The 461373-nt window shown below is 49.2% G+C and carries 412 protein-coding genes, 10 tRNA genes, 1 other RNA gene and 1 riboswitch (1 of these 424 only partly in view); of the genes, 257 read left to right on the top strand and 166 right to left on the bottom strand.

The genetic code is table 11. From position 1 onward, the window contains the following. The 5 genes from gyrA to cysN all read left to right on the top strand — a co-directional run. On the top strand, positions 1-1552 hold the 3' portion of the coding sequence (gene gyrA, locus G8768_RS18395) for a DNA gyrase subunit A (protein WP_166847875.1). 1037 nt of this gene lie to the left of the window's left edge; the window shows 1552 of its 2589 coding nt (coding positions 1038-2589); its start codon lies beyond the left edge, outside the window; it ends in the stop codon at positions 1550-1552. 240 nt (positions 1553-1792) lie between these two features. Beyond that, on the top strand, positions 1793-2920 hold the full coding sequence (gene pheA, locus G8768_RS18390) for a prephenate dehydratase (protein WP_166847878.1): 1128 nt from the start codon (positions 1793-1795) through the stop codon (positions 2918-2920). Between the two features lie 12 nt (positions 2921-2932). Then, positions 2933-5176 (top strand): bifunctional prephenate dehydrogenase/3-phosphoshikimate 1-carboxyvinyltransferase, encoded by a 2244-nt coding sequence (locus tag G8768_RS18385; protein ID WP_166847881.1) that lies wholly within the window; start codon positions 2933-2935, stop codon positions 5174-5176. Between the two features lie 120 nt (positions 5177-5296). Further along, on the top strand, positions 5297-6217 hold the full coding sequence (gene cysD, locus G8768_RS18380; RefSeq protein ID WP_166847884.1) for a sulfate adenylyltransferase subunit CysD: 921 nt from the start codon (positions 5297-5299) through the stop codon (positions 6215-6217). Then, the gene (cysN, locus tag G8768_RS18375) at positions 6217-7665 is read left to right on the top strand and encodes a sulfate adenylyltransferase subunit CysN (protein WP_166847888.1); all 1449 of its coding nucleotides are present in this window, start codon (positions 6217-6219) and stop codon (positions 7663-7665) included. Before cysD ends, cysN begins: the two co-directional genes overlap by 1 nt. Positions 7666-7727: 62 nt before the next feature. Here the strand turns inward: cysN and G8768_RS18370 are convergent, their stop codons facing one another. Both G8768_RS18370 and G8768_RS18365 read right to left on the bottom strand, forming a co-directional pair. Then, the gene (locus G8768_RS18370) at positions 7728-8039 is read right to left on the bottom strand and encodes an antibiotic biosynthesis monooxygenase family protein (RefSeq protein WP_166847891.1); all 312 of its coding nucleotides are present in this window, start codon (positions 8037-8039) and stop codon (positions 7728-7730) included. A 2-nt stretch (positions 8040-8041) separates the two neighbouring features. Continuing rightward, on the bottom strand, positions 8042-8392 hold the full coding sequence (locus tag G8768_RS18365) for an NIPSNAP family protein (protein WP_166847894.1): 351 nt from the start codon (positions 8390-8392) through the stop codon (positions 8042-8044). Between the two features lie 115 nt (positions 8393-8507). Here G8768_RS18365 and G8768_RS18360 point away from each other — a divergent pair, with 115 nt between their 5' ends. Next, a complete protein-coding gene (locus tag G8768_RS18360; protein ID WP_184679399.1) occupies positions 8508-9194 on the top strand; it encodes a helix-turn-helix domain-containing protein in 687 nt (228 codons plus the stop codon). A gap of 74 nt (positions 9195-9268) precedes the next feature. On the opposite strand, the gene G8768_RS18355 is transcribed toward G8768_RS18360, so the two are convergent. Beyond that, complete coding sequence (locus tag G8768_RS18355; RefSeq protein ID WP_166847897.1) at positions 9269-9850, bottom strand: YceI family protein; 582 nt, start codon at positions 9848-9850, stop codon at positions 9269-9271. Between the two features lie 24 nt (positions 9851-9874). Then, complete coding sequence (locus G8768_RS18350; protein ID WP_166847900.1) at positions 9875-10426, bottom strand: cytochrome b; 552 nt, start codon at positions 10424-10426, stop codon at positions 9875-9877. A gap of 128 nt (positions 10427-10554) precedes the next feature. On the opposite strand from G8768_RS18350, the gene G8768_RS18345 reads away from it, so the two are divergent. Further along, on the top strand, positions 10555-11475 hold the full coding sequence (locus G8768_RS18345; protein WP_166847903.1) for a LysR family transcriptional regulator: 921 nt from the start codon (positions 10555-10557) through the stop codon (positions 11473-11475). Positions 11476-11511: 36 nt separating this feature from the next. On the opposite strand, the gene G8768_RS18340 is transcribed toward G8768_RS18345, so the two are convergent. The 6 genes from G8768_RS18340 to G8768_RS18315 form a co-directional block, all read right to left on the bottom strand. Further along, entirely contained in the window at positions 11512-12036 is a 525-nt protein-coding gene (locus tag G8768_RS18340) for a gamma-glutamylcyclotransferase family protein (RefSeq protein WP_166847906.1), read from the bottom strand. Between the two features lie 93 nt (positions 12037-12129). After that, on the bottom strand, positions 12130-12987 hold the full coding sequence (locus G8768_RS18335) for a hypothetical protein (RefSeq protein WP_166847909.1): 858 nt from the start codon (positions 12985-12987) through the stop codon (positions 12130-12132). A gap of 216 nt (positions 12988-13203) precedes the next feature. Next, positions 13204-14106, bottom strand: a complete 903-nt coding sequence (locus tag G8768_RS18330) for a hypothetical protein (protein ID WP_166847912.1) — start codon at positions 14104-14106, stop codon at positions 13204-13206. 122 nt (positions 14107-14228) lie between these two features. Continuing rightward, positions 14229-15002: a sulfite exporter TauE/SafE family protein gene (locus G8768_RS18325; protein ID WP_166847914.1), complete on the bottom strand. Its 774-nt coding sequence runs from the start codon at positions 15000-15002 to the stop codon at positions 14229-14231. Positions 15003-15053: 51 nt separating this feature from the next. After that, complete coding sequence (gene glpE, locus G8768_RS18320; RefSeq protein WP_166847917.1) at positions 15054-15374, bottom strand: thiosulfate sulfurtransferase GlpE; 321 nt, start codon at positions 15372-15374, stop codon at positions 15054-15056. Between the two features lie 180 nt (positions 15375-15554). Continuing rightward, a complete protein-coding gene (locus G8768_RS18315) occupies positions 15555-16259 on the bottom strand; it encodes a DUF3313 family protein (RefSeq protein WP_166847919.1) in 705 nt (234 codons plus the stop codon). A 333-nt stretch (positions 16260-16592) separates the two neighbouring features. On the opposite strand from G8768_RS18315, the gene G8768_RS18310 reads away from it, so the two are divergent. Both G8768_RS18310 and G8768_RS18305 read left to right on the top strand, forming a co-directional pair. Next, the gene (locus G8768_RS18310) at positions 16593-17258 is read left to right on the top strand and encodes a transglutaminase-like cysteine peptidase (RefSeq protein ID WP_243749603.1); all 666 of its coding nucleotides are present in this window, start codon (positions 16593-16595) and stop codon (positions 17256-17258) included. Positions 17259-17374: 116 nt separating this feature from the next. Then, positions 17375-17797, top strand: a complete 423-nt coding sequence (locus G8768_RS18305) for an ExbD/TolR family protein (RefSeq protein ID WP_166847922.1) — start codon at positions 17375-17377, stop codon at positions 17795-17797. Positions 17798-17889: 92 nt separating this feature from the next. Here G8768_RS18305 and G8768_RS18300 read toward each other — a convergent pair whose 3' ends face one another. Both G8768_RS18300 and gltA read right to left on the bottom strand, forming a co-directional pair. Continuing rightward, positions 17890-18516: a hypothetical protein gene (locus tag G8768_RS18300; RefSeq protein WP_166847926.1), complete on the bottom strand. Its 627-nt coding sequence runs from the start codon at positions 18514-18516 to the stop codon at positions 17890-17892. Positions 18517-18802: 286 nt separating this feature from the next. Next, a complete protein-coding gene (gltA, locus tag G8768_RS18295) occupies positions 18803-20092 on the bottom strand; it encodes a citrate synthase (RefSeq protein ID WP_166847929.1) in 1290 nt (429 codons plus the stop codon). Positions 20093-20707: 615 nt separating this feature from the next. Here gltA and sdhC point away from each other — a divergent pair. The 12 genes from sdhC to G8768_RS18235 all read left to right on the top strand — a co-directional run bounded on the left by sdhC (position 20708) and on the right by G8768_RS18235 (position 35963). Beyond that, positions 20708-21082 carry a succinate dehydrogenase, cytochrome b556 subunit gene (gene sdhC, locus G8768_RS18290; protein ID WP_166847932.1) on the top strand — a complete coding sequence of 125 codons (375 nt, stop codon included), beginning with the start codon at positions 20708-20710 and terminating at the stop codon, positions 21080-21082. Continuing rightward, on the top strand, positions 21076-21444 hold the full coding sequence (sdhD, locus tag G8768_RS18285; RefSeq protein ID WP_166847936.1) for a succinate dehydrogenase, hydrophobic membrane anchor protein: 369 nt from the start codon (positions 21076-21078) through the stop codon (positions 21442-21444). The genes sdhC and sdhD overlap by 7 nt, the downstream gene beginning before the upstream one ends. A gap of 3 nt (positions 21445-21447) precedes the next feature. Further along, positions 21448-23220: a succinate dehydrogenase flavoprotein subunit gene (gene sdhA, locus G8768_RS18280; protein WP_166847939.1), complete on the top strand. Its 1773-nt coding sequence runs from the start codon at positions 21448-21450 to the stop codon at positions 23218-23220. A gap of 16 nt (positions 23221-23236) precedes the next feature. Further along, positions 23237-23941 carry a succinate dehydrogenase iron-sulfur subunit gene (locus G8768_RS18275; protein ID WP_166847942.1) on the top strand — a complete coding sequence of 235 codons (705 nt, stop codon included), beginning with the start codon at positions 23237-23239 and terminating at the stop codon, positions 23939-23941. 975 nt (positions 23942-24916) lie between these two features. Next, a complete protein-coding gene (locus tag G8768_RS18270; protein WP_166847945.1) occupies positions 24917-27757 on the top strand; it encodes a 2-oxoglutarate dehydrogenase E1 component in 2841 nt (946 codons plus the stop codon). Between the two features lie 101 nt (positions 27758-27858). Next, entirely contained in the window at positions 27859-29079 is a 1221-nt protein-coding gene (gene odhB, locus G8768_RS18265) for a 2-oxoglutarate dehydrogenase complex dihydrolipoyllysine-residue succinyltransferase (RefSeq protein WP_166847948.1), read from the top strand. A 90-nt stretch (positions 29080-29169) separates the two neighbouring features. Next, positions 29170-30615, top strand: a complete 1446-nt coding sequence (gene lpdA / locus G8768_RS18260) for a dihydrolipoyl dehydrogenase (protein WP_166847985.1) — start codon at positions 29170-29172, stop codon at positions 30613-30615. A gap of 250 nt (positions 30616-30865) precedes the next feature. After that, the gene (gene sucC, locus G8768_RS18255; RefSeq protein ID WP_166847988.1) at positions 30866-32032 is read left to right on the top strand and encodes an ADP-forming succinate--CoA ligase subunit beta; all 1167 of its coding nucleotides are present in this window, start codon (positions 30866-30868) and stop codon (positions 32030-32032) included. Next, complete coding sequence (gene sucD, locus G8768_RS18250) at positions 32033-32905, top strand: succinate--CoA ligase subunit alpha (protein ID WP_166847991.1); 873 nt, start codon at positions 32033-32035, stop codon at positions 32903-32905. It begins immediately after the preceding gene. Between the two features lie 267 nt (positions 32906-33172). Then, entirely contained in the window at positions 33173-34072 is a 900-nt protein-coding gene (locus tag G8768_RS18245; RefSeq protein WP_166847995.1) for an ABC transporter substrate-binding protein, read from the top strand. A gap of 107 nt (positions 34073-34179) precedes the next feature. Continuing rightward, positions 34180-34533, top strand: a complete 354-nt coding sequence (locus G8768_RS18240; RefSeq protein WP_166847999.1) for a rhodanese-like domain-containing protein — start codon at positions 34180-34182, stop codon at positions 34531-34533. 95 nt (positions 34534-34628) lie between these two features. Continuing rightward, positions 34629-35963, top strand: coding sequence for a class II 3-deoxy-7-phosphoheptulonate synthase (locus tag G8768_RS18235; RefSeq protein WP_208020259.1), 1335 nt, complete (start codon positions 34629-34631; stop codon positions 35961-35963). 51 nt (positions 35964-36014) lie between these two features. Here the strand turns inward: G8768_RS18235 and G8768_RS18230 are convergent, their stop codons facing one another. From G8768_RS18230 to G8768_RS18220, 3 genes are all read right to left on the bottom strand, one after another. Continuing rightward, positions 36015-37751 (bottom strand): bifunctional diguanylate cyclase/phosphodiesterase, encoded by a 1737-nt coding sequence (locus G8768_RS18230; RefSeq protein ID WP_166848002.1) that lies wholly within the window; start codon positions 37749-37751, stop codon positions 36015-36017. Between the two features lie 243 nt (positions 37752-37994). Continuing rightward, positions 37995-38942, bottom strand: a complete 948-nt coding sequence (locus tag G8768_RS18225; protein ID WP_166848005.1) for an MBL fold metallo-hydrolase — start codon at positions 38940-38942, stop codon at positions 37995-37997. Between the two features lie 33 nt (positions 38943-38975). Next, positions 38976-39785 carry an SDR family NAD(P)-dependent oxidoreductase gene (locus G8768_RS18220; protein WP_166848007.1) on the bottom strand — a complete coding sequence of 270 codons (810 nt, stop codon included), beginning with the start codon at positions 39783-39785 and terminating at the stop codon, positions 38976-38978. Positions 39786-40218: 433 nt separating this feature from the next. On the opposite strand from G8768_RS18220, the gene fadB reads away from it, so the two are divergent. Both fadB and fadA read left to right on the top strand, forming a co-directional pair. Beyond that, complete coding sequence (fadB, locus tag G8768_RS18215; protein WP_166848010.1) at positions 40219-42369, top strand: fatty acid oxidation complex subunit alpha FadB; 2151 nt, start codon at positions 40219-40221, stop codon at positions 42367-42369. A 77-nt stretch (positions 42370-42446) separates the two neighbouring features. After that, a complete protein-coding gene (gene fadA / locus G8768_RS18210; RefSeq protein ID WP_166848013.1) occupies positions 42447-43622 on the top strand; it encodes an acetyl-CoA C-acyltransferase FadA in 1176 nt (391 codons plus the stop codon). Between the two features lie 80 nt (positions 43623-43702). On the opposite strand, the gene G8768_RS18205 is transcribed toward fadA, so the two are convergent. The 3 genes from G8768_RS18205 to G8768_RS18195 all read right to left on the bottom strand — a co-directional run bounded on the left by G8768_RS18205 (position 43703) and on the right by G8768_RS18195 (position 46515). After that, complete coding sequence (locus tag G8768_RS18205) at positions 43703-43891, bottom strand: DUF2783 domain-containing protein (protein ID WP_166848018.1); 189 nt, start codon at positions 43889-43891, stop codon at positions 43703-43705. Then, a complete protein-coding gene (locus tag G8768_RS18200) occupies positions 43881-45614 on the bottom strand; it encodes an FAD-dependent monooxygenase (protein WP_166848022.1) in 1734 nt (577 codons plus the stop codon). Before G8768_RS18200 ends, G8768_RS18205 begins: the two co-directional genes overlap by 11 nt. Positions 45615-45762: 148 nt before the next feature. Next, the gene (locus tag G8768_RS18195; RefSeq protein WP_166848025.1) at positions 45763-46515 is read right to left on the bottom strand and encodes a helix-turn-helix transcriptional regulator; all 753 of its coding nucleotides are present in this window, start codon (positions 46513-46515) and stop codon (positions 45763-45765) included. 242 nt (positions 46516-46757) lie between these two features. Here G8768_RS18195 and G8768_RS18190 point away from each other — a divergent pair, with 242 nt between their 5' ends. From G8768_RS18190 to G8768_RS18125, 14 genes are all read left to right on the top strand, one after another. Continuing rightward, positions 46758-47597, top strand: coding sequence for a class D beta-lactamase (locus G8768_RS18190; protein ID WP_166848028.1), 840 nt, complete (start codon positions 46758-46760; stop codon positions 47595-47597). Positions 47598-47751: 154 nt separating this feature from the next. Continuing rightward, on the top strand, positions 47752-48255 hold the full coding sequence (locus G8768_RS18185) for a PaaI family thioesterase (protein WP_166848031.1): 504 nt from the start codon (positions 47752-47754) through the stop codon (positions 48253-48255). Further along, positions 48252-48686: a PaaI family thioesterase gene (locus G8768_RS18180; protein WP_166848034.1), complete on the top strand. Its 435-nt coding sequence runs from the start codon at positions 48252-48254 to the stop codon at positions 48684-48686. Before G8768_RS18185 ends, G8768_RS18180 begins: the two co-directional genes overlap by 4 nt. A gap of 174 nt (positions 48687-48860) precedes the next feature. After that, entirely contained in the window at positions 48861-50789 is a 1929-nt protein-coding gene (gene htpG, locus G8768_RS18175; RefSeq protein WP_166848037.1) for a molecular chaperone HtpG, read from the top strand. A 160-nt stretch (positions 50790-50949) separates the two neighbouring features. After that, positions 50950-51972 carry an NAD(P)H-dependent glycerol-3-phosphate dehydrogenase gene (locus tag G8768_RS18170; RefSeq protein WP_166848040.1) on the top strand — a complete coding sequence of 341 codons (1023 nt, stop codon included), beginning with the start codon at positions 50950-50952 and terminating at the stop codon, positions 51970-51972. 40 nt (positions 51973-52012) lie between these two features. Continuing rightward, entirely contained in the window at positions 52013-52294 is a 282-nt protein-coding gene (locus G8768_RS18165) for a DUF4389 domain-containing protein (protein WP_166848043.1), read from the top strand. 82 nt (positions 52295-52376) lie between these two features. Then, positions 52377-52865: a phosphohistidine phosphatase SixA gene (gene sixA / locus G8768_RS18160; protein ID WP_166848046.1), complete on the top strand. Its 489-nt coding sequence runs from the start codon at positions 52377-52379 to the stop codon at positions 52863-52865. A gap of 63 nt (positions 52866-52928) precedes the next feature. Next, a complete protein-coding gene (locus tag G8768_RS18155) occupies positions 52929-53786 on the top strand; it encodes an alpha/beta fold hydrolase (RefSeq protein WP_166848049.1) in 858 nt (285 codons plus the stop codon). A 44-nt stretch (positions 53787-53830) separates the two neighbouring features. Continuing rightward, positions 53831-54763, top strand: a complete 933-nt coding sequence (locus tag G8768_RS18150) for a DUF4892 domain-containing protein (RefSeq protein WP_166848052.1) — start codon at positions 53831-53833, stop codon at positions 54761-54763. A 139-nt stretch (positions 54764-54902) separates the two neighbouring features. Further along, entirely contained in the window at positions 54903-56993 is a 2091-nt protein-coding gene (locus tag G8768_RS18145; protein WP_166848055.1) for a prolyl oligopeptidase family serine peptidase, read from the top strand. Between the two features lie 177 nt (positions 56994-57170). Next, the gene (prmB, locus tag G8768_RS18140; protein WP_166848058.1) at positions 57171-58058 is read left to right on the top strand and encodes a 50S ribosomal protein L3 N(5)-glutamine methyltransferase; all 888 of its coding nucleotides are present in this window, start codon (positions 57171-57173) and stop codon (positions 58056-58058) included. Positions 58059-58177: 119 nt separating this feature from the next. Then, entirely contained in the window at positions 58178-59269 is a 1092-nt protein-coding gene (gene aroC, locus G8768_RS18135; protein WP_166848061.1) for a chorismate synthase, read from the top strand. An 18-nt stretch (positions 59270-59287) separates the two neighbouring features. Beyond that, positions 59288-60493 (top strand): MFS transporter, encoded by a 1206-nt coding sequence (locus tag G8768_RS18130; protein WP_166848064.1) that lies wholly within the window; start codon positions 59288-59290, stop codon positions 60491-60493. Between the two features lie 184 nt (positions 60494-60677). After that, a complete protein-coding gene (locus G8768_RS18125) occupies positions 60678-61577 on the top strand; it encodes a hypothetical protein (protein WP_166848067.1) in 900 nt (299 codons plus the stop codon). Here the strand turns inward: G8768_RS18125 and G8768_RS18120 are convergent. Then, complete coding sequence (locus G8768_RS18120; RefSeq protein ID WP_166848071.1) at positions 61546-62418, bottom strand: LysR family transcriptional regulator; 873 nt, start codon at positions 62416-62418, stop codon at positions 61546-61548. The genes G8768_RS18125 and G8768_RS18120 overlap by 32 nt on opposite strands. Before the next feature lie 240 nt (positions 62419-62658). On the opposite strand from G8768_RS18120, the gene leuC reads away from it, so the two are divergent. The 18 genes from leuC (at position 62659) to G8768_RS18030 (ending at position 87061) form a co-directional block, all read left to right on the top strand. Then, positions 62659-64086, top strand: coding sequence for a 3-isopropylmalate dehydratase large subunit (gene leuC / locus G8768_RS18115; protein ID WP_166848073.1), 1428 nt, complete (start codon positions 62659-62661; stop codon positions 64084-64086). Between the two features lie 20 nt (positions 64087-64106). Continuing rightward, a complete protein-coding gene (gene leuD / locus G8768_RS18110; RefSeq protein ID WP_166848076.1) occupies positions 64107-64751 on the top strand; it encodes a 3-isopropylmalate dehydratase small subunit in 645 nt (214 codons plus the stop codon). Between the two features lie 47 nt (positions 64752-64798). Next, positions 64799-65872 (top strand): 3-isopropylmalate dehydrogenase, encoded by a 1074-nt coding sequence (gene leuB / locus G8768_RS18105; protein WP_166848079.1) that lies wholly within the window; start codon positions 64799-64801, stop codon positions 65870-65872. Positions 65873-66031: 159 nt separating this feature from the next. Further along, the gene (asd, locus tag G8768_RS18100) at positions 66032-67144 is read left to right on the top strand and encodes an aspartate-semialdehyde dehydrogenase (protein WP_166848082.1); all 1113 of its coding nucleotides are present in this window, start codon (positions 66032-66034) and stop codon (positions 67142-67144) included. A 631-nt stretch (positions 67145-67775) separates the two neighbouring features. Beyond that, positions 67776-71090: a FimV/HubP family polar landmark protein gene (locus tag G8768_RS18095; RefSeq protein ID WP_166848084.1), complete on the top strand. Its 3315-nt coding sequence runs from the start codon at positions 67776-67778 to the stop codon at positions 71088-71090. Between the two features lie 127 nt (positions 71091-71217). Beyond that, a complete protein-coding gene (truA, locus tag G8768_RS18090; RefSeq protein ID WP_243749602.1) occupies positions 71218-72183 on the top strand; it encodes a tRNA pseudouridine(38-40) synthase TruA in 966 nt (321 codons plus the stop codon). Beyond that, positions 72180-72809, top strand: coding sequence for a phosphoribosylanthranilate isomerase (locus G8768_RS18085; RefSeq protein WP_166848087.1), 630 nt, complete (start codon positions 72180-72182; stop codon positions 72807-72809). Before truA ends, G8768_RS18085 begins: the two co-directional genes overlap by 4 nt. A gap of 479 nt (positions 72810-73288) precedes the next feature. Beyond that, the gene (gene accD / locus G8768_RS18080) at positions 73289-74257 is read left to right on the top strand and encodes an acetyl-CoA carboxylase, carboxyltransferase subunit beta (protein ID WP_166848090.1); all 969 of its coding nucleotides are present in this window, start codon (positions 73289-73291) and stop codon (positions 74255-74257) included. Between the two features lie 130 nt (positions 74258-74387). Then, the gene (locus G8768_RS18075) at positions 74388-75680 is read left to right on the top strand and encodes a bifunctional folylpolyglutamate synthase/dihydrofolate synthase (RefSeq protein WP_166848093.1); all 1293 of its coding nucleotides are present in this window, start codon (positions 74388-74390) and stop codon (positions 75678-75680) included. Positions 75681-75780: 100 nt separating this feature from the next. Beyond that, positions 75781-76539, top strand: coding sequence for an SPOR domain-containing protein (locus tag G8768_RS18070; RefSeq protein ID WP_166848096.1), 759 nt, complete (start codon positions 75781-75783; stop codon positions 76537-76539). A gap of 60 nt (positions 76540-76599) precedes the next feature. Then, positions 76600-77100, top strand: coding sequence for a CvpA family protein (locus G8768_RS18065; protein WP_166848099.1), 501 nt, complete (start codon positions 76600-76602; stop codon positions 77098-77100). A 49-nt stretch (positions 77101-77149) separates the two neighbouring features. Continuing rightward, the gene (gene purF / locus G8768_RS18060) at positions 77150-78673 is read left to right on the top strand and encodes an amidophosphoribosyltransferase (protein ID WP_166848102.1); all 1524 of its coding nucleotides are present in this window, start codon (positions 77150-77152) and stop codon (positions 78671-78673) included. 165 nt (positions 78674-78838) lie between these two features. After that, complete coding sequence (locus G8768_RS18055; protein ID WP_166848105.1) at positions 78839-80041, top strand: O-succinylhomoserine sulfhydrylase; 1203 nt, start codon at positions 78839-78841, stop codon at positions 80039-80041. A 64-nt stretch (positions 80042-80105) separates the two neighbouring features. Further along, the gene (locus tag G8768_RS18050; protein ID WP_166848108.1) at positions 80106-81035 is read left to right on the top strand and encodes an AAA family ATPase; all 930 of its coding nucleotides are present in this window, start codon (positions 80106-80108) and stop codon (positions 81033-81035) included. A 5-nt stretch (positions 81036-81040) separates the two neighbouring features. Next, positions 81041-82105: a DUF58 domain-containing protein gene (locus G8768_RS18045; protein ID WP_166848111.1), complete on the top strand. Its 1065-nt coding sequence runs from the start codon at positions 81041-81043 to the stop codon at positions 82103-82105. After that, positions 82102-84147 carry a transglutaminase TgpA family protein gene (locus G8768_RS18040; protein WP_166848114.1) on the top strand — a complete coding sequence of 682 codons (2046 nt, stop codon included), beginning with the start codon at positions 82102-82104 and terminating at the stop codon, positions 84145-84147. The genes G8768_RS18045 and G8768_RS18040 overlap by 4 nt, the downstream gene beginning before the upstream one ends. A gap of 152 nt (positions 84148-84299) precedes the next feature. Then, positions 84300-85514, top strand: coding sequence for a D-alanyl-D-alanine carboxypeptidase (locus G8768_RS18035; RefSeq protein ID WP_166848116.1), 1215 nt, complete (start codon positions 84300-84302; stop codon positions 85512-85514). 257 nt (positions 85515-85771) lie between these two features. Then, the gene (locus G8768_RS18030; protein WP_166848118.1) at positions 85772-87061 is read left to right on the top strand and encodes an ammonium transporter; all 1290 of its coding nucleotides are present in this window, start codon (positions 85772-85774) and stop codon (positions 87059-87061) included. A gap of 374 nt (positions 87062-87435) precedes the next feature. Here the strand turns inward: G8768_RS18030 and G8768_RS18025 are convergent, their stop codons facing one another. The 3 genes from G8768_RS18025 to G8768_RS18015 form a co-directional block, all read right to left on the bottom strand. After that, the gene (locus tag G8768_RS18025; RefSeq protein WP_166848120.1) at positions 87436-88212 is read right to left on the bottom strand and encodes a hypothetical protein; all 777 of its coding nucleotides are present in this window, start codon (positions 88210-88212) and stop codon (positions 87436-87438) included. 83 nt (positions 88213-88295) lie between these two features. After that, positions 88296-90023 (bottom strand): SulP family inorganic anion transporter, encoded by a 1728-nt coding sequence (locus tag G8768_RS18020; protein WP_166848122.1) that lies wholly within the window; start codon positions 90021-90023, stop codon positions 88296-88298. A 38-nt stretch (positions 90024-90061) separates the two neighbouring features. After that, a complete protein-coding gene (locus tag G8768_RS18015; RefSeq protein ID WP_166848124.1) occupies positions 90062-90934 on the bottom strand; it encodes an MBL fold metallo-hydrolase in 873 nt (290 codons plus the stop codon). Between the two features lie 16 nt (positions 90935-90950). Between G8768_RS18015 and G8768_RS18010 the strand changes: the two genes are divergently transcribed. The 3 genes from G8768_RS18010 (at position 90951) to G8768_RS18000 (ending at position 97774) form a co-directional block, all read left to right on the top strand. After that, positions 90951-91175: a hypothetical protein gene (locus tag G8768_RS18010; RefSeq protein ID WP_166848126.1), complete on the top strand. Its 225-nt coding sequence runs from the start codon at positions 90951-90953 to the stop codon at positions 91173-91175. Positions 91176-91299: 124 nt separating this feature from the next. Then, positions 91300-97467: an RHS repeat-associated core domain-containing protein gene (locus G8768_RS18005; protein ID WP_166848132.1), complete on the top strand. Its 6168-nt coding sequence runs from the start codon at positions 91300-91302 to the stop codon at positions 97465-97467. Then, a complete protein-coding gene (locus G8768_RS18000) occupies positions 97424-97774 on the top strand; it encodes a type II secretion system protein GspG (RefSeq protein WP_166848138.1) in 351 nt (116 codons plus the stop codon). Before G8768_RS18005 ends, G8768_RS18000 begins: the two co-directional genes overlap by 44 nt. A 300-nt stretch (positions 97775-98074) precedes the next feature. Here G8768_RS18000 and G8768_RS21190 read toward each other — a convergent pair whose 3' ends face one another. Further along, the gene (locus G8768_RS21190) at positions 98075-98200 is read right to left on the bottom strand and encodes a hypothetical protein (protein WP_279546269.1); all 126 of its coding nucleotides are present in this window, start codon (positions 98198-98200) and stop codon (positions 98075-98077) included. A gap of 34 nt (positions 98201-98234) precedes the next feature. Between G8768_RS21190 and G8768_RS17995 the strand changes: the two genes are divergently transcribed. After that, entirely contained in the window at positions 98235-98474 is a 240-nt protein-coding gene (locus tag G8768_RS17995; protein WP_166848144.1) for a helix-hairpin-helix domain-containing protein, read from the top strand. A 115-nt stretch (positions 98475-98589) separates the two neighbouring features. Here the strand turns inward: G8768_RS17995 and G8768_RS17990 are convergent, their stop codons facing one another. Further along, the gene (locus G8768_RS17990) at positions 98590-99144 is read right to left on the bottom strand and encodes a carboxymuconolactone decarboxylase family protein (protein ID WP_166848151.1); all 555 of its coding nucleotides are present in this window, start codon (positions 99142-99144) and stop codon (positions 98590-98592) included. 196 nt (positions 99145-99340) lie between these two features. On the opposite strand from G8768_RS17990, the gene G8768_RS17985 reads away from it, so the two are divergent. Further along, positions 99341-99919 (top strand): TetR/AcrR family transcriptional regulator, encoded by a 579-nt coding sequence (locus G8768_RS17985; protein WP_166848159.1) that lies wholly within the window; start codon positions 99341-99343, stop codon positions 99917-99919. Between the two features lie 14 nt (positions 99920-99933). Here the strand turns inward: G8768_RS17985 and G8768_RS17980 are convergent, their stop codons facing one another. Together G8768_RS17980 and G8768_RS17975 are read right to left on the bottom strand one after the other, a co-directional pair. Then, entirely contained in the window at positions 99934-102774 is a 2841-nt protein-coding gene (locus G8768_RS17980) for a calcium-binding protein (RefSeq protein ID WP_166848164.1), read from the bottom strand. A gap of 265 nt (positions 102775-103039) precedes the next feature. Further along, the gene (locus G8768_RS17975; protein WP_166848170.1) at positions 103040-103684 is read right to left on the bottom strand and encodes a CatA-like O-acetyltransferase; all 645 of its coding nucleotides are present in this window, start codon (positions 103682-103684) and stop codon (positions 103040-103042) included. Between the two features lie 165 nt (positions 103685-103849). Between G8768_RS17975 and G8768_RS17970 the strand changes: the two genes are divergently transcribed. Together G8768_RS17970 and chrA are read left to right on the top strand one after the other, a co-directional pair. Continuing rightward, positions 103850-104800, top strand: coding sequence for a sterol desaturase family protein (locus G8768_RS17970; protein WP_166848175.1), 951 nt, complete (start codon positions 103850-103852; stop codon positions 104798-104800). Positions 104801-104881: 81 nt separating this feature from the next. Continuing rightward, positions 104882-106108: a chromate efflux transporter gene (gene chrA, locus G8768_RS17965; RefSeq protein ID WP_208020258.1), complete on the top strand. Its 1227-nt coding sequence runs from the start codon at positions 104882-104884 to the stop codon at positions 106106-106108. Here the strand turns inward: chrA and G8768_RS17960 are convergent. From G8768_RS17960 to rapA, 3 genes are read right to left on the bottom strand one after another with little or no spacing between them, the layout of a single operon-like run. Continuing rightward, a complete protein-coding gene (locus tag G8768_RS17960; protein WP_166848180.1) occupies positions 106090-107007 on the bottom strand; it encodes an RluA family pseudouridine synthase in 918 nt (305 codons plus the stop codon). The genes chrA and G8768_RS17960 overlap by 19 nt on opposite strands. 24 nt (positions 107008-107031) lie before the next feature. Then, positions 107032-107313: a hypothetical protein gene (locus G8768_RS17955; RefSeq protein WP_166848185.1), complete on the bottom strand. Its 282-nt coding sequence runs from the start codon at positions 107311-107313 to the stop codon at positions 107032-107034. A 55-nt stretch (positions 107314-107368) separates the two neighbouring features. Beyond that, positions 107369-110215 carry an RNA polymerase-associated protein RapA gene (rapA, locus tag G8768_RS17950; protein WP_166848187.1) on the bottom strand — a complete coding sequence of 949 codons (2847 nt, stop codon included), beginning with the start codon at positions 110213-110215 and terminating at the stop codon, positions 107369-107371. 217 nt (positions 110216-110432) lie between these two features. On the opposite strand from rapA, the gene G8768_RS17945 reads away from it, so the two are divergent. The 3 genes from G8768_RS17945 to trxA all read left to right on the top strand — a co-directional run bounded on the left by G8768_RS17945 (position 110433) and on the right by trxA (position 113946). Continuing rightward, complete coding sequence (locus G8768_RS17945; protein ID WP_166848189.1) at positions 110433-111332, top strand: MBL fold metallo-hydrolase; 900 nt, start codon at positions 110433-110435, stop codon at positions 111330-111332. A 615-nt stretch (positions 111333-111947) separates the two neighbouring features. Beyond that, positions 111948-112865 (top strand): GAF domain-containing protein, encoded by a 918-nt coding sequence (locus tag G8768_RS17940; protein ID WP_166848192.1) that lies wholly within the window; start codon positions 111948-111950, stop codon positions 112863-112865. A gap of 226 nt (positions 112866-113091) precedes the next feature. After that, the gene (gene trxA, locus G8768_RS17935; RefSeq protein WP_166848194.1) at positions 113092-113946 is read left to right on the top strand and encodes a thioredoxin; all 855 of its coding nucleotides are present in this window, start codon (positions 113092-113094) and stop codon (positions 113944-113946) included. 92 nt (positions 113947-114038) lie between these two features. On the opposite strand, the gene G8768_RS17930 is transcribed toward trxA, so the two are convergent. Both G8768_RS17930 and G8768_RS17925 read right to left on the bottom strand, forming a co-directional pair. Further along, on the bottom strand, positions 114039-114650 hold the full coding sequence (locus tag G8768_RS17930) for a glutathione S-transferase family protein (protein WP_166848197.1): 612 nt from the start codon (positions 114648-114650) through the stop codon (positions 114039-114041). A 199-nt stretch (positions 114651-114849) separates the two neighbouring features. After that, entirely contained in the window at positions 114850-116769 is a 1920-nt protein-coding gene (locus tag G8768_RS17925) for a putative bifunctional diguanylate cyclase/phosphodiesterase (protein WP_166848200.1), read from the bottom strand. A 471-nt stretch (positions 116770-117240) separates the two neighbouring features. Here G8768_RS17925 and G8768_RS17920 point away from each other — a divergent pair, with 471 nt between their 5' ends. From G8768_RS17920 to G8768_RS17825, 20 genes are all read left to right on the top strand, one after another. Continuing rightward, positions 117241-118371 (top strand): phosphoserine transaminase, encoded by a 1131-nt coding sequence (locus G8768_RS17920; RefSeq protein ID WP_166848203.1) that lies wholly within the window; start codon positions 117241-117243, stop codon positions 118369-118371. Positions 118372-118519: 148 nt separating this feature from the next. Then, positions 118520-118616, top strand: an RNA gene (gene ffs, locus G8768_RS17915) — signal recognition particle sRNA small type. Between the two features lie 174 nt (positions 118617-118790). Next, a complete protein-coding gene (dnaX, locus tag G8768_RS17910) occupies positions 118791-120935 on the top strand; it encodes a DNA polymerase III subunit gamma/tau (protein ID WP_166848206.1) in 2145 nt (714 codons plus the stop codon). Positions 120936-121013: 78 nt separating this feature from the next. Continuing rightward, positions 121014-121334 (top strand): YbaB/EbfC family nucleoid-associated protein, encoded by a 321-nt coding sequence (locus G8768_RS17905; RefSeq protein WP_166848209.1) that lies wholly within the window; start codon positions 121014-121016, stop codon positions 121332-121334. A gap of 16 nt (positions 121335-121350) precedes the next feature. Next, positions 121351-121944, top strand: a complete 594-nt coding sequence (gene recR / locus G8768_RS17900; protein ID WP_166848213.1) for a recombination mediator RecR — start codon at positions 121351-121353, stop codon at positions 121942-121944. 2 nt (positions 121945-121946) lie between these two features. Then, positions 121947-123086, top strand: a complete 1140-nt coding sequence (gene rnd, locus G8768_RS17895; protein ID WP_166848216.1) for a ribonuclease D — start codon at positions 121947-121949, stop codon at positions 123084-123086. Positions 123087-123154: 68 nt separating this feature from the next. After that, a complete protein-coding gene (locus tag G8768_RS17890; RefSeq protein WP_166848219.1) occupies positions 123155-123442 on the top strand; it encodes a YcgL domain-containing protein in 288 nt (95 codons plus the stop codon). Next, the gene (locus G8768_RS17885; protein WP_166848223.1) at positions 123442-123876 is read left to right on the top strand and encodes a YcgN family cysteine cluster protein; all 435 of its coding nucleotides are present in this window, start codon (positions 123442-123444) and stop codon (positions 123874-123876) included. Before G8768_RS17890 ends, G8768_RS17885 begins: the two co-directional genes overlap by 1 nt. An 81-nt stretch (positions 123877-123957) precedes the next feature. Continuing rightward, positions 123958-124359: a hypothetical protein gene (locus G8768_RS17880; protein WP_166848226.1), complete on the top strand. Its 402-nt coding sequence runs from the start codon at positions 123958-123960 to the stop codon at positions 124357-124359. Positions 124360-124741: 382 nt separating this feature from the next. Continuing rightward, positions 124742-127312: a VWA domain-containing protein gene (locus G8768_RS17875; RefSeq protein ID WP_166848229.1), complete on the top strand. Its 2571-nt coding sequence runs from the start codon at positions 124742-124744 to the stop codon at positions 127310-127312. A 149-nt stretch (positions 127313-127461) separates the two neighbouring features. Next, positions 127462-128667, top strand: a complete 1206-nt coding sequence (locus G8768_RS17870) for a M48 family metallopeptidase (RefSeq protein ID WP_166848232.1) — start codon at positions 127462-127464, stop codon at positions 128665-128667. Between the two features lie 57 nt (positions 128668-128724). After that, positions 128725-129591, top strand: coding sequence for a methyltransferase domain-containing protein (locus G8768_RS17865; protein WP_166848235.1), 867 nt, complete (start codon positions 128725-128727; stop codon positions 129589-129591). An 87-nt stretch (positions 129592-129678) separates the two neighbouring features. Then, the gene (locus G8768_RS17860) at positions 129679-130104 is read left to right on the top strand and encodes a potassium channel family protein (RefSeq protein ID WP_243749601.1); all 426 of its coding nucleotides are present in this window, start codon (positions 129679-129681) and stop codon (positions 130102-130104) included. Positions 130105-130109: 5 nt separating this feature from the next. After that, positions 130110-130808, top strand: coding sequence for a DTW domain-containing protein (locus tag G8768_RS17855; protein WP_166848237.1), 699 nt, complete (start codon positions 130110-130112; stop codon positions 130806-130808). Positions 130809-130825: 17 nt separating this feature from the next. Next, positions 130826-131290: a GNAT family N-acetyltransferase gene (locus G8768_RS17850; protein WP_166848239.1), complete on the top strand. Its 465-nt coding sequence runs from the start codon at positions 130826-130828 to the stop codon at positions 131288-131290. 132 nt (positions 131291-131422) lie between these two features. Then, entirely contained in the window at positions 131423-132010 is a 588-nt protein-coding gene (locus G8768_RS17845) for a protein tyrosine phosphatase family protein (RefSeq protein WP_166848241.1), read from the top strand. 5 nt (positions 132011-132015) lie between these two features. Beyond that, positions 132016-132312: an ArsR/SmtB family transcription factor gene (locus G8768_RS17840; RefSeq protein WP_208020257.1), complete on the top strand. Its 297-nt coding sequence runs from the start codon at positions 132016-132018 to the stop codon at positions 132310-132312. A 353-nt stretch (positions 132313-132665) separates the two neighbouring features. Then, entirely contained in the window at positions 132666-133511 is an 846-nt protein-coding gene (locus G8768_RS17835) for an AAA family ATPase (RefSeq protein ID WP_166848243.1), read from the top strand. Between the two features lie 55 nt (positions 133512-133566). After that, positions 133567-134742 carry a vWA domain-containing protein gene (locus G8768_RS17830; RefSeq protein WP_166848245.1) on the top strand — a complete coding sequence of 392 codons (1176 nt, stop codon included), beginning with the start codon at positions 133567-133569 and terminating at the stop codon, positions 134740-134742. Positions 134743-134861: 119 nt separating this feature from the next. Beyond that, complete coding sequence (locus G8768_RS17825) at positions 134862-135188, top strand: TraR/DksA family transcriptional regulator (RefSeq protein WP_166848247.1); 327 nt, start codon at positions 134862-134864, stop codon at positions 135186-135188. Between the two features lie 21 nt (positions 135189-135209). Here the strand turns inward: G8768_RS17825 and G8768_RS17820 are convergent, their stop codons facing one another. The 3 genes from G8768_RS17820 to G8768_RS17810 form a co-directional block, all read right to left on the bottom strand. Next, a complete protein-coding gene (locus tag G8768_RS17820; protein ID WP_166848249.1) occupies positions 135210-138473 on the bottom strand; it encodes a sensor histidine kinase in 3264 nt (1087 codons plus the stop codon). Positions 138474-138654: 181 nt separating this feature from the next. Further along, on the bottom strand, positions 138655-139920 hold the full coding sequence (locus G8768_RS17815; protein WP_166848251.1) for an HlyC/CorC family transporter: 1266 nt from the start codon (positions 139918-139920) through the stop codon (positions 138655-138657). Between the two features lie 105 nt (positions 139921-140025). After that, a complete protein-coding gene (locus G8768_RS17810) occupies positions 140026-140817 on the bottom strand; it encodes a cytochrome C assembly family protein (RefSeq protein ID WP_166848254.1) in 792 nt (263 codons plus the stop codon). Between the two features lie 225 nt (positions 140818-141042). Here G8768_RS17810 and ffh point away from each other — a divergent pair, with 225 nt between their 5' ends. The 6 genes from ffh (at position 141043) to G8768_RS17780 (ending at position 145743) form a co-directional block, all read left to right on the top strand. Further along, on the top strand, positions 141043-142464 hold the full coding sequence (ffh, locus tag G8768_RS17805; protein WP_166848256.1) for a signal recognition particle protein: 1422 nt from the start codon (positions 141043-141045) through the stop codon (positions 142462-142464). Positions 142465-142751: 287 nt separating this feature from the next. Then, the gene (gene rpsP / locus G8768_RS17800) at positions 142752-142997 is read left to right on the top strand and encodes a 30S ribosomal protein S16 (protein WP_166848258.1); all 246 of its coding nucleotides are present in this window, start codon (positions 142752-142754) and stop codon (positions 142995-142997) included. Positions 142998-143014: 17 nt separating this feature from the next. Continuing rightward, positions 143015-143563, top strand: coding sequence for a ribosome maturation factor RimM (rimM, locus tag G8768_RS17795; protein ID WP_166848260.1), 549 nt, complete (start codon positions 143015-143017; stop codon positions 143561-143563). 31 nt (positions 143564-143594) lie between these two features. Further along, positions 143595-144353 (top strand): tRNA (guanosine(37)-N1)-methyltransferase TrmD, encoded by a 759-nt coding sequence (gene trmD / locus G8768_RS17790; protein ID WP_166848262.1) that lies wholly within the window; start codon positions 143595-143597, stop codon positions 144351-144353. A gap of 48 nt (positions 144354-144401) precedes the next feature. Continuing rightward, positions 144402-144752, top strand: coding sequence for a 50S ribosomal protein L19 (gene rplS / locus G8768_RS17785; RefSeq protein ID WP_166848264.1), 351 nt, complete (start codon positions 144402-144404; stop codon positions 144750-144752). A gap of 202 nt (positions 144753-144954) precedes the next feature. Further along, positions 144955-145743, top strand: a complete 789-nt coding sequence (locus G8768_RS17780) for a thioesterase family protein (protein WP_166848266.1) — start codon at positions 144955-144957, stop codon at positions 145741-145743. A gap of 68 nt (positions 145744-145811) precedes the next feature. Here the strand turns inward: G8768_RS17780 and G8768_RS17775 are convergent, their stop codons facing one another. The 4 genes from G8768_RS17775 to G8768_RS17760 are packed head-to-tail and all read right to left on the bottom strand — an operon-like array spanning position 145812 to position 148196. Continuing rightward, positions 145812-146432, bottom strand: a complete 621-nt coding sequence (locus G8768_RS17775) for a peptidylprolyl isomerase (RefSeq protein ID WP_243749600.1) — start codon at positions 146430-146432, stop codon at positions 145812-145814. Between the two features lie 5 nt (positions 146433-146437). Next, positions 146438-147133 (bottom strand): TIGR04211 family SH3 domain-containing protein, encoded by a 696-nt coding sequence (locus tag G8768_RS17770; protein WP_166848268.1) that lies wholly within the window; start codon positions 147131-147133, stop codon positions 146438-146440. Between the two features lie 38 nt (positions 147134-147171). Beyond that, on the bottom strand, positions 147172-147471 hold the full coding sequence (locus G8768_RS17765; RefSeq protein WP_166848270.1) for a YciI family protein: 300 nt from the start codon (positions 147469-147471) through the stop codon (positions 147172-147174). Positions 147472-147485: 14 nt separating this feature from the next. Further along, positions 147486-148196 (bottom strand): VC0807 family protein, encoded by a 711-nt coding sequence (locus tag G8768_RS17760; protein WP_166848343.1) that lies wholly within the window; start codon positions 148194-148196, stop codon positions 147486-147488. 229 nt (positions 148197-148425) lie between these two features. On the opposite strand from G8768_RS17760, the gene G8768_RS17755 reads away from it, so the two are divergent. The 5 genes from G8768_RS17755 (at position 148426) to rluB (ending at position 153014) form a co-directional block, all read left to right on the top strand. Further along, positions 148426-149262: a PHP domain-containing protein gene (locus G8768_RS17755; RefSeq protein ID WP_166848272.1), complete on the top strand. Its 837-nt coding sequence runs from the start codon at positions 148426-148428 to the stop codon at positions 149260-149262. A 107-nt stretch (positions 149263-149369) separates the two neighbouring features. After that, positions 149370-149993 (top strand): L-threonylcarbamoyladenylate synthase, encoded by a 624-nt coding sequence (locus G8768_RS17750; protein ID WP_166848274.1) that lies wholly within the window; start codon positions 149370-149372, stop codon positions 149991-149993. A 72-nt stretch (positions 149994-150065) separates the two neighbouring features. Then, positions 150066-151079 carry a segregation and condensation protein A gene (locus tag G8768_RS17745; protein ID WP_341801032.1) on the top strand — a complete coding sequence of 338 codons (1014 nt, stop codon included), beginning with the start codon at positions 150066-150068 and terminating at the stop codon, positions 151077-151079. Positions 151080-151100: 21 nt separating this feature from the next. Beyond that, positions 151101-152123, top strand: coding sequence for an SMC-Scp complex subunit ScpB (gene scpB, locus G8768_RS17740; RefSeq protein WP_166848277.1), 1023 nt, complete (start codon positions 151101-151103; stop codon positions 152121-152123). Between the two features lie 6 nt (positions 152124-152129). Next, positions 152130-153014 carry a 23S rRNA pseudouridine(2605) synthase RluB gene (rluB, locus tag G8768_RS17735; protein ID WP_166848280.1) on the top strand — a complete coding sequence of 295 codons (885 nt, stop codon included), beginning with the start codon at positions 152130-152132 and terminating at the stop codon, positions 153012-153014. A 99-nt stretch (positions 153015-153113) separates the two neighbouring features. Here rluB and G8768_RS17730 read toward each other — a convergent pair whose 3' ends face one another. Next, a complete protein-coding gene (locus G8768_RS17730; protein ID WP_166848283.1) occupies positions 153114-154070 on the bottom strand; it encodes a GGDEF domain-containing protein in 957 nt (318 codons plus the stop codon). A 347-nt stretch (positions 154071-154417) separates the two neighbouring features. Between G8768_RS17730 and G8768_RS17725 the strand changes: the two genes are divergently transcribed. The 3 genes from G8768_RS17725 to G8768_RS17715 all read left to right on the top strand — a co-directional run bounded on the left by G8768_RS17725 (position 154418) and on the right by G8768_RS17715 (position 157344). Further along, the gene (locus G8768_RS17725; protein WP_166848286.1) at positions 154418-155089 is read left to right on the top strand and encodes a hypothetical protein; all 672 of its coding nucleotides are present in this window, start codon (positions 154418-154420) and stop codon (positions 155087-155089) included. A gap of 27 nt (positions 155090-155116) precedes the next feature. Continuing rightward, complete coding sequence (locus tag G8768_RS17720; protein WP_166848289.1) at positions 155117-156277, top strand: ATP-NAD kinase family protein; 1161 nt, start codon at positions 155117-155119, stop codon at positions 156275-156277. Positions 156278-156354: 77 nt separating this feature from the next. After that, a complete protein-coding gene (locus G8768_RS17715; protein ID WP_243749599.1) occupies positions 156355-157344 on the top strand; it encodes a class I SAM-dependent methyltransferase in 990 nt (329 codons plus the stop codon). 29 nt (positions 157345-157373) lie between these two features. On the opposite strand, the gene G8768_RS17710 is transcribed toward G8768_RS17715, so the two are convergent. Together G8768_RS17710 and G8768_RS17705 are read right to left on the bottom strand one after the other, a co-directional pair. Further along, the gene (locus G8768_RS17710) at positions 157374-157805 is read right to left on the bottom strand and encodes a hypothetical protein (RefSeq protein WP_166848292.1); all 432 of its coding nucleotides are present in this window, start codon (positions 157803-157805) and stop codon (positions 157374-157376) included. Between the two features lie 34 nt (positions 157806-157839). Further along, positions 157840-159054, bottom strand: a complete 1215-nt coding sequence (locus G8768_RS17705) for a pyridoxal phosphate-dependent aminotransferase (protein ID WP_166848295.1) — start codon at positions 159052-159054, stop codon at positions 157840-157842. Between the two features lie 139 nt (positions 159055-159193). Between G8768_RS17705 and msrB the strand changes: the two genes are divergently transcribed. The 3 genes from msrB (at position 159194) to G8768_RS17690 (ending at position 161093) form a co-directional block, all read left to right on the top strand. After that, positions 159194-159589: a peptide-methionine (R)-S-oxide reductase MsrB gene (msrB, locus tag G8768_RS17700; RefSeq protein WP_166848298.1), complete on the top strand. Its 396-nt coding sequence runs from the start codon at positions 159194-159196 to the stop codon at positions 159587-159589. Beyond that, positions 159589-160263, top strand: coding sequence for a DNA-3-methyladenine glycosylase I (locus tag G8768_RS17695; protein ID WP_166848301.1), 675 nt, complete (start codon positions 159589-159591; stop codon positions 160261-160263). The genes msrB and G8768_RS17695 overlap by 1 nt, the downstream gene beginning before the upstream one ends. An 89-nt stretch (positions 160264-160352) precedes the next feature. After that, the gene (locus tag G8768_RS17690) at positions 160353-161093 is read left to right on the top strand and encodes a DUF1499 domain-containing protein (protein ID WP_166848303.1); all 741 of its coding nucleotides are present in this window, start codon (positions 160353-160355) and stop codon (positions 161091-161093) included. A gap of 49 nt (positions 161094-161142) precedes the next feature. Here the strand turns inward: G8768_RS17690 and G8768_RS17685 are convergent, their stop codons facing one another. Beyond that, positions 161143-161919 carry a hypothetical protein gene (locus G8768_RS17685; protein WP_166848305.1) on the bottom strand — a complete coding sequence of 259 codons (777 nt, stop codon included), beginning with the start codon at positions 161917-161919 and terminating at the stop codon, positions 161143-161145. Between the two features lie 428 nt (positions 161920-162347). Between G8768_RS17685 and G8768_RS17680 the strand changes: the two genes are divergently transcribed. From G8768_RS17680 to G8768_RS17665, 4 genes are all read left to right on the top strand, one after another. Continuing rightward, positions 162348-162423: transfer RNA gene (locus G8768_RS17680), tRNA-Glu, on the top strand. Positions 162424-162426: 3 nt separating this feature from the next. Further along, positions 162427-162502: transfer RNA gene (locus G8768_RS17675), tRNA-Gly, on the top strand. A gap of 421 nt (positions 162503-162923) precedes the next feature. After that, a tRNA-Glu gene (locus G8768_RS17670) sits at positions 162924-162999 on the top strand. A gap of 3 nt (positions 163000-163002) precedes the next feature. Continuing rightward, positions 163003-163078 (top strand) — tRNA-Gly (locus tag G8768_RS17665). Between the two features lie 311 nt (positions 163079-163389). Here the strand turns inward: G8768_RS17665 and G8768_RS17660 are convergent. Beyond that, the gene (locus tag G8768_RS17660) at positions 163390-164304 is read right to left on the bottom strand and encodes a permease (RefSeq protein WP_166843629.1); all 915 of its coding nucleotides are present in this window, start codon (positions 164302-164304) and stop codon (positions 163390-163392) included. 111 nt (positions 164305-164415) lie between these two features. On the opposite strand from G8768_RS17660, the gene G8768_RS17655 reads away from it, so the two are divergent. Further along, entirely contained in the window at positions 164416-164706 is a 291-nt protein-coding gene (locus G8768_RS17655; RefSeq protein WP_166843630.1) for an ArsR/SmtB family transcription factor, read from the top strand. Positions 164707-164835: 129 nt separating this feature from the next. Here the strand turns inward: G8768_RS17655 and G8768_RS20880 are convergent, their stop codons facing one another. Beyond that, positions 164836-165228: a PA2817 family protein gene (locus G8768_RS20880; RefSeq protein ID WP_208020256.1), complete on the bottom strand. Its 393-nt coding sequence runs from the start codon at positions 165226-165228 to the stop codon at positions 164836-164838. Between the two features lie 93 nt (positions 165229-165321). Between G8768_RS20880 and G8768_RS17645 the strand changes: the two genes are divergently transcribed. Genes G8768_RS17645 through queF form a run of 3 tightly spaced genes read left to right on the top strand, consistent with a single transcriptional unit; the run spans position 165322 to position 167901 of the window. Beyond that, positions 165322-166248 (top strand): ABC transporter ATP-binding protein, encoded by a 927-nt coding sequence (locus G8768_RS17645; RefSeq protein WP_166843631.1) that lies wholly within the window; start codon positions 165322-165324, stop codon positions 166246-166248. Next, positions 166248-167021: an ABC transporter permease gene (locus G8768_RS17640; RefSeq protein ID WP_166843632.1), complete on the top strand. Its 774-nt coding sequence runs from the start codon at positions 166248-166250 to the stop codon at positions 167019-167021. The genes G8768_RS17645 and G8768_RS17640 overlap by 1 nt, the downstream gene beginning before the upstream one ends. 52 nt (positions 167022-167073) lie before the next feature. After that, the gene (gene queF / locus G8768_RS17635) at positions 167074-167901 is read left to right on the top strand and encodes an NADPH-dependent 7-cyano-7-deazaguanine reductase QueF (RefSeq protein ID WP_166844137.1); all 828 of its coding nucleotides are present in this window, start codon (positions 167074-167076) and stop codon (positions 167899-167901) included. 82 nt (positions 167902-167983) lie between these two features. Here queF and G8768_RS17630 read toward each other — a convergent pair whose 3' ends face one another. Further along, positions 167984-169396: an adenylate/guanylate cyclase domain-containing protein gene (locus tag G8768_RS17630; RefSeq protein ID WP_166843633.1), complete on the bottom strand. Its 1413-nt coding sequence runs from the start codon at positions 169394-169396 to the stop codon at positions 167984-167986. Positions 169397-169715: 319 nt separating this feature from the next. Between G8768_RS17630 and G8768_RS17625 the strand changes: the two genes are divergently transcribed. The 3 genes from G8768_RS17625 to G8768_RS17615 all read left to right on the top strand — a co-directional run bounded on the left by G8768_RS17625 (position 169716) and on the right by G8768_RS17615 (position 171017). Further along, the gene (locus G8768_RS17625) at positions 169716-170276 is read left to right on the top strand and encodes a nitroreductase family protein (protein WP_166843634.1); all 561 of its coding nucleotides are present in this window, start codon (positions 169716-169718) and stop codon (positions 170274-170276) included. Between the two features lie 67 nt (positions 170277-170343). Then, positions 170344-170431: transfer RNA gene (locus tag G8768_RS17620), tRNA-Ser, on the top strand. 331 nt (positions 170432-170762) lie between these two features. After that, on the top strand, positions 170763-171017 hold the full coding sequence (locus tag G8768_RS17615; protein ID WP_166843635.1) for a hypothetical protein: 255 nt from the start codon (positions 170763-170765) through the stop codon (positions 171015-171017). A 54-nt stretch (positions 171018-171071) separates the two neighbouring features. Here G8768_RS17615 and G8768_RS17610 read toward each other — a convergent pair whose 3' ends face one another. Continuing rightward, the gene (locus G8768_RS17610) at positions 171072-171530 is read right to left on the bottom strand and encodes a hypothetical protein (RefSeq protein ID WP_166843636.1); all 459 of its coding nucleotides are present in this window, start codon (positions 171528-171530) and stop codon (positions 171072-171074) included. Between the two features lie 287 nt (positions 171531-171817). On the opposite strand from G8768_RS17610, the gene G8768_RS17605 reads away from it, so the two are divergent. The 4 genes from G8768_RS17605 to G8768_RS17590 all read left to right on the top strand — a co-directional run bounded on the left by G8768_RS17605 (position 171818) and on the right by G8768_RS17590 (position 174552). After that, a complete protein-coding gene (locus G8768_RS17605) occupies positions 171818-172693 on the top strand; it encodes a crotonase/enoyl-CoA hydratase family protein (protein ID WP_166843637.1) in 876 nt (291 codons plus the stop codon). A 95-nt stretch (positions 172694-172788) separates the two neighbouring features. Next, positions 172789-173034: a DUF1653 domain-containing protein gene (locus tag G8768_RS17600; RefSeq protein WP_166843638.1), complete on the top strand. Its 246-nt coding sequence runs from the start codon at positions 172789-172791 to the stop codon at positions 173032-173034. 5 nt (positions 173035-173039) lie between these two features. Continuing rightward, the gene (gene tadA, locus G8768_RS17595) at positions 173040-173573 is read left to right on the top strand and encodes a tRNA adenosine(34) deaminase TadA (RefSeq protein WP_166843639.1); all 534 of its coding nucleotides are present in this window, start codon (positions 173040-173042) and stop codon (positions 173571-173573) included. A gap of 97 nt (positions 173574-173670) precedes the next feature. Next, a complete protein-coding gene (locus G8768_RS17590) occupies positions 173671-174552 on the top strand; it encodes a hypothetical protein (RefSeq protein ID WP_166843640.1) in 882 nt (293 codons plus the stop codon). Here G8768_RS17590 and G8768_RS17585 read toward each other — a convergent pair. Beyond that, positions 174549-175112, bottom strand: coding sequence for a hypothetical protein (locus tag G8768_RS17585; protein ID WP_166843641.1), 564 nt, complete (start codon positions 175110-175112; stop codon positions 174549-174551). The genes G8768_RS17590 and G8768_RS17585 overlap by 4 nt on opposite strands. 461 nt (positions 175113-175573) lie before the next feature. Between G8768_RS17585 and G8768_RS17580 the strand changes: the two genes are divergently transcribed. Both G8768_RS17580 and G8768_RS17575 read left to right on the top strand, forming a co-directional pair. Continuing rightward, positions 175574-176119, top strand: a complete 546-nt coding sequence (locus G8768_RS17580) for a PAS domain-containing protein (protein WP_166843642.1) — start codon at positions 175574-175576, stop codon at positions 176117-176119. A gap of 11 nt (positions 176120-176130) precedes the next feature. Continuing rightward, on the top strand, positions 176131-177642 hold the full coding sequence (locus G8768_RS17575) for a methyl-accepting chemotaxis protein (protein WP_166843643.1): 1512 nt from the start codon (positions 176131-176133) through the stop codon (positions 177640-177642). A gap of 26 nt (positions 177643-177668) precedes the next feature. On the opposite strand, the gene G8768_RS17570 is transcribed toward G8768_RS17575, so the two are convergent. Continuing rightward, a complete protein-coding gene (locus G8768_RS17570) occupies positions 177669-178157 on the bottom strand; it encodes a hypothetical protein (protein ID WP_166843644.1) in 489 nt (162 codons plus the stop codon). Positions 178158-178413: 256 nt separating this feature from the next. On the opposite strand from G8768_RS17570, the gene G8768_RS17565 reads away from it, so the two are divergent. Continuing rightward, positions 178414-178490, top strand: a tRNA-Arg gene (locus G8768_RS17565). A 552-nt stretch (positions 178491-179042) separates the two neighbouring features. Continuing rightward, positions 179043-183086: a hypothetical protein gene (locus tag G8768_RS17560; protein WP_166843645.1), complete on the top strand. Its 4044-nt coding sequence runs from the start codon at positions 179043-179045 to the stop codon at positions 183084-183086. A gap of 492 nt (positions 183087-183578) precedes the next feature. Here the strand turns inward: G8768_RS17560 and G8768_RS17555 are convergent, their stop codons facing one another. Further along, positions 183579-185846: a TonB-dependent receptor gene (locus tag G8768_RS17555; protein WP_166843646.1), complete on the bottom strand. Its 2268-nt coding sequence runs from the start codon at positions 185844-185846 to the stop codon at positions 183579-183581. A gap of 88 nt (positions 185847-185934) precedes the next feature. Further along, positions 185935-186603 carry a TetR/AcrR family transcriptional regulator gene (locus tag G8768_RS17550; RefSeq protein ID WP_166843647.1) on the bottom strand — a complete coding sequence of 223 codons (669 nt, stop codon included), beginning with the start codon at positions 186601-186603 and terminating at the stop codon, positions 185935-185937. 229 nt (positions 186604-186832) lie between these two features. Between G8768_RS17550 and G8768_RS17545 the strand changes: the two genes are divergently transcribed. The 4 genes from G8768_RS17545 to G8768_RS17530 all read left to right on the top strand — a co-directional run bounded on the left by G8768_RS17545 (position 186833) and on the right by G8768_RS17530 (position 191741). Continuing rightward, positions 186833-187987, top strand: a complete 1155-nt coding sequence (locus tag G8768_RS17545; RefSeq protein ID WP_166843648.1) for a fumarylacetoacetate hydrolase family protein — start codon at positions 186833-186835, stop codon at positions 187985-187987. A gap of 436 nt (positions 187988-188423) precedes the next feature. Next, on the top strand, positions 188424-189593 hold the full coding sequence (locus tag G8768_RS17540; RefSeq protein WP_166843649.1) for a hypothetical protein: 1170 nt from the start codon (positions 188424-188426) through the stop codon (positions 189591-189593). A 9-nt stretch (positions 189594-189602) separates the two neighbouring features. Next, positions 189603-190028, top strand: a complete 426-nt coding sequence (locus G8768_RS17535) for a phosphate ABC transporter substrate-binding protein (protein WP_166843650.1) — start codon at positions 189603-189605, stop codon at positions 190026-190028. 93 nt (positions 190029-190121) lie between these two features. Continuing rightward, on the top strand, positions 190122-191741 hold the full coding sequence (locus G8768_RS17530) for a methyl-accepting chemotaxis protein (protein WP_166843651.1): 1620 nt from the start codon (positions 190122-190124) through the stop codon (positions 191739-191741). 97 nt (positions 191742-191838) lie between these two features. On the opposite strand, the gene G8768_RS17525 is transcribed toward G8768_RS17530, so the two are convergent. Then, positions 191839-191915, bottom strand: a tRNA-Arg gene (locus G8768_RS17525). Between the two features lie 133 nt (positions 191916-192048). Beyond that, positions 192049-192360 carry a hypothetical protein gene (locus G8768_RS17520; RefSeq protein WP_166843652.1) on the bottom strand — a complete coding sequence of 104 codons (312 nt, stop codon included), beginning with the start codon at positions 192358-192360 and terminating at the stop codon, positions 192049-192051. A 570-nt stretch (positions 192361-192930) separates the two neighbouring features. Between G8768_RS17520 and G8768_RS17515 the strand changes: the two genes are divergently transcribed. The 7 genes from G8768_RS17515 to G8768_RS17485 all read left to right on the top strand — a co-directional run bounded on the left by G8768_RS17515 (position 192931) and on the right by G8768_RS17485 (position 200046). Beyond that, positions 192931-194724, top strand: a complete 1794-nt coding sequence (locus G8768_RS17515) for an FAD-dependent oxidoreductase (protein WP_166843653.1) — start codon at positions 192931-192933, stop codon at positions 194722-194724. Beyond that, entirely contained in the window at positions 194721-196568 is a 1848-nt protein-coding gene (locus G8768_RS17510; RefSeq protein WP_166843654.1) for a 2-oxoacid:acceptor oxidoreductase subunit alpha, read from the top strand. Before G8768_RS17515 ends, G8768_RS17510 begins: the two co-directional genes overlap by 4 nt. Before the next feature lie 23 nt (positions 196569-196591). Then, positions 196592-197644 carry a 2-oxoacid:ferredoxin oxidoreductase subunit beta gene (locus G8768_RS17505; protein WP_166843655.1) on the top strand — a complete coding sequence of 351 codons (1053 nt, stop codon included), beginning with the start codon at positions 196592-196594 and terminating at the stop codon, positions 197642-197644. A 220-nt stretch (positions 197645-197864) separates the two neighbouring features. Further along, the gene (locus G8768_RS17500; protein WP_166843656.1) at positions 197865-198314 is read left to right on the top strand and encodes a GNAT family N-acetyltransferase; all 450 of its coding nucleotides are present in this window, start codon (positions 197865-197867) and stop codon (positions 198312-198314) included. Between the two features lie 239 nt (positions 198315-198553). After that, positions 198554-199057: a hypothetical protein gene (locus G8768_RS17495; RefSeq protein ID WP_166843657.1), complete on the top strand. Its 504-nt coding sequence runs from the start codon at positions 198554-198556 to the stop codon at positions 199055-199057. Positions 199058-199122: 65 nt separating this feature from the next. Beyond that, on the top strand, positions 199123-199503 hold the full coding sequence (locus G8768_RS17490) for a VOC family protein (RefSeq protein ID WP_166843658.1): 381 nt from the start codon (positions 199123-199125) through the stop codon (positions 199501-199503). Between the two features lie 78 nt (positions 199504-199581). Next, complete coding sequence (locus G8768_RS17485) at positions 199582-200046, top strand: ASCH domain-containing protein (RefSeq protein ID WP_166843659.1); 465 nt, start codon at positions 199582-199584, stop codon at positions 200044-200046. 3 nt (positions 200047-200049) lie between these two features. On the opposite strand, the gene radD is transcribed toward G8768_RS17485, so the two are convergent. Continuing rightward, positions 200050-201879, bottom strand: coding sequence for a DNA repair helicase RadD (gene radD, locus G8768_RS17480; protein ID WP_166843660.1), 1830 nt, complete (start codon positions 201877-201879; stop codon positions 200050-200052). 240 nt (positions 201880-202119) lie between these two features. Here radD and panP point away from each other — a divergent pair, with 240 nt between their 5' ends. After that, positions 202120-203739, top strand: coding sequence for a pyridoxal-dependent aspartate 1-decarboxylase PanP (gene panP, locus G8768_RS17475; protein WP_166843661.1), 1620 nt, complete (start codon positions 202120-202122; stop codon positions 203737-203739). 520 nt (positions 203740-204259) lie between these two features. Here panP and G8768_RS17470 read toward each other — a convergent pair. Next, positions 204260-205447: a type III PLP-dependent enzyme gene (locus G8768_RS17470; RefSeq protein WP_166843662.1), complete on the bottom strand. Its 1188-nt coding sequence runs from the start codon at positions 205445-205447 to the stop codon at positions 204260-204262. Between the two features lie 201 nt (positions 205448-205648). Between G8768_RS17470 and G8768_RS17465 the strand changes: the two genes are divergently transcribed. The 3 genes from G8768_RS17465 to msrA all read left to right on the top strand — a co-directional run bounded on the left by G8768_RS17465 (position 205649) and on the right by msrA (position 208125). Beyond that, on the top strand, positions 205649-206083 hold the full coding sequence (locus G8768_RS17465) for an Lrp/AsnC family transcriptional regulator (protein ID WP_166843663.1): 435 nt from the start codon (positions 205649-205651) through the stop codon (positions 206081-206083). Positions 206084-206246: 163 nt separating this feature from the next. Beyond that, on the top strand, positions 206247-207413 hold the full coding sequence (locus G8768_RS17460; protein ID WP_166843664.1) for an acyl-CoA dehydrogenase family protein: 1167 nt from the start codon (positions 206247-206249) through the stop codon (positions 207411-207413). A gap of 67 nt (positions 207414-207480) precedes the next feature. Next, positions 207481-208125 (top strand): peptide-methionine (S)-S-oxide reductase MsrA, encoded by a 645-nt coding sequence (gene msrA / locus G8768_RS17455; RefSeq protein ID WP_166843665.1) that lies wholly within the window; start codon positions 207481-207483, stop codon positions 208123-208125. Positions 208126-208221: 96 nt separating this feature from the next. Here msrA and G8768_RS17450 read toward each other — a convergent pair whose 3' ends face one another. From G8768_RS17450 to fliK, 4 genes are all read right to left on the bottom strand, one after another. Then, the gene (locus G8768_RS17450; RefSeq protein ID WP_166843666.1) at positions 208222-208953 is read right to left on the bottom strand and encodes a sulfite exporter TauE/SafE family protein; all 732 of its coding nucleotides are present in this window, start codon (positions 208951-208953) and stop codon (positions 208222-208224) included. A gap of 35 nt (positions 208954-208988) precedes the next feature. Continuing rightward, entirely contained in the window at positions 208989-209849 is an 861-nt protein-coding gene (locus tag G8768_RS17445) for a sulfurtransferase (protein ID WP_166843667.1), read from the bottom strand. Between the two features lie 135 nt (positions 209850-209984). After that, a complete protein-coding gene (locus G8768_RS17440) occupies positions 209985-210272 on the bottom strand; it encodes an EscU/YscU/HrcU family type III secretion system export apparatus switch protein (RefSeq protein WP_166843668.1) in 288 nt (95 codons plus the stop codon). A 2-nt stretch (positions 210273-210274) separates the two neighbouring features. After that, positions 210275-212101 carry a flagellar hook-length control protein FliK gene (gene fliK / locus G8768_RS17435; protein ID WP_166843669.1) on the bottom strand — a complete coding sequence of 609 codons (1827 nt, stop codon included), beginning with the start codon at positions 212099-212101 and terminating at the stop codon, positions 210275-210277. 222 nt (positions 212102-212323) lie between these two features. Here fliK and ccmA point away from each other — a divergent pair, with 222 nt between their 5' ends. The 9 genes from ccmA (at position 212324) to G8768_RS17390 (ending at position 223794) form a co-directional block, all read left to right on the top strand. Next, a complete protein-coding gene (ccmA, locus tag G8768_RS17430; RefSeq protein WP_341801030.1) occupies positions 212324-212995 on the top strand; it encodes a cytochrome c biogenesis heme-transporting ATPase CcmA in 672 nt (223 codons plus the stop codon). 35 nt (positions 212996-213030) lie between these two features. Next, entirely contained in the window at positions 213031-213717 is a 687-nt protein-coding gene (gene ccmB, locus G8768_RS17425) for a heme exporter protein CcmB (RefSeq protein WP_166844139.1), read from the top strand. Between the two features lie 28 nt (positions 213718-213745). Beyond that, positions 213746-214486: a heme ABC transporter permease gene (locus tag G8768_RS17420; protein WP_166843671.1), complete on the top strand. Its 741-nt coding sequence runs from the start codon at positions 213746-213748 to the stop codon at positions 214484-214486. 10 nt (positions 214487-214496) lie between these two features. After that, a complete protein-coding gene (gene ccmD / locus G8768_RS17415) occupies positions 214497-214706 on the top strand; it encodes a heme exporter protein CcmD (protein ID WP_166843672.1) in 210 nt (69 codons plus the stop codon). Positions 214707-214768: 62 nt separating this feature from the next. After that, entirely contained in the window at positions 214769-215257 is a 489-nt protein-coding gene (gene ccmE, locus G8768_RS17410) for a cytochrome c maturation protein CcmE (RefSeq protein WP_166844141.1), read from the top strand. A gap of 15 nt (positions 215258-215272) precedes the next feature. After that, positions 215273-217246: a heme lyase CcmF/NrfE family subunit gene (locus tag G8768_RS17405; protein ID WP_166843673.1), complete on the top strand. Its 1974-nt coding sequence runs from the start codon at positions 215273-215275 to the stop codon at positions 217244-217246. A gap of 69 nt (positions 217247-217315) precedes the next feature. Then, positions 217316-217846, top strand: a complete 531-nt coding sequence (locus G8768_RS17400) for a DsbE family thiol:disulfide interchange protein (protein WP_166843674.1) — start codon at positions 217316-217318, stop codon at positions 217844-217846. Between the two features lie 402 nt (positions 217847-218248). Further along, positions 218249-220837 (top strand): TonB-dependent receptor plug domain-containing protein, encoded by a 2589-nt coding sequence (locus G8768_RS17395; protein WP_166843675.1) that lies wholly within the window; start codon positions 218249-218251, stop codon positions 220835-220837. Between the two features lie 389 nt (positions 220838-221226). Continuing rightward, the gene (locus G8768_RS17390; protein ID WP_166843676.1) at positions 221227-223794 is read left to right on the top strand and encodes a TonB-dependent receptor; all 2568 of its coding nucleotides are present in this window, start codon (positions 221227-221229) and stop codon (positions 223792-223794) included. A gap of 99 nt (positions 223795-223893) precedes the next feature. On the opposite strand, the gene pabB is transcribed toward G8768_RS17390, so the two are convergent. Beyond that, on the bottom strand, positions 223894-225270 hold the full coding sequence (pabB, locus tag G8768_RS17385) for an aminodeoxychorismate synthase component I (protein WP_166843677.1): 1377 nt from the start codon (positions 225268-225270) through the stop codon (positions 223894-223896). A 511-nt stretch (positions 225271-225781) separates the two neighbouring features. Between pabB and G8768_RS21090 the strand changes: the two genes are divergently transcribed. From G8768_RS21090 to rraA, 3 genes are all read left to right on the top strand, one after another. Then, entirely contained in the window at positions 225782-226738 is a 957-nt protein-coding gene (locus G8768_RS21090; protein ID WP_166843678.1) for an alpha/beta fold hydrolase, read from the top strand. Next, positions 226698-227000 carry a Rieske (2Fe-2S) protein gene (locus G8768_RS17375; RefSeq protein WP_166843679.1) on the top strand — a complete coding sequence of 101 codons (303 nt, stop codon included), beginning with the start codon at positions 226698-226700 and terminating at the stop codon, positions 226998-227000. Before G8768_RS21090 ends, G8768_RS17375 begins: the two co-directional genes overlap by 41 nt. Before the next feature lie 137 nt (positions 227001-227137). Further along, positions 227138-227629 carry a ribonuclease E activity regulator RraA gene (gene rraA, locus G8768_RS17370; protein ID WP_166843680.1) on the top strand — a complete coding sequence of 164 codons (492 nt, stop codon included), beginning with the start codon at positions 227138-227140 and terminating at the stop codon, positions 227627-227629. A gap of 35 nt (positions 227630-227664) precedes the next feature. Here rraA and G8768_RS17365 read toward each other — a convergent pair whose 3' ends face one another. After that, the gene (locus tag G8768_RS17365; protein ID WP_166843681.1) at positions 227665-228252 is read right to left on the bottom strand and encodes a DUF488 domain-containing protein; all 588 of its coding nucleotides are present in this window, start codon (positions 228250-228252) and stop codon (positions 227665-227667) included. Between the two features lie 100 nt (positions 228253-228352). Further along, on the bottom strand, positions 228353-229855 hold the full coding sequence (nhaB, locus tag G8768_RS17360; protein ID WP_166843682.1) for a sodium/proton antiporter NhaB: 1503 nt from the start codon (positions 229853-229855) through the stop codon (positions 228353-228355). Positions 229856-230363: 508 nt separating this feature from the next. Here nhaB and G8768_RS17355 point away from each other — a divergent pair. Genes G8768_RS17355 through sohB form a run of 4 tightly spaced genes read left to right on the top strand, consistent with a single transcriptional unit; the run spans position 230364 to position 234719 of the window. Further along, a complete protein-coding gene (locus tag G8768_RS17355; RefSeq protein ID WP_166843683.1) occupies positions 230364-232073 on the top strand; it encodes a FimL-related protein in 1710 nt (569 codons plus the stop codon). Then, positions 232070-232900 carry an NAD(+) diphosphatase gene (nudC, locus tag G8768_RS17350; RefSeq protein WP_166843684.1) on the top strand — a complete coding sequence of 277 codons (831 nt, stop codon included), beginning with the start codon at positions 232070-232072 and terminating at the stop codon, positions 232898-232900. Before G8768_RS17355 ends, nudC begins: the two co-directional genes overlap by 4 nt. A 34-nt stretch (positions 232901-232934) precedes the next feature. Continuing rightward, positions 232935-233585 (top strand): hypothetical protein, encoded by a 651-nt coding sequence (locus tag G8768_RS17345; protein ID WP_166843685.1) that lies wholly within the window; start codon positions 232935-232937, stop codon positions 233583-233585. 24 nt (positions 233586-233609) lie between these two features. After that, a complete protein-coding gene (gene sohB / locus G8768_RS17340; RefSeq protein WP_166843686.1) occupies positions 233610-234719 on the top strand; it encodes a protease SohB in 1110 nt (369 codons plus the stop codon). Positions 234720-234814: 95 nt separating this feature from the next. Here the strand turns inward: sohB and G8768_RS17335 are convergent, their stop codons facing one another. Continuing rightward, positions 234815-235309, bottom strand: a complete 495-nt coding sequence (locus G8768_RS17335; RefSeq protein ID WP_166843687.1) for a DUF934 domain-containing protein — start codon at positions 235307-235309, stop codon at positions 234815-234817. After that, complete coding sequence (locus G8768_RS17330) at positions 235293-236957, bottom strand: nitrite/sulfite reductase (RefSeq protein WP_166843688.1); 1665 nt, start codon at positions 236955-236957, stop codon at positions 235293-235295. The genes G8768_RS17335 and G8768_RS17330 overlap by 17 nt, the downstream gene beginning before the upstream one ends. Before the next feature lie 500 nt (positions 236958-237457). On the opposite strand from G8768_RS17330, the gene G8768_RS17325 reads away from it, so the two are divergent. Further along, a complete protein-coding gene (locus G8768_RS17325; RefSeq protein ID WP_166843689.1) occupies positions 237458-237916 on the top strand; it encodes a MarR family winged helix-turn-helix transcriptional regulator in 459 nt (152 codons plus the stop codon). Between the two features lie 92 nt (positions 237917-238008). Here the strand turns inward: G8768_RS17325 and G8768_RS17320 are convergent, their stop codons facing one another. After that, positions 238009-238245, bottom strand: coding sequence for a DUF2970 domain-containing protein (locus G8768_RS17320; RefSeq protein WP_166843690.1), 237 nt, complete (start codon positions 238243-238245; stop codon positions 238009-238011). Between the two features lie 157 nt (positions 238246-238402). Here G8768_RS17320 and G8768_RS17315 point away from each other — a divergent pair, with 157 nt between their 5' ends. Beyond that, entirely contained in the window at positions 238403-240181 is a 1779-nt protein-coding gene (locus G8768_RS17315) for a DUF885 domain-containing protein (protein WP_166843691.1), read from the top strand. Between the two features lie 66 nt (positions 240182-240247). On the opposite strand, the gene G8768_RS17310 is transcribed toward G8768_RS17315, so the two are convergent. After that, positions 240248-240514: a hypothetical protein gene (locus tag G8768_RS17310; RefSeq protein ID WP_166843692.1), complete on the bottom strand. Its 267-nt coding sequence runs from the start codon at positions 240512-240514 to the stop codon at positions 240248-240250. A gap of 231 nt (positions 240515-240745) precedes the next feature. On the opposite strand from G8768_RS17310, the gene recQ reads away from it, so the two are divergent. The 5 genes from recQ (at position 240746) to deoD (ending at position 246741) form a co-directional block, all read left to right on the top strand. Beyond that, positions 240746-242911: a DNA helicase RecQ gene (gene recQ, locus G8768_RS17305; RefSeq protein WP_166843693.1), complete on the top strand. Its 2166-nt coding sequence runs from the start codon at positions 240746-240748 to the stop codon at positions 242909-242911. Next, positions 242908-243696, top strand: coding sequence for a pseudouridine synthase (locus tag G8768_RS17300; RefSeq protein ID WP_166843694.1), 789 nt, complete (start codon positions 242908-242910; stop codon positions 243694-243696). Before recQ ends, G8768_RS17300 begins: the two co-directional genes overlap by 4 nt. A gap of 318 nt (positions 243697-244014) precedes the next feature. Then, positions 244015-244596, top strand: coding sequence for a phosphoribosyltransferase (locus tag G8768_RS17295; protein WP_341801029.1), 582 nt, complete (start codon positions 244015-244017; stop codon positions 244594-244596). A 43-nt stretch (positions 244597-244639) separates the two neighbouring features. Next, positions 244640-245941 carry a phosphopentomutase gene (locus tag G8768_RS17290; RefSeq protein WP_166843695.1) on the top strand — a complete coding sequence of 434 codons (1302 nt, stop codon included), beginning with the start codon at positions 244640-244642 and terminating at the stop codon, positions 245939-245941. A 92-nt stretch (positions 245942-246033) separates the two neighbouring features. Then, positions 246034-246741: a purine-nucleoside phosphorylase gene (deoD, locus tag G8768_RS17285; RefSeq protein WP_166843696.1), complete on the top strand. Its 708-nt coding sequence runs from the start codon at positions 246034-246036 to the stop codon at positions 246739-246741. Between the two features lie 70 nt (positions 246742-246811). Here the strand turns inward: deoD and G8768_RS17280 are convergent, their stop codons facing one another. The 4 genes from G8768_RS17280 to folD all read right to left on the bottom strand — a co-directional run bounded on the left by G8768_RS17280 (position 246812) and on the right by folD (position 250427). Then, positions 246812-247828 (bottom strand): class I SAM-dependent methyltransferase, encoded by a 1017-nt coding sequence (locus G8768_RS17280; protein WP_166843697.1) that lies wholly within the window; start codon positions 247826-247828, stop codon positions 246812-246814. Positions 247829-247926: 98 nt separating this feature from the next. Next, entirely contained in the window at positions 247927-248616 is a 690-nt protein-coding gene (locus G8768_RS17275; RefSeq protein WP_208020254.1) for a pseudouridine synthase, read from the bottom strand. Further along, positions 248603-249544, bottom strand: a complete 942-nt coding sequence (truC, locus tag G8768_RS17270) for a tRNA pseudouridine(65) synthase TruC (protein ID WP_306667747.1) — start codon at positions 249542-249544, stop codon at positions 248603-248605. The genes G8768_RS17275 and truC overlap by 14 nt, the downstream gene beginning before the upstream one ends. A 37-nt stretch (positions 249545-249581) precedes the next feature. After that, positions 249582-250427, bottom strand: coding sequence for a bifunctional methylenetetrahydrofolate dehydrogenase/methenyltetrahydrofolate cyclohydrolase FolD (gene folD, locus G8768_RS17265; RefSeq protein WP_166843698.1), 846 nt, complete (start codon positions 250425-250427; stop codon positions 249582-249584). A gap of 275 nt (positions 250428-250702) precedes the next feature. Between folD and G8768_RS17260 the strand changes: the two genes are divergently transcribed. The 4 genes from G8768_RS17260 to G8768_RS17245 all read left to right on the top strand — a co-directional run bounded on the left by G8768_RS17260 (position 250703) and on the right by G8768_RS17245 (position 251848). Continuing rightward, positions 250703-250779: transfer RNA gene (locus G8768_RS17260), tRNA-Pro, on the top strand. Positions 250780-250807: 28 nt separating this feature from the next. Then, positions 250808-250884 (top strand) — tRNA-Arg (locus tag G8768_RS17255). A 61-nt stretch (positions 250885-250945) separates the two neighbouring features. Next, a tRNA-His gene (locus G8768_RS17250) sits at positions 250946-251021 on the top strand. Between the two features lie 212 nt (positions 251022-251233). Beyond that, a complete protein-coding gene (locus G8768_RS17245; RefSeq protein ID WP_166843699.1) occupies positions 251234-251848 on the top strand; it encodes an energy transducer TonB in 615 nt (204 codons plus the stop codon). A 582-nt stretch (positions 251849-252430) separates the two neighbouring features. On the opposite strand, the gene phaZ7 is transcribed toward G8768_RS17245, so the two are convergent. From phaZ7 to G8768_RS17225, 4 genes are all read right to left on the bottom strand, one after another. Then, positions 252431-253534 (bottom strand): extracellular native short-chain-length polyhydroxyalkanoate depolymerase PhaZ7, encoded by a 1104-nt coding sequence (gene phaZ7 / locus G8768_RS17240; RefSeq protein WP_208020253.1) that lies wholly within the window; start codon positions 253532-253534, stop codon positions 252431-252433. A 208-nt stretch (positions 253535-253742) separates the two neighbouring features. After that, positions 253743-254177, bottom strand: coding sequence for a transposase (locus G8768_RS17235; RefSeq protein WP_166843700.1), 435 nt, complete (start codon positions 254175-254177; stop codon positions 253743-253745). Positions 254178-254507: 330 nt separating this feature from the next. After that, positions 254508-255578: a GGDEF domain-containing protein gene (locus tag G8768_RS17230; protein WP_166843701.1), complete on the bottom strand. Its 1071-nt coding sequence runs from the start codon at positions 255576-255578 to the stop codon at positions 254508-254510. 1008 nt (positions 255579-256586) lie between these two features. Continuing rightward, positions 256587-258524: a carboxylesterase family protein gene (locus G8768_RS17225; protein ID WP_166843702.1), complete on the bottom strand. Its 1938-nt coding sequence runs from the start codon at positions 258522-258524 to the stop codon at positions 256587-256589. A 520-nt stretch (positions 258525-259044) separates the two neighbouring features. On the opposite strand from G8768_RS17225, the gene G8768_RS17220 reads away from it, so the two are divergent. Then, positions 259045-260241, top strand: a complete 1197-nt coding sequence (locus G8768_RS17220) for a GGDEF domain-containing protein (RefSeq protein WP_166843703.1) — start codon at positions 259045-259047, stop codon at positions 260239-260241. Between the two features lie 79 nt (positions 260242-260320). Here G8768_RS17220 and G8768_RS17215 read toward each other — a convergent pair whose 3' ends face one another. Then, positions 260321-261721, bottom strand: a complete 1401-nt coding sequence (locus G8768_RS17215) for a YfcC family protein (protein ID WP_166843704.1) — start codon at positions 261719-261721, stop codon at positions 260321-260323. 170 nt (positions 261722-261891) lie between these two features. Then, positions 261892-262362: a DUF4124 domain-containing protein gene (locus G8768_RS17210; protein WP_166843705.1), complete on the bottom strand. Its 471-nt coding sequence runs from the start codon at positions 262360-262362 to the stop codon at positions 261892-261894. A 316-nt stretch (positions 262363-262678) separates the two neighbouring features. On the opposite strand from G8768_RS17210, the gene G8768_RS17205 reads away from it, so the two are divergent. Then, on the top strand, positions 262679-263158 hold the full coding sequence (locus G8768_RS17205; RefSeq protein ID WP_221450592.1) for a c-type heme family protein: 480 nt from the start codon (positions 262679-262681) through the stop codon (positions 263156-263158). Between the two features lie 35 nt (positions 263159-263193). On the opposite strand, the gene G8768_RS17200 is transcribed toward G8768_RS17205, so the two are convergent. From G8768_RS17200 to G8768_RS17120, 17 genes are all read right to left on the bottom strand, one after another. Further along, complete coding sequence (locus G8768_RS17200; RefSeq protein WP_341801034.1) at positions 263194-264306, bottom strand: FAD-dependent monooxygenase; 1113 nt, start codon at positions 264304-264306, stop codon at positions 263194-263196. A gap of 499 nt (positions 264307-264805) precedes the next feature. Continuing rightward, complete coding sequence (locus G8768_RS17195; protein ID WP_166843707.1) at positions 264806-265159, bottom strand: hypothetical protein; 354 nt, start codon at positions 265157-265159, stop codon at positions 264806-264808. Positions 265160-265788: 629 nt separating this feature from the next. After that, on the bottom strand, positions 265789-266733 hold the full coding sequence (locus G8768_RS17190; RefSeq protein ID WP_166843708.1) for an Ig-like domain-containing protein: 945 nt from the start codon (positions 266731-266733) through the stop codon (positions 265789-265791). Between the two features lie 522 nt (positions 266734-267255). Then, complete coding sequence (locus G8768_RS17185) at positions 267256-267939, bottom strand: leucine-rich repeat domain-containing protein (RefSeq protein ID WP_166843709.1); 684 nt, start codon at positions 267937-267939, stop codon at positions 267256-267258. Positions 267940-268404: 465 nt separating this feature from the next. After that, entirely contained in the window at positions 268405-268614 is a 210-nt protein-coding gene (locus G8768_RS17180) for a hypothetical protein (protein ID WP_166843710.1), read from the bottom strand. 306 nt (positions 268615-268920) lie between these two features. Continuing rightward, a complete protein-coding gene (locus G8768_RS17175; RefSeq protein WP_166843711.1) occupies positions 268921-269277 on the bottom strand; it encodes a hypothetical protein in 357 nt (118 codons plus the stop codon). A gap of 875 nt (positions 269278-270152) precedes the next feature. Then, positions 270153-271376, bottom strand: a complete 1224-nt coding sequence (locus G8768_RS17170; RefSeq protein WP_166844152.1) for a methyl-accepting chemotaxis protein — start codon at positions 271374-271376, stop codon at positions 270153-270155. 500 nt (positions 271377-271876) lie between these two features. Then, complete coding sequence (locus tag G8768_RS17165; RefSeq protein ID WP_166843712.1) at positions 271877-272236, bottom strand: hypothetical protein; 360 nt, start codon at positions 272234-272236, stop codon at positions 271877-271879. Positions 272237-272427: 191 nt separating this feature from the next. After that, positions 272428-273189 carry a transporter substrate-binding domain-containing protein gene (locus tag G8768_RS17160; RefSeq protein WP_166843713.1) on the bottom strand — a complete coding sequence of 254 codons (762 nt, stop codon included), beginning with the start codon at positions 273187-273189 and terminating at the stop codon, positions 272428-272430. A gap of 600 nt (positions 273190-273789) precedes the next feature. Then, positions 273790-274731 carry a hypothetical protein gene (locus G8768_RS17155; protein ID WP_166843714.1) on the bottom strand — a complete coding sequence of 314 codons (942 nt, stop codon included), beginning with the start codon at positions 274729-274731 and terminating at the stop codon, positions 273790-273792. 256 nt (positions 274732-274987) lie between these two features. Further along, the gene (locus G8768_RS17150) at positions 274988-276133 is read right to left on the bottom strand and encodes a HesA/MoeB/ThiF family protein (protein WP_166843715.1); all 1146 of its coding nucleotides are present in this window, start codon (positions 276131-276133) and stop codon (positions 274988-274990) included. After that, positions 276130-277737, bottom strand: coding sequence for a thiamine phosphate synthase (gene thiE, locus G8768_RS20875; RefSeq protein ID WP_208020251.1), 1608 nt, complete (start codon positions 277735-277737; stop codon positions 276130-276132). Before thiE ends, G8768_RS17150 begins: the two co-directional genes overlap by 4 nt. 22 nt (positions 277738-277759) lie before the next feature. Continuing rightward, a complete protein-coding gene (locus G8768_RS17140) occupies positions 277760-278539 on the bottom strand; it encodes a thiazole synthase (RefSeq protein ID WP_166843716.1) in 780 nt (259 codons plus the stop codon). A gap of 3 nt (positions 278540-278542) precedes the next feature. Further along, positions 278543-278761, bottom strand: coding sequence for a sulfur carrier protein ThiS (thiS, locus tag G8768_RS17135; protein WP_166843717.1), 219 nt, complete (start codon positions 278759-278761; stop codon positions 278543-278545). A gap of 33 nt (positions 278762-278794) precedes the next feature. Continuing rightward, the gene (gene thiO, locus G8768_RS17130) at positions 278795-279910 is read right to left on the bottom strand and encodes a glycine oxidase ThiO (RefSeq protein WP_166843718.1); all 1116 of its coding nucleotides are present in this window, start codon (positions 279908-279910) and stop codon (positions 278795-278797) included. Between the two features lie 8 nt (positions 279911-279918). Further along, positions 279919-281820, bottom strand: coding sequence for a phosphomethylpyrimidine synthase ThiC (thiC, locus tag G8768_RS17125; protein ID WP_166843719.1), 1902 nt, complete (start codon positions 281818-281820; stop codon positions 279919-279921). Between the two features lie 61 nt (positions 281821-281881). After that, positions 281882-282012: riboswitch (TPP riboswitch) on the bottom strand. A gap of 218 nt (positions 282013-282230) precedes the next feature. Then, on the bottom strand, positions 282231-282803 hold the full coding sequence (locus G8768_RS17120) for a hypothetical protein (protein WP_166843720.1): 573 nt from the start codon (positions 282801-282803) through the stop codon (positions 282231-282233). A 503-nt stretch (positions 282804-283306) separates the two neighbouring features. Here G8768_RS17120 and azu point away from each other — a divergent pair. Further along, entirely contained in the window at positions 283307-283744 is a 438-nt protein-coding gene (gene azu / locus G8768_RS17115) for an azurin (protein ID WP_166843721.1), read from the top strand. A 200-nt stretch (positions 283745-283944) separates the two neighbouring features. Here azu and mltF read toward each other — a convergent pair whose 3' ends face one another. Next, a complete protein-coding gene (gene mltF / locus G8768_RS17110; RefSeq protein ID WP_166843722.1) occupies positions 283945-285387 on the bottom strand; it encodes a membrane-bound lytic murein transglycosylase MltF in 1443 nt (480 codons plus the stop codon). Between the two features lie 630 nt (positions 285388-286017). Here mltF and purL point away from each other — a divergent pair. From purL to G8768_RS17085, 5 genes are all read left to right on the top strand, one after another. Further along, on the top strand, positions 286018-289887 hold the full coding sequence (gene purL, locus G8768_RS17105; RefSeq protein WP_166843723.1) for a phosphoribosylformylglycinamidine synthase: 3870 nt from the start codon (positions 286018-286020) through the stop codon (positions 289885-289887). A 43-nt stretch (positions 289888-289930) separates the two neighbouring features. Then, the gene (locus tag G8768_RS17100) at positions 289931-290416 is read left to right on the top strand and encodes an NUDIX domain-containing protein (RefSeq protein WP_166843724.1); all 486 of its coding nucleotides are present in this window, start codon (positions 289931-289933) and stop codon (positions 290414-290416) included. 67 nt (positions 290417-290483) lie between these two features. Next, entirely contained in the window at positions 290484-291095 is a 612-nt protein-coding gene (bamJ, locus tag G8768_RS17095; protein WP_166843725.1) for a BamJ family beta-barrel-assembly machinery protein, read from the top strand. 122 nt (positions 291096-291217) lie between these two features. Beyond that, entirely contained in the window at positions 291218-291526 is a 309-nt protein-coding gene (locus tag G8768_RS17090; RefSeq protein WP_166843726.1) for a DUF3144 domain-containing protein, read from the top strand. 47 nt (positions 291527-291573) lie between these two features. Further along, positions 291574-292503, top strand: coding sequence for a hypothetical protein (locus tag G8768_RS17085; protein ID WP_166843727.1), 930 nt, complete (start codon positions 291574-291576; stop codon positions 292501-292503). Between the two features lie 73 nt (positions 292504-292576). Here the strand turns inward: G8768_RS17085 and G8768_RS17080 are convergent, their stop codons facing one another. Then, on the bottom strand, positions 292577-293959 hold the full coding sequence (locus tag G8768_RS17080; RefSeq protein WP_243749597.1) for a DEAD/DEAH box helicase: 1383 nt from the start codon (positions 293957-293959) through the stop codon (positions 292577-292579). 300 nt (positions 293960-294259) lie between these two features. On the opposite strand from G8768_RS17080, the gene G8768_RS17075 reads away from it, so the two are divergent. Beyond that, a complete protein-coding gene (locus G8768_RS17075; protein WP_166843728.1) occupies positions 294260-294808 on the top strand; it encodes a hypothetical protein in 549 nt (182 codons plus the stop codon). Between the two features lie 38 nt (positions 294809-294846). Here G8768_RS17075 and G8768_RS17070 read toward each other — a convergent pair whose 3' ends face one another. Beyond that, a complete protein-coding gene (locus tag G8768_RS17070) occupies positions 294847-296664 on the bottom strand; it encodes an ABC transporter transmembrane domain-containing protein (protein ID WP_166843729.1) in 1818 nt (605 codons plus the stop codon). 311 nt (positions 296665-296975) lie between these two features. Here G8768_RS17070 and G8768_RS17065 point away from each other — a divergent pair, with 311 nt between their 5' ends. Beyond that, a complete protein-coding gene (locus G8768_RS17065) occupies positions 296976-297404 on the top strand; it encodes a PaaI family thioesterase (protein WP_166843730.1) in 429 nt (142 codons plus the stop codon). A gap of 284 nt (positions 297405-297688) precedes the next feature. Further along, a complete protein-coding gene (locus tag G8768_RS17060; RefSeq protein WP_166843731.1) occupies positions 297689-299107 on the top strand; it encodes a sodium-dependent transporter in 1419 nt (472 codons plus the stop codon). Between the two features lie 112 nt (positions 299108-299219). Here the strand turns inward: G8768_RS17060 and G8768_RS17055 are convergent, their stop codons facing one another. Further along, a complete protein-coding gene (locus G8768_RS17055) occupies positions 299220-300020 on the bottom strand; it encodes an inositol monophosphatase family protein (RefSeq protein ID WP_166843732.1) in 801 nt (266 codons plus the stop codon). Positions 300021-300186: 166 nt separating this feature from the next. On the opposite strand from G8768_RS17055, the gene trmJ reads away from it, so the two are divergent. The 18 genes from trmJ (at position 300187) to der (ending at position 316752) form a co-directional block, all read left to right on the top strand. Beyond that, the gene (gene trmJ / locus G8768_RS17050; RefSeq protein WP_166843733.1) at positions 300187-300990 is read left to right on the top strand and encodes a tRNA (cytosine(32)/uridine(32)-2'-O)-methyltransferase TrmJ; all 804 of its coding nucleotides are present in this window, start codon (positions 300187-300189) and stop codon (positions 300988-300990) included. A gap of 143 nt (positions 300991-301133) precedes the next feature. Further along, the gene (gene iscR / locus G8768_RS17045) at positions 301134-301631 is read left to right on the top strand and encodes a Fe-S cluster assembly transcriptional regulator IscR (protein ID WP_166843734.1); all 498 of its coding nucleotides are present in this window, start codon (positions 301134-301136) and stop codon (positions 301629-301631) included. A 45-nt stretch (positions 301632-301676) separates the two neighbouring features. Continuing rightward, positions 301677-302891, top strand: a complete 1215-nt coding sequence (locus G8768_RS17040; RefSeq protein WP_166843735.1) for an IscS subfamily cysteine desulfurase — start codon at positions 301677-301679, stop codon at positions 302889-302891. Between the two features lie 53 nt (positions 302892-302944). Beyond that, the gene (gene iscU / locus G8768_RS17035; protein ID WP_166843736.1) at positions 302945-303331 is read left to right on the top strand and encodes a Fe-S cluster assembly scaffold IscU; all 387 of its coding nucleotides are present in this window, start codon (positions 302945-302947) and stop codon (positions 303329-303331) included. A gap of 57 nt (positions 303332-303388) precedes the next feature. Then, positions 303389-303712 carry an iron-sulfur cluster assembly protein IscA gene (gene iscA, locus G8768_RS17030; RefSeq protein WP_166843737.1) on the top strand — a complete coding sequence of 108 codons (324 nt, stop codon included), beginning with the start codon at positions 303389-303391 and terminating at the stop codon, positions 303710-303712. Positions 303713-303815: 103 nt separating this feature from the next. Continuing rightward, a complete protein-coding gene (hscB, locus tag G8768_RS17025) occupies positions 303816-304364 on the top strand; it encodes a Fe-S protein assembly co-chaperone HscB (RefSeq protein ID WP_166843738.1) in 549 nt (182 codons plus the stop codon). 61 nt (positions 304365-304425) lie between these two features. After that, positions 304426-306300 (top strand): Fe-S protein assembly chaperone HscA, encoded by a 1875-nt coding sequence (hscA, locus tag G8768_RS17020; RefSeq protein WP_166843739.1) that lies wholly within the window; start codon positions 304426-304428, stop codon positions 306298-306300. A gap of 40 nt (positions 306301-306340) precedes the next feature. Continuing rightward, positions 306341-306679: an ISC system 2Fe-2S type ferredoxin gene (gene fdx, locus G8768_RS17015; protein ID WP_166843740.1), complete on the top strand. Its 339-nt coding sequence runs from the start codon at positions 306341-306343 to the stop codon at positions 306677-306679. 21 nt (positions 306680-306700) lie between these two features. After that, the gene (iscX, locus tag G8768_RS17010) at positions 306701-306907 is read left to right on the top strand and encodes a Fe-S cluster assembly protein IscX (RefSeq protein WP_166843741.1); all 207 of its coding nucleotides are present in this window, start codon (positions 306701-306703) and stop codon (positions 306905-306907) included. 450 nt (positions 306908-307357) lie between these two features. Beyond that, positions 307358-307783, top strand: coding sequence for a nucleoside-diphosphate kinase (gene ndk / locus G8768_RS17005; protein WP_166843742.1), 426 nt, complete (start codon positions 307358-307360; stop codon positions 307781-307783). A gap of 16 nt (positions 307784-307799) precedes the next feature. Continuing rightward, positions 307800-308939: a dual-specificity RNA methyltransferase RlmN gene (rlmN, locus tag G8768_RS17000; RefSeq protein ID WP_166843743.1), complete on the top strand. Its 1140-nt coding sequence runs from the start codon at positions 307800-307802 to the stop codon at positions 308937-308939. Between the two features lie 16 nt (positions 308940-308955). Then, positions 308956-309723: a type IV pilus biogenesis/stability protein PilW gene (gene pilW / locus G8768_RS16995; RefSeq protein WP_166843744.1), complete on the top strand. Its 768-nt coding sequence runs from the start codon at positions 308956-308958 to the stop codon at positions 309721-309723. Then, the gene (locus tag G8768_RS16990; RefSeq protein ID WP_166843745.1) at positions 309723-310736 is read left to right on the top strand and encodes a RodZ domain-containing protein; all 1014 of its coding nucleotides are present in this window, start codon (positions 309723-309725) and stop codon (positions 310734-310736) included. Before pilW ends, G8768_RS16990 begins: the two co-directional genes overlap by 1 nt. A 13-nt stretch (positions 310737-310749) precedes the next feature. Continuing rightward, positions 310750-311865, top strand: coding sequence for a flavodoxin-dependent (E)-4-hydroxy-3-methylbut-2-enyl-diphosphate synthase (gene ispG, locus G8768_RS16985; protein ID WP_166843746.1), 1116 nt, complete (start codon positions 310750-310752; stop codon positions 311863-311865). 56 nt (positions 311866-311921) lie between these two features. Beyond that, complete coding sequence (gene hisS, locus G8768_RS16980) at positions 311922-313211, top strand: histidine--tRNA ligase (protein WP_166843747.1); 1290 nt, start codon at positions 311922-311924, stop codon at positions 313209-313211. Between the two features lie 131 nt (positions 313212-313342). Beyond that, positions 313343-314023 carry a tetratricopeptide repeat protein gene (locus G8768_RS16975; RefSeq protein WP_166843748.1) on the top strand — a complete coding sequence of 227 codons (681 nt, stop codon included), beginning with the start codon at positions 313343-313345 and terminating at the stop codon, positions 314021-314023. Between the two features lies 1 nt (position 314024). Then, complete coding sequence (bamB, locus tag G8768_RS16970; protein WP_166843749.1) at positions 314025-315161, top strand: outer membrane protein assembly factor BamB; 1137 nt, start codon at positions 314025-314027, stop codon at positions 315159-315161. A gap of 184 nt (positions 315162-315345) precedes the next feature. Next, positions 315346-316752 carry a ribosome biogenesis GTPase Der gene (gene der / locus G8768_RS16965; RefSeq protein ID WP_166843750.1) on the top strand — a complete coding sequence of 469 codons (1407 nt, stop codon included), beginning with the start codon at positions 315346-315348 and terminating at the stop codon, positions 316750-316752. A gap of 89 nt (positions 316753-316841) precedes the next feature. Here the strand turns inward: der and G8768_RS16960 are convergent, their stop codons facing one another. From G8768_RS16960 to xseA, 3 genes are all read right to left on the bottom strand, one after another. Continuing rightward, positions 316842-318347, bottom strand: a complete 1506-nt coding sequence (locus G8768_RS16960) for an alkaline phosphatase family protein (protein WP_166843751.1) — start codon at positions 318345-318347, stop codon at positions 316842-316844. A 23-nt stretch (positions 318348-318370) separates the two neighbouring features. Continuing rightward, the gene (locus tag G8768_RS16955) at positions 318371-318868 is read right to left on the bottom strand and encodes an NUDIX hydrolase (RefSeq protein WP_166843752.1); all 498 of its coding nucleotides are present in this window, start codon (positions 318866-318868) and stop codon (positions 318371-318373) included. Positions 318869-319006: 138 nt separating this feature from the next. Beyond that, positions 319007-320350: an exodeoxyribonuclease VII large subunit gene (xseA, locus tag G8768_RS16950; protein ID WP_166843753.1), complete on the bottom strand. Its 1344-nt coding sequence runs from the start codon at positions 320348-320350 to the stop codon at positions 319007-319009. Between the two features lie 353 nt (positions 320351-320703). On the opposite strand from xseA, the gene guaB reads away from it, so the two are divergent. The 4 genes from guaB (at position 320704) to G8768_RS16930 (ending at position 326343) form a co-directional block, all read left to right on the top strand. Beyond that, positions 320704-322179 carry an IMP dehydrogenase gene (gene guaB / locus G8768_RS16945; protein WP_166843754.1) on the top strand — a complete coding sequence of 492 codons (1476 nt, stop codon included), beginning with the start codon at positions 320704-320706 and terminating at the stop codon, positions 322177-322179. Between the two features lie 75 nt (positions 322180-322254). After that, positions 322255-323832: a glutamine-hydrolyzing GMP synthase gene (gene guaA, locus G8768_RS16940; RefSeq protein WP_166843755.1), complete on the top strand. Its 1578-nt coding sequence runs from the start codon at positions 322255-322257 to the stop codon at positions 323830-323832. Between the two features lie 72 nt (positions 323833-323904). Beyond that, a complete protein-coding gene (locus G8768_RS16935) occupies positions 323905-325755 on the top strand; it encodes an alpha/beta hydrolase family protein (RefSeq protein ID WP_166843756.1) in 1851 nt (616 codons plus the stop codon). Between the two features lie 6 nt (positions 325756-325761). After that, complete coding sequence (locus tag G8768_RS16930) at positions 325762-326343, top strand: thymidine kinase (RefSeq protein WP_166843758.1); 582 nt, start codon at positions 325762-325764, stop codon at positions 326341-326343. A gap of 140 nt (positions 326344-326483) precedes the next feature. Here G8768_RS16930 and G8768_RS16925 read toward each other — a convergent pair whose 3' ends face one another. From G8768_RS16925 to G8768_RS16915, 3 genes are read right to left on the bottom strand one after another with little or no spacing between them, the layout of a single operon-like run. Beyond that, positions 326484-328505 (bottom strand): NADPH-dependent 2,4-dienoyl-CoA reductase, encoded by a 2022-nt coding sequence (locus G8768_RS16925; RefSeq protein ID WP_184679396.1) that lies wholly within the window; start codon positions 328503-328505, stop codon positions 326484-326486. 49 nt (positions 328506-328554) lie between these two features. Beyond that, entirely contained in the window at positions 328555-328956 is a 402-nt protein-coding gene (locus G8768_RS16920; protein ID WP_166843762.1) for a nuclear transport factor 2 family protein, read from the bottom strand. A gap of 11 nt (positions 328957-328967) precedes the next feature. Next, the gene (locus tag G8768_RS16915) at positions 328968-329810 is read right to left on the bottom strand and encodes a crotonase/enoyl-CoA hydratase family protein (protein ID WP_166843764.1); all 843 of its coding nucleotides are present in this window, start codon (positions 329808-329810) and stop codon (positions 328968-328970) included. Between the two features lie 98 nt (positions 329811-329908). Here G8768_RS16915 and G8768_RS16910 point away from each other — a divergent pair, with 98 nt between their 5' ends. After that, positions 329909-330529: a TetR/AcrR family transcriptional regulator gene (locus G8768_RS16910; protein WP_208020249.1), complete on the top strand. Its 621-nt coding sequence runs from the start codon at positions 329909-329911 to the stop codon at positions 330527-330529. Between the two features lie 193 nt (positions 330530-330722). Then, complete coding sequence (locus G8768_RS21180; RefSeq protein WP_279546203.1) at positions 330723-330848, top strand: hypothetical protein; 126 nt, start codon at positions 330723-330725, stop codon at positions 330846-330848. 113 nt (positions 330849-330961) lie between these two features. Here the strand turns inward: G8768_RS21180 and G8768_RS16905 are convergent, their stop codons facing one another. The 4 genes from G8768_RS16905 to G8768_RS16890 form a co-directional block, all read right to left on the bottom strand. Continuing rightward, positions 330962-331351 carry a hypothetical protein gene (locus G8768_RS16905; protein ID WP_166843767.1) on the bottom strand — a complete coding sequence of 130 codons (390 nt, stop codon included), beginning with the start codon at positions 331349-331351 and terminating at the stop codon, positions 330962-330964. Between the two features lie 123 nt (positions 331352-331474). After that, the gene (locus G8768_RS16900) at positions 331475-334321 is read right to left on the bottom strand and encodes a putative bifunctional diguanylate cyclase/phosphodiesterase (RefSeq protein WP_166843769.1); all 2847 of its coding nucleotides are present in this window, start codon (positions 334319-334321) and stop codon (positions 331475-331477) included. Positions 334322-334541: 220 nt separating this feature from the next. Next, on the bottom strand, positions 334542-337166 hold the full coding sequence (gene acnB / locus G8768_RS16895; protein ID WP_341801027.1) for a bifunctional aconitate hydratase 2/2-methylisocitrate dehydratase: 2625 nt from the start codon (positions 337164-337166) through the stop codon (positions 334542-334544). A 402-nt stretch (positions 337167-337568) separates the two neighbouring features. Further along, on the bottom strand, positions 337569-337790 hold the full coding sequence (locus G8768_RS16890) for a hypothetical protein (RefSeq protein ID WP_166843773.1): 222 nt from the start codon (positions 337788-337790) through the stop codon (positions 337569-337571). Between the two features lie 234 nt (positions 337791-338024). On the opposite strand from G8768_RS16890, the gene G8768_RS16885 reads away from it, so the two are divergent. The 3 genes from G8768_RS16885 (at position 338025) to G8768_RS16875 (ending at position 340091) form a co-directional block, all read left to right on the top strand. Continuing rightward, positions 338025-338480 (top strand): DUF1289 domain-containing protein, encoded by a 456-nt coding sequence (locus tag G8768_RS16885; protein WP_166843776.1) that lies wholly within the window; start codon positions 338025-338027, stop codon positions 338478-338480. Between the two features lie 77 nt (positions 338481-338557). Then, positions 338558-339169 carry a MiaE family protein gene (locus tag G8768_RS16880; protein ID WP_184679395.1) on the top strand — a complete coding sequence of 204 codons (612 nt, stop codon included), beginning with the start codon at positions 338558-338560 and terminating at the stop codon, positions 339167-339169. Beyond that, positions 339162-340091 carry a glycosyltransferase family 2 protein gene (locus G8768_RS16875; RefSeq protein WP_166843778.1) on the top strand — a complete coding sequence of 310 codons (930 nt, stop codon included), beginning with the start codon at positions 339162-339164 and terminating at the stop codon, positions 340089-340091. Before G8768_RS16880 ends, G8768_RS16875 begins: the two co-directional genes overlap by 8 nt. Before the next feature lie 3 nt (positions 340092-340094). Here the strand turns inward: G8768_RS16875 and G8768_RS16870 are convergent, their stop codons facing one another. From G8768_RS16870 to G8768_RS16850, 5 genes are all read right to left on the bottom strand, one after another. Further along, positions 340095-341261, bottom strand: coding sequence for a glutathionylspermidine synthase family protein (locus G8768_RS16870; protein WP_166843780.1), 1167 nt, complete (start codon positions 341259-341261; stop codon positions 340095-340097). After that, complete coding sequence (locus tag G8768_RS16865) at positions 341261-341854, bottom strand: DUF1190 domain-containing protein (RefSeq protein ID WP_166843782.1); 594 nt, start codon at positions 341852-341854, stop codon at positions 341261-341263. The genes G8768_RS16870 and G8768_RS16865 overlap by 1 nt, the downstream gene beginning before the upstream one ends. A gap of 26 nt (positions 341855-341880) precedes the next feature. Then, a complete protein-coding gene (locus G8768_RS16860) occupies positions 341881-342297 on the bottom strand; it encodes a DUF350 domain-containing protein (protein ID WP_166843784.1) in 417 nt (138 codons plus the stop codon). A 52-nt stretch (positions 342298-342349) separates the two neighbouring features. Next, positions 342350-343399, bottom strand: a complete 1050-nt coding sequence (locus tag G8768_RS16855) for a potassium channel family protein (protein ID WP_184679394.1) — start codon at positions 343397-343399, stop codon at positions 342350-342352. A gap of 115 nt (positions 343400-343514) precedes the next feature. Beyond that, positions 343515-343964, bottom strand: a complete 450-nt coding sequence (locus tag G8768_RS16850) for an Lrp/AsnC family transcriptional regulator (RefSeq protein ID WP_166843786.1) — start codon at positions 343962-343964, stop codon at positions 343515-343517. Between the two features lie 166 nt (positions 343965-344130). Here G8768_RS16850 and G8768_RS16845 point away from each other — a divergent pair, with 166 nt between their 5' ends. From G8768_RS16845 to G8768_RS16825, 5 genes are all read left to right on the top strand, one after another. After that, a complete protein-coding gene (locus tag G8768_RS16845; protein WP_166843788.1) occupies positions 344131-345792 on the top strand; it encodes an aminotransferase class V-fold PLP-dependent enzyme in 1662 nt (553 codons plus the stop codon). A 126-nt stretch (positions 345793-345918) separates the two neighbouring features. Continuing rightward, the gene (ggt, locus tag G8768_RS16840; protein ID WP_184679393.1) at positions 345919-347667 is read left to right on the top strand and encodes a gamma-glutamyltransferase; all 1749 of its coding nucleotides are present in this window, start codon (positions 345919-345921) and stop codon (positions 347665-347667) included. Between the two features lie 175 nt (positions 347668-347842). Then, positions 347843-348757, top strand: a complete 915-nt coding sequence (locus G8768_RS16835; RefSeq protein ID WP_166843792.1) for an SPFH domain-containing protein — start codon at positions 347843-347845, stop codon at positions 348755-348757. 10 nt (positions 348758-348767) lie between these two features. Continuing rightward, positions 348768-349217: an NfeD family protein gene (locus tag G8768_RS16830; protein ID WP_166843794.1), complete on the top strand. Its 450-nt coding sequence runs from the start codon at positions 348768-348770 to the stop codon at positions 349215-349217. 3 nt (positions 349218-349220) lie between these two features. Then, positions 349221-350363, top strand: coding sequence for a patatin-like phospholipase family protein (locus G8768_RS16825; RefSeq protein WP_166843796.1), 1143 nt, complete (start codon positions 349221-349223; stop codon positions 350361-350363). Between the two features lie 50 nt (positions 350364-350413). Here G8768_RS16825 and G8768_RS16820 read toward each other — a convergent pair whose 3' ends face one another. From G8768_RS16820 to G8768_RS16810, 3 genes are all read right to left on the bottom strand, one after another. Further along, positions 350414-351574, bottom strand: a complete 1161-nt coding sequence (locus G8768_RS16820; RefSeq protein ID WP_166843798.1) for an iron-containing alcohol dehydrogenase — start codon at positions 351572-351574, stop codon at positions 350414-350416. A gap of 134 nt (positions 351575-351708) precedes the next feature. Further along, positions 351709-352425, bottom strand: a complete 717-nt coding sequence (locus G8768_RS16815) for a UDP-2,3-diacylglucosamine diphosphatase (protein ID WP_166843800.1) — start codon at positions 352423-352425, stop codon at positions 351709-351711. Between the two features lie 28 nt (positions 352426-352453). Continuing rightward, on the bottom strand, positions 352454-352954 hold the full coding sequence (locus G8768_RS16810) for a peptidylprolyl isomerase (RefSeq protein WP_166843802.1): 501 nt from the start codon (positions 352952-352954) through the stop codon (positions 352454-352456). 242 nt (positions 352955-353196) lie between these two features. On the opposite strand from G8768_RS16810, the gene G8768_RS16805 reads away from it, so the two are divergent. From G8768_RS16805 to G8768_RS16775, 7 genes are all read left to right on the top strand, one after another. Next, positions 353197-354900 carry a glutamine--tRNA ligase/YqeY domain fusion protein gene (locus G8768_RS16805; protein WP_166843804.1) on the top strand — a complete coding sequence of 568 codons (1704 nt, stop codon included), beginning with the start codon at positions 353197-353199 and terminating at the stop codon, positions 354898-354900. Positions 354901-354995: 95 nt separating this feature from the next. Continuing rightward, positions 354996-356387, top strand: coding sequence for a cysteine--tRNA ligase (gene cysS, locus G8768_RS16800; protein ID WP_166844162.1), 1392 nt, complete (start codon positions 354996-354998; stop codon positions 356385-356387). Positions 356388-356414: 27 nt separating this feature from the next. Then, positions 356415-357137, top strand: coding sequence for a hypothetical protein (locus tag G8768_RS16795; protein ID WP_166843806.1), 723 nt, complete (start codon positions 356415-356417; stop codon positions 357135-357137). Positions 357138-357237: 100 nt separating this feature from the next. Continuing rightward, positions 357238-358221, top strand: a complete 984-nt coding sequence (gene hemB / locus G8768_RS16790) for a porphobilinogen synthase (RefSeq protein WP_166843808.1) — start codon at positions 357238-357240, stop codon at positions 358219-358221. A gap of 22 nt (positions 358222-358243) precedes the next feature. Then, positions 358244-358468 carry a DUF3012 domain-containing protein gene (locus G8768_RS16785; RefSeq protein ID WP_166843811.1) on the top strand — a complete coding sequence of 75 codons (225 nt, stop codon included), beginning with the start codon at positions 358244-358246 and terminating at the stop codon, positions 358466-358468. 171 nt (positions 358469-358639) lie between these two features. Then, entirely contained in the window at positions 358640-359485 is an 846-nt protein-coding gene (locus G8768_RS16780) for an ion transporter (protein ID WP_166843813.1), read from the top strand. Positions 359486-359710: 225 nt separating this feature from the next. Beyond that, entirely contained in the window at positions 359711-360535 is an 825-nt protein-coding gene (locus G8768_RS16775) for a trypsin-like serine peptidase (protein ID WP_166843815.1), read from the top strand. Positions 360536-360561: 26 nt separating this feature from the next. Here G8768_RS16775 and ylqF read toward each other — a convergent pair whose 3' ends face one another. Together ylqF and G8768_RS16765 are read right to left on the bottom strand one after the other, a co-directional pair. Beyond that, the gene (gene ylqF, locus G8768_RS16770) at positions 360562-361491 is read right to left on the bottom strand and encodes a ribosome biogenesis GTPase YlqF (RefSeq protein ID WP_166843817.1); all 930 of its coding nucleotides are present in this window, start codon (positions 361489-361491) and stop codon (positions 360562-360564) included. A gap of 47 nt (positions 361492-361538) precedes the next feature. After that, complete coding sequence (locus G8768_RS16765) at positions 361539-362246, bottom strand: hypothetical protein (RefSeq protein ID WP_166843819.1); 708 nt, start codon at positions 362244-362246, stop codon at positions 361539-361541. A gap of 133 nt (positions 362247-362379) precedes the next feature. Between G8768_RS16765 and G8768_RS16760 the strand changes: the two genes are divergently transcribed. The 6 genes from G8768_RS16760 to G8768_RS16735 all read left to right on the top strand — a co-directional run bounded on the left by G8768_RS16760 (position 362380) and on the right by G8768_RS16735 (position 368939). Further along, positions 362380-362781, top strand: coding sequence for an acyl-CoA thioesterase (locus tag G8768_RS16760; RefSeq protein WP_166843820.1), 402 nt, complete (start codon positions 362380-362382; stop codon positions 362779-362781). A gap of 26 nt (positions 362782-362807) precedes the next feature. Then, on the top strand, positions 362808-363872 hold the full coding sequence (locus G8768_RS16755) for a zinc-dependent alcohol dehydrogenase family protein (RefSeq protein WP_166843822.1): 1065 nt from the start codon (positions 362808-362810) through the stop codon (positions 363870-363872). A gap of 74 nt (positions 363873-363946) precedes the next feature. Further along, a complete protein-coding gene (locus tag G8768_RS16750; protein WP_166843824.1) occupies positions 363947-365053 on the top strand; it encodes a patatin-like phospholipase family protein in 1107 nt (368 codons plus the stop codon). A gap of 3 nt (positions 365054-365056) precedes the next feature. Continuing rightward, complete coding sequence (hrpB, locus tag G8768_RS16745) at positions 365057-367705, top strand: ATP-dependent helicase HrpB (protein ID WP_166843826.1); 2649 nt, start codon at positions 365057-365059, stop codon at positions 367703-367705. Positions 367706-367714: 9 nt separating this feature from the next. Next, positions 367715-368206 carry an FKBP-type peptidyl-prolyl cis-trans isomerase gene (locus tag G8768_RS16740; RefSeq protein ID WP_166843828.1) on the top strand — a complete coding sequence of 164 codons (492 nt, stop codon included), beginning with the start codon at positions 367715-367717 and terminating at the stop codon, positions 368204-368206. Positions 368207-368300: 94 nt separating this feature from the next. Further along, positions 368301-368939, top strand: a complete 639-nt coding sequence (locus G8768_RS16735) for an invasion associated locus B family protein (RefSeq protein ID WP_166843830.1) — start codon at positions 368301-368303, stop codon at positions 368937-368939. A 64-nt stretch (positions 368940-369003) separates the two neighbouring features. Here G8768_RS16735 and G8768_RS16730 read toward each other — a convergent pair whose 3' ends face one another. Next, complete coding sequence (locus G8768_RS16730; protein WP_166843832.1) at positions 369004-369252, bottom strand: hypothetical protein; 249 nt, start codon at positions 369250-369252, stop codon at positions 369004-369006. Positions 369253-369442: 190 nt separating this feature from the next. Here G8768_RS16730 and G8768_RS16725 point away from each other — a divergent pair, with 190 nt between their 5' ends. The 3 genes from G8768_RS16725 (at position 369443) to G8768_RS16715 (ending at position 371998) form a co-directional block, all read left to right on the top strand. Further along, positions 369443-370327 (top strand): hypothetical protein, encoded by an 885-nt coding sequence (locus tag G8768_RS16725; RefSeq protein ID WP_166843834.1) that lies wholly within the window; start codon positions 369443-369445, stop codon positions 370325-370327. 105 nt (positions 370328-370432) lie between these two features. Continuing rightward, the gene (locus G8768_RS16720; protein WP_166843836.1) at positions 370433-371080 is read left to right on the top strand and encodes a hypothetical protein; all 648 of its coding nucleotides are present in this window, start codon (positions 370433-370435) and stop codon (positions 371078-371080) included. Positions 371081-371242: 162 nt separating this feature from the next. Further along, positions 371243-371998, top strand: coding sequence for a TIGR00266 family protein (locus G8768_RS16715; protein ID WP_166843837.1), 756 nt, complete (start codon positions 371243-371245; stop codon positions 371996-371998). A gap of 87 nt (positions 371999-372085) precedes the next feature. Here the strand turns inward: G8768_RS16715 and G8768_RS16710 are convergent, their stop codons facing one another. Further along, the gene (locus G8768_RS16710; RefSeq protein WP_166843839.1) at positions 372086-372640 is read right to left on the bottom strand and encodes a DUF3806 domain-containing protein; all 555 of its coding nucleotides are present in this window, start codon (positions 372638-372640) and stop codon (positions 372086-372088) included. 137 nt (positions 372641-372777) lie between these two features. Between G8768_RS16710 and G8768_RS16705 the strand changes: the two genes are divergently transcribed. The 3 genes from G8768_RS16705 (at position 372778) to G8768_RS16695 (ending at position 375167) form a co-directional block, all read left to right on the top strand. After that, positions 372778-373821, top strand: coding sequence for a nucleoid-associated protein (locus G8768_RS16705; protein WP_166843842.1), 1044 nt, complete (start codon positions 372778-372780; stop codon positions 373819-373821). Between the two features lie 132 nt (positions 373822-373953). Then, positions 373954-374370, top strand: a complete 417-nt coding sequence (locus G8768_RS16700) for a hypothetical protein (protein WP_166843844.1) — start codon at positions 373954-373956, stop codon at positions 374368-374370. Positions 374371-374393: 23 nt separating this feature from the next. Then, positions 374394-375167, top strand: a complete 774-nt coding sequence (locus G8768_RS16695; protein ID WP_166843846.1) for an AsmA family protein — start codon at positions 374394-374396, stop codon at positions 375165-375167. 91 nt (positions 375168-375258) lie between these two features. Here G8768_RS16695 and G8768_RS16690 read toward each other — a convergent pair whose 3' ends face one another. Continuing rightward, positions 375259-375921 (bottom strand): acyltransferase, encoded by a 663-nt coding sequence (locus G8768_RS16690; RefSeq protein WP_166843848.1) that lies wholly within the window; start codon positions 375919-375921, stop codon positions 375259-375261. Positions 375922-376086: 165 nt separating this feature from the next. Between G8768_RS16690 and G8768_RS16685 the strand changes: the two genes are divergently transcribed. The 3 genes from G8768_RS16685 to gorA all read left to right on the top strand — a co-directional run bounded on the left by G8768_RS16685 (position 376087) and on the right by gorA (position 378320). Then, complete coding sequence (locus G8768_RS16685) at positions 376087-376320, top strand: GrxA family glutaredoxin (protein ID WP_166843850.1); 234 nt, start codon at positions 376087-376089, stop codon at positions 376318-376320. A 228-nt stretch (positions 376321-376548) separates the two neighbouring features. Next, positions 376549-376785, top strand: a complete 237-nt coding sequence (locus tag G8768_RS16680) for a hypothetical protein (protein ID WP_166843852.1) — start codon at positions 376549-376551, stop codon at positions 376783-376785. A 170-nt stretch (positions 376786-376955) separates the two neighbouring features. Further along, complete coding sequence (gene gorA, locus G8768_RS16675; protein ID WP_166843854.1) at positions 376956-378320, top strand: glutathione-disulfide reductase; 1365 nt, start codon at positions 376956-376958, stop codon at positions 378318-378320. Here the strand turns inward: gorA and G8768_RS16670 are convergent. Further along, entirely contained in the window at positions 378313-379335 is a 1023-nt protein-coding gene (locus tag G8768_RS16670; protein WP_166843856.1) for an AraC family transcriptional regulator, read from the bottom strand. The two genes, gorA and G8768_RS16670, sit on opposite strands and share 8 nt — an antisense overlap. A 247-nt stretch (positions 379336-379582) precedes the next feature. Between G8768_RS16670 and G8768_RS16665 the strand changes: the two genes are divergently transcribed. Then, complete coding sequence (locus G8768_RS16665) at positions 379583-381376, top strand: hypothetical protein (RefSeq protein ID WP_166843858.1); 1794 nt, start codon at positions 379583-379585, stop codon at positions 381374-381376. 222 nt (positions 381377-381598) lie between these two features. After that, positions 381599-383047, top strand: coding sequence for a flavin-containing monooxygenase (locus G8768_RS16660; protein ID WP_166843861.1), 1449 nt, complete (start codon positions 381599-381601; stop codon positions 383045-383047). Between the two features lie 37 nt (positions 383048-383084). Here G8768_RS16660 and G8768_RS16655 read toward each other — a convergent pair whose 3' ends face one another. From G8768_RS16655 to G8768_RS16640, 4 genes are all read right to left on the bottom strand, one after another. Beyond that, entirely contained in the window at positions 383085-383684 is a 600-nt protein-coding gene (locus tag G8768_RS16655) for a hypothetical protein (RefSeq protein WP_166843863.1), read from the bottom strand. Further along, positions 383681-384445, bottom strand: coding sequence for a hypothetical protein (locus G8768_RS16650; protein ID WP_166843865.1), 765 nt, complete (start codon positions 384443-384445; stop codon positions 383681-383683). Before G8768_RS16650 ends, G8768_RS16655 begins: the two co-directional genes overlap by 4 nt. A gap of 211 nt (positions 384446-384656) precedes the next feature. Beyond that, complete coding sequence (gene xthA / locus G8768_RS16645; protein ID WP_166843867.1) at positions 384657-385469, bottom strand: exodeoxyribonuclease III; 813 nt, start codon at positions 385467-385469, stop codon at positions 384657-384659. Between the two features lie 24 nt (positions 385470-385493). Next, entirely contained in the window at positions 385494-387647 is a 2154-nt protein-coding gene (locus tag G8768_RS16640; protein ID WP_243749596.1) for a carboxy terminal-processing peptidase, read from the bottom strand. Between the two features lie 548 nt (positions 387648-388195). On the opposite strand from G8768_RS16640, the gene G8768_RS16635 reads away from it, so the two are divergent. Continuing rightward, complete coding sequence (locus G8768_RS16635; RefSeq protein ID WP_166843871.1) at positions 388196-389050, top strand: VOC family protein; 855 nt, start codon at positions 388196-388198, stop codon at positions 389048-389050. Positions 389051-389063: 13 nt separating this feature from the next. On the opposite strand, the gene G8768_RS16630 is transcribed toward G8768_RS16635, so the two are convergent. The 3 genes from G8768_RS16630 to G8768_RS16620 form a co-directional block, all read right to left on the bottom strand. Further along, the gene (locus G8768_RS16630; RefSeq protein WP_166843873.1) at positions 389064-389927 is read right to left on the bottom strand and encodes a DMT family transporter; all 864 of its coding nucleotides are present in this window, start codon (positions 389925-389927) and stop codon (positions 389064-389066) included. A 141-nt stretch (positions 389928-390068) separates the two neighbouring features. Beyond that, on the bottom strand, positions 390069-390755 hold the full coding sequence (locus G8768_RS16625) for a sugar transferase (protein WP_166843875.1): 687 nt from the start codon (positions 390753-390755) through the stop codon (positions 390069-390071). Between the two features lie 12 nt (positions 390756-390767). Then, positions 390768-392030 (bottom strand): WecB/TagA/CpsF family glycosyltransferase, encoded by a 1263-nt coding sequence (locus G8768_RS16620; RefSeq protein ID WP_166843877.1) that lies wholly within the window; start codon positions 392028-392030, stop codon positions 390768-390770. A 250-nt stretch (positions 392031-392280) separates the two neighbouring features. Here G8768_RS16620 and G8768_RS16615 point away from each other — a divergent pair, with 250 nt between their 5' ends. The 3 genes from G8768_RS16615 (at position 392281) to G8768_RS16605 (ending at position 396267) form a co-directional block, all read left to right on the top strand. Beyond that, positions 392281-393837 (top strand): sigma-54-dependent transcriptional regulator, encoded by a 1557-nt coding sequence (locus G8768_RS16615; RefSeq protein WP_243749595.1) that lies wholly within the window; start codon positions 392281-392283, stop codon positions 393835-393837. A gap of 164 nt (positions 393838-394001) precedes the next feature. Next, complete coding sequence (locus G8768_RS16610; RefSeq protein ID WP_166843879.1) at positions 394002-395264, top strand: oligosaccharide flippase family protein; 1263 nt, start codon at positions 394002-394004, stop codon at positions 395262-395264. Continuing rightward, a complete protein-coding gene (locus G8768_RS16605) occupies positions 395251-396267 on the top strand; it encodes a glycosyltransferase family 2 protein (protein ID WP_166843881.1) in 1017 nt (338 codons plus the stop codon). The genes G8768_RS16610 and G8768_RS16605 overlap by 14 nt, the downstream gene beginning before the upstream one ends. A gap of 63 nt (positions 396268-396330) precedes the next feature. Here G8768_RS16605 and G8768_RS16600 read toward each other — a convergent pair whose 3' ends face one another. From G8768_RS16600 to G8768_RS16570, 7 genes are all read right to left on the bottom strand, one after another. Continuing rightward, positions 396331-397407, bottom strand: a complete 1077-nt coding sequence (locus tag G8768_RS16600; RefSeq protein WP_166843886.1) for a glycosyltransferase family 2 protein — start codon at positions 397405-397407, stop codon at positions 396331-396333. Beyond that, the gene (locus G8768_RS16595; protein WP_166843890.1) at positions 397392-398561 is read right to left on the bottom strand and encodes a polysaccharide pyruvyl transferase family protein; all 1170 of its coding nucleotides are present in this window, start codon (positions 398559-398561) and stop codon (positions 397392-397394) included. The genes G8768_RS16600 and G8768_RS16595 overlap by 16 nt, the downstream gene beginning before the upstream one ends. Positions 398562-398665: 104 nt before the next feature. Next, the gene (locus G8768_RS16590) at positions 398666-399997 is read right to left on the bottom strand and encodes an O-antigen ligase family protein (protein ID WP_166843894.1); all 1332 of its coding nucleotides are present in this window, start codon (positions 399995-399997) and stop codon (positions 398666-398668) included. Continuing rightward, positions 399952-401322, bottom strand: a complete 1371-nt coding sequence (locus G8768_RS16585) for a GumC domain-containing protein (protein WP_166843898.1) — start codon at positions 401320-401322, stop codon at positions 399952-399954. The genes G8768_RS16590 and G8768_RS16585 overlap by 46 nt, the downstream gene beginning before the upstream one ends. A gap of 20 nt (positions 401323-401342) precedes the next feature. Further along, a complete protein-coding gene (locus tag G8768_RS16580) occupies positions 401343-402527 on the bottom strand; it encodes a polysaccharide biosynthesis/export family protein (protein ID WP_166843901.1) in 1185 nt (394 codons plus the stop codon). Between the two features lie 182 nt (positions 402528-402709). Beyond that, complete coding sequence (locus G8768_RS16575) at positions 402710-403636, bottom strand: sensor histidine kinase (protein WP_166843905.1); 927 nt, start codon at positions 403634-403636, stop codon at positions 402710-402712. Next, complete coding sequence (locus tag G8768_RS16570) at positions 403629-404177, bottom strand: heme NO-binding domain-containing protein (RefSeq protein ID WP_166843908.1); 549 nt, start codon at positions 404175-404177, stop codon at positions 403629-403631. The genes G8768_RS16575 and G8768_RS16570 overlap by 8 nt, the downstream gene beginning before the upstream one ends. A gap of 122 nt (positions 404178-404299) precedes the next feature. Between G8768_RS16570 and nosR the strand changes: the two genes are divergently transcribed. Further along, positions 404300-405643, top strand: coding sequence for a response regulator c-di-GMP phosphodiesterase, NosR family (gene nosR, locus G8768_RS16565; RefSeq protein ID WP_166843911.1), 1344 nt, complete (start codon positions 404300-404302; stop codon positions 405641-405643). Between the two features lie 15 nt (positions 405644-405658). Here nosR and G8768_RS16560 read toward each other — a convergent pair whose 3' ends face one another. The 8 genes from G8768_RS16560 to hpaE all read right to left on the bottom strand — a co-directional run bounded on the left by G8768_RS16560 (position 405659) and on the right by hpaE (position 412759). Then, on the bottom strand, positions 405659-406627 hold the full coding sequence (locus G8768_RS16560) for a sensor domain-containing diguanylate cyclase (protein ID WP_166843914.1): 969 nt from the start codon (positions 406625-406627) through the stop codon (positions 405659-405661). Positions 406628-406935: 308 nt separating this feature from the next. Next, positions 406936-407151 carry a hypothetical protein gene (locus tag G8768_RS16555; protein ID WP_166843918.1) on the bottom strand — a complete coding sequence of 72 codons (216 nt, stop codon included), beginning with the start codon at positions 407149-407151 and terminating at the stop codon, positions 406936-406938. Positions 407152-407194: 43 nt separating this feature from the next. Further along, positions 407195-407989: an aldolase/citrate lyase family protein gene (locus tag G8768_RS16550; RefSeq protein WP_166843920.1), complete on the bottom strand. Its 795-nt coding sequence runs from the start codon at positions 407987-407989 to the stop codon at positions 407195-407197. A gap of 22 nt (positions 407990-408011) precedes the next feature. After that, the gene (gene hpaH / locus G8768_RS16545) at positions 408012-408812 is read right to left on the bottom strand and encodes a 2-oxo-hept-4-ene-1,7-dioate hydratase (protein ID WP_208020247.1); all 801 of its coding nucleotides are present in this window, start codon (positions 408810-408812) and stop codon (positions 408012-408014) included. A gap of 33 nt (positions 408813-408845) precedes the next feature. Then, a complete protein-coding gene (locus G8768_RS16540) occupies positions 408846-409241 on the bottom strand; it encodes a 5-carboxymethyl-2-hydroxymuconate Delta-isomerase (RefSeq protein ID WP_166843922.1) in 396 nt (131 codons plus the stop codon). A 36-nt stretch (positions 409242-409277) separates the two neighbouring features. After that, the gene (hpaD, locus tag G8768_RS16535; protein ID WP_166843924.1) at positions 409278-410135 is read right to left on the bottom strand and encodes a 3,4-dihydroxyphenylacetate 2,3-dioxygenase; all 858 of its coding nucleotides are present in this window, start codon (positions 410133-410135) and stop codon (positions 409278-409280) included. A 3-nt stretch (positions 410136-410138) separates the two neighbouring features. Next, a complete protein-coding gene (locus G8768_RS16530) occupies positions 410139-411197 on the bottom strand; it encodes a hypothetical protein (RefSeq protein ID WP_166843926.1) in 1059 nt (352 codons plus the stop codon). Between the two features lie 44 nt (positions 411198-411241). Then, positions 411242-412759, bottom strand: coding sequence for a 5-carboxymethyl-2-hydroxymuconate semialdehyde dehydrogenase (gene hpaE, locus G8768_RS16525; protein WP_166843928.1), 1518 nt, complete (start codon positions 412757-412759; stop codon positions 411242-411244). Positions 412760-412937: 178 nt separating this feature from the next. Here hpaE and G8768_RS16520 point away from each other — a divergent pair, with 178 nt between their 5' ends. The 3 genes from G8768_RS16520 (at position 412938) to G8768_RS16510 (ending at position 415466) form a co-directional block, all read left to right on the top strand. Continuing rightward, complete coding sequence (locus G8768_RS16520) at positions 412938-413798, top strand: fumarylacetoacetate hydrolase family protein (RefSeq protein ID WP_166843930.1); 861 nt, start codon at positions 412938-412940, stop codon at positions 413796-413798. 39 nt (positions 413799-413837) lie between these two features. Then, positions 413838-414287 carry a homoprotocatechuate degradation operon regulator HpaR gene (gene hpaR / locus G8768_RS16515; protein ID WP_166843932.1) on the top strand — a complete coding sequence of 150 codons (450 nt, stop codon included), beginning with the start codon at positions 413838-413840 and terminating at the stop codon, positions 414285-414287. Positions 414288-414911: 624 nt separating this feature from the next. Beyond that, the gene (locus G8768_RS16510) at positions 414912-415466 is read left to right on the top strand and encodes a CBS domain-containing protein (protein ID WP_166843934.1); all 555 of its coding nucleotides are present in this window, start codon (positions 414912-414914) and stop codon (positions 415464-415466) included. A gap of 64 nt (positions 415467-415530) precedes the next feature. On the opposite strand, the gene G8768_RS16505 is transcribed toward G8768_RS16510, so the two are convergent. Beyond that, positions 415531-416166: a hypothetical protein gene (locus G8768_RS16505; RefSeq protein ID WP_167202794.1), complete on the bottom strand. Its 636-nt coding sequence runs from the start codon at positions 416164-416166 to the stop codon at positions 415531-415533. A 189-nt stretch (positions 416167-416355) separates the two neighbouring features. Further along, entirely contained in the window at positions 416356-416781 is a 426-nt protein-coding gene (locus tag G8768_RS16500; protein WP_166843938.1) for a DoxX family protein, read from the bottom strand. Between the two features lie 326 nt (positions 416782-417107). Between G8768_RS16500 and G8768_RS16495 the strand changes: the two genes are divergently transcribed. After that, the gene (locus G8768_RS16495; protein ID WP_166843940.1) at positions 417108-417887 is read left to right on the top strand and encodes a CPBP family intramembrane glutamic endopeptidase; all 780 of its coding nucleotides are present in this window, start codon (positions 417108-417110) and stop codon (positions 417885-417887) included. A 53-nt stretch (positions 417888-417940) separates the two neighbouring features. On the opposite strand, the gene G8768_RS16490 is transcribed toward G8768_RS16495, so the two are convergent. Next, positions 417941-418777 (bottom strand): hypothetical protein, encoded by an 837-nt coding sequence (locus G8768_RS16490; protein WP_166843942.1) that lies wholly within the window; start codon positions 418775-418777, stop codon positions 417941-417943. A gap of 435 nt (positions 418778-419212) precedes the next feature. Between G8768_RS16490 and G8768_RS16485 the strand changes: the two genes are divergently transcribed. The 3 genes from G8768_RS16485 (at position 419213) to G8768_RS16475 (ending at position 423475) form a co-directional block, all read left to right on the top strand. Further along, positions 419213-420058 carry a DUF5694 domain-containing protein gene (locus G8768_RS16485; RefSeq protein WP_166843944.1) on the top strand — a complete coding sequence of 282 codons (846 nt, stop codon included), beginning with the start codon at positions 419213-419215 and terminating at the stop codon, positions 420056-420058. A 510-nt stretch (positions 420059-420568) separates the two neighbouring features. Further along, complete coding sequence (locus tag G8768_RS16480) at positions 420569-421606, top strand: GGDEF domain-containing protein (RefSeq protein WP_166843947.1); 1038 nt, start codon at positions 420569-420571, stop codon at positions 421604-421606. A gap of 141 nt (positions 421607-421747) precedes the next feature. After that, positions 421748-423475 carry a DUF4153 domain-containing protein gene (locus G8768_RS16475; protein WP_166843949.1) on the top strand — a complete coding sequence of 576 codons (1728 nt, stop codon included), beginning with the start codon at positions 421748-421750 and terminating at the stop codon, positions 423473-423475. Between the two features lie 148 nt (positions 423476-423623). On the opposite strand, the gene G8768_RS16470 is transcribed toward G8768_RS16475, so the two are convergent. The 4 genes from G8768_RS16470 to G8768_RS16455 all read right to left on the bottom strand — a co-directional run bounded on the left by G8768_RS16470 (position 423624) and on the right by G8768_RS16455 (position 427802). Further along, positions 423624-424121, bottom strand: coding sequence for an SRPBCC family protein (locus G8768_RS16470; RefSeq protein WP_166843951.1), 498 nt, complete (start codon positions 424119-424121; stop codon positions 423624-423626). After that, positions 424118-424459: an ArsR/SmtB family transcription factor gene (locus G8768_RS16465; RefSeq protein ID WP_166843953.1), complete on the bottom strand. Its 342-nt coding sequence runs from the start codon at positions 424457-424459 to the stop codon at positions 424118-424120. The genes G8768_RS16470 and G8768_RS16465 overlap by 4 nt, the downstream gene beginning before the upstream one ends. A 184-nt stretch (positions 424460-424643) precedes the next feature. Then, complete coding sequence (locus G8768_RS16460) at positions 424644-426827, bottom strand: flavin monoamine oxidase family protein (protein ID WP_166843955.1); 2184 nt, start codon at positions 426825-426827, stop codon at positions 424644-424646. 384 nt (positions 426828-427211) lie between these two features. Further along, entirely contained in the window at positions 427212-427802 is a 591-nt protein-coding gene (locus G8768_RS16455; RefSeq protein WP_166843957.1) for a transglutaminase-like cysteine peptidase, read from the bottom strand. Between the two features lie 515 nt (positions 427803-428317). On the opposite strand from G8768_RS16455, the gene G8768_RS16450 reads away from it, so the two are divergent. Further along, the gene (locus G8768_RS16450) at positions 428318-429145 is read left to right on the top strand and encodes a hypothetical protein (RefSeq protein WP_166843959.1); all 828 of its coding nucleotides are present in this window, start codon (positions 428318-428320) and stop codon (positions 429143-429145) included. A gap of 15 nt (positions 429146-429160) precedes the next feature. Further along, positions 429161-430006 (top strand): hypothetical protein, encoded by an 846-nt coding sequence (locus G8768_RS16445; protein ID WP_166843961.1) that lies wholly within the window; start codon positions 429161-429163, stop codon positions 430004-430006. A 112-nt stretch (positions 430007-430118) separates the two neighbouring features. Here G8768_RS16445 and G8768_RS16440 read toward each other — a convergent pair whose 3' ends face one another. The 4 genes from G8768_RS16440 to G8768_RS16425 all read right to left on the bottom strand — a co-directional run bounded on the left by G8768_RS16440 (position 430119) and on the right by G8768_RS16425 (position 433842). Next, on the bottom strand, positions 430119-430688 hold the full coding sequence (locus G8768_RS16440; RefSeq protein WP_166843963.1) for a DUF3833 domain-containing protein: 570 nt from the start codon (positions 430686-430688) through the stop codon (positions 430119-430121). Beyond that, on the bottom strand, positions 430685-431161 hold the full coding sequence (locus G8768_RS16435; protein ID WP_166843965.1) for a chalcone isomerase family protein: 477 nt from the start codon (positions 431159-431161) through the stop codon (positions 430685-430687). Before G8768_RS16435 ends, G8768_RS16440 begins: the two co-directional genes overlap by 4 nt. 10 nt (positions 431162-431171) lie before the next feature. Beyond that, complete coding sequence (locus G8768_RS16430) at positions 431172-431699, bottom strand: DUF2878 domain-containing protein (RefSeq protein ID WP_166843967.1); 528 nt, start codon at positions 431697-431699, stop codon at positions 431172-431174. Between the two features lie 181 nt (positions 431700-431880). Beyond that, the gene (locus G8768_RS16425; RefSeq protein ID WP_166843969.1) at positions 431881-433842 is read right to left on the bottom strand and encodes a lipase family protein; all 1962 of its coding nucleotides are present in this window, start codon (positions 433840-433842) and stop codon (positions 431881-431883) included. A gap of 347 nt (positions 433843-434189) precedes the next feature. Between G8768_RS16425 and G8768_RS16420 the strand changes: the two genes are divergently transcribed. The 6 genes from G8768_RS16420 (at position 434190) to G8768_RS16395 (ending at position 440571) form a co-directional block, all read left to right on the top strand. Then, positions 434190-434912: an ABC transporter ATP-binding protein gene (locus G8768_RS16420; protein WP_166843971.1), complete on the top strand. Its 723-nt coding sequence runs from the start codon at positions 434190-434192 to the stop codon at positions 434910-434912. Next, positions 434909-436342, top strand: coding sequence for an ABC transporter permease (locus tag G8768_RS16415; protein WP_166843973.1), 1434 nt, complete (start codon positions 434909-434911; stop codon positions 436340-436342). Before G8768_RS16420 ends, G8768_RS16415 begins: the two co-directional genes overlap by 4 nt. Before the next feature lie 10 nt (positions 436343-436352). Continuing rightward, complete coding sequence (locus G8768_RS16410; RefSeq protein WP_166843975.1) at positions 436353-437633, top strand: DUF3526 domain-containing protein; 1281 nt, start codon at positions 436353-436355, stop codon at positions 437631-437633. A gap of 266 nt (positions 437634-437899) precedes the next feature. Next, positions 437900-438631, top strand: a complete 732-nt coding sequence (locus G8768_RS16405) for a hypothetical protein (RefSeq protein WP_166843977.1) — start codon at positions 437900-437902, stop codon at positions 438629-438631. Between the two features lie 175 nt (positions 438632-438806). Beyond that, positions 438807-439736: a right-handed parallel beta-helix repeat-containing protein gene (locus G8768_RS16400; RefSeq protein ID WP_166843979.1), complete on the top strand. Its 930-nt coding sequence runs from the start codon at positions 438807-438809 to the stop codon at positions 439734-439736. A 382-nt stretch (positions 439737-440118) separates the two neighbouring features. Beyond that, positions 440119-440571 (top strand): transposase, encoded by a 453-nt coding sequence (locus G8768_RS16395; RefSeq protein ID WP_166843981.1) that lies wholly within the window; start codon positions 440119-440121, stop codon positions 440569-440571. A gap of 125 nt (positions 440572-440696) precedes the next feature. Here the strand turns inward: G8768_RS16395 and G8768_RS16390 are convergent, their stop codons facing one another. Further along, the gene (locus tag G8768_RS16390; protein WP_166843983.1) at positions 440697-441089 is read right to left on the bottom strand and encodes a VOC family protein; all 393 of its coding nucleotides are present in this window, start codon (positions 441087-441089) and stop codon (positions 440697-440699) included. 95 nt (positions 441090-441184) lie between these two features. Beyond that, the gene (locus G8768_RS16385) at positions 441185-441637 is read right to left on the bottom strand and encodes a YHS domain-containing (seleno)protein (RefSeq protein ID WP_166843985.1); all 453 of its coding nucleotides are present in this window, start codon (positions 441635-441637) and stop codon (positions 441185-441187) included. Between the two features lie 279 nt (positions 441638-441916). Here G8768_RS16385 and G8768_RS16380 point away from each other — a divergent pair, with 279 nt between their 5' ends. The 4 genes from G8768_RS16380 (at position 441917) to G8768_RS16365 (ending at position 444708) form a co-directional block, all read left to right on the top strand. Continuing rightward, positions 441917-442852 (top strand): AraC family transcriptional regulator, encoded by a 936-nt coding sequence (locus G8768_RS16380; RefSeq protein WP_166843988.1) that lies wholly within the window; start codon positions 441917-441919, stop codon positions 442850-442852. A 163-nt stretch (positions 442853-443015) separates the two neighbouring features. Then, a complete protein-coding gene (locus G8768_RS16375; protein WP_166843990.1) occupies positions 443016-443369 on the top strand; it encodes a DUF1428 domain-containing protein in 354 nt (117 codons plus the stop codon). Between the two features lie 331 nt (positions 443370-443700). Beyond that, positions 443701-444144, top strand: a complete 444-nt coding sequence (locus G8768_RS16370) for a S1 RNA-binding domain-containing protein (protein ID WP_166843992.1) — start codon at positions 443701-443703, stop codon at positions 444142-444144. A 27-nt stretch (positions 444145-444171) separates the two neighbouring features. Beyond that, entirely contained in the window at positions 444172-444708 is a 537-nt protein-coding gene (locus tag G8768_RS16365; RefSeq protein WP_166843994.1) for a DUF924 family protein, read from the top strand. Between the two features lie 74 nt (positions 444709-444782). On the opposite strand, the gene G8768_RS16360 is transcribed toward G8768_RS16365, so the two are convergent. The 6 genes from G8768_RS16360 to G8768_RS16335 all read right to left on the bottom strand — a co-directional run bounded on the left by G8768_RS16360 (position 444783) and on the right by G8768_RS16335 (position 453753). Beyond that, the gene (locus tag G8768_RS16360) at positions 444783-446834 is read right to left on the bottom strand and encodes an EAL domain-containing protein (protein ID WP_166843996.1); all 2052 of its coding nucleotides are present in this window, start codon (positions 446832-446834) and stop codon (positions 444783-444785) included. 362 nt (positions 446835-447196) lie between these two features. Next, positions 447197-448231: an AraC family transcriptional regulator gene (locus G8768_RS16355; RefSeq protein WP_166843998.1), complete on the bottom strand. Its 1035-nt coding sequence runs from the start codon at positions 448229-448231 to the stop codon at positions 447197-447199. A gap of 489 nt (positions 448232-448720) precedes the next feature. Then, entirely contained in the window at positions 448721-449155 is a 435-nt protein-coding gene (locus G8768_RS16350) for a hypothetical protein (RefSeq protein ID WP_166844000.1), read from the bottom strand. Between the two features lie 181 nt (positions 449156-449336). Further along, a complete protein-coding gene (locus tag G8768_RS16345; RefSeq protein WP_166844002.1) occupies positions 449337-450392 on the bottom strand; it encodes an alpha/beta hydrolase in 1056 nt (351 codons plus the stop codon). A gap of 10 nt (positions 450393-450402) precedes the next feature. Then, positions 450403-452598 carry a TonB-dependent receptor gene (locus G8768_RS16340; RefSeq protein ID WP_166844004.1) on the bottom strand — a complete coding sequence of 732 codons (2196 nt, stop codon included), beginning with the start codon at positions 452596-452598 and terminating at the stop codon, positions 450403-450405. Positions 452599-452724: 126 nt separating this feature from the next. Further along, positions 452725-453753, bottom strand: a complete 1029-nt coding sequence (locus G8768_RS16335) for an AraC family transcriptional regulator (protein WP_166844006.1) — start codon at positions 453751-453753, stop codon at positions 452725-452727. Positions 453754-454337: 584 nt separating this feature from the next. Here G8768_RS16335 and G8768_RS16330 point away from each other — a divergent pair. Together G8768_RS16330 and G8768_RS16325 are read left to right on the top strand one after the other, a co-directional pair. Beyond that, the gene (locus G8768_RS16330) at positions 454338-454946 is read left to right on the top strand and encodes a hypothetical protein (RefSeq protein ID WP_166844008.1); all 609 of its coding nucleotides are present in this window, start codon (positions 454338-454340) and stop codon (positions 454944-454946) included. A gap of 23 nt (positions 454947-454969) precedes the next feature. Then, positions 454970-456073: a hypothetical protein gene (locus tag G8768_RS16325; RefSeq protein ID WP_166844010.1), complete on the top strand. Its 1104-nt coding sequence runs from the start codon at positions 454970-454972 to the stop codon at positions 456071-456073. A gap of 116 nt (positions 456074-456189) precedes the next feature. Here the strand turns inward: G8768_RS16325 and G8768_RS16320 are convergent, their stop codons facing one another. Beyond that, positions 456190-456789: a thiamine biosynthesis protein ThiC gene (locus tag G8768_RS16320; RefSeq protein WP_166844012.1), complete on the bottom strand. Its 600-nt coding sequence runs from the start codon at positions 456787-456789 to the stop codon at positions 456190-456192. A gap of 354 nt (positions 456790-457143) precedes the next feature. Beyond that, on the bottom strand, positions 457144-457836 hold the full coding sequence (locus G8768_RS16315) for a hypothetical protein (protein WP_166844014.1): 693 nt from the start codon (positions 457834-457836) through the stop codon (positions 457144-457146). Positions 457837-458700: 864 nt separating this feature from the next. Here G8768_RS16315 and G8768_RS16310 point away from each other — a divergent pair. After that, the gene (locus tag G8768_RS16310) at positions 458701-459477 is read left to right on the top strand and encodes a hypothetical protein (protein WP_166844016.1); all 777 of its coding nucleotides are present in this window, start codon (positions 458701-458703) and stop codon (positions 459475-459477) included. A 322-nt stretch (positions 459478-459799) separates the two neighbouring features. Here G8768_RS16310 and G8768_RS16305 read toward each other — a convergent pair whose 3' ends face one another. The 3 genes from G8768_RS16305 to G8768_RS16295 are packed head-to-tail and all read right to left on the bottom strand — an operon-like array spanning position 459800 to position 461064. Further along, entirely contained in the window at positions 459800-460327 is a 528-nt protein-coding gene (locus G8768_RS16305) for a hypothetical protein (RefSeq protein ID WP_166844018.1), read from the bottom strand. A 1-nt stretch (position 460328) separates the two neighbouring features. Beyond that, entirely contained in the window at positions 460329-460760 is a 432-nt protein-coding gene (locus tag G8768_RS16300; protein ID WP_166844020.1) for a trypco2 family protein, read from the bottom strand. A 52-nt stretch (positions 460761-460812) separates the two neighbouring features. Next, complete coding sequence (locus G8768_RS16295) at positions 460813-461064, bottom strand: hypothetical protein (protein WP_166844022.1); 252 nt, start codon at positions 461062-461064, stop codon at positions 460813-460815. Positions 461065-461373 lie beyond the last annotated feature (309 nt).

The following is a 461373-nucleotide window of genomic DNA, read 5'->3' as shown; positions in this document are numbered from 1 at the left end:
ACTGAACCTCAAACAATTGCTTGAGTATTTTGTATTGCACCGCCGTGAAGTGGTCACTCGCCGTACGGTTTACCTGCTGCGTAAAGCTCGCGAGCGCGGTCATATTTTGGAAGGTTTAACGGTTGCGATTGCGAATATTGATCCCGTCATTGAACTGATCAAGTCTTCGCCAAGTCCGGCCGAAGCCAAAGCCGGTTTGATGGGGCGTGGTTGGGAAACCAGTGATATTGGTGATTTTATCGAGCGCCTGGAGCAGGGAGCTTGTCGTCCTGAAGACCTCGGTCCGGAATTTGGTTTGCGCGATGGCAAATACTATTTGTCGGAAGCCCAGGCTCAGGCCATTCTGGAATTGCGCCTGCACCGCCTGACGGGTATGGAGCACGACAAGCTGCTGGCTGAATACAAAGAGCGTCTGGAGCAAATCGCCGGCTATTTGGAAATTCTGGGCAGCGCGACGCGATTGATGGAAGTTATTCGCGAAGAATTGCAGGATGTGGTTGCCAGCTACGGTGATGAGCGTCGCACCGCGATTCAGCACTCCCAGCAGGATTTGACCGTAGAAGATCTGATCACCGAAGAAGATCGTGTGGTGACCATTTCCCACGGCGGTTACGCCAAGACTCAACCCCTCACCGATTACCAGGCCCAGCGCCGCGGTGGTATGGGTAAAGCGGCTACCGCCGTGAAAGACGAAGACTTTGTTGAGCATCTGTTGATTGCCAGCACCCATGACACGATTTTGTGTTTTACCAATGCCGGTAAAGTATATTGGTTAAAGGTCTACCAAATTCCTGTGGCAGGCCGTCAGTCACGTGGTCGCCCAATGGTGAATTTGTTGCCTCTGGAAGAGAACGAGCGTATTACCTCGATCCTGCCGGTAAAAGAATACAACGATGATCACTTTATCTTTATGGCAACGGCCAACGGTACAGTGAAGAAAACCGCTCTGACTCAATTCTCTCGCCCGCGTAGCTCCGGTCTGATTGCGATCGACTTGGAAGAGGGTAATGAACTGGTGGGTACGGCGATTACCGAAGGCACCAATGATGTTCTGTTGCTGTCCTCTGCGGGTAAAGCCGCACGCTTTAAAGAATCCGATGTGCGCGCCATGGGCCGAACCTCTCGCGGTGTTCGAGGCATTCGCTTGCAGGAAGGCCAGACCGTTATCTCCATGGTGATTCCTCAGGACGGTGGTCGTGTGATGACCTTGAGCGAAAACGGTTATGGTAAGCAAACTCAGGTGGATGACTTCCCAACCAAGGGCCGTGGTACCCAGGGTGTGATCGCCATGCAGGTGAGTGAGCGTAACGGTCCTCTGGTGGGTGGTGTTCAGGTTTTCGAAGGTGACGAAATCATGTTGATTTCCGATCAGGGAACGCTGGTTCGAACCCGTGTTGATGAAGTGTCTATCATGAGTCGTAATACTCAGGGTGTGCGCATGATCAAGCTGAAAGAAGGTGAGCACCTGATTGGCGTTGAACGCATCGAAGAATCCGATGCTGAAGACGTCGAAGGTTCTGAAGGCGAAGACGCCGATAACAGCGAAGCGTAATATTGCTGTTGTAAAACAGCGCTATAACACGCTGTAAAGAACGCCCCGCGTAGAAGGGCGTAAGTAATCATAAAAGCCCGACAGTACTACTGATCGGGCTGTTTAAATTCTGGGGTCGCAAAGAAAATTGCGCTCCAAGGTTTACACCATAAACGCATTACTGATAAAACATATATTCAAGTAAACAGAGCATCACGGCCAGCAAGGCAGTAAAGCTCAGCCAATAGCAAAGTAAGTATCATGTCAGAGCAAGAAAATACCCCAGCCAATGAGGCGCAATTAAGCCAGCTGCGCAACGAAATTGATCGTATCGACAATGAAATCTGTCAGCTCATCAGTGAACGTGCGCGTTGTGCGCAGAGTGTTGCCGACGTAAAAAAAGCGGCCTTGGAGGCTGCCGGCAGCACCGATCCGGTGGTGTATTATCGTCCCGAGCGCGAAGCCAATGTGCTGCGCAAAGCGATGTCTATGAACAATGGTCCGCTGGACGACGAAGAAATGGCGCGCCTGTTTCGTGAAATTATGTCCGCCTGTCTGGCTTTGGAAGAACCAACCAAAGTGGCTTATCTTGGTCCGGAAGGGACGTTTACCCAGCAGGCTGCACTGAAGCATTTTGGTCATTCTGCGGTAGCCATGCCGTTTTCGGCGATTGATGAAGTGTTCCGTGAGGTGGAAGCCGGTGCGGTGAATTACGGTGTGGTACCGGTTGAAAATTCCACCGAGGGTGTTGTGAATCACACTCTGGATAATTTCATGGGTTCCAATCTGCAAATCTGTGGTGAAGTAGAATTGCGCATTCACCAGCATCTGTTGGTTTCAGACGTGACCAAGACCGATAGCATCACGCGAATCTATTCCCATTCCCAGTCACTGGCTCAGTGCCGTAAGTGGTTGGATGCCCATTACCCGAATGCCGAGCGCGTTGCCGTAAGCAGTAATGCCGACGCCGCCAAGCGTTTGAAAGGTGAGTGGAACGCCGCCGCCATTGCCGGGCAAATGGCGGCAGATTTGTATGACTTAAAAGTACATGCCGAAAAAATTGAAGATCAGCCGGATAACTCCACGCGCTTCTTGATTATCGGTACGCAAAAAGTTTTGGCCAGCGGCAAAGACAAAACGTCTGTTGTGGTTGCCATGCGCAATGAGCCTGGTGCCTTGCATGACTTACTCCAGCCCTTCCATGTGTACGGTATTGATCTGACTCGCGTGGAAACTCGCCCCGCGGCGTCCGGCACCTGGAATTACGTATTCTTTATCGATTTCTCCGGCCATATTGAAGACGCTATCGTGAAAAAAGCCCTGGATGAAGTGGGCGCGAAAGCGGCAGATTTAAGAGTTCTGGGCTCTTACCCTGAAGCTGTTTTATAAAGGGGCCAGACTATGAGCCAATGCAAACGTTTGGTCGTCATTGGTATCGGCTTAATTGGCGGCAGTCTGGCAAAGGCTGCTCGTGAACGCGATCTATGCGAGTCGGTCATCGGTATTGCCCGACGTGAACAAACCTGTCACGACGCCATAGAGCTCGGTGTTGTGGATCAAGCCTTTACCGATTTAGCGAACATTTCCCCGGCCCTGGGTGCGGGTGATGTGGTGTTTGTTTCTGTTCCGACCTTGGCTGTGGAAGCCACCCTTGCAGATATCAAAGCCAAGCTGTCTGATCAGGTAACCATTACCGACGGTGCCAGTGTGAAAGGCAGTGTGATTGAGGCTGCCAGGGCGGCCTATGGTGAATTACCCGCACAATTGGTACCGGGACACCCGATTGCCGGCGCTGAAAAAAGTGGCGTGACGGCCGCTAATGCTGAACTCTATATTGATCACCGCGTTATCCTGACACCTCATAAAGATTCCGGGACCGAGCATATCAAGTTAGTTCGTGAGCTGTGGCAGGCAGTCGGTGCCGAGGTACTGGAAATGGATGTCGCCGAGCATGATGAAGTGCTGGCGGCGACTTCCCATCTTCCCCATGTGATTGCCTATTCCCTGGTCGATACACTGGCCCATGATTCGGAAAACGAAAATATTTTTCGGTATGCGGCGGGCGGCTTTCGCGACTTTACTCGAATAGCTTCGAGCGATCCGGTGATGTGGCACGACATAATGCTGGCCAATAAAAACAGCATTCTCGATTCCCTGACCATGTTTTCCGAGAATCTTAATCGCTTGCGCGACGCCATCGAAAACGAAAACAGCGAACATTTATTGGGGGTGTTTACCCGCGCGAAAGCGGCGAGGGATCACTTCACCACCTTATTAGAACAAAGAGCGTATACCCACACCATGCAAGATACAGAGCAAACCATTATTGATTACCATGTGCAGCCCGGCGGCAGTGTAAAAGGCGAGCTGCGTGTTCCCGGTGATAAATCCATTTCCCACCGTTCGATCATGCTCGGTTCACTGGCTGAGGGCGTTACTGAGGTGGAAGGCTTTCTGGAAGGTGAAGACGCCTTGGCGACCCTGCAGGCGTTCCGCGATATGGGAGTGGTGATCGAAGGTCCTGAAAAAGGCCGGGTACGTATTCACGGTGTTGGCCTGAACGGTTTGCAGGCGCCTCCGGGCAAGCTCTATGTGGGAAATTCCGGCACGTCCATGCGTTTGCTGGCCGGTATTCTGGCCGGGCAGAGCTTCGCCAGTGAAATGAGTGGCGATGTTTCTCTGAACAAGCGCCCGATGAATCGGGTAGCGATTCCATTGCGTGAGATGGGTGCCGAAGTGAATACCGCCGAAAATGGTCGCCCGCCGATGGTGATCAGCGCCAATAAAGGTTTGAGTGGCATTCATTATGATATGCCAATGGCCAGTGCCCAGGTGAAATCCTGCGTGTTGCTGGCAGGCTTGTATGCCGATGGCGAAACCTCGGTGAGTGAGCCTGCGCCAACTCGTGATCATACCGAGCGCATGCTGCGTGGTTTTGGCTATGAGGTGAAGCGGGAAGGTGACCGCATCAGTCTGCAGGGCGGTGGTCAGCTGAAAGCCTGTCAAATTGAGGTGCCAGCGGATATCTCCTCGGCTACTTTCTTTATGGTAGCGGCAGCGATTGCCCCCGGTTCCGATGTGACTCTGCAACATGTGGGCATGAACCCAACCCGTGTTGGTGTGGTGAATATTCTCCGGGAAATGGGTGCGGATCTAACCTTGCAAAACGAACGCGAGGTGGGTGGTGAACCGGTAGCGGATGTTCGCATTCGCTACCAGCCTCTGAAAGGCATTCGCATTCCTCAAGATCAGGTGCCCCTGGCTATTGACGAATTTCCAGCCCTGTTCATCGCGGCGGCCTGTGCTGAGGGAGAAACGGTTCTTACCGGTGCCGAAGAACTTCGTGTGAAGGAAAGCGACCGCATTCAAGTGATGGCTGATGGTTTGGTGAGTCTGGGTATTGATGCTCAAGCGACTCCGGATGGCATTATTATTCAGGGTAAGGGCACTCAGGCCGAGGTCTTCAGTGGCGGTCAGGTTGAGAGCCACCACGACCACCGTATCGCCATGTCGTTTACCATTGCTGGGCTGCGGGCCAGCGATACCATTGTGGTTTGCGACACCGCCAATGTGGCGACATCCTTCCCGACTTTTGTCGAATTGGCGCAATCTTCCGGCATAAGCTTAGAAGTAAAGAGTCGTTAACCTTTCGGTAAAAGATTTTTTATAATGTGCCCGCCCGGGTGGCGGGTGCATGCCTGTTTTTGGCGTTCCCACCCCGGAAACGATTACATTCAGCCTGCATAGCAATTGAAAGAGACGACCATGTCCGAAGCAGCCTCGCAAGCGCAGTTAACGCACTTGAAACAGTTAGAAGCGGAGAGTATTCATATTATCCGTGAAGTGGCCGCGGAGTTTGATAACCCCGTGATGTTGTACTCCGTGGGCAAAGATTCCGCCGTGATGATGCATCTGGCGATGAAAGCCTTTTACCCGGGTAAGCCGCCATTTCCCCTGATGCACGTGGATACCACCTGGAAATTCCGCGAGATGATTGAGTTTCGTGATCAACGCGTTAAAGAGTTGGGCTGGGACCTGATTGTGCATATCAATCAGGAAGGTGTGGAAATGGGCGTTGGTCCATTTACCCATGGCAGTGCCAAACACACTGACATCATGAAAACCGCCGCTCTGAAGCAAGCGCTGGATAAATACGGTTTCGATGCCGCTTTTGGTGGTGCGCGTCGTGACGAAGAAAAGTCCCGTGCGAAAGAGCGAGTGTATTCTTTCCGGGACAAACATCATCGCTGGGACCCGAAAAACCAGCGTCCGGAACTGTGGAATATCTACAACGGCAAGGTAGACAAAGGCGAAAGCATTCGCGTATTCCCATTATCCAACTGGACCGAGCTGGATATCTGGCAGTACATCCACCTGGAAGACATTCCAATTGTACCGTTGTATCTGGCTGAGAAGCGTCCGGTCGTTGAACGCGATGGCGTATTGATTATGGTTGACGACGATCGCATGCCTTTGGAAGAAGGCGAAGAGGTACAGGAAAAAATGGTGCGCTTCCGTACCCTGGGTTGTTACCCGTTAACCGGCGCCGTGGAATCCGAAGCGGATACTCTGCCGGATATTATTCAGGAAATGTTGCTCACCACCACATCTGAGCGACAAGGCCGCGTGATCGATCACGACAGTTCGGGGTCGATGGAGAAGAAAAAACAGGAGGGCTATTTCTAATGTCCCACCAATCCGATTTGATTGCTGAAGATATTCATGCCTATCTGGCCCAGCACGAGCGCAAGGAGCTTTTGCGTTTCCTGACTTGTGGTTCCGTAGACGATGGTAAGTCCACTTTGATTGGTCGTTTGCTGCACGACAGCAAAATGATTTATGAAGATCAGTTGGAAGCGGTCCAGGCCGATACTGGTAAGCACGGTACGACCGGTGAAAAAATTGATTTGGCCTTGCTGGTCGATGGTTTGCAAGCCGAGCGCGAGCAGGGCATTACCATTGATGTTGCCTACCGTTATTTTTCTACCGCCAAACGAAAGTACATTATTGCTGATACCCCGGGGCATGAGCAGTACACCCGTAACATGGCCACGGGCGCGTCTACCTGTGATCTGGCAGTAATTTTGATTGATGCGCGTCACGGCGTGATGCCGCAGACTCGTCGCCACAGTTATATTGCTTCGCTATTGGGTATTAAGCATTTGGTCGTTGCGGTAAACAAAATGGATTTGAAAGGCTTTGATGAAGCCGTGTTTGAATCCATTAAAGCCGATTACCTGAAATTTGCTGACGAGCTGAAAGGCTTGCAGGGCGGCCAGGATATTGATATTCAGTTTGTTCCGATGTCGGCGCTGGAAGGCGACAATGTCGTCAATGCCAGCGAAAAAACCCCTTGGTATCAAGGCCCGACACTGATGGAGGTTTTGGAATCAGTATCCATCGCGGAAGATAAAAACCTGGACGATTTCCGTTTTCCGGTTCAGTACGTCAATCGCCCGAATCTGGATTTTCGTGGTTTCTGCGGTACGGTTGCGTCGGGACAGGTTGCTGTCGGAGATACGCTTAAAGCTTTGCCGTCAGGGAAAGAGAGTCGCGTTAAAGAAATCGTTGTGCATGGTTCTACGCCAAGTCAGGCCTTTGCTGGTGAAGCCATTACCATCACATTGGAAGACGAGATTGATATTTCCCGTGGTGACACTCTGGTAAAAGCCGGTACGGATGATCAAGCGATCCAAAGCAACCAGCTGAAAGCGCATCTGGTGTGGATGGCCGAAGGTGCAATGAAACCCGGTCGGGATTATCTGTTTAAATTTGCCAGTAAGGTGAGTCCAGGTCGAGTCTTTGATATCGAACACCGAATCGATGTAAATACTCAGGAAAAACTGCAAGCCGATGAGCTGTCTCTGAATGACATTGCCTTGGTTGATGTGCAGTTAGAGCAATCCGTTGTCGCCGATGCCTATCAGGATAACCGCGCTACTGGCGCCTTTATTGTGATTGATCGCCTCAGCAACATTACCGTTGGCGCAGGTATGGTTACCGAGCTTCTTGAGGCTCAAACTGTTGATGCCAAACATGAATTTTCCGAGTTTGAACTCGAGTTGAATGCTTTGGTGCGCAAACACTTCCCGCATTGGCAAGCGGTTGATCTGCGAGCCATCGCGAAGAAGTAAGTTTGAAAAACTTGCACACTCTAAAAAGCCAGCGTTTACGCTGGCTTTTTTATGTCCGTTGCTTATTCGTCGGTGTGCCAGTCGTAGTCCCGAATTACCTCGCCAACACGTATTCTGAAAGAGTTAAAGATTTCCTTTTTGCCCTGATCTTGAGCGGTCTGATGTTGAAAGTGTGATTTCCATTGCAATACGGCTGCTTCATCCTCCCAGAATGAAAGAGATAAAAACTTTTCGCTGTCGTTCAGGCTTTGAAAACGTTCCACTGAGATAAAACCTTCAATAGTATAGAGTTCGCTCTTTAAAGCTTGGGCAATAGAGAAGTAGCGGTCTTTGCTCTCGGTTTTTGGGATGACCTCGAAGAGTACAGCGATCATGTCTATACTCCTTCCGGCTCACGTTTAAAGGTGCAAGGCTCGACTTCAAGAAAGCTGCGCTTCTCACTGAGAATAAACTGCTCGCGTTGTGCAAGCTCAAAGTTGCGCCTGCCTTTCTCGGATTCACGCAAGCGACAGCGATAGCGCTCGTAGTCGGCAAGGGAGTCAAAACTGATCAGGCCGAAGGCAATGTTGTTGCTGCCTTCATGGGGGAGGAAATAGCCCAGTAAGTCTCCGCCGCATTGGGGGATGATCTCGCCCCAGTTTTCGGCGTATTGTTTAAACGTTTCTCGTTTGAATGGGTCGATTTGGTATTCAATAAAACAGGTGATTTTCAAGGTGCTTGTCTCCATATCCGTTTTTTGGCAGTCTCATTTATTCAACAACAAATCTACTTCATTCAACAAACCATGCTTCGATGGCGATCGAATTATCGGTGGTTGAACGCTCTGACGCAGGAGAAACAGCGTGGAACCTAATATCGCTTATATGGCCAGCCTGATTGGGGATGAGGCGCGCTCCAAGATGCTGACGGCCTTAATGAGTGGCAAAGCCCTTACCGCTACCGAGCTATCGCTGGAGGCGGGCATCACGCCTCAAACCGCCAGCAGCCACCTTAACAAGTTGCTTGATGGTGAGTTAATCGTGGTCAGAAAGCAGGGGCGCCATAAGTATTTTCAACTTCGTAATGCGGAGATTGCCGAGCTTATTGAGCACATGTTGAATATCAGTGCGGGTACTTCCTGCGCTCAGGTTTCAACGGGTCCGCAGGATGACAGGTTAAGGAAAGCCCGAGTGTGTTACGACCATCTGGCCGGGGAATTGGCGGTGCAGTTATTCGACGCGCTGTTGGACAAGGCTTATTTTATCGAGCATGACAATGAGCTCATGTTGACCGATTCAGGTCGATCCTTTTTTAAAAATCTTGGAGCCGATTTTGAGCTGTTGAATAATACTCGACGACCGCTGTGTAAAGCGTGCCTGGATTGGAGCGAAAGGCGAAGTCATTTGGCGGGCAGTTTGGGGAAGTGGATATTGCACGACGCCATAAGTCGAGCCTGGGCAAAGCAGGATATGGATTCAAGGGCGATTCGCTTTACGTCCAAGGGCGCGCTCGCTTTTGCCCGACAATATGGATTGGCAGCCATGGGCTAAAGCTTCCGGGACACTCAAACCCAATAAAAAAGGCCAGCAATAAAGCTGGCCTTTTTCTTATCAACGCAAGTGAATTACTTACGAATACCTTCAACCAACAGCTCTAGTTCTACATGAGTAGAAGCAGGGCCCAGATTGTAGGTCATGCCGTAGTCGGCCAGTTTCAATGTGGTTGCACCGGCGAAACCCGCGCGGTAACCACCCCATGGATCTTTACCTTCACCCAGCTTTTCTACCGGGAAGCTAATGGTTTTACTCACGCCGTGCAGAGTCAAGGTGCCGGTTACTGTGCCTTCAGTTGGGCTTGAAAATTCGATCTTTTCGCTCACGAAGCTGGCTTTAGGGAATTTTTTAACGTTTAGAAAATCTTCGCCGCGCAAGTGCTTGTCGCGCTCAGCGTGGTTGGAATCGATGCTGTTGGTGTCGATTTCAATATTGATTTGGCTGGCGTTAGGGTTTTTCTCGTCCCAGCTGAATTGGCCATCAAAGGTATTGAAACGGCCGGTCAACCAGCTGTAACCCAGGTGTTTGATCTTGAAGTTGATAAAGGCGTGGGCACCTTTAATGTCCACTTGGTAGTCAGCGGCCGTTGCCTGGATGCTGGCTAATGCAGTAGCGGCAATTGCAGTAAATTTAATTAGGTTTTTTACGATCATAATGCTTCCTTAAATTGTTGGCATTTACTGGGCTTTCTCAGGCCGCAGCATGCGCTTAAGTGTATTGTCTTTCAAAATAAAATGGTGCTGCAGAGCAGCGAGGGCATGGATGCCCACCAAAATTATCAAACTCCAGGCTAATAACCAGTGAATCTCGCCGGCGATATCTTCTTGTTGTTCAAAAGCAAAGGGTAAGGCCGGCACAGAAACCAAACCAAATACCTCAATGCTGCGACCGTCGGCGGTCGATATTAAATAACCACTGACCATCAATACCAGTAAAATAAGGTAAAGCAATCCATGTGTCAGATGGGCTGCCAGCTTCTGCCAGGATTTGTCGGCGATGACTTCAGGACTTAACTGCGTTTGCTTCCAAATCAGGCGCAGCACATAGACAAATGCCAATATCAGCCCCACGCTTTTGTGCAGATCCATTGAGCTGCGATACCAAGGGTCGTAGTAGCCCAGGTCAACCATGTACAGGCCCAAGCCAAACAGACCAAAAACGGTCAGGGCCATTATCCAATGCAGGCTGATGCTTACCCAGCCGTAACTATTCAGTGAATTGCGAATCATTCCTTCCTCCAGCAGCCGCTCACTGTACCTCGCTTTGCCCTTGAAGGCTATTCAATAATTTATAAAATAGATGTTCATTTTTGAACAACTTGGTGCACCTTTAAAAGACCATGCACAGGGGCAAAACGATGGCAGATACCGAAGGTTTGGCGCTGAGCCGCCGTGAAATAAGCTGGGATCTATACCGGGTGGCCTACCAGGTGGCCGTATCCGGCTCGCTGAACAAGGCCGCCAGGGTTTTGGGGACCAGCCATGCTACAGTTCTCCGGGACATCAATCGCCTGGAGGATAGCCTAAACATTAAATTGTTTCTGAGACACCAGCGGGGTTATCAGCTCAGTGATGCCGGCCGGGTTCTGATGCAGGGCCTGCCCGATATACAGCAAATGTTTTCCCAGCTGGACAGCCAGATGGAAGCGGTGACCAACGCAGCCAGCGGCAAGTTGAAAATCACCTGTCTGCCAGACCACGTGTCCCTGATCACACCAGCGATCAAGAAGATGCGTGAGCGTTACCCCGGGATGACCATTCGTTTACTGACCACCGATGAAATCATTTCTCCGGCCATTGGCATCACCCATGTGTCCCTCAGGGCAGGGAACGAGCCACCAGGATCGGATATCATCGCCCGTCGTCTGTTTGACTTCAAAATGGGCCTTTACTGTCACGAGGACTATATCGCCGAGCGCGGCTTGCCACAGACGGTCGATGAGTTTGCGGAACACGACTGGCTACTGCCGTCTTCAGAAAAGCAGCACATTCCCTTTGTGAAGCATGTTCTGGACAGGGTGCCTGCGCAATCTATCGTGATGCAGAGCAACCATTTCTCCGATCTGGATTGGGCGATTCGGGCCGGGATGGGAATAGGCTTGATGTCCGCGTTTAAAAACAAGCCGAAGGATGGCTTGGTGGAGTTGCCGTACAAACTGCCGGCGTCCATATGCACCGATGGCCTCTGGTTTGTGTACCACCGTAATTATATTGGCAATATCAAAATCAAGGCCCTGCAGGAGTGCCTGGAGGAGTGTTTGCAGCCTTTGGTGGATTAGCGGGCGCGGCCTGTCCGTAGCGTCAGGCCCAGTGCGCTATGCTTGAAGCTCTTCAGCTTGCAGTTGTTTGGCGTTTTGCTGATCACCATCGACCATAGCCCGCCAGTAGATGTCGGCTTCTTCGACATCCATCTTTTCGTAGAGCGTCATATAGCGTTGACAGTGGTTGAGGAAACGTGGTTTTTCCTGCTGTTGCCATCGGTGTAAACACCAGTCCTCGTCGCTAAACGGTTCTCCACTCGGCTGATTGTAAGCCGCAGAGTGCAGGCGACCGTCTCCCAGGCGAACCTTAATTTCCGCAAAGTCGTATTCATCGCCTTCATAGAAATCGATACGAGCCAGGTCTTCATCGTTGAGGTGGTAAAGAACAGCACCACGAACGCTGCCGCCGACTTTCGTCTGCAATGCTGGAAAACTGTCCCCGGGGTAGAGCTTTGTGCAGTAGCCATCCAAATAGGCGGGGGCGTATTGTTCTTCAGGCAGCTCGCGCCCGAGTACGGTATTCAAAATATCGGGGTCCAGTAAGGTACCGTATACGAAGAAGGCTTTTTGTCGCAGCATAATGGGGCCGGCTTTTTAAGGTTCTGAGTTAGGCCTACAGGGCCAGCAATCGGCCGCGCATTATACTGAGAAAATTCTGCAATTGAAGGGGCGTTATTTTCTTTGAGGATGTCTGGGTTTTAGTGGAAGAGAGTACTGAAACGCATTCATCCGGGATTCCGGTAGTCCCCCATAAAAGCTGTCTTCATCCGGGTGTTCACAAAGATAACCGTCTTCGCTGAAGACATCACTGAAGCCGGCAAATTGTCCAGTATGGAATGAACGTTTTTGCAGACCAGGTCCGAAGTTACAGGGCTGAAGAAACTTGTTGTTCGATGTTGGCAAAGTCTTTTTCTGTTTTAATTCCAGTGCAATTCGGGAAAGCGCTTTCTCTGGGACATCTTCAGAGTTTGTCCGAGTGTTGACGTTGTGTTCTCCAAATCTGAGTTGGCGATTCATTCCGTTAACTTCTGAAAAAGCACGTTGTTCCATCTCCAGTTTCGACAAATCCAAAAATGGATTGAGTGGATTGACAGCGGCAAGGTTTAACCCTACACCAGTGATGCGAGCCGTATTAATATGGCGTTGCAAAATCAGTTTTCCATCCGCATACAAGGCAATACGGTGCCAGCCTGCCTTCAGTGCATTGTAATCATAGAACAGAGAGAACCCGCTTTTTTCGTGGCCGCATATTGTTTTTTTGTCGCTTCTTGGGGCGTGCATAGTAGCCAGGCCAATATTGTTACCATCAATGAATACTTCAATCCTATTTGCCTCGCAGTGCCAGCCGCTGATGACGGAAAATCCGGATTTGAACGTGTAGTCAGTGGGATGTTCAAAAGCATATTGAGTTGGATGGGTTTGGGCTGAACTTGCTGGAGAAAAACTGGCCAATAAGAGAACGCTGAATAGGCAAGCAGTTCGTCTTCTGGAGGGATTGCATACTGAAGAGAAATCAGAAACATCTGACATGACGGTTGGCCCTTACGAAATTGTAGTGCGCTCGGACTCAGACTCTAGCGGTTTATAGACAAAAGAAAATAGTTCTTTTGTCCGAGATTTTGGGGTGATCGCCCCCAATTGATGATATCGATTCGGCGCCAACTCCAGGCATCAAAAATGAAGGAAGCGGGAGTTTTTTGAGTATGAATGAAGGGAGGCCCAGCAAGGATACAGGGCCACTTCGCGTTATGGGGCAATGCCCATGACCACATCTTTGTAACTTTCCTGGCTGCCCTGAGGTGTCAGAGAAAAGCGCCCACTAAAATGCCCGTCACTGGCATTGACGCTCAAATTGGCGCTGTAGCGCCCGTTTTCCTGCGGGCATTGATAGTTTCCTTCACTGTACACGCCGGCGAAATTGAATTCGATATTTCCACTGTAGGTACATTGCCCGAATGTGTCGCTGAGACGAGTCAGGTTGAAAGCCTGGCGGCTGAGTGTAAACTCGAACTCTGATGAATCACGCAGTGGAAAGACTTCCTCACCTCGCTTCATACCCCGACCATACCCCCAAAAGGTACGGTTGAAATTAACCACCATAAACCCTGAATTAATGGCGTTGCGGTAGCTTTTACGCGCAGTGAAGGCCTGCTTTGCTGTTTCCCACTCCAATTCCAGGGCGTCTCCGGGTCTTGGGAAATCATACACAAACCCTTTTGCCGCCAGATTGGCGTCGAACTCAGTTAGAGGTCCGGCAGGGCGGAGGGTATTGAAAACGCGCTGGGCGAATAGTTCACCATCGGCATAAACGCTGATGCTGTGGTTGCCCTCATGAAGTGATCCATAGTTGTATAGCAGAGAAAAACCGCTTTCGCTGTGACCACATTCTGACTCGGTATCGGGTCTTTGGGTCCCGGTACCTGCCATGCCAATACTTTTGCCATCAATAAAGACTTCGATGTCCTGAGCGGTACAATGCCAGCCACTGATTACAGAAACACCAGATTCGACTTTCTTCGCAACGGGGTTTTCCAATCGACTTTGGGCGAAACTGCTTTGTGCCGAGACGGCGGCGAAGGCCAATACAAGCAGAGTATGATGGGTTGTGGGTGTGTTTTTGAAACGCTTAAATAGCGAGTTAGCTGACATGAAATCACCTCCGATTGTGATCGTTATATCCTTAGACGGCGACTTTACCTATTTTTAATCGAAATCAAATGGTTCCTTAGTCGTAGTTTTTGACGCTCTTTGAATGATGAGATAGATGGTACTCAGTTAATTGCCTGGTAAAGCCCCACAAAACAAATACTCAGCAGGGCAAAGCCAATGAGCCTGAAAAACATAACGGGTTCGGCCTGTTGCAGGCGACGGTGGAGCTTTAATCCTATCCAATGGCCCAGGGCAACGGGTGGCAGTAAATACAAAGCGTGTTTTAACTGCAGGTCCAAGCCTACCCAAATAAAGGCCGCCATTTTAATGGCAACAAGAATAACCCACAGAACAAACAGAGTATCCCGCAGTTGGTTTTTATAAACGTGTTTGCTGAACACCGCAATAATCAGCGGTGCACCAATCAGCGAGGTGCCACTGATGTACCCGCCGAGAATCAGAAATACAGTATCCAGCCAGGGATACTGACTTTTGAAAGGTTTGTTGAAAATATAGCTGAGTGAGTAGGCAAACACGATTACAAAGATAATGCCGCTCAAAACATCGTTGGGCAGGCTGACCAGTCCCATTACCCCGACAATTTTAGGGATAATCATAATGGCCATGGCTTTTTTCAGATAGGCCCAGTCAACAGGGCTTGTGTCATTTTGTGGATCTTTGCGGTACTGCTGCTGCCCGCGGAGTACGGTGAGTCCGCCAAATAATAATAAGTGTACGGAAATGATTGGCAGATAAACCTGTGGCCGATCATCGATTAATAACAGAAAAGGCAGTGATAGAACGGCACCACCAAAACCCAAACCGGAGCGAACAATACCACTCCATACAAATACCAGAGCGATAAGGGCGTATTGGCTTAAGCTTAAGGCGTCCATTCAGTTGTTGGCTCTAAACGGTGGTGTGAAAATTTCAGGTTAAACGCTCAGTTAAGAGTGTTCCACTTGTTGGGGAAACAGGGCGCGCCACTCTTCCATGCCACCATCCAGGCTATAAATGTCGGTGAAATCTTTTTGTGCGAGAAACGCGGCCGCTTGTTGACTGCTGTTCCCGTGATAGCAAACCACGATAGTGGTCTGGTCAGGATCGGCTTCCAGCAAAAATTCATCGAGGTTGCGATCGCTCAGGTGAATAGAACCGGGAATGCGGCCAAGGCCAAAGGATTGTGGGTCGCGAATATCCACCAGTTGGCATTCCTCTTTGGTGAGGCGCTCGCTGAGTTCCTGACAATTGATGTGTTGAAAATTCATAAGGGACAGCTCTTGTAAACAGCAGGCACATTGTATCCTTTCTGATCCATCGACAACAGCAGCCTTAAAATATTCTCGGAAACAACAGCACAAATAATCGAGTTTGAGCAGGCGAGGAAAAACGCAAGATAAAGGCGGTGGGGCGAAATCGGACGAAGCGAAGCGCTTCGTCCGAAGCAATTAAACGGCGGTTCCGTCGAGCAGTGTGGTCAGGTTGCGATCCAGGTTTTTGGCCCAGCGACGAATAATACGTTTCGCTTCACTGCGATTAAAGACGCTGCTGGCACGGCGCAATTGATGGTACTCCGTGGCTTCGCGCTTTGAGCGAATGGTGCCCAGCAGCTCACCATTTGAACCATCGATCACATCCAGTAGCAAGGTGGCTTTACCGGCGGAGTAGACCCTTAAGTGTCGACTGGCGTCGGCGTTTTTCAAGTCTGGTGCATTGATCACCAAATCCACAATTCGGGGTTTGATAATCAGCGTTTTGCTGTTGGCATCCTTACTCAGCGCAAGGCGGCTGTGTTCCGAAACCAGCTTGCTGAACTCCTCATCAAAGAGTTTCGAGGCTTTCTGGCGCAGTTCGTCTTCTTCCTGCTTACTGATGTGATTGGCCAGGGAATTGCGGTCCAGGTTGTAATCACGGCGCCAGTTGCGGCGGAATTTGACACTGACCGGATGCAGCTGAATCTGTTCGAAAGCACTGCTGGCGCGAGGGGCGGCTTCCAGCGCTTTGCTGCGATGAATTTGCAGGCGCGATTGATCGACAATCAAAGACATTTCAGGCTTCGGTTCGGCTTTCTCGGTGTCGCCGTCGTTTGCGAAACCTGGACTGCCGAGTGCAAATAGGCACAGGCCAATGCATAGAGACTGTATGGATTTCATGGTTTAACTCCTATCACGAAATGGGTCTCGGCTATGGAGGGAGGCCGAGGAGCCCGGTGCTGTCAGTTTCGACTGCACCGGGGTACAAAAATTCCCATCTATCAGGCTTTTCTGCCAGCTTTTCCGGTCCGAGCGGTAGAGTTTTGATTGGCCAAGCCCGGGAATCTGGGCTAAACCTTATCTATGGCCCCATTTCCGAGGCTATAGATTTGTCGTCTCCAGCCGCTAATAGCGATAAGCAGTATGCCACCTTTCCGAGTGCCGGGAGGAACCGTTGGCATCGATAATTACACTACCTATCGAAATTAGGGTTTGAATCAAGGAGTGAGCGCTTTGTATCGCTTAAAGTGCCCCATTTTTAGTCTTTCTGTGTTGTTGTTTGCCGGTCCCGTTGCGGCCCAGTATATCGACGGTATCAATGATCAGGTCTTGAATCGAGTCGCGTCGAAGTATGGAGATCAGGCCCGAACCCGGGTGGCTGATTGGAAAAAACTCATGGATACCAACGCTGATCCTCAAAATGCGGTCAGTGAAAATAAAAAGCTGAAAACCTCCAATAGCTTCTTCAATAAGATACGCTGGGTCAGTGACCAAAAGCACTGGGGGCGTGAGGACTATTGGGCGACGCCCATCGAAATGCTGGGTACCAATGGTGGGGATTGTGAAGATTATTCCATTGCCAAGTATTTCACACTGAAAGACACCGATGTTTCCACCAGTAAGCTGCGTATCACCTACGTAAAAGCCATCGAGTACAATCAGGCTCATATGGTGTTGGCGTACTATAAAACGCCTGATGCCGAGCCTTTGATCATGGATAACATCAATCTGCGCATTCTGCCTGCTTCACAACGCAATGATTTGTTACCGGTGTACAGTTTCAATGGTGAGAACCTGTGGTTGGCGAAGGCTCGCGGTAAGAAGTTGAAGGCGAGTAGCCAGCGCAGTTTACCCCAGTGGCGTAAATTGAATGAAAAGCTGTTAGCCGAGGTGATGTAGGGCGATCGAGCTTTCAAATCAACATTCAGTTTGGTTTTGACAACTTAAACCTATCGCTTGGCGTATTTAACCGCTACTATCAAAGTGCACTTAAGCAAAATAGTAGAGGTGAAGCGATGATTCGACGTAAAAAACCGATGGTTGATTCTACCGATAAGGCTGAAATTGACCTGACTCCGATGCTTGATGTTGTGTTTATCATGCTTATTTTCTTTATCGTGACGGCGTCGTTCGTTAAAGAAGTTGGTATAGGCGTGAATGTGCCGGAACCCAACCACGCACAAACCCCTCCACCACCTGTAGAAAATATCCTGATCCAAGTAAATGCCACAAATGAAATATGGATGGAAGGGCGCCGTGTTGATGTTCGCGCGGTGAGAGCGAATGTTGAGCGTTTACACGCCGAAAACCCGAAAGCTTCCGTCATTGTGAAGGCAGATGGAAAATCGAGTACCCAAACCTATATCGCCATTGCAGACGCTGCACGTGCCGCGAATGTGCATAATATTTCTCTTGTGCCCGATTTGGCGCTTAATTAATTTTTTATCCCAGGCTCAAAGTTCAGAGCCCAGTGTTGGTTCTGCGATGGGCAGCTTCCCCCGTTCTATACGCGAACGGGGGCGTTGAACACTTAAAAAGAACGGCCACTCTGTTTCAGTTTGCGCCAAATTTCCTTGTGAACCCAGCCTTCCTGGGTCAGATGCATTGTGGTGCGACGTTTGGCCGGGTGATCGGCGGCTTCCAGATCCTCTGCGACTTTCCAGTTGAAACCTTTTAGTGCCTGTGCGAAGTCCGCAGTCCAGTCTTCGGCATCTTCCAGTGTATAACTGTAGCTTACGCCGAGTTTGCGGACGGGATCTTTCGGGTTGTGCTTCTGGATTTCAATGATGTCCACCAGTTCATACTCACCATAGCAAAACTGGGTGAAGGTACGACGTCTATCCTGTTCGGTGTAAACCACATCGCGGCCATCATCTGTCAGTTGATAGCTAACCTGAGTGCCTTCCTCCCGGCGTTCGAGGATGTCATTTTTGACCAGCATCTGCAGCAAGCGATGACGGGGGGCGCGCATGATATGAGGGACATCGTCCTTCTTTTTGAGATAAAACGGAAAACTGATTTCATAACCAACACAGGCGCGGTTGTCTTCAAAATAGTTTTCGAGTGAGTCGGCAAAATTGGATTCACTGGGGTCTTGTGGGCTGGAGCAAGCTAGCAGGCTGAGTGGGAGGGTCAGGGTACAGAACTTCTTTAACATCTTGTCCTCGCTTCGGTAGAAAACAATCCTTGAATCGGAAACTTACGGAGTACAAGTTTAGTCGCGCATTCGTAATTATGTGGAAATCTGACGGCCGGTTTTACGAGTGTTGAAATCTATTTCAACTGGAGAGAGGGAGGAAAAGCTTGAGTGTTTAGAGGCGCAGCGAGAGCTTGAGAACGTTAGGGAATTTGCTTTTTAAGAGCCTTAAAAAACAAAACCCCGATTAAAAAATCGGGGTTTTATTGATCAGAACAGACCTGTTGGTCGTTGTTCTGTCGGCGTCTTATCGCTTATCCAGCGGCTGATAATCGCGGGAGGCATAGCCAGTGTACAGCTGACGTGGACGACCAATCTTGTACGGATTGGAGATCATTTCGTGCCAGTGTGCAATCCAACCGACAGTACGGCCAGTCGCGAAGATCACAGTGAACATATCCGTAGGGATACCAATCGCTTTCATGATAATGCCAGAGTAGAAATCAACGTTTGGATACAGCTTCTTCTCGATGAAGTACTCGTCTTCCAGAGCGATTTCTTCCAGGCGCTTGGCGATAGCCAGCAGAGGATCATTTTCAAGGCCCAGTTCAGCCAGTACTTCGTCACAGCTTTCTTTCATCACTTTGGCGCGTGGGTCAAAGTTTTTGTAAACGCGGTGACCGAAGCCCATCAAGCGGAACGGATCATTTTTATCTTTGGCGCGAGCAACAAACTCGTCGATGCGATCAACGCTGCCGATTTCTTCCAGCATGGTCAGCACCGCTTCGTTAGCACCACCGTGAGCTGGGCCCCACAGGGTCGCAATACCGGCAGCGATACAAGCAAATGGGTTGGCACCGGAAGAACCTGCCAGGCGAACAGTTGATGTAGAGGCGTTCTGCTCGTGGTCAGCGTGCAACAGGAAGATTTTGTCCATGGCGCGGGCCAGAACCGGATTTACCTTTGGCTCGTCACATGGCGTACCAAACATCATGTGCAAGAAGTTCTCGGAGTAAGACAGATCATTGCGCGGGTACATGAACGGCTGGCCAATGTGGTGCTTGTAGCACATGGCGGCCAGGGTTGGCATCTTGGCGATCAGACGGTGTGCAGAAACTTTGCGGTGTTGTTCGTCAGTGATATCCAGAGAATCGTGGTAGAAAGAGGCCAGGGCGCCTACTGCACCACACATGATGGACATTGGGTGAGCGTCGCTGCGGAAACCGCGGAAGAAGCGAGAAATATTTTCGTGCACCATAGTGTGATGGGTAATGGTGTCAACGAATTCGTCTTTCTGCTCTTTGCTTGGCAGTTCGCCATTTAATAACAGGTAGCAAGTTTCCAGGTAGTCAGAGTGTTCGGCCAACTGATCGATCGGATAACCACGGTGCAGTAATACACCGGCGCCGCCATCAATGTATGTGATTTTGGAATCACAAGAGGCGGTGGCCATAAAGCCCGGATCGTAAGTGAAGTAGCCTTTTGAAGTTAAGCTGCTAACATCGATCACGTCTGGACCGACGCTGCCAGAGTACATTGGCAGTTCTATGGTTTGCTCTAAACCGTCGACCGAAAGGGTAGCTTTCTTATCAGTCATTACGGGCTCCTATTTCTGCTGTAAATTCTGCTTCAAGTTCGCAGTGCATGGCGTCGCCATAATTGCTATCCGTACGAGAACAACACTGCACATTTATGCGGCCTTTTGATGTGAAAATTCGCTAAAATTCTTCACTTAGGCTCTAATTCGGTGGACAACTATAAGCGCCGGTGTGTCAAAGTCAATGATCTAAAGCGGATAATCTACCGCTTTTTCGACTTAAGTATAGCCTTTAAAAAGTTCTCTGAGTGCTGAAGCAGCGCATTTGCTCGCTTTGCTGGACATGGGACTAAAGTGCGGTTTCAGGCGACAAAATTTTCGCTTTGTTTATTGTTTGTACGAATTTCTTTCTTACATGTGAACTATTCTCAGTAAGTTCATATTTTTCTTAGACATTTGGCCATATAAACCCCTTTTTATTTGTATTTTTATAGTGTGATCTCTATAATTCCGCGCGATCTTGCAGGGGGGTAGATGGCATTAACCGTGCTCTTTACCTATGCTAGGGAGGTGAATTCTAAGGGCCTTGGCCCGCTGAAGACGTCTCAAACCCGCCCCCGAGTTTTGCAGCCATAGCGTCTAGCAAAAACCGGGCACAATAGGTGTGATACAACCGTGAAAAAAAACAGACCTGTCAATCTCGACATTTCAACGATAAAACTACCCATCACCGCCTACGTTTCCATTCTTCACCGTGTTTCTGGTGTGGCCTTGTTTGCCGGCGTAGCCATTCTGCTATGGATGCTCGATAAGAGTTTGTCTTCCGCAGGTGGTTTTGCTGAGTTGCAAGACACACTGAACAGTCCTCTGTGCCAATTCATTATTTGGTTGACACTGGCCGGACTGGTTTATCACATGGTAGCAGGTATTCGTCACCTGATTATGGATGCTGGTATTGGTGAAGACCTTGAAGGTGGCCAGAAGGGCGCGAAAATCGCCATTGCCGTCATCGCTGTATTGATTCTACTTGCGGGGGTTTGGGTATGGTAACTGCAGTTACAAGTTTTGGCCGTAGTGGCTTATACGACTGGATGATTCAACGCGTAAGCGCCGTTGTGATGGCCGCTTACACAATCTTTCTGGCCGCTTTTATTCTTTTGACTCCAGAGTTGAATTACGAGATTTGGAAAGGACTGTACGCCACCCTGTGGATGCGTGTTTTCTCCTTAATTACTTTGTTGTCGATTGCCGCACACGCCTGGATCGGTTTGTGGGCCGTATTGACCGACTATTTAACTACCCGACTGATGGGCAACAAGGCGACCGTTTTGCGCGTGTTGATGCAGATGGTTCTGGGCTTGATCACCGTTACCTATGTCGTTTGGGGCATAGAGATTCTCTGGGGGGTTTAACACATGGCGAATATGCGCACGATTTCATTTGACGGCATCGTTATTGGCGGTGGTGGCGCAGGTATGCGCGCGGCGTTACAGCTGGCCCAGTCTGGTTACAAGACTGCGGTAATTACAAAAGTATTTCCTACTCGCTCTCACACTGTGTCTGCCCAGGGCGGCATTACCTGTGCAATCGCATCGGATGACCCGAACGACGATTGGCGCTGGCATATGTATGACACCGTAAAAGGTTCCGATTACATTGGTGATCAGGACGCCATTGAATATATGTGTTCAGTAGGCCCTGAAGCGGTCTTTGAATTGGAGCACATGGGCTTGCCTTTCTCTCGTACCGAGAATGGCCGTATTTATCAGCGTCCGTTTGGTGGCCAGTCTAAAGATTTTGGTAAAGGTGGCCAGGCCGCACGTACTTGTGCCGCAGCTGACCGTACCGGACACGCATTGTTGCATGCTCTGTATCAGGGTAATGTTAAAAATGACACCGTATTCCTGAACGAGTGGTTTGCGATTGATATCGTGAAAAACCAGGACGGCGCCGTTGTGGGCGTGATCGCCATGAACATCGAAGATGGCGAAGTGGTGTATGTGAAGTCCAAGGCGACCGTATTCGCCACCGGTGGTGCTGGCCGTATCTACGCCTCCACGACCAATGCTCACATTAATACCGGTGACGGTGTTGGCATGGCTCTGCGTGCTGGTTTCCCGGTGCAGGACATCGAAATGTGGCAGTTCCACCCAACCGGTATCGCGGGTGCGGGTGTATTGGTTACTGAAGGTTGTCGCGGTGAGGGTGGCTACCTGATTAACAAAGATGGCGAGCGCTTTATGGAGCGTTATGCGCCAAATGCCAAAGATCTGGCTGGCCGTGATGTTGTGGCCCGTTCCATGGTTATGGAAATTCTCGAAGGTCGTGGTTGTGGTCCGGAAGGCGATCACGTATTCCTGAAGCTGGATCATCTGGGTGAAGAAACCCTGAACGCCAAGTTGCCAGGTATTCTGGAACTGAGCCGTACCTTTGCGCACGCCGATCCGGTTAAAGTGCCGATTCCTGTTGTTCCAACCTGTCACTATATGATGGGGGGTATTCCAACCAATATTGATGGTCAGGCGCTGACCACTGATGCGGAAGGCAACGATCAGGTAATTGATGGTTTCTACGCCTGTGGTGAGGTGGCTTGTGTATCTGTGCACGGTGCAAACCGCCTGGGTGGTAACTCCCTGCTTGATCTGGTGGTCTTCGGCCGCGCTTCCGGTTTGTTCATTGAGAAAGCTCTGCGCGAAGGTGTTGAGCATCGTGAAGCCACCGATTCCGATCTGGAAGCGGCAATGGCGCGTCTTGATCGCGTAAACAACAAGAACGACGGCGAAAGCGCCTCTGTTCTCCGTAAGGATCTACAAACCACCATGCAGAATCACTTCGGTGTATTCCGTAAAGGTGAGTTCATGCAAGAGGGCATCAAGAAGCTGGCGGATCTGCGCGAGCGTATTGAAAATGTTCGCTTGGATGACAAATCCAATGCCTTTAACACAGCGCGTATTGAAGCGCTTGAACTGCAGAACCTGCTGGAAGTTGCGGAAGCTACGGCCATTGCTGCAGAAGAGCGTAAAGAGTCTCGTGGTGCCCATGCTCGTGAAGATTTCCAGGAGCGTGACGATGAGAACTGGTTGTGTCACTCCATGTACTACCCGGGTGAGAAGCGAGTTGGTAAGCGTGCAGTAAACTTTGCACCTAAAACCATGGATCACTTCGAGCCGAAGGTTCGTACCTACTAAGAGGGGAGTTGGAATCATGTTGAAAGTAGAAGTTTATCGTTACAACCCTGAGACCGACGCTGAGCCATCGATGCAAACCTATGAGGTGGACACCCAGGGTAAAGATCTGATGGTGTTGGACGTGCTGGAGTTGTTGAAGGCTCAAGAGCCGAGCCTGGCGTTCCGTCGCTCTTGCCGTGAAGGTGTGTGCGGTTCTGACGGTATGAACATCAACGGCAAAAACGGTTTGGCCTGTATCAAGGCTCTGTCCGAGTGTGTTGAAAACAATACTCTGGTTCTGCGCCCGCTGCCGGGTCTGCCGGTGATTCGTGATCTGGTGATCGATATGGCCCAGTTCTACGAGCAGTACAAGAAAATTACGCCGTTCCTGCAGAACAATGAGCCGGCTCCGGCCATTGAGCGCCTGCAGTCTCCGGAAGATCGCGCCAAGCTGGACGGTTTGTACGAGTGTATTTTGTGTGCCTGTTGTTCGACGTCTTGTCCTTCGTTCTGGTGGAACCCGGACAAGTTCATCGGCCCTGCGGGTCTGTTGCAGGCTTACCGCTTCCTGGCGGACAGCCGTGACACTGCGACCGAAGAGCGTTTGGCAAATCTGGATGACCCGTTCAGTGTGTTCCGTTGCCACGGAATTCAGAACTGTGTGTCGGTTTGTCCTAAAGGTTTGAACCCAACGCGCGCTATTGGTCATATCCGCAATATGCTGATTCAAAGCGCCACTTAATTGGGGTGTTTGGCCGCTTTTGCGGCCGCTTACAAGCGGTTTACAGAAAACCTTGGAGGTTTAGGCCTGCCAGGGTTTTCTTTTGATAAGATATCGTTGTAAAAAAACAACAATGTCTTATCAATTTTTACCCAAATAGGGTTAAAATATCGCGCCTTATTTCGCTGGCGTAGGCTATCGACTAAGGCCTAATGGGGCGAAGTGGGGAATTTGTTCTACACTATTGCTCTAAATGCGATTGAATAGGGTGGTTTTTGCGCATTTTGCGCGACATTCCACCGAAGTTTGCTGCTCGACTTTCTAAAAGGAAGCCTTCAGTAAACGAATTAAGCCGAGTGCTCAGGCTCAGATCCAGCCCAAAAATGCTGGATGAAGGTGTCGAAAGACGTATCGAATGACATTTCGAGCGAAAATAAGACAGCTGAAATACAAAAAGAGCCGCCCCCTGTCACAGGGGTAATAAATATATTAGTGCGGGAACCCAGCTACCCAGCCACCTGCTGCAAACAGGCGAAAGCCAAGGGCAGGGTAGTCTAGAAAACAATTTATAAGCCACGTCGGTGGCGGACAACGCTTTGTCGTTTGTCTAATACGAGTTAGATGCCCGAGGCTCAGGCCGGGGCGATATGTTGCGCGGGCACATCAAGCCAGTACAACACCGGGGAAGAACCGGAAGAAGTGATGATGGGCTAGGTTCACAAGACCGAAGCCTTGGAATAGCAATACGCTAATGGTATGTAGCAGGGGTAATCTGAGCTGTGCTCAGACTATCTGTAATTAGCCGATTTATCGGCTTGGGTAACACGCGCAGTGACTCGGAATTCCGGGTCAGCGACGGCAAGAACTGACATGCTGATCGCCTTGGTGCACGGAGTCTGTCTCACAGAATCCGTGGACGATTGTAAACAATCAGAAGTAATCAGTGATCTTGTATCCCGTGCAGATGGGTATGCCCCTTTTTAAGGTGGGCAATAAATGCAAGAAAGCATCATGGAGCTACTGTGGAGCACCTCCCATATTTCTGGGGGCAATGCGGCCTATGTAGAGGAACTCTACGATACATATTTACACGATCCCAATGCTGTGCCGGAAGAATGGCGCAGTTATTTCGACCAACTGCCTCGAGTTAATGGCGTTGTAACTCAGGATACCCCTCACTCTACGATTCGCCAGCACTTCGAATTGCTGGGTAAAAATCGTGCACGTCCTTTGGCCGCGCCAGGTTCCGGTGGTGTGGATATCGAGCATGAAACCAAGCAGATCAGCGTGGTTCAGCTAAGCAGCTCGTATCGATTCCGTGGCCACAAGAAAGCTAAATTGGACCCGTTGGGTTTGATGGAGCGCGATGAGGTTCCTGATCTTGAGTTGGGTTTTCATGGTTTAACCCCTGCGGATCTGGATACGGTGTTCCAAACCGGCAATCTCTTTATTGGTAAAGACGAGTGCACTCTGAAGGAGATTATTGATTCTCTGGAGCAAACCTACTGTGGTTCGGTGGGTCCGGAAATCATGCACATTACTGATTTTGCTGAGAAGCAATGGTTGCAACAGCGTTTGGAAAGCGTTCGTTCCAAGCCGGTATTCAGCGAGCAGATCAAAAAAGAAATTCTTGAACGTTTGACCGCTGCTGAAGGTCTTGAGCGTCACCTGGATTCCAAATACCCAGGCACCAAGCGTTTCGGCCTTGAAGGGGCTGAAAGCTTGATTCCGATTCTGGATGGCACCATCAAACGTTGCGGTCACTTCGGTGCGAAAGAAATTGTGTTGGGCATGGCTCACCGTGGTCGCTTGAATACATTGGTTAACGTACTGGGTAAAAACCCGTCCGAACTGTTTGAAGAGTTTGAAGGCAAGCGTTTGCTGTCTGACAGCTCCGGTGATGTGAAATACCATCAGGGTTTCTCTTCCAACGTTATGACCCCCGGCGGCGAAGTGCATTTGGCCATGGCCTTTAACCCGTCTCACCTGGAGATTGCCTCTCCAGTGGTTGAGGGCTCTGTGCGTGCCCGTCAGGATCGTCGTGATGACAGTGAAGGCAACACGGTTGTGCCAATTGTTGTTCACGGTGATGCGGCCTTTGCGGGTCAGGGCGTGGTCATGGAAACGTTCCAGATGTCCCAGACCCGCGCCTACGGAACTGGCGGTACGATCCATATCGTATTGAATAACCAGGTTGGTTTTACCACCAGTAAGCGTGAAGATTCTCGTTCTACAGAATACTGTACTGACGTGGCGAAGATGATCGAGTGTCCGATTTTCCACGTTAACGGTGACGACCCTGAAGCGGTTGCCTTTGTCACTCAGTTGGCGGCGGACTACCGCAATGAATTCCACAAAGATGTGGTGATCGATCTGGTGTGTTACCGCCGTCGCGGTCACAACGAAACTGACGAGCCTTCTGCGACTCAGCCGTTGATGTACCAGGTAATTCGCAAGCACAAATCGGCTCGCACTCTTTACGCTGACCAGCTGGTGGCGGAAGGTGTTATGAGTCAGGCTGAAGCTGACGAAATGGCCAATGAGTACCGTGCCCGTCTGGATCGCGGTGAGCACGTTGCTCACGGTTTGGTGAGTGAGCCGGATTCCTCCATGTTTGTTGACTGGAGCCCTTACATCGGCCACAACTGGCAAACCGATGGCAACACCGGCTACGACATGAAAGAACTGCAGGAAGTGGCCAACAAAGTTGCTCACGTTCCTGATGGCATTCAGGTACAGCGTCAGGTTAATAAAATTTACGAAGACCGCAGTAAGATGGCCCAGGGTGCGCTGTCGATAAACTGGGGCATGGGTGAAACCCTGGCTTACGCAACACTGCTGGAGCAGGGCTTCCCGATTCGTATTACCGGTCAGGACGTGGGTCGCGGTACTTTCTCTCACCGCCATGCGGTTGTTCACAATCAAAAAGACGCCGAAACCTATCTGCCTTTGGAAAACCTGTACGAAGGTCAGCCGGCTTTCGAGTTGTACGATTCTTATCTGTCTGAAGAAGCGGTACTGGCCTTTGAATATGGCTATGCCACTACAAGCCCGAAAGGATTGGTGATCTGGGAAGCCCAGTTTGGTGATTTCGCCAACGGTGCCCAAGTGGTTATCGATCAGTTTATTACCTCGGGTGAGCAGAAGTGGGGCCGTTTGTGTGGCTTGACCATGTTGCTGCCGCACGGTTACGAAGGTCAGGGTCCTGAGCATTCCTCGGCGCGTCTGGAACGTTATCTGCAGTTGTGCGCCCAGCACAATATTCAGGTTTGTATCCCGACCACACCGGCACAGGTTTTCCATATGTTGCGTCGTCAGGCCATTCGCCCGATGCGTCGTCCTCTTGTGGTTATGTCTCCAAAATGGATTCTGCGTCACAAGCTGGCGACTTCTACGCTGGAAGAGCTGTCCGAAGGCCAATTCCACAATGTGATTGGCGATAACCTTGAAGATAAGGCCAAGGTTAAGCGCGTAGTATTGTGTTCCGGTAAGGTTTACTACCACCTGTTGGAAGCACGTATGGAGCGCGGCCAGGAAGATGTCGCATTGGTTCGTTTGGAGCAGCTGTATCCGTTCCCGGATGAAGAGCTGAAGAACGAGCTGGCTACTTATCCAAATCTGGAAGAGGTTTTCTGGTGTCAGGAAGAGCCCAAGAACCAGGGCGCCTGGTACAGCAGTCAGCACCACTTCCGTCGCATCATTGAAATGGTGAACCCGAGCCTGCCTCTGAGCTTTGCGGGTCGCCCGGCGTCTGCTGCACCCGCTGCGGGTTATATGTCCCAGCATATTGAAGAGCAGAACCGCTTTATTGATGAAGCTTTGAACTTGGATAAATAGAACCTGGATCAGTTGAATCTAGATACATCATTTATCAATCTCGAACCCAGATATTGACAGCGCCAGGGCAAGAGCCCTGGCCTAGAAGGAAAAACGACAAAATGACTATTGAAATTAAAACTCCTACGTTTCCAGAGTCTGTCCAAGACGGTGAAGTGGCAACCTGGCACAAGCAGCCGGGCGAAGCGGTGTCTCGCGATGAGCCTATCGTAGACATCGAAACCGATAAGGTGACCCAGGAAGTGGTGTCTCCTGTTGATGGTGTTTTAAAAGAAGTATTGAAAGCTGAAGGCGACACGGTTGTTTCCGAAGACGTTCTGGCGATCATCGAAGCCGGCGCGGTTGCCGAAGCGCCAGCAGCGGCTGCAGCGGCTCCCGCCGCTACGGAAGAGGCCTCGGATGGCGACGCCATTGCCAGCCCATCGGCTCGCAAGCTGGCCGGTGAAAAAGGTATTGATCTGGCGTCTGTAAAAGGCACCGGTAAAGACGGTCGCATTACCAAAGAAGACGTGGCGAATCACAAGGCGGCACCTGCTGCGGCTCCAGCTGCTGCGCCTGCGCCGGCTGCAAAAGCGGCACCAGCGGCCGCTGCCAACAGCATTAACCTGCCGGCAGGTGAGCGCATCGAAAAACGCGTTCCAATGACGCGTATGCGTAAGCGTATCGCCGAACGTTTGATGGAAACCACCCAGGGCACTGCGATGCTGACCACCTTCAATGAGGTGAACATGGCTCCGGTTATGGCTCTGCGCTCCAAGTACAAAGACATGTTCGAGAAAAGCCACAACGGCACGCGCCTGGGCTTTATGGGCTTCTTTGTAAAAGCCGCCACTGAAGCATTGCGTCGCTTCCCTGCGGTTAACGCCTCAATTGATGGCGATGATGTGGTGTATCACGGTTATCAGGATGTGAGTGTTGCAGTATCTACCGACAAGGGCCTGGTTGTACCCGTTCTGCGTAACGCCGAGCACATGAGCCTTGCGGAAGTAGAGAACACCATTCGTGATTTTGGTTTGCGTGCCCGTGAAGGCAAGTTGACCATGGACGAAATGACTGGGGGAACCTTCTCCATCACCAACGGTGGTGTATTCGGTTCTTTGATGTCTACCCCAATCATTAACCCGCCTCAAACAGCAATTCTGGGTATGCACAAAATCCAGGAGCGCCCAATGGCGGTTAATGGTGAAGTAAAAATTCTGCCAATGATGTACTTGGCGCTGTCTTACGATCACCGCTTGGTTGATGGTAAAGACGCCGTTCAATTCTTGGTGGCCATCAAGGATATGCTGGAAGATCCGGCTCGTATCCTGTTGGAACTGTAACTTTATTGTAAACACTCTTGCCCAGTGTAAGCAGACAAAGCCTCACACTGGGCTTTTTCATATTTAGAAAGAACAAGTTGGGAATCATCTATGTCAGACAAATACGATGTGATTGTCATTGGCTCCGGCCCCGCCGGTTATGTTGCAGCAATCCGTGCTGCGCAGTTAGGTCTGAAGACCGCCTGTATTGAAAAGTGGAAAGACAGCAGCGGCGCGGGCGTTAATGGCGGTACTTGCTTGAACGTGGGTTGTATCCCATCCAAAGCTCTGCTGGATTCTTCCCACAAGTATCATGCGGCGAAAGCAGATTATCAGTCTCACGGCATCAATACTGGTGATGTGAGCATCGACGTACCTTCCATGATTGCTCGTAAAGAGAAGATCGTTAAGCAAATGTCTGGCGGTATTGCTGGCTTGTTCAAGTCCAACAAAGTGACATCCTTGTACGGTACCGGCAAATTGCTGGCGGGTCGTCAGGTTGAGCTGACCGATAACGATGGCAATGTGTCGGTTCTGGATGCCGACAACGTTATTCTGGCTTCTGGTTCTGTACCGGTTGATATCCCGGTTGCTCCAGTTGATGGCGATATCATTGTTGATTCAACAGGTGCTCTGGAATTTTCAGAGGTACCTGAGCGCCTGGGTGTTATTGGTGCAGGTGTTATCGGTTTGGAACTGGGTTCCGTTTGGGGCCGTCTGGGTTCCAAAGTGGTTTGTCTTGAAGCTCTGGATAGCTTCCTGGCCAATATGGATCAGCAGATTGCCAAAGAAACCCGCAAGATCCTGACCAAGCAAGGTCTGGATATTCGCACCAGCTGCCGAGTAACGGGCAGTGAAGTGAAGGGCAAAGAAGTTGAAGTGACCTACACCGACGCCGAAGGCAATGATCAGAAAGAAACCTTCGATAAGCTGGTGGTTTGTGTGGGCCGTCGTCCATACACCGAAGGCCTGTTGGCTGGCGACAGTGGCGTAAACCTGGATGAGCGCGGTTTCATCTACGTGAACGATCTGTGTTCCACCAGTGCTCCAGGCGTTTGGGCGATTGGCGATGTGGTTCGTGGCCCAATGCTGGCGCATAAAGGCTCGGAAGAGGGCGTTATGGTTGCTGAGCGTATTGCTGGCCAGAAGCCTCTGGTAAACTACGACATCATCCCAAGCGTTATTTACACCCATCCTGAGGTTGCGGCGGTTGGTCGTACTGAAGAACAGGTGAAAGCCGATGGTGAAGAATACAACGTTGGTGTATTCCCGTTCGTAGCTATCGGTCGTGCGGTAGCGGCTGACGAAGCCGAAGGTATGGTGAAAATGATCGCCGACGCCAAAACCGATCGCGTTTTGGGTTGCCATATTGTTGGCCCGAACGCAGCCGATCTGGTTCAACAGGTTGCTCTGGCGATGGAATTTGGCACCACTGCGGAAGATATCGGCATGACGGTATTCGGTCACCCGACGTTCTCCGAGGCGGTGAAAGAAGCGGCTCTGGCGGTGAATGGTCACGCGATCCACATGCCAAACCGCAAGCGTCGCAAGAAGTAAACGACGCAGAAATTTGCTCGCTCCCTGTCATGCAGTATGACAGGGCGGGCCAAAGGAATAACAACAAAACAAATGGATTTAGGGGCAATGCCCCAGCGGTGTTCGAACTTGGCGGGAATGGCTAGGCAGCTGACATGAAAGGGCTGCTCGAACACGGCACAATTTAGGACGCCATTGCGAGGTTTGCATTGGCGTTATGTAAACAGAAATATGCTGTTCGCAGCATTGGATCAATTAACGGAAAAGCATCATGAATTTGCATGAGTATCAGGCCAAACAATTGTTTGCCGAATACGGTTTGCCGGTTTCCAAAGGTGTCGCTGCTGAGACACCTGCTGAAGCCGCAGGCGCTGCCGCGATTATCGGTGGTGACAAGTGGGTAGTTAAAGCTCAGGTACACGCAGGTGGCCGTGGTAAAGCCGGCGGTGTAAAGCTGGTTGATAACAAAGCGGAAATCGAAGAGTTTGCCAAGCAGTGGTTGGGCAACAACCTGGTAACTTACCAGACAGATGAAAATGGTCAGCCTGTTAGCCGTATTCTGGTTGAGTCCTGCACTGACATCGATCAGGAGCTGTACCTGGGTGCAGTAGTAGATCGTTCTACTCGTCGCATTGTTTTCATGGCCTCCACCGAAGGCGGTGTTGAGATTGAAAAAGTTGCTGAAGAAACTCCAGAAAAAATCCTGAAAGCGGAAATCGATCCACTGGTTGGCGCGCAGCCATACCAGGCTCGCGATCTGGCATTCCAGTTGGGTTTGAAAGGCGATCAAATCAAGCAGTTCACCAAAATCTTCCTGGGTCTGGCTCAAATGTTCCAGGACCACGATTTTGCACTGTTGGAAATCAACCCTCTGGTGATCACCGAGCAGGGCAACCTGCACTGCCTGGACGGTAAGATCAATATCGATTCCAACGCGCTGTACCGTCAGCCAAAGATCAAAGAAATGCACGATCCTACTCAGGAAGACGAGCGCGAAGCGCACGCTGCCAAGTGGGAACTGAACTACGTAGCTCTGGATGGCAACATCGGCTGCATGGTGAACGGTGCCGGTCTGGCCATGGGTACCATGGACATCGTTAAATTGCACGGCGGCCAGCCTGCAAACTTCCTGGACGTAGGTGGCGGTGCGACTAAAGAGCGCGTTGTTGAAGCGTTCAAAATCATCTTGTCTGACGAAAGTGTTGAAGCCGTTCTGATCAACATCTTCGGCGGTATTGTTCGCTGTGACCTGATCGCTGAAGGCGTAATCGGTGCAGTTGAAGAAGTAGGCGTAAAAGTACCTGTCGTTGTACGCCTGGAAGGTAACAACGCTGAGCTGGGTGCGAAAGTACTGGCAGACAGCGGTCTGAACATTATTGCGGCAACTAGCTTGACCGATGCTGCTCAGCAGGTTGTAAAAGCTGCGGAGGGCAAATAAATGAGCGTTTTAATCGACAAGAACACTAAAGTATTGTGTCAGGGTTTCACCGGTTCTCAGGGTACTTTCCACTCTGAGCAAGCCATCGAGTACGGCACAAACATGGTTGGCGGTGTAACACCGGGTAAAGGTGGCACCACTCACCTGGGTCTGCCTGTATTCAACACCATGCGTGAAGCGGTTGAAGCCACAGGTGCTGATGCTTCTGTAATCTACGTGCCTGCGCCTTTCTGTAAGGATTCTATCCTGGAAGCGGCTCACTCTGGTGTTAAGCTGATCGTTTGTATCACTGAAGGTATTCCAACTCTGGATATGCTGGATGCCAAAGTTAAATGTGACGAGCTGGGCGTTCGCTTGATCGGCCCTAACTGCCCGGGTGTTATCACTCCAGGCGAATGTAAGATCGGCATCATGCCTGGTCACATTCACTTGCCAGGTAAAGTCGGCATCGTATCTCGTTCCGGTACACTGACTTATGAAGCGGTTAAGCAGACAACTGATTTCGGTTACGGCCAGTCTACCTGTGTTGGTATTGGTGGTGATCCGATTCCAGGTTCCAACTTCATCGATATTTTGGAAATGTTCCAGAACGATGACAAAACCGAAGCCATCGTAATGATTGGTGAAATCGGCGGTACTGCGGAAGAAGAAGCAGCGGCTTACATCAAAGAGAATGTTACCAAGCCGGTTGTTTCTTACATCGCGGGTGTAACTGCACCTCCAGGCAAACGCATGGGCCACGCCGGTGCGATTATTTCTGGCGGTAAGGGTACAGCGGATGAGAAATTTGCTGCTCTGCAGGACGCTGGTGTTAAAACCGTGCGTTCTTTGGCCGATATCGGCGAAGCTCTGAAAGAAATTACCGGTTGGTAATCGCTGTCAGTGCTTGAAAAAGGCGGGCATCAGGCCCGCCTTTTTTGTATCTGTTTTCTCATCTTCTATCGCCTTAATCCCTATAAAACAGGCGTGAATTGAAAGCTGGCGTGTCGTCCTGAGCAGCAGTAAACTAGTCCTCAGGTGTATGGACGCAAACAAACTATAATCCCATGGAATCTTGTCTTGCTTGCTGTGCTGACGACATGTTTGTATGACTTTCTTTTTGCAGTTCTACGCTCGTTTTTATCGCGTAGGGTTGCCGCCGTGTTGTTAGTTGGTGCGAACACTTCCGCGTATTCCCAAAGCCCGGCTCACGATGCTGGCCGTGATGCTGTTGAACTCTGGTTTTTCCAAACCAATGTGCGTTATCACTTCCGGACTGAGGCGATCAAACTGGCGCTCAGTTATAGCGCGGATATGAAGCCTGAAATTCGACTTCGTCCCTGGACTGAACCATTGACTCAGCAACGAGCTGTTTCGGTGATACGGTCTGGTGAATACCCAATCTTCGCAAGCCTGACGGAACATCGACAATTTCGGTTGCCGGAATTGGTTCGCTCGGATAGAAATCTTGCCGCAGGCGTGATGGGTTTTCGCGTGTTGTTGAGTCAAAAGGATCGACTGGAAAAACTCAAAACGATAGAGACTTTAAAACAAATGCGTAAACAATTGCGTTTTGGTTTTGGTCAACACTGGTTGGATTATTCCATTCTGCAAGCCAACGGTTTGGAGTTGGTGGGCACTCCTCACTACAGCAATTTATTTCCAATGCTGGAAGCGGGGCGCTTTGATGCGATTCCCCGGGGCTTGAATGAATTTGTGGCTGAAGAGCAGTATTGGGGGAAACGTTACCAAAGCATTCGCAGCTTCGATACTTACGCTTTGTATTATCCGTATCCCGTGTATTTGTATATGCACAAAGATTACGAATGGATTCTTGAACGAATTAATTACGGTGTGTTTCGCGCGCAAAATGATGGCAGTATGCGCCGCCTGTTTGAAAAACACTTTGCTGATGAAATTGATTGGCTTAATACCAAGCAGCCCAGGTTGTTTGTGCTTCGTAATGATTTTGTTGATCCTTCCCTGAATATTGAAAACCTCTGCTGGTGGGTGCCACAAGCATTGCTGGAGCAAATATCTCCCTCTGAAAGTTGTCACTAGGAAAGGTGCTGCCATTAAGCCTGCCTTGTTTGGGTCTTGAAATTGAAGCTTGGATTTACCATTAGTGCTTGCTAATGTAATGCCTGAATTCATCCGGAGCCCCACCCATGTTACGTCCCATTCCAGAGATCATCAGTGAAGCGCGTGAAGATTTACGTTGTTTAAGTGCTGAGGATGCCTTTGCAGAACAATCCACTAATCAGGGTTTGATTACTGATGTCCGGGAACCTGCAGAGGTTGCCGAAAAACCCGCCCCCAATTCCATTAATATCCCGCGTGGGGTATTGGAAATGAAATTATCCGACAGCCACCCTGATCCGGCTCAAACGCTTTATATCCATTGTGCATCGGGGGCGAGAGCAACCCTGGCGGCTGAACAGCTTCGTCGTCTGGGGTATCAAAATGTTACGGTGATCACTTGCGCCATCGATGAGCTGCGTAAGGGGCAGGGCGAGGCCTGACTTGCTTTATCTATAAACCATTTGCCCCTTTGTTATTGTTTTGATTCGGGTACAATCCCTGCTTTTACTTTTGCAGATGACATCGAAGTACGATCATGGATTGGACCCCCAATAGCTGGCAGCAATTCCCGATATTGCAGCAACCCCAATACCCAGACGCCCAAACGCACGCTGAGGTTCTCAAACAAATTACCCAGCAACCACCTCTGGTGTTTGCAAAGGAATCCGAACGACTGAAACAGCAGCTTGCGGATGTGGCCATGGGCAAGGCCTTTTTGTTGCAAGGGGGTGATTGCGCAGAATCTTTTCGCGATTTTTCCGCAAATCAGATACGCGATACCCTGAAGGTGATTCTGCAGATGGCGATTGTACTGACCTATGCCGGCCGCAAGCCGGTGGTCAAGGTCGGGCGTATCGCGGGTCAGTTTGCCAAGCCCCGTTCTTCCGACATTGAGACTCGCGAGGGTTTGAGTCTCGACAGTTATCGCGGTGATATTGTAAATGCCACTGACTTTACCGAAGCGGCGCGCACTCCCGATCCTGAGCGTTTGCTGAAAGCCTATCACCAGTCCACGGCGACTTTGAATCTGTTACGTTCAATGGTGCAGGGCGGCATGGCGGATCTGCATCAGGTAAGTCGCTGGAATCTGGATTTTGTTCAGGGTAATGAACAATGCGCTCGTTATCAGGAATTGGCCAGGCAGATTCAGGATACGCTGGATTTTATGGAAGTTTGCGGCGTTACCAGCGAAACCCATCCTGCACTTTCACGTACAGATCTGTACACCTCCCATGAAGCCTTGCTGCTGGATTACGAGCAGGCGCTGACCCGTCAGGACAGCTTCTCTGGTCAATGGTACAACTGTGCGGCGCATATGTTGTGGATTGGCGAGCGCACCCGTCAGCTCGATGGAGCCCATATTGAGTACATGCGCGGTATTCACAACCCTATCGGTGTGAAGATCGGGCCCAATATGCAGGCGGATGAACTGATGACCTTAATCGACCGGCTGAACCCGGAAAATGAAGCGGGGCGCTTAACCCTGATTACCCGCATGGGTGCCGATACTATCGGGGACAAGCTTCCCGGTCTGGCGAGGCGAGTGGCCAGTGAAGGTCGTGCTGTAGTGTGGTCCAGTGATCCCATGCACGGTAATACTGTCACTTCCGGCAATGGTTTTAAAACCCGTTCCTTTGATGCCATTCTGAAAGAGATTCAGAACTTCTTTAAAGTCTTGAAAGCCGAAGGGCAGCATCCAGGTGGTGTGCACCTTGAGATGACGGGGGCTCATGTAACCGAATGCCTTGGTGGCAGTTATCACGTCAGTGAGGCCGATCTGGAAAATTGCTACCGCTCCCAATGCGATCCTCGATTGAATGCGCAGCAGGTGTTGGAACTGGCGTTCAACGTGGCGGACTGCCTGCGTTAATTGCCGCCAAATTAGTCTTAAAGCAGAATGCTCTGGCTAAGGTGCGAGACCTTAAAGAGGTCTCGCATCGCTGGCTTGATTGATAACCAGAGAATTTCCGCCCACTTGTTTTGCAGCCGCTTTTAACGGCGATAAGGCGCTGGAAATTTCAAACGCATTGCTGAACTGTTGGGGAGAGACTTCCAGTGCGGCAATGGAGATGCTGGTCAGTGGAAAGAAACGTGTTTCATCATAGCGATCTTTGCATTCAAATCCTCCCGCCTGAACATGCTCGGGCAAATACAAATCCTTGCTGATCGAGCTGAAGCTTTGACCAACCTGTTTCAGACGGTCAACCCAGTCCTCGCTGTTCCATAACACTACAAAATCATCGCCGCCGATGTGGCCAACGGTATCACTGGCATTGTTGGCATGGCTTTTCAGACTTTGGCCGAGTGCCAGAATAACTTCATCGCCTTTGGAAAAACCGTAGACATCGTTAAAGGGTTTGAAGTTGTCGATGTCAAAATGGCACACCACAAATTTTCGCTCGGCGGTCAGCAGCTGTTCTATGCAATCGTTGATGGGAATCAAACCGGGTAGCTGAGTGAGCGGGTTAGCATGGCGTGCCTGTTTCAGTTGCAGTTCTGTCACCTGCTTGAGCAGATCAATCACATGGCCAATCCCCAGAAAGTCACTGTGATCGCAAATAATAAAATCATCTTCCTGATGATAGCGCGCTCTTGAGGTCACCATGCGGCTGACTTGCTCGATACTTAATTGTGCATCGACCACGAGCGGCGTTTTTTCCATAACCGCTGAAATCAATCGGTTGGCATACAGGTCGCGCCCAAAGGGTTTTGACAGCAGTCCTTGCAGTCGGCTGCGGTTGGCAATGCCGATAACTTTTTTACCTTTAACGACGGCGATGGAATTAATGCTGGGGCGGTTTAAAAACAGTTGTACAGTTTCTTCAACTGTGTGTTTTTCACTGACGTGGATAGAGTGAATGGCCAGGTTGCGCGCATAAAGTCCCTGGCCATTACGGCGTCCGGCCAGAGAGCGAACCACCCGGCTTAAACGTATTGTGGTGGGTGGCCGGGCTGTCGGGCGGCAGAAAAAATATCCCTGCAGATAATCAACCTTGAGTTGGCAGAGGTATTCAAATTCCGATTCGGTTTCCACCCCTTCGGCCACTACTTTGCAATGCATTGATTGGGCGATTTCGACAAAAGAGCGAACAAATTCCTGCTTGGTGGGATCAGCCTCGATGCCCTCGATAAAATGACGATCAATTTTGACGAATTCCGGCTTCACCTGCGACCACAAGCGCAGAGACGAATAACCAGCGCCAAGATCATCCAGAGCAATGGCGAAGCCCATTTCCTGATAGTATTTAAGTGCTTCGATGACCGCACTTTCATTGCCGCCCGGATGCTGCTCCGTCAGCTCGATGACAATTTGCTCAGGACTGATGTCGTATTTTTCCAGCAGTTCGAGCGTTCGCCCCTGGCGGTGGTCAACCTGTTGAATCGTCTGCGGGGAAACATTCAGAAACAGTTTGCCAGGTAAACCCAAATCGCAAAATCGTTCAATGGCTCTGGAGCGGCAAAGGTGTTCAATGGCGGCAAGCAAGCCATGTTGCTGCGCTTGTTCGATCAATTGCGTCGGGGAGTGCAATACACTGTCCGAAGGGCCTCGGCTGAGAGCTTCATACGCGAAAATTTCGCCACTGCTTTTATCGATAATAGGTTGGAACAGACTGCTTACTGATTTCTCAGCAATAATGGTTTGCAATTCGCCACGCATACTTTATTAACTCACGTCGAATAGCTTCATGCTAATAGCTGGCATCCTGCCGACCTATAACCATCCAACATAAACATGACAGTTTTATGTAAGTCATAGTGTTGCTGACTTCGGATGAGTCTCTGATTCTGTTATGGCTTTATGTATCGGCCGAGCGGGAGCTTCTTGAGCGGTAATTGAGGGGCAGAATAAGCGCGAGTCCAGCGAGTTACAGAACACGCGCCAATTTAGTGCAGAAGTGAATTAACTGTTGATTGCCCAGTGGGCAAGGCCCTGTGCATTAATTTTATTATCGAGTCCAATCAGGGCATTGATTTCTTCATCGGCCAACTGGCATTCGCGTTGACGAAGGCGATTGAGGCTGTCTTTCGTTAAATCTTCCTCAATTTTTTCCAGCTCCTCGCTTTGCTTGCGTTGTGTGGCGTACTCGGCATAGGTGTCAATCTGTTCAATCAGATCCGCTGCCAATTGCGGCAGCTGCTCAACCATACCGTAATGGGTCAGGTAAATACGTTGGGGTTTGAGTGACATCAAGCGTTTGATGCTGGCCTTCCAGGCAGGTGGATCAAAGTGCACGGGGGTGCTTGGTGGAAAGATAAAGGCGTGCTTGCTGCTTTGATTCAAAATCGGATAGGAGACCCCAAAGGTATCGCCGGTAAAAATGCCCTTGCTGAGAGGGTCATAAATACAGAAATGGTGGCGAGCGTGTCCCGGGGTATCCAGAAATTCCAGTTTCCGATCGCCCAGATAATGACAATCGCCATCGTTCACGCTGATTACCCGCTCTGCCTCGATGGCAATTAAGTCGCCGTAAGTGGCTGCAAATATTTCTTCGCCATAAACGGCAATGGTGGCATTTTTTAGTTTTTCCGGATCGACCATGTGTCGTTCGCCACGAGGGTGAATCAACAGTTTGGCATTGGGGCACTGGGCCATTAAAGTACCTGCACCACCAGCATGGTCCAGATGAACATGCGTCGGAATAATATAACGCAGTTGTTCCAGACTGATTCCGAGTTCGGTAATGGCTTCCACAATGGTTGGTACACAAAGGTGAGTTCCGGTTTCTACCAGAGCGGCTTCACCGTCTTGCACAATGAGATAGCAGCTGGCCAATCCCGCTCTGCCCATTCCGGTATCAATACAATAAACCCCGAAACCCAAATGTTCGGTTGCTAATACTTTTGCCATGCTATAGCTACCTTGATGCTGTCATTATTGGTTTTATTTTAATTCCTGACCACCATCGATCACGTTTTCAGGCATTAGGTCTGCAAACTGACGTTGCAGTTTTTGCATGCCACCCAACCAGCGTTGATAGTCATTGGCTTTATTCTGAAAATATTGCTTCACATTGGGGTGGGGCAGGATTAAAAAATCTTCACTGTCCAGACCTTCAACCACGCAGTCGGCAACGGTTTCGGCAGAAAGCATACCATCGATTCCCGCAACGCTGCCATCGCTGCCCGCGGTCATATTGGATTCAACGGCCTGAGGACAAAGGGCGGAAACCTTAATGCCCTGATGGCCATGAGTCACGGCGAGCCATTCAGCGATCGACAGAGCCGCGTGTTTACTGACGGAATAACTCAGGGAGCCTAGCTGTGTTAACAAGCCTGCCGCTGAAGCCGTAATCAGAAAATAACCGGAGCCGCGTTCCAGCATGCTCGGCAACGCGGCTCGTGCAGCCCAGATATGGGATTGCACATTGATGTCCCAGACCTTCTGGAAATCGGCATCGCTGGTGTTGACTCCGCCCAATCTCAAAATACCGGCATTCCCACAGAACAGATCGATGGCGCCGTGTTGTTCCAGGGTACTATTGACCAAGTGCTGAACACCCTCTTCGCAGCCAATATCACAGGCCAGTGCTTCTGCCATGGGGAGTTCGGAGGCAATGGCTTCCAGGCTGTCGCGATCAATATCGGCGAGAACGAGCTTTTTAGGGGCTTCCCGGGCAAAGCGGTAGGCGAGGGCTTTACCAATGCCGTTGGCGGCACCGGTGATGACGATAACTTTGTCGTTTAACTTCATGGCGTTGGGTCTTCACATTTATTATTTTGCTGTTTGGCGGTCGTTTGCATCGGCATTCGGGCAAAGTGACTTTAGCCGCCATCTTGGCTGAGTGCCCGATAAATAGGGGCGTAGGCGCGGTTAGGGCGCGATTCACAGCCAAACTAGAATGTCACAGGCCATTCATATTCCCAACATATCTTGCTGAATAGTGTTAGATTCACCTAGGTGATAATGCTTAGCAGGGTCATGATTCTGGTTGGTTTAGAGGACATTCTGCTCGTACTTTTATGTCAGGCAATGTGGTCGGATTTACCATTGGAGCGTTTTGGGTGAATCCTTAACCTTATTACACCCTAAAGTTGGGCCCTGTATGCACATCAAGTACTGCTCTGAGTGGTAGATAAAAGCAGCGGTTCCAAACTTTATTCCATTCACAAAGTGAGGCTGATAGATGATCTTTTCAGGAAAGGCCATAACGGTAAGCCAGTTAGACAACGGGTTTGCTGAGTTGAATTTCAATCTCGAAGGCGATTCAGTTAATAAATTTAACGCCTTGACCACCGATGAGTTGCGTCAGGCTGCGGAAACCTTGCGTTCTGCTGACAATGTAAAAGGCCTTTTGGTCACCAGTGGCAAAGACGTGTTTATCGTCGGTGCCGACATCTCTGAATTTGGTGCCAACTTCTCTGAATCAGAAGAAGCTATTGCTGAAGGTGTGCTGGCCACCAACAAAGCTGTCTTCAATGTTATCGAAGATCTGCCGTTTCCAAGCGTTTGCTGTATTAATGGTTTCGCGCTGGGCGGCGGCTTGGAAATGGCCCTGGCCTGTGACTACCGTGTTATGTCTACCGTGGCGAAAGTGGGTCTGCCGGAAACCAAGCTGGGCATTATTCCCGGTTTCGGTGGTACGGTTCGTCTGCCGCGTTTGATCGGTGCTGACAACGCTATTGAGTGGATTGCATCCGGTAAAGAGCAAAAGCCGGAAGCCGCTTTGAAAGCCGGTGCGGTTGATGCTATCGCCGAGCCTGCCAAGCTGAAAGAAGTTGGCCTGGCCATGTTGGAGCAAGCGGTTGCGGGCAAGCTGAACTACAGCGCCAAGCGTCAGGAAAAGCTTGAGCCTTTGCAGCTGAACGACATCGAAATGATGATGAGTTTCGAGACCTCCAAAGCGTTTGTTGCCGGTCAGGCGGGGCCACATTACCCAGCCCCTGTTACCGCAATTAAAGTGATGCAGAAAGCCGCCAAGCTGGACCGTGATGGTGCATTGGCAGAAGAAGCCAAAGGCATCGCCAAGCTGGCGAAAACGGAAGTCGCCAAGAATTTGGTTGGCTTGTTTCTGGGTGATCAGGAACTGGCGAAAACTGGCAAGACCTGGGCCAAGAAATCCACGGCCAAAGTTGAAAAGGCTGCGGTACTGGGTGCTGGCATCATGGGTGGTGGTATTGCCTATCAGTCGGCTCTGAAAGGCACGCCGATTGTCATGAAAGATATCGCGCAGGAAGGTCTGGATCTAGGCCTGAGCGAAGCGAGTAAATTATTGTCCACTCGTGTTCAGCGCGGTCGTATGACACCTGAAAAAATGGCGGGTGTTCTCAATATGATTGATCCAAGCCTGAGTTACGATGGCATGGACAAAGTCGACATCATCGTGGAAGCGGTTGTTGAGAATCCAAAAGTTAAGCACGCCGTATTGGCTGAAGTTGAAGAGAAAATGGCGGAAGGTGCCGTTCTGACGTCCAACACTTCAACAATCTCCATTAATTATCTGGCCGAAGCTTTGAAGCGCCCGGAAGACTTCTGTGGTATGCACTTCTTTAACCCAGTGCACAAAATGCCATTGGTTGAAGTGATTCGTGGCGAAAAAACTAATGACGAAGCGGTTGCCCGCACGGTGGCTTACGCATTGGCCATGGGTAAAAAGCCGGTTGTGGTTAACGACTGCCCGGGCTTTCTGGTAAACCGTATTTTGAGCCCATACATGGGTGCCTTTATGGGCCTTGTGAAAGAAGGTGCTGACTTCGTTCAAATCGATAAAGTGATGGAGAAGTTCGGCTGGCCTATGGGCCCGGCGTATCTGTGTGATGTGGTTGGTATCGATACCGGTGTTCACGCTGGCAGCGTGATGCGTGAAGGTTTCCCGACCCGCATGTCTGCGGACTACAAGAGCGCGTCTGAAGTTCTGTTTGAAGCGGGTCGTTACGGTCAGAAGAACGATGCCGGTTACTACAAATACGAGCTGGATCGCAAAGGCCGCCAGAAGAAAGTCTTCGACGAAGGCGTTTGGGATATTCTGGGCGACCACGTTGACGCACGTAAAGATTTCGAAGCCGAAACCATTGTTGATCGCTTGATGATTCCTATGTGTCTGGAAGCGGTTCGCTGTCTGGAAGAGGGCATTGCGGATACCGCCAACGACGTTGATATGTCGTTGATCTACGGTGTTGGTTTCCCTCCATTCCGTGGCGGTGCTTTGCACTATATTGATGATATGGGTGTAGCGGAATTTGTTGCAAAAGCTGATCAGTACGCCGAATTGGGCGAAATGTATCAGGCAACTGACCGCTTGCGTGAGATGGCCAAAAATGGCGAAACGTTCTTTTAAGCTCCGCGCAGTTTAAAAGACCTGAATCCGAACAGTGATTGGCAGGCAGAGCCTGCCAAATAATAGGAGATTAAGACGTGAGCTTAAATCCAAGAGATGCAGTAATTATTGATTTTGGCCGTACCCCGATGGGTCGCTCTAAAAACGGCTGTTTTCGTAATCGTCGCGCGGAAGATATTTCAGCCGATTTGATTAACGGTTTGTTGGCCCGCAACCCGAAAGTGGATCCTGCTTTGGTTGAGGATGTGATCTGGGGTTGTGTAAACCAGACCAAAGAGCAGGGCATGAACATTGCCCGCATGGTGTCTTTGATGACCGACATTCCTCACACCGCAGCGGCGCAAACTGTGAGTCGTTTGTGTGGCTCTTCCATGTCCGCTTTGCACACCGCTGCACAAGCCATTCAAACCAACAATGGCGATGTGTTCGTGATTGGTGGTGTTGAGCACATGGGCCACGTAGCGATGGATCATGGCGTTGATCCTAACCCGCGCCTGGCCAAGCACGTAGCCAAAGCGGCGGGTGCCATGGGTTTGACCGCTGAAATGTTGGGCTTGATGCATGGTATGACACGTGAGCAGCAGGACCAGTTCGCTGAGCGTTCTCATCGTCTGGCGCACAAGGCTCGCACCGAAGGCAATTTCGACGATGAGATCATTCCAATCGAAGGTCACGATGCTAATGGCGCACGTGTACTGATTGAGCAGGATGAAACCATCCGCCCTGAAACAACTGTTGAAGGTCTGTCTCAGTTGAAGCCAGTATTTAACCCGAAAGGTGGCACCGTAACTGCTGGTTCTTCTTCCCAGATTACCGATGGTGCTTCCTGCATGATCGTAATGTCAGCGGAAAAAGCCGAAGCCTTGGGTATTCAACCTCAAGCTGTGATTCGTTCAATGGCCGTAGCGGGTGTTGATCCTTCTATCATGGGTTATGGCCCTGTACCTTCGACTCAAAAAGCGCTTGAGCGTGCGGGTATCACCATTGAAGATATCGACTTCGTTGAATTGAACGAAGCCTTTGCAGCTCAGGCTCTGCCTGTACTGAAAGATCTGAATCTGTTGGACAACATGGACGAGAAAGTGAACCTGCACGGCGGTGCGATTGCTCTGGGTCACCCATTCGGTTGTTCCGGTGCTCGTATTACCGGCACCTTGCTGAACGTTATGCGTCAGAACGACGGCCGCTACGGTTTGTCGACCATGTGTGTGGGTCTGGGTCAGGGTATCAGTACCATCATTGAACGTTTGTAAAACCTTCAAAGATCAACTGATCAAAAAAAGCGAGCCATTGGCTCGCTTTTTTTTGTTCAAGATGTGCCAGACAGAGTCATTTATAAATCTTTTTCCGCAATTTTAATGGCGTTCAATACCTGCTCACTGTCCCCCAGTTGGTTGGCCAATATTAATACCAGCTTGGCTAACATTTTGGCTTCCTGTTCCGGGCCGGCATTGTCTATAGCTAGATACAGTTGATCGTAAATAGTTTCTATCTCTTCGTTATTCAAGTTTTTATTCAACATGTGAATCTCCGGAAGGCGTCAGGCAGAGGGCGTTTCGAAGGGCATTATGAATCCATTGTTGTGGGCTCTCTTTGTTTTGACCGCTTTGCCAAAGACCACAGATATGTTGGTCCGGGCGAATAAGCAGCAGGCTGTTTTCTTGAAGGTCATAACGCTCAAACAGTTTTCCCTCTTTATCATCAATGGTGAGGCAATGGCTGGGATTCTGATCTCCAGAATGTGTGCGGGTGATCAAAATGGGGTTTATTGACATGCCGTCGCGTTCATTACGCTCGATAACCTTTTTCAATTCGGCGCTGTTGTTTTCATCCTTTAAAAAGATCAAAACCGTAAAGCCTTTCAAAGTGTAATCGTGAAGGTATTGATTGTCTCCGAGTTTGACATTGGGAGTCACTTCACCGAGAAGCGCATATTCTGAGGTGGCAGTGCTGTTCAAAGGGCTGTTGTAATAGCTGTGAGGGCGGGAAGTGCGCCAATGCAACAAGTCTCGAACAAACGATTCGGTCAGACTGAGCGAAAGCACAGCATCACGCAATAGACGGGCACCTCGTGTTGGTGGTGACATAAAGCGTGTTGATTTTCCAGCTTCTTTGCAGATCTCCCGTGCGGCTTGTACTCGTTCGGTGGAGTAGCTGCGTAAAAGTTTTGGCCCCGCTTTTCCCTGCATGTGCATGGCCAGTTTCCAGGCGAGGTTATTGGCATCCTGCAAACCGGTATTGGCACCACGAACACCAAAGATGGGAAGTAGATGTGCGGCGTCACCTACGAATAACACTCGCTGCTCCTGGTAATCTGTTAGTGTTTTTGTGCTGGCGCTGTAAACGGTAGCCCAATCCAGTTGCCAGGGGACTTCTTGCCCGATCATGGTGAGTATTTTATTAATGCGGTCGGCAAGCTGTTTTTCTTCCATCGCTTGTTCCGGGCTTTCGCCATCGGGGAGGCGAAAGTCCAGGCGCCAGATTCCCTCGGGCTCGCGATGCACCAACACATTATTTCCGGGGCTCCATGGGGGATCAAAATGGCAGAGGCGTTCAGTGGGTAAATCGATATCGGCCTTGATATCGGCAATCACAAAGTTGCCGGTATAGGCTTCACCTTCCATACGGAGTTTGAGCAGTTTACGAATTGTCGAGCGACCTCCGTCGGCGGCGACTACCCAGGGGGCAGAATATTTCCGGCTGCCATCTTCGCTGCTGATATCCAACGTTGCACAGTGTTCGTTTTGCTCAATGCCGGTGACTTTGTGCCCCCAGTGAATATGAATCAGAGGATTTTCTTCTGCCGCTTCCACCAGAAACTGTTCGATGTATTGCTGTTGGATATTGGTGCCTGGCCCAAAGCGTTCATCCTTGCTGTGGGGCATTTGCATTTGATAGACCTCTTGCCCACGATAGTAAGAGCGTCCCATTTGCCAGCTCAGTCCTTTTTCGACAAAAGCCTGATCACAGCCCAGCATTTGCAGGATTTCCATTGAACGACGGGTTAGGACAATGGCGCGACTGCCGTGGCTCACTTGACGTTCGGCTTCAATAATCCGAGAGGCGACGCCAAAGCGAGCCAGATCCAGGGCCGTAGCCAAACCAATGGGGCCGGCGCCAACAATCAGTACTTCTTGCTTGAAATCGCCGGCCGCTTGAGAGGGCAAGGGTTCAACCGGGTAAACCTTGTAATGGTAAAAGATCGAAGGGCGTGGCTGGGCTTCGGCCACATGCGTGTTTGACATGGTTAGACCTCCTTAGGCTATGGTGAGAGCTTAAGTCAGGCTGGCATGTTTTGTCTGTCACCCCAAGGGATGACAATGGCGGGATTTCAGGTCGTGTCGTTTTGTAGGATCAAGCGCTATAGCTTCTGGAGTCAGGCGCTGCAAAGGTTCAGGTGGCGCTGCCAAGGTAAAGGGCAAAGAGTTCAGCCTGGGTGCTCAGTTGCAACTTTTCATAGGCCCGGCGTCGGAAGGTGCGGGCAGTATTAATGCTGACCTCCAATTTCAAGGCAATGGCTTCATTGCTGTGCCCAGTGACAATAAGACTGCAGGTACTGGCTTCCCTTGGTGATAGGCCTGCCGGGTGATGGCGGAAAAACTCTTCAAGTTTGTCTTGTTGCAGTTTTATATTGCTGTTGTCTTCGGGCAAAAGCTGTTGATGTTTATCCAGCAGGGCCGTGGCGTAGGGGGCGGCTTGTTGACAGCGTTGCAGTTCCGCCTGGCTGAAGGCGTCGCGTCCCTGACAGCGATACAGATTGATGTAGTAACTGCTCTCACCACATTGACTCAGGATAAATAACTTCTCCTGGAGATCAGCTTCCTCAAAAAACAAGCGTCGATATTGACCCTGATCCATAGTCTGGGTACTAATCTGGGCCACAATGCCGTTGTCACTCGATTTCAATTGTTGCAGCTGTTCATCCCCCTGGTACATGGATTCACTGTAGAGATCGCAAAGTCGCTTAATCAGCTCAGGGTCATTGGGGCGAGCGGAAACAAGCGTGCGAGGGGCCTGGCCTGGTTTGAGTTCCCAGGCAGTGCATTGGTCAAGCAGCAGCAAGCGTACCCAGAAATCATAAAACTGCTGGGAAAAATCGTCGCTTCCGAGGCTGCCAATCAGCCGACTTTGAAAATCGAAATCCATAGTAACTCAACCAATATTGTGGCCATGTTTTTTTTGTAAAATGCCGGCACTATTTGCGCTTTTTTCTTGTCGTATACACGATACCGATGATGACGGTTCAAAACAAGAAAGCGATCACTGCCTGACATTTGCAATATTAGGAAATAGACGCTGTCATAGGTAGGTAAGGCAGCTTCGATTAACATTGGCTTTTATTGTTCATAAAGAGCCATAGGGCTTACTTTTTTACTGGCGAAATTATTATGTTGAAATCCAAAGGTCTCTTTTGTTTATTTGCAGTGTTGCACTCTGTAGCGCTCACGGTGAATGCCCAAATGGCGGATACAGCCTGCGGCGAACGTTGCAGCTTTGTGTTGCTCAATGAAGAGGATGGGAAGTTTCAATTTGTAAACCAGCAGCGTGCGGAAACCCGTTTTACCCCGTTTTCCAGTTTCAAAATTGCGAATACCCTGATTGCATTGGAAACCGGTCAGCTTAAGGATCTGTCCCAAACGTTCTCGGTAAACAAAGAAGCCTACCCTGTGGAATCCTGGTGGCCCAAGCGTTGGTACGAAGCGCCCCTGACGATACGAGAAGCCTTTCACGCATCGGCCTTGCCAATTTATCGCCAACTCGCGGTGGACATTGGCGATACGGATATGACGCGTGTACTCAACGGTTTTCAATACGGAAATGGCGATATCAGCTCTGGACTGGATAGCTTCTGGTTAAATGGCAGTTTGCAGATCAGTGCTGTCGAGCAGGTGTGTTTTCTCCGGCGCCTGGCGCGCAGGGAGTTACCTTTAAGCGCGAATAGCTTTGCAATGTTTGAAGACATCATGGAGGTGGATCTGGATAAAGAGCCCAGTTGGTTTGCCGAGGCGTTTAAACAGCAAAGTGGAGATGTCAAACTGTTTGCCAAAACCGGTGGTGGTCCGCTCTCCAATGAGAAATATATCGGCTGGTATGTGGGCTATGTTCAAAATGCCGAGGGGAATCATTATTTTGCCTTGAACATGGAAGCCGACAGTTTCCGGAGTATTCAAGGCGCGCGCAAAGCGAAAGTCCTGCAGCAGTTGAAAGATTTCAATGTGTTGAAGTAAGCGTAATTGGACTGAATCACGCTGATCTTGCTAAGAGTAATGAGCGTATCCGCTAAATTCTGTGTTGGGGATGGGGCTTAAAAGTAGCTATACTCATTCCTTACAGTCGCTGGCCTTTCCGCTGGCAGTGACATTCACAGAATAGAAGGTGTGTATGGCGGTTGATATTGTACTGGTAAAGAAGCTGGCCAAGCTGATGGTTTCCGCGAATAAGGGTGACCATTTTCATCAGTTGGGTCTGGAGTTTACCCATTTGGAAACCGGGGCCTGTGAAATGCGATTGCCCTACAGTGAGCGCCTGGTTGGCAATCCGGATACTGGTGTTGTGCACGGTGGTGCGATTACGGCGCTGCTCGATACCTGTTGCGGAATGGCCTGCGCCACCGTGCTTGAAGATGTTGGCTTAACGCCAACGATGGACTTACGCATCGACTATATGGGCGTGGCGGAGCCAGGGCAGGATATTTATGCCCGCGCCGATGTGTATCGAAGTTCCCAGAGCGTACTGTTCGCCCGTGGTCGGGCTTATACCAAAGGGCAGGAAGATCGGCCTGTCGCCCATTGTGTGGCCAACTTTATTCGTCTGGACGAAGAGGTACTAAAGAACTTGAGTGAGCAATTCAAACCCTTCCTGGAAGCGGTGGAGGTGGATTTATGAATGCGATATCCGAAGCGTGCAAACGGGCTCGCGATGAGTGGAAACCCGAGCTGATTATCGAGCAAATTCCCTATGCCCAGCTGCTTGGCATCGAAACCCTTATGATGGGGGATGAGTTGTTTTACGTCTTGCCGCCCAGCAAAGGCAATGTGGGCAATCCAACCCTGCCGGCTCTGCATGGTGGCGCCATAGGCGGTTTTCTGGAATTTGCGGCCAGCCTGCATCTGATGATGACGTTGCCTACCCAGGTGGCTCCTCGGGTGGTGGATATCTCCGTCGACTATGTTCGCCCGGGTCGCCTTGAGCCTCTGTACGCTTTGTGTACGGTTGTGCGTCAGGGACGCAAGTTGGTGAATGTATCGGTCAATTGCTGGCACAAGTCGCGCGAAGAAAGTGTGGCTACTGCGCGCGCTCATTTTTTAGTCGATTAGACGTATAATTCCCTGATCGCCCCGGCCTATGGCCGGGCGGCTTCTCGCCAGCGTCTCTGTTGGCAAATATTGTTGAAAAAGCTACTGCCAATCCCCTTTAAAAGCCGAGATTGACCCCCATAATTGGGTCTATGCACCCCAGTGGTGGACCGACTGACCAAGGAGAATGCGTAGATGAGCGTTGATGCACAAAAACAAACCATGGGATTCCAGACAGAAGCCAAGCAGCTGCTGCACCTGATGATCCACTCTTTGTATTCCAATAAGGAAATCTTCCTGCGGGAATTGGTATCGAATGCCTCGGATGCGGCGGATAAGCTGCGCTTTTTAGCCCTATCGAACGGTGATCTCTACGAGAGCGATGCCGATCTCAAGATTCGCGTTGATTTCGACAAAGACGCCAAAACCCTGACCATTACCGACAATGGTATTGGCATGAACCGTGACGATGTGATCGAGCATTTGGGCACCATTGCGAAATCCGGTACCGCTAACTTTTTATCCAACCTTTCCGGCGATGAGAAAAAAGATTCCCAGTTGATCGGTCAATTCGGGGTGGGGTTTTATTCCGCCTTTATCGTGGCTGACAAGGTTGAGGTGTATTCCCGAAAGGCGGGCGATGCCAGTGACCAGGGTGTTCATTGGGAATGCGATGGCGAAGCAGAATTCAGCGTGGAATCTGTTGAGCGTGCCGAACGTGGCACCAGTGTGGTCCTGCATCTGAAAGACGATGCGACCGAGTTTGCCGATGGTTGGCGTCTACGTTCCGTGATCAAAAAGTATTCTGATCATATTTCCTTGCCGGTCGAAATGCTGAAGCAGGAAATGCCAGCGATGGGTGAGGACGGTGAAGACAACAAAGAGACCGAAGACTCAGTTGTCGAATACGAAGTGATTAATACGGCAACCGCATTGTGGACTCGCTCGCGCAGCGAAGTCAGCGATGAAGAATACAAAGAATTCTACAAGCATATCTCCCACGATTTTGCCGATCCGGCCAAGTGGAGTCACAACCGCGTTGAAGGCAAGCTGGATTACACCAGCCTGTTGTACATTCCCGCAAAAGCGCCGTTTGACATGTACAACCGTGATGCCGCTCGCGGTCTGAAACTGTACGTGCAGCGTACCTTTATCATGGACGATGCCGAACAGTTTTTGCCAATGTACCTGCGCTTTGTGAAAGGTATCGTCGATTCCAATGATTTGTCATTGAACGTAAGTCGCGAGATCTTACAGAAAGATCCGAATATTGATGCGATGCGCTCGGCCTTGACCAAGCGTGTGTTGGATACTCTGGCCAAAATGGCCAGTAAAGAGCCTGAGCAGTACGCTGAATTCTGGACCGAGTTTGGCCAGGTTCTGAAAGAGGGGCCGGCTGAAGATTTTGCCAATAAGGAAAAAATCGCCAAGCTGTTCCGCTTTGCCAGTACCCATACCGATAAAGCCGATCAGGACCAGTCCCTGGAAGAATATGTGGGACGCATGCAGGAAGGTCAGGACAAGATCTATTATGTGGCCGCCGAGAACTTCAATACCGCGAAGAACAGCCCGCATCTGGAAGTGTTCCGTAAGAAGGGCATTGAGGTCTTATTGCTCAGTGATCGAGTCGATGACTGGTTGATGAGCCACATGATGGAATTTGACGGCAAGTCTTTCCAGGATGTGGGTAAGGGCGCTTTGGACCTTGGAGAGCTGGAAAGCGATGAGGATAAAAAAGCCCAGGAAGAATCTGAAAAGCAATTTGAATCTCTGATCGAGCGTGCCAAGGAAGCTTTGAAGGATCGTGTAGATGACGTGCGTATCACCCACCGTCTAACCGACTCCCCGGCGTGTCTGGTGGTGAATGAACAGGATATGGGGGCTCAGATGCGTCGCCTGTTGGAGCAGGCCGGTCAGGCTGTTCCGGACAGCAAGCCCAATCTGGAGCTTAACCCTGAGCATCCATTGGTAAGCAAGCTGGACCAGGAGGCCGATGAAGACCGCTTTGCGGATCTGGTTGGTATTTTGTTTGATCAGGCCAATCTGGCTGAAGGCGGCCAATTGGACGATCCGGCTAACTATGTGCAAAAGCTGAATAAACTTTTATTAGAACTCAGCCACTAAGTTGTTATAGTGAACGGGCCCGGGTAGACCTAAGATCCTGACCCGGGTCCGTATTAGCTTACGTTTTGAACGCTTTACTGATGAGACATTTACAGCTTAAGTGTCTCATCGCAGCGTTGACGAAATAATAACAATTCCAATCGATAAAGGTTTCAGGCGCATGACAAATCCACAACAGGTAGCGGTTCTCGGTGGTGGCAGCTTCGGTACCGCCATTGCTAATATTGCAGCCAGTAACGGCCATAAAACCTACCAGTGGATGCGCAATAAAGAGCGTGCGGCCAAGGTACAGCAGGCCCGGGAAAACAGCGAATATCTGCCCGGTTACAAACTCAGTGATAATCTGACGGCCTGTGCCGATTTGCAGGAAGCGGTCGGCTCGGCGGATGTGGTTTTTATTGCCATTCCCAGTAAGTCTTTCCGTGAAGTTACCCAATTGCTGGCGCCAATTTTGAAAAGTGGCACCATGGTGATCAGTACCACCAAGGGTATCGAGCCCAGCGGCTTTACCCTGATGAGTCAGGTGCTTGAGCAGGAACTGAACGATGCCCGTATTGGCGTGTTGAGCGGACCGAATTTCGCAAAAGAAATTGTCGCGCATCAGCAAACCGGCTCGGTGATTGCCAGCGAAGATGAAGAACTGATCAGCTGTATTCAGGAGTTGCTGTGTTCCAGCACATTTCGTTTGTATGCCAACAGTGATCGCTACGGCGTGGAGCTGGGTGGCGCCCTGAAAAATATTTACGCCATCGTAACAGGGTTGGCAACGGCTTTGGGCTGTGGCCACAACACCATCGCGATGTTGTTGACCCGCTCGCTGGCGGAGATGGGACGTTTCGCAAAACATCTGGATGCTGACCCGTTGACCTTTTTAGGTTTGGCTGGGGTGGGTGACTTAATTCTTACCTGTACATCAGACCTCAGTCGGAACTACCGCTTGGGAATGGCGATTGCCCAGGGGCAATCCCTGCAGCAGGCCGAGGCGGATATTGGCCAGGCTGTAGAAGGGGTGAACACGCTGCGTTTGGTGAAACAAAAAGCTGATGAGCTGGGTGTGTACATGCCTTTGGCGAGCGCGTTACATGGTATTTTGTTCGAGGACTACAGCATCGGCGATGTCGCTGACAAGCTGATGGGCGGCGAGCAAAATAACGACGTTGAGTACTCCCAAAAAAACCTTTAGTATCTTTTAACACTCTTGCTAAACCTGTGAAGGAGTTTCCATGAGTGATTCCCATATGCCCCATAAATACTCTTTTCTGGGCGCCGAAATTTGGATCCGACTGGTCTTTATGGTGATTTATTCCATCACCTTGAAACTGGCTCTACTGGTTTTGGGCTTGGTTGCCGTTGTTCAATTTTTCATTGCTTTGATTCAAGGGCAGGCCAATTCAGATATTATTAAATTTTCAGAGTCATGTGCTCAGTTTGTTTTGCAAAGTTGGCGCTTTTTAACGTTTGTCAGTGAAGACAAACCTTTCCCGTTTCGTGATTGGCCCACTTGATTCAATATCGACATTTGTTTGCCATATGAAGTCTGGAAAGGTGCAATAAGGAAAAACAAAGGAAAGGAACGGAATTTGTCTTATGCGCTTGTTTATTTTGCGACATGGCCAGGCTTCCTACCAGGCCCCGAGTGATGCTGAGCGTGAACTCACGGAGCGTGGTCGCCTGGAAACTGAAATCATCATTCGTGAGCACCTTGTTCAATTGAACCATCCGCCGGTGATTGTGAGCAGCCCCTACGTGCGGGCTCAGCAAACCGCCCAAATTGCTGCCGAACAACTGGGTTTGGCGTCGCAAAGTATCGAAGCAATCAAACGAGCCCCCTGGCAAGAACTGCGTTCAGAAAGTTCTCCCGAGAGAACCATTACCCGCATTGGGGAATGGTTCGAACACAATCCCGGACGGGATTTGCTGTGTGTGAGCCATCAGCCTCTGGTTGGTCAGCTGATTAATATTCTGGCGGACTTAATACCCGGACGGCATATGATGGGTACAAGTGCGCTGGCTTGCCTTGAAGGTGAAGACTGCTTGCCCGCCTGCATGGATCTGCTGGCGTTGCATCAACCCTAGTGAGTACAACTGTCGTACCCAATCAATATCAAATAACATTTTAATCGGCCAGGAGACAGGGCATTGCAAGAAGAGCGCGGGCGGGACATTCACTTTGATGTTTTTGATCGGGTGGTTGCGGCACAGGAATGGGGTAAGCCCGGAGGTCGTAAGGTGTTGGCAATTCATGGTTGGCTGGACAACAGCGCCAGTTTTGCCCCAATGACCCAGCACCTGGATGATGTCCACTTTATTGCATTGGATACTTCGGGTCATGGCCACAGCTCTCATATTGCGCCCGGTCTGGCCTACAATATCTGGCAGGATATCGGCGATATTTTTGCCATTGCCGACAGCCTTGGTTGGCAGGAATTTAATCTGATCGGTCATTCCCGTGGTGCCATTATCGGAGCGCTCGCTGCCGGTACCTTTCCCGAGCGTATACTGGGCCTGGGTTTGATCGATGCGTTGGCCCCTGGGCCGCTCTCGGCCGAGGATACGCCGGGCCAATTGGCAAGGTCCATTCTTGATGTTGCTCGCCGCCAGGACAAGGCTACTACTATATTCAGCGATGTTGAGGCTGCCATTGTTGCAAGGCAAAAGGGCCTGCATACGATTTCCAGTGACGCCGCGCGCTTGATTGTCGAACGTGGCATCAAGCCTGTCGCGGGCGGATACACCTGGAGCAGCGATCCAAGGCTGATGTCCGCATCCGCGCTGAAGCTGGGGCAGTCGCAAATTGAAGCGTTCTTCGACAGAATTTCGGCACGATGCTGCTTAATAGCGGCCAGCGAAGGTTTGCAGAAGTACATCGCGAAGCAGGAAGGTTTGTTAACTAAAATCAAAGATGTTGAAAAGCATTCTTTTGACGGTGGCCACTTTTTGCATATGGAATCCAGACAGAAAGACATTGCCAAGCTTATGGATGCTATTCTAGGCTAAACAGCTGTTCGCTTGACTGGGTTCTGCAGCACAAAAGGAATGTTATGAACGTATTAAGAACGTTGAATGCATCAAAGATATCGAGCAAGGGCTGCGTCATCGCTTTTTTCCTTGCGTTATCCGGTTTCCTGTCAGCAGCAAAGCTTCACGCCGAAGCCTGGGTTGATGTGCCGGGCGTAAAAGCCAAGAGAGTCATCTACGAACAGCAGCAGGAGAGCAGTGATTGGGTATTGCCCCTGGGGCCGATTGAGCGGGTTGATGGTCTCTGGCAGCCGGAGCAATCTCGCCAGTTTTCAGGTGATCTGCTGCGTCGCACGTTGGAGTTTGATACCGAACAAAGCGAGGCTGTTGTTTTCAGGGCTTATCGCGATGCGATTTTAAAGCAGGGCGTCCAAACCCTTTTCAGTTGTCAGGGGCGGGACTGTGGGCGCAGTAATAATTGGGCCAATCGCTTTTTTGGGATCTATCAATTGTATGGTCGGGAGGATTCCCAGCGTCTGAGCAGCTTTAGCTGGCGGTCAGAGGGAAGGGAGCACTTTGCTCTTTTGTACCTGGTTCGTCGGGGCAATCAGCGTATTTATTTGCAGCAGGAATGGTTGAGCCGTGTTGCGTCTGAGCAGTCAGCGTCGGTGTTGGTCAGTGAGGATCAATTGTGGAAGCAGTGGCGGGCAAGTGGTGTACTGCGTTTGAGCCAGGCTGCCGGACAGTTGGATAACGATGGCCTGATCAAGCCGGAATGGTTGGAACTGATTGGTAAAGTGTTGCAAGCCCATCCTGGGCAGCAGTTGGACGTCGTTGCCCATCACTACGGTGCAGGCCAGGCCAGGGATCAAGCCGAAAGCATGCTTGCCCGCCTACAGCAAGGGCTGGCCGCACAGGGCGTTGCAGAGCGGCGATTGCAGACTCACAATCTGGCCGACCTTGCGCCACTTCAATCCCGCCCGGAAAGCGCACGTTTGGATCTGTTGTTGCGTTAATCTCAAATATCACTCGCCTTGGCGTGCAAGGCATCTGTTGGCTCTACCTGATCCGGGTTTGGACTGAGGGTTGGGGCCAGTCCCTCGTTTTTATCTATTGTAGGCAAAAAACAACGATAACTTCGGAAGCGAGAATGTTATGAATAAACACCTTGGGGCTGTCCTTGCCTTTGGCGTAAGTGCACTCTCTGCCAGTGTGGCCCTGGCAGGGGAAAAAGATCCGTTTATGTGGCTGGAAGAGGTTGAGGGCGAAAAGCCATTAGCCTGGGTAGAAGAGAAGAACGAGCGCTCTCTGGCGGACATTAAAAAATACCCCGGCTTTCAGGGCCTGGTCGACAATGCAATGGAAGTGCTGAACAACAAAGATCGCATTCCTTATGCGGGTCGAAATGGTGATTACTATTACAACTTCTGGCGCGATTCCGATAACCCTCGTGGCTTGTATCGTCGTGCGACCTTAAGTGAGTACAAAAAAGAAAGCCCGAAATGGGAAACCGTTTTGGATATCGATGCTCTGGGTAAAAAAGAGGGCGTGAACTGGGTTTACAAAGGCATGAACTGTCTGCAGCCGGAATTCACGCGCTGTATGGTTGCTCTGTCTCGCGGTGGTGCCGATGCGGTGGAATATCGTGAATTCGATTTGAACAAGGCTGAATTTATTAAAGATGGTCTGTATCTGCCGGAAGCCAAGTCTGCACTTAATTGGGTTGATAAAGATACTCTGATTGTGGGCACCGATTTCGGTGACGGTAAAAGCCTGACCGATTCCGGTTATCCCCGTGTTCTGAAAATGTGGCATCGCGGCAAAGGTTTTAAAAATGGCAAGACCATTTTTGAAGCTGAGCAGGCTTCAGTTTCCGCACGCGCTTACAACTTGGGTAAGGGCAAGGAAAGCACGGTATTTATTAACGACGCGACCGATTTCTACAACGCCAATACTTATGTTTATGCCAACGACAAGTTAATCGCTGTGGACGTCCCAAGCGATTCCGATGTGGAAGGTCTGTTTAAAGGCAATGTATACCTGTTGCTGAAATCGGATTGGAAACACAATGGCAAAAGCTTCAAGCAGGGCTCTTTGTTGTATTCAAGTCTGGCGGATATTAAAGCCGGCAAAGCCAGCTTTAAGCTGTTTCAGGCACCGTCCGAAGGGAAAACCATCAAGGGCGTAGCGTTCACCAAAAACAGTTTGTTGATCAGCTGGTTGGATAATGTTCGCAGCTCTGTTGTTCGCTATACACCGGGCAAGGATGGTAAATGGTCCGAGCATCGTTTGGAGTTGGACGACAAGGCGGTTGTTGGCTTAGTGGATGTGGATGATCGCTATGAGGATTTCCTGGTCAGCTACTCCAGTTTTATCGAGCCTTCAACGCTGTACATGTTTAATGAGAGCAAAGCCGGTAAACAAAAAATTAAATCGTCACCGTCTATGTTCGATGGTGATCGCTTTAAAGTAGAGCAGTTCAAAGCCAAATCGAAAGATGGAACCATGATCCCGTATTTCGTGGTGATGGATAAAAAGCTAAAGTTCAACGGCAAGAACCCAACGCTGCTGTACGGCTACGGCGGTTTTGAAATTTCTCTGTTGCCACGCTATTCCGCGACCATCGGTAAAAACTGGTTGGAGCAGGGTGGTGTTTATGTGTTGTCGAATATTCGCGGGGGCGGTGAGTTTGGCCCAGCCTGGCACCAGGCCGCGTTGAAAGAAAATCGCCATAAAGCTTATGAAGATTTCGAGGCCATCGCAGAAGATCTGATCGACCGCAAAATCACTTCGCCGAAGCACCTGGGTATCCAGGGGGGCAGTAACGGTGGTTTGCTGATGGGGAATGCCTTTACCCGTCGTCCGGATCTGTACAACGCTGTTGTGTGTCAGGTGCCTCTGTTGGACATGAAGCGTTACAACAAGTTACTGGCCGGCGCGAGCTGGATGGCCGAATACGGAAACCCGGATATTGCTGAAGAGTGGGATTTCATTAAAACTTTCTCGCCATATCACAATGTCAGCAAGGACAAGAAGTACCCCAAGGTGTTCTTCACCACATCAACCCGTGATGACCGTGTACACCCGGCCCATGCCCGTAAAATGGTTGCTCTGATGGAAAGCCAGGGTCACGATGTTCTGTACTATGAGAATATCGAGGGCGGTCACGCCGGTGCAGCTGATATCAAACAGCGCGCTGAATTGAGTGCTCTGGCCTATGCTTATTTGCTGTCGCAGCTGAAATAAGCTGGCTGATCGTTTGAAATCTTACAAGGGGCTGCATTGCAGCCCTTTTTTGTGCCTGCTCATTGGCCTTGTATCTCTTGCTTCGATGGGCTTTTGATCGTGCACCACCGCTCTATTGCCCACACCCTATTTCCCGTACAATAGCGCCTCTTTGAATTCGATAGAAAGCGTTAGCCCATGGCCGTTGAACAAGATCTGCACACCATCCGAGACTATATCCGTTGGGCGGCTTCCCGCTTTAGCGAGGCTGAGCTGTATTTCGGGCATGGAACAGATAATGCCTGGGATGAAGCGACGGCATTGGTCCTGCAGACACTGCATTTGCCCTGGGATACTGACAAGGACACACTTTCAGCCCGCCTTAGTTTGACGGAGCGGAAGTTGCTAGTGGAGCGTATCGAACGCCGTGTGAATGAACGTTTGCCCGTGGCGTATTTAACCGGCCAAGCCTATTTTTGCGGCTTGTCATTTGCGGTGAGCGAAGATGTGCTGGTGCCGCGCTCGCCAATTGCTGAATTGATTGAACAAAGCTTTCAGCCTTGGTTGCAGGAAGAGCCCAGTCGAATACTGGATCTGTGCACAGGGAGTGGATGCATCGGTATCGCTTGTGCCTACGCCTTCGAATGGGCAGAGGTGGATTTGAGCGATATTTCTCCTGCTGCCATTCAGATGGCAGAAAAAAATATTGCTCGCCACCAATTAGCGGATAGGGTGCGAGCTGTAGAAAGCGATTTATTTGCAGGCCTGACAGGGGAGCGTTACGATTTGATCGTCAGCAATCCCCCCTATGTGAACGCTGAAGACTTGGCCAGCATGCCGGAAGAGTATCAGCAGGAGCCCGAGATAGCGTTGGGCTCGGGTGAAGACGGTTTGGATTTTACGCGCCGCTTACTGGCAGAGGCCGCCGAATACCTGAATGACGGTGGTGCACTGATTGTGGAAGTGGGCAATAGTTGGCCAGCACTGGAGAAGGCCTTCCCGGAATTGCCGTTCACCTGGATTGAATTCGAGCGCGGTGGCCACGGTGTATGTTTATTGTTTAAAGAGCAACTTGCTCACCTTTAATCGACATTAGCCGACACTGAGGTTTTCAACCTCCCTGACAGTAAAGAATTATTATCACAAGTCCAATGCAGGCTTGTTACAACAACATAGCAATTTATCAATCAAGGTATCAGAGCATTATGTCCGGTAATAGCTTCGGAAAATTATTCACAGTGACCACCTTTGGAGAAAGTCACGGCCTCGCTTTGGGGGCGATCATCGATGGTTGTCCTCCGGGATTGGAGCTTTCAGAGGCGGATTTGCAAAAAGATCTGGATCGCCGCCGCCCGGGTAAAAACCGTTATGAAACCCAACGTAAAGAGCCGGATGAAGTACAAATTTTATCGGGGGTGTTTGAGGGTAAAACAACCGGCACACCGATTGGTCTGCAAATCATGAATACCGATCAGCGTTCAAAAGACTACTCCAATATTAAGGATTTGTACCGCCCGGCCCATGCGGATTACACCTATATGCAAAAGTATGGTGTGCGTGATTATCGTGGTGGGGGCCGTTCTTCTGCCCGTGAAACCGCCATGCGAGTGGCCGCAGGTGCGGTAGCTAAAAAATACCTTGCCCAGGAGTGTGGTATTCAGGTGCGTGCATACTTGTCCCAGCTGGGGCCGATCAAAATTGAACAATTTGATTGGGATGAAGTGGAGAACAATGCTTTTTTCTGTCCGGATGCCAATAAAGTGCCCGAGATGGAAAAGTTTATGGCCGGTCTAAAGGGCAATTCCATCGGTGCAAAAATTTCCGTTGTTGCCACGGGGATGATTCCGGGTTTGGGCGAACCAATTTTTGATCGCCTGGATGCCGACCTGGCCCACGCCTTGATGGGGATTAATGCTGTCAAAGGTGTAGAGATTGGGGCCGGTTTTGACAGTGTTGAACAACTGGGAACCGAGCATCGTGATGAAATTACTCCCGACGGTTTTTTGTCCAATCGTGCGGGCGGTGTACTGGGTGGAATTTCTACCGGACAGGATTTGATTGCGCACATTGCTCTCAAACCAACATCGAGCATGCACATTCCGGGGCGTAGCGTAAACGTTCAGGGAGAGCCTGTGGAAGTGGTTACCAAAGGGCGACATGATCCTTGCGTGGGCATTCGGGCGACACCCATCGCCGAAGCTATGATGGCTTTGGTCTTGATGGACCATTTGTTGCGTCACCGAGGTCAAAACGGCAGCGTGCAACACGATATTCCCGTTATCCCTCCACAGGCCTGAGGTCCAGAATAATTCACTATGCTTGATGGGCAAAATAGCGCCGGCGAATCCGCCGGTGCGAGCAACCGCATTCCCTATTGGCGTTTATCGATTTTCTATTTTTTCTATTTCGCTGTGCTCGGCGCGCTGGTTCCGTTCTGGAGTTTGTACCTTCAAAGCATTGACTATTCCGCGCAGGAAATTGGCTATGTAATGGCTGCCCTGGCCATCTCGCGAATTGTGGCACCCAATATCTGGGGGTGGCTGGCGGACAAAACCGGGCAGCGTTTACGCATTATACGTTGGGGCAGTTGTCTTGCCGTTCTTTGCTTTCTCGGTGTGTTCTGGCAGAAAAGTTTCGCTGCCATGTTTGCGGTCGTGATTGCTTACAGTTTCTTCTGGAACGCGGTGCTGGCGCAGTTCGAAGTTGTCACTCTTGATCATCTTAACGAAGAGCCGGAGCAATACAGCCGCATTCGCCTGTGGGGTTCGGTGGGTTTTATCGTTGCTGTTGTTCTTCTCGGCGCCTTGTTTGATGCGTTTTCGATTGCACTGTTGCCGCTGGCCTTGTTGGTTTTATTGCTGGCCATTTGGGTGTCGAGCCTGACCGTTTCCGAGGCTGAGACGAGTCACCATGTTGCCCACGGTGATCAGAGTGCTGGAGAAAGTCGTTTTACAGACATTTTAAAACGCCGTGAAGTTTGGGTGTTTTTTGTCGCATCGTTCTTTTTGCAAATCAGTCATGGTGCCCACTACACCTTTTTCTCGGTGCTGTTGGAAGAACAGGGCTATTCCTCGATGGTCATCGGTGGCCTGTGGGCGCTGGGGGTGTTGGCCGAAATCATTTTATTTATGTATATGCCCGCCTTGCTGCGCCTGTTTGGTGCCCGTTTATTGTTTTGGGCGGCACTGTTCAGTGCGGCGGTACGTTGGTTACTGACGCCTTTGTTGGTTGATTTCTTTATCGCCTTGTTTTTATTGCAGTGGTTGCATGCGTTGACGTTCGGGGCGGCCCATGCCGTTTCCATTGAATGGGTCAGACGTTTTTTCCCGAGTTCCAGTCATGGGCAGGGGCAAGCATTGTATACCGCGTTGAGCTTCGGTGCTGGTGGTGCGCTGGGGGCGATTCTCTGTGGTTATCTTTGGGAGATCAGTGCGTTCTGGTGCTTTGCCTTTTGTGCGATCGCTGCCTTTCTTGGATTTGTCTTGTCTTTCTGGGGAATGCGCAAGGCCAAGTTGGATTAGTGTTCCCGGCCATTTTGGGGAATCCCGAGAACCCGGTAAATAGCTTTCACATATCAGGCGGTTTTATTCTCTGGGACTTGACGCGACAGAGGCGCAAGAGTAGCGTAGATTGTGATTCCGTTCGGCGATTAGCGAGATGCTTACAATCATAACAAGTCGGGCAATTATTGTACGGGGGTTCTCCATGTCGGCTCAGCTTCGCACAGCCTTGTCACTTCTACAGGCGGGTATTTTTCTGGCCTTGCTTAATATGCCAATGGCTCAGGCTCAGGACGTTCAGCAATGCGAAAAAATCAATTGTCGCTGTGACGGTTTATGGAGTACATGGGGGCAGGCCTGTAGCGAGCAGGAAAATCAGCTGCGCGAACAGTGCGTTCAGAATGAAGGCAAGATCAGCAATTATTGTCGCTGGCAGGGCCAGGGTGCATACCCCTCCGTACTGGGCACACTAAAACCGGCAAAAAATTTCAGTGCCGAGCAACTGGAGCAAGCTCGTACCGCGTTCCAATCCAAGCTGTGGTCCATGCAACAGGATTTTACCAGCAGTCAGGAACTGTACGGTCAGGGTGATTCCAAGTCTGCGGCTGCTTTGGCTAAGCGTGTCGATCGACAGGCAGATTCAGCCATTTCCCAAGGCTTGGTATTACTGGCCATTCATCGACAGCTTGAAGACGAAGAAGCCCGCACTGCCGCGTTGGCGGAGCTGCGGGGCGCATTGTCCGACCAGGAAAATCGTTTTCTGGCTTGGTCGGCCGCAATGGGTGAGCAGAACAATATGAAATTGTCGCGCCGTTTTTCGCGCTACAGCGGGAATCAGGCGGAATTTCAGGCCTTATTGTTTGACGCTTTAGGGGATTTTGATTCTGCGTCTCGCGCCTGGCAGCGTGCCGCAAATCGTGCGGAACAATTGATGGAGGCCAGCAAAAAACCTCGCATCTGGAAATTTTACCGGGCACAGGCGGCGAGTCGTTATGCCAAGGCTGCAACTTCTGAACGTAGCCTCAATGGCTCCGGGCAGGGATTGGCTCAACAGGCCGATGATCTTTGGGCACTCAGTCTGCCGACGCCTGCAACGCCTGAATAAAAGCCTGGGCCGCCTTTGAGAGGCTGCGCCCCTGATGGTAAATACAGCCCAGTTCCCGGCTGACCTCGAGCTGGGGAACATCAATGGCCGTTAGTGGTCCGTCGATCAAACTTTCCGGTAAGACACTCCAGCCCAAGCCAATGGAAACCATCATCTTGATGGTTTCCAGATAGTTGGTGGCCATGCTCACATCCAAAGGCAGGTGAAACTGATCAAATTGGCGCTTCAGAATTTGCCCGGTGAAGGTGCTCAAATCCGGGAGAATAGCCGGGTGTTCACTCAGGGTTTTTAACTCGACCGGTGCGCCGTTGTTGAGTGGGTGTTCCTTGGCGACGACGCAGATCAACGGGTCATGCCAAATGTGTTTGGCAATCATCTTTTCATGCTTTTGAGGCGCCAGGGTGACCACCGCCAATTCCAGCTGGCCATGAAGGATTTTATCGGTGGCTTTTTCCGAGTCGATAAAATCGATCGCCAGTTTGACCTTGGGGTACTGCTGGGAAAAAAGTCGCAGCACCGGTGGTAAACGATGCAGACCGATATGGTGACTGGTGGCCATATTCAGAGTGCCGCTGATTTCCCCGCTCTTGTCGCTGATCAGGCGGCGGGTTTCCTCTACCTCCATCAGAATCTTATTGGCTCTGGGCAGCAGGGTACGCCCGGCCTCGGTCAGATCCACGGTGCGGCCAATACGATCGAACAGCTTGCAGTCCAGTTGCTCTTCCAGGCTGGAAATACGTTTGCTGATCGCCGGTTGGGTCAGGTGGAGCTTTTGCGCCGCAGCGGAGAACGAGCGTAGCTCAGCGACCGCACAGAAGGCATTTAAGGACTGGGTGTCCATAACTTTCTCTCAGGTGCTCAAATTGGGTTTATCTTACGATACATCCACTTTGGATTCCAATTTGGAATGGATTCTATGAAAAATATAAATTGGATTTATACGATGTGCCCTCATAGAATGCAATGACCGGCCCCGATACCCGTGGGGCAATAGTTTTAGTTTGACCCTATAGCCTGATAAGTGCAGCCGTCGCAGCGTTCATTGAATAAGCGATCGCCGCCAATAAGAGAGAAAACAACCATGTCCGCCAAGACCTTGTATGACAAGCTCTGGGATAGCCATTTCGTGAAAGAACGCGATGATGGCTCGGCCCTGATCTATATCGATCGCCATGTGATTCATGAAGTGACTTCACCGCAAGCTTTTGAAGGCCTGCGTTTGGCCGGGCGTGATCTGTGGCGGGTGAACTCGGTCATCGCGACACCCGATCACAATGTACCAACCACATCGGCCGAGCGTGAAGCCGGTGTTGATGGCATCAAAGATGATGTGGCGAGAATTCAGGTTCAGACGCTGGATGATAACTGTGCCGATTTTGGCGTACGCGAATTTCAAATCAACGATCAGCGCCAGGGTATTGTTCATGTTATTGGCCCGGAAAGCGGCGCTTGCCTCCCCGGTATGACCATTGTTTGCGGTGACTCCCATACATCCACTAACGGTGCACTGGGTGCGTTGGCACACGGCATAGGCACGTCGGAAGTTGAACATGTTTTTGCAACCCAATGTCTGGTTGCCAAAAAAATGAAAAATATGCTGGTTCGTGTTGATGGCGAACTGGGTCCGGGAGTTAGCCCCAAAGATGTAGTGCTGGCCATTATCGGAAAAATTGGTACCGCAGGTGGTACCGGTTATGCCATCGAATTTGGTGGCCAGGTTTTCCGCGACATGTCCATGGAGGGCCGTATGACCGTCTGTAATATGGCCATCGAAGCAGGTGCCCGTGTGGGTATGGTTGCTGTGGATCAAACCACGCTGGATTACGTAAAAGGCCGCACCTACGCACCATCCGGTGAACAGTGGGATTTGGCGGAAGCTCAGTGGCGCGAGTTGCACTCTGATGCCGATGCGGAATTTGATGCGATCGTTGAGATTGATGGTGCACGCATTGAGCCTCAGGTTAGCTGGGGCACGTCACCGGAGATGGTCTTGCCGGTTTCTGCCAATGTGCCAGACCCGCTTGCCGAAAATGATCCGGTGAAGAAAGAAGGTATCGAGCGCGCTCTGGAATATATGGGCTTGCAAGCTGGACAGGCCATTGCTGATATCCACCTTGATCGTGTTTTTATCGGTTCCTGTACCAACTCGCGTATTGAAGATATGCGCGCGGCGGCCGAAGTCGTGAAGGGTCGCAAGAAAGCAGACAATGTGAAAGAAGCCATTGTGGTTCCGGGGTCTGGTTTGGTCAAAGCCCAGGCGGAAAAAGAAGGGCTGGATAAAATTTTTATTGAAGCCGGTCTGGAATGGCGTGAGCCAGGGTGTTCCATGTGTTTGGCCATGAACGCAGACAAACTCGGTGCGGGTGAGCATTGTGCTTCAACCTCCAACCGTAATTTTGAAGGTCGTCAAGGCTACGGTGGCCGCACTCATTTGGTTGGCCCCGAAATGGCCGCAGCTGCAGCAATCGCAGGTCACTTTGTTGACGTTCGCGAAATGATGAATCAATAGGCCGGGCAAAGGAGAATCACATGAAAGCATTTACTCGTTTGCAAGGCTTGGTGGCGCCGATGGACCGCGCCAATGTGGATACCGATTTAATTATCCCCAAGCAGTTTTTAAAATCCATCAAACGCAGCGGCTTTGGCCCGAATCTGTTTGATGAATTGCGTTATCAGGATGAAGGTTATCCTGGGCAGGACAACAGCAAGCGTCCGGTGAATCCAGACTTTGCTTTGAATCAAGCCCGTTATCAGGGCGCCGAAGTACTATTGGCACGCAAGAACTTTGGTTGCGGTTCCAGTCGTGAACACGCGCCTTGGGCTCTGGATGATTTTGGTATTCGCTGTGTTATTGCACCGAGTTTTGCCGATATCTTTTTCAATAACTGCTTCAAAAATGGTTTGCTGCCTGTAGTGTTGCCGGAAGAGGTTGTTGATAGCTTGTTCCAGCAAATGTATGACAATGAGGGCTTTTCCCTGACTGTCGATTTGGAGAAGCAACATATTGAAACACCCGATGGCAGCACCCACAGTTTCGAGGTCGATGCATTTCGTCGTCACTGCTTGCTGAATGGTTTGGATGATATCGGGTTAACCTTGCAACATAAGGATGACATTAAGTCCTTTGAGGAGCAGCGTCGTTCTGCTTCACCCTGGTTGTTCCAGGATCTGTAAACAAAATTATTGAGCGTGTCTCATCAGAATTCGAATTGGAATTGAACATGTCGAAAACAGTATTGATTTTACCCGGTGACGGTATTGGCCCCGAGATTGTGGCCGAGGCTAAAAAAGTGTTGGATGCCGTAAACCACCAGGAAAATCTCGGTATCGAATACAGTCATGGAAAGCTTGGAGGTGCCTCCATTGATGAATATGGCGTGCCCTTGAGTGATGAGACTTTGGCGTTAGCACGCGAATCTGATGCGATTTTGTTGGGTGCAGTGGGTGGCCCCAAATGGGATGAGTTGGATTCCGCGATTCGCCCGGAAAAAGGTTTGTTAAAGATTCGTTCCGAATTGGAATTGTTTGCCAATCTGCGTCCGGCGATTTTGTATCCGCAGCTGGCCGATGCGTCTACTTTGAAACCGGAAGTGGTTTCCGGTTTGGATATTCTGATTGTGCGTGAATTAACGGGCGGCATTTATTTTGGCCAGCCGCGTGGTATTCGCACCCTGGAAAACGGCGAACGTCAGGGTTACAACACTTATGTATACGCTGAGCACGAAATCGAGCGCATTGGACGTAATGCGTTCGAGATGGCTCGCAAGCGCAACAAAAAAGTGTGCTCAGTTGATAAAGCTAATGTGCTGGAAGCCACTGTGTTGTGGCGCGAAGTGATGGACCGCCTGTCTGCTGAATACCCGGACGTAGAATTGAGCCATATGTACGTTGATAACGCAGCAATGCAATTGGTTCGTGCGCCGAAGCAGTTTGATGTTTTGGTGACCGGTAATATGTTCGGTGACATTCTTTCGGACGCCGCTGCCATGCTGACAGGTTCCATTGGTATGTTGCCGTCTGCGTCGCTGGATAAAAACGGTTGTGGCATGTATGAACCTTGTCACGGTTCCGCGCCGGATATTGCGGGGCAAGGCATTGCCAATCCGCTGGCTACCATTTTGTCTGTGGCCATGATGCTGCGCTACTCACTGGATATGCCGGCAGCGGCCGAGCAAATTGAAACTGCGGTTTCAAAGGTTCTGGATCAGGGTTTGCGCACCCCGGATATTTATACCGACGGCATGAAAAAAGTCAGCACCAGTGAAATGGGTGATGCCGTTGTTGCTGCGCTATAACGTTAAAATTTTTTTGGCCTAAAGAATTAATCCGCTGGCACCGTAGCAATATGCCAAGCGATTCAAGATCGCCCGTTAAGGGCGGCGAATAATGATAGAGCTTAGGTAACACCGCTTAAGCACCACATAGCACCACGTTTAAACGTAAGAGAGAAAACAATGCGTGTAGGTTTTGTAGGTTGGCGAGGTATGGTCGGTTCCGTTTTGATGGAGCGCATGCGAGCTGAAAATGATTTTGATGGCAATGATATCGAGCCGGTGTTTTACACCACCTCGAACGTGGGCGGTCAGGGCCCCAATATTGGTCGAGATATCGACACATTGCAGGATGCCTACGACATCGACAGCCTTAAACATCTCGACGTGGTTTTGACTTGTCAGGGTGGTGACTACACCTCGGCGGTCTATCCCAAGCTGCGCGAGGCCGGTTGGCAGGGTTATTGGATTGATGCTGCGTCCAGTCTGCGTATGGCCGATGATGCAATTATCGTTTTGGATCCGGTTAACGATCAGGTTATTCGCGACGGTTTGGCGAATGGCGGCAAAAACTTTATTGGTGGTAACTGCACCGTCAGCTTGATGTTGATGGGACTGGGTGGCCTGTTCAATGCCGGTTTGGTTGAATGGGTGAGCGCTATGACATACCAGGCCGCTTCCGGTGCGGGCGCGCGCAATATGCGTGAGCTGATTACCCAGATGGGCAGTATCCGAGATGCCGTTGCTCCAGAGTTGGCGGATCCCGCCAGCGCCATTCTGGATATTGATCGCAAAGTTGCGGAGCATATGCGCAATGGTTTGCCGGTGGACGAGTTTGGTGTGCCTTTGGCAGGCAGTCTGTTGCCTTACATTGATCGCCAACTGGATAACTTCCAGAGTCGTGAAGAATGGAAAGGGCAGGCCGAAACCAACAAAATTCTGGGCCGCGATGCCAGCCCAATTCCCGTGGATGGCTTGTGCGTTCGAGTGGGTGCAATGCGTTGCCACTCCCAGGCCCTGACCATCAAGCTAAAGCAGGATGTGCCACTGTCGGATATTGAATCGCTGTTGGCAGAAGCGAGTCCTTGGTCCAAGGTGGTGCCGAACGATCGTGATCAAACATTGAGCGATCTGACTCCTACGGCAGTAACCGGTACCTTGACGGTGCCTGTAGGGCGTTTGCGTAAGATGAATATGGGGCCACGTTACCTGTCGGCGTTCACTGTGGGTGATCAGCTGTTGTGGGGAGCGGCGGAACCTCTGCGTCGTATGTTGGCGATCCTGCGTCAGTCTTAAGTCTTATCCAGCGGGGCTTTTCAATTCCAGCGGGGCTTTTCCACAGAGCCCCGTTTTTCATCGTTTTCCTCAAATAATGGGCTCAAGAGAGTAATTAGCCACTGACGCCTGTCACCTGAGGTATCTTTATAAATCAGCCCTGCGTCCCAGTTGGGCTGTGATGCTTCTCTCATTTTGACCTTGCGTCTTTGGATCTAGGCTATTCGGGTCAATCAAAGCTCAGAATCTGGCCCGAAAAAATGGGTGAATAGTTGCGAAAAGCCTATTTATATTGAATACTTACGTGCAATTGTGAAGAGATATTCTAGGCTTTATTCACATTTCTTAATGCTTTGTCCTGTCGCGGGATTGCATTTGGCGCATAGCCGAAATAAGTATTAGGAACTGAGTGACTAAGTACCTGGGGTTCTGCTGAGCTTTGTCAGGGCGCTGTTTGGGGCTCTGGCCTTATGAATTGGGTGCAGTCACTGCCTCTGGAACTTTTCCGCCAAAATGGCCGGAAGGGCGCCGGGCGGTGTATATCTGTATCTGGCGTGATGCCACTCGCGACTGAATATGCTCGTCCGCGGATGCGCAGTGTGAGAAAGGGGTTTTACTCCTCGAACCAAGCATAAAACTAAAGGATCATCCTATGCGTCTTGGTAATTTAGCGGTAACTATCGGTTTGGTTACAGCTATGTCGTCACCAGGCTTAAGTGCCTTAGGCCTCGGGGAGATAACATTACACTCCACCCTTAATCAGCCCTTGGATGCGGAGATTAAGTTACTTCAAACCCGCGATCTCGATAGTACCGAGATTCTGGCAGGTTTGGCCTCGAATGACGCTTTCAAGAAAGCGGGTATTGAGCGTAACTACTTTCTGACCGGTCTGAAATTCACTGTCGACTTGAAAGCACCCGGTGGCCCGGTGCTTAGAGTGCGAAGTGATCGCCAAGTTCAAGAACCTTATCTGAATTTCCTGGTGGAAACCCGCTGGCCCAGTGGTCGTATTCTGCGTGAATACACCTTATTAATGGATCTGCCGGTTTTTACTGAAGATGCCGCACCAGCGGTACAGGCCGCGAGACCCGCGCGCCCAAAGCCCCAAAACACCGTACAGCGTCGTCCAGCGGAGCCTCAGCCGAGCGCACGTCCTGAACCTCAGCCAGAGCCTCGTCAGCAGGTGCAGGCCGAGCCGGAATCGACCAGCAGCTATGGCCCTGTCGGTGCCAATGAAACTTTATGGGGCATTGCCAAGCAGGTTCGCCCGGGTCGTGGTGTCAGTATTCAGCAGACCATGTTGGCGATCCAGCGTTTGAACCCGGATGCCTTTATTGATGGCAACATCAACCGCCTGCGTCGCGGCCAGGTTCTGCGTATTCCGACCGAATCTGAAGTATCCAGCTTGAGTGCTCGCGCCGCCATTGCCGAAGTCGCGCAGCAAAACACCGACTGGTCTGGTAATGCCAATGGCGATATTGGTGCGCCGATTGATGCGGGCGCCAGCAGCTCCCGTCGCAGCGCCAGCAGTAGCCAGCCCAGTGGCCGAGTAACTCTGGCCAGTGGTAATGATAGTCTGGGTGGTTCTTCCAGCCGCGGCGGTAGCAGTGGCCAGGCGGAATTAAGCCAGGCGCTGGAACAACTGGATAAAAGTCAGCGCGAAAATACTGAACTGAAGTCTCGCTTGTCGGATTTGGAAGCTCAAATCGAAACCATGGAGCGTTTGGTGGAGGTCAGCAGCGAGCAGATGCGTGCTTTGCAGTTGGCAGCAACCGAAAACGCGGTGGATGCCGAAGCCGGTGATGCCAGCAGTTCGGATGTGATTGATCCGCTCAACGACGCCTACAAAGACAGTCTGGATGATTCCCAGACACTGTCCAACCTGGTTGGTGATTCAGAAGCCGATGCAAACGATCCTGCAGCAAGCACCGAGGAACAGCTTGCTGAGAATGCCGTTGATGAAGCCGCTGAGCCGGTCGCCAAAGCTGAGCCAAAACCGAAGCCCAAGAAAAAAGTGGCTGCGGTTGTCAGCACGCCAAAGCCGGAGCCTACTTTCCTCGACATTATCATGGAAAATCTGCTGTGGATTGGTGGTGGCTTGGTAGCTGTGCTCGTGGGTGTGTGGGCCTTCCTGCGTCGTCGTTCAGGCGATGAAGAGGAAGACGATACCCTGGAGCCGCAATTTGATTCGGCACCATTGATGCCTGCCGATGCGGAAAGCGATGAAGAAGAAAGCATGCCGGAAGCGGGTGGTGACGTTCTTTCCGAAGCGGATATCTATATTGCTTACGGTAAGTTCGATCAGGCCGAAGCACTGCTTCAGGAACACTTGGCAAACAATGCTGAAGACAGTGAAGCGCGCTTGAAACTGCTGGAAGTCTACAGCGAATCGAAAAACTACACCGGCTTTGACGAGCAAGCGGAAGTGCTTGATGTTAATGCGGACGATCATGTTCTGTCCCGGATTGCCAGCCTGCGCGAAGCGATGGGTGGCCCTGAAAATGCCAGCGATGCGCTGGATGCCATGGACTTGGGTATCAATGAAGAAAGCGAGCAAAGTCTGGATGATTTGCAGCTGGACGCGGATGCTGATGAGTTCGATTTGGGCGATATGGATTTCAGTCTGGATCAGGATGCCGAGGAAGCGGGTGATGAGCTGTCACTGGGTGATCTGGCAGAAGAAGGTTTAGCCTCGGAAAACTCAGAACTGGAAGAAGCCGGCTCTGACGTTGCGCTGGAAGAAGACAGTAATGAACTGTCTGATATCGAATTCGATCTCGCGCTGGGTGGCGATGAAGAAGCAACAGCGGAATCAGTGAGCGAAGAGGCAGATAGTGATTTGTCCTTGCTGGATGATGCCGAACAAGAAGACGACGGTCTGTCGGATATTGAGTTTGAATCGGCCTTGGGTGAGCTGGATGCAAGTCTGGAGGCTGACCTCGAATCAGACTTGAATGCTGTTGAAAACAATATTGAGGAGCAGGCCGAAGAGGATGCGCTGGCCGCTTTGGACGATTTTAGTTTAGACGCTGCGGAAGATTCACAAGCTTCAGGCGAAGAAGAGTCCGGTGAGTTGAATCTGGACTTCTCTTTGGATGAACCTGCTGAGGCTGCTGTTGAAGAAGCTTCTGCAGACGCTGAGGATGGTCTGGAGCTGGATGATAAAACGGCGGCTGTTGCTGCCGCCGGTGCCGCTGCTCTGGGTGCAACCGTTGTGGGTACGCTCACTATGCACGATGAGGAAGATCAGCCAGGTGGAGAGGCTGAAAGCCCGGAAGTCGCAGCGGATGACAGTGTTGATCTGGCGCTTGATGACACGGCGGACGACTTTGCTCTGGATGCCACGGATGATCAAGCTTCCTTTGATCTCAGCGCCGGTCTGGATGATGGTTTGGAAGACGAACTGAATCTGGATGCCGGTGGTGAATTGGATCTGGCGGAGCTGGATAAAGAACTGGATTCTGAATTGGGTATCGACGTGGATGCTGAATTGAATCTGGATGCTGCGGAAGAATCGGTTGAATCTTCCGTTGAGCAGTCATCTGAAGTCGACGCGCTTGAAGAAGATTTCAGTTCTGATTTTGGCGAAGAGCTGAATAATGATCTTCAAGGTTTGGCCGGTGCTGATATGGATTTGCCAAGCTCAGACTTATCCGTGGGCGATTTGGCTGGCAACAGCGAAGAGCTGGGTGATGATCTTGCGGCTCTGGATATTTCACTGGGTGAAGAGGGTGAAAGCGCAGAGGTTGCAGAGTCATTGGACGATGCCCCTGAAGCCGCCAACGAATTGAGCAATGAGCTGGACTTCCTTGCTGACAGCGATGAAGTGGCAACCAAACTGGATCTGGCCCGCGCGTATATGGATATGGGCGATAAAGAAGGTGCCAAAGAGATTCTGGAAGAGGTGGTCAATGAGGGTGACGAGGGCCAGCAATCAGAGGCTCAGGAACTGATTGATCGTATGTAATAATGCATCGTCAATTCCGGGTATAACTACCCCAAAAGGCCCGAAAGGGCCTTTTTGCGTTTTGGACGAATGCTTTTAACAGCTTGTTTACTGTGCATTTTTGTTTCGAGCATAGGGCTCAGGTACAATGCGCGCGTTTTATATCCCTGAATTGAAAATGGCACCCATGGCGCGACCCTATAAAACCAATGGCGAAATTCTGAGTGGTGAATCTCTACCGGAAGGTATTTATCGCTATGGTGCCGTGGTGGAATACAATGGGGCCTCGTATCGGGGTTTTCAGCAGCAAAAGCACGATCCTCAAACCGTTCAGGCTGAATTGCAGAAAGCCTTGAGTGCGGTAGCGGCTGAGCCGGTCAGTTTGGTTTGCGCTGGCCGTACCGATGCCGGAGTGCATGCCACGAGCCAGGTTATTCATTTTGACAGCCGGGCCGTTCGCCCAAGTAAGGCTTGGGTGCAGGGCGTAAATACCGCCATGGCCCGAGACATCCGAGTGCGTTGGGCTGCTGAAATGCCGGCGCAGTTCCATGCGCGATTTAGCGCAAAGGCGCGCAGCTATCGTTACCTGATTTCCGATCAAGCGGTTTCACCGGGACTGCTGCGAGATCAAATCACTTGGTCGAAATTTCCTCTGGATCTCGAAAAAATGCAGCACGCTGCCGGGTTTTTGATGGGTGAGCACGACTTTTCCTCGTTTCGGGCCGCTCAGTGTCAGGCTAAAAATCCAGTCAGAGAGATTCAAAGAATTCAGTTTTATCGCCTGCATGGTGGTTTGATTGTGATGGAGATTCGCGCCAACGCGTTTCTGCATCATATGGTTCGCAATATTGTCGGTGTGCTGATGGCCGTCGGTTCCGGCCAAAAACAAGTGAGCTGGGTGGCCGACGTGCTTGAGGCGCGCAATCGCAGTGCTGCGAGTGTGACAGCGCCTGCGGCAGGCCTGTACTTTGTTGCGGCTCATTACCCGGAAGCGTTCGCGATTCCGGATATTTCACGAGGACCGATGCTGCTGCCCGATGATTTGAGTTTGGCGGGAGAAGCGGTCCAGTTCGATAATGACCATTCACCGCCATTCAAGGAGCCCGGAGTATGAACAATGTACGCAAAACCTATGTAAAGGTTTGCGGTTTCACTCGACCTGATCAGGCAAGAGCGGCCTCGCTGGCGGGTGTTGATGCTATCGGTTTGGTATTTTACGGGCCGAGCCCCAGAAACGTCAGTCTTGAGCAAGCCATTGAAATCGCTGAAGCGGTCGGACCTTTTACCAGTTTGGTTGGTCTGTTTGTGAATGCACCGGAAGAAGCCGTTCGGGACGTGTTGGCAAAGTTGCCGCTGGATATTTTGCAGTTTCACGGTGACGAGTCTCCGGATTACTGTGAAAGCTTTGGGCGTCGTTATATGAAGGCGATTCGTATGCGTGAAGGTTTGGACCTTGATGGCGAGATAGCGCGCTTTGGCTCTGCTGCAGGCATTCTGCTGGACGCCTATCAACCTGGTGTGCCGGGTGGCACTGGTGAGCGTTTTGACTGGCAGCGAGTGCCGAAAAGTGCCGCCAAGCCCATTATTCTGGCAGGTGGCCTGACGCCGGATAATATCGCCGATGCCGTGAAGCAAACCGCTGTGTATGCAGTGGATGTCAGTGGCGGTGTTGAAAAAGCCCATGGTGATAAATGCCTGGATAAAATTCGGCGTTTTTTGGCGGAAGTAGACGCCACTTGAGTCTTGGGCTCTGCGGTGAAAGCCCGCGTTAGCATGGGGACAGTGGGTAGAGAGGGGAGATAGCAAATCCCGGGAAACCACTAATTAAGCTGGAAAGTTCAGCTAAGATTAAGTGCTTGGGCCTCACCCTCAAGAGAGTCAGGGATCAATGGCCGACAAATTGGAAAAAAAGCGGGGGATTTTGCCACTAGATGAATATTTTAGTGTCACTTCATCGCCCCATTATTTATCATAGCGCTATAGAAAATTGGCAGAATAGCGTTTGCTTGTTCAGGGGTATCTCAATAGGGCTGTCTAAAATATAGACGACCCTGCTGGAAGGAACTCTGCTCGGTAAATATGAACAATAGCTGTTGAATCATCAGCACGGAAACACGTGCTAAATCGAGCTTTGAAAGGGCTTATTTAGCTGCCACAGAATTAATTGAGACATGTGCCGCCATGCTGAACATGGAGGCCAGCAAATCAGCGAGAAAAATATGAGTTGGTTGGACAAAATTATTCCTAATTCGGTGCGCTCAGAAGGCCGCCGTGATGGCGCCAGTAAAGTGCCAGAGGGGCTATGGAAGAAGTGCGTCAAATGTGGTTCTGTGTTGTACCGTCCCGAGCTGGAACGCAACGACGACGTCTGTCCAAAATGTGACCACCATATGCGTATCGGCGCCCGCAAGCGTCTGGACATCTTCCTGGACAAAGATGGACGTGAAGAATTGGCGACCGAGGTAGAGCCAATTGACCGTTTGAAGTTCAAGGACATCAAAAAATACAAAGAGCGTCTGAGCAGTGCCCAGAAATCTACGGGTGAAAAAGACGCTCTGGTTGCCATGCGCGGTAGCCTGAAAGGTATGCCGATTGTTGCCGTTGCCTTTGAGTTTGCGTTCCATGGCGGTTCTATGGGATATGCCGTAGGTGAAAAGTTTACCCGTGCGGCCAAAGTAGCGTTGGATGAAAACATTCCTTTGGTTTGTTTCTCGGCTACTGGTGGTGCTCGTATGCAGGAAGCTTTGATCTCGCTGATGCAGATGGCCAAGACCTCCGCCATTATCGAGCGCTTGAAGCAGCAGGGCACACCTTATGTGTCGATCATGACGGATCCAGTATACGGTGGTGTATCCGCCAGTTTGGCTCTGTTGGGTGATATCAATGCTGCTGAGCCAGGTGCGCGAGCGGGCTTTGCGGGTCCAAACATTATTGAGCAAACCATTCGCCAGAAATTGCCGGCGGGTTTCCAGCGCAGTGAATTCCTGCTGGAGCACGGCGCTATCGATATGATTATTCACCGTAATCAAATGCGCGATCGCGTGGGTTCATTGTTGGCCAAGTTCACGAACTACCAGTGGGACGAATCTCAGCTGCAGGAAGAAGAAACCGATGCTGAAGATGAATTGGTGGAAGGTGAGGTTCTGGAAGGCGAAACGCCGGAGCCCAAAGAAGGTGAAGAATCCTGATATCGGCCCCAGTTTAATGGTGCATGATTAAACAAAACCCGCTGCAGTTCGGCGGGTTTTTTATTGTTCGAAATTTTATCGCGTAACTCACGATCGTTTAAAACCGTAACAACATTTCAGGTCGCGGAACATGTCTTTGACACCTACACAACGCACATTGTCTGAATGGTTGGATTACATTGAGTCGGTCCATCCCAGCGAAATTGAGATGGGGCTCAGTCGAGTGCGCACCGTCGCCGAGCGCATGGGGCTGATGACGGCCATGGCTGAGCGCACCGTCATCACCATTGCAGGCACCAATGGTAAAGGCTCCTGCGTTGCCAGCCTGGAAGCGTTGTTTGCCGAGCATCCCCAAAAGCCGAGTTTTGCTGCGTATACCTCACCACATTTTTTGCACTTTAACGAACGCATTCGTTTGAATGGTGAGCCAGCGCAGGATGAAGCGATTTCCCAGGCCTTTGCTGAAATTGATTCGGCGCGCGACGACATTAGTCTGAGTTATTTTGAGTTTGCCACGCTGGCTGCTTTGAAGGTATTCGCCGATGCAGGCAGTGACTATGTGATCCTGGAAGTTGGCCTGGGTGGCCGACTGGATGCTGTCAATATTATCGATGCGGATATCGCTATCGTAACTTCCATTGCGCTTGATCATCAGGATTGGCTGGGCAGTGATTTACAGCAAATCGGCCGAGAGAAAGCGGGTATTTTTCGCGGTGGTCGAGTAGCGATCAGTGCCAGTCCGGACGTGCCGTCTTCGGTTGAGGAGGTCGCTCGGGAATTGGGCGCCAAGCACTGGCAGGCGAACCAGCATTTTGACTATCAGGTAAATGCCGGGCGCGTGAAGATGCAGCTTAACGAGCGCGAGTTCGAGATGACAAAACCGGGCTTACCCGTGCCAAGTGTCGTCGCTGCGGTTCTCAGTGTGGAGCTGTTGGGTATGTGGCCGGGTGATGAGAGGGTTGCCAGGGCGTTTGATCATATTCAACTGACAGGACGCTGCCAGCGCATCAACTGGCTGGGCCGGGAGTTGATTCTGGATGTGGCCCATAATCCGGCAGCAAGCGAACATCTGCAAACTCAATTGTTCGAGGAATCGGACAAACCGCCGTTTTTGGTTTTGGGGGCAATGGCGGATAAAGATCTGCCTGGGATACTCAAGCCCTGGGCAACTTGCGTCAAGCGAGCCTATGCCTGCGATTTGCCAAATACTCCTAGAGCCGCCACGGCGAAACTTTTATACTCCGAGCTGGCCGAAGTCGGTATTCCGGCAGCAGAAGCGGGAACTGTCCGCCAAGCGATGGAAGATCTGCGGGAATCCTCCCAAGAGGGTGATCGCATTATTATTATGGGCTCCTTTTTTACCGTCGCTGCTGCGTTGAGTTATTTGGATGATTCCAGCAAATCGCCAGACGGAAACCCATAGAAATCCATCGGCAAAATCGACGCTTCAGGGAGCTATTTCCCAGGGGCGCTGTCAAACAGTACGGTATTCGTGCTTTTAGAAAACGAGGTTAAGTAATCCAGTGGATGACGGCTTAAAACAGCGATTAGTAGGTGCGGTGGTCTTATCGGCGGTCGCGGTATTATTTGTGCCGGTGCTGTTTGATCAGCATGATAAGCATAAGGTCGATACGGTGAGCCAGATTCCATCAATGCCAAACATCGACCCTGTGGATTACCAGTCTCCCAACCGCCCGGATGGCATTGATCCGGCCTCGAAACCCGATCAAATGTTTATTCCCGAAGGCGGAGATGATCAGCATGTTGATGGTGGTGACGCCCCCCAACTGACTGCTCAGGTAAGTACCGGGGGAGCCAGCGATGCAGGCGGCGAATCAAAACCTGTACCCAACAAGGCGGTTGCGAACTCCCAGGCAGAACCTTTTATTGCCAAGCCTAAAATCAGCCAGAATACCGCTGCCGAGGCCAGTGCAAAGCCTGCACCTAAACCCACGCCAAAGCCTGCAAAGGCGAACCCTAAAAAGGCAGAACCCAAAAAAGCCGCGCCGGCTTCCAGTGACATTCTTAACGCTGACGGCACTGCAAATGCCTGGGTCTTGCAGGTGATCAGCTCTTCCTCCGAGACCAAGGCCAAGAGCATCGTGAAGCAGCTGCAGGGCAAGGACTATCGAGCGTATTACCGCTCGGCCAAGACGCCGAAGGGCCTGATTTACCGGGTCTACGTAGGCCCCAAAATCAATCGCCGCACGGCGGAACGCCTGAAACGCGAGCTGGACAAATTGTTAAAGGTCGATGCATTGATTCTGCGCTTTCAGCCTTGAGCCAAGCTCTGGTAGAATGCGCGCAGATTGGCCCCGGCCGGGGCGTTATTGAGTACGAATATGGCACTTGTTTGGGCAGATTGGTTGATCTTGGGCATTATCGGGGTCTCGTCTCTGGTGGGCATGATCCGGGGCCTGATCAAAGAGGCCTTGTCGCTGGTGAACCTTGCCGCCGCGTTTCTGGTGGCCATGAGTTTCAAGAGCCAATTGGCACCGATGCTGGGGGGCTGGTTGAGTACTCCATCCCTGCGAGAATTGGCCGCCTTTGCCATGCTATTTCTGATGACCCTGATCGCGGGCTCATTATTGAACTATCTTTTATCTCAACTGGTTAGAGCAACGGGCCTGTCTGGCACCGATCGCCTGTTGGGTGTTTTATTTGGTGCTTTGCGCGGTGTGGCTATCGTATTGGCGATGGTGATTATTATTCCTAAAATTTTACCGGTCGAGCAGGACCCCTGGTGGCAGGCGTCCACCATGATTGCGTATTTTAAAGGTATGGAAGGTTGGGCCATTGGCACTGCTGACCAGGCCTTTGAGTGGTTTAAATCCTTGTTTTAATATTTAGCTGCTGAATTGCAGCGCAGTGATTGTCTGGAGCGTAGGCTTTATGTGTGGTGTCGTTGGTATTGTCGGCAAGAGTGATGTCAATTTGCAGATTTATGATGCATTGACCATGTTACAGCATCGGGGTCAGGACGCCGCCGGTATTATGACCTGTCAGGATGGGCGTTTGGCCCAGCACAAAGCCAATGGTTTGGTAAGCGATGTGTTTCGCACCCGCCATATGCAGCGTTTGGTCGGCAACTACGGCATCGGTCATGTGCGTTACCCGACCGCAGGCAGCTCTGGCCCGGCACAAGCCCAGCCTTTTTATGTGAACTCACCCTACGGTATTGCCCTGGCACATAACGGCAATCTGACCAATACTGAAGAGGTGGAGCGCGAGTTGCTGCAAACGGATTTGCGACATATGAATACCGATTCCGATTCGGAATTGCTGCTCAATGTGTTCGCCCATGAATTGCTGAAACAGAACAAAGCCAAGCCCCAACCTGAGGATTTCTTTAATGCCATTCGCGCGATGCACAAACGCGTTCGCGGTGGTTACGCCTGTGTGGCAATGATTGCTAACTACGGCATTATTGCCTTCCGTGATGCCCACGGAATTCGCCCTCTGGTTTATGGTAGCCGTGAAACTGAGAATGGCACCGAGTATATGATTGCCTCGGAAAGCGTCGCACTTGATGTCAGCGGTTATACCATTGAGCGCGATGTCGCTCCCGGTGAAGCGATCTTTATCAGTACCGAAGGTGAACTGCACAGTGCAATCTGTGCAGAAGAGGTGAGCTTATCCCCTTGTATTTTTGAGCATGTCTATTTTGCTCGACCAGATTCCATCATCGACGGTGTTTCAGTCTATAAATCACGACTGCGCCAGGGCGAACGTCTGGCCGAGAAGATTCTGCGTGAGCGCCCCGAGCACGACATCGACGTGGTCATTCCGATTCCGGACAGCAGCCGTGTGGCGGGCCAGGCACTGGCGCACAATTTGAACGTCAAGTTCCGTGAGGGGTTGGTGAAAAACCGCTACATTGGCCGTACTTTTATTATGCCCGGTCAGCAGCAGCGCAAAAAATCCGTACGCCAGAAGCTGAACGCTATTGAGTTGGAGTTCAAGGGCAAGAACGTTATGTTGGTGGACGATTCCATCGTACGTGGTACAACTTGTCAGCAGATTATTCAGATGGCGCGCGATGCCGGTGCAAACAAGGTGTATTTTGCGTCGGCCGCCCCCGCAGTTAAGTTCCCCAACGTTTATGGCATTGATATGCCGTCAGCCAGCGAACTGATCGCCAGTGGTCAAAGCGACGAGGAAGTGTGTAAAGAGATTGGCGCAGATTGGTTGCTCTATCAGGATCTTGATGATTTGGTAGCCGCATCCCAGGACGGCAATCCTGATATTGCCCAGTTTGACTGCTCGGTGTTCACGGGTGAGTACATTACGGGTGATGTTGATGAGCAGTACTTTGCGAAGTTGGAAGCGGCTCGCAATGACAGTGCCAAAGCCAAGAAGGCGGTGAGCTCAGATGACACTGCCGTCATCGGTCTCCATAACGGAGCGGTGGAATAGACTTATAAGCAGCTGTTATTTTGTATGTCAGTGCCGCTCAGGCTACACTAAAGCCCTTTAGGGCTTGCAGGCTGTTTACGAAAGCCCAGGGTTAGTCCCCTGGGCTTTTTTGTTGTGGATAGCGTGAGCGGGCCCGTTTAGCGATAGTGTCTAACGGCGATCACCATGAATGATGAATTTTTAGAACTCTGTAATTTGGATACCCTTGCAATTCGCACCGGACATAGCCGCACTCCGGAAGGTGAACACAGTGAGCCTTTGTTCAATACCTCCAGCTATGTTTTTGAGTCGGCTGCCGACGCAGCGGCCAAGTTTGCCGGTGACGAGGCTGGTAATGTGTATTCACGCTATACCAATCCAACGGTGAAAATTTTCCAGGACCGAATGGCGGTAATGGAAGGTGCGGAGGCCGCAGTGGCGACATCATCGGGTATGGCGGCGATTCTGTCGACCTGTATGGCGTTGATGCAGCAAGGAGATCAGGTTCTGGTTTCGCGTAGTGTGTTTGGTAGCACCAGCAACTTGTTCGGCAAAATTCTGGTGAAATTTGGCATCGATGTGGTCTTCGTTGAACTTTCCAAGCTCGAAGATTGGAAAGCGGCAATGACTCCCGCAACCAAAATGCTGTTCCTGGAAACACCTTCGAATCCATTGTGCGATGTTGCGGATTTAGGTGCTCTGTCGGCGTTGGCCAAGGACAATAACTGCCGTTTGGTGGTCGACAATTGCTTTTGTACACCAGCCTTGCAACGTCCTCTGGATTTGGGTGCGGACATCGTTGTGCATTCAGCCACCAAATACATCGATGGCCAAGGCCGCTGCATGGGCGGTGTGGTTTTGGGTAATGAAGCTGACATGGAAGAGGTGTTGGGTTTTGTGCGTACAGCCGGCCCGACACTGGCGCCTTTCAATGCCTGGGTGTTTCTAAAAGGTCTGGAAACCTTGCGCTTGCGTATGGATGCCCACTGTCAAAATGCTCAAAAGCTGGCGGAATGGTTACAGAAGCAAGATGCCATTGAGCAGGTTTTCTATGCTGGCTTGCCCGAGCATCCCGGTCATGAATTGGCCAAGAAACAGCAGCGTGGCTTTGGTGGCGTATTGTCTTTTCGATTGAAGGTGAGTGAGGAATCCGAGCGCCGTGCTGCGGCCTGGCGTTTTATTGATGCCACCCGTCTGGTTTCCCTGACAGCAAATTTAGGGGATGTTAAAACCACCATTGTGCATCCTGCGACAACCACGCATTCTCGTCTGAGCCCGGAAGAAAAAGTTGAAGCGGGTATCACCGAAAATTTGATTCGCATCGCCGTTGGCCTTGAAGATATCGAGGATCTGATTGTCGATATGAAGCGCGGACTGAGCGCACTGTAAGCAAAGCATAAATGACAGGGTTGCCTCAAACGGCAGCCCTTATTTTTATTCGGCCAAATAGGAGATGCCCTTGAGCCATTCGGTATTGCAGCAATCACTTGAGCAACTTGGCAAAGTCGTACTGGGGAAAGAATCACAATTAAAGTTGGCCATGGCCTGCCTGTTGGCAAAAGGGCATTTGCTGATTGAAGATTTGCCTGGCATGGGCAAAACCACTTTGGCCCATGCTTTGGCCGCTGTTCTGGGTTTGCAATATCAACGGGTGCAATTCACCAGTGATATGCTGCCTGCCGATTTGTTGGGAGTTTCCGTTTTCGACGCTCAAAACAGTCGCTTTGATTTTCATCCCGGTCCGATCTTTACCCAGCTCTTGCTCGCCGATGAAATTAACCGAAGTACGCCAAAAACCCAGAGTGCGTTGCTTGAGGCAATGGAAGAAGGGCAGGTGAGTATCGAAGGAGAAACCCGTCCGCTGCCCAAGCCGTTTTTTGTTCTGGCAACCCAGAACCCGGTGCATCAATCCGGAACCTTTCCATTGCCAGAATCCCAGCTGGATCGCTTTTTGATGCGTATTTCGTTGGGCTATCCATCCGCCGCAGCTGAACGTTTGCTGTTGAAGGGCGTAAACCCGCGTGAATTTTTAAAGTCTCTCCAAGCCACGATGAGTCTGGAGCAGTTGGCTGAGTTGCAAGCGAAGGCCAGTGAGGTGCATATCAGTGATCACGTGCTGGATTATATTCAGCGCCTGGTACAGTTCAGCCGAGACTATGAAGGTTTCAGTTACGGAATTTCTCCACGTGGTGCATTGGCGTTGGTATCGGCTGCAAAAGCCTGGGCGCTGGTAGAGGGCCGCGAACATCTGTTGCCGGAAGATGTGCAGGCCGTAATGCCAGCGGTAATGGAGCACAGGCTGCGAGCCAGCAGTCATGCTGCCGGGCAAGGCCAGGCCCTGGTGGACGTTGTGATTAATGCTGTGGATGTCCTACAGGGTTAATGGCGGTGGCCGAGCAACAAAACAAACGTCCTTTGTCCAAAGCTCAAGAAAATAAGCTTGGGCAGGGTTGGGTTGCCAATTTTCGACGGCGTATTCGACGCTGGGCATTGAAGCGACGTCGTGCTCAATCGGCGTTTATCCTGGATCGCAATAATCTTTTTATTTTCCCCACAGGTTCAGGTTTTTCATTGCTGCTGGTGATGCTGTTAATGTGGTTGCTGGGGACCAACTATGACAATAACCTGATTCTGGCCCTGGCCTTCTTACTAGGCAGCATTCTGATTACCTGCATTCTGCATACTCACGCCAGTCTGGCGGGTTTAAAAATTGAGCTGATGCAAATTCAGGAAGGCTTTGTTGGGGATGAATTGCAAGTGAATTTGCGCTTGAGCGGTCAGGGTAAGCGCGATTATCCCGATGTGCGTTTATTCTGGGCGGGCCAGTTTCCCAAGGCCGTGCATATCGAAGAGCAGGAGCCCCTGCGTTTGTCCCTGAGTTTTACCGCACCTCGGCGCGGTTCCATATCGCCGCCCTTGTTATGCATTGAAAGCCGTTTCCCGCTGGGTTTGCTTCGTTGCTGGACCTGGCTGCGTTTTGATGGTGAGACACTGGTTTATCCCAAGCCGGTAGATGCCGGTCCATTACCCGCCAGTGCCAGCAGCGAAGGCAGTGGCGACAGTGAACCCGTGTTGCTGGAAGGGGCAGAAGACTTCAGCGGTTTTCACAGTTATCGAGACGGAGAATCCCTGCGACATATTTCCTGGAAACACTATGCTCAAGGTAAAGGTTTGTTCGTAAAAGATTTCCAGGCCTATGCGGACGAGCAATTGTGGATCGATTGGGATGCCTTGCCCGGCATGGATCGCGAAGCCCGTCTTCAACGTCTCTGTGATTGGTTATTACACCTTGCGGATGGCATACAACCCTTTGGTATGCGCTTACCGGGAATTGAGATTGCGCCTAATATCGGGCCGGAGCATCGACTGCATTGTTTGCGGTGTCTGGCGAGCTTTGAAGCGCATCAATTGGCAGCCATCGATGTGGATTATTATCTGGAGGGTGGGGCATGAGTCTGGTCTATCAAATTCCCCGTAAAGCGCTCTGGTGGTTGCTGATTGCCCAGGCCGCAGTTATTTTGCCCTTACTGCAACATTTACCCAGTTGGTTAATTCTGGTGTGGACAGTTTGCGTGGCCTGGCGGGTGCAAATTGTCCGAGGCGTTTACGACGCGCCAAAAGCGATGGTTAAAGTTCCACTGGCGCTGTCCATGGTTGTTGCCCTGATCATGAGCTTTGGCAAATTGTTTGCGCTGGAGCCGTTAGTGGCTTTGTTGTTACTGACGTTCTTATTGAAACTGTTGGAGCTGCAATCCCAAAGGGATGTTTTGTTGCTCTTGTTGTTGGGCTTTTTTGTTGGCTCAACGCAATTGCTGTTTTCGACCAGCATCTTGGCATTTTTGTACGCAGTGTTTTCTTTTACTCTGTTGCTCTCGGCATTTATGGCCTTGCATACGGCAACAGAATCCAAATCCCTGTGGCAGAGCTTAAAGAAATCATCATTGATTATTCTGCAGGCAGTGCCGCTGGCCGTATTGATGTTTTTTATTATGCCCCGTATTGGATCTCTATGGACAGTGCCTCTGTCCAGTGGCGCGGGTAAAACCGGCTTCAGTGATTCCATGGCGCCGGGCAATATCAGCCAGCTTAACAAGGATTACTCGCCGGCTTTTCGCGTAGATTTTGCGGATAAAAAATCCCCTCCACAAAGGGAACTGTATTGGCGGGGAATCAGTTTAAGTGCTTTTGATGGGCGTCGTTGGGAAATCTCTCCGCAGGATCGAGACCCAAGACACCGGTATCGACGTTTACGCCAACAACAACAACGCTTTACGCAACAGTGGCAAGAGGATTTCACGAACTATCGTCAACAACAGGGTGTTCCCTATGTTGATTATGAGTTAATGATGGAGCCCAGTTTTCAGCCTTGGTTGTTCAGCATGGCCACCGCTCAGGTGGCGCTGAAAGATGTCGTCAGCACGAATGATTATTTGTTTCTGCGTGACAGTCCGGTTGCTCAGCGATTACTTTACCGTGTGCGCTCGTATCCTCAATTTTTACGGGAACCTGAAGACCTCAGCCGAGGGCAGAATTTTGTTAACACCCAGCTGCCGAGAGGCTTTAATCCGCGTACACGTGAGTTGGTAGAATCCTGGCGCCAGGAAGGCAGCAGTGATCGCCAGATTATCGCCCGTGCTTTGCGCTGGTTCCAGGGTGAGTTTACTTACAGTTTGCAAGATACCAGCCTGGCCGCTGAAAACCCGGTTGATGATTTTCTGTTTAATCGCCAGCGCGGTTATTGTGAGCACTTCTCAAGTGCTTTTGTGGTGATGATGCGTGCTGCTGATATTCCCGCGCGCGTAGTGTTGGGTTATCAGGGCGGGCAGTGGAATGATGATGAGAAGTATTTGCTGGTCACTCAGGCAGATGCCCATGCCTGGGCAGAGGTTTGGCTGCCGGACACAGGATGGCAGCGGGTAGACCCGACAAATGCGGTCGCCCCTGAACGTATCGAACTGGGATTTCGGGAATACATCGAACAGGCCAGCGCTGCGAGTGAAACTAATGGATTTGCGGAGCTGCGCCAGGCGCCGTGGTTGGCGCAGATGCAAATGCGTCTGGATGCACTCAACTACAGTTGGCAGAGCTGGGTGCTGAGTTACGATCAGGAACAGCAGTTGATTTTCTTCCAGAAGGTGTTGGGAGGTGATGAGCACTGGCGCATTGTGGCGGCTCTGATGGCCTCTGCGACCCTTGTGCTGGCCATTTTGGGCTTATGGCTTTGGTGGCGGGCGCGGCCACTGCCGCCGCCTCCCGAGCTGCTGCCATGGTTGCAGCTGGAGCAGAAGCTCCAAAGGGCAGGTTGGCAGCGCAATCCGGCTGAAACTGCTCAGCAGTTTGCAGAGCGTATCGCCGCCGAAAAGCCTGAACTGGCGGGTATTCTAAAGCGATACACCCAACTGGCCTACAAGCTCCTGTACCTGCCTGCCAATACAGAGCAACAGGATGCCATTGTGCAGCAGCTTCGGCGCTTGCGAAACTCTCTTCGATTATAGTCCTCTAAGCCTAAACCTGGCCTTTCAACTCGGTGGGAGGTCAGGGTATCTACGGGCAAGATTCTCTCGCTTTCAATGCGTCTTGATCAGTGGCAGAATCCCATGCTTTGTCGCTAAGCCGATGTAAATGCAGTAATAAGAAAGACTAAATAATGATCAAACGCTTTATTTCCAAATTTAATGGCCGTCGCAAACAGGTGGCGGCCAAGGTCGTCTTGACGGCGGCTTTCGCTGTGGGTGTTGCCGCAAACGGTCAGGCCAAGCCGTTGGCTGACTACCTGAAAGAAGTCAACGCCATGCCCGAGGCGAGCCTGTTGACGGCCAAAGGGCCGGGTGCGGTGGATATTCGCAGTGATAAATTATTGATCCCTGCATCCACCATGAAATTGCTGACCGCTTACCTCGCTCTGGATCACTGGGGTGAAGATCATCGACTGAGTACAGAGTTTTATCGTTCCGACGATACTTTGTGGGTACGTGGTCTGGGTGACCCCAATTTGACGTCAGAAGAATTGGAATTGGTTGCCCTGGCGCTGGATAAAAAACTGGATCTCAATGGCATAAAAAATCTGGCCATCGACCACAGCTATTTTCCGGAAATCAAACTGGATGGTCGCGGCAAATCCAATAATCCTTACGACGCGGCAAATTCCGCCATCGGCGTGAATTACAATACGGTGTATTTAAAACGTGATCGCCGTGGTTTGTATTCCGGTGAAGCGCAAACTCCAATGACCCCGATGGGTAAAAAGCTCGGGCGCTGGGTGAAGGGCAGTTACCGAATGAGTTTGCCGGGAGGCGGGGATAAAGCTGCACAGTATTTTGCAGAAGTATTCAGTCAGATTGTATTTGGAAAGCAATTGCCCATTACAATGGCAAAACTGCCTGCTGACGCTGAAAAAGTGTATACGCACAAAAATTCCAAAACCATGGCCCGGGTTGTTGAGCAAATGCTGGAATACTCAAACAACTACACGGCCAATCAGTTGTTTCTTTTACTCGGTGCTGAGGCCAATGGTGGCGTAGTCACCGAGCAAGCTGCTATTGATTACGCCAGCCAAAGGTTTCGGGAAAAGTTGGGATGGCAGGATTTTGCGATTTATGACGGTGCTGGGTTGTCTCGCAAAAATCGCCTGAATACCAAACAGCTGTTGTCTGTGGCAGAGGAAATGCGTCCGTGGCGCTGGTTGCTGCCTAGCGCCCGTGATCATATTCGTGCAAAAACCGGAACCATGTTGCGAATCAGCAGTTTGGCAGGTTTTTATCGCGATCCCAATGGCCAATGGCGAGCCTTCGCATTGATGATCAATGATGAAGATGTCACCTTCGATTACCGTTTCCGCCTGTCTGAGCAGCTTGGGCGATAAGTTGATTTGCACCTTATAAATACTGAAGGGCAATGCTTCATTGTGGTGCGTTGCCCGTTTTTATTATGATTCCCTGCCTTCTTCTAGTGCAATTCAGCACACTCTAAAATCACCTCGCTGGTGCAAGCCCCTGCCGCAATGCCTGTTTACAAGGCATGATCGATAATTTTTGTTTTAGGCACGATTACTGCTATACCCCCTTCGAATTGGCTGTGCGAGGCCATATAAGAACCATAGCAATGAAAGAGATGTGTCCTATGAAACGATTACTACCATTGGTTTTGCTCGGGGGAGCGTTGCCAAACACGGTGTATGCCGATGCCTTAAATGGCGCGAATACCGCCTGGATTTTAACGGCTACGGCCCTCGTGTTATTCATGACCCTGCCAGGACTTTCTCTTTTTTATGCGGGTCTGGTACGCAGCAAGAATGTGCTGTCGGTATTAATGCAGTGCTTTGCGATTGCCTGTGTCGCATCAATTTTATGGTTGGTTTTTGCTTACAGCTTGGCCTTTGCTGAAGGGAATAGTTGGATTGGAGATTTCAGTAAAGCGTTTTTATATGGTATCGATGCCGGCACTTTAAGTGGTGATATTCCTGAGCCACTGTTCTTCATTTTCCAAATGACTTTCGCAATTATCACGCCTGCTCTGATTGTGGGTGCGTTTGCGGAACGTATGAAATTTTCATCCATGCTCCTGTTCAGTGCCGCATGGTTGATCTTCGTTTACGCTCCGGTGTGTCACTGGGTGTGGGGCGGCGGATGGCTGCAAGAAATGGGGTTGCTTGATTTTGCTGGCGGTACGGTTGTACACGTTACTGCGGGGGTAGGTGCCTTGGTTGCCGCCATGGTGATTGGCAACCGTCGTGGTTATCCTCGTACGCCCATGCCTCCCCATAACCTGACCATGACCGTAACCGGTGCCGGTATGCTGTGGGTGGGTTGGTTTGGTTTCAACGGTGGTTCTGCCTTGGCGGCCAATGGTGACGCCGCTATGGCCATGCTGGTGACGCACATTTCTGCGGCTGCAGGGTCACTTGCCTGGATGACCATTGAGTGGATTCGTTATGGCAAACCGAGTGTGTTGGGGATTGTAACTGGTATGGTTGCAGGTTTGGGTACGATTACTCCGGCTTCTGGCTTTGTTGGCCCCGGTGGTGCTCTGGTGATCGGCTTGGTGGCGGGCGTAGTTTGTTTCTATGCAACTCAATGGATCAAACGTAAGCTCTTAATTGATGATTCTCTGGATGTATTTCCCGTGCACGGTGTAGGTGGAATCATTGGTACATTAATGGCTGGTGTGTTTGCTTCTCAGGATCTGGGTGTGTTTTCTGGCTGGGGTTTTGCAGACGGTATTGACACTATGGCTGGACAGGTTTGGGTTCAATTCGTGGGTGTTGCTGCAACGTTTGTGTACACCGCGGTAGTCACGTTCGTGTTGCTGAAACTGGTTGGGCTGATGACCGGTGGTATTCGTGTGAGCGAAGAAGATGAAGTCGAAGGCCTGGACATTGTATTGCACGAAGAAGTTGGTTATAAGTTCTAGTCTAAATTTTTCATTTGTTGTGGCCTGAATCCGAGTCAAGGGCGAGGCCATCACTTTATAGGGACGCACAAGTCCATCCGTGGAGCTCTGCTTCGGCTATCCATGCCGAAGAAGCCCTATAAAGTGATGGCCTCGCCCTTGACTCTACTATAGCTAAGCTTTCCATCTCGATTTTTCTCATTTGATTGATAAATTCTGGTTTGTGCTTAATGATATTTTGATTCGGATCTGCACGTAAGAGAGTGCGAGTCATGTGCCCGCTTATGGAGGCTTCTTCGGCAGGGATAGCCGAAGCAGAGCCCCAGGGATGGGTTTATGCGTCCTCCATAAGCGGGTACATGACTCGAACTCGAATTCCTAGCCACCTATGTTGCTTAGTTAAGCTTGAGCCGCCCAAACTCAGTTTCTCGTTTCTGTTTCTTCAAACAGGTTTTTCTAACCCACATGGTTTCACCCTGGTTATCAATAATTTTAAAGCAGTTGCCATTCCCGTCACTGAAATGCTCACCTTCGCTATTTCTGTAGTTACCGATGTCTACAGATTCCCGCCGACGATTAAACGCTTTTAATTCCTCGCTGTGTAAATACTGACGAAACTTGTTATCGAATACCGTATTGTGTGGCCCGGTATTTTTCTGGGTTTCCGCACCCAGTGGGTTATTATCGGCGGGTTCGCTATCGATGATGGATTGAATCAATGAATAATCGATCGCTTTTGTCACAGCAGTTGGCGGTGATTCAGTTTGTTGGGCCTCTTTAGCATTCTCGGTTTGAGGTTCCGTAATGGCTTCATTCTTGGGAATGACTTCGGGCTTAACTTCGGGTTTAACGTCGGGAAGTGTTTTCTCAGGTTCCACAATGATCGGTTCACTGTTGGCTTGTGGCGCGTTCAAACTCACCGATAAAGTGGTTTTGGGTGGGGAGTTATCAAACTCTGGCTGACTAAGAAACGCCAAGCTGATAAAAATCCCAAAAGTGGCGAGACTGCTAAAAAGGGCGGGGCCGTCCCAGGCGGAAATCAGTTTATCTTGGGGAGGGATGCTTTGAGTGTTGTTTTCCGAAGAAACAGAAAACACCGGCAAGTTCAGGGCAGCGGCCTGATCCAGGCTGAGTTCATCCGTTGATAGTAAGTCGCTCTGTTCCAATTGCACAGCATTCAAAGGCTAAAGAAAGAATTTGAGAATGCTGATTGGGCAGTGTTCGCTGGGAATAGTTCCCTAACGTTTATCGTCTGTCAGATTCTGGGGGTTAAGGTGGCATCCAGCTCGTTGCAGAGTTGATTAAAGGCTTGGTATTGGCTGAGAAAGACCTGACCACTGAGGTCCTCCAGGAAGCGGGAGCGTTTCAGCTGGTCCATAACCGGGCCTTTTACCTCGGATAAGTGGAATTGTATGCCCGCGTGTTTCAGCCGCAAATTGAGGGATTCCAAGCCTTCCAGGGCTGAATAGTCAATGCTGTTAATAGCGGAACACATCAGCACGACGTGTTCGATGCCTTCCCGGCTGATGGCTTCAGCGTAAAGCTTGTCTTCCAGATAACGGATATTGGCGAAGTACAGACTTTCATCCACGCGGGCGGAGAGCACAGCGCCACTGCAGATAACATTGTGGCGGTCTTTGTTGCGAAAATGCTGGGTGCCCGGCATTAATCCCACTTCGGCGATATGGGGGCGAGAGGTTTTCCATAGGTGCAAGGCCAGCGAGATTCCCACACCGGCAAAGATACCGGCTTCTACACCCTGCAAGAGGACCAACAGAAGGGTGGTGAGCAGAGCGATAAAGTCGATCTTACTGAAACGCCAAGTGTCACGAAGAGCATGCCATTCCAACAGAGAGCTTACCGCAACAATAATGGTAGCGGCGAGGGTTGCGTGAGGGAGGTAGTAAAACAGCGGGGTTAAAAACAGGCAGGTGATGCTGATACCAATGGCGGTAAAAATTCCGGTCATCGGGCTAACGGCACCGGCATCGAAACTCACTACCGAGCGAGCAAAGCCTCCTGTAACAGGGTAGCCGCCAGAGCAAGCAGCGGCGACATTAGCGGCACCCAGGCCAAGAAATTCCTGATCCGGCTCGATGCGTTGACGACGTTTGGCGGCGAGTGACTGAGCCACAGAAACGGATTCCACAAAGCCAATCAGGCTGATCATAAAGGCTGCCGGTAGAAGGTCTTGCGCCATTTGCCAATGCGTTGTGGGCAGTTGAAGCGCCGGCAAACCGCCAGGAATATCAGCAACAATGGACAATCCCATGGTATCCAGCTTGAAAAACCTGACCACAAGAATCGCAACAACTACTGCCACAATAGGGCCGGCTTTGCCCAGAAGATTAGACGTTTTTTCACTAAGTCCGAGCTGCTTTAGCAGAGCGCTACCAAAACGGCGACTCAGGATCAGCAAAATTAGACTTCCCAGCCCAACCCAAAGCGTGAGGTCGTTAAACGCGTATTGGTGTTGTAGAAAACTACTGAACATTTCGGGCAGATTATGTCCGCTAAAGGGAATTGCCAGAATGTGTTTCAGCTGACTTAAGGCAATGAGTAGGGCTGAGCCAATAATAAAACCCGTCATTACGGCCTGTGACAATAAGCTGGCGAGCCAACCGAGTTTCAGAACTCCCATTGTAAACAGCATGCCACCCGAAAGCGCGGCTAACATCATTGCCGCCTGAATAGCCTCGTTGCCCGAATACTGGCTAATGGTGCTTGCTGTCAGTAATGAAATAATAGCGACTGGACCAACGGCGAGTACTCGACTGCTGCCAAATAAGGCGTAAGCAAGCAATGGCAATATGCTGGCATACAAGCCCATTTGCGGCGGCAGGCCTGCGAGCATGGCATACGCCAGACTTTGCGGAATCAAAAGAATGGTAACAATAACGGCTGCCAAACCATCTGCGGGAATATCGCTTTTATGATAGTCTTTTCGCCAGGGTAACAGACTTGGCCAGAGTTTCGTTTGCATGATGTTTCCCAAAGTACAGCGCCGTGATATGCAAGTTGTTACAGTGCGTCCAATGGAATTTTTAGATATCGCTTTCCGTTGTCTTCAGCGGGAGGCTTGTGGCCAGCTCGCATATTGATTTGCACAGAGGGCAAGATTAAACGAGGCATAGAAAGTTGGGCGTCGCGCCCCTGGCGCATCGCTACAAATTCGGCTTCGCTGGTTTCAGCCAGGTGAATATTGTGACGTTGTTCGGCAATCGTACTTTGCCACTGATATTCCTCGCGTCCTTCAGGCAGATAATCATGACAAAGAAAAACACGGGTTTGATCAGGCAGGCTGAGTAACTTTTGAATGGATTGATATAAGGTCCGTGCATCGCCACCGGGAAAATCGCATCGGGCAGTGCCGTAGTCGGGCATAAATAAGGTGTCACCCACAAAGAGTGAATCTTCCACCCAATAACTCACACAGGCAGGAGTGTGCCCCGGGGTGTGAATCACCTTGGCTTGTAATTCACCAATGGCAAATTCATCCCCATCGCGAAACAGTTGATCGAACTGGCGACCATCACGTGAAAATTCGTCTTCGGCATGAAACAAATCCCCAAACACATTCTGTACCTGGGTAATATGCTCACCAATGGCAATCTTACCGCCCAACTGCTTTTGAATATAAGGCGCCGCCGATAGGTGATCAGCGTGCACATGGGTTTCCAGCAACCATTGCAGCTGCAAGCCCTCAGCTTTAATCAACGCAATCAAGCGATCAGCATTGTGACTGGATGTCCGCCCGGATGCTGGATCGTAGTCCAGTACCGAATCCACAATCGCACAGGCTGAACTGATGGGGTCTTTTACCAGATAGGTGATCGTAAACGTCTCCGGATCGAAAAAACCACGAACGTCTGCGGATTGTGCACTTGAAGGCATATTAGAGCATCCTGAAATGGCTGGAAGTGGCGCTAGGATAGGGCGGATATTAGCTTATGTCAATTTTGGAATAAGCTTATTCTTTTTTGGTATATTTATTGAGGTTGGAGAATTACGTGTAGAGATTTCCAGTGGCGGGGCAGGTTCAAAATGGCCTGTTTATCACTATTTTTCTGCGGGAAGTCCTTTCCGTCTTTCGGATATAGAGTGTGGTTTTATCCTAAAATTGTTTATTTTTTAGTCTTGTGTGGGTGGTTTGAGGTTGGTTTTTGTGACAGGTTTGGATTGATTTGTCGAAATTTACAGTTTATCGTTTCCCTCGAAACATAAACCCTAATTCTCTGTGGTAATTTCAAGGAACGAAAATGCATTCATTGCTGCGCTCTCCTGTTGCGTTATTTCTGTTTTCGCAAATCGTCTTATTTTCCGCTCAACAAAGCCTTGCCGCTCAAACTGCAACTCCGCCAGGTTTGAGTTTGCCTAATTTCACCTTGGAATCAAACTTGGGTGGTGTGTACCGAGGTGAATTGCCTGGCCAGGCTCGGGTTGACCACTTAGGGGCGGCCGTTTATGAAATACCATTTGAGATTCCAGAGCATATTGGTGCACTACGTCCAAACCTTAGTATCTACTACAACAGTAACGCCAAAGAAGGATTGTTGGGGCAGGGCTGGTCGATTAGGGGGATTGACGACAAAATTGAGCGTTGTCCCAAAACAATGTTGCACGATGGCGAAGTTGGAACTATTGGATACGATAGTGATGATCGGTTTTGTCTGAATGGTCAACGTTTAATTGCAGTTCAAGGTGTTTACGGAGCAAATGGAACTGAGTATCGAACTGAGAATGATCGGTTTGCTCGCGTTACTTCAATTGGCCAAAGTGAAAGTGGACCTCTGTCATTTAAGGTTGAAACCAAATCGGGCCTCATCAAGCATTATGGGGTTGAAACATCAAAGATTGAAGTTTGGCGACGGAATCTTGTTGTTACTTGGGCTTTAGGTAAGGTCGAAGATCGATCGGGTAATATGTACAAATACCAGTATGATCGTGATTCGAACTACAGTTCTTATCAAATTAGAAAGATTATTTTTGGACATAACAACTCTTTCAATGATAGTTACAGAGTTGAGTTTAAAAGTGAGGGGTCTTGGCGCACTGGGCGGCAGGGTGGATTTAGGAAAACCCTTTCCTTTAAGAGAATCCAAAACGCTGAGATTTATGTTGGCAGCAATAAAGTTTCTACACTTTACTTTCGTTATAAAAACCCATCCCCTGTGGATCAGTTAACCTCCATCAAAAAATGTGGAAAAGGAGGGTGCCCGGAAACGCTAAATATCGAATGGGCTGGAAATGGCGCATTGACTGCTGATCCTCAGTTCTTAACGGTTCCCTTTGAGCCTATTCCCACCGATGGCTCACGCTCTTGCCCTAAAGAAATGCAGGATTACCCGCGCTGGCACGATTTTGATGGTGATGGTCGTGTGGATTACCTGTTCTTTGAGCCGCAAAGCTCATTTGCATTTGACGCTTCTTCCACACTTAATCCGAAGCTCTGGCTTAGTAGCCGTGATGCCGTAGAAACTTGGTCCAGTGATGCTGCAAATGACGTAGAGGAACTGCTATTCGGTGACATCGATAACGACGGTAAAACTGACATTGTCAATGTTGATAAGGATGTTTCAGGCAATATCGAAGTCTCACTATCGACCGGCACGGGGTTTTCCACTCAAAATTGGGGTTTATCTCCCACTGATCCTGCTCAAACGGTGTGGGGAAATCAGACATACACAATGGTTCCACTGGATTCAGAGCATAGTTTGAGAGACGTCAATAGTGATGGTCGTCTCGATTTTGTGTCTATCTATCGGTACAGCACCAGACGCAATCAGGGCGGACAAAATCTGGATTTTGCATGGTTCGATGTCTATGTTCGCCTCAATACCGGCAGTGATTTTTCAGTGGCCGCCAAATGGGCCGCTGGCGTGAACGGATACTATGACAAGGGCAGGTCTTGGGTTGATATTAATAGTGATGGATTGATTGATATTGTTTCAGGGAGTTTGGCGTTTCACATCAACAATGGATCTACTTTTTCGAGTGCCCAATATTGGAGTAATAACTCAAACAACTATCCTTACGAGCAATCTCCGAATGCATCGTATATGGATGTTAACAAGGATGGGTTACCTGATCGATTGGAATATAAAGAGCTAAATGGCCAGACAGGTTGGCATTATCGTATTAACGATGGCTCTGGGTTTGAATCTTATGATCACTTTTATACCAATGCCGGACTTATTCCCGACGTGAATGGAGATGGCTATCTAGATAGCTCAAGTTTCCACTATGAATTACTCCAACATATTCATGCACAGGCAGCGCACAATAGCGATAAGTATAAGGTAAGCGGCGGAGTATCTGTATTATCTCCTCCGTATGGGCAATCGGCTGGTGGGTCATTTAGCATATTGAATGGCATTGCGAGTGGCGATGCTACAAAAGGGCACAATTTTCATCGCCAAATCTTGGACTTTAACAACGATGGTAAATCGGATCATGTGATCTCGCTGGCAAATCATTGTAAAACCGGATATTTCAGACATGTCCCCATATACACCTATGGGGAAACCGGTACCATGTTGTTGCAAATCAATAAAACTGTGGATGCCAATAAAGTTAGCAAAATCACCAATAGTGTGGGTGCGTATTCGGAGTTTAGTTATGACTCGATTGCGAATGGCGCTGTTCATACTGCAAGTTCTGGATCTGTCTTGCCGATGATGGATGTAACTGGTGGCAGAACAGTCGTACATGCCTTGAAGCAGCCTAATGGCGTGGGCGGTGAGTGGACTAAAACTTATCACTATCAAGGCCGTAAATTGAGTGTGGATGGTCGTGGAGACTTGGGTTTTGAAAAAATTACGGTAAGTAACTCTCAAACCGGTATTGCAACAAAAACGCATTATTCTCAGGCTTTTCCAACAATTGGTCGTCCAGTTGAAGTTGAGAAACAGCATATTGCCAGCTCGCGTCGTTTATCTCGTACACAATACAGCTATGCCTCCCAAGCTACAGTTGGTAGCGGCCCGGTATTTCCATATGTGAGTAGTTCAACGAGCCAAAAATACGATCCTGAGGATGGACGTTTGCTGAGCACGCGCATTGTGAATAACACGGTTGATACTTTTGGTAATGTCACGCAATCCAATACTGAATTGAATGACCATGAAACGGGCATAATTTTTAATACTCAAAAACAGCGCAACTTTACCATCAACACCAGTACTTGGCGTTTGGCACAGTTAGATCAGGAGCAAGTGCAATTTGGCCAGGGTGGTGTATTTGATGCATCGCTTACGCGTACCACCGGCTTTAATTATTATCCCAATGGTTTAGTTCAATATCGTTATCAGGAGCCTAATGCGGGTGCACCTTTGGAGCTGACCCAGAGTTTTGAATACAACAGCAAGGGACGTCCGGTTAAAGTCGAGATTTCAGGGCCTGGTATTACAACGCGATCCAGCCTTACGGAGTACCATAGTTGGGGGTTACAGCCTAAATCTATGCATAATGCTGTAGGGCATAAGGCTTCATACGCTTGGTCTCGAGAAGGGTTTCTAACTTCTCAACAAGACGCTAACGGCCTGACTCAAACTTTCTCTTTTGACAATTACGGTTCTTCGACGGGGACAGTGTTGCCTGATGGGAATACGGTTCAGTACGCTATGCGCCGTGATACCTCCGGGCAAAATAATGGAGCGAAGTATTACACAGAGGTTGTCCCTTCAGGCAAACCCGCCGTACGAACTTTCTACGATATGTTAGGTCGCCCGGTACGTGTCCGCACCCAAAGCTTCGACGGTCGCTACGTCAACAAGGATACACAATACGATGCCCATGGTCGCCAGTATCGAGTTTCCGAGCCATACTTCGATGGTGACCCTCGAATTTGGAATACTACCCACTATGATGCCTATCACCGAATCAGTTCGGTCGATGCTGCTGATAATGTTTCCGATACCACGTTTGATTACGACGGTTTTGAAGCAGGGGTGAAAGATAATGCCAATCGTCGTCAGGTGGCAAAAACCAATGCCAATGGTTGGTTGATTGAATCTGTTGATAAGGCAGGCACTAAAACTGATTTTAGCTATAACGCGGCGGGTCAGCGCACACGCGTGCGCAGTGCGGTGGGGTTAAGCAAACAGTTTTCAGTGTTGTATCAATACGACCGCCTGGGGCGTATGACACAGCAGGATGACCCGAGCCACGGTGTGTACAGTTACGAGTACAACGCGTTAGGGCAGCGCACCAAAGAGGTCAGCCCGAAAATGTGGGCGGCGAGTCAAAGTGTGCAGTTTGCTTATGACCTTTTGGGGCGTATGACGCATCGCTATGAACCCGAAGGCACAACCACATGGGAATATGATAATACCGCCAATGGCAATATGGGCTTGGGTAAACTGCATCGTGAAAGCATGCCGGGCTTTAGTCGTCAATACGCGTACGCGGCCGGTCAGTTTGGTCGCTTAACCTCAACCACCACTCAGATCCAAAGTGTGAGTTACACCGAGGGCATGAGTTATGACAGTGAAGGCAATCTGGAAACCATAACGTATCCGGTAACTCCGGGGAGTCCGAGCGGTTGGAAAGCACGTTATCAATACAATGATTTGGGCTTCCTAGAGCGTGTTACGAACGATGCCGATACCGAGGTGTATTACCAGCTGGTCAATACGGATGCGGCAGGACGCTTAACTGAGCAATGGATGGGGGATGGCAGCACACTAACTCAAGCTTACGCGGCGAACAGTTTGCGAGTGACTTCGCAGCAAACGGTAAAAGCGGACAATAACGCCTTACAACATTTTAACTACGCCTATGACAATCTGGGCAATATGACCCAACGCCAGGATGTTACGCGCAATCTGAGCGAAGTCTTTACCTACGACAATTTGGATCGTTTAACCAGCGCTCAGGTCGCCGGTCAAACCAAAGTCGATTATGGCTTTGACGAAACCGATAACATCACCTTGAAATCGGACATTGGAATCTACGGTTACAGTACTACCCGAGCCAATGCGGTGATTGATACCGTATTGAATGGTGTGGCTTCCAACTACAGCTACGATGACAATGGCAACTTCTTCGCCGGCGACAATATGCCCGGTGCAACCTGGAGCAGCTACAACAAGCCACTGACCTTAACCGAAGGCAGTCATCGCTATGAGTTCAGCTATGGACCGAATCGAGCCCGTTATCGCCAGCTTTATCAAGAAACCGGGCAAGCGGACAGGGTGACTCATTATGTCGGCGGTAACTTTGAAGTTATTGCTCAAGGCAGCATAACCGAGTATCGCCATCTGGTGAGAGCCAATGGCCGCGTGGTCATGATGCGCAGAGAGAAAACGGGCAGTGCGCCAAGTACGGATCATGAATACCTGCACCGTGATCATTTAGGCTCAATTACCACGATCAGTAAAGAAAGTGATGGCAGCGTTCTAGGCGAAGTAAGCTACGATGCCTGGGGTAAACGACGCAGTGCCACCGATTGGGCCAGCGCTTATCAAGCACCTGCAAGCATCGATAACTTTGATCGAGGTTACACCGGCCATGAGCATCTTTCGGGTGTGGATATTATTCATATGAATGGGCGGGTTTATTCGGCGGAATTGGGTAAGATGATGAGTCCAGATCCTGTAACGTCGGAGCCGGACAATGGGAGAAATTACAATCGTTATACTTATGCGTATAACAACCCTCTTAAATACGTCGATTTGAATGGCTATGAGGTTGAAGATGCGCCCGGTGCAACATGTCCTAGAGACGGGCCTCCAGCGTGTCCGGGACCAGGGCCGCAGGGTGCATTGAATGCTTGGCTCTGGGGTGTAGGGGCTTATACGCCGCAGGAAGAAGATGACTACGATGGCTGGGTTACCGGTGATAATCGCTCAGATTCTGATGCTCCAAAGAAAGAGGAAAAGGATAAAAAGTCTGACAAGCCTGCGGTTATTGATGCAGAAAACACACGAAAAGAGCGTTTCAGACTGAATCACTACTGCAATAGGGGAGATAATCGGAGTTGTGATCGGTTGCGGGAGCTAGTGCTTTCAGATATCGCAAAAGCGTACGAATGGATTGCTAGATATCGGCCTGACATAATATCTCGTATTGGAGGAGTTTTTTCTTTAGGAACTTTTGGCGTAGTTCAAGTCAAGGATTTGGAGGATCAACCTGGTCGTAGAACACTGGGGCGAACAAATGGATTAGGGGTTATTTTTATTGATCCAATGTATGAAACTGGTGGCGAGTTGACTGGGATTTTGGCTCATGAACTATTGCATAGTTATGGTGGGCTTATCGGAAGGGGGATGACTGATTGGGGGGACATTTTTGTTGGTTGGGGATGGAGTGAACCCCATAATAAATATGATGATCGCGGGGAAAGGCATGGAAATATTTATCAAATAGGGGAAGAAATAGAGAATGAATACAATGATTGGGCAGAAGCGCAAGATCGTAGTTATTAGCTCTTTTATGTTGTTACTTGTACTTGGGTTTATTTACATTCCCAATTTTATTGATACACCTGATAAGTACAGTGATTTGTATAGTGAAACAGAACTCCAAATGTATGAATACCTATTTAGCCTGGATTCTGAGGTGCTACCGAAAGATCCGTGGGGGAATGACTACATAAGAAAGACAGTTGAAGTCGGTCAATATACTTGTGTTTTAGTATATTCCTATGGTTCAGATAGGTCTGTAGGCACTACAACTGGGCTTGGCGTTGATCTTTATAAGATTGGAAATTGTAAGCTAACAAAGGGGGATTAATATTTGTTGGTTTTTAATTCGGTATGTCTCACCTAGGAATAATCTTGAATTTCTGATTCATATCTGGAGGGCATTAAGAGCTAGTAGCAGGTGTCGATTTGTAGTCTATTGAGTTGATAGAGACTCCTATTTTAGCCCATATTCTATATTTTTATCTAGGTTGACGCTTGCTATATTTTAATGGTGGGCTTCTTTCATGAAGCTCTCAATCATTCCTCGAAATTAAAGCTAATTAGAATTTATGTCTTGCTAGTAAATTGAAATTAAGTAGAGGAGGCCTAACAGAGTGGCGGATAGCTCTCAATTAAAGTGGATGGTCAGTTCCTGTTCCTGCGAATAGAGTGAGAAAATGGATTCGGTAAGCGCATAATCGACAGCCATCTTATAGTTGATATAAAACAAACTCAGAGGTAATAATAGCTGCATCAATGTCCTGTGCTTACCTAATTCGTAAACAACTATGACTTTTAACCAAAATGAAAAAGACAAACTCCTATCCCTAAAAGGCGTAGGCCCCTCTGTTATTCAGCGCCTTGAAGAAATCGGTATCAGTTCTTTCTCTGAGCTTCGAAAATATCGAACTGAAGAGATCACGGAGCGTGTGGCAAGTATGTTGAATACGACTTGCTGGAAAAACAGTCCTCAAGCGAAAAGTGCGATTAGCGCGGCGATTGAGTTGGCTAAGGAAGAGTGCCCGTAAAAGCGCATCTTGTTCAGGTTGGGGTGGCAACCTGATGAAAGTGTCTTCTCGATATTCGATCATGGCAAACTCGGCTTTAAAACCGAGTTTGTCTGATACGGTGACTGAACCTGTTTTAAGCGGGCTTTTTCCAAGCCAACGCATCCATCCCTTTATCCAGCGGCGTTTGCATTAAGTGATTGGCGTAGTTCGAAATCGTTTTGTGAGCGATGCCGATAATCACGTCCATAATATTCTGTTTTGTGTAACCGGCATCTAAAAAGGCTTGTACTTCCTCGTCGCTGGCCCAGCCGCGTTGGCGAATCATAGTCAGTGTAAACTGGCGCAAGGCTTCGAGTTTGGGGTCTTGGTAGGCTTCTACATTGCGGGCGGAGTCGATGACACTTTGGTCGATTTTATCCATCATGGCAATGCCGGTGTGGCCGGTCATGCAGTATTCGCAGCCATGTTCGGCATTGGCGGTAAACCAGACAACGTGTTGTTGTTCTTTCGTCAGGCTGCCTTTTACAAAATATTTGGAAAGAGCCATGTAGGCTTCGGCCGCTTCGGGTGATTCTGATAGACCGGCGATCATGTTGGGAATCATGCCATAACCAGCCTGGGCTTTCTCCAATAGTGCTTTGCGTTTTGGGTCTTCAGTTTCGGTAGTGTGGAAGGTAAATTCCGCCATGATCTGGGCTCCTGGTTTTTATTGTGTTTTAGACTGACTGTTTTGGTGTTTTAATCATATTGTACATGTGTGTACAATATGATTAAAACAAAACTTTTGCGACTAGAATAGGGGCAAAGCTGACAAGGCTTTTCTATAATGGCCCGCGAAGGCTGTTTTGCGCGGTTGGGTGTTATCAGTAATTTAGGGAGATTCCATGGCTCGTCCCAGACAATTTGATCGAGAGGCTGCTGTCATGGTGGCGATGAACGAGTTCTGGCAGAAAGGCTATTCCGGCGTTTCTGTAAAATCCTTGTGTGAGCGCTTGTCCATTACCCGTTCCAGCTTCTACAACAGTTTCGAATCGCTCGATGCTTTGTTTGAAGAATCCATGAACCTGTACCTAAGCCATAACCCGATGCAGCAGTTGCAAGATGAAGATATTCCAGCAAATGAAGCAATCCGAAATTGCTTTCGGGTGTTATGTCGCTTGCGAGCAAAAGACAAATTGCACCGAGGCTGTCTGATTATTAATACTCTCAATGAGGGCAGCGCCATGCCAAAGGCGACGGCGCAGGCTCTTGAAAGCAAAATTGATAACGCTATTCATGCCCTGGAAGCTGCTGTTGAGCGCGCCAAAAAGGAAAAGCTGATTGATCGTAAGCAGAACAGTCGCGCGCTGGCACTTTGTCTGCAGTCTTTGGCAACGGGTATCAATACGCTTTCCACTCAAGTTCATGATGAAGCAGAGCTTTGGGGAATTGCCGATACGACGTTGTCGGGGCTCGGTTTTTAGGTGCAAATCGGTTTTTAATCGTAAACAAGGGTTCCGTTATTGATCAGTGCTTGCAGGATTTCTTCCTCCGTGCTGCCGAGGCTGCTTAGATCAACATCGGCCAGTACAATTTCCTGGGTGTTTCCATTGAAGGAACCGTCACCGTCGACATCAATTCGAATGACCGTATCGATAACACCATTGTTAAGCGTCGGCCTGACGTTTCCTGGGACGGAGTTGTTGTGGTCGGTGTTCGGGACCATTTGATCAGTGTTCAGAAATTGAATATCCAAAAAGTCCGTGATGCTGTCACCTGCACCTGGGTCGTAGTTGGCCAGAAGATCACCAAGGTTAAGAATATCTTCGCTGTCGTTAAAACTATAGATGGTGTCCCGATTGGTCTGTGAGCTACTGACGTTATCTTCCTGGTTAAAGATAAACGTGTCGTTTCCATCGCCGCCCAACATAACATCCAGGCCTCGGCCGCCGCGAATAATGTCGTCACCATCACCGCCTGAAATACTGTCGTCCCAGTCGCCACCGTGGATATTGTCGTTACCGTCTTCACCAAGAATGATGTCCATGCCGGTGTTGCCAATCAACGTATCGTTACCACTGCCGCCATAAATCAAATCATGCCAGCTGCCACCGTCGATGGTGTCATCTCCGTCTCCGCCATAGGCTTCATCTCGGCCGTTGCCGGCTTCGATGATGTCATTGCCGTCTCCACCGTGAAGCTCGTCAAAGCCGCTGCCACCTAGCAGATGATCGTTACCCTCATTACCGTGTAGCGTATCCGCGCCATCGCCACCTGCGATGGTATCATTACCATCAAGTCCGCTGATGTTGTCGTTTCCGTCCAGGCCAAACAGATTATCACCGCCGGCTTGATCGGTTCCTGTCAATGTGTCTGCCCCATTGGTTGGAATAATCAACGTTAAAACAGCGGCGTCACTTTGTCCTTGCTCGTCTTCCAATGTGTAGGATATCTGTTCGTTGTTTTCAACGTTCTGGGTGCCGACTAAAAAGCTGTAATTGCCATCGCGCTCGAATGTCAGGGTGCTGAGTTCGTCATGGTTATTCAGGGTAAGTTGTCCGCCGGCCGATACAGAATAAGTGAAGCTCTGACCATTATTGGTGGTACCGTTTTGGTTGCTGACAGCGGTATTTAAATCGATTGTCACGCCACGATAGAGAATACTGCTGATCTGAACAGGGCCGGTGTAGACATCGGCGCCGGAGCCGCCGATGACATTCCCCGTAATGGCGTGCCCGTGAAATTCATTTTCATCATCATTGGCTTGCAGCAAAGGGAGTGGAGCCGGTGCTTCGAGGACGGAACTGTCGCTGGCGCTGATAATGTTGCCAGCAGCGTCGCTGCTATTGGCGATAACGGTGACCGTGTCGCCTTGATTGAAGCTGCTGAAGTCCTGTTGCAGGCTGTATTGTCCATTGGCATCGATCGTGGCTTGGGTGGTGATGCTGTTGCCGCTTTGATCCTGAATCAACAGCTGCACGATGTTGCTCGCGTTTGCTTCCTGGTTCACTTGTCCGCTGATCGTTGTATTTTGCGCATCGCCAATATTAATCAGCTCGTCGCCACCATCGAGAATGGTAACGCTAATATTGCCTTCATAGCCCGCATCGATTCTGCTGGTATCTTCGGTGTTTAAAGTATTGCCAGCCTTATCGCTGATGGTCGCGATAGCGGTAACAATGTCACCGTTTTGGAAATTGCTGAGGTCGGCAATAACTTCATACCGCCCATTGTTGTCTACTGTCGCTTGCTGTTCAATTTGATTGCCGCTGTCGTCCTTGATGAGAAGGGTAACGATATCACCTGTCTGAATTTCTTCACTGTGTATTTGGCCTGTAATGGAGACGTTCTCCAGTTCTGTGGAATTCAAACGTTCGTCACCGCCATCGTTAATGGTGATATCAATCGTTCCTTCAAGCAGTGCGTCTATGCGGCTGTTGTCGCTTGCTTGGATAGCGTTTCCTGCTGGGTCCTGGGCTTCTGCTGTGGCATTTATCTCGCCTGAGAACGCAGACAAATTAACATCTACCGTGTAGCGACCTTCGTCATCAATAGTGGTTTGCACGCTAAGTGTTTGACCATTGCCGTCCTCGATAGTGATTACAATTTGATTATTGGCAGGCGCTTCAGCGCCCTGATAACGGCCGCTAATGTTGACAACGCTTTGTTCGTTCTGACTGATAACGCCGTCGCCGCCATCATCAATGTCGATGTTAATTGTGCCTTGTAAGGCAAGATCCACGAGGGATTGATCTTGTTGACTCAGCTCGTTTCCAGCATTGTCCCTGAGCGTAGCGGTGGCGGTAATTTGATCGCCATCCTGAAAGCCACTCAAGTCGCTTGTCAGTTGATAATTCCCGTTTTCATCAAGGGTGGCATGGGTGTTTATCGTGAGGCCATTTTGATTTCGGATTTCAATGTCGATTCTGCTGCCGGTCACGGCATCCAAACCTGTGGCTTGTCCATGAATCAAAACGGATTGAATTTCCTGGCTATTGAGCAAGCCGTCGTTGCCATCGGCAATATGAATGCTGAGTTCGGCAAAAACCTGGAGGTCTGCGGTTTGTTCTTGTGGAAGGTCTGGAAACAATTCGCCGCCCGCGGCGCGGGTTTCAAAGCCGGCCAGGGGAATAACTTCACCACCGTTCAAACTGAATCGAACGGCATTGGCAACGCTGGAGCCATTGCCGCTTTGTGACCCCGCCGCAGCTGGGTCCAGATCCAGGATATCTTCCAGGCTTTTTCCTTCATCAAGCAGCGCTTCAATGTCATGGATGGAGGACGAGCTTGGCTCTTCAGTGGTGATATCGTCAGCCGAGGTGGGGTTAACTTCAAACATTGTGGCGGCTCCTTCTTGAAGCGTCTGCTGCTTTTGCTCAGGGCAGTCGCAACCCTTTGCTTGATTTTTGTGAACTCTATCACGATTTTTCTGTATGAAAACTGAGCGCAGGAAAGGCTCGTTGAATTGGTAAAAAAGTATGAGCTTAATGCTTTTGCCTGTAGTTCCAGGCGATTAGATTTGGGTGTAGATGGGGACGGAAAAAGGCGTTGAATTGGGAGACGTGCTGACTACCGAGTGCCTGGGAAGTCAGCTGATGGTTTTGCTATGCGGGAATGTTCGTTTCAAAGTGGTTCACGATATCTTGCAAGGCCTCGATATACAAAGCCATATGGTAACCATCCACAAAGCCGTGATGCACATGCACAGAAAACGGCAAGACTTTCTTACCCGCGTTCTCGCTGATTTTTCCGATGGAGACTTTGGGGCAGCCTTCCGAGGCAGAAAATGCTCTCGCATGACTCATGCTGCTGAAATTCAACCAGGGCAGAGCGGAAAAGTGCAGTGCATTTGGCTGGCCTGATTCTTCATCCATAAAAATTCGCGTCGCCGTGCGGGCTTCTTCCTGTTTGCTCAGGAAATCCCGGCAGTGCTGTCGAAAATCATCTTTGTATTCAACATAGCCAAAGCTGAACAGTTGGTTGGCTCGCATAAACACATTGGAGATATGCACGGTGTCGTAAGCGAAAACATCGCCGTCAACGATTCGATAGCGCAGATTCTCAATGTGATTGGCGGCTTTGGTTGCCGCAAACAGCAGGGCAGAGGTGAAGGAAAACCCCATGCTTTTACTGAGCTGAAAAAGCTTACCGACCTCGAGATCGACACAGCAACCCCAGTAAGGCTCCTGGAAACCCTGATAAAACTCAAAGTGCTCCCTTCTTGGCCATTTGGCCATATCAATCTTCACCGTGTTGCTCCTTTGGCTGAAGTTTGGCGAGAGCGCATCTTAGAGCGTCGTTTGGGCGCTGTCACGGCTTAATCCATGGCTCTTGGTTTCTCTCTTGACCGATGCTTGAAATAATGGGTAACATTGATTCCATAAAAATAAACACGATATCCGAGGCTCCCTGCTATGCAACGTTACATGCCATATATTGCCTTCCCGATGGTGTTGTTGGGCGGGTTGTGGATCTGTTCTTCCTTATTCGGCCCCCTGGAAAACCCGGCACTGGCACCTTTTGTCGTCATATTGGCCTGGGCCATTCCCTGGATGATTTTCCTGGAATGGTGGACGCCGTACCGAGAAGCCTGGAGCCGGAATCATGGGGACGTAAAAACGGATGTCATTTATTTGCTGTTGATCCAATCCCTGTGGCCCAGATTACTCAGCGCCTTCTGGATTACCGCCTTGGCGAGCGCGACTATCTGGTGCAGTCAGAATCTGCAGTTCTTTGATGGACAGAGCTGGCCTCACCATTGGCCCCTGGCTTTGCAGCTGGTGTTGGCATTGCTCTTGGCGGAGTTTGGGCGATACTGGGTGCATCGCTGGGCCCATGAGGTCTCGTTTCTATGGCGCTTTCATGCGGTTCACCATAGCGTAGAGCGACTGTATTGGCTCAATGCGGCGCGCTTTCATCCGGTAGAGAAAATTCTGCTTCACATTCCTGAAACCTTGCCATTTATTTTATTGGGGGCCAACGCCGAAGTGTTGGCTCTGTATTTTGTCACCACCGGTATACATGGACTGTTTCAGCATTCCAATATCAAATTGAAACTGGGACCGTTCAACTACGTGTTCGCCATGGCGGAGTTGCACCGATTCCATCATTCAAAGGTGATTCGGGAATCCAATAGCAACTACGGCAACAATCTGATTATTTGGGATTTGGTCTTCGGGACTTTCTATTGGCCAAAACGGCGCGAGGTCGGGGATATTGGTTTGTTGAATCCTGAATATCCCAAGAGCTTTTTGCATCAGTGCTTGGCACCTTTCCATAAAGCCAAGTTGGATAAGCCGGCCGACTATGCAAGTAACCCTGAGAAGTATCAACAGTCTGAACAATCGCTAAGTAGAACGCAATAAACCCAATTTGCCTTGGTTCTGTCATGCTGGCGCACTAGAATAGCCGGCTTGTTGTGAGTTTATAAGCAAATTTGAGGTGATATGAGTCAGGGTGAATGCACTTCAGAAGCCAGAGCCAGTGTGCTGGATGTTTTTATTCAGTTTCTGAAGTTGGGTCTGACTTCCTTTGGCGGTCCGGTGGCGCATATTGGCTACTTTCAACGGGAATTTGTCGAGCGTAAAGCCTGGCTTAAGTCTTCGGAGTTTGCTTCCTTGCTGGCACTTTGCCAGTTCCTGCCCGGGCCAGCGAGCAGTCAGTTGGGTTTTGCCATTGGCCTTCATCGTGCCGGAATCGTTGGGGCCTTCGTTGCTTTTCTCGCTTTTACCTTACCCTCTGTGTTATCGCTGCTGCTTTTACTTTGGGTATCACCGTATCTTTCAGAAACAAACAATCAGCTGCTATTGCAGAGTTTTAAGTTATTGGCTGTAGTGATTGTCGCAGATGCTCTCTTGAGCATGGGGCAAAATCTTTGCAACAGTTGGCCCAAGCGTGGGCTTGCCATGGTGGTTGCTCTGGTATTGCTGTTCAGCTCTGTGGGGCCTTGGCCTTGTTTGATTGCGGCGGCTGTTTTTGGTTTTTTTGTCCTAAAGGAAAGTGCACCCAAGCTGGGGGGCGAGATTTCTCACGATTGTTATCCTGGCCTTTCCAGTAAGCATTCATGGCTTTTTGCCGGCGTATTTTTTCTGTTGTTGTGCGTGTTCCTAGTGCCTCCCAGATTGTTGGGTTTTGATCAGAATATTCCCGTTCTGTGGTCATTGGCTTCTGAGTTTTATCAGGCGGGAGCGTTGGTGTTTGGTGGTGGTCATGTGGTGTTGCCTCTGCTGCAAAGCAGTTTGCTGGAGCCCGGTTTGGTGACTGAAGGTGAATTTTTGACGGCCTATGGCTCGGCGCAAATTGTTCCTGGCCCCATGTTCAGTATCGCCGCTTATTTGGGCGCCGTTGCCGGCCCGGATTCCTTTTCTGTCACTGGTGCGGCAGTGGCTTTGCTGGCGATATTTCTACCCGGTTTTTTACTATTGCTGGCGGTGCTTCCGGTTTGGCAAACGTTGTTGCAGCAGGAAAAGCTTGCAGCGGCGGTGGCCGCGGTAAATGCAGCCGTTGTGGGCTTGTTGGCGGCCAGTTTTTATCAGCCGGTCGTTGTCAGCGCCGTGCACTCGATCATTGATGTGATCGTGGTCGCTGCCGGTTTTTATCTACTGCGCTTTATTAAATTGCCCGTGATCTGTTTATTGCCACTGATTCTGTTTGTTCAGGTGTTGATCGGGTAGTTGCTGGGAGTGTTTGAGGCTTCGGTAATGGCCTGAAGCCAGGCTTGGCTATTGATGCTGAACTGCTGATCGTGCCCCTGGTGATCAGAAAAACTCAGCTGTTGGGCGCATAGCTGAAGTGGGTATTGGGCGCTGCCACCGTGAGTATCTTTCTCGTTGCTTTCTCCATTATTCTTTCTATTGTCTTTTCCATAACGCGAATCGCCGATCACGGGATACCCGAGTAGGGCAGCGTGTCGCCTTACCTGATGTTTACGGCCTGTTGTGATGCGCACTTCCACTAAACTTCTGTTTCCCTCCAATACGGTTAGCTTGGAGAATTCGCTGTAAGCCGGCTTATCGTCCAGAGTCTGGTCGATGATTTGTTTTTGCTCAGGGAAGTCACCATCGACCACAATGTGGTAACGCTTTTCGATTGTGTGTTGGGCGAACAGTTCACTTAAGTGTCGGGCAGCTGCTTTGTTGTGAGCAAGTAAAATTAAGCCGCAAGCATCTTGATCCAGACGATGCACGATACGACAGGGGCGGGAAATTGCCTGCTCGGCGACACGAACCAGTGCGCAATGATCGGCGAAACGGCTGCCCTGTGAACGCATCCCCCTGGGTTTTAGCCAAACGCTGTAATCTTGAAGATCTTTAATCAGTTCGGCTTGTTGAGGAATTTGGGAGAGAATGTCGGGCTGATAATAAAAGTGCAGTTGTGCAATGTCTTTGCAGTTATCGCTGTTGCGACGCAAGGGCAGGGCTTTTTTGCCGCGTTGGCGCCACACGGCGCCTTTACTCATGGCTTGCTTGATGACGTTGCGTGAAAGACCGCTGTGTTCGACGAGTAAATCCAGTGGGCTGCGATGGGCCTTATCGCTGTCGATGTTAAGATGATATTCCTGAACGTCGCTCATGGGGAAACACTGGATCGTTGTTGATTAGTGGGCATCAAACATCTGGATCATGTAGCCGGTTTCCAGTGCTTCGGCCAGAGCTTTGTCGTTTTCGATTAGCTTGCTGTCAAGTTTATCGTTCGGAATCAACTTGCGTTTTTCGATATGAATATCGTGAAAACCTTCTTTAAACAGAAAAATCTGACAAAGCTTTTCTGCACCGAACATATCTTTGAAATCGATATAGACAATGAACGGGATGCTGTCTCCGGCTTTGAAACCCGGCTGCTCTTTTTTGGATTTGGCCGTGACAGAGAAAATAAACATAGTGCGTTTCCAGAAATAATAAGAGCTGCATCTTGAAAGATACAGCTCGATTGAATCAGGTGGTTAAAGCGATACGGATGGCATCGAGATTGAGTTGTGCGCTGGCAATGGCTTCGCGAATGGCATCGCGTTTTGTGATCAAATGCTCCACTTCTTCCTGACGAATATTGGGGTTCACCTGGGCCAGAGCCTGCAGGCGTTCAATTTCTTCGCCCAGTTGATCATTGGCTCGATCCAGGGCAGCCTGGCGTTGTTTTTCCTGCTCAGGGGCGGCCATCTGTTCGGCTTTGTCGATCAGGCTGGTAATGGCCTCGCGCCCCTGGCGAGCAATTTCCTGTGCGGTACGCTTCGGAATTTTCTGACCCAGTTGATTAAAGTGTTCAACCTTAATAATGTTGGAAAAATCCTTATCGTTAGCATCGACCACAACGCGAACAGCTTGCACTGGCATATACCGGCTGAGCTGCAAGTGCTTGGGTGCCTGGTAGCTCATGGTGAAAATGGCTTCCAGCAATAAGTTACCGGCTTTCAGTGGTGGCAACTTAATGCTGCAAATACAGGTGTTGCCTTTATCGCCGCTGCGAATCATGTCCATCGCGCCAACCACCATGGGGTGTTCCCAGCTTAAAAACTGCATGTCGTCGCGATGAAGCGCTTTCTGGCGGCTTACTGTGCCGGTAAAGCCATCTTCCGGCAAACCGGGGAAGTGACCTTCGCGCATATGATCGCCGGGGCGCATAATCAATGTGGCTTCGCTGTGGCCTTCGCTGTCGACCCCATAGCTGTCAAAGACGCTTTCCAGATAGTCCAGCAACTCGCCATCGTTTTCGTGCTCACTGATATTTTGTACCAGCTCGTCGGCGTGTTCCTGATTGAAAGAACTCAGTTCCAGAAGGTGGTTACGACCTTCGGCAAGTTTGGCGTTCAGGGCATCACGTGCTTCAGCGGTTTGCTGGTGCAACTGTGAGTGCTCAGCGCCGGCATTGGTCAATGCCTGGTCCAGTGTGTCGCCGAATTGCTGGCGCAGATGATGCGCGCCTGGGCAAGCGTGCTCAAAGGCGTTTAAGCCCTGGTGATACCAGTTAAGCAAAACCTCCTGGGCGGTGTCCTGATAATAGGGTACGTGAATCTGTACGGTATTTTCCTGACCAATGCGATCGAGGCGGCCAATGCGTTGCTCCAGCAGATCGGGGTTGCTCGGCAAATCAAACAAAATAAGGTGTTGTGCGAATTGGAAGTTGCGGCCTTCACTGCCAATTTCAGAACAGATTAAGATATCGGCACCGTCTTCCTGATCGGCAAAATACGCCGCCGCGCGGTCACGCTCCAACAAGCTCATGCCTTCATGGAATACGGCACTGGCCAGCCCCACGCGCAGTCGAATGTGAGATTCCAGATCCAGAGCGGTATCGGCGTGGTGGCAAATCAATAAGGTTTTTTCATGGCGGTGTTGCTTCAACCAGTCTTTTAGCCACTGTACGCGATCGTCGTGATTCAACCAGCTTAAGCCCCATTGATGCTCGGCCTGCAACACACCGTCCAGCCCTCGCTCCAGCTGACTGAAATCGTCTCGCCAGTCTGCGGGTTTTGGCAGCGGGTAGGGCAGCAGCTTGCGGCTTGGGAAGCCGGCAATGTTGTCGCGGGTGTTGCGCATCAGTACCCGGCCCGTTCCATGCTGATCCAAAATGCGAGCGATGGCATACTGCGCCGCTTTTTCCGGTTCGCCAATGAGTTGCTGGTAGTGACTCCACTGGTGCTCACCCAGCCACTCTTGCAACTGATTCACAGCTGCGTCGCTCAACGCTTCGCCTTTTTGCAGAGCCATGACTAAATGGTTTACATCGGTGTAGCTTTCTTCTTCAGTGAGGTACTGTTCCAGGCTTGGGTAGCGATCGGGGTCCAATAGCTGCAAACGTGCAAAATGACCTTCAATACCCAGCTGTTCGGGTGTTGCAGTCAACAATAATAATCCACGACTGTGCTCGGCTAATTGTTGCACACATTGGTATTCCTGGCTCGGGCCGCTTTCACTCCATTCCAGATGATGGGCTTCATCAACCACGAGCAGATCCCAGTCGCAGGCAAGGGCTTCCTGCAAGCGTTCTGGGTTTTCTGTGAGAAAACTCAGTTGCGTAATAATGAGCTGGCTGCTCTCGAAGGGGTTTTCATTGTCTTCGATGGCTTCACAGCGAGCCTGGTCAATAATACTGAAGCTGAGATTGAAGCGGCGCAGCATTTCCACCAGCCATTGGTGAACCAGACTGTCGGGCAAAACGATCAGCACACGTTCGGCCATGCCGGTAAACAGCTGTTTATGAATGATCATGCCGGCTTCAATGGTTTTACCCAGGCCCACTTCATCGGCCAGCAAAACGCGGGGGGCGTAACGGCTGGCGACTTGCTCGGCAATATAAAGCTGGTGAGGCAGTAATTGCACCCGGGCCCCGGACAAGCCCTGTACTGGCTGTTGACCGATGGTTTCCAGTTCCTGCAGAGTTCGGTAGCGCAAGGCAAAACTTTTTGGAGAATCCAGTTGACCGGCAAAGAGACGATCCTTCGGGGCGCTGAATTGAATAAAGCTGGTCAGCTCCAATTCGCTGATGTTCACTTCTTCGCCATTGGCAGTAAGGCCCGCGTAAATCAGGATGCCTTCGTCTTCCTCAATGTGCTCAATCGTAAAAAGTTGATTATCAATCGTACTGACACTGTCGCCCTTGTGGTAAATCACTCGATTGAGTGGCGCATTGCTGATCGCATAATGGCGACGTTCACCGACGGCGGGAAAGCTGATTTCAACCATACGCTCATCGGCATCAACGATGATGCCAAGGCCCAGTTCGGCTTCGGTATTACTTACCCAGCGCTGGCCGGGACAAAAACTGTTTACAGATAGTTCAGACAAGAGGGTTCCTGCTTTGCGGTTGTGGCGCTCAAAATTAAGGCGGCGATAATAGGTCCAAGCGGCGATTCTGACAAGGCTTCATCACGGATATAAAGGCTTTATGGCGAATTTGGGACAGTAGTACATGCTCTGTCACTATGAACGCTTACACGGAGGTCGCCTTTTTGTTACTTTTAAGGCCTAATCATAGTTCATTGCGACTCAGTGAGAGGAAATTATGTCCGTAAAATTTGCCAAATCGACTCTATTAAGCGCGGCTTTGCTCAGTGTAAGTGCAGGCCTTGCTGCCCAGCAAGACTTTTCCAAGGTGGAGATCACTCATGAAGCCGTCGCGGGGTCCATCTTTATGCTACAAGGGTCAGGTGGCAACATCGGTCTGCTGGTGGGCGAAGAGGGGAACCTGATGGTAGATGATCAGTACGAGCCTCTGGCGCCTAAAATTAAAGCGGCCATCGGCAAGCTCAGCCAGCAGCCTGTTCGCTATGTGCTGAACACCCACTGGCACTTTGACCACACCGGTGGCAATGGTGAGTTTAACAGCAACGATACGTTGATGATTGCCCAGGACAATGTTCGTGCTCGCATGTTGAGTGGCGGCGAAATCAAAACCTTCAATGCCAAGATTCCGCCTGCGAAGCCTGAAGCTCTGCCAGAGCTGACCTTTAAAGAGCGCCTGCAGTTGCATTTCGCCGGCGAAGATATTGAAGCGCTGGCCATGCCAAATGCACACACCGACGGCGATGCCATCGTGTTCTTCAAGAACAGCAATGTGGTGCATATGGGGGATTTGTATTTCAAGGATGTTTATCCCTTTGTGGATCTAAGCAGTGGCGGTTCGGTAACGGGTGTTTTGGCGGCGGTAAATGGCGCATTGGCTCGCATGGATGAGCAAACCAAAGTAATCCCCGGTCACGGTTCCCTGAGTAACAAAGCGGAACTCACTGATTATCGCAATATGCTGCAAACCTCGATTGATGTTGTCGGCAAGCTCAAGAAGGCTGGCAAGAGTTTGGAAGACGTGAAAAAGGCTGACCCATTGGCCAAGTTGAATGGCCAGTTTGGCGATGGTTTCATCAAGCCGGAATTGTGGCTGCAATTCGTTTATAAAAGTTTGTAATTCAAAAATCCCCGGCCCAGGCCGGGGATTTTTATTTTCGAGACTTGTTGTTCTTTATTTAAGGTGTCTGAATTTCTGACGCCTGGTTTCCCGAATATTTTCCCGCTGATTCTTTTTGGTCTATATTTTCTGTTTTGCCAATTTTGTTTTTAAACGCCAGTTTGGAAAGTTTGCAATTTTGACAACAGAATGGATTCTTATTCTCATCATTTTAAAAGCGTCAAAAAGCCGTAAAACGAAGGGTTTTCAGGTGTTTTTTGCCTAACGTGTTAAGCATTGTGCGGGCGCTTGTGTGTCCGTAACTCGCACGCTTTTGAGGGAAAATAATAAAAATATAATTCGGGCTAAAAAACCAATCAAAAGTACCAGCAGATTTGGTTGTCTTTATTGGGTTTATCACCGATATTTAATCTATAGTGTTTTTGCCCGATAAGCTTGCGAGCTATTCGAGCAGTGCTATGTTTGAAGTGATAGGTTTAAGTGAGCTGTTCATTTCTGGACGTTATGGCAGCCATAACACAGCGAGCACAATGCTCCTAATTTCCCGCTAGAGGTATTAGCTGCTCAATCCAGGCAGTTTGTTACACAAAGTGCCCAACGAAAGGGGTTACTCAAGTGATTGATAAGAATCAATGGCTTTTAGAATCAGACTCTTCCAATTTCTGTCTGAACAAATGGCAAAAAACCGTCGGGCTCATGGCTGAGTTGTACGACGCGCCGGTTGGTTTGATTATTCAAGCCAATCATCAGGGTTACCAATACACCGCATCCAACTTTGGTAAGAGAGGGCCATACCCGGCCGGGATGACCTATGGACCGGATGCCAATGTATTTGCACGGGCGGTGGTGGATAGCGGGGAGACACTGTATGTCTCCGATGCCCAGGCGGAACCGCTGTGGGCCGATAACCCGGAAGTCGTGGATGAGGGCTTTTGTTCCTTTTTAGGTATGCCTATTTTTTGGCCAGATGGCTCGGCTTTTGGTTGTATCTGCGTGATGGATCATTCCATTACTGCCTATGGTGATGCTTTTATGCGCTTGATGGTCCAGTTGCGAGATTTGATCGAGCAGGACCTGCAACTCTGGGATCAGTTTGAGCTGATGCGGGAAATGGCGCTAAAAGATCATCCAGACGACATTTATAATGCCCAGGGGCTGAGCACGCTGGGGCAGTCCTGTATGCAGTTCGCCCGCCGTTACGGTTTCGATATCGGTGTTATTGGTGTGAGTGTTGAGGGCCTGCCGTTATCTTCGGCCAAATCGGAGTACGAGCAGGGCGTTTCGCAAATCGGTGAGACGATTCAGGCGCGCTTACGTGGCTCCGATGTTGTAGCCCGCATGAGCGATGACAGCTTTGTGGTTGTGGCTCTGGCCAATAGTCCCGATGAGATTGAACTGCTCTGCCAGCGCTTGCAAGAGGCTGTCGGTGAATTAGGTGAGGGGCTGACGCTTTCCTGTACCCAACAGTTCTATCCACTGGATAAAGCGCCGAACGTAGAAATGATGCTGCGCGGTGCTGCCAAGGTTGCTTAGCAGAAACGCGCGCTCAGGCAAGACACCGCCGCCTGAGTACACGCCTCAGACCTGACCAATAGAGCCCAAAGACCGTTGAAGCGCGAGCCTCAGCGGTTTTTTTGTGCCATTGAATTTCAGTATACTTAACCCCATCTTGATAACAACGAACAGCGAGCCGTACCTGTGATGGCACCTGCTGCGCGACACTCGTTGCAACACTCTTTGAATATCTTGGAAGCCTGGAATGAACGAATTTATTGTTGATGTCACCATGGAAAATGCTCAGCAGATGCTGATCGATGAATCCATGCAGCGCCCGGTGGTGGTCGATTTTTGGGCTGATTGGTGTGCGCCCTGTAAAAACCTGATGCCTATTTTGGAATCATTGGCGAATGAGTACGCCGGGGCGTTTCTGTTGGCCAAAGTTAATGCCGATGAGCAACAACAGATAGCGGCCCAGTTTGGTGTGCGCAGTTTGCCAACGGTGATTGTTATGCAAAATGGTCAGCCGGTGGATGGTTTTCAAGGTGCCCAGAGTGAAGCTCAGGTTCGTGAAGTTCTGAGTAAATATTTACCCAAGCCCTGGGATGCTTTATTGCAACAGGCTGCGCCACTATTGCAAGAAGAAAAATGGGCCGAGGCCCTTGAGTTATTGCGCCAGGCCTATGACTTATCGTCTTCCGATACCGCCATTGGAAAAACTCTGGCGCGTGTTTATATTGAGTTAAATCGTTGCTCCGAGGCGGAAACCATTATTCAGGCGATTCCGATGGCCGAGCAGGATGCCCAGTATGAGCAACTGTTAGCGCTGCTGGAGCTGAAACAAAACGCCGCGAAGTCTCCGGAAGTGACGGCATTGGAAGAAGCGTTGGCGGCAGATCCGGACAATGTGGACTTGCAGCTGCAGCTGGCGGTGCAATATTCCCAACATCAGCATTCAGAAGAAGCACTGGAGCTTTTGTTATCAATGTTACGCAAAGACATTAACTGCAAAGATGGGGAAGTAAAGAAAACCACATTGGACATTATTGCGGCGCTGGGCAAAGCCGATTCCATGGCGATTAAATATCAACGCCAGGTTTTCAGTTTGTTGTATTAAAAAACACAGGAAGTGCAGTCAGGAAGGACCTCGTGGGATGCAGCACAGGCTACCTCCCACATTTCAAGGTTAAGGCAATAAGGCCAGCGTTTTTATGCTGAAGCGCTCGGTCTTGCGGAAACCGCATCGCGCCAGCGTTGGATGTTGCTGTGTTGCTCACCTGGATTCAGCTTCATGACGCGGGCAAAGTCAATGGCACAAATTGCGGTGATATCCGCAATGCTGAAACTGTCGCCTGCAATAAATTCATTCTGGCTGAGCTGGTGTTCCAGAACATCGTAAAACTTCATGGCTTGCTCACCACAGACTTCGCCCCATTCTTTCACGGGTGTTTCGCGATCTTTGAAATAGCCGGTTACGTTTCGAAAGCAGAACCCGACATTCATCATTAGATTGAATTCCACTAAACGTTGCCACATGTCAATTCGGGCTTTTTCTTCCGGGTTACTACCCATCAGTGGTGTATTGGCGGGATCGAGCTCTTCAAAGTAGCGACATATAGAAACGGTTTCGCTGATGTAACTGCCATTATCCAGTTCCAGAACCGGAATGCGACCACCCGGATTTTTGGCTAAAAATTCCGGTGAAATGTTTTCACCACCGACAATATCCACCTGCACGTATTCCATATCGATGCCTTTTTCTGCCAAAAACATGCGAACGCGGCGGCCATTGGGCGTGGAATTGGTTTCGAAAATTTTCATGCTCAGATCCTGTTATGTTGGGCTCAATGCTCTTCATCTTAGGGCTTGATGATCGTGGAGACAATGGCATTGAACTGAATTAAAAGGGCTTTGGGCAATTATTTTTTGAGTTTGAGAGGGCAAATGGCGGAGTGTTGGGCGAAGGCGCAGTAATCCACTAAAAAATGGCAGGATTGGCTTTGTACTCAGGCGGCGAGGTCTAGCTGGTGCTGAGATTCAGTTCGCCCTGATTGTCTTCAGTTGTTTCCTTGCCAATCGAGCGGGTGATATCAAAACTTGGGTCTTGCAGGCGGCGATGTTGTTCCAGAATAAAATCTTCCAGTTTGTCGGCAATCATCGGACGAGCAAACAAGCTCCCCTGGAATAAATCACAGCCATAGGTTTTTAACAGCAATAGATGATGGCGCAGTTCAACGCCTTCGGCGACCACCTGCAAACGATAGTGCTGACCAATCGCGAGAATGGATTTCACCAGCACCACATCATCATGATTGTGTTCCAGTTCGCTGATGAACGACGTGTCGATTTTGAGTTCGTGAATCGGCAAGCGCTTCAGGTAGCTCAAGGAAGAAAATCCAGTACCAAAATCATCCAATGAGGTGTAGATACCCATCTCAAGCAATTGATTGATGAGATCCACCATGCTGTTGAGATCCGACATAAAGGTATTTTCGGTGATCTCCAGCATTAAAAAGCCGGGCGGCAATTCGTGTTTCTCACACAGGGACTCAATGATTTTCAGGAAGCCGGGATGTTCAAGTTGCTGGGGGCTGACATTCACCGAGAGACGAATGCGATGATCCGGGTGCAGCTGCTGGTTCAGTTGGTGAATTTCTTCCACCGCATTTTGTAAAACCTGTTTGCCCAGTTCGATAATAATGCCGGACTCTTCGGCAATAGGAATAAATGTAGCCGGGCTGATTTCTCCCCATTCCGGATGATCCCACCGACACAGCGCTTCTACGGCAACGGGACGATAGTGACGGTCGAACTGCAATTGATAATGCAGCTTCATTTGATTTTTAGCCAGCGCTTTATGCAGCTCGTTTTCCATGGCAATGCGACGGTCAACGGCTTCGTAAATGGATGCCTGGAAAACCTGGACCCGATTGCGGCCATCTTGCTTGGCCAGATACATCGCCATATCGGCTTTTTGTAATGCGGATTCACTGGATTCGCCCCCGAGAGGAAATACCATTACGCCAATGCTGGCGGTAATGTGGCAGTCACCGGATTCCAGTGGAATAGGGAACTCCAGGGATTGTAATAATTTGTCGGCCAGTTGCTTGGCGTGTTCAGTGGCTTTGTCGATGTTGCCATCGAGATCTTCCATCAGCACAACAAACTCATCACCGCCAAGGCGCGCGAGGGTATCCTGGCTGCGGATTAAACCTTGAAGGCGAGAAGAAAACAGTTGCAGTAGTTCGTCGCCCGCTGCATGGCCGCGAGAATCATTAATGTTTTTAAAGCGATCCAGGTCGATAAACAACAGGGCCAGTTTGTGCGTGCGGCGGCGAGAATTTTCAAAGCTCTGTTCGAGTCGGTCCAGAAACAAACGTCGATTGGGCAGACCGGTGAGGGCATCATAGTAAGCGAGGTATATCGCTTCTTCCTGGGCGCGCTTTCGTTCGCTGATATCCCGAAACACCACCTGCAACACTTCACCGCCTTCGATGGGCAGGGCGGTTAACAGGATTTCTACCGGGATAATATAATTGTCTTTACTGCGGGCCTGCCATTCAAAGGTATGGCTGCCCTGGCTGTGGGTTTTGAAAATCATTTCCTGGAATTTTCCCAGGCTCAGGGCGCTTTCGGATTTGCTGATGCGCACCAATTGCATCAAGCCCATTCCGAGCACGTCTTCTTTGGCGTTGTAGCCAAACAGTTTCAAGGCGGCCTGATTGCAATCGGTGACCGCGCGGGATTGCAGAACGAAATGAGCATCGCCCGAGGCTTCAAAGAGAATGCGGTATTTTTCTTCGCTACGCTGAAGTTGTTGTTCAATGCGTTTCCAGCGACTCAGATCTTCATTCAGCAGGCGATTGGTTTCGGCCAGGGCTTCAATCTGTTCGTAGCGGGTCTGCGATGTCAGCTTCTTGGCTTCTTCGTCTTCAATCATCTCGGCTAACTACCTATAACTGCCGCCTTGAGTCTAACAGTGGTTCGCCCACAAGTGCTGGGGGCTATGACCATAGAAACTCCGAGGTTTTGTCTCGGGATTTTGTCTTCGTCTAGTAATTCCATACGCCCAATCAGTTCATGCCCCGCAAAGCCAAATCGCGAGGCGCTCCAGTTCAAGGGGCCCGGTAGAGGTGATGAGAAGCTAACGGCTGGCTTCGGGTGATCGCTACTCCGGCTAAAAGCGTTTCCCACTTCTTATTAGACTAGTCTTTTTTTGTTTATATACAAACCATAGTTAGGGTTCGTTCAGGCTAATCTGGCGGAAAATACCCTGAATGGTCGTTTGAAGCTATCAGTCGAAGGTATGTGCTTCACGGAGCTGTGGAACAGTTCATGATCTCCTGATTTCTGGCATAATGCGCGACCTGATCAAACCGCTACATTCGGCACTGATGTTGAGAGGCTGTGTATGACCGCTTTGCTAAAACCGACCCACAAACCGAACAACCCCCATTTCTCTTCCGGCCCTTGCAGCAAGCGCCCGGGCTATTCTGTCACAGAGCTGGACATCAGTACGTTGGGGCGCTCCCACCGCTCGACCATTGGCAAGGCTGCCTTGCAGAAAGCCTGCGAGCAAACGGCTGAGTTATTACAGCTGCCCGAGGACTACCGGGTGGGCATTGTGCCGGCTTCCGATACCGGCGCTGTCGAAATGGCCCTGTGGTCGTTGCTGGGCCCGCGTCCAGTGGACGTTTTGGCCTGGGAATCCTTTGGCCGAGGCTGGATGACGGATATCTCCAAGCAGCTGTGTCTCGACAATGTTCGCTTGATCGATGCGGACTATGGTTATCTGCCCGATCTGAGTCAGGTGAATGCCGATCACGATGTGGTGTTTACCTGGAATGGTACGACCTCAGGGGTTCGCGTTCCTAATGCCGATTGGATCAGCGATGAGCGCGGGGGCTTGACCATTTGCGATGCAACCTCGGCGGTTTTCGCGATGGATATGCCCTGGGAGAAGCTCGATGTGGTGACTTTTTCCTGGCAAAAGGTGTTGGGCGGCGAGGGTGCCCATGGAATGCTGATTCTAAGCCCGCGTGCGGTCGAACGACTGGAGAACTACCAGCCACCGTGGCCACTGCCCAAATTGTTCCGTATGACCAAAAACGGCAAGCTGATTGAGGGCATCTTTAAGGGCGCCACGATCAATACCCCGTCCATGCTGGCGGTGGCGGACTACCTGGATGCCTTGAATTGGGTTGAAGAAAACGGCGGCCAGGGCTGGGCCGTTGCCAAGGCTGAAAGCAATCTCGCGGAGATACAGCGTTTTGTGGCCGAGCACGATTGGATTGATTTCCTGGCAAAGGATGAGAAAACCCTGTCGAGCACCAGTGTCTGCCTGACGCTTGAAGCCAGCGCAGAGCAGTTGAAAGCCATTTGTGCCTTGCTGGCCGAAGAAAATGTGGCCTTTGATATTGAATCCTACCGCGATGCGCCGGCAGGTTTGCGCATCTGGTGTGGTGCTACTGTCGAGTCGGCCGACATTGCGGCCATGTTGCCGTGGTTAGCCTGGGCCTACCAGGAGGTCTGTTCGCAATAAGGCGCGAATTGCCCGGGAAAGCCTTGTGCTTTCTCAAGTTTTCGCTGCAAAATTCACCATGCTGGCCAGGCTTTAAGCAGCTGCAAAACCTGGCTTGCAACTTGGTAAAAAAGCACGGATAATGCCGCGCTCTTGCAATGGTGGCTCTTGTCGGTCCCCTCGCAATGATTAGCTGCGAACCCCGCCAGGCCCGGAAGGGAGCAACGGTAGCAGTGAGTTCATGTGCCGGGGTGTGGCTGGCTTGAGCCGCCACCCAAGATCCACTCAGGATCGATAATCTTTCCCATCGTTATTCCTTTTTATCCTACTCGAACCGCAAAAATGCACATGCTGTGTAATAAAGCTGTCGCTAACCGTAGTGGCTATCGGGCTGTCTGGGATATAATGGCCGGATTGTAAAATAGGAATACACAACAGCGATGAGCTATCAGGTTTTGGCCCGCAAATGGCGGCCACGTATTTTCCGTGAGATGGTGGGGCAGGAGCATGTATTGCGGGCCCTGATCAATGCTCTGGACCACAACCGCCTTCACCATGCCTACCTGTTTACCGGCACCCGCGGAGTGGGTAAAACCACCATTGCCCGAATCCTGGCGAAATGCCTGAACTGTGAGCAGGGGGTTTCCTCTGAACCTTGTGGTCAATGCGGCGCCTGCGTCGAAATTGCCGAGGGACGCTTTGTTGATTTGATTGAAGTGGATGCGGCCTCGAAAACCAAGGTCGAAGATACCCGTGAGCTGCTCGACAATGTGCAATACGCTCCGACTCGCGGACGCTATAAAGTCTACCTCATCGATGAGGTGCATATGCTCTCTAACAGCAGTTTTAACGCACTGCTGAAAACGCTGGAAGAGCCGCCTCCCCATGTGAAGTTTTTGCTGGCAACCACCGACCCCCAAAAGTTGCCGGTCACTGTTTTGTCCCGCTGTCTGCAGTTCAATCTGAAGAACATGAACCCGGAACGCATCGTTGGGCATTTGCAGTTTATTCTCGATAAAGAAATGGTGCCCTTTGAAGAGCCCGCCCTGTGGCAGCTTGGTCGCGCTGCGGATGGCAGTATGCGTGATGCTTTGAGCCTAACGGATCAGGCGATCGCCTTTGGCAGTGGCAAGGTTCATGAGGCTGAAGTGCGCTCCATGCTGGGCACACTGGATCAATCTCATATCGTATCGATTTGTCAGGCCTTGGCCGCCGGTGATGGCAGCCAGGCTTTGCAGGTGGTTGCCCAGATGTCAGAGCAGGCGCCGGATTACGATTCCGCGCTTGCCGAGTTATTGGCGCTGCTGCACCGAATTGCCATTGGGCAGGCCGTACCGGATGCCGTCGACAACAGTGCCGGTGATCGAGATCAGGTATTGGCCCTGGCTCAACAGATGGCCGCCGAAGATGTTCAACTGTTTTACCAGACGGCTTTGCTGGCCCGTCGCGATTTGCCCCTGTCACCTGACCCTCGTGGTGGTTTTGAGATGGCGGTATTGCGGATGTTGGCGTTTAAGCCCCAGGGTGTTCCCAAGGTGCCGAATAAGCCCCTGGCCAACAGTGGGCCGGCGGTAGCGCCACCAGCTACACCAACGCCCGTGACGGACAATTCCGTTGCTGCTAGCCCGGCGGCCCCGGCAACTGCTGCGCCAACGCCGGCTGTTGAGATTCCTCCACCCGCTGAGCCGATTCCAATCGTAGAGCCGGCTCCTGTGGCTACCAATATGGAGGCCTCTGTTGATACGGCGCCAGCAGGCCCAACCCCAACAGTCAGCGCTTCAGAGGTTCCGGTGGAACCGGCCCAGCCTATCGAGGCACCTCATCAGGATGCTCCAGCGGTTCCAGAAGCCGCTATGCAAACCCAAGCGATGCCCCATAGCCAACCAGCGGCGATAGAGAATCAGGTTGTTGCACCTGAAACCTCAGCTGTCGCGGAAGTTCATGCGCTTGCTCAGTCGGCCCCGACAATAGAGGCGCAAGCCCAGCCAGCTGCGCAGATCTCAGAACCTCAAACCGTTGTTCAAACGGCTGCTGAACCCGAGTTGAGCAACAGTGAATTGGTTGATATCCGTGGCCTGGCTCAGGAGGTTGTGGATACACTCAAGCCGGAATCGGAGCTTGCCGCTGAACCTGAAGCGCAGCCCGTCACTATTGCTCCGGTGCAGCCAATTGCCTACGAGGCCCTTGATCCGGATAACTGGTTCGACCTATATCGCCAATTGGATTTCAGCGGGGTATTGCAAGCTACCGCGTCTAACTGCGCGTTGGTTCAGCGTCAGGAAAACGGTTTGGCCTTTGTGCTCGATGAGAGTAATAACCACCTTTATGATATCGCCCACCAACAGCGTATGGCGGATATTTTCAGCGAATATTTTGGGCGTCCACTGCAGGTTCAAATTGTGCAGGGTAATGCCGGTGACGTGACTCCCGCGTCAATCATTGCGCGTTTGAAAGCCCAGCGTCAGGCTGAGGCATTGGCGGCGATTGAAACGGACCCAACCATTATTCAGTTGATCGAAGAATTTGATGCGAAGTTAATTACTGACAGCGTAGTGCCGCTGGGGCCTGATCCGTTGAAGGCCTAAAACGTTAACATCAGAACGTTGAAATACATTAACCGCATACGCAAGTGAAGCCTAAGAGAACGTATTGAGGAATTAACCATGAAAGGTCTTGGGGATTTAATGAAGCAGGCCCAGGAAATGCAGGCCAAGATGCAGAACATGCAGGAAGAGCTCGCCAATGCCGAAGTGCAGGGCGAGGCCGGTGCCGGTTTGGTCAAAGTGATTATGACCGGGCGCCACGATGTCAAAAGCGTTTCCATTGATGCCAGCCTGATGGAAGAAGACAAAGAAATTCTGGAAGACTTGTTAGCCGCAGCGGTTAACGATGCTGTGCGCCGTGTTGAAGATGCCAATCGCGAAAAGATGGGTAACATGACCGCTGGCATGGGCATTCCCCCCGATTTTAAAATGCCATTTTAATCAGGCCGCTCTCTGAATGTTTAGCCCCCTAATTGATGAATTGATTAATGCTCTGCGTATATTGCCGGGCGTTGGTCCTAAATCGGCCCAGCGTATGGCGCTGCATTTGCTCGAACGCGATAAACCCGGCGCGGCAAAATTAGCCAGCAGTTTGCAACAGGCGATCGAACATGTTGGTCGCTGCAAATTGTGCCGTACGCTCACGGAGCAGGATATTTGCGCTACCTGTACGAACCCGCAGCGTGACAGCCGTTTATTGTGTGTCGTAGAAACCCCCGCAGATGTTCTGGCCATCGAACAGGCTGGTAATTATTCCGGCCGCTATTTTGTGTTGCTGGGGCATTTGTCGCCCATTGATGGCATTGGTCCGGAAGACATCGGTATCGATGTGTTGCTGGAGCGATTGCAAAACGAGCATATCGAAGAACTTATTCTGGCAACAAACCCAACCATCGAAGGCGAAGCTACGGCACATTATCTCGCCGAGCAGGCCAAACGTCTCGAAGTCAGAGTTTCCCGAATTGCACACGGCGTGCCATTGGGTGGTGAACTGGAATACATCGATGGTGGTACATTGGCCCATGCCTTCAATTCTCGTCAGGGGCTATAAGCGTGACTTCTGAAACTATTAATACTGTATGGCTGGATAACTCCCAGGCATTGAATGAACTTTGTCAGCGTTGTTCGGCGTTGCCGGCGATTGCTGTCGATACCGAATTTATGCGCAGCAGTACGTTTTATCCGAAGGTTGGATTGCTGCAAATCAATGATGGTGAACAGAACTTTTTAATTGATCCTCTGGCGTTTGATACCCAGGACCTTGAGCCCTTGCGTGCCCTTTGGCAGAACAAGGCTGTGGTTAAGGTGTTACACGCCTGCTCGGAGGATTTGGAAGTTTTTCAGCACTGGTTGGGGGTGGTTCCTCAGCCCTTGTTTGACACACAAATGGCGGCCAACTATGCCGCCTGTGGTTTTTCCCTGAGCTATGCCAAACTGGTTCATCAGTTTTTAGATCTTGAGTTGGAAAAAGGTGAAACCCGAAGCGATTGGCTGAAGCGTCCGCTTAGTGAGTCCCAATGCCATTACGCGGCGCTCGATGTGGAATATCTGTTGGAAATCTACCAGCGTTTAAAAACCATGCTGGAGCAAAAGCAGCGTCTGGAATATCTACAAGAGGATTGCCAGCGCCTGCTGGATAATGCCTGCATGGAATTCGAACCGCGTTCTGCATACTTAAAAGTGAAGTCTGCCTGGCGATTGTCATCGCGTAGCCTGGGCGTGTTACAGGCGCTGTGTGTTTGGCGCGAAGAGCAGGCACGCGAGCGTGATATTCCCCGTAATCGTCTGTGCAAAGATCCTCAGTTATTCACAATGGCTAAGCGTCCTCCGAAGCGTGTGAAAGATTTGGCTCGGGTGGAAGGCTTGCCGGGTCGAACGCTGCGCGAAGACGGTGAAACCTTGGTGCAGATTGTTGAACAGGTTTTGGATGACAACAGCAATTGGCCTAAAACTCTGGACAAGCCTTTAAGTGTTGATCAGGGCCAGCAGTTAAAAATGCTGCGCGAACACGGCCATCAGTTGGCTGAATCTATGGGCCTGGCGCCTGAGCTTTTGTTCAACAAAAAGGAATGGGAAGAATTAATCCGGCATTTGCTGTTTAACCGCCCGTTGCAGTCCAGTCGGTTTAACGGCTGGCGTGGAGAGCAGTTTTTGCCCGTGCTGCTGAGATCGTTCAGAGACCGTGTTAAGTAAGCGCTGTCCATAAAAATCCCGGGTTGTGCATCAGCCTGGCGAAAGTATTTTGAAGAGAGCTTTGAATCGTGAACAAGCTGATTTGTGAAATTTTCCGAAGCCCCAAGGAAGAGGGCCTGTATTTGTATGTCGATAAATCCAAAGGCTTGGTTGACGTTCCGGAAGCATTACTTGAAAAATTTGGCACGCCTAAACCTGCAATGACAATGTTGTTGGATGAGGGACGCAAGCTGGCCAAAGCCGACAGTAAAAAAGTGTTGGCAGCAATCGAAGAGCATGGTTACTACCTGCAACTTCCGCCACCGAAGGAAGCGTATATGCAGGAAGTGAATCACCATAACTCGAAACTGTTCTGATGGTCTTCTGGCAGGAAAAAACGCTTGAGCAGATGACCCCTAGAGAGTGGGAGTCACTTTGCGATGGCTGCGGGCAATGTTGTCTGCATAAGCTGGAAGATGAAGATACGGGTGCGTTTTATTACACTGAAGTCGCCTGTGAGTTGCTGGATATCGACTGCGCCCGTTGCAGCGATTACAAGCACCGCAAAAAACGAGTGCCCGAATGCCTGAAGCTCAGTGTTGCCGATGTTGAGCATTTTCATTGGTTGCCCAGCAATTGTGCGTATCGCTTGTTGGCCGATGGTGAGCCGCTGCCAGCCTGGCATCCACTGGTCAGTGGTAATCGGCAAACCGTTATTGATGCCGGCCAGTCGGTAATAGGGCGGGTGATCAGCGAAACAGAAGTCTCGGAAGAAGACTTGGAAGAACATGTTATTTATTGGGTCGAGTAACGCGCTTTAACAGTTGCGTGGATATCGTGAAAGGCTGTGACGGTACAAATGAATGAGACTGTGCAGCGCAAGGAGTCAAAAATGAGCCCGGAAGATTATCAATACGCATGGATTGCTTATCTCGTTGGCAGTGCGATTATTTTATTCGGCTGGTGGTTTGTCACTCGCGGAATTGGCAATCGCTATGTTCGCAATGGTCTGCGTATCATAGCGGCTGTGTTATTGCTGACGCCTCACGCTACCCAGAGTGGGGAAATGTTGATGTCACCGGCATTATTTGTGGCGGTGTTGGACCCATTGTTCACTGAAGATGGCGACTTTTTCAGAGCGGGCACGCCATTGCTCAGTACCTTGGGCGTCTGTCTGGTGCTGTATATTCTGATCGATCTGTTGTTTCTGCGTCGCCGACGCGAGAAGCAGGCTCAGGCCGCATTGGAAGCGGACCGTGCTGAGCTGCTGGCGGAAAGCCATCGCCATTCCTGATTGTTCAAGGCGCTTGTCTGTTAGGCCCTGGTGGAAGATGTCGATTTAAGGGCCTCTCATCGGGCATTCTCGTTTAGCACTCCAGTGAGTGTTTCAGGCGCTAGAACCCGCGCCAGTTTTTTGTCTTTTATTCCCTTTTTGATCCTATTTTCGGGTGTCCTTTCTGTTCCTCTCTCGTTTCCCTTTGGTCCTTCACGCTCGGATATTCTCCATTTTGGCAGCAGAAACGGCGAACTCTGGTTAAGCTTCAGTAAATATCTCTTCCCTTTGGCCGATAACTAAGCCGTATGGACTCGCTACTGCGTGTTTGCAGGGCTTAGCGGTGGTTCATTTCAGTGGGCAGCGACGGGATTCGCTGCTGATATATTGATGGGAGGGCAGAATGCCGCAGTATCGTCGATTACCTAAAAACCGCTTGTCATTGCTGTTATGGCTGGCTTTGCTTCTGGGCTTTACGTCGCCTGCTTATGCACAAGCGACAAGTGAAACGGCAGAGAGCACTCCGGAAGCCGCGGTGGACGCTCAAGCGGAGGACAGTGTTGCTGATGTGCGCCTGTTGATTGATGTTTCCGGCAGCATGAAAAGTAACGATCCGGCGAATCTCCGCCAGCCCGCCATCGATTTGTTGGTCAAGCTCCTGCCTGAGGGCAGCAAAGCTGGAGTTTGGAGTTTCGGTCGATACGTCAATATGCTCGTACCGCACCAGGTGGTGGGCGAGGACTGGAAAAAAACCGCCAGCAGCAAGGCCGGTGAAATCAATTCCACTGGCTTGTTCACGAATATTGGCCTGGCCCTGGAGAAGGCAAGTTATGATCATGAGCAGGACCCTGGTAACTTCGATCGACACTTAATTTTACTCACCGATGGCATGGTGGATATCGCGAAAGACCCCGATACCAATCAGCTCGAATGGCAGCGTATCACCAATGATTTACTGCCGCGTTTGCAGTTGGCAGGCTACAGCATTCACACCATTGCTTTGTCGGATAAAGCCGATCTTGGGCTTCTGCAACAACTATCTCGTGAGACCGACGGCCATAGCACGGTCGCTCACAGTGCCGATCAGCTTATGCAGGCCTTTCTGCAAGCCTTCGACAAAGCGGCGCCGGCCGAACAATTACCTTTTGATGGTGAAAGTTTTTTGGTGGATTCTTCGGTTGAAGAATTTACCGCATTGATTTTTTCAGCAGAACCCAAACAGCCGACCACTTTGCTCGCGCCCGATGGCAGTCGTTACAACGCCAGACGCCTGGACAGTTCCGTGAACTGGTTTGCGGGTGATGGCTATGATTTGGTGACGGTGAAGCATCCCTTCGAAGGTGAATGGAGCGTTCATGCCGACGTTGCTGAAGGTAGCCGTATAACCGTGGTCAGTGATTTAAGCCTCAAGGTTAAACCGCTGCCCAATAATATTAATCCGGGTGAGATGGTTGATTTATCCTTCAGCCTTCGCCAGGAAGGCAGCATCATTACTGACCCTGCGTTTTTATCGCTACTGGATATCAATGCTCAGCTCACCCAGCAGGGGGAAGGGCGAAAGCAATGGAACTACAAGCTCTACAGTGCAGGTGCGCCAACTCCGGAGAACGGCATCTTTGAACGCCAGTTGGAGGACTTTGCGGCACAGGGGCAGTACGTATTGCGTTTGGAAGTGGATGGTAAAAGTTTCAAGCGTTCCTTCAGTCATCGTTTTAATAGCCAGGCAGCCTTCCAGGCTAAACTGACCGAAGGCGAAAACGATGAGGATCAACAGGGGTATTGGTTGACAGTGAGTGGGGCGACTCGCGCACTGAATCTCGACACCACGACCGTTGAAGTGAATCTGATTGAACAGGATGGAAATCAGCGGCCGTTTATGATGGAGTTGGGCTCCCGTAATAACTGGGAGCTGTTTCTGCCGACAATGGCAGATGGCCTCTATCAGTTTGAAATGGTCGTGAGTGGTGAATACGCCACAGGTGAACATTTGCGTTACAACTTGCCACCGCTCAGTCTGGTTCTGGATGGCGATTCTCTGGTAATCAGCGATGAGCCGGTTATTGCCGACAAGCAGAGCCCGGCGGCAATGGACGACGACAGTGAAGCCGTCGAAACCGCTCCGGTGTCTGAGGAATCTTCCCACAATTGGTTGCTCTACGGTTTACTGGCTTTGGGCAATTTGTTGGTCATTGCGCTGATCTATATTGGATACCGCGTGTTCATTATGGAAAAACCCGAAGTGGATGATGAAGAAGAGGATGAAGACGAATTTATTGATGTGAATGCGGTGGTTGATGATTCGGATTTGCCGGTTGAAGAAGCGATTGCTGAGGTTAAAGAAACCATAGCGCCGAAAGAAGAGGACACGCCTCAGGAAGACGTTGAGGAGAAGGCTACAGCTGAAGAAGAGCCCCCGGCTGAAGAGCCCGCTGCCGAAGCCGAAGAAGAAACAGCTGCGGAAGCCCCTGAAGAGGAGATGGCAACCCAAGATGCGCCCGTGGAAGAAGAAGCGCCTGAACCAGTCAGCCTTGAAAATGAAATGGGCGATCCCGATGAAGCCAATGTTGGCGATGATGTATTGGCGATGGACGATATGGATGATGATGAGGCAGAAGCGCCTGCCGAGGACGAAGCCGGGGAGCCGCCGATTTTAGATCAAGCGGTTGAAGAGCCCCCCGTTCTCAACCAGGCCGTTGAAGAGCCTGAGGCTTCAGATTCTGAGAATAAGGCTGCGCCGAACATTGATGAAGAAATTGATGCCTTGCTGGAGCAAAGTAATCAGGCGTCCCAGGAAGATGAAGACTGGGCGGCGGCCTTGCAGGATGAGTTGGATGGTGCTGATGGAATCGCGTCTGAAAGTCCCGCAGAAGAAGCCGCTTCCGATTTAAGTGAAAGCCTGGATCTGGCTGACGAAGCCGTTGCTGAAGCGGATCTGGGTGAGTTAGGTGGCAAGAAAAATGCCGATCAGGGCTGAATAAAAACTGAATAAATCCGCCGCTTTGATATTAAAAAAGCCCTTGTTTTCAAGGGCTTGTATGCATCTGAATTCAAGCGTACAGTAGCTCTCTAAGAACAATTTTGGCCCTGTAATCCCGGGGCTTCAGTTAATACGAGAGTGCCCTCATGAATGCCGATCTGCTTCGCTCCAAACAGGATGTCCGTCTCAGTGAGATGCTGCTGAAAGATCCCACCGTCAGCGCCGTTAATGATTTTATTGCCCGTAAGGAAGGCCAGGGCCCACAGGGTACGCGTCGCAGACTGCTGGCGACCTCTGTTCGTCTCAGTAAAGCCATGGCGCCCGGTCTGCACAAAATGGCAGAAGAGTGCATTGAGCGACTGGATGTGAGTATTCCGGTTGAGTTGTATGCCTATTCCAGCCCGCAATTTAACGCCGCTTGCGTCAAGCCCGAAGAAGGGCGTTTGTTCATTATGTTTTCTTCGGCCCTGCTCGATGGTTTTGCCGAAGATGAGCTGCGCTTTGTGATGGGGCATGAGTTGGGCCACCATGTATACGGCCATCACGACATCCCTATCGGGTATGTGTTGAAAGGGCAAAAGCCTGCCTCCCCTGATCTTGCCCTGAGTCTCACCAGCTGGTCGCGCTACGCGGAAATTTCAGCGGACCGAGCGGGCGCTTATTGTACCCAGAGTCTGGATGCCGTAGCACGTTCGCTCTTTAAGTTGGCTTCTGGCGTTACCAGTTCCGTTGTGCAATTTCACCTTGCTGATTTCCTTAGCCAGGTGGATGAAATGCAGCTGGAAGACCAAGCGCCTGGTGCGGGTGCACCGGTGCAGGATTGGTTTATGACGCATCCGTTCAGTCCGTTGCGGGTGAAAGCTCTGCAAATGTTCCACAACTCCAGTCTGATGAAAGACGGTGGTATCAGTGAAACCGATTTGGAACTGGGGGTTGAAGGATTGATGGCATTAATGGAACCGAGCTATCTGGAATCCAAGGCGGATGCGGCGATTGCCATGCGCCATTTCCTGTTTGCAGGCACCTTGTTAATCGCCAACGCCAATGGGGATATTTCCGAGCAGGAAATTAAAGTGTTTGAAGATTTCTTTGGAAAATATAAGTACAAGGAAAGCTTCAATATGGAGCGTCTGGCAGAAGATTTACCGAAGCGAGCGGCTGCGGTGGTTGAGCAAAATTCCATTCCCAAGCGCATGCAATTGGTTCGCGATTTATGCACAATGGCCAGAGCTGAAGGTCATGCCAAGCCTGCTGAGGTGAGCAAGTTGAAAGACATTGCTGAGCTGCTAGAAGTGCCGGAATTTTTTGTCGATCAGCTGCTGGCTGAGGAAGTCGACATTGCTTTGTCCTAACGCTGCTTTGTCTTAACCTTGTTTTCTATCGTTTGATTAATGTGAATGGCTTGTTTTATGTCGAGTCCGGAAGGTGACCGTAATTTTGATGATCTGGTGGAGCACTTTGCTGGAAAAATCTACGGTAATCACGGGCAGCAAGGTGTGGTTCAAAAAGGGCGCCTTCGACATGCGGTCATTCATCGGGATTTACAAGCCTGGGTTCCAGGATTGTATCCTACGGATGGCCTTCAATCTCAAGTCCAAATCCAGGCGCTGAATATTCTCGATATCGGTGCCGGACTGGGTCAGTGGGTAAGCGAACTGGCCGAGCAAGGGCATGTTCTTGCCTACAATGATATTTCATCGAAAATGACTGAACAGGCCAGGGAATTGGCGCGTCAGAAATTGACCGATGAGCACTTTGCACGGTGTGCCCGGTGGTGGTCAAAGCCTTATCAGGAATTGCAAAGTGACATAAAGCCCTGCAGTCAGGATTTAATTCTGTGCCATGCGTTGATTGAGTGGTTACAGGAACCCGAAAAACTGTTTCCGATACTTTTCGACTGGCTCAAGCCAGGTGCCTGCCTTTCTTTCTGCCATTACAATCCAGCAGGGAAGCGATTGCGCAATCTTATCTTTGGCAATTTTAAAGCGGTTGAGAAAGAATTACAGGGCGAGCACCAAAAGCACAGTTCTGCCCGTGGTGGCTTGACTCCTACTAATCCCAGCAGCATTCAGGATATTGATGGCTGGTGGCAAATGGCAGGATTTGAGTGTCTTCAGCAATCGGCAATCCGAGTATTTTCAGACTATACCCTTGAAAAGCGTGGCGGCCTGTCTTCTCCGGAATCGGTGTTTGATATGGAAATGGCCATGAGTCAGGACCCCAATTTTGTCCACAGTGCTCGTTATCGCCATATGGTACTGCGCAAGCCCAGATAGGCATTCGTGGCTTAGAAAATAGCACGGCTTCTGAACCCGGCAATATATCTGCTAAACTTGCAGGGTTTCTTCAAGTGAGTCAGAACATTGCTGCTTTTTATTCTTGTTACTTGTTTTACCGTGGCCCTGGTAGTGGTGATTCACTATGAAATCCTCAGGGCGCTTTCCCAATTATTACCCATGCTGCACATTATTCATCGGCATCGCATTGCTGTGGGGGTTCTTGGTGCATTGGTCGCCCACGCGATTGAGATCTGGATTTTTGCGGCGGTTTATTACTGGATGATTCAGGAGCCTGCCTGGGGCAGTTTTCAGGGGGCCTTCAATGGCAACTTTATGGATTGTGTGTACTTTTCTTTTACCAGTTACACGACCTTGGGCTTTGGTGATATTGAGCCCCATGGCATGGTGCGCTATCTCACTGGAATTGAATCTCTCACGGGTCTGGTATTAGTGACCTGGAGCGCTTCATTTTTATTTTATGAAATGCAGAAGTACTGGGAGCAGGATTAGCTTTCATGTTGGCGAAGCCTTTGAAGACCTTGCCAGACTTTTTGGGTGAGGCCGGTTATTGCCCGAGCTGCCGTCTGCGCAAAGTCGCCTGCTTTTGTGAACATTGGCCTCGCGTGAATAACAAGCTTCCCTTGAATATTCTTGTACACAGTGAAGAGCTTAAAAAAGACAGCAATACCACGCTTTTACTGTGGAAGGCCTTGGCCAATTGCGAAATGCAGGTCTGGCAACGCACCGAGCGGGTATTGAATATCAATGTAGAGAGAGCCGCTGTAAACACGCCGCTCCCTGTTTTGCTGTTCCCCGCTCGAATAGCAAATGCTTTTCAAGGAGAGAGCGGGCGTGCCCACCCAATGCTTGATGATACGCAACTCGAAGGACGGCAGTTTTTATTACTTGATGGCAGCTGGCAGCAAGTAAAAAAAATGTATCGGCAATCAGAGGAGCTCAAGCATTTACCCTGTTATGAGCTGCGACCGGATGAACATTTCCCATTGGGCAACTTCAAGTTGCGTCGAAATCAGCAAGAAGAAGGGTTCTGTTCGGCCCAGGCAATGGCGTTGTTATTGTGGCGTACAGGGGAAGAAACTGAGGCAAGGCAGCTAATACAGGCTTATGAACAGTTCAGTCAGCATGTGCTGGCCAGTCGCAGTAATCATAAGCCAGTGTCTTTGCCAGACTCCTGGCCATTATGTTTACGATAAATATTCAGGCCGATTTGATGAATTCTCATAACGACGACACAATCGAATTTGTTCATATGGATGAACTGAGCTTGCCTTTGGTGAATCGTTTTTATAAATCCTGCCGTTATCCAGCGAAAGCAGGGCGGGGTGAGCGGGTTTATTGTCTGCGACAAAACGGAAAGATTCTTGCAGCGGTGAAGTTAATGCCGAAATCTTTCGATCAGCAGGAGTGGTTGTTCCTCAGAGCAATGTGCGTACTGCCTGAATTGCAGGGGCAAGGCTTGGGTAAGCGATTTCTGGAAGATTTGCAAAACTGCTTTGACTTGCCGGTTTACTGTTACCCCTTTGAGCATCTCGAAGCGTTTTATGGTCATGTCGGTTTTGTCTGTCCTGGCGAAACGGAGAAGCTACCTTCTGCAGTTGGGGAAGCCTGGCGGCGTCTCCTCGGACAAGGGCGTAAGGTCTTGCTGATGATCCACAGGAACCCTGTTTCGGTATAGATTTTATATCCATGTGCATTTTATGGATTTATCTCAAGTAAAAAGTCTTTTACTATAATTAGAAAGTGCTAATATATACTGGCTCAGCAACAGCTGGTGTGGCCTATATTTCACTGTTTAGAGGGTTTGATCATGTTTTACGGTTTTTCTCGGAGAGTTTTGGGTGGTTCGAACAGTCAGCGTGTGCTCATTGTGGCATTGGCTCTCGTGTCTTTGTTTCTGGCGGCCTGCGGAAGTAGCCAGAGCCAGAAGGCGGCTTCCAGCAACGAAGCGGTTTTTAAGGCGGCTGTTCAGGCTTCGGATGTCGAGGGGTTTCGACAACTGGGACCGGTTTACGCCGGTGGTTTACCTACGAGTGAGCAGTTGAAGAGCTTTGCGGCTAAGGGCGTTAAAACCGTTATTGATTTTCGTAAACCCAGCGAAGGCCTTGAGCAGGAGCAGGCTGAATTGGCCGCGCTGGGTGTAAACTACGTTAATATTCCTCTGGGCAGAGAGTTGGCACCGGCCGAGGCCCAAGAAAAATTTGCCCAAGCTTTTGCAGCAGCCAAGGGTGAAAAGGTATTATTGCATTGTCGCTCCGGAAATCGTGTTGGAATGGTGTGGTCTTTGTACCAGATCGCTAATGGCGTTGACGCAGAGCTTGCCATAGAGCAGGGACGCGCCATGGGGATGAAATCCGGTTTTGAAAAAGCGGTAAGAGCATCAATTACAAAAGAATAGAACATATGATGGATCTCTCAGCAATGCAGGACAATGCCCGTGAGGCATCGTCTTTCTTAAAAAGCCTGGCGAACGAAAAGCGTTTGCTGATCTTGTGTACTCTAGCGGATAAAGAACTGTCGGTAAGTGAGTTGAATGCACATATCGACATCAGCCAATCGGCACTCTCTCAGCACCTCGCGTGGCTGAGAGAAGCCAAACTTGTGGCGACACGCCGCGAAGCCCAGACCATTTACTATCGCCTCGAAGGTGAGAAAGCGTTGAAAGTGATCGGGGTATTAAAAGAGATCTTCTGCCCCTAGGCAGCGGGTCGGCCCCTGTCCTTTTTGACAGGTGTCTTTTTCTATAGACCTCTCTGTTGTGGTCGAGTCCGGCCATGCCCTCTGATGTTTCGAATAAATTTCTTTGATTTACAGTTTACTCTTAAGGTTAATATCAACTTTTGTTGATTTAAGCGCCTCTATAGGACCTGTCCCGGCCTGGATCTGAATGTTGTTTGCGCGCATTGGCCCGCAATGGTCCGATTTACAAGGCTTTCGGCCTTGGCGCTTTTCACCAAAGCCATGATGTTTTTTGCCACTGCGGGGCTTTTAGCGCCTGTGTTAGTATCTGCCAGCAATGAATCTACACAGTTATGCCCCTTGGGAGTGAAAGTATGAGTTTTAAAGGTACCGATAAGTACGTTGCCACCGATGATTTGCGCATGGCAGTCAATGCGGCAGTGACCCTGGAGCGTCCGCTCCTGATCAAAGGTGAGCCGGGTACCGGCAAAACCATGTTGGCTGAAGAAGTGGCTGAGTCTTTGGGTCTGCGATTGATCCAGTGGCACATCAAATCAACCACCAAAGCCCAGCAGGGTTTATATGAATACGATGCGGTATCCCGTCTGCGTGACTCTCAGTTGGGTGATGACAAGGTTCACGACATCAAGAACTACATCAAAAAAGGCAAGCTGTGGGAAGCTTTTGAAGCCGATGAGCAGGTGGTATTGCTGATTGACGAAATCGACAAAGCCGATATCGAGTTCCCCAACGATTTGCTGGTTGAAATCGATAAGATGGAATTCTTCGTGTACGAGACTGGCGAGACCATCAAGGCGAAGAAACGCCCCATCGTGATTATCACCAGTAACAATGAAAAAGAATTGCCTGATGCATTCCTGCGTCGCTGTTTCTTCCACTACATCAACTTCCCGGATCGCGACACCATGATGCAAATCATCGATGTTCATTATCCGAGCATCAAAGGTGATCTGGTGAATGAAGCCCTGGACATTTTCTTTGATGTGCGCAAAGTGCCTGGCTTGAAGAAGAAACCTTCGACATCCGAATTGATCGATTGGTTGAAGCTGTTGTTGGCGGACGATATCCCGGATGAAGTTTTGAAGAATCGCGATGCCAGCAAAGCCATCCCACCTTTGTATGGTGCGTTGCTTAAAAACGAGCAGGACGTTCATATGCTCGAACGCCTGGCCTTTATGGTGCGTCGCGAGAGCCGCTAAGCGCGGATCTCTGCTTTCAAAGAACGGCAAACATTAATGCAAAAAGGTTGCATGCATGCTGGTTAACTTTTTTTATGGCTTGCGCAATGCCAATGTGCCAGTCTCAATCAAGGAATTATTGGTGTTGCTGGAGGCGATGGAAAAACATCTGGCCTTTGGCAGTATCGACGATTTCTATCTTCTGTCGCGCACCTGTCTGATTAAAGACGAAAAGCACTTCGATAAATTTGATAGAGCCTTTGGTGCTTACTTCAAAGACCTCGAGGGGCTTGATGACATTATTGAAGCGCTGATTCCCGAAGATTGGCTGCGTTCCGAATTCATCAAAAACCTCTCGGAAGAAGAGAAGGCACAGATTGAATCCCTGGGTGGCTTGGAAAAGCTGATCGAGGAATTTAAAAAGCGTTTGGAAGAACAGAAAAAGCGCCACGAAGGTGGCAATAAATGGATCGGTACCGGCGGTACTTCACCCTTTGGCCACAGTGGTTACAACCCGGAAGGTATTCGCGTCGGTGGTGAAAGCCGTAACAAGCGCGCGACCAAGGTTTGGGAAAAGCGCGAATTTAAAAATCTCGACGATGAAGTAGAGCTGGGTACGCGCAATATCAAGATGGCCTTACGTAAGTTGCGCAAATTTGCTCGCCAGGGTGCTGAGGATGAGTTGGACCTCGACGATACCATTCGTTCAACCGCTCGCAATGCCGGCCTCTTGGACATCAAAATGGTGCCTGAGCGACACAATGCCGTGAAAGTGTTGTTGTTTTTTGATGTGGGTGGTTCGATGGACCCCTATGTGCGTCTCTGTGAGGAGTTGTTCTCGGCGTGTAAAACCGAGTTCAAGCACATGGAGTATTTCTATTTCCACAATTTTATTTACGATTCGGTGTGGAAAGACAATATGCGTCGAAACACTGAAACCACGCCTCTGTTCGATGTTTTGCACACCTACAGCAGCGACTATAAGGTCATCTTTATTGGCGATGCTTCGATGGCACCCTATGAAGTGACCAGTCAGTACGGCAGTGTCGAGTACATGAATGAAGAGGCGGGTTATGTGTGGATGAACCGTCTTACCGAAACTTTCGACAAGGTAATCTGGTTAAACCCGACAGCCAAGAAATATTGGCGTTACACCCAAACCATCGACATGATTAAAGATCTGGTTGATGGTCATATGTACCCTCTGACTCTGGAAGGCTTGGACGAGGGCATCAAGTTTCTTACCAAGTGATCCCCAAGGCGCCATCCCATTGGCGCCTGCCTTTCTGATTTATATCAAAATCTCAATCTTTGCTATGCTTTAACCTTGTTTTAATTGATTTTGAAACAAGGCAGCCGAGGATTGAGATTATGTCACTAGAGCAAATCCGAGATCATTTACTGGCCCGGCAAGCGGAATTGGAAGGTCGTTTAGCCAGGGTGGAAGAACATGTCAGTCATCGCAATGAGCCACTGTCGGCGGATTTCGCTGAACAGGCGGTTGAACGTGAGAATGATGAGGTTCTGGAAGCAATTGGCTGTGAGGTTAGTAACGAGCTTGCGCAAATCAAACAGTCCTTGCGTCGAATTGAAGAGGGCGGTTACGGCGTTTGTGAGCGCTGTGGAGAAGATATTGCCCTTGAACGCCTTAAAATTGTTCCTCACACCATCTACTGTATTCGCTGCGCGGTAGGTTAAAGGTGCGGATGTAGATTGGATTTAGGCCTTATCATCCGCAGGGTTTTGAACCTGCGTGGGTATCAGTAACTCAAAGCAGCAGCCCTGTTCCAGATTGTAGCAGCTGATTTCACCTTTCAGCTGCTGACTGCTGTTGTTGAAAGCGGCGTGCAGGCCGAGCCCCACATTGTTGGCATTCGCGGCGACAAAAGGATCAAATATTTTTTCAATAAGCTCAGGCACAATGCCCTGGCCATTGTCGCCAATGCTGATTTTCAGCTTTTCTTCGACGACTTCATAATTGATATGGATGGCCGCATCTTCTTGTTCACCATCGAAGGCGTGCTCCAGAGCATTCTGAATAAGCTCTTTCAACACATGGAAAAGGCTAATCTCCCGGCAATGCAGGCGGAGTTCTTGTGGGCCGTCAATAAACAGTTTGACCTTCCCTTCGATAAACTGCCCCTGTAATTGCAGCAGAACTTTCTCCAGCAAATCGTGAAAAACAATGTCACGGATGTCTTCATCGTGTTCATCACCGGCGAGTAGCTTGAAGTTACTGATCAGCTGATTCAGTCGATGCAGATTTTTCTGCATTAAGCCGTCCGCACCATTGAGTTTGCGAGAAAGCTGTTCTTTGGTTTTAGCGTCGCTGTCTGGAATCGCGTGCAGGCTCTGCTGGCTGCAATCGCTGATAACCGAAGAGGCCATGGTAACGACACCAAGCGGAGTGTTTAACTCATGGGCCATCCCTCGAACCAGGCGACCCAAAGATGCGTGTTTTTCACTGGCCACCAGTTGTGCCTGGGTGCGTTGCAATGTGTCCAGAGATTCGCTCAGTTCCTGAGTACGTTGATCGACAACTTTTTCCAGAACCCGGCGGCGATGCTCAAGGTGGCGCAATCTCAGGTAAAACAGCAGATAGAGCAGTCCGAGACCTGCGGCAACGGCGGCGATGCGGAACGCCAGGGTTTCATACCATGCGGGGGCAATGCTAACAGGAACACTCAGTTGTTCAGGGCTCCAGTCCCCCAGGCGGTTGCTTGCTCGTACCTGCAGTTCATAGTCACCGGGATTCAAGTTGGTATAGGTGGCAATGCGTCGAGAAGAGTCGGTGTAGGTCCATGTGTCATCATAACCCAGTAAACGATAGGCATAGAGAATACGATGGGGGTCCGAATAATCCAGCGCTGAAAAACTGACCGAGAAGCCATGGTTGTTCGGTGCGAGGGATAGGGAGCTGCCAGGGCTTGGCAAGGGTTTACCGTCAATATCGATTCGGTTAATGATCAGTGGTGGCTTATAGGTCCAGCTATTAAATTGTTCGGGTTTAAGAATACTGACGCCATTGGCTCCGCCGAAAATGTAACTGCCGTCTCGGGTTTTGGTGGAGGCCATTGGGCGGCGGATGCGGTGATAAACTCCGTCCGCATGGCTTAAAAATTGTGTTTTTCCGGATTCAAAATCGAATACAAAGTTTGCTCCCCAATAGCGCCCGTCGGGTCCGGGATAAGCTTCAACATTGTTAAAAGTATCGCCTGGAATGTTTTCACTGCTGATCGATACATCGTCAGGATTTAGAGTCATCTTGAACCAGGCCGATTGGCTGATAAGAATAAGCTCTCGATCATTGAGTCGGTGCAGAGCCAGGATGCGATTATTTTTTAAATGTTCTGTCAGTGTTTCATCGAGACTGACCCTTTGTAAGCTGTCGCCACCTTTTGGCAGGTAAAACAGGGCAGCCGGTCCACCAAGCCACAAATCACCATTGTCCATATGCACTTTGTAATACAGTGCCGCGGTTTTTGAAAATTCACTCTCCTGAATTCTTTCCAGACGATTTTCTTTTTCCAGAAAACGATTGATCCCCCGTCGGGTTATTACCAAGACATCACCATTTTCTTCTGGGAGAAGTCGAAAAATTTTGTTGGAAAACAAACCGTCTTCTGTTGTGAAACGTTCCAGTGTTTTGTTGGCTTGTCCGGGGTCTTTAATTCGATAAAGGCCGCGGTTCAATCCGCCCAGCCAGATGCTACCATCGAGGCTCTGGCTGATGGCTTTTACCGTACCTTCCTGGAGTTGATTTTCTTTTCCCGGTGCCGGCAGAATACGATCGACTTTGCCAACCGCTGGGTCGAAAATATCAATGCCTTTTCCGTAGGTGGAAAACCACAGAAACCCATCTTTGTCTTCAAAAACGGCATAGATGTCGTTATGGCTCAGGCTTTGTGGGTCGCCGGGTGAATGTGCCAGGCTGCGAGAAAAATGATTGGCGATGTTAATTCGGCTCAGGCCCTTGCCCAATGTGGAAATCCACAGCAGGCCAGATCGATCCAGTAAAAACGCACCGGCATTATCACTGTCAAAACTGGCTTCGCTGCTTTCACTGTGACGGTGTGAGCCAATCAGTTGGCCGCTGACTTCATCAAAAATCTGAATGCCGCTGCGTGCAGTGCTGATCCAGATTTGGCCGTTTGGCAGTTGAATAATATCTTTTACCCAATCGTCCGTATCGAGCTTTTCTATATTGCCGAACAGCGTTCGACGATAGGCGCCTTTGCCGAAGGTGCCAAACCACAGGGTGCCATCGCGACTTTGAAAAATTTTGGTGAGGGTTTGCTGGCTCAGATCCGATTCGTTCAAATCCCGAAACATGGCGTCAATGGTCTCTCCATCTTTTTTGAAACGGTCGACACCTGCCGTACTGCCAAACCAGAGTTGCCCGTTCTTATCCAATAGCAGCGCGCTGATCACTCTGGCACTGAGCCCATCTTCTTTTGAGGTGTACGCTTTTAAAATTCCCTTTTGCAAATGATAGCGGAATAGGCCCTGACTGGTGGCCAGCCAGGCTTCCTGCCCATTTAAGGGGATAATGCGATTGATGGACGGATAGCTGCTCTGCTGCTCAGCCTTGATTCTGTATTGCGTAAAACGTCGGTCTTCGGGGTTTAAGACGTATAAGCCTGACGCGGCTGTGCCGACCCAAATTTTGCCTTGCGGGCCAATAGATATCTTTCTAACCCAATGGTTGGGAAATTGTTCGGCATTCTCGTTGAAGTAGGGAGCGGGGATAACCTGATACCCGTCGAACTGGTACAAGCCTTCGTAGGTTGCTATCCAGATCAAGCCGTCTTTGCCCTGGCCAAGATCGGTAATAGTGGGCAGATCGTAATTGCCCTGCAACACAGTTTCGAAATAGGGGGCCCCTAAATCGAATATGTCCGCCGCGCGTCCTGGACTCACGAGACTGAATGTACAGAGCAGCAAGCCAACAATCAGCTTGCTAAAGCGGGATGCAAAAACCATAACAAGATTCTGTAAAGATAATGCCCTGACCGAGACGGTTAACTGCCCTGTGAGTACAAGGTTCTCATCCCTGTGAGCCTTATTTTTGTTTTTAGCCGTTTCGCTGTGCAGATACAGCGGGCCTCTAGGCAATTGTAGCAGTAGACCGGATATTCGTTGGCGGATTTAAGCGTAAATTCTCTTATTTCCGTCGCACGTTGGCCACTTCGATCATATTGTTACTGATTTTCGATGTCTCGAATTGAAAACGTCCCAGGCTGAATCCCATATGGCCGGCCGGAATGGATTCGATATGTTCCAGAATCAAACCGTTCAAGGTTTTGGGGCCATCAATGGGTAATTCCCAGCCCAACTGTTTATTTATGTCCCGTATGGAGGTGCCGCCTTCAATGGCAAACCAGCCATCGTTCAGCGGACTGATTTCCTGTTGAGCTTCTTCGGCCAGGTTGGTGGTGAAGTCGCCGACAATTTCCTCCAGCAAATCTTCCAGAGTGACGATGCCTTGAACATCACCGTATTCATCCACAGCAATGGCAATGCGGCGTTTTTCTTTCTGGAAATTTAACAGCTGAACATGAAGTGGTGTGGATTCCGGCACGAAATAGGGTTCACGGGCAAAGCGTTTGATAGCTTCGTGGGTAATGGTTTCATCACCCCCGTAGATAAATTTTGCAGCATTGCGCAGATGCATTACGCCGACAATATTATTGATGTCGCCCTGGTAAACCGGCAAGCGGGTATAGGCGCTGCTGCGAATTTGTTCCATCAGGGTTGGTACATCTTCTTCGATATCGAGACCGATCACTTCATTACGGGGCACCATAATGTCCTCTACGGTTGCCTTTTCGAGATCGAGGATATTCAGCAGCATGCCCTGGTGTTGGTCGGGGATCAGGTCACCGGCTTCATCCACCGCCGTGCGAAGTTCTTCTGGACGAAGAAGTTCATTATTTCCATGATCCTGAGGGTTGATCCCAATCAGCCGGGCAAGGCCATTGGATACACCATTCACTAACCACACGGCTGGAATCAACAGGAACAACAGAGGTCGCAGGATAAAGCTGGCTGGAAAGGCGATTTTTTCCGGGTAGAGTGCCGCGATGGTTTTGGGCGTTACCTCTGAAAAGATCAGGATAACCAGTGTCAGCAGGATGCTGCCGAAGATGGCACCTTTTGCACCATAGAGGGCGGTACCAATAATCGTGGTGATCGACGCCGCTGCAATATTCACCAGATTGTTGCCAATCAGGATAACGCCAATCAGGCGGTCGGGGCGTTGAAGAAGCTTGGAAACACGTTTGGCACTGCGGTTACCATTATTGCTGAGATGACGCAGGCGATAGCGGTTGAGCGCCATCATGCCGGTTTCTGAGCTGGAAAAAAATGCGGAAAGCAGAACTAAAACAGCCAATGCTATCAAGAGCAGGCTTATGGGTATCTCGTTCAAGAAGGGATTAACCTGGGTCGCTATTATTAGCTGCAATAGTGAAGCAGACGCTGATTAGAATCAAGCGTGAAATGCCTGCTCTGTGGGCCGCTTGAGTCGAGTGTGTTAGAGAATAAGCTCAAGCACCAGTTTGCTGCCGAAATAGGCCAGCATAAGAGCGATAAAGCCCCCCAGCGTAAAGCGAATGGCGGTATTGCCACGCCAGCCTTTAAAGTGTCGTCCAAACAATAGGGTGGCATAGATCAGCCAGGAGGCGGTTGAAAAGAAAATCTTGTGAGCCATGGGCTGCTCGGGATCAATATCAACAAACAAGGTGCCGGTCAAAATCGAAATGCTGAGTAAGGCGAAGCCAACCCATAATAGCTCAAACAGCAGTGCTTCCATTGTCTGCAGTGGGGGGAGCAGGCGTACCATGCCACTGATGTGCTTGTTGCGCAGTTGGTGATTCTGATAAGCCAGCAGTAGGGCCTGCATGGTCGCAATCGTCAGCAGGCTATAGGCGAGCAAAGACAGCAAAATATGAATGCTGGTGCCGGTATTTAACTGCAGGCTTTGTTCGTTGCTGTTAAAGATCAAGGTGCAGGCGATGGCAATAACACTCATCGGGCTGACCAGCAGCAGAACATTCAAAGTTGGTTTGCGTAAACTGCTTATCAGGATGACGACATTGATAAGCCATACCAACAATGACGGTACCTTGAAGAAGCTGAGCGAAACTTCACCGCCGCTCATAAACTGAAAGACCAGGCCCGCACCATGGAAGACGAGGGCGGGGATCAGCAGGGCGCGAAGGTGGTTCGGCTTTGCAGTCTGTTGATGCCTGATCTCCCCTAGAATAAAACCAAAGATAGCCAGATAGCAGACTATCGCGAGAATCAAACTGGCAGTGGTGAGCATCAACACAGATTCCTTGGCTTTGGCATATGGGGACGCATAAGTTAAGCCGCTAAGTGTGTCATAAGGAGGGCTTAATGAGAAGTTTTATCACTGATTTTCAGAGCTTACTCAAGGCTTTGGGCTCTGCTATACTGCTGGCCTTTTGCGTTCGCCCATCGCGGCGCCCGGTCAATGTTTAACCCAAAGGCGAATTAGCTGCCTTTATGTTGGAGTTGCAACAGCACCATGTTCGACAATTTAAGTGATCGTCTTTCCCATTCGCTCAAGAGCATTACGGGCAAGGCACGTCTCACCGATGACAATATTAAAAGCACTTTGCGTGAAGTGCGTAAGGCTTTATTGGAAGCCGATGTGGCTTTGCCTGTGGTTAAGTCCTTTGTGGATCGCGTGCGCTCCAAGGCAATTGGTTCCCAGGTGGCCAAATCCCTGAACCCGGGTCAGCAGTTTCTGAAGATTGTTGAAACCGAGTTAATTGATGTGATGGGAGCGGCGAACGAGTCCCTGAATTTGGCTGCTCAACCACCTGCAGTGGTGTTGATGGCTGGCTTGCAGGGGGCGGGTAAGACCACATCGGTAGCCAAGCTGGCTCGTTTTCTGCGCGAGCGTGAGAAGAAAAAGGTTCTGGTGGTCAGTGCGGATATCTATCGCCCGGCGGCGATCCAGCAGCTGGAAACTCTGGCCGGTGAAGTTGAGGTTGATTTCTTCCCGTCGACGACTGAGCAAAAGCCGGTGGATATCGCTCAGGCGGCCATTGATCATGCCAAGAAGCAGTTTATTGATGTTGTCATTGTCGATACCGCAGGCCGTTTGCACATCGACGATACTTTGATGGATGAAATTCAGGGCTTGCACGCTGCGATCAATCCGGTTGAAACCCTGTTTGTGATCGACGCCATGATTGGTCAGGATGCGGTGAATACCGCCAAGGCCTTCAATGAGGCGTTGCCGCTAACCGGTGTGATTCTGACCAAGGCCGATGGTGATGCCCGTGGTGGTGCGGCGCTGTCTGTACGTCAGGTCACCGGAAAACCCATCAAGTTTATCGGTGTCGGCGAGAAGGTTGACGCGTTGGAGCCGTTCCATCCGGATCGAATCGCCAGTCGCATCCTCGGTATGGGCGACGTGATGTCCCTGATCGAGCAGGCTGAGCAGAAGATCGATAAGGCGAAAGCCGAGAAGCTGGTTAAGAAGGTTCAAAAAGGTCAGAAGTTTGATCTTGAGGATCTGAAAGAGCAGTTTCAGCAAATGAAAAATATGGGGGGTATGGGCGGCATGCTGGATAAGCTGCCGGGCATGGGCAACATCTCCCAAATGGTGGATGAAAATGCCATGGGTAAGCAGTTTGGCCAGATGGAGGCGATCATTAACTCCATGACGCCTGCCGAACGCCGAAACCCGGATCTGTTGAACGGTTCTCGCAAGCGCCGCATTATCGCCGGCTCCGGCACTCAAATGCAGGATCTGAACCGTTTGCTGAAGCAGCATAAGCAGATGGCTAAGATGATGAAGAAAATGAAAGGCGGCGGTATGGCCAAGATGATGCGAGGCCTGGGCGGCATGATGGGTGGTGGTGGTATGCCGCCAGGTGGAATGCCTCCGGGAGGTATGCCCCCAGGTGGTGGTTTGCCACCTGGCTTTGGTCGCTAGTTCCACCTCTCAGTCTTAAAAGGGTGCCATTGGCATCCTTTTTTCTTTGTATGCAGGCATTTGAGCGCCTGTTTCAGAAGCTTGGTGCTCTGCGGGGGTTTTCACCATTGCTGGATCGGTCGTTTCCTTCCCGGGTCTCCGTTCAAAGCCTCTGAACACGGACTTTCTTTAAGCTCGCTCTTCCAGTATAATGCCGCGCCTTCTTCGGGCTATAAGGCCTAAGGAAGTTGAAGACTATTTGTTCATGCCGTGAGGCAGCACATTGTAAATATAGTAGGAAGACTTACATGGTAAGCATTCGATTGGCCCGTGGTGGCTCTAAAAAACGTCCTTTTTATCACTTGACCGTAACCGACTCACGTAACCCACGTGACGGTCGTTACCTTGAGCGCGTTGGTTTCTTCAACCCTGTTGCTCGTGGTCAGGAAGAGCGTCTGCGTGTAGACGCTGAGCGCATCGAGTACTGGGTAGGCCAAGGCGCCCAGGTTTCCGATCGCGTTCGTAAGCTGTTGAAAGAAGCAGCAGCGGCCTAAGGCCTGCTGTAAGTCCCATGAGTAGCTCGTCGTCAAATTTGGTTACTGTTGGGCGCATTACGGGTGTTTTTGGTATCAAGGGCTGGGTAAAGGTCCATTCAGATACAGAGCCTCGTGAGAATATTCTTGAGTACTCCCCTTGGTGGCTGAAAACGCGCCACGGGGTAAAACCGGTAGAAATTGATCAAGCCAAACCCCATGGCAACGGTCTTATCGCTCACATTAAAGGCGTTGATGACCGTACCCTGGCAGAAGGTTATACCAAAGTGGATATCGCCGTTGAGCGTGATCAAATGCCGGAGCTGGAAGACGGTGAGTACTATTGGCATCAGCTGGTAGGGCTCAAGGTTATTAGTGAGCATGGTGGTTCGCCACAATTGCTCGGAAAGGTGCAGAAGCTAATGGCTACCGGTGCTAATGATGTGCTGGTTGTCAAAGGTGATAAGGCTGAGCTGGGAAGTCTGGACAACAAAGAACGTTTGGTGCCCTATGTTCCTGGTCAGTTTGTTACCTCGGTGGATTTGCAAGCTGGAGAAGTTCGGGTTGATTGGGACCCGGAATTTTAACAGCGGTCGTGGTTAAGCTCAGGAGGCAGGTATGCGCATTGCCGTAGTCACTTTGTTTCCGGAAATGTTCGACGCAGTGAGCCGTTATGGTGTTTCTGGTCGGGCCTGTGAGCAAGGCGTTTTGGATTTACGTTGTTTTAATCCGAGGAGCCATACCAGCGACAGGCATCAAACTGTCGATGACAGGCCTTATGGTGGCGGTCCGGGAATGCTGATGATGATTCAGCCTCTCAGCGATGCCATTGAAGAGGCCCGGCAGTGGGCTGAAAGCGATGGAAAGTCGGCCATGGTGGTGTATTTATCCCCCCAGGGCAAGGTTTTTGATCAATCAGCTGCCAAGCACTTTGCCGCACCTGAGTCCGGGAATTTGGTGTTGTTGGCCGGTCGTTATGAAGGCGTCGACGAACGATTGATTCAGGCCCAGGTGGATGCTGAATGGTCGATTGGCGATTATGTCTTAAGCGGCGGCGAATTAGCCGCAATGGTGATGCTCGACGCTGTAACGCGTTTATTGCCGGGTGCTTTAGGGCATCAACAGTCGGCAGAGCAGGACTCCTTCAGTGATGGTTTGCTGGATTGTCCTCACTATACAAGACCTGAAGTGTTCCAGGGTGAATCGGTTCCGGCGGTTTTGCTGTCGGGTAACCACGAAAAAATTCGCCAATGGCGGCTCAAGCAATCATTGGGCAGAACCTGGCAGCGACGGCCGGATTTGCTGGAAAAATTATCGTTGAACGAGGAGCAGCAGAAGCTGTTAGCCGAATTTAAGGCAGACCTCGAAACAAGTTAATCTCGCTGTGAAGCGACAAATACAGACTGACTTTTTGAGGAGTCAATCATGAGCAACAAAATTATTCAGGAATTGAATAACGAACAGATGAAGAAAGATGTACCTGAGTTTTCTCCAGGTGACACTATCGTTGTTCAAGTTAAAGTAAAAGAAGGTAACCGTGAGCGTTTGCAGGCCTTTGAAGGTGTTGTAATCGGTAAGCGTAACCGTGGTTTGAACTCTGCGTTCACCGTTCGCAAGATTTCTCACGGCGTAGGCGTTGAGCGTACCTTCCAGCTGCACTCTCCACTGGTAGACAGTGTGACAGTTAAGCGTCGTGGTGACGTTCGTCAGGCCAAGTTGTACTACTTGCGCAGCCTGACCGGTAAAGCGGCTCGTATTAAAGAGAAGCTTAACTAAGTCGCGTCAGCATTTAGTAAAAAAGCCGGCATATGCCGGCTTTTTTGTGTCTGCTATTCTTTTCTTGTTTCTGTCCTTTTTCGCCTGACATTTATCTTTTTTGTACTGGGTGGTCCTAAAATGCTTAGTGCTTTTAGCGAATTTGTCAGTGGGTTCCCCAATGGAACATGCTATTTTTCCGGTAAATGTAAGTGGAGTGATTATGAGCATATTTTCCCAGGATACCCAGCTGGAAGCATTATCTGAAGGTTTATATCGAGCCCAGGTGTCCAGCAATTGGTCGATCATGTCTGCCCCGAATGGCGGTTATCTGATGGCTTTGTTGGGTGAGGCCATGAGTCGTTACGCAAATCTTGCCAAGCCTGTCCAGGTGACGGTGAATTACAGCGCGAAAACCCAGGAGAATGCGCCGCTTGAAATTGAAGTTCAGCGCTTTGCCCAAAGTCGCCAGTTCGATCGTTTGCAGGCCACGGCCCGACAGGGAGATCGTGTTGTTTTGCAAGCCTTCGGCACCTTTATGGCGGATTACGAACAGGAGGTAAACAGCCAGGAAAAGCTTCTTAATCTGGCGCCCAAAGAGGACTGCAGAACCCGTGCAGGAATGCCGGGGCTTACCGTTTTTGATCAGGTTGAGATGCGAATTGATCCGGCTACTGCAGGTTGGACCAAGGGTGATACCACGGATGTTTCGGAAATTTATGGCTGGATGCGTATTCCTTCGCTCAGCGAATGGAGTCCGACATCGCTAATGATGGCCTGCGATACCTGTCCACCATCAATTTTTGTCAGTCACGGTGCTCTGGGCTGGGTGCCTACCATTGAAATGAGTGTGCACATCAAAAATATTCCCAAGAGCGAGTGGCTGAAAGCGCGTTTTCACAGCAAGTATCTGGGCAAAACCCTGTTGCAGGAAGATGGTGAGCTGTGGGATGAAGACGATAATCTGGTCGCGGTATCTCGCCAGTTGGCTCAGTTTATCCCTGCGCAATAGTTTTGGTCGTTTTCGCTCGGGAAAAGTAAGAGCTTGGGAAGGCGAGCCTCAAGGGCTCGCCAATGGCGCTAGCGTGTTGCCGCACACTTGGTGTTATAAATTTTCTGGCCTTTTACGCGCTTCACTTTAACGATTTGAACCATCTGGTTGGGTGCGTCCGCAAACTGACCCGAATGTTTGCCGCGACGTAGCTCGGAGATTGCTTCGGCAATGCGAATGCCTTTAATCACCCGGCCAAATACGGTGTAACCTTCGTTATCGCCGATGTCCAAGTGCTTATTGTTATTGACGTTAATGTAAAATTGGGACGAGCCTGAGTCGGGGTCGTCACCCAGTCGAGCCATGGCAACCGTGCCGCAACGGTTGCTTAAACCATTCGCTGATTCGTTTTTGATGGGCTCGTCGGTTTCCTTCTTTGAAAAATCAAAACCAAAACCGCCGGTTTGAATCATGAAGCGGGGCAGCACGCGGTGAAAAATCAGGCCATCATAAAAATGGCGATCCACATACTTTAAAAAGTTTTCCACCGCGATAGGGGATTTCTCAGGATAAAGCTCCAGATAAATATCGCCCATGGTGGTTTGAATTTTGACCTGGGGTCTTTTTTCACTCCAGCTGTTTGCGCTGAACAATAAGGCGGTGAGAAAAGTGATCATAATCACTTTAAGTGAGATATTCGATTGGCTCATTACAATTACCCCCATTCAGAGCGGCGACGACGCGGGCGAATCGCCGGCACAATCAGTGTGATGATGACACCCAGTAATACGGCGCCAGCGCCATAAACAAACCAGGTCTGGCTATCTTCTTTTTTCAAGCGTTCGTTTTCAGCGCGTGCAACATCCAATTCGGTTTGCAACAGTTGATGGTCTTTGGCCAGTTGCTGGTAGTTGTTGTTCAAATCGATGGCGTTAGCAGAGATCTGTTTGATCTGATTCAGTTCGCTACTCAGGGCGCTGGAGCCTTGTTCGGAATTGCTGAGTTGTTTTTTCAGGCTTTCGTTTTCCGCACTCAACTGCTTGAGTTTGTCGGCAGCTTCCTGGTAACGATTGCTGCTGCGCTGTGCTTTTTGGGCGGCGTCTTCAAGTTTAAGTGCGGCAATGGGTTCTTCCAGCAGATATTGATTTGGTATCCAGCCGGTGCTGCCGTCAGCCAGTCTTACCTGGCTCCAGTTTTCCTGGGCCTCGATGATGCTCAGTCGAGTCCCGGATTTTAAACCGCGATGCAAAATGGTGTGTTGATTACTTGGGCCCTTACGCATGGGGACATATAACACATCGGAAATCCAGCGGGTTTGCTGGGCGAAGCTTGGGGCGCTCAACAGGCTGGCCATCAGGGCGCTGCCAATCAGGCCGGCTTTAAACATACTGATTTTGGTGGTCTTGCTCATAACTCTGTCACTGTAGTATTGATTGCTCAAAATAAAAATCAGGGCAATACTTTTTTATAGGGTTTTACAACAACCTTGGCGTAAACGCCGGCGGCGACATAAGGGTCTTCATCCGCCCATGCCTGGGCAGTGGAAAGATTTTCAAACTCGGCAACAACCAGGCTGCCACTGAAACCCGCTTCGCCCGGATTCTCGTCGTCAATCGCGGGGTGGGGGCCGGCAATCAATAAGCGACCTGCTGCATTTAATTGCTCCAGGCGGGCGAGATGGTCGGGGCGTGCGGCGAGTCTTTTTTCCAAACTGTTGGGAATATCTTCACTAATAATCGCGTAGTACATAAAGGTTCCGGTGGCTACTGTTCTACCATGATTTCATCAAGGCTGAGGCCTGACAATCGAGTAATAGAACGAAAAACATAAAACAGGGTACCCATCATAATGATGGTGGCTGGTACAGCAATAACGGGAAAGCTTAAGGCCGTCATTTTGCCAAGTTCGGCATTGAACGCTTCTGTGCCGGGCTCACTGACGAGCAGCATCTTTGCCAGAATATAATTCAATGCTGAGGATAAAAAGAAGGAACCGGATAGCATAATGGAAGCATTGCGCATGGCTTTATTAAAGTCTGTGACTTTGCCACGTTTTTCCAGAGCTTGTTCAACTTTGTCAGTCTGTAAAAATTTATCGTTGTACAAAAACGTACGCACTAGCGGATATTTGGTTTTGATCGAAACAAGCACGGCTAATCCAATCAAACCCGGAATGGCGGCTTCTTTAATGGCGATATATTCCGGTGGCAATTCCATCAGGCTCATGCCGCCTGTAAGTGCAACACTGACAATGCCCAAAGCGGAAAAGAAATTGATTTTGCCGTTGCGAATCAGGTCGTTGGCACCGTATAAAATTGGGAAAGCGAGCGCGACAATGATGGCAAGCTTGGTGCCCAGATATTCATCGCCACTGAGCTTGGTCAGCACCAGAGTGGGAACCACAATATTTAATAACAGGTTAGCCAGCAGGCTTTCTTTTTTGGGTTTTTCACGGTTGTCATTAGCCGCCTGAATGTCCTCGGCGCTGATGTTCTCGTCCGTCTGATGTTTATCTGTCTGTTCGTTGGTATTCACGATGAATTCTTATGTTCAGGTCTTAGCGGCTGATTGAGTTTTTGTGTGCAAAAACTGAGCGATTTTCATGTGCTCGTGTTTTATCAGGGCTAACACGTTACAATATTTACGTTTTTTGCGGTTGCGGGATTAGTCGTCAATCGCCTGTCTTCCGTCGTCTGGGGCTTCCATGACCAAAATTTATGATCTGCACTGCCACAGTGACTACTCGGACGGTATTTTAAGCCCTTCTGAGCTGGTGTCGAGAGCACATGCTCAATCTGTTAATGTGCTCGCACTTACCGACCATGACACCCTCTCGGGTATTCATGAAGCTCGGCTTGCTGCTCGGGATTGCGGCTTAGACCTGATTACTGGCATAGAGTTCTCCTGTCAGTGGAATGGGCGTGGGGTGCATATTGTTGGCCTGAATGTCGATGATGAAAATGCGGCCTTGCTGGCTGCGGTCGAGGACCAAAGGCAGCGTCGCCAACAGCGCAGCGAAACCATCGCTCAAAGGCTGCACAAGGCTGGTGTGGAGGGCAGTTTGGCCTGGGTGCAAGCCAAAGCGGGTAAGGGCACAATCGGAAGACCGCATTTCGCGCAATTTCTGCTCGAAAGAGGGCATGTGAAGAGCATTAATCAGGCCTTCAAGAAGTATCTCGGTGCAGGTAAGCCGGGCGACGTGAAAAACGTTTGGCCAGAAGTCGCCGAGGCTGTGGCCTGGATCAAGGCTGCTGGCGGAACGGCGGTGCTGGCTCATCCCGACAAATACAAGTTGACCCGCACCAAGCTGCGCGAGCTTTGCGCCGATTTTAAGGAGGCCGGAGGCGAGGCCATTGAGGTGCTCAGTGGCAAGCAGGACGCCAATGTCACCCGAAATATTATGCTGCTGGCTGAGGAATTTGAGTTTTTGGGTTCCCTGGGCAGTGATTTTCACCAACCGAATCAACCCTGGCAGGAATTGGCCTGCTGCGGTTATCTACCAGAAGGCATAGAGCCTGTTTGGCAGCAATGGTGCCATTAAGTCTGCCTTAATCTAGAGCGCAGTAGGCTGTTAAGGCCAGTGGAAACAGGGCGAGGCTAACCAGCTGAGATAAGGCCCATGATAAGAATGTAATGTAGGAGTGCCTTGTGGCCCAGTTTTTCCAGATTCACCCCGAAAACCCTCAGGGACGCTTGGTTAATCAAGCAGCGGACATCTTGCAGCGCGGCGGTTTGATGGCCTTTCCCACCGATTCCGCCTATGCCATTGGCTGCCATTTGGGGGATAAAAACGCGATTGACCGGATTCGTCAGATTCGTCAGCTCGACAAGCATCACAACTTCACCTTGATGTGCCGGGATCTTTCCGAGCTGGCCACCTATGCGAAGGTCAGCAACAGCGTGTTTCGTATGCTGAAAGCCCATACGCCAGGGCCTTACACCTTCGTGCTGGAGGCGACCAATGAGGTGCCGCGCCGGGTCATGCATCCGAAACGGAAAACCATCGGTTTGCGAGTGCCGGAAAACAACATTGCCCTGGAGCTGATCGCGGCGCTTGGCGAGCCCCTGATGACCTCAACGTTGATCATGCCTGGGGACGAGTATCCATTGACCGACCCATATGACATTCGAGAAACGTTGGAGCATCAGCTGGACCTGGTGGTGGATGGTGGCTACTGTGGAATGGAAGCAACCACAGTGATTGATTTAACGGGCGAGACGCCTGAGTTGATACGCCAGGGTTGCGGCAGTTTTGAAGACTTTATGGCCTAGGCGAGAGCTGTTGCCAAGGCAGAATAGGCGCTATAATGCGCCGTTTTCACATACAAAATGACAGGTATCCGGGTGACGGACGAACTAGAAGAATTAGCAGGCGCCGAGATGGCGACTGACACTGCTGAATCAGTGTCTGAACCTGATGATCTCAACAGCGATATTGACCCTGAAGACAGTGATTCAGAGGCCGCTGAAGATGTCGAGGTAGACGCTTCAGGTGCAGAAGCCGAAGTATCGGCAGCTTCCGAGAGCACTGAGACTGGCGCTGAAGGGGAGAGCAAGCAGCCCCCAAGTCAGGGTGAAATGCCCTTTGCCATCGTCGATGGTAAGGAAATGACCACCTTACCAAAAGATCTCTACATCCCGCCTGATGCGCTGGAAGTCATTCTGGAAGCCTTCGAAGGGCCTCTGGATCTTTTGCTGTACCTGATTCGTCGTCAGAACATCGATATTCTCGATATCAACGTTGCAGAAATTACCAGCCAGTACATGCAGTACGTCGAGATGATGAACGCCATGCAGTTTGAACTGGCGGCGGAATATCTATTGATGGCGGCCATGCTGGCTGAAATCAAATCCCGCATGTTGCTGCCGCGCAGCAACGAGGTTGAAGACGAAGAGGAAGATCCTCGTGCCAACCTGATTCGTCGATTGCAGGAATACGAGCGCTTCAAAAAAGCGGCGGAAGACATCGACGAGTTGCCCCGCATGGGCCGTGATATCCATCAAGGCTCTGCCCAGCCACCCGATCGCAATTTGACCCGCCCGGAACCGGAAGTGGATCTGAAAGAAGTTCTGCTGGCGTTGTCTGAGGTTCTGCGTCGTGCGGATATGTTTGAAAGCCACCACGTGGAAAAAGAACGTCTGTCAACGCGCGAACGAATGGGACAGGTGCTGGATGATCTGAGTCACAATCAATTCGTTCCCTTTGTGAGCTTGTTTAAGGTGGAAGAGGGACGCCTTGGGGTTGTTGTGACCTTCCTGGCGGTGATGGAGTTGATCAAGGAATCTCTGGTCGAAATTATTCAAAGCGATGCCTTTGGGGCAATTCACGTTAAGGCCCGAGCGCAATTGGCGCAGTAATGTTTAAGGATAAAGCCATTAATGAACGATAAAATTCTTTTGCGCAAAATTATCGAAGGTGCCTTACTGGCGGCAGCGCACCCCTTAACCGTTAAACGCTTACATGAGTTGTTTATCGTAAAAGACGACGAGGAAGAACAGGAACCCCCCGCTAAAGAAGAAATTCAGGCGATCCTGGAAGATATTCAGGCCGATTGCAAAGGGCGTGGCTATGAGCTGGTTGAAGTGGGCACCGGTTGGCGCTTTCAAGTGGTTGCTGAAACCGCCAAGTGGGTGAACCGTCTGTGGGAAGAAAAACCACAGAAATATTCCCGGGCTCTGTTGGAAACTCTGGCCCTGATTGCCTATCGCCAGCCGATTACCCGTGGCGATATCGAAGAAATTCGCGGCGTTGCCGTAAGCTCACACATCATCAAAACCTTGAGTGAGCGTGAGTGGATTAAAGTGGTTGGGCACCGTGATGTTCCTGGGCGGCCATCACTTTACGCAACTACCAAGCAGTTTTTGGACTACTTTAATCTCACCAGTCTGGAGCAATTGCCGAGTCTGAGTGAAATTGCCGATCTCGAGAAAATGAATCCGGAATTGCAGTTGGATGAAGGAATGGAAATTCCGCCGACGAAAGATTTGCCTATCGATCCGGAAGCCGAAGCGGAAAAAGCCGAGGCCGAGCGCCTTGCGGCTGAAGCGGAGCAAGCCGAAGGTGGGCATGAAAATGCCGCCGACCGTGAAGAAGAATTGGATGAAGCTGACGCGGATGGTGAGGGTGAGCTGGATGATAGCCAGCCGGAACTTGACGATAGCGAAGACAGTGAAACACTGATCACCGAAGCCGAAGCCGAAGCCGAAGCCGAAGCCGAAGCCGAAGCCGAAGCCGAAGCCGAAGCCGAAGCCGAAGCCGAAGCCGAAGCCGAAGCCGAAGCCGAAGCCGAAGCCGAAGCCGAAATGGCAGCAGCTATTGCTCAGGAAGAGGCTGAGTTAGCGGCGGCAGAAGAATTAGAACGTGAAATGATGGCCGAAGAGGCCAAGCAAGAGAACCAGTAGGTCAGCATGCGCAAAGAAGAAGATCAGGCTCAGCCTGATGAGAAGTTACAAAAAGTTTTAGCGCGGGCGGGGCTTGGCTCACGACGTGAGATGGAACGTGCCATTTCCGATGGGCGCGTGCGAGTGAATGGCGAGTTGGCCAAACTCGGCGACCGTGTCGGTGAAAGTGATCGAATCAGTTTTGATGGCCGTCGCGTCAGTGCCGATCAGGCCGTACGCGAGCGTCCGCGGGTGTTGCTGTACAACAAGCCTGAAGGCGAGATTTGTTCTCGCAAAGACCCGGAAGGGCGCCGTACCGTCTATGAGCGTCTGCCGAAATTAAAATCCGGTCGCTGGATTTCCATTGGTCGCCTCGATTTCAATACCAGTGGCTTATTGCTGTTCACCAACGACGGTGATTTGGCAAATAAACTGATGCACCCGTCTTCGAATATCGATCGTGAATATTTGGTTCGTATTCAAGGTGAAGTTGATGAAGGCATGTGCGAGCGTCTGCGCGAAGGTGTGATGTTGGAAGACGGCATGGCCCGTTTTACCGATATTGTTGAAGGGCCTGGCGAAGGTAAGAATCGCTGGTTTTACTGTGTCGTGATGGAAGGTCGCAATCGTGAAGTGCGTCGTCTGTGGGAATCCCAGGGCGTCAACGTTTCGCGTTTGAAGCGCGTGCGCTACGGTAATATTTTTATTCCTTCCCACGTGCGTGTTGGTCAGTGGATTGAATTAAATGATAAGGAAGTGTCTGAGTTGGCAGTAACGGCCGGTTTGGATGCCACAGATCGTTTGCTGCAAACCAAATCCGAGCGCGAATATCAGCGTCGACACCAGAAGCGTTTACGTGCTGGTAAGGGACAGCGTCCCCATCATTTCAGCAATCCCAATAAGCGTAAGTAAGTAGCGTAAGCAGACAAGCGCAGATGGCAATATTCAAGCCTTGAGTTTTCGATGAAAACGTGGAAAGGGTGCAAGGAAACGGAAGCTTAGGCTTCCGTTTTACATTCCCAGCAGTGAACGTTGAACGTCGTCCACAAGATCGTAACTGACCACTTGATTGCGTCCTTGCTGCTTGGCTTTGTACAAGGCGCTGTCGGCACGCTCAAACAAGCTCACACTGTCATCATCCTGATTCAGTTCTGCTGTCCCAATGCTTGCCGTCACCGCAATGTCATGTTGTTCGGTTTTGGTACTCAGTCCGGCAATATAGCGGCGAACACGTTCCGCAATCACACGTGCACCGGCGGCGTCCGTTTTGTTTAATAGCACCACAAATTCTTCACCACCAAAGCGAAAGGTTAAATCCGTTTCGCGGCAAACGGTGGTAATGGCTTTTGCGACACTGCAAATCACATCGTCGCCGGCAGCGTGACCGTAGTTATCGTTGACGGCTTTGAAGTGATCGATATCAATCACCATCATGGAGAGTGGTTGATGGTAGCGATTGGCCAATTGAATCTCGCGTTGCAGTGCATTGCTCATGGCTGCCCGATTGCCGGTTTTTGTGAGCGGATCACACATTGCTGCTGCGAGGGCTTCGCGATACATCAGGGCATTGCGCAGAGGGTAAATCAATGGGCCTAAAAAGGATTCAATCAAAATCAATTCCTGTTCGGCAAAGCGTTTTGCGCGGCTGAACACGATACCACCCAGGCCATCATCGCCATCATTGGATTGCCGACTGAGTTGATAATCCACATGGTGAATATTGGGGCGGCCAAGTTTGATATGTTGATTGCAGGGTGTGGTGTACACCATGCCGCCGATGCTCACGTGCTGTTGAATGTGCTGGAAGAAAATCTCGAGAATCTGTTCCAGCTCCAAACTCGTCTGCAGACGTTGGGTCAGGCGAAAGAGTTCATCGCTTAAATCTTGCTTGGGTACGGCAATACGGCTGGGCGCAATCACTTCTTTGGCCTTGCTGGCTCGAGAACTGATTTGTACTGATGTGACCATATAGCAATCCTAGTGTTATCTCTATATCTGTCCCGATAGCCATGGTGGCCAATGCTTGCCCGTTATGAGCGGCTGACATTACTATCAGGGTGGCTTGCCAATGATGTAGCGAAAACCGTGCCAGTAATTTCAAAAAGAAAAATATCATTAAAAACAATGATCTAGATGCCGATAACCGCCTGTCGGCGGGAGTGTGGCGGTTTATTGGCGCTGTTTCTGGCAAGGATTCTGTCCCGGTGGCGAGTTTTTGCCGCCTCGGCAAGCCGGACCGATAAAAGCTGTGCAAGCCCCGCTAAAAACACGCTTTCGGATTGCACCCATAGCGGCAAAAGAGTGACAATAGCGCCATGTTTTTACTGATTCCCCCTGAACAAAATTCGATCTACTGGAGCCTTTGTCTGCTAGTGGCCTGTATTGTGTTCGTCGCTGCAATCAAAGCGCCCTGGAAGCAGCTGGCGGCACTGAGTCAGCGGCAACATGCCTGGTATGGGGCGATCTTGGGGCTGGCATTTTTCTGGTTACTGCAGGTCAATGTTCGGGATATTCTCGCTTTTCACCCATTGGCAGTCACCACTTTAACTCTGGTGTTTGGGTGGCATCTGGCCGTGGTTGCCGGTGCGTTTGCCTTGCTGATAAACAGCGTTTTAATGAGTCGCCTCGGGCTACAGTTTCCGGTTGAGTTGATACTGAACGTCATACTGCCAGCCACAGTCAGTGCCGGCTTTATCTGGGTACTCGAACGTATGCGAGTGCGCAATGTCTTTATTTTTATGCTGGGCGGCGGATTTGTCGGCGCCATGCTGTCACTGCTGGCCGTGCTCTGCTGTTCGGCTCTGCTGTTTTATGCACTTGAAGCGGAAGCCCAGTGGGCCATGCTCGCTCAATACGCGCATTTGTATGCGCTGATGTTGTTTCCTGAAGGTTTTATCAATGGCGCCATGACATCGGTGCTGACGATCTTTTACCCCCATCTGGTGCGTTCCTATGATGACGATTCCTATCTGGACTCCAATCTGTAAACGCATTTAATTTCGGTTTTATTTTCAATGACTCATTCTTGCCAAGTATCGAACTCCCGATTTCGTTTAGCGTTTCTATTAAACCCCTACGCTGGTCTCGGTGGCCCCGAAGGGTTAAAGGGCAGCGACGATATCAGCGATGATTTGCGGACTCAGTCCAGTCGCTCTATGGCGCGAGCAAAACGTGCTTTGACTCCTTTATTGAAGCAGCAAGAGCGCTTGAGTATTTCTGCCGCGCCCGGTGTTATGGGGGCGGATATGTTAATTGAGATGGGTTTTCGTGAGGTCAATGTTGTTGGAAGATTGCCTGGAGAGGCGTTTACGACTGCGCAAGACAGTGAACGCCTCGCCCATGAGTTGGCTGAATCCGGCATCGATTTACTGTTGTTTGTCGGTGGAGATGGTACCGCGAGAAACATTGTTAATGGCTTATCCGGGCAATACAGCGAACAAGTGTGTTTGGGCATTCCTGCCGGCGTAAAAATGCATTCGGCGGTTTTTGCCATCAACCCCGAGTCGGCAGCGGAAGTCTTGCAACTGTTGTTAAAAAACGGATTGGTGGATCTGCGCCAGCAGGAGGTCCGTGATATTGATGAAACCCTGTTTCGCCAGGGGCAGGTGCGCTCAAAATACTATGGCGAGCTGTGGGTGCCGGAAGTGGGGCACTTTGTTCAGCAAACCAAAAACTCCGGACGGGAAGTCGAAGAGCTGGTCCTGGCGGATATCGCAGCTGACATTGTTGAGCGACTTGATGATGAGCGTTACTACTTAATTGGTCCGGGAAGCACACCGAAGGCGATTCTCGACGAACTTAATCTGGAAGGCACTTTACTGGGTTTTGATGTGCTTCATCAGGGCGAATTAATTGCGAGAGATGTAAATGCCAGCTATCTGGAGACATTTCTGACGGAACATAAAGACCTTTGCACCGCAATTATTACCGCGATTGGTGGGCAGGGACATTTGCTTGGGCGTGGCAATCAGCAATTGAGCCCGAACGTACTTCGCCTGCTGGGCCAGGAAAATTTATGGGTAGTGGCCACCAAGACCAAAATTACCGAGCTGGAGCAGCGCCCCTTACTGGTCGACAGCAATGACGCTGAGCTGGATCGTGCCTTGAGCGGACATGTGCCGGTGACAACCGGATATCGTGATACGATTTATTATCCCATCAGTTGCGGCTTGTAAGTCGGTTGAATCAGCTGAAGTCGTATTGAGCAAATATATCTGAATATTATTATCAAACATTGAGGTAGACAGTGGGGTTGAGCGCGCACTCAGAAACATTAATTGCACAATTGGAAGAGCATCTTCAGGGGAAGCTTGAACAGGGCCTGTTACGTTCAACGGATTCCCGTCGTTTGTTTCACGGTCGAGGTCAATGTTATCCCGGCCTCGAATGGCTGGTCATCGATTATTATGCCCCGGTTTTATGGTTAACTTGTTTTTCTGAACCCGAAGAAGGGTTTCTCGTTAATCTGTGTGATCGACTTAAAGGGTTCATTGAGGCGAGCGAGGTGCAAGCGTTGGGGGTATCCTATCGTTTTCAGCAAGGTGCGCCCAGTGAATGGTTATATACGAGCAGTGAGTTCGATGTAGAAGGTTCAATGTTCGCCCGGCGGGGTGAACTGAAATTTCATATCCAATTGGGCGGTCGCCAAAACAGTGGTTTTTTTCTGGATATGGAACCCGGGCGTTGCTGGATGGAGCAACAGGCCAAGGGGCGAAAAGTTCTCAATTTATTTTCCTATACCTGTGCGTTTAGTGTGGTTGCCGCTGCGGCCGGTGCGGCTGAAGTTGTGAACGTGGATATGGCCAGGGGAGCGCTCAAACAGGGGCAAAAGAACCATCAGTTGAATACGGATGTTGCTGAAGTCGCCCATTGTAAAACGCGTTTTCTGGCCGAAAATATTTTGAAATCCTGGGGGCGCATTCGCCGTCCTGGCCCTTACGGCGTGCTGGTGTTTGATCCTCCGTCTTTTCAGCGCGGCAGTTTTGTGGCGAAGCAGGATTACACCAAATTGATTCGTCGAATTCCCCAGCTGGCGGAACAGGGCGCGGACATTCTTTTATGTTTGAATGCACCTGAATTGGGAGAGGAATTTATTGCCGGACTGATCGCGGAAGAGTGCCCGGATTGTGTCCTGGTTGGTCGTTTGGAGCCCAGTAAGGATTTTCCTGACCAGAACAAGGATCAACAGTTAAAACTGTTTCACTATCGTTATAACGGCGAATGGCAGAATCCACGTTCCTAATTTGCTTGCTGTAAAAACGGTTTGCCGGATTAGAGTGTAAACAAATACCGCATATAGTGGTTCAGGCGGGTGGAACTTTCGTATTTGATTTTATGACGCAGTAACTGACTTCGTGTGAGTGCTTCTTCCCCGTCCTTCTCGTTGAGTCCTGCTTCGGGAAGGAATTCGTTTCGATCTTCCAGTGTCGCCAGCAAGTTAAATCCACGTTGGTTCAGTACCGCTTGATCTAATGCTTCCTGGGCGATGGTGCTGCCATAGCTCAGGTAGTCGTTTTCCGCGAGCCAAAGCAATGTGGCAAAACAGGCCTGGTGTCGATCGCTGGGCAAACCAAAATCGTCCGGAGTATCCGGGCCGGCGATATCTTCGGTGTAAATCAGCTCGCGTCTGGGGAAGTGACGATAAAGTTGAAGCAGGATGCGCGCACTGTCTCGATAAAAATCATCGATATGTAGATCACCCATAGCCTGCTTCTTCCTTCGTTAATGACTCAATAGTTTATTGGCGGTAGTGCTCAATAAATTGTGAAAAGCGCTCGATGGCATCCTGCAGCTCTTCCTTGCGTGGCAAAAATACAATGCGGAAATGATCCGGTGTCGGCCAGTTAAAGGCTGTGCCCTGCACCAGTAGCACTTTTTGCTGGCGCAGAAAATCCAGCACCATTTGCTCATCGTCCTGAATCTTGTGAATATTCAAATCGATCTTGGGGAAGAGGTACAGGGCACCTTTGGGCCTCACACAGGAAACACCGGGAATATCGGTGATCGCGTCATAGCCGACATTGCGCTGTTCCAAAAGGCGGCCGCCGGGCAGAATGAGTTCATTGATGCTTTGATAGCCACCCAGTGCGGTTTGCACGGCGAACATGGCAGGCACATTGGCGCAGAGACGCATGGAGGCTAGCATGTCCAGACCTTCACGATACCCCTTGGCCAAATGTTTAGCACCAGAGATCACCATCCAGCCACAGCGAAAGCCTGCCAGGCGATAGGACTTGGACAGACCATTAAAACTGATGCAAACAATATCCTGGGCCAAGCGACCCAGTGGTGTGAAGCTGGCCTCATCGTAGAGAATCTTGCTGTAGATCTCATCGGCAAACAGCACGAGTTGATGTTCCCGGGCAATTTGCACCAATTCTTCCAACATGGCTTCGCTGTAAACAGCCCCGGTGGGGTTGTTTGGATTGATAATGACCAGAGCCCGGGTGCGATCAGTAATTTTGCTGCGGATATCATCCAGGGCTGGTTGCCAGTCAGATTGCTCATCGCAAAGGTAGTGCACTGGATTGCCGCCACCCAGACCGACTGCTGCCGTCCACAGGGGATAATCTGGAGCAGGGACCAGGATCTCGTCGCCATCATTCAGCAATGCCTGTGTGGCCATGGTGATCAGCTCGCTGACGCCGTTGCCAATATAGATGTCTTCAATTTCCACGCCGGAAATTTCAAGCTTCTGGCACTCTTGCATAATGGCCTTACGTGCGGCGAACAGGCCCTTGGAGTGGGTGTAGCCTTCGGCTTCACTCAAATTCAGAATGACGTCTTTTATAATCTCGTCCGGGGCGGCGAAATCAAAGGGCGCCGGATTGCCGATATTCAACTTTAGAATACGGCTGCCATCTTCTTCCATGCGCTGAGCATGCTCGAGTACGGGGCCGCGAATGTCGTAGCAGACTCCGTGTAACTTATCGGATTTTTCTATGGTGTACATGATGTAGTGCTTTTGCTGGTGTTGTTCTTTTATTAGGCCTGCAAGCAGGTACTTGTTTTGTTAAGGTCTGGTATTCTAGGGCTTGTCGCCTGGAATTAAAACGATTCTATGGGCGCTCGGGCTAAATAAGAGGCTGAATATGACGGATGATTTAAAAAACCACGAATATTGGCGCGATAAGCTGAGTGCTGACGAGTTTCATGTCTGCCGGGAGCAGGGAACTGAGAGGGCGTTCACCGGAGAGTACTGGAATCATAAAGATGACGGCAGCTACTTGTGTCGTTGTTGCGGTGAAGCCTTGTTTGAGTCCGAGGCAAAGTATGATTCCGGCTGTGGCTGGCCAAGCTTTACCCAGCCGAGTGAGCGGATGGCCGTTGAAGAACAAATGGATCGCAGCCATGGCATGGTGCGTACGGAAGTGCATTGTCGTAAATGTGGCAGTCATCTGGGCCATGTTTTTACCGATGGGCCAGCCCCAAATGGTCTGCGCTACTGTATAAATTCCCTATCGATACGTTTTAAAGAGGAAGATTGATGCTTGCATTTGCCGATATTCTGGCGACTGCCGAACTGCACAAAGGTGGTTCCGCTGCGGTTAAAAAGTTACTGCCGAAGGTCGCTACGGCCAAACAGCTGAAGGCGAAGGACGATGCCTATTATTTGTCGATGATGAGTCTGAGGGTGTTTCGAGCTGGCTTGAAACATGAGCTGGTTGACCGCAAATGGCCGGCGTTTGAAAAAGCCTTTCACGATTTCGATCCCTATGATGTGCTGATGATGAGTGATGAAGATCTGGAAGCACAAATGCACAACAAGGAGATCATTCGACATTTTGGAAAAATCCGTTCCATTCGAAGTAATGCTCAAATGGTTCGGGAAATTAGCCAGGAGTTTGGCAGCTTCGGCACATTTCTCGCGGAGTGGCCAGCCGAGACGTTGTGCGAGCTTTGGTTTATGTTGAAGAAAAAAGGGGCGCAATTGGGTGGTTTATCGGCGCCACGTTTCTTGCGTATGGTGGGGAAGGATACTTTTGTCTTGACGGATGATGTTGTAGCGAGTCTCATATCCCAGGAAGTGCTGGATAAAAAGCCCACAGCTCAAAGAGATATTCGCCAGGCTCAACAGGCGTTTAACCAGTGGCAGGAAGAGAGTGGTTTACCCATGGCGCATATCAGTCGGATTATTTCCTTCACCGCCAATGTGAATTAACAGGCCGAATAACCGCACGATTGTCACGAGCGCGGTACTTACTCTAATTAAATGTTAACGAATAACAATACACAGCGAAAAGGTAGTTTATGAATACTTCAAGTCCCAAAAAGCCCTGGACCATATGGCTGATTACATTGCAGGTGGTGTTGCTTGGCATATTGCCCATTCTGATTCTGGCTTACCGCAGTGGTAGCCTGGATCTGGGTAAAGGCTTTCTTGGGTCGGCCTTATTGATGTTGATCGTTGCGGCATTGGGCGCCTTGGCTTTACTGGTTTGTCTCTATGCCTTATTCGCTAAAAATACCGCACTGCGTAACAGTAGTCTGGTTGCTGTGTTTATTGGTGCGCTGCCGGTGTTTGCGATTTTGGGCACGGTTGGGCTTGCGGCATTTTCCGTGCCGCCTATTCACGACATCAGTACCGATACGTCCAGGCCTCCCTTGTTCGTGTCTGCATTGGTAGAGCGTAGCGAAAGCGATAACTCTATTGACTACAATTCTGAAAAACTCCCGGATATCCAGGCGAAAAGCTACCCGGACATTAAGCCTTTGCGTTTAAGCTCAAGCCCTTTGGATACTTTCAACAAGGCGAAAAAAGTTGTTGAAGACATGGGCTGGGCTCTGCAATGGGAAGATGCCAAAACCGGACACATTGAAGCTCTGGTTGAAAGCGCAGTATTTGGTTTCAAAGACGATGTGATTATCCGCATCGAGCCGAGTGCCAGTGGCAGCGTGTTGGATATGCGCTCGGCCTCTCGTGTAGGTGTCAGTGATCTGGGGGCCAACGCCAAGCGAATTCGTGCTTTTATGGATGCTATGCAGCGTTAATCGCTGAAGTATAAAAAATACGTAGATCAACAGCCGGCGTCCGCGCCGGCTAGTCGTAGAAATTTTTCTTTTTCCAGTCGCCGTCGTCCCACTTTTTAGACTCGGCTTCCATGGCTTCTTTCTCTGCTTTGATTCTTGCCTGCTCGGCCTTGGCCATATCACTGGCGCTTTTAATCCATTCCTGATGATTGCGAATGTTTTCGTTGAATACCTGATCGCCATTGTATTTGGTCAGCACGGTATTGGCTTGGGTGAAATAGTGGGCGGCCAGCTGATGCTTGCCATTTGCCAATGCGCCTCGAGCTAAAATGTCGTGCTCATCCGCCGCCAGCAGGGCCATTTTATTTTTGATGATCGTTCGGGCTTCACTGGCTTTTGCATGATTCAAGGCGCCTTTTTGCCCCAGCTGTTGGAAGAACTTCAGTAACAACTTCAGGTTTTTACGAGTACCGGTAATTTGCCGCGCATTGCTTAGGGATTTCAACTGGTTTCCACCTTTTTGCTTGCTTAAGGCCAGGTAGCGTTCATTGGCCTGTTGCAGCATGGCTTTGTGTTTTTCTTCTTCGGGTTGCAGTTGGCTGAGTTCTTCATAGGTGAGAACCAGGGCTTGCTGAATAATCAGAGTGAGTGCCGAGCCAAGATAATTTGGCGGAAAGCAGGCCATGGTTTCATCGATTTTTCGGGCTCGACTTTTGAGGGAATTGATAAACAGGCGGCGTTTTTCACGCTTGGAGTTAACGCTATGGGTGAACAGGGCATAGCAAGCCAGAATTGCCAACACAATGACAATTCCCGCAGTGACCATAATTGGTACATTGGCTCCCATAAATACGCGCTTCTCGTGGGTCTTACATAAGAGTCAGGGTGGCCCCGACGTTTTTCAGTATCTGTGGCTGGCCCGAGTTCTTGATGTCCCTAATCATGTTGAACAAGGTGCCACAGGAATAGTTAAAGTATAGACAGTGTATCGGCAGCTTCCTGAAAAATTAGAGCTTCCGACCAATTTGGCGCGAAAATATAGGATACATGTAGAAGAACAGCTCGTTGACGGTGCAATTATGGCCAAATATCGGACTTTTTAGGATGAGTCAGGGTAGGGCTGTTGCCGAAATATACGTTCTGGCTGCAAATTGCCCAGTGAGCTAAGTCGTTGTTTCAAAAACAATAAAAATTAAAATCAACAGTTGACAGCAAGGGGCTGTCTCCATAGAATGCGCCCCACTTCTGACGCAGACAGCGTTTTGAAGGTCCTACGTCCCCTTCGTCTAGAGGCCTAGGACACCGCCCTTTCACGGCGGTAACAGGGGTTCGACTCCCCTAGGGGACGCCATTTGCGGGAATAGCTCAGTTGGTAGAGCACAACCTTGCCAAGGTTGGGGTCGCGAGTTCGAATCTCGTTTCCCGCTCCAGTTTTTCTTCACCTTATTGATATTTAGATTTCTCAGGTCGTGGGCACATTTGCCTTGTTTCACGAGACAGTCGGATTTCATCCCACAACGTATTCCAGCGCATCCCTGCGCTTTCGGTACTTGCGCTTCCATATGTGATTTGTCTTTGGAGCAGTGTTTCCACAATAGTTCCTATTGATAGAAGTCGTGCTTTGCTCATCGAAGAAGTCTGGCACTTAGGGAGTCGGGCCAGGCTTGGTAAGTCCCGTTGAAACAAGCCCTTTTCCAGGAATGTCCCTACACAGGGGAAGCTGAAAAATCGGCCTCTAAGTCTTTGTTTTTAAAAAATATTAAAAAAACCGTAACTTAGTGTTGACAGGGGTAGGGTAGATCTCTAGAATGCGCAGCTCTTCCGGCACAGACAGTGTTTGGAAAGTCCTACGTCCCCTTCGTCTAGAGGCCTAGGACACCGCCCTTTCACGGCGGTAACAGGGGTTCGACTCCCCTAGGGGACGCCATTTGCGGGAATAGCTCAGTTGGTAGAGCACAACCTTGCCAAGGTTGGGGTCGCGAGTTCGAATCTCGTTTCCCGCTCCAGTTTTTCTTCACCGTTTCGGTATAAAAATTCTTCAGAAAGTCTGACGGAAAAGCCTGACAGATTTACCTATGTTTCATTGTGAAATGAAATTGTATTTCGTCGTTCATGCCTGCATGCCCATACCTCCATGACCCTGGCACCTCCATGTGAAGTTTGAGGTGAGTACCCATGGCATAAGTCACTTAAAAGGTTGGCGTTTATTGATTGGCGTTTTTGCGGTGGAAGGGAAATCGAAAGGACTGAAGCTCTTGGTGCAAGGTGCTTACAGCCCTCTATTAAAATGAAGTCGCTTGTGTAACAAGCTGAATCGTTAAAAAATAGCGCTATACAAAAAGCCGGCGCCTATCGCCATGCTCAAAATAACCGCGAGAAATGCGGCGATCATTTGATTCCTGAAAATCGACTTTAACAAAATTACTTCCGTTAGACTTGCACCCGCACTGCCGATAATCAGTGCCATTACAGCCCCCAGTCCCATTCCTTTTGCGGCTAATGCCGCACTTAAAGGGATCACGGCTTCTGCGCGTATGTACAGTGGAATACCAATTACGGCAGCGATGGGAATGGCGAAGGGGTTGCTTTCATCCGCGACACTGGCAACAAATTCTGTTGGCATAAATCCATAAATCATCGAGCCAATTGCTATACCGCCGATTAAATAGGGGACAACGGTTTTAAAATCGGACCAGGTTGAAAACCAGATGCTTTTCCAAACACTCACGGGCTTTGTTTTTTCGCCACAGCCGGTTCCGCAACCCTGGGAGGCGGGTTCTTCATAGGACTGGGGCTTTACGTATTTTTCAAAGCCCAGTTTTTCCAGGGTGATGCCTCCAAGTACCGAGACGCCCATGGCGATAAGAAAATAGAAAAGGGTGACCTGCAAGCCAAAGGTCACTGCGAACAAGCCAATAATGATCGGGTTCAGAAGAGGGCTGGCGAATAGAAACACCATCATGGTTCCAAACCCGGCTTTTGCCCTGAGCAAACCTTTAAGAAAGGGAATTGTCGAGCAGGAACAGAACGGGGTGATGGCGCCAAGAAAGCCAGCGGCGATATAGCCACGCCCGTGTTGGTCGCTGAGGATTTTCTGAATTTTCTCGGGAGGCAGTTTGGTCTGCAGGTAGCCCACGCCATAGCTGATCAACAGGTACAAAATCGTCAGTTCCACCGTGAGGAATACAAACATGCCAGCCGCTTCGCTGACCATTTCACTGGTAATTGTCATTCAATATCTCCAAAACTATATTTCTAATAATGCCGAAATATAGTTTTGGAGATTTTCCTTGTCAAGATATTTCTGGTAATATCGAAATATAAACTTGGCAGGAGTAAAGTCATGAAGCTGGAGGTCGCGGCGAAAGCACTCAAGGAGTTGGGACATCCAACCCGCTTAGCCATATTTAAACGACTGGTAAAAGCCGGGCCCGAGGGGCTGGCGGTGGGTGCCTTACAGGATGAGTTGGACATTCCCAATTCAACCTTGTCGCATCATGTGGCGAGTTTGGTGTCGGCTGATCTTCTGTCACAACGGCGGGAGGGCAGAACCCTGTATTGTCAGCCCGATTACGACCACCTGCAGGCGGTCATCGACTTTCTGCAGGATGAGTGTTGTGCCGATCAGGGTTAATCCGGGAAGGCCCTAAAAGCTATGCCTTATGCCACCCGGTTTCAGGCGGATAGTAAGAAGATATAAGGTTGGACTGGAAATAGGGGAGCGGCGTCCCCATATAGATAGCTTGCCGATACTGGCAGAATCTTAGTGAAGGCCAAAAATTCTAGCGCGCTCTTCCTGGTAATCACTGCTTTGCGAGGCATAGCAGGCCTCATCAAGCTGTTGAAACTGGCTGATTTCCTCGTCGGGCATAAAGTGCAAGCAGTCGCCGCCAAAATACCAAAACAGGTCCCTTGGGATGAGCGCCGTAATATGGGCTTGGTTAGCGACGCTCTGGCCGATTAGCCACTGACCTTTTTGAAAGAAATCCTCTTCGTGAGCATTTTGCTCATCGGCGAGAAAACGCAAAGTATCGATAAAGCGTTGATCACTTTCGCTCAATGGCAGCTCATCGCTGGCTTCGGCAAAAGGTGCTTGCTTGCTGACCTCTTGCGCGAGATTTTGCAGTTGTTGTGTACAATATTGTTTTTGATTCATGGCTGACTCCTACCGGGTGTCACATTATACCTGCTCACACCTTATGGCCAATATTCAACTGGGGTGAATTGGGTTTTATTGAAGGAGCTTTATATGGGCAATGCCCTGGATATTAAAGGTTTGAAAAAAGTTTACGGCAATGACTTTCAGGCGTTGAAAGGCATTGACCTGAGTGTCGAGGAGGGGGATTTCTTCGCACTGCTTGGCCCAAACGGTGCCGGCAAATCAACCACTATTGGTGTGATCTGTTCACTGGTCTTGAAAAGCGAAGGTTCAGTATCGGTATTTGGTCACGATATCGATAAAGACTTTTCACTGGCAAAGCAGGAGCTCGGTGTGGTTCCCCAGGAGTTCAACTTCAGCCAGTTTGAAACGCCCTGGAGCATTGTGATTAATCAGGCCGGATACTACGGTATGCCTCGCAAGCTCGCAGCTGAGCGAGCAGAAGAGTATTTGCGTAAGCTGGGCCTTTGGGAAAAGCGCAACGATCAAGCCAGAATGCTGTCAGGGGGTATGAAGCGCCGCTTGATGATCGTGCGAGCCCTGATTCATAAACCGCGTCTGCTGATTTTGGATGAACCCACCGCTGGCGTTGACATTGAGCTTCGCCGTTCCATGTGGGATTTTCTTCGCGAGATTAATGAGGCGGGCACCACCATTATTTTGACCACCCATTACCTGGAAGAGGCTGAAAGTCTTTGTCGCAATATTGCCATTATCAATCACGGTGAAATTGTTGAAAACACCAGCGTAAAGGCATTATTGAAAACCCTCAACAAAGAGCACTTTGTTTTGGATACCAAAGATGCCTTGAGTGAGCTGCCAAAACTCAATGGCTATAACTGCCAGTTGATTGAAGATCACAGCATCGAAATTGAGGTGGAGAAAGGTCAGTCGCTTAACCCGGTTTTTATGGCCTTGCAAGAGCAGGGTATTGAAGTATTGAGTATGCGTAACAAAGCAAACCGTTTGGAAGAACTGTTCGTATCCATGGTGAGCCAACAAGAAGGAGCCCAATAATGACTTTGCAACAACAATGGGTAGCCCTGCAAACTATTTTCTTTAAAGAAATTCATCGTTTCAGCCGCATCTGGGTGCAAACGCTTTTGCCGCCTGTGATTACGATGTCTTTGTACTTCGTGATTTTTGGTACCTTAATCGGTGGCCGTATTGGCGAGATGGGTGGTTTTTCCTATATGGAATTTGTGGTGCCGGGATTAATTATGATGTCGGTGATTACCAACTCGTATTCTAATGTGGTGTCTTCTTTTTACAGTGCAAAATTTCAGCACAGCATTGAAGAAATTCTGGTCTCGCCTACACCCAATTACATTATTCTTCTCGGCTACGTGATGGGCGGTGTTGCTCGTGGTTTGGCGGTCGGGTTTTTAGTGACATTAATGTCGCTTTTGTTTACTAAACTGCAGGTACAGAACCTGGCGATTACCATCACCATCGTCTTTTTAACATCAGTATTGTTTTCATTGATGGGTTTTATCAATGCCGTTTTTGCCAACTCCTTTGATGATATTTCGATTGTGCCAACGTTTGTTTTGACCCCGCTTACCTATCTTGGCGGCGTGTTTTACTCCATCAACTTATTGCCGGACTTTTGGCAGGGCGTTTCATTGCTGAACCCCATCTTGTACATGGTAAACGTTTTCCGCTATGGGATTCTGGGTATCTCTGATATTCAGGTGCACTATGCCTTTATGGGGGTTCTTGCTTTTATTGTGGTTTTGGCCGCGATTTCCATGCATTTGCTGGAAGCCGGCAAGCGCCTGCGTGCTTAATTAATAGGTAAGTCGCTGTATTTTCAGCTGATCGAGAACAGAACAGGAATTTATCGTGGATCATTTGCAACTGGGTAAACATACCGAATACGTTTCCGTGTATACGCCATCTTTGCTCGACCCCATTCCAAGAGCGATGGCGCGAGCAGAGCTGGCGATCAAAAATGAGAGCTTGCCCTTTGCGGGTGTCGATATTTGGACGGGTTATGAGATTTCCTGGCTCAATGGGAATGGCTTGCCCCAGCAAGCTATTGCCGTATTTTCCATTCCGGCAGATTCCCCGAATATTATCGAGTCGAAGTCATTTAAGCTGTATTTGAATTCTTTCAACCAGACCAAATTTAATACACGTTCGGAAGTGATTGCGGCGATGGAATCGGATCTTAGTGCCGCGGCGGGTGCGCCCGTACTGGTGGATCTGGAAGGGTTGGATCAGTTTGCTTCTGTGGGTGTGCAGCGCCCCAGGGGGATTTGCATTGATCATATGGATGTGGAGATCGAAACCTACTCCCCGGATGCCAACTTACTCTCGGCGACGGGTGAGCTGGTAAGCGAAACCTTATACAGCGATTTATTGAAATCCAACTGCCCGGTGACGGCGCAACCCGATTGGGCGACGTTAATTATCAGCTATCGTGGAACCGCCATCAGCCAGGAAGGGTTGTTGCGCTATATTGTATCCTACCGGGAGCATCAGGACTTTCATGAAAACTGCGTCGAGCGCATCTACAGCGATATCATGGCGCAATGCCAGCCTGAATCGTTAATGGTATACGCGCGTTATACCCGTCGTGGCGGTCTGGATATCAATCCACTGCGCCACAGTCTGGGGGACAGTGTGGATGCACTGGATATTGCTTCGCGTTTGGTCAGGCAGTAGTGTTTAAAAACTGATTTGGGGCGAATGTGATAGTGATACTAAGGATTTAGAAGCGTCAGGGAAGGAGGCGGGCAATAGAGCGTTAGAGATCTTTTTTGATGCTGATAATGTCTTGCCCCTTTAGTGTGGTTACCGCGCTTTCCAGGGTACGAATAATGCGCTCGCGATCATAATTGCGCAGCTTGTCCATATCCAGGTGCATGGCAAAACCTTCAGTGTTCTCTTCAATATAGTTTTGCTGTTTGCCCAGATTTTTACGAAGATCAATAACCTGATACACCTTGATCGGGTGGCTAAAGCCTTTAACTGTAATCTCACCCTTATCCTGACACAGGACAACGTCTTTAATCAGCGCCCAGGATTCGTGAGTAATCAGAATTTCCCCGGGGGAGGCAGCAGATTCCAAGCGGCTCGCGAGATTCACATGAGCACCCAGTGCGGTGTAATCCAGGTGGTGACGGGTACCAAACGTACCCACGGTGCAGTAACCGGTATTAATTCCCATGCGAATGCTGAGAGGGCGAGTGATGCCCTGATTGCGCCATTGCTGTTGCAATACCTTCATGCGTTTACGCATGGCAATCGCCATGGCAAGGCAGCGTCGGCAATCGGCTTTTGCGCCCTTGCTGTCGTTATCGCCGAACAACACCATAATGGCGTCGCCCATAAATTTATCGATGGTACCGCCGTGCTCCTCAACAATTTTCGACATCTCGGTCAGATAATTGTTGAGCAAATCGGTTAAGGTCTCAGCTTCCAGTTCTTCCGCCAGTACCGAGAAATCTTTAATGTCCGAGAAAAAGCAGGTGAGCTTTTTACGTTGTGTCGGTGGTGGCTTACTGTTTTCCCGGTTAATGGCTTTCCAAACCGGTGGTGGCAGATAGCGGGAAAGCTGGTAGGAGCGTAGCTTGTGGGTGGTTTGTTCTTTTAAGAGCTTCTGGTGTTCAGAATCCAGTGATTCCAGGCGCTTCTTGGTGTAAACCCCATAGGCACAGAAATAAGCCGCAATACCAATCAGGCCCGCAATGCCCATTTCCAGACGACCGCTGACCGACCAACCCGGATCGCGAACCAGAAGGGCGGCGCCAATACCCAGAAAATAGCCAATATTGTCACGCAGCCATTTTTGCTGTCCGCCACTGGTGATGGCGTTAAACTGGATCAGAATCCAAAATAAAATCGCGGGTAATAAACTGAGCTCAATAATGCCAATACACACACCCATCAAAAAGCTGTCGAGTGTGCCAAGAATAACGGATAGAGGAGGATTACCCTCGTCGCGGGAACGCTTCTGTAATAGGTAGCTTATATAGAGGTAAGCCAGCAGAACGATGATGGCGCCTGAACGAACATAGTCAAGCTCCGGCCACTGAATCCCAGTAGCCAGGGTGCCGATCATGGAAAAGCACAATAGTATCCGGAAATATAAGGGATACTCAGGCAGCTCCTGGGCCGGTTTGATTGTGCCGGTGGCAAAGTCCGTTGTTTTATTCATCAAGCGCGAAAACTACTTTGGCATCTTGTGTTAATTGTAGTTGGGTCTCGGATAATGTGTAGTAGATCACAAAACCTAACTATCATCGTCTTTTTATAAGTGGAATGGAAGGCTTTAGCGAATAAAGCTTAGATATAGGTCCATATACTCAGTAATATAGGAGTATATTTCACATTATTACGCATGTTTAGTCTTAATGGCGTATATCTGCTCGAATCGTAGTACACCTCTTTAAACAATAACAGCCCAATTAGCGTATAAATCCTGTTATTGTGGTGTTTTTTAAGAATCTTCTCTATCTGATTGAAATACATACAATATGTTAGCTCTAGACGCCCTCAAAAATCGAATCTCTCACGGCAAATTACAGGCCCCTGGTCCCACAACTGAGCAGCGCTCAGAAATAGAGGCTGCCGCACTGCGTGCTGCCGATCACGGTTGTCTTCGACCGTGGCGTTACCTCTATATAGAAGGGGAAGGCCGCGAAGAACTGGGGCGTTTGTACCTGGACGCCGCTCAAGCCAAAAATCCGGATCTCGACGACAGCCAGAAGGATCGATTTCTGAAAATGCCGTTTCGAGCCCCTTGCATGTATGTGGCGATTGCCAATATTCAAGAGCACCCTAAAGTGCCTCGCGAAGAACAGCTCATGGCGGCAGCGGCTTCCGTACAAAACATGATCACTGCCGCTTTTGCCCTGGGGGTTGGTGCTTATTGGCGTAGCGGCGAACTGGCCTTTGACAGCGTAGTGAAGCAGGGCCTTGGCCTGGCGGAAAACGAAGAAATTGTAGGCTTTGTCTATATGGGCACCCCACAAATACCCAACCGAAAGGTGCCCGAGCTGCAAGCCTCTGATTTTTTTAAAAAATGGCCCTTATAAGATTGCATCCCTAAACGCTTTTGTGTAAAGTTGCGCCCTCTTGAAACGGAGCCCATCCGTTTCATCCGGAGAGGTGTCCGAGTGGTCGAAGGAGCACGCCTGGAAAGTGTGTATACGGCAACGTATCGAGGGTTCGAATCCCTCCCTCTCCGCCATATCTCAAAGAGCCCTGGTACGTAAGTGCTGGGGCTTTTTTGTGTGTGGCTGTTCGAGAATTCTGTTGCTTCAGATTAATACGGCTAAGTATTTGGAAGGAAGGGTGATAGCGGTGCAATGCCTTGATGTTGGAGTGAGGCAAAAGGGGCCTTTAGGTCAGATCCGTTAATTTTCTTGTTTCGAGTCTGAAAAAGTCTATCCTATACAAGTCCTAAGCATAGAAGAGGATATAACTCCTCTAATTCTGCTGGTCACATTCGATGTCTAAACGAGCAAATAAAATCGAAAACTGTTAGCGTTTAACGCTTGCGCTCAAAGGATTTGAATCTTGTGAATAAGCATTTTGATATCGTTGGTAAAACTCTAATAGTCCTTTCGTCAATTTCGGCGTTTATGTGGGTAGGTGGCAAGGAAGAGGATTGCTACTACACAATGGGGTTGTTCCTTCAAGCGCGTTTGTGCGATGGGTATATTGAAGAGCAGTTTAAGGGCGCCGGATATGGGGCTTTGTTTTTTATAGCCTTAATTTTTATTGTCGGTTGTGCACTAATAGCCCTTGCTCGATGCAATAAAAACAAGTTGTAAAATCACAATCAGTTTTTGGGTATCTATTGTCAGATATATCCATTTTTAGTTTCTTTAAGTGTCTGCCCTTGAGCGATACTCCGTGAGAAGAAATAAAAATGCCCCTCTAGCTTTCGTTGCAACGCCAGCAATGACAAGCAAAAACGCGAATAAAATATTGCCAGCGGGATTAAAGCTATTCACCTTTTCAAAAATGGCTGGTTCAAATAACGGGAATATGCTGCTAATGAGTAGAATATATCCTAGTCCTTGCACTCCGCGCAAAAAGCTATTGTTGTAGGTTTTGTGTGTGGCGCTTTTTAACATACCGACTTCGGTTTCATTCATAGACCTTATGGGAACTAAATAGTCTGAGATAGCGAGGTGCATATATATAAATGAGATGACTAACAAGCCTGGGATAAGATAATTCACTTCTGGTGTGGGATTGTTTGCGATGGAATTCAGATATCCAAGGGAAGTAGCCATAGATATGGCAGCCGCCACGGCAAAGAAAATTTTAAGTGCTTTCATGATTATATGTCCCTATATCCTTTTTGTTTCTCTTTGGTCGCGGCAACGCTTTTTACACAGGTGGGTTTGGCATAAATACTTGCGCCACTTCCATAATACGCCTTCTTGCGCTTTCCAGCTATTCAATGACCAAGTGTGATTATTCCGCCAAGCAGCTTTTGTTGTAAATACTAGGCCAATAAACACCAATTCTGGTCTATTCCCGCCAATCTTGCCTACAGCCCTTAAAGCCCAGCAAAGACTCTTTTATGCTATCGCGCAAATAAGCAAACCCGTTGAGACATAGTATGAATTACGAAACCATTCTATATGATATCAAAGACAAGATCCTGACGATTACCTTGAACCGTCCGGAAGAGCTGAATGCCTTTACTGTGGAAATGGCCGAAGAGCTGATCGACGCCTTTGGGCGTGCCAGTGCAGACGATGACGTCCGAGCGGTAGTGGTTACGGGTTCAGGGCGTGGTTTTTGTGCGGGCATGAAGTTGAACAGCGAGGGCAATGCCTTTGGTTTGGACGAAGAACTGGAGCCCAGTCTGGAGGATGTCAGTAATCTGGAGGATGTTGAGCCGGGTATTCGTGATACGGGTGGTACCGTGACCCTGGCGATCTACAACTGCACCAAGCCGGTTATTGCCGCCATTAATGGTCCTGCGGTGGGCATCGGTGCAACCATGACTTGCGCGATGGACATTCGTTTGGCATCCAGCAAGGCCAAGATGGGTTTTGTGTTTACCAAGTTGGGCATCACCCCGGAAGCTTGCTCGGCCTGGTTTCTACCTAAGATTGTTGGTATTTCCCAGGCGCTTGAATGGGTGTACACCGCTGAAATTTTCGACGCTGAAGAGGCGAGAAAGGGTGGTTTGGTGAAGTCTATTCATGAACCTGAAGAGCTACTGGAGGCTGCTTATAAAATCGCACGCCGTATCGCCGATAACACCTCTCCGGTGGCCATCGCTCTGGCCAGGCAGATGATGTATCGCTTGTCGGCGACTCATCATCCCGCAGAGGCGCATAAGGTGGATTCTCTGGCGATTTTTTACCAAAGTCTGGTGGACGGCAAGGAGGGCATCAATGCCTTTTGGGAAAAGCGCCAGGCGGAGTTCACTTCCAAAGTCTCGACCGATATGCCGGATTTCTTTCCCTGGCAGGCTGATACCTAAGGCTCTTATTCAGGGGGGCCCCGGGTTTCGTAGGTAAGAGGTTTTTGCTGTCGAATCTTTCCACGTATAATGGCCTCTTTCTTTTTGGAGGCCATATGCCATTACAGAGCGGAATTTATCGCCACTACAAAGGGCAGGATTACTGGGTAATCGATGTTGCTCGTCACAGTGAAACCGAAGAGGAAGTGGTGGTTTATCGCTGTCTCTACGGCGACTACAGCTTGTGGGTGCGCCCGCTGTCCATGTTTACTGAAAGTGTTGAATTTGAAGGGAAGACGGTTCCACGATTTTCTCTGGTTCGTGCTGCCGCTTCGGAATCGGTGTTTAACCAGGGCCATTGAATTTCATGAATGAGGTGTTAGACAGCGAAGCGCTTGCCGAGCTCAGCCAGCTGGAGCAGGATGAGTATTGGATGCGGCGTTGCATGTCGCTTGCGACCAAGGCCGCCGAAGCGGGCGAGGTGCCCGTGGGTGCAATCATTGTCCATGAGCATCAGTTAATCGCCGAAGCCTTTAACCAGCCTATCAGCACGAATGATCCCAGTGCCCATGCTGAGATCCTTGTCCTGCGCAGTGCTGGTCAGGTGTTGAAAAACTATCGCCTGAGCAATTGTACTCTGTACGTCACTCTGGAACCTTGTAGTATGTGCGCGGGCGCTTTGGTTCATAGCCGGATTTCACGTTTGGTGTATGGCGCTACGGAGCCCAAGGCCGGGGCCATTGAATCCCAGGTGGAGTTCCTTAACAGTGAATTTTTAAATCACCGTCTGGAATGGCAGGGCGGTGTTCTGGCTGAAGAGACCAGCGCCCAGTTGTCGGATTTTTTCAAACGCCGCAGGGCGCAGAAAAAAGCCGACAAAAATAAACACCAGGAAGAATAAAAGCTAAATAGAGGCTGAAAGAAAGCCCTATACAGGAAAAAATGGCAATATTATTTTACCCTCGCGAGGATCGCGTAATTGATTTAGGGATAGCGATATGAAATTCATCGAAATAAGTACCATTAAAAAGCTGATGCTGTGCGGCGCTTCAATGCTGCTTTCCGGTATCAGCCTTGCCGAAGGCAATTTAGAAAATCCGGCAAAAGATGCCATCGAGTCAGGCATCAGTGCGATCAGCGGGTGGCACTGTACCGCGTCAGAGATCGAAATAGAAGTTGACGGAAAATCCTATGGCAAGGCGGGCATGGGGACCATTCGAACCGACACCGAAAGTCGTTGCGGCCATACCAATAGTGGTTTTTCTCTCCTGTTTAACTATGGTGCCTTGCCAGATGGTGAGCATACGCTGGTCGCTAAGGTGGATGGCGAAATCTGGATGGAGCGAACGTTTAGTACGATTCGTCCCGGGAGTGATACGGACTTTGTTCCGGATTCTGATCACACCGAGTACGCCATCGATTTCCCAAAACCCGGCGATGCGTTGGAATTGAAATGGCAAAGCTCCAAACAGTCTTTTACGGTAAGCAGAGCGTTTAGAGATCTGATTAACCCTGGAAAAATGGTTGCAACATTTAATCGTACTTTCTTTGGCCACGCCCGAGGCTATGACCCTTCGCGGCCCGATCGTCAATTTGGTGAGTTGGATGTGACCGAATTTAAATTAAACATCAGTGAGACGGCTTTCGCCATGAGTCGCGTTGGTACAATTCTGGGCGACTGCGATTACAATGGTGACATTACGTTTTTCTTCAATAAGGTGACTTCCCAGGGCACATTCAGTTGCAGTGGCAGCAGTGGAACCTACAGTGCGGAAGTGTTTGTGAATGCAAACGAGGGGTACTATATCGGGCGCTTCGATATGACCCCAACTGGAAGTGAGCAGAGCACACGTGATTTCCACATGGCTCTGGCGCCTTAAGCTTCTCGGATATCTTCGATTTTAAAACGTGGTCGGGCGTTGTCGGCGCCTCGACTGCGGGCAAATTTTAAAAACCAATTTAAAATTCTTTCAGGATCGGTAGCGGCATAATAACTGGTGTGCTTTCCGTAGTTGGCGGGCAGTTCAAAAGTTTCATGTTGCCACAATCCGCCGAGCCCCCATTTGGAAATAATCTTTCCATCTTCTTCAACCAAGCCTGCATGGCAAATTTCATAGTGTCGTTCGTGGGAAGTGCTGTAGAGCACCAGATCACCGCATTGCGGTTTATTCACGCTTTTTAGCGCACCTTGGCTAATCAGGAATAAAGCAAACTCGGGGCCGGCAAAAACATCTTCATTACGGGTAACAATTTGTTGGTAAACCCGGGAGTTGGTCAGGCCCAGGGCGAACACCAGGCAGGTGTAATTGTGCTCGGGCCAAGGATCGGCCACAGGACGAATATTGTGTTCATTATATTGTGCCAGACGCTCAAGGTAGGCCCATTGTTGGTGCCTGGGGTAGGCCTGGCTAATGGATTCAAGTTGCTTGCGAAGCAGCATAGTTCTTCTCCCGTCATGGTTAGGCGTGGAAAAGCTTGCCTGAGGATCAAATGTGGACAGCTCATATATCGACGAACGATTAGCTTACCTTGGCTAATTGAGAATGCTTAATATTTTATCGATATTAAACCCTGCTGCTTATCTGTTTACTTCATCACAATTTGCAGGGGATTGCCGTCTGAGCAGTAGCTGTTCAGTGCAATAGCAGCCCAAGAAACCATAGCAAAGTAGGTCAAAGTCGCGCATATCAACTGATCTGGATCAATAACTTTGTCCAATAAGGATTTACCTGACAAAATTTTCCTAATACCTGTTTCTCAAAACTCAAGGGTAATTAACCCTGGTCGATAAAGGGTTATATCGCGACTGAGTGCGGTTTATTGAGTGATGGACTGGTAACGCCAGGGACAATGAACAAGCCAGGGAGCTAATCAAGCCAATGATTTGCAGGGTGTTACACCATGAAAAAACGTTCATCGAAACGACAAACTATCGAAGCCATTAACCGGGAAGTTCTGGTTGCCGAAGACGGCTTTATCGTCAGCAAAACCGATGCGACCGGGCGCATAAGCTACATCAATCGCACTTTTATGGAGGTGTCCGGCTTTGTTGAATCTGAATTGCTGGGCCATCAGCACAATGTGATTCGCCACCCGGAAATGCCAAGAGGTGTTTTCCAATTGTTGTGGCAGGAATTAAAAGCCGACCGGGAATTCTTTGGTTATGTCAAAAACCTGTGCCGTGACGGCGCTTACTATTGGGTGTTTGCCAATGTCACTCCGGATGTCGATGAGCAGGGTAATCTTCGAGGCTATTATTCGGTGCGACGTAAGCCTGCACCCGGTGCGATAAACGCCATTGAGCCGATCTACGCCAGAATGCTGGATGAAGAAAGTCGTGGAGACCGCAAAACGGCACCGACCCGTTCTGTCAAAATTTTGCAAGCGTATCTGGCAGAACAGAATCAAAGTTACATTCAATTCATGCAGCAACTCGATGCCGCTTGAAGGAGCACATTATGAATCACAATGCCACAACGCGATCGGCTCCTGAGTTTACCAATCGAATCAGCGACCGAATCCCCTTTCTGCGAACACGAGTCAAACTGGCGATGTGCATCCTGCTTGCGCTGGTGTGGTTGAGCAATGGTTTAGCCTTTGTATTTATCGAACCCAATTGGTGGTTGTTCAGTGCGCCCGTACTAAGTTTGTTTGTCGGCTTTTGGATATATCGCTTTACTAAGCAAATGTTCAATTTGATTGAAACCGTACAGGCCACAATGGAATCCGCCAATAAAGGTGCTTTCCATAAACGTATCGTGACTACGGTCGGTATGGGTGAGTTGGGTAAGGTTGCCTGGGAGCTGAACGATTTGCTGGATCGGGTGGAATCGTATTTTAAGGAAGTAAACAGTTGTTTCAGTTATGTCGCCCGAGGCTCCTATGATCGCAAAGCGCTCTATAAAGGTTTGCCTGGCCAGCTGCGGAATTCACTTTGCTCCATCAATACGTCAATTGATCGTATGCGCGAAGGTATGAATTTATTGGCCGCGAATGAACTGCATTCAGAATTACACAGTTTAAATACCATAAATTTAATTCAGAATTTAAAAGCCAACCAGGCCGATCTGGATCGTATCTCCCGCCAGGTTCACGAAGTGGCATCCATCGCAAATGGCAGTGGCGAAGCAGCCAGGGACAGCCAGCATGAAGTCGATAATATGGCGACGCAGCTCAGTGAAATAAACAGCAGCATTCAGGAAGTGGCCCAGGTGGTGAAAGCGTTGGGTGCAGACAGTGAACGAGTTTCTGCATCCTTGTCGATTATTACGGAAATTGCCGATCAAACCAGTCTGTTGGCATTAAACGCCGCTATTGAGGCGGCCCGGGCGGGCGAGCAAGGCCGTGGTTTCGCGGTCGTCGCAGAGGAAGTAAAAGCGCTGTCAAACCGGACCAAAGAAGCGGCGATAGAAGTGTCTTCGACGATGAGCACGTTCAGTTCCCGTGTGCAGGAAATGGTGAACAAAGCCGAAAGTTCCAGCGGTTCTGCAAGCGTAATCAGTGAACAAGTCGAATCCTTTAAACAGCGTTTCAGTGAGTTCTCAGAATCTGCCGAGACAACTTGCCGCTATTTAAGCAACGCCAAAGATCGAACTTTCGGAACGCTGGCAAAACTGGACCATATTATTTTTAAACAAAATGGCTACTTGGCCTTGGACGATTCCTGTGAACGCAAAGAAGAAATTGCTGCGGTGCTGGTTGATCATACGAATTGCAGAATGGGGCAGTGGTACTACAAAGGTGACGGTGCCAATAGCTTTAGCCATCTCGCAGCTTACCGAAAATTGGAAGCGCCTCATACCACAGTTCACAAAGCGGTGCGCGAGGCAGTGGGGTTGCGGGATGCTAACTGGCGGTTTGTTCCGGAAATTCGACAGCAGATTGTCGATCATATGCGCACAGCGGAAACCCAAAGTGATGAAATCCTGCGACGTATTGATGAGATGATGGAACAAAAACACGCATCGTGATTCAGCAGCTCATCATCAACTCATTATCAATGAAACAATTGCTGGGCGGTGCACTCAGCAATCGCTTCGGCTTCAGTAATGGCTTCGTGCAGGTGTTCACTTTTACCCATATAGCCCAGCTGAGAGGTCAGCGAAAAGAGAGTGGTCTTCAGCTGGCTGAGGGCTTCCAGTCTCACGCAGCGCCGCAAGCGGCAATCCTGACAGAGCGCACAAATTTCTTCATGGGTCGCATAGAGAGTAGTTTCAGCGTATTGATTGCGGCCTTGGGCAACATAGGATGCCGACAGGTTGTGACCCGCAATGACTCGCATAGTGATCATCGCCGGGCATGGGCATTGGGCGAGTAACATCTGGCTGATTTCAATGCCAGCCTGAAAGCGCTGGCAGGATTCCTGATACTCTGCGGCGTGGTGGCATTGGGTGCCTTCTTCAATCAGTTTACGGCAGGTGTGTAATGCTTGTTTCGGGTTCGACAGCAGGGCCTGTTGGTGCTGAGGACATAGGGCATTCATCAATCGCTAACACTCATTAAATGATAATCATTATCATTAGTGTATGGCGAGGATTTAAGACTGTCAACCGTTTTAAATCCCTTGTAGGAGCAGTAGAGCAAGGCCCTTGGAAGTGATTGTTTTATAAGGAAATTAGTGAATTGAGGTTCAGAAGCGGGGTTCTGGAATCAGCTGCCGAAAAGACCCCCTTAAAATATGACAAATTTTTAAAAAACGGCTTGACTAGGCAAGGCCGCATCCCTATTATACGCGCCTCAACGCACTCGTAGCTCAGCTGGATAGAGTACTCGGCTACGAACCGAGCGGTCGAAGGTTCGAATCCTTCCGAGTGCGCCATATTCAAAAAGCCCCCGTAAGCTTAGCTTGCGGGGGCTTTTTCGTTGCGTGGTTTGTTTATTAATAGGTGAGATCCTCGTGGTTTAGCCAGTTGTTTCGAGGTGCTCGAATCTTGCTGGCTGTGCAGGTGTCCTATTCAACAATTCAAATTCACTGTTCAAAATTTCGCCCTTCTATACTGCAAGCATCTATCAAAGTGGTATCAAAGTCTTTTTTATATCAGGTTTTTACTTACAAGAATCAAAATCAAAGCGAACCTTTGCGACAAGGTTGTGATCCGGGTCAAATTTTTAGATCAAGCTATGCGAAATTTTTACCTAGATAACTGGACAATTATTGATCTTGTGGTAGCGTTTTCGGATTGAACAAGGAAGTAGCAGCCGAAAACTCGAAACAGAGTTGGTTGTCTGTAAGACCTGTAAAAGCAGTGGTCTATAGCAGTAACGGACTTCCATTTATTCCTATCCTTTTCCAATTATTCCGGCACCTATTTCCTTATTTTTATCTCCTTAGGAGATGATTCTTTGTGGCGCATAGCCAAAGGAGTGGGATATGCCTCATCGATCCAGTCGGTTAAAAGGGTTTGTGGTTATCTTTGCCAGTTGTTTTATGGCCATCTCTATATGCGCAATATTTTATTATTTTAAGATTCGGCAAAACGAAAATTATCAAAATCAGCTTCACTTTCGTGAATTAAGGGATATCAATACGGCCATAGATAACGGGCTTGGGCAGCTTAATAACTTAGCTGTGAGGAAGCATGTGAAGGAAGAGTTGGAGCGTCGAAAAGGCCTTAGAGCTGAGGGAACTGCTCTAAAAAGGTTGAAAATTGTGAAATCGATTGGTTTTAGGCAGAAAAAATTTATATTTGATCATGCATCTGGAAATTTAGAAATGGAAATGAATGGTGCATTATTGGCCGTTCCATTTTCTGATTTTACCGGGGACGAGAGCAAAAAGTTTCCCTTGGTGTTGCTAGTCAACGAAAGTGGGTTGCGGTTTATTTCCAAAGAGAATAGGAAGCTTGATTCTTCATTGGTTGGGAATAATTTTCAAAAACTTGACCAGATACTTGGAAAGATAGTTAAACTTCAAAACAATGGTAGGGCTTCTATTCCTAAAGGCGAAAACCCTACTGGCGCTATAAATTCAAAAGAAAAAATAAGTAAATTGGCTACACCAGGTTATTCAGAATATGTCGATGTGGAAATTTCTGGCATTGATTATCGGGTCTATGTATCCCCTTATATTAATAGTCGGGGGGTAAGTCTTCACGAGCGCAAACAAGTTGGAGATGTCGAGAAGGTTGAGCAGCTTTATTTGATTGGGTTTAGAGCGAAATCAGAGTTGACCTCTGCAAAGCTTAATGTATCAAAAAGTCTTGTTGCAGCGGCAGTACTATTTTTTGTGCTCCTACTGGCATTTGTACCGATATTGAAGATTAGGTTGGTTTCTGCTGGGCAGGCATTTTCAAGCTTTGATAGAAATATGGTGTCGGTCGGTGCCATCTCTGGGGTAGTAGTATTGAGTGTTAGTGGGTTTGACTATTTCGAATATAGCCGGCTTAAGGAGGTAGTGGATAAAAGGAGTAGAAGCATCTTCTTTCAGATGAGGAATCGGTTTAATGATGAGATTCGATTACTGGATGAATACGCCCAAATGCACTTTGATCATGATTATAGCGATGGAAATTGTAGTAATTTAGAAAGTATATCAAACTTTGATAGGAGTTTTTTAGATAAAGGTAATTCCTATTTGAAAGGAAACGGATACTTTTTAGAGAACCTATTTTATCTTTGCGGAGGTTCCTCATTGGAGGATAGTAGTAGGATTAAAGGTGTCGTATACTGGTCAACAAAAAAGCTGAATAGAGAAAAAAGTATTGAAAATAAAAAGCCGAAAAGTATTGATCTTAGTTCCAGGGAATATGCTAGACGAGCGCTTTTGGGGAACCTTTGGCCTGTAAAATTTCCATCTAAAGATAGTAAATGTCACCCTGGTTTATATATTCAGCGGCTTTTTAATTTGGGCGATGGAAGGCTGTCAACTCAGTTTTCCAGATCATGTAATAAAAAATATCGTGATAATATTAGTAAAGTTAAGCATTCCCAGTACAATGATGTTTTGTCGTATGGGACAAAGCTCCAGACATTTTTCAATGCGGTTCTTCCTGTGAACTTTGGGTTTGTGGTTTTTGAAAACGAAACTGGGATGGTTTTATATCATATCGACGATAAAAACCGAAGTTTACTAGAGAATGTTTATGTGGAAACTGATAACCATCCTCTAATCAAGGCTGTAAAAAATAGCAGCTACTTTCACAATCAACCAATTACATTTGATGCTATATATAGCGGGAAAATGCACCACTTTAGTTTGGGGGCTGTTCATCCTGATATTCCGTGGACTCTAGCGATATTCTATAGCAAGGATGAGCTTAGGACGGTAAATCTTATGTCCGTCCTTGTGGCACTTTTTTTGTCTTTAATGCTAATGTTGACGGTATACTTAATAAGCAGTGTCCTAGTTCCTAAGTCTTTAAGGCGAAGTCCATTTTGGCCGCCCTGCTCAATGCGAAATTCTAGCCCGCTTTATGATGAAATAGGACGCAGGATGGGAAGTGTAATATTTTTTCCCGGATTATTAAGAAATTACTTAAAGAGAGGAAGGCTTTCAGTGATTTTTGGGGCTGTACTATGGTCACTTTTTGGGATTTTATTTGTCGTTTTTGTTTCCATTTTAATATCCTATAAGGTTTTTGATTACTTTGAAAATCGTTATGGGCAAGTGTTAAATTCTGAACTTTCAAACTCAATTTATAATGCCAAAATGAGGCGTGAGAAATACAGAAGTTTAGTTATAGATAATGTTGGAGGTGAAGGGCCGTTTAGCTTTAATTTGGGCGACACTATTCCCTGTTACTTGGGCACAAAGAACCCGCCGGAAAACAAGTTTAAAGTTCAGACTTGTTCGCTTAATGATGAACAAGGTCGACTTTATCTGGATAGGGAAGCAAATGGGGTTGTTGACTATGAGAGTTCAATTGTAGAATTTTTTTTGAAATTTATCTATTTGGATCATGACATCGATGAGGCTTTAATAGTTACAGCAAAACTGGATAGTGTCCAAGGAGGTAAAGATAGGGACGATGATGAAAAAGTTGATGGTAGTTTAAACTTGCATGCTTTTGATGAAAACAAAAAAATTGAAGTGAAATATAAGCAGGTATCGGGAACTAGTACTTTATCGATTTTTTTATCCTTGATCGGGGGGGGAGCATTTTTAGTTGTTGTTTTTGTTGTTGTATATGGGTGGGTTTTTAAAAGATTCTTAGGTTTTAGCTTGTCGGAAGACTTTCGTTTGGGGCAAAGGAGTAGTGAGATCATCGACTATGTTAAGAGCGGGTATTTTAAAGAGAAAGGCCTTGCACAAGTTATTCGGCCAACGCTTTGTCTTAGGCGAGAGATTTGTCACCCCTGTGCCAATAGTGAGTTTTCGTCATTGCACCCGGTTCGTAGGGAAATTATAGACGTGGCTACATGGTTTGATGGAGATAAAGATAGTTTTCAGGCTGATATAGTGGTTAATAAGTTGTTTTCAGATGCCGATGTAAGTCTGCCTCTGTGTGTGCCAAGAATACTATACCTAGAAGGTTTTGAGGCGATAAGCGGTTTGCCAGATTGTAGGACTTTTGTTCTTGATGTGCTGGAACGCTTGATTTGTATGCCTAAATTAAGTGTGCTGGTATTTTGTGAGGTAGCCCCGCTTTACATGCTTACAAATCAAAGAGAATACCCGCAGTCTGATATTGAAAAAGTAGAGGCGCAACCTATTGAAGTTATTCGGTGGTCAAATATATTTCGTAAGTTCAACAAAATATATGATTGGAATATGAGTAGTAAGCTTATGCATGACCGACCCTCAAAAGCGGGAGATGTATTAATGCATGAAGCACTTGGTTGGCCTGAACTTTTAGAAACCTGTGAGAGATTCCTGAATTATCACGGCAGAGTAAAAAGCACTGATAGCCGAGATGCTAAGTTGATTCAAGCCATAAGTAGAGAAATAAGAAATCAGAAGTCTACAGGAGAGAAAGTGAAATTTTCGTGTTTTTTGTTTGAATTAGAAAAGTCGCTTTCTCGACATTGGTCTTTTGATCAAATAATTGAGTTTTTTTCTTCAAGCGTTGGCGCACTTTACCGTCACAAATGGAGTCTGTGTACAAAGTCTGAACGTTTGCTTTTATATCAGATGGCCCATAATTGTGAGCCTAATCCTTTAAATAGAGCTCCAATAGAGCATCTTGCTAGGAGAGGATACATATACCAAGATAGAGGGTGGCATTTGATAAATGAAAGCTTCCGTAGGTTCATTTTATCTGCGGAGCCTGATAAGGTCATGGCGGAGTGGATTGATGAGGCTAGCGACAACATATGGCGTTATTTTCGAATTCCTTTTTTTGCACTGCTAATTGCGTTGTTAGCAATCTTAGCGTATTCAGCAACAGATACTGTAGAGACTTCGGTGGGTATTTTAACTGGAATAATGGGATTGATTCCATTAGCTGTCAGAAACTTTGCGTACCTAAAGGAATAATTGCGCAAAGGATACTGTTTAGAGCGGAGAATCGTGCCTTGGCGGTGCAAAGGCACGATATAGATCCTTAGAATCTACAAGCTAAATCGAAGAGGCATTCCATTTCCAACGATCACTTGAGGGAATCCAGATTAGGCTCGCATTGAGTTGACTAATACGTTTACGTAGTCCATTTTGACCACCGTCAGTTTTATCCCAATTTCTCAGGTTGTTAAAAATATTGCGGTAGATGTTGTATCTTCTTTGGCTGGCGGGGCTTTTTCACTGTGCGCGTTACTCCCTGTGAAATGTAAGGCCTCTGTCAAAATTGAAGTTGGCCTAAATAAACTCTCGCATCTAAGAATGAATTCTCTTTCTTAAATTGATGGTTGTTGGAGTTCGTTGTTCCAGACCGGAGCATTAAAAAAACGTCCCTGTATCAAAAAGTAAACTTCCCTAAGGTAAAGCTGCAGGCTGTGAACTATCGAGGGGGCCCGCAAAAATCAAGCAATTTTAAATCCTGAAACTGAATGACATGCCTGCGGTTCTGGGTGCCCCGTACACCACTGGCCGCTGGCTTAAGAAAAACTGTGGCCCGACATTGACGACTTCTGCTTCGTCCAGCAGGTTTTTCACCCAGATATCGATTTCCCAACGATCACTCGATGAGATCCAGGCGAGGCGTGCATTGAGAAGATCAACACGCTCACGCAATCCATTGCGGCCGCCATCGCCTCTATCCCAATTTTCCGGGTCATCAAAAATATCACTGCGGGTGTTGTAGTCCACTCGGGCTAGAAGGGTGTCGCCTGAGCTCAGTTCGTATTCATAGAGTGCACTCAGGTTGAAGGTCCAGTCGGGTACGTTGGCGATTTTGTTGCCTCGGAGGTCGACATCATCTTTGACGTACTCTTTATATTCATGGTCGTACCAGGCGAGGCCTGAGACTAGGCTGATATTTTCTGTGAGCGCTATTTGTGTATCGAGTTCGACGCCTTTGATGTTAGCCTCGCCGGCGTTATCGATGATAGGGGCAGCGGCGCCGTCGGGAAATGCTTCAACCTGAATGTCGGTGTAATCCAAATTGAAGGCCGCCACATTCAGGCGAAGGCGATTGTCCCAGAGTTCGCTTTTGATTCCGAACTCCATATTCAGCACGTTTTCCTCATCAAATGGGGTCATGGCACTGCTGGCGGTTGTTGCTTCTCCATTAAAGCCGCCGCCTTTGTAACCGGTGGATACTTTGCTGTAAATCATGGCGTTAGAACTTAACTCATAGGATAAAGAGGCCGATGCAGTCGTTGCGTTCCACCGTTCCTTGGCGTTTACCGTGATGGGGCTGGGCTCATCCAGAAAAGCAAAGGACAGCGCTCCGTTAGAGCGGTGGTTCAGTGAAAATTCCTTTTCGTCGATCGAGTAACGGGCACCGAGTGACAGTGTGGTTCGCTCACTAAGATCAATTTTGAATTCGGCGAATAAGCCGAATCCTGAATTATCGGAAGATTGGTCGATGTAATCCTGAGTTTCCAGCGTGCCTCCGGCAATCGGTGCTGCTGCCAGAGTTCGGTCCTCGATGCGATGATGCTTGTCTTTCGAAAAATACAAACCGGTGAGCCAGTGAACAGCGTTATCCGACAGAGAATTATCGAGCCTGACCTCCTGTGAAAAGGTTTCCGCGTCGTCCAGGCTGGTCGAGAAAAACAAGTCGTCGGGTGTGCCAAAACCGTCGCGAATCATTTTGGCCTCAGCGTCACGATAGGTACTGATGCTGGTCAGGCTCAATGCCTCAAATTGTTTGCTGAACTGAATATTGAAACCTTGAATGGTTCTTGTCGTGCCGAAATCCAGATTTTGTGAGTTGCTGACGGTCCAGGGGTCAGGACTGACTTCGGTATAGCTGGTTCCTAACGGGCTGCTGTATGGGCTGTTGACATCAAAGTTTTTGCGAGGCGTTTGGCCGCCTTCCTCATCCATCCAGTGCGCGCGCAAATGTACTTCAAGATCCTCGTCGGATTGATAGAGTAGTTGGGCGCGCATGCCAGTACTTTGCCAGTGATCGAGGTCTTTGTTGGTGACAATGTCCGTGCTATAGCCATCACGTTCACTGTGACTGAGGCTGAAGCGGCCAGAGAGATTGCCTGCTAAAGGGCTGTTAATAAAGCCTTCAAATGTTCGGTTGTTGTAATTGCCCAATCCCAGTGTGAGTTCGGCCTCAAGTTCATCGTGCGGTCGCTTGGACAAAATATGAACCAGGCCCCCGGTGGCGTTTTTGCCATAGCTGATGCCTTGGGGGCCTCGCAGCACTTCAATTTGGGCAACATCAAAGTAAGCCGCTGAACGCATAAAATCACGGGCCAACACTTCACCATCCTGCATCACCAACACCGAGGATTCGCTGGCGGCGCCTTCACTGCCCGAACTCACACCGCGAATGCTGTATTGCTGTTCCAGTGGGCTGGAACTGAAAAACGTCGCGCCGGGTGTGAACGATAGAGTGTCGGTAACATTCTTGATCCCGGCTTGCTTAATAAAGTCTGCGGATAGGGCTGTAATCGAAATGGGGACACGTTGTGAGTTTTCTTCGATTTTTCGGGCCAGAACGACTACTTCTTCCAGTTCGATATTGTTTGACGATGCGGGCAGGGCATTGCTGGCTTCCAGCGTATTGGTGAGTAGGGTCGTGAACACGGCCAGATAAAGTGTTTTTCGCGATGGTCGTGCGAGCTTGGGCAGGTGGTTTGTTTGTTCTTGTTTTGCTACGGAGTGCGTTGTGGCGATCATAATCTCCTCTCTTTGTCGTTGTAGTGATCACGGGCGGCCACTATTTTTCGACAAAGAGAGTGAGACAAAAATCTCTCAAGAGGGGTGTTCAGTCGCTATTCGAAAACATGGATGTTATCGCAATATCCAGGCTTTTTAGCAATGTTGATGCATTGACACCCCAATGTGCCTTTAAAACAGTGCCCTTGTTTTCGGCAATGACGATAAATCCGTGAGCAGTTGCCCATAACGCCAGTGATGCCTGGGTCAGATTGTTAAAATTGTGTTTTACCGTTCCATCCGCGATTCCGGTGTTGATGGCTTCAGCGATCACCTGGGTTGAATCAACGGTTGGTGATTCCAATTGCTTCTGTATTTGTCCATCTTCTTTTCGAGCCAATGCTTCGAAATATCCGGGGTATTTTTTCTGAAAGCGCACATAAGCTCTGCCGATGGCGAGCAACTTATCAATGCCCAGCTTTTGTCGCTTAGCCGCGCTTACACACATTTCCGTCATGCTCGCCAGGGCTTTTCGTTCAATTTCAGCGTGCACGCCTTCCTTGTCACCAAAATAGAAGTTAACCAATGTTCGGCTCAGGCCTGCGCGCTTGGCGATAGCGCCCATTGAGGTTTTCTCATAGCCATTACTGTCGAATTCGATAATGGCCGCTTCGAGAATCTGCTGCTGGCGCAGGTCTTTTTCTTCATCACTCCGGCTTCGGGCGTTTTTACTTTTGCCGCGTTTATCCCTGGCAGCCTTGTCTGTCACAGTTTTCATGCTATCTACCTGAAGTTTTTAGTCGGTAGATGGTAGCAATTATTGACACCCTGTTAAACAGATTGCGGCTTGCTTATGGCCATTAAACTTGAGTTGCTGACACCCTGTCAATAAAAATTTAAATTTTTATTGACAGGGTGTCAGTATTTGTTGCCTGATAGTACCTGTTGACGGCCTGTCAACATGACTGAAAGTTCTATATTAAACGGCGAGTAGAAGGGTTACTTATATGTGTGTGTACAAAACAGTATTGCTGGTGTTGGTTTGTGTGTTCTCGTCCTGGGGGAGAGGTGATTCTCTGGGAGTATCGATTGTTCCGGCGGCTATCGCACCTCTGGAGATGGGATTGACCCTTGCCCAAACCCCGGGTGAAGGTAAGCCGCAGTTGGATACATTGCTGGTGTTGGAGGAGCGGGGTGGCAAGCTTTGGGCGGTCAATGTCAGTGAGCACTTTGATCTCAGGTTGGAGGACCCGCTGGATATGGTCGCCGAGATTGGCTTCACGACGCTTCAAAAATTCGCCGCCTCAGCACCCAGGCGAAGCTACGATTACTCGGATCTAAGAGTGTCTCGGGTGTTGGGGCGCAGGCATATTGCCGCGGGCACCAACTATAAGGCGCATCAGGAAGAAACGGATCTGCACAGTGGTTTCCTGTTCCCAAAGATTGCTTCACCTTCTTCATTTGATAGCCGCGTAAAAATATCATCCACCGTTCTGATGGATTATGAGGTGGAGTTATGTGTGCGTTTTCAGGCTCCGATTTTCAATGTCTGGAATTTTGAAGAAGCGATCAAAGGCTTTTTTCTGTGTGGGGATATGTCCGACCGGGCCGAGCTGCTGCGAAAGATCAATACAGATAACCCCGCTTCTGGGATTGGCTTCACGGATGCCAAGAGCGGCGATGATCGTTTCCCGGTGGGGCCATTTACGGTAGTACCTCTGGACTGGCGGCAGTTTGTCAATTCGGTCAGTCTGTATACTCAGGTTAATGGAGAACAACGCCAATTCAGTTCCGCGGACAAGATGGTGAAGAAGATTGATGAAATAGTGATTGATATCTTGAAAACGGGTAAAAATCCGAGTTGGGAATATCAGGATAAACCGCTCTCATTAATCAAGGGAGACTATATTGCCAGGGACAGCGCGATACTTACCGGTACCCCGGAAGGCGTTGTATACAACGGCATTAATACCTGGTCCAAGATTCTATGGGGAACCCAGTGGGTTCTGAGCTTAAGTTTCTTAGAGGGCAGTGTTGTACAGTATGTTATTGAGCAAACGATAGCGGAGGGGTTTGATTCTGGACGTTATCTGCAGGCTGGGGACCAGGTGCTTCTTGGTGGAACCTATCTCGGCAGAATCGTGTTGGAAGTTGTGGAGTAGAGTTTGCTGACCCACTGCAGATTACCCGCCCAAGCTCTTTGTTGAATCGTTAGCAAATCGCGGTGAAACATACGAATAAACCCTTAGCTGTTGGTGGTGTATAGGCGGCTAAGGTGGCGCTTTGTGTTTCATCCATTTGAGTGGAAACTCGATGTTCAAAACTCGCCATTTTAGCTTTGACCTGGCCGCTGATTTCGAAATACTCACGCTTCCCCAACTCGTTTCTCAGACAACAAACTTGCCTTTATGGAGCATTTTTTTGATGCGGGGGAGCTATTTTTTCGGGAGAAGAACGATTTTATTTTTTTGGTTATAGAAAGCCTCTTTTTGGTCGACACACAGTCCTGAGAGCAATCCTAAATCTGGAATACCTGTTTATTTTCTGATTTTCTGGGGTGTGAATGGGGGTTGCTGCAAAATGTGGATCGGAGAGAGTATGAACATTATTAAAAGCATGATGGTAGTTTCAAGCATCGGACTAGCAGGTTTGCTATCCACAGATGTGCAAGCGGAAGTCGGAAACATTCGTTGGAATGGATTTCTGTCCGTCGCCGGTGGAGTCGTGTTCGATGAGGATGAAAATTTTCGCGTGAACAATGGGACTTTCGCTGGCTATGATGACGATGTCAGTTTTAAACCGGATACATTGGTGGCGTTGCAGGCGGGTGTTGATTTAGCTGAGGGCCTATCAGTAACCGCACAGCTGGTTGGCAAGGGAAATGATGATTTCGATGCAAATTTTGAATGGGCCTATTTGAGTTATGAATTCAATGATCAGTGGAAAGTTAACTTCGGGAAGCTAAGAGTACCTTTCTACCTGTATTCAGACTACCTTGATGTCGCTTATGCGTACCACTGGTTAAGACCTCCCACAACGGTTTATAGCTCAACGCCGTTCGATACCTATGAAGGTGTGAGTGTTTTATACAATTCCCAGTTGGGTGATTGGGATAGCATGATGCAGCTTACCTACGGCAGCCACGATTCAGATCCCGCCGCAGGACGCCTCGAAATTTCAGATTTGGCGGGAATTTCGTGGGGGCTGGAATACGATTGGTTTTCCGTGAGAGTGGCGTATCTGCAAGCGGCAGTAGGTCTTAGTAATGACAGTTTGAATGCGATTGCGGGCGGCTTGAGTGCGGCAGGGCTAAGCAGTCAAGAAAATAAATTCAGTGTAACCGAGGACGACGATACCGGCACCTTCGCTACCATTGGCATGAAAGCCGAGTATGAGGAGTATGTGTTTGTCGGTGAGTTCACTACGGTGGATATTGAAGATTCGTTTTTCGCAAAATCTGATCAGTATTACGTGAGCGGCGCCAGGCGTTTTGATGACATCACCGTGCACCTGACTTATGAGGCGTCTGAAGCTGATGCTAAATCCGAAGTAATCAATGCCATTCCAAATGTACCAGCCTTAGCAGGACTAAGAGCCGGGGTGAGCACAGTCGTTAACGCTCAAAGATCTGATGTCGAAATCTCTACTATTGGTATGCGTTATGACTTTCATCCATCAGCAGCGCTAAAGCTTGAACTTTCTGATGTGCAGAGAAAATATAATGGCGATGCCACCTTATTTTCAGTTTCTGTAGATCTGATTTTTTAAGGGGGATTTATGAAATTTAGTAAATTGACAGTTAGCGTCGTGTTAAGTGTTTTTCTGACTTATGTTGAAACGAGTCAGGCCGGTGTCTCTGTAATTGTTAATCCAGCCAATTCCGAAGAGATTTCAGCCTCAGACATCAGTCGAATTTATCTGGGCAAGAAAAAGACTTATGGAAGTGGTGTGGCGATCAATGCTCTTCAGCTTGAGGAAGGGAATGCAGCAAGGTCTGCTTTTGTAAAGGGCGCTTTAAAGAAAAGCGAAAGACAGTATAAAGCCTACTGGGCCAAGTTGCTGTTTACAGGCAAGGGTAAGCCTCCGGAAGAGATGGATTCAGCGGCAATTAAAGCCGCAGTCGCGGCAAAGAAGGAAGCCATTGGGTTTATCGACAGTGCAGACGTCGATGGTACGGTTAAGGTCGTTTACGAACTTCCCTAGTTTGTTTAGCGCATGGATAGGGTGTCGCCATAAAATTACTGTTTGTGTTGATGCCTTTTTCCATCATTGGATTGTAAAAGTTGGAGTATGATTGTGAATTTCTTATCTGGAATGTCGATTCGCAACAAAATACTGATTATACCTGGGTTGGCGGTACTTGGGTTTTTAGTGATCGTGACCTATGTCGCCTCGGGTATTAACAACAATACACGTGATTTTAAGCAAATTGAAAGTGTTTACTTTCCAGTGCTTGAATTATCCAATGTCAATATTGTGAAGCTCGAAAGAATTAATGAAACATTGACGGCTGCTGCGACTACAGGCGATGAAGAATCCCTTTCTAATGTGCTTCTGATGAAAGAAGAGGTGGAGCAGAATCTGGCCGAAAACCTCAAGTTACAGTCTCAGCGTGATGTGGAAATCAGAGAACTGAAATCGGTTCTGAATACCTATTATTCCCTGTCGTATGATCTTACCAAGAGCATGGTTGATGGGAGTGCTGATTTCGCCAATATTGGTTCTATGGTCGAGCAGAAAAACGCTGCGTATGATGCAGCCTTGAAAGCGTTCAAAAAGTTTCGAGGAGACAGTTTAACCTTGTTCACATCGACGGTTGACGCTGCTTCAAGCAATGGCAGTGATTTGGTTAAGTTGAGTATCACTGTGGGTGTGATAACAGCCTTAATCTTGCTTTTGGCGGCTGTAAAAATTACTTATGTCGTGACGGGCAGTTTGGAACAAGTTAAAGAATCTCTGGTGAATATTGCACAAGGCGAAGGCGATCTTACCCAGAGAATCCGAAAAACAAGTAATGATGAAGTTGGAGAACTTGTTGAATGGTTTAATTTGTTTATTGAAAAACTGCACACCACGATAGGCAGTGTGGTGTCGACGATTTCACCATTAACCGACATGTCGAAGCAATTAAACAATGCTTCTACTGATTCGCTTCAAGTGGCTTCCCAACAAAAGAACTTATCGGAAGATATGATCAGCACAATATCGAATCTGCTGGGCGGAGTTGTCGATATTGCCGGTAATGCCACCTCGGCTTCCAAAGGGGCAGAAGTGGCCGATGACGAGACGAAAATGGGCATGCAGGTAGTTGGGGATGTCGTAGATTCGATCAATGAGTTGGCTGTCCAGGTAGATCGAGGCTCCGATGTCATCATAAAGCTGGAAACCGATGTAGAGAGTGTTGGCGGAATACTTGATGTCATCCGTGGTATCTCCGAACAGACCAATCTACTTGCATTGAATGCTGCGATTGAAGCTGCAAGGGCCGGTGAGCAAGGTCGAGGCTTTGCCGTGGTTGCGGATGAAGTTCGAACCCTGGCGTCCCGAACCCAGGATTCGACGTTGGAAATCAGTCAACTCATTGAGCGCTTGCAAGGCGCTTCGCAAGAAGCGGTTGCTGTTATGGGGGCAGGGAAAAGCCTCGCACAAAATAGCGTAAGCCAGGCTGAAAGAGCCGGTCAGGCACTATCGGGAATTGCCGAACAAGTTGGCTCTATCAGGATAATGAACAGTCAAATTGCAACCACTACAGAAGAACAAAAAATGCTGACCTCTGAAATCAGTGGCAGCATGGAGCAAATGCAGCAATCATCCGAAACCGTATCCCAGGGAAATGAGTTGGTATCGGAGTTAAGCAGTTCATTGGAAAAAACGGCGCTGCAATTACAAAGTATCGCCACTCAATTTAAGGTTTAGACGCCTGCCTATCTAGTGGGCTCTAAATGGGCCACGAAATGTAGGCCACGAACAAAAAAGCCCCCGCAAGCAAGCTTGTGGGGGCTTTTTATATGTATGGCGCACTCGGAAGGATTCGAACCTTCGACCGCTCGGTTCGTAGCCGAGTACTCTATCCAGCTGAGCTACGAGTGCGTGAGGGCGCGAATAATAGGTGGCGTGGCGTGTGGAGTCAAGGCTTTTTTGGCGATGTTGGCATTTTGTCCAGGGGCTTTGGGGCTTTCGCAATTCACCCAGTTAATTCATCGCCATTCCGTTGAAAAAATGTTCAGCAACAGTGCTGTGTTTCGCCTTCTGTATGGCTTTTGGATTTCAGCTCTCTCAGATAACGCGCGTGCAATTTACTGATATCCAGACCGTTGTATATCTTCAATTTTGCAATGTTAACCAGCAATTTCTCGACGTCATCCAGAGTCACGTCATCACCGGCAATATAGGCCACGTCGGTACCCAGATAATCATCTTCACTGAGGTGAGCGTCCAGATTATGTCGGGTGGCGAGTTCGCGAATGATGGTCTCGGCATCCTGATTGGGATGGTCCCACTGAATACCGGGTCGGTCTGAGGATGAGTTCGTCATTTAATACCTTTCGTAATACTGAACCAGTGAATGACAGGGCCACTTTAATCGTTGCGGGTGAACACGGACTGAAAATCGGGGAGGGCGATATTGGGTTGCCGTTTAGTTTCAGCCCGATGGGCTTGGGGAACCGCGCTATACCCCCTCCAGAAATAGAGGGGAATAACACGCTTCTTTGTGTATTTTTCAGGGGGATTAAATGCAGGGGGGGAGGGAGCTGTTGATTAAATGCACAAAATCATCCACTTGGTAGTGGATATCCACTATTTGGCGCATTTGACCTGTCAAAATTCCTTCACTTTCCTCTAGAATACGATGAAATTTAAGAAAAAAGCTCTGTCTGGCCCCAACTGGCTTTGGAAATATTCTTTACTTGTAAAGTAAAGTTGCGCTAGCATGCGCAAGCGAGAATAAGAAAGCCCTAATTCAAAGGGTTAGCACAAGAGCAAATAAGAAAGAATGAGAGGCAATTCAGCCGAAAACGGCTGGATAAATGCCCCATAAGCAATGCTCGCCACAAGCGGGCAGTAATGATGAACCTGCGCAAGCAGTAGCAATTGGAACCGTGTTGTGAAGCCTACAAAGACCGAGGACGGTCACCACTTTCATAAGGTGGTGGACTGTCAGTACGCCTGCCCGGCACATACCCCTGTGCCTGAATATATCCGTTTAATTGCCGCCGGACGCTATACCGACGCCTACATGATTAACTGGGAATCCAATGTGTTTCCCGGCGTGTTGGGTCGAACCTGTGACCGCCCCTGTGAACCGGCTTGCCGGCGAGGGCGCGTTGAGGATGAGCCGGTGGCCATCTGCCGTCTCAAGCGAGTCGCTGCTGATAATAAGCTCGATGACGATGTTGCCGCCCGAATGCCGGATATTCCCGAGCAAAAGAATGGCAAGAAAGTTGCGCTGATTGGTGGTGGCCCGGCGTCATTGACCGTTGCCCGGGATTTAATGCCTCTGGGCTATGAGGTGCATCTTTATGATGACCAGCCTCTGGGCGGTGGCTTTATGCGAAGCCAGATCCCGTCGTTTCGTTTGCCGGAAGATGTATTGAATCAGGAAGTGAATTACATCCTCGATATGGGTGTGATCACACAGTTCAGTACCTACGTCGACAGCCTGAAAAATATTCTCGATAAAGAATACGATGCGGTGTTTGTCGGCACCGGTGCACCACGCGGCCGCGATTTGAAGATCCCGGGACGCGAAGAGGGTGATGCCAACATTCATCTGGGTATCGAGTGGCTGGCCAATGTGGCTTTTGAACATACTGAGACTGTTGGTAAAAAAGTCATTGTGCTTGGCGGTGGTAATACGGCCATGGATTGCTGTCGTACGGCGCTGCGTATCGGTGCTGAACAGGTCAATGTGATTGTGCGCAGTCCAAAATCCGAGATGAAAGCGTCTCCGTGGGAAATTGAAGATGCGGAACGTGAAGGCGTGCCCATGTTGGAAAATCATGTGCCGCTGGAGTTCGTTATCGAAGAGGGCAAATTAGTTGGCATGCGTTTCGATCGTGTTGAAGCCAAATACGATGAGAACGGAAAACGCCGTTTGGTTTCGCTCGGTGAAGCGCCGGTCTTTGTCGAATGTGATGATGTGTGTATCGCAATTGGCCAGGATAACGCCTTCCCGTGGATCGAACGTGATCTGGGTATTGAGTTTGGTCAGTGGGATATGCCGGTTGTTAACGAAGAGAGTTTTCAATCAACTTTGCCAAAAGTATTCTTTGGTGGTGATGCTGCCTTTGGTCCGGCCAATGTTATTACAGCGGTTGCGCAGGGGCATCAGGCGGCGGTATCGATTGATCTTTTCCTGAATGGTAAATCGGTGTTGAGCGAACGTCCGCCGGCAAGAACCAATCTGGTGAGCCAGAAAATGGGCATCCACGAGTGGAGCTATGATAACGGCGTCGTTGAAGATGTTCGTTATGCGGTGCCCCATGCGGATGTGGCGACATCGATTCAAGATCGTTTGTTGGAAGTTGAGCTGGGTTACGATGAGCAATTGGCATTTGCGGAAGCCCAGCGTTGTTTGAACTGCGATGCTCAAACCGTGTTCACTGAAAGCAAATGTATCGAGTGTGATGCCTGTACGGACATCTGTCCGACCAACTGCATCAACTTTGTTGAGAATGATGACGACGAATCAGCTTTGCGTGCGAAGCTCATCGTACCTGCCAATAATCTTGCTCAGGATCTTCTGGTGTCTGATGGCCAGCTGCAAACTGGACGAGTGATGGTGAAGGATGAAAATGTCTGCCTGCACTGTGGGCTCTGTGCCGAGCGCTGCCCAACCGCAGCCTGGGATATGCAGAAGTTCAGCTATGAAATGGCCAAGGCAGGAGGTGAGGCATGAGCGCGGTAAAGAGCATTCAAGCGGTCAACGATTTTGTTATCAAGTTTGCCAACGTTAACGGAACTGGATCGGCAAGTGCCAACAACCTGTTTGCGAAATCCATTTTTAGAATGGGTATTCCTGTTAGCCCGAAAAATATTTTCCCTTCCAATATTCAGGGGTTACCGACCTGGTATGAGGTTCGGGTCAATGAAAAAGGTTATTTGGGTCGCCGGGGTGGCACGGATTTTATGGTATCGGTTAACCCCCAAAGTATGGCGAAGGACGTCAAAGATGTTCGTCCGGGTGGATACTTTCTTTATGACAGCACCAAGCCTTTGGATCTGCGTCTGCATCGGGACGATATTAACTTCATCGGTATTCCATTAATGCAGATTTGCATGGATGAATACAAGGATGCCCGCCAGCGCCAACTGTTCAAGAACATGATCTATGTGGGTGCCTTGGCGGCTTTGCTGGATATTGAATTTGATGTGCTGACCGGATTGATTGCCGATCAATTTAAAGGCAAGGAAAAACTGGTTGCGCCCAATGTGCATGCCCTGGAATTGGGCTTTCAATACGCGAAAGCCAATTTTGAATGCCCCTGTACGATCACCGTAAAGCGTTGTGACAATGTGGGTGATCGTATTTTGCTGGATGGCAATACCGCATGTGGACTGGGAGCTGTATACGCCGGTGCAACGGTTGCCGGCTGGTATCCGATTACGCCGTCGACGTCGGTTATTGAAGGCTTTGAAAAATACTGCAAGCGCATGCGCATCGATCCGGCCAGCGGCCAGAAAAACTATGCCATTGTGCAAGCAGAAGATGAGCTTGCAGCCATCGGTATGGTGATTGGTGCCAGTTGGAATGGCGCGCGTGCCTTTACCGCGACTTCAGGCCCTGGTGTCTCACTGATGAGTGAATTTTTGGGGTTGGCGTATTTTGCTGAAATCCCCACGGTGTTGATTGATGTGCAGCGTGCCGGCCCATCCACCGGCATGCCAACGCGTACTCAGCAATCGGATATTACCGCGGCGGCCTATGCCTCTCATGGTGATACCAAGCATGTTCTGCTGTTTCCTTCAACGCCAAAAGATTGCTTCGACATGACCGCCCAGGCGTTTGATCTGGCCGAACGATTGCAGACACCGGTGATTATGCTGACCGATCTGGATCTTGGAATGAACGACAATCTATCCGAGCCTTTGAGCTGGGATGATGCGCGTGAGTACGACCGTGGCAAGGTATTTAATGCCGAAGAGCTGGAATCCATGAGCGAGCGCTTTGGTCGTTATCTGGATGTGGATGGCGATGGCATTCCTTATCGTACCTATCCGGGCACCCACCCGAGCAAGGGGTCTTTCTTTACACGGGGTACCTCGCGTGACGAGTATGCGGTTTACACCGAAGACGGCAGTGAATACGTGAAAAATATGGAGCGCTTGCTGCATAAATGGGAGACGGCGAAATCTTACGTGCCGGCACCTGAAATTTTCCTGTGCGATGGCGGTAAAAAAGTGGGCTTGATTCACTTCGGGACCAGTAAAGATGCCACCTTGGAAGCCGTTGATAAGCTGGCCGAGCAGGGCATTGCTGCCGATAGCTGCCGTATTCGAGCGTTTCCGTTTAACCACGAGGTTGAACAGTTTATTGCCGATCATGAGTTGGTCTTCGTAATTGAACAAAATCGCGATGCCCAAATGCGTTCCTTGCTGGTCAACGAATGTGAAATTAACCCGAAATCCCTGATCAAGATTCTCCACTACGATGGCATGCCCATTACAGCGGACACCATTGTTCAGCGAGTTAAGGATGTGGCGCAGCACGATAATGTCACACCCATCAAACGAGCACAGTAGGGAATAATTAGGGGACATACGATATGAGTTTTTTTAAACCGGCGTTTCGCCACCCTGAGTTGCCCACGAACGAGCTGGGCTTCACCAGAAAAAATTACGAAGGTTCTATTTCGACTTTGTGCGCGGGCTGTGGTCACGATTCCATCAGTGCCGCCATTGTGCAATCCATCTTTGAGTTATCGATTCCACCGCACAACATTGCCAAGTTATCGGGTATTGGATGTTCGTCCAAAACGCCAACTTATTTCCTGGGAAATTCCCATGGGTTTAACTCGGTTCACGGACGAATGCCTTCGGTTGCCACAGGCGCGAACATGGCCAACCGCGAGATGATTTATGTGGGTGTTTCCGGAGACGGTGATACGGCGTCCATTGGCATGGGGCAGTTTACCCATGCTGTGCGCCGCAACCTGAATATGATGTATGTGGTGGAAAACAACGGTTGCTATGGCTTAACCAAAGGCCAGGATTCTGCCACCGCAGACGTGGGTTCTGTCAGCAAGAAAGGCGAGCCCAATCCGTTTGAAGCCATTGACCTCGCCAGTGTGGCATTGCAGCTGGGCGCTACCTTTGTTGCACGCAGCTTTTCAGGTGATAAAGAGCAGCTGGTGCCGTTGATTAAAGCGGCTATTTCCCATCGTGGTTTTGCCTTGATCGATGTGATTTCGCCCTGTGTAACCTTTAACAATAATCCGGGTTCCACTAAAGGCTACGAGCATGTGCGCGATCACCTGGCAGCAACGGGCACCGTGGACTTTGTACCCATGCGCGAAGAAATTACTGCCGATTACGGTGCAGGTACAGCTCAGGAAGTGACGCTGCACGATGGTAGCGTTGTGCACCTGCAAAAGGCTGATGCTGATTTGGATGTGAATGATCGTCGCAGTGCCTTGAAGCTGATTAAAGACTATAAAGCTGAGGATAAAATCCTGACCGGGCTGCTCTATATGGACCCGGATTCCCAGGATTGCCATGAAACAATCGGCACCAGCAAGAAAGCGCTGAGAAAACTGGGTGAATCCGAACTGTGTCCGGGGGATAAAGCCTTGCAGGCGATCAATGAAAGTCTGCGCTAAGGTATCGCTCACCTAGCCATCTAAAAACGTATTTCTATAGAAGTACTCTGTGAACGCGGCAGTTACCTGATGGTAGCTGCCGCGTTTTATTTTGAGCCCCTGTTTTGAGGTTTGCTCAGTAGCAGGAATCTTCTTTCGCGCTTGCGACTTGTATCTCTCTTGTCTTTCAGGCATACAATACTTGGGAAAAGGCAGCTACTTGATATTGGAAATATGGGCTATGGACGTTTATGAGGCGGATCCCCGGGATCTCAAGGACATCAACCGAATTGTGATTGCGGCCAAGCGGCACTGGGGCTATCCGGAAGAATGGATACAGCAGTGGTTGCCGGACTTAACAGTAAATGAGAGCGTGTTGGAAGAGCGGCCTTTCTGGTTGTTGAAAAGCGAAGGTTCAACGCTTGCCGTTGCCTCTTGCGCCAGCTTGGGAGAAGGTCTTTATGAGTTGGAGGACTGCTGGGTTGATCCTGCTTGCATGGGCCTTGGTGCAGGGAAAAAATTGCTGGAATTTGTGTTGTCCCATTTACAAGAGCTGTCCGCCAAAGAGCTGTTGATTGCCGCCGATCCAAATGCGACGGGCTTTTACGAAAAAATGGGTGCTGAGGCCTGTGGTTTTAGGGATTCTACGCCGGAAGGTAGGAAATTACCGTTATATAAGGTGGTTTTCTGAGCGCCGATTTGTTGAGTCAGGCTGATGGTTTAAATTGCAAGCTGAGATCTAGGGAGAGGTATCATGGAGAACAAAAACGGCTATATTGGTTTGCCTTTATTTTAAGCGTGAGCCCTTTCCTGATTCTTGATGAGCGTCTTGGTTTGTTGGCGTTTCTGCTTGTCGGTCTGCCACTGCTTTTGCTTAAAAAGCGTCAGGGCGGTAGGGTGCGGGCTTAAGTTACCTTTTCGGAGAATCCCTTGTTAAACAAACTCCAAAACTGGGACGGAAAAAGCAGTGAGGATATAAGTCGTATCTACAAACAGCACCATATGGATATGGGATTTGCGGAACGCTTATTTGACTGGCCGAACGATGATCCCCATATACAAAAGGGCCTGAGCTGGTTATTGAAACGGCATTGCGATAATGGCGCGACCTTTGAGGCGAAGTTAAGCAACAATTTATTGCCCCATTTAAAAACGATGCCCCATTGGGAAACTGCACTTCACATCTTGCAATCCATTGCCAGTTTGGAAATCAGCAATGATCAACTGAAGGCCTGGGAACAGTTTATCCGCTTGTGTCTCGCGCAGGACAATAAGTTTGTTAGGGCCTGGAGCTATTATGCCTTTGCGGTATTGTCACGGCGGTTTCCGAATTATAAGGAAGAGGCTCGCCAGTTGGTCGAAATGGCTTTGCGGGATGAAGCGCCCTCGGTGAAAGCTCGAATTCGGCAGATGCAGGAGCAGGGGCTGTGTTAGATTGTCAGGGCTGTTTACGGCCTTAACGTTTGAAAACCGTTGAGAACTTCTCTAAGGAGCTTTCTATGTCTACCATTACGCAAATCGGTCAAATCGCAATTTGTGTCAATGACGTGCCGGCAGCGCTGGACTTTTATCGTGATATATTGGGGTTACAGCACTTGTTTTCGCCCGGTGAAAACCTGGCTTTTCTGCAGTGTGGCCAGACTCGAATTATGTTGACCGAGCCGCAAGGGGCAGGTGAAGCCGGCCACAATTCAATTCTCTATTATCAAATGAGTGATATTGAGCTCTTTTACGACCACCTTATCAGCGAAGGAGTTGAAGGCGAACGTCCACCGGCATTCGCTGCGCCAATGCCAGATTACGACCTTTGGTTAGCGTTTGTGAAGGACCCGGAAGGTAACTTGATTGGCCTGATGGAAGAAAAACCCAAAACTCCATAAGCGCTGTTCTGGAAGACGACCTTGAGCGCGGAAGGCAAAATAGGCGAGATAAACAAAATGGATAGACATGGATAGAGAATGAACGATCTTCACCCATCTGTAACCGCGATTAACCAAGTCTATTGTGAGGCTATGGGGAAACTCTACCAGCCCATTGATGCCTGGTATTTTTGCGACAATCAAAAAGACGCTGATGAATGTGCTGAACGGGTTTTGTCTGGGGAAAAGCGCGCGACTTCACCGTCTTTGTGGTGGCATGAGCAAAGTGGAGAACCTTTGCCCGAGGTAGGAGATCTAAACATTGTCACCAACTGGGCGGGTGAGGCCCAATGTATTATTCAAACGCGGCTTGTTGATGTTTGCGCTTACGATAAGATCAGTGAAGCTTATGCGTATTTAGAGGGAGAAGGGGATAAAAGCCTGAAGTATTGGCGAGAGGTGCACTGGCCATACTATCAGCGAGAGCTGGCCCCTTTTGGTTTGGAGCCTCAAACCGATATGCCAATTATCTGCGAGCACTTTGAGGTGGTGTTTCGCCTTTAGGGCTCACATCTCATTCGCTCGTCGGTAGCGGCCTTCATAGTCAAACAGTTTTTCGATAATCCGGCTGAAACGTTTCTCTTGTCGGGCGATAACAAAATCCGGTGCCCGCAGTTGAGCTTGCCTGTCGATAATATACTGGGCATTGATATTGTCGATCGCTGCTTTTGGAAACTGATCGTGCAGGCAGCGATGGGGCTTTAGAAAATAATGCCAGCAGGCATAACGCTGCTTGCTGTTCTCGAAGTAGTAGTATTCCTTGAGTTCCGCGCCGTCTTCATCGTGGTAACGCACTTCCAGTCGGCTCTTTCCCTCTTTTACGGTTTCATCCAGGCTGAGGCCTGAACAGCGTAAAACGATATGGTCACGCAGTGATAGCGCTTGTTTCAGTTTTTCATCGGGATCGACAAGCTGTTGTTCACAGCCAGAGCATTTGCGCGCGGCAATGTCATTTTCCTGACCGCAGTGGGGACACTCTTTAAAGCGAAAACGAAAATCACAGCGTTGTTTGTGCGGTCGATTGGCCTCCGAGTCAGATGTTACGGCTAGCTGTGTTTCAGTGCTGTCCTGGGTCGGGTCAAGCAGGCCCTGACAGCGTCGACCATAGTGCTCGATCAATAAGCCTTCGTTGTCCAGCTTGCCCCAAAAATGATTGTTAAAACCACAGGCCGGGCAGGCGACTTCCACAATGTCGCTGTCCGAGTCAGGTTTGGCCTGACCAATTTCAAGTTTGAAAAGTTGATGCTGGTTTCCGGCGTAATCCAAAACCAGACAGTTTTCCTTTCCGGGGCTGAGGCGCAGGCCTCGACCAATAATTTGCTGATACAAGCTGACGGATTCTGTTGGTCGTAACAATACAATGGTGTCGACATGGGGTGCATCAAACCCGGTGGTCAGGACCGCGACATTGACGAGGTATTTTATCTCGCGATGTTTAAAGGCTTTAATGACGGAATCCCGAGCGCTTTGTTTCATATCGCCGATGACCATGGCAGAGCGGTCGCCGGGCAAATAATTCATGATTTCCCTGGCGTGTTCCACCGTTGCGGCAAAAATCATGATACCTTGGCGTTCTTCACTCAGCGATAAAACCTGTTCAATAATTCTGGCGGTGGCACGTTTGCTTTTTTGCAAAACCTGATTGAGATCGCTGCTGCTGAACAGACCGCTTTGTTTGGGGCGAAGTTGCTCAAAATCGTATAAGGCAACAGGAGCATCTAACAGTTCGGCCGGGCTGAGGTAGTTCTCCTGAATCATATGACGCAGCGGTAACTCATAAATACAGTAGCGAAAAGCGGTGCTTTCATCACTGCGCCAACGGTTTTCCGGCAAATGATGTTGATAGATCCAGCCGGTATCGAGTCGGTAGGGAGTTGCTGTCAGGCCCAGAACTTTTAAATTGGCGTTGTGCCGTTTCAGAGTGTCGATAACTTGCTGATACTGTGAATCTTCATCGAGTGCCAGTCGATGGCATTCATCAATAATGAGAAGAGAATATTCCTGCTGGAATTGATCCAGATTCCGAGCAACCGATTGCACACTGCCAAACACAATTTGTGATTCGGTCTGTTTCTCCTGTAACCCCGCTGAAAAAATAGAAGCTTCGGAACCGGTTGCCCGAAACTTCCCTGCGTTCTGCTCAACCAATTCTTTGACATGCGCCAGAACCAGAATTTTACGGCGAGCAAGCCTGGCCAGTTCTGCAATCACCAGGCTTTTCCCGGCTCCGGTCGGCAAGACAATGACGGCGGCATCGTTGCTTTGTCGAAAATGCTTCACGGTGGCGTCAACGGCTTCTTGCTGATAGGGGCGCAGTTGCCAGTGTTTATCGCTCATTCAAAAATCAGTGTGTTGATCAGTGTATTGATATAGGGCTCGTTTCGGATACCGCAGGGCAGTAAACAGTGCGCACATTGTATTACAAGAGAGCTTGTTGCCCTACGCCTATCAGGTTGGCGTAAAGCTCTTGCTCTGAAGCGGGCGATCCGCTACCGTAGCCGACCTTTTTGAAAGAACTTGCCTTGCGGATTGCAAGTGTACGGTTCTTATAAGTCAGACGAGAGAACGATATCGCCCATGCAGGACGACTCGCGATCGAATCAAACTTGGCGTGAGGCACTGCAGGCGTTTGATATTAATGCCGATGCGCTGGCCGAGTTTGAGACATTATTGAGCCAGCAGGCCAAATCACATCTACAGGCATCCGAGCGACCTGGATTATCCAATCAAAGCAAAGTTGAACAATGCTTCTATTCCAGCGAGCTACCCGCTCAGGCAAAAAATTTCGCTGAGTACAGTCAACTGTTGGGGCCTGCGATTTCAGGCTCGGTAAACACCGCGAGACCGGATTTTGTGGGGCACATGACCTCAGCCTTGCCGGCATTTATGCCTCCTGTGCAAAAGCTCATGGCGTCTCTCAACCAAAACAATGTCAAACTCGAGACCTCGGGTTACTTTACTGATTTGGAACGTCAGGTTCTGGCCATTTTGCATCGCTGCTTTTTTGCTTCCCAGAAGGGTGGCACTGACAGAGCGGTTGATGATTACTACCGTGAAAATATGCACCAGCCGAAGCAGGCCTTCGGTGTGTTTTGCTCCGGCGGCACTCTGGCCAATATTATGGCGCTGTGGGTGGCCCGCAACCGCCTTCTGAGCAATTACAAGTTAGCCGAAAAAGGTTTGTTCGGGGCGATGTCGGCCATGGCGGGTGATGGTTATACCGGCCTGGCGGTGCTGGTCAGTGAGCGCGGGCATTATTCCCTGAGTAAAGCGGCCGATGTTCTCGGTCTGGGGCGTGAAAACCTCGTGGCGATTGAGGTGGACGACGATCACCGAATGGATATGGCAGCGCTGCGTGCAAAAGCCACTGAGCTGCAGGCTAAAGGCGTAAAAGTGCTGGCGCTTGTCGGTGTTGCGGGGGCGACGGAAACGGGCTCTATCGACCCTCTGCGGGAAATGGCGGAGCTTGCCGGGGAATTGGGCTGCCACTTTCATGTGGACGGTGCCTGGGGTGGAGCGGCGATCTTCTCATCCCAGCAGCGCGACAAGCTTGTCGGTATTGAATTGGCCGATTCCATTACTCTGGATGCTCACAAGCAACTCTATGTGCCTATGGGGGCTGGAATGGTGTTGTTCCGCGAGCCAGAAGCCGTTAATGCCATTAAGCACCACGCATCTTATATCATTCGCTCGGATTCCAAAGACCTTGGGGCTTACACTCTGGAGGGTTCGCGACCAGCAATGTCCTTGTTGTTGCACGCCGGTTTGCATTTGATTGGGGCCGAAGGCTACGGAGCCTTGATCGACCACTCGGTGAATCTGGCCAGTGAGTTTGCCAGCCTGATTCAGGAGAGCGAGGATTTCGAGCTGATTCTGGAGCCCGAGCTGAACATTCTGTCTTACCGTTATTGCCCGGCTACCGAGCGAGAGGCTTTAGAGCAGGCTCTGGAACAGGGCGACGATAGCCTGGTAGCAGATTTAAACCAGCAATTAAGCGATCAAACCGTTGCAATTCAAATTGCCCAGGCGGCGGGAAGGCAGGGTTTTGTATCGCGCACTCAGTTGCATTTGCCACATTACGGACCGAGCGCTATTCACGTGTTCCGTGTCGTGCTGGCAAACCCATATACCCGGATTGAGCATCTGATCCAGATTCTCGAAGAACAGCGCACAATCGCTGCCAAGCTTGCTCAATAAGCATTTTTTCGCGAACTATCAATGAATGGATGGCGAGCCTGATACAGGCTGGTGAGCTGTGTCTGAAAGTCGGGTAGCCGTGCCAGAAAAACAGATAGCCGTGCCAGAAAAACAGATAGCCGCGCCAGAAAAATGAGTAGAAGGATCTACGCCGAAAAACAATGCCGAGACATGATCGGGTTTGGTGTCCAGAGGCAGGAACAAGGGAAGAAAAGGGGTGCAGAGAAAGAAAATTGAGCGTCCATGCTCTTTTGCAAAATCCATTTCCGCGGTAATTTCACCGCTTAAGCACCATAGCAATAGCAATTCTTTAACGTCTGGGAAGCGTGCCCCCTCAATAAAATTTGTAGTTTTTTTCCAACTTTTTTATCGATTGTCCGCTTATTTCCAATAACTGTCTGTTTTCGCCTTAAATCATCAGGGGGTTGTCTAATTATTGGGCGACTTATGCCCAACCTTTAATTTTCCCGCAGTGCCAGATTCGGTGACTGACGGCCTGCGGGTAGTATTTTTACCCTGATTAGATAACCACCACTTCCAGAGGCTCAAAACCGTTAAATTCGGTGCCACAGGCATGCACATAAGCGCCGGTGTTGTGCAGGGTAATAAAATCACCGGTTTGCAGCTTGGCGCTTAAAGGCGTGCCTTTGCCGTCCACACCCTTACCGAATACATCAATAGAGTCACAGGTAGGGCCACCGAAGGTCCACAAGGCCTGTTCATCTTCATCGGAGTGGTTCGACGTCACCGCGGTATCAAAAGCATCGGTCAATTCCATCAAGCCGTGGTAAAAACCGGCATCGACATAAGCCCAGCGATCATCGCCACGTTTGGTGGTGCCGATAACCTGGCAAATAATGCGGCCGGCTTCGGCCACCATGTAGCGGCCGGGCTCGGCAATCACCTGAATGTCTTCAGGCAAGTCGGCCAGTTCGGCGTTGATCACCTCGGCGATGGCTTCAATGCTTGGCGCTAGTTGCTGCTTGGTGGGGTTCTCAATGATGTCGCTTGGCTGCATCGGATAGCCGCCACCCAGATTCAACAGGCGTGGTTTCAGGCCCATTTCTTTCATGGTTTCAAAGCAGGCTTTGGATTCACGAATGCCGGTCTGCCAGTTTTCAGTATTGGTGCACTGGGAGCCCACGTGGAAGGTCACGCCGGCCAGGTCAGCTTTCAGCTCGACAGCACGCTTGAGAATCGGCATCACTTCATCGGTCGCAGCACCAAACTTGCTCGATAGTGGCCACAGTGAGCCTTTATTGGTGGTGTACAGGCGCAGATACAGGGACGCGTCCGGCTTGACGGCAAGGACTTTTTCCATTTCTTCGATACAGTCCACGACGTACCACTGAACACCGTTTTCAACGGCGAAATTCAGGTGTTGGGGGCCTTTAAACGGGTTGCTGAAAAACACTGACTTGGGATCAACACCCAGAGCCAGCAGCATTTCCAGTTCCTTTAGAGAGGCAATCTCAAAGTTCACGCCACAGTTGTGCAAAGTGCGCAAAACTTCAGGGTGCGGATTGGCTTTAACCGCGTAGTGGGCCTGAACGCGAGGCATAGCCTTGGCGAATCGCTTGGCCTGACGTCGAATCACAGCACTGTCAATAATAATCTTGGGACCACTGTAGCTGCTCTGTAAAGGGTTGGTTGCGGATGGCGCAGCGGCATTGCTGTCAGAATGCGGAAATGGGTGGTATTGATTCATATTGACCTCGGCTAAGCTTGGGACGCGACTGCATTTATGCGACAGGGCTGTTATTCGCCCGAATATGCTTGGCAGTATAGACAGCTTGTTTGTCAAAATTAATAAACAGACATTACAAAATGTTCTTATTTGCTAATCACTTTGGCTGTTGTTGTGAGCATAATGTATAGTGGGCGAAGTTAAACCCAAAGTAGGGATCCTATGAAAGTCGTATCAGAGCTGGATCGCCAGTTAATTCAATTGCTTAGCGGGAATGCCCGTGCATCGGTCGCGGAGCTGGCCCGTGAGCTGTCGGTCACCCGGGCAACGGTGCAAAACCATATTCAGCAGCTCCAGCAGCAGGGCATCATTCAGGGGTACACCCTGCGCCTTTCCAATGCCTATCGGGGAACCATGATCGAGGCCCATGTCTCGATCGCGACGGAACAGCGTAAGGTCAGCCAGCTCTGTCGCAAGCTTCAAACCATGGAGGATGTTCGTTCGCTCTACAGTATCAGCGGCGAATTTGATTTGGTGGCCATTATTAAATCTTCCTCGACCGAGTCTCTCGATCAGGCCGTTGACCATATTTCCGAATTGGATGGGGTGATTCGTACCCAGACATCCGTGGTACTTTCCACCAAGTTTGAGCGCTAATCACCGCAAAGATTGTTATTTTAAGTCGATTGCCTCAATTGGTCGTTTGGCTGGGGTACACTTTTGTAATATCAAAAGTATGTCGAGTGACCTAAAAATGGTATTCTAGAGTACTTATCCATCGACATCCCAGAGAACATAAAAGAACACACCGGAGAAAATCATGGAATTAGCGCTGAACGAAGAGCAGCAGATGATTCAAGACACCGCTCGCAGCTTTGCAGAGTCCGAACTGGCCCCCGCTGCGGCAGATGTGGACAGTGGCAAAGGCCGTGATGCGATGCTGGCGAATCTGCGCAAATTGGCCGAGTTAGGTTTTATGGGCTTGAACGTGTCCGCCGAATACGGCGGCAGCGAGGCCGGAGTGGTGTCCTTCAGTGTGGCGATCAGTGAGATTGCAAAAGCCTGTGCCTCGACGGCAGTCACCATGTCGGTGACCAATATGGTTGCCGAAGTGATTCAGGCCGTTGCCAATGAGGAGCAGAAGCAGAAATACATCCCGAAGATTTGCAGTGGTGAATACGCCGCCGGTGGTTTCTGCCTTACCGAAGCAAGCGCCGGTTCTGATCCGGCCGGCATGCGCGCCAGTGCGATTCGAGACGGTGACGACTTTATTTTGAACGGTAGTAAGCTGTACATCACCAGCGCAGAATACGCCGGTGTATTTGTGGTTTGGGCGGTTACCGATAAAGAAGCCAAAAAGGGTAAGGGCATCAGCTGCTTTTTGGTGGAAGCGGATACTCCCGGGATGATTATTGCGCCTGCCGAGCATAAAATGGGGCAGCACGGTTCAGCCACCAATGAAGTGATTTTTGATAATTGTCGCATTCCGGCAACGGCGTTGATGGGTGAATTGAACCAAGGCTTTAAAATCGCAGTGGGTGAATTGGCGGGTGGTCGTATTGGCATCGGCTCTCTCGCATTAGGTGTGGCGACAGCTGCCATGGATTACGCCCGCGCTTACGTCTTGGAACGCGAACAGTTTGGCCAGGCAATTGCCAACTTCCAGGGTATCCAGTGGATGATGAGTGATGCCTATACCGATTTGGAAGCGGCGCGTTTGTTGTTGATGAATGCCTCGTATTTAAAAGAAAAAGGTTTGCCTTTCGGTAAACAGGCGGCGATGGCAAAATTGTTTGCGACTGAAAAAGCCAATGAGGTTTGTTATAACGCCTTGCAGTTATTGGGCGGTGCCGGTTATTTGAAAGACCACCCATTGGAGCGTTATGCCCGGGATGTTCGTATCACTTCGATCTACGAAGGGACCTCTCAGGTGCAGAAAATTATTATTGCCCGTGAATTATTAGCGGAAGCAGCGGCTCAGCAATAAGCGAAGCACGATGGGGTTTCGTCGTACGCTTGAGTTCCTGGCCGCAGTCATAAAGAGATTGAGGATTATGTTGCAACACGATAAAAGCCAAATGGTCAGTCCCGAAAATGCCTTGCCAGGTCGTGATGAGGCTCTGGTGGTCAGTCCGGAACATACGGTAACCGGTGAGCGCATTGTTCCACCTTTTGCCGATGGTTTGACCGAAGCGGTATTTGGTTTGGGTTGCTTCTGGGGCGCCGAGCGTAAATTCTGGCAACAGGAAGGTGTGCGCAGCAGTGCGGTAGGGTACGCCGGTGGCTATACCAAAAACCCGAGCTATGAAGAAGTGTGTTCAGGGCTCACCGGGCACACCGAAGTTGTACGTGTTCTGTTCGATGCCAATGTCATCAGCTATGAGGATCTGCTGAAAGTCTTTTGGGAAAACCACGATCCGACTCAGGGTATGCGTCAGGGGAATGATCTGGGCACTCAGTATCGTTCTGTTATTTATTGTCAGGACGAGACCCAGTTGTCGGCTGCGCAAAACAGTAAGGCAAGCTATCAACAACGATTGAGTGAAGCGGGTTTGGCCGCGATTACCACCGAGATTCAGATGGCGCCGGAATTTTATTATGCTGAAGATTATCACCAGCAATATCTCGATAAAAACCCACAGGGCTATTGTGGTATTGGTGGTACGGGTGTGAGCTGTCCAATTGGTTTGGATGTATAAGCTCTGATCGGGCAAGTCCCGGATAAGATCGATATGGACATAAAAAATGCCGCTATACTGCGGCATTTTTTATGTCTGCGGCTTTAGCTGAGTACGTTAAAAGCTGCCAGCGGCTTTGGCGATCAATAAAACGCCACCAATTGGCATCAAATATAAGGTGTATTGGCGAAAGCGTTCATTGTCGATGCGTTGCAAATGATTGCGAGCCCAGAACACACCGACAATGCCTCCCAGGCCAATCGCAACACCGCTCAAACCCATCTGCCAGGTAATGGCGCCCAGGCCCAGATAGCTCATCAGTTTTGTGCTTTGCAGGGCCAGCGAATTAAAGGCTTTGGTTGCGACCAGCTGTTCTTTCTCCATTCCGTGATTTAAAAAGAAGGGGTTCATGACCGGGCCAGCGCCACCCACCAGACCGGAAACAAAGGCGACCACAACACCCAAGGGAAAAAAGGCCCAACGTGGCATGGGAAAAGAGCGTTTGCGCTTGCCAAAGCGGTATTGCCACAAGGTAGAGAGCAGAAACAGACCCAGAATGAGCTGCAGATAATGGGCGGGCACCAGGGTAAAAGCATAGGCACCCGCAATCGCGCCGATGATAGAGCCTGGGAGTAACAGAGCAATGACTGGCCAATAAATGTGTTGCCAGAAAACAAAGGTGCGCGAGGGGTTGGCCATCAAGCTGGCGACGGTGATCACCGGTGCCACCGACTGAGCCGACATGGTCAGCCCCAGAATAGGGATCAAAAGCATGGCAGCACCGCCGGCTGCAACGGTGCTGATCATCCAGGCGATGGCGCCCGCCATAAACAGTAATAGATATAACATGCTCGAAGAGGTATTGATTGATAACGCTTAGGGCGTTACATATGGCTGCACCAATCGCTCCAGCTACCGGGGTAAAGCATGGCATCCTGTCGACCCGCGATAAACAGTGAGACAAGATTTACACAGGCTGTCACACCCGAGCCGCAATAATTGATCACAACCTGATCTGGACTCAGAGAGTCCCAGCGTTCCTGATGAAATGCCAGTGGCTTAAAAAAGCCGTCTTCGTCGACAACTTCTTGCCAGGGCATGTTAATCGCACCGGGAATATGTCCCGCAACAGGATCGATTGGTTCTTCAAGGCCCTGGTAACGTTTGCTCTCGCGGGCATCAATCAGGCAATGCTCACCGTCTTGCCCGTTACCCTGGGCTTCGATGCTTTGGCTGATCTGCTGAACGCCTTCGTAATCACTGATCCATCCGGCGCGGGGGTGGCACAGGAAGTTGCCTGGTCTTGGGGCTGGCTCGCGTTTATCAATACCACCACCAGCGGCTTGCCAGGCCTGGTATCCGCCATCAAGGATGTACACATGTTCGAGGCCCATAAAGCGCAACAGCCACCAGGCTCTGGCCGCATAGGCATTGCGTTGGTCGTCATAAACTACAACGGTATGAAATCGGGTTAAGCCGCAGCTGCGCAGGCGTTCCTGCAGCTCGCCAATACGGGGAAGTGGGTGGCGTCCACCGTGACCTTCAACGGGCGCGGACAGGTCGGCCTCAATGTCTAAAAAGTAAGCACCAGGAATATGCCCCTGTTCGTAGGACAGCAAGCCATGGTTGGGATCGCCCAATGCGAAACGGCAATCAAAAATCAGGGTGTTATTGTCACGCGCACTGATGGCGTGTTTTAAATCTTCCGCTGAAACGCATGCTGCAAGTGGGTGTTGCTTATCCATAAAGGCTCAGAATTTTGTCAATGTATGTGCTTATTTTTGTGTAACCTTACCTGTTGCTTGCAGGCTGCTCAAGCCCGCTTTTTCAATTTCATGGACCTTGTCCTTTGCTGTCAGAAATGCACGTATTGCGTGCATTTAATTGGGGCTTTTTCCTTGCAGGTCGTAGGCGAAGGCCAATATTTGAGCAATGCAGAGATACAGGCTTTCCGGAATGTGGTCACCGAGTTCGATTTGACTCAATAGTTTGATCAACTCCGGGTTTTCACACATCGGTACTTTGTGTTCGCGGGCGACGGCAATAATTTCATCCGCGCTAATGCCGCTGCCCTTTGCGGTGACTTGAGGCGCCGTTTCGCCATCGTAAAATAAGGCGACGGCCTGACTCAGTTCCTGATCGCTAAATGTGTTCTCTTGACTTTGCATGGTTAGGCCCGCGTATTAATCAATTGGAATTGCAAGCTGGTTTCAAGCTTGGGGGGAATACCTTGATGGCAACGAAGCTCTTCAAGCTCAAGTCCCTTACGGGTAAGTGTTTGTCTCAAGGTATCCAGTTTGGCCTGGGCCAGTTGTAGGGTCTCGGCTTTGGCAAACCACAATTGAATGTTGCCACGCTCAGCAATCAGTTTGATGTCGGCTTGTAGATTGCCCAGTTCCTGAAGATCAATGTTAAGGCGCAGCTGCCATTGGTTTTGCAATTCACCTTTGGCGGTTTTCTTTTTCGCTTCGCGCTTTTGGATTTCCAGCTCGACACTTCGAACTTCACCTTGATGGGAGAAGGGCAGTTCCATTAACCAGCGTTGCAGAACACCGTTGGCGGGTTCGCTGAGCATGTGCAATTGCTGGGTTTGAACTTTGGCCAGTCCAGCCTGACTCAAATTCAGAAGCTTTTGTTTAATGTGTTCGCGCAGCAAACGCAGTTGGGGCCCCTTCAATTGTTTGAACTGTTCCTGCAAAGCACCTTGGGTCTTGGCGGTAACATCACCCTGCGGATTCAGTAGAAGCTCCAGAACTTTGCTAACCTGGCTGTTTAATGTATTAATCGGATTGGTGCTGCTGGCTGAGCTTGTTGTGCCCGTGCTGCTTGCGGTGTTACTGGAGGGTAAGTTGTTTCCCGGGTTGCTGAGGCGATTGAGTTGAACATCGTTACGTATTGCCTGTGCCAGTCGGCCCAGTAGCGTTTTAACATCGTTCAAAGCAGGCGCGAGCGCGGTACTTTGTTGTAAGGAACCGGTTTGCAAGGAGCCCGGTTTAGCCGCTACGCCGGGAGTGACGATGTCTGCGATTTCTTTTGCCAGTTTTGCCAGTTTTGCTTCCTGGGTGACGCCACTCTGGCTTATTGCCTGTTTTATTCCGCTGCCGTGGCTCATGAATTTGAGAGTGGGCAGCTTATCAGCGAGCTGATCAATCAAAAGGCGGCTGCTGGCACTGAACAGAGAAGGCTCCTTGGGCAGCTGGGCCAAGTTGTGACTGAGGTTGCGAACCTGCCCGAGCACATGGCTCAAGCTCTGTTGCTGGGGGAGTGATTCACGCAGCGCTTTCTGAAGAGTGATTTGTGGTTGAGGGGGAAGTGGGAGTTTACCCTGGACTTTGTCATGAGACCGCGCATTTTCGATAGCAGCGGTTTTCGCCGCTTCTAGTAAGGTGCTGACTTTCAGGTTTCCCTTGGTGTCCAAGCGCAGGTTCACCCAATCGCCTTTCGCGAGAGGTTCTCTGGAAACTGTCACAAGCTGGTGGCCTCCGTTCAGTTCCAGTTTCAGCAAGGTCGGAGGCTGACGGATAAAATCCGCGCTGGTAAAACTTTTACCTTGTTGCAGCAGGGGAAGAAGTTGTTGTACCTGTCGGGCTGAGGCGAGGGCACTGGCAATGACTTGGGCGCGGCTTTCGCGTTTATCGCTGATTAATCCCAAAGCAAATAAGCCCTGCAAACGTGTGGGTAAACGTTTGAACAATTGCTTATCGAGTGTGTTGTCGGAATTGTTGCCATTCACAGTGTGAGCCTTGTTGTGTGCCTCTAGGTTTTTTAGAGCGTTCTCAAGAGATTTGGTGCCATCCGCTTTTTGCGAAAGGACTTGCAAGACTTCCTGTTTCGCCTGGTTTAAGGCGGCTGTATCCGGATTAGAAGCGCTTTTCTCAGTATGGGGAGTAGCTTGTTTCAGGCTGTCATTGCTGGCCTGGCTGCCAGAGTTAGAGGCGCCTGTTTCGAGGGCCGGACGGCTGCCTGATTGGGCGGCGGGTGCCTGTGCGATAACCATATTGCTCTCCCCCTGAACTGGTTTTTTAAACGCTGTGCTTCTCTTTTGAATATCGGCAATCTGGGGGATAACTGGAGTTAAATACGGCAAAAGCCGCCTGACTTTGATCTTCTTCAATGCCCCGCGATAGGTTCCTACCTAAAAAAGCTCTATAATGCCGCCTGTTTTTATAACTCGTCCTTTTGAATCATCGGGAATTAGCGCGACGCAATGAGCAAGGCTGTGGATAAGCAATCTCTCTCAATAAGCCTGGAAAAGCTGGCCTGTCAGCGGGATGAACGCTTGTTGTTTACGGGCTTGAGCGCCGAGATTCAGGCCGGGGATGTGTTGCAGATTATTGGCCCCAATGGTGCAGGTAAAACCACTTTGTTGCGCTGTCTGGTCAGCCTGGCTGAACCCTCGGCAGGCCATATTCGCTTTTGTGGGCAACGGCTTTCAAAACAGCTCTTTGAGTTTCGTCGACAGCTGCTCTATCTGGGGCATTTGCCGGGCATCAAGTCCGCCCTGACACCAGCAGAGAATCTGCGCTGGTATGCGGGCCTTGAAGGCGATGGCGACAATCTGGATCAGCGTGTGGAGCTGGCCTTGAAAGAAGTAGGGCTCTACGGTTATGAAGACCAGAGCTGCTTTAATCTTTCTGCCGGACAACAACGCCGTGTCGCCCTGGCGCGGCTATATCTCAGCCAGGCTAAAATCTGGATTCTCGATGAACCCCTGACCGCAATTGATAAAGCCGGTGTTGCCAAGCTGGAGCAGCGTTTTGCTGAACACAGTGAGGCCGGAGGCATCGTCATCTTAACCACTCACCAGGATTTGAAGCTGGAATCCCTTAAACGTCTGGATTTACAGGACTACCTGCCGACCGCCGAGCACATGTTTGGGGGTGTTGAGTGAACAAACCTGCACAAGACCCGCTGGCTGTGGCTGAGATGGCCGAAAGACGATCTGGTAACGCCTTTATGGCCACGCTGCGGCGCGATTTAAAATTGGCTATTCGCCATCGCGGTGAGCTGGCGAATCCGCTGATCTTTTTCCTGTTGGTCATTACTATGGTGCCTCTGGGGGTGAGCCCCAGCCCGAAGACATTGGCGGTTCTGGCTCCGGGAATGTTGTGGGTGGTGGCGCTGTTAGCGACGCTGTTGTCCCTGGATGGTTTGTTTCGTTCGGATTTTGACGACGGCACCCTGGAGCAGTTGCTGCTCAGCCCGCAGTCGAGCTATATCAATGTGCTGGCCAAGGTCATTGTCCATTGGCTGACTACCGGCTTGCCACTGACCTTGGTGGCTCCGTTATTGGGTGTAATGATGTCGCTTCCCGAGGCCGGTTATATTCCCCTGATGCTGAGCTTGTTGCTGGGCACCGGCAGTTTGAGTTTGATCGGCGCTATTGGCGCAGCACTGACCGTATCCTTGAGGAAAGGGGGGCTATTACTGTCTTTGATTGTGATGCCACTTTACGTTCCGGTACTGATTTTTGGCGCCAGTGGAGTGCGCGCAGCCATCGAGGGTTTTGCGTATAATACCCAGTTGGCGGTATTGGGCTCTTTTTTGGCTCTGGCTATTATCGCAGCGCCATTGGCAATTGCCGGTGCGCTGAAAATGAGTGTGAATAATTAACGCCCCAAAGGGCTGAGAGAGGCAGACGTTGGCTTGGCAGTGGTTCCACAGATTAGGCTCCCCGAAATGGTTTTATGAAAAAACCAACGCCTGGATGCCTTGGTTGCTGAGTATCAGCCTTCTGATTATTGTCAGTGGTTCAATATGGGCATTGGGTTTTGCGCCATTGGATTCCAAGCAGGGCAATAGCTACCGAATTATGTATTTGCATGTCCCTGCATCGATCGTGGCGATGGCTGCTTACTATGTGATGGCCATCGCAGGTGCGATTGGTCTTATCTGGAAAATGAAACTGTCTTATATGGTCATGAAAGTCGCCGCGCCAATTGGTGCGGTGCTTACGGCCATGGCCTTGTTTACCGGAGCCGTGTGGGGCAAACCAACCTGGGGTACTTATTGGGTCTGGGATGCTCGCTTAACTTCGGTATTGATTTTGTTGTTCCTATATCTCGGCGTGATCGCGCTTCAAGAAGCTTTTCGTGAGCAGGAAGTGGCGGACAAAGCCAGCGCTATATTAAGTTTGGTGGGTACGGTAAATATTCCCATTATCTACAAATCGGTAGATTGGTGGTTTACTCTGCACCAACCAGCGTCGATCAAAATGACCTCAAGCAGCATTGCGCCAGAAATGCTGTACCCCTTGCTGGGAATGATCACCGGTTTTTATATTTTATTCACCTGGGCGCTGCTGGCGTCAACGCGCAGCGAAATTCTTCAGCGCGAGATGAAAACCAAGTGGGTGAAACAAGCCTTGCTGGAAAAGGTCTGAGAGGGGAAAGATGCAATTTCGTTTTGAAAGCTTTGCCGAGTTTATGTCTATGGCCGGCCATGGTCCTTATGTTTGGGCTTGTTACACTGCGGCCCTGATTGCCATTTCCTATATCGTACTGTCACCGATGTTGAGAAAAAAAGCGATTCGCAAACAGTTGCAGAGGCAGGAAAAACTGGCCGAGCAACAGGCGTTGCAGGCCATGGAAAATAAAGCGTAAAGAAGCCCTGAAGGGCCGACGCATATATTAGAGTTCTGATAAAAAAGAGAAGTATTATGCCCATGCACCCGGTGCGTAAGCAGCGTTTAATGATTGTTCTGTTTATCGTGGTTTTTGCCTCATTGGCGATTGGTCTGATGGCCTTTGCGCTGAGAGAGAACATCAATCTGTTTTATCCTCCGTCAAAACTGGTGAACGGTGAGGCGCCGGAAGGTGTCAACATTCGAGCGGGTGGCTGTGTGGTGCCAGGTTCTGTCGAGCGCAGTAAAACGGATTTGGCCGTGCGCTTTGCGATCACCGATGGTAACGCTGCACTGAATGTGCAATACACCGGTATCCTTCCGGATTTATTCAGCGAAGGAGAGGCGGCCGTGGTGAATGGTCAGCTGCAAAACGGTGTGTTTATGGCAGAACAGGTTTTGGCCAAACACGATGAAAACTACACTCCGGTTGAGGTGGCCGAGGCTATGGCCGATGCCAGCGCGAAAACCGGCACTTCACACCAGGCCAGCTGTGCAGGCATGGATTTGTCGGGCAATAAAACCTATTAAAACTCTGGAGCCGTGATGACCGCTGAACTTGGACATATTGCCCTGATCGTTGCGTTGGGCCTTTCTTTTTTACTGGCTGCGATTCCAATGGTGGGCAGCTATCAAAATAATCTGTTGTGGATGCGCAGTTCCCGCAGTCTGGCGACGGGCGTATTTGTGTTTGTCGGGTTGGCGTATGCCTGTCTGACCATTTCTTTTATGGAAAGCGACTTCTCAGTTGCTTATGTTGCACAAACATCCAATTCTATGTTGCCCTGGTACTACAAGTTTTCTGCCGTCTGGGGTGGTCACGAGGGCTCCTTCCTGTTGTGGGTATTGATGCTTGCTGGTTGGACGTTTACCGTCGCCTGCCTGAGTCGTTCGTTGCCAATGGTTATGGTCGCTCGGGTGCTTTCTGTACTTGGCTTTTTGTGCATCGGCTTTTTGCTGTTTATGCTGCTGACCTCCAATCCTTTTGATCGACTGCTGCCCGATACGCCGAGTGAAGGTCGTGATCTCAATCCTCTATTGCAAGACCCCGCGTTTGTTTTTCATCCACCGGTGCTTTACATGGGTTACGTGGGGTTGAGTGTTAATTTCGCTTTTGCCATTGCCGCTTTGTTATCCGGTCGTTTGGATAGTGCCTGGGCGAGATGGTCGCGCCCGTGGGCGACGGCGGCCTGGGCGTTTTTAACCTTGGGCATCGCTTTGGGTAGCTGGTGGGCGTATTACGAACTTGGCTGGGGTGGCTGGTGGTTCTGGGACCCAGTGGAAAATGCCTCCTTTATGCCCTGGCTGGTATCGACGGCTTTGGTGCATTCACTTGCGGTCACTGAAAAGCGTGGCGTATTTAAAAGCTGGACCATTTTACTGGCCATCTTTGCATTCTCCTTGAGTTTGTTGGGCACCTTCCTGGTTCGATCCGGTGTGATTACGTCGGTACATGCTTTCGCTACTGATCCGGAGCGTGGTGTGTTTATTTTAGGTTTCCTTGGCGTAGTCGTGGGCGGTTCCTTGATGATCTATGCCTTAAAAGCACCGACGATGCGTGCGGTTGCAACCTTTGGGTGGATGTCACGGGAAATGTTCCTGCTGCTCAATAATATGCTGCTTGTGGTGATTATGCTGACCGTCTTGCTGGGCACCTTGTACCCTCTGATCGCTGATGCGATGGGAATGGGGCGTATCTCTGTTGGCCCGCCGTTTTTTAATGCGTTCTTTGTACCCCTGGTTCTCGCATTGAGTTTTTTCCTCGGGATTGGATCGATCTCCCAGTGGAAGAAGAGCAAGGGCGAACGCCTGGCTAATTTTTTATGGCTGCCTGCTGTGGTTGCGGTGGTTATGGGTTTACTGGTTGCGTTTATGTACGGCGACGCTTTCCATTGGAAAGGCTGGCTGTGTGCGGCAATCGGTTTTTGGGTTGTCGCGGTGAGCTTGCGCGACTGGTGGCATAAAGCCCGTGCAAAACGTGGCTCGACTGTTGCGCAACTGTTTAATATGAATGCCAGCTTTTATGCGATGGTGTGTGCCCATATCGGTTTGGGCTTAACGGTTATCGGTGGTGGTTTGAGTTCCATTTACAGCGTACAAAGTGATGTGCGTCTGGCACCCGGCGAAACTGTTAACGTGGGAGCTTACGAATTTAAATTCGAGGGCACTGAAGGTGTTCGAGGGCCTAACTATATCGCTGATCGAGCCAATGTCGTGGTCAGCCGGGACGGCAGTGAAGTGGCCACATTGGGTCCGGAAAAGCGTCGTTATTTTTCCGGCGGCAATATGATGACCGAAGCTGCGGTGGATTCCTCCATAGGTCGAGATCTTTACATGGCGATGGGTGAACATCTGGGTGAGGGCGCCTGGGCCGTTCGCGTGTATGTGAAACCCTTTATCATGTGGATCTGGCTCGGTTGCTTGCTGATGGGCTTTGGTGGCTTTATTGCGGTGGCCGACAAACGCTACCGTCGTTTGAAGGTGCTGCGTCCCGAAACGGAAGCACTTAAGCCAGCCTGATTATTTATGTTCTCTCCCAAGCGTGGCTTGTGAGAGAACGGATTTGAATACTTTCTGCCAGGAGAAATCATGGCGCGTTTAAAACTCTTTATTCCTCTCGCCATTTTTGTGGGGCTTGCGGCTCTGTTATGGAAGGGTTTGTCCCTGGACCCAACGGCAATGCCATCGGCTTTAAAAGATAAAGCGTTTCCCGCCTTTTCCCTGGGCGTTTTAAAAGACGAACAGGATTTCAAAACCGAAAAAGATTTTCTTGGTGAAATCACTTTGGTTAATGTGTGGGCCACCTGGTGTGTCGTGTGTCGCGTAGAGCATCCTTATCTGCTGGAGTTGGCGGAGCAGGGCGTACGAGTGGTTGGTGTCAATTATAAAGATCAGCCCGATGCAGCGCGCCAGTGGTTGGCTGAATTGAAAGACCCTTATGAATTCAGTGTTATGGACCGCGACGGTCGACTGGGTTTGGATCTCGGGGTTTTCGGTGCGCCGGAATCCTATTTAGTCGATCAACAAGGAATTATCCGCCACAAACATGTCGGCGTGGTTGACGACAAAGTTTGGCAGAGGGACTTCATGCCCATTATCAATGAGCTAAAGGGAAAATAAACACAGCAAACACGCCATAACTTGCCCGTTTTTAGCGACGAGGCGCCTTCCCGACTTGCAGCCATATTTTTATAATGTGCTGCAAGTTTGACTAATTTGAATAAATATACGTCGTTTAAGACTTTTTATCGAAATAAAAGCAAAGATTTATTCAACATTTTAGATATATATTTCAATTTAAAACTGTAATAATTGCTTCCAATGTCAGTGCTGATCGGTGCTTGAGCGTATTTGCCCAAGCATTTTCTGTGTTACCCATCGTCTAAGGTGGGGCGCAATATAAAGAATTAGCGCGGCACCATAGCGGGCTGGTAGAGACAAGAATGAACAAAAAACATTCACTGCCAGACCTCCCTAAAAATAATAATCGACCCAAATGGGTCATGTGATAGGAGAGCATCCATGTCTAACCGCAAGAATTCGCAGCGCCTGTTTTTAAAATCGGCCCTCGCGATTGCTGTTGCTGCCAGTGCTAACACCACGGTAGCGCAGATCAATAGTGATGATCAGTTACTCGAAGAAGTTGTCACCATTGGTACTCGTAAAGAAGGCTTGTCCCCTGAAGAAACACTGTCCCCAATCGATGTGATGGGTGGTAGTGAGCTGGGCCAACAAGCGTCTTTTAACCTAACCGATTCTCTAACCAAAGTTGCTCCGTCTCTGAATACTCAGCGTTTTCCAATCGCTGATGGTACCGCTTTTGTGCGACCGGTGACTCTGCGTAATTTGTCACCAGACCATACCTTGGTCACAGTGAATGGTACTCGTCGCCATCGTTCTGCACTGGTTAACTTGCAGCTGGCACCCTTGGGTACAACTAACCAGGGTTCGCAAGGTGTGGACTTTTCTGCCTTCCCATCCGCCGCGATCAAGCGCGTTGAAGTTCTGCGTGACGGTGCATCGGCACAGTACGGTTCTGACGCCATTGCCGGTGTAGTGAACCTGGTATTGAACGATTCCAACGAAGGCTTCAGTCTGGCTGCGCAGTACGGTGAGTACAGCGAAGGCGACGGTGAGCGTTCCATGGTGAGTGCGAACTTTGGTTTGCCGTTGACTGAAAATGGTTTTATCAATACCACCGTAGAATACAGCGCTTCTGACATCACCAGCCGTGGCACGCCGCGTCCTGATGCCGCTTCTGTTGGCGATATCGTGGGTGACAGCAATGTGCCATACAACGGTTTTGGTCAGCGTTGGGGTGACCCGGATATCGAAGCCCTGAAGCTGTTTGTGAACGCGGGTATCGATATCAACGAGACCACAGAAATTTACGGTAATTTCTCTTACCTGGACAACGAAACCCTGTCTGGTTTCTTCTACCGTACGCCGGTATTGCCAAACGCTGCTGATCAACAAAACATTGCGGCACGCACGACCTTGCAAATCGATGCCGATGGTGATGGTTTGCCTGACAATGCCTCTGCGGATATCGTGAACAGCATTGTGAATCAGGGTTTGAACCCTGCTGATTACCTGACAGCTGACAGCAACAGCCCAAGTGGTTTTGTTCTGCGCAACCCGATTCATGAATTGTTCCCGGGTGGTTACAGCCCATTGTTTGGTGCGAATATCAGTGACTACGGTGTGGTTCTGGGTGCGAAAGGTGAATTTAATCCTAACTTGACCTGGGATGTGCGCGTACGTTCTGCGGAAAACGAAGTGGAATACGTTCTGCAGCAAAGTATTAACCCAAGTTTGGGTCGCTTGTCTCCGACCAGCTTTAAACCCGGTACTCTGACTCAGGAAGAAACCGGTTTGAACGCTGATTTCGTGAAAACCTGGGACGACTCTCCATTGAACCTTGGTTTTGGTTTTGAGTGGCGTGAAGAGTCCTACAAAATCGGTGCCGGTGATGCTGCCTCAATTCAGGCTGGCCCAACCACCACCATTTTTGGTTTGGGTTCCGATGGTTTCCAGGGCTTCCCGGTTGAATCTGCCGGTACTTTTGACAGTGAAAGTTACGCAGTTTATGTCGACGCCGAAACCGACTTGACCGATCAATTGTCTGGTGCGGTTGCTTTGCGTTACGAAGACTTTGAAGAGTTTGGTTCAACTCTGGATTGGAAAATTTCCGGTCGTTTTGAATTCACCGAGCAATTCGCGGTTCGTGCGACAGCCAACACTGGTTTCCGTGCTCCAACGCCTGGTCAGGTGAACACTCTGAACGTCACCACAACGTCCGATTCCAGCGGTAACCTGATTCCAAGCGGTACTTACCCTGTGAATCATCCTATCGCTGTGGCTCTGGGTGCCCAGAACCTGACGCCGGAAGAGTCCACCAGCTACACCATTGGCTTTGTGTACACGCCGGGTGACAGCACCACCATTACCATGGACTTCTACGACATTACTATCGAAGACCGTATTGCGTTACAGAACTTCACCATTGGTGATGCTGAGTTGGCGCAACTGCAGGCCGCCGGTATCCCGAATGCGTCTTTGCTGCAGGGCAGTAACGGTAACTTCTTTGTGAACGGTTTTGAGTCCAACGTCTCCGGTATCGATTTGAACATTCACAGTTCATTTGAATTGGGTGATGGTCGTTTGGATGTGGATTTCCGCCACAACTACAACCAGCAGGATGTATCTGACATTAAGCCTGGTACCATTAATAACGGTCGTGTTTTCGATCTGGAAAACCAGGTGCCTGAGCACAACAGTGTGTTGAGCTTCAATTACACCCAGGATATTTTCGAGGGTCTGTTGCGTGTGAATCGCTACGGTGATTGGAAATCTACTGGCGGCTTGTTCGGCCCTGGCGATGGCAGTGATGTATTCAGCTATGGCAGTGCCGTACTGGTTGACTTGGAAGCACGTGTTGTCTTTGACGATAAGTACACTGTGGCAATCGGTGGTGAAAACATCTTTGATGAATACCCTGATCGTGAAGGCAATGGTGTTCTGAACTTCCTGGGGCAGCAGCATGCGATCACTTCGCCGTTTGGCTTCAATGGTGCCTTCTGGTATATGCGCGTCAGTGCAGACTTCTAATTCTAAAGTCTGAACTTATGCAAAAAGCCGGCCTTTGCGCCGGCTTTTTTTATGCCGGTCTTTTGTGGAAAGGGTTTTTCATTTCGGGGCATAAATTATTCATTTCAGTAATAAATGCGTAATACTTTCAAAATTGATTATCTAAAAATACGAAAAGCTTTTTTAATTGAGGTTTGGGCAGGGAAGCGAGATGCGATTTATTTTGTGCAAAAAGCATTCATGCTGTTTTAAAAATAATCTTATTGCTTTGTATGTAAATTAAAGTGGCGAAAAAAGACAGTGTAAATGGGAGTCTTGGAAAGTCTTAATTGACATGGCTGTTCTATAATAATTCGCTTTTTACTGTTTTAGCTATTGCTTATTTTTAGAACAATATTTTTGAGAAGAGTATGAAACACAATCGAATTCCGTTTCCCGTTAAAAGCCTGTCGGTTGCTGTCGCGTTTAGCGCTGTCGCTGCAACGCCGGTATGGGTTCAAGCGTCTTCCTTGTTGGAAGAGGTCGTGGTTACCGCGCAAAAGCGTGAACAAAACTTGCAGGATGTTCCAATTTCCATTTCCGCTTTCAGTGGTGACTCCCTGAAAGAAATGGGCGCCGAAAGCATCAGTGACATTGGCCGTGCGACGGCGGGTGTTGAGATGAATAATGAAAGCGTTACCCAGGCCAACTACAATGTTCGCGGCATTCAAACCGACGACTTTACGGTGGGTTCTGATCCGGCGATTGCTCTATACGTTGACGGCGTATATGCCGCACGTGGTGCTGGCGCCGAAATTCCTCTGGAGGATGTTGAACGCATCGAAATCCTGAAAGGCCCCCAAGGTACTTTGTTTGGTCGTAACGCCACAGGTGGCGCGATTCACTACATTACCAAAAAGCCAGGTGATGAAGCCGAGCGTGCCATCAACTTGAGCCTTGGCAATTACGGCAAGAAAAAAGCCAGCTTTGTGATTAATCAACCCATCAGCGATACGGTTGCTGCGCGTCTAAGTGGCACAGTAAACAATCGCAATGGTTATCTGAATAATGTGAATGGCCCGGATCTGAACGATGTTGACAGTCAGTCTGTGCGCGGTTCGATTCGTTGGGATGCAACCGACGACACCGAGGTAATCTGGCGCGGTGAGTACAGCGAGTTATCGCAAAATTCCGGTACCGTCTACACCACCACGCAAAGTGTATTCGCTGCGGGTAATGTGAATGGTCCATTCGATCTGTACGGCGATGTGTCTCTGGACACCACCTCTCTGGAAGAACGTGACCTGTTTGGTACGTCCATCGAAATCAATCACGAGTTTGAGTCAGCGACGTTCACATCGATCACAGCTTATCGTTCCATGAACGTTAACTTTGTGAATGATGAAGACGGTTCTTCCGATCCGGGTCACCATTTCTCATCTGAAAACATCGATGATCAGGATCAGATCTCCCAGGAATTCCGTCTGGTCGGCGAATGGGAAGACCTGAAGTGGACCGTGGGTGCGGCTTACAGTAAAGAGCATGTGGATCACATCACCGAAGCTACCGCGACGACCAACATGCTGGAAAACTTTGCAATTTATAATGCATTGTCGGCAAATCCGGATGCCTTGCTGGCTTCCCCGGTTCAAATTTCCGGCGCCCAGCTGGGTATCAATGCCAATTCCACTGAGCAGGAAGTTGCCGAGGTGGTTAATGGCGTACGCAGCACTCTGGTCGGTGCCGGCCTCGACGGCTTGGCCTTGTCCAGCTTTTTGTTCTCTGCTTACGCGGCGAACCCTAACCCATTTAACCCAAGCAGCCCATACGGTGCCTTGCACTTGGTTAGCTGTGGCCCGAGCAATGCCGGTGATGTTGCCGTTGCGGCGGGGCCAACGGCGGCCATTGGTGGTTGTTTGCTGCCCCAGATTCAGGCGCGTTTAAGCAACGATCCGGCCTGGCATGAATCAGTACGCAATACCGGTACTTATGAGAGCACGGCTTTGTACACCGATTTCACCTACGCGCTGAATGATTCTGTGAACATCAGTGCAGGCCTGCGTTACACCTACGACGAGAAAACTTTCACGGTGCAGACCGGTTATCGTCCGGAAAACAGTTTCCTGACCAATATTCTGGGGCAGCCGTTGCCACTGGGTTTGTTCTTCTTTAATGCGGGTAACGATGGTGGCAATGTCATTCAGCGTTATGACGAAGACTGGGATGCGCTCTCTGGCCGCTTTGTGGTGGATTACTTTATCAGCCAGGACGCGATGGTTTACGGCAGTGTATCAACCGGCTTTAAATCCGGTGGTTTCAACAGCTTGAGCTTTGGTCCGGGTATTAAGCCAACCTTTGATCAGGAAGAGGTGACCAACTATGAAGTCGGCTTTAAAGGCGATTTCCTGGAAGGTGACCTGCGCTACAACGTTGCGGCCTACTTCTACGAGTACGATAACAAGCAGGATCTGCAATTGATTGGTCCGGCGAATGCGATTCCAAGCTACAACATCACCACTGCCGATGCCGAGGGCAAAGGTGTGGACATGGAATTGTACTGGTCTGTAACGGATGCCTTCTTTATGTCGGCGAACTACAGCTTCCTGGATACTGAAATCACTCGTTACGACGTGATCTTTGGCGAGCGCGACCAAACTGGTCAGCCGTTGGCGAATACGCCCGAGCACAAATTCTACATTATGGGTGAGTACACGGTACCTGTGAGTATGGGCGACCTGGTTTTCCGCGGTGACTATAACTGGGTAGACGACCGTATTGGTCAGCTGCGTGGTGAGGAAATCGAGGATTACTTTACCGTCAATGCTCGTATCAGCCTGATCAGTTCCGATGATACCTGGAGCGTGGCTCTGTGGGCGAACAATCTGACCGATGAAGAAGATCTGTTGGATTATACCGGCCCAGGCAGTGCGGTAGGTTCTCACACCGTGGCGCGTCGTTTGCCGCGTATGGTTGGTGTGGATTTGGGCTATCGTTTCTAAACGTTGCCTGATATGCGTACCAACTGAAAACGGCGGCTTAATAGCCGCCGTTTTTGTATCCGCCGTTCCGCGATCTGGGCTCAGGCCTTTATCCGTCGCCTAGGGGGCGTTGTTCTCGAGGGTGGTTAACAGCTTCATGACTTTGGTCAGGCTTTCCTGATACTCCGAGTGGCTGTTGGAATCGGCAGTAATGCCGCCTCCGCCCCAGCAATGCACCTGTCCCTCGCCATCGTCCACCAGGGTGCGAATGGTGATCGAACTGTCCATATTGCCGTTGGCGCTGATATACACCATGCTGCCGCAATAGACGGAGCGGGCGTCCTGTTCCAGCTCTGCGATAATCTCCATGGCCCGCTTTTTGGGGGCGCCTGTGATTGAGCCGCCGGGGAAGCTGTCGCGCAACAACTCCAGGGCGCTGGCATCATCGGTCAGGCTGCCGGTGATGGTGCTCACCAGATGATGGACATTGGGGTAGCTTTCGAGGGCAAACAGTTCGGGGACACGCACGCTGCCAAGCTTGCAGTTGCGGCTGAGGTCGTTTCTCAGCAGATCCACAATCATCAGGTTTTCAGCCCGGTCCTTTTCGCTGCCCTGGAGTTCGCGAGCCAGTTGTCGATCGCTCTCGCTGTCGTGGCCCCGGGGAATGGTGCCCTTGATTGGCTTGGTCTCCACCTGATCGCCCTGGACGCGGATAAAGCGCTCTGGTGAGTGGCTGAGAATGGCACCTTTATCAAGCTGCATAAAGGCGCTGAAGGGCGAGGGCAGTGCCTGTCGCAACTTGAGATAGGCGCTGAGGGCTGAGCCTTGGAAATGGGCACTGAACTTCTGGGCAAAGTTTACCTGGTAGCAGTCGCCAGCTTGAATATAGTCCTGTATTCGGTCGATTTTTTGTGCATATTCTTCAGCGTTAATCTGTGCTCGAAACGGATCGCAGCGGTAGCCTTCTTCAAGCGTTTCTGGCTGAGGTGGACACTGACAGCGGGCAACGATATCGGCGATTATGGTGTGTTGTTCCGGGCCGATGTCAGGCCCCAGGCACCAGCTGCGTTGGCTGTGATGGTCTTGCACCAGCGCCCAGCTATAGAGCCCCAGTTGAGCATCGGCTAGCGGCAGCTTATTCGGACTGGCGGTTACTTTATTAAACGGCAATTGCATCCCGAAATCGTAACTGATGTAACCAATTAAGCCGCCGCAAAAAATATGGTTATTGGCGCACTCACTGGGTAAGCTCTGAATTTGCTGGTCAAGCAGTTCAAAAAAGTCGCCGTGGAATTCCCGTTTGTCGCCTTCTTCGCAGATGAAGCTTGTGCCGTTTTCATGGATCAGCTTGCGCAGGGGCAGGGCAGACATAATGTCGTAACGCCCACTGCGCTCGCCATGACAGCAACTGTCCAGCCAAACGGCATCATTTAAACCTGAAATGCGCTTGAATAATTCGGCGCTATCTGGAAAATAAGGTAAATCGAAACAAAGCATAAGGGTTTTGGCGGCCGCGTTGCTGGCTAAAACCTCGCATTTTAACGGTATGCCTGAGATAGAGCAAAATCGTCGTGGAAGTTTTGAATCGACGTTGCTCAGCTTGGGGCGGAACCGTGTTATTTTCTGTAATAGCCTCCCATTTATCTTCCACGTAAAATCCTTCTGTGCAGACATATTTTTGTCATGTGGGATAGCTCTATAGACAAGGGTTTGGAGAGAAAAGCTCAATATTCAGCTGAGCATCATCTTGCAAGTGTTTCAATTGTAACGATAAAAATTTTCCGATTAAGCCGAGGGTTGTCTTATAGAAAAATATTCTGATTTTTTCTGAATATTTTTCTGGCGATTCCGATATTTCACCTATACTTGTTCAGGCTACATTGTGGTTATTTGCTAGAGTATAAAAATCAGTCAAACGAAAAATAATCACCGAGAACAGCCGCTCATCAAGCGAGCTCTCGTCGAACAAAAAAAGCAAGACCTCCAGGGTGATAAAAAAGGATAACGAGTGAAAAGTAGCAGCCGATTATTTCCTGTCCGTTTAGAAAGTGCTGAGTCCCGAGGCGACTTGCTTGAGGACGTGTACGTAATCAAACCTAATAACAGTCCGGATAAAAGTGTTGAGCTGGCCATTACGCGTATTGGTGCCAGAGAGATTTCGCACATCGAGCATCCGCCGTTGATTCTGTTTCATGGCTGTTATCAAAATCATCAGATGTGGTTGGGTGAAAATTATTCCGGCCTGGGTCCGATGCTTGCGCGTCAAGGACTTGATGTCTGGTTGTTAGACGCCCGTGGTCATGGCTTGTCCGTTTTGAATGAAAGTTTTGAATCCAATACTCTCGCTGACTATGCCCGTTATGATATTCCTGCTGCCGTAGCTTTTGTTGCGGAGGTTTGTGGGCGTCCTCCTTTGTGGCTTGGGCACGCTGAAGGCTTTGGTGCCTTATTGATGTCACTTGCCAGCGGTGCCTTGCTGGAAACTTCTCTGGCGGCGGCGGTGGGCATTGGTGATCCATTCCCTTCGGGGAGCTTGCGTCGCTTACCGTTGGCCAATCACCTGGCTGATATGGTCAGCTTCAGTGATGCCCGCAATGGCGATTTGGGGCCTGAGCTTGAACCCAAAGCATTGCGTCACCAGCTCTGGCGTGAGCAGGGCGTATTCGGGCGTCGCGGTCGCAGCTTGAATATTGATCTGTGGTCAGCGGTGGGAGCATTGGGGCTTCCCCTGGCAATGCAGAGGTCTGAGGACGCCCAAAGGGGCGATGCCGGCTTGCTTAAACTGTTGGAGCAGGGCAAGCTTACTCGTCTGGATGGGGGATCTGATGAGGCGGAAGCCTTGTTGGAGCAGCTTGCCGCGGTTGATCGACTTGAGGCGTTCTGGCAGCCCCTGGAACAATGGTTTGGGCAGTTGGAGCTTCCGCTTGGCCTTTTACCCACTGATCAAATTGCACCAGCTTGTTGATGGCTATCGAGCCAGCTTCCGTATTGCCGGCCGTGAGATCCTTCTGATCCAGGAAAACGGCCGCAGCTATCTTCTGGACGCTCGTTGTCCCCACGCGGGACGTTCCCTGGCCCATGGCAGCTGTGACGGGCAAATATTGCGTTGCCCCGCCCACGGCATGGGATTTCGCCTGAGTGATTTGCAGTGTGTCGAACAGCCCAGCCTGCGATTAAGCCGATATCCGCTCGCCTATGATGGAGATACTCTGGGGATTGAGCTTTAAGTGCGCCAGCGGTTGATCCACATCTTCAGAATATAAATCATCTCAAAACCATAAATCTCCTGAATAACGGCTATAGCTTTGGTTTTCGGTCTTGCCTGCTAAGATGGACTTTTCAGTCTCTCGCCAAGGGAAATCCGATGACTATTGCTACCCCCGATTTATGCGACGCCTACCCCGATCTGGTTCGTGTCACCATTCCAACCATCACTCGCAATTTTGGCGGCCGGGAAAATTTCGGCGGTCAAATCGTGACCATTAAATGCCACGAAGACAATTCTCTGGTCAAAGAGCAGGCCGGCACCGACGGGCGCGGCAAGGTGATGGTTGTCGATGGTGGTGGCTCGCTGCGTCGTGCCTTGTTGGGGGATATGATTGCTGAGAACGCGGTTAAGAACGGATGGGAGGGCATCATTATCTACGGTTGTATTCGCGATGCTGCTGTAATGGCGACTCTGGATTTGGGTGTGCAGGCAATGGGTACCATTCCATTGAAAACCGAAAAGCGGGGCTTGGGTGATTTAAACGTTCCGGTAATGTTTGCGGGAGTGGATTTTATTCCCGGCGAATATGTATACGCCGACAGCAATGGAGTCGTGGTAAGTCGCGAAGCCCTTGAGATGCCAGCTTAGGTACGGGTTTTCATTGGGACTGGCTTTCTTTTCACTCATTCCGGCCGTTTATAATTCACCGCCCGGCATTGCGCCTCATAGGCTTGCCGGGTGATAGTGGCTTCATCACTGAGCATGTCACAACATAAGCCCTGATCCTCGACCAGACGATTCATCAGCGCCTGCTGATTTTCCAGTTCTCCATCGTGCAGAATGTGTTCGACGCTCCAGTCAATTTGTTCCTCAATAAATTTGGCTATCAATAAACTGCGATGACAGCTGGCCGGGTCTTTTTCGGCGCACATCATAGCAATGGTGTATTCCTTTTCCAGACCCTGTTTCAAGCGTTCTATGCCCTGCAAAAACAGATGACTCTGCTTGAGTTTGTCGAAATCAATCTGACGATTTTCGCTGTAGTGCGCGGGGTCCTTCGAGCGTGGGCCCAGCAGATCACCCATATAAATATAATGAATATTTTCTGCTCTCAAAGTGCGTTGCAGATTGGGTTGATCGTACTCTTTAAAACGAGCACTGAAGGGCACTGAGCGAACATCGACAAGGGCGTTTATCTGATAACATTGAAGTTGTTCGAGAAAGCTTGAGTAGCTTTTAGTGGCATAGCCAATACTGTAAATCGTCGCCATGATGTTGCAGAGATTGCGATTGAAAGCGTAAGAAATCGAAGTGTAGAGATAAAAATAGAATTCAGAAAAAAGGGCAGCGGATGCTGCCCTTTTTCAGGATTTATACGTAGGCAATAACGCAAGCGAGACCAACGCCGCCCAGTACAAAAGTATAGGGCAGAGCCATGATCACCATGCGGCCGTAAGACAAGCGAATCAATGGCGCCAGTGCAGAGGTCAGCAAGAACAGAAAGGCTGCTTGACCATTTGGAGTGGCTACCGATGGCAAGTTGGTGCCGGTGTTAATGGCAATCGCCAGCTTATCAAAATGTTCTTTGGTAATAGAGCCGGAATCCAGAGCCACTTTGATCTCGTTGATGTAAACGGTTGCAACGAACACGTTATCGGAAATCATGGACAGAATGCCGTTTGCCAAAAACAGCATCGGTGCTTGTTGTTCCGTTTCCAGGGAAAGAACCAGTGCCGTAATTGGCTCAAACAGATGCTGTGCGTGAATCACGGCAACGATGGCAAAGAACACGGCCAACAATGCGGTAAAGGGCAGGGCCTCTTCAAACGCGTGACCGATTTGGTGCTCGTCAATAATGCCGTTAAATGCCGTCAGCAATACGATGATCATCAAGCCAATCAGGCCCACCTCGGCAATATGTTGCGCCAGCGCAACCACCAGAATAACGCCGACAACCGCTTGAACGATCAAGGCCGCCTTGTCTTTAATGGAGCGTTTCTTGTCTTCTTCTTCAGCGAAGTCTTCCAGAACGTTGCGCACAGACTCCGGCAGGGTGGCGCCATAGCCAAACCAGCCGGTTTTCTCAAGAAGCAGGCAGGTAACCAGACCAGCTGCCAGCACAGGCATCGTTACCGGTGCCATCACCTTAACGAAGGTCATGAAGTCCCAGCCGGCAACGTTGGCAATCAACAGGTTCTGAGGTTCGCCAACTACGGTACAAACACCACCCAGAGCGGTACCGACTGCGCCATGCATGATCAGGCTGCGCAGGAAAGAGCGAAACTTATCCAGATCTTCACGGTGGTACTCGTAAACTTCTTCGTCCTGGCCGTGATCGTGGTCATGGTGAAACTTCTTACCGGATGCGATCTTGTGGTAAACCGAATAAAAGCCAACGGCGACGGTAATCAATACGGCCGTTACGGTCAGTGCATCGAGGAAGGCAGATAAAAATGCTGAGGCGAAACAGAATAAAAATGACAACAGCATCTTCGAGCGTATGCCCAGAAGAATTTTGGTGAAGACGTAGAGCAGCAAGTCCTTCATAAAGAAGATACCTGCGACCATAAACATCAGCAGTAAAATAACCGGGAAGTTAGCAAACAGCTCGTCTTTAACGGCTTCGGGCGTGGCCATGCCCATGGCGATGGCTTCAATGGCCAGTAATCCACCCGGTTGCAATGGGTAACATTTCAGCGCCATTGCCAGCGTAAAGATAAATTCCAGAATGATGATCCAGCCGGTGATGTATTTACCGACAGTTACCATCAGAATAGGGTTGATGACTAAGAAGGCGATAATGGCTTTTTTATACCAGTCCGGGGCATGCCCGAGAAAATTGCTGGTGAGCGCCTGGCCCATGGTTTTGGTCATTATAAGAATCCTTAGCTGTTGCTATCATCATCGAAGGTTGCGTTGATTTTAGACATTCACCGCCAGAAATCCACCGCTTTATCCTACAGCGGCGGTAATTACGAGATTATTAGCACCTTTACTTCAAAATGGATTACTTTCTGACCAGTGGGCGCCTAATAAAGCACCAGAAAAAGATTAAACAGGCGTCAATTCGCGTTCTATCGCTCTCCAGCTAGCCAGCTTTTACCCGTCTATGTTACTGTCGCCTTTGATTTTTTCCGCGCGATCAGGGCTTCTGTCGACCGCGTCCGAAAATGAATTCAATAATCGCGATAGACTGCTCCATGAGCAGAGTTATCGCTACAACAAGTAATGCCCTATATTTGAATGATGCCGGGGCGTTTTGTATATAAATGCGCCAGTTGGCGCGTTTTTAGTCAGGAGAAAGCAATCCGCTGCCGAGCTACACGAAGATGTGGTCGTGCAGGGATTCGCAGGATAGGAATCGCCCAGAAGGTAATATGCGGTGACGGATTTATACAAACAACTCGTTTCTCTGAGTTTGGTCTCCCCTGAGCTCAATTCCAACGTTGAGATGGCGGTCGTAAAGCTGGAGCAGTTCAGCCGCGAAACCGACAATATGGACCTTCTCAATGACGCCATCGCACTGGTGTCCCAAATTCATGGGGCATTGCGTATGGTGCAACTGAGTGGCGTGGAGCTGCTCAGCAGTGAATTACTGCGTTTACTGGAAGCCATTTCTCAGGGGCGTGCCGTTGGCACCGATGATTTTGCCGCAATCAGTGCCAGTCTGTTTATTTTACCTCGCTATCTGGAGCTGACCGCGCAGCGCAAGTTGAATCTGCCGGATTTACTGTTACCCCAGATTAATGAATTGCGCGCTTGCAGCCAGCAGGCGCCACTGCCGGAAAGTTACTTCTTTCCCGCTAACCTGCATGTATTAAAAGCGCCGGATAAAAGCAGCAGCAGTATTCGGGAAGAGTTCAGTGGTCTGTGTCGTCGGCTGCGTCATATGTACCAGCTGGGCTTGTTACAGACCATTCGATCACCGAATATGAATGCCCTGGGCTTAATGGAGCGTTCCTTGCAGCGATTGCAAGCCATTTGCGGTGGATATCGCTTTGCGACGTTTTGGTGGGTTGCCGGTGCGGCGGTAAATGCTCTGCAGCAGGGTGTTACCCTGACCGCCGGCCGCAAGATTTTATTGCGAAACATCGATCGCGAAATTCGCCGTTTGCAACAGGAAGGTGAAGCGGTACTGGATCAGCCTCCGAAGCTGGAATTGCTGCGCGAGCTGCTGTATCTGGCCAGCCAGGGCTTACCTGATGAAGAACTGACGGAACAATTACAGGAATGTCTGTCCGAAACTCCATGGTACAGTGAAGTTGAACTCAAGAAGTTCCAGTCGGAGTTGCATGGCCCGAGTTTGAACACTGTGCATTCTGTGGTGCAGGCGCTGGCGGAAGAGTTTAAAGTCAGTCAATCCATTCTGGAGATGGCCTCACAGGCTGGCGAAAACCTGATCGTTGATTTTGAAGAGCTGATTGCTACGTTGGAGCGCATTACCGATGCTTTGTCGGTGCTTGGCCTCAGTCGTGCCCATGAAATTATGCGCGAACAGGTGAAAAAGATTCAGGACTGGCACGACGGCGAAGTGGAATACGAGAGTGAAGGCCTTGTGGCCGTTGCAGACGCCCTGGTTTATGTCGAAAGCACTGTCGCCGGTTTGGAGAATTTGTCCCTGTCAGATGACAATCTGGATCAGCTTAACCATTTGGCCACACGTGAAGCGGTGGCGGGTAACCAACTGGCCGAAGCCGAGGCGATTGTCATTGCCGAAAGTCAGTCGGGTCTGATGATGGTCAAGCGTGCTTTGTCTTCCTATTCCGAAGCGAATTACGATCTTAATCACATTGGCAATATCAGTCACACCATTACGAGTGTGCGCGGCGGCTTGAACATGATCAGTCTGAAGCGTGCCGGTGCGATGGTGGACTCCATTCAGCAGTTTGTTGATCAAATTTTACTCTCTGGTGCGCAGCCACCGGCTCTGGATACCTTATTGGAAACCCTGGCCGATGCCATCATCAGCCTTGAATATTATCTTGCCAGCTACGGTGCGTTGCAGCAGGCTGATGAATCGATTTTGATTCTCGGCGAAGAAAGCATGATGTCTCTCGGCTTTCCGGTTTCCGTGCCGGCTGAAGAAGAATGAGTCGAATTGTTCACCCGCAGGATCTGGGTAAAGCCGCGCAAAATTTTAAAGCGGGTTGCGCGATTTTATTGATTGCCGAGGAGGGTGTCTGGGCCAGCGATCAACACTGGCAGACCGTCGGCTTTGACTGGTGGCAGGGCAACGCCGAGGCATTGGGGCTCGGCCTCGACGATGTTCATTATGTTGCCGAATTCGATGGTCAGGATTACTTTGCAATCTATTTGGAATCCAGCGATGCGATGCAGAATGGCCAGTGGCAGGGTTTACGCCAGCTTCTGCCTCATCTGAATGAAGCGGAATTTGAACTTCTGGGACGCGCCAGCCAGATTTGCCAGTGGGACCGCAATCATCGCTTTTGTGGTCACTGTGGCCATGTGACCCATTACCATCCCAAAGACCGTGCTCGTGCCTGCGACAATTGCGGCTTGCACAGTTATCCCCGAATTTCCCCTTGTATCATTGTGTTGGTAAGTCGTGGCGAGTACTGCCTGTTGGCACGCCATCAGCGTTATAAAACACCGATGTTCAGTTGCCTGGCAGGCTTCATTGAGGCGGGAGAGAGTGCTGAGCAATGCGTCTCCCGTGAAGTTTTTGAAGAGGTCGGCATTACGGTGCATGAGCTGACCTATCAGGGGAGCCAATCCTGGCCATTTCCTGGCCAGTTAATGCTCGGTTTCAGGGCCGAGTACAAATCGGGCGATATCCTTATCGATGAAGAGGAAATTGCCGAAGCTGGCTGGTATCATTACAGCCAATTGCCTCTTGTTCCCCCAAGGGAAAGTATTTCCGGGCAGCTGATACAAGAGTTCGTCGACAGTTTTAGCTAAATATCATTCAGTTACGAGCAACAAAGGGTATGGCATGGTTTACATAAGCTTGGCCATCGGCATAGGAATGCTGAGCGTATTACTGCTGTATTTTGGCCTGCGCATGATTTTGCGTACCGGTTGGCTACTCGGTTTTATACGTGGTTGCTGCGCGAGCGTCATTATTGTTATGGCGGTATTGGTAGGCTTGGCAGCTTATGATATCTACAGCTATCAGCAGCTCAATGAACCCAAGGTGATTGCTACGCTCAGCACCCGTGAGTTGGCGCCTCAGGAATTTGAAGTGAATGTGCTGTTCGACAATGGTCAGGAGCAACGCTTTGAACTGAAGGGCGATCAATGGCAGGTGGATGCTCGTATCATTCGCTGGCCGGATTTTGGTGGTCTCTTGCGATTGAAACCGGGCTTTCGTCTGGATCGTATCAGCGGTCGCTACTACGCCCTTGGGCAAGAGCGCGATAGTGAACGCAGTGTTCACGCCTTACACGACAGTATCAGTGTTGATATCTGGCAGTTATTGCAAAACAACTACCGTCGTCTGTCTTTGCAGCGCACCACTTTTGGCAGCGCAACGTTTATGCCGATGGTGGATGACGGCCTGTATGAAATCAGCCTGAGTGCAAATGGTCTTGCGGCAAAGCCGTTGAATGAAAAGGCCAGCGAAGCACTGAATCAATGGCGCTAGTGCGCCAAGCGATAGGAGAATATTTTGGAGTTTTTGAGTGAATACGGCCTGTTTCTGGCCAAGGCGATTACGATTGTTATCGCCATTGGCTTTGTGGCCGCGATTCTGGCATCGGCCAAGCGCGGTGCGAATGAAGAGCAGGGCTCTATTGAAGTCAAAAAGCTGAATGATCAATACGATCAGTACCGTGAGCAGTTGCGTGCTGCAACCCTCGAACCGGAAACCTACAAAAACCTGCAAAAAGAAGAAGCCAAGTCCAAAAAGCAGGCGGCAAAAGACGCTAAAAAAGAAGCCAAGAAAAAAGTTAAAGACAGCTCCGATAAAGGCAGTGCCGAAAAAGGCAGCAGCGAAAGCGAAGAGGTCACTGCGGATGATAAGCCCAAGCGCACTTTTGTTCTGGACTTTGATGGCGATGTTAAAGCCAGTCCGGTGGAGTCCATGCGTGAAGAAATCAGTGCCTTGCTAACCATTGCGGAAGCGGGTGATGAGGTGGTGCTGCGTTTGGAAAGTGGCGGTGGCATGGTTCACAGCTATGGCTTGGCGGCCAGTCAGCTGGATCGTATTCGCAAAGCTGAGTTAAAACTGACCATCTGTGTTGATAAAGTGGCCGCAAGCGGTGGTTATATGATGGCCTGTGTGGGCGATAAAATTCTCGCGGCACCGTTTGCTCTGGTGGGGTCTATTGGTGTGTTGGCTCAGCTTCCCAACTTTAATCGTCTGTTGAAAAAACACGATGTGGATATGGAAGTGCTGACCGCCGGCGAATACAAGCGCACCTTGACGATGTTTGGCGAAAACACTGAAAAGGGTCGCGCCAAGTTTATTGAAGAATTGGAAGAAACCCACGATCTGTTTAAGCACTATGTCAGTGATCGTCGGCCCACTCTGAACATTGCTGAGGTTGCAACGGGTGAGGTGTGGTATGGCATTAAAGCTATTGAAAACCAATTGATCGATGAGATTCAAACCAGCGATGAATATCTGCAATCCCAAGCCAAAGAGGGTGATGTTTATCAGCTGAGTTACACTCACAAGAAAACTGTCGCTGAGAAGCTGGGTTTATCGGTTGAGGCAAGCATAGATCGTCTGGCCACCAAATGGTGGGGTAGAGCGAATCAGCGCCGTTTTTGGTAATTTCAAAATAGCCAGAATGTAACGAGACATAAAGACGAGACATAAAAAAGCCCCGCACTGCGGGGCTTTTTTATGGAAGATGATTCGATTGTCGTTTAGCGACGGCGAAACAATGGCGCCTTGTCAGCGGATGCCTGATAGGCTTCCTGCAAATCACCCAGGGAAGCTTTGGCCGCTTCAAGATCTTCTTCATTCAATGCAAAGGCGTTAAAACCACAACGCTGCAAGTAGCACAACTGATCACGAATAAACGCACCGCTGGCTCGCAATTCACCCTTAAAGGCGAAGCGATCACGAATCAGGAAAGCTGCTGAAAAGCCGCGGCCATCCATAAACGCTGGAAAATCAAAAGCCAGTAGTGGCAAGCTTGCGTAGTCTTCGGCCAGCACTTCAATATCGTCATCAATACCGATTTGTATACCGATATCGTTGCGGTTCTTCAAAGCGTCTCTTTGCTCAAGCCAAACATTCAGTGGCACAATCCATTGACCTTCGGGAACCGTTACCTCGGCGGCAGATTCGCCTTCGTTCAGTGATAAGGATTGCCAGGAATCTTCGCAAACCTGGCCGTCTTTAATGATCTTTGGCATAGACTCGTTCCTTAAATGGCGCCATCCCTATGCGTTGATAGGTCTGTAAAAACTCTTCGCCTTCAATACGGTTTTCGACAAAAATATTGAGGATCTTCTCAAGAACCAGCGGGATCTCGTCGGCTTCAAAAGCCGGTCCCAATACTTTGCCCAGTTTGGTGTCATTGCCCGCGTTACCGCCCAACTGAACCTGATAAAACTCCTGGCCTTTTTTATCCACACCCAGAATGCCGATGTGGCCAACGTGGTGGTGGGCGCAGGCGTTCATACAGCCAGAAATGTTTAAATCCAGATCACCAAGATCATAGAGATAATCCATGTCGGAGAAACGGCGCTGAATGGCGTCGGCAATTGGAATGGATTTGGCGTTGGCCAATGAACAGTAGTCACCGCCGGGGCAGCATATGATGTCGGTCATGGTGCCAATATTGGGCGTCGCAAAACCGGCAGCTTTAACTTTTTCCCACAGCTCAAACAGGCGGTCTTTTTCAACATCACCCAGAACAATGTTTTGTTCGTGAGTGGTGCGTGCTTCACCAAAGCTGTATTCATCGGCCAGATCGGCAATGATTTCCAGCTGCTTGTCAGTAACATCACCGGGCGCAACACCTGTTGGTTTTAAAGACAGGGTGACGGAGGCGTAGTCGGCTTTTTTGTGCTGGCGAACATTGCGGGTCAGCCACTTATCAAAGGCTTTGTGTTCTGCGCGCAGCTCGTCCAGCTTGGCATCGACAGCGGCACTGTCGAATGATTTGTATGCAGGCTCGGTAAAGAAGCTCTTGGCGCGTTCGATTTCTTCTCGCGTCAGTCGGGTATAACCATCGCGAATGCGTTGCCATTCTTCCTCAACCAGCTCTGCAAAGGCTTCCGGGCCCATGGCCTTCACAAGAATTTTGATGCGAGCTTTGTATTTGTTGTCACGGCGGCCTTTTTGGTTGTAGACACGCAGTACAGCATCCAGGTAGCTCAGTAACTCTTGCTCAGGAAGGAACTCACGGATCACGCTGCCCACAAGTGGGGTGCGGCCTAAGCCGCCACCGACACGCACGCGGAAGCCGGTTTCGCCGGCTTCGTTTTCATACAGGTCCAGGCCAATATCGTGCACTTGGCTAGCCGCGCGATCTTCTTTTGCAGCGTTTACTGCAATCTTGAATTTGCGAGGCAGAAAGGCGAATTCGGGGTGCAGGGTAGACCACTGGCGAATAATCTCGCAGTACGGGCGAGGGTCCAGCAATTCATCTTCAGCGATGCCGGCAAACTGGTCGGCGGTGGTGTTGCGAATACAGTTACCGCTGGATTGGGTCGCATGCATTTCGACCTCGGCCAGCTCGGCCAGAATCGCAGGTACGTCTGCCAAATCTGGCCAGTTGAACTGAATATTCTGACGGGTGCTGATGTGTACATAGCCTTTATCGTAGTCGCGGGCCACGCGGGCTACGCGACGCAATTGACCGCTGTTGATCATGCCGTAGGGCACGTTCACTCGCAGCATGGGTGCGAGGCGTTGTACGTAAAGGCCGTTCTGAAGGCGCAGTGGTAAAAAGGCTTCTTCGGCCAGGTCGCCGGAGAGGTAGCGTTCGGTTTGTTGGCGAAACTGCTCAACCCGCTGTCGCAAGATGCTATGGTCGTGCTGATCGTAGATGTACATATACTCAGGCCATCTTTAAGCAAATGGTATAAAAATCAGAATCTTCCCAGGGAATATTCCATTGCTTGGGGATGTGGCTGGATATGCGGTCTTTTGCCGCATTTGGCCTATACTATACCCCTAGGTTCACGCGTAGAGCGGCACGATACCAGCTCTCGATAGAATATAAAACTATTGCGTGTTCATATGTTAAGAACAAATGAGAATATGGTAAAAATCATCTTGCAGCCATAAGTATTAGAGATACAATCAAAAGTAGCTACTTCGTACATTGAATAATCTATAACAGGCGGAGCTATAACGATGAATGATGATGTAACTCTACAAGACCAAGCGGACAGTACTGCAGATGCAATTGCCGCCGTAGCCTTAATAACAATATTCGTGGCTACGTGCATTTTCTGGATTAGCGGGCAATAAAAAGTCCATAAAATCACCACAGAGTGATAGATATAAAGGGAATAGGGCCTGCTACTCCGTAATCACAAAAAGGGTGTGTTATGGAAACTTTAAGTAGCAGTCATGGATTTCGTCTGGACGACAGTTTTTTGTTTTGGCTAGGCCGAGCAAGTCACGAGCTCCAGGAATCTTTCAATAGAAATTTAGCCGATACGGATGTCACCTGGCCGCAGTGGATGGTAATGAATGTCCTTTACCATCAGATTGCCCAGACTCCAGCTCAAGTGGCAGATTATCTTGGCATTGATCGCTCGGCAGTGACGCGCCTGGCCGATCGCCTCGCTAAAAAAGGCTTATTAGAGCGTAAACAGGACGGTGTAGACCGTCGCTGTGTTCAGCTGTGCCTGACTCCACGAGGAAGCCGTATTATTTTTACTCTGAACCAGCAGGCCGATGAGCATCAGCGGCGCTTAAACACTTCGCTGGGGCAGGATAATGTGGTGGCGTTAAATGGCCAGGTGCGCGTGTTGCTGAAGCAACTCGGCGTGGAGCCGCATTGAGTGGGACTGCATTGATTAAATTTGCAGTATATTGAATCAGCTTAAGAGCCCGGTTTTTACACCGGGTTTTTTTGTGCCTGATTTGTTTTGTATTAATCAGCCAGGATAAGCTTCACCAGAAATACGGTTCCAATCACAAATAAGGCGGTAAAAATAATACCGGCAGCAATAAAGCTGTAAATATTGCCGTGTTGAAAATCGCGCTCGCGATTTTTATCCGTTTGTACGCCAAAGGCTGCGGCCAAGGTGCTGATGACCAAGGATACAAAACCTGGCTTGCTGCTGGGGCTGCTCACCGTATCTTCCTGCTGCTCTTGGGGACTTATCATAATTATCCGTCTTAATAGTGATTTAACGGCAAAGTAATACCTTGATGGTTAACGTGTCCTGGAGAGTTAACCGATTCCAGTGCTATGTTAACGGCTTAAAAAGTATTCAGCCAGTGTAAAACTTCAGCAGCTGACAATTAATGCCAGTGGAGAAACTATGTTGTTACGCCAGAACATGATGAAAAATGCCTTGAAACTTTGCGGTGTGGGCTTATTAAGCTCCGCCGCGATGTTTGCTTCCGCCAATGCCGACCAGCGCCTGGAATCGTTGATGGCCGATTATTGGGACGGTTATCTGAACCAAAATCCGTTACAGGCCAATCTCAATGGTGATATGCGCCACAGCGACAAGCTGGGGCGTGTCGATGGTCAGGGCAGAGCTGAAGCGCAGCAATTACTGGACGAATCCTTAAAGCAACTGAAAACAGTCAAATTTGATCAGTTAAGTGCGCAACAGAAAGTGAACTTTCAGTTATTTGATTGGATGTTGCGTCACGAGCGCCGCACTCTGGATTTTGATTGGCATTATTATACGTTCACCACCTATTCGGGCTGGCATGATGGTTTTGCTCGTTCGGCACCGCGCGTGCGAATCAAAAATGAGCAAGACGCCAAAAACTATATCAAGCGTTTGGCGGCTTTTGAAAAGTTTGCTGACGACAATATGGCTTTAATGCGCGAAGGTATTCGTACAGCCAACACTCAGCCCTGTGAAACACTGGTGGGTTATGAAGAAGGCATTCGTGGCTACATTAAACCGGTAGAAGACTCGGCCTTTTATGGGCCGTTGAAAAAACTGCCTGCCACCATTGATGCCAAAGCTCAGGAAAAACTTAAGACGGATGCCAAGGCCGTTATCGCCAAGCATGTGTTGCCAAAGTATCAAGCCTATCTGGATTTTTATCTGGAGGATTACCAGCCGGCCTGTCGTAAAGTTGTCGGCATCTCTTCGGTGAACAATGGCGGGGAACTGTACGATCACTTCGTAAAATACTACACCACGGTTGATACCGACGCGGATGCGGTACACAAGATCGGCCAGAGCGAAGTTAAGCGTATTCGCGAAGAAATGAAAGCCATTATGCAAGAGGTGAAATTCGACGGCGACTTTAAGGCGTTCCTGAATTTCCTGCGTACCGATCCCCAGTTTTATCCCAAAACCGAAATCGGTTATATGGCTGCTGCAGCGGCTATCGCAAAAGATATGGATGGTAAGCTGCCGGAGTATTTTTCTTACTTACCACGTAACCCTTATGGTATTGAAAAAGTACCTGCACAAATAGCACCTAAAGTTACTCCGGCCTATTACCAGCGTGGTGCAGCTGATGGTACTCGTGCCGGTAAATATTTTCTGAATACTTACGACCTGAAAAGTCGCGCGCTGTACGAGTTGCCGGCGTTAACTCTGCACGAAGCTGTGCCCGGCCATCACCTGCAAATTTCTATTCAAAATGAATTGCAGAACTTGCCTGAGTTCCGCCGCTTTTACTACTTTCATCCCTTTGGTGAAGGATGGGCGCTGTATGCGGAATATCTGGGCGAAGAGATGGGCATGTACAACACGCCCTACGAACGCTTCGGTCGTTTAACCTATGAAATGTGGCGTGCGCTGCGTTTGGTGGTAGATACGGGTATGCACGCCAAAGGCTGGACTCGTCAGCAGGCCATCGACTTCATGGTGAATAACAGTGCCTTGTCGCTACATAACATCACTACGGAAGTGGATCGCTACATTACCTGGCCTGGTCAGGCACTGTCTTACAAGATGGGTGAGCTCAAGATTCGGGAGCTACGCCAGTTTGCCGAGAAAGAACTGGGTGGAAAATTCGATTTGCGTGAGTTCCATACTCAGGTGCTTACGAACGGTGCGGTGCCGTTGTCGGTACTGGAGCAGTTAATCAAAGAGTGGGTGGCCGAGCAGAAAGCTGCTGCTTGAGTGCTCGCTCAACAGAGCTTAAAAATGATTGGCGGCAGCTCATAGGGCTGCCGCTTTTCTATGTGCCTACTGGCAGCCGAGATCCGGATTGTCGATGATGATCTCACCGTCCAGACAGGTGATTTTGATGTCATCCAGGCGAGGGTGGCAATCACTGGCGAGGCGGGCACAGAGATCTTCCTTATCCAGTAAAATCGTGCCTACATGCAAAATGCGCGTAGCGACCCCTTTGCAGCCCTCATGTTGAATCAGGTTGCGCAGCTGGAAGCTATTGACCAGGTACCGTCCCATGGGAAATACCGGCAGCACCTCTTTAAAAACATCGTATTGCATGGTGTTCTTCCTTTGTTGTGTTATGGCTTTGATCATAAACAAATTCGATGAGCATGTATTGATCTGAGCCCAGGAATTGCATCGAATTGTCCGAAAAATGTCCAGTTTGAGTGCTGCCTGACGGCATCATGGAGAAATCGGGAAGGCGACGAGGGTTGGGTTCTGCCTTGGGTGCTTAAATCAACGATTTGTCTTAAGTGTTCGGGCGGGCTTCGGGGTATACTGACGGCCATGAATTCAGCTCTCGATATACTCCAACACCGCTTCGGCTATTCCGCTTTCAGGGCTCCCCAGGAAGAGATCATAAACACCGTAATTACGGGTGATGATGCCCTGGTCATTATGCCGACCGGGGGCGGTAAATCCCTGTGTTATCAAATCCCGGCTCTGGCACGACCTGGTGTGGCGATTGTTGTTTCTCCCCTGATTGCATTGATGCAAAACCAGGTCGATGCTCTGGCTCAGTTGGGCATATCGGCCGCTTTTCTCAATTCCTCTATCAGCCATCAAGAAGCCATGGCGGTGGAGCAGGGCTTGCGTGAAGGGCATATCGATCTTTTGTATGTTGCGCCCGAGCGTTTTAATACGCCGTCCTTTGCAGCACTGTTGGAGCAATTGCATATTGCTCTGTTTGCGGTGGATGAGGCCCACTGTGTTTCCCAGTGGGGGCATGATTTCCGAGCGGATTATTTGCACCTCGCAGAACTGATGAATCGATTTCCCGAGGTTCCGCGTATCGCCTTGACGGCAACAGCCGATGAAAACACCCGAGAGGAAATCGTCGCGCGCTTGCAACTGCGTGAGCAGCGCCATTTTATTTGTGGTTTTGATCGCAGCAATATTCAGTATCGCATTGAACAAAAACAAGATGGCAAGCGTCAGTTGCTGCAGTTTTTGGAAAAGGAATATCCCCAGGCTGCGGGCGTCGTGTATTGCTTGTCGCGCAAAAAAGTTGAAGATATCGCCGAGTTTTTACAGCGGCAGGGCTTTAAGGCCTTGCCGTATCATGCAGGCTTGGGCCAGTCGATGAGGCAGGAACATCAGGACCGCTTCTTGCGGGAAGAAAATCTGATCATCGTCGCAACCATTGCCTTTGGCATGGGTATCGATAAACCCGATGTGCGTTTTGTTGCCCATCTGGATTTACCAAAAAGTGTTGAGGCGTATTATCAGGAAACCGGTCGTGCGGGGCGTGATGGGGCAGACGCAACAGCCTGGATGATTTACGGTTTACAGGATGTCATTAAATTGCGCCAGATGGCCGAAGGTTCAAACGGTTCCGAACAATTCAAGCGGCAGGAGCGCCACCGCCTGGATGCCATGTTGGGTTTATGTGAATTGACAAGTTGTCGGCGTCAAACCCTGCTGGCCTATTTTGGTGAAGAGCTGCCAGAACCTTGCGGGAATTGCGATAACTGCATTACACCACCAGAAACCTGGGATGCCAGTGAAGCGGCACAAAAAGCATTAAGCACCGTATACCGCAGTGGACAGCGTTTTGGCGTGAACCACCTTATCGATATTTTGCTGGGTAAGGAAACCGAAAAAATTCGTCAGTTTTCCCATCAGTCTTTAAGCACCTACGGCATTGGTAAGGAATTGAATGCGACCCAGTGGCGAAATGTTTTTCGTCAGCTTGTCGCTCAGGGTTTGTTGAATGTGGATGTCAGCGCATTTGGCGGTCTGCGTCTCTCGGAATCGTGTCGCGCCGTTTTGCAAGGTAAGCAGGCGCTGTTTTTGCGTAAAGAAGCCTTGCGGAGCAAAAGCGGCAAGCAAAAATCGGCCAAAGCCGGGAAGAGTTTTCTCAAAGAAGGTGAGCAGGCGCTTTGGGAAGCCTTACGGGCATTGCGTAAGGAGCTGGCTCTGGAGCAGGACCTGCCACCTTATATGATTTTCCACGATGCCACATTGATGGAAATGATTCGTTTGTCGCCGAAAACCTTAGACGACCTTTCCAACATCAGTGGTATCGGTGACAGCAAGCTGGAGTTGTATGGTGAGGCTTTTCTGGACTGTTTGCTGGAGTATTCCGAGGATGAGACTGCGGCAAACGCGGAAGATGAACACACGATTTATCAAACCTACACCTTGTTTAAAGCCGGGATGGATATCCCCACCATTTCTCAGCAGCGCGCCTTAAAGGAAACCACGATCTATCAGCACCTTGAGCAACTGCTCAGTGACGGTGCCTTACTGATTGATGACGTTCTAGCGCTGCAAAGTGAAGATATTCAGGCCATTGAAGAGGCTTTGGATGAAGTTGAAGCGACCAGTCAGGCGAATGGCGAACCACTGCGTTTAAAACCGGTATTTGAAGCACTGGATGAATGTTACAGCTATGCCGAAATCCGTTGTGTGCGTGCAGCACGTTTGGCCCCGGCCTTGGGAATGGCATGACGAGGCCAGATTCAAACAGAGAAGCTTATGCCGCCCAGGGCTTTGAGTTACTGGCGCTGAATGAACATTTTGTTCTGATCAACAAGGCGGCAGGTATTGGCTTTCACGATGAGGTGGAGGGTCAAAATCAAACGATACGTCAGCTCGGACTTTTTAATCGGGTTCAACAGTGTTTATTGGAAGATAAGCTTATCGATCAGCCGCTTTTTCCGCTCCATCGGTTGGATAAGGGCACCTCAGGCTTGCTGCTTCTGGGCCGCCGGGCTGAGGTAGCCCGTGAGCTGGGCGAGGCCTTTTCGCAAGGGCGGGTGCAAAAATACTACCTCGCTTTAAGCAAGCACAAACCCAAGAAGAAGCAGGGCGCCGTCAAAGGGGGTATGCAGAAAGCTCGCCGTGGTGCCTGGAGACTGACTTCAGGGAAAGACAATTATGCTCACAGCCAATTTTTCAGCCGGGGATTAGGGCAGGGCTATCGCCTGTTCCTCTGGCGACCACGCACAGGGAAAACTCACCAGCTCAGGGTGGCCATGAAAAGCCTGGGCAGCCCCATCCTGGGTGATGCTCTCTATGGGTGCCAGGAAGCTATCGAAAACTCCGCAGGCTTCTATCTGCATGCCTATCAGCTGGCTTTTCACCTGGCAGGCAATGACTATTGTTTTCAGTGTGATCCGATGTCTGAAGACAGGGCGTTTCCCTGGTTATTGCCCGACTCGACGCCGAACGGTGAATGTGAGCTTGCTCTAGAGGCGTTCTCTCGGCCAGAGGCCCTGAGCTGGCCGGTCTGAGGCTTTTGACAGGCGACCTCAGGCTGGCTATCATCGCCGTTTTACGGCACGTATTTATCGTCTTGCCTTCGACTTGTCGATTCCCGTTTTACCCACAGTGGTTATGGGCTATTGACAGTCCTCACTATGTCGCAGTGTCAATACCACATTGCGTATAGCGCTCGCGATCAATGACGTTTGATCCAGCTCCAAGCTTTTGCTTTGCTACACTGAATGCCTTCTCTCCGGGTAGGCATAGGGCACGCTTGACGCTGGGATAAATGCCGCAAGAGGAGCCTGTCAGGCAGGCTAGTGAAAACAGTTTAGGTAGGTAAGTCTGTGATAGAGAAAACGTATATTTCGCCCCAGTCCTTGTACGAGGATTCTTTTAAGCTAGCGGCCCAGATTTTTGAGAGCGGCTTTCGTCCGAATTATATTGTCGGTGTATGGCGTGGCGGCACACCCGTTGGCATTGTGGTGCAGGAGCTGTTGGAGTACTGTGGTGTTGAATCAGACCACATTGCAATCCGAACCTCTTCCTACGACGGCATTGGCAAGCGTAGTGATAATGTTCGTGTGCATGGCCTGGGGTATATTGTCGATAAAATTAATGCCGAAGACAGTCTGCTGATCGTTGATGATATCTATGACAGTGGTCTGAGCGTGCAGGCGGTTTTAAGAGAGCTGAAAGCTCGCTGCCGCAAAAACACTCCGGCGGATGTGCGTGTTGCGACTTTATATTACAAACCCAAGAACAACAAAACAGACAGTCAACCGGATTTCTACGTTCATGAATCGGAAGAGTGGCTGGTGTTTCCCCATGAAATTCTGGGGCTGAACCACGATGAGATTCAGGAAAACAAGGCGGGCTTGGGCAGCATGATGGATAAGCTGCGTGAGTGGGCTCCGGCTCAAGACTGATTGCTAAATTGACGCTCAGCTATTCAATGAACGAGTGTGGTTTATGGCGAATGAAAGCTCTGTGAATTTTTCATCGAACATCGAGTCCTCGGCAAAAGGCCGGCTCGGACGTGCAATTCTCCTGGTGCTGGACTCTTTCGGAGTTGGCGCCAGCGAAGATGCCGAAAGTTTCGGTGATGCGGGTTCCAATACCCTCGGGCATATCGCTCAGTATTGCGCCGAAGGGCGCTGTGAAAACGGACGCAGTGGCCCATTGCATTTGCCTAACCTTAAGCAACTGGGTTTATTCAATGCGGCTCAGGCCAGTGATGCCTCAATTCCTGCATTGAATGCGTTAGTTGAAAACGATACTTCAACGCTTATTGGACGCTACGGATTTGCCAAAGAGTTGAGCACTGGCAAAGACACCTCAAGCGGCCATTGGGAAATGAGTGGTGTTCCGGTATTTTTTGACTGGAGCTATTTTTCCGACAAGACCAACAGCTTCCCGAAGGAGCTATTGCAGGCCATTATCGAGGCGGGTGATTTAAGCGGTGTACTGGCAAATTGTCACGCCTCCGGCACCGAGATTATTGCTCGTTTAGGCGAGGAGCATATGGCTACAGGTAAGCCCATTATCTACACCTCGGCCGATAGTGTGGTGCAGATAGCCGCTCATGAAGAAAGCTTTGGTCTCGACCGTTTGTTGGCGCTGTGTGAAAAAACGCGGGCTATTCTCGATCAAATGCCAGGGTTAAATGTTGGTCGTGTGATTGCCAGGCCATTTGTGGGCTCCTGTGCTGATAACTTCACACGCACGGGTAATCGTAGAGATTATTCGGTACCACCACCGGAAGCCACCTTGCTTGATAAGTTGATTGCAGCTCAAGGAAACGTTTTTTCTGTAGGCAAGATTGCCGACATTTTTGCCCAGCAAGGTATCAGCCAGCGTTATAAGGCCAATGGTATTGAGGCTTTGTTTGAACAAACCATAAAGGCTTTGAATGACGCTGGCGATAAGACCTTGGTGTTTACTAATTTTGTCGATTTCGATTCAAGCTATGGCCATCGACGTGATGTGAACGGTTACGCCCAAGCCCTGGAAGCATTTGATGCAATGTTGCCGCGCTTAATGGATTCCATGAGCGAAAACGATATCCTGTTGATCAGTGCTGATCACGGTTGCGATCCAAGTTGGCCGGGGACTGACCATACCCGCGAACATGTTCCGGTATTGGCCTATGGAAAAACGCTGGCTGCCGAGAATGTTGGTAAACGCAACAGTTTTGCAGATATAGGCCAGAGTCTGGCGGGCTATTTTGGCTTGGAAGCCTTGCCCTACGGCGAAAGCTTTCTCGTGTCTTGATTTTTATTCATACACCTAATCACACTTAGATATTCATTTTTACGCTTTCCGAGATTAACTTGAGAAAGTGAAACAGAAAATAAGGTAAAAATATGCCATCACTGCATATGAACGCGCCCGATGGGGCTTTTGCAGAAACCGTAATCATGCCCGGCGATCCGTTGCGTGCAAAATATATTGCAGAAACCTTTTTGGATGATGCCAAACAGGTGACTGATGTTCGCAATATGCTGGGCTTTACGGGTAGCTATAAAGGTGAGCCGCTTTCAGTGATGGCCCATGGTATGGGTACGCCATCGGCGCTGATTTATTGCACTGAACTGGTACAACACTATGGCGTAAAGCGTATGTTGCGTGTGGGAAGTTGCGGGGCGGTGCATCCGGATGTACAGCTGCGCGATATTATTATTGCCCAGGGCGCCTCGACAGATTCGGCAGCGATGAAACAGCGTTTGGGGCCTTTTGATTTTGCGGCTACGGCAAGTTATGGATTGCTGGAAAAAGCGGTGAATTCGGCACGAGCTTTGGGAACCCAGCATCGCATCGGTTCAATCTTTACCAGTGATTTGTTTTACTGGCCAGAGGGCGATATCTACGATCGCCTGGCCAAATACAATATTCTCGCTATTGAGATGGAAGCGGCTGCGGTGTATTCCGTTGCGGCCGAGTTTGGTGTGGAAGCCCTGGCCATTGCAACGGTAAGTGACCATATTCGTACGGGCGCTGCATTGAGCACAGAAGAGCGCCAGACAACGTTCGATCAAATGATTGAGCTGGGTTTAGCGACGGTTTCCGCTTAAGAACTTTTCTATTATGAATGCTGGCCAAGTGTTTGTTGCACTTGGCTATTTTCTTTCTACTTCAGTATCTTTACTGGAAACGCAAAATCTTAAACTGCTTATTGTTTTCCAGGCAGTCGATCTGCTTGAAATACGCTTTGGCTTTCTTCTCAATTCCGATAAAACTGTTAACCACAAAATACGCGCGGCCGCCTTCTGATAAATGCGTTTTTGCGCTTTCCAGAAACTTGTCGGTGAGTTGATTTTCGACATCAAAGCCCTGATGGAAAGGGGGGTTGCAGACCACTGTATCAAAGCGCTGATCGATATTCCTGGCACAGTCATCAGGAATAACGTCATACTCAAGCTTGGCTTGCTGATTGTCCTGAAGATTTTTCAGATTGGCGAGACAGCTCGCGATGGCCGCTGCATTGTTGTCGCTGGCGCAGAGGTATTCAGGTTGCTGTTGCAGGGCCATGCCGACGCTGAGGAATCCATAGCCGCAGCCGAGATCAAGCACGCGCTTTACAGCATTTTGCTCAAACTCTGACTGAATGGCTTCCAGCAAAAGCAGGCTGCCTTGATCGAGTTTATTCCAGCCAAACTGCCCGGGTTTACTCTGTAGCTCAAAACCTTGAAATTCCAATGTAGGGCGCAGCTGTGAGTAGTTTTGATCGTCCAGAAGTTCGTTTGGCTTGTTATTTATGGTAGCGGTGCAGAGATAGTCGAGCCCATGCTTTTCAATGTCGCAGTTGCCTAGCAGCTTTTTCACGGATTTGGCGTAGCTCTTAATGCCTTGATTTTTCTGGCCAGAAAAGACGAGGGTGCCGCCATTGCTCAGTGCAGAAATGGCCTGGTTGATGATGTGGTGGTTGACGGCCTTTTCCTTGCTCAAACGAAATGCTAGACAATCGAGTTGATCAGCTTCTATTTTCCAATCGCTAAACCTGGCGCCAGGGATCGCAGCTGCCACATCAAAGCGGTTGCTAATGATCTTGCAGCCTTCAGGAAGCGAAGCAATACTACCCAATGTATTTTCATCCAGGCAAAGCATGCTGTTTTTGCTATGGCTCAAATAGGGCAGGCAAAGCTGTATGGCGGTATCCATTGTTGTTTCATTCCTGGTCGGAGTTGGGTCGTTATTCGAATCAAGCTCTTATTTGAATAAAGCGTTTAAAAGGAATTTAAAAGCGGCTTAAAGGCAGCTTAAAAAGACGCGGCTTCTTCTTCGCTCAGCTCACGATATTCGCCTTCTTCCAGATCGCCAAGATCAATTTGGCCAACACTCTTTCGGTGAAGTTCAATAACGCGATTATTTACAGCGCCAAACATGCGCTTAACCTGATGATAGCGGCCTTCGCTGATGGTCACATTCAATTCATTGCTGAACAAGCGTTCAACCTCGGCAGGTTTGCAGGGCTTGGGTTCACCTTGCAGACGAATACCATTTCTCAGTTGCTCAATGTCTTCATCGCTGATGTCTGAAGCAAGGCAGACGTAATAACATTTCCCTTGACCTTTGTTCGGTGATGTTACGCGATGATTCCACTGGCCATCATCACTGATCAATACCAGACCGGTGGTGTCGATATCCAAACGACCACAGATTTGCAGTTGGTCTTTTCTGGGTTCGTCCAGTAACTCAAGAACCGTTGGGTGCTCGTCATCCTGATTGGTGCACACATAGCCCTGGGGTTTGTTCAGAACAAAGTAACGTGGGCGCGCTGCACTGACGGTTTCGCCATCGATGCTTATGTGATCATTTTCATTGATCTTTATGCTCGGATCTTTTTGCACAGTGCCGTTTACTTTTACAAGGCCTTGGCGTGCAGAACGTAGCACTTGCTTGCGAGACAACTCGGTGGCGGAAGCGATAAATTTATCAAGGCGTATCATGCGTACCTTCATGTTTTGGGGTCTGTAATTCAGTGGGCAGCTGTGTCTGCCAGTCAAAGCGATTGAGCAGCAGCTGCCAGCAATCATCCAGGCTGGCCCACAGTTCGATAGGCTGCTCGGTCATTGGGTGTTTGAGACTCAAGCTTGCCGCGTGCAAAAGCAGGCGAGGGCAATCGAGGTGCTCTTTAAAATATCGGTTATGCCGACCGCGCCCGTGTTTGGCATCGCCAATAATCGGGTGGCTGATATGTTTGCAGTGGCGACGTATCTGGTGCTTTCGCCCTTGTTTCGGTTTAGCCCAAACCAAAGAATAACGGCTTTTATCAAAGCCTTCTATTTTGACGTCCAATTCGGTGGTGGCCAGACGTTTTATTCGCGTTTCGGCACTTTGGGCGGGTTTGTCTTGCTGGGCTTTTTTGTCGGTTATTTTATCGAGCTTTTCTTTTAATGGGTGATCAATAAAAATATCTTCCGGCGCCCACCCGCGAACAACAGCCAAATAGCCTTTCTGCCATTTGTGACCTTCTGTTTCCTGTTGTTGATTCATGAGAGACGCGATTTCACTGGACAATGCAAAAACCAGAACCCCGGAAGTCGGTTTATCCAATCGGTGCAAGGGGAAAACATGTTGGCCGATTTGATCGCGCACTATCTGCATCGCAAAACGAGTTTCGTGACGATCAATCATACTGCGGTGCACGAGTAAGCCGCTGGGTTTGTTCACAGCAACGAGGTGCTCGTCTTGATAGAGAATGGGCAGAGTTTCTGTCATAGGGCAGCGCTTTGTTTCGGATTCCGTTGCCGCCTTCAATTTCAGTATGGGCTTTCGGGGGACGGATAGCCCATCCATTGGGCTCGCTTGGGCTTCCTGCTGAAGAAGCCCCCGGAAACTCATGCTCAAGCCAAATACCGATAGAGGCAGTTGCATGTATTGGGTGGTTTCCGGGAGTTGAATTTAAACTACTTTAGCCAATCTTCTTCTCACCAGAATCCACTGACTGGTAGATCAGCGTATTAATGGTCATTGGCCCAACACCACCAGGAACCGGGGTGTAAGCCGCCACACGATCAACAAGCGGAGCAAGTTCGATATCGCCGACGCCACCTGGGTGGTAACCTGCATCGACAACCACAGCGCCATCTTTAATCCAATCGGCTTTAATAAACTCAGGCTTGCCCACGGCGCCAACGATAATGTCGGCCTGCTTGATGTGCTCAGCCAGGTTTTGAGTGCGGGAATGGCAGATGGTGACAGTGGCATTGGCCCCCAGCAGCATCATCGCCATTGGCTTACCGAGAATAGGGCTGCGACCAACCACAACCGCGTGCTTGCCTTCAATGTCGATATCATAGGCTTCCAGCAGACGCATGATGCCTTTAGGGGTTGCGCAGCCGTAGGCTTCTTCGCCCATGCTCATGCGACCAAAGCCCAGGCAGGTCACGCCGTCCACGTCCTTCTCCAGGGCGATAGCGTCAAAGCAGGCGCGCTCATCGATTTGGGCGGGTACCGGGTGTTGCAGAAGAATGCCGTGCACATTCGGGTTGTTGTTCAGCGAGTCGATCTCAGTCAGCAGCTGCTCGGTAGTGGTTTCCTCGGGCAGTTCGACCTTAAGGGAGTCCATGCCAATGCGCTGACAGGCATTTCCCTTCATTTTCACGTAGGTGGCTGACGCAGGGTCACCGCCAACCAGGATAGTGGCCAAAATGGGAGTTTGGCCGCCGCTGCGAGCTTTCAGGGCGTCGACGCGGCTGGACAGTTCTTCTTCTGTTTTTTGGGCAAGGGCTTTGCCATCTAACAGTAGGGCGGGCATGGGCTGAACCTCGGGCAATTAAAAACGGCGTATTCTCCCATAGGTGGGGCAGCAGGCCAAGAATTAGGCCGCCTGTGCAGTGCAGAAATTGGCTTTTGGCACACCCCGGGCAGGGCTTTTCAGAGCGAGTTTGAAAAAGCGCCAAAACGCACAAAATAAAGGCATAAGTTGCTGAATTAAAAGAAATTTAACTTTTTTTGAAAAAGGCGTTGACGGCCATGGGGGGCATCTGTATTATTCGCACCTCCTGAAACGCGGCAGTCGCCGAGTTTAGTCGGAGTGTAGCGCAGCTTGGTAGCGCATCTGGTTTGGGACCAGAGGGTCGGGGGTTCGAATCCCTCCACTCCGACCATCTTTTCGAGCCACGTTTGGCCTTTTAGGCGCCCGTAGCTCAGCTGGATAGAGCATCCGCCTTCTAAGCGGATGGCCGCAGGTTCGAGTCCTGCCGGGCGCGCCATTTTCCCAAATGATGTTTCCCATCCAGCGTACACCCTCAAGGATATTCATCCTTTGCAGTGGTGGCTGTAGCTCAGTTGGTAGAGCCCCGGATTGTGATTCCGGTGGTCGCGGGTTCGATCCCCGTCAGCCACCCCATTATACCTAGTCCCCAGCATAATTATTCAGTAACGTAAACTGATTTCAGATATCTCCAGAAGTGGCTCCATACTTAGCTTCCCTAATTGCTTGGCTCGGCCTAGTTTAGGGTGGGCCTTGCTCTGATATACTCCTAATTCTTTTTTCCTGATTACAAGGTAACATTTGCTCAGGGATGGTAATTTCAATGGAATACTAAGGAAGAATTCAGGATGGTCATACTTAAACGGTATTTTCTAACTTTCATTACTTGTTGTATTTTTTCAAGTCAGAGTCTTGCAGGAGAATTAGTAATTTCTCCTGTCACTCTGGATGCTAAGAAGCTTTCTGAAGTGAAAAATCTAGTGGCCCATCGAATGAAACCCTTGTCTACTGAAGATTATGAATTACAGTCGGTTAGTATGGCTAACTTGATAGGAAAGGAAGGGCTGATTGTTTGTGTGGAATCGCAAAAAGCGCGATTTTCTTATCCCTCACCATATGCATTTATGAAAACAAACACGCATATGTACAACCTTGGAGGGGGCGGATTCTGCAAGCTGGGATCAGGCACATTTAATTACCAGGAGTATAGTCTGAAGCGCGGCGGTCACATGAAGATGTCAAAAAGTGATCGAAAAAAAATTCCCTCTGGCAAAGTAACTCTTCAATTTTCAGTTAATGAACACGGACGGGTGGAAGGCGTCAAAGTAATAGACAATAGTACAGGTTCAGAAGCGGCGGAAAAAATTGCAACTCGCACACTTAAAAAGTATCGTTACCGACCGAGAGTGGTGGGGGATGCTTCAGTTTCAGTACATGGTCTACGTCAACGTTTCAGTTTCTAGGGTTTCTAAGGAAGATGAGATTACTTATAGAAATAGTGGCCTTGGTGTTGTCATCGCACGACATAGCATAAACACAGGGCACTAGAGCTGAACATCAAACTACGCTTGAAGAGTTCGGTGTTGAATTGCAGAAACTCCGCTTTACCCAATATCTTCACCGTATGCTAGGGCCCTGTATAACTCAAATTGATATTCTCCCTTCAGGGAGGACTAACGATCTAAAAGCTTTTGAGGTGTTTCGTTTAATACGCGAATCGCATTCAATGGATATCGTTGATGGCCATCATGATCGTTTACACCTTTCATCTTTCTAACGTAGATGGTGAATCCATAAATCAAGACTTTTTTGTTCTCCGTTAATCATTGTGGCTTCTCCAGGGTCATTAACATGCGAGCTATGTGCGAACCGGACCATATTCATCATGGGCCAGGTAGGGAGATTCGCGACTTCAAGAGTCGGCTGATACCCCCAGTCAGTGATATTTCGAATGTAGGCGTCAGTTAATCATTCCCCGCTGGGTTATAGCGGGGAATGGAGAGATCAGGGCAGTCATTGAGCGTTTCACTTTCTTGTAGTTTGGCTCATTGAACCGGCCCACTATATTGACCTGCACAATTTGTCCCTGAGCATTGGCTGTTCAACATTTCATACAAAATCACACCGGTGTTGATTTTTGCACCGAAGTGTCCGACGCCGTCGGCATCTCCACCTAATAGATTCAAAGGACTAAAATCATCGAAGTTCATATCGATAGAGCTGGCAAGTGAGCCTGCCCCGACGTTGATTTGAGCCTGTACATTGGGGCGATTGTTAAATAGAGAGCCACTGTCGCAAACGCTATAGCCAATTAATGTACTGCAATGAACCTGGTCTCGAAACCCTGCATGAAGGGTGTAAAACTTTACGGCGCTATTGTACTGGGGCGCTCGTCGCATGCTTTTATTGCTGCTGCTTCCAGTCCAATCATTACGCCCCCAGCTGACGTAAAACGCACCGGTGCTGGGGTGAAGCCCAAATGTGTAGCTATCGTAAATATTCTGTCCTGCACAGGTTGAAAACAAAGGGTTGGCATAGCCGACATATCGGCAGGACTGCAAGCCGCGAACGGCGCCTGCAATATTAATAAAGCGTCGAACGCTTCCCCATTTGGAATATCGTTTTAACGAGGATAACGCCATGCTGACACCGAGAGAATGGGCGACAATGTCCACTTCGTTTTTGCCGGTGTAAGTTTTCACGCTGTCTATGAAATCCGCGAGAATCGCTTGTTTATCGTCTTCGTGATAATTCGAGCCTGGCATCGATCGTTCGTAGGGGCTCAGATAACTAATTCCAAACAGCTCACAATCGTTATATCCCCGGGCTTTGAATTCGTCATATACGCTGCGGCTGGGCAGGCTGTACCCGGGCGCTGCCTGGGTTGGTGGCGCATCCCAGTTGATCGCTTGATCACCATTACCATGAATAAAAATAACGGGTGTCTTGCTGGCACTGCATTGGCCACCGCCAAAGCCGCCATATCCGCTTACCGGGGCAAAGCCGCCCGCAAACTGGTCTTCTGCGCCTGAGCAGGCGGGGAAGTTATAGCTTCCGCAGCTCAGCGACAGGGCCTTTGATGGCAGCAGTGAGGTGAGAAGAGCAATTGAGATGCTCATAGATAGAATAAATGATCTGCTTGCAAGCATGTTGAATGTCCTCTTGACGTTATTGTTGTAGGCACTTCAACAGCAGGCTAGCACGCAGCTCAAAGACTTGAACATGCGACCTTAGAATGAGCTGGCGCCTATTTTCTTTATATGGGAAAGGCGCATCAGGCGTCAGGCTGGGGTTGTCCGGGAAGAGGCGTTCCAGATGATCTTTTACAGTGTGTTGTTTTGAGCAAAGCGGGGAGCATTAAGACACACAAATAACATTGTGCCAAAGAAAGTATCCATCGCCTTTGGCTTCTTCAATAAGCACTAGGTTGTTGGAGGTATTCTTGATGTTGTTTGCAATCCACTCCTTGGAAGAGGGGGTGTCAAAAAATACTTTAACATTGGTAATTTTAAACAGGTTTGGGTGAAGTTGAGCGAGGTTTTTAAAGATATTCCCCAATAGCCCAGAACGAGCCCAGCGATCGGCCTTTGTGTAGATAACCCTCCAATCGCCATAGGTTTTCGGGAGCTTTGACCAAGGGCACTTATGCACAGTTATATACAGCAGGGCACCGATGAGTTGGCTTGCTGAAATTTGTCCCTTTTTCCCCCTGGGTTTTGGAAGGATGTCTTCAAACTGGCTGATAGATTCCTCTATAAATGCCAGATCAATAATATGTGTTTTTCTACTCATTAGAATTATGGTTCGTCCTAATTAGTTTTCTTCTATTTGGAATGTTGACGGCTATTTGCTGCGAAAAAAGGGTTAAAAAGAGCCGCATTACTTCTGCGGCTAAGACTACAGGTGCATTGTGCACTGGAAGCGCTGAAAGAAGGGTTGTGTTCAGAATTTTCTGAAGGGTTAATGCTGGTCGATGGCATGATTGGCTAGTCCCATTTTTTGGTACCTTCGTGTTAATATTTTAAAGTAATTTAAAATATTTTTTGGTTAAAAAGTTTTAGTTTTTATGCGTAAAATGAAAAGATCTTTTCCAGATCTGGATTAGCTTTCTTTTTAAAATCCCTAATTTGCATTTAACTTCTCACAATGGGTGCTCTCAAAATGAGACCTTCCGCTAGTGGTGCTCTCCCAGTTCTTTGAAAACTCCACGTAATTTCTCCCTTGCTCTTTGGCTTTGTAAAGTGACTGGTCGGCTCTTTTAATCCACTCATCAATGGATTCACATCCGCTGATGCTGGCAGCTCCAGTGCTAATGGTTGTTATGATTTTGCTGGAATCAAATGTTCTCTGTTTCAATTCGTTGAGAACTCGGAGTGAGCCGCTGTAATTTGTACCTTCGAGGATGATAAGGAATTCATCGCCACCGATTCTGAATATGGTGTCGTTTTTTCGTATCATGCTTTTTGCAAGGTATGAAAACGCTATGATGTTCTTGTCCCCGACATCATGGCCGTGCGAGTCGTTAACTTCTTTGAGCTTGTCTAAATCAATCATGGCAACAACCGACGGTATCCCTTTTTCTTTCCATATGTTCCAGCTGCGTTGAAGCTGCTGGTCCAGGGCATGCCGGTTTAACAGGCCAGTCATGGCATCCGTGACGGATATGCTGATCAGGTGTGCCTGGTTTCTATGCAGGCGAAATGATATTAGGTTGCAAAAGACCAGTGTAAAGGTAGCAGCATAAATGAACCGGATGCTCATTGGGCTTTCGACCTCAATGGCCGCAAACGCAGAGGAAAACATGAGTTCCAGTGTTCCGAAAATAAGTGCTATTTTGGCTGGAAATAGAAAAGAGACAGAAAGGGTAATGGGAAAAAACCAAAAAAGCCCTTTCTGACCGACATATAAAATAGGTAGCGTTGACGATATCAACAGAAAAAGCAGGGTTAGAAAAATAAGGAGCAACGGTGCTCTTTTTTGAGTAATAAGTGAGAACGAAACAAATAACGTTAGAAAAATGGAAAATCCGGCATTTGCAAAAACAATAGAATGATTGCCGTTTAATGCGCTTACATAGGTAAAGGGGATGTATCCTAGTAAGCAGAGTGCAGTGATAATTACAAGTAATCTTTTCTGGAATGTTGTGATTACTTTGTCCCCAGCCCCCCAGCTTAAAAGGTTCAGATCTTCCATAGCAATTCCTACTTCTCAAACACTGATAACTCTATGAAGCTTATTGGTATAGGTAGATGCTTCAGTCTTGAAAAAATACTTATCCTGTTAATAAATCCATCTGGAAAAATCTGCTTTTTAACGAAAGCTTGATTCTAAAATTTTTCTTTTGCTTCTTTAAGCTTAGTTGTTTTAGTAGCTTTAGCTTACGTTAAGTGGAATTAAGAATCACTAAAATACTATATGTTTTTTGCTGGGGTATGCTTCTTCTGGAGTATGACCATATTGAAAACTTATCGATAGTGCTCTGGGCCACAGGGCATAGGGGGTATGAGCTTTTGAAGGACGCTACTGATAGGAGGAATCAACAGCTTCTGCGTGAAAATTCTGGAAAAGTCGGGTCTAAAATGAGCAATTCAGGCAAATAAGAAGAGAATCATTTTTTTTAAGCGATATTTTTTGTGTTGTAATGCTCAATATTCTTTTAAAGACAGGTAGGCGGCCTGATTTTCGGGTGTTTTTTTGCTCCTGTTTAACGATTTTTAAATATGATATTTTGATGAGTTATTAAAATTTAAGTTTGTCGCTTATTTCGAACTTAGTATCAGAATGTTTAAGATTACTGATCTTCGCCTGTATTGATCTTGCTCGTTGCTTGAACCATTTGCTGGATTATTAATCAGTTTGGGGTGGCCGTTTTTGTGGTGTATTTACGTTACGGTTTTGCATTCACTGATCCCTGATGTTGGGGAAACATCTTATTCGAATGCGAGTCAATATGTCAGGCTTCGGTTTTGAACGTTAGTGGAAAAAACGGGAAAACCTGATGCTTGAATTTTATGTTGTAATTATCATAAGTGTTTATATGCTGTTATCTTGTAAAACCGTTTTTCTTTTTGCATCTCACCACAAATGTTAAGATCAAGTAATTTAACAATAAATCGTGATGACCAACAAGTCGATAAAACAGAAGGGCGGCTTTTGGAGCAAGCCGCCGTGTAATTTCGCCGATCATACAACGTTTTCTTTTTAGTGCTTCAGTACCCTGAGCAACCAATTGCTGTATTTTAGATGGCTGTTTTCGTCCTGATACAAATGGCCTCTACCTTTCACAAATGATGTGCTTACGTGTGCTCCTTGTTCAGCAAGGAGCAGGCTTAACTGCTGCATAGGGGCGTAGCTCAACGCTGGATCTGCAGTACCATGGTAGATAAATACGGGAACATCGCGAAATATTGATAGAGAGTCTGCTTTGGAAAAATCAGGGAATTGATCAGAGTCCAGCCATAGGTTGGCCAGGTTGGGGTGGCCAGCAAAAATCGCCAGGCCTTTGTATTTGTCAGGTGATTCAGAGAATATTTTAAGAGCGCCATAGCCGCCCATTGAAAAGCCTCCGATGACTATCTTGTTGTTGTCTATCGAATAATGCCGGGAGGCGTCTGCTATAGCTTCATCAATATCAATTTTTGAATGTTTAAACGCATAGGCATTAAGCTGATCTCTTCCAAGAGGCGCAAGTTCGATAAACTCCCCGTTTCCTCGTTGTTTTTCCAGCAGGCGCTGTTCGTCTTGTCCGCTGCCATGCAGGAATACCAGTAGTGGATACTGTTTGCTCGGTGAATAATGAGCTGGCAGTTTGATGGAGTAGGGTTGCAGGCTGCCGTCCAGCATGGATTGAAAGGCTCTCCGATAGACTTTCTGTCCATCAGAAAAAACCGCCTTGCCACTCAGTGCAGATCGAATGTTTGATGCCGTTTTCAGTATTTTCTGTTGAAGATGATCAGCCGGTTCGTAGGGTTTCAGGGCAAGGATTTCATCTTCTATGGTTTTGATTTGAAATCGAAACGTATCTTCTAAGCCTTTGCTCAAACTTTTATTTTCCATTACTTCTCTAAGAAGCGGTTCGAGTCTTGTGCTGGGTAACACCGTAAAGGCTTGTTCAAAGTTGCCTGGGCGGTCTCTTGTTCTCAGGATGTAGGTTCCGGCTGGAATGGCTGCGGTGTTAAATGCCACTGAACCTGCCGGATCGGGTGTGCCTGAGAATGTATATACAGGTTGGCCGTTGTAAGTTTCGTTCCGAGCGTTATCTTGGGGTGTATCCGGCGAGGTATTCTGAGATGTATTCTGAGCTCCGCCTTGAGACAAAATCTGAAACACTTTGGGCTTTTGTGATTGCTTAAACGGAAAGCGTATCATTAATGATTGCCCGCTGATAACCGTGTGATGGTCAAAATAAAAGCTGTTTGAAAAAGTTGACCTAAACTGAGCAGTCTGCTCGGTTTTATAGGACTTCAAGCTGCGTGATGTTATGGCTTCGTCCCAAAACCCTTCGTCCGGCTTTATTGCGAAGCCTTTGGTGACGTATTGCCCCTGGAGACTTTTCATTCCTTTGGCGAAATACAGATTAATCCCGACATGTCGATTTGTTGAAGGGTGATAGGGGTGGATATCGTTCCAGGGGATAAACGCTTCAAAGCTTGTGCCGCTATCTGTTTCACTTGCTGCGATGGATGCTCCTGATGAGAGTTTCTTTCCCAGACTTGAACCATTGTAGGAGGATATATACTGTTCTTGTTTTTTGTCTTTCTTCAAGTTAGTTGGAGAATAGGACAACTCAATATACTCTTTGGATCGACCGAACGGATTTGCCTTGCCGACCATCACTTTAAACCCATCGCCATACAAGAACCCTCTTTTGTGGTAACTCAATGACTGGGCGTTGGTTTCTATGAGGACATAAAGACCTTCCTTATGAATCGCTAAGGTGTATTGTGCATTGATATTATCGTCTGAGTACTCGTTATCGAATGTGTAGATCTTAGTAAACTTGGAAGGAGCGATCGACTGTAGAAATGGATCTCTTTTTCCGTCGATAAAAGGCCGTTCCATTATAAGTGGCAGCTGTTCGGCATTTAGATGCAATGATATGGCACAGAATAGTAATGCTCTTGTGACGAGAGAAATCATAGCTGTTGTCTCGTTTATTGAAATTGAATTCACTGAGACGTAATACTATTGCTGAAGGTTTGAATGATCGGAGATTCACAATTAGCCTGTTCTCCAGTTACAGCCACTGGGCAGCTTGCATGCAGGCGTCATCAGTGTTGCTTGATGCATGAATATTCATGTGTTTAATGCTGAGCTTCCATAATATTTAAGGATAAGTGGGCTGTTGCAATAATTAGCTGAAAGCCTGGATTCCTCAGGTCGGGTTCATTTAGCGGTGAGCAGTATTTTCGTTGAGTGCCGGCCATTCAAGTATTGTCTTATTCTGGGGTTGGGATACAGTGCCGGGAGGCTTTGGTTAAATCCATACTGTTTGGAGGGCTACCGATGCTTTCTAACTTTTTGCTGGTTTGATGAATAATACTAAACTACGCTTTGATTACTGAATTATCTATTGGCTTAAAGTGTTGGTGTCGGGAATAGAGCTTTTATTTCTGACGATTACCTTGGTACTGGAACATGATGTTCTTGGGGAGCTCCGTTGGAATTAGATGATATTACCTTGATGTTGACCTTGTCTTTAGCCTCTCTGGTGGGTGCGGCTATTTTGGGGATACTGTCCTATATGAGCCGTGCAGTTGAGGGGGCAAAGTATTGGGCGATTGGGCTTTTTCTATTGTCGTTTGCCTATGGTTCACATTTATTTTTCCAGGATATGTCGTTTGCCGTTCGCGCAAATAGCCATAATTTATGTTTATTGTTAGGGCATGCTTTCTGGTTGATGGGCACCTATAAATTTGTTGGTAGTCCTCTGTCAAATCAACATAAAGTGTGGCTTATATTCCCCGTCATTGCTCTGACCTTGTCTTTTACCATTTTGTGGCCAAAAGCCGAATTCAGAATCGCCATTGTAGGTGCCTGGTTAATCTGGGTGCGCTTAAATTACGCTTGGATACTGTTTCAATATGCTCGCGATAATAAAATCGAAAAGTTGGCGGCCAATATTGCTGCCACGGTAGCGCTGGCCGAAGTATGCCTTAGCACTATTTACACTGTTTATGGGTCGCTGGGGCATTTGCCTTTCATTGGTTCGCAAATGAATTGGGTGTCGAGTATTACCTGGCTGGGTGCATTAATGGGGATAACCATAGGCACACCATTGCTAATGTTATTAAGCGTTGGACGACTTCTTGAGAAGCTTGATTTCGCGGCGCATCACGATGAGCTGACAGAGCTTCCAAATAGACGAGGGTTCTATGCGCGATTGTTGCCGTTGATATCTATAGCGAAGCGTAATCATCAGCAAGTCACCGTGTTGATGCTAGACATCGATCACTTTAAGTCAATCAACGACCAATATGGACACGCTATTGGTGATGAGGTGTTGAAAATATTAGCTGAAACATTGCGGTCTGTGTTGCGGGAGGCTGATATTGCTGCCCGCTGGGGAGGTGAGGAGGTGTGTGTGCTTTTGCATTCGGTGAATATCGACTCTGCATTGAACATTGCAAATCGAACACGCGAGATTTTCAGTGATGCATGCCAAAGCCACCCCGTTCTGGATGAAAAGGTTTCGCTGAGTATCGGTATCGCTTCTCGGCAACTGCTTGGGACCGATACCTTTGACACGCTTCAAGCTGAAGCGGATGACGCTTTATATCAGGCCAAAAATGAAGGGCGTGACCGGGTGTGTGTAAGTGACAGCGATGCTGCTCCCAATTATGGCATAGCGTATTGATGAGTCACGACATCGGCCAACTGTGGCGGCCATCAAGCCGCCACAGTATGAGCGATGTTTGTGTTGAATCGACGGTTGTTTATACCGGTTGTACATCGGCCCCGTAACCAAAAAACACAGCCAGCATAAGGACAATCGACGCGGCCAACATCAGCTTCAATATCAGCGGCAAGCAGAACCTGAACCAAGCGCTATAAGGCACACCTGCCATGCCGATAATGCCCATAAGCACCGCATTCGTCGGGATGATCATATTCGAAAAGCCATCTCCAAACTGATAAGCCAGTACAGCAATCTGACGGTTAACACCGATCAAATCACTCACGGGCGCCATCAACGGCATGGTGACGTAGGCTTGTCCGCTGCCGGAGGGGATAAAGAGATTGAGAATGCTCTGCATGATAAACATGCCAACAGAAGCCAGTTCAGCACCCAGATGTGAGAGGGGAAGAGACATGGCGTGAACCAGAGTATGCAGAATCTGGCCGTCTTCCATAATGAGTGCAATACCACGAGCAACGCCGACCAGGATGGCGGTTGTGGCCAGCTCCTGAACACCTTCGATGAATTTATTGGCGGCTTCATCGGCGCTGAGCTTGCCCACGATGATGGTAAACAGGCCCCACAGAATAAACATGGCGCCAAGCTGGTAGAGATACCATCCTTTTTCTGAAATGCCCCATACAGCGGTTGCAATGGTGGCAATAAGGCCAAGCAGAATCAGTTTGTGGCGTATGTTGAGCTTGGGATAATCGAGTGTTTCCTTGCCGGCCAGGGGGCAGGGTTGCCCAACGACGTAGGAAGCTGAAGGATCCGCTTGTATCATTCGCATATAGCGCCAAACGTGATGAAAACCGATCAGTACAAACGGTAAAAAGATCGCCAGGCGCAACTCGATACCAGAGTAAAGGGGGACTTCAGCGATTTGCTGAGCCACCATAACAGTGAACGGGTTGAAGGCTGAGACGCCATAACCAATGCCGTAACCCGTAACAACCATGCCCACGGCTGTCATTGCATCCAGTTTCATTGCCTTACAGAGGCCCACGAGAATCAGGACGAAGGGAATGTATTCTCCAGCGGTCCCAATGGCACTTGATGCCATTGAAAACACAAAGATGACCATGAAAATCAGCATCTGGGGCTTTGTTCCAAAGCGCTCCAGCAGACTTCCAATCAGAGCATCAATGGTACCTGTCGCCCGTGCAATGGCCAGGATGCCACCTACGGTAAATACAAAGAAGATAATGTCCTGGGCGGCGGCAAAGGCCCTGGGAATGGCGACTAAAAAGTCGAAAGGGCTCAATCTGACCTGATCTTGCGCGACGGTATAGGTTCCGGCAACTACGGCCTGGCGGCCATTTTCCAGAGTGATCGTCTCAAAGAAGCCCTGTGGAACAACCCATGTCGCAATATAGGCAATAAACATCATGCCCAATAGCAAAACCAGTGTGTGCGGTATTCTTATTCCCTTGCCCATAATTATTCTTCTACCTGGATAGTTTGGAAATGCGCCATCATATTCGGTTTTGTATACAATGCAAACCAAAGCTAACCGCTTAGCCTTGTGCGGTAGGAGAGAGGGTGTTACCGGATATCAGTAAATGCCAACCGGTTCTGTGAATTCGTAGGAATTTTGTTCAAACTGCATTATTCAATGGCTTCCAGCTTACTCTGTTTCGCTTTTATTTCTTCGCGCTTGTCTTCAATGAGTGCGGTGTACTTCTGGGTTGCGGCTCGGATTTGAGTTGACAAGCTGCTGTGATACTGGGCGCCTGCAAGGTTATTGGCGGCCATACGCTGTTCTTGTTCGAGCTGGGAGACTTCGCTATCCATAGCCCGACGATATCGGAGTATGTCTCTCTTGGCTTGTTTGATCTCTTTTTCCAGCTTATCCCGGTCCCATTTCTTGCGTAGATCTTTGATTTTCTCGTTATCTGAGTCATCGAACGATGAACCGGATGTCGGAGGGGGAGTGATGGATACTTTGGCTTCGACTCCCTTTACGCCTTTGCAGGGCTTATCGCTATAGACGGGGTTGCCGTGTTTGTCGGTGCATTTGTATACACTTGATCCTTGTGCAGAAACAGCTGCGAATATTAAAACAATGAATAATCTCATCTTAACTATACTCCCATGTATTGCTCACAATGGTAACACGATGATTCGGAGAGTTGGGAGCTGACAGCAAACGGCTTTGTATCCAGAGGTCGACCTCAAGTGGCTGCTCTTGCCGTGATAAATTTGTGAAAATCACCTCTGCATAGCAATGTTATATTGAGCGCCTACAATAATTCTTATAATGGATAACCCTATGAAGCTGGCTGTTTCATTTCGACTCTGTGTATTCCTGATACTAATACCTTCTATCTCTATACTCTCTGCCTGCAAATTTTCCACTTCAGACGAAGAGCAGTTATCGGTCAGCCCGAGATTGATGACTGACTCTTTACATCAGTTACTTCGCGCTTCACGGGATGCCTACGCTAAAAATGTCGTTACGCCTTTGAGTGTCAGAAGAAATGTTATTGCTGCTACGGAAAATTGGGAGGAAGCTCATACGCTGCCTTTGCCCGCACAAATGGCCCGCTATGTGAGTGAAGGCTTTGAAACCGACGATGCGAGTGTGGAGCTTGGATTAAAATCCCTTTGGCCAATTAATGCGAATAATCAGCCCAGGTCCGCGGTTGTTCGGGAAGGGCTTAAAGCGGTTGCAGAAAATCCGGCAGAAGCTTTTTATCAAGTCGAAGTGTTGAATGGGCGACGTTACTATACGGCTGTCTATGCTGATGTTGCTGGGGATATCAGTTGCGTTTTGTGTCACAACGGTCACCCTGACAGTGCCAGAGACAACTTTCGTGGTGGTGATGTTCTGGGAGGTTTTGTGGTCAGGGTTGCGTTAGGGGAGGAGGGCTAAGGCCAATTCTCTTGGGGTGAAACTTCAAACAGCCCCTATTGACAATCGGGCAATGAATAAATTTTTTCGGTTTGCTCACTGTTGTATTTCTTCGGTGCTTTGCGAAACAAAAAGTTTCTTATCGCAGAGAGAACAGGGCTTTCCAACTGTGAAATATAGCCTAGCCACCAGCTCATATTGACGACCCTTCGAGCCTTCTCTTTTCTGGATTCCTCAAATTTGGCAAAGGCAAGTTCCGCCGGGTGCTTGCCAAGATAGTGGCTTAATACGAACGCGTCTTCTATCGCCTGGCAGGCGCTTTGTCCCATATTGGGGGTTGTCGCATGTGCAGCATCGCCCAGCAAACAAACAGTGTTCTTGTGCCAGTTAGGGATGGGTTTTAGATCGGAAATTTCACTTAGATGTATATTGTCGGTGGGCGTGCTAGTGATGATATCAGCAACAATCGGCGCGTAGTTTTGGAACAAGTCTAAAAGTTCACTTTGCTCTAACTCTCTTTTGCTATTGTGCAGACCGTACCAGTAAACCTGATTTTCCGAAACTTCAACAAAACCAAAGCGTGATCCCTTACCCCAAAGTTCGTTTAATTCACTTTTATAGGCTTTGGGGAGATTGATCGTTGATATGCCTCGCCAGCAGGTCTGGCCTGGTTTTCTAATAATACCGGTTTTGAAGAGTTCACGCCGCGTAATGGAATGAATGCCGTCGGCTGAAATCACGGTGTCACATGGAAATGAGCTACCGTCAGCAAAGTGAATGGAGGTTTCCTGTTCGGTATTAAAACCGATGACCCTCTTGCCCAGAGAAATCTGGGTGGTCTGAATCTCTTTGAGAAGCAGTGCTTGCAATTCCGATCGTTTAATTGCGATGCTGGATACAGAAAACTTTCGACCGAAAGTTTGGGTATTGATTTCGTTAATGTCTTCGAACTTTGAGGTCTTTATCTTAAACGATGTCAAAGCCTTGCCCTGCTCAGTGATCGTTTCCTTGAGGTTCAACTTGTCAAAAACCTGCATGGCATTATGGGCCAGTATAATCCCGGCCCCAATGAGCTTGATTTCGTTGGATTGCTCGAATAGTTGGACCTCAAACCCTTGCCTCTCAAGGAAGAGGGCTGTAGTTAACCCACCAATGCCGGCACCGATAATAGCAATTTTTATTTTTACACCCTTTCTGCCCGAAGAGGTTTTACCTTGAATATAGGATGGCTATGCTAAGTGAATAAGGGGAAGATATCCAAAGTGTAGTTTGTACTTTGGAGTGCCAGGAAATAATTCGGGACCTCTGTTTGCCAGGGCTTTACCTTCCTTTAAGTGGCAGCTGTTAAGTGTCAATTTGGAGGTGGTGTCTGATAAAATTTTACTTTATATATTCTCCAAGCTTTAATATTTTCTTTCTCGGGTAGAATTTTTGTACCGATATATTGAATAAGTGGAAGATTGACTTCGTGGGGCGAGGTGTTTGTGGGTTCTGTTGCTACGGGGCGATCTAACATGAAACTAAGAACATATTTAAAAATACAATATCAGAGTTCCCTCGTTGGCTGTGTTTTATTGCAGTTTGTTCGAAATAGATGGTGATATACGTAACGGGGCTGGTCAAAGCCCCGTTTGTTTATTGGTCCCGAAAACCATTTGGCTTGGTCGATTACGGGCTAGGAATAATAAGCTGGTCGAAGTCATCGCATCTATGACCCCAGTGATCGAGAAGTGTAACTTTTCTTTGGGAAAAGAACGCTAATGTGAGTGCGTCGATAATGGCCTTACCTTTGCGATCGTTGGCGTTCATGTGGAAATTTAATGGGATGGAGGTTCCATCTGACAGGTGAACCAGAACGGCGGAGCCGTGATCGGGACCACCTGTGATATTGGTGATGTAACCGAATTCCAACTGGGTAATAAACTCCGAATCAACGCAAACCTCTCCAGGCCTGTTTGCCGTTGCAAATGCTTGGCTTGATGCCAGTAGGCTAAGGGTGAGTGCTATTATTTTATTTTTCATAGTAGTTCCTTGTTGTATGTGACGGCACAAATATACACATGGAAAGTATTGAAACTATGAGGAGAAAGCAGGAATCCACTATCGATTGTTTGAGATAAAGGTTGGAAATGAAATTTGGAAAACTTTAAGCGTTAAAAATGGCTTTCTCGTTCTGGAAAGTTATTGTTGCACAGTGCAAAAAAATCACTATCCGTTTTTGAACAATTCTTGAACTCTCCTTTTCTGTGCTTTCGATGGATTCGTCGCGTGTTTAAGTTTAATTCTGTGTAGCTGAAAGCTTGGCTGCGACGATAATAGCGCTATTTCAGACTATTACGAACGGATTGCCTCTCTTCATCCCGTATTTGAACATCATGTATTGTCGGAGTTGCTAAAATTTACGGAATTGATCTTGAGGCTACTTATTTTATGGGTTAATAATTGATTGAGCAGCATCTTTCTTCCAGGGGTATTAATTGACTAGTCTGCTATCTAATCGGGCTTACTTTAATAGAATTAATCAACAGAATTGCTCTATTTGCGTAGAAAGGGAAGCTTGGTCGGCTTCGTGAATTGAGGCAATTTGGGGAGAGCTGGACCTTGGCAAAACCAAGGCCCTGATGTTCAAAAATTGGAGCTTACTGTTTGCTTTAAATGACCTTAACCATGTTCAGGGTTTCGCCAGCATTTCGAAGACAGACAAACCCCGCTTTCGCCTGGCAAGATACAACATAGATACTGGCATTTGTCGAAGAGGAGAAGGTAATGCTGTATTGCGCCGTGATCGCATCATCATCGATGGTTAAGACGAGTGCTTTGTCGTTTACCGCCTTACCTTCACCGGCTTGAAAAGAACGCTCGTTAAGATCAAGGAACGCGGCTGAAGCGTAGATTTCATTGTTCCTCGGTGTGGTGTAAAACTGAACAAGGAAGCGATTGCCAAGCTCGGTGATTCTCCAGCTGCCATTGGCGTTGTTGACGTAGTTTGGTTCCGTTGAGCTGGGGTCGACCTTTTGAATGCCGAAGCCCTGGGTTGCCGGGTTCCATTTCAGTTCAATATCCAGGGCTTTACCATCCACCATAGCGCGTTGCACTTTCAGGGCGTTGCTCCCGCTGGCAGAAATCGTACTGCCATTATTGAGCACAACGGAACCGGTGTTGCTTAAAAACTTCTCGCTGATCGGGGCGACGGTAAAGGAGACGCTGCTGTCTTTATGGTCGCCAACCAGATTATACGCTCGTACTCGGGCAGTGTGACTTCCCGCCTTGAGAGCGTTGTAGTTGTAGGCCATTGAAAAGCCAGAGTTGTCAGAATTCTGATAATCTGGATAGGCGTCGCCAACGTCTGTGCGAAGGCCACCATAAGGTATGTCGGACACGTACTTGTCGTCGATGAACAACTCGATTCGGTCGATGCCGGATTGATCAATGGCCCAGCCCCTCAGATTGGAAACGCCGGAATGCGGAGTGGCAGACACAGGCTCTTCCAGTGAGACTCGAATGCTATCGTCAACCGCTGCATTGGTATTTAGTGCAATGGTGTTTAGTACGATCAGAGAGAGCGTGGAGATAAACAAGAATAGTAGGCGGTTCATTGGTCGTCCTTAATACGTAGATAGGCGAGGGCAGTAAGCGTAGCAAATCCAGGTGCATGCTTCATAGATTGGATCAAGAATCCTTGAAAAATCACGGTTAACTTTACTCAGGTGGCGTGAAGGTTTTCCGTTGTGGAGGTTTAGGCGACAGGTTTCGGGTTTGTATACCAGTCAGTACGCCTTGTCAGGTTTAATCGTATCCTCATATTGGACTTCATCGGTAACCCTATGAACTTGGGATTTTGGAGCGTGCGTGAAAAGGGCATGGAGGGCGCTTCAAAGAGTATCTGAGTTTTGCTATGGAGGTGAAGCTTGCGGGTATGCGTGGTGACTTATTCTGCTGACGATTTTTTGAGCGAAAAGCAGGAGGCTTGTTGAGCGTTCGAAGTTGAATCAAAGCCCGCAAAGGCTGCTAATGAAGCACGGTTTTTGGGGCTTATTTTTTTAAAGTAATCGGCTTGTTTAAAGGCCTGGAAACTTGCCGTGAATGAACGGTTGGGCGATAAAAATCGCCCAGGTAAATCAGTATGTACGGTTCGATTTTTCGTTCCTTGCCCTTGACGCAAATGTGAGAAACAAACCAGCAAGTGCGGCGATGGTGAAAGGTGTCGACGTTGGAACAGCATTGGGAGATGCCGCAGTGGCACTTGGGCAAGTGACTACGGTGGGTGTTATGCCTTCAATGTCGGCCCCGGGCCAACCGGATGCGCCTGCACAATAATTGATCGTATTTACCGGAGCGTTGCTGGCAAACACCCGATTCCCTCCAAAGGCAGGTCTGTCACCTTCAAACAGTACGGTTGTTATATCGTTATCTTCAAACGCAGAATCGCCTATATTGGTGACGCTGGCAGGAATGGTGACAGTCGTCAATGAGTTGGAATTAAAAGCGAGATCTTCGATGGTGGTAAGTCCGTCTGGTAGAGTGATCGTAGCAAACGCATTGGCCGCGAAAGCGCTGTTTTGAATAGTAGTAATACTGCTTGGGAAGGTAACCGATGTTAGGGAGTTGTTGAAAAACGCAGAGGGCCCAACGCTGGTCACGGTTGTACCTGCATTGTCTTGAGGGATTGTGATTGTTGAACTGCACCCTGTGCAGCCCGTCACGGTATCCGCCGGTCCAAAGTTGAATGTTTGTGCATGCGCCTTTCCAATCAAAGCGAGTATTACAAATGAAAACCTGAACAGGCTGGCAATCAGAGGCATAAGGTCTATCTCAATTGTTTGTGAACGAAAACGAGCAGTCTATTTAAATAGAAAATGAGCAACCATCACCGCAAAGTTCTAAACTGATCGCCGCTGCTAAATTGCCGACTAACGGGGATTGAGTGTTTCGCACAAGTGATAAGAATAATTTTCCAGGGTTTAGACAAAGAAAGACATTTTTCATTTTAAGATTTGTTTTTATTTTCATATAATATTTTTAGCTGTAGAAATTGATTGCGTCTAGTTTTATTCCTTATTTTTGAGGTTTTATTTATTCCTGACCTGGCGAACGAAACGGGAAATGTAGTCTTTTGTCTTCAGGGTAAAGCTGGCTCGAAATTTGGTCCTGAAGAGTTGTGTTTTCGGTGGTGGCTTGATGATCTTAGAAAGGGTAAGAGAATAAGGGGGAAGAAAAGCAAATCTTTGGGTGGTGTGAATATTGTAGGGAGTGGGTTGATATCTTGGCTACATCCAGCCAAATCCCCTTGTTATCATGCCAAACAATATGAGAGTCGTTATGGTGAGTGCTGCAAGTAAGATTCTAAAATCCTTCTTTTGGGCTTTTGATACTTGCCTGATTTCGCTTCTCAGAGCTTCTGTTCCAGATTTTATGTCGTCTATGTCTCGTTGGGCAAATTCGCAGCTGGCCTCAAGTTTTGCAATTCTCGTATCCATATTTTTACCTCGCGCGCCGTGTATGGTTTCTGTCTCGTGATGCAATTTTGCCTTTTAATATTTGTTCGCTTTCAGATGGACTCAACCATATCCTATTTTAACAGCATCAACTGTAGCTATAAATCCATAGTTTTAGCGATGTGGTTCTGAGCGTGGTTTGTGTGTTTGATTCTTATGTAAGATGTGATGGTTGTTTCGGGGATAAGGCTAGGGGGAGTTACGTTCTTTTAATCTTGAAGGTCTACTGATCAACAGGGCGAGAAGGAGGATGTCCTTCTCGTTTTAGGGCAAGTCGTTCCAAGCCAATCAGGGGCTTGGCAGGATCAGCTGGTCAAAATCATCGCAGTTATTGCTGTAGTGGTCGATCAGGGTGACCTTTCGCTGGGAGAAAAATGCCAAAGTCAGAGCGTCAATGATCGCTTTGCCTTGTCTGTCGTTTGCATTAAATCGATAGTTCAAAGGCACAGAAATGCCATTCGAAAGGTGCACCAGTACCGCTGAGCCATGATCTGGTCCACCCTGAATGTTGGTGATATAACCGAACTCCAGCTGTTCTATAAATTGGTTTTCAGCGCAAATCATACCGGGGTTTCTTTTGCCAGTTGCGAATGATTGACCTGCAAGTAATGTCGCAAGGACTAGTAAAATTGCTTTAGTCTTCATTGTTTCTCCTCGTCATAATGTTTAAGCGGTGCCAATATAAACACTAGGGAAAAATAATGACTATTCTCAAAAAGCATCAATTTTAAATATCATGAATCATTATAAGGTTTCACCCATTCCCAATGGTAAGGCGGGGATTTTCTAAAACTTTTGTCATAGATACATTTGTTTGTATGATCTCAATCAAAACGATCTCTATCTCTCTATAAAATTTTGCTTGTCGGGACTCTTGGGATAACTCTGGGGGCCACAAATAATTGATGTGACATCGTTAGTTCGTCGCGAATTGCAAAAAATCAGTCCTGTATGTGGTTAGTCTACTTTTGCTATGGCAAATTAGTTATTTTGACCTAGACTTTTCTCTAAAAGTACAAGGGCAGGGGTGTCCTGGGCTTGGACTGGTAGTTTCAGTGCTGTATGCATGAGAGGTTTGGCTTGAGGTGCATTGTTGCTGCTGCCCATGTGGCAAGGACGGTCTGGCTCATTTTTCTTATTGTCTATCAAATAGGCAGAGTCGCTGCTTGTCAGTGGCTCACGTTTTCAACCTTTTCACGTTAGACCACTCTTTGTATTTCACATAGATGGTGTGTTTTTTCGAAAGTTTCTCCTCAACGTCGGGCTACTGGTTCTTTTAGGTTTGCTAATTTTTATTTTCCCGTAACTATGTCTGAGTTTCTTTTCCCACTAAATAGATCTTTCGGGTTAAAAGTGCTGTATTCCTTTTTGATGACGGCTTTGATCTGAGTCGAGAGATGCTGGCCAGGGCAGAGCTGTTCAAAGAGCAGGCGCAGAACGCTGCCTGTCGTAAACGTGCAGAGGACATGCGAACCCAGGTGAAAACGGTTATCTGGGTTCACTTGTGAATTGGGATATGGCTAGCTGACGACGTTGGAGTAAGAATCAATTGCACTGACTACTTCGCTGGACGCTTTTTGAATCTTCAATATGACCTCTCCTGTCTCATTGGCCAGTTCAACACCGCGTTGGGCGTGTTTCAGCGTAGTCTTCATGCTGCTGGAGGCAGAAGAGGTGTCGTCCTGAATGGAGTGGATCATAGACGAGATTTCGGAGGTCGATTGCGAGGTTCTGGCAGCAAGTTGCCTGACTTCATCAGCAACCACCGCAAACCCTCGGCCCTGGTCGCCTGCTCGGGCGGCTTCAATAGCGGCATTCAGTGCGAGCAGGTTGGTTTGATCGGCGATTTCCTGAATGGTGCTGATGATGGAGTTAATTTCGGTGGATTGGGCGTTCAAGCTTTCAATGTGCTCGGAAGACTCCTTGACCGAGCTGGCGATATCTGACATCTCGCGTGCCGCATTGTCGATCACTTGACCTCCCTGCTCGGCAATAGACAGGGTCTCACTGGAGATTTCCCGGGCCAGTCTGGCGGTTTCCTCGGTTTGTCGAGCCGTTTCGGCCTGGCTGGTAATGTCTGACGCAAATTTTATCACCCGATACAATTCGCCTTTCATGTCATAGACCGGGTTATAGGAGGCTTCCAGCCATAGGGTGTCGCCGGCTGCATTAATACGCTTAAACTGTCCGGCTTCGAACTTTCCGGAATTCAGGCTTTTCCAGAAAACTTCATATTCCGGGCTGTTTGAATACTCCTTTTCACAGAAAATTCGATGATGTTTGCCCATAATCTGCTCTCTGGCGTATCCCACGGCATGAAGGAAATTATCGTTACAGTCGACAATGGTGCCATCGGGCTCGAACTCTATGATTGCGGTGGATTTGCTCAGGGCATCGACTTTGGCTTTAGTGTTTTGCTCAAGAAGAACCCGCTCGGTGATATCTGAAGCAAATTTTACAACTTTTATGACATTGCCGTATTTGTCTCGGATGGGGTTGTAGCTAGCTTCAAGCCAAAGCAGGGTTCCGTCCTTCTTCACGCGATCAAACTGACCTGAAACACTACTGCCCGAGCTTAATGCTGCCCAAAATTCCTTGTAGTCTTCTGAGGACACAAGTTCCTCTCTGCAGAATATTTTATGGTGACGGCCTTTGATTTCTTTAAGGCTGTAACCGCTTGCTGAAAGAAAGTTGCTGTTGGCGGTTAGGATGTTTCCGTGAGTGTCGAATTCTATGACAGCCATTGACAGGTCAAGTGCTTTTAAAACTGCATCGACATTCTCAAGCTTTTCTGTCAATTCCTCATTTTCCTTTCTCAGTTCTGTGGATTTAAAACCAAACATAACAATTGACCTATTCATCTAAGTTCACACAAAAACTTATCGTCTATAGTTGATCAAACTTTATATCGACTAAGCATAGCGGATTGATTTTTTGTCTTTAGGGGGCTGGCGTGTTTTGATTATTGTAAACAAATCTAATAACTTGGACGTTTTCCAAAGATTCTGTGTGTCTCGTAATGTTAAGTTTTTATTTTTCGGTGTTTGATTTGGCAATCAAAAAACGGTGCAGTGTTCCTCAGGAATATTGCTGTAGACAGCGTGGCGTTGGAATCGTTGGGTGTTTTATTGCCTGATTAAGGCGGAGGACTCTATAGCCCCCCGATAAAACCTACAGCGTGTTTATAGAGTAGATCTTGCTGTGTTTGTGTCACTTAAATAATGTTGAGAGAGCTGGGTTTCGTTTAAGGGCTGGTGAGGATGACATGATCAAATTGATCACAATCGTTCTTAAAATGATCCTTCACGGTTACCTTTCTCTGAGAGAAAAATGCCAAGGTAAGTGCGTCGATCATGGCCTTACCTTGTCTGTCATTGGCATTGTAATACCAGTTCAGGGGAAGGGATTGTCCATTGGCAAAGTGGACGAGTACGGCGGAGCCATTGTCAGGGCCAGCTACGATATTGGTTATATAACCGAACTCCAGTTGTGTGATCAGCTGATTGTCGATGCAAACAACGCCTGGGTTTTTCTTGTTGCTGGTTGCCATTGCCTGACCTGAAATGATCAGAGTGAAAAGCGTTAACAGTGCTATTTTTTTCATAGTGACTCCTTATGTGTGGAGGGCTAAATATACACGCTTGGTCAATGGTCGCTATGGTGTGAAAGAACCAATTTAACTTGTTAATTAAAACGAAAATTCGGCACTAAGTACTGGCAAAGGAAAGAGGTTCACTAGTCAAATTTGATTGAAATTCTTGTGTCAGCGAGCCGAGAAAGGTCTAAGGAGGATTTTCAGGATCGAGTATTGCACTCGTAAGAATATTTTTTTGTCAGTTTTTTATAGACATTCTTCTCTTTAACAAGGCTGATGGCCTTTTCCCAGTCTTCAACAATGTGGTTGCTGGTGTTTTGAGAAAATGCGATATAGAAGTTCTCAGTGCCTATAGTGATGGTTTTTTTGATGTTGGGTTGACTGCCCAGCGAACGACAGCTTCGATATTGTATTGCAGCTTCACATCCGAGCCAGGCATCCAGGCGTCGGACCAGCAGTTCTTCAATTTTTACAGGTGAATGAGAATAACTTTTGATGTTCTTCAATCCCAGGCGTTTGGCGTGCCGTTCAGTCGATGAATTTTCTGATACTCCGATACTTCTCAGCTTCCTGGCTTCGTCCAACGTTTCAATTTTCTTTTTTCCTGCTGCTGTAAACAGAGAATACTTGCAGCTTGCAATAGGGCCTGCACGCTTCAAGTTGAATTTCTCGATAAGCGTTTCAGATACCAAGAGGGCCGAGGCTTCCATTCCATTGGAAAAGGCCTGGAAAGTTCTGTTCCATGGAACGATCCTAATTTCAGGTTTTGATAGGGACAGGTGTTGATCGATTTCCTTAACCAGGTCTATGGCAAGCCCTTTAACTTCATTTTCACTGGTAATGACATAGGGGGGGAATGCTTCGCCTTGCAGAATGAGCGTTTCTCGGTGGTCATTATCATAGGCCAATGTACTGAGTGGTGAGATTAAAAAAAGAAAGGCCGGTGCACGTTTTTTGCTCACATATTTTCTCATGAAGGACCTTAATAATCAGACAACCGTGTACCTGATGCTGTACATGTAATTGATACTAATGTCTTAATTGAGATGTTCCTATAAGCTGAAACTACTAATTTCACGGCGAACCTGACTTTTCTAGAATCGGTGTCCCTGAATCAATTCTTCTTGAATCAATATTCCATGAACCAATGTTCCGTGAATCAATGCTCAGTGAATAGTAGGGCGGGTTCCTACATTGGGCATTATGAGGCTGGCGCTGTAACCAGTTTTATGGGTATCGTTGTGTGAATTTACTCATTTTCAAATAGTTTTAGACATAGATTCCTGAATAGAGAGCGTTTTAAATTCGTACGAAAATAGTTCACTGGGAATAATTGATGTGTAGACAGTATGGCGGTGTTGTTTGTTGAAAGAGAGATGGAAGAATTTCTGGGCTTTTCGGGCAGTCGTGGCACAGGAATGCGACAAGTCGTCTGATTTTTGTCCAATTGTCAATGCGCACACAACAACGTAAAGCCTGCGCCTCATGCTGCTGCGTAATCCATCGATGGTTAATCCTGACGTTATCGAGATAATGATCGAGTCATCCGGTTTGGTCTTTTTTCAAAGATAACCCTTTCGGCGAATCAGCGTTAAAACACTCAGGCCCAGTATTGCGAGTATAAGAGGATTCATTGTCGGCACGGAATGACTGTGGCCGCTTTCTGATGGTGGAGCAGAAGGGGTAACGCGCACCAGGATGGTCGATCCGCTAAAGTCGGCACTGCTTGCGCCGGGTGAAAAATCAAACGGGTCTCCATTGTCATCAATACGATTTGACAGGGATTCAAATTGACTAATCCCGTTGGGATTTCTGACCTTAATTAGAACCTTGGCCCTGTTATTTCCATTGTTTGAGCTGTCGTAGTTTTTATACGACAGGGTTGCGCTGTTGTTGCCCGTAATATCGACGATCGTCGGGGTTCCCTGAATCAGCTCAAAGGTTGTGCCGGTCTGTGTAGAAGACCAGGTTTGCACGGTATATTTATGGCCATTGTTATCGTCTCCTCCAAGAAGAAAATACAGCTCGGTTGGCAGACTCCCGGAGTTTAGGGTGTATTGATTGCTAATGGTTTGTTGGTCGGCAGCTTGAGACTCTTTATTGTTGTGCTGGCCCATATTTGCGCGAAACTCGGATACATTGTTAAGCGTAATTCCGTTGCCAGAGAAAATGGGGTCCGTAAAAGACGCGGGTCCGCTATCACTCTGTGCAAAGAATTCGGCGGTCAGGGTGATGCTGCCACCGCCATTCCCAGTCCAGTTTCCGCTGATGCTGCTTTCAAAGCCAGATCCGGCGGGCCAGCTTAGACTTTCAAAATCTGTACCCCCAACCGTGATAGTCGCTTGTGCCTGGCTCTGGCTGGAAGATGCAATAAGAAATGTACATAGGCTCAACATGAAAAAAAGTGTTATCAGAAGACCAAGGTTTTTAGGTTTGTTTTGTTTTTCATCGACGGGATGTATTGTACGAAGGGACGAAAATAGTTTGCTACTTTTGACTGACATTATTGCACGCTACCTTTGCTTGATGCGTGCCGCCTGGACACGCCCTAAAACATTTAGGTGCCATGATGTTTATCGTTAAGTGAATGACAAATGAATAGTTGTCTGGGAAATGATGAGTAAGCAGAAAATCCCTTTAATGGACATTAAAATTTTATAGAATTCGGAAATAGTATGGTTTTTCAGAAAGGGTGAAGTGCGTCACTTAATAATTTAATTATGTGTCAGAACTTTTACACTTTTTGACTTAGGAATTTTACTAATACTTTTGATTTAGCCCTCCGTAGAGTGATAGTAGATAAGTGTTATTGGTTTTCAAGTCGATCCATTTGTTTTCCAAAAGCTTTATCGCTTTGTCGCTTCTTTGGCCACTTTGGCAGTAGAAGAGATAATAGGTGTTTTCTTCCGGCTGGAGTGTCTCCTCCAGAATTTCCAGTGGGATGTTAAATCCCCCAATATTGAAATTTTTGTGTTCGTCGGAGTCACGAACATCAATCAATATTGTTTTTTCTGCGTCAAGGCTCTGGACGTCTTCCCAGCTGATGATGTGTTTCGAATCGAGAAGGCTTGTGCTTCTGCCCTGATGGTCTTGAGAAAAATCACGATATGTTTTTCGTCCATTACAGATGTCACAATCTGGAGATTTGTGAAGTGTGATGCAACGGGTTTGCAGGCCCTGTAAAATGTGCAGCTGATTCTGTTCGGTTTCCAGAGTCGGCAAGCGTGTTTGGGCAAGATGATTAATGGCCAGTAGAGCCTGCATGCCGCCGATGATACCAGGCACTGCGCCTATGACGCCGGCCTCGTTGCAATTGGGGGTTTCTGCCAGTTCCGGGTAAAGACATCGGAAACAAGAATGCCGGGGTTGTATCAAAGCGGCTTGGCCCTGAAAGCCCAGAACGCTGGCATAAACCCAGGGAATGTTGTAGTTGGCACAAACATCATTAATAAGGTATCGGCTGTAGAAATTATCAGTGCAGTCCAAAACCAGATCGCAGTGTTTGATCAGTTGATGGGCATTGTCCGGGTTGAGGTTCGCTTCCAAGCTCTTGATGGCGATATCTCTATTGGCTCCTCGGAGTTTCTCGGCGGCTATGCGAGCCTTGTTCGCAGCAATATCCCTTTCGCTAAACAGTACTTGTCGCTGTAAATTACTCAGGCTGACCGCATCACCATCAACCAACGTCAGTTCGCCAACGCCGGCGGCCGCCAGATACTGGGCAACCGGACAGCCGAGCCCGCCGAGCCCGATAATGAGCACTTTGGCGTTTTTTAATCGCTGTTGACCGTCTTTGCCGAACGAGGGTAGCTGAATCTGGCGCAGGTATCGTTCGTGTTCCTGTGCGTTAAGCTCGCTTTTGTTGCCGGGTGCCGAGCCTTGAGAATGCGGAACTTGTTTACTCATGATATTTTTTCCCTGGCGTGTTCAATCATCTGTAATAGTTCCCTCGTTGCTTTTTCGGGACTCTCAGCTTCGGTAATCGCAGAAATAAGTGCGATACCACTGCTGCCACATTGGGCAACTTCCGAAATGTTTTCGCGATTGATTCCGCCAATGGCTACCAAAGGACGATTTTGAAAGGACATTAGTGATTCGCACCAGTATCGTAAGCCGTTCAATCCATGGGGAATCCAGGGCATGTCTTTGCTTTGAGTGGCAAAGACAGGACCGCAGGCAATATAAGAAGGATTAATCGCGAGGCAACGAATCAATTCAAAGTGTGTGTGATTGCTGATGCCGAGTCGTAGGCCTGCTTGGGAAATAGCTCTCAGATCTGCCTTGTCCAGGTCTTCCTGGCCGAGATGAATGCCATAGGCGCCCATCTCGATCGCCAATTCCCAGTGATCATTAATAAAAAGACGGCAATTGGATTCCCGGGCCAACGCTATGGATTTCTCGATTTCCTCTTTGAGTGCCTGGCCATCCAAATCCTTAATACGCAATTGAATGGTGTGAATCCCCAGGGGCAATAAACGTTCCAGCCACTGGTAGCGGTCAACAACCGGGTAGAGCCCCAATTCATCGGCTTTTTCATCAGGTGACCCTATGCGGGTGTTGGGAGCGGTGCAGTCTTTAAATTCACATTGCATGGGTTCCTGCTGTTTCGCCCCAAGATCGACATAGTGTGGCCAAAAGCTTTTCGGAAAACCTTGGGCACTGATCGGGCCGGCTTCGTGATTTACAGCCTTCGCATGGTAAATGCCTTCTGCTACGGCCATATTAGCAATGACCAGGGCATCGACCATTTCGTACCCCAGGGCTAGGGCAGATGCAATACTGCTTGCCAGAGCACAACCGGTGCCGCGCAGGTTTTTGTTTTCCTGGCGTTGTTGTTCAAGAGCGAACATATGCTGATCATGACTGACAATATCCCGAAGGGTTTTGCTTTGGCGGTGTCCGCCTTTGATATAAACCCACTCAGCGCCTTGTTGGTGAAAATACTGCGCGGCCGCATTGATGTTTTGGTCAGTACTCAGAGAGGTACCGCTTAAGGCTTCCGCTTCGGGTAAGTTGGGAGTTATCACATCGCAGTATGGTAATAGCTGGGCGATATTGTCCGCCACGCCTTTTTCGGCCAGTTCGCCCCCGCAGCTGGCCACTGTTACCGGATCGAAAATAATCGGAATGCCTCCTGCGCGAATGTGTGAGAGCGTCTTGCAAAGCCATTGCAGTTGTTCCAGGTTGGCAATCAAACCGATTTTTATAGCTTGAGGTTTGAGGGCCATCGCGGCGTCAAACTGCGCCTGGCAGGCCTGAACAGATGTGGCGGAATGGCTGATGACGCATTGATTGTTCTGGGCGGTGACTGCAGTGATTACACATGCCTGGTGAACATTCATGGCTTGGCAAAAGCGTGCATCCATTTGCAAACCTGCTAAACCCGAACTGTCGCTGCCTCCGATACACAAAACGGCGGGGCGGCTTTCTGAGGCAGGCGGTGCAGAGTGACTCTGTACCGTGTTTTGTGTAGGACTATGGTGTCGGCGATGGAGTTTTTCTACAGGCATGATGGCTTGTCTCTGCGAATCTCTAGGTTTGGTGCCAAAAAGGCGTGCCCAGAGTCGGGGTGCTCGGTTGAGCGGTGTCTTGCTCGGGCATTAGGCCGGCTTCATACGCGAGGCGCCCGGCGTTTACTGCGAGCCCCATAGCTTGAGCCATGTTGATTGGATCATTGGCTTGGGCAACGGCGGTATTCAACAGCACGCCATCAAAACCCATCTCCATTGCCTGGCTGGCGTGAGAGGGAGCGCCGATGCCAGCGTCAACGATTAAAGTCGCTTCCGGTAAACGTTGGCGGAGATTGCGTAAGGCGTAGGGGTTGATCAAACCTTTACCCGTGCCAATGGGGGCTCCCCAGGGCATAAGAATACGGCAGCCAGCGGACATCAGCTTTTCACAGAGCACCAGATCATCAGTGCAATAGGGGAAAACTTCAAAACCCTGGGCAATTAATTCTTTACTGGCTTCCAGCAATGCAAACGGATCGGGCTGGAGGCTGTAATCATCGCCAATGACTTCAAGTTTTATCCAGTGGGTGCCGAAGAGTTCACGAGCCATTTGTGCGGTCGTAATCGCTTCTTTGGCGCTGTGGCAGCCTGCGGTATTTGGCAGTATGTTCAGCTTAAGCGATTTCAGCAATTGCCAGAATTGTTCGCCATCGGCACCATCGAAAGACTGCCTTCTGAGCGACACGGTGACTATCTGACTGTTACTCGCCTGAATAGCCTCACACATAATTTCCGGAGAAGGGTAGAGAGCTGAGCCAATCAGTAATCGGCTGTCGACTTCAGTGTCAGCAATTTTCCACATGACTTAACCTCCTTGCATGGGGACAAGCAGCTCAAGGTCGTCGCCTTCTTGCAGAGCTGTGTCGGCGTACTGGCTGCGCGGAATAAATTGTGCGTTCAGAGCCACGGCAAACTGTTTGGGGAGAATGATAGCGGCATCGTTGCGATTCAAGGAATCAAAAAAATCTTGCAGGTTATCGGGTTGTGGAATCTCTACGGCTTTTCCATTCAATACAATGTGCATAATGTTTCTCTCTGTTCGCCTCGCGTTACTTGCTTATGAAGCTGCGATGCGAAGAATATTATTGATTAGAGGATCAATGTCGCTTTTAGCCTGGTCTTCCTCTAACCAGTGGCGGGCGCAGATATCTGCGAGAGCAGGTGCCAACAAAAAACCGTGACGAAACAAACCATTGATTTCCGTTAGCCCGTCCTGAACCCGAATGATGGGTTGATTATCGGGCAGGGCCGGTCGGCAATTACTGAGACTCTCAACAATGCGTGCTTCTGCGAAACCGGGGTGAATGGCATAGAGCGCTGACAGTAATTCCAGTGCGGAGCGCACGCTCATTGGGCTGTAATCTTCCGTTTCTATTTGTGTGGCTCCGAGCACATACTCACGATTGGGTTTGGGCACGAGATACAGTCGATAACGAGGGTGCATCAAACGTACCATATGTTTCAGTTCAACCTCATTGGCGTGAACACGAATCACTTCACCACGCACAGCACGTAAATCCGACAGTAACGCCTTGGCGCCCATGCCGCGGCAATCGAAAATATGATCAAAGTCTTCCTCACCGGAATCACTGCTCAGCGTTCGGGAGTCGATAGTGTGCACCTTGCATTGGCTTCGCCACTCAATACCAACGGCTTGCAGCTTTTCCGCCATCACCGCCATAAGTCGATGATTGTCCAGCCAGGCTTCACCGGATAAAAACGTCGCCTGCTCAAACTGCTGGGTAAGCTCAGGTTCAATCTCGGCAATATGTGTTTTCTTCAAGTAGTGGACGCTTTCCGCATCGTTGGTTCGTGAAAACAGTTTGGCCCGAAGCTGCCGGTTAAAGCGTTCCAGGCTTGCTTGATCCTGTCGATGGGCGACTACCAGGGTGCCTGTGGTTTGCCAGCAGTCTTCAGCTTGCCAGGCTTTTAACCAGTTTGCCCAGAGTTCCAGGCTGTACTGACCCAGTTGAAAGATGCTGTCTTCGGCCGCTTCAAGTTCACTGTAGGGCGCAAGCATGCCTGCGGCAGTATACGCCGCAGCATTGCCGTGATCGGGAGCATCCTGATCAAACAGCGTAATCTTGTGACCAGCATCAGACAGACGCCATGCGAGGCAGCGGCCCATAATGCCGGCACCGACGATGGCGATCTCTTGACTCGATTTGCTCATGGAAGCCCTTAAACCTCGTGGTAAATCTCGCTGCCACTGGCTTTGAATTTCTCAGCCATTTCTTCCATTCCGGCTTTTGCAAAGTGTGTCTCGGGAGATTCCACAGACTCTGGGTTTTGTGCCGCGTAATCGCGCACTTCCTGGGTGATTTTCATGGAGCAAAATTTGGGACCACACATGGAGCAGAAGTGAGCCACCTTTGCGGAATCCTTTGGCAGCGTTTCATCGTGGAATTCACGCGCACGATCCGGGTCGAGGCTGAGATTAAATTGATCTTCCCAGCGAAATTCAAAGCGGGCTTTGGACAAGGCGTTGTCACGCAATTGCGATGCCGGGTGCCCTTTGGCGAGGTCTGCGGCATGGGCGGCAATTTTATAGGTGATAATGCCTTCTTTTACATCATCACGGTTTGGCAACCCCAGATGCTCTTTCGGGGTGACGTAGCAAAGCATGGCGCAGCCATACCAGCCAATCATGGCCGCACCAATTCCGGAAGAAAAATGATCGTAGCCGGGCGAAATGTCCGTCACCAATGGGCCTAGAGTGTAGAAGGGCGCTTCATGACAGTGCTTAAGCTGCTCGTCCATATTTTCTTTCACCATGTGCATGGGCACATGGCCAGGGCCTTCGATAAAAACCTGCACGTCGTGCTTCCAGGCAATTTTAGTCAGCTCACCCAATGTGCGCAGCTCAGCGAACTGTGCTTCATCATTGGCATCGGCGATCGAGCCTGGACGCAGGCCGTCTCCCAGGGAGAACGTGACATCATAGGCTTTCATGATTTCGCAGATTTCTTCAAAATGCGTGTAGAGGAAATTTTCTTTATGGTGAGCGAGACACCATTTGGCCATGATGGAGCCACCTCGGGAAACGATACCGGTCACGCGCTTTGCAGTCATCGGAACGTAGCGCAGAAGCACGCCGGCATGGATAGTAAAGTAATCTACGCCTTGCTCGGCTTGTTCGATCAAAGTGTCACGGAAGATTTCCCAGCTGAGGTTTTCAGCAATGCCGTCCACTTTTTCCAGCGCCTGGTAAATTGGTACGGTACCAATGGGCACCGGAGAGTTGCGTACAATCCATTCGCGAGTTTCGTGAATGTTTTTGCCTGTGGAAAGATCCATAACGGTATCGCCACCCCAGCGAGTCGACCAGACCAGCTTTTCCACTTCTTCCTCAATCGATGAGGTGACAGCGCTATTGCCGATGTTCGCGTTGATTTTTACCAAAAAGTTACGCCCAATAATCATGGGCTCAGATTCGGGGTGGTTAATGTTGGCGGGGATAACTGCACGGCCTGCCGCGACCTCGGAGCGAACAAATTCCGGCGTGATATAGGCAGGTGTGTTGGCTCCAAAGCTCTCCCCGGGGTGCTGTTGAGCATTGGCTTCTGCAATGGCGGCTTCTTCCAGAGCCAGATTTTCACGGATGGCAATGTATTCCATCTCAGGGGTAATAATGCCTTGTTTGGCGTAGTGCAACTGAGTGACATTTTTGCCGGCTTTGGCGCGTAAGGGTTTGCGGGTGGTGTGAAAGCGCAATGCTTCCAGACCAATATGTTGAGCGCGATGCTGAGTGTAATTGGAGCTGAAGGCGGCCAGTTCTTCACAATCATCACGTTCCGTAATCCAGTTGTCACGCAAGGGGGAAAGGCCTTTGCGGACGTCAATCTCGACGCTGGGATCGGTGTAAGGGCCGGAGGTGTCGTAAACGCGTACCGGTGGATTCTCTTCCAGTGATCCATCTTGCTGCTGGGTTGGCGACTGACTGACCTCGCGCATAGCCACTTGAATATCGGCTCGGCTGCCTGTCACATAAATCTTTTGGGAGTTGGGTAAGGGCTCGGTCGACAGGCTATCGACACTGGCAGATTCACTTAAAAACTTAACAGGGCTGTTCGGCTTCGACATGTTTTGCTCCAAAAAAAGAGAAAATACATGCGGCCTGACGGAGGGGGAAATAAAACACCCCTGGAGTGAATGACTTGTTTCCTACGCAGGTACTAACCTGTTCAGGTGCTACGGGTTTGGATAATCCATCTCAGCTATATGAGCTGTTTTTCTCGTTAGAAATCAGCCCACACAGCACCCCGACAAGACGCGTGATGGGGCCATTCTACCGATCTGGATGATCAGTTCAACCGTCAATTAACGTTTTTCTTTGGCCCTGATTTTCGTAAGACATTGTTGAAGACCGGTTGGTAGAAGGGTGAAAACCTTCACAGACCGGCTGGATATTTACGGTAGCTAATCCGCATGACGGCATTACGATGTTGTGTTTATCAAGTTCAATAAGCGGGATGGCTGTCGTTGTGGAAACGCTAGAGTTCGATTCGTATTTCGTTTTCGTTAATTTTGAAACCGGGTGTGTACAAATCGGCAATAAACTCGCTTTGGCTTTCGCCATCCAAGTTGTAAACAAGATTGTCTCGCTTCCAACGGTCTCTGGCTTCATTGCATTTTATGCCGCCATCCAGGTATCTTCCTCGATGTAAAAATTGTTCAGGAATCACGACTAAATTTTGGCAGGAAATACTCTGGTATCGATATTTTTCATAGGGAAGTAGCACCATCTCATAGTTGGCATCAGCACTGAAAACTCTATATTCAAAGTCTCCCATGCGCGCGGAAAGACGATTAATTGATGAAGCATTTTGGGGATGCAATTCTGTTTCAGATGAAAAATGTCTTTCAGGAATTTTGGCAATAATATAAGCAGTATCGCCTCGAATAATCACATTGAGTCTTTCGCTTGAAATATTTTCCAAGGATACAGTGAAGTGAGAGGCGGGCTTGTAGAGGAGCCAAAATGCCAGCAAAGTAATCACGATGGAAAGGGAAACAAATAATCCACTTCGTTCAAAATTGTTGAGAGAGTTGTAAAACTTTTTCAATGCTTTTGCCTTGCGATCGACGATTTTTTGTCTGAGCTTTGAGTCTGGAAACAAACAACGGTCGGTGTACCTGAGCGAATCCTTGAACCATTTCCTGGTGGGTTCTGCTCGCCTGTTTTCCCGAGTTCTCCAGGCCGATTGGAGATGTTGCTTATTGCGCCAGCTGCAGGTAGCTCGCTTATCTAAGACGAAATATTTATAAAAAACTTCAATTTGAAGAGCAAAAAACGACTCGGAGACTGCGATCGAGTAGGGTGCATACGGGGCAATCCTGCCCCAGGTCGACGCTAGTACAGCGCGGTGGGCGATTCAAGTTCGACTGTTCAATTTTTAGTCGGCCATCACAAAGTGCCCAGATAATTTTGCCCATTTCTTAGACGATTGAGGGTCAAGCCTTTGCGCCAAGTCAAGCCTGCGGCATATTGTCGCAACTAATGCTTGAGCATTGATGAAATCTTGTTGTTAAATACTAGTGATTCTCAATATTGTATAAGGAACACCTTATGAAACCTGTTTACGCTCTACCTTTGTTGATGTTTGCCAGCAGCGCTTTTGCCGCTTGCGACGTTGAAATTGAAGCCAACGACGCCATGCGCTTTAACAAGGCGGAGATGGTTGTCGACGCCAGCTGTAAAGAAGTCACTGTAACCCTGAAGCACACTGGAAAATTGCCTGCAACCAGCATGGGACATAACTGGGTATTATCGAAAACGGCGGATGTAACGCCTTTAGCGACTGCAGGAATGTCGGCGGGTGTGGCTAACAGCTATCTACCAGCCGGGGATGCACGCGTTCTGGCGGCTACCAAGGTCATTGGTGGTGGTGAATCGACCAAGGTGACATTTGATATGAGCAAGTTACAGGCGGGCGGTGATTACAGCTTCTTCTGCTCGTTCCCGGGTCATTGGGCCATTATGAAAGGCAAGTTTGTCGTCAAATAAGTCTGCTCATTGAGCTTCTGTACATTGCCCTGAGTGTTTTGCTCAGGGCGATCTTGATTGTGTTTTGGGGTGCCTGATACTTGTATCGCTCGGTTTTCCCCCGATTTTCATTCAGCCGTTCACTCGACTTTCATCCGACCTGTCGTTCGACTTTTTATTTGATATTAGTAGAGCAGGCCTGAGCTAGGTGGGCTGTGCGATTAGAGTAATGACATGTTCAGGTCGCGCTCATCCTGTTGCAGCTTAACGGCTTCCACTTGTTTGCTTTCACTTTTTTCAGGTCGGCTTTGAGCGATGTTGTCCTGCCAGGACAAGATGTCGTAATACTGTTGAATATTCTGAACATATTTAACCGGTTCGCGACCACGGGCATAGCCGTATCGCAGTGTGCTGTAGTACTTTTTCTGGCTTAAAAGAGGGAGACGTTTTCTTACCTCTTCCCAGTGGTTGGGGTTGCCGCCCAGGCGCTGGGTTAGGACCCGGGCATCTTCCAAGTGCGCAAAGCCGACATTATAGGCTGCCAGGGCAAACCAGGTTCGATCATCACCCTGAATGCCTTTGGGAAGGCGTTTAAAAATACTTTTAAAATAACGCGCTCCACCTTCGATACTTTGTGCCGGGTCGGTACGATCTTTAATACCCATTTCCCTGGCGGTTGTTTTGGTCAGCATCATCAAGCCGCGAACGCCAGTGTAGGATTTTGCATTGGCGTTCCAGTGTGATTCCTGGTAGCTAATGGCCGCCAAAAGATTCCAATCGAGATTATGTTCCTTAGCCGATTTCAGTAACAAATCCCGCCACTGGGGCAGTCGAGTTTGAACTCGACGGTAAAAAGCAACCGCATCGGTGTAATCCATTTTTTTAATGTGACTGTAGTGCTGCGCAGTCAGTTGTTCCAGTTTGCCGTTTTCATAGATGTCCTGCATAAACGCTGCGGCGGCATTAAACAGACTGTGATCTGCGGTATCGGAAAAATTCCAGGCGATTTCGCTGGAATTGGACAGATCAAAAGCAATACGGACTTCGGGGTACAGGTGACGGCTGATATCAAAAATATTGGAATCTACCACGGCATAATCCAGGCTGCCGTTTTGAACCTTGGCAATCAGATCAATATTGTCGGTTTCCGCAATTTCATCCCAGCGCAGTTCTGGATGGTTTTGCTGAAGTTGTTTTAAGGTGGCGCTGTGGTGGCTGCCAAATTCCACTTGCAAAGACTTATTCACTAAATCTTCCGGGCCTTTCGGTTTTTCAGTGCCTTTTTTATAAATCAGGTATTCTTTTACAAACAGATAGGGCACGCCCTGACGAACCGGGTAGAGATGACGACGGCTGTTGGCGACACCGAGGTCAAAGCGCTCTTTGGCAACACCGAATTGAAGCTGACTGAGATTGGCTGGGCTGACCAGTTCCAGATCCACTCCCAGATAATCTGCAAATTGTCGCAGGAGGGCGATATCAAATTCGAGGTGCGGGGCGATTTCTTCGCCCCCCTGGCTGCCTTTAACTGCGGCTAGCAAGATGCCACGCTCTTTGATGCGATCCAGCTGAGAAGGAAAGTGGCTGCCAAACAGGCAGGCGGTAAAAAATAACAGGATCATCCCCCGGCTAATATGGCGGAGGGCAGTTCGCATTGAAGTCATCGTCGCGCCTCCTTTTTGTCATTAGCTTGATGGGATTAACGTTATGCTGGGCAGCGCCTGCGAACCCAGGGCTGATGAAGACTGTGATGGCCGGTCTGCCAACGGTGCTTTTACCCACTGGCTGGATATTCATGAAAACCACGCAAACAACAGTCGTGTTCATTCGCCGGAACTGCTTCATAGTTTATCCAAGCTTGGCCTGGCTAACCAGTGTTTGAGACTCTCTACCTGTGCAAAATTTTGTACGAATGGGTAAACAGACATTAAGCGAATTCGCCCGCAGAGTATGAAAACAGCGGTTTTCAAGGCGCTGGCAGAAGGGCTGTGGGGAAGCTATCGGCGGTGCAAAACTGCGATTAATGGTATGGCTTGGCAGGGTTCAGGCGGAGCTTTTCAGAGCTTTGCTCAGTCCTTGAGCAGCCCCGGCCTGAAACGGGGGATAGCCGGTTTCTGGGCTGAACAAAAGAGCCTTGCCCCGAGGCTCCAAAAATAACGGAGAAAAGCGCTTTTCAGGCCAGGCTCTTGCTAGACCCCGGCCGGGCTCCCTAGTACAATACCGCGCCTATCTTCTGGGCCCTCAAAGGCCCCTGGAACTGGCTATTTCCCTGCTTTAAGAGGCGATTTAACACTATGCTGACCCTTCGCGGCGCTCCGGCACTTTCTTCTTTTCGTAAACAGAAACTTTTACAGCAGTTGCAAGCTGTCGACCCTTCGGTCACGGCGGTCTATGCTGAATACATGCATTTTGCTGAATTGAGTGCTGAACTCAATTCAACTGAGCAGGACATTCTCGCGAAGCTCATGCATTACGGCCCGAGCGAAGCGGTTGAAGAGCCTCAAGGTGAAGCCTATATCGTGGTTCCCCGTCCTGGCACCATTTCCCCCTGGTCCTCGAAAGCCACCGATATTGTGCACAATGCGGGTTTGAGCAATGTAGAACGGGTTGAACGTGGCATCGCTTACTACGTCGTAGGCGCTGAGCGCAGCGACGTCATTGCGGCTCAATTGCACGATCGCATGGTGGAGGCGGTATTTGTTGAGAGCGAAGAGGCCAGCGCCTTATTCCGTCATGAAACGCCGAAACCTTCCACCGATGTGGACATTCTCGGTGGTGGGCGCCCCGCACTGGAAAAAGCCAATGTGGAGTTGGGGCTCGCTTTGGCAGATGATGAAATTGATTATCTTGTCGACAGTTTCAAGGAGCTGAACCGCAACCCGGTTGATGTTGAGCTGATGATGTTTGCCCAGGCCAACTCGGAGCATTGTCGCCACAAAATTTTTAACGCCAGTTGGACCATCGATGGCGAAGAGCAGGATCTGTCCCTGTTTAAAATGATCAAGAATACCAATGAACGGGGCGGCGACAATGTACTGTCGGCCTACGCAGATAATGCTTCGGTTATCCGTGGCTCCAAGGCTGGTCGCTTTTACCCCGATCCGGAAAATCGCAGCTACCGCTTTAGCCAGGAAGATATTCATATCCTGATGAAGGTGGAAACCCATAACCATCCAACGGCTATTGCTCCGTTCCCGGGTGCGGGTACGGGTTCTGGTGGTGAAATCCGTGACGAAGGCGCTGTGGGTAAGGGCTCTAAACCTAAGGTCGGCCTTACTGGTTTTACGGTATCCAATTTGCAGATTCCTGAGTTTGTTCAACCCTGGGAGCAGGATTACGGCAAACCTGGCCGTATCGTTTCCGCACTGGATATTATGATCGAAGGCCCAATTGGTGGTGCGGCGTTTAACAATGAATTTGGTCGTCCGAACATTTGCGGTTATTTCCGTAGCTTTGAAGAAAACTTTGACGGCGAGCGTCGTGGCTATCACAAGCCGATCATGCTGGCCGGTGGTTACGGCAACATCAAGGAAGAGCATGTCGAGCAGAACGAATTCGACGCGGGTACCAAGCTGATTGTATTGGGTGGCCCTGCGATGTTGATTGGTCTGGGCGGTGGTGCTGCGTCTTCCATGACGTCTGGCTCTTCCAGCGAAGATCTGGATTTTGCCTCGGTTCAACGCCAGAACCCCGAAATCGAGCGCCGCTGTCAGGAAGTGATCGATGCTTGCTGGCAGCTGGGCGAGAACAACCCTATTGCTTTTATCCACGACGTGGGTGCGGGTGGTCTGTCCAACGCCTTTCCTGAACTGGCCAAAGACGGCGGTTGCGGCGCACATTTTGAGCTGCGTAATGTGCCCAATGATGAGCCGGGCATGAGCCCTCTCGAAATCTGGTGTAACGAATCCCAGGAGCGTTATGTACTGGCCGTTAATCCGGAGAATCTGGCCCGTTTTGAAGCCATCTGTCAGCGTGAGCGTGCGCCATACTCGGTTGTGGGGACCGCTACCGATGATGATGTACTGATCGTCAACGATACGCATTTTGATGCCAAGCCCGTTGATTTGCCGATGTCGGTATTGTTCGGCAAGCCGCCTAAAATGCACCGTGAGGGTGATAAGCGCGTTTATGACACGGCTGCTTTTGACGGCAGTCAGGTTGAGCTGGATGAAGCCATTCGCCGTGTGCTGCAGCATCCTTCCGTGGCCAGTAAAAGTTTCCTGATCACCATTGGCGATCGCACGGTTACCGGTCAGGTTGTCCGTGATCAGTTTGTGGGTCCATGGCAGGTGCCGGTTGCCGACTGTGCAGTCACCACGGCTGCTTACGATACCTTTACCGGTAACTATGCTGGTGAGGCGATGTCGATGGGGGAACGGACACCGGTGGCCTTGTTGGATGGTCCTGCATCGGGTCGCTTAGCGATTGCCGAATCGATTACCAATATTGCCGCCAGCTCGATTGCTGATATCAAGGACATCAAGCTCAGCGCCAACTGGATGTGTGCCGCAGGCCATCCGGGGGAAGATGAAAAACTCTTCCGTACGGTTGAAGCAGTGGGCATGGAGTTGTGTCCTGAGCTGGGTATCACTATTCCGGTTGGTAAAGATTCCATGTCTATGCGCACCGCCTGGCAGGAATCGGGTGAGGACAAAGCCGTTACTGCGCCCCTGTCTCTGGTCATTACCGCTTTTGCGCCGGTTACCGATGTGCGCAAAACCCTGACTCCGGAACTGCGTGCCGATAAGGGCAGTACGGATCTTGTTTATATCGATTTGGGTAATCTGAAGCACCGTATGGGCGGCAGTATTCTGGCCCAGGTGTATAACCAGATGGGCGATGTGCCGGCTGATGTCGACAGCGCTGAACAATTGAAAGCTTTCTTTAGCATCGTTCAAAAAGCCAATCAGGAAGGTAAGCTCATCGCTTACCACGATAAGGGCGATGGCGGTCTGCTGGCGACCGTAGCGGAGATGTCCTTCGCGGGTCGCGTTGGTGTGGATATCAATATTGATTTGCTTGGTGAAGATATTCTTGCGGCTCTGTTCTCTGAAGAGCTAGGTGCTGTGGTGCAAATGCGCCGCGAAGACGCCAATGATTTTATCGCTCAGTTTGAAGCGGCTGGTATCCACGCCAGTAAGCTGGGTTGGTTGAACGATAAGGATTGCCTGCGCATTGAGGCAGGCGGTGCGGTTATTTACGAACAAGAGCGTTCTGTGTTGCAGTCTTTGTGGTCTGAAACCAGCTACCGCATGGCAGCCTTGCGTGACAATGCCGATTGCGCGCGTTCCGAGTTTGATCAGATCAGTAAAGTGGATCCAGGTTTGAGCGCCAAGCTGAGCTACGATCCAAGTGAAGATGTTGCAGCGCCAATGATTGCCAAAGGCGTGAAGCCAAAAGTTGCCGTTCTGCGAGAGCAAGGCGTCAACAGTCATGTTGAAATGGCCGCTGCCTTCACTCGCGCAGGTTTTGAAGCGGTTGATGTTCACATGAGTGATATTTTGGCTGGGCGTATCGATCTGGCCGATGTGAAAGGCTTGGCAGCCTGTGGCGGTTTCTCATACGGCGACGTATTGGGTGCCGGCGAAGGTTGGGCTAAGACGATTCTGTTTAATGAACAGGTGCGCGATCAATTCCAGACTTTCTTCCATCGCGATGACAGCTTCAGCCTCGGTGTGTGTAATGGCTGTCAAATGATGTCAAACCTGAAGAGTCTGGTGCCAGGCGCTGAGCATTGGCCGCGCTTTGTGCGTAACCGTTCCGAGCAATTCGAGGCACGCCATTCTATGGTGCAGGTTCAGGAGTCGCCGTCTGTGTTGCTGGCCGGTATGGCGGGCTCCAGTATGCCGGTTGCCGTCTCCCACGGTGAGGGTCGAGCAGAATTTGCCAGCGATGACGCCTTGGAAGCCTGTCATGAATCGGGCTTGGTTGCTCTGCGTTATGTAGACAATCATCTGCAGGTCAGTGAGACCTACCCAATGAATCCAAACGGTTCACCGTTGGGCATTACTGCGCTGAGCAGCGCTGACGGTCGTAGCACCATAATGATGCCGCACCCTGAGCGAGTGTATCGCTCGGTGACGAACTCCTGGTGCCCGGACGAATGGGAAGAAGATGGCGCGTGGACACGATTGTTCCGCAACGCGCGAGTCTTTGTGGACTGATTGGTGCGATAGCGAATGCCGGGATAGCAATAAGGATAATAAAATGAAGTTTTGTCCCCAATGTAGAACCGATATGGTCAATGCTCTGATCGATGGTGAAGAGCGTTTGGCCTGCGCCGATGTACAGTGCGGCTTTGTACACTGGAATAATCCAGTGCCCGTTGTTGCTGCGATTGTTGAATACGGCGATAGCATCGTGCTTGCACATAATGTGCAGTGGCCAGAAGGTATGTTTTCGGTCATTACTGGTTTTGTCGAACAGGGCGAAGACCCGCAGGAAGGCGTGTTACGCGAAGTGCAGGAAGAGTTGGGTTTGAATGGTTTTGATCCCAAACTGGTTGGCGTATACCCGTTTCCGCAGATGAATCAGGTGATCATTGCGTACCATGTGAGAGCCGCTGGCGAAATAAAACTGAATCATGAATTGGATGCGACTAAACTTGTCCCCGTGGATGAGTTACAAGGTTGGGAATTTGGAACCGGCCTGGCGGTAAAGGACTTTGTTGCCGCTCGAAACAGCAATGCCTAAACGGATTGTGGACTACAAGAATCGTGGCCGGTAGAACACGGGCCCTTTAACAAGATAAGAGAGAGCTATGTCATTCGAATCACAAGAACAACACGCCAGTTATGGTATCGGCCGTCAGATGGCCGATCAGTTGGCTCAAAGCCCATTTCCCGGTTTTGACCGCGAAGCCGCTTTGGCTGGTTTTACCGATGCTATCCAGGGTGAAGACAGCAAAGTGTCTCCAGCGGATATCAATGCGGCATTCCAGGCGATTCAGGCGAAGCTGCAAGCTGAAGAAGCTGAGCGCTCCAAAGTAATGGCAAAAGAGGGCGAAGACTTCCTGGCGAACAATGCCAAGCGCGGTGAGGTATCTATTACAGACAGCGGCCTGCAGTATGAAGTGCTGCAGGCGGGCGAAGGTGAGGTACCTAAAGCAACGGACACGGTGAGCGTGCATTATCACGGCACGTTAATCGATGGCACCGTATTCGACAGTTCGGTTGATCGTGGTCAGCCTGCCGAGTTCCCGGTAACAGGGGTAATTGCGGGCTGGGTAGAAGCCTTGCAGCTGATGCCTGTGGGTTCCAAGTGGAAGTTGTTTATCCCGTATCAGCTGGCCTATGGCGAGCGCGGTGCTGGCGGCGCGATTGGTCCATACTCCGCGCTGGTTTTTGAAGTAGAGCTGCTGGCAATCGTTTAACTCTGAACGATTGGCCTTGTTGCTGAAAAACCCGGCCTATGCCGGGTTTTTTGTGTTGTAAGTTTGGAGTGACACGGTATTGTCATTACCCTGTTACTTTCCGTTAGTAAATTGGTGTGTTTATGAGCGATCAAAATCTGGAACAACTGTTTTGGAGTTGCGTTGAAGAGTCATTGTCCCTGGCCAATGAAAAGGCCCAGGATGCTGATCCCGGTGTCGTGAGTGAGGCTTTGATGTATGCTGCTGCGCGGTTTGCGACGTTTGTGATGGCGGCGAACAGTGAAACCCAGGATGACTTTGTGGAAGATCGCTCGGAATACTTCAAGCATCTCGCCGGTCGTTTTCGTGATTTTCTGGACGATAACTTCGACGACTATGGTGAAAATTATCATCAGCTGCTTGAACGCCCGAATACCGATGAAGACCAGTAAATAACAATTAAAAATTCTAAATAATCTCAGGAAGAAGTAGAACGAAGATGATGAAAACAGGAACATCCAGAGTTAGGCGCTTTGCCCATATTGCCGGCCTTGCCACAGTAGTGGCGAGCGTTGCAGCATGCGTTTATATGCCCGGACAGCAACACAGCGAACTGGGCTTAAGTTTCAGTGATGCCCAGACGAGTAAGCTGGTGAAAACCCTGGAGGAAACCTCAGGCCTCGCACAACATGGCGAGCTGCTGTGGACCCACAACGACAGCGGCGATAAGGCGCGTATTTACGCTATCAACGAGCAGGGTGAAATACAAAAGACGGTTTTGATCGAGAACGGCCATAACTTTGATTGGGAAGAAATGGCCCATGACAAAAAACATCTCTATGTTGCTGACATCGGCGACAACTTTGGTCAGCGTGAAGAATCCTATTTATATCGCCTTGCCTGGAAAGATCTGGAAAATGTGTCCGATAAGGGCTCTGTAAAAGCGACAAAAATGACACTTCGCATTGCAGGCAAGCCTAAACAGGTGCCGAACAAAGAGGTCCATAATTTTGATTTTGAAGGCCTGGCTAATGTCGGCGATGAGCTCTGGCTGTTCAGCAAAAATCGCCAGGACGGGCACAGCAGTTTGTACCGTTTAAATAAAAATGAAACCGAGCAAACAGTTTCCGCCAGTGCTAGCTATCCGGTGGATATGTTAGTGACTGCCGTTGATTATGATCAGGCCCGCAACGAGTTTGCAATTCTCGGTTACCAGCTGGGTTGGAATGGCATGTCGAGCTTTCTGTGGCGAGTGAAGCGTTCGGCCGACGGGAAATCGCTGGACTGGAGCAGCGCCCAACGTTACGACATCGAACCCGATGGCCAATGGGAGGCTGTGGTTTGGGATAGCAAACAGCCCGGTTTGCTGTGGTTGAGTCGAGAAGGGAATCAGCAAGCGGATGTGGCTTTGGCGAAAATCCAGTTTTAAACTCGATCTCTGTTCTAAACAAAAAGCCCGCAATGAAAATTGCGGGCTTTTTGTTTTCAAGCTGTTTTAAAAACTAGGAATCCTGATCGTCCTTAAACGGCTTGCGCTTGGCGGGGCTGAATGCCGCGCTGCCATCGCCCAGGGTCTCAGCTCTTGTTGCGCTGGCCTTTCGGCGTTTACCGATATTCTTTTGATCGCGCAGACGTTTCTTGGGCTTGCTTTTTTTGCTGTTTTTATCGTCTTTATCGCTGCGTTTTTTCACGCCGGCTTTTTTACCGGTGCTCTTAACTTTTTTCGGGCCTTTGAAGTTGCTGGGTAATTCTTCGATGCTGCGGGCTTTCATGCGAACACCCAGGGAGGTTTCGATCTTCGCCATTAGATTCCATTCATTGGAATTGATCAGGTTGATGGCGATACCCTGAGCGCCAGCGCGTCCGGTGCGGCCAATGCGATGGGTGTAATCGTCCACATTGCGAGCCATATCGACATTGATCACAAGGTCAACGTCTTTTACGTCGAGTCCACGGGCTGCGATATCGGTGGCCACCAAAACATTGATGTGGTTTCGGCGGAAGCGATCCATCGTGCGATTGCGCTCGTCCTGTTCCATATCGCCATGCAGTGCGCCAACACGTTGTTTGCTGTACGCCAGAAATCCGCGTAACTCGCTGGCCAATGCTTTGGTGTTGGTGAAGATCAGGGCTTTGTTATAGCGGTCATTAGCAAGGAGCCAGCTTAGCAGCTGCTTTTTGTGCTGCGGGCTGTCGGCCAGAATGCGTTGTTGTCGAATATTCGGTTGGCTTTCTTCCTGATCCTCCATGGCAATTGAAAGAGGGTCATTTAACAGATTCTGGGCCAGGTTTTCCGCCTTGGCATGGCTTAGGGTGGCAGAGAACAACAGGCTTTGGTGATGGCTGCCGCATTCGCTGGCGATACGTTCGAGATCTTCACTGAAGCCCATGTCGAGCATTCGATCCGCTTCATCAAGGACTAGAGTCTCCAAATCACCTAAATCGGTATTGCCTTTGTCAATATGCTCAACCAGTCGACCCGGGGTCGCAATAATGATTTCCGGATTCTTGCGCAATATGGCTTTTTGATATTTGAATTCGGCGCCCCCGGCGATCACTGCGGCTTCAATGCGGCAGAACTTATTCAGAAGCGTTGCTTGTTTGAGGATCTGGCGTGCCAGTTCACGGGTGGGGCAGAGAATCAGGGCGCGGGTGCCAGTCTTTGGGGAATCTTTACTCAGCAAGCGCTGATACACCGGTAGCAAAAAGGCCAGGGTCTTGCCACTGCCGGTGGCGGCCGAAACCATTAAATCCTTGCCTTCCAGGGCAACCGGGATAGCTGCTTCCTGCACGGCGGTAGCGGATTGCAGCTCCTGGGCTTCCAGGGCTCGGTGCAATTGTGGGTCCTGGATTAGCTCCATTAATGGGGTGTTGCTCGGTTTCAAAGGCCTGACCTCGGTGATGCTGGATGGTGCATGGGCTGCGCATGCGGAAAAGGGGGGGGATTATAGCTGAACTTGTTGGCTTAGGACATCTCGCTCTTCCAAGGCCAAGGTGTTATTCAGAGGTGCTATCCACAGGTGTTGGGCGGCGGTGCCCGGAGGAGGAATTCCCGGGAAAAGTGCTGATGGGTAAACAAGTACTTCATAATCTTGTTCGATTGATTGCATTGGATTATTGCCAGACCATTCAGGGCTGTTTTCAATACTCGGTTTTCAATGAATAGAGGCTCCTAAGGAGGGCATATGTCATCAGAGCATTCCATAGTCATGCTTAAGCGCCGCTGGAAGGATAATCCTGGAGATGAGCAACTGATTGGCGACGTGTTTTCCCATTACTTGGGCGGAAAGCGACTAAAGGAGGCGTCTTTATTTGAAGAAGAGCTAAGCCGAAGTTTGGGACGCGTGATTCAGGGGTATGCGTTTGAGTCGAAATGGATCCATGCAGAGGCACTGTTGCAGTATGGGTTTTTTCGGGAGGCATTGGCGGTTTATTCTTCCTTAAAAGCTTACGATCAATCTCGTGCAGGTATTGGCCTCGCAACGGCCCATTTCAATATGGGGTATTTTGATCTGGCTTATATCGAAATTAGTTCGATCTATACATCCGATGCATCTGAGAAAGTTCAGCTGTTACATTTGAAAGTCCTCTATTATTTGGCTCAGTTTCAGGCGGTACAGAACTTCATTGGAAATATACGAGACTCAGGTGTGTCTATTGGGGGCGAGCTTAAGGCGTTTATAGCGATGGTTACCCAAAGCGATGAATTCATTGAGTGGAAGTGCCGGGCCTAAGAAAGGCCCGAGGTGTTTGCACCGAATTTGTTGTCCGCTTACTGATTAAACTGCAACTCCGCCAAGCGCTTGTAGAGCGGAGAACTTTCAATCAATTCATTATGACGCCCCTGAGCAACAATTCCGCCTTCGTCCATTACGACAATGTTATCCGCATGGGTAATGGTCGCCAATCGGTGGGCGATGATCAGGGTGGTGCGATTTTTCATAAGCTCATTAAGTGCAGCTTGAACGTGAAATTCGCTTTCAGCATCCAGGGCGCTGGTGGCTTCGTCCAGCAATAAAATATCTGGATCTTTTAAAATGGCTCGGGCAATGGCTACACGTTGGCGTTGCCCACCGGAAAGTTGCGCGCCTTTCTCGCCCAAGGGTGTTTGATAAGCTTGTGGCAGCTGCATAATAAAGTCATGTGCGTGGGCGGCCTTTGCGGCGGCGATGATTTCGTCTTCGCTGGCATCCATTTTTCCGTAGGCGATGTTGTGCGCCACGGTGGCAGTAAACAGGGCTGGTTGTTGAGGGACCAGTGCCATATGGTTGCGCAGCTCTTCCGGGCTGAGCGTTCGTAAATCGACATCAGACAGCTCAATGCTACCCGCGTCCGGGTCGTAAAAGCGTTGCACCAGCTCAAATACGGTCGACTTGCCCGCGCCGCTGGGGCCGACTAAAGCAACAGCTTGTCCAGCTTCGATGTTTAAACTGAAATCGTTCAGCGCTTTCTGATCCGGGCGGCTCGGATAGCTGAAATTAAGATTCTTGAACTGTAGTTGGCGAGCATGTTCAGGTAATAGGTTTGGCTTTTCTTTCTGATCGCTGTTTTCGATGATGTGCAATTTACTGCTTACATTTAACAGCTCGACCAGACGTTCAGCGGCACCTGCGGCGCGCTGAAGTTCACCGAAGACTTCCGATAAGGTTGCAACTGCGCTGGCCACCATAACCGCGTAAAAAACAAAGGCACCGAGGTCGCCGCCACTCATTTTACCTTGCAATACATCATAGCCGCCGACCCACAGCATTCCGCTGATGGCACCGAAAACAAACAGGATGACAGCTGCGATCAGCATCGCACGATACTTGATGCGCTTGCGTGCAACATTAAACGCGGCTTCAACTTCACCGGAAAATGCTTTGCGTTCGTAGTTTTCCTGACCAAAGCTTTGTACGGTTTTGATATGTTCAATTGCCTCACCGGCGTAGCTGCCCATATCAGCGATGCGATCCTGGCTGCTGCGTGAGAGGCGGCGTACACGGCGACCAAAAATCAACAGTGGGCCCAGTAAAAGAGGAACGGCACTCAATACGATAAGGCTCAACTTAAAATTGGTGAGCAACAGCATCAATAATCCGCCAACAAAAGTGAGACTGTTACGCAGGGCCATTGACAGTGACGAGCCGATAATGTTTTCCAGCAAGCTGGTGTCTGTCGTCAGGCGCGACATGATTTCACCGCTGCGGTTGGTTTCAAAAAAGCTGGGTTCTAGTGTCAGTAGGTGATCGAAAACTTTGGTTCGTATATCGGCGCAGACGCGTTCCCCAAGCCATGACACAAGATAAAAGCGGATAAATGTGCCAAAGGCGATCACGGTGATGATGCCGACTAAGAAGAAGATTGCCTGATTCAGTTCTTCCAGTGAGCCGCCGACAAAACCCTGATCGATAAGCAGTCGAACCGCATGGCCAATCGCGAGGCTTGCGCTGGCCGTTAGCAGCAATGCGAACAGGGCGGCGATAAGTGTTTTCTTGTAGGGCGTGACAAATGGGCTGAGCTCAAGAAGTATACTCAGGCGTTTGCGCTTTTGGGGATTATTGTCCTGGCTGTCAGCAGCTTCCTGCCCTAAGTCTAGAGTTTCACTCATGGTATTTTTTACGGTTGGTTCAAGGAAGAGGTTTCAATGCCTGTACTAGCATCTGACTTTATGTCTTGTGAGGGAGCATAGAATGACGATCGCCGGAAGAGATGACAAGGGGTAAAAGGCTAGGTTTTGTAAAGCCTTCTACTCTGTTGCGGAGGCTTCTATTTGGATTTTGGGGTGATGGCTGTTTTATCCTGAGCAAATTGGTTAATGCTTTGTCACTTCTGGTAAAGCGAGCGAGGCATTTGGGGGGTATGATTGATGCAATTGCTCGCCAGGCGAGTGTGATAAGAAACATTCAGCGGAGAAGAATAATGAGTGAAGCGAAAGACGTAGGGATTAGTATTCCAATTATTGGCCATATGGGGGCCGAGGTGCTTGAGGTTAGTCCAGGGCGAGTGAAGGCAAAAATGCCACTGGCGCCGAATGCGAACCATGTGGGCACAATGTATGCCGGTTCATTATTTACTCTGGCGGAGTTTCCTGGCGGTGTTTTGTTTCTTGATTATCTCCAGGGCGAGAAAATTTATCCGATTGTTGCTGAAATGAACATTCGCTACCGTCGTCCGGCCTTAACGGATATTCATGTGGATATGCAGATGGATCTTGCCGATCTGGATCGCATGAAAGAAGAAACCCTGGAGAACGGTAAAGCCGAAATGAACCACAAGCAGGAGCTGACAGACGACAGTGGTGAAGTAGTGGCGATTTCTGAAGCTCGATATGTGTGGATTAAAGCTTAATTTTTAATCGACTTTCGCTGGGGGCTGTTCTGCCCTCAGTTCTGCATTTCCCTCTTTCTTTATTGTCCCGGTTTTGGCTTTCCTTTTACGGCCTCCAGGCCAAAGGCCTTTGCGGCTAGGGGCCTGCTGCTCGTCTATTAAAAAAATCCATTTGCGGGCTTCGAATTTCCCTTTGGAAGAGGGGGTCGCATACTGGAATAAAAGCCCCAAATGGGCGATGATGACCAAAAATTTGGGCCAATTTGCCCAAATCATAACGACTATAAAATTAGAAGAGACAATCTATGACTGCAGCCAGAGAGCATTTTGGGTCCCGTATCGGATTTATTCTGGCCGCCGCGGGTAGTGCGGTGGGTATCGGTAACCTGGTGGGTTTCCCGGTTGGGGCCGCTAAAAACGGTGGGGGCGCCTTTCTATTTATCTATGCACTGTTTGTGCTGTTGATATGTTTGCCTGTAATGATGGCTGAATTGGCCATTGGTCGACGTTTCCAGAAAGACCCTTTGGGCGCCTATAGTAGCTCGGCGGGTGGTGGCCTGTGGTCCATAGCCGGTTGGTTGTCCGTCATTACGCCTTATATGATCGCGGTGTTCTACAGTGTGATCACCGTTTGGATCTTTGGTTATCTGGTGGGTGCCTTAATGGGCAATCTGGATCAGTTAGCCGACCCCAGTTATTTTGGTCAATTTATCAACAGCAATGAGGTGTTTATTCACCTGATTGTGGTGGTAGGCCTTGTCTATTTTATTCTTGTGAGCGGCGTTAAAGACGGTATCGAAAAAGGTGCCAAGATCCTGATGCCTGGCCTGTTTATTATGTTGATTGGCCTGGTGATCTTCGTTCTGACTCTGGATGGCGCTATGGCCGGTGTTAAATATTACATCGTGCCAGATTTCAGCAAGATTAATGCTTCGGTGATTAACGGGGCCTTGTCTCAGGCGTTCTTTTCGCTTTCCCTGGGTATGGGTATTTTGATTACCTATGGTTCATATATGGAGCGCCGTGAGAATGTTGTCGGCTCGGCAAAGTTCGTGGCCTTAACCGATACCATGGTGGCGTTCTCTGCGGGTTTGATGATTTTGCCGGCGATTTTCTCGTTTGATCCCGCAACAGACACTGATGCGTTGAGTGATTCCTCGGTGAGCTTGATTTTCAGCTTCCTTCCGAAAATCTTTTTGGCGATGCAAGTGAGCATCGGCTATGTTGGTGCCAGCATTGTTGCCATTCTGTTCTTTACCCTGGTGTTCTTTGCCGCTTTGACCTCTCTGGTCTCCATTACCGAAGTGCCAACGGCCAGTCTGGTTGATGAAAAAGGCTACAGCCGTAAAAAAGCGCTGAGCATTTTGGGCGTGAGCATGGGTGTATTCACCATTGCGTGTATTCTGAGCTTTGGTCGTGTGGATTTTCTGACTCAATTTATGGAGTACGCTGGCGCGAACAAATCCCTGTTTGATGTGATCTACGATATTTTCTATGACACCATTTTGCCTTTGAATGGTTTGCTGGCTTGTCTGTTTGTGATTTATCGTTGGAAGAAGCACAACTTTAATGAGGAGTTGGAGCAGGGCAGCGAGGATTATCGTGGTTCCTTTGTTGAGAAGTACATTAACTTTGCACTGTCTACCTTTATTCCTGTGGTTCTCTTGCTGATCTTTGTAAACACCGTCGCCACTAAATATTTTGGCTTGAGCTTTTTTGGTTGATTTGGTGTTCCTAAAGATCTAAAGCTATAAGATCAAAACAAAAAGGCCGGAGCTGTTAACTCCGGCCTTTTTTATTGGCTTGCTTTTAAAGGCGTTGTATCAGGTGGCTGATTTAGATATTGCCCATCTGTTTGCCAACAATTTGAAGCAGTGGTTTGAAGACTTTGGGTGTGCCGCAAACAACATTGCCGCTGTCCATAAATCCATTTCCGCCTTTGAAATCCGATACCAGGCCGCCAGCTTCTTTCACCAGCAGTACGCCAGCAGCAATATCCCACTCTTGCAGGTTCATTTCCCAGAAACCATCAAAACGGCCTGCGGCAACATAAGCCAAATCCAATGAGGCGGCACCCGGGCGACGAATGCCAGCAGTTTGGCCAGCAATTTCCTGCAGGGCCGCAAGGTATGGAGTGATGTTGTCAAAAGCATAACCATTGAAAGGAATGCCGGTGCCAATCAGGGCGCCATCCATACTTTTACGAGGGGACACGCGAATACGGCGACCATTCAGTGCGGCACCTCGGCCGCGGCTGGCGGTAAATTCTTCGCGGGTAATGGGGTTCAGCACTACAGCGTGCTCAATTTGGCCTTTGTATTTACAGGCAATGGAGATGGCAAAGTGAGGAATGCCATGAATGAAATTGGTGGTGCCGTCCAGTGGATCGATAATCCACTCGTAGTCACTGTCTTTCCCTGGACTTACGCCGGTTTCTTCACCGCGAATCGTATGCTCGGGGTAAGCTTTGCGCAGGTGATAGATAATTTCTTTTTCGGACGCTTGATCGATCTCGGTTACAAAGTCATTGCGGCCTTTTTCTTCAAAGGCTACGACGTCAACGCGTTCCAGGGCGCGCTCAATAAGCTCGCCAGCCTTGCGTGCAGCACGCAGGGCAATATTCAGCATGGGTTCCATGGGTCACCAAATTCACTTGTCAAAGAACATAGGCTGCGGCTAGCACAGCAGTTGGCGGGCGATTATAGAGTAAAGCTCCCGGCTGTGCTAGCGACGAGAGGCAATCTCCGGTAGACTTGCCGCCGTTTTGGCCAGTGGCCAACCAAAGTAGCAAGCAGGAATCCCTATGGCCGACAGTCTAGCCCCCGAAAACAGCCAGCGTTTACAAAAAATCCGCATCGTATTGGTCAATACCTCGCACCCCGGAAACATTGGTGGCGTGGCTCGTGCCATGAAAAATATGGGGATGGCGAGCCTTTATCTGGTTGCACCGAAAGAATATCCCGCAGATAAGGCGGTATGGCGCGCTTCCAACGCGGTTGATGTGTTGGATGGTGCTGTTGTTGTCGATACCCTGGATGAAGCTATTGCCGGCTGTGGCCTGGTCGTTGGCACGTCGGCTCGCGACCGTCGTATTCCCTGGCCAATGTTGACCCCGAGAGAGTGTGGTGAGCGAGCCTGGGCTGAAGCAGAGGAGCACGATGTTGCTCTGGTCTTTGGCCGTGAAGATCGTGGTTTGACCAATGAAGAGCTGCAAAAATGTAACTACCATGTGCATATTCCCAGCAATCCTGAGTACAGCTCCCTGAATTTGGGCGCCGCTGTCCAGGTTTTGTCTTACGAAATGCGATTGGCCTGCCTGGAATACGAGCGCGAGGGTAAAGCGCTGAGTTTTGATGACTGGGATATGCCACCGGCCAAAACCGAGGCTATGGAGCATTACTACGAGCATCTGCAGCAAACCCTTGAGCGCATCGGCTTTCTGGAGCCTGATAACCCGCGCCAGACCATGACTCGTTTGCGTCGTTTATACAGCCGTGTGCGTATGGATGAAATGGAGTTAAACATCCTCCGCGGTGTTTTAACGGCTATGCAGAACTATGTTTATCACACGGAGAATAAGCTTAAGTCCAAAGAGTCTGAGCGCTAACTGGCTGAAGCGGCTTGATTTATTGCGTAATCCTGACTGTAATGGTAGGGTATATACCTGAGTCGTTTACTGGGTGTTTATCTTGACTCGACTCATGGGTTTTTGAATAATGCGCGCCGCGCCCCAATGCTGGAAGCCTGATAATGAGACTAACAACAAAAGGCCGCTATGCGGTCACAGCAATGCTGGATTTAGCGCTCCATGCCGATAACGGCCCCATTAGCTTGGCAGGTATCTCCAAACGACAGGAGATCTCACTGAGCTACTTGGAGCAATTGTTTTCCAAGCTGCGCCAGAATGATCTGGTGAGCAGTGTGCGAGGCCCGGGTGGAGGGTACCGCTTAAGTCGATCTAGCGACGAGATTTTTGTCGCTCAAATCGTTGACGCGGTGAATGAATCCATCGATGCGACCAATTGTGGTGGCACTGGTAGTTGTCGTAACGGTGAAATCTGCTTAACGCATCACCTTTGGTGTGATTTGAGCGACCAGATACACGACTTTCTCAGTGGTATCAGCTTGGCCAGCTTAGTGGCTCGCAAGGATATTCAGGAAGTATCCGAGCGCTTGGATAAAGAAGAAGCTCTGCAGAAGGCAGAGGCCGACTCAATGCAGCGCATCAGCGCATCCAGCTTGGGTTGATAACCGTGAACCCGGGCCTGAGCCCGGGATATTGAAGGCTAAATCATGAAGTTACCGATTTACTTGGATTACTCTGCATCGACGCCAGTGGACCCTCGCGTGGCCGAGGTAATGATGAATTGCCTGACTATGGATGGTAATTTTGGTAATCCTGCTTCCCGCTCCCACATCTATGGCTGGAAAGCTGAGGAAGCTGTTGAAAACGCTCGTGCTCATGTTGCCGAGCTGATTAACGCCGACCCCCGCGAAATTGTCTGGACCTCGGGTGCTACCGAGTCTGATAACTTGGCAATTAAAGGTGTCGCTCATTTCAATGTGCGCAAAGGCAAGCACATTATCACTTCAAAAATCGAGCACAAAGCGGTGCTGGATACCTGTCGCCAACTGGAGCGCGAAGGTTTTGAGGTGACTTATCTGGAACCAGATTCTGAAGGTTTGATCACCGCGCAGCAAGTTGCTGACGCTATCCGTGAAGACACCACTGTTGTTTCACTAATGCATGTGAACAATGAGATTGGCACCATTACCGATATCGCAGCGATTGGAGAAGTTTGTCGCGCGAATAAGGTGTTCTTCCACGTTGATGCTGCCCAGAGTGCAGGTAAGATTGAAATTGATGTTGACGCCATGAAGGTTGATTTGATGTCCTTCTCGGCTCATAAAGTGTATGGCCCTAAAGGTGTTGGTGCGCTGTATGTGCGTCGTAAGCCAAGGGTTCGACTGGAAGCGCAGATTCATGGCGGTGGCCATGAGCGCGGTTTCCGTTCCGGTACTTTGCCAACCCATCAAATCGTTGGCATGGGCGAGGCGTTCCGCTTGGCTCGAGTGGAGATGGAAAAGGATCAGACACACTGCAATGCTCTGAAAGATCAGCTTTGGAATGGTCTAAAAGACATGGAGCAGGTGACCGTGAATGGTTCTCTGAACGATCGTGTTTCCACCAATATCAATATCAGTTTTGCCTACGTTGAGGGCGAGTCCTTGCTGATGTCCTTGCGTGACCTGGCTGTGTCTTCCGGCTCGGCCTGTACTTCAGCGAGTCTCGAGCCATCTTATGTTTTGCGTGCTCTGGGTGTAGACGACGAAATGGCGCACAGCTCCATTCGTTTTAGTGTTGGTCGTTTTACCAGTGCCGAAGAAATTGATTTTGTGATTGAAAAAGTCCGTCATGCGGTTGCCAAGCTGCGCGAATTGTCGCCACTTTGGGATATGTATAAAGACGGTGTTGATTTAAGTACAATCGAGTGGGCTGCGCACTAGGCGGCAGCTCAATCAGCAATAGCCTTTAGCCTTGGCTAAGGTGGAGTTAAAAAATGGCCTATAGCGATAAAGTAATCGATCATTATGAAAACCCTCGCAATGTAGGGAAGCTGGACGAATCCTCTGACAGTGTTGGTACCGGTATGGTCGGTGCACCAGCGTGTGGTGATGTGATGCGCCTGCAGATTCAGGTAAACGGCGAAGGTGTTATTGAAGATGCCAAGTTCAAAACCTATGGCTGTGGTTCAGCAATTGCCTCAAGTTCTTTGCTAACCGAGTGGGTTAAAGGAAAGACCCTGGGTGAAGCCGAAGCGATTAAAAATACCGAAATTGCTGAAGAGCTGGCATTGCCGCCTGTGAAGATTCACTGTTCCGTTTTAGCGGAAGACGCCATTAAAGCGGCGGTGCGTGATTTACGCGAAAAGCGCGGTGAAGACTAAGCGCTTTATATTCAGCTTCTCAGGTTTTTGTGAATTAACGAAGGTATTGGATTTATCATGTCATTAACGATGACTGCCTCAGCCATTGAGCACGTTCAGCGTCACCTCGATTCCCGAGGGAAGGGCGTTGGTATTCGCGTAGGTGTGCAAACCACAGGTTGTTCCGGTTTGTCCTATGTGCTTGAGTTTGTTGACGATGTTAATCCGGAAGACAATACCTTTGACCAAGGCGGTTTTAGTCTGGTTGTTGATCCGAAGAGCCTGGCTTACCTTGATGGCACAGAGCTGGATTTTGTTAAAGAAGGTCTTAACGAAGGTTTTCAGTTTAACAACCCAAATGCAAAAAATGCTTGCGGCTGTGGCGAGAGCTTCCACGTATAGTATTTTATATAGATTGCTATAGACGTCGTGTTATAGAGTTTTGCAGAAAAAGCCGGGGCGTATTTCCCCGGCTTTTTTGTGTAACTTTCTGATGAGTAAAGTCATGGATTTAAGTGAAAACTTCTTTGCCTTGTATCAGTTGGAGCCTGGCTTTGAAATTGATATGGCTGCCTTAAAGAGCACCCATCGACAGCTTCAGATGCAGTGTCACCCTGATAAATTTGCTGCGGGCAGTGCCCAAGAGCAGCGTGTGGCGGTGCAGGCTATGGCTTATGTGAATCAGGCCTTCGATACTTTGAGTGTTAATGTTAAACGCGCTGAGTATCTTTTGGATTTGGCGGGCATCGAGAGTAATCTTGAAAATCAAACTCATCAGGATCCCATGTTTTTGATGCAGCAAATGGAGTGGCGTGAAGAACTGGCAGAATTGCGTCAATTGCTCAGCCGTGACGAAGCAGCCGCGGAATCCAAGTTGCAGTCACTGATGTCGAACCAGAAAAAACTGGAAAAACAAATCGAAGCCGATTTTGTGAGATTGTATGAGCAGGGCGATTACCCGGCATGTGTCGCGCCGCTTGCTAAAATGCACTTCACCAGTAAATTTGCTAAAGAGTTACGAGCAGCAGAAGATGAACTGCTCGACCTTGATTGAAGCCCGATAAATACGGCTGCTGAGTTATGATGCTCGCGGCTGATTGTTATATAGGTATTTTGTGTTACTTCAGATTTCAGAACCCGGACAAAGCGCCAAACCCCATGAGCGCAAACTGGCAATCGGTATTGATCTCGGTACCAGTAACTCCGTAGTTGCTACTGTTCGAAGTGGTGAGCCCGTTGTGTTGGCTGATGAGCAGGATAATTCTATTTGTCCTTCATTGGTCCATTACACTGCTGAGGGTGGCGTTGTAGTGGGGCAAGCCGCCAGTGAAAAACTGCTGAGCGATCCTGCGAATACCATTAATTCGATCAAGCGATTGATGGGGCGCGGTGTCGAAGACAGTGCGTCTCTGGGACAGAGTTTGCCGTACACCTTCACTGAAAAAGAAGGTTCAGGCGTACCGTATATTTCTACGGTTGCAGGCGAGTTCAGCCCAATTGAAATTTCTTCTGAAATTCTTAAACATCTCGCTGCCCTGGGTGAGCGAAGTTTGTCTTCCGGTTCGGCGAGCGAGCTGGATGGTGCTGTTATTACGGTGCCTGCTTACTTTGACGAAGCTCAGCGTCAGGCGACCAAAGACGCTGCTACCCTGGCGGGCTTAAAAGTTTTACGTTTGTTGAATGAGCCTACAGCCGCGGCAGTTGCTTACGGTTTGGATAAGCAGGCTGAAGGTTTGATCGCGGTTTACGATTTGGGCGGTGGAACTTTTGATGTCTCTATTTTGCGTTTAAGCAAAGGTGTATTTGAGGTTCTTTCCACGGGTGGTGATTCGGCATTAGGTGGTGATGATTTTGATCAGGCGATTGTCGACTGGGTGCTGAACGAAAGTGCACACGCCAAAACGCTTGAGCCGGTTGAACAGCGTGCTTTGTTGCTAAAAGCTCGCGATGCCAAAGAGCAATTGGCGGGTTCTCACAGCACCACCATTGAGTTCAATAATCAGTTGTTTGAGTTGAATCGCGAAACTCTGGCCGAGGTTTTACAGCCGCTGATTTCGCGCAGCATTAAGTCCTGTCGTCGAGCTTTGCGTGATGCCGACATTAGCGCCGAGGATGTGGACAATGTTGTTTTGGTTGGCGGCTCAACAAGAACGCTTGCGGTGCGCGAAGCGGTTGCGAACTTATTCGGACAGGAACCGCTCTCGGATCTGGATCCGGATCGCGTAGTTGCTCTGGGGGCAGCAATCCAGGCAGATATCCTGGTGGGCAACAAACCCGACAGCGATATGTTGTTGTTGGATGTGATCCCTTTGTCTTTGGGCATTGAAACCATGGGTGGTTTGGTTGAGCAAATTATCAGCCGTAATACAGCCATCCCGGTGGCAAAGGCCCAGGAATTCACGACGTTCAAAGATGGGCAAACTGCAATGGCGGTTCATGTCTTGCAGGGCGAGCGTGACTTGGTCAGTGCTTGTCGCTCGTTAGCACGTTTTGAGTTGCGTGGTATTCCACCAATGGTTGCCGGCGCGGCAAAGATTCGAGTGGTCTTCCAGGTCGATGCTGATGGCTTGTTGATGGTGTCCGCGGAAGAGCTTACCAGTGGCGTGAAAACCAGTGTGGATATCAAGCCTTCCTATGGCTTGGCCGATGATGATATCAGCCGCATGCTGCAAGACTCCTTCAGTCACGCCAAGGATGATATGAAGGCCCGGGCCTTACGTGAGCAGCAAGTGGAAGCGGAGCGGGTTCTCGAAGCACTGGTGCCTGCACTGGAGGCCGATGGTGATTTGCTCAGCGAACAAGAGCGGCAAACCATTGTTCAGGCGATGGAGGCGCTGCTGCAAACCCGGCAGTCTGCGGAGAGCCCGAGGGACATTGAAGCGGCGATTGAAGTGGTTGCGCAGTGCACTGATGACTTTGCGGCCCGTCGAATGGACCGAAGCATCAAATCGGCCTTGGCGGGCCAGAATCTGGATGACATAGATTCCTAATCGGGCGTAAAAGCGCCGACAGTAATATTGAGTGTGAATTATGCCGAAAATTGTATTTTTACCCCACGAGGAAATTTGCCCGGAAGGTGCGGTCGTAGACGCTGCCAAAGGCGAGAGCATTGTAGATGCTGCCTTGCGCAACGGGATTGAGATTGAGCACGCCTGCGAAAAGAGCTGTGCCTGTACCACCTGTCACGTTGTTGTACGTGAGGGCTATGATTCTCTGGAAGAGGCGGATGAGCTGGAGGACGACTATCTGGATAAGGCCTGGGGCCTGGAGCCAGATTCCCGCTTGGGTTGTCAGGCCAGGGTTGCCGATGAAGATTTGGTGGTCGAAATCCCCAAATACACGATTAATCAGGTTTCAGAGCACCACTAGGTGCCGACAGGCGAGGTCACTATGCAGGATTTACGTTGGACCGATGTAAACGATATCGCCATGGAGCTGTTTGATGCTCACCCGGATGTCGACCCTCAGTTCGTTAATTTCGTTGATTTGCGAAATTGGGTCATGGCCCTTGAGGGGTTCAACGATGATCCCAATCGTTGTGGCGAAAAGGTGCTGGAAGCGATTCAGGCAGCCTGGATAGAAGAGGCTGCCGATTAGCCAATTTGCGGGCTTTTCGGCCTGGCTTGGTGGGCCTGGGTTAACAAATTGATGTTTCGCAGTGAGATTGCTCTCAAAAATGCCCAAATTGGGGCTTTTTAAGGCGATTTTATGCCCTTTAACGCGACCTTCAGCTATTTAACCGTTGACCTCACAAGTGTATAATCGGCGCCTCTGTCGAAACTGGGGCATTGAGCGTCGGTCCAAGCCATTTTAAAGACTGTGCCAGCTGGCGATTCGCCATGAAGGCTGTGCCCAAAGGCTTGATTGAAATAGGCCGCTAGCCCCTAACACCCAACAGATAAAACCCGTGCTTGCCTTGGAGATGGTGGGCACGGGTTTTCCGTATCCATAGCTGCTGTCTGCGGGCGATCCGCCAGACGGGTCCAGTGGCCTAAATGGGGCGGAAACAATTTTTTGAATTAATGACAATTTTTGGAGATTAAACACATGGCGGTAGAACGCACTCTTTCCATCATCAAGCCAGATGCGGTAGCTAAAAACGTAATTGGTCAAATCAATGCACGTTTCGAAGAAGCCGGTTTGAGCATTGTTGCTATGAAAATGGTTCAGCTGGACGACGAGAAAGCTGGCGGTTTCTACGCTGAGCACAAAGAGCGTCCTTTCTTTGGTGATCTGGTTTCTTTCATGACTTCTGGCCCTGTTGTTGTTCAAGTTCTGGAAGGTGAAGGCGCTATTGCTAAAAACCGTGACCTGATGGGTGCAACTAACCCTCAGGAAGCGGCCGCTGGTACCATCCGCGCTGACTTCGCTCAGAGCATCGATGCTAACGCTGTTCACGGTTCCGACTCTTCAGCTTCTGCTGAGCGTGAAGTGGCTTACTTCTTCGCTGCTGACGAAATCTGCGCTCGCTAATTCAGGTGTTAGATTGATGTCCCTGTCGTCGCCAGAAACCGTGGAAAGCAAAGTGAATTTGCTGGGTTTATCCCAGCAAAAACTGGAAGCCTTTTTTGAAGAAATGGGCGAGAAGCGCTTTCGTGCGGCACAGGTTCTCAAATGGATCCACCAAATGGGCGTGGATTCATTTGATGAAATGACCAATATCAGCAAAGCCCTGCGTGCCAAGTTGAGTGAGAAGGCTGAAATTACAGCGCCTGAACTGATTCAACAATTCGATTCAGCGGATGGCACACGCAAATTTCTGATTCGAGTCACCGGTGGCAGTGCCATCGAAACCGTGTTTATCCCGGATGGGGAGCGCGGAACCTTGTGTGTATCTTCCCAGGTTGGCTGTTCCCTCGATTGCAGTTTTTGCTCGACCGGAAAGCAGGGTTTTAATCGCGACTTGAGCGCTGCCGAAATTATCGGTCAGGTGTGGATTGCGGCAAAGTCCTTTGGCCAGTTTGGTGAAGATAGACCCCGAAAGATTACTAATGTAGTGATGATGGGCATGGGGGAACCTCTGCTCAATTTTGATAATGTTGTCGATTCCATGAATCTCATGATGCACGACAACTGTTATGGAATTTCAAAGCGCCGGGTTACCTTGAGCACTTCGGGTGTTGTGCCAGCGCTGGATAAACTGGATGGATTGACGGACGCCTGTTTGGCAATTTCTTTGCATGCGCCAAACGATGAGTTGCGCAATGAGCTGGTGCCCATTAATAAAAAGTATCCCATTGCCATGTTGCTCGATAGCGCCAAACGTTATATCGACAACCTGCCGGATAATCGCCGCAAAATTACCATCGAATATACCTTGATCGATCAGGTCAACGATCGCCCTGAGCATGCACGTGAATTGGCGCAGCTGTTACGTGACATCCCGGTCAAAATTAATCTAATTCCTTTTAACCCGTTCCCAATGTCGGATTACAAACGGGTGAGTAACAATAGTTTGCGCCGCTTTCAGGATATAATGACGCAGGAAGGGTATATTACGACTGTGCGCACAACGCGCGGTGATGATATCGATGCGGCCTGCGGGCAGTTAGCGGGCAGTGTGAACGATCGCACTCGTCGCTCTCAGCGCTATCAAGAACAAGCGGTTCGCATAATCAATAACGCATAGAAGTGGAATAAACACGATGACTCGCAGCCTTGTAAAAACCATGATAACAAGTTGGCTGTTGTTGAGCTTAACAGCCTGTGTAACCACCTATGACAGGGTGCAGAAAAAGCCCGACATGCAAAAGGCGATGAAAACCCATATTCGCCTGGGTTTGGAATACCTTCGTCAGAACAATCTCGACTCTTCACGTTTTCACTTCAATAAGGCACTGAAAATCGATCCGAATTCAGCTGGTGCTTATAGTGGGATGGCGGCCCTGATGTTGCGTGAAGGCGATGATGAAAACGCTGAACGTTTTTATGAGCGTGCCATTCGTCTCGATAGCAGTTTATCGTTGGCCCGTAACAATTACGGCTCCTTTTTGTACGGTAAAAAACGTTACCGTGAGGCGTTGAATCAGTTCCAGTTTGCCGCCAACGATCTCAACTACGACCGTCGCCCATTGGCCTTTAACAACGTCGGTCTGACGCAGCTGGCTCTGGGTAATATTGATGCCGCCGAAAAAGCTTTCGCCCGTTCCATTACCCTGAATCCGAACATGGCTCGTCCTTATATCGAGTTGGCGAGTATTGCCAAAAGTAAATCCGAATACCGTGCGGCCATTCAATTGCTGGATCAGTACCACATGGTTTCACCGTTTTCGCCGCGCTCTGTGCAGCTTGAGTTGGAGTTGGCCAAGGTTCTGGGCGATAAGAATCGCGAATCCAGCGCGGAAATGAAACTAAAAAATATGTTTCCCCAAGGTAATCAGTTTCAGAGAAATAATTCAGGTGCCCAACGCTAATGTCTGAATTGGAAACGCAAAATAATAATGAAACACCGGGTCCCGGTGCTATTGTTTCCTATGCTCGTGAACAGCTGGGCATTAGTTCGGCAGATTTGGCTGCTGAACTTAAAATCACTAAACACAAGCTGCATCTGATTGAGCAAAATGCATTTGAGCAAGTAGGTACACCAACCTTTGTGCGGGGGTATTTGCGGAACGCCGCTCGAATTTTGCAATTGGATATCGACATGCTGCTGGCTGAGTATGAAGCCTATGCTTCTGACTCGCTCGAGACCGATACAGAAGAGGAGCCCAGTGCAAGCCTGTCATCGAATGGCGGTTCTTTTAAGGCCATTTGGGCGCTGCCGATTTTGCTGTTGTTTGTTGCAGTTTGGTGGTTTGCACAAGGCAGTAGTGAAAGCGATAAATCTCCGGCGATTGCTTCCGTCGAGCCTAAATCAGCGGACCAACAATCGGCTGCCAGCAAATCCGAAACCGGTTCGCTTGAAACAAACAACCTTAAAGAATCCGTCACTGCGCCCGTCGATGCTGGTGATCAACCTGCCGAGCAAGACGAGGCTGCGGAATCCGTTGATACTTTAGATCGTCAGCCTGAAGAGCCTCAAATGGAAACGGCTGCGATCCATACTGCAGATACCACAAGCCCCATTGAGGCTGCCGAAGAAACAGCAGCGGCTGTTGTTTCTAGTGATGAGCGTAACGCTGAAACGGTGGCTACCAGCTCAAATGCAGCTGCCTTGGCGCATGACGACATTGTCGAGCCAGCCGAAGGCGAAAAGGTTTTAGTGTTCCGTTTTAATGACAGTTGTTGGTTACAAGTGCGTGATGCTACTGGCAAGCGCTTGTACAGCAACACCAAAGAAGCCGGTCAGCAACTGCGCTTGCAGGGGCCGGCACCGTTCCGAGTGAACTTGGGTAATGTTCGAGCTGTTGAATTGGAGGTAGATGGAGAAGCCTACCCACTTGAGGCACGAGCTGGACGCAAAACACTCGCTATTACGATTCCCTGATACAGATCCGATTATGCATTTTGAATCTCCGATAAAGCGCCGAAAATCCAGGCAGATTATGGTAGGCGATGTGCCTGTGGGCGGCGATGCGCCCATTTCCGTGCAGAGTATGACCAATACCGATACCTGTGATGTTGCTGCAACCGTTGGTCAAATTACCGCCTTGCAGGACGCGGGTGCAGACATTGTGCGTGTTTCTGTGCCGACGTTGGATGCGGCAGAAGCGTTCGGTGAAATTCGCAAGGCTGTGAATATCCCTCTGGTTGCCGATATTCATTTTGACTACCGTATTGCATTACGTGTTGCCGATCTTGGCGTTGATTGCCTGCGTATTAATCCCGGCAATATCGGTCGTGAAAAACGTATCGCGGCGGTGGTTGAAAAGGCACGTGATCTGAATATTCCCATTCGGATTGGCGTGAATGCCGGTTCTCTGGAAAAAGATCTACAGAAGAAATACGGTGAACCAACACCCGAAGCGATAGTGGAGTCGGCGCTACGACATGTAGATATTCTGGATAAAATGAATTTTCAGGATTTCAAAGTCAGTGTGAAAGCTTCTGATGTGTTTATGGCTGTGGCGGCTTACCGCCAATTGGCGACTCAAATCGAGCAGCCTTTGCATTTGGGGATTACTGAAGCCGGTGGACTGCGGTCAGGTACAGTAAAATCTTCGGTTGGCCTGGGCATGTTGTTGATGGATGGCATCGGCGACACCTTGCGAGTTTCACTGGCTGCTGATCCGGTGGAAGAAGTGCGTGTCGGCTGGGACATTTTAAAAAGCCTGAAACTACGTGCCAAGGGGATTAACTTTATAGCCTGTCCAAGTTGTTCTCGCCAGAACTTTGATGTGGTGCAGACCATGAATCAGTTGGAAGAGCGCCTGGACGATATTCGCACACCGATGGATGTTTCGGTTATTGGTTGTGTAGTTAATGGTCCGGGTGAGGCAAAGGAATCGGATATCGGTTTGGCCGGTGGTACACCAAATCATTCTATTTATATTGACGGTCAGGCGGATCATAAATTGGGTAAAGACAATCTCGTAGATAACCTCGAGCGTCTGATTCGTAAAAAAGCCGCTGAGAAAGAAGAAGCTGAGAAAGATTTAATCGTAAAAGCGCCTTAGGGTCGGTTAACAACACTGATTAACAGCGCCTAAAGCAAAATGTAAAAGGTATTAGTTTGAAAAAGATTCAAGCCATTCGAGGAATGAATGATTTGCTGCCCGAGCAGTCCGTGCAGTGGCAGTATTTGGAAAAAGCCGTGCGCGATTGTGTGGCCAGTTATGGTTATCAGGAAATTCGTTTTCCCATCGTGGAATCGACCGATCTATTTAAGCGTTCCATTGGGGAAGTTACCGATATCGTCGAGAAGGAAATGTACACATTTGACGATCGCAATGGCGACAGCGTTACTTTGCGCCCAGAAGGAACCGCGTCTTGTGTGCGTGCTTGTGAACAGCATGGCTTGTTATACAACCAGACCCAACGCTTGTGGTATGCCGGTCCAATGTTCCGTTATGAGCGTCCGCAAAAAGGTCGCTTGCGCCAGTTCCACCAAATTGGTGTAGAAGCCTATGGGATGGCAGGGCCGGATATTGATGCTGAACTGTTGTTATTAACGGCTAGCCTGTGGCGCCAGTTGGGTGTGATTGATGCTTTGAGCCTTGAGATCAATAGCCTGGGCTCTAACGAAGCGCGTGAATCCTATAAAGCTGCATTGGTTGCTTATCTGAGTGAGCGCAAAGATCAATTGGATGAAGACAGTCAGCGACGCCTGGACAGTAATCCATTGAGAATTTTGGACAGTAAAAATCAGGATACCCAGGCCTTGTTGGATGGGGCACCTCAGTTGCTGGACTATCTGGATGATGAATCCCGAGCGCATTTTGAACAGGTGCAACGGCTGCTGACCGAGGCCGGAGTTGAGTTTCGGGTCAACCCTAGACTGGTACGCGGCTTGGATTACTACTCCAAAACGGTATTTGAGTGGGTTACTGATAAGCTGGGTGCACAAGGTACCGTCTGTGCTGGCGGACGTTATGACGGTTTGATTGAGCAATTGGGTGGCAAGCCCAATAGCGCTGTTGGGTTTGCAATGGGGGTAGAGCGTCTGGTTCTGTTGCTGGAAGCCCTGGAAAGCTTCCCCGAGACTTTGCCTGCGGCTGCCGACATTTATATTGTTGCTGCCAGTAATGATATGGATAAAGCCCAGTGCGCTGCCGCAACATTGGCTGAGTCCGTACGCGCTGAACTCAATGGCTATCGTGTGGTCAATCATTGCGGTGGCGGCAGTTTCAAAAGCCAGCTGAAAAAAGCCGATCGCAGTGGTGCCCGTATTGCCCTGATTCTGGGTGATCAGGAGCTTGAGCAGGGGCAGGTTTTGATCAAGCCTTTGCGCGGCCAAAGTGATCAGCAAGCTGTTGCGAATGAGCAGTTGTTGTCCACCTTAAAAGGATTATTGAGCAATTAATCGAGTTGCTAATAAGCCCTAGGGCTTATTAGCCGCATGTGATAGGCTAGCGGGCTTTCTTGGCTAAGGCCTCGTTGACAATAAAGTCCTGTGTAGAAAATAAACAGGTTTGCAGGTAATTAGGAGTTACAGTGGCAGAACATCTCACTGAAGAAGAACAATTAGAAGCCATTAAACGCTGGTGGGACAACAACGGTAAAAGTTTGTTGACCGCGATTTTGTTAGGTATTGCGGCTTACTCTGGCTTTCAATTCTGGCAGAACAAGCAACAGGCCCAAGCGGAAGCTGGCTCCGTTGTCTATGAAGAGCTATTGCAGGCAGTCGGTGCCCAGAGCCCAACGGAAGAACAGCAAAATACCGCCAAGTACCTGGCCAAACAGCTGGTTGATGAACACAGTGGCAGCTTTTACGGCATTAGTGGTGATTTGTTTTTGGCAAAGCTGGCGGTTAAAGGTAACGATCTGGAATCCGCCGCCAAGCATTTGAATTCCGCTTTGGCCCAAGGCCCAAGTGAGGCTCTGCGCCCAATTGTTTATCAGCGTCTGGCCAAAGTTCAGGCTGCTACTGGTGATCACGCCGCCGCCCTGGCGACTCTGGATAAAGGCCAAACTCAGGCTGTTGTGGGTTCTTTCGCAGAAACTCGCGGTGATATCTATCTGGCTCAGGGCGACAATGATCGCGCCCGAGCTTCTTATCAATTAGCGCTGGATTCCCTGGCAGCGGAAGATTTTGCTCGTCGCCAGCCATTGCAGGACAAGCTTGCGGGTGTGCCGGTTGTCGCCCTGGCGAAGCAGGATGGAGACGCTCAATAACATGAAAAAGCCCATTGCATTGCTGTTGTTATCTGCTGTTATTGCTGGCTGTTCCTCCACCGATGAAGTCAATCTCGAGCCTATGGAATTAGTGGACTTTGAGCCCACTGTAGAGCTGGATGAGGTTTGGTCAAAAGATATTGGTGCGGGCCAGGATGCGCGTTTCAGCCGATTGACTCCTGTAATTTCCGACGGCGTACTGTTTGCTGCGGGTTCTGAGGGTGAGGTGGTGAGCCTGAACCCTGAAACCGGCCGTGAAAATTGGTCCAAAGATCTGGATAAAGAGCTGGCAGGTGGTGTAGGTGCCGGTCCTGAGAATATCTTTTTGGGAAGCTATAGCGGCACGGTTTATGCCTTGTCCCGTGATGACGGCAGCGAGCGCTGGCAGACCAAACTGAGCAGTGAAATTCTTTCCGCGCCGCAGAGTAATGGCGACGTAGTTGTCGTGCAAACTCTGGATGGTCGCCTGTATGGACTGAATGCCGAGAACGGCGAGCAGATCTGGCGATACGACAATCCAGTGCCCGTGTTGACTCTGCGCGGTACGGCAAACCCGGTACTGTTCGGCGATAAAGTTTACGCTGGTTTTGCTTCTGGTAAAGCAGTGGGCTTGCGCATTTCCGACGGTGTTCAGGTGTGGGAGCAGCGCGTTGCGATTCCCCAGGGCAAAACCGAACTGGAGCGTGTTGTGGATATTGACGCCACTCCGCTGTTAGAAGGCAGCATTTTGTACGCTTCTGCTTATCAGGGGCGTATTATGGCGATTAACCGCTCCAGCGGACGTCCTATGTGGGCAACGGATTCTTCTAGCCATAAAGATATCAGTGTGTTGAATGGAACCATTTTTGTGTCCGGTGCTGATGATCGTCTGCGCGCCTTGAACAGTGCCAATGGCGAACAAATCTGGGAAAACGACAATATGCTGCGCCGTGAGCTGGGTGCACCCCAGGCAATCGGTTCTTATGTTGCGGTCACAGATTTTGAAGGTTACCTGCACTTGCTCGATCGTGAACAAGGCCGCTTTGTGGCACGTGAGAAAGTGGATGGTGATGGCGTACGCGCGAGCATGATCAGTGATGGCGAGCGCCTCTATGTTTACGGCAACAGTGGCGAGTTGATTGCCTACCGTATTCAGTAGCACACATGACTTCGAGCTACGCTAGTGAAAAGGGCCTTTAAGGCCCTTTTTTATTGCTGATTTGCCGCAGAGCCGGGCAAAACTTGCTACTGCTGAGAAAATCCCTATACTCGCGGCCCACGGAAAACGCCATAATGGGCCATAATCTTCTGAAGTTGCCCTACAGACTGTACTGGATTAATAGATGATACCTGTAATTGCCTTGGTTGGACGCCCGAATGTGGGTAAATCAACCATGTTTAACCGCCTTACTCGTAGCCGGGATGCCCTGGTTGCCAACTATGCTGGCCTGACGCGAGATCGTAAGTATGGCGAGGGTGAAATCAACAAGCGCCAGTTCATCGCAATCGATACGGGCGGAATTACAGGTGATGAAGAGGGTATCGATTCCGCTATGGCAGAGCAGTCTCTGTTAGCCGTGGAAGAGGCGGATGTGGTTCTGTTTCTGGTCGACAGCCGCGACGGTTTGACCGCTGCGGATGAGATGATTGCCGATCACCTTCGTGTGAACAACAAGAAAACCTACCTTGTTGCCAACAAAATTGACGGTCAGAATCACGATGTCGCGATGGCCCCGTTTTATGAGCTGGGCTTGGGTGAAGTGTACGGTACGACCGCGACCCAGGGGCGTGGTGTCAAATCCCTGATGGAAATGGTTCTGGAAGAGTTTCCTGAAAATGTCGTGGAGGACGCTGAGGAAGACGAGGCCAAAGGCATCAAGATGGCCATCGTAGGGCGCCCGAATGTGGGCAAATCCACCCTGGTGAATCGTCTGCTGGGCGAAGATCGGGTGGTGGTCTACGATATGCCGGGCACCACCCGCGACAGTGTTTATATTAATTATGAACGTAATGAAAAGCCGTACACGATTATTGATACTGCGGGAATTCGTCGCCGAAAAAATGTTAAAGAATCTGTCGAAAAATTTTCCATCGTAAAAACTCTGCAGGCGATTAGCGATGCTAATGTTGTTGTTTTACTGGTAGATGCCACCGAAGGGCTGGTTGATCAGGACTTGCATCTGATGGGGCACGTGATCGATCAAGGTCGGGCTTTGGTTGTGGCGCTCAACAAATGGGACGGGCTGGACAATGAGCACAAAGAGTTCGTGAAGAACGAACTGGAGCGCCGCCTGCGCTTTGTTGACTTCGCCGACATCCATTTTATTTCAGCGTTGCATGGCACGGGTGTTGGGCATTTGTACGAATCTATCGAGCAGGCCTACAGTGCTGCGACGGATAAACTGACGACTAACCACCTCACCCGAATTCTGCAAGATGCGGTTGCGACGCATCAACCACCGATGGTGGGCGGCCATCGTATCAAGCTGCGTTATGCCCACGCGGGGGGCAAAAATCCACCGATTATTGTGATTCACGGTAATCAGACAGAATCTGTACCCAGCCACTATAAAAAGTTTTTGGAAAAAACCTTTCGGCGGGTTTTGGATTTACATGGTACGCCGATCAAGTTGGAATTTAAATCCACTGATAACCCTTATGCCGGGAAGAAAAATGAGCTGACGTCTCGCCAGGCTGCAAAGAAGCGTCGTTTGATGGAACACTACAAAAAATCGAAGAAGAAAAAGTAATTGATTTTCTGTTTTAAGGTCAGATGAAAGAAAATAAAAAAGGGAGCATCGCGCTCCCTTTTTTATTGCATCGTATTTAACGTTAAGGCTTATCGTTCGGCATCCAGCTCTGCTGCATGATTAATGGCGTGGAAAATGTAATTCTGTTCAACGACACCGTTGAACAAATGTGCCCATGGGCCGCGAGCATAGATGGCAACATCTTCACCGGCATGGGTCTCCGATTCGAAAGGAATCAAGGCCTGTTGCTTGTAATCGTCTCCCTGAGCTTCCTCTTCGGTTGCATGCGGTCGAGGGCCGTGAGTATGCGCACCAGGGCCGTTGGCATAGGAGAGCGTTGTGTAGGGTTTGCCATCCAAAGCCAACGTGGGTGTCAGTACCGGGCGCCCCTTTTTGTCCAGGCCTTGTGATAAACCGAGGATGGGGTTACCTCGATGGGCGTAACCTTGAATGACGAAGGTGTGAGAATGATCAGCGGTTACCACAATCAGGGTGTCTTCCTTGTCGGTTTTCCGCATGGCCACTTCTACCGCATCGGCCATGGCAATGCCATCGGCCAGGGCGCGTTTGGCATTCCCAGCATGGTGAGCGTGGTCAATGCGCCCGCCTTCAACCAGTAAGAAGTAACCCTCATCGTTTTTGCCTAGAATATCGATGGCTTTTTCTGTCATCTCAGCCAAGGAAGGCTCGCCGCCGCGATCTTTGCTGCGGTCCAATTCGTATTCCATATGAGAGCTGTTAAACAAGCCAAACAACTTATCGGTTTTTTCCGGATCAACTTTATCGAACCCTTTTTGGTTCCAGACGTATTTGCCGCCCGGGTGCAGCTCTTGCCATTCCTCAATCAGGTTGCGATCGTCTCGGCGTTTACCGAATTCACCTTCAGGGTCACTGATGTTCTTTGGCAGGAAGTGGCGGCGACCGCCACCCATGGCAACTTCAATACCGTCGCCGTAGGGAAATTCAATCAGTTGCTGGGCAATGTCTTTGCAGCCTGCTTCTCGATCACCAGCACTCAGCCAGCCATCGTCTTCAAAATTGCGATCCGCAGAATGTGCGTAGGTAGACGCGGGTGTGGCGTGGGTGATACGTGTGGTGGTTACAACACCGGTCGAACGTCCGTCGAGTTCAGCGAGCTCAAGCAGGGTGGCCGCTTCGTTTTGCAGGGCGGCGCGGCAATCGCCACGGTCAATGCTGTCGTTTACCGAGACCAGGCCCATCTTGGTTTTAATTCCGGTCATGATGGCGGTAGCGGTACCGGCTGAATCTGGCGTCTGGGCATTGGTGTTGTAGGTTTTCGACAATGCGATATGAGGGAAGTGCTCATAGGACAGTTGATAATCTTCACCTTGCCCGCCGTCCAGTTGGCCTTTGTAGATACGAGTCGCGGTAACTGAGGCAATGCCGTTACCGTCGCCAACAAATACGATGATGTTCTTGGCTTTTTCTTCGATGTCTTTGCGCTTCAGGATCGATTGCAGCTGGGCTTGTCCCTGCTCAAACCACGGATCACTTTTTTGATGGGTAATGCTGTCATCACTACAGCCGCTCAAGGCAGCAATGCCGAGCGACAAGCAGACTAGGTTCTTTTTCATACTTGAATAAGCCTGATTAGATTTTAAGGTTCAGTTTGATTGGCCTTGGATTGATTGAGATAGTCCATCAACCAGGCGCGTTGATAGGAAAAGCGCCATTGTACCGCAGGGATAAGTGTGGGGTTAACCCAGCGTGCACTCAGAATCTCAATATTATCTTCCGGGTTGGGGCGGGTGCCATCCTTTGACTTGCAACTGAACAACTGAAAACCATTATCGAACGTTTTTATCATCTCGATGGCGTCAACAGCAACGCCGGTTTCTTCAAACGTTTCCCGCTCTGCGGTTTGAGCCGGGGTTTCGCGCCAGCGAAAACCGCCTCCGGGAAAGTTCCATTCACCATTGTGCTGCTGGACCATCAATATACGGTACTCGCCACCGCTGGCCTTATGCTCCAGCAGACAGCCGGCATTGGCTTGGCCGCTGCCTGTGGTAGGGCTGTTTAACAAGTCGCAGGCGCTGAGGCTGACACAGCTGCCAAGCAGAATAAAAATGCGGCTGAATGCGGTATATCTGTTCAAGCTGGTAATCCGTATGTTGTTCGCCCGTTGTTCGCAAGGGAAAGTGCCTGAGGTGTTCTTCAGGCGGTATCTGTCACCCAATCGCGCATTTAAACAATGTTTTGCAACACTTTGATGACAGCCCTGCGAAATGTAAGTTTACTCGCTTGTGTGGCATGCTTCCACACGGCAATCCAGGGTGCCATCATTTAATTGTACCGAGATGGCATCACCAGTTTTGCTGTCGGTGGCCCGTTTTAAAATGTTTCCATTCTCGTTGCGGGTAATGCTAAAGCCTCTTTGAAGCACTGCCAGGGGGCTTAGAGCATTAAGTTTTTCCATTTGAGTGTGCAACGCCAATTCTCGTCGCTCCATTCTATTTTTGATGAGCAAGTCGAGTTGTTTTTTGTGTGCAAGCAGTCGATCTCTCAGCGGAGCAAAACGTTCCTGTGGGTGTTGCTGGGAAAGTCGGAGTAAAAGTTGCTCCTGACGATGTTTTAAGCCAGTGCATTGGCGTTGCCAGGCTTGTTGCAAACGCAGTTCCAAATTGTCGAGTTGCTGAGCTTGTTGTTCGAGTGTTTGCCCGGGATGACGGAGGCGTCGTTGCAGTTGTTGCAGCCGTAATTTTTCCGTTTGCACTTTACGCTGGCAGGCCTGGCCGAGCAGGATGGCATTGCCGAGCAGTTGCTGTTGCAGGGCTTCCCGGTCCTGGCTCAGGATTTCGGCGGCGGCCGAAGGTGTGGCGGCTCTGAGGTCGGCCACAAAATCCGCGATCGTGAAGTCAACTTCGTGACCTACAGCGGAAACAATCGGGATCTCGCTGTTCACAATGGCATAGGCAAGGGCTTCGTTATTAAACGCCCATAAATCTTCCAGGGAGCCACCACCTCGAGTTAGCAGCAGAACATCACAACATTGATGGCGATTGGCGATATTAATGGCTTCGATCAGCTGCGGTGCTGCGGCATCTCCCTGAACCTGACAGGGCAAAATCAAGGCTCTGGTGCTTGGGCTTCGTCGTTCCAGAACCGTCAGTACGTCTTTCACAGCGGCCCCTGTGGGGGAGGTGATAATACCAATACGCTCGATTTTCTCAGGCAGTGGGCGTTTGCGCTCGTCAGCCATCAGGCCTTGTTGGAACAGCTTGTTTTTCAAGGCGTCGAACTGGGCTTGCAAGTCGCCGGCGCCGGCCGGCTGCATATGCTCAATAATGAGCTGGTAGTCACCCCGGCCTTCATAAAGGCTGACCCGGGCGCGAACCAGAACCTTGTCGCCATTATTGGGGTTAAAACGCAGCATCTGATTGCGGTTGCGGAACATGGCGCCCCGAACCTGGGCAGATTGGTCTTTCAGCGTGAGGTACCAATGGCCCGAAGAGGGGCGGGCGAAGTTTGATATTTCACCTTCCAGCCATATCAGGGGGAGGTGGGTTTCCAAAAGTTGTTTAGCTTTGCGGTTGAGCTGGCTAACACTTAATACTTGGCGGTCTTGTGCTTGATTCATAAGGGCATTGTAGGGGAACTGCTGGACTGAGCACAGGACCAAATCCGCTTTATGTCCCTGATGCCAAATTTTTGTGCTCCGAGGGTAGGCCTGTCGCCACAAAACAGCGGTATGGCGTGCTGGGGAATGTGAATGCTGCGGGCGTTATCGAAGGACCACTGTCTATTTACCCAGCTGTGGGAAATCTATATAATTGCCGGTTTATCTAAAAGCCGACCTAGCATCTGTGGAAACTCCATGGTGCCGCGAAATATCCCTGTAAAGTAAGTGGAAGAGAGGCGCCAAGGGCAGCTTTAAGCGACTGTATTTTCATCGAGGTGCTGGCACCGTTTATTTTGAGGTTCTCCAAAACAATGTTGCGTATCGCACAAGAAGCTTTAACGTTTGACGATGTACTACTGGTTCCCGGTTACTCAGAAATCACCGCGAAAGATGTTTGTTTGAAATCTCGCATTAGTCGCGATATTGAGCTGAACATTCCGCTGGTATCCGCCGCTATGGACACCGTAACTGAAGCGCGCCTGGCCATTGCGATTGCCCAGGAAGGCGGCATTGGCATTATTCACAAGAGCATGACCATTGAAGGTCAGGCGGCTGAAGTTCGTGCGGTGAAAAAGTTTGAGGCTGGTGTTGTTCGAGATCCTATCACTATTGAATCTTCAGCAACGATTCGTGAGTTGGTGGCGTTAACGGTTGAGAACAAGTTTTCTGGCTTCCCGGTTCTGGATAACGGCGACCTCGTAGGTATCGTAACGGCTCGAGACGTTCGCTTTGAGCCGAATCTGGATGCCACCGTAGCTGATATCATGACCCCCAAAGACAAGCTGGTGACCGTTTCTGAGGGTGTACCACTGGATGAAGTTCAAATCCTGTTGCACCGCCACCGTATTGAAAAAGTTCTGGTTGTGAACGATAAGTTCGAGCTGACCGGTTTGATCACGGTAAAAGATATTACCAAGGCTGAGCAGTATCCAAACGCTTGTAAAGATCCTGAAGGCCGTCTGCGCGTTGGTGCTTCTGTAGGTACCAGCCCAGACACTGATGATCGTGTTGCGGCTCTGGTTGCTGCCGGCGTTGATGTGTTGGTCGTTGATACTGCTCATGGCCACTCCAAAAACGTTCTTGATCGTGTTCGAAAAATCAAAGCCGATTACCCTGAGGTGCAGGTGATTGGCGGCAACATTGCTACTGCCGAAGCGGCGAAAGCATTGGTTGAGGCGGGCGCGGATGGCGTGAAGGTCGGTATTGGTCCGGGTTCTATCTGTACGACTCGCATTGTGTCCGGTGTGGGTGTTCCTCAGATTTCTGCGATTGCCAACGTGGTTGATGCCCTCAAAGGCAGTGGCGTTCCTGTGATTGCTGATGGCGGTGTACGTTTCTCCGGTGATATTGCCAAGGCCATTGTTGCCGGTGCTCACTGTGTGATGATGGGCTCTATGTTTGCCGGTACCGAAGAGGCGCCGGGAGAAGTTGAGCTGTATCAGGGCCGTACCTATAAAGCGTATCGCGGTATGGGTTCGCTGGGTGCAATGGCGAAAACCCAGGGCTCTTCTGATCGTTACTTCCAGGATGCCAGCCAGGGTGCTGAAAAACTGGTACCGGAAGGCATTGAAGGCCGAGTACCGTACAAGGGCCCTATGTCTGCCATTGTTCACCAGATGATGGGGGGCTTGCGCTCTTCCATGGGGTACACGGGTTCACGTACCATCGACATTATGCGCACCCAACCTGAGTTTGTCAGGGTTACGGCAGCGGGCATGGGAGAGTCCCATGTGCACGATGTGCAAATTACCAAAGAGGCGCCCAATTATCCGGTGGGCGGGCGCTAAGCGCGAACGATTATTGATTGTATAGGTCAGCTCTTCAGCTGGCCTTTTTTGTTTATTAGGCGACAAGACAGTTCTATGACACAAGATATTCATGCTCAACGCATTTTGATTCTGGATTTCGGTTCTCAATACACTCAGCTGATTGCACGTCGCGTACGTGAAATTGGTGTGTACTCAGAAATTCGCGCTTTTGATATGACCGAGGAAGAGATTCGTGATTTTGATCCTCGTGGTATCGTTTTGGCCGGCGGCCCTGAGTCAGTAACAGAAGGGGAGTCACCTCGTGCGCCGGAATGCGTGTTCAATATGGGGATTCCCGTTCTGGGCATCTGTTATGGCATGCAGACCATGGCTGAGCAGCTTGGCGGTAAGGTCAGCACCTCCGAGATGCGTGAATTTGGTTACGCTCAGGTTAAAGTTCACGGTCGCGGTGCATTGTTGAACGATATTCGCGATCATGTGGATCACGATGGCGGTTCGCTGTTGGATGTGTGGATGAGCCACGGTGACAAGGTCAGCGAAATGCCGGAAGGTTTCGAGTTGATGGCGTCAACCGACACTTGTCCGATTGCAGGCATGTACTGCGAAGAGCGCGATTTATACGGTGTTCAATTTCACCCGGAAGTGACCCATACTTTACAGGGCAAGCGCATCTTCGAGCACTTTGTATTGAAACTGTGTGGTTGTGAAGCGCTGTGGAATCCGGCAAATATTGTCGAGGACGCGATTCAAAAAGTTCGCGAGCAGGTGGGTTCTGACAAAGTTCTGCTGGGACTGTCTGGTGGCGTAGATTCCTCTGTAGTTGCCGCATTGTTGCATAAGGCCATTGGTGACCAGTTAACGTGTGTGTTTGTTGACAATGGTTTGCTTCGCAAAGACGAAGGCGACCAGGTTATGGATATGTTTGCCAAAAATATGGGCGTAAAAGTTATTCGCGCCGATGCCGAGGAATTGTTTTTAGGTAAACTGAAAGGGGTTTCTGATCCAGAGGCCAAGCGTAAAGTTATCGGTAATACCTTTATCGACGTGTTTGATGCAGAGGCCACTAAACTAAAAGACGTTAAGTGGTTGGCTCAGGGAACAATTTATCCAGACGTCATCGAATCGGCTGCCGCGAAAACCGGTAAAGCGCATGTAATTAAGTCTCACCACAATGTGGGTGGTTTGCCAGAAGACATGGAGTTTGAGCTGGTCGAGCCTTTGCGAGAATTGTTTAAAGACGAAGTGCGCAAGATCGGCTTGGAGCTGGGATTGCCTTACGATATGGTTTATCGTCATCCGTTCCCGGGTCCTGGCTTGGGTGTGCGTATTCTGGGTGAAGTTAAAAAAGAGTATGCGGATATTCTGCGCGAAGCGGATGCCATCTTCCTGGAAGAATTACACGAGGCTGACTGGTATCACAAAACCAGCCAGGCTTTTGCAGTATTCTTGCCGGTGAAGTCGGTGGGTGTTGTTGGTGATGGCCGCCGTTATGAGTGGGTGATTTCTCTCCGTGCTGTAGAAACGGTCGACTTTATGACAGCTCGCTGGGCACACTTGCCTTATGAGCTGCTGGAACGTTGCTCCAATCGAATCATTAATGAAATATCGGGTGTCTCTCGGGTGGCTTATGACGTATCCAGTAAGCCGCCAGCAACGATTGAGTGGGAATAAACACTGGTCGTTTTAAAAGAAGGGAGCGCAAGTCGCTCCCTTTTTCATGGAAGGTATAAAAGGATGATAGATATGACACGAATTGCATTCATGTTAACGCTGCTGGGAATGGCGTTGCCGTCTTCTGTTCTTGGAAAAAGCTCATCAACCATAGCAGCAGAAGAATTTGCCAAGCTGCCTCGGTTTAGCTCCCCCGTAATCTCTCCGAATGGACGTTATCTGGCGGCAAAAATGTCAAATGGCGACAAGAGCTATTTAGTAATGAAGGATTTGCAGGATGCGGATGGAAAGCTGACCAAGCTTTCTGATGGCAAATATTATATTAACTGGTTTGGCTGGGCGAATAATGAACGGCTTTTGTTGAGTGTTCGGAAAAATAGAAAAATACGAAAATATGTATTGACTGTTTCTACTATTGGTAGTGTGAAGATTGACGGCAGCGAGCCTATATTTTACAAGGCAAAACCCAATCGAGATGGCTACTTTAAGCGTAACCCGGGTTTGGTAAGCCTCATGATTGATGACCCTGATCATGTGTTATTGACTCTGGATGATTCGCGAAACAACTGGGCTGCGCCTATTGTGCATAAAGTGAATTTGAAAACAGGTAAGCGCGAAAGAGTTCAGGATAATCCGACGGGCGTTTCTCACTGGATAGCCGATCAATATGGAGAGCTTAAGGTTGGGCTTCGATACGAAAGAGGCGCGAAAGGGAAGGCGGTTGAGCTTTTGCTGAAAGATAAAGAGACAAACGATTGGAAGCTTGTTCAAACTGCGGATTACTTTGATGAGGATAGAATTCGGCCCGTTCGTGTTAGCCCTGAAGATTCAAACATACTGTTAGTGGATGGTGGGAAAAGCAAAGGTCTCGATGAGTTCTCAAGGTTCGATGGTCTTGTGAAATTTGATACTCGAACTATGAGCTTGGGTGATGATTATCAAGACAAAGACTACCAGCGTATAAAAGATGATGTGGAGTTTTTACTCGCTGATGACGATGTTCATATTGTTAGTCGCAGCCGAGATAAGAGTGTATTTGTTCTTCAGGCCCAGCGCAGTAATAAGCCGGATCGCTACTTTGTTTTTAACTCAGAAAATGGCCAGCTTACGTATTTGGCTTCGGAATATCCCGAGTTGGAAAAGTCGATCTTGTCGAAAAAGCAGGCGGTTTATTACCTGGCACGTGACAATTACGAAGTTCCGGCATACTTGAGCTTACCTGAAAAGAAAACGGAGAATTTGCCTGCCGTCATTCTGGTGCACGGTGGACCCAATGCCCGCCATTACGCCGATTTTGATCCAATGGTTCAGATGTTGGTGAGTCGTGGTTATGCGGTCTTGCAGCCCCAGTTTAGAGGCTCTATTGGTTTTGGAGATGCCCATCGTATGGCCGGTAAGAAACAATGGGGCAAGCTCATGCAGGATGATGTCGCTGACGGTGCCAGCTGGTTGGTGAATGAAGGTATTGCAGATAAAGCCCGAATTTGTATTGTGGGCGGCTCATATGGAGGCTATGCGGCTGCTATGGGTTTATCCAAAGACCCTGATCTATACAAATGCGGTGTTAGCATTAACGGCGTTCTTGACTTTCCATTGCTGAGGCGTGAAATTCGAGACTTGAGTTTATACAAGGGCTTACGTCGTGAAGGCCTGAACGATAGCGAAGAGGCTGAACAAGTGTCTCCCGTACATCAGGCCGAACGTATCAAGGCACCTTTAATGCTGTTTCATGTCAAGGGCGATACGGTAGCCAACGTTGAGCACAGTCGACGCATGAACGACGCTATGCTCGCCAAGGACAAGTCGGTTGAGTACATCGAACTTAAGGGCGGGGAGCATTGGCGCACGAACAATGAACAGGAAATCGAGAAGTTTCAGGCAGTGGATCGCTTTTTGAAAACCCATCTTGATCCAGCTAACTGAGGATTTATGGCACAACTGTATTTTTACTACTCGGCAATGAATGCGGGTAAGTCGACGGCTTTATTGCAGTCGGCCTATAACTATAAAGAGCGGGGCATGCATGTGGAAATTTTCACGGCGGCCCTCGACGATCGATACGGGCGAGGCAAGGTAACTTCGCGTATTGGCTTGCATGCCGATGCCCATTTGTTCCAAGCGGAAACTGATTTGTTCTCCGCTATTGAGGCCCTGCATACCGCCAGCCCAATGAATTGTGTGTTTATTGATGAGGCTCAGTTTTTATCGAAAGCGCAGGTTAAGCAACTGTGCAAAGTGGTCGATGAATTGAATATTCCCGTTCTGGCCTATGGCTTGAGAACGGATTTTCTGGCGGAAACGTTTGCGGGCAGTCATTATCTGCTGGCCTGGGCGGATAAGCTGGTAGAATTGAAAACCATTTGCCACTGTGGCCGCAAGGCTAACTTTGTCGTGCGACGCGATGAAAATGGCCGGGTAGTGCGCGAAGGCGAGCAGGTGCAGGTGGGTGGCAACGACAGCTACGAATCTATGTGCCGCAAACATTTTGCGGAGTTGGTTTGGGAGTCTTAATCGTTTCTTAATACCAGGTTATCGTATTCATAATGCTAGGCTGTTGTCTGGATACGGACATTTTTTCGAGCACCCAATAAAAACCGGCAAAGTGACATGTCACTTTGCCGGTTTTTATTTTTGAAGGCTGATTTTTTGAATCAGATTGTCGCGGCCAGGCGAGTGCCCTGATCAATCGCACGCTTGGCGTCCAGCTCAGCAGCCACATCGGCACCACCAATTAGGTGGAAGGGCTTACTCAAACCGTCGACCAGCTCACGCATAGGCTCTTGGCCGGCACAGACAATAATATTGTCGACGTCCAGGACCTGTTGGCTGTCACCATGACTGATGTGCAGACCCTGCTCGTCAATTTTGTCGTACTGGCACCCCGGGATCATGGTGACGCCTTTATTGATTAAACCGGTACGATGAATCCAGCCGGTGGTTTTGCCTAAGCCGCCGCCGACTTTCGAATTCTTGCGCTGCAGCAAGAATACTTCGCGGGCTGGAGCTGAAACATTGGCTTTAACTCCCTCAATGCCACCGCGAGCTTCGAGGTTCATATCCACACCCCATTCGTCCATAAAGGCTTCGATATCTTGACTGGTGGCTTCGCCGGAATGCACCAGGTATTCCGAGACATCAAAGCCGATGCCACCTGCACCAATAACGGCTACTTTTTTACCGACGGGCTTTTTGTGTTTCAGGACATCCAGATAGCTCAAGACTTTTGGACTGTCTATGCCCTCGATATCCGGAGTGCGTGGACTGATACCTGTGGCCACAACCACCTCGTCGTAGTCGCCTTCATTCAGATCTTCCGCACTGACTTTTTTACCCAGAACCAGGCTGACACCGGTCAGTTCCAGCTGCTTGTCGAAGTAACGGAGGGTTTCATAGAATTCTTCTTTACCGGGCACCTGTTTGGCAATGTTGAACTGTCCACCGATTTGATCCGCGGCATCAAACAAGGTGATGTCGTGGCCTCGGCTGGCTGCGGAAGTGGCAAAGGCCAAGCCTGCAGGGCCGGCACCAACAACCGCAATTTTCTTCACGTCAGTGGTTGGTAAGAGGTTTAACTCTGTTTCATGGCAGGCGCGAGGGTTCACCAGGCAGCTGGTCATTTTGCCGCTGAAAATATGGTCCAGACAGGCCTGGTTACAACCGATGCAGGTATTAATTTCGTCGCTCTTGCCGGCAGCGGCTTTGGCCATAAAATCGGAATCTGCGAGGAAAGGGCGGGCCATGGAAACCATATCGGCATCACCACGTTGCAATACTTCTTCGGCAACTTCCGGTGTGTTAATTCGGTTTGAAGTGACCACTGGAATTGGCAATTCGTCTTTGAACTTCGCCGTCACCCAGGTAAAAGCGGCGCGGGGCACTTTGGTTGCGATGGTTGGAATACGCGCTTCATGCCAGCCGATGCCGGTATTGATAATGGTTGCTCCGGCTTCGGCGATGGCTTTGCCCAGTGTCACGATTTCATCGTAGCTGCTGCCGCCTTCCACTAAATCCAGCATGGACAAACGATAAATAATAATAAAGTTTTCACCAACGGCTTCACGTACGCGACGGACCACTTCAACGGGCAGGCGCATACGATTTTCATAACTGCCGCCCCAGTCATCGTCGCGCTGATTTGTACGAGCCGCGAGAAACTGGTTCAGGAAGTAACCTTCGGACCCCATGATTTCCACGCCATCGTAATTGGCTTTTTGGGCAAGTACTGACGTGCGAATGAAATCCTGAATTTGCTGCTCGATTTCATCCTCGGTGGCGGCTGAAGGTTTAAATGGGTTGATCGGTGCTTGAATGGCCGATGGCGCAATAGGGTTTTCGTTAAAGGCATAGCGGCCGGTGTGCAAGATTTGCATACAGATTTTGCCGCCCTCGGCATGAACCGATTCGGTAATTTGCAAATGATCTTTTACATCTTCATCGGTTTTCAGACTTTTAGTGTGCTCGTGGGTCGCGGCACGGTCGTTGGGGCCAAAGCCACCGGTCACAATCAGGCCTACGCCACCTCGGGCTCGTTCGGCAAAAAATGCGGCCATGCGAGCGTGGCCATCGGGTGCTTCTTCCAGGCCGGTATGCATTGAACCCATCAGTGAGCGGTTGCGCAGCGTGGTGAAACCCAGATCAAGAGGTTCCATTAATTTAGGGTAGTGTTGAGTCATTTCCATTACCTTTATCAAGCTAATTGTTTGCCGTCTCTGCGGCTTACGATTATTTCGGTTGTTTAAGCAAGCCTGCGTCCATAAAACGCTGGGTCATCATATCGGCCAATCTGGCGAGGCCGTTTAGTGGTCGAACCATAACTTCAAACTGAACAATCTGGCCTTTATCGTTCCACTGAATCAAGTCGATGCCTTTAATGTGCTTGTCTTCGACTTTGCAGCTGAATTCGAGAGCAAAATTATTGCCGTCAATCCATTCCCGGTGGTACTCGAAGTCTTGAAAAATATCGAGTACCTGACAAAGAATAAAGTGTGCAACATGACCACCTTCTTTTGCACCCCAGAAGGTCGGCGAATGGAACACCATATCGGGGTGTAGTAACTCTGTAAGTGTGTCGGTATCTTTTTCAGCTACGACTTTATGCCATTTTTCCAAGCGTAGATCGCTCATCGCCTGGCTCCTTATTCCTTGATGGCCGGGCCGATTTCGGCCAGGTCTGCAAAAGCGGGCTCGCGTTTTTCCATTTTCGCTGAGAAGGTCTCCATCATATCGGTTTCAGGTTGGAACATGCCGGTTTGCCAAATGCTCATGTAACGCAGGCTGTCAGCGGTGCTGTGATCGCGAGTGTAGTTAATCATCTCTTTGCAGCCGCTAACGGCCAGCGGTGAGTTACCCGCAATCTCTTTTGCGATGTTCATGACTTCGTTGAGCATGGTCTGCTGATCGCTGAATACCTGGTTCACCAGGCCGCAAGCTTTTGCCTCTTCGGCGTACATACGACGGCCGGTATAAGCCAGTTCCCGGGCCAAACCTTCGGGAATGAGTTTTGGCAGGCGCTGCAGGGTGCCAACGTCGGCCGTCATACCAATTTTGGTCTCGTAGACGGTAAAGAAGCCTTCCTCTGTGATATAGCGACAGTCACAGGCTGTCGTCATGTCGACAGCACCACCAATGCAGCCGCCCTGAATCGCCGCCAGAACGGGGATACGGCAGTTCTCGAGAGCCGTGAAGGTGTTTTGCAACTCGGTAACCATGTGGCGCATGCGCTCGTGCTTGCGGCCGAGTTCCAGGTCATGTTGCAGGCCACCATTGGTGAACACGGCGAGGTCCATGCCTGCACTGAAGTGCTTGCCTGTAGATGAAATCACGATAACCCGTGCAGCGGCTTCACGGTCGATCTTTTGAACGGCCTCAGGCAGCTCTCGCCAGAAGGCGGGTACCATAGTGTTGAGTTCGTCCGGGCGGTTGAGCTCGATATGAGCGATATGATCGGCGATGGTCACGCTGAAGGTGGTATAGGTCATTATTATGGACTCCGTTAACTGAGCGCTGTCAAGATGACTCAGGGTAAGGCTTGATTTTGACAGTGTCAAGATGTGCTGATACATTGTCCCGGTGCTAAATGACAGCTAGTAGGGCATTGATGACAGTCGTTAAGAAAAACTACCACCACGGTGATCTCAAGGACACTCTTGAGGACGCCGCCGTGGAAATATTGCGAGAGGTGGGAGTTAACGGCCTGTCCATGCGCAAGCTGGCCGATCGGGTAGGGGTGTCACGAAGTGCGCCTTATCATCATTTTGAGGATAAGAAAGCGTTGCTGAATGCCATTGCTCATCGTGGCTTTGTGCTTCAGGCCCAAGCCATTGATGATCAGGAGCCCAGTCAGGGCAGCAGTTTTCAAGAGCAGGTCAAAAGCTTTGTACATACCTATGTAACTTGGGCGGTTGAGCACCCGGAATACTATGATTTGATGTTTGGCCGGGAGGTTTGGCAGGCGAGCGATCCCCCGGATGATTTTGCCCAGGAGTCACGTGGCTATTTTCGGCGCTACGTGGAGCGGGTTGAGCGCTGGCAACACAGTGGGCATATCCAGAGTGATCTCAGTGCTTTGCGTTTTGCTCAGGTGAGCTGGAGCAGTTTACACGGCATCAGTCGCTTGCTGATCGATGGTATCTACGTCGATAAAAAGGCACAAAATGCCATTTGCGATGCGGCTGCTGATATCTTCTTCAAGTCGTAATTTGTGTTCTTTACCTCTTTTCTTCGGAGTCAGATATTGATCTGGCTCAAGTAAACCCTTTCTTAATGGTCGAAAGCCCTGTGGTGCTTTGTCTCAGTTGATCCGCGTCAATATCTCCTTTGACGCTTGTTTTAGTATGTGCTCATACAAGATCAAAACAGAAAAAATCTATCAGCTCTGAGAGGAACTCGCCATGTATTTAGATGATGCTGTAATTGCCGGCGTTGTGATTGTAGTTGCTACCACTGTAATTACTTTGTACATCGGCCGTTTTATGTACCGCCACGTAAAAGACGACATTAAGAAAAGCGGAAAGTAAGCTGTTGATCTAACGATTTGCCCTTGGGCAAAACCACCGGCTAGGCTGTGTTGTATAGTCGGTGGACCTTTTCCATGTGCTTTTTTTGCCTGCGCGGCGCAATGCTTAGCTGGCTATCCCTTCAGCAAAAAAGACGCCGACAGCGTACAAATTCCCACGGCCAGCAGTGATGGCCATCCAATATGACGTCCCCGGCTGGCAATCAGATCAAATACGCCAATGCCAACAAAGGCAATTCCTGTATAAACCAGAATACCGCTGTTCAGCTTTTCAATATCGAAGGCAAGCAAATAAAGTATGGCTGCCAGCAGGAACCATAATATCGATGTTAAGTGCCAGGCAAATCTGAGCACCAGTCTGGCGAGATCATTTTCCAGTACTCTATTACCGCGATATTTGAGCATGGGTTTGATAAGAAAGTGTTCACCCGCAATGGAATGGAGTAAGGCGGTGATAATCAGAAAAGCGATAGCTGCGATGATAAGGTAGTCAAACCCGGTCATTTCTTCACCTCATTCAGCGTTGACGATATCTTCACAAGTAGAATCCTATTCCATTATAGAGATGTGCAGCACTTGTACGCTATTCTCCTTGAGGTTTTATTTTTGCCTTTATTTGGCTGCGGCCTATAGGGATATTTCCCGTTTGTGGTGGTTGATAACGAACTGCAGGAGTTCTGTCTCGCTCAGCGGCTTGCTGAAATAAAAGCCCTGGAACTGCTCACAGGAATGCTGTTGCAAGAACAGTAACTGATCGTGATTTTCAACACCCTCTGCGACAACTTTTAGATTAAGGTGGCGAGACATGGCCAATATGGTTTCTACAATTGCATCATCGTCCGGGTCTTGACCAATATCAGAAATAAATGAACGGTCGATTTTCAATTCATTGATGCTCAAGTGTTTGAGGTAGGCCAGGGACGAGTAACCTGTACCAAAGTCGTCGATTGAAATTTGAAAGCCATGGGATTTCAAACGACGCAGTTTTTCCTCGGTGGATTTGGCATCCTGCATCAAAACGTTTTCGGTAATCTCAAGAGTAATGTCGCTGGGCTTAATCTGATAGTGGGTACAGGTGTGCAGTAACTGTCGAACAATATTGCTTTGATTGATTTGAAGTGGGCTGACATTGATCGCCATGGTGAAACCGCTGAGGTAGTGCTTCTGAATTTCGCTCAAGGTCGCCATGGCCATTTCGAAGACCCAATTGCCCAGCTCGGTAATCAATCCGGTTTCTTCAGCAATAGGAATAAAGTCTGCGGGCGATACCCATTCTCCATCGGGCAACTGCCAGCGGCAAAGAGATTCGGCGCCAATTAACTTGCCGCCGTGATCAATTTTAGGTTGAAAGCGCAGTTCAAAACCATTGCGTTTAATTGCTTCGCGCATCTTGCTTTCGAGGTGCAGGCGGTGATCAATGCTGCGTTGCATTTCCAGTTCAAAAAAGCAGATGGAATTCTTGCCTAGGTTTTTTGCTTGATACATGGCCGTATCGGCATGTTTCAAAATATCAGCCACTGGTGTTTCTAGAGAATTAAACAAAGTCACACCGATGCTGGGTGTTAAATGAAACTCATGACTTTGATAAACAATAGGCGGTGAAAAAGTGCTGCGAATCTTCTCGGCAATTTTTTGGGTATTAATGGTTGCCATGCGTTTGTTGGCAAAATTGGCTGGAATCAACATAACAAACTCATCACCCCCAAAGCGAGCGATGGTATCCTGATTTCGGGCGGTCGCTTGCAGGCGCTCTGCGACTTCCACTAATACCGCATCACCAACGGCATGGCCCAGTGAGTCGTTGATGTACTTGAAGTTATCCAGGTCCATAAACAGCACGGCCCCATAACACTGATTCCGGTCTGCAAATGCGACCGCCTGATTCAGTCGGTCCATAAACAGATTGCGATTCGGCAAGCTGGTGAGCGAATCGTAATAGGCCTGACTCGATATTTTGATCTCAGCTTCTTTTTTCTCAGTAATGTCCCGAATTGTTAAGTGGGCAAGGCGTCGATCGTCTTCAGAAGGAATTTTACTGAGTGTGATATCGGCGAAAAACTTTCGGCCTTCAAGATCTTGACAGCGCCATTCATGTTTGAGTGGCTGGCCATAATGTGCAGAGCGCAAGGTGCGAATGAACTGTGTGCGCAAACCGCTGTTTTTCTCGTCATCTTCGGCAAGTAAATCGAACAGGTCCAAATCACGTACCTGACTGTGGTTGCCGAGTTTCAGTAATTCTACGGCAGCGGTGTTGCACAAAGTGGGAAGGCCGGATTCGAGTAGAATCATGGCGTCAGAAGAATGGTCAAACAGAGTGCGATATTGGCGTTCGCTGACCATGAGTGCTTGTTGAATGCTGTGCCGGGTTTTTAAATCGTCACGCAGTTTTTGGTTCAGTCGAATCAATTCTGTGGTTCGTTCGGCAATACCTTGTTCAAGGTTTTGCTTGGCATCAAGAAGCTGGGCTTCGGTGTCTTTCCGCTGTTCAACCTCCGATGCCAGTGAGGCATAGGTAGAGTTCAGGTCTTGTTCAACGGATCTTAAATAGCGAATAACGACATAGCTGAGCAGGGCAAAGGAGAACAGGGAAAGCCCGAGAAAGATGGCCAGTTTGCGTTTGTGTGAGGCCATCATTTCGGTGATGTCGACTGCCGCCATGTGCACCATGGCGAGGCGTTTTTCGCTGTCGTAGATTTTGCGCAGGCTGCCTTGGTATTCTCGCCCCTGATAAGAAAATCGTAGCTCTTTGATATTTTTAAGCCAGCGTTGTTCTTGTTCTATTTTAATGGCGGAAAGTTTATCGAAATCATTGTGCAACAGGGTATAACTGCCATCGCCCATGGTATTCAACTTAATATCTTGAGCGCCATTGCTCTGTCTTGGTCGATCCCTGGAAACGGCAATGAGTGACAAAATATTGTATTGTTTGGCCAGGCCCAGCATTTTTTCAGACGCGGGTTTGGCGATTTCCAGATAGCCATGAACCTCATCACCTTCTCGTACATCATCCATGACGCACAGCAATACATTGCCTTCGGCGGAAACTTCAAGGTGCCAGTTTGATGGCGTGTCGGGTAGATTGAGCAGATAAAGGCTGTGGCGGTCCAGGCTTAGGCCGGTACGATCTTGCAGGCCTTTCAGTTTGGTGTCTTTGCCATAAAAGGCGAGGTGGTGAATGTCGTGTTTATTGTTCAGTTCGTAATATTGTTCTGCCAGGGTGACACGAACTTGATTGGCGTTTTTGCCAATATAACTGCCTTCTTTTTGGCGACCGATGTCGAGGAGTTTTTCGGCGTCTTGTGAAATGGCTTCCCAGAAGGCGAGATTGTAGTCCCGGAGCCGATCTTGAATCAGTTGGCGCATGAAGCCTTGCTGATGGTCGATCATGCCCCAAACACCACCGGCGATAAGTAAAACAAACGCCGTGGCAACAATGATTTGGATGTTATTTTTTTGTGCCGACCAATTCTTCATACACTACTGCTAAAGTATTAGGCATTTTTCATTATAGGTGTTTAATAAGTTTATACACAATAATTTAATGAATTTGAGATGGTTGCCTGAGCAGTGCTTAGAAAAGTAACAGCCGAAGATCGAAAGGTAGCAGTTTGGAATGGTTTTGGGTGACAGGGCGTTTTAAATTGACACAAAAAACCCCGCCTGGGCGGGGTTTTTTGTAGAGTGACTGGCAGCCTTATACAGAGACTTCCTGAATTTCTACTGCAGCAATCTTCTTACCTTCATCGTGCTTCGCCTGGAATTCAGCGATCTGATCGAAGTTCAGGTAACGATAAATGTCGTCAGCCATGGCGTCGATGTTTTTCGCGTACTCCATGTATTCGGCAGGTGTTGGCAGTTTACCCAAAATGGCACCGACTGAAGCCAGTTCAGCGGAGGTCAGGTAAACATTGGCGCCATCACCCAGGCGGTTCGGGAAGTTACGGGTCGAGGTGGACAGAACGGTGCTGTTTGGAGCAACACGTGCCTGGTTACCCATACACAGAGAGCAGCCTGGCATTTCCATACGGGCGCCCGCACGGCCGAAGACATTATAGTAGCCTTCTTCCATCAGCTGGTGCTCGTCCATCTTGGTCGGTGGTGCCAACCACAATCGGGTTGAGATGCCGCCACCATGTTGCTCAAGCAATTTACCTGCGGCGCGGAAATGGCCGATGTTGGTCATGCACGAACCAATGAAGACTTCGTTAACTTCGTCGCCTGCAACGTCAGACAGCAGTTTGGCATCGTCTGGGTCGTTCGGGCAGCAAACGATAGGTTCGTTCACTTCAGCCAGGTCAATTTCGATCACCGCTGCGTACTCAGCATCGGCATCACCTTTCATCAGGCTTGGGCTTGCCAGCCATTCTTCCATCTTCTGCGCACGACGCTCCAGTGTGCGAGGATCGCCGTAACCATCTGCGATCATTGAGCGCAGCAGAGTGATGTTAGAGGTCAGGTATTCTTTAACGGAATCTTCTTCCAGCTCGATGGTACAGCCAGCAGCGGAGCGCTCAGCGGATGCATCGGACAGCTCAAAGGCTTGTTCTACGGTCAGGCCTTTCAGACCTTCAATTTCCAGAATGCGGCCAGAGAAGATATTCTTCTTACCTTTCTTTTCTACGGTCAGCAGGCCTTCCTGAATCGCGTAGTAAGGGATGGCGTGTACCAGATCACGCAGGGTGATACCTGGCTGCATTTCACCTTTGAAGCGAACCAGTACAGATTCAGGCATATCCAGGGGCATTACACCGGTTGCAGCGGCGAACGCAACCAGACCGGAGCCGGCTGGGAAAGAGATGCCCATTGGGAAGCGGGTGTGAGAGTCACCACCGGTACCTACGGTGTCAGGCAGCAGCATGCGGTTCAGCCAGGAATGGATTACACCGTCGCCTGGGCGTAGGGAAACACCGCCGCGAGTCATAATGAAGTCTGGCAGAGTGTGCTGGGTGCTGATATCAACAGGCTTGGGGTATGCTGCGGTGTGACAGAACGACTGCATAGTCAGGTCGGCAGAGAAGCCCAGGCAAGCCAGGTCTTTCAGTTCGTCACGGGTCATTGGGCCAGTGGTGTCCTGGGAGCCAACGGTGGTCATCTTCGGCTCGCAGTAAGTGCCAGGGCGTACGCCTTGACCTTCTGGCAGACCGCAGGCGCGACCTACCATCTTTTGACCCAGTGAGAAGCCTTTGTCACTGGCTTCTGGGGATTCTGGCTGGCGGAACAGATCAGAGGCGGGCAGGCCCAGAGACTCACGGGCTTTGGCGGTCAGGCCGCGACCGATGATCAGTGGGATTCGGCCACCAGCTTGTACTTCGTCCAGAATCACGTCGGATTTGAATTCAAATTCAGACAATACATCGCCAGATTCAGACAGAATCTTGCCGTCGTAAGGGCGAATTTCGATAACATCGCCCATGTGCAGATCGTCTACGGGCGCTTCAAATACCAATGCGCCGGCATCTTCCATAGTGTTGAAGAAAATCGGAGCGACTTTGCCGCCGATACACACACCGCCACCGCGCTTGTTTGGTACGCCAGGCAGATCATCACCGAAGAACCACAATACAGAGTTGGTCGCCGATTTACGTGAAGAACCGGTACCCACAACGTCACCCACGAAGGCAACAGGCAGGCCCTTGGCCTTGATTGCGTCAACCTGAGCCATCGGGCCGGTAACGCCGTGCTCTTCAGGTTCCAGGCCGTCGCGAGTCATCTTGTACATGGCGCGTGCGTGAACCGGAATGTCCGGGCGGCTCCAGGCATCAGGAGCAGGGGACAGGTCATCGGTGTTGGTTTCGCCAGTGACCTTAAATACGGCCATTTTGATGCTCTCGGGAACCTTGTTCTTGCCGGTGAACCATTCGGCATCGGCCCAGGACTGCATCACGCCTTTAGCAACTTCGTTACCGGCTTTGGCTTTTTCTTCCACATCGTGGAAGGCATCAAACATCAGCAGGGTGCCTTTCAGCTGTTCGCCAGCCAGGGCGCTCAGCTTGTCGTCGTCCAGCAGTTCAACCATGGTGGAGATGTTGTATCCACCCAGCATCATGCCCAGTAGCTCAACGGCTTTCTCGGCACTGATCAGTGGGCTTGAAGCTTCGCCTTTGGCTACCGCAGACAGGAAGCCCGCTTTAACGTATGCCGCTTCATCAACACCTGGAGGTACACGGTTGGTGATCAGGTCTACCAGGGTTTCTTCTTCACCCGCTGGTGGGTTTTTCAGCAGCTCAACCAAGCCAGCCACTTGCTCTGGGTTTAAAGGCTTTGGTGGTACACCTTCGGCGGCGCGTTCTTCCACGTGTTTACGATAAGCTTCAAGCACGGTTGTCATCCTCTATTTTAGTTTGGAAGGTCGATACTCAGACCTTCAGCTAGCCCACAGATTTTAGACCCTGGGGCAGACAAATGCCGGTTTAGTCTCTGGATTTTACATTGGGCGGTATTGGCTACGGCTGCCTGTAAAAAAACTACCAAACTCATGTAGTACGGCATTTTGGGGCGCATATTTTAGCGCAAAGCGGGTTTGCTGTTAAGAAAGGGCGGGATAAAACTCGCTTATGCCCGCTATTCATCGGCTCGATAATGGCGGGCTAAGTTATTGAAAATAATAACGAAAATTCTTTGTGTGGGTAAATTTGCCGAGGTTCGTGCCCGAGCTTGAAGCCCGGGCAGGCGTTGTCCATGCAAAGCCTGTTGTCTGGTCAAAACTTGTCCAAAAAGGCCCTTAGCAGCCGCGAGTCACGACAATCTCCTCGGTATCAAGGTGCTCTAGCTGAAACTCAATAAAGCTTTTTAGATCATTAATTCCCCGGGTTTGGGCCATTTTTTGTAGCAATACTCCCAAAATCGCCTGGCTTAATGCGTCCGCTGAGGAGTGGTCGCTGGCATCGGCCTCAGCCAGAGCCTCGCTGATCAGGGTTTCGGCTGCTTGATACTCTCCGCTCATATTCGCTCTCTTGTAGTGCTGTTATTGCCAACTTAAGGGGGCTGTCGTTCGTTTTCCCCGAATGCCCACATCATAGTGCATAGATTGCCTAAATCACCATGACCCTGCGCAAAAAAGCGGTACAATCCAGCATGGCCTTTAGCCTTTCAAGGGGAGGTCTATTTGATGCTTTATTTTTATTAGCCGCTCCGTTATGGTGCGCGCTTTTATCCAGCCAGCAGGAATCGATTGAGAATGTTAAAGCGTGTTCGTACCCCATGTATTGGTGTTTGCTCTGCGAGCCTGGGGGACAATGTATGCCGAGGTTGCAAGCGCTTTAGCCATGAAGTGATCGATTGGAATGCCTACAACGAAGAGCAGAGACGTACGATTGCTCAGCGCCTGGAGAGCTTTTTACAACAGGTGGTGGCCAATAAAGTGGCGGTCATTGACGCAGACTGTCTGAAAACCCAAATGGAACACCAGAATATTCGCTTTGATGAACAGCAGGACCCTCATTGCTGGGTGTTTTCCCTGTTGAAAGCGGGTGCATCCCAGGTGGTTCCGGAAGCATTTGGCCTGGAGCTTCAGGGCGAATGGCGAGACCAGGCATTGGTCGAGATTAAAGACGCGATAGATCAGGATTATTATGCTTTGTCCTGTGCCTACTACGACCGTTATATCGCGCCGGGCAAGGTACAAGAGGGCTGAAATTGTTCATGCAATTTGACAGCTCGACCCAACAAAGTGATTGACGGAAAAGTGATTGACGGAATTATTTAAGCAGTATGATTGACCTTACAGAAATTCATAACTTTTTATTGTGCGAAACCCCCGATGCCTGGATTGAACAGGCCCTTGAGCATCAGGATCTCATGTTGATCGACCATGCTAACTGTGAGAAAAAAGCGGCGGGTACAGCGATGAATCTGATGTACCGCTATGTATCTGATTTTGAGCTACTTAATAAAATGTCCCGTCTCGCGCGTGAAGAATTACGTCACTTTGAACAAGTGATTGCGATTATGGAAGCCCGCGGTATTGACTACCCGCAAATACAGGCCTCGCGTTATGCCGCAGAGCTGAGAAAGCCGATTCGTACCCATGAGCCAGAGCGTTTGATTGATACCTTAATCGTTGGTGCAATTATCGAAGCTCGATCCTGTGAGCGATTTAATAAGCTGGCGCCAAAGCTTGATGATGAATTGAAAAAATTCTATTTGTCTTTATTAAAGTCAGAAGCCCGACACTATCAGGACTATCTCGGTTTGGCGAAGAAGGCAGCGGGTGATCAGTCCATTGATGATCGCATTGCCTTGTTTTTAGAATTGGATAAGGAGCTGGTGTTGAGTAAAGATTCAGAGTTTCGTTTCCACAGCGGACCGCTCGCCGATGACTGATGCCGGCTTAGATCATTCGGTTGCAATTTTCTTAAGTACCTATAATGGTGCTCAGTACCTTGCTGAGCAACTGGATTCCCTGCTCGCACAGAGCCATCAAAATTTTTGTGTTTATTGTCGAGATGATGGCTCATCCGATAATACCCGAGAAATCTACCAGTCCTATGTTGATCAGCATTCTTCGCATTTTCGTTGGCTGCAGGGCAGTGATGAAAACCTGAAGCCCTGTGCCAGTTTTGCCAGTTTAATGGAACAGTTTATTGCGCAGAAACTGAGTGCCGACTATTTTATGTTCTGCGACCAGGATGATGTCTGGCTCGAAAATAAAATATTGGAATCTTTATCGGCAATTGCCACTTGCACGAAAGAAGATCAACAAAAGCCTCTGTTAATACACACCGAGTTGTTGGTGGTTGATAGGAATTTAAAAACCATTGCCCCGAGCTTGAGCAGGTATCAGGGGCTAAAGCCCGGCCATGGTCGTTTTGGGCGAGCGCTGATTAACAGTTCGGTGACAGGTTGCACCATGATGTTTAATCGTGCTTTGTTGGAATGCGCATTGCCGGTTCCCCAAGGCGCAGTTATGCACGACTGGTGGATGGCTGTTCTGGCTCAGGGTTTTGGTAAAGTGCAGTTTCTGGACAAGCCCCTGATTCAGTATCGTCAACATGGCGGCAATACCTTGGGGGCAAAAGCGCAATCCGGACATGCCATTAATCTTCAATTTTTGCGGAAGCTCTACACCTGGGTCAGCAAGTCCTATGATTTGAGCTATGTCAGTGCCCAGAGCCAAGCGCTGCTCGATCAACACGGGCAAAACCTAAGCCCTTATCAAAAAACAATTGCCAAACTCTCTCTGCTATTGGATACCCCCATAGCACCTATGCAAAAGCTTCTTTATCGTTTGATTCGGCAGCTTTAAAAGCTAGTTGCGAATTACATGCGGTAAATAACGAGAAAGATCCTGGGTGATCAGCTCTTTGTCTTCACGAATTGAAATCCCCGCTGCTTGATTACCTACGATCCAGGAACCTATTAAGGTGTAATTGTCCTCAAACTTGGGCAGTTCCTGATAGGCCTGGTAAATAAAGCCTTCTTCGCCATAGGGACCGTAGGATGCGGCGATCTCTTGGCCGTGTTTTATGATGCTGATGTTGGCGCCTTCACGGGAAAAAATCGGTTTTTTAACATAGGCATCCAGTGATTCTTCCGCTTCTTTTTCACTGAAAAAGGCGGGTAATAAATGTTTGTGCCCAGGAAACATCTTCCAAAGAATGGGCAGAATGGCCTTGTTGGACAAAATGGCTTTCCAGGGCGGTTCAAACCACTGGCACTGATCCAGTAATAGATGCGGGCCAAATTCTTCCCTTAGCATAAATTCCCATGGGTAGAGTTTGAACATGTTGTGAAAGCCGGTTCCTTTATGGTCACAGAATTGTTGATCTTCATTGAGGCCGATTTCTTCGACATAACAGAAGGTGTTTTTGATGCCGGCTTCGGTGGCGCAATCCTGCAGGTATTGAACTGTGGCGCGATCTTCCTCTGTGTCGAGGCAGCTGCTAAATGCCAGTTGATTCAATCCGTATTGATTTCGCATTTGATGAAAGCGTTCAATCAACTTGTCTTGCAGAGAATTAAACTGATCGCTACCAGAGGGCAGGGCGCCGCGTTCAATTTGCTGTTCCAGCCATAGCCATTGCCAAAAGCCGCTCTCATAGAGGCTGGTGGGTGTGTCTGCGTTATTTTCCAGTAGCTTTGCGTCACTTTTTCCGTCGTAGCAAAGATCGAAGCGTGAATAGAGACTTGGGTCTTTGCGTTCCCAGGAGTGTTTAATCCAATCCCAATACTGTTCGGGAATCTGAAAGTGCTGAAGCCAGGATTCCCGGTTCAGGACTTCGTCAACGGCTTCGAGGCAAAGCGTTTGCAGTTGCTCGCTGGGATCTTCGAGATCGGCTTCAACCTGTTCGAGGCTGAATTCATAGTAGGCACTTTCCTGCCAGTAGGGCTCACCGTACATAGTGTGAAAGTGAAAGCCGTATTCTTCCGCAAGTTCTTTCCAGTCGGGGCGTTCAGTGATGGTGACACGACGCATTAGCCACCTCGTGAAAAGCTGCCGCCAGAGCGAGCCTTGCTGGCGGCCAGTTTCCCAAAGCCGCCTTTGCTGAAGATTTTTCGGGAACCGCTTTTGTGAGTAAATGCATGGCTGCTCAGGCTTTGTGCGCCAAAGCGTTGTTTGCCAAGAATGTTACCCTGGGATGAAACCCATTTTTTATATAACGGTGAGCTGCGTCTTTTCGAGCTGAACAGAGACGTGCTGCGACGATAATCGTCATCGTGCATGGCAAAGCCGGACATATAAGGCATAAACCAGACTCGATTGTCTGACGACTGTTCGCGGCATTCGCCTTGACCGAAGTCGAATTCGCAATCGGCTTCCTTAAGGTAGCGTGGGCCAAAGTTATTGGCCTGTGCGAGTGCCCGATCATAGGCATAGCGACATTCCTGGCTCCGCAGAGGATAGCGATTTTCACAATCGCCCAATGTTGAAAAGACTTCCACGTCTTCGCCGCCGCAGCCGCTCAAGCTGCCGCCGGTTGCCAACACCGCGAGTGAGGGCAGAATCTTGCTGCGATATTGCCAGCTTTTCCGCATTCGCGATAAATTAATCTGTTTGCTTCGTTTCACGACAATCTCCTTCGCTTTAGCAGGCCCTAGTAACTCATGCAGGCGGCGTTGATCATGCCAACGGCAATCGACATGGATGCGAGAATGATGCCTGCGGAGATTTCATCGTTTTCAATGCGTTCGACCAGTTTGGGCATCAGTGCATAACGTACCAGGGCAAAAGCCAATAACTGGGCGAGTAGGGCAATGACGGCCCAAATCGCGTAGTCCAGAATGGATACCGAGTTGCTGGCGGCGCCGGCAAGAGCAATGGCAAAACCAATCAATGCACCACCAAGTCCCAAGGCCGCGCTGATGTTTTGCTGTTCTTTGACGAGTTGCCATTCATCGTGGGGAGTGATCAGGGTATAGAGAATTTTGAAGACCAGAAACAGGGCCATGGAAAAACCAAAGTAAACCAAAAAGCTGCTCAAGCCGGTGAGTGATTCCAGAATTGCGTCCATAGTGTCTTGTCCAGATAAAAATCAAAAGTAAGTGTTAGTGAGAGTCTATCGCTTATTGCGTGTTTAGCGATTGCCAATGGATGCTGGCTATGCGCTCATCGGCGATATAAAAAATACGATCGCCTGGCGCAATTTCTTCACTTAGGCAGGGGTTGATGTTCAGCTCTTCATCGTCGCCATGTTTGATGCCGATTAAGGTGGCTTCATAGCGGCTTTTCATAAAGGGAAATACATCGCCGATGGAAATTGTTTCATCGCCATCGTAAAGAATTGAATATTGTGTCATGCCTTGATCGACATCCAAAAGTTCATGGTGCAGGGCGCTGGAGCCTGGGTCCATTGTGGATTTTGCGATCATTTCAATGGCAACCGAGGGCATGCACTCGACATTCGGGCAGTGTTTTTTCAATAACTGACCGAGTTTTTCCTGATTAAAATAGGCGATGGTGTGAGCATCCGGATTTCTACCAGTGCAATAGAGGGCTGCCGTCATAGTGGCATCATCGTCACTGTTATCGATAATTATGCTGGCTGCTTCACTGACGGATGCACGATCCATTTCTTCATCTTTACTGTGGCTGCTGACTTTCACAAAAGCAATTTGTTCAGGCATCGGGTTTTCGATATCGACCTTGACGCACAAAACGATTTTACGTTTTTCAGCCTGGTGTTCCATCTCGCGAAGCAGCAGTTTAATCAGCTCAAGGGTTCGGCTTTCGTTCCAGCCCACCAATAAAATATGATCTTTACAATTCACTGGTTTCAAACCTTGCACGGACTTTCTCCATTGATAGGACATAAATGCAGCGATACGCCCAATAGCCAGGCCAAACAAGCCAAGACCAAGGGGAATCACATAAAACGCGGTAATTAATTTGCCATTTGGTGTGATGGGCGAAAGATCGCCATAGCCAACGGTTGATGCGGTGACTAATAACCAATAAAAAAATTCACCAGCCGGAAGCAGCTGGGTTTCCTTTGCAGCGTAAAGCATCAGCCACACACTGCTGATGTAGGTGGCGGTGATCACCAAAATACTGCGCCAGCCAAGGTCCATAAAGTATTTGAAAATGATTCGGCGAAGACGGTGAAACAAAGGCATAGTTTATTTTTTGAACCCTGGAGCGAAAGCGATAAATTATAACATGCTCTTAGACGGGGGAAGTCGGGCGAAAGAGGCAAATTGAACGGACAATCGAATCGCCCGTTTTTTGTACTCAGGGAATCGGCAGGCGCGTGGTGTGTTTCAGGGTTTCCATTACGAAGCTGCAACTCACGTCATTCAATTCAGCTTTGATTAACTGTTTGTACAAGCGATCATAACCGGCCATATCACTGACCTGAGCCTTCACCAAATAGTCGAGATCACCACTCATTCGATAAGCCTCGAGCACCTCAGGAATGGTGTTCAGTACATCCTTGAAACGGTTGAACCATTCGGCGTTGTGCTGGCTGGTTCGCAGTGCGATGTAAGCCGTCAGCGGCAATCCCAGCTTTTCGGCATCCAGCAAGGCGACCTGGCTTTTGATCACGCCATCGGAAATTAACTTCTTGATGCGGCGCCAGGCCGCGGTTTTTGAAATGCCAACGTCTTCAGCAATGGTGCCAATTGAGCGCGAGGCATCCTTTTGGAGAGCTTCCAAAAGCTGTTTATCAATTTTGTCCATGATTTCTTCGTGGTTATGGGAAAATATTCTCTATTGCTTTGTTTATGGTAAACGTTGTTGCGAATCTGGGCAAATTTGAGGTGATAACGTAACAATGTTTCATGAGAGCTACTTTAAAATACACCTTCCCTTAAATCCTTAGCAGCTCTGAGATCGGAGGCCTATCATGGCGCAGCAACCCACATCACCGCAGTTGGCCCGAATACGAGACGAAATCATCGGTGAGCACAGCGTTGTGAATACGCCTTTTGGAGAGAAGCCTCTGGTTTACGCCGATTACACGGCATCAGGCCGAAGCCTGGGCTTTATCGAGCGCTTTGTTCAGCAACAGGTATTGCCGTATTACGCTAATACTCATACGGAAACTTCGTATACTGGCCGTCACACAACAGAGTTGAGAGAGCAGGCTCGCCAGACGATTCGCCAGGCCTTGAATGCCAGTGAGCGGCATCGCCTGATCTTTTGTGGCAGTGGTGCCACCGCGGCAATTGACAAGCTGATCACAATGCTCGAACTCAAACAGCATGGCCATGCTGTAAATACCCACCAAGCTGGTGATGAGCGCCCGGTGGTCTTTATTGGGCCCTATGAGCACCATTCAAATGAGTTGCCCTGGAGAGAATCCGCAGCGGAGGTGGTTTGCATTCCCTTGGATGAGTGCGGGCAGATTGATCTTGAGGTGTTGGAGGGAAAGCTTCAAACCTATCAGCACCGCAATTTAAAAATAGGCAGTTTCTCGGCGGCCTCGAATGTGACCGGGTTGCGTTCGCCTGTAGGAAAAATTTCGGCACTTTTGAAACAGTATGGCTTCTGGTCGTGTTGGGATTACGCCGCGGCGGCGCCTTATGTGGGCATCGATATGCAGGCCCTGCAGCTGGACGCGGTCTTTATTTCCACACATAAATTTATTGGTGGTCCAGGTACGCCGGGTATTTTGATGGTCAATCAAGCCATGCTGGATAACGATATTCCCGCAGTGCCCGGTGGTGGCACTGTGTCATTTGTAACGCCGACAGAGCACACTTATCTTAGTGATGTGGAACGAAGAGAAGAGGGTGGCACTCCTGGAATTGTTGAATCCATTCGTGCCGGTTTGGTCTTTGCGCTTCAACAGGCGGTGGGCACTGATACCATCGAAAAACTCGAGCGTGCACACACACGCGAAGCGATAGAACGGTTACAAAAACACCCTAATATTGAAATCATGGGTGATACTGAGGCTGAGCGTTTGTCCATTATTTCATTTCGTATAAAACATGGGCAAAAGCACTTGCATTACAGCTTTGTGGTGGCGTTGCTGAATGATTTGTTTGGTATTCAGGCGCGTGGAGGCTGTTCCTGCGCTGGCCCGTATGGGCATTATTTATTGGGGCTCAGTCAAGATCAGAGCAGGGCGATTGAGGATGAAATGAATCGTGGTGCCATGTTACTGCGTCCCGGTTGGATCCGTTTCAACTTGAACTACTTTTTGGAGCACAGCACGGTTGATTATATTTTGTCGGCCATCGAATTGTTAGCAGAACACGGTGCCGCTTTTTTGCCGTATTACCAGTATCAGGAAAAGCCCGGTGTCTGGTGTTTTCAGGGGGAGCGATTTGGCGATTCTGCAAATTTATCGTCAGCAATCGGAAACTGGTTGGCCCGGAAAGATTCCTTTGAACACGGTGTTGCTTCTGAAACGGATCCGCAAGCGCTATATCAGCAGTGTTTGCGGGAGGCTGAAGAAAAGTTGCGCTCACCGAATCCGGCTTGGCAGCGTTTTGATCTTGAACTGCAGGCTCAGGCTGAAAACCTGCGCTGGTTTCTCTTGCCCCAGGAAGTTGCCTGAACAGGAAACTGCCTGAAACGGTATCACTCACGCGGCATTTTCACGGTTCGTGGGACTGGCCCAGAGGCTAGGCCCACGGGCGTTTCTATGTCATCATCTGGGCCGCAATCAATAATAGGACACACTATGTTTTTTTCTCGATTCTCGCCATCTGCCTGGCGCTTTAGCCTGAGTGCCGTCTTGACGGTCTTATTGACTCTTGCTTCTGCGGTCAACGCTCAGGAGTCGGCCATTATCAGTTATGACAGCCGCTTCCATCCGGTTATTGGCCAACACGGTATGGTCGCCAGTCAGGAAGCTCTGGCATCTCAGGTCGGCCTGGATATATTGAAGCAGGGCGGTAATGCCGTCGATGCAGCAGTGGCGACGGGTTTTGCCATGGCGGTGACTTTACCCAAAGCCGGTAATATTGGTGGCGGTGGGTTTATGATGATCTACCTGAAAGAAAAGGACAAAGTTGTCGCTTTGGACTATCGCGAAATGGCACCCATCAAAGCCTATACCGATATGTTTTTGGACAAGGACGGTAACTTTGATCGCGATATGGCGGGTTATACCTATCGCGCGGGCGGTGTGCCGGGTACGGTTGCGGGCATGATTCACGCGCTCGATAAATACGGCACCATGAAGCTGGAACAGGTAATCGCACCCGCGATCAAACTGGCGAAAGAAGGTTTTATCGTCACTCCTGGTCTGGCCAATGATTTGGTGGTTAAGCGCAAGCGTATGACTCGCTATCCGGCGACCAAAGCGATTTTCTATAAAGCGGATGGGACAAATCTCCAGGCCGGTGATCGCTTGATTCAGAAAGACCTGGCCTGGTCACTCTCTGAGATCAGCAAGCACGGTAAATCCGCGTTTTACGGGGGGTCCATTGCCGAGAAATTTGTCGCAGCTTCCAACAAGTATAACGGTCTGTTCACGCTCGAAGACTTCAAGGGTTACAAAGTTATGGAGCGCGAAGCAGTGAAGGGCAACTACCGAGGCTACGAGGTGGTCTCCATGCCGCCGCCCAGTTCCGGTGGTGTACATTTGATTCAGATGCTGAACGTGTTGGAGGGTTACGATCTGAAGCTGATGGGCCACAACAGTGCCCAGTACCTGCATACCTTGACGGAAACTATGCGTCGCGCCTACGCCGATCGCAGTCAGCACTTGGGCGACCCGGACTTTTATCGTGTGCCGGTTGCCCAGTTAACCGATAAAAAATACGCGAAAACACTGCGCGATCAAATTAATCCAGAGAAGGCCACAGCATCTGAAGACGTGGCGCCCAGTAAGCTGTTTGGCAAAGAGAGCAATGACACCACTCACTACTCGGTTGCGGATCGCTGGGGCAACATTGTGTCTAATACCTATACCATTAACTACAGCTATGGTTCCGGTATTGTGGTCGATGGCACAGGTATTCTATTGAACAATGAAATGGATGATTTTTCAGCGAAGCCCGGTGAGCCCAATGCCTATGGTTTGCTGGGCAGTGAGGCTAATGCGATTGAACCTCGTAAACGTCCATTAAGCTCCATGACTCCAACGCTGGTGATTAAAGATGGTTATCCTGTTTTGGCGACCGGCAGCCCGGGCGGCAGCACTATTATTACCATTGTTCTGCAGATTGTTCTGAATACCATCGATTTCGAGATGAACATTGCAGAAGCGACTTCTGTGCCTCGCATGCATCATCAATGGTTTCCCGATAAGGTCTTTGTTGAGCCGGGCGTCAGTAAAGATACGGTCGATATCCTGAAAAAGATGGGCCACGATGTGAAATATTCCCGCACGATGGGTAGCACTCAGTCGATTGCGACCTTGAAAGGGTATATGTACGGCGCTTCGGATACCCGTCGCCCGGATGCGGCAACGGTTGCTTATTAATCATTCAAAGGCTGCTCGCCCAAGCGATGGCAAGCGGCCTTCTTTCTTCGCGCAGCTTCTTCCCTGTCTTTCTATAGGGTTTAAATAAATCCCCCGAGATCCATTCTCAGCTTTTAAGCGGGCAGGCAATCTGTTAGCGTAGCGCACGTTAACAGACCTTTTATTGGGGGTATCTATGGTCGATGTCAATATTACCGTGGTAGTGGTTGCCGTTCTGGCGATCATCGTAATTCTCAAAGCTGTAAAAAGTGTTCCACAGGGTGAAGAGTGGACCGTTGAGCGTTTCGGAAAATACACACGCTTGCTGCGCCCAGGCTTGCAAATGATCGTTCCCTTTATTGATTCTATCGGCCATCGCCAAATCGTGATGGAGCAGGTATTGGATATCCAGCCTCAGGAAGTGATCAGTGCGGACAACGCTATGGTAACGACCGATGCGGTGTGCTTTTACCAGGTCGTGGATTCGGTCAAAGCCTCCTACGAGGTCAACAATCTTGAACGCGCCATGCAGAATCTGGTGATGACAAATATTCGTGCCGTATTGGGCTCTATGGAGCTGGACGCCATGTTGTCGAACCGTGATCAGATTAATAATGCGCTGCTGACCAAGGTTGATGAAGCGACTAACCCCTGGGGGATTAAAGTAACCCGTATCGAGATTAAAGACATTACACCGCCGCGTGATCTGGTCGATGCAATGGCAAACCAGATGAAAGCCGAGCGCGAAAAGCGTGCTCAGATTTTGTTGGCCGAAGGTGAGCGTGAATCGGCGATTAAAGTTGCTGAGGGTGAGAAAAGATCCCAGATTCTTCGAGCTGAAGGTGAGCGTGAATCCGCCTTCCTGGAAGCGGAAGCCCGTGAGCGTGAAGCGCAGGCGGAGGCCAAGGCCACATTTATGGTGAGTGAGGCCATCGCGAAGGGTAATTCGCAGGCAATTAACTACTTTGTGGCTCAGAAATACGTTGATGCTCTTGGCCAGATTGCGTCTGCTGACAACAGCAAGGTGGTGTTGATGCCTTTGGAAGCTTCCAGTGTGATTGGTTCAATTGAGGGTATCCACGAACTGGTTAAATCAGCAAAACAGAGCTAAGGTTGTTAGCATGGAGTTTTTTAGTGAAATGAATGCGTGGCACTGGCTGATTCTAGGGGTCGTGCTGCTTATTCTGGAGATGCTCGGGGCCGCAGGCTTTCTACTGGGCATTGGTGTTGGCGCTTTGCTGACCGCCTTGATTGCCGCTGTACTGGGCGGCATGAGCTGGCAAGCTCAGTTGCTGTGTTTTGCGGTGCTGTCGGTAGCCGCAACCTGGCTGTACTGGGCGCGCTTTCGACACATCAATGAGGCCACTGACCAGCCTTTGTTGAACAGTGTTGAAGCGAGATTGTTGGGCAAAGAGGCGCTGGTGCTCGAAGATATGAGTGCCAATAAAGGGCGTGTGCAAATTGGTGACTCTCTATGGGTCATTGAGGCCGAAGAAGATTATCCGGCCAATACCAAAGTCAAAGTGGTTGCCGTAGATGGCATGACGTTAAAGGTGGAAGCTCAGCAGTAAGCTATGAAAAATGCTTTGATTCTTTCTGGTGGTGGCGCGCGGGCTGCTTACCAGATCGGAGTGCTTAAAGCACTTAAGGAAATCGTTCCTACCGAGCAAAATCCCTTTCCCGTTATTTGCGGAACTTCCGCCGGCGCGATTAATGCTGTCAGTCTCGCTTCGCGTTGTGATAATTTTTCCTTTGCGGTCGATAACCTGGAAAACTTCTGGGGCAACCTGACCGCCGACCATGTTTTTAAATCCGGTTTATGGGATGTCAGCAAAGGTGGCCTCAGTTTGATGGGGTCCTTGTTCAATCGCGGTGTCGGTGTCAGTAAGCCGGTATCACTTTTGGACAATTCGCCATTGCGGGATTTTCTGTCCAAGGCTATTCAGTTTCAACAAATTCCTGACATGCTTAACAATGGCTCCTTGGAAGCGCTGGCGATTACCGCAATGGGTTACTCAACGGGTGAGTCTGTCAGTTTTTATCAAACCAAAGCTGAGCATCCCAACATTCGAGAGTGGCGCCGTCATCGTCGGGTAGGGCGTCGCACTGACATCAATGTTGATCATCTGATGGCCTCATCGGCCATCCCGACTATTTTCCCCACCGTAAAACTCGGTGAACAGTATTTTGGCGATGGTGCGATGCGTCAGCTGGCGCCAATCAGCCCAGCGCTTCATTTGGGCGCTGATCGAGTGTTTATTATCGGGGTGAGTGGTAATCGCAATACCAAACAGTGGAATCGCAAGCCGCAACCGATTCGTCACTCGCCTTCCATTGCGCAGATTATTGGCCATATGTTTAACAGCGCCTTTATTGATAGTCTCGAAGGCGATATCGAACATTTGGAGCGCGTGAACGAATTGCTGCTTAAAATGAGTGAGGAAGAACGCCAGGCTGAAAAACGTTTGCGCCCTATTGAAAGTTTGGTGATTTCGCCTTCCAAGGCCCTGGATAAAATTGCCGGTCGTAAGGTTCGCTATTTACCGCCGTCTTTAAAAATGTTTTTCCGTTCAACCGGTGCAACCGCCAGTGGTGGTGGTTCAGCCGCGGCGAGTTATCTGTTGTTTTGTCCGGAGTACTGTCAGGAGTTGATGGACTTGGGGCATCAGGATGCCATGTGGGAACGGGATAAAATCGAACAGTTCTTTAAGTTGTAAGTTTCGCCGCCGAGCCTCGGCGACGTACTTTTCTGTCTTGCGAGCCCAAATTACCAAGCGGCTTTGTAAATAGCCAAAGCGTCTTGTTCGCTGACGTTTCTCGGATTGTTTTGCAGTAAGCGTGTTTGCAACATGGCATCTTTGGCGAGCATCGCCAGATCACTTTCCTTGATTTTCAGATCCCGCAGGTGTGTGCAGAGCTTCAAGTTGCCAATCAGCAATTCAATGTATTTGATCAATTCGGTGCTTACGGCTTTACTGTCTTCGTGTGCAATATAATCGTCGCCCATGATGATGGGTGCCAGTTCGGCATACAGTTCATGACAATGGCTGTTGTTGAAACGCATAACATGTGGAAGCACCAGTGAATTGCTGAGGCCGTGGGGAATATGAAAATGTCCGCCAAGGGGGTAGGCCAGAGCATGTACCGCGGCGACAGGAGAATTTGCAAATGCTTGTCCAGCAAGAAAGGCACCCAGCAGCATGGCCTGTCTGGCTTCCAGATTCTGTCCGTTCTGGCAGGCCGCTAAAATATTCTCGGCCAGCAAACCCAGGGCTTCTTTGGCAAGAATATCGGAATAGCGATTTTTTTTGTGCATGCTGGTAAAGGCTTCAATGGCATGCACCATGGCGTCAACGCCTGTGGCGGCTGTGATATGAGGCGGAAGGCCGAGAGTCAGTTCGGCATCCAGAATGGCCACGTCAGGTAATAGCAGTGGTGTGACAACGCCCATCTTGGTGGTTTCGCCCGTGGTGACAATCGCTACTGCGGTTGCTTCAGAGCCAGTACCTGCCGTGGTGGGGATTAGCAGCAGGGGCAGACGCGGACCTTTAGCCTGTTCGATGCCGTAAATGTCTTCCAGTTTTTCGCCCGAGGCCAGCATCAGGGCAATCAGCTTGGCGCTGTCCAGAGAGCTGCCCCCACCAAAACCAATCACGCCATCGGCATCTTGTGCGCGGGCAACGTCGAGTGCTTCGTAAATGATCTGTTCCGGTGGGTCGGCAACAATGTCAGAAAAGCAGGCGTAGGGCAGGTCCTCTTTGTGGAGTACCGCTTCCAGTTTTTCCAGCAGGCCGCAGGCGACAATGCCCTGGTCGGTGATAATGATTGGCTTGCTGATGCCTTGCTGTCTGCAAATATCGGCCAGCTGGACAATCGCACCAGGTTGATTGATCAGAGACTTGGTTGTATTGAAGACAAAACTTTCCACATCGGCACCCGCTAAACACTTTTTTGTTAATCGTATTTAAACTAAAGATTAGCGGATGTGACAGTGCGAGAACAGACAGTGCTGTGAAAATTTGTCGTCAGTATAGAGTTGCTTAATCAAATCTCTGGAAATGATTAAGCAATAGACCAGGACTCAAGGCGAATGCTGTGTTCGTCGGCTTCGATACACCAGCCTTTGTCATGCCAGTCACCGAGCACCCAGCGTTCTTTGTCATTGCCCAGAGCGTGTTGGGCTGGCCGGTGAGTGTGGCCATGGATCAGAATTTCAGCCTGCTGGCTTTCCATGATGTTGGCAACGGCTTCGGCGTTGACATCCATAATGTCGTCGGCTTTCATGGCGCTCATGGATTTGCTTTGTTGGCGCAATTGCATTGCCAGTTGGCGTCTGGCTTCCAGAGGTTGGGAAAGCAGCTGTGCCTGCCAGGCTGGATTGCGGGCCTGTTGGCGAAACGCCATATATTCCGCGTCATCGGTGCACAAACTGTCACCGTGCATCAACAAGCAGGGTTTGCCAGCAACATTAATCAGCGTAGGGTCGGCTAGCAGAGTGGCGCCACTGTTTTCGCAGAACTGGTCGCCATACAGGAAGTCACGATTGCCATGCATGATATACAGCGTCGTTCCGTTCTGGCTGAGCTGTTTCAGTCGTTGTTGAACCTCCAGGGCCAGAGGGGCATCGTCATCATCACCAATCCACACTTCAAAAAAGTCCCCAAGAATATAGAGGGCCTCAGCTTTGGGCGCTCGCTCCTGAAGAAACTGAAAGAACGCTTCAGTAACTTCCGGGCGACTTTCGTCCAAATGCAGATCGGAAATAAACAATACACTCATGGCGCTGGCGACTCGTTAGATCTTATGATTATTCGCTGATGCTGACTTTTTCAATGATGATGCTGTCTTTAGGGACATCGGAGTGACCCATCATATTGCCGGTCGCTACGCCCTTAATGCTGTTCACCACATCCATGCCTTCAATCACTTTGCCGAACACGCAGTAGCCCCAGCCCTGGCTGTTCTTGGCAGTGTGATTCAGGAAGCCATTGTCAGCAACGTTAATAAAAAACTGGCAGGTGGCGCTGTGTGGGTCCATAGTGCGTGCCATAGCGACAGTGCCGGTATCGTTGTTCAAGCCGTTATCAGCTTCGTTTTCAATCGGAGCGCGGCGGCCTTCCATCTTGTCCTGCATGTCGGCGCTCATGCCGCCACCTTGCACCATAAAGCCGTCGATCACCCGATGGAACAGGGTGCCTTCATAGAAGCCGTCTTCTGCATATTGCTTGAAGTTCGCGGCGGTGTTTGGGGCATTTTCAAAATCCAGCTCGATGCTGATATCACCAAAATTGGTATGTAAAGTAATCATTGTCTGTCCTATAACTGCTGTCACAGTGGGTTTACGCGGCCTGGGTTGCCGGATTGAGGCAAAAACCAAGGAAAAAGATGCCGACTCGGGCTGAGGGCGGCTATAATACGCGGTTTGACTCGGATCTCAAACCAATGGCCCAAACTGCCCGTATATCCAGGGTAAAGGTCTGGTGGCGTGGTGAATATGTCGCCATTTGAGGTCAACATGCAAGCTATTGAAGTAAGGATTATCCAAACGCCATGAGCGAAACAAGCAAACCGCTGAACTTCCTTGAACAGATTATCACTCAGGATCTTGAGGCAGGTCGCCACGACGCCCTTGTGACCCGTTTTCCGCCAGAGCCGAATGGCTATCTGCACATCGGTCATGCTAAGTCGATCTGTTTGAATTTTGGTCTGGCGGAGCGCTTTGGTGGGCGATGTAACCTCCGTTTCGATGATACGAACCCCGCGAAAGAAGACCAGGAATACGTGGAATCCATCGTGCGTGATGTTCAGTGGCTGGGTTTCGACTGGGACGGCGATATCCGCTATGCCTCCAGCTATTTCGAGCAGTTCTATGAGTGGGCTTTACACCTGATTCGTGAGGGCAAGGCCTATGTCTGCCATTTGAGTGCTGAGCAGACCAAAGAATATCGCGGCTGGGCAACCAAGCCGGGTAAGGACAGCCCTCATCGCGATCGCAGTGTTGAGGAAAATCTGGCCGAGTTTGAAAAAATGCGCGCCGGCGAGTACGACGAAGGCGCCTGCGTATTACGTGCCAAGATTGATATGGCCAGCCCCAACATGAATATGCGCGACCCGATGCTGTACCGTATTCGAAAGCAAGCGCATCATCAGACCGGAGACAAATGGTGTATTTATCCGACTTACGATTTCGCGCACGGCCAGGAAGATGCCATTGAAGGCATTACCCATTCAATTTGTACCCTGGAGTTTGCTGATCATCGTCCGCTGTACGAATGGTTTATTGAAAATCTGCCGGTGCCAAGTACGCCTAAACAATACGAGTTTGCGCGTCTGGAGTTGAACTATACCGTGACCTCCAAGCGTAAGCTGAAGCAGCTGGTGGATGAAGGTTTTGTGGACGGTTGGGACGATCCACGTATGCCAACCATTTCCGGTTTGCGACGTCGTGGGGTCACTCCGGCCGCTGTGCGTAACTTCTGCGATGTTATTGGTGTCACCAAATCCGGCAGCACCATTGATGTGGCGACTCTGGAGCATGCGATTCGCGACGACCTGAACAACGTTGCGCCAAGAGCAATGTGTGTACTTGATCCATTATTGTTGACGGTGGTGAACTTTGATCAGGTCGCGGCCGATGGCCATGCGGTGGAAGAAGGTGTCGCTACGATGCAGCAACCGGTTCATCCAAACGATGAATCTCGTGGTATTCGCGAATTGCCGTTTACAGAAACGCTGTATATCGATCGCGCAGACTTCAACGAAGACAGCAGCCTTTCACGCAAGAAGTTTAAGCGTCTTGTGGCGGGCGAATACGTCCGGCTGCGCGGCAGCTATGTGATTAAGGCCGAGGATGTCATTAAAAACGATGCCGGTGACATTACTGAGATCAAAGTGTCTTTGGTAGCCGCTACGGTGGGCAGCAATCCCCCGGAAGGTATTCGTCCTCGCGGTGTGATCCACTGGGTGTCGGCGAGCCACAATATCGATTGCGAGGTTCGTCTGTATGATCGCCTGTTTAATGATGCTGCGCCGGATGCCGGCGACAAAAACTTCCTGGATTACATTAATCCGGAGAGCCTCAGCATTGTGAGCGGAGCAAAAGCGGAAATGTCTTTGCACAAAGCCAAAGCAGAAGAGGCTTATCAGTTTGAGCGAGAAGGCTATTTCTGTCTGGATGCCAAGCACAGCCAGGAAGGAAGCATCGTCTTCAACCGCACCATTGGTTTAAAAGATACTTGGGCCAATAAGGTTTAAAAATTCGATTGCTTGTTATCTGATTTGACCGTTTGCACTTGACAGCTTGTGTATATTGATCAAATCGCCGGGAACAAACAATCACAGTAGAGTTCATTGCTATGCAGTTGTACAACACACAGAAGCGTCAAAAAGAAACATTTAATCCCATCGACCCGGAGCACATTCGCATGTATGTGTGTGGTCCAACGGTTTATAACTTTGTGCATATCGGGAATGCGCGCCCGGCGGTGGTTTTTGATACCTTGTTTCGCGTATTGAAAAAAGAATTTCCGAAAGTCACTTACGCACGCAACATCACCGATATTGACGATAAAATTATGAAAGCGGCTCGGGAAAATGGCGAAACCATTGCCCAGGTTTCCGAGCGTTATACCGAAGCCTACGCGGAAGATATGGCTTCGATTAACTGCTTGACACCCAGCATCGTTCCAAAGGCAACTGAACACTTGCCAGAAATGATCGATATGATCGAGCGCCTGATTGCCAAGGGTCATGCCTATGAAGCTGAACAGCATGTGCTGTTCGATGTTCGCTCCATGGAAAACTACGGCGAACTGTCCAATCGTAAATTGGAAGACATGCTTGATGGCGCACGGGTGGAAGTGGCTGACTACAAAAAGTACGCCGGCGATTTCGTTTTATGGAAGCCCTCTACAGGTGATGAGCCGGGTTGGGAAAGTCCCTGGGGCTTTGGTCGTCCTGGCTGGCACCTTGAGTGTTCCGCGATGATTAAAAAGCATTTGGGTGAGAGTATCGATATTCATGGTGGCGGTAAGGATTTGATTTTTCCTCACCATGAAAATGAAATTGCCCAGAGCTGCTGCGCCAATGATGCCGATGAATACGTACGTTACTGGATGCACAATGGCTACATCAATATCGACGGCGAGAAAATGTCCAAGTCCCTGGGCAATTTCCGTCTGGTAAGGGATTTGTTGAAGGCTTATCCAGGTGAGGTGCTGCGCTACGGCATTTTATCGGCTCACTACCGTTCGGATATGGATTTCTCCCAGAAGCTGTTGGAAGAATCCCGTGATAATCTCGATTACATTTATGGCGTGCTGCGCGACGAGCAGGCAGTTCAGGCCAGCGAGTGTGATGTCAAAAACCTGGCGGGTTACCAGGCGTTATTGGACGATTTGAACAGCCGTCAGGCAATCACCGAAATGCTGGCCATTGCCAAACGTCTGAAACTGGCCGAAGCAGGTGACAAGGCTCAGTTAAAGGGTGAATTGATGGCGATGGCTTCTGTGCTCGGTTTGTTGCAACAAGATCCTGAGCAGTGGTTTACCCAAGGCGGCGCGGATGATTTGGCGGCGGAGGTGATCGAACAGCTGATTGCTGAACGTTTGCAAGCGCGTGCAGATAAAAACTTCGCGCGCGCGGATGAGATTCGCGATGATTTGAAAGCCCAGGGTGTGTTGTTGGATGACTATCGCGCCGAGGGTGGTGGCATTGCCACCAAATGGCGACGCGAATCCTAGGCGGCTTTACAGAGAAAGGGCGGTCTCATGAAAATTCTGGTTTGGGCTCTGGTGTTGATATGCCTGCTGAGTTTTTTTCAAAGAGACCGTTTTGCCAGCGATATTCAACTGGATGCACGGTTGTTGCAGGAACCCCTGCAGCAGCCCCAATCTCTGGAACGCAAACAAATACAGTTTAAGGATCGTCAGTATTATGTGGATCGAAAGTTCCGCTATGAACTGTACGGCCTTGTGGTCTCATTCCGAGAGCATGATGGCGACCAGATGTTGCACAAGAGCTGGGGTGACCACCTCAACGTGGCGGATATCTGTGTCATCTGGAGCGATACCGCTCAGTCGCCGTTTTTAAATCAGCTGGATTTCTGGAACGGTCAGTTCACCTGCAATGTTAAAACACGCAGCAGTGAAGCCTGGGCCAGTTTTGATATGCAGCAGTTATCCAATAACCACTTAATTAGCGCCAATCCTTACATTCGCGATCAGATTAGTAAGGTGAGTATTGGTGACCAGATTGTGATTAAAGGCTGGTTGTCGGAATATGGTCATGAGCAAGGTTTGATTCGTGGCACGAGTGTCACCCGCGACGATACCGGCAATGGAGCTTGCGAAACGATTTACGTTGAACAGTTTCAGGTTTTACGCCAGGGCCAGAGTATCTGGCGAAAGGTTTTTTATGCCAGTGCGGCTTTACTGATGGCGTTGGGACTTTGGTATTTTTTCAGTCCCTATAAGCCGCGAAGGAAAAAATAAAGAAAGAAATGAAGTTACATAAAAACCGCCGGAAAGTACTCGGATACCAAACTGCCTATCGTTGAATGATAAACACACATTTTTAAGATAAGAGATTCCTATGACCGTTACGCCAGATTTTCGATTTCGACGCCTTCGGAGAACCCGGGTTTTACGTCAGTTGGTGCGTCAGCATCATTTGCGAGTGGAAGATTTGATCTTGCCGGTCTTTATCGAAGAAGGTATTCAAGAACCGGTTGATATACCCAGTATGCCGGGGGTAAAACGTTTTCCCGAAACGCAGCTGGGTGGTGAACTGCGACGCTTGTGGAAACTGGGTTTGAAGGCCGTCATCCTGTTTGGTGTCAGCCAGAACAAAGACGATTGCGGAAGTGATACCTGGAATGACGATGGCTTGATGGCCCGCTGCATTCGCATTGCCAAAGCGGCGACGCCCAATATGCTGGTGATCAGTGATAACTGCTTTTGTGAATACACCAGTCACGGCCACTGTGGTGTGATTGGCGACCATGACGTCGACAACGACCGTACGCTGGAAAATCTCCAGGCTCAGGTAGTAACAGCGGCGCGGGCGGGTGTTGATATGATTGCGCCCTCCGGCATGATGGATGGCATGATTGCCGCCATTCGTGAAGCGTTGGATGCGGACGGTTTTACGCACATCCCAATCATGAGTTATTCCACCAAGTTTGCTTCCGCATTCTATGGCCCGTTCCGGGATGCGGTGGACAGCAATTTTAAAGGCACTCGTGATACCTATCAGATGGACCCGGCCAATGGGCGAGAAGCCTTGGCGGAATCTTTGCAGGACGAGGGTGAGGGTGCTGATATCCTAATGGTGAAGCCGGGCTTGGCCTATTTGGATGTTATTCGTGAAATTCGCGACAGCAGCAATCAACCTCTGGCGGTTTATCATGTTAGTGGGGAATACGCGATGATCAAAGCCGCTGCGGCTGCCGGTGTTATAGATGAAAAAGCGGTAGTTATGGAAAGCATGATAGCTTTTAAGCGAGCAGGTTGTGATTTGATTCTGACCTATTATGCCGAAGATATTATCGGCTGGCTGAACGAGCAAAACCGATAAGAAGCTGAGAAGTAATCTGTTCATGTTGAAGAAACTGATGATCATCACGCTCGCTCTGAGCGTATTGCTGTTAGCTGCGGCGGCCTTTATCGGGCCGGAGCAATTTGAACAGTGGTTTTCCAATACTCAAACCCGCGAGGCACCAGCCAATTCTGACAGCGAGTGGTGCATCATGATGGAAGAGAAACCCAATAAAGAATGGCGGGAAGAAGAGTTTCAGCGTTTCGCGAAGGAATGCCTGGAATAGCAGGACGCTTTCTGTCTGAAACGCAGTATCGCCTGGGTGCTTTACTGCGCTAGAAAAGCAACAGCTAACAACGGTCAGCAGTCGTTTGACCGACAATCATCGTCTAAACGGTCGGCAGAGTTTGTTTTTCAGTCTCCGGCCTTATTAACTCTAGCGAAGTAGAACGACATTATGGCGAACAGTCCATCCATAGAAGACAATATCTTTACCCGACTCATGGCGAATAAAGCCTTTGAGATGTTTGTGGTGACGGTCATTATCCTTTCCGCGCTTGTGGTCGGCGCGAAAACTTATCCAATTCCCCCTGCGGCATTAAAAGTTCTGGCGGTGCTGGATTGGGTAATTACCTTTATTTTTCTGATCGAAATCTGCATTCGATTTATCGCAGAGCCTGAAAAGAAAAAATTCTTTAATAAGGCCTGGAATGTTTTTGATACCTTGATTGTTGTGGTCAGCCTGATACCCATTGAGAATGGTGAGATGGCCTTGTTGGGGCGTCTGATTCGTATTTTCCGCGTATTGCGAATGGTGTCGATTATTCCCGAATTGCGCATGCTGCTGAACTCGCTGGTGAAAGCCTTGCCACAGCTCGGTTACGTCATGCTGCTGATGTTTATCATCTTTTATATTTACGCGGCTATTGGCAGCACCTTGTTCCATGATATTAATCCCGAACTCTGGGGCGATATCACCATCGCCCTACTCACGCTGTTTCGAGTCATGACCTTTGAAGACTGGACCGACGTGATGTATGAAACCATGGAAGTCTACAAACTGAGTTGGATTTTCTATCTCACGTTTATCTTTTTCACGGCTTTTGCCTTCCTGAATATGATCATTGGTATTGTGGTGAATGTGTTGGAAGAAGAACACAGCCGCGAACGCGAAGAAGCTGCCGAAGCGAGTGGTGAACCCACGATGTTTGATCTGCAGGATCAGTTGCGGGAAATCCAGCAGCAACTGATGGAAATGAAGCAGGAAAAAGCCCAGACAACTGACGCCTTAAAGTCCGATTAGGCTATCTGTTGAATATGACGCCATAAGGGCATGCCGTTGACATGACAAAATAATCTTAGGGAATTCAGCGATCTACAGGCCTTGTGGCGTGTGAATTTCCCCGATTTATGTTGTCCTGGCAATTATGGAGGATGAATTGTATACACTTTAGTGATCATTTCTTGGCTACACTGATTAGATAATAAGCCTGGAGCTTATCTTCGCCGTGTAGCCATGGAGGTGGCCATGAATAAAGTGTTGCTGGGATGGGCATGCCTTGTCGTTGCCTTGCATGTCCCCTTGAGTCAAGCCAGTACCGATCAGTCGTCCCAAGTGACGAGTGTGCCACACCATCTGCTCGACAAGCATCGTAACAACAGCAAGCCCATTCAACTGGATGAAAGAGGTTTGCATCTCAATTACCCTGAAGAACGCCAGCTGGTGGATTCCCGGCAGTGGCCCTGGCGTGCGATTGGCCAGGTTAATGTGGCCGCTTCCCATTATTGCAGCGGTGTATTAATTGCCCCGGATAAGGTGCTCACGGTCGCTCATTGCCTCTGGGATGCCTACAGCAAAGACTGGTACAGCCCAGAAGACATTCACTTTGTGGCGGCTTATTCACAGGGGAGTTACTTGGCTTACAGCCGAATTCATTCCTTTAAAGCAGCGGGAAAATTTAATGCGGTAGGCCAGATTGATCTGGAAACCGTGCACACCGACTGGGCTGTTTTGGATTTGCGGCAGGACATTGGCAACAAGGTGGGTTTCTTACCCTTGTCCGAGAAGCGCCGAGTCGCGTCCGGTGCGGAAGTGACGCTGGCGGGGTATCGTCGAGACCGGCCCGAGGTTCTAACGGCACAGAAGGACTGCAAAATTCTGGCCTGGAATCGCTCAGGTGCTTCCTTTGATCACAATTGCGAAATCATTCAGGGCGATTCCGGTGGGCCCATTTTGCAACAGCATAAAGGCTACTGGCAGGTGCTGGGTATTCAATCTCTCGAAGCAAAAATGGAAGACAAGCGCTGGGGAGTAGCGGTGGCTACCAAGGCCTTGAATATTCCAAAGCCCTAGTGGTATTCAGCCCCGTCGTTATTGATCTATTGATTGTTCCCTCGCTGTGGTGCGCGAGCTTTGCGACGGGCTTCTTTTTGGGCCGCTTTCTCAGCCTTTATGCGTTCCACTTCAGCCAGCTCCCGGGTAATCATCTCCGGCGTTTCCAATGTGATTTCACCGATTTGTCCACCGCGTAAATCTTTGATCAAGAGTTCGGAAACTTTGTGCAGGTCAGCACGTCCGCCGGCGCGAACACAGGCGCGTCGCTTGGCGATGGCCTCAAGATTATCAATCTCGCTGTCGAACACTTCCTGTAGCTGATAACGCTCTTTCAACAGTTCCGGGTAATGCTTTTGCAAAAAACCGATGGCATAAAAAGCGATGTCTTCATATTCCATCGCGGTATCTTTGATGGCGCCGGAAACGCCCAGGCGGTAGGCGCTGTGTTCATTTTCTACTTTGGGCCACAGCATACCCGGGGTGTCCCAGAGCATAATGCCGTTGCGTAAATTGATTTTTTGCTGGCCCTTAGTAACGGCGGGCTCATTCCCCACCTTGGCAATCGAGCGCCCGGCCAACGTATTAATCAAAGTAGACTTCCCCACATTGGGGATGCCAAGAATCATCGCATTGATGGTCTTAAACTGATTGGTGTCGGGCAGCAGTTTACGGCACAGGTCCGGTAGAATTTTTGCCTTGGAAGATTGCTGATTGGTAATGGCCAGAGTTTTAACACCGGCTTCCTGTTCAAAATGCTGTTGCCAGATTTCGGTGCGTTGGGGGTCAGCCAAATCGGTTTTAGTGAGTACCTTGATGCTGGGTTTATCGCCACGCAACTCGGCAATCATTGGGTTTTGACTGGAATAGGGCAGCCGGGCATCCAGTACCTCGATATACAAATCAATCTGCGAGGCCGCTTCGCGTACTTCTTTTTGGGCTTTGTGCATGTGCCCGGGATACCACTGAATGGCCATAGTATGTTCTCTTGTTGTTTTGTCTTCGCAGATGAATCGGAGGCAGCTTACTTGTTGTCAGCCAGTTGATACCTGGGGTTGTTCAACAGAGGCTGGCTCAACTTGTGGAACTGGCGTGGCGCAATGTACTGCAAAACTTCCTTGCCATCTTCACTGAGTGCAATATCCAAGCCTTTATCGGGGTAGAGAAAGTGGTCGACTTCCTCGGATTGCAGCTGTGTAGCTGCCTGGCCAAAGCGATTCACAATGATATCTTCATCGAGATTGATGGCCGGAATAAAACTGATGCTGGCAATAGGGGCTTGCAGAGCAATTTCCCAGTCGGCATCCGTGGGCAACAGTTTGCGTGCACCGCTGGCCATATAATCGCCGTGTTCCAGATTTTGAATCATCTGCTGCAACTGGCTGGCAGGAATGTCGGCGACGAGAATTAACCTGCCTTGCAATGGACCGGCTTTGTAGTGGCTGATGTAGCTCTCCAGGCTGGCATGATTCTGCTGGTCAATAACAATGGCGCTTTCGCTGTCCTTGGCGATGATCTCAAGTGCTTCGGCCAGCGTAGTATGACCCAGGCGCAAACCAAAGACTTCACTGCTGCCATCTTCAAAGCTGTTGATCTGCCAGGGCAGCCCTTTAACGATACGTTGAGGCGGGCCGTCAGGTGCCGGGCCACAGGCGCTCAAAGTCAGGCCGAGCAGCAGTGCAGCTGCGCTGGGCAATAGCCTTTTTCTGTCAAAATTCGCCAAAATTTTCATGCTAAACTCGTCCTCAATCCCCTGAATTGGCCAAGGCGCGCAGTATAGCAAATGGCGCAATCCAGGAAAAACTCGCCCACTGGCTGAGCCGCCCAGGGCAAGGGATCAAAAAGCAGACAACAAGGAAAATAAGATGCTGATTGAACACTTTATGCCCCGTTTCTGTGAAACCGATGCTCTGGGGCATATCAATAATGTTAGCTATAGCGCCTGGGTCGAGCAAAGTCGGACCAGTCTGTTGATGAATCGAGACGTCATTCGTTTTGCTGACGGCTTCAATTTTGTTTTGGCCAACGTCAATATGGACTTTATGGCCGAAGGTTATTTTGGTCAGCAGGTCAGTAATCACAGCTGGATCTCTGAACTGGGGCGCAGTTCTCTCTCTATTCGGACGGATATCTTTCAGGAACAGCGGCAATTGCTTAAAGCCCGTTCCACTTTGGTGTATTTCGATTTGCAGCAAAAGAAAACCTGCCCAATGCCCGATGAATTTCGAGCGCTGATTGAAAACTCCGCGAGCTATCGTCCGGATTAATCCATTCACTTACAGAGGTTGGAAATATGCAGGCCATTGTTGCCCAGGATTTTGCCGATGATCTTTCCCGTCTATCCATCGTTGAGCGTGAGAAACCTGAGCCCGGTCCGGGGCAGGTCAGAGTTCGTATGCTCAGAGCTGCCGTTAATCCGTCGGATTTCAATTTCATTCGCGGAGACTATCGCGATGCTTTAGGGCGCTTGATCTGGAATTATGGGCAACGCGAATGTTATTTTGATCCAGCGCGGCAAATGACCTATCCCAAGCATCCATATGTTCTGGGTGGTGAAGGTGTGGGTATTGTTGATGCTTGTGGCAGCAGTTTGATGGCACGTCGACTGAAAGGTAAGCGCGTGGCGATCAGCGCTGGTCCACCAGAAGGTACCTGGCAGGAATATACCGTCGTTGATGCAAAGAAAGCGATCCCGGTTCCCGACAGTCTGAGCCATGATCAAGCGGCGATGTACACTATTAATCCATTGTCGAGTTTTGCGATGGTTCGCAAAGTGTTGAAAGTTGATCAGGGTGAATATCTTTTGCAAAGCGGAGGCAACTCTGCGCTGGGAAAGATGGTCATCCGCCTGAGTAAGGAATTCGGATTTCGCACCATTAATATCGTTCGCAATGCGGCTCAACGCGAAGGTCTGCTCGCGCTTGGCGCCGATGAAGTGATTGTTTATCCCGCAGAAGATCTGTTGGCTAGGGTTTCAGAAATTACTCAAGGGCAGGGCGTAAAGTACGCGATGGACTGTATTGGTGGTGATTTAGCCAGTTCCATGGCTCGCTGTCTCGGTGTTTCAGGCACTTTATTGTTTTACGGTACTTTGGGAGCCAATGAGTGCACCATTCCTGCTCGGGATTTGATGATGCCCGGTGCCAGAGTTGAAGGCTTTTTTGCCGGTAACTGGCTGGGGCAGCAATCGGTGCTGAGTTTGCTTTCTACGGTTAGACAAATGGGGAAACTGTCGGCCAAAGGCATTTTTCATTCGGACATCAGCGAAGTGCTTCCTTTTGCAGAGTACCAGCGTGCGCTGGCCCTGAGTCAGGAAGCCGGCAAAGGTGGCAAAGTGGTCTTGAGCTTTTCGGATTAGCGGACGTCGCATGCTGCAAGGCAAAGCGACAGAAGTTACAATAGACGCTCAGGCAGAACACTTTAGCAAACACTATGGCTTTACTCGAAATATACGCCGGCGCCAAAGCCAGGCAACACATTGCGGAAAATGGCTTGAGCCCGGCGGATATATCCACCATCTTCGGTGCATCCGGTGCTGCGAAATGGCTAGCGATTTATGGTCTGGATCGGGTGATATTTGAACAGTGGCTGCCGTCCGCTTCTAATTTCCAAGCCGATAGTGATTTCAAGGGCAAGCAAGCCATTAAAGTTTATGGTACCTCGGTAGGTGCCTGGAAGTTGGCGGCGGCTTGCCAGAGCAATCCCGGTGAAGCTCTGGAAACACTGGCCCATGCGTATATTGATCAGAGTTACGCGAAAAAAGCCAAGCCCGAAGATGTGGTCTACGAAACCGAACGTATCCTGCAAACTTTTTTGCCTGAACCCCATATAGAACAAATTCTCCAACATCCCTATTTGCGTTACAGCTGCGGCGCCGTGAAATGTCGCAGTTTTCTGGGGCAGGAGCAGCCCTGGCGACTGGCCGCCGGGATGGCTGAAGGTTTCTGTCGTTCATTGGGTCGTGGTGGTTACGGCCAAATGTTTGAACGTGCGGTGTTCAGTGATCCCCGAAATACACCGGTTTTACAGGAAGAAGTTGGCGTGCGAACGCAGCATGTGAGCCTGGGGCAGGATAATCTGCGCGCCGCACTGCGAGCTTCTGCGGCGATTCCCTATATTATGGACCCCATTAGCCAGATCGACGGCGCCGAGCCGGGCTTGTATCGCGACGGTGGCTTGCTGGATTACCACCCGATTCCCCAACGTTTCTGGCAAGAGCCGGGGTTGGTCTTGTACCCGCATTTTTATAATTATCTGGTCCCTAACTGGTTTGATAAATTTTATTCCACACGCAAAGCAAAAGCGGCTGATCTGGAAAATGTCATTATGTTATCGCCCAGTGCCGAGTTTGTTGCTCAACTTCCAGATGGGCGCTTGCCCGATCGAAAGGACTTTTCAATTTACAAAGGCCGCAATGAGATTCGCCAACAGCGTTGGCGCCAAGCTATGAACGCGAGCCTTGCGCTGGGCGAAGAGTTTTTAAACTGGGTAAATGGCAACGACTTGAATGCCAATATTCTCGATTTCGGCGAACGCTGATCAATGAGCGTTGCATCCGAATGTCTTGCAGAGTTATCTTTGCCCGACTTGCCTATTCTTGATTTACTGCCTGAACTCACAGAAGCGTTCGAAAGCGCCGCTGACACCTTGATTCTGCAGGCGGCGCCCGGTGCAGGTAAAACCACAGTGCTGCCATTGCTGGCCCTTAAGCTGGATGTGTTTAAAGAGCAGAAAATCATTGTACTTGAACCCCGACGTCTGGCGACTAAAGCGGCGGCGGAACGCATGTCAGCTTTGCTCGGTGAGCCGGTAGGGCAAACCGTGGGCTATCGTGTGCGGATGGAAAGCCGTGTCAGCAAGCGCACACGAATTGAAGTCATGACCGAGGGTTTGTTTCTGCGCAGACTGCAGAATGATCCAGAGCTTGAGGGCGTTGCCCTGGTTATCTTCGATGAAATGCATGAACGTCATCTTGACGGCGACCTGGCCTTGGCCTTGACTCTGCAATCGCGTGATATTTTCCGAGAAGAAAGCCCACTGAAAATTTTGCTGATGTCGGCAACCCTGCAAAGTGAGCAACTGAAAGTGTGTTTTCCCGATGCGCCACTGGTTCGCAGTGAAGGGCGGCAGTATCCTGTGGAAGTGGAATATCAGGGGCAGCTCAGTTTGTTCGGATGCTACCGTCAGGAAATGGCTGATCGTCTGAAAAAGGCTTTGCATATCGCCTTGAAGAAAATGCCGGGCTCGGTGCTGATTTTTTTGCCTGGGCAGGGCGAAATTAAATTCTGTTTGGAATATTTACAGGAACAGTTTGCGCAATGGGAAGATGAAACCAATAACAAACTGTTTTTCTCGCCTTTGTATGGCGACTTACCCTTGGAGAAACAGTTTGAGGCCATTTCGCCCGCAAAAGATGGTTTGCGGAAAGTGGTACTGGCCACCGATATTGCGGAATCCAGTTTAACCATCGAAGGCGTTACCGTTGTGATCGATGGCGGTTTGAAACGCCGTTCGGCGTTTGATCCGAATACGGGTATGAATCGCCTGCTGACTGAACGTTGTTCCAAGGCCAGCAGTAAACAGCGTGCTGGACGGGCGGGGCGAGTTCAGGATGGATATTGCCTGCGGCTTTGGAGCCAGACCGAACAAGAAAGCCTGGCGGATCACGGGCAGGCCGAAATTTTGAGAGCGGATCTCAGCCCACTGTGTTTGCAAGCGGCCGCCTGGGGCGCCGAATGTCTGGATGAATTGCAATGGTTGGATGTGCCTCCTGTTGCCAATACCAGACAGGCTTGCGATTTGCTGGAATCTCTTGGGGCATTTCATGCATCGCAAGGTCACGCTACTCGCGGTCATTTCCCGAGTATGCAGATCAGTAAGCATGGTGAACTTTTGCTGCAACTGCCCATGCATCCGCGTTTAGCGCATATGTTATCTCTGGCGAGCGGCAATCAGGATCTCGCCACAAAAATAGCGGCCTTATTGGTGGAGAAAGATCCATTAGGCCAGCATGCCGGCAGCTGCGATATTGAATTACGTTTGCAATGGCTGGCGGGTGAAAGCGATAGCAAGCACAATCAAGGTGCCCGTCATCGAATTCGCAGCAGCGTTAAGCAAATGACCCAACAGTTGCGGCAGCAAGAAGCCGCGTTGGATTCCAATGAAGAAGAACCCCGCGCGGTCAGCAGCGTTGCGGGTCTATTACTCCTCGCGTATCCAGATCGTCTTGCCAAGCGTTTGCGTCAGCACAGTGATGGACAATACATCTATCAGCTCAGTAATGGGCGGCAGGCCACCCTGGACGCCAGCGACCCCTTGAGCCGAGAAGAGTTTTTGCTGGCTGCCCAAATTGGCGGCCGTAAAGGCCAGCAGTATGATCGAATTCACCTGGCTGCGGCTGCTGATCGAGCCAGTATCGAAGCGAGTTGCAAGGCTCAGTTCAAAACGCAAGCCTATATCAATTGGGATAAGCAGGAAGGGCGCTTTCTTGCTGAGGAGCGTGTGTATCTCGGACGCTTATTGCTGGAAAAGAAAGCATTAAAATCGGTAGAACCGGATGTAAAGAGTTCTGCGTTGATGAATTATATCCGGGAAAATCATCAGGATTGTCTGGTGATTGACAAAAACTGCCAGCAGCTTATCGAACGAATTAATTGGCTTCATCGCTTAGAAATCGACAAAAACCATTTGCACATTCAATGGCCCGACATCCTCGATCGCCTGGAGGGTGTTCTGGCGCCGGAGCTTGCCCGGATTAACAAGTTGGCTGAGTTAAAAAATCTGAATTTGAAGAACAGTATTCTGGCTCTGTTGAGCTGGGAAGAGCAGCAGTATCTCGACAAGCATTTACCCGTTTCGATTTCGGTTCCCAGCGGCGCACAGAAGTCTCTGGATTATCAAAGTGAATCCGCCGTACTGGCCGTGAAACTGCAGGAGATGTTTGGCTGCAGTGAAAGTCCTAAATTACTGAACGGCAAATTGCCTATCAGTCTACAACTTTTATCCCCGGCGGGGCGCCCTCTGGCCGTTACCCAGGATTTAAGCAGCTTTTGGCAAAATGCCTATCAGGATGTCAAAAAAGAAATGAAAGGGCGTTACCCTAAACACCCTTGGCCGGATGATCCTTTACAGGCACCCGCCACCAGTAAAACCAAAGCGGCACTGGCAAGATCCGGTGAGCGCTCGAAGTGAGAATGATCTATGAAAATCAGTAAAGACACCGTTGTTTCCTTTCACTATCGCTTGTGGAACAGTTCTGAAGAACCGGCCCTGGAATTGGAAACCTCCCACGGAGATCAGGCCAGCCTGTATCTGCACGGTCATGGGAATATCCTGCCCGCTCTGGAAGATGCCATGCTGGGTCGCGAAGCGGGTGATGTATTCAGTGTTGAACTGCCCCCTGAAAAGGCCTATGGCTCGAGACGCGAAAACTGGACTCAGCGTGTGCCAATTAAACACTTGATTGGGAACAAAAAGCCGAAGCTCGGACAGATTGTTCACATCAGCACGGATCAGGGGCAGAAGCAGGCAACCGTGATTAAAGTGGGCCTGAAAAATGTTGATATTGATGCAAACCATCCCTTGGCGGGAAAAAATATTCAATTTGATATTGAGGTGCTGTCGGTTCGCGAAGCCACCAGCTCGGAGATCGATCATGGCCACGCCCATGGTCCCGGTGGCCATCAACACTAAATAAAGGCATACTGCCTTTGAATAATATGTCTCCACTCAGGCTTTCCCGAAGCTTTGGAAAGCATTGCAGGGAACTCGTTAAAGGGAAAAGAGTATGTCAGATTCTCTATCTAGCTTGCTAAGGCAAAAGCTTCAAGCGCCGCTTCTGGTGTTGTCGCTGTTGTTACCAGGCGCGCTTATGGCTCAGGTGGAATTGAATCAGGCACCCAGTAAAACCACATCGCTGAGTAAGCCAACGGCATTGCCGGACGAAGCTTCCACTTCAATACCGCCTAATGCCGCCGCAACCCGGGAAAGTGATCGCACTATTTTTAAAGACTGGGTGCTCAATTGCAGCGATGGCGACTGCATTGTTCACCAGTATATTCTGGACGACAAGAAACGCGTGATCAGCTCGGTGTCTTTGCATCAGAAGGGGCCTTCGGTACTCATCACCTTTACGGTTCCTTTAATGACTCGCATTGATCACGGCGTGGATCTCAGTGTTCTGCGTTATGATGACAAGGAAATCTTTAAAAAGAACTATGGCTATTCTTATTGCACCCAAATTGGCTGCATGCTGACTTATCCTTTACAAGATGAATTGATCAATGCAATGCGCGCGGGCAGAAAATTGCGTTTGAATTTCGCGGCACTGGATGGACGAGAAGTGACGTCAGTGCATTCGCTGTTTGGCTTTACCAAGGCGCTCAGCCACTTTGAAGGTTTACCCCAAGCGGCTAAAAGCCAATAGGTTTTGTGTTTGGTGTTCTGATTAAATAGCGCAGCCGTTTCGTTTTTCTATACGTAATCTATTATCAGTTAAGTTCACAACCCGTCAGCACCTGAATCAAATCTTTGGGCGATAGGGCGTCGCCCATGGCGGCCTGGGTTTCCTGGCTCATCTCAATTGCACCCAGTGCCAGATCAACCGCAGCGGATTCCAACAAGACTTCGGCCTGGCGAGGCAATTCCTGATCTTTTATGCGAGCCTTGAAGGTTTGGCAAATCTGATCAATATCCGAGTTGCTGATATCGTGTTTGGCAAAAAGTTTTTGTGGGTCCATGGGGACGTCTCTGCATTTGAATTAATGGCGCCACCATACCCGAGGGTTTCCGTGATGTCGATATCCCACTTGATTTCCAAGCCTTTGATTCATGTCGCGCCCTCAGGGGGTTGTGTAAGTGTTGAGCTGCGCAAAAACAACGCGAAATAGGCTATAATCCGCGCTTTCGACGACTGCCAATGGAAACACTGTGTCCAAAGAACGAAATGAAACCATGGCTGGCTTTTATTCCCGCACAGCCCTCGCTGACAAGCTGGATATGCCCCTTAAAGTGCTGACCAAAACACTTTTGGATGCCGGCTGGATTCAATACGTGGATGAGAGTTGGAAGTTGACGGCCAAGGGAGAGTTTGAAGGTGGTGAGATACGCCACAGTAAGCGTTACGGCGACTATATTGTCTGGCCGTCACGAGTATGTGAGCACGCGATATTTGCCGAACGTGAGCCCGGTAGCCTCAGCGCCTCTGCCATTGCCCAAAAGTTTTCCATCAAGGCCCGCCAAGTCAATGCGCTGCTGGCCGAGCAGGGCCTGATTGAGCGCGATATTCGTGGTTGGCGCCTGAGTCAGTTTGGTCGCCAAAGTGGGGGCAGCATTCATACCCACGAACCTTCAGGACGCACCTATGCGCTTTGGGAGCAGGACCTCCTCGATCGGTTGAAGCCTGTTGCCGCGGAATTGCAGGACCTCGCCGCAGGCAGTCAGCTCAGTGAAGAAGAACTGGCCCAAAAGCACAGCTGTCTAGCTCTGGATGGCCAGGAACATCCCTGTCGAGCCCTTAAATTGGTAGGGGACTGGCTATATCTTGCGGGTCTGGGCCATAGCTGTGGCCGCCCACTGCCGAGAGAGCGCGGCTTGAAAAGTCAGTTCTACCTGCCTGACAGCCGCCTGTATATCGAAGTTTGGGGCCTGGATTTGAGCCCTCAGGAGATCAGTGCCCAGTTCCAGCGTCAGGAATACTATGAACGTGAGGGCAGCCCTTACATCAGTCTGAGCCTGGCGGATCTGGAGCACCTCGATGAGCTTCTGGCCCGACAACTGCTCGAACGCGGTGTGGAATCCTATCAACACCTCTAACCAATTCTAGTAGTCTATAGAACCTCTAGCAGCCCCCAAATTGGAACAGTTCAGACCCTGTTAAGTTGCGCTTTGCCATAATCGCTCCAGATTGAGAAATAATGCATGACCCGAATGATCGTCATGCCAATGGAGGTCGTAGTGCAAACCGTAGCCAATGCAGGGAACGGCATGAAAAGTCTGGTATTTTCCGACACGCTGCTAACCGAAGCAGAAATCGAGTGCTTTGAAGTTGGGCGTCGGTTACAGCGCCGTGCCTTGATTAAAAAGTCCTTCGACGGTCGCGGCTTTTTACAGTCCCTGACCATGAGTTCCCTGAGCTGGTCTCGTTCTTCCTGGTGTTTTGCTCTGCAACTTGTGGTGTATCTATTATGCTTGCCGGTAAACGCCGTCTGGCAAGTATTGAAGCAGATCTGGTTATGGATGTTATTTCCCTTCCGTTATATGGCCACCTATGTACCGCCACGGGGTTTCAGTGCCCCGGGTGAAAAAACCTTGCAGGGCATTCACTATCAATTCACCCCGTATTTTGAGTTACAGGGACACGATTACATTGAGTGCGTCAATCGTTGGGTAAAAATTTTGTACGGACTGGACAAAGCCAAGTACCACAATTTTGCGCGTTACCTGCATCAAGAACGCAAGCGCCTGAAAGACCAGGGGGTGAACGACCCGAGCTTTTTGGCTGTGACTTACCGGAATCAACTGAGCGCAGCGCGTCAACGCCTGAGCAAAGATCTCGGTAACTACTGAATCTCTCCCAAAACTGTTCTAAACCAACTCTAGTCAGTTATGTTCTTTTGCCCGGCCAATGTGCCGGGCTTTTCTTGTCTACTCGCCTTAAATCTGGTTACACTGCGGCTCTTTGACGTGTTAATCACGCACGACTATTACTCGGCTTAAAGGAAACCTGCCATGAGCAATCAGTGTCATGAAGTTGACTATCAAATTATCGGTGAGAGCATGCAGCTTGTCGAAGTGGAACTCGATCCGGGCGAGGCGGTAATCGCTGAAGCGGGTGCGATGAATTACTTTGAAGAAGGCATTGAGTTTGAAACCAAAATGGGCGACGGCTCCGATGCCGAGCAGGGCATTCTTGGCAAACTGTGGGGTGCAGGCAAGCGGGCATTGACGGGCGAGTCGGTTTTTATGACGCACTTTACTCATCAAGGTTCAGGCAAGTCACGAGTCGCATTTGCAGCGCCGTTTCCAGGTAGTATTGTTCCTGTGAACATGTCTGAAATCGGCGGAGAGTTGATCTGTCAGAAAGACAGCTTTCTGTGTGCCGCCAAGGGAACCCGCATTGGTATTGCCCTGCAAAAACGTTTAGGGGCCGGTTTTTTTGGCGGTGAAGGTTTTATTCTCCAGCGCTTAAACGGTGATGGTATGGCTTTTGTTCACGCGGGCGGAACCGTGGTACGAAAAGAACTGAAAGGTGAATCCCTGAAAGTGGATACCGGTTGTATTGTCGGGTTCACGTCGGGCATCGATTATGATATTCGTCTGGCCAGTGGTTTGAAAAGTATGTTCTTCGGTGGAGAGGGTTTGTTTCTCGCGGAGCTGAGTGGAACCGGTACAGTATGGTTACAAAGCTTGCCGTTCTCTCGTCTGGCTGATCGGATTATTTCCCATGCGCCAAGCATGGGAGGCAGTGATCAGGGAGAATCCTAAGGCTTTATAGGACAGGCTCACATTAAAAAGGCGTTGCCGATTAAACGGCAACGCCCCTTGAAGCAGAAAATCAAAACGCCTGCTTGCTTATCTGCCGCTGTCGACGTCGTAGGGGTTTTTAGGCATATGGCCTTCAATGCGCTCGATGGCTTTTTTGTAAACGTCATCTACGCGGGGCAACAAACCAACTTCCATGCGGCGTGACAGCATGGTGATAGGAAACAGACAGTGCTGTGTCTTCGGTACGCAAACCGCGCGACTTTTGCCCAGCTTGTCTTCATAGTTTTGCCATTCCAGCTTTTCTTCATTGACCAGAACCTGGCCGAGTACGGCACCCAGTGCCTGTAGCTTAAGGCGATCATCCCGTTTGATCAGGCTGCGATCAATAATGCGCTGAACCAATTTTAAATCCTGCTTGGTACCGTGCAGGCCGCCACCGAAATTACGACGGCTGATCTCATCGATGGAATCAATTTGTTTTTGAATGTGACTGCGGTCAATCCAGCCCAAATCCTTTACGCTGAGCTCTTTATCCTGTGCGAAAGCGGATGAGCACAGTAAACCCATGCACAAAACGGTCAAAGGCGAAAACCAGCCTCTTGGTTTCAGTTTGCTCTTTGCCATATTGCTTTGCTGCTTCATATAAACTCCTGTCTTCAAACGAGTTAGCCTGTCGGCGCTGCCAGTATAGCCAAGGCGATTGGTGATAGATAGCAGGGGCCTTGAATTCCTGCCTGAGGTATACTGTGACCTTTTTATGTGAAGGACGTTCAAGCCCTATGGCACTCAGCTTCTTTACCGCCAGCTATATGCAGCACGCGGCCCAGGCCAATCAATTTCGTTGTCAAACGCCCAATGTCGAGCTGGGCACCGGTGGTCGTCCGGAATACCTGCTCCGTGAGCTTAAACAGGCTTTTGTGGGCAAAGCCGGGAAAATCCACGGCAATTTCAGCCGGGAGCTGGCCGAAGCCCCATTGAAGCCGTGGTTGCAGGAGCTGCAAGAAGAGAAGATGAGCTTTAAAAGCCTCGGTGAGAAGCTTTGGCAGCACTTTGAAACCAAGCTGGCCGGAAGCAGTGTCGATCTGGATGCCCATATTCTGCTGTTTGTGGAAAGTCTGGCAGAGTGCGATTTTTTACACTTGTTCCTGCTGGATCATAAAGAGGGCCTGTATCTGGATACTGAATTGCAACTATCCGACAGCCTCTACCTCGATATCAGCAAAGTGATCGCCGGCTGCCGCATCAATATTACCGACGCACTGATCGCCGACCCCGATGTTCAGAGTGACAGCCCGATTTCCCTGTTGCGCCCCAGGGGCGACAAGGAACTCAGTGATTTCTTTACCGAAGTGGTCGGCATGGGTGATGCGTTAGACACCAAGGCGGATACCGAGAATTTTCTGGATGCCGTAGCGGAATTCACCAAAGATATGGACGAAGATCAAGCGGCTCTGTGCCGCAGTGAAGTGGTGGATTACTGTATTTCCCAGGATAAACTGGGTGAGACCGTCGTATTTGAGGAGCTGTCCAACGCTCTGGCCGAATCCAAAGCTGTGGAGGACGATGCCAGTTTTGCGAACTTCGTGTCGGACTATCAATCCCAGCGTGATATCGCTAAGACTGAGGAGCTGATTCCCGATCGAGCCAAGTTACGTCAGTTTTTGCGTATCAGTGGCCGCAGTGAGCAGCTGAGTATGAGTTTTAATGCGGATTGTTTGGGAGATAGCATTGTCTATGACCCATCGGCCGACAGTTTAACCATCAAGGCGATACCCAATGCCTTGAAAATGCGTTTGCTAGAACACTTGAACCAAGGGTCTTAATGGGGGCTAGGGTCGAGCAGGGAGTGTCGCTAAAGGCACACGGTTTGAGTGGATAAATGTTGTCGACGAAAAATTCAATTTAACCTATTCAACAACACAAGTGCCAAGCTCATTGAATGCGGAGGAAACTCAATGAAATACCTATCGATTATCTCAATTGCGCTAAGCCTGATTCTGGGCGTGTTTTGCTATCAGCTATGGCAGCAATCGACCGATCTTGCCACGCAGGTGCAATCTCTTCATGAGCAGAATGAACAACTGTCTGCCGAACTGAAAGCCAGCCGGGATGAAATGGGCTTTATTCGCAAAAAGCTGGTAGAGTTTGAGCGTACAAGCTTGAAAGGCATTGCCGATAAGGCCAATGATGCCTTTCTCGATGGCTGGGAATCCCTGATTGGTATCGTTGGTAAAGAGATCGATCAGGCCAGAAAGAATATTGAACAGCAGCGCCAGCATTCACCACAGTCGAATAAGCGTAGCGACGGTTCGGGTAATGGTGGCGGTACAAAGCCCAGCGACGGATTTACGGAAAACCCAAAAGAAACCTGAACCAGCATTAAGGATAACCTACCATGAAAGCCCTAAAAATATTGATCGGCTTGGTCGTTGTAGTGGTCATTGCCGTCGTTGTAATCGCAATGTTGTTTTTAAATAACATCAATCAGCTTACCGTGGATACCGTGCAGGACCAGGGCAGTGCAATGCTGAAAACGGAGGTGAAACTCCAGGCTGCCAATATCGAACTCACCAAGGGCAAGGGCAGTTTGCAGAATCTGACGGTGGCCAACCCAAGTGGCTTCAGTCAGGCCAATGCGGTGGAAATGGGTGCGGTAATCTTGCACATTGATCCTGAGTCTCTGCTGGGGGATGTTAAAGTAATCAAAGAGATCAGTGTTGATGGTGCCAAGTTGCTGGCTGAGCAGAAAAACCTGAAAGACACCAATCTGCAAGCGCTGTTGGACAACATTCAGCAATCGGCAGGACCCGCCAAGGAGGCTGCACCCGCTGAGAAAGGCCCGGATGTGCGCTTGATGGTTGAAAAGTTCCGCTTTACCAACGGTCAGCTAAACCTCAAGAGCGCCCAGTTTGGCGAGCGTTCCATTAATCTTCCTACCATTGCGCTGGATAACATTGGCGATAAAACAACGGGCCTGACACCGGAACAGCTGGGGCAGGCGGTTGTGGCGCCATTGTTGGAACAGGTCAAGGCTGCGGTGACCAAAGAGCTGACGGAGCTGGCAAAAGCCAAAGCTGAGGAAAAATTGAAAGAGAAATTGCAGGAAAAATTGACCGACAAGATCGGCGGTGAAGCCGTCGATAAACTGAAAAGCATATTCGGCCGTTAAGGTGCTTTCTTTTCCAGAGTAATATTCAATCGGGTATCAAGCACGGCGTAGAAATCCAATTTCTGCGCCGTTTTTGTATCGGGGTGAAGATCTACAAGCCAATCTCGTCGGCCAGCCGCTGTAATTCTTCCTCACTGAGTTCGCGTCGATCGCCAATCAGGCGGGCTGGATTCCCCGCCATAATGGCATAGTCTGGAACATCTTTACTGACCAGGCTGCCCATCCCCACGACAGCGTGATGGCCGATACGAACCCCATCGACAATGCCCACACGTGCCCCCAGCCAAACATCGTTTCCCAGGGTGATTCCTTTAGAGTTTACCGCCTGCGCGTGAATCGGCTTTTCCAAAGACATACCGTGGTTAAACGCGTACAGGGTGCAGTAGGGCGCAAGGCGGCAGTTATCCCCGATGTGAATGCCATGCCGGCCACCATCAAGGCTGCAGTGGTGATTGATACTGACCTGGCTTCCCATGGAAATAGGGCCGTGCAATACACTGTCTGCGGCCACAAAGCTGCCTTCGCCGATCTTGATCAGGCGGCCTGGCTCGGCGAACAGTTTGGCTTCAGGGGCGATAAAGCAGCGTTCTGCAATATCGACGGTTTCCAGGGACATCAGCTGCTGTTGCAGGGTGTCCTGCCAGGGTTTTGCCCAACTCAAGTGCTTGTCCTTTAAGCGAAAATAGAGCCAGGGCATAAAACTCAACCTGAGCTTGTGTTGAGGAATGTAGTCTATCTCTTTGTTTTTGCTCATTTTTAGTTCTTCGACGATGTGCCGGACATTCGATTAAAAAAGTTTGATAAGAAAAAGCTATTAGCTAAATTAATCAAATTAAATATCCAAATATACAGGGAAGTGGATAATAACAAACATCCGAGGTGCAGCAAGCGCCATTACTGAAAGCGAGAGGATTTAAAGATGAGTTATACCGTTTTTGGCCGCCCAGGTTGTGGTTTTTGTGAGCAGGCAAAGCGTCTTTTGGGACAGAAGTCATTGGACTTCCGCTATGTGGATATCCATGCGGAAGGCATCAGTAAAGCGGATTTGGAAAAGACCATTGGCCGCCCGGTAAGAACCGTACCTCAAATTTTTAAAGGAAGTGAATACGTCGGTGGCTACACCGAGTTAGCCGCCAGCTTAGCCGAACATTAACCCCTGCCGATCTGCTCTCTCCGAGCGCTTTTGCCCGCAGTTATTCGCCTGAAAACGAGGTGAATACCTCGGGCTTTTCTTTATTGTCGCTTCTATCCTTTCCCTAATTTGCAAAAATCAATATTGCCCTGTTTAATATTTCAACAGTCAGGCCGATAAAACCTTTGAGCGTCCGCGATAGCCGACTTGCTATTGCGTGGCGGAAACGTGTTAATGGCGGTGTGTTTTATGATCAATATTCCCAATATCTTTCGCCCGGGGGTGACTCGCAAAGCACTGAAACGTAAGGTGCCGGGGCAGAGTAATGTCACCCACACACAGGCTACTGATGCCACTGGCGAATACAACACGGTAGATCGCCGTCAGGGTGAGCGTCGTAAGGAAAATAAAGAAACCGCTTTGGACACCCGCAGCAAAAATCGTCGCAAAGACGACGATCAACCCCATATCGATATCAATGCCTGAGTCTGGCGACTCTTCTAAAATAGTTTAGTCTCTGGTCTAAAATAATAAGCTTATTCGTTATTGAGTATAGCGAAAAGCTATTACTTGTATTAGATTAAAATAATTCCCCAATTTATATTCATGGCCTACAGTTAGGCCCTGATGAAATCCACTGAGTAAAGGACAATCTTGTGAGCAGTGAAACCCAATACGATTATGATTTTCTGGTGATTGGTGCAGGCTCTGGCGGTGTGCGCGCCAGTCGCATGGCCTCGGGACTCGGCGCCAAGGTTGCCGTTATTGAAGACAGTGCCCTGGGTGGCACCTGTGTGAATGTTGGCTGCGTGCCGAAAAAACTGTTTGTTTACGGCTCACACTTCAGCGAAGAGTTTGAAGCGGCAGAAGGCTTTGGCTGGAAAGTGGGTGAGAGCGAATTTCACTGGCCAACATTGCGTGATCGAAAAACCGCTGAGATCGAGCGCCTTAACGGGATTTACGGAAATATTCTCGGTGGTGCGAATGTTGAAATTATTCACGGTCGCGGTGTTGTAACCGGGCCCAACACCGTTGCTGTCGGTGAACAGGAATACACGGCCAAAAATATTCTGATTGCTGTTGGTGGCTGGCCTTACGTACCCGAGTTTCCGGGCAGCGAACATGTGATCAGCTCCAATGAGGTTTTCTACCTGGATGAGTTTCCCAAACGAGCTCTGGTTGTGGGTGGCGGTTACATCGCGGTTGAGTTCGCAGGTATTTTTGCCGGTTTGGGTGCAGAAACCCATCAGGCTTATCGTGGCCCGATGTTCCTGCGTGGCTTCGACGATGACTTGCGTGAATTCGTTGCCAATGAAATGCAACAGAAAGGTATCAATCTGCATTTTAATACCGATGTCAGTAAGATTGTTAAAAACGAAGATGGCAGCTTAAAAGTCAGCTTTAATGATGGTCGTGAGCTGGAAGTGGATACCGTTATGTATGCCACTGGCCGACGCGCAAAAACCCCCGGTCTTGGGCTTGAAAATACCAAGGTTGAAATGCGCGCGAACGGTTCGATTGTGGTTGATGAAAACTACCAGACGGCCGAGCCAAGTATTTACGCTCTGGGCGATGTGATTGGTGGCATTGAATTGACACCGGTTGCCTTGGCGGAAGGCATGGCTTTGGCACACAATCTCTTTGGTGAAGGCGGCCGTCGTGTTGATTACGACAATATCGCGACGGCGGTTTTCAGTCAGCCGAATATCGCCACTGTTGGTTTAACAGAAGCCCAGGCCAAGGAAAAGTACGCCAATGTCGATGTGTATAAATCGGACTTTAAGCATATGAAGCACACCTTGAGCGGTTTGCCTGAGCGCACTTTGATGAAAATCATTGTAGATCGTGACAGTGATAAAGTTCTGGGCTGCCATATGGTGGGCAGTGATGCCGGTGAAATTATCCAGGGGCTGGCAGTCGCCATTCGCGCCGGTGCAACAAAAGCGATATTCGACACAACGATTGGTATTCACCCAACAGCGGCTGAAGAATTCGTAACCATGCGTGAGCCTGTTAGTTGATCGCGTTTTGTTTTCGAAACTGGACTGGCGAGAGACCGGTCCAGCGTTTGAAAGCGTGGGAAAAGTTAGCCGTTTCGCTGTATTCCAGTAATTCCGCAATCTGTTCTATCGAGAGGCCGGCATCAAGATATTGCTTGGCCAATTCAAAACGAATGTCATTAAGCAGTTGTTGATAGCTGCTGTTTTCTTCCTGAAGGCGCCGACGCAAGCTGCGTTCGGACAAGTGAAGTTTTTCGGCGAGGGTTTTTATTCCCGGAAACTGGCCGGGCTCGGCCAGCATGAGTGTTCTCACTTTATCAATAAAGCCGCCTTGCTGGCTAAAACTCTGTAATAACTGTTCACATTGTTTTCGTAAATACTGAGCTGCCTGGGCATCCCGTTGAGGCAGAACACCTTGCAGTAAATCCGGATCGAAGAGCAGGGCATTATATGGCTGTCCGAAACTCACCTTGCAATTGAAAAAGCGGTCGTAAAACGCCTGATCACCATTGCCATCGTGCATTAAATAAATGCGGGTAGCCTGCTGTTTTTGCATGGAAAAACTGTTGAAGGCCGTCATCGAGGCGGACATGTCTCTGTCGCTGTATATTTGCAGTAAATCAGCGGGCAGCTCGTAGGCCGGAGCAAATACAAAGCCGGCCAGATCATCAATGTTTTGAATGGATATTTTGAAATGTGAAAAAGTCAGTTCACCGAAATCGGCGACCAATTCCAGCGCCTCAGCAACTGTTGCTGCACTGAGAATGGCATAGCCGAGAACACCATAATTTTGCAGCTCGAAAACCTGACCGAGTTCCAGACCCAGCTCAGGGCTTTTATCCAGTTTTTGGATATTGCGGTAAATAGTAAATTCCTGTTCAAGGCTGAGGGTCTGTCCGTCTTGCAGCAGCGATTCCACATCCAGCGTTGTGCCCGACAGACATCGCTCCGCCGAGAAACCCTTGTCGTGCATTACGCGGAGAATGGGTTGCAAGCCTTTTAAGTGATGGTTTTTGAATTTGGGGGGAGGGTTCATAAGGCTTCTTCAGTGCGTGTTGGCCACTAATTACCGGGCTATCGCTTTTACGAAAGATTATCACAATGAAGATCAATAGGCATTGCTGGAAATAACGTCGGGTATTGATGTTTTTTTGAACGTTTTAGCAAGGGGTTCCATTGGTCTGTTTCTTCGCATTTTGGCCAGACGGTGTGGAGAAATGGTTCGGCCAGCCGATATAAGCAGCATACAGGAGCAGTCGTAGCAGTATGCCCAGGGTCGGACAATGAAAATCAGTAGCTCGCATTTTCCCAATATGCAATTGCCCAAGATGGAATTAGGGCAAACCTCACCAACTTCCCAGACACCCATCCGTGTTGCCGATATTGAATCGGTGAAGGTGTCACTCAGTGATTTTTCCGCGTCTCAAGATGCGCTTCTTGAAGCGGATAAAACGCTTACTCGCTTTGCGGTGTTTCAGGGGCATAACAGCGGATTGTTGATGCCCGAGTCTGAAAAAACTGACCGCATGCAGGCACAACTGGATCGAATTCCCGGCCGGGAAGCCAAAAGTCTGGTGGATTCCGGTTTACTGGATAGTGAAGAATTTCTGGATTTTGCGGAAAGTCTGAGCGATGAGGAACTGACGAATTTTGCCCAGGCTGCTGCAGCTTTGGAGACGCCGCCAAAGCTTAATAATTTTTTCTTTGCCAGCCCGGCAAAACAAAAAACAGAAGCGTTTATGCGCAGCTTGTCCGAAATGGATGCAGGTGTCCGCCGTGAAGTGCTCAGTAAAGCCAGTGAGCTGAGTCAGGGCGTTCCCCTTCGAGAGCCCAGTCCAACCTATTCAGCCAGAGGCGTATTGGCCGAGGGTTCGGCCCAGGCTAATGATATTCACAACTTTGTCAAAACCGTCAATCAACTCGGCGGTGACAGTGATAAACAAGCCGCCCTTTTACAGGGGCTAGGCCACTACCAGGCGGATCAGCAAAGTGGTCTGTTAACCATTGCCGCAGGTGGCGCCGATATGGGCCTGCGTTTGATGGACAGTTTGCAGGTGTTTTCCAAAGACGCCCAGGATGCCACCATTGACTATCTAAAGGGGGTCAGCGATAAGAAATCACCCTTTGAATTGACGGTAACGAAAGCCACCGACCCGGAGAATTGGAGTGGGGCGGTTTTGGGTTACGACAATCACTCCTCCAATGTGGTCGAGGGCATGATCAGTGATATCGTCAGTATCAGCGAGAATTACCGTTTTACTGACGAGCAGTGGCAAGACATGATGGAAGAGTTGGGTGGCCTGGATGCTACAGATCAGCGAGCCTATATCGCTATCACGAAAGGTGGCCTTGATACATTGTTGGATGGCAGCCCGGGAAAGCCGGAAGATGTTAATCAAAATGCCCAGCTGATGGACAATCTTGATCGCCTCCGGAATAGCTCGATTGTGCGGGATGTGGTCTTCAAGTCCGCCGTCGGAGAAGAGCGAGTGAGTGATGGGCAGAGTTATTATGCCCATAAAGAAAGCTCAGACAGCAAGCGCGATCAGGAAGCTATGGTGGAATTTCTGGTTACTGACGCCTGGCTCAATCGGGAAGATGAAGCCCGCACCCTCGTAATCGCCTCCAAGCTCGAGGCATTAGGCGCGGAACAGCGTGATGAGCAGGTGGACACCATCAATGGACTGGTGACCGAGAGAGAACCATTGGCGCAGTCTTCTGACGTCCAGTTGCAAGATGACTATGAGAAAGTTTTACAGCGCAGCGACGTTCTGCGCCACAGTAATGATATTCCGGCCCTGAATGCCCTGGAGCAAACGCTGGATGCCTCTCTCAAGGACAAATTCTGGGCCACTGCGCCGATTATGGAAGGTGAGGTGGATGAGTTTGTTCAGACCCTCTCGGCCATAGAAGGCCCTCAGCAGGCGATGATATTGGAGTATCTGGATACTCTGAAAGCCGAGGCTGAGGAGCAGGGGCTTGCCGACGAAGTGCTCAGGGATACTGCTCTGGACTTTTTGAATGACATCTCTCGCGGCCTCAGGGGCTCTATCAACCCTGACAAAGACCGCCCTTAATTTATTTCCGGTTAAAACGGTCAATGAAGACAAAGGTTGGCCGAAACTCACAAATTTTTGTCCTGCTGCCACATCCTATGAATCGCGAGGCTCCGATAGACTGGAGTTTATGATTTGAGCGGTTTTCTTGGGGCTATCAATGAGCCCGTCTCAGCCCGAAAACCGCAGCCCCAATGCAATAAATGATAAATACAAAAAATCGATAAAGAGAATCATAGGATTATGCGTCAACCCAAGATCGTTATTGTTGGTGCCGGAATGACCGGTATATTGCTGACCATCAAGCTGCGTGAAGCCGGAATATCCGATATCACCGTCCTGGAAAAGGCCGCTAAGGTAGGAGGCACTTGGCGAGAGAATCGCTATCCCGGTGTTGCCTGTGATGTTCCAGCGCATATGTACACCTATTCCTTTGAATATAATCCCGAGTGGAGCGATTTCTTCGCTAAGGGTGACGAAATTCAAGCCTACTTCGAGCGGGTTGCTGAAAAGTATCGGGTTTATGATCACATCAAGTTCAATCAGGAAGTCAGCAAGGCCGAGCGTCAGGACGGCAAGTGGCAGATTCAATGCAAAAGCGGTGAAGCTTATGAGGCGGATTTTCTGATTCACGCCACCGGTATTCTTCACCATATTTCGCTGCCGGAGATTGAAGGTCTGGACAGTTTCCAAGGTGAGATGTTCCACACTGCCCGTTGGAATCAGGATATTGATTTCAAGGGCAAGCGGGTAGGCGTTATTGGAACCGGTTCAACAGCGGCACAGTTTATTCCTGAATTGGTGAATGCGGGTGCTGAAGTGTCTGTTTTTCAGAGAACACCGCAATGGCTATTGAGTATGGGTGCTCAACAATACAGTGAAAAAGACAAAGCCAAAATGCGTGCCCGACCTGGGATTATGCGCCGAATTCGACAGCGTGCCGAGTTTGGTTTGGAGCATATTTTTACCAAAGCCGTAACAGGACAAAAATTGCAGGGCGCACTGCTGAGTTGGGCCTGTAAACGCTATCTTAAAAAGAGCATTAAAGATCCTGTATTGCGGGAAAAACTCACGCCTGATTATACCGTTGGATGTAAGCGGGTCATTATCAATAATACGTTTTACGATGCTATCCAAAAGCCTAATGCTGAATTGGTCACCGAGGGCATCGAGTGCATTAACGAAAAGGGTATTCTCTGTAAGGATGGCCGTCAGCGGGACTTGGATGTGTTGGTGCTATCCACCGGTTTCAAGCCGTTCAATTTTATGCGCCCTATGGAACTGACCGGGCGAGACGGATTGCACATCGACGATGCCTGGGGCAAAAAAATTCAGTGTTATCGCTCATTGTTGGTGCCCAACTTTCCAAATATGTTTTTAATGCTGGGCCCTTACACGCCGATTGGGAACTTCTCGGTCATTGCCATGAGCGAAGTGCAAACCCAGTATATTCTTAAGCTGATTCAAGCCTGGCGCGAAGAGCAATTTGAAGAGCTGGATGTTAAACAAGCGGCGGTTGAAAGCTTTAATCAGCGAATGAAAGCGGGCATCAAGAATACCACTTGGGTAGGCGGTTGCCAGAGCTGGTATCAGGATGAAGACGGCGATCCGATTTTGTGGCCATTTACCTGGAAGCAGTGGTGCAGTGAAATGTCTCAAGTGGATTACGGAGATTTGAGTTTGGAAAAATAGTGGGCAGGATGTGCATTTGGTTTTTCAAAGGGTGCATTTAGCTGTTATCGCTACGCCGTACAGTGATATTGAGGTCAGCGCCAGGTACGTCGAGATCCAGCAGTAAAACCGTAATATGTTGGCCGGTTGGGCTAATGTGTATACCCGGTAGTTGCAGCCATTGTTGCAGTTTGGCCTGCTGGGCGTTTTCCTGCCCATTCTGCTTGGGCGCTTGATACAGACGATGCTCTCGACTTTGACTGAAAATCAATGCACCTTTGTCATCTTTGATTTGTACTGAATAGCTCAGGGCTTTTTTCTCCTGCTGGTTCTTGGCAATCGGGTTGATTTCAAGCAGAAGTGGGCCGTGTTCATCAATGGCGATGCTGAGTTTTACCTTTTTGTTTTCACTCAGTGCATTTTCTTCAAGTTGTTTTGAATAGAGCAGTTCAGTGTGATTGCTGCGATTCAATTCGGTCCAGCAATACAGGGAAAGCAGGCAGAAGATGGTTCCCATCGCCAGCGGGGTAAAGTTGTGGCTGAAATCGTCTTCCGTTCCTTTGCGCATAAAACGCTTCAGGCTGATGAAAATCCCATACAGGCCGGCGGCGCCCAAAGCGCTGCCCAAAACCATCAGGAGCAGGCTGGCGATATTCATTGATGTTGCCGCCAGAATTCTTTTTCGCCATTGGGGCGCGTGATCAGCATACGCCCATTTTCAATGTAGTAACGTCCATAGAGGTACCATTGCCCATTCTCCTGCAAGGACAATAAGCGATCGCCGCTGGCCGCTTGTTGAATCCTCCAGCGGCCGGCGGGGGTGCTTTGCGCTCCGGAAATGACATTGCTGTCCGGGCCACCGCCAAAACTCTGGCTGGCGCTGTATACATCACCATTGGGCCTGAGTTCTACCCAGTCTTGGGACCCGAAGGAATATTCGCCGCTGGTGTAGGATTCTGAATAAACCCAACGCCCCACTAATTGATAATCCAGTGCTTGATGGTTTTGTTGCTGTGCTTGAGTCGGAGTTTGGTTTGCGCTGGGGGCAGAGTTATTGTCCGGGCGCAATAACAGTGTTTGCGGCTGGGCAAATGCGCCTTGCAAATACATATGCAGATTTAAAGTGTTATCAGAGAGTGGATGAACCTGCACAGCAACCTGGGCGCCGGCCTGATCGGTCAGATACCCTTGAAACGAACTTCCCTGCAAGTGACTGTTCAGAACATAGCGGTAGTTGTCGACCAGAATCGAGCCGCTGAGCTGATTTTCTTTGCGTTCGAGTTCAGCTTGTACGGGCAGAGTCGCGGCGGCACCGTTGCCTGAACGTTCAAAGGACCCCGAATAGCTGAGCGCCAAACTGAACGAGCTTAGCAAAATGGAATAAGCGGTGAGAAGCGAAGTGAAAAGATAGTGGCGCATATCCTGTGCTGTACGTAGTGTCGGGAGGGATACACTATTGTCGACAAGCAGGGCAGTTTGGAGTAGTGCTAAAACTAGTGAGAACTCGCGTATTGTGATCGCTAAAATCGGTCATAGATTTGGGTGGAAACTACAAATAATTGCGGACAATAAAAAAGCCTGCGGTTTATTTAAATAGCAGGCTTTTTTAGGCATTTTTGAGCAAATAAAATCAGAAGTCGTAGTGCGCCCAGATAGGACAGTGATCCGATGGCTTTTCCATGCCTCGGACATCGTAGTCAATATCCGCATCTTTAAGTTTTTCAGCCAGAACTTTCGTGTGCATGATCAGGTCGATGCGCAGACCGCGTTTGGGTTCACGCTCGAAACCACGGCTGCGGTAATCAAACCAGCTGAACTTGTCGTCGCGCTCGGGGTGAATTTCACGGTAGCTGTCGCTTAAGCCCCAATCAGAAAGGGTTTTTAGCCACTCGCGCTCCTCAGGCAGGAAGCTGCATTTGCCGTCTTTGAGCCAGCGCTTGCGATTGCTGTCACCAATGCCAATATCAATATCTTCCGGAGAGATATTCATATCGCCCATAACAATCAGATTGTCTTCCGGCTTGCAGTGTTCGCCCAGAAAGCCCATCAAGTCGGCATAAAAATTACGTTTATTAGGAAACTTGACCGGGTGTTCGCGGTTTTCGCCCTGGGGAAAATAACCGTTCAAAACCGTAACTTCCTGACCATTAACATCAAAGCGTCCACCAATAAAGCGGCGCTGGCTGTCTTCGGTATCTCCGCTGAAGCCTTTAAAGGTTTCTTTGAATGGGTGGCGGCTTAGCAGAGCAACTCCGTAGTGGGTTTTCTGACCATGAAAGGCAACATGGTAACCCAGTGCTTCAATATCAGCGATTGGAAAGTCTTCATCGGTTACCTTGGTTTCCTGGATGCCGATGAAGTCGGCTTGATGGGTGTCTTTCAGCGCCTGCAGTTGGTGCAGGCGCATACGAATGCTGTTGGTATTAAAAGAAATAGCGCGCATATAGCAAATAAAACTCGCAGATTATTAACGTTTGCTTACTTTCGGTGATTGTGGGCGCTTGGCGTATTGCCCACGCTCAGACTGCAAGCGTATAAAGTCTGCCATTATATATCCGCTTTCCATCAAAAGTGGATCTTTATCCGGATTAATACGGCTTTCCGGCTCCTGGGTTTGCGCAGCGGTTTCTTCGCTTTCGTTTTCTTCCTCTTCCTTACCATCGTTTTTGTAGGCTTCGATATCCGCAAAAGGCTCCATACCTTTACCGGTACGACGTTTGTTTTCCAGAGCGAAAGCCTGTTCCTCGCGCGCTTTCTTTTCAGCACGACGGGTATCTTCATTCAGGGAAACAAATTTCTTTTCCCGTTGCTTTTCAATGATGTCGAGCTGGGAGAGGAGATGAATAAAGTCCGGATCTTTATCAACGCGATCTTGATGCAACTTTTTCAGAGCGGGTTTAATGTCGGCGATATTATCGTAAGTCCCGTGGGGTACCCGGTGAATGGTGTCCCAGGCCAGGGCATTGTCGTAGGCACTTTCGCCCACTTCCTCAACATCGACCAGCGTGGGCAGTGCAATATCAGGCAACACGCCACGGTGTTGGGTGCTGTCCCCAGAAACGCGATAAAACTTGGATTCGGTAATCTTCAGGCGACCCTGATGAACCGGGCTCAGGGATTGTACGGAACCTTTACCAAAGGTTTGGGTGCCCACAACCAGACCACGGCCATAATCCTGAATTGCACCGGCAAAAATTTCCGAAGCCGAAGCACTCAAACGATTGGTCAAGACCATCAGCGGGCCTTGATAAACCGGAGGGCGACGGGAGCGATGGGTACGGCTGATGGACTGATTAGCGCGGCGAATTTGAACCACGGTGCCGCTATGGATAAACAGATCGGTCAACCAAGTGGCTTCTTCCAGAGAGCCGCCGCCATTATTGCGCAGATCGAGGATAATTCCGTCGACCTTGGCCATTTTCAGCTCGTTGAGTAAACGCAGTACATCTTTTGTGGTGCTTTTGAAATTTGGGTCACCTCGGCGGTAGGCGCTGAAATCCAGATAGAAAGCGGGCAGGTCAATAACGCCGAGCTTGTACAATTTGTCGCCATCGCTGACCTCAAAGACATGGCTTTGGGCTGCCTGTTCTTCGAGCTTCACTTTGTTGCGGCGAATTTCGACAATTTTATAAGCGCTGTCGTCACCGTCTGGCAAAACCTGCAAGCGAACCAAGCTACCTTTTTTGCCGCGAATCAGTTGAACCACTTCATCCAGACGCCAGCCGATCACGTCCACCATTTCGCCTTCGCGACCCTGGCCAACAGCTACAATACGATCAGAAGGTTTCAGGTCACCTTGTTTGTCGGCTGGACCGGCGCTGACAATGCGAACCACTTTGGTGTATTCATCTTCGGTTTGTAAAACCGCACCAATGCCCTCGAGGGAAAGGGACATATTGATGTTGAAGTTTTCCATGGTGCGCGGAGACAGGTAATTCGTGTGTGGGTCATACAGCGCACCCAGAGCGTTCATGTACGCTTCAAAGGCATCATGGGTGTCTTGCTGCTCAACGCGCTTCAGTAAATTACCATAGCGACGCTTCAGGGTTTTTTTGGCTTCATCAAGGTTTTTGTCAGCCAGCTTGAGGTTGAGCAGGTCGCTCTTTAAGCGTTTACGCCAGAACTCATCCAAATCGGCCTTTGACTGGGCCCAGCGGCGGAGGTCCGGGTCGAGGTTTAATTCTTCGTCTTTGCCGAAATCAACTTTGTATTCTTCGCTGTTCAGTTGGTCCAGAATCCACTGGGTGCGGTCACTCAGACGCTGGCGGAACAGATTGAAGATATCGTAACCAGCGTCCAGCGAGCCAGCTCTCAGCTGATCATCAAACTGGCGCTTGTATTCGGAAAAGAGGGCAATGTCCTGGGCCTGAAAGTAGGCTTTATAGGGATCCAGGCGATCCAGATATTCATCAAACAGCCGCTGAGACAAGCTATCGTCGATATTCTGGCGACGGTAGTGCTGGCTGTTCAGGGTTTCGAGTATGTCTTGCGCGGTTTTTGATTGATCTTTGTTGTAGCTCAGCTCTTGAAGGGCTTGGGCTGAACCTGGAAATAAACTTAAGGCCGTGCTTACCATGAAAACTGACAATGGCAGGCAGAGAGATAAGGCAGTTTTTCTCATAATCATAATCGCTATTAAACCCCGAAGGGTATTATTGTTACATCCTGTGATCTGAACCGGCGCTGAGTGAGCTGTGGCCTACTGCTAATGGCTGGATCAACATAAGTACGGACTTATAGACTCAATATTAGCCGGTTTGCTCCCGGCCCTCCATGATAAGAGTGGTTTTTGCGGTAAATGCCTAATGTTCCGTACAAAATTCCTACAAATCGGGTCTAAAAGTATAAACCCTTACTCATTGCTTATTCCCTGAGTAGACTGATAAGAATCATAAACACTCCTTGATATCACCTTAAATATACCCGCTAAGCTATTGACCGGCATATAATAATTAAATCTATCAATATGCAGAGAGTAATTGTCCGTATTAACCCTAAGAACAGTGTAGTCCTTAGGATAGACTGCACGCGATTGTCTGATCACCATTCATCACTAATGTTTTAGCGATCGCTAACAAATCGCTAACAAGTAGTGGCCGCAACTTCATGTGTCCATTTCACCTGGGCAAAGTCAGGTTCGAGAGCAATTTAAGGAGTATTAGGGTGCCGATGTTAAATGCCATAGACCGCGTCATGTTGGCCGTTCAGAGTGTGGAAAGTGCTCGTGAGGCTTATTGTGAAGTTCTGGGCCGAGAACCCAGCGAGGAAGGCACCGATGCCCGCCTCGGTGTCGCCTATTGTCGATTTCGGCTGTTCAGCAGCTGCATTGAATTGCTGAGCCCATTGGACAATTATGACGGTGATAGCCCTTTGTTCAAAAGGGCACAGTGGCAGTTGGCGCATCATGGTGAGGGGATTATGGCTATTGCCTTTGCCACTCAGCAGCTCGATGACTGCCTTGCTGTATTCGAGGAGCAAAAGCTGGGGGTTAAGGTACTCGATGCGGATGGCTATCTGAAAAACTCGCGCATGATCCAGTTACAGGAAGATCATTGCATGGGGCTTGGCTTGTTGGTTGTGGAGACAGAAGACCGATTGAGTTTGCCGTTTGCAAAACCCTCAACAGAGTCTGGCCACGGGCTTATCGATGACGTTGATCATATTGTGTTAAATACCCGGGACAGCGACACTTTGAAACACTGTTTTTCCGAACAGCTGGGCTTAGCCCTGCGTCTGGATCAAAGTCGTGAAGAATGGGGGGTACGTCAGTTGTTCTATCGCGTGGGTGCAAACATTCTTGAAGTCATGGAATTTCTTTCAGAAGAACAAAAAGCCAAAGCCGATTATTTCTGGGGGATCGCTCTGGCGGTTCCGCGTCTTGATCCGTGTTTGGAGCGTTTGCGCGAAACCGGTATCGCTGTGAGTAATGCGCGAAAAGGGCGCAAGAAACACACCCGCGTCGCGACCCTAAAAAGCCATGATTGCGGTGCAGCAACCTTACTGATCAGCCAGGAGCGTCCATAAGACAGGGGCTTATTTACGCCTGGCTTTTACGCTGGCGCCGCCACTGCAACAAGGCCAATGTGAGGTTGGCTGAGATGATAAGAGAAGCCCCCAATACCATTTCAAGGCTGATATCTTCGTTCAGCACAAAATAGCTGGAGATCATGGCCAGCGGCACATAGAGATAATAAATCATCGCGGTGAACAAAGCGGGCAACTCGGTGCTCGCTTTTACCCATAAGCCATGGGCCAGCACTGTACAAATCACCCCCAGTGCCAGTAACTTGTTTACGTCCAGCATTGTCTCAGGGGGTTCGAAATCCCGGACGAAAAATAAAAATACCAACAGGGCAAAAGCAAACTGCCCCCAGGTTCGCGTTAAGGTCGGAATCTCGTTTACGCGCTGGTGTAGCAGTGGCATCGCGCCGTAAAGTAATCCGCTGATTAAGCCCACAATCAATCCCGGCGTACTGCTTTCCTGCCAGTTCAACGGCGGTGCCACTATAATGCAGCCACCAATGCATACCGCAATTGCCAGCCATTCCGATACACGAATTTGATACTGTTTAAACACCACGTTCAACAGCAGCAAATGAACGCCATAAGTGGATACGGCGATCGCGGCGAGTGCGGCGCCGGCGGCTTTAATGCTGTAAAAATAGGTCAACCAGTGCACGCCAAAACACAGGCCAATCCAAAACAGGCCAAGCCACTGTGTTTTATTGAGTTTGAGCAGAAGTTGTCGGTAAAAAACGAATGGGCTGATCAGCAAAAGAGCAATGCCCAGCCTGAAAATGCCAATACTGATTTCATTGGCAGAGGTTGATTTCACCAACACCGGCACCATCGACATACTGGTTACGGCCAGTAGGGCAATAAGGATCAGTCGAATGGGCATGGGAACTCCAAAGGTCAAAGGCGCAGGGATGATAGTTCATAGGGCGCCCAAACAAAAGCGTAAACACTTTGAAAGCCTGGTAAATTGGCCCTGGAGAACAAGTCAGAAGTCTGACCTTTAAACCTCAGGGGGATAAGGCGCTCAGTAAGCGCCTTTTGCCGAAATGACGGCTGGAATGGTACGCAGTAAAATCAATATGTCCTGGAAAGGGCTTTGCTCGGCAATATAGCGTTTATCGAGTTCAAGTTGTTGATCAAACGCGATATCGGCACGGCCGGATACCTGCCACAACCCCGTAATGCCTGGTAAAACCTTCAGGCGAGCCATATCGCTCAGAGCGTACTGCGCCACCTCAGTAGTGAGTGCCGGACGTGGGCCAACCAGGGCCATCTGACCGCAAACCACATTCCACAATTGTGGCAATTCATCCAGGGAATAGCGACGCAGATAATAACCAAGCCCAGTAATGCGCGGATCTTTTTTAAACTTCAGACAGATACCATCGCGACTGCTTTCACTGGCGTCAGGCGCGACATAGTTCGGATCATTTTCAGTGTACATGGTCCGCAGTTTATAGAAACCAAAGTGCTCACCATGCTTACCCACTCGCACCTGTTTGTAGATGGCGCCGCCCTGGGATTCCAGGCGAATTGCCAAAAAGATTAGCAGTAACAGCGGGCTCAAAACCAGCAGGATAACAAAGGCAATACACTGTTGAAAAAACATGGGCAGGCCTCGATGACCACTTTGGTGTGCTCGCCAACCCCGAGGCACCAGAAGTTCGCCAGGATTATCAATAAAGCGGAAATCGACACGTGAATTTATCATGATTATTTCTCCTTATTGGCTACGCTTCATGCGGAAAAGTCGAAACAGATACAGTGGGTTGCCATACACATAACGCTGCCATTTCTGGCGAGGTTCCTGTGCCAGACGCCATAACCACTCGAACCCCATTTCTCGCAAAAACAGGGGGGCTCTTGGAATGTTTCCCGAGTAATAATCGAATAAGCCACCTACGGCGATTGCCTTGCGACAGCTTAGGTGTTTGCGGTTGCGTTCCAACCATTGTTCTTGCCGTGGAGACCCCAAACCAAGTAACAAAATATCGGCGTGACTGCGGTTAATTTTTTCCAGCAATTGCTTTTCATGACGCCCCTCATCGTCGTTTTCAATGTAACCATGTTGAACGCCGGCGATATGAATAAATGGGTAGCGTTGACAAAGATTGCGTGCCGCCTGCGCGGCAACGCCGGGCTTGGAACCCAACAGAAATATTTTCAGACCGCTTTCCTGGGCTCGTTCGCAAAGGCGTGGCAGTAAATCCGTTCCATTGATATTACCTTTGAGATGAACCCCTTGCTTGCGAGCGCCGAGGCGAACACCTGAGCCATCGGCAAACACCCGATCGGCACGGTTAATTGCTGATTTTAACGCTTTGTCCTTGTGGGATTGGTTAATGGAATTGACGTTGACGAAGACGCCGGTTTCACACTCGCCGGAGTAAGGACTGAACAGCCAGTCAAGCGCTTCTTGCATACTGTTGTTGTTGATTCGAAGTCCGAATAGGTAGAAAGAATCCGGGCGGCGGAGTTTCTCGCCCGAAAAAAATAATTGCGTAAACACTGAGCGACAAAACGAACTCACGTAACGAAAACCACGCAGTGAATCGAATTGCTGTTCCAGACTCAGCGTTTCATTGGGAGGAATGAGACCGATATCCCGATGGGCCGAGGCGAGGCTTAACAGACCGGGTGCCGGTGCGCTGTCGACAGACACCTCTGGAGCTGAACGGCGAGTCTCCAAGGTGGCGTTCGAGGGCAGGCGGTCGATTCCGAACAGACTTAAGTTGCCTTTCATCACGCTCAACAGCAAGCCACAGTTCGCATAATCCGTGTTACGCAGGTACAAGAGATGAACTGGACGATGAAGAGCATCTAATGCGATCTCCCGGCGCAGGCAGGGTTCCGAGCGGAAATAGGAGCGGGCAGCCGCCAGGGCATAGACAGGGCTGCATAGAATCAGACCGGCGCTGGCGATGGTGATATCGAAAACCCGGCTGAAAGGGTGCTGCCGGGTGGATAAGCGATCTCTGCTGTGCATGGCAAACTCCTGTTGTGGGATTCAACAGGGCTGTTGCAAACAGCGTTCCAGCTTCAATATAAAATATAAGTTACTGATTTTTATATATATTTAATTTTCTTTTGTGCAAAATTTAGAAGCTTCAATCTACTGAGTTCCATTTTGCATCGCAGCTTGCAAAAATGAACAAGAAAGGAAAATTGAAAAGCGACAAAGCTGCGATAGGGCTTGTACTTCCCAAGGCGAAATTCAGCCTTTTGGACTAAACTGAATGCGCCAGCAACGAGTTTTTACGGCCGAAGGTATGGAACCCAATACAATTGCACGACGCAGACCCTACACCATCTTGTTTGTCGATGACGAACAAGCCATTTTGAACGCCATCGAGCGTCTGACTTTTGATAGCGATGCAAATTGCCTGTTCTACGAATCACCACTGAAAGCACTCGAAAAACTGCGTAAAGACCCGGTAGATATCATTGTCTCCGATCTGAATATGCCCGAAATGAGTGGTGTTGACCTCCTGGCCCAAGTGGCCAGCGAATATCCCGAGACCATACGCCTTGCCATGAGTGGTATGAACGAGAAGGAAACGGTACTGGAGGCCATTAATCAGGGGCGAATTTGGGGCTATATCACCAAGCCCTGGGACAATGAAGAGTTGCTTGGCAGTCTGGAGCAGGCGATTTATCTGCGCAGCCTTATCCTTGAACGTTTGATGCTGCAACGCAGTGTGAGTCAGTTAAGTTGCTTGAACCATGAGGGTTTTGAAAATTTTGTGGGTGACAGTCTGGCCATGCAATGCGTTTACCAGATTATCAGCCGCGCTGCGCCCAGTGATGCCAGCGTGTTTATTACAGGCGAGAGCGGCACTGGCAAAGAGCTTGTCGCTGAAGCACTGCACCAGCGCAGTCGTCGCTCAGAAAAACCTCTTGTTACCTTGAATTGCGCGGCGATTCCCAGCGAATTGCTGGAGTCGGAGATATTCGGGCATGTTAAGGGGGCCTTCTCAGGCGCTGTAAAAGACCGTGAGGGCCTGGCCAGTATGGCCGATGGTGGAAGTTTGTTTCTGGACGAAATCAGTGAAATGGACATTGGATTGCAGTCCAAGCTGCTGCGTTTCATTCAAACCGGCAGTTTTTCCAAAGTGGGCTCCAGCACGATGGAAACCGTGGATATACGCTTTATCAGCGCCTGCAACCGCGACCCAATGAAGGCCATCGAGGAAGGGCAATTACGGGAAGATTTGTATTATCGCCTGAATGTGATTTCTGTGGATATGCCACCTCTTCGAGACCGGGAGTGGGATGCCCTGTTACTCGCTAATAACTTCTTGCAGAGCTATGCCTCTAAGGAAGACAAGCTGGTGGTGGCCTTTGATGAACAAAGCGAGGCGCTCATAGGCAATTACCACTGGCCAGGAAATGTTCGCCAATTGGAAAATGCGGTCAACAGCGCGGTGATTTTGTGCAGCGAGCAACTGATTTCAGCGGCTGACCTCAATAACACTTTGAAATTACCTCCTGAAGAGCTTGAATCATTGACGCGCCGTTCTATGGGAGCGAAGCCACCAGTAGCTGCAGTGGCAGCTATTCCACCCCATTCCCCGGCAAACATTGATGCTCATATCGATGGGAATGGCGCTGAAACGGCGGTTTTGAATCCAAGCAGAACCCGCACTGATGTGCCAAAACCCCTCAGCGAGGTAGAGCGGGAAGCCGTAGAGCAGGCATTGGCACACTGCGACCAGAACGTTGCCCGGGCCGCGGCTCTGCTGGAGGTAAGCCCCTCAACCCTGTATCGCAAGTTGCAGCAGTGGAGTGATTAAGGGGAGTTTGCCTCTCTGGGCTTTCTGTTCTGCCTCGCAAATTGCGAATAGTCTTACTGCTGTTGTTAGATAGAGCTTTAATATTGCTAATAAAAACAATGGCTTAGTGTAATTTTTCTCGCTTGGCCCGGATATTGAAAGTCTCCATGAAAAGGAGACTGGATATGGACTCGCAAACCCTCAGCTCGAAACGACGTTTTGTGCACAATTTGGCCTCACTGCTGGGCGGTGAGGGTGCGCATCGTGTCAGTCGTCTGCTTAGCATTATGCTGATTGCTCGGGCATTGGGCGTTGAAGAGTACGGCACCATGGTCTTTGTGGGGCTGTGCCATGAGACTTTTCGCAGTCTCTCTCGACTGGCGGGTGGTTCGCTTATTATTCAGTGTCGAGATGATGACCTGAAATGGATGTGTGAGAATGCCGGGGCGCTCAATTGGGGCCTTGCGCTGGTTACCGTCATTCTGCAATGCACGCTTGCCGAATTGATTGCGGTGTATTTTGAGCAGCCATCAGTTGCCTTTCTCTTGCAAGTTCTCAGTATCAGTCATCTCCTGTATCCGCTGGTTATGGTGCGCGTTAATCTTCTGCATCGACATCAGGCGCTCAAAAAATTTGCCTTACTCAGCACCCTTTGCGTCGTTGTGGAAGACCTGAGTTGTGCACTGGTCGCGATTTATACTGAAAACGCCTGGTGTGTGGTGGTAGCCAAAATCAGTTCAGCGCTACTGTGGTGCGTTTTGTTTTATCGATACACCGAGCACGACTATCCCGTTAAATTCGACATCAGCCATTCGCTACGCTTGCTGAAAACATCCAGTCGGGTTTTTGTGTCAGAAATTTGCAAGCAACTTCGCAGCAGTTGCGATGTTTTTATTGCCGCGCGAGTCCTGGGGCCCGAAGCGTTCGGCTTGTACAGCTTCGCGAGAAACGCCGCCATCGGTATCGCACAATCACTGGGCAATGCCTATATTCATGCTTTGTATCCCCACCTTACAAAACTGGTTCAAGCTCGGCAAGCTGGCAAAGGCTTGCTAAATGCTTACGGTTTTGCCTTGTTGATCTCAAGCCTGTTTTTTATTCAATCATTGGCTGCTGAATTTTATGTGCCGCTGCTCTTTGGAGAAAAATGGCAAGCGGCCAGCACCCTCGTGGCCTTGTTGTGCTTTGCAAGTGTTGCAATCTTGCTGCTTGATACCAGTTTGCTATTTCAGCGTTGTCTATCCCGTTTTACGAGAGAGCTGATCATACAGGCATCGGTGTTGATCGGCTTGTGCGCGAGTTTGTTGTACAGCGATGTGCGCACTGCCGATGAGTTTGCCAGAACGTTTGTGCTCAGCCTGGCGTTTTTGAGCATTATGGTTATGAGTAGCAGTGCCATTTCATTATTGACATTAAGACACCTGGGAGGTCGTTATGAATATGAATAGCCCACCGATTTTTTCGGTTGTTGTGCCTATGTACAATGTTGAAAAGTATATAGATGAGTGTATTCAATCCATTCTCGATCAGACGTATGAGCGTTTTGAGATTATTTGTGTAGATGATGGCTGCACTGACAAGACAGTGCACAAGGTCAAAGCCTATGAAGACAGTCGCATTCGCCTTATTCAGCAGGAAAATGGCGGCCTGTCTGCCGCTCGCAACACGGGCATACGTTATAGTCGAGGGTTGTATATTGCGTTTCTCGATTCGGATGATTTTTGGCATCCAGACAAACTGCAAGCTCACTTCGATCATTTTGAAGAAAACGCCAATCTTGGTTTGAGTTATACAGCTTCACTCTTTGTGGATGAAGAAAGCCGAGAGATGGGCATTGGGCAACATCCCAAGGTAAAACAGATTACGGCTCGCGATATTTTCTGCCGAAACCCGGTCGGTAATGGTTCTGCGCCCGTACTGCGTCGTGCAGCCCTTAACCAGATCGCATTTTTCGATGCTGGTGATCAGGGTAAGGACCGGCTGTATTATTTCGATGAAAACCTGCGTCAGTCCGAAGATGTCGATTGCTGGTTGCGTTTGGCTTTAAGCACACAGTGGGCAATTGAAGGTATCGATCGTGCACTGTGTTACTACCGTGTGAACAGTGAAGGTTTATCTTGCAATCTGGAAAAGCAACTTAGCAGCTGGGAACGAGCCATCAGCAAGCATCGTGTTCGTTTTAAAAGCTTTTACGAAAAGCACTACAGCCTGGCTAAGGCCTATCAGCTACGCTATCTTGCTCGCCGGGCTGTAATGAATAAGCAAAGTTCTGCTGCCCTGGGGTACGTAAGTCGTTCTTTGTACTGTAATATCTCGGTGCTTTTCCAGGAGCCCGGTCGAACCGCAATGACCATTGCGGGCGCATTTTTAACTTTGTTTCCAGGGTTTATCTATCGTGCCGTTCGCGATCTGGCTTTTGCCAGCTTAGCCAAACCCAAACAGAGTGGATAACAGCCAAGCATTAAAAAAGGGGCTTTAGCCCCTTTTTTTAATGCCTCATGATACTCCATGGCGTCAATATTGTTCTTGTTGATTCAGTGTCTCACGCCAGCGACGGCGGTAACGAAGCTCAGACAGGCGTTTTTGATTTGAGCCAGTTTTTGTTGCAGAAAACGTTGAAGACAACAGGGCATTGCAGTACTGGGCCATCGCGATTGCTTTGCCTTTACACCATACCGCACTGGCCCAAATAAGATAACAGGCGGTCTTGCTGTCGTTCATCCGGCGGAAGGCCTTGCTTAGCAACCTGAGAGCGACCTGGGCATTGCCCGACTGAATGTTTAAGCGGGCGAGCTGACGCAAATGGGTGACACTACAGGCGATTAATTCTTCACGTAACAAAGAGTCCGCGGGCAAGCGTTCAGCCAGTTCGCAAAGCTGCAGGCTATAAGCGCATTCCGATTGTTCGGGTTGGCTGTCACAAGCTCGATCCGCAACCTCGATACGATACAAGCTCAACTGCAAAGGCGAATAAGCGATTTGCGAACAGAGGGCGGCACGTTGCCACAGTTCCTGGTCTTCTCCCATTCTCTGGCCTACCGGAAAGCCCTGAAGCTTTTGCAGAAGCGTTTTGGCAATGCAAACGCTTGAGGAATTAAAGGGCAGGTCTCCTCGGGCTACCATGGCAAAATAATTACGCGAGTGTGCTACGAAGCGATAGCGGGCCTGCTTGAATTCCTTGTCGGCCAACTCATATTGGTAAGCTGTTGCCAGCACCGGACAGGCGCGGCTTTCCTTGTGTAATTTCTCGATTTGCTCGAGGTATTGGGGCAACCAGGCGTCGTCAGCGTCCAGAAAGGCAATGTAGTTACCTCGGGCAACGGCTATCCCGTGGTTTCTGGCGGCTGACACGCCCTGGTTGTTCTGGCGAATAATACGAATGCGATTCCACTCAAATGGGCGTTCTGCGGCTTGCTGTTCAGCGATATGACGCTCAACACAGTCGACAGATCCATCACTGGAACCGTCATCGATTATCACAATCTCGTCTGCAGCGCGGCTTTGTTGAATCACCGATTCCAATGTGCCGACGATGGTGTGTGCCTTGTTGTACAGAGGGATCACAACGGTAATGTTTAATGTTGTAAACATAGGGCTTCCTCCATTGAGAATTGATCGAGACAAAAATTTTTCAGCGATTTTTGCAGGGCTCGCGAGTGAGTGAGACCAGGTTTGGCAAAACCTTCAGACAAACCATCCAGCAGCACTTTTTGCAGTTTCATTTCATTGATGGCGAAGGCATCGAAGCGGTGGTTCTCCGGCAAGGCAATTTGATCGTTCCAGCCATCGCATTTCGAATGGTAGGAAAGGGTAAGGGTTGGTGTGCTCGCCAAATAGCCAAACACAGCTGCGTGTAAGCGCATGGCAATAACGGCGCGCATGCGTTTAAATTTTTCAATAATCGCTACCGGGTTGCTCTGGTAGTGATAATAGATGACGGGCACTTTACTCGGGATCAGCTGTTTTAATTGCTTGTGAACGGCGCTGTCGCCAAGGCTTTTGTGACCGTTAAAATCGAACAGGTAAATGGGCTCGCCGGTCAGGGCGTGAACCAGAGCCAGGCTTCTAGCCAGAGCTTTGAGACGATGGGTTTCAGCCGCAAAATCACCTTTAAAACGTTCTACCGGGCACAGAGCAACGGCGATGCCTCGACGTTTGTTTGTCGATTCTTCGGGGTTTTGCGATACCGTGGAAACCGGATGCAAAGCACTTGGCATGGCTTTCAAACTGGGAATGCTCAATAACATGGGGGCCAGATCGAATGTCAATTCGGTGTGAGCATTGGGTGCAAGCTCTTTGGCTACGCGATAGCTGTGCTTGTCCCTCAAGCCAATAAAATCGCAGCGCTCAAGAAACTTTTTACACTCACGTTCAGCGGCGGCATTTTTGAACGGTCCCAGGCCAACGCCGAGTGCCAGGGACATGCCCTGGTTTAAGCTGCACAGATGTCGCATGTGTCGGATATCCCGCGCGCAATGCAAGACACTGCCGCCGCCGAAAATCAGGTGATCGTTCTTCCAGGCAGCGCCGTATTGATGCAAGCGATTTTGTCCGCGAAAAAGCTGCTTTTCACGAATCAGTCTATCGATATGTCCCAGGACTGGCAGCTTGAATGTGGAAGGGGAGTTTACCGTAAAGTCTTCGGTATGCAGGTAGTGTCGGGCTCCCCAGGCGGCGGCCAATAAGAGCGCGTTGTCTCCGGCATTGTGCATTCCGTAGTAACCGTATAAAAATGCCTTACTCATAAAACACCTCCAGATTCCGTATTTCAAGGCAGATGTTGCAAGCCATATACCAACTGTTCGAGTTTTGTAGGTTATTGATTTTATTAGACTATTATTTGATTTGATCAGGCGGAATGAGAGTGAGTATGCTTACTTCGCAAATTGCGAACGGCTTGGTTTTCAACTGTTGTAATTTGCGACAAAAACTCCCTTCTGGGATTCAAACTGGCGCCAATCCAGAGGAGGGCAGGCCAGATGAGGTAGGCCAGAATCTCCAGATTTTCCGTAAAGCTGTAGACACAGAGAATAACCACCAAAGCAAAACCGGTAGCGATATCCGGGTGCGCATTGGCTCGCCAGAACAGATACAGCAGGCTCAGTATCAGGGGGGTGGCAAAGGCGAGCAGGCCAACGAGACCTTTTACATAGAGCAAACCGTACCAACTGTGGTGTGAACCAATGGGCATGAATTCCACGCTTTTGGGGCCGGCAATGACAATGCCATGGCCGAACAGATAGGCATCGGACTCCCAACTTTGCAGTGCGATTTGCGCCAGCTCGGCACGCACTCGAGTGGAGTCCGGACGTGAATTTTTAATGTTGTCCATGGTGGTATTGAGAATTTCGAAAATCTCAACAGAGAAAAGAATAAACACTGGGACTAAGGCACCCATAAGGACATATATCCACCGTTGCGCCGTAAGGCGCGCAAAAAAATACACGGGAAAAATCAGCAATAGTAACAACCAGGCCACTCGTGACTGACAAAGAATAATCATCAGCGTGCAGGAGGCAATTCCGATGCTCCTTATGATCAGATTGTGCTCTCGTGCGCATATCATTAGCAACAGGCTCGCCACCAATCCGGCTGCAGGTGCCCAGGGCGCATAAAAGAACCAGCGTGGCCATCCGGTTTCGGGGTTGATGCCATAAAGTCGCACATCGAAGAATTCTGGGCCACCACCGCCCATAAATTGCAGGGGGGAGATAAACAAACTCTGTGGCAAAGACAGAGCGTAAGCAACTATTGAAATGAACGCATAGGCCGCACCCATGCTCGCTACCCAGCAGCACGCTCGGCTGATACGGGATAGATTCAAAGGAAGAATGGAACCGAGAAAAATAAACAGAGCAAACAGAGCCCATCCTTTCGCCCAACCAAAACTCGATTTAATGGTTTTGCCCGCGCCAAGCTCCCAATCAATGTGGGCATACCATAAGCATAGAAGCATGATCGCCATGGCAAAAATCCAGAGCAGGGAAAGCGGTGAAGTTCGGTAGAACACTACGTTACCTTCGATAAGACTGCGCAAAAGCACCAGGCCCAGTAAAAGCCAGGCGATCATCGATCCCAGTACATACAGTAAACCTCCGAGATAAGCCGGCCAGGTCGCCAACAGAGCGAGAACGATTACTCTTTCTTCAATAAGAAGCGGATGATGGCTTGTCGTTGCCATATAACCAGCCCTCCCGTATTGAGTAGTAACAGACCGACGATAACCGCGAGAACTGCAATTAGCGGATTGGGGCTGATGGGGTTGATCGCGGCAGTGGGTGCGGCGAGCAATTGAACAATGGGGTACGAGGCATAAATATCCGTTTGATTCAGTTCAAGCCGTGCTGCTGCAGAATTGTAGACCGCCTCTGCACGTTGTTGATCGCGCTGCAAACGTTCCAGTTCCGAGGCTTCACGGGTTAGCAGGCGCAGTTCGTCCTCCAGACGGAGTTGCGCCAGTTCCAACTGGGAAAGCTCGGCATTTAAACCTTCCAGTTCTGCATTATCCTGCAGAAGTTTGGCAAACAAGGTGGCCAATTGCTGGCTGGAACCCAGGTTCGTGTTCTGCAATATCTCAGCGGAATAATCACCGGCGATTTCTTCACTGCGCTTGCGAATATTGGCGCGAGCCGTGGTGTAACGCTGTTGCACCGAACGCATTTTAGGGTGGTTTTTTCCGAACTTTGCGCGATGCTCATTATATTCAACCGATACAATAGACAGCTCTTCGAGATACACATTAAAACGGATGTCAGACTGTAAATTTAGGGCTCTCGCGGCTAAAAACGGAGAAATGCCCAGATCTTTGCTTAAACGATCCACTTCAAATTGCATACGTTTTGCCTGAGCCTGAAGGTTGGTTTTTTTTGCTCGAACCTCCGCCAGCAAACTCATTTGCTCATCCATCATTTTTTTGTCGACCAGCATGGCTTGTTGCTGGAAGTTCAGCAGCATCTGGCGACTTTCATTCAGAGAGCGCAATTGTTGGGAGAGAGCCTTGCGAGTACTTGCCTGGCGACGATCCAGTTCATCTTCGCGCAATTCAGACAAGCGCTCCTGCAAGGCTGAAAAATACGCCCAGGATAATTCCTGACTATGGTCCGCCAGTGTTGAGCGTATGGATATTTCGATAATGGAAGTCTGTTGCACCAATTTTACTTTAGGTGCAGGTGGCAGCGTTGCCAGATTAAGTTGATGCTTTACTTTGTTGGCAACATCCGCGCTTTGCAAAATGGACTTGTAGTTTGCACGTGGATTGAACTGCTGGCTGAAAGGTGATGTGGAGTTTGAACTCACCTGGCCAACATTTTCCAGCTTGACATTACTGCTGCCGGATTTCCCGGGAAGCAGTACCGACATCTCACTTTCAAATACCGGTGCTTTCAACATATACAGACCGGCCAGTGCGATAGGCAAGATGTTTAACAGTAGAAAATACAGCAGCGTCAAAGAGCGCTTATGGCTCTTTGATGCAGACTTCTTGTGCTGTTTCTTTCTACGGTTCATGGCTAACTCGTTTCTTGTGGTTATAGCAATTTAATCGGAGACAAAATATCCAGGAGCGATCGAGCTAATGAGCGCGCATTACTGATGTCGGAGTCGTAACAGGCGATGGCATCATTAGGCATCAAATAGGGGTTCAGAATGTCGCGATCCGGGTGGCGCAGCAATTCTTCAATTGAGCGCTCTACGACCTGGGTTTTCCCCGTAAAGGGATTACGTGTAGCCAAAATAATTCGGCGCGAGGCATTACTTAAACTGGCTCCACCCATGCAGTTTGCTGACGCTGCTGCATGCAGAAGACGAGAACCGTAGGGCAGATTGCTGCTGTAGCGACCAACCGCGGCATTGGAGTTGTTTGAGGCCGTTTCACTTAAATTGGAAAGAAATACCCGCATACCCTTGGGTGTGATCATGCTGGGGCGAATCAAATATTCCTGCATGCAGCCGGTGCTGGGAACCCAAACCTTATCGCCGGCCAACAAGGGAATATCTTCATAGGAATGGCCGCTGACAATACCGGCAACATTGACGCTGTAGGTCCAGCCGCCGCGTTTCAGTTGAACATTGCTCAAGTCGGCATCCGGGCGTACCCCGGACGCTGCTCGCAGGGCTTCGGACAAATAACGCAGCGGTGCATAGTCGCCGCGGGCCAGCAGCTCACTTTCAGTAATGCTGTCTTTGGTTTTTGTGTTAATGCGCACGCGCCCGGGGGCGAACACTGAACCTTGGACGGTGATGTCAATCGCGGCCCACTGCAGAACGCGGACATCCAGCATCAAAGCATGGGCTTTGTAAATGCCTTGCTTGATCAGGGCCAGTTCCAGTTTTTGGGCCAGTTGCTGGGTGCTTTGGCCTGCGGCAAGCACCGGGGGCAGCATCGCCAAATGAAGATGGCCGTCGTCAGCAATAATGAAGTGTCCCGACAGCGCTTTGTCGATTCCAATATCGATTTCCAGTAAATCACCTGGCCCCAGTACCGGGGATAAGGGCAGGGGACGTGCGCTGAGGCTTTTGCTGCTGTGTTGACGGGCCGTACATTGGGGCTCCGGGCCAAATTCACCGTTGGGAATATCAACCTGGCTGCCGTACAGGAAGGCACGTTGGTCTTTGGTATCGCTGTTGTCCGGTAAACCCAGGCCATGGTGCTGGGTGCAGCCATTCATCAAAACGAGCAAAATCGCTGTTGTTAATGTTCTGTTGAAAATCATATCAGCGCTCCAGGCAACGGTTTATCGAACCTTCCATGCCTGAAATTTGGCAAGTTCTATGCCATAGCCAGAGTTTCTTTATAAGTTATTGTTTATATTGATAATTTTATGCGGACAAACGGTAAGTTGCAGAAGGAGAGGCGCCGAATTCGCATTTTGCAACGTAAAAAAGGGCCCTGAAATCAATCCTGAGAGGGTGTTTCCCGTTCGATTGGGAGGCTGATATGGAATTCGGTACCTTTCCCAATCTCGCTATTCACTTCGACGGTGCCATCCAGGCTTTCAATGATTCCGTAAGACACGGAAAGCCCCAAACCGGTACCTTTGCCCACCTCTTTGGAGGTATAGAACGGCGTAAAGATTTTATCGAGATTTTTCTCCGGAATACCTTTACCGTTGTCTTTGACCTTAAAGTGAATATGCTCGCCTTCAACATAGCTGCGCACAGTGATTAAGCCGTTTTCCTTGATAGCATCGGCGGCATTGACAAGCAAATTGATAAACACCTGGCTGAGTTCATTCAGGTTACACATGATGTGCGGCAGGTCCGCCAGATCGGTTTTAACCTCGCAATGGTATTTCACCTTGTTATTGGTGATACGTATTGCCGATAGCACCGCCTCATTAGCGTCGGCCATATTGAATTCTTTCGACTTGGAGCGAGCAAAGGACTTCAAATCGGCGACGATGGTTTGAACCCGGTCCACGCCTTCTTTCAGTTCCTTGAAAATTGCCTCGGAATCGCCGGCGATAAACTTGAGCTTCTCCATGCGGGCGTGATTAATATCGACACTCTGAACACCGGAGTTGTCGGGCAGATGCTGTTGATAGAAATGAAAATAACGTTCCAGTGTGCCGATATTACTCTTGATGAAGGCGAGGGGGTTGTTGATCTCATGGGCAACACCAGCGGAGAGCGTACCGAGAGCAACGAGCTTTTCGGTTTTCACCATTTCTTTCTGCTGGCGTCTTAACTGGGCATTGGCGGCTTCCAGTTTTTGATTGGCTTCGTAGATATCACGTGCTTTTGTCTCCAGCAGTGATTCGGCTTGCTGTCTTGCTTGGCGTTCTCGAGCGAGGGTTTTCTTATAGAGTTCTATTTCATCCATTACCTATGATAACCCTTAACTCACAATGGTCCGAACCCTCGTGCATGCACACGGGATGTTCAAGTGTCATATCGGTTTTGAAGTGTTCAGCAGCAGCCTCGATCAAACCGACTGAGAGATGACACAGCTTTCTGGGCGAACGATAAAACATCACCAGTTCATTCGGATTATCTTTACTGTATTTAAAATCCGGGGTTGAGGCATTTGGGTAGAGTTTATTCACTTCTATATGGATAACGGAATCCACAGAGACCAGAAAATCGAATAAATTGTCATGATCGCTTATAAACTGTGGATAGTTTTTGCCGAAGAATTGCCAAAGATGATGACCAAAAAGACGTATGAGTTCAGGAGCAGGGACGCCGAGTAATTCCGACGCAGCAACCACCAGGCTGACGAGTTCCTCATCGGCATATTGAGCCGTAGCGACGTAAACCCCGCCAGAGGGTGGCTGGGCCTTATCAAGGATATTTTGCCAGGTTGCCAAACCGTGATTTTCTTCGACCATTTCGGCCAAATTGGTGAATACTACTCCCTTCATAGCACAGCCTCCGTGTTGCGACGTTTTAAGTGTATGTCGAATACGCTAAATAGCAAACGAGATGGCGAAGTTTTGTATTCGGTTTATACTAAGGTCATGAAATCCAAAGAGAATTTCGAGGCATGGATACCGAAAAAGACAATTTAGGCGCAGCGGCAGAGATTTCGCTGCCAGCAATTCAAATTATGATTGTCGATGATGAAGAATCGATTCTGAACAGCTTGCAAAGATTGCTGTTTGATATGGATTGTGACATTCGTACATCCACCTGTGCCCACAAAGCTCTGGAGATGCTCACCGAACAGGCGGCCGATATTGTGATCTCGGATATGCGAATGCCAGGCATGGACGGTGCCGAATTTCTCAGCGAGGTTGCCCAAAAATGGCCGGATTCCGAACGTATCCTTCTTACCGGCTATTCGGATCTTGAATCGACCATTGGTGCGATCAATAAAGGGAAAATTAATTTCTATATGGAAAAACCCTGGGATGATGACCGCTTGCGGCGCATTATCAGTAAGGGCATAGAAATTACCCACAACCGATATCGAACCGGAATTCTTGAGCGCACTGTTCTTGAGCAGAATGAGCAACTGAAAGCACTGAACGATGATTTGGAAGCTAAGGTTCAAGCCCGCAGTAAGGCGCTGATAGAAAGCAATGAAAAACTGCAGATCTCCGTCAAGAAAGTCAGGCAGAACTATCAACAGACCACCCAGCTGTTTTCCAGTTTGATTGAACAGAGAATGGGGCCAAGCCTAATGAGTAAGCAGAGCTTGATGCTGCTGCTTAAAAAGATGGCTGAGAAGTCTGATCTCGACGATATCGAAACCAAATCCCTTATTTATGCCGGTATCTTCAGAAACCTTGGAAAAATCGGTTTTCCTGACGCCTTGATTAAAACACCTTATCTGGAATTGAGTGTACAGCAACAGCGAGAGTTTCAGACCCATATCAGTGTTGCAGAAAGTATGATGAGCAGCATGCCGCCATTACGAGGGGCAGCCAAAATTCTTTCCCAAAGAGAAGAGCATTTGGATGGCAGTGGATATCCGCAAGGAATCAATGCCAGTGAAATCACTACCGCGTCCAAAATTCTCTGTGCCGTTTCCGATATGATGCTGTATTGCCAGGGTTTGATCGTGCCGAATGAACTGGCTATTAATGAATCGTTGGAAAAACTCAAAGAGTTATCGGGCCAGTATTATGATCCGGTGGTGGTGGAGCACCTCTGTTCATTGGAAAGTGAGCTGGGTGTGTTACTTAGACAGGCGGCTGATAAATTCCTCAGTCTTGAGGAAGTGGAGGTCGGAATGGTGCTTCATCGGGATCTGATTGCCGCCAATGGATCAATCTTGTTGGCCGAAGGTTATGAGCTGGACCGTGAAATGATTTCCCGTTTGCGAAAACTGGAAAGGCAATTGCGTGAAACCTTCAAGGTCTATGTGAAAGAAGATTCAGCTTAACAGAGATTGTGCAGCTCATTCTGCTCCCGGGTAAAAACAAAATTGCTCAAACTTACTGCGCTTGGCGAAGTACATGGCTTCGTCAGCTTGGCGTACCAGCTCACTCAAGTTTTTAGCCTGCAGGCTTGAGGCGATACCAATGCTGACCTGGCAGCCCTTTAAATCTTTTTGACGGCTTTCTTTAATGAGCCGATCTACAAGTTTGCTGGCAGCGTGCTTTTCGCCGCTCATATAAAGTACGAACTCATCACCGCCGATTCTGGCAAGTAAATCTGACTCTCGGCATTCGTGTTTCAACAGTTTGGCAAAACGACACAAGACGCGATCACCTTCCTGGTGACCATGTTGGTCGTTTACATTTTTGAAATCATTGAGATCGATAAACAACATCATGGATTGCTGCTTTTCACGTTTGAGCTTAGACCACATCGTTTCACCGAACTCGTAAAAAGCTTTGCGGTTATAGACACTGGTTAAATAGTCGTGGGTGGCTTGGTGGGCGATGATTTCCTGGTGTTTTTTCATTTGGGTGATGTCTTTGCTGATGCCGATAAGGCCAACGACATTACCGGCATCATCGAATACCGGATTTTTCGTGGTGCAAACCCAGCAAAGCTCACCCTTGTCATTGTAATAGGGTTCTTCGTGTTGCCCGAGGGTCTTTCCTTTCTTGATTACATCTTCTTCGTGCTCGAAATACACTTTAGCGTGTTCTTCCGGGAAGATATCAAAATCGTCTTTGCCAACGAGTTCTTTCCAACTGTCGTGACCGGTCAGTCGTGCGAAGGCGTCGCTGGTAAACATAAATTTATGCTGAGCGTCTTTTATATAAATAAAGACGTCGGTAATTTTTAGAAGGGCTTCAAGCACATTTTTATATCGGAGAGCCTGATATAAAACGTTTTCCAAATCGCTATTATTCTGGTCTATGTCAATCTTGGCATCGTTGCCAAACCCAATAGACCAGTCTTGAAGCTTAGTCATGCAAGCCTCTTACTCATCCAACAGTATCAGAGATTCACTTTAGTTATCCGCATTTAAGAATACAAGGAATAAATAGCTCTAGTACTAAATGCAGATAAAATTAGTACTTTTTGTTTAGGCTGGCTTGTTCTTATTTCGAATAGTCAGAATGTTCTAAAGCACTATTCAGTTTTGATTTGATGGCAAACCTGATCTGCTTAAAATTTAACCAGGTTCGGTATAAGTCAGTATGAGCTACTAACTAATAGAGAAGACATAAGGCGTAATCAAAAAACTTTTGAAATCTACAAGGGCGGAAAAGAAAACCCTTAGGCGCTCTGAAACCCGGTAACCTGTTCTTTGAGCACCAAAACTCCCAGCGATAAAAACTCAATGCGGTAGTTCTGTCGGCAAATGGCGCATTGATAGAAATGCACATTTTTATCAATGGCAACGGGGCTCAGGTTACTCAACAGCAAATCCAGCTCGTCCTTGTGCTGAGGTTCAAAGCAGTAAGGGTAGTTCTTGCAGTTACATGAATACATAGGAGATCGTAAATTGGCCGCAGTTGTATCCGAAGGCTTTCGCTTAGTATCCTGCCGTAGAACCGTTATCCTGGCCGCAAAACTCTTTTGCCAAACCGCGAACGGATTGGGCAAGTAACGCCGCGTCGACGCCTACACCAATAAAGTCGACACCGAGAGTTTGATAGTGCCGGGCCATGTCCTGGGACACGGACAATAAACCGCAGGCTTTCTCCGAATTCTTGATTTTTTGAATAGCCATTTCGATGGCCTCTTGAACGTCGGGGTGATTGGGTTGGCCGATATAGCCAAGTGACGCAGATAAATCCGATGGGCCGATAAAAACCCCGTCAATGCCGTCTACCATTAACAGATCATCGAGGTTTTCCAGGCCCTTTCGGGTTTCCACCTGAATAATCAAGCACGCGTTTTCATTGGCGCGCTGAGCGTAATCAGCAATGCCATTCCACTTCGCGGCCCTTGCCATTGAGGTGCCCAAGCCACGTACCCCCTGGGGTGGGTAACGCATTGCTTCTACTAACGTCCGGGCTTGTTCAATGTTTTCAACCATGGGAATCAGCAGGGTTTGGCAGCCGAGGTCTAACAGTTGTTTAATGTTGCTGGTCGTGCCTTCGGCGGGCCTGACGAGTGCGGAACTGTTGTAGGGCGCTATCGCCTGCAAGTGTTGCTGAATATTCTGAAGGGAATAGGGGGCGTGTTCCGCGTCGATCAGCAGCCAGTCAAAACCTGCGGTTGCCGATATTTCTGCGCAAATCGGATCGGGTAAACCAAGCCATAAACCGAATTGGCACTCGCCACTGTTCAGGCGGCTCTTGAATGTATTTTCTTGCAGCTGCATGGTTGCCTCTTAAGTTCTTACGCTACACAAAATGGCAGGAAATACCGCCCAGTGGGCCGTAATCGGCGTGAATCGTATCACCGGCCTTCACCGGAATGGGGGCTGTGAATGAGCCCGATAGAATAATTTGCCCGGGCTTTAAGGAAACACCATGGGGGGCAAATCGTTTGGCTACCCAACTTACACCGTTGGCGGGGTGGTTGAGTACGGCAGCCGCCAGGCCGGTTTCTTCCAGTAAACCATTCAGGTACAGCATGCCGCCACACCAGCGCAGGTCTCTGGCATCGGGTTTGATCGGGCAGCCGCCCATGATAATACCGGCATTCCCGGCATTATCAGCAATGGTATCGCGAACGGTGCGTTTGTATTGGCTCTCCGGATGCACCCGGTGGCTGCGGGCGGCGATAATTTCCAGTGCGGGAACCACGTAATCGGTTGCATTCAAAACATCAAATACAGAAACGTTTTCGCCAGACAGTTCTTCTTTCAAAATAAAGGCCAGCTCCATTTCCAGGCGAGGATCGCAAAACTGGCTGACCTCAATGTCGGAACCGTCGGCGAACACCATGTCGTCCAGTAAGACCCCATAATCTGGTTCATTAATATTCAGGGCCTTTTGCATGGCGCGCGATGTGTAACCAATTTTGTAGCCAACCACCTTGCGGCCATCGTCAATCTTTCGGTTCACCCATTGTTGTTGAATGGCGTAACTATCGGCGATTTCCATATCCGGAAATCGCAGGGTAACCGGGTCAACGGGCTGTCGATTGCGTTCCGCATGATAAAGCTCTTCGGCGGCTTGCTTGATATCTTCTGCTTGCATAATAGACTCGTTTTTGAAAATTGGATTCTGGTCTTAAGATTGTTTTTCTGCCAGATAGCCGCGCAAATTATTTTGGTTAAACTTCAGTGTTTCAGGTAGCTCATTCATCTCAAAGGAAATGGCCAGGCCGCGTTGCTGATAGGCTTCGTCCAAAGATTGGCTGAGTGCGTTAAAGATGGCATCAGCCGCGGTCTGTTTTTCCTCATCACTACGACCGCGTCCAAGACGAACTTCCAGATGCACAAAGGCAAAACCGGGGTCGCCATCGGCGACACGATAGTCATCACAGGCGTGGGCGCGGCTGCGTATGCCTGCAAGAGGAAAGAGCCCTGTACCGACAGCGGCGTCGTGCAGATTTTTTAACAACTCATCGAGCTTGATTTCATTGGCACTGAGATTTTTTGAATACTCTAGAATAAAGTGAGCCATGGTGAATTCCGGTTTATGTTAAGTCTGTGGTTTTACCTATAGCGCTTCGACAGGGAATACGGCATTCAATTGTCCGGTGCCCGAGCTGCCAAAATAGGGAGTCACGATTTCAGCTTTGCCTTGATATTTATCCCAGCCCAATACGCCCAGCAACATTGCGGTATCGTGCATAAACCCCTCACCATGACATTTCTCAGCGTACTCCGGGAGCATTTTGGTAAATTTGTCCCACTCGCCGTCTTCCCACATCTTGATCACTTCACGATCCGTGGTTTCAAGAAATTCCGACCAGACTTTAAAGAGATATTCTTCGGATACGCCGTTTTGTGCGAATCGATGGGACAGCGAACCCGAGGCCAGTACCGCAACTTTACCGTCATAACGTTGTTCGATGGCTTCCCGAAACGCCAGCCCTAAACGGCGACTGTCATCAAGATTATGTACCTGGCACATGGCGGAAACCGAAACCACTTTGAAATGATCGTCGTCATTCATATAGCGCATGGGAACCAAGGTGCCGTACTCCAGAGGTAAGCTGGTGTCGCTGTGCGCGCGGGTATGAATCCCTGCTTCTGTGGCGGCTTCAGCGAGCAAGTGACCCAGCTCCGGATTACCACGGTATTGGTAGGGCAGGTTTTTAATAAAATGTGGTAACTCGTTACTGGTATAAACACCCGAAAAATCGGCAGCACAGTTAATGTGATAGCCTGCATTCACCAACCAGTGCGTATCAAAAACCAGGATAGTATCGATACCCGCCTCGCGACAGCGCTTGGAGATTTCCTTGTGACCATTAATGGCCGCGTCTCGACACCCTTTGTTGGGGCCATCCATTTCCGACAGGTACATAGAAGGTACGTGTGTGATTTTAGCGGCTAAGGCGACTTGTCCCATGTTTTACTCCTGATGTGAATTCTGTGAATCAGCGTCGGATGCATTGGATTTAAGAGGCCACTGGCCGAAAAAATCCGTCATAACAACGATCAGCGGAAAAGTGATCGCCAGCATGGCATTCGCCAACCATAATTCCAATTGATATTCGGCTGGCCCGGCGGCGATTTCCGGGTTCAAGTGCTGTGCGAAGCACTGATAAATCACTTGCATCAATCCGGCCAGACCGGCAGCCAACAGACCCAGGCAAATTCCGCGAATGGGTTGGCGGGAACCGGAAAGCAAAGAGTTTTCCAGCAGGTTCAATAAAATAAATGCACCGAAAATAAAACTCACCGGGCCGCGTACCATATAAACCACAGGATCGATCTTTACGATATACACACCCAGATAGAATACAATGCCTGCCAGTAAAAGTATCCAGGCGCTGTTCGCGAGCGCTGCTTTCGCTCCGCTGAGTTGTCGTTGAGACAATGGATAAAAGTCCAGCAACAGACACAACATAATCACGGCTACTGTTGTGACCAGAAAGGCCAAGGCGGGCCAGGCGGAAAATAGCCCTTTAGGATCGAGACTTTCAATATATATCGGCGCTAATGCCAAAAACTCATAATTAAACGCCAGACTAAATACCAAATACGCTAACAGATAGGCGCCGAGTAATATGGCAATGCCCAGCGGGATTGGTGATTGAATGACAGCAGCAAACGGCCAGGCATTCCAGGCCACCATCAACCAGAATGTGGCAATGACGGTTACGATGGTTAACATCATTAACTGTGGCGTAGGGCCAAAGCCTTGTCCGGCCACAAAATGCAAGAGAGCCCCAAAAATCATGCCGCCGAGTAAACTGATGGCGGTTTGACTCAGGCCTTTTTTCAGGGGCGACATGTGTTCAAACAGTGGCCCCCAGACAAACGCTGAAATAATTTGAGTGGGAATGCAGGCCATCACTGCAAATGACAGCCAGCCCATAAAGAATGAATGCTCGCTCAATGCAATAATGGCAAACGCCAATGCCATAACCGTGAGGGTGCTGATTAAGCCGAGTAGGGGTTGCTTCATTGGAATACCTTTCTTATTTCTTTAGTCAGTAGCCTTCTGCTGAACTAAGCACCCAGTACCGGTACTTTATGGGTGCCGTGGGCAATACAAACGTTTTTGGTTTCCATGTAGAAGTCGAAACTGTAATCACCACCGTCGCGACCAATGCCTGACATTTTGATGCCGCCGAACGGCGAGGGCAGATTGCGATTATTTTCAGAATTAACCCACAGCATGCCAGCTTCCACCGCGCGAGCCATGCGCATGGCGCGGCCGCTGTTATTGGTCCAGATATAACCGGATAATCCATAATCGGTGTCATTAGCCAGGGCAATTGCTTCTTCTTCAGTATCAAAACCGATGCTGGTTAATACCGGGCCAAAGATTTCTTCCCGGGCGATACGCATGCTGTTGTCTGCCTCGGTGAACAACGTGGGACTGACATAGTTGCCCGCTCCCAGGTCCTTGCGGGCAACACCGCCGACGCGCACGGTTGCCCCGTCTTGTTTGGCGATATCCATATACGACATGACTTTCTCGTAATGCCCCTTGTGCACCAATGGGCCGACCTCTGTATTCGGGTCCAATGGGTGGCCAACGGTAAGGTTTTTAACACGCTCTTCCAGCGCAGCCAGAAACTTGTCCTTAATGCTGTTTTGGATCAGCAAGCGGCTTGAAGACGTACAGCGTTGTCCGTTCAAGCTGTAAATCATGAACACCACTGCATCCAGCGCGCGCTCGAAGTCTGCATCGTCAAAGACAATCACCGGATTTTTCCCGCCCAACTCGAAGTGCACGCGCTTAAGGGTATCTGCACCCTGGCGCATAATGTGGCTGCCCGTTGCACTTTCTCCCACCAGGGCAACAGCACGAATGGCTGGGTGTTCACTCAGGCGTTTGCCAACGGTTTCGCCGAAACCATTCACGGTATTCCAAACTCCAGCGGGAAGGCCAGCTTCATGGGCGATTTCCGCAAGTAGCATGGCGCTTAGCGGGGTCAATTCCGCGGGCTTGTGAACTATGGTGCAGCCTGCGGCCAGAGCCGGAGCAATTTTCCAGGTCGCCAGCATAAAGGGCGTATTCCAGGGCGTGATGATGCCGACTGGGCCAATGGGGCTGCGCAGGGTGTAGTTGGTGTGCTCGGCTTGATGCAAGGCCAGGCCGTTTTGGGCCTCAGGTGCTTTATCAGCAAAGAATCGGAAATTGGCGGCACCGCGAATGGCGGCTTGTTTCATAAAGCGAATGGCCTGGCCACAATCAGAGGATTCGACCAGAGCAATTTCCTCTGCACGGGCTTCGATCAGATCGGCAAAGTGGTTCAGCAGTTTTTTACGTTCCTGGCCAGGCATGTCTCGCCATTCCGGAAAGGCATTCTCCGCAGCAACACAGGCGGCATCCATATCTTCTGCGCTCCCGGCGAGTACTTTACCCAGGCTTTCATTGTCGATAGGGCTGAGGTTCTCGTAACTTTCAGCGCCTGCACTACTGACCATCTGGCCATTGATAAAGTGGCCGGTTGTGTTCTGTTGGAATCGTTGAAGGTAACGTTCGGCGGTTTCTTGGTTGTGAGAGAAGCTGGACATATGGCCTCCGAAAAGCATCTGAATAGTTGATGCTTTTTAAGTTAACATGTTAATCATTAAGAATGCAATGCTTAATTTTTAAGCGATATAATGGCAATTTATTGGGGTTCTGCTTGTTTTTAATGTGCAAATAGACTTAACATGTTAATTATATTGAGTGTTCAGTGTTGGAGGCATTATGCGATTTATCAGTTTCAAAAGCGGTGACAAGGTATCCTGGGGTGTCCTGCAGGATGACGGCATTATTGATTTGGGGGCAAAGCTGCAAGGCTCTCTATTCAGTATTCTGAGAGAAGGGCGTCTGGACGAAGCCAGAGAGCTGGCGGCCAGAAGCGATGTTGACCTTAAGGAAGCCGATATCGAGCTGCTTCAGCCGGTTCTGACCCCTGAAAAGATCGCCTGTATCGGAGTGAACTACGCTAATCGTAATGCCGAATACAAAGATGGCTCTGAACAACCCAAGTTCCCAAGTCTGTTTATGCGCACCAGCGATTCCTTTACCGCACATCGCCAACCATTGTGGCGCCCACCTGAATCCGATCAGCTCGATTACGAAGGTGAAATCGTCATTGTGATTGGCAAAGAGGGGCGCCGCATCGCGGAGGAAGATGCCTACGACCATATTGCAGGCTTGAGTATCATGAACGAAGGCACCCTGCGGGATTGGGTTCGCCATGCCAAATTCAATGTGACCCAGGGGAAAAACTTTATCAATTCAGGCAGTATTGGCCCCTGGATGGTCAGCGCGGATGAATTCAGCGCAGAAGACTATGAAAACATGCGGGTGCGCACCTGGGTAAACGGCGAGCTGCGCCAGGACGATACCACCGCTAGTATGATGTTCCCGTTTAAATATATCATTAGCTATCTGTCCAAGTTCTACCACCTGAAACCCGGGGACGTGATTGCTACCGGTACGCCAAATGGCGCGGGTGCACGCTTTGATCCGCCGAAATATTTACAGCCCGGGGACGAGATCAAAGTAGAAGTAGAAGGGGTGGGTACCTTGATCAATGGGGTGATCGACGAGCCCCTGTAATACACCAGTCCCGTCGCTGGTGAGAGTAACAGAGGTTTTATGTCCGAACGTTTACGCAGTTTCGACCGCTCCCTGCCCATGTCCCTGTTAAGGGCAAGGGAGGCGGTTATGAAGAAATTTATGCCAGCTTTAAAGGCCCATAATCTCTCGGCACAGCAGTGGCGAGTGATTCGTGCGCTGGAGGCCGCCGGAGATTTGGATATCTCGGAGTTATCCGAAGCCTGCTATCTTCTGATGCCCAGCCTGTCTCGTATTATCCAGAACCTGGAATCCCGGGGTATTGTCCTGCGAAAAAGCTCCAGCAGCGACCAGCGTCGCTCACTGATTTCCCTGACCGAAGCGGGACGAGATATTTTTATTGAGATTGCTCCCAAGTCCAGCGAGCGCTATGAATTTATCAGCGAACGCTTCGGGCCAGGGAAGCTTGAATTATTGTACGAACTGTTGGAAGAGTTGGTCGAAAAAATTGAGGAAGGTGAGGCAAGCTAGCCAACTTTAGCTTCTTTACCTTACTTTATCGTGCTTTCTCGAACCAAGCGATATAATCTGTGTCAGAATATCAACAGTGCTTTAATAAGATTGGCTTGTTTGTCATTGAATTTGTGGATGACAATAAGCGCTGTAAAGAATGCATATGACTGAGTAGCGAGTATGTCGTGAATATGTACCGGGTTCTTCTGTATATCTGTTTGCTGTTGGCAATCAGCTCTGTATCTCTCGCAGAGCCGATAAAGCCAGCTCATGCAGCGGAGATCAGTGTAGAAGAATTGCTGGAGAGCGTTGAAAGCCTCGATACCAACGAACTCGATGACGCCCCACTTTGGAACTCGCTTACCCCCATTAAACAAGCCACTGGCTTGTTAAGCCCGAATTTACACTTACCATCATCTCCTGTTTCTGCACATTCCCACGCAATCCGGGCTCCGCCCTCGCGACGGTAAACCCTAACCGTTTAAACGAAATACAAGTCACCGAGCTTGTTGAGTTTTTCCAGCAAAACACGCAAACCGTATTCCCGCCACAAAAGGCGGTCTTTATGTATGCCCACAGAGTTGTATCAGGATGATGACTCATTGACCGATAGCCTCTTGGGCAGAGATGACGAGGTAAACCATGAAAAAATTAGCACTTAACCCAACGGACAGAAATCTGGGATTGGCTGAGCCAGAACGTCTTACCGGCCTGAGCCGTCAATCTCCGGCGCTTGAGTTTTTTACCGACTTTACTCAGGTCCAACCATTAGTGATTGAGTCGTCTGCTTCGGCAGTGGAAGCGCAGCGTTTAATGCAGCAAGCCCACGTGCGTTTGAAATTTGTGATTGATCACGATGGCGCATTTTTGGGCATTATCAGCCTGGATGACCTTAAAGATCGAAAAATCGTGCAGAAGGTTTCAGAGGGTATCGGGCGCAACGATATCTCGGTTCGAGACCTGATGACACCCGTAAAAGATCTCTTCACTCTGGATTTCGGAGAAGTTGCGGATTCCAGCATTTCGGACGTTATCGAGTTGCTGAAGGACTACGGTCAGCAACATATTTTGGTTGTCGATCAGCATATCAATCAGGTACGTGGCATTTTCTCTGCGAGCGACATCTCAAGAAAACTTCATCTGCCGATTGATATTCAATCGACCTCGAACTTTTTTAAAGTCTTTGCGCATATGTAGATTGCGCAAAGACAATTAGGTGACGAAAAATGAGTGAGCACAGTCAGGTGCCAGGGTTGTGCTTTCATTGGATGTCAGTCGTGCTTTCAATGGAAGGCTTGAACCAATTCGGGGTTTTTATACGAGCTTCTTGATTAACCTCGACCTCTGAAAAATGGCCTTCAAGTTTCAGGTGTTTTCCATCATACAGCTGGAACTTTGCGGGCCACCAGATGCCGGTGTTGAGTGCTTGATAATCCATTTCCACAATGAACTTACGGTCAGAAAATAAGACCTTTGTAATCCGCCCGGTTTCGGGATTGAGTCCCAAGGGCGGTGAAACATCATCACCCGTGCGAAATAGCCACCAGCTTTCTGATGTGTGACTCGGGATGTCGAGAGGCCCAAGCAACTCCAAAGCTTGATGCCGTACAAGATAAAGGAAGTTCACTTTCATATTCGCCAGCAATCGGGCTTTTTGTGCTTCGGGAAGGGCTGCGGAAACCCCGTTTGTGATCAGAGCAGAACGGTGATTGGTGATCAGGCTGAGTTCGCCCTGATTTAAATCGAAAGAAGCAAGTCGCTGATTGTCGAAATCATAGTAGCTAAGGGAGTGTTCTTCGGGCTTCCCAGGTCTGGAAACCCGCAATCTGGCGCCGAAGCTACTAAGCTTCCGAATGGCTTGCTCCCCACCAAAGCCCCTAATTAACCGTTGCTTCATTTGCTCCCCAGTAGGACCGCCACTGAGTCGTGTGTATCCATGTAGCTCGGAATCAGCAATTGTTGGGGCTTGTGAGCTTGTCGCACTCTTTGCTTGTACAAATACCGAGCAGGCTGTGCTCAGTATGGTTGCTACAAGCTGGCGTTTAGTGGGCATCTCAATGGGCATGGTCATTCTGTTGAACCAGCGTTAAACCGACGCATCAGATTTATGAATATCTGAAAGCCTAAGGGTGCGTTTGGCGCTGGCCCCGGCAAGAGCCAGCAAGCCCGCAAGAATGCCCAGGTTCTTAATAAAGTTCTGGAGCTCATGCCGAGCCTCAATGCCTTCGAAATTCCAGAAGTCGTGAAGCATCAGATTAACCAGAATAATATACGCCACAAACCCCAATGCAACGAGGCGAACATGGCGGTTGAAGATCAGCAGCAGGGCGCCAAGCACATTGGCCAGGCCTGCTATGACCAGCATCAGCTCTGGTGCGGCTACTCCGTGACGATTCATCAGTCCGAGGTGCATCTCAAACTGCGCAAATTTCATCAGTCCAGGTAGCAGAAAATAAAGCGCCAGCAGTAGGCGCCCTGATGTGAGAAGGGCATTGGGGTTTTGGGGAATCATAGCTTTTCTTCTTTATGCTTATTTTAGGGCTAATCCGAAAACAATACAGATCTCGCGTGGGGCTTTCAATACAGTTTTTGAAGGGTAATGAGGTTTCTGAGTTTTCTGAGTTAATTGTGACAGTTTCATGTCGTAAATTACGTTTGGGGGTCTTCGATGGAATAAACATCCGGGGAGTCACCGGCAAATTGTCCTGGCCCCATGACTCCCATTGTCGAATACCCTCGTCTAAATGGGTGAGTTCAAAGAGAGCTTACTTTGCCCTGGAAGGGGTGGTGCTTTTGAGCACAATTCGGGAATGAAAGAGACAATATTGGGGAGAAATTATGCAGTCGAAGTTTTGGAGTTCAATCGCGGTATTTGCAGTAACGTTTATTTCGGTATTATTACTGAGGGAATACACTTACCACCAGCTTTGGGTACAGGGAATTACGGATTATCAAATCCATACTGCCGTGGGCATTTTTGCAAATGTTTTAATTGTTGTGATTTCTTATCTGCTTATTAAAAACAATGAGCTCTTTACTATTTCCGGTCTCAAGAATACCAAAACAGAGAAATGGTACTTACTTTTATTTCCCTTGATTTATTTGGTGTCATTGAACCTGCTGATTGCGGATGACCCCAGTACAGATATGTTGTTCGTGAATATCACTCTATTTGTGGTCTATTGCCTGTCAATCGGCTTTGCTGAAGAGTTGAGCATTCGCGGGTTTTTGCAGTCTCATTTTATTAAACACTTTGGCAAGAGTAAAAAAGGCATTCTTTTATCAGTGCTCGCGGCTTCCCTTTTCTTTGGTGTTATTCACTTGATCAAGTTTGATAGCGGTTTGTACGGTGAATTTGCGCAGCTATTCTATGCGACCTTTATTGGGTTGATGTTTGGTATTCTGCTGGTAGTGACTAAGCGAATTTACCCGCTAATTATTGTGCATGCTCTGATTGATTTCTTTGCGGATTTTGGGGAGGTGGGGTTGCCGGTTCTCCAGAAAGCGGCAGATCCAAGCTCATTAGAGAATGCGATTTTGATTGTGTTGCTGACCTCACCATGCCTGATCTATGCTCTGGTGCTGATGGCACGGTATAAATACGTCGAAGTTAAATGAGGCAGAATAAATAAAAAGAGGCCTGTATGGCCTCTTTTGCGTAAATCCTCGATCTACTCAGACAAACCACTCAATATGATCGTTCTGTCATCTACCGAGTTCGTTGAATCATCGAGCCCCAGGTTTCCATACAACTGAACAATTCCCTGCAAGTGTTGGTGAAGCGCCGAGCGTATGTCCAGGGAAAGACTGTAGGTACCTTCACGTTGCCCATCATTGCAAATATAGTCGCCCACACTCTTCATTTTACGATGCCCGCTAACCTGGATGTCGCCGGTAAAGGTGCAATGACCAAATTCAGGAACAGGGCTTCGGAGAACGAAGTCAGGGTTTGAGGTGTCGAATTCAAACTCAACATTTGTGATTGTTTCTTCCGGGTGATAATTGGGGTCATTGTCGTAAACGCGCTGGCTTCCAATGTATTCCCGATTGAGGAAGAACTCGAGAGTCTTAATTTCAGCCTCTATGTCAGACTTATCAATGCGATAGGCTGCAAACCCTTGTTGTTCTTCAACCCAGGAGAGATAAACCCGATCACCTGGAGCTGGAAAATCATCTACGACAGTGGTGCCCATCAATCCCCGGGCGTAATCGGTTTCATCGCCGGCTATTCTCGCTGTTGCAAACTCGCGTTCATCCGATATCTCTCCGTCAACAACAAGGGTGAGTTTGTGTAGACCTGGCTCATAGGATCCATAGTTTACCAGTAGTGAGAAACCGGTATCTGCATGCCCGCATACACCAACAGTATCTTCTCGCATCGTACCGGTACCGGCTTTTCCGATAGATTTGCCATCGATAAGCACTTCGATATCAGTTGATGTACAGTGCCACCCGCTAATCGCTGAAATTCCCGAATGAACCTTGAGTTCGGCCGGTGTTTCCAACACTCCTCGAGCCAAGCTCGCGCCAGGAAGTAGCAGCCCGCTAAGGGCGGTGACAGCTATAGGCCTCAATAGCCTTTTCGTGAGTCCCTGCAATTCTGAAATCATGCTTCAGTTCCTTGTTAATGTGTACGTAAATTCAGTGAATACATCATGGATGAATTGGGTAGCAGTGCAACCGCATCGGTCGCTATTTTTAACCGGTCATCAATGACAGTGTTATGAATGTCGGCTTATGCTGCTTTAGGTACCAGGCTGTTTGTTGGTGAAGAATGCAAAATGAAATAGTACAAAGAGAGCGTTAAAAGGAACAATACGAAACGCACGCTTTAGGCCGTGGATCTTACGCTATCTTTCGCTGTGCTTGTTGCTCGCTGGGAAAGGGGACTTATAAAAACCTGCATCCTTAACTCAATTGTCCCCGTCTAAGCTCATGCGCACATGAAGTTTGGCCGGAAATACCAGAGAAAAATAAATTTAGGAGTTATAAAAACTGTGAAGCCGTTAATAGTTGCAGCATTGATCATTTTGGGCAGTCATTATTCAGTGGCTGAGGATAAAGTAGAAATTCTACCGTTTGGAGTCTTTCACTTTGAAAACCCGGGCTTGGATAAAGTGAAAACGGATGTGATTAATGTAATGACGCCCGACAATCAGGCTTATCTGGACGGGCTGTCGTCGAGGATAGCGGATAATTTTAAGCCCACTCAGGTATTGATAGAGTGCAGAAAAAGTCAAAATGAGAAAATCAATAAAGACTACCAAGGCTATTTAAAAGGCCAGCATCAGCTGAGCGTTAATGAAAACGAACAGTTGGGATTCAGGGTGGCCAAGAAGGCCGCTTTGGCTGAGGTTATTTGTTATGACGAGCAGGATGTTGGCTGGCAGTCAAAGGCGGTTTTTGAAGAGATGTCGAAGAGTACCCCTGAGATTGGTGCTCAGGTAAGTGAAACAATTAAAAGCCTGACTGACAAAGTGAATGAACTTCATAAGACCGAAACCCTCAAGGGAATTCTTGATTTTAACAATGATCCTGCGATGGAAGAAAACAATAAATCTTTGTATCTGTTACTGAATGAAGTCGGTGCCTGGAATAGCTATTCGGGGGCAGACTCAACGGCCAGTTGGTGGCATAGAAACTTTAGAATGTACGCAAATGTTCAGAAATATGCCCAGAAGGGCAGTCGGGTTTTCGTCGTTGGTGGAGTTGGTCACACATCTATCCTTAAAGATCTGATTCACATTGATCGCAAAAGAAAGGCAGTAGACGCTCGACGCTTTTTATAAGTGCTGTTTAATCCACGCTGATTAACACTATAGCGGTGCCCCTGGGCCCCCAATTTTCTATAGGTGGAATTTGGGGGCTATTTGTTTGTAAGTTTTATTCAGCTGATGTTCAGCTTGGCTGTCGGCTGAAATAAAAGAGGATTATTTTTTATCGCGCCCTCATCACACACAGTCATACTGATGCCTAAAATGGTATTACGCGGCCTTACAGTGACGACTCTTTCATTCTAAAATTTTCTGGAAAACAATGTTTAATGTTGTGCTTGTTGTTTCAGGGCTCCAACTGTCGGTTGCAGCCCATCTGGCGGTTGATTGTCGGTTTGGCGTATGAAATGATCTATACTTGAGTTATGTGTAGAGCTGGTGCGGGCTGCAATACTGGCTTGGAGAGGTAAAGTAATTTATGACGTAGCGGGCTTGGAATGGCCTTCGACTCATTTTCTTAATGGCTGTCCATTCGTTTGGAACGATGGCTTGGCTGAGCGGTGATTGTGCGAAGTAATTTCCTCTATGTATCAGTTTGAATTGTCAAAATGGAATTCTGCCAAGCAGTATCAGCGAGAAAATCGCTTCAAGGTTCGGGTTTGGTTGTTTGTTATCTTCATTTGTTGCTGTATTTACACTCCGCTGACCATTGTTAATTATTATTCCGGTCTCTACACCGTTTGCGCATTTAATATTGCTTTTATCTTCAGTTTAATCACCGCGGGTGGATTGGTTTACTTCACTCAAAAGCCTCCACCTTTTTATATTACGTTCATTAATCTGTTTGCATTGGTTGGTTCTGCGACAGTGCCAATCTACTACATGGGTATCACAGGTGCCTTGTGGTGCCATCCGATTATGGCCGCAGTGTTCTTTGTTTTACCTTGGCGCATTGCCGCGTACACAAATAGCGCCATTTTTATATGCGCCTGTGTATTTTGCATGATTTCTCTGGAACCCAAGCTGTATATACGAATGATTACCTCGCTGATGGCGAGCTATTTAGTCGTGGGCTTTTTTTCAGCGCGTATTCGCCGAATCCAGGCGCAACTCAGAGAGGCATCAAATGTTGATCCCATGACGGGGGCATTCAATCGTCGAATGCTTCCGGATATGCTTCAGGAAAGCTTTGCTAAACTCCGACGACATCAGGAAAGCTCGGTCATTGCCGTCTTCGATCTGGATTATTTCAAAAGCATTAATGACAACAGGGGACATGCGGCAGGTGATCAGGCGATTATCGAAATGGTGGAGGAGATCAAATCCAACACCCGTAATGTCGACAATGTATATCGCCTGGGTGGCGATGAAATACTGCTTCATTTACGCGATATAGAAGAGGCAGAAGGCTATGTTCTGGTAAACAAGCTGGTTGCAATACTTGGAAGGAATGCTGTCATTGGTACGAGCAGCAGTGCAGGCCTGGCCAGCATTTCTTCGGATATTCGAGGCGTTGATGAGTGGCTGCACAGGGCCGATGTAGCACTTTACAAGGCCAAGGAGCTTGGTCGCAATCAGGTCGTCGCCTGGAAGCCCGAGCTTGAGTCTATGACTCTTCAGTGAATTACATGGTTGCAGAGCCGAAAATCTGGGGGCCAGTGAAGGATGAAGGGTGGCAAATGAATGAGAAGCATGCGAGCTTCATATTCTGATACTTAGGGGATAGAATCAGCACAACTATTCGCTAAGAGAGAACAATGCCCCATGAGCTCAACAGGGAACAGCTCGACCATTCCATCCAAAGCCCTTATATTAATTGCGCTGCTTCAGGGCTTGGCACTTTTCATTCTTCACCAATCCATCGAGTTCAAGTTCTGGCCGAACAATGAGCCTCAATGGCTTTTTGCCTTTTATGCGCTCGCTGTTGCAGCGCCGATTATGTTGCTGCTCGGCCTCGGGGATAAGCCGGGAAAAATAATTCAATGGACGGCAATTTATTCTGCGATTCTCTTTGGTTTAGGGTTTTATATCGGTCATCAGGCCATTCCCTTGGAGCATATACGATACGGTGGATTGCTTGCGGGCTTTGTTACGACCCTATGCGTAGCGACCTTTAAAGCCTTAATGTACACACAGCATTTCGCAACAGGAGACGTCTTAAGTTATAGCCGTCTGTTTCGACTCTCCTGGCGTAACTTTCTAACCTTAGGGCTGGCTTTGCTTTTTACGCTTTGCACCTGGGGGGTATTGATGCTGTGGGCCGGTCTTTTCAAGGCGATCAAGGTCGACTTCTTTTATGATTTGTTTAATGAGCGCTGGTTTTACTATCCGGCATTGGCTTTAGCGAATGGTTTTGGGGTGCTGATTTTCCGAAGTCAGGCAGGTGTTATCGATACCATTACTCGAATCCAGCAAGCGCTTATGAAGTTTCTGCTTGTTATTCTTTCCTTGATTTCGGTGAGTTTTCTGTTGACCTTGCCTTTCACGGGGCTTGCGCCTTTATGGGAGACCGGAGGCAGCACTTTAATTCTCTGGATGCAGGCGTTGATGCTGTTTTTCATTAATGCGGTGTATCAAGATGACCCGGAATCCCAACCTTATCATCTGTGGCTGCATCGTCTGATTTACCTGGGTGTTGCTTTATTGCCAATCTACAGCGCAATCAGCTTTTACGGTTTATCGCTTCGTGTTGATCAGTATGGCTGGTCGTTGGCGCGTTGTTGGGCATTCCTTTTATGGGGCGTTTTTGCGGCATTCTCGTTTGGCTATCTATGGGGAATATTGCGCCTTAGAGATCGATGGTTGCATCAGTTGAGCTGGGTAAATGTGCGTATGGGGCTGCTGGTTTTAGGCTTAATGCTTTTAGTGAATTCCCCAATGCTCGATTTCCGAAAGATATCCGTGGCCAGTCAAATGGAGAGGTTGGAATCCGGAGAGGTTTCTCTTAGCGAGTTTGATTACCGCTACTTTCGCTATGATCTGGCGAGACCGGGCTACGACGCCTTGCAGGAATTAAAGCAGAGGGTTAAGAAAGAGCATCCGGAAATTCTGGTCAGAATCAACAGCTACTTTGATGACGATCGTCGGAATAAGCCGAGTTCTACTAAAGCGGAAGTTCTGGCGGCTATCGTGGGTATTGACGAGTCAACCCCTACCGAGCTACTGGACATCATCCACAATGGTATTACGAGCAGCCGATGGAAAATGCGCCGAAACCAGGGGTATCAATTGTTCACAGAGGATCTTAATGGTGACGGTGAGCCTGAATATATTCTCGCCGATATTCAGGAATACGGCGTGGATTTTACCATGTACAACCGGCTTGATGATCGTTGGGAAGTTAAGGAGTTACAGGCTGTGCAGGGCGGAGGCGGTCACTTCTCAGGGCAGAAAGATAAATTGCTGACGGCTCTCAAGAAAGGCGAGCATGGAACCGAAGATAAAGAATGGCGCGATCTTACCGTTGGGGGTTACCGCTTTCGTGTGCCTTGACGCGGGTTCAGGGTGCAAAGGTTGGTGATTGGATTCGCGGTGGGGGATTCAGAACGGAATCGATAGATCAGAGATGACTGATGACTAAAAACGCCCGTTGTACGGTTGTATAACGGGCGTATCAGAGTCCAGCGTCTACTGTGTCGGGTTATTGGGATAAATACGCCGCGAGCATTTCAAAGCTGCGCGCCCAACCTCCAGCACCTTGAGCGTGATGTGCAGTCCAGGCTTCAGCTTCTTCTTGTGTCGGATTTACTGGTTGCCAGATGAACTTCATGTGGGTTATGCCGTCGGTTTCGCTGAGCTGAATAATTGCTTCAATTTCCCTGGGCCAATTAGGCATCGGCGGAGCAAGAATTTCGCCTGCCTCATTCGAGCGATATTGCCTGAAGACGATGGTCGTGAATGGATCAAGTTCATGATATTTGGTCAGCAACCACATTTCATGGCCATTTGGCATGGTCATCTTGTGCAGTGATGAGCCTCCGCTTTTTATTTCGGCGGATTTGTATTCACAGACCACATCGGCATTTGGCGCTTGCCATTGGCACAAATGTTCCGCCTGGGTCCAGGCTTCATAGACCAATTGCATGGGCGCTTCAAAGTCGCGGGTCATGACGGCAGGTTCTACTGAGAAATCGCTCATTTATTATCTCCTTTATTTTGCAGCTGGTTTAAATAGGCATCGAGTTGATCAAACTGTTGATTCCAATGTTTTTCAAATTGCTTTATCCAGAGTTGAATAGGGCGTAATTCATTGACATTCACTCGGTAGATACGTTGCCGCCCCTGTTTGCGCTCGGATACCAGGCCGGCATCTCTCAGAACGCCCAAGTGCTTGGAAACCACGGGCTGGTTCCAGCGAGTGATTTCCACCAACTGGCCAACGCTCATTTCCTTTCCAATGAGCGTCTCAATCAGCTCTCGTCGCTTGGGTTCGGCAATGGCGGTGAAGGTGTCATAGGTATTGGCTGTTTTAGGCATGAACTTATTATATTCCTATATGGGAATATGTAAAGGACGGCTTGAATTTGATGGCTTTGATAATAAAAACAATAGCTTATGTGGTGAAGTTCGTGTTCTTTATGCTTGCGGAAAAACAAAAAATGCCGGCAGCAGGGGAAATCTGCTGCCGGCTCCTTAGAAAGCCAGGCCTTTAAGCGGTGGCTTATTGCTTTGGAAAGAGGCTTAAACCGGGCTTTGTCAGGCAATCTTCACCGTATTGTTGTTTGGCAAATCCAGCCACCGAATTAATGGCCGTCATGAAGGCACCTTCCAGCCAACCGCCGAGATGGCTGTAACTGCATCCGGCGAAGTAGACTTTGTAAGCAACGGTGCTGTCTTGCAGGCGGTAGTTGTCGTAGAGCAGAGAGACCAGATGGTGCTCTTTCGGGTAATCCAGTTTGAACCCTCCGCGCGCTTGATCCATCGACCAGTTGTATGCATAGCCGTTATTGCCATCCAGATTTTCATCAGCAATCAGTGAGGCAAACCACCATTGCTCATTGCTGTCGTCTACTCGATCAACCGATTTTCTCAAGCGGGCAATAATCTCTCCAGAGTCATCGCTCAAACCTGGTTGAGCCTGGCCTTCGGCCATAAAGTGATAACCGCCATTGCTGCCTTCGTCGCCCCAAACATAGGAGAGCAATACATTCTTGGAGTCCACGCCGTCCAGAATGTAGGTTGCGGCACAATCGCTATCATGCACAATCTGCTTGATTTGCTCACCATTGACGGTGGGGGCCAGGTCCTGCCAGGCTTTTTGAGAGATGCTGCTGAAGTACTTTCCACTGCGCATCATATGAACAGATTTCAACGCGTTGATGATGCTGTACTCGGGGTTTTTAAAGCCGGAAAAGGGCAGGTGAATATCGTCCGCAAGTTCAGCCCCGTCGAGTTTATTCAGCGTGGTTCCTTTGGGAATAACCGCGTTGGCAGAGAAAGGTTCAAACACCTCCTGAGCACTGTGGTGAGCGGTACAGATAAAGGCAGAGTCGACAATCTGATGCTCTATTCGCTTATCCGGGCTGGTGTGATCTTTATAGTAGAGTAAGTTACTCGATTCACCGTCTTCTAATGCGCCAAGCAACAACACTTCGCAACTGGGTTTAGGGATGTAGTTCAAGCGACTGCGGGTAATCAACGCCATCAATCGAATGCCCAAGTCGCAGTTACCGGTTGTGCTATCGCCCGTTGCGTTGGGGAGCAGATATTCGTCAGCATAGTTCCACACAAGAAGGCGAGCGATTTCCAGGAACGACACCGCGTTCAAAGGTCTGAAGCCTCCAGAGCCAAAACCGTAACGACCAAAAAGCTCAAGATAATAGGATATGCTTTGTGGGTAACGATCCTGATCCGCTTCAACAATCGTTCTGATGGTGCTTTCAATGAGCACATTCAGGGCAATGTCGTGGTCGCTGACGTACTTTTCCCAAGCTAGCTTTATGGATTGTGAAAACGCTTCTGGTTTCGAGATCTCTGGTGAGTTTGCGTAATTGATTTCTGCATACTCCAGAGCGGTGATGATGTTGCCCTCATGAAACAAAGCACCCTCGGGTAGTGCGCTATACGGGCCTCCGCCAGGAATCAGCAACTCCTGAAACAGTTGGGCATTCCATTGCCCCGGGTTAATACCCAGTCTTTCAACATCCACAAGGCTGTAGAGAAGTGGGGCGTTTCCCAAGCTGCTGCCAAAAGCACCCCAGTTATTGCCATCGTTCGACCTGACGTCTTCGGACAGGGACTGAATAACGTTTACCACGAATTCGTTTACCAGTGCGTAGTCGGGATTGGGGCTGCCGCTGTTGTCGTATTTGAAATCGATATCTCGCCAACAGAACTGACTGGCGACATCACCCGGGTTGGGGAATACCGACAGCGGTTGGTCGATATCCTCCGGAAAGGCTTTATTGGCCATATTCCATGTGCAGGTAGCAATGGAGGGGAATCTCATGCAGCCAATTTCCCGATAAATATTTTCTTCGTTTTTGCCTCGGCCATTGTGAGAATAAATCCGGCCAAACTTTTCATCGTAGCTTGCATCGCCTTTTTCTACCGTTGGATCGTAGTAGAAGTTGTATACGTTCAATGCGAGTTCAGGGTTTTTATCCGCCAGCTCAGCCAGAAACATCATTACGCCGAGCGCGCCAGCTCCCCGTCCAACAACCCCAATGTCGAGTTCACCTTTAATGGTATCCAATGTGTTGAAAAGACCGTGCTGAAATATGCCTGCATAATCCCCGAGGGGACTGTCGGGGTAGCGGGTCTTTTGAGTGGCGAACGATCGCGATGTCGCACTGAGTTGCTTTTCTGATTTGTTTCTTCCGAGTGTTCTAATGCCGTGTGTCATAAATTTTTACCGTCAATTTTGCTAATTCGTTAATTTGAAAAAGCAGTTGTCCGTTTACTGCGCGGCCACAGTACGAATGAGGAGGTGAGTGCTCAAGTTAAATATTTATGGTGGCGGATGACAGAAATGTTTCTGCCTTATAGTGAAGGCGAAAGTGGGGTGGCGTTGTGTGCAAAAGTTTCAGAAGGAAACAGCTTGCTTATAAAATATTTGGAAAAACACCCCTTTAAAAGTGAATTCCACTTTTGCGTATAAAAGAGTTTCTTCTAATTTTTTTAGGTAGTGTGAGCAAGCATATTTACAGGTAAAGGTTTATGTTCAGTAAATATGCTTAGTCTTTTTGATGATTGATACTAAGGGAAGTGCTAGAGGGTGGCCGATATTTTACAGCTTCTCTGCTGGTCGGGTAGGGTTGTAGGCGCCCTGAACAGCGGCCCATTTATTCCCGTGTTGTGGAAGGCCATCGAATACAACCTCTGCATTCCAGTCACCATTTTTATGGACGTGAATATTGCTCTGGGAAAAACTGACAAAAGGGGTTAAGTCCTTTCGGCGATACAAGGGGACGATCTTGTCAGTTTCCGAGTCCAATACCAGAGTACTGTTGTCGAACATTTTTCCGCTTGAATGCAATAAGACAGCATGGGGTAAGCCCAGGTGGTTTCTAACCAGAACCAGCCTTAGTTGAGTTGCTGGCACGCCTTGGGAACGCAGAATTTTCATTTTAGCGAGAGCGTAATCTTCGCAATCACCGCCCTGCGTGAAAAACGTATCCGGGTCGAGCCAGTTGTCTTCCTTTTCATAGCTATAGGGCACACTGTTTACCCAGGCATTTACAGCTGAAAGCTTATCGCTTTTTTGCTGATATACGGTATGGCTGTCATCTGTCCAGATTTTTCGGTCAGTAATAGCGCTATATGGCTCGCTGCTTAAGGACACTGAGGCCAGAAATAAAAAAGAGGCTCCGGAAAACATTAAATCAATTCCTCGTCGATACGGCTCTAAGAAATGAAACCCATATAACCAGCAAGGTTTAAGTCTTAATCTTGTCGTAAATGATAAACGTGGAAACTTAATATAAATTGAACAATTGTCTTGACAGGCGTGTATTTTTCTTACCTTAACAGGACTTGAATGGGTGTAAACAAGTCTCGAAATGTTAACTTATGGCATTTGTATTTTGCACTCTAAAGTGCAGGGTACATGCGCAGGCAAATTCCCCTCTCAAAGGAGGGTGTTTGTTTCGTAAGACCTGTGCCTCACAAAAAAATAGCCTCTTCATACCAAGGCCTCTTATCTGGCTCGTAAATTTGCCCCATAGGCAAAAAACATCAACTTTATAAACTTTTCTGCTTGCATCGAATTGCACCGGGATTTGCGATACGAATTCTGACTTTGGTCAAAAATCCTATCCGGAATGGACTCGATGCTCTAACGGCAGTCGAGAATTTTTGCTGTCGAACATTGGCAAGTATGAAGGAGTTATAAATATGATCAGTAAATGGAAGTGTTTGCTCTTGATGGTCGTTCTGGGCCTAACGGAAAACACTGTGGCGCAGTCCTTTCTTGAAAGTCCTGGCAATCGAACCTTTGAAAGTGGTGTTGGTGTTATTCGTGGTTGGTCCTGTGAGGCGGTAGAAGACGTTGTCGTGACTATCGATGATAAAGAGATTCGCCTTCCTTTGGGAAGTCATCGACCAGACACCAAAAATCGCTGCGAGAACGGCGGAGACAATGGCTTTGGTGCGGTGGTGCATTGGCCCAGCTTTGGCATGGGTGCCCATAGCGCAACGTTAAAAATCAACGGGGTTATTGTGGCCCATCACCGTTTTAGAGTATCTGGTGTCTCGACAGACTTTGTTAAAGGGTTATCGTTAAAACATACCTTCCAAAAGTTTCCTTACAAGGATAAAGATGTTGAACTGATCTGGTCTGAAGCCCATCAAAATTTTGTCATCAGCGGGGTCGGAATACCACCTGAAGCACCCCTGCCAAAGGCGCCGGCAGGCTCAATAGTCCACACGCTCACCATTCCAAAAGGTGAACAGACCTCTTCCATTGAATATACCGTCCCTTTTAAAAAGGGAGTCTATAGGCAACTGATCAAAGCCTATAATCGACGCGGGGAGGCCATAAAAATATGTGGCGATTTTGGTGGTGGTTCGATTAATGGCTCTGTATTAGGCCGTGGACAAGTATGTATTTCCGGGAATTTTGTTACCTATGTGCGAGGTGGCGAGGTTAAGCAGCACAGCTTTTGGCTACCGGCAAGGCAGATTGCCGAAGAAGATATTCGAATCGTTATTTACCTACGATAGTGAGAGAAAAGGAAGTTGATTATGAATCGTTTACAGAAATTATGTTGCTTGATACTGATATTCCCCGCTTGGACTATGGCTCAGAGCTTTTTGGAAAGTCCTGGCAAAGGGTCTATTGAAAGTGGAGTCGGCCTGGTTCGAGGTTGGTCTTGCGAAGATGCACAAAGTGCTCAGTTGATCATCGATGGTGAGCATGTCATTGAATTGGTTCCAGGAGGCGAGCGCGCGGACACCGCCAATGTTTGCCAAAACGATGGCAATAACGGATTCGGCAGTGTTGTGTTCTGGGGAACCTACGGACTGGGTGAGCATGAAGCTGAGCTCATTGTGGATGGGAAATCCATTGAAAACCGAAAATTCACGATTGCAGGGGCTTCAAAATCTTTTGTCAAAGGTTTGAAGAAGACGTTTTATCTCGACGATTTTCCTCGGTCCTCAAAAAAAGCCTACATTGAATGGTCAGAAGCTAATCAGAATTTCGTCATTAAGAACATCATTGATAAAAATCAGTACGTTGTGGATTCTAAGCTGGCAACCAGAAAAGGCTATGCGCGGATAATCGAGCTAGGTCTGAATTCCCAAAGCCCAAACGGCAAAATCCATGTTGAGTCGCTTTTCGGAGAAACGCTCAAGGTCACAATATGCTCCCGCTCTCCGAGCATAATTGGACTGTGCGAAAAAGATAGCTTTCACTATGTTGGTTCAGGTCGAGGTGACAGTATCGACCTCAATGCCAGTTGGACGGGCAGTGGAAAAGCCTATGTTTGGGTTCAAATGCTGAACAAACGTGGGCAGGTTATCACCCCGGATAAACCTTATGAATTTCAAATCATTTTTACACCGGACACAGAGGCGATCTAAACAGAAGCTTCACCAGGTCACGGTGCAGCCAGTGGCGACTTCCAAATCAACGAGCATCAACAAACGGGGCAGCGGATAACATGGAGTGTTATCCGACCGCCAAAACCCGGGGCTAGAGGGAACAGTCGGCCGAATTTTCTCTTTGAGCCTGCTCGGAAACTTTATCAATTACCAACGTAATTTCCCCAACGGGTAGCCCCAGTTTGCTCATTCGGGTTCGATTAAGCAGTTTTTTGGGATTGAGTAAAAACAGACGATCATCCAAATTCACAGACCAGCCCCCCTGATGCTCGGGCAGCTCCAGAGTGTAGGCCCAGATTAAGGCGTTTCCGCTGAACTTGCCCTCGGCCATGCCCACAACATCTCCCGCAGTCCCAGTCAGCTTTTGCCCGTCTACCTTAAGTTTCCAGCAGCGATGCTGTTCCTCACCGTCGTCGAAAACAAAGTGTTCATCAAGAAGTCCAATGTCTCCCTGCCACTGGCCAACAATATCCGCGGTAAAACTGCGTAACTGCCTTCCCTTGTAATCTTGCACGATGCCATTGGCCGTCATTTGTCCTGAGAAAAACGCTTTAGGGTCCAGGGCCGGACCTGCCAGGCGGATGTCTTCTGGTTGAGTTGTGCAGCCGGCCAGAGCAATAAGCACTGTCGCCATTGGTGCGCGGATAAGCTGCCATTTCATTTGGTTTCTCCTAAGAGCTTCTTGGCCTGGCTGGGATATTGGCTGTGAGGTCCGATCCAGATATTGATGAATGCTCGGGCAAAACCAGGTGACTCGATGACCCCGAGAGATTCGTCAAACATCCGAAACTCACCCTTGTCTTCGCTGTGTAGAATAAAGCTCAGGCGATCACTTTCGTTAATGTCGGGCCAAACCCTGCTCAACTCGGCAAGCCACTGCTCGCGTTGTGTGTTGTCCAGGTCGGGGACGGTTTTCCATTGCTTGCGAGTTTCATTCAGCAAACGTTGTGCGGAGATATCCCGTAAATAATCCAGTGTGAGTTGCAGAGGATATTGCTCTTGCTGATAACGTCCGCTGGGGCTATAAAGCGTTGCATCGTAGACATCGAACCAAAGAACCGAAAACCGAGTGCTGCCGACTACCTGCAGCTTTTCACTCGCTGTCGCAAACGGGGGCAGACAACTTATCAACACTAGTAACACTCTAAGCAGCATGAGGCTGTTCCTCTCGCTCTGAGCGTTCACAAATGTGAAGCGCCAAGGGAAAGATCAGGGCCCATAAGGCGGCGCATATCACAGCCGTCGCGAGCACATTGTATCCCAGAGAAACCGCCCCCAGTTTGTAAGCCCCCAGATAACTGCTGGTTCCGCCAAACGCTCCCAGTAAGGGCCACCAACGGCGATATTCCCAAAGTGGCTTTAGGCTATGACGCAGAGTGGCGGCAAAGCTCAGCCACAAGGCACACAACCAAATGGGGGCAGCAATCGGCTTGGGAGTAAACTGCCAGACAGACAGTTGGGTTAGGGTGCTATCAATAATGATGCCTGTCATCGCGACCACAGCGATGATGCGAAGCTCAAGCAGCTTTTCAGCTACAAAGGCAAAGTGCAGGGCAAGCAAACCGAGGGCAAGGGGGATTGCACTGTTTCCGTAGAGCACCAATGTCCACCAGCTTAGTTGAAAGCCGGCGAGATTGGCCACGAACCAGATTGGGTTGTTAGGAATGGACATCGCTGCCTCTGTTCGCACTTATTGACATTAGTACGCAGAGAGAAGCAATTCAGATCATTGGGTCAGTTTGGTTCCGGTGGAATAGCGGTAGAGCTTGAAGATATGCCATAAACGCGATTTCTGACAATCTTAAGCTCTTCGCATATTGCAGCTCAATTTACGGCTTATTTTACCGCTCCGTCTAGAGATCAATCGTAAACGAAAAATACTGGCTGTACAGCTTGATATAGTTCGTCATGCGATGATCTTCGCCCAGTTCTTTCAGTTTTTCTTTTGATGTCGTGTAGTTGAGCGACAAGCGATCCATAGCTTTGTAGGCGTTGGAAACATGCAAGACGGCTTCGTCGTTGTCATTGAAATAAATCTCCTTGCCTGCGTGCACATAACTTAGCTGATGCTCGTCGGGCAGGCGGGGAGGTGGAAGCATGGCAATTACATCGCGGTTATTGACCGAGCGGATATAGCGTCCATAGAGTTTCTTTTCGACGTCTTCCATAAATGACTCATTACCCACGCGAGGTTGCCCAAAGGTGAAAACAGCGCTGATATTAAGAGTTGGTGATGCTTCATGATTCTGCAGCTCTATTGTCAGTCGATGGGCCGCCAGTATCGATAGGGCGCCTCCCAAGCTGTGCCCGCAGAAAACAAGCTTGTATTCTCTGGCAATAACAGACGTTAGTTTTTCCTTGAGCTGGGGCCAAATGGCATCGAGAGATTCAGCAAAGCCGGTGTGTATTTTGTATTCTTCACCATTCTCGCCGTTTGCGGGCATCCAGCTCGCCGGCTTCTGTAAAAACCGTGCGTCGGTCAGCATGTCCTGAGCTTTGGTTTCTGTTCCTCTGAAAGCGATAATGGCGACTTTTTGTTCGGCGCTTTCGGTAAGCAGGCATTGGGTATCCGTGGCGCCGTGCTCAAGCAGCTCGGCTTTCAGGCCCCAGTTTTTTGCTTCTTCCTGACATTCTTTCCCGGTTTTGTACGACAGCTCGCTGAGTTTGGCTGCCCAGCACAGGTTGACCGCGTTATAGCCCGCTTTGTTACCGTTGAAGCTATCGAAATCGCTAAAATCAATGTCTTTCGATTCAGGTACAGGAAGTCTGCGCAGGCCATTGTTGATGCTTGAGTGATCGGTGTTCGATGTTCCAGGCAGGCTTGCCCGGCTTTGGGCGGGCTGGGCATCGCCAGAGTGTTGAGCGGAACTTTGTTCTTCGGGTTCTTTGTCGCCCCGCAGGCGTCTGCGAACACCCAGCAATTTTTTCAGTAAATCAAACCAAAAAGGCGCACCGAGAGAGGTTGCAAACGCGGTTAGGATAAACCCGGGAATCTTTAATATAAAAAGGAACAGACTGCCACCGATATCTTCTGAGTCAAATTGGTAGCCGCTCCAGCCAACGACTGGCCCCAAATCAATCACAAGAGATTTAATTTTCTTTTCACAGCTGTCTGTTGTTTTAATGCCGTCACCGGATGCTGCGACACAGGTTTTCAATATCTCTGGTCGCTGTGCGATGTCTTCGGCTATCTGCACATGAGCTTGCCGGGCATAAGGATCTTCCATCAATCGTTGAAAGATGTGCAGGGTGTCGGCATTCACCGCGCAGGCCACAACAAAGCCGACAGCGAGCAGGTACACATTGAGTTTGCGTTTAAACCAGCCAATCGAACGATCAATGCAATCTCCAAACCACAAACAAAGAGACGCTTCGAAACGAGAAATCTCCATTGTTGATTCCTGCCACATACCAAAGATTTCTTTTTTCCAGCCAGAGGCGCCTTCATTGACGCCGGCTTTTTGAAGTGCTTCGTGAAGTTGGAGAGGTTTGTTTCTCAGATAGGAATATTTCCCCTGAACCAGAGTGTCCAGTAAGCAGAACACAAAGGTCGTATCCTTCATTTGTGATGGACCGCGGGGCTCGTCTTCAGGCTTCTCAACGGGGCGAGACAGGGCTCGGATTCTGGCGTGGGCGTAGATCGCCTGTCGAGTATTGCTATCGGTAAGGGTGGTAATGGCGGCCTTAAGATTTTTGCTGTGTAACTTGCCCAATTGAATGGCAAGAATTTCAACCATTGCGGAGACGATCAAACTCAGAACGAGAAAAATAGTAATCAGACCGATAAAAGCATCCAGCATATCCATTGCAACCATCACCGTCTCCGTTCGTATTTATTCTCGTTTGATCAAAGCTGCCTAACTATATCGGAATCGCTAAAACTCTCAAATGGTTTTGGTGAGCTGAGTGGTTTTGTTAAAACGCAGGAGAGCTGTGGGAATTTTAGAAGTCTGCTCAGTTTTTGTTCGCTCTTTCAGCATGTCATCGCGAAAGCCGGCGTTTGTATTCAAATGCAGGTGTATTCAAATGCAGGGATCCTGAAGCGGGAGACGGATCATGGTCAGGGCTGGGTTTGCATTTCAGCACTTTATAATATTAAACTGTAATAGTAACGTTATAACGTAACATTTATTGTATTTTTACCCATATCTTCGGACCTGTAATGCAAAAAGACATGCTTGTAGCTTCATCGCTCTGTGTAAGTTTCGCTCAGCACAAGGTGCTGGATAACGTAAGTTTTGAGGTCGCTGAGGGTGAGGTGTTTGCTCTCCTTGGTGGGAATGGCGCCGGTAAGTCTACGGCTTTAAAGGCATTTATCGGGGCTGTTGCGCCCAGCGACGGGGATGCGCAAGTGATGGGAATGTCCGTCACGAAGGACATCAAAAAGATCCGCAGCAAAGTGGCGTATCTCCCCGAGTCGGTCATGCTGTACGGGCATTTGACCGGCGTCGAGAATATCAAATACTTCCTCTCACTGGCTGAAATATCAAAATCCCAATCCGAGATTGAAGAGGCGCTCAGCCGTGTTGCGTTGCAGCCTGAGGCCTGGAACAGTCAGCTTTCTAATTACTCGAAGGGCATGCGTCAAAAAACGGCAATCGCATTGGCGTTGCTCAGAGATGCGCCGGTACTGTTTCTGGATGAGCCAACCTCCGGGCTCGACCCCAGTGCTATCGACGAATTCAATCAACTTATTACAACGCTTTCCGCCGACGGCACCACCGTATTTATGGTGAGCCATGACGTATATGGAGCCTGCCAGGTCGCCCATCGAATTGGCCTTCTGGATAGCGGCAAGATTGTTGGTATGTTCGAGAGAGAAGGCGACGCGCATATTGACACTGAAGCCGTACATTCCGCGTTTTCCAATCGAGGTCAGGCATGAAAGTCATCACACAAATCATGCTTGATGAATGGCGCTACTGGCTGCGCAGCAAACTCGGCATTACCGTGCTGGCCATTACCCTGGTTATTACGATTGCAGCGGTTATTGTGAATGCCATGGAAATGCGTCAGGCCGCCGAGGAGCGCCAGACCTTACAGAAGACGGCAGAAGCCCGCTTTCTGGAGCAGCCAGATCGCCACCCTCATCGTATGGTGCACTACGGCCATTATGTCTTTCGGGCACCGTCTCCGCTAAGCATTGTGGAACCTGGCGTAGACGCCTATACCGGAACTTCGATATTCCTTGAGGGGCATCGCCAAAACAGCGCAATGTTCGCTGAGCAACGCCAGTCCAGTGGGATGACGCGTTTTAGCAGCCTATCTCCCAGCTTCTTGATGCAGGTACTGGCGCCTTTGTTTATCCTGCTTATCGGATACGCCAGTATGACCCGGGAAAGGGAAGCCGGTACTCTGAGTATTATGGTTTTACAGGGTTTGAGCCGCTGGCATTTGCTACTCGGTAAACTTCTGGCTTTGATGGGGGCCGGGCTGGTTATCCTGTTGCCTCTTTCCATCGCCAGCATAGGGGCGGCACTTCAGGGTGAGTCGGCCCTTGTCAGTGCCGGTTTTATTCTGGGGTATTTTCTCTATCTCCTGGTTTGGAGTGCTCTGGTTCTTGCCGTATCGACGATGAGCAGCAAGAGCAATTCAAGTTTTGCCGTGTCACTCGGTATATGGCTGCTCCTGTGCATATTGATTCCCCGCATTGGCAGTTCGGTAGCGGCAACCGTTGAACCGTCATTGGGAAAACTGGAATCCGATTTCGCGGTTTTGGAGGCCTTACGCAAGCTGGGTGACGGGCATAACGCTGCAGATCCGGCCTTCGAACAACTGAAGAAGAATTTACTGGCCCAATACGATGCGGAAAGTGTAGACGAATTGCCGGTGAACTTCCGTGGGGTTGTTGCTGAATACTCTGAAAAGAAGCTAACCAATGTACTCAATCAGTTTGCCGAGGCTCGTATGGAAGAAGAGCGCTCCCAGGCAAACGTTTTACGAAACTTTGGCTGGTTATCACCAACGATAGCGGTTCGCTCTTTGTCAATGATGATGGCCGGTACCAATGTGGAAACTCACCACCGATTCCTGAGAGATGCGGAAACCCTGCGTTTTGATTTTGTTCAATCTCTCAATCAAATTCATCGCGACCACCTCGATTACAAAACCGATATGGCGCGCTCAAAAAGCAAGGCGTCATCCCTGGCTGCGCGAGTCAGCTCTGATAACTGGTCTGTTCTCTCCGAGTTTGAATTCAAACCTGAACCCGGAACACAAAGACTGGAAAACAGCTTGCCTTATATTGCACAGCTTCTGCTTTGGTGTGTGCTGGTAATGGTGATGTTGAAATACACGATGAGAAGAGTGCAGTAAAGGGGTAGTCATGATTTCATTTTCGGATATTAAACGAGAAGCCCGTTTCCTGGTCAGGCAACGCCATATCGCGTTTCTCATGATTCTAAGCTTTGCATTGTCGGTATTTGCCGTCTGGTCGGGTATTGCTGAAACACGGGCGCAAAGTGCCACCATTGAGCGTTTGCTGGAAAAGAACGATGTTGATCGGCAGGGTGTGCTTGCGAAGCAGAAAAACTATGGTGGTGCCGCGTATTACAGCTTTCACCTGACTTATGCGCAGCCTTCAAGTCTGGCGTTTGCGGCAATGGGACAGCGAGATGTTTTTCCCTGGAAGCATCGGATTCGAATGCTCGCCCTGGAAGGGCAAATCTATGAAACCGATGCGGACAACCCAGAACTGTCTTTGCAGGGGCGTTTTGATTTCGCTTTTTTAGCGGTTGTTCTGCTGCCGTTGTTTATCATTCTACTGTTGCATGATCTGCGTTCAGGCGAGAGGGCGGCGGGGCGCTACGATTTATTGGTCGTCACTGCTGCTAATGAACGGAAGCTTTGGCTGTCACGAGCCATTGTATTATGCTCAAGTCTCGCCGTTGCTGTGCTTGTTCCTTTCCTGATCGGCGCGGCAATCAGTGGGGCGAGCCTTCAAGGCATTCTGTTCTTCACTTTGCTCGTTCTCGCGCATATTGCATTCTGGATGCTCCTGTCTCTATATATCGGCAAACTGAAATCCCTGAGTGCCTTGAGCTCTGCTCAACTTGCTTCGGTGTTGCTGGCTTTCTGGTTAAGTTTCGCGGTACTTATCCCGGTTGGAAGCGATACGATAATTGACGAAGTCGTTGAAAGCCCGAGTGGTGGACAAATAGTACTTACCCAGAGGGAAGCAGTGAATGATGCCTGGGACTTGCCTTTTTCAGCAACCTGGGATGAGTTTTTGAAAACTCATCCGGAATGGGCCGACAAAACGAACATGAATTCCCAGTTTGAGTGGAAGTGGTACTACGCCTTTCAGCAGGCCGGCGATCAAAAAGCGGCAAACTTATCGACTGCTTATCGCGAAGCAACACAAAAGAAAGATGCACTGGCTGGATGGGTAGCGCTGCTGTCGCCACCAATGCTGACCCAAAGGCTGATGACATCGATAGCGGAAACTGATATTCAAGCAATGACTGCCTATGAGCAATGCATACGCGACTACCATGCATCGCTTCGTGAGTATTATTATCCCTTGCTCTTCAATGATGTGGAATTTTCGGTGGACCAACTAAAATGGGTGCCTGAGTATTCTTCGGCGATTTGCGATAACACCTAAAGCGTTTGCCTTGATGTAAAACATCCCCCTCTCTATCGGAGAGGGGGATTATATGCTTGTACCTTCAGCTCAAAAGGTTGATTAACGATCAATCTGAACTTATGTGAAAGCGTGCACCAAAACTAGTGATTGAGCCCAGCCGAAACTCCCTTTACCCTCCGCTCCGGACTCTCAAATAACGTAATAGCCATGAATGCATACCCGTTTGGGTGGGTTTTTCTGTGGCTGTCATTTATTTGCGATTGCTGCAGTTTGTAGGAGCAACAATGAAAAAGAGTCTAAGTGCTTTCCTTTGGGGGGCGTTCGCCCTCGTGTTCAGTGTATTCAGTGTCGGGCAGGGAGTATTGGTGAACGCCAGTGATAATGTGGCCGCCAATCGAATTGTCGGGAGTGGGCCCAATCATTCCGCAACGGCTGCAGCCAATACCGGTTTAGGTACCTATCAGCGTGTTCAGTTAAATCAGGCTTCTGAGTTAAATCGAATTGTAAATGTTTCCCTCACCGATCCGTTTGTGGGTGGGCCCTTTACGTTTGTCGTTAGCATACGCTCGGTTACGGCGCCTTACGCGGAACTGGAGAGAGTGCCCGCAACTGTAGATCCGGTTGGGAATAACTTTTTGGTGACAGACTTTACGTTGCCGCCACCTGGAAACCAACGCACGATTTATCGAAACGAGTTTCACTTTATTACCTCGGTGTTAGCGCCAGGCAGTTACTATGTTGCGGTGCTTGCGCAGAATCCGAATTACAACAGCACCCTGGCTGATACCACTCTCGCAGGCATCAGTGGCACCAGCATTCTAAACAGTTCCATTCCCAGCGAGTCGTCCGGGGCGCTGATGATGAACGTCTACGCCGCAACGGGAACAGCTGCGCCTCCGACGCCGGCGGCAGGAAGCCCGAATGCGGTTCCACTGATGCCAATGCCACTGTTGTTTTTGATGGGGGGAATACTGCTGTATTTCCGAAGACAACTGCCAGAAAAACAATCTGATTAACATTTGCCATAGAGAAAAACATGACAATGTCGCCTGTCGAGCGCTAGTCTTACTAGAACTGGGGGTTGTTCCTCATGCCTGATTTTCCAGAGAATAGTGGAAAAGCAGGCTTTTCTGTTTTTGAAACAGGGTTCCCGATACGGGAAAGTGAACACGTAAAACAAGGAGGTGCTCCATGAAGCGCTTATCAATGGCTGTTACGATTCTGTCATGTTTTTCAACAGCTCACGTTATGGCATTGGCCTGTGGTGATGTGATCAGTAGCGACACGACCTTAACGGCTGATTTACTGGATTGTCCAGCTAATGGCTTAACGATTATTGCCGACTATGTAACGCTCGATTTAAATGGCCACACCATTGATGGCAAGGGCAGTGGTAATGGAATCACCATAGCTTCTGGACTTAATAAGGTGAATATTGTCGGTGCTGGAACCGTTAAGGATTTCTATACAGGAATTGTCGTAAACGATGGCGATAAACATACCTTGAATGATATACGCATATGGGGCACACAGCAGGGTGCCTATTTTCTTAACTTAACGAAAAGTATCGTGACCAAGCTGGATATTATTGGCGGTGTTAATGGCATTGTTGTTGACGGGAACAGTGACGACAATGAAATTAACGATAATGACGTCACCGCTGTGAGCGGCGAAGCTATTTGGGTTCGCGGTGGCAGCTATAACACCTTGAGCGGTAATTATCTTCTGGATAATCAAACCGGCTTGACGTTCAACGGCGGCGTTAAAAATGTATTTAAATACAATCATGTGATAGGTAATGGAAATGGCATACTTATCAGTCCCGGCTATCTCTCGTCAGCGGGAGATTCCATTAAGCACACCATCTATCAAAACAAAATCTATAATAATCACACCGGTATATGGCTCAATACATACAGCAGTCCGGATTTTGTTATTCAAAACCTTATCGAAAAGAATGCAATTTTTGGGGGGGCTCAGGGCTTGTATATCGATGGCCCTAACAATGTTGATAATGAAATCAGCAATAACTACTTCGCGGATCAGACGGTCTTTCATATTCAGGACGGTGGCTCGTCAACATTGTTAAACGCTAACCAATGCAATGGTACGCCTTGTTAAACGGCTTGTTTCGCGATTGAGCACTCTAATAAGACTGGTTCCATGTGAGCCAGTCTTATTCTTGGGCAATAAACCTGGCCAATCCAGATTTCAATAATCATCACTATAAGATACCCATCCTATTTTTTCCTTAACTTGTAAATTTTTATAGTAAATACCTTTCCAAACTGGGCCAGGCTTCTTCCATATTGCTCATATCAGGGCCGTGCTTACTTTCCTGAGCCAATAGAACAGGCGCTGGGCATAAAGCGTTGTCGCTTAAAGTTGCACAATTTGTGATCTTCGGGTGATAACTGCGGGTAGGGCCATTTGTAGTATCAGTTTCAGGGACAAGGAAAGGGTGTGACCAAAGTTGAGAAACTGTCATACAGGGGTATTGGCTATGAATAAGAGCTATTCCGGGATTGATACTGATAATGTTCAACGTTTATTAAGCGAGTTTGAAGAGCTGCTGCCAAGTGTAAAAGGTTCGAATGCGATAACAGCATCGAGCCAATTAATTTCAGCCGTTCTTTATATCACTCGCAAGCAATGTACCTGGTCCGAGTTGCCAGGAGAATTTGGTCCTGCACGTACGGTTTATGCCAGGGTAGATCGCTGGGCTAAATCCGGTTTGCTTCAAGAGGTATTCGAACAGCTTGCCAGAATTCATCCTGCACAATTCAAAATTATCGATGTCGGTATTGCAATCAACTCGCCGGCGTCCTGCGAGTGGGTATACAGCAATATTAAAGTCAGCTATCGAAACCTGACCGTTCAGGAAGACGCCGCTGGTAGAGAGGTTTTTTGTTGGTATCGAACAACTTGTACACAAGTAAAGGTCAGTGCTGAATAAGAAAGCTTCCTTCCTTCTCAAGTTAAGAGGACTCTCCAGAGTAAATGCTCAGAACTTGCCTGTGGCGAAGGAAGGAAGCTTAAAACAAAATATAGTAATCAGAAAATCAAGTCAGAGTGTTACCGTCAAAGCTTGTTAAAGCCATTAAAAATGGCTTCGAGTTTGTTGCCAAACGGATCTCTCACAAACGTGGTATACACATCCGGAATGGGGTAGCTCTCTCGTGGTCCAGGCTCGCCTGCACATTCACCTCCGTTGGCAATGGCGTAAGCATGAAAGTTATCTACGGCCTCTTGTGAGTTTGCGGAAAAAGCAATATGGGTTCCGTTACCCGCACTGGGCGCCTGCTGGTTTTCAGGCTTTATCAGCAGGAATTGAATGCTGTCTTTACCGTAGGCGACAAAACCGTCGCTCTTGGCGAGGCATTGAATGTTCAGGCTTTCAAGAAGGCCATCGTAAAACGCAGCGGCCTTGTCGATACACGGCGCACCTAAACTCAGGTGATCAATAATGTTCATGTAGCAGTCCTTATGACGCCTTAAAAAGCTGATACAGCGCAGGCTAAACGCCGTATCAGAAGCGTCGCATTTAGTAGAGGTTTATCGAGGTGGTTTTACAAAGACGATGGGGACTTGTCTTTGATGTTTTTCCATTCGGCATTTGCCGATTTAATACGACCAGGAACGTCTTTGAACCACAGATCCTGGATGCCGGCATCCAGATTCAAATACAAAGTACCATCGACAATACGCCATACTTCAGGATCGCCAATAAACTTCTTGCCCACAGACACACCGAATGCACAATAGCCACCGTACGCCGGCACGTATTTGTCGGGCGAGCGCTTGAAGGTTTCGAGATTTTCCTTGCTGGAAAACTGATACGTTGCGCCTTGATGCGTTGCAACAAAATTGCCGTTGCCGCGAACCGGTCGCTTGCCGGCGTGATAAGACACCACGTCGTAACCCTGTACCGCTGGTGTACTGTAGGTGTATTGACCGGCAGCAGCGCCAACGGAAAAGAGCAGGCTGGCCATGAAGGCGAATAACAATTGCTTTATGTTCATCGTAAGTTTCCTCAATGATTGAATAGAATGTCGCTTGACTGAAATTCTGTTCGGAAGTCCATAACTTTCCGAGACGCCATCATCAGCGAGGAAAGCCGGAATCCAAATCATCGAAACCCCGTATTTCATACTAAATCGTATAAATTCATACTGCCGATACTGTTTCGTATCGGAAAACTACTGAATCGTCTCTAAGCTTGTATGAATCAGTGATTTGAACAAATGGCTGTGGTAATTTTCAGTTATAGATAACCCTCACGAGAACCATGGGAATCACTGATGGATGCACTCACCGATATTCTGAACACACTGCGTTTGTCCAGCAGCTTCTACTTCCGCACAGAACTGACCTCACCCTGGGGCGTGGAGGTACCTGCAAAAGAGAAGGTAGCGCGTTTCCACGTGGTTATACGCGGGCAGTGTTGGCTGCGAGTTGATGGTGAGGAGGAGGGTATCCACCTCTCCAATGGTGATCTTGTTGTCATCCCTCATGGCGCCTCACATCAACTTGCGGATACCACGACCACTGATATACGCCCATTGGAAGACGTTCTGGATGAGGTGTCTTATGTCGGAAGTGGTCCGCTGGTATATGGCGGCGATGGGCCCGGTTGCTGTCTGGTGTGTGGCGAGTTTGCATTCAGTGATCTTGGGCAACATCCGTTACTGGAGAACCTGCCCAGGACACTGTTTGTGCCGGGCAATCAGAGTTATAACAGCCAATGGCTGGACAGTGCCATCGGCTTTATCTCCCATGAGGCCAGCAATCTGGAGCCCGGCGCTCATGCGATTATCGATCGCTTGTCCGAAATCATGTTGATTCAGGTGATTCGAGCCACCCTGGATGCCAGTGAAGAGAAAATCCCGTTCTTATCAGCATTTGTGGACGCCCGCATCAATCAGGTATTGGCCGCCATTCATGCGGACCCAGCCAATGATTGGAGCGTGGAGAATCTGGGCCAGCTGGTTAATATGTCCCGTTCTTCGTTTTCCAGCTGCTTTACCGAGTTAACCAGCATGACGCCTCTGCAATATGTCATCTTTGTGCGTCTGGAAAAGGCCAGTCGATTGTTGATTGAAACCACCATTCCATTGATTAATGTGGCAGATAGCATAGGCTATCGTTCCGAAGCGGCCTTCAGCCAGGCCTTTAAAAAGCAATACGGCATGCGGCCCGGGGAATTTCGGCGCGCTCATACCGAGAAAGCGGCCTAGGGGTTGCCTGTAACGGACAGCTCTCTGGATTTAAACGCCAGAATTTTCAGGTTTTTGCGCCGGTTTACAGCCTTGTCATAGGGCAGGCGTACAATGCATTATTCGTAATAAAGCGTTTACCCTACCGTGACGCGTTAAACCCAAACTACAAGAGGGATCTCAAATGTCATACGTCGATGGTTTTGTTGCTGCGGTACCTACCGACAGCAAAGAAGAGTATTTGGAACATGCCCGAATGTCTGCGGACATCTTTAGAGAGAACGGTGCTCTCAAGGTGGTAGAAACCTGGGGTGATGATGTCCCCGAAGGTGAAATCACGTCATTCCCCATGGCCGTGAAAGCCGAAGCAAACGAAGCGGTTGTATTTTCCTGGGTAATCTGGCCCTCAAAAGAGGTCAGGGACGCAGGCTGGCAGTCCATGATGGAAGACCCCAGAATGCAGGCCGAAGACAACCCCATGCCTTTCGACGGCAAGCGTCTGATTTATGGTGGCTTTGATTTGATTCTTGAGCGGTAAAGCCGGTATCTATGTTGAAAAGGATTTTACTGTATGCTGCCGTAACTATATGGATGTTTCCAGCCTCAATATTTTGGTTGCGGGGTATATTTGGTATGGGGTTCTTTGTTTAAGCGGCCATACGAGGGAAAGATCTTGAACTTATTTTTGGTGGGCCTATATTGGTTTCGCTTAGGTTACTTCGTCTGGCTTGGCCTCGGTTTAAACTTGGGAGTGTCTGCAATTTCCTTTGGATTGAAGTGAGAAGTAGAAGTCTGTAGGAAGTCGCTCTATATCTATTCTTAAAAATTGTTTAATTTTTAGTTTTGATTGCTGATATCTGGTCAATTCCATGCGCGTAAATGACATAATTGAAGTGGTAGTAATTCAAGTTGAAGAAGGCTTTGTGAAAGTTGATTATCACGGAAAGTTAGCAATTCTCCAGATAACTGAATTAACATGGCGGGCTGGAAAAATTGCACCTGAAGATTATGTTAATGTTGGAGATGTGGTAAGAGTTAAAATAATTAAAGTTGATGGTGATCTGTTCAGCGTTTCCCTCAAGGAAGCTCAGGCTGGTGGAAACCCATGGAGAGGCCTTAGTGTTGGAGATCAGTACCTATCTCCGGTAGTTTTGAAAGCGGACTATGGCTATTTCTTTGAAATAACTTATTTCTGTCATGCGCTGCTTAAAATTGAGAATGCCTCTCGAGACTATCAATTGGGCGACAGGATTAGGCTTGAAGTATCAGATATCAACTACGAACGGAAGCGTGTATACGTTTGTGAAAAATGATTGTTTGGGGTGTTAATGAATAATAGCATGAAAAACGACGTAATCAGCTTCTGGTTCGAAGAAATTCAACCTAAGAACTGGTGGCAAAAGGATGAAGACTTTGATCGTTTAATTGAACAGCGGTTTGGAAGCCTTCATGCACAAGCTAAAGCAAGCGAGCTGTTTGCTTGGCGAGACGATGCTTATGGCAGTCTGGCCGAGATCATTGTCCTCGATCAGTTTTCCCGCAATATTTACCGCGACAGGCCTGAATCCTTTGCCTGTGATCCGATGGCGTTGGCACTGGCGCAAACGGCAATTTCCAAGGGTTTTGATCTGGAGTTGTCCGAGTCTGAACGGGGTTTTATATATCTGCCGTTTATGCACAGTGAATCCAAAGTGATTCATGAAAAAGCACTAGAGCTTTATGAAGCGATGGGAAATGAGGGTAATTTGGATTTTGAGCTGCGACACAAGGCCATTATTGATCAGTTCGGACGATACCCTCACCGAAATACTATCCTTGGTCGTGAATCGACTCCGGAGGAAATTGCGTTCCTTAAGCAGCCCGGTTCGAGCTTCTAAAGATAACCTTTCTCTGAAAAGCAGGGCGTATTCAGCCCTGCGATTTTGAAACTCCCCTTGTCGCAGCCAAAGAATCAACAGTTTGATTCACAAACAAACCGGCATACATCTTGGGGGGAGAGGGGCTTTGAAATGTAATAACCTTGCACCAAATCTATGCCCAGCCGATTGACGGTGTTTAACTGTTCCTCGGTTTCTATTCCTTCGAAGATGATCTGATGTCGCAATGTGCGGTTGATGGCCACACAGCTCCGTAGAAACTGAATGCCCCGTTCAGAAGACATTTGGGGAGCAAAGCTTAAGTCAAATTTGACACCGTCAAGCATCAGATTGGGAAGCATGGATAAGCCTGAAAACCCGGACCCAAAATCATCCATATAAACTTCAATCCCCTCATTCCTGAGAATGCTCAAGTGTTCATTGATTTCGTCGTACTCAAATATCATCGACGTTTCCAGAATTTCAAGCGATAAAGCGTGTTGCATCTGGCTGGCCTGTTCGATAAAAAAGTTGACGAAATCACTGCTACGCAAAGATTCGGGGGAGACATTGATTGATATGGTCATCCCGGGCATCAAGTCTTCCCATTCATTGGATTGCTTGACAACTCGCTTTAACACCCATTTGTCAAAGTCGGTCGACAGGCCTACCTTTGATAAAAGATCGATAAAATAGGGGCCTTTTAGGCTGTCATCCTCTTGTTTCAACCGTATTAAGGCCTCTATTTTTTCAACTTTTCCGCTCCTTACATTAAGAATCGGCTGATAGTTCAACAACAGAGTTCCGTGGGTGATGTCCCAGAACGCCTGGTCGATTTCTTTTTGGAAGTGAAGATTGTCTATGATAGCTTTTTGGTTTCGGTAGTATAAAGACTGTATGTTCTTACTTTCCAACCTTAAGGTCTGAGATACCGCTTTAACCGAAGCTCTATCAAGATTACTTTTTTCTGATGCCTTTAAAAAAGGTATGTAGATTAATGTTCCTACTACCAGATTAAACGCTTGCACCAAAACCGCCGCAATCTCTCCGGTGGACAAATAGGTGTTTATCAGTGGAGGGACCAACCAGGGTATTGAATTTGAAATAGGGGATACCCAGCCGATCCACATCGCAAAATAAGTGATAAGCCCCGAAATAATAGGTACAAAAATAAAGGGCAGGAATAAAAAGGGGTTGAAAACAATGGGTAATCCATAGTGAATGACTTCGGAAATATTAAAAGTACTGGGAACGGCGGAAAGCTTGGCAACTTTTCTATTATGTTTCGACGTTGAAACAAAGAATGTCGCCAACATTAGGCAAAACACAGATCCTGCGCCGCCAATATCAGAAAAAAGGTGGAAATTGTAGGTAATAATGTGTGTAGGGTCTTGCCCTTGACTGACTGCCAGGCTATTTCTGAGTAACCCCTCTTTAACGGGCTCTCGCAGAAAATCAAGCGGATAGTTTGGGTTAATCCCTATAAACCAACATAAACCACGCACCATTTTCTCGATCAAATAGCTGGGTAAGCTGTCAACCGCTTCCGGGGAAAGTCGGTACAGGCTTGACGTCAGAGAGAAGTGGCTATCAACTTTCTTAATCAAGAATATCGCCCCATATACCACGCCGAGGGCAGCAATAGCGGGCAGTATACTGTTAATATGTCGCCTTAGGCCTATGCCAAAATCCCCGGCTCTATAGATCAAGAGCTTTTTCTTAATCAGAAGGTATGTGTATATTTTTATGACCGAAATGTTTATCGGTATGGGTAATAGTTGGAAATACAAATTGGATTCAAGGCTTTCATAGTTCACGCTTTTATCGATCGACGTTAGCAGTAAAAGGGAGGTGCAGATGATATTGATGATCACCGGATCAACTTCATAAGAACGAGCCAGGGATGTCGATAGGCTCACCGAAAACAGCAGTGGGAATATCACGTAAAAGAAATTGAATAAGTTTTCGGCGCCGCTGATTAAAAAATCCGACTTTGAGCTGTAGGGGAGCAAGGCCAGTGCATGCGATAAAAGGAGTACAAAGGTAACGGCCAATATGATCGGCAGCAAAGACACCGAAGCATCTTGCAAAGAAAGCAAGAGTCGGTTGCGAGATAGTCTGTACAGTAGAGAATTGAATGTTTTCATGTTCATCTGTTTTTGCCGGTAGCTCGGTCGACAAAAGCTCCCTGAATACGTTTAATTCAATTTTCACTCCTTTCCACGGGGAATAAGTGTTTTTTCCTAAAATCGAAATTGCTGTTAAAGTTACCTGCCAAGAGTGAAAGTTGGCAATAGTGAATGGCTTTTTGAAGTTCCAAATGGATCAATAGTTTGAGATCTGGAAGGGAATATTTGCTTCTGGTTGGTTCTTTAGTGCTTAATTTTGCCTTGTCATGCTTTACTGGAAGCCGGTGTTAATGTAACGGGACACTTTTGTGGTAAGCATATCTGACGGAACATTGAACGATATGATCGAGTAGAGAATAAGCTCTACCCGATCACAATACTCATTGGTTATTCTGACTTTGCATGTAGGATCGGCTGTTACCCCGAATCTGGCGGGGAGATTTGGAAAACCAACGCTGACAACTCCGGCTGAGCGCCGCTTGCCCGCTGTAGCCCACCAGGTTGGCAATCTGGGAAAACGGAAGTTTTGTGTTGCAAAGATAATAAATGACGCGCTCTTTGCGAACCTTGTTTCGAATCTCCTCAAAGCTTGAATGTTCCTTGGTGAGAAGGCGTTGCAAGGTTCTGGGGTGAAGCTCTAGGAAATTAGCCATCCATTCCCGAGTACAATCGGCGACCTCGAGATTCTTGCGCAACTCGCGTTCAACCAACACCGCCAAACGTTCATTTTTTCCTGGAAATTGTTCTTCAAGATAATGCGAAGCAAACTCATGAAGTCTTTTGCAACTGAGCGGAAGGGGGGCTTCATAAGTGTCCCTGGATATATACCAAACAATACTTTCGGAATTGAACTCAATGTCGGAATCGAAATAGCTTTCATACATGGGTTTCGGAAAGCTTAACTCTCGAGGAATTTCAATTTTCGGAATATTAAATTTATCACCCGATAACTGCTTCCATATTTCTTGCCCAACGGCCACACAGCGGTCAATGTTTTGTGGCATTTGTCGATGGGAAAGTTCAGGTATATTGATATCAACAATCGTTCTAACGTAATCCGGGTGTTGCTCGTCCATATGGTAGTTCAAAGCAGAACTCTGAATGTGAAGAAACCGAGCAGCACACTGCATGGCTTCACCAACCGTGCTCGCCGTTTGAATTGCAATGGATACGGGGCCGAGTATATTAACTTTTTGTCGAGTACCTAAATAAAGGCCAAAATCGGGTTTTTTGAGTTCTTGTGAGGTTATTTCGAGCAATTCCGCCAGTTGTGAATATTTAATTATATTGTCTTCATCTTCAAATGCTTCAAATGGAATGTCGCATCGATCTAAAAGATCTTCAGGGTTGCCTCCAAGGCGTGTGACAACATCCAGATAGTTGTTGAGGCCTCCAATGCGCACGGAGTTATCCATATATTTTTACCTACGTGTTTTATCTGAAAAAATATGTCCTGTTTAGGAAAAACCAGACTATTTTTATGTGTTTTTTTATATTTTATTCATTGTAATCAAAATTGGGTAGAAATAAACACTGGTTTTATGGGCTATTCAAATTTGAAATGTATAAATTTTACCTTGCGAGACAAAACTAAAATAATTAGAAAACCTCAAGAAATTGAAAAATTTATAGCTTTCCAACTGAGAGGTAAATTTAGGGTGAAATGTTACTCAATCAGGATGGATTCTGAATCCAGACTAAATGAATAAAGAAAATGAAAAAACAAATGAAGGGCATCAGAAGATGGTTGTTGTTCCAGGGAGCTTATCTGCTTTAGCCGGATGGCAGCTTAATTTGCACGAGCATTAAAATGAAAGCGGCCACCTTGACTATTGATCTCAAAATAAGTGGGAAACCAGTTGTTTATTTTATTGTTAGAACGTCAAGATCTTCTTGTTCGTCAATCATATTAGATACAACAGGGACAGAATTCCATTGAACATCATCAAGGTAAAATCTGTGACAAAGATAAACAACATTAACCCTTTAACTTGCCAAACGCCTTCTCCGCGCCGATTCTGTAGCGCCACAGGTACGTTGTACGCAAACTGAGTGCCATGGGCAACGGCGAATGCTAGCAACAAAATGGTCCATTGAAGATTCTTATCAAACAGCCCCATATTAAACAGTAAAAGAGCATTTAGAACCATGAAGGCAAGATTGAACCCCGCAACAAACTTTCCCGAGTGCACCAGCGTTTCCATTACCGGCGTGTCTCTATGCTCGCGCGGAACAACAATTTTCGCGAAGATTCGACCGCGAATATCAAATGTGTGATACCCCCCGAAAAACCAGATGGTATTGAGTACCAAAACGATCGTGAGTGCAGTATCGAGCATAGATTGTCCTCAGAATTTATTTATTGTTGTATTCAGAGGCTATTATCCGTGTTCTGGGGTTCAGGGAGCAAGCAGAAGGGCTTTCTGTTTATGCGGGTAGGGGAGCTATAAGTGCCAGTATTCGAGGGAAGAGGCCATATAAAGTGATTAATAATTGCCCATCGAGTGACTATTGATTGGATTATCTGCCTGGAATAGAGTCTAGAAAGCCCACAAAGTGAGCTAAGAACTCCTCGGGCGCTTCGATAAACGGACTGTGTCCAACGTCCTTAAGACAGATTTCTTTGAAGTTGCCGTACTGTTCTAACAAGTTCCGGGTCTGGGACACCATCGGCTGAGGAGGGCAGATTTCATCGCCCGGCCAGCCGGGTGCCAGGTTCTGTGATCCCAGAAAAGCGATATCTGAATAAGATTGATCGCTGATGATTTTATCTTCCGAACCATGTAACCAGAGAATGGGGGGGTTACTGGCGATCTCGATCAGTTTTTGCGCATTAAAATGCCGGGCGCTGATGGCGTTGATCGGGCCAAACCTTCCCGGTGCGACATAGGGCCAGTTTTTGCTCTCGACAAAGTCGCCAGGGTAACGATCAACAGCCACTTTTTGTTTCAGAGACGCACGCAACAGCTGCTCTTCTCTGGGCATAATCCAGGGTTTGGCAAAATAGCTGTTGCGGATAATATTGCGGGGCGAGAAGTCGCTTTCGTCACCGGTATCCTGCAGTTGAATTTGAGCAATAAACTCTTTAGCCACCGTGCCCCCTCCGCAGCCAGCGAAATCAGGGTAGTTGGGTCGACCGTCAAGATTTGCGCTGCCACCAAATCCGAAGGGGCTTACGGGCGCGATCAAACTTAATGAACGAATGCACTGAGGATGATCGATGGCCAGCTGCATGATCGCTGCAGCGCCGGCGGACCATCCTAAAAAATGAGCCGAAGTAATATCCAGCGCCTGCATTAGCTCAACAAGATCGTCACTCCAATCCCGAGCCCCGCGCCGCGCATCAATAACTTTATCCTCGGTGTCGCCATAGCCCCGAAGGTCGGGGGCAATAGATCGGTATTGTTCTGGCATTGCCAGCATCAGCGCTTCAAAATAGTCGGCGGCTGAAAAATTACCGTGAATAAAAAACACCGGCTCCCCGTCACTGTCACCACAGCTTAAAACGTGCTGTTTCAGCCGTGGGGTTTGTACAGTGCTCGAATCAATGCCGGTCAAGTGAGACGATTGCATCATTCATTCACGCCTAGAAGTTGTAACTGGCTGACAGCGCATAGGTTCTAGGGGCACTGTAGTAGCCCAGCATTACGCCAGGAAAAGCAGAAATATCAAAAGCGTGGCTACGATAGCGTTTATCCGAAAGGTTTTTGCCTCCAAGCATAATGTTCCAGCGATTATCTTCAGCGGCCAAAATAAAGGCGGCGTTCACCAGACTGTAACCGCTCTGGGCGAGGGTTTCCTGGCTGTTGACCTCCAGATAGGTTTTGCTGCGATAACTGATATCGGTTAAAAAGCTGAGCTGCCCCCAATCCCAGGCGGCAAAGTCATAGCGAAGACCCAGTTGAGTATCCCATTCCGGTGCGTTAACCAACTCACGTTGATCCGAGATGTCGATCAACTGATTATTTACCGCATCGCCCGTAATGTACTCACGATACTCGGCGTCCAGATAACCGATGTTCAAATTGAGAGTTAATGCCTCGCTTAAAAGTGCGGTCAGTTCCAACTCGGCACCTTTCATCACCGCTTCGCCCGCATTGGTGAACACAGGCAGAATAGAGCCACCATCGGCACTGGCTTCGAAGCTGCTTAACTGCAGGTCGTCATACTGGTTTCGAAAGATCGCGGCATTAATACGCAAGCGATCGTCCCACAACTGGGTTTTAAGGCCCGCTTCGAGGCTGACCAGAGTTTCTTCATCAAATGGCGTCAACGCATCCGAGGTCACCCGGCCATTAAAACCACCGGCCTTAAAGGCGGTCGAGTAGCTGGCATAGAGATTGGTGTCTTCACTGAGCTGGTATTTCAGGCCCAGCTTGGGTGAAAAATTATTAAAGTCGGCGTCATCCGGGTTTCCGGAGGTCACAACACCTTGTCCGCGCACGCCTCGCAATAAATCACTGTCAGGATTCGCCAGGGCAGGGTTACCAGCTGCCAGCGCAATCAAATTAAAACTTTCAGCGATACGGCGGTAGGACTTGGTTTCCTTAGTGTAACGAAAGCCGGCTATGGCCGTGAGCTTTTCATTTATGTCGTAGTCCAGCTGACCGAATACCGCGTAACTGTCGGTTTCAAAAAAGCCATCGCCAGAAGTGGCGCTGAAAATATTCGCGAAGACGCCACCATCAAAGGTCTGGCCTTGCTCATTAAAATAGTACAGCCCGGTCACTAAAGAGAGATGGTCGCTTTGATATTGCAGCTGGAATTCCTGACTGCTCTGTTCCTGCTCGTTAAAATAGTAGATGCCAAAGGCATTGATCGGGGTGCCGTCCAGGTCCAGCTCTGTGCCATAGTCCAACTCCCGGTACGAGCTGATGGATTTCAGGCTCCAGTTCTCATTAAGAGCCCAGCTCGCATTAAGACTGATGCCCTTGGTTTCGGTTTGCTCTACGGTATTAAAATCCGCATTGACGACAAAAGGATCTTTGTCAGCGGGAAAGCTGGGCCCCAGAATAATATTGATCGGGGTTTCTTTTGCCGGGGTTCGCGAACGTTTTGGATCACTGTCAGAATAATCCAGAGCGAGCTGGATGCTGATATCATCATTGGGATCGAATTGCAGAACCGCGCGGGCAAACTGCGTATCGCGATCCCCGTCACGCTCGCCGTCAAAACGATTCACGCTATAACCTTCATGTTCCATGCTGGCCAACGTCAGGCGAGCTTTCAAATTATCCGAAAGCGGGCCACTGATACTGGCCTTAATGTCCCGTCGATCGTAGTTACCCAGATGGGCGCTGATATTGCCACTGATTTCATCCGTAGGTGCTGCTGATACATATTTGATCGCGCCGCCAACCGAGTTGCGGCCGTAGAGGCTACCCTGGGGGCCTCGCAATACCTCAATTCGTTCAACATCCACAACATCAAGGAACGCACCTTGTGCACGCCCCAGATAAATATCATCCAGATAAATGCCAACGCCAGGTTCAAAAAAGGCAACCGAGTCAATTTGGCCGATGCCACGAATGTACACAACAGCATTATTGGCATCGCCAGAATGCACACTTAGGTTCGGCACCATACTTTGAAGATCGCCGATCGTAGACACCTGGGCAGATTCCAGGTTCTCTGATGAGAAAGAGCTGACCGCAACCGGCACCTCCTGCAGATTGGCCTCACGGCGCTCGGCGGTAACAATGACTTCTTCTATCTGGGCATATAGTGGGGTGCTGGCCAGGGCTACGCTAAGGCCGACGGCATGCGCTATGGGCTTACGCATCAATCTATCCTCTCGCTATTGTTATTGTTTGATGGTTCACACTATAAGGGCTGGCCTACAAGGAAAAAATGACGAATTGGATCTATCGGCAGGGTACAATTTCGCTCACAAAGCTTGAGCATGACATTATTTGAGGTGGGAAAACTGCTTGATATAAGCCGCCGGGGAAAGCTCATGCCAACGTTTAAAGGCGCGTTTAAAACTGCGTTCATCACTATAGCCCAATCGAACAGCCGTATCGCTGATGCCGAGACCAGCCTGTAAGTATTGGCAGGCAAGGGCACTGTTGCTGCTGTCCAACAGCTGCCGAAAGTTACTGCCTTGTTCGTTGAGCCGACGCCGCAACGTTGCCACACTGATATTCAGTTCACTGGCAATCCAATCCTGGCTGACAAGGACATGCTTGGCGCTGGCCAGGTTTATTTTTTCCTGGCAGATTTGCACAAAACTCGGTTCCGTATTTGCTTCACTTAAACTCAGAAAGTACTCGTAGTGGCGGTACAGATTCGCCGAAATATCTTCTTTGGGTTCATGCAGCAGAGGGAGTCGAGCCTGCTCAATATCGTAGGCCAGCTCGTAATGAGCGTGCTGAAGCTTTAATGGCGCCCGAAAAATATTTAAATGATGATTATGCTTGGGAAGCTGTTCCCGTTTACTGCAAACCCGTTTAAGTGTCAGAGCCTGCTTGCACAGATAGGACAGGGTGCAATGAATGCTGATCAGTGCAAACTCAATTGCCAGAGGAATCGCCTGGGTTTGATAGTGGAATTCGCTGTCGTCGACACAGTAACTTAAACTTCGGCCCTGTTTGCGCACAAAATTAAACTGACCACCGTGAATGATATTGTAGTTTTCAGCCAGGCTTTGCAGGCCCTCCTCAAGGGTCTCGCATTGTTGCAGGCTCGAAAACACCAAACGGGTACTGCCACGTCGCAATGGACGACTGGAGATTAAATGCGATTCTTCGTGCACGGCATTTTGACTGGCGAGCATGATACGCCAGGCATCGCCCATGTCGACAAGATGTTCGGGCTCTTCCAGAAGGTTACTGGGAAGTTCAAGCTGCTCAAGGATATTCGCAACACTGGCACCCGCCTCAATGGTTTTGGCCATCAAGCTTAAAAGGTCATTAGCAGCGATGCGATGAGAGCTCATGTTAATTGTCTTTCTACAGGGCGATGCTGTGTCTACAGAATAGTAAGTGATTCCCCGAAGAAAGTAAAAGTAGCTGCCAGGTCGTCATTTTCTTGGTGGCCGATTTCAGTTTTCACAAAATTCGAGAGCGGCGCTAAGGGCTATAGATTGAATTTTCCAATCGAATTTCAGCCGGTGTTTCCCTTCCATTTTGTTATTCGAATTGCGGGATTTAAGCGCTGTCGAAATGGTGTTGATGGCGTATTCAGCAAATCATCAAAGCTTAGTGAACCCTGTCAGTGGTTTGGTGATGTAAAGCATCTGTAATCAGCTCAGGTCTTTCAAACGGCTTTTTCGAGCAACGGGTACATTTCATACAACTCTGGGTCGATAGAGAAGGCATCCCGGCGCAAGCAGGGTGGTTAAGCCTGAGGGCAGATGCCATAGGGGCTGTGGGCAGACCACTAAAGCGGGGCGATTGACCACCAGGGCAGGATGCTGTCGTATTATTCCTCTTGTTGTAAATGCCCCCCCAAGACGACTATGACATGCAAACGTCTTGCTCGTATACTCTGCTTATCGAATAGCGATTCAAGGAACGAGAAATGCAAGGTGTTGGCGATGGAACGATATTCACGCGGCTGAACTCGGCGTATTACGCGCTGGAAAAGGTCGAGCGCATGGGGCTTTGGTTTGCCGTGTTACCCATGTGTCTGATCGTGCTCTTTGTGAGCCTGTATGAGCGTCCTCCATACATCTGGATCAGCGTAGCGGATATGGAAAAAGGGGATTTCAAAATCCACATCCGGCGTGAATCCGCTTATTTGATCGCTCGCCTGGAGCCAGAAAACCGGGGCTTTCTCAGAAAAAGCTTATCACCTTTCAACACAGGTAAAGGCGTGTACTCAAGCGATGGCCTGAACCCTCACTATAGAGTCTTCTCAATCGAGTCCAAGTTTGGCTTAAAGCTGCTGGCCTACAAGCAACACCGATTCCCAAGCCAGTCCTGTGAATACCTTAAGTACGTATCGAAACATATTATCGTTGACGAAACCCTCCTGAACGGCGGTATTATCTGTGACGACCCCACAAGCGAAACCAAAAGGCGAACGTTCATCTATGATTTGGGCGGACGCAGTGTGCACGAAAATGTTGCCGATCTGTTTCCTCCGGTTTTCAGTTTGGTGGGAAATGAGTTGAAGATTGGTATTTAGGATACTTTAGTCAGTTATACGTTATGGATAGTAATAAGACCCATCAGGAATTTGGCATTGTCAAAGAGGACTATTTGGAATGGCGATCTCCAAGATTCGGAACCTCTCACGCAGAAAGAATAGATAACAATGTTTGGAAGTGGCTCATTCATACTGGGATTAGTGCATACTGTGCTAACGAGGAAATGAGAGGTCCAGATCCCTTCGAGGCCGGGCCAGCCTGGTGTTTTGATCGATTTGGTCAAAGCACAACCGAGCTACCTGATGGGCGTAAAATCTATATTGCTGGTGAACATGAAGATTCCTATGACCCTGATTTTTATATTTACAACGATGTGGTTGTTATAAATCTCGACGGTTCTATCGAAATCTACGCGTATCCAAGAAATTGCTTTCTACCGACCGATTTCCATTCATCAACCTTGGTGGATGACAAGATCGTGATTATCGGTAATCTGGGCTATCCAGACGATCGTCAATCCGGTAAAACTCAAGTCTACACACTGGATACCACAAACTATAAGATCGAGAGCATACCCACTTCTGGAGATAGTCCAGGTTGGATTCACTTACATACAGCGGAATTGGATTCTGAAAACCAAATCATTCGGGTCAAGGGTGGGGTGCTATATCATAACGAAACAAGCCCATTGATTGAAAACATAGATGAATGGCAGTTAGATATTCGAAACTGGACCTGGCAGCGCCTAAGCAAAAAGGAGTGGTTCAGATTTGAGGTGAAGCGCAGCGACAATCAATTGAATCTGCTGTGGGAAATCAGGGGGGCACTTTGGAATCAGAAATTAGGTTGGAAAAGAGAACTGAAGGAAAGTTTGGAGAAGCTAACGGGATTGCTGGGGCTAGTTCCTGATATTGAATTGTTGAAAGAAATTTATCGACCGCCTGTAACGCATGTTGAATTAGAGCAGTATGAAGATGAATATGGCACATATCGAATACTGGTAGAGGGTGTTGTCGTCCGTTATGTTGAGGATTTCTATGGAATTCAGGTGACAATCGAGGGCAGCCTCTCCGAAAACATAATCAAGACATTAACGGATGATTTAGTTAAAAAACTTGAAAAGTTGGAAAACACTCAGTACGAAACCCGTTTACTTCGTGTCTAGTATAAAGTCACAATATAGCCTGTGGCTCTATATTCCCATGCTACGCACAAATTGATGCCTGGTGTCGGAGCAAGCGGAAGGCCGCTTACCCCGGTATAACAAATCTAGCAGTAATACTAGGCTTTACGAGCCGCGCTGATCAAACAGAACGCCAGGAACAGAGTGGCCAGTACACCGGATGTGCCGGCAACGCCCGATGGAAGAAAACCATCGCGACCAAACAATATTAAAATAGCGTTGGAAAGCATAGCGACACCACCCAGGAGTGCGGTCAAACCGCCTAGAGCTTTGTTGGTGTCTGACATGGTGACCATACCGAAAACAAGCGCTGCCATACCCAGCAATAGCTTCGCTGCGTAGTAGATCATAAAGGAGAGGGCAACCACGCCGCTTAAGGCAGGTTTCAGCCCTTCAACTTCGGAAGCGGATTCACTAAACGTACCAAACATCGTCACGCCTATAGCAACTTGAACCACATTCAGCACTGCACTAAACGCAATTGCAGACCATCCAAGTTGCTCATTCTTGAGCTGCACCATCGCAGCTCCGGCAAAAGCAAGCAGAACCGTAAACAGCAGGCCTTCCAGGCCCCAAAAAAACTGTCTGGAAAGTTCAATTTTTGAAACATAAAGGGCTGTAAAAGCGGCTTGCGTTAGGGCCAGTACTAACAATAGATAGGCTACGATTTTTATAATTTGTTTATCTGTAAAGTTCATGTTCATGCCTGCGAGAGTTTCAATGACGATGGGCTGCCTCAAGGGCAGTTTTAAGAAGGGCGAAACTCTAGCACGAATTTGCGATAAGTCGTGTAACAGCTGAGGCAGAACGAGAACTTATAGCGTTAAACGCAGGGGCGTCCAGTCTACTGGTTATAAGCTTATAGCATCCAATGTTATTGCGACACTGGGGTTTATAGATTTCGGCGACGGGCTAAATCGTATCTCCCATAACAGGCGCGCACACAAATAAGCGCGGTGCTTATCAATAAGCAGGTTTTGTTGCTGCCCATGCCTGTTATTTTATCTATCTCTAATTGCCTTGTTACAAAAGATAAATCACTTGCTCTGAGTTCACTTATGTTTAATGGATAGTTTTCTTTTAACAATTCCCAAAATAACGAGGGCAAGAAAACCTAATGCCATCGGGGGGATAGCTGGCACGGCGGTGGTCCCTAGTGACATAGAAGCTGATGCTTGGCCGGGGCTTATCCGGAAAAAAAGACGTCGGTTATTAATCGTAGGGGGATTGTTAAGCAACTGTCGTAGAATGGGCTCAAGCCCGGCCCCTCTAAAAGCAAAGGCAAGACTGTATTCTGAATCGGTGGAGTATACCGTAATGTAATAGTCGCCGGGAGCAAGAGGCGCGCTGGTAATTTCAAACTCATCCAGGTTGCTGGGGTTTGCACCTAACGTTACGTCTGGAAATACTGTTCGATTAACCAAAGTAGCAGGTCCTGTGTCAATCTCAGTATATGGGGCGTTTCCTTCTCGTATGGAATAACGAAAACTTGTTGCAGTTGACAAGGCTTCGCTAAGCACGTCGATGTGACCAATAGTCAGCTGGCTGGTAATTGAGATAGGCGTGTAGGATATATCAATAAGATTAACTGTCGTTGACGCCGCTCCTGAACCTAAGACCGTGCCCGAAGGGGTTCCTGTAATGGTGTCCTTGATTGGTGGAGACATTGCTGAAGCGAACACGCTGACAAGTAATAAAACTAAGCCGCTAGTAAATTGAACTCTTTTTGAGCTTTCGCGCTGCATGGTTTAGTTAACCTTCTTGTTAAAAACTGGATGCTAAACTAGTTCGCTTCAGGTGAATGGAAAATGAACTTGGCTGCCATGTCTAAATAAAAACTATTCCATTCATCAGTTTAAAAAGTTAACGGTCCGCAATGAAAAAAATAGACTCAAATAGATAAATATTTATGTAAACTTAAAGAGCTTTATGTGTTTATCTTTAGTTGAACATGGCTTTTAGTCTTTGGTGAGTTAGGATTTAGATCACCAATAGATATTTTAATTTTACGAGCTCTAGATAGCCCTCCAATTATCTTTTCTTATCGTTCTAGGCGTGATGATGAATCCAGTTTAGCCATTCGTTTATCAGCTTCGGTTTCGGGCGAATTAAGGAAATATTTGTTCGAAAAAATATTCTTGTTATTCAAAAGCTAACAATACTTGGCCATATGGAAATACAAGCAAGTTCAGAAGAGAAAGCCAAATTATACGAAGAGAGACAGAATGTTGCCCGAGAGTCATTGGGTGGTTGAAAAAATCTTAAATACTTACTTTGCCATGAAAAATATTTTTATTTGGCAATGGAAAACATTGGCTACTGAATTCGGTGCGTCAAGGGGATCTGTGTGTTGGGTCAATCAAAAGGATTGACAATTAGGGAGTTGGGGAAAGCAAAAGGTGGCGTATTTGCTAACATCTTAATGAAGAATTTTTATTTTTTTTCTTGGTCGGGCTAACTTGGCGTTTTCGGTTTTATAAATTTTTCGATAAACAAACTGGATTATAGTTTGTTGTTAAAATCTTCTGGAACAGAAGGGAAAGAACACGCTTAAAATGTAAAAGCCTGCGAAATCCGGTTCACGCGTTAAGTGCCTGAGAAGTGTATTTATGGAGGCAAACTTTCCAATTGTCGTCGTAGCAGGAATTGTCACCTTGCTGGCAGTTCTGGCGTGTTACGCTCTGTTTGTCTATAGCGCAAACTCCAAGCGAGAAAAACGTCGCCTGCAAATTAATACGCTGAAAAGTCGAGCGCGTAGAATAGATGAGACGATAGCTTGCTTTCCACCGAATTATCTGGGTACCACACTTACTCGGATTATTCAGCATGCCCTGATTATAACTTACAAAGAACTCAGTGAGTTGCAACCAAACCAAAAGAAGCACAAAGTCCACCTGCAGCGCGCCAATGACGATTATCTAGCCCTAAGCAAGCAGGAGGATGAAAGTAAACTGGACTCATTAGGGAGTGCAGGGCAGATTGCTGGAACCCGTAAGAACTTAAACCTTCTTTTGAAGTTCTTTAATCAATTGAGCCAAAATGGGGCGTTGAATCACTCGAAAGCCAGCAAAGCGGAACTCATCATTAGAAATAAATTAGCCCTCCTGGCCTCTGATGAGTTTGACATTCCTGCCAAAAATGCACTGGCGGACGGAAAGTATCAGCTTGCTGTGCATTACTTCACGCAGGCCAACACGGTATTAAGCAAAAACAACGCTGGCCAAGTGTTTAATGACAATATCCGAAAGCACCAGGAGTGGATCAAATCTGCAAGGGAAAAGGCCAAAGTCGAGCAGGAGAGAATTAAAGCAGAGAAAGAGGCCATGGAAGCCGAGTTGAAGAACCGGGAAGATGATGGCTGGAAAAAGAAAAATGTATATGATTAGTTGGGGCAGGATACGAAGATATTTGGATGGTATGGGTAATTCATATTTCTACGCAAGTCGGAACGTCGTTCAAATTCTATTGCAGAAGGTATGCTGGCTACGGCTTCTTGGACGGTATTTACACCGAACTCGAAGCCCTTATGTTCGACGCTATCAGAATGGTGGGCACAATCAGTAATGGTTGCAATCTGGTTAATGAACTTCGTTGGCCTTGGCCAAGACAGGGACAACTGGATTAGTGTTTGCCTTGAGGCTTGGTGAATTTATGAACAGCAGGGTTCGCTTATCAATTTGGAGGCTTATATTGAGCTGTGGGAAGGCCTCACGGCCCCTTGCTAGCCTGATCTTTCGAGAAACTATAGACTTCATGTTGTAGTTCAAGTTCGAGGGCATACAGCGTAACTATAAACTGAGTGTATTTATTTAACGAACCTAACTTTTCCTGCCATTCTGTGTGATCGTGATCTTTGATTATTCCCAAATGCTTCAGGCAAATCATAGTGCTTTTATTTAGGTGGGGATAGCAACCATCGAGGTACTGCTCAATAATTTCGTCAGTTAAAGAATATTCCATATTATGAGCATAGTTATTTCTTATGCTATTAAAATCCCTTAGCAGACTTACCATGTTCTGGTTGAGGCCTAGAACACCACATAGGACAATTGCTTTGCTAAATTGATTTCCTGTTAGCATTCCAACTGTATCGGCACTCAATGGGCTTAATTCCAAGAATTTCCAAATCTGGCTTTCGTAATGAATTGCTGTCTTAACAACTGTCGTCAATTTGTCCAAACTAGTCAGTGCGGTCTTAAAATGTTCATGATTATACTCAGGTTTCTTTTTAGGCATTTCATGAATCCTCGCAATTGGTTTCGTAATGTGTTGGGAGGATAATTGGGACGCTGAACTTAATCCGGCTGGTTGAGCTGTTTTGTTCCTTCAGGCTTGCGCCTGCTTCTGCTCCCAGCAGCGAGGCAACCTTAACTTTTAGTCCCGCCTTGGCCTCCTCTTCATTGCCAGCTGAGATTGCAATATCAAATTCTATATTCGTTGTTTTTCTTTCCTCCCTTTCGCGCATGTCTGCATCGTTAAACTGACGTACGGGTTGGCCTTGAAGTATTTCGTATGAACTGTTGGAAATAGTGGAATCAATCTCATACTGCCTATCAAAATAATCAGGATTTACCGCGGCTCCTTTTATTTCCTTGGTAGATTTTTGTGCAGCGTGCACACCATGAATCAACTCTGTGATTGCTGTTTCAATGAAGTCCTTTAGTTCCATTTCGATTCCTTGGGATTGTTAGATTTGACGGAGTAGGTTAGCACTCAGATGCTCAGCTAGCCATCGAGAGTTTGCGCTCAAGTTCAATCAATTTCTGATTGCTCCAGTGCCACTGGCCCATAACCCATAGATAGGTATCAATTTCTTTCCATGTGAGTGATTCACACTCGCTCGGGGTGGTTAGGAAATCTCCTCGGAACTTCATTCCCCTCGGCCAGCTTTCCGGCATGATCTTGCCGTCGTACAGCAGTTGCAGCAGCGTAATCTCTCCGGGCCGCGGTAGGGTTTGAGTGTCTTTCGTCATCGTGTGTCTCCATACACGGTGCCCTGGAGGAATTCCCAGGGTGACGCGAGAGGAAACAAGCGACATGCCGATTTCCGGCTTAGACTATCTAGTTCTAAAAACCGCGCTGGGGAAGTGGCGGTCAATTTTTGTTGTGGAATAACGTTTAAGGGGGTGTTGGCCCATAATGCATTATTTAACATAATATACATTATGCGCAATCCATAGGGTTTGTCAGACGGCCTGACAGAAGCCGAAACGCCATAAGGAATTGAATGCAAGGATCAGATAGCCCGCTGGTTAGCGGCTATTGGCTGACGCCAGTTAGCC

The sequence above is a fragment of the Pseudoteredinibacter isoporae genome, from assembly GCF_011602085.1.
GTDB classification, from domain to species: Bacteria; Pseudomonadota; Gammaproteobacteria; order Pseudomonadales; family Cellvibrionaceae; genus Pseudoteredinibacter; species Pseudoteredinibacter isoporae.
Note: the sequence above shows the minus strand (reverse complement) of the source record. Positions and strands in the feature narration are given on the sequence as shown.

Excerpts from the sequence above, each read along its gene's own strand:
- pheA (WP_166847878.1), top strand. The coding sequence starts at position 1,793 with ATGTCAGAGCAAGAAAATACCCCAGCCAATGAGGCGCAATTAAGCCAG.
- G8768_RS18385 (WP_166847881.1), top strand. The coding sequence starts at position 2,933 with ATGAGCCAATGCAAACGTTTGGTCGTCATTGGTATCGGCTTAATTGGC.
- cysD (WP_166847884.1), top strand. The coding sequence starts at position 5,297 with ATGTCCGAAGCAGCCTCGCAAGCGCAGTTAACGCACTTGAAACAGTTA.
- cysN (WP_166847888.1), top strand. The coding sequence starts at position 6,217 with ATGTCCCACCAATCCGATTTGATTGCTGAAGATATTCATGCCTATCTG.
- G8768_RS18370 (WP_166847891.1), bottom strand. The coding sequence starts at position 8,039 with ATGATCGCTGTACTCTTCGAGGTCATCCCAAAAACCGAGAGCAAAGAC.
- G8768_RS18365 (WP_166847894.1), bottom strand. The coding sequence starts at position 8,392 with ATGGAGACAAGCACCTTGAAAATCACCTGTTTTATTGAATACCAAATC.
- G8768_RS18355 (WP_166847897.1), bottom strand. The coding sequence starts at position 9,850 with ATGATCGTAAAAAACCTAATTAAATTTACTGCAATTGCCGCTACTGCA.
- G8768_RS18350 (WP_166847900.1), bottom strand. The coding sequence starts at position 10,426 with ATGATTCGCAATTCACTGAATAGTTACGGCTGGGTAAGCATCAGCCTG.
- G8768_RS18345 (WP_166847903.1), top strand. The coding sequence starts at position 10,555 with ATGGCAGATACCGAAGGTTTGGCGCTGAGCCGCCGTGAAATAAGCTGG.
- G8768_RS18340 (WP_166847906.1), bottom strand. The coding sequence starts at position 12,036 with ATGCTGCGACAAAAAGCCTTCTTCGTATACGGTACCTTACTGGACCCC.
- G8768_RS18335 (WP_166847909.1), bottom strand. The coding sequence starts at position 12,987 with ATGTCAGATGTTTCTGATTTCTCTTCAGTATGCAATCCCTCCAGAAGA.
- G8768_RS18330 (WP_166847912.1), bottom strand. The coding sequence starts at position 14,106 with ATGTCAGCTAACTCGCTATTTAAGCGTTTCAAAAACACACCCACAACC.
- G8768_RS18325 (WP_166847914.1), bottom strand. The coding sequence starts at position 15,002 with ATGGACGCCTTAAGCTTAAGCCAATACGCCCTTATCGCTCTGGTATTT.
- glpE (WP_166847917.1), bottom strand. The coding sequence starts at position 15,374 with ATGAATTTTCAACACATCAATTGTCAGGAACTCAGCGAGCGCCTCACC.
- G8768_RS18315 (WP_166847919.1), bottom strand. The coding sequence starts at position 16,259 with ATGAAATCCATACAGTCTCTATGCATTGGCCTGTGCCTATTTGCACTC.
- G8768_RS18305 (WP_166847922.1), top strand. The coding sequence starts at position 17,375 with ATGATTCGACGTAAAAAACCGATGGTTGATTCTACCGATAAGGCTGAA.
- G8768_RS18300 (WP_166847926.1), bottom strand. The coding sequence starts at position 18,516 with ATGTTAAAGAAGTTCTGTACCCTGACCCTCCCACTCAGCCTGCTAGCT.
- gltA (WP_166847929.1), bottom strand. The coding sequence starts at position 20,092 with ATGACTGATAAGAAAGCTACCCTTTCGGTCGACGGTTTAGAGCAAACC.
- sdhD (WP_166847936.1), top strand. The coding sequence starts at position 21,076 with ATGGTAACTGCAGTTACAAGTTTTGGCCGTAGTGGCTTATACGACTGG.
- sdhA (WP_166847939.1), top strand. The coding sequence starts at position 21,448 with ATGGCGAATATGCGCACGATTTCATTTGACGGCATCGTTATTGGCGGT.
- G8768_RS18275 (WP_166847942.1), top strand. The coding sequence starts at position 23,237 with ATGTTGAAAGTAGAAGTTTATCGTTACAACCCTGAGACCGACGCTGAG.
- G8768_RS18270 (WP_166847945.1), top strand. The coding sequence starts at position 24,917 with ATGCAAGAAAGCATCATGGAGCTACTGTGGAGCACCTCCCATATTTCT.
- odhB (WP_166847948.1), top strand. The coding sequence starts at position 27,859 with ATGACTATTGAAATTAAAACTCCTACGTTTCCAGAGTCTGTCCAAGAC.
- lpdA (WP_166847985.1), top strand. The coding sequence starts at position 29,170 with ATGTCAGACAAATACGATGTGATTGTCATTGGCTCCGGCCCCGCCGGT.
- sucC (WP_166847988.1), top strand. The coding sequence starts at position 30,866 with ATGAATTTGCATGAGTATCAGGCCAAACAATTGTTTGCCGAATACGGT.
- sucD (WP_166847991.1), top strand. The coding sequence starts at position 32,033 with ATGAGCGTTTTAATCGACAAGAACACTAAAGTATTGTGTCAGGGTTTC.
- G8768_RS18240 (WP_166847999.1), top strand. The coding sequence starts at position 34,180 with ATGTTACGTCCCATTCCAGAGATCATCAGTGAAGCGCGTGAAGATTTA.
- G8768_RS18235 (WP_208020259.1), top strand. The coding sequence starts at position 34,629 with ATGGATTGGACCCCCAATAGCTGGCAGCAATTCCCGATATTGCAGCAA.
- G8768_RS18230 (WP_166848002.1), bottom strand. The coding sequence starts at position 37,751 with ATGCGTGGCGAATTGCAAACCATTATTGCTGAGAAATCAGTAAGCAGT.
- G8768_RS18225 (WP_166848005.1), bottom strand. The coding sequence starts at position 38,942 with ATGGCAAAAGTATTAGCAACCGAACATTTGGGTTTCGGGGTTTATTGT.
- G8768_RS18220 (WP_166848007.1), bottom strand. The coding sequence starts at position 39,785 with ATGAAGTTAAACGACAAAGTTATCGTCATCACCGGTGCCGCCAACGGC.
- fadB (WP_166848010.1), top strand. The coding sequence starts at position 40,219 with ATGATCTTTTCAGGAAAGGCCATAACGGTAAGCCAGTTAGACAACGGG.
- G8768_RS18205 (WP_166848018.1), bottom strand. The coding sequence starts at position 43,891 with ATGTTGAATAAAAACTTGAATAACGAAGAGATAGAAACTATTTACGAT.
- G8768_RS18200 (WP_166848022.1), bottom strand. The coding sequence starts at position 45,614 with ATGTCAAACACGCATGTGGCCGAAGCCCAGCCACGCCCTTCGATCTTT.
- G8768_RS18195 (WP_166848025.1), bottom strand. The coding sequence starts at position 46,515 with ATGGATTTCGATTTTCAAAGTCGGCTGATTGGCAGCCTCGGAAGCGAC.
- G8768_RS18190 (WP_166848028.1), top strand. The coding sequence starts at position 46,758 with ATGTTGAAATCCAAAGGTCTCTTTTGTTTATTTGCAGTGTTGCACTCT.
- G8768_RS18185 (WP_166848031.1), top strand. The coding sequence starts at position 47,752 with ATGGCGGTTGATATTGTACTGGTAAAGAAGCTGGCCAAGCTGATGGTT.
- G8768_RS18180 (WP_166848034.1), top strand. The coding sequence starts at position 48,252 with ATGAATGCGATATCCGAAGCGTGCAAACGGGCTCGCGATGAGTGGAAA.
- htpG (WP_166848037.1), top strand. The coding sequence starts at position 48,861 with ATGAGCGTTGATGCACAAAAACAAACCATGGGATTCCAGACAGAAGCC.
- G8768_RS18170 (WP_166848040.1), top strand. The coding sequence starts at position 50,950 with ATGACAAATCCACAACAGGTAGCGGTTCTCGGTGGTGGCAGCTTCGGT.
- G8768_RS18165 (WP_166848043.1), top strand. The coding sequence starts at position 52,013 with ATGAGTGATTCCCATATGCCCCATAAATACTCTTTTCTGGGCGCCGAA.
- sixA (WP_166848046.1), top strand. The coding sequence starts at position 52,377 with ATGCGCTTGTTTATTTTGCGACATGGCCAGGCTTCCTACCAGGCCCCG.
- G8768_RS18150 (WP_166848052.1), top strand. The coding sequence starts at position 53,831 with ATGAACGTATTAAGAACGTTGAATGCATCAAAGATATCGAGCAAGGGC.
- G8768_RS18145 (WP_166848055.1), top strand. The coding sequence starts at position 54,903 with ATGAATAAACACCTTGGGGCTGTCCTTGCCTTTGGCGTAAGTGCACTC.
- prmB (WP_166848058.1), top strand. The coding sequence starts at position 57,171 with ATGGCCGTTGAACAAGATCTGCACACCATCCGAGACTATATCCGTTGG.
- aroC (WP_166848061.1), top strand. The coding sequence starts at position 58,178 with ATGTCCGGTAATAGCTTCGGAAAATTATTCACAGTGACCACCTTTGGA.
- G8768_RS18130 (WP_166848064.1), top strand. The coding sequence starts at position 59,288 with ATGCTTGATGGGCAAAATAGCGCCGGCGAATCCGCCGGTGCGAGCAAC.
- G8768_RS18125 (WP_166848067.1), top strand. The coding sequence starts at position 60,678 with ATGTCGGCTCAGCTTCGCACAGCCTTGTCACTTCTACAGGCGGGTATT.
- G8768_RS18120 (WP_166848071.1), bottom strand. The coding sequence starts at position 62,418 with ATGGACACCCAGTCCTTAAATGCCTTCTGTGCGGTCGCTGAGCTACGC.
- leuC (WP_166848073.1), top strand. The coding sequence starts at position 62,659 with ATGTCCGCCAAGACCTTGTATGACAAGCTCTGGGATAGCCATTTCGTG.
- leuD (WP_166848076.1), top strand. The coding sequence starts at position 64,107 with ATGAAAGCATTTACTCGTTTGCAAGGCTTGGTGGCGCCGATGGACCGC.
- leuB (WP_166848079.1), top strand. The coding sequence starts at position 64,799 with ATGTCGAAAACAGTATTGATTTTACCCGGTGACGGTATTGGCCCCGAG.
- asd (WP_166848082.1), top strand. The coding sequence starts at position 66,032 with ATGCGTGTAGGTTTTGTAGGTTGGCGAGGTATGGTCGGTTCCGTTTTG.
- G8768_RS18095 (WP_166848084.1), top strand. The coding sequence starts at position 67,776 with ATGCGTCTTGGTAATTTAGCGGTAACTATCGGTTTGGTTACAGCTATG.
- truA (WP_243749602.1), top strand. The coding sequence starts at position 71,218 with ATGCGCGCGTTTTATATCCCTGAATTGAAAATGGCACCCATGGCGCGA.
- G8768_RS18085 (WP_166848087.1), top strand. The coding sequence starts at position 72,180 with ATGAACAATGTACGCAAAACCTATGTAAAGGTTTGCGGTTTCACTCGA.
- accD (WP_166848090.1), top strand. The coding sequence starts at position 73,289 with ATGAGTTGGTTGGACAAAATTATTCCTAATTCGGTGCGCTCAGAAGGC.
- G8768_RS18075 (WP_166848093.1), top strand. The coding sequence starts at position 74,388 with ATGTCTTTGACACCTACACAACGCACATTGTCTGAATGGTTGGATTAC.
- G8768_RS18065 (WP_166848099.1), top strand. The coding sequence starts at position 76,600 with ATGGCACTTGTTTGGGCAGATTGGTTGATCTTGGGCATTATCGGGGTC.
- purF (WP_166848102.1), top strand. The coding sequence starts at position 77,150 with ATGTGTGGTGTCGTTGGTATTGTCGGCAAGAGTGATGTCAATTTGCAG.
- G8768_RS18055 (WP_166848105.1), top strand. The coding sequence starts at position 78,839 with ATGAATGATGAATTTTTAGAACTCTGTAATTTGGATACCCTTGCAATT.
- G8768_RS18050 (WP_166848108.1), top strand. The coding sequence starts at position 80,106 with ATGCCCTTGAGCCATTCGGTATTGCAGCAATCACTTGAGCAACTTGGC.
- G8768_RS18040 (WP_166848114.1), top strand. The coding sequence starts at position 82,102 with ATGAGTCTGGTCTATCAAATTCCCCGTAAAGCGCTCTGGTGGTTGCTG.
- G8768_RS18035 (WP_166848116.1), top strand. The coding sequence starts at position 84,300 with ATGATCAAACGCTTTATTTCCAAATTTAATGGCCGTCGCAAACAGGTG.
- G8768_RS18030 (WP_166848118.1), top strand. The coding sequence starts at position 85,772 with ATGAAACGATTACTACCATTGGTTTTGCTCGGGGGAGCGTTGCCAAAC.
- G8768_RS18020 (WP_166848122.1), bottom strand. The coding sequence starts at position 90,023 with ATGCAAACGAAACTCTGGCCAAGTCTGTTACCCTGGCGAAAAGACTAT.
- G8768_RS18015 (WP_166848124.1), bottom strand. The coding sequence starts at position 90,934 with ATGCCTTCAAGTGCACAATCCGCAGACGTTCGTGGTTTTTTCGATCCG.
- G8768_RS18010 (WP_166848126.1), top strand. The coding sequence starts at position 90,951 with ATGGCTGGAAGTGGCGCTAGGATAGGGCGGATATTAGCTTATGTCAAT.
- G8768_RS18005 (WP_166848132.1), top strand. The coding sequence starts at position 91,300 with ATGCATTCATTGCTGCGCTCTCCTGTTGCGTTATTTCTGTTTTCGCAA.
- G8768_RS18000 (WP_166848138.1), top strand. The coding sequence starts at position 97,424 with ATGAATACAATGATTGGGCAGAAGCGCAAGATCGTAGTTATTAGCTCT.
- G8768_RS21190 (WP_279546269.1), bottom strand. The coding sequence starts at position 98,200 with ATGCAGCTATTATTACCTCTGAGTTTGTTTTATATCAACTATAAGATG.
- G8768_RS17995 (WP_166848144.1), top strand. The coding sequence starts at position 98,235 with ATGACTTTTAACCAAAATGAAAAAGACAAACTCCTATCCCTAAAAGGC.
- G8768_RS17990 (WP_166848151.1), bottom strand. The coding sequence starts at position 99,144 with ATGGCGGAATTTACCTTCCACACTACCGAAACTGAAGACCCAAAACGC.
- G8768_RS17985 (WP_166848159.1), top strand. The coding sequence starts at position 99,341 with ATGGCTCGTCCCAGACAATTTGATCGAGAGGCTGCTGTCATGGTGGCG.
- G8768_RS17980 (WP_166848164.1), bottom strand. The coding sequence starts at position 102,774 with ATGTTTGAAGTTAACCCCACCTCGGCTGACGATATCACCACTGAAGAG.
- G8768_RS17970 (WP_166848175.1), top strand. The coding sequence starts at position 103,850 with ATGCAACGTTACATGCCATATATTGCCTTCCCGATGGTGTTGTTGGGC.
- chrA (WP_208020258.1), top strand. The coding sequence starts at position 104,882 with ATGAGTCAGGGTGAATGCACTTCAGAAGCCAGAGCCAGTGTGCTGGAT.
- G8768_RS17960 (WP_166848180.1), bottom strand. The coding sequence starts at position 107,007 with ATGAGCGACGTTCAGGAATATCATCTTAACATCGACAGCGATAAGGCC.
- G8768_RS17955 (WP_166848185.1), bottom strand. The coding sequence starts at position 107,313 with ATGTTTATTTTCTCTGTCACGGCCAAATCCAAAAAAGAGCAGCCGGGT.
- G8768_RS17945 (WP_166848189.1), top strand. The coding sequence starts at position 110,433 with ATGTCCGTAAAATTTGCCAAATCGACTCTATTAAGCGCGGCTTTGCTC.
- trxA (WP_166848194.1), top strand. The coding sequence starts at position 113,092 with ATGAACGAATTTATTGTTGATGTCACCATGGAAAATGCTCAGCAGATG.
- G8768_RS17930 (WP_166848197.1), bottom strand. The coding sequence starts at position 114,650 with ATGAAAATTTTCGAAACCAATTCCACGCCCAATGGCCGCCGCGTTCGC.
- G8768_RS17925 (WP_166848200.1), bottom strand. The coding sequence starts at position 116,769 with ATGATTGAAGACGAAGAAGCCAAGAAGCTGACATCGCAGACCCGCTAC.
- G8768_RS17920 (WP_166848203.1), top strand. The coding sequence starts at position 117,241 with ATGACCGCTTTGCTAAAACCGACCCACAAACCGAACAACCCCCATTTC.
- dnaX (WP_166848206.1), top strand. The coding sequence starts at position 118,791 with ATGAGCTATCAGGTTTTGGCCCGCAAATGGCGGCCACGTATTTTCCGT.
- G8768_RS17905 (WP_166848209.1), top strand. The coding sequence starts at position 121,014 with ATGAAAGGTCTTGGGGATTTAATGAAGCAGGCCCAGGAAATGCAGGCC.
- recR (WP_166848213.1), top strand. The coding sequence starts at position 121,351 with ATGTTTAGCCCCCTAATTGATGAATTGATTAATGCTCTGCGTATATTG.
- G8768_RS17885 (WP_166848223.1), top strand. The coding sequence starts at position 123,442 with ATGGTCTTCTGGCAGGAAAAAACGCTTGAGCAGATGACCCCTAGAGAG.
- G8768_RS17880 (WP_166848226.1), top strand. The coding sequence starts at position 123,958 with ATGAGCCCGGAAGATTATCAATACGCATGGATTGCTTATCTCGTTGGC.
- G8768_RS17875 (WP_166848229.1), top strand. The coding sequence starts at position 124,742 with ATGCCGCAGTATCGTCGATTACCTAAAAACCGCTTGTCATTGCTGTTA.
- G8768_RS17870 (WP_166848232.1), top strand. The coding sequence starts at position 127,462 with ATGAATGCCGATCTGCTTCGCTCCAAACAGGATGTCCGTCTCAGTGAG.
- G8768_RS17865 (WP_166848235.1), top strand. The coding sequence starts at position 128,725 with ATGTCGAGTCCGGAAGGTGACCGTAATTTTGATGATCTGGTGGAGCAC.
- G8768_RS17855 (WP_166848237.1), top strand. The coding sequence starts at position 130,110 with ATGTTGGCGAAGCCTTTGAAGACCTTGCCAGACTTTTTGGGTGAGGCC.
- G8768_RS17850 (WP_166848239.1), top strand. The coding sequence starts at position 130,826 with ATGAATTCTCATAACGACGACACAATCGAATTTGTTCATATGGATGAA.
- G8768_RS17845 (WP_166848241.1), top strand. The coding sequence starts at position 131,423 with ATGTTTTACGGTTTTTCTCGGAGAGTTTTGGGTGGTTCGAACAGTCAG.
- G8768_RS17840 (WP_208020257.1), top strand. The coding sequence starts at position 132,016 with ATGATGGATCTCTCAGCAATGCAGGACAATGCCCGTGAGGCATCGTCT.
- G8768_RS17835 (WP_166848243.1), top strand. The coding sequence starts at position 132,666 with ATGAGTTTTAAAGGTACCGATAAGTACGTTGCCACCGATGATTTGCGC.
- G8768_RS17830 (WP_166848245.1), top strand. The coding sequence starts at position 133,567 with ATGCTGGTTAACTTTTTTTATGGCTTGCGCAATGCCAATGTGCCAGTC.
- G8768_RS17825 (WP_166848247.1), top strand. The coding sequence starts at position 134,862 with ATGTCACTAGAGCAAATCCGAGATCATTTACTGGCCCGGCAAGCGGAA.
- G8768_RS17820 (WP_166848249.1), bottom strand. The coding sequence starts at position 138,473 with ATGGTTTTTGCATCCCGCTTTAGCAAGCTGATTGTTGGCTTGCTGCTC.
- G8768_RS17810 (WP_166848254.1), bottom strand. The coding sequence starts at position 140,817 with ATGCTCACCACTGCCAGTTTGATTCTCGCGATAGTCTGCTATCTGGCT.
- ffh (WP_166848256.1), top strand. The coding sequence starts at position 141,043 with ATGTTCGACAATTTAAGTGATCGTCTTTCCCATTCGCTCAAGAGCATT.
- rpsP (WP_166848258.1), top strand. The coding sequence starts at position 142,752 with ATGGTAAGCATTCGATTGGCCCGTGGTGGCTCTAAAAAACGTCCTTTT.
- rimM (WP_166848260.1), top strand. The coding sequence starts at position 143,015 with ATGAGTAGCTCGTCGTCAAATTTGGTTACTGTTGGGCGCATTACGGGT.
- trmD (WP_166848262.1), top strand. The coding sequence starts at position 143,595 with ATGCGCATTGCCGTAGTCACTTTGTTTCCGGAAATGTTCGACGCAGTG.
- rplS (WP_166848264.1), top strand. The coding sequence starts at position 144,402 with ATGAGCAACAAAATTATTCAGGAATTGAATAACGAACAGATGAAGAAA.
- G8768_RS17780 (WP_166848266.1), top strand. The coding sequence starts at position 144,955 with ATGAGCATATTTTCCCAGGATACCCAGCTGGAAGCATTATCTGAAGGT.
- G8768_RS17775 (WP_243749600.1), bottom strand. The coding sequence starts at position 146,432 with ATGAGCCAATCGAATATCTCACTTAAAGTGATTATGATCACTTTTCTC.
- G8768_RS17770 (WP_166848268.1), bottom strand. The coding sequence starts at position 147,133 with ATGAGCAAGACCACCAAAATCAGTATGTTTAAAGCCGGCCTGATTGGC.
- G8768_RS17765 (WP_166848270.1), bottom strand. The coding sequence starts at position 147,471 with ATGTACTACGCGATTATTAGTGAAGATATTCCCAACAGTTTGGAAAAA.
- G8768_RS17755 (WP_166848272.1), top strand. The coding sequence starts at position 148,426 with ATGACCAAAATTTATGATCTGCACTGCCACAGTGACTACTCGGACGGT.
- scpB (WP_166848277.1), top strand. The coding sequence starts at position 151,101 with ATGAACGATAAAATTCTTTTGCGCAAAATTATCGAAGGTGCCTTACTG.
- rluB (WP_166848280.1), top strand. The coding sequence starts at position 152,130 with ATGCGCAAAGAAGAAGATCAGGCTCAGCCTGATGAGAAGTTACAAAAA.
- G8768_RS17730 (WP_166848283.1), bottom strand. The coding sequence starts at position 154,070 with ATGGTCACATCAGTACAAATCAGTTCTCGAGCCAGCAAGGCCAAAGAA.
- G8768_RS17725 (WP_166848286.1), top strand. The coding sequence starts at position 154,418 with ATGTTTTTACTGATTCCCCCTGAACAAAATTCGATCTACTGGAGCCTT.
- G8768_RS17720 (WP_166848289.1), top strand. The coding sequence starts at position 155,117 with ATGACTCATTCTTGCCAAGTATCGAACTCCCGATTTCGTTTAGCGTTT.
- G8768_RS17710 (WP_166848292.1), bottom strand. The coding sequence starts at position 157,805 with ATGGGTGATCTACATATCGATGATTTTTATCGAGACAGTGCGCGCATC.
- G8768_RS17705 (WP_166848295.1), bottom strand. The coding sequence starts at position 159,054 with ATGTACACCATAGAAAAATCCGATAAGTTACACGGAGTCTGCTACGAC.
- msrB (WP_166848298.1), top strand. The coding sequence starts at position 159,194 with ATGACGGATGATTTAAAAAACCACGAATATTGGCGCGATAAGCTGAGT.
- G8768_RS17695 (WP_166848301.1), top strand. The coding sequence starts at position 159,589 with ATGCTTGCATTTGCCGATATTCTGGCGACTGCCGAACTGCACAAAGGT.
- G8768_RS17690 (WP_166848303.1), top strand. The coding sequence starts at position 160,353 with ATGAATACTTCAAGTCCCAAAAAGCCCTGGACCATATGGCTGATTACA.
- G8768_RS17685 (WP_166848305.1), bottom strand. The coding sequence starts at position 161,919 with ATGGGAGCCAATGTACCAATTATGGTCACTGCGGGAATTGTCATTGTG.
- G8768_RS17660 (WP_166843629.1), bottom strand. The coding sequence starts at position 164,304 with ATGACAATTACCAGTGAAATGGTCAGCGAAGCGGCTGGCATGTTTGTA.
- G8768_RS17655 (WP_166843630.1), top strand. The coding sequence starts at position 164,416 with ATGAAGCTGGAGGTCGCGGCGAAAGCACTCAAGGAGTTGGGACATCCA.
- G8768_RS20880 (WP_208020256.1), bottom strand. The coding sequence starts at position 165,228 with ATGAATCAAAAACAATATTGTACACAACAACTGCAAAATCTCGCGCAA.
- G8768_RS17645 (WP_166843631.1), top strand. The coding sequence starts at position 165,322 with ATGGGCAATGCCCTGGATATTAAAGGTTTGAAAAAAGTTTACGGCAAT.
- G8768_RS17640 (WP_166843632.1), top strand. The coding sequence starts at position 166,248 with ATGACTTTGCAACAACAATGGGTAGCCCTGCAAACTATTTTCTTTAAA.
- G8768_RS17630 (WP_166843633.1), bottom strand. The coding sequence starts at position 169,396 with ATGAATAAAACAACGGACTTTGCCACCGGCACAATCAAACCGGCCCAG.
- G8768_RS17625 (WP_166843634.1), top strand. The coding sequence starts at position 169,716 with ATGTTAGCTCTAGACGCCCTCAAAAATCGAATCTCTCACGGCAAATTA.
- G8768_RS17610 (WP_166843636.1), bottom strand. The coding sequence starts at position 171,530 with ATGAAAGCACTTAAAATTTTCTTTGCCGTGGCGGCTGCCATATCTATG.
- G8768_RS17605 (WP_166843637.1), top strand. The coding sequence starts at position 171,818 with ATGAATTACGAAACCATTCTATATGATATCAAAGACAAGATCCTGACG.
- G8768_RS17600 (WP_166843638.1), top strand. The coding sequence starts at position 172,789 with ATGCCATTACAGAGCGGAATTTATCGCCACTACAAAGGGCAGGATTAC.
- tadA (WP_166843639.1), top strand. The coding sequence starts at position 173,040 with ATGAATGAGGTGTTAGACAGCGAAGCGCTTGCCGAGCTCAGCCAGCTG.
- G8768_RS17590 (WP_166843640.1), top strand. The coding sequence starts at position 173,671 with ATGAAATTCATCGAAATAAGTACCATTAAAAAGCTGATGCTGTGCGGC.
- G8768_RS17585 (WP_166843641.1), bottom strand. The coding sequence starts at position 175,112 with ATGCTGCTTCGCAAGCAACTTGAATCCATTAGCCAGGCCTACCCCAGG.
- G8768_RS17580 (WP_166843642.1), top strand. The coding sequence starts at position 175,574 with ATGAAAAAACGTTCATCGAAACGACAAACTATCGAAGCCATTAACCGG.
- G8768_RS17575 (WP_166843643.1), top strand. The coding sequence starts at position 176,131 with ATGAATCACAATGCCACAACGCGATCGGCTCCTGAGTTTACCAATCGA.
- G8768_RS17560 (WP_166843645.1), top strand. The coding sequence starts at position 179,043 with ATGCCTCATCGATCCAGTCGGTTAAAAGGGTTTGTGGTTATCTTTGCC.
- G8768_RS17555 (WP_166843646.1), bottom strand. The coding sequence starts at position 185,846 with ATGATCGCCACAACGCACTCCGTAGCAAAACAAGAACAAACAAACCAC.
- G8768_RS17550 (WP_166843647.1), bottom strand. The coding sequence starts at position 186,603 with ATGAAAACTGTGACAGACAAGGCTGCCAGGGATAAACGCGGCAAAAGT.
- G8768_RS17545 (WP_166843648.1), top strand. The coding sequence starts at position 186,833 with ATGTGTGTGTACAAAACAGTATTGCTGGTGTTGGTTTGTGTGTTCTCG.
- G8768_RS17540 (WP_166843649.1), top strand. The coding sequence starts at position 188,424 with ATGAACATTATTAAAAGCATGATGGTAGTTTCAAGCATCGGACTAGCA.
- G8768_RS17535 (WP_166843650.1), top strand. The coding sequence starts at position 189,603 with ATGAAATTTAGTAAATTGACAGTTAGCGTCGTGTTAAGTGTTTTTCTG.
- G8768_RS17520 (WP_166843652.1), bottom strand. The coding sequence starts at position 192,360 with ATGACGAACTCATCCTCAGACCGACCCGGTATTCAGTGGGACCATCCC.
- G8768_RS17510 (WP_166843654.1), top strand. The coding sequence starts at position 194,721 with ATGAGCGCGGTAAAGAGCATTCAAGCGGTCAACGATTTTGTTATCAAG.
- G8768_RS17505 (WP_166843655.1), top strand. The coding sequence starts at position 196,592 with ATGAGTTTTTTTAAACCGGCGTTTCGCCACCCTGAGTTGCCCACGAAC.
- G8768_RS17500 (WP_166843656.1), top strand. The coding sequence starts at position 197,865 with ATGGACGTTTATGAGGCGGATCCCCGGGATCTCAAGGACATCAACCGA.
- G8768_RS17490 (WP_166843658.1), top strand. The coding sequence starts at position 199,123 with ATGTCTACCATTACGCAAATCGGTCAAATCGCAATTTGTGTCAATGAC.
- G8768_RS17485 (WP_166843659.1), top strand. The coding sequence starts at position 199,582 with ATGAACGATCTTCACCCATCTGTAACCGCGATTAACCAAGTCTATTGT.
- radD (WP_166843660.1), bottom strand. The coding sequence starts at position 201,879 with ATGAGCGATAAACACTGGCAACTGCGCCCCTATCAGCAAGAAGCCGTT.
- panP (WP_166843661.1), top strand. The coding sequence starts at position 202,120 with ATGCAGGACGACTCGCGATCGAATCAAACTTGGCGTGAGGCACTGCAG.
- G8768_RS17470 (WP_166843662.1), bottom strand. The coding sequence starts at position 205,447 with ATGAATCAATACCACCCATTTCCGCATTCTGACAGCAATGCCGCTGCG.
- G8768_RS17465 (WP_166843663.1), top strand. The coding sequence starts at position 205,649 with ATGAAAGTCGTATCAGAGCTGGATCGCCAGTTAATTCAATTGCTTAGC.
- G8768_RS17460 (WP_166843664.1), top strand. The coding sequence starts at position 206,247 with ATGGAATTAGCGCTGAACGAAGAGCAGCAGATGATTCAAGACACCGCT.
- msrA (WP_166843665.1), top strand. The coding sequence starts at position 207,481 with ATGTTGCAACACGATAAAAGCCAAATGGTCAGTCCCGAAAATGCCTTG.
- G8768_RS17450 (WP_166843666.1), bottom strand. The coding sequence starts at position 208,953 with ATGTTATATCTATTACTGTTTATGGCGGGCGCCATCGCCTGGATGATC.
- G8768_RS17445 (WP_166843667.1), bottom strand. The coding sequence starts at position 209,849 with ATGGATAAGCAACACCCACTTGCAGCATGCGTTTCAGCGGAAGATTTA.
- G8768_RS17440 (WP_166843668.1), bottom strand. The coding sequence starts at position 210,272 with ATGCAAAGTCAAGAGAACACATTTAGCGATCAGGAACTGAGTCAGGCC.
- fliK (WP_166843669.1), bottom strand. The coding sequence starts at position 212,101 with ATGGTTATCGCACAGGCACCCGCCGCCCAATCAGGCAGCCGTCCGGCC.
- ccmB (WP_166844139.1), top strand. The coding sequence starts at position 213,031 with ATGGCCGAAAGACGATCTGGTAACGCCTTTATGGCCACGCTGCGGCGC.
- ccmD (WP_166843672.1), top strand. The coding sequence starts at position 214,497 with ATGCAATTTCGTTTTGAAAGCTTTGCCGAGTTTATGTCTATGGCCGGC.
- ccmE (WP_166844141.1), top strand. The coding sequence starts at position 214,769 with ATGCACCCGGTGCGTAAGCAGCGTTTAATGATTGTTCTGTTTATCGTG.
- G8768_RS17405 (WP_166843673.1), top strand. The coding sequence starts at position 215,273 with ATGACCGCTGAACTTGGACATATTGCCCTGATCGTTGCGTTGGGCCTT.
- G8768_RS17400 (WP_166843674.1), top strand. The coding sequence starts at position 217,316 with ATGGCGCGTTTAAAACTCTTTATTCCTCTCGCCATTTTTGTGGGGCTT.
- G8768_RS17395 (WP_166843675.1), top strand. The coding sequence starts at position 218,249 with ATGTCTAACCGCAAGAATTCGCAGCGCCTGTTTTTAAAATCGGCCCTC.
- G8768_RS17390 (WP_166843676.1), top strand. The coding sequence starts at position 221,227 with ATGAAACACAATCGAATTCCGTTTCCCGTTAAAAGCCTGTCGGTTGCT.
- pabB (WP_166843677.1), bottom strand. The coding sequence starts at position 225,270 with ATGCTTTGTTTCGATTTACCTTATTTTCCAGATAGCGCCGAATTATTC.
- rraA (WP_166843680.1), top strand. The coding sequence starts at position 227,138 with ATGACTATTGCTACCCCCGATTTATGCGACGCCTACCCCGATCTGGTT.
- G8768_RS17365 (WP_166843681.1), bottom strand. The coding sequence starts at position 228,252 with ATGGCGACGATTTACAGTATTGGCTATGCCACTAAAAGCTACTCAAGC.
- nhaB (WP_166843682.1), bottom strand. The coding sequence starts at position 229,855 with ATGACCAAAACCATGGGCCAGGCGCTCACCAGCAATTTTCTCGGGCAT.
- nudC (WP_166843684.1), top strand. The coding sequence starts at position 232,070 with ATGAGTCGAATTGTTCACCCGCAGGATCTGGGTAAAGCCGCGCAAAAT.
- G8768_RS17345 (WP_166843685.1), top strand. The coding sequence starts at position 232,935 with ATGGTTTACATAAGCTTGGCCATCGGCATAGGAATGCTGAGCGTATTA.
- G8768_RS17335 (WP_166843687.1), bottom strand. The coding sequence starts at position 235,309 with ATGCCAAAGATCATTAAAGACGGCCAGGTTTGCGAAGATTCCTGGCAA.
- G8768_RS17330 (WP_166843688.1), bottom strand. The coding sequence starts at position 236,957 with ATGTACATCTACGATCAGCACGACCATAGCATCTTGCGACAGCGGGTT.
- G8768_RS17325 (WP_166843689.1), top strand. The coding sequence starts at position 237,458 with ATGGAAACTTTAAGTAGCAGTCATGGATTTCGTCTGGACGACAGTTTT.
- G8768_RS17320 (WP_166843690.1), bottom strand. The coding sequence starts at position 238,245 with ATGATAAGTCCCCAAGAGCAGCAGGAAGATACGGTGAGCAGCCCCAGC.
- G8768_RS17315 (WP_166843691.1), top strand. The coding sequence starts at position 238,403 with ATGTTGTTACGCCAGAACATGATGAAAAATGCCTTGAAACTTTGCGGT.
- G8768_RS17310 (WP_166843692.1), bottom strand. The coding sequence starts at position 240,514 with ATGCAATACGATGTTTTTAAAGAGGTGCTGCCGGTATTTCCCATGGGA.
- recQ (WP_166843693.1), top strand. The coding sequence starts at position 240,746 with ATGAATTCAGCTCTCGATATACTCCAACACCGCTTCGGCTATTCCGCT.
- G8768_RS17300 (WP_166843694.1), top strand. The coding sequence starts at position 242,908 with ATGACGAGGCCAGATTCAAACAGAGAAGCTTATGCCGCCCAGGGCTTT.
- G8768_RS17290 (WP_166843695.1), top strand. The coding sequence starts at position 244,640 with ATGGCGAATGAAAGCTCTGTGAATTTTTCATCGAACATCGAGTCCTCG.
- deoD (WP_166843696.1), top strand. The coding sequence starts at position 246,034 with ATGCCATCACTGCATATGAACGCGCCCGATGGGGCTTTTGCAGAAACC.
- G8768_RS17280 (WP_166843697.1), bottom strand. The coding sequence starts at position 247,828 with ATGGATACCGCCATACAGCTTTGCCTGCCCTATTTGAGCCATAGCAAA.
- G8768_RS17275 (WP_208020254.1), bottom strand. The coding sequence starts at position 248,616 with ATGATACGCCTTGATAAATTTATCGCTTCCGCCACCGAGTTGTCTCGC.
- truC (WP_306667747.1), bottom strand. The coding sequence starts at position 249,544 with ATGCAACTGCCTCTATCGGTATTTGGCTTGAGCATGAGTTTCCGGGGG.
- folD (WP_166843698.1), bottom strand. The coding sequence starts at position 250,427 with ATGCCCGCCCTACTGTTAGATGGCAAAGCCCTTGCCCAAAAAACAGAA.
- G8768_RS17245 (WP_166843699.1), top strand. The coding sequence starts at position 251,234 with ATGGTCATACTTAAACGGTATTTTCTAACTTTCATTACTTGTTGTATT.
- phaZ7 (WP_208020253.1), bottom strand. The coding sequence starts at position 253,534 with ATGCTTGCAAGCAGATCATTTATTCTATCTATGAGCATCTCAATTGCT.
- G8768_RS17235 (WP_166843700.1), bottom strand. The coding sequence starts at position 254,177 with ATGAGTAGAAAAACACATATTATTGATCTGGCATTTATAGAGGAATCT.
- G8768_RS17230 (WP_166843701.1), bottom strand. The coding sequence starts at position 255,578 with ATGGAAGATCTGAACCTTTTAAGCTGGGGGGCTGGGGACAAAGTAATC.
- G8768_RS17225 (WP_166843702.1), bottom strand. The coding sequence starts at position 258,524 with ATGATTTCTCTCGTCACAAGAGCATTACTATTCTGTGCCATATCATTG.
- G8768_RS17215 (WP_166843704.1), bottom strand. The coding sequence starts at position 261,721 with ATGGGCAAGGGAATAAGAATACCGCACACACTGGTTTTGCTATTGGGC.
- G8768_RS17210 (WP_166843705.1), bottom strand. The coding sequence starts at position 262,362 with ATGAGATTATTCATTGTTTTAATATTCGCAGCTGTTTCTGCACAAGGA.
- G8768_RS17205 (WP_221450592.1), top strand. The coding sequence starts at position 262,679 with ATGACTGACTCTTTACATCAGTTACTTCGCGCTTCACGGGATGCCTAC.
- G8768_RS17195 (WP_166843707.1), bottom strand. The coding sequence starts at position 265,159 with ATGAAAAATAAAATAATAGCACTCACCCTTAGCCTACTGGCATCAAGC.
- G8768_RS17190 (WP_166843708.1), bottom strand. The coding sequence starts at position 266,733 with ATGAACCGCCTACTATTCTTGTTTATCTCCACGCTCTCTCTGATCGTA.
- G8768_RS17185 (WP_166843709.1), bottom strand. The coding sequence starts at position 267,939 with ATGCCTCTGATTGCCAGCCTGTTCAGGTTTTCATTTGTAATACTCGCT.
- G8768_RS17180 (WP_166843710.1), bottom strand. The coding sequence starts at position 268,614 with ATGGATACGAGAATTGCAAAACTTGAGGCCAGCTGCGAATTTGCCCAA.
- G8768_RS17175 (WP_166843711.1), bottom strand. The coding sequence starts at position 269,277 with ATGAAGACTAAAGCAATTTTACTAGTCCTTGCGACATTACTTGCAGGT.
- G8768_RS17170 (WP_166844152.1), bottom strand. The coding sequence starts at position 271,376 with ATGGCTGTCATAGAATTCGACACTCACGGAAACATCCTAACCGCCAAC.
- G8768_RS17165 (WP_166843712.1), bottom strand. The coding sequence starts at position 272,236 with ATGAAAAAAATAGCACTGTTAACGCTTTTCACTCTGATCATTTCAGGT.
- G8768_RS17155 (WP_166843714.1), bottom strand. The coding sequence starts at position 274,731 with ATGTCAGTCAAAAGTAGCAAACTATTTTCGTCCCTTCGTACAATACAT.
- G8768_RS17150 (WP_166843715.1), bottom strand. The coding sequence starts at position 276,133 with ATGAGTAAACAAGTTCCGCATTCTCAAGGCTCGGCACCCGGCAACAAA.
- thiE (WP_208020251.1), bottom strand. The coding sequence starts at position 277,737 with ATGCCTGTAGAAAAACTCCATCGCCGACACCATAGTCCTACACAAAAC.
- G8768_RS17140 (WP_166843716.1), bottom strand. The coding sequence starts at position 278,539 with ATGTGGAAAATTGCTGACACTGAAGTCGACAGCCGATTACTGATTGGC.
- thiS (WP_166843717.1), bottom strand. The coding sequence starts at position 278,761 with ATGCACATTGTATTGAATGGAAAAGCCGTAGAGATTCCACAACCCGAT.
- thiO (WP_166843718.1), bottom strand. The coding sequence starts at position 279,910 with ATGAGCAAATCGAGTCAAGAGATCGCCATCGTCGGTGCCGGCATTATG.
- thiC (WP_166843719.1), bottom strand. The coding sequence starts at position 281,820 with ATGTCGAAGCCGAACAGCCCTGTTAAGTTTTTAAGTGAATCTGCCAGT.
- azu (WP_166843721.1), top strand. The coding sequence starts at position 283,307 with ATGAAACCTGTTTACGCTCTACCTTTGTTGATGTTTGCCAGCAGCGCT.
- mltF (WP_166843722.1), bottom strand. The coding sequence starts at position 285,387 with ATGACTTCAATGCGAACTGCCCTCCGCCATATTAGCCGGGGGATGATC.
- purL (WP_166843723.1), top strand. The coding sequence starts at position 286,018 with ATGCTGACCCTTCGCGGCGCTCCGGCACTTTCTTCTTTTCGTAAACAG.
- G8768_RS17100 (WP_166843724.1), top strand. The coding sequence starts at position 289,931 with ATGAAGTTTTGTCCCCAATGTAGAACCGATATGGTCAATGCTCTGATC.
- bamJ (WP_166843725.1), top strand. The coding sequence starts at position 290,484 with ATGTCATTCGAATCACAAGAACAACACGCCAGTTATGGTATCGGCCGT.
- G8768_RS17090 (WP_166843726.1), top strand. The coding sequence starts at position 291,218 with ATGAGCGATCAAAATCTGGAACAACTGTTTTGGAGTTGCGTTGAAGAG.
- G8768_RS17085 (WP_166843727.1), top strand. The coding sequence starts at position 291,574 with ATGATGAAAACAGGAACATCCAGAGTTAGGCGCTTTGCCCATATTGCC.
- G8768_RS17075 (WP_166843728.1), top strand. The coding sequence starts at position 294,260 with ATGTCATCAGAGCATTCCATAGTCATGCTTAAGCGCCGCTGGAAGGAT.
- G8768_RS17070 (WP_166843729.1), bottom strand. The coding sequence starts at position 296,664 with ATGAGTGAAACTCTAGACTTAGGGCAGGAAGCTGCTGACAGCCAGGAC.
- G8768_RS17065 (WP_166843730.1), top strand. The coding sequence starts at position 296,976 with ATGAGTGAAGCGAAAGACGTAGGGATTAGTATTCCAATTATTGGCCAT.
- G8768_RS17060 (WP_166843731.1), top strand. The coding sequence starts at position 297,689 with ATGACTGCAGCCAGAGAGCATTTTGGGTCCCGTATCGGATTTATTCTG.
- G8768_RS17055 (WP_166843732.1), bottom strand. The coding sequence starts at position 300,020 with ATGGAACCCATGCTGAATATTGCCCTGCGTGCTGCACGCAAGGCTGGC.
- trmJ (WP_166843733.1), top strand. The coding sequence starts at position 300,187 with ATGGCCGACAGTCTAGCCCCCGAAAACAGCCAGCGTTTACAAAAAATC.
- iscR (WP_166843734.1), top strand. The coding sequence starts at position 301,134 with ATGAGACTAACAACAAAAGGCCGCTATGCGGTCACAGCAATGCTGGAT.
- G8768_RS17040 (WP_166843735.1), top strand. The coding sequence starts at position 301,677 with ATGAAGTTACCGATTTACTTGGATTACTCTGCATCGACGCCAGTGGAC.
- iscU (WP_166843736.1), top strand. The coding sequence starts at position 302,945 with ATGGCCTATAGCGATAAAGTAATCGATCATTATGAAAACCCTCGCAAT.
- iscA (WP_166843737.1), top strand. The coding sequence starts at position 303,389 with ATGTCATTAACGATGACTGCCTCAGCCATTGAGCACGTTCAGCGTCAC.
- hscB (WP_166843738.1), top strand. The coding sequence starts at position 303,816 with ATGGATTTAAGTGAAAACTTCTTTGCCTTGTATCAGTTGGAGCCTGGC.
- fdx (WP_166843740.1), top strand. The coding sequence starts at position 306,341 with ATGCCGAAAATTGTATTTTTACCCCACGAGGAAATTTGCCCGGAAGGT.
- iscX (WP_166843741.1), top strand. The coding sequence starts at position 306,701 with ATGCAGGATTTACGTTGGACCGATGTAAACGATATCGCCATGGAGCTG.
- ndk (WP_166843742.1), top strand. The coding sequence starts at position 307,358 with ATGGCGGTAGAACGCACTCTTTCCATCATCAAGCCAGATGCGGTAGCT.
- rlmN (WP_166843743.1), top strand. The coding sequence starts at position 307,800 with ATGTCCCTGTCGTCGCCAGAAACCGTGGAAAGCAAAGTGAATTTGCTG.
- pilW (WP_166843744.1), top strand. The coding sequence starts at position 308,956 with ATGACTCGCAGCCTTGTAAAAACCATGATAACAAGTTGGCTGTTGTTG.
- G8768_RS16990 (WP_166843745.1), top strand. The coding sequence starts at position 309,723 with ATGTCTGAATTGGAAACGCAAAATAATAATGAAACACCGGGTCCCGGT.
- ispG (WP_166843746.1), top strand. The coding sequence starts at position 310,750 with ATGCATTTTGAATCTCCGATAAAGCGCCGAAAATCCAGGCAGATTATG.
- bamB (WP_166843749.1), top strand. The coding sequence starts at position 314,025 with ATGAAAAAGCCCATTGCATTGCTGTTGTTATCTGCTGTTATTGCTGGC.
- der (WP_166843750.1), top strand. The coding sequence starts at position 315,346 with ATGATACCTGTAATTGCCTTGGTTGGACGCCCGAATGTGGGTAAATCA.
- G8768_RS16960 (WP_166843751.1), bottom strand. The coding sequence starts at position 318,347 with ATGAAAAAGAACCTAGTCTGCTTGTCGCTCGGCATTGCTGCCTTGAGC.
- xseA (WP_166843753.1), bottom strand. The coding sequence starts at position 320,350 with ATGAATCAAGCACAAGACCGCCAAGTATTAAGTGTTAGCCAGCTCAAC.
- guaB (WP_166843754.1), top strand. The coding sequence starts at position 320,704 with ATGTTGCGTATCGCACAAGAAGCTTTAACGTTTGACGATGTACTACTG.
- guaA (WP_166843755.1), top strand. The coding sequence starts at position 322,255 with ATGACACAAGATATTCATGCTCAACGCATTTTGATTCTGGATTTCGGT.
- G8768_RS16935 (WP_166843756.1), top strand. The coding sequence starts at position 323,905 with ATGACACGAATTGCATTCATGTTAACGCTGCTGGGAATGGCGTTGCCG.
- G8768_RS16930 (WP_166843758.1), top strand. The coding sequence starts at position 325,762 with ATGGCACAACTGTATTTTTACTACTCGGCAATGAATGCGGGTAAGTCG.
- G8768_RS16925 (WP_184679396.1), bottom strand. The coding sequence starts at position 328,505 with ATGACTCAACACTACCCTAAATTAATGGAACCTCTTGATCTGGGTTTC.
- G8768_RS16920 (WP_166843762.1), bottom strand. The coding sequence starts at position 328,956 with ATGAGCGATCTACGCTTGGAAAAATGGCATAAAGTCGTAGCTGAAAAA.
- G8768_RS16915 (WP_166843764.1), bottom strand. The coding sequence starts at position 329,810 with ATGACCTATACCACCTTCAGCGTGACCATCGCCGATCATATCGCTCAT.
- G8768_RS16910 (WP_208020249.1), top strand. The coding sequence starts at position 329,909 with ATGACAGCTAGTAGGGCATTGATGACAGTCGTTAAGAAAAACTACCAC.
- G8768_RS21180 (WP_279546203.1), top strand. The coding sequence starts at position 330,723 with ATGTATTTAGATGATGCTGTAATTGCCGGCGTTGTGATTGTAGTTGCT.
- G8768_RS16905 (WP_166843767.1), bottom strand. The coding sequence starts at position 331,351 with ATGACCGGGTTTGACTACCTTATCATCGCAGCTATCGCTTTTCTGATT.
- G8768_RS16900 (WP_166843769.1), bottom strand. The coding sequence starts at position 334,321 with ATGAAGAATTGGTCGGCACAAAAAAATAACATCCAAATCATTGTTGCC.
- G8768_RS16890 (WP_166843773.1), bottom strand. The coding sequence starts at position 337,790 with ATGAGCGGAGAGTATCAAGCAGCCGAAACCCTGATCAGCGAGGCTCTG.
- G8768_RS16885 (WP_166843776.1), top strand. The coding sequence starts at position 338,025 with ATGTTAAAGCGTGTTCGTACCCCATGTATTGGTGTTTGCTCTGCGAGC.
- G8768_RS16880 (WP_184679395.1), top strand. The coding sequence starts at position 338,558 with ATGATTGACCTTACAGAAATTCATAACTTTTTATTGTGCGAAACCCCC.
- G8768_RS16875 (WP_166843778.1), top strand. The coding sequence starts at position 339,162 with ATGACTGATGCCGGCTTAGATCATTCGGTTGCAATTTTCTTAAGTACC.
- G8768_RS16870 (WP_166843780.1), bottom strand. The coding sequence starts at position 341,261 with ATGCGTCGTGTCACCATCACTGAACGCCCCGACTGGAAAGAACTTGCG.
- G8768_RS16860 (WP_166843784.1), bottom strand. The coding sequence starts at position 342,297 with ATGGACGCAATTCTGGAATCACTCACCGGCTTGAGCAGCTTTTTGGTT.
- G8768_RS16855 (WP_184679394.1), bottom strand. The coding sequence starts at position 343,399 with ATGCCTTTGTTTCACCGTCTTCGCCGAATCATTTTCAAATACTTTATG.
- G8768_RS16850 (WP_166843786.1), bottom strand. The coding sequence starts at position 343,964 with ATGGACAAAATTGATAAACAGCTTTTGGAAGCTCTCCAAAAGGATGCC.
- G8768_RS16845 (WP_166843788.1), top strand. The coding sequence starts at position 344,131 with ATGGCGCAGCAACCCACATCACCGCAGTTGGCCCGAATACGAGACGAA.
- ggt (WP_184679393.1), top strand. The coding sequence starts at position 345,919 with ATGTTTTTTTCTCGATTCTCGCCATCTGCCTGGCGCTTTAGCCTGAGT.
- G8768_RS16835 (WP_166843792.1), top strand. The coding sequence starts at position 347,843 with ATGGTCGATGTCAATATTACCGTGGTAGTGGTTGCCGTTCTGGCGATC.
- G8768_RS16830 (WP_166843794.1), top strand. The coding sequence starts at position 348,768 with ATGGAGTTTTTTAGTGAAATGAATGCGTGGCACTGGCTGATTCTAGGG.
- G8768_RS16825 (WP_166843796.1), top strand. The coding sequence starts at position 349,221 with ATGAAAAATGCTTTGATTCTTTCTGGTGGTGGCGCGCGGGCTGCTTAC.
- G8768_RS16815 (WP_166843800.1), bottom strand. The coding sequence starts at position 352,425 with ATGAGTGTATTGTTTATTTCCGATCTGCATTTGGACGAAAGTCGCCCG.
- G8768_RS16810 (WP_166843802.1), bottom strand. The coding sequence starts at position 352,954 with ATGATTACTTTACATACCAATTTTGGTGATATCAGCATCGAGCTGGAT.
- G8768_RS16805 (WP_166843804.1), top strand. The coding sequence starts at position 353,197 with ATGAGCGAAACAAGCAAACCGCTGAACTTCCTTGAACAGATTATCACT.
- G8768_RS16795 (WP_166843806.1), top strand. The coding sequence starts at position 356,415 with ATGAAAATTCTGGTTTGGGCTCTGGTGTTGATATGCCTGCTGAGTTTT.
- hemB (WP_166843808.1), top strand. The coding sequence starts at position 357,238 with ATGACCGTTACGCCAGATTTTCGATTTCGACGCCTTCGGAGAACCCGG.
- G8768_RS16785 (WP_166843811.1), top strand. The coding sequence starts at position 358,244 with ATGTTGAAGAAACTGATGATCATCACGCTCGCTCTGAGCGTATTGCTG.
- G8768_RS16780 (WP_166843813.1), top strand. The coding sequence starts at position 358,640 with ATGGCGAACAGTCCATCCATAGAAGACAATATCTTTACCCGACTCATG.
- G8768_RS16775 (WP_166843815.1), top strand. The coding sequence starts at position 359,711 with ATGAATAAAGTGTTGCTGGGATGGGCATGCCTTGTCGTTGCCTTGCAT.
- ylqF (WP_166843817.1), bottom strand. The coding sequence starts at position 361,491 with ATGGCCATTCAGTGGTATCCCGGGCACATGCACAAAGCCCAAAAAGAA.
- G8768_RS16765 (WP_166843819.1), bottom strand. The coding sequence starts at position 362,246 with ATGAAAATTTTGGCGAATTTTGACAGAAAAAGGCTATTGCCCAGCGCA.
- G8768_RS16760 (WP_166843820.1), top strand. The coding sequence starts at position 362,380 with ATGCTGATTGAACACTTTATGCCCCGTTTCTGTGAAACCGATGCTCTG.
- G8768_RS16755 (WP_166843822.1), top strand. The coding sequence starts at position 362,808 with ATGCAGGCCATTGTTGCCCAGGATTTTGCCGATGATCTTTCCCGTCTA.
- G8768_RS16750 (WP_166843824.1), top strand. The coding sequence starts at position 363,947 with ATGGCTTTACTCGAAATATACGCCGGCGCCAAAGCCAGGCAACACATT.
- hrpB (WP_166843826.1), top strand. The coding sequence starts at position 365,057 with ATGAGCGTTGCATCCGAATGTCTTGCAGAGTTATCTTTGCCCGACTTG.
- G8768_RS16740 (WP_166843828.1), top strand. The coding sequence starts at position 367,715 with ATGAAAATCAGTAAAGACACCGTTGTTTCCTTTCACTATCGCTTGTGG.
- G8768_RS16735 (WP_166843830.1), top strand. The coding sequence starts at position 368,301 with ATGTCAGATTCTCTATCTAGCTTGCTAAGGCAAAAGCTTCAAGCGCCG.
- G8768_RS16730 (WP_166843832.1), bottom strand. The coding sequence starts at position 369,252 with ATGGACCCACAAAAACTTTTTGCCAAACACGATATCAGCAACTCGGAT.
- G8768_RS16720 (WP_166843836.1), top strand. The coding sequence starts at position 370,433 with ATGACCCGAATGATCGTCATGCCAATGGAGGTCGTAGTGCAAACCGTA.
- G8768_RS16715 (WP_166843837.1), top strand. The coding sequence starts at position 371,243 with ATGAGCAATCAGTGTCATGAAGTTGACTATCAAATTATCGGTGAGAGC.
- G8768_RS16710 (WP_166843839.1), bottom strand. The coding sequence starts at position 372,640 with ATGAAGCAGCAAAGCAATATGGCAAAGAGCAAACTGAAACCAAGAGGC.
- G8768_RS16705 (WP_166843842.1), top strand. The coding sequence starts at position 372,778 with ATGGCACTCAGCTTCTTTACCGCCAGCTATATGCAGCACGCGGCCCAG.
- G8768_RS16700 (WP_166843844.1), top strand. The coding sequence starts at position 373,954 with ATGAAATACCTATCGATTATCTCAATTGCGCTAAGCCTGATTCTGGGC.
- G8768_RS16695 (WP_166843846.1), top strand. The coding sequence starts at position 374,394 with ATGAAAGCCCTAAAAATATTGATCGGCTTGGTCGTTGTAGTGGTCATT.
- G8768_RS16690 (WP_166843848.1), bottom strand. The coding sequence starts at position 375,921 with ATGAGCAAAAACAAAGAGATAGACTACATTCCTCAACACAAGCTCAGG.
- G8768_RS16685 (WP_166843850.1), top strand. The coding sequence starts at position 376,087 with ATGAGTTATACCGTTTTTGGCCGCCCAGGTTGTGGTTTTTGTGAGCAG.
- G8768_RS16680 (WP_166843852.1), top strand. The coding sequence starts at position 376,549 with ATGATCAATATTCCCAATATCTTTCGCCCGGGGGTGACTCGCAAAGCA.
- G8768_RS16670 (WP_166843856.1), bottom strand. The coding sequence starts at position 379,335 with ATGAACCCTCCCCCCAAATTCAAAAACCATCACTTAAAAGGCTTGCAA.
- G8768_RS16665 (WP_166843858.1), top strand. The coding sequence starts at position 379,583 with ATGAAAATCAGTAGCTCGCATTTTCCCAATATGCAATTGCCCAAGATG.
- G8768_RS16660 (WP_166843861.1), top strand. The coding sequence starts at position 381,599 with ATGCGTCAACCCAAGATCGTTATTGTTGGTGCCGGAATGACCGGTATA.
- G8768_RS16655 (WP_166843863.1), bottom strand. The coding sequence starts at position 383,684 with ATGAATATCGCCAGCCTGCTCCTGATGGTTTTGGGCAGCGCTTTGGGC.
- G8768_RS16650 (WP_166843865.1), bottom strand. The coding sequence starts at position 384,445 with ATGCGCCACTATCTTTTCACTTCGCTTCTCACCGCTTATTCCATTTTG.
- xthA (WP_166843867.1), bottom strand. The coding sequence starts at position 385,469 with ATGCGCGCTATTTCTTTTAATACCAACAGCATTCGTATGCGCCTGCAC.
- G8768_RS16640 (WP_243749596.1), bottom strand. The coding sequence starts at position 387,647 with ATGAGAAAAACTGCCTTATCTCTCTGCCTGCCATTGTCAGTTTTCATG.
- G8768_RS16635 (WP_166843871.1), top strand. The coding sequence starts at position 388,196 with ATGTTAAATGCCATAGACCGCGTCATGTTGGCCGTTCAGAGTGTGGAA.
- G8768_RS16630 (WP_166843873.1), bottom strand. The coding sequence starts at position 389,927 with ATGCCCATTCGACTGATCCTTATTGCCCTACTGGCCGTAACCAGTATG.
- G8768_RS16625 (WP_166843875.1), bottom strand. The coding sequence starts at position 390,755 with ATGATAAATTCACGTGTCGATTTCCGCTTTATTGATAATCCTGGCGAA.
- G8768_RS16620 (WP_166843877.1), bottom strand. The coding sequence starts at position 392,030 with ATGCACAGCAGAGATCGCTTATCCACCCGGCAGCACCCTTTCAGCCGG.
- G8768_RS16615 (WP_243749595.1), top strand. The coding sequence starts at position 392,281 with ATGCGCCAGCAACGAGTTTTTACGGCCGAAGGTATGGAACCCAATACA.
- G8768_RS16610 (WP_166843879.1), top strand. The coding sequence starts at position 394,002 with ATGGACTCGCAAACCCTCAGCTCGAAACGACGTTTTGTGCACAATTTG.
- G8768_RS16605 (WP_166843881.1), top strand. The coding sequence starts at position 395,251 with ATGAATATGAATAGCCCACCGATTTTTTCGGTTGTTGTGCCTATGTAC.
- G8768_RS16600 (WP_166843886.1), bottom strand. The coding sequence starts at position 397,407 with ATGTTTACAACATTAAACATTACCGTTGTGATCCCTCTGTACAACAAG.
- G8768_RS16595 (WP_166843890.1), bottom strand. The coding sequence starts at position 398,561 with ATGAGTAAGGCATTTTTATACGGTTACTACGGAATGCACAATGCCGGA.
- G8768_RS16590 (WP_166843894.1), bottom strand. The coding sequence starts at position 399,997 with ATGGCAACGACAAGCCATCATCCGCTTCTTATTGAAGAAAGAGTAATC.
- G8768_RS16585 (WP_166843898.1), bottom strand. The coding sequence starts at position 401,322 with ATGAACCGTAGAAAGAAACAGCACAAGAAGTCTGCATCAAAGAGCCAT.
- G8768_RS16580 (WP_166843901.1), bottom strand. The coding sequence starts at position 402,527 with ATGATTTTCAACAGAACATTAACAACAGCGATTTTGCTCGTTTTGATG.
- G8768_RS16575 (WP_166843905.1), bottom strand. The coding sequence starts at position 403,636 with ATGGATGAAATAGAACTCTATAAGAAAACCCTCGCTCGAGAACGCCAA.
- G8768_RS16570 (WP_166843908.1), bottom strand. The coding sequence starts at position 404,177 with ATGAAGGGAGTAGTATTCACCAATTTGGCCGAAATGGTCGAAGAAAAT.
- nosR (WP_166843911.1), top strand. The coding sequence starts at position 404,300 with ATGGATACCGAAAAAGACAATTTAGGCGCAGCGGCAGAGATTTCGCTG.
- G8768_RS16560 (WP_166843914.1), bottom strand. The coding sequence starts at position 406,627 with ATGACTAAGCTTCAAGACTGGTCTATTGGGTTTGGCAACGATGCCAAG.
- G8768_RS16555 (WP_166843918.1), bottom strand. The coding sequence starts at position 407,151 with ATGTATTCATGTAACTGCAAGAACTACCCTTACTGCTTTGAACCTCAG.
- G8768_RS16550 (WP_166843920.1), bottom strand. The coding sequence starts at position 407,989 with ATGCAGCTGCAAGAAAATACATTCAAGAGCCGCCTGAACAGTGGCGAG.
- hpaH (WP_208020247.1), bottom strand. The coding sequence starts at position 408,812 with ATGCAAGCAGAAGATATCAAGCAAGCCGCCGAAGAGCTTTATCATGCG.
- G8768_RS16540 (WP_166843922.1), bottom strand. The coding sequence starts at position 409,241 with ATGGCTCACTTTATTCTAGAGTATTCAAAAAATCTCAGTGCCAATGAA.
- hpaD (WP_166843924.1), bottom strand. The coding sequence starts at position 410,135 with ATGGGACAAGTCGCCTTAGCCGCTAAAATCACACACGTACCTTCTATG.
- G8768_RS16530 (WP_166843926.1), bottom strand. The coding sequence starts at position 411,197 with ATGAAGCAACCCCTACTCGGCTTAATCAGCACCCTCACGGTTATGGCA.
- hpaE (WP_166843928.1), bottom strand. The coding sequence starts at position 412,759 with ATGTCCAGCTTCTCTCACAACCAAGAAACCGCCGAACGTTACCTTCAA.
- G8768_RS16520 (WP_166843930.1), top strand. The coding sequence starts at position 412,938 with ATGCGATTTATCAGTTTCAAAAGCGGTGACAAGGTATCCTGGGGTGTC.
- hpaR (WP_166843932.1), top strand. The coding sequence starts at position 413,838 with ATGTCCGAACGTTTACGCAGTTTCGACCGCTCCCTGCCCATGTCCCTG.
- G8768_RS16510 (WP_166843934.1), top strand. The coding sequence starts at position 414,912 with ATGAAAAAATTAGCACTTAACCCAACGGACAGAAATCTGGGATTGGCT.
- G8768_RS16505 (WP_167202794.1), bottom strand. The coding sequence starts at position 416,166 with ATGAAGCAACGGTTAATTAGGGGCTTTGGTGGGGAGCAAGCCATTCGG.
- G8768_RS16500 (WP_166843938.1), bottom strand. The coding sequence starts at position 416,781 with ATGATTCCCCAAAACCCCAATGCCCTTCTCACATCAGGGCGCCTACTG.
- G8768_RS16495 (WP_166843940.1), top strand. The coding sequence starts at position 417,108 with ATGCAGTCGAAGTTTTGGAGTTCAATCGCGGTATTTGCAGTAACGTTT.
- G8768_RS16485 (WP_166843944.1), top strand. The coding sequence starts at position 419,213 with ATGAAGTTTGGCCGGAAATACCAGAGAAAAATAAATTTAGGAGTTATA.
- G8768_RS16480 (WP_166843947.1), top strand. The coding sequence starts at position 420,569 with ATGTATCAGTTTGAATTGTCAAAATGGAATTCTGCCAAGCAGTATCAG.
- G8768_RS16475 (WP_166843949.1), top strand. The coding sequence starts at position 421,748 with ATGAGCTCAACAGGGAACAGCTCGACCATTCCATCCAAAGCCCTTATA.
- G8768_RS16470 (WP_166843951.1), bottom strand. The coding sequence starts at position 424,121 with ATGAGCGATTTCTCAGTAGAACCTGCCGTCATGACCCGCGACTTTGAA.
- G8768_RS16465 (WP_166843953.1), bottom strand. The coding sequence starts at position 424,459 with ATGCCTAAAACAGCCAATACCTATGACACCTTCACCGCCATTGCCGAA.
- G8768_RS16460 (WP_166843955.1), bottom strand. The coding sequence starts at position 426,827 with ATGACACACGGCATTAGAACACTCGGAAGAAACAAATCAGAAAAGCAA.
- G8768_RS16455 (WP_166843957.1), bottom strand. The coding sequence starts at position 427,802 with ATGTTTTCCGGAGCCTCTTTTTTATTTCTGGCCTCAGTGTCCTTAAGC.
- G8768_RS16450 (WP_166843959.1), top strand. The coding sequence starts at position 428,318 with ATGATCAGTAAATGGAAGTGTTTGCTCTTGATGGTCGTTCTGGGCCTA.
- G8768_RS16440 (WP_166843963.1), bottom strand. The coding sequence starts at position 430,688 with ATGAAATGGCAGCTTATCCGCGCACCAATGGCGACAGTGCTTATTGCT.
- G8768_RS16430 (WP_166843967.1), bottom strand. The coding sequence starts at position 431,699 with ATGTCCATTCCTAACAACCCAATCTGGTTCGTGGCCAATCTCGCCGGC.
- G8768_RS16425 (WP_166843969.1), bottom strand. The coding sequence starts at position 433,842 with ATGGTTGCAATGGATATGCTGGATGCTTTTATCGGTCTGATTACTATT.
- G8768_RS16420 (WP_166843971.1), top strand. The coding sequence starts at position 434,190 with ATGCAAAAAGACATGCTTGTAGCTTCATCGCTCTGTGTAAGTTTCGCT.
- G8768_RS16415 (WP_166843973.1), top strand. The coding sequence starts at position 434,909 with ATGAAAGTCATCACACAAATCATGCTTGATGAATGGCGCTACTGGCTG.
- G8768_RS16410 (WP_166843975.1), top strand. The coding sequence starts at position 436,353 with ATGATTTCATTTTCGGATATTAAACGAGAAGCCCGTTTCCTGGTCAGG.
- G8768_RS16405 (WP_166843977.1), top strand. The coding sequence starts at position 437,900 with ATGAAAAAGAGTCTAAGTGCTTTCCTTTGGGGGGCGTTCGCCCTCGTG.
- G8768_RS16400 (WP_166843979.1), top strand. The coding sequence starts at position 438,807 with ATGAAGCGCTTATCAATGGCTGTTACGATTCTGTCATGTTTTTCAACA.
- G8768_RS16395 (WP_166843981.1), top strand. The coding sequence starts at position 440,119 with ATGAATAAGAGCTATTCCGGGATTGATACTGATAATGTTCAACGTTTA.
- G8768_RS16390 (WP_166843983.1), bottom strand. The coding sequence starts at position 441,089 with ATGAACATTATTGATCACCTGAGTTTAGGTGCGCCGTGTATCGACAAG.
- G8768_RS16385 (WP_166843985.1), bottom strand. The coding sequence starts at position 441,637 with ATGAACATAAAGCAATTGTTATTCGCCTTCATGGCCAGCCTGCTCTTT.
- G8768_RS16380 (WP_166843988.1), top strand. The coding sequence starts at position 441,917 with ATGGATGCACTCACCGATATTCTGAACACACTGCGTTTGTCCAGCAGC.
- G8768_RS16375 (WP_166843990.1), top strand. The coding sequence starts at position 443,016 with ATGTCATACGTCGATGGTTTTGTTGCTGCGGTACCTACCGACAGCAAA.
- G8768_RS16370 (WP_166843992.1), top strand. The coding sequence starts at position 443,701 with ATGCGCGTAAATGACATAATTGAAGTGGTAGTAATTCAAGTTGAAGAA.
- G8768_RS16365 (WP_166843994.1), top strand. The coding sequence starts at position 444,172 with ATGAAAAACGACGTAATCAGCTTCTGGTTCGAAGAAATTCAACCTAAG.
- G8768_RS16360 (WP_166843996.1), bottom strand. The coding sequence starts at position 446,834 with ATGAAAACATTCAATTCTCTACTGTACAGACTATCTCGCAACCGACTC.
- G8768_RS16355 (WP_166843998.1), bottom strand. The coding sequence starts at position 448,231 with ATGGATAACTCCGTGCGCATTGGAGGCCTCAACAACTATCTGGATGTT.
- G8768_RS16350 (WP_166844000.1), bottom strand. The coding sequence starts at position 449,155 with ATGCTCGATACTGCACTCACGATCGTTTTGGTACTCAATACCATCTGG.
- G8768_RS16345 (WP_166844002.1), bottom strand. The coding sequence starts at position 450,392 with ATGATGCAATCGTCTCACTTGACCGGCATTGATTCGAGCACTGTACAA.
- G8768_RS16340 (WP_166844004.1), bottom strand. The coding sequence starts at position 452,598 with ATGCGTAAGCCCATAGCGCATGCCGTCGGCCTTAGCGTAGCCCTGGCC.
- G8768_RS16335 (WP_166844006.1), bottom strand. The coding sequence starts at position 453,753 with ATGAGCTCTCATCGCATCGCTGCTAATGACCTTTTAAGCTTGATGGCC.
- G8768_RS16330 (WP_166844008.1), top strand. The coding sequence starts at position 454,338 with ATGCAAGGTGTTGGCGATGGAACGATATTCACGCGGCTGAACTCGGCG.
- G8768_RS16325 (WP_166844010.1), top strand. The coding sequence starts at position 454,970 with ATGGATAGTAATAAGACCCATCAGGAATTTGGCATTGTCAAAGAGGAC.
- G8768_RS16320 (WP_166844012.1), bottom strand. The coding sequence starts at position 456,789 with ATGAACTTTACAGATAAACAAATTATAAAAATCGTAGCCTATCTATTG.
- G8768_RS16315 (WP_166844014.1), bottom strand. The coding sequence starts at position 457,836 with ATGCAGCGCGAAAGCTCAAAAAGAGTTCAATTTACTAGCGGCTTAGTT.
- G8768_RS16310 (WP_166844016.1), top strand. The coding sequence starts at position 458,701 with ATGGAGGCAAACTTTCCAATTGTCGTCGTAGCAGGAATTGTCACCTTG.
- G8768_RS16305 (WP_166844018.1), bottom strand. The coding sequence starts at position 460,327 with ATGCCTAAAAAGAAACCTGAGTATAATCATGAACATTTTAAGACCGCA.
- G8768_RS16300 (WP_166844020.1), bottom strand. The coding sequence starts at position 460,760 with ATGGAACTAAAGGACTTCATTGAAACAGCAATCACAGAGTTGATTCAT.
- G8768_RS16295 (WP_166844022.1), bottom strand. The coding sequence starts at position 461,064 with ATGACGAAAGACACTCAAACCCTACCGCGGCCCGGAGAGATTACGCTG.